The sequence below is a fragment of the Flavobacterium nitratireducens genome, assembly GCF_029625335.1.
Taxonomy (GTDB): Bacteria; Bacteroidota; Bacteroidia; order Flavobacteriales; family Flavobacteriaceae; genus Flavobacterium; species Flavobacterium nitratireducens.
Genome location: NZ_CP121111.1, coordinates 230,685 through 692,057, shown reverse-complemented (window position 1 = coordinate 692,057; position 461,373 = coordinate 230,685). Strand labels below are relative to the sequence as shown.

Below are 461,373 nucleotides of genomic sequence, written 5' to 3'. Positions count from 1 at the left end.
CAACCCGAGTTGTTATTTTCACAACAAGGATATGAAATTACTAATAGTTCAGGCAAGTTCACCCAAAAATTAAATTATATCAATTTGCCATTAATGTTTAAAGCCTATCCTTCTCAAAACTTTTTCTTAGAAGTAGGGCCACAAATAGGTGTAGCAATTACTCATAAAGAGGTTTACGACGGAATATTTAGTAGTACTGAAGAGTTTCAACCAGATAGTTTTGATTGGGGGATGAACTTTGGTGCTGGAATTAAAACCGACTCAGGAATTAGTTTAGGGGTGCGATACCATCTTGGTTTAGGTGATTTATATGATGAACAAAAAGCTCAAAATAGAGTTTGGATGTTTTCTTTAGGATTTGATATGTAAGCCCCCACAATCTATCATTCGATCATAAAAGAAAAAAGCTTAGTCGAAATATCTTTCTAGACTAAGCTTTTTTCTTTTATGATTTTTTATGTTTCCATCTTTTGTGAGTCCAGAAATAATATTCAGGAGCTTCGTAAATTTGTTTTTCTACTTCCTTGATATAGCGGTGAATGATTTCGTAATTAGGTAGTGATTTAGGTTCGTCTGTTATTGGGATTAAAGTAGCTTCATAATAGCCTCTTTTTACTTTTCTTACCTTGGCAAAAACAACATTTAGATTGTATTTTTTTGATAATAATTCAGGCCCAATGTGTACTGGGGTTTCAATACCCATGAAACTTTCCCAATGTGCAATTTGTGCAGTTTTAGGAGATTGGTCACTAACCATTCCGTACAAAGACAAGATACCTTTTCGTTGATTATTAGCCATTAAAGGTATGGTTTTGATAGTAGATACTAATTCTGTTTTGTATTCAGAGCGTATGTCTTTAACGAGTTTGTCAAAATAACGATTAGCAATTTCTTTATACACTCCTACACCTTGATAAGATGATTTAAGATTTATGGCAATTAACCATTCCCAACTAGCATAATGTGAAGCTAAAACCATTATACTACGGTTTTTAGCTTCAAATTCTTCTAAAAGTTCAAGATTGGTAATTTTAAATCTTTTCTGCATTTCTTCGGATGAAATGGTCATTGTTTTGACCATTTCCATAAATAAATCACAAAAATGATGGTAAAATTTCTTTTCAATTTGCAATCGCTCTTTATCCGTAAGATTTGGGAAAGTCATTTTCAGATTTTCTTTTACCGTTTTTTTACGATAACCTATCACATAATAAACCACTAAATAAATAAGGTCAGAAATCAAATAAAAAATTCTGAAGGGTAATATGGATATGAACCAAAGAAATGGGTAAGCGAATATAAAAGCTAAAAATTGCATGCCGATATTTTTATGGAGCAAATATAAGTTAAAAATGAATAACCATAATAAAGTGTCTCTTGTTAGACCTTGCAACTATAGTAATTCTTATATTTACCCTACTAATAAAAATTTAATATGAATACATTTTTGATTGCCATAATACTAGCCAATGTCCTCTTTAGTTACAAAGGTTTTAATGACTATTCTTTTTTTAGAAAATATGAATTTCACGTAGGAAGTATTCGATCAGGTGAACAACTCCGAATGTTAACTTCAGGATTCCTCCATGCCGATTTAGGTCATTTGATCTTTAATATGATAACGCTTTATTTTTTTGCTCCAGTTGTAAGTGCTTATTTGGGCAATTTGATGTTTGTGATTATCTATTTCTCGAGTTTAATTTTTGGAAGTTTGCTCACATTGGCTATTCATAAAAACGAATATAATTATAGAGCAATTGGAGCTTCTGGAGCTGTTACAGGTGTTTTGTATTCGGCTATTTTATTAGAGCCAGATATGATGTTAGGTATCTTTTTTATCATTCCAATGCCAGCTTATGTATTTGGAATTTTGTATTTATTATATTCGATTTATGGAATGCGTGCAAAGAATGATGGAATAGGACATACGGCTCATTTTGGAGGAGCTATAGGTGGCTATTTGATTACCTTATTATTTTATCCAAATTTAATTGTTTTACATCCTTTGATGGTCAGTTTGTTAGCCATTCCTATTGTAATTCTTTTTATTTTAATAAAATTAAAGAAGCTTTAGTGGCACAACTTTTGACTATCATTTAGAAAATTTAAAAAAAGATATAAAAATGAAAAGATCAATAGTAGTACTAGCAGTTATGTTTATGACTTTGTCTTATGGACAAGAAATAAAACAAATTCCTCAAATAGCAGTTTCGGGTGAAGGAAAAGTAAAATTTATTCCAGATGAAGCCTTAATTACGGTTTCAGTTGAGACCAGAGGAAATGTAGCCAAAGAGGTTAAAAAGGAAAATGATACTAAAATTGAAGCGGTTTTAAAGCTTATCAAAAAAATGAATTTTGCCCCAACCGATTTTAGAACACAACGTGTAAATCTAAATCCGCAATATGATTATGAAAAAAAGAAAACGACTTATAATGCTACTCAAACTATTGAAATCACAGTTAGAGATTTAAATAAATACGATGAATTAATGGAAGGTTTGGTAAATCAGGGCGTAAATCGAATTGATAATGTAGTATTTCAGTCGTCTAAACTAGCACAATATGAATCAGAAGCTAGAAAATTAGCCATGAAAGAAGCTAAGCATAAAGCTGAAGATTATGTTTCAGTTTTAGGACAAAAAGTAGGCAAAGCAATGTCTATTACAGATAATACACAAAGTTATAATCCACAACCTGTTTTTGCTCGATTTAAAACAATCGGAGCTATGGAAAGCGATGCAGCCCCAAGAGGAACATTAGCTGCAGGAGAAATTACTATAGTTTCTAATGTGAGTGTTAATTTTATATTGGAGTAAACCTTGGTATACAAAGTAAAAAGCCAGTAAATTATTTTTTACTGGCTTTTTTATTGGTGTAGATTAATTTAATTAATCTTGATTAGTAACTTTTCTGTATGGAAATGCGTTAAAAATATGTCTTTTAGCAAATCTTGCTGGAGAGTCAGCATTTACCATTTTGATGTAAGTTGCTTTAGGAACACTAATGTATTCATAAACGCTACCGTTAGAGAAATTTACAATTAATCTTGCTTCTTCAAACTTGTAATCAGTAACTGTAGCTGTAGCAATTGTTTCTTGATATTCAGGTAAATTAGCTTTGATAGTTTCAGGATTAATACTTACTAAAAAGTGGTAAGCTTCAATGATTTTTTTACTATTCTCTTCAGCAGCTTTCAAACCAGCTTCATCTCCTTGAAATTTATCTGGATGTGATTCTTTCATCGCATTACGATAAATGGTTTTCAATTCTTTTAGCTGTACAGTTTTATCAACATTTAAAAGCTTACGGTATTCAACTATTTTTTTCATAAATTTAGGTAACTACTTGTCTATTAGTTAGAAAGCAATTATGTTTACTTTCCATGTCGACAATTTTTTTGCAAAGGTACACTTTTTTTAAGTTTTCACTTTATGATTAAAAAAAACAAAAAAAAGTTTTTTAGCAGTTAAAATGCAGATTATCAGTATTTATTATTCTGGTTTGTTATTTGCTTTATCGAAGTTTTTAGACTTTTTAGGATACTTTTTGAAACTAATATCACTTGGGTTTTCTATAACCGATTTTATAGTAATCCAATCACCAATGCTAAATTTAGTCTGAACCATTTTATAATCTAGTAGGTATTCTCCACAAAAAAAGTTGTTGTTTTCATCTTGTTCAATAACTCCTGTAAATATTCCTTTTTGCAACATTTTTTCTTCTGAAGATTTAGTCATCCTATTTTTTTTAAAAATTTAGGCAAAGTTAATCATTTAATCTTGGCTTTAGGCTGTTTTGAGCAATCTAAGTATCTTTGCAATTATGCAAAAAGATTATAAACCACATCCCAATTCATTTAAAAATACCTTTTGTATTTTTGATGAAGTACTTCCGGAGGCTATAAATGGATTGAAAAAACAATTTGAAAGTAAATCGGGGAGTAGTTATTACTATTCAAAGGTAGGCATGTATCGAGTTTCAAATCATTGGGGACGATTAGCTAATAGCAAGTGGCGATTGATTCCTCTGGAACCTGAAACGGCTAGTAAAATTAAAATAGGATTTGCAAAATGGGATTGTTTTTATCCGGACAATAACACAGATAAATTGTACTATTTAGAGATGGATTATGTTAAAAATACAGTCAGTTATCAGCATAAATTAAATCCTAACTATAATCAAAAAAAGCTGTTAAGAACCAGTCAGGAAACTACTAAAAGAATTAAGCAAGTTCGAAATATTATAGAACTTACTTCTTGGGCAAATCATTTTGAATGTGACGACATAACACTTTTACGATCTTTAATTATTGAAGAATTAATTAATAGCAATAAAAGTTTAGATTGTATTAAACGTGAGGTTGCTGAGAAACTTTCTAATTAAGTTGTTGTGATTTTTTTAAATCTTCTAGACTAATTGGTTTGCACGTATAACCTAAAATATTAGGATTGTTTTTTGCCCTTTCTCTATCTTCAATTGCAATTGAGGAGCTTGAAATATAGATGTTGAGTTTTGAGTTAATTTGTTCTTTTAAATGCGCAATTTCATCCATAAATCCCCAACCATCCAGTACAGGCATTTCGATATCTAAGAGTATGATATCGGGAAATGGTTCATTACTACTTATATTTTTTTAATGATTCAATAGCTTCTTTTCCATTGTTATAGGATTGAATGATTGTAAACAAATTAGATTTGATTACAACTTTTTTCATGATGATTTGGTAGATAGGGTCATCATCTATGATCCAAATTTTTTTTCCAATCATGCTATAAATACTTTAAAAGTTGTTCCTAAATTGGGTTCGCTCTCTACAGTTATATTTCCTCCCATAGCATCAATTTGATTTTTTGTAATGAATAAACCAATTCCTTTAGAATCTTTGTGGGTGCTGAATTTTTTATACATTCCAAAAATTTTATGACCATTTTTGTCAAGGTCTATCCCAATTCCATTATCAGAAATTTTTAGAACCGTATTTTTACCTTCTACATAACTGTCAATTTGAATGATAGGATGTCTTTCGTGATGACTGTATCTGATGGCATTCGAAATTAAATTATACAAGATGCTTTCTAAATAGGCAGGATTGTAAATGAATTCTACTTCTTTATCGATATTTGAAATTATTTTTACACCTTTTAATTGAATTTGGTCAGACAAAACGGTTAAGGTATTATCAATATATTGCTTTAAGTTTACTTTTTCAGTTACAATATCAACATTGGTTTGAATATTAACAATTTCATTTAAGTTCAGCATTGTTTCGTTTAAAGAATCGGAAACTGATTTTAACAACTGAACCATCTCTTCTTTTTCTTCTTCTGAATCGGAGGTTTCAATCAAATCAACGATTGAAGCTATATTACTCGTGTGTGTTCTTAAATTATGTGATACTATGTATGAAAAATTCAACAATCTTTTATTTTGTTCACTAACTAAATTGAATGAATTGTTTAAATCCTTTTCAATTTCCTTGTTTTTTGTAATGTCAATCATAATCCCTCGCAAACTTACAGCTTCGTCATTAAGAACGATGACATTAACAATATCTTTAAACCAAATAATTCTTCCATCTTTTGCAACCATACGATACTCAAAATCATGATTTAATTTTGCAGCGGTTTTTGACATGCAAAAGTTTAAGGCTGTTTCACGATCTTTATGATAAATGTGGTTAGGCCAAAATTTAGGGGTGTTAATCCATTCTTCAGAAGTATAACCTAAAATACTTTCTACTTTTTTACTGATAAAATTAAAGTTTAGTGTTTTAGCATCACATTCCCAAACAATTCCATCAACGGTGTTGATTAGAGATTCAATTCTGATTTGAGATTCATTGATGATTCGTTCTGTTTCTTTTCTTTTAGTAATATCTTCAATAACAACGATATGGTTTGTAGGTGTTTCTCCTTCTTTCCAAAGCGATGAAACCGTTATATTGACACAGATTGTTTTTCCAAGTTTACTTATAAATCGTTTTTCAATGGTGTATTCTTTTATTTTTCCTTTGATTAGTTTATCTAAATACTCTAAAGATATGTTAATATCATCTGGATGAATTAGTTTAAAAAGATCTAAATTTTTTAATTCATCATTAGTGTAGCCTGTCATTTCGCAGAATTTTTTATTTACTTCTGAAAATTTTCCAGTTAAAGTATCTACGTAGGTAATTCCAAGTGCGGCATGGTCAAATATACTTTTAAATTTTATTTCATTTTTTAAAAGTTTATCTGTTTGTTCTTGCAGTAAAATTTCTAGTTCAGCTGGTTTTTTAAAAAAAGAAGTAGTTAAATAACCTATTAATATGGATAAAAACAAAGCTAAAATAGTATGTGTTGCAAATGGCAAAACAAACTCATTTGGTTTGTTATCTATGAGGTAAAGTTTCCAATCGCCCGCGTCAATATAGGAGGTAATAGCGTTTTTTATGTCTATTTCTTTATTCTGTTTTGTATTTGTAAAAAAAGTTTCTTTCTGAGTAATTGGATTGATTTTTGAGAATACAAAAGTATATTTAGAATTATCTAATTTTTTTATGTCAGGATTGTCAAAAAACGTTTGTAAGCGAATAAGTATAGCTGAGAAACCCCAAAACTTGTTGTTTTTGTAAATAGCTATTCTTCCTAAAATGCCTAAACCGCCCTGTTTCAGTTCAAATGGTCCTGCAAAATACATTTTTCTAGTTTGTATAGTTTTTAATGCTTCGTAACGGTTTTTTTTATTTTTTAAAATATTAATACCTGTTGCCGCTTCATTTCCCTTTTGTGGATAAGTATATTTAATAACTCCATTGGGAATTAATTGAATCGCATCAATGTTAGGATCAGAAGCTAGTATTTGTTGTCCAATAGCTTCAAAATTATTTGGTTTTCCTTCGTCGTTAATGCAAAGTGCAAGCATCAAAGCATCAACATATTTATTTTCTAAAGACTTTTCGATGCTTTTATGTATACTCTTTAATTTAGCATACATAGTATCATACTTAGATTTTTTTGATAATTGATATTGTTGGAAGATGATTAGAGAAAAGATAATGAAAAAAAATAGACAAGCTAAAACCCCTGTTAGTTTTGGTTTTATAGTTAGCCATTTTATTTTTGTTAATGATAATCTTTTCATTTTACTGGAATAATCTAATTTTTACCGTTTTTTATTTTTTGAGATGAAATTTATAATAAGTAGATTAAAAACGCAAAGTTAATATTTAAAGTATTAGAACTTGAAAAAAGTGAGTAAAATAACATGGTTTCTTTATGTTTTTCTATGAATTAGAAAATAGATTTTTTACGTAAATATAACTAAAATTGTTTTTTTTTTTTGCACAAATTCTTTAATATTTTTTCTTATATTTTTACAATTTAATTGAAAATTCAATTTTAAATTGATGAACTTTGTCTGCTGTTTTAAAACGTAGAATTTTTTTTATGAAAAATATGTTATTGTAAATACGATAAAATTATGGGAAGAAATAATGAAAAGAATATAAAAAAACACAATGACAAGCTTCATAAGGCTCAGGCAAAAGCCAAGCAAGCCGAAATACTTAGAAAAGAAAAGCTGAAAGAAATTGTCAAGAAGTTTAATGAAAATAAGAACGAAGAAAATTAATAAAAATGGAAAACGATAAATACGCTTCTTTAAAAGTGGATGTTCAAGAAATAATAGATTTAATTGCTGCAAAAAATGCTAAAGATGCTAATAATAAATTAGTCGATGTGAGTGAGTTGTTAGATGATTTATTAGACACTAGTGATGAAGATGAAGATTTAGTAGAAATTAGTAAATACCAGGTTTTATTGAATCAATTGCATCAAAAAATAGTAGCACTTAATGGACATATATAAAAAGTGAAAGATGAATTTATGTTATTGTAATTCTGAAAAAGCTTTTCAAGATTGTTGTGCTCCTTTTATTAAGGGTGAAAAAAGAGCCACTTCTGCAGAAGCCTTAATGCGTTCTCGATACAGTGCTTATGCTACCCATCAAGCAGATTATCTGATTGAAACTACTCATGTTTCTCAAAGAGACTTACATTCAAAATCAGATATTTTGCTTTGGGCAACTTCTAATCAGTGGCAAAAATTAGAAATTCTAAATGTAACAGCCACTACAGTCGAATTCAAAGCGTATTATTTGGATTCAAATAAAAAGCAACATATTCATCATGAATTTTCCACTTTTGTTCAGGAAAACGGAATTTGGTATTATGTTGATGGGGAATATTATGAATGATATTTTTTTAATTTTTGTTTTTACCAGTCGAAATTGACTTCCTTTTTAATTGAATTTCTTTTAACTAAAAATTAATAATTGTTTGTTTGACGTGCTCTTTAAAATGATGTAATTTTAAAGATTATGGAAAAAAGTATTAAAAAAGGATTCTATTTCAAGCAATATCAGGCGCCAAATCAATCTCCTTTTGATAAATTATTTGAAATTTTCAAAGAATTAATCACCTATACTTCTGGAGATTTTGATGAAGCGATTAGTTGGCTACGCGAATTGGATAAGGAATACAAACTTACCGACGAAAACTACACCATTGATGATTTTATTGAAGATCTAAAGAAAAAGGGCTACGTCAAAGAAGTACTAAACGATGATGGGACTTCTGGAATCGGTATTACAGCTAAAACCGAAAGAGCCATCCGGCAACAAGCTTTAGATCAGATTTTTGGAAAATTAAAACGTTCTGGAAATGGTAATCATAAAACTAAATTCTCAGGTAATGGTGATGAGCATACAGGAGAGTTTCGCGAATTTCATTTTGGAGACAGTTTAGAGCGAATTTCATTGACAGAGAGCTTGCGAAATGCGCAAATCAATAACGGTGTCGAGAGTTTTATGTTGACAGAAAATGATTTGATTGTCGAAGATTCTCAATTCAAAGCACAAATGAGTACTGTTCTAATGATTGATATTAGTCACAGTATGATTTTGTATGGAGAAGACCGAATTACCCCTGCCAAAAAAGTAGCTATGGCTTTAGCTGAATTGATAACTACTCGTTATCCGAAAGATACCTTAGATATTTTGGTTTTTGGAAATGATGCTTGGCCAATTGCCATTAAAGATTTACCGTATTTAAAAGTTGGTCCTTATCATACTAACACAGTTGCAGGTTTGCAATTAGCGATGGACATGTTGCGAAGAAAACGCAATACAAACAAACAAATTTTTATGATTACCGATGGTAAACCAAGTTGTGTAAGAGAGCGCGATGGTTCGTATTACATGAATAGTAATGGTTTAGATGAATACATTGTAGATAAATGTTATACTCAGGCGCAACAAGCCAGAAAACTACATATTCCCATCACTACTTTTATGATTGCAAGCGATCCCTATTTGCAAAAATTTGTAAATAAGTTTACCGAAGCCAATCAGGGGAAAGCATTTTATACAGGTTTAAAAGGTTTGGGAGAAATGATTTTTGAAGATTATGAAACCAATCGGAAAAAACGAATTAAGTAAATTAAAAGCCAGAAAGCAGAATTTAGATAGTAGACTTTAAAAACTTTGCGTAAAGCATTGCGGACTTTGCGGTTAAAAATAAAAGTATGAAAATAGAAAAGATAAAAACAGTAGGAGAATTAAAGGCTTCAGGTTATCAGTCAAAAAGCATTAAAGACGAATTAAGGGATAACCTAAGAGAAAAAATTAAATTAGGGGAGGCAACATTTGATGGTATTCATGGTTTTGAAAACACAGTAATACCTGAGTTAGAACGTGCTATTTTATCTCGTCACAATATAAATTTGTTGGGTCTTCGTGGTCAGGCCAAAACCAGAATGGCTAGATTGATGGTAGGATTGTTGGATGAGTATATTCCTTATGTGACTGGCTCTGAAATAAATGACGATCCATTGCTGCCAATTTCTCGTTTCGCTAAAGATATTATCGCCGCTAAAGGTGATGATACTCCCATTTCTTGGTTGCATCGTAGTGAACGTTTTTATGAAAAATTAGCGACTCCAGATGTAACTGTTGCTGATTTGATAGGTGATGTAGATCCTATTAAAGCAGCTAATTTGAAATTGTCTTACGCAGATGATCGAGTAATTCATTTTGGGATGATTCCTCGTGCTAACCGTTGTATTTTTGTAATTAATGAATTACCGGATTTACAAGCGCGCATTCAGGTCGCTTTATTTAATATTTTGCAAGAAGGAGATATTCAAATTCGTGGCTTTAAGGTGCGAATGCCTTTGGATATGCAATTTGTTTTTACTGCAAATCCGGAAGATTATACCAACAGAGGAAGTATCGTAACACCACTAAAAGACCGTATTGGTTCTCAAATTTTAACTCATTATCCAGAAACAATTGCTATTGCGAGAACAATTACAGAACAAGAAGCAAAATTAGATACTAAACAATCCGAAAGTGTTTATATTCCTTCTTTGGCTAAAGATTTATTGGAACAAATAGGTTTTGAAGCCAGAACGAGTGAATATATCGATCATAAAAGTGGAGTGAGTGCTCGTATGAGTATTACGGCTTATGAGAATTTAATGAGTACTGCCGAACGTAGAGCGCTCAAAGCTGGGGTTGATAAAACTTCGGTACGTTTATCCGATTTCATGGGGGTTATTCCAGCTATTACTGGAAAAGTGGAGTTGGTTTATGAAGGGGAGCAAGAAGGAGCAGTTGTGGTTGCAGAACATTTGATTGCAGCAGCAGTTCGAACTTTATTTCCGTTGTATTTTCCAAAAATTGAAAAATTAGAAAAACCGAATGAAAAAAATGTTTATTCAGATTTAATCGAATGGTTTTTTGCGGAAAGCGGTTTTGAATTATTGGATGATTGTTCTGATGAAGAATATCAACGCATTTTGGGAGCGATTGTTCCGTTGGAAATTTTATTGAAAGAATACCAGCCTGATTTGGCAAAAGAAGATAAACTTTTCATGAAAGAGTTTGTACTTTGGGGATTAGTTGAATTTCGAAAATTGAGTAAAGATAGAATTTCAGAAGGCTATCTATTTAAAGATATTTACGGAAGTTATATAAGTAAATTGTAAATTTATAGATTAAGGTTCTAAAAAATAAGTCATAAAAAAAGTTCTTCATTTCTACTATTTAAGAAACGAAGAACTTTTTGGTTTTTATAAGTTTAAATTAATCTTTAAGTGTCATTCGACCATAATTAGCAACTACTGCTAAACAAAGTAAAGGTAAAATAAATGAGAAGTTAACTTCAGGTATATAACCTAATATTTTTAAGTCACTAAATCCAGGTCCTCCCCAGTCTAAAATACTTGCTTGAAGTAATGGCATTAAAGCACCACCTACAATAGCCATAACAAGAACAGATGAACCAATTTTAGCTTCATCACCCATGCCTTTAAGTGCAATTCCATAGATAGTAGGGAACATGATTGACATGAAAATAGATATCGAAATTAGTGAAATTAAACCAGGAATTCCTTGTAATACAATGGTTCCTAGAGCGCAAATAATACCACCAATTCCAAAAATAATTAGCATTTTAGAAGGGTTGATTGTTTTCATCAATGCGGTACCAATCCATCTTCCTATTAAGAATAATATCATCGCTCCAATATTATAATTGGTAGCTGTAATATGTAATCCAAAGCTATGATTGATATTATCTACATATTGGTACATAAACGTCCAGCATAAAATTTGAGCTCCTACATAGAACGCTTGCGCAATTACCCCATTGATGTAATTTTTATTCGATTTTAATTTCTTTAAAGATTCAGAAACAGTCATTTTTTCCTCTTCTTTTGTAGCAGGCATTTTGGTGAAAATGATAATGATTAAAATAAACAATACAAAAGCACCAAGTCCGATGTAAGGAATACTAATGATGTTTAAATCATTTTCTCTAATAGACGCTAATTCAGTAAATTTTGTTCAATCGTTTGAATAAATATAGAAAACAAATTGGAAAACAAAAAAAATCTACAATAAAAGATATTGCAGCTGTCTTAGGTTTGACTCCTTCTGCAGTTTCTAAAGCTTTGAATGATCATCCCAGAATTAGTGAAAAAACAAAAATAGCGGTGAAGCAAGTGGCTCAAGAATTAGATTATCAGCCTAATTTTTTATCCAGTGCTTTGCGTAAAGGCAAGAGTAATTTAGTTGGTGTTATTATTCCCCGTGTCAATAGTCATTTTTTTCTTCGGTGGTTGAAAATATAGAAAAGGTACTCAATTCTGAAGGCTACAGTATCATTATGACACAATCGAATGAATTGTATGCTAAAGAGTGCAAGGAAATTGATACTTTATTAAAAAATCAAGTAGATGGAATTATTGCTTCTATGGCTAACCAAACGATAGATTTAGAGTATTATGAAAAAATAAAATCAAAGGGTGTTGAACTGGTTATATTTGATAGAGGTGAAGAATCATTGCAAGTAGATTATGTAGGTATTGATGATTATAAAAGTAGTCATCTAGTGGTTGATCATTTTGTGGCACAAAATTGTAAAAAAATAGCGCATATTGCAGGATTTAATCATATTCGAATTTATAAAGAGAGGATTCGTGGTTATAAAGATGCACTTAAAAAGTGGAATATAGATTTACGTGAAGACTGGATTATCGAAAGTAACTTACGAACAGATGATGGCCGAAGAATTATGCAACAATTACTCGAAGGCGCTGACCGCCCAGATGCGGTTTATGTGGCTGGAGATATTGCTGCACTGGGAGCTTTGCAGGTGCTTTTAGAAAACAACATTAAAGTTCCTGAAGAAATTGCGCTTGTAGGTTTTAGCGATGAACCTTTTACTTCGTTGACACAGCCTTCGATTTCAACAGTAAATCAGCATAGTGACCAGATTGGAAAACTAGCTGCAGAGGCTTTTTTAGAAGGAATGAATAATCCCAATAAAAAATCGATTAAGCGAATTATTCTGGAACCTGAATTAATAGTTAGACAATCCTCAAATAGAAATTTGAAATGATAGTAGGATTATCCATTGAAGTTATTTAAAATGGTTTATAAAGAGATGTTTATCGTTAAAAAACTTGAATAGTTACTGTGATTTTCAATCAATTTGTATAGTATTTAGCGTATCTTATTTATTGGTTGTATGAGCCATACACAGGAACAATGAAATTTCCGTTTAAAAAAGATTGAGTATCAATTTGGCTTTGAAGTATTACTCCTTTAAGATCTTGTTCTAATAATAGTTGAGCCGATTGTACTAATGGTGCAGCGGTTGTTGTTTGAATAGCTCTTAGTTTGTGTTTCCCTACTTTAAGCGGATGTATACATTTGGATATTTCACGTCTTCTAAGAGTTCCTTTATTATCTTTGCCTTCTATGGCAGCAAATAATATAATTTGGTCTTCTTCAAATAATGGAATTTCTTTTTCCATAATTTTTTGCAGTTCTTCAATTATATTTTCAGACTTACCAATACGTTCAATTTGTTGTTGAACCCAATCATAATGTCCTGGAAATCGTATCGTTTTATAATCTAAAACACGGACTTTTCCAGCCAAAGCATCAGGCAAATCAGCTGCGCCACCCGAAGTTAAATCGGCTTCATAGGTAACGCCATCGATAATTAGAGTGGTTCTTTCTGATAGTGCAGGAACTTCGGTTTTACTAAAGTTGCGGATTGTTATTGCATTTTTGATGTATTCGGTTGCAACACCTATTGGACTCCAGGTAAAACCATAATAATGAGGAGCAACGGCATTTTTAGTTAAAGCTCCCACTTTAAATTCTAATTTATCAGCAGAATTGACATTAAAGTCAGCACAAAATTGTTCAAAAAGAGCATTAGCTAAAACATCGATATATCCTGGAGCTATTCCCGTTTGTAAAATAAAGCCAGTTTCAGCATCTTTGGCCAGTGCTATTATTTCTTCCGTTTCGGCAACATATTCGGTAAGATTCGCATAATGAAGGTGAAAATCTTTGGCAATTTGCGCTATTCTAGGAGCTTGACCTCCAGGAAGACAATCTAAAATGATAGCGCCTTGCTTGAAAATAGTTTCCATTTCAGAAGTAATCTCATTTTCTGAAAATAGAAAAGCGTTAACCTTACAAGTATTAGTAGTTCCTTCTTCTATCCATTTGGCAACAGCTTTTGCTTTAGATAGGCTTCGGTTTCCAATAAAAATGGTTGGTGTAACCTGACTCCATTCAGCCAGAATTAAACCTGCAGCTTCGGCAATGCCACCTGCTCCAGCAATAATGATGTTGAAGTGTTTTTCCATAACTAAATTTACACTATTTCAATTTTATTTCGAAATATATTCCAAAAAAAGTATGGGAATTTCTTTTAGATAGGATCTTTTCAGTAAATGAATTTAATGTGTTAATTGTAAGCGTTCTAGTTCTAAACTTAGCTGATTTTGTTCGTTTTCCAATATTTCCAGTTCGCTTTTTAAATGTGTAATTTCAGTTTGAAGCGCATTTAACTCTCTTGATTTTTCATCAGCAGATCGAAAGAGTTGAAATTCATTGGCTCTGTTTAATTTGCTTTTTGCTTCATCCAAAAGCGTTTGATTTTGTGTTTTCTCTATTTGAATTTCATCGAGTCTTTTAGAGATGCTTTCTTTTCGTTCTTTGGCAATTCGTTCTGCTTCGGCTCTTTCTTGTTCTTCAGCTTGTTTTTTTTGTTCCTGTAGTTCTTTTTCTTTCAATAAAAATTGTCTGTTTTCTATTTCTGTTTTATGGTTTATTTCTTCTAATTCCTCTTTTCTTTTTTCTTCAAAAATACTTAGAGCAAAACTTCCAATAATTACAATGAACAATAGGCAAACCAAGTAAAAGTTGTTTTTTGACAACCCCATAATCTTAGTTTTTGTCTCTTTTTGTTTTAGCTTAGACTCAGGCTCATGCTCAGGATTTGGAATTTCAGCTTTAAAAGGAGGAGGGATGACTTTTAATATTGATTGAAGTTCTTCAATTTCACCAGCAGTTTTCCAATCGGCTAAACCTGAAAACCATACCGGTGTAGTTGCTGTAATTTGTTTCATTTGCAATTCGGTTAAATCAAAAGGACCGCTGCTTTCGATTCCGTTATGTAAATAATATTTTTTCATTACTGTTAGATTTGTGTAAAATAAGTCAAGGAAAACAATCTTTTTATTATCCTTTTCGAAGGTATAAAAGTTGCTTTAAATGAAAAAATGAAATTTTAGTAATACAATCTAAAATCTAGGAATTTGCAAAGGGCATAATTTTTTTCATGTAATTCTTCTACGATTTCGACAAGATCCTCTAATTCATCGCATAGGTTGAAAAAAAATTTATCGAGATGAATACTGCTTACTTTTTTGTTTTTTATCCCATAACCCGAAATAGCTCTTGCGCCTGTAATATCAAGGAAATATTGTGCTTCTTCTGAAGTTAAATCGAGTATTTTTTCATTGGCAAAATGAATGATTTTACCTTTTAATTTGCCTTCAAACAATTCGGCGATTTCTTCTAAACTATAATAATAATCGTGAAGACAAATATTGTTCTCTTGTCCTGGCATAACCAAATAGATAATTTGATAGGCTTTGAAATTGTGATCATCATAGAGTAATGCCCCTAAACTTTCTTCTAGACCTTCGATGGTATCACAGTTTTTATAAATACTATTAATTTGGTATTCAAATGCTAAGTGTTCTAAGTTTTGTAATACTTCGGTTATGACATAGGTGTCTACATCTGGAACGCCTTCTAGGCAAAAAATAAAATGCTCTTTGACCATGCAATTGTATTTGAGTATTGCTTAAAATTAGACAAAGATATATTTAATTAGAATTGTATTTTGAGTAACAATTGTTAATTCATTTATATAATTATTAAAATACTTTAAGTCTAAAACGGCGTCATAATTGTTGTTAGTCGAAAAAAATGTGCGATTATTGTTCGTAACCTTTATTTTTATAACATCATATGAATCTAATGTTTAATACTCCTAATAGAAATGAAAAATCTACTTATACTATTTAGTTTTTTATCTTTTTTTCATCCAGTTTGTAGTCAGAATTTGGTTGATCCACCCAAAGCATTTGGACCACTTCCTTCGGAAAAACAATTGAAATGGCATGAAATGGAATCCTATGCGTTTATCCATTTTTCGTTTAACACTTTTACCAATAAAGAATGGGGATATGGTAATGAATCACCAGAATTGTTTTTTCCAACGGAACTAAATGCACGTCAGTGGGCAAAAGTAGTGAAAGAAACAGGAATGAAAGGAATTATTTTGGTTGCAAAACATCATGATGGTTTTTGCTTATGGCCTTCTGAATATACGGAGCGTTCTGTGAAAAATTCACCTTGGAAAAACGGAAAAGGGGATGTTGTCAAAGAATTATCCGATGCCTGTAAGGAGTATGGTTTAAAATTGGGTTTGTATTTATCGCCTTGGGATCGCAATCATGCAGGATATGGAAAACCAGAATACATCACTTATTTCATAAATCAATTGAAAGAGTTACTGACGAATTATGGGGATGTTTTTGTAAGTCCATCAAAAGAAATCTTCAATACCTATACTAAAGATAGCCCAGACGAATTGAAGCCTAATTCTAATCAGAATAAGGTGAAATAGGGTGGTGATTATGAGAATAAAAAAAGGAGTTAAATCTGTATTTATCTCTTTTTTATTAAAATATTTTAAGGGAATTTTACTTCCCGATACAAAAATTAGCAAAAATATTCCCCAGCAATTCATCATTTGTAACCTGACCTGTGATGAGCCCAAATTGGTACAAAGCTTCTTTGATATCTAATGCCATTAAGTCGCTTGAAAGGTTGCTTTCAAGTCCATATTTTACTTTCGAAATTTCGTCTAAGGCTTTCAATAAAGAATCATAATGTCTGGTGTTAGTAACAATGGTTTCGTTGTTGCGTAATGCACCAGTATTTACAAAAGAGAGTAGTTGGTTTTTTAAATCTTCAACGCCAATTTTTTGTTTAGCACTTAAAAATATTAGTGTAAGGTTTAAAGTTTCAAGTGCTTTGCGAATGCTATTAATTTCATCCTCTGATAACAAGTCCAATTTATTGATAACTACGACTAAAGGTTTTAATGGAAATTGATTTTTAATTTTTTCGATCTCCACGATATATGTAGAACTTTGAACTTTAAACTTCAAGCTTTCAAACAAATACAAAACGACTTGTGCTTGTTCAATTTTTTCGAAAGTTTTCTTGATTCCAATGCTTTCTACTACATCATTGGTATCGCGTATTCCAGCAGTATCAATAAAACGGAAACCGATTCCGCCAATCGTTAATTCATCCTCAATAGTATCACGAGTGGTTCCGGCAATATCCGAAACAATGGCGCGTTCTTCGTTTAATAAAGCGTTCAAAAGGGTTGATTTCCCTACGTTGGGTTCACCAACAATAGCTACAGGAATCCCGTTTTTAATCACATTACCCACAGCAAAAGAGTCGATAAGACGCTTAAGCACAAATTCAATTCGGTTCAATAATTCGTGAAACTGACTTCGGTCGGCAAATTCTACATCTTCTTCTGCAAAATCTAATTCTAGTTCGATTAAAGAAGCAAAATTCAATAACTCTTCTCTTAGTTTTGCAATTTCATTTGAAAATCCACCACGCATTTGCTGCATTGCAATTTGGTGAGAAGCTTCGTTGTCTGACGAAATCAAATCGGCAACGGCTTCGGCTTGCGATAAGTCTAGTTTTCCGTTAAGGAAGGCGCGTAGCGTAAATTCGCCCGCATCGGCCATACGACAGCCTTTTCGAAGTAATAATTGAATAATTTGTTGCTGAATATAAGTAGATCCGTGACAGGATATTTCAACGGTATTTTCACCAGTATACGAATTAGGACCTTTGAAAACAGAAACCAATACCTGATCTAAGGTTTTTGTATCATCCACAATATGCCCTAAATGTAGCGTGTGCGATTTTTGTAGGGTTAAATCTTTGTTTTTGATCGATTTAAAAACCGAATTAGCAATACCTATGGCATCTTGTCCTGAAACTCGAATAATGGCTATAGCTCCTGTTCCTGAAGCGGTAGCTAGTGCTACTATAGAATCGTTGTTAAGCATTTTTTTCTGAATTGGTTGCAAAGGTACTAAAACTACTCAAGTATCGCTTGGCCTGGAAATATAAAAGTAGTAATTGTTGGGAATTAAGGCGTTAAAATCGTAACTTTATTCTGTGGTTTTGATGTTTAATTTTATATCTGATTTAAATGAAACGAATTTTATTTCCAACCGATTTTTCTGAGACTGCTACCAATGCTTTTGTTCACGCTTTAGAGTTTGCCAATCGGATAGAAGGCGAATTGATTTTGTTACATGCCTTTGATTTACCTGTTTTTGATAGTCAATTTTTCCCAGAAAACTATATGTTAATTTATGAATCAGTAGAATTAAGCCAGTTTGAAGTCTTTAAAGAAGAATTACCCAAACTGCACGCCATAGCTCACGAACGCAATTTAGATCATATAAATATGTTGCATCGATTGATGGACGGTAGTTTATTGACCGCAATTGAAAAATCAATAAAAGAAGATAACATTGATTACATTATAATGGGAACCGAAGGGGAGAAAGGTTGGACAGAATTGTTCTTAGGAACCAATACCACAGCAGTGATTTCAGATGTGGATATTCCTGTTTTAAGCATTCCTGCCGTAGCTCAATATAAACCTATTAAAACAATAGGTTTTACGACACGATTTAGACCAAAAGACAAACCAGCTTTGAAAAATGTTGTTGAAATAGCTAATAAGATGAAGGCAAAAATCAAATGCTTGTATGTTAAAACAGATGCTTCCGACGTTACAAAAGAAACGATTAAGCAATGGGAAGAAGAATTTGCTAATGATCCAGTAGAATTTTCAATCGTATTTAGTGAAGAAGTAAAGGAAAGTATTTTAGATTTTATCCTTTTTAAAGATATCGATATTTTGACCATGTTGACCTATAAACATAATTTCTTTAAAAGTTTGTTTCATCATAGTTTAACTAAGGATTGTACCTCACATTGGGATGTCCCTATTTTAGTTATCCCTATTCAATGATATTTTAAGCGAATTTCTTTCTTTTATAGTTGAGGCTCCTATATATTTGTAATTCATTTAACTCATTATGAATATATATTCTTCTCATGTTCGTTTATTTACAGACCAATTAAATTCCATCAACAGCAAGTATAATTTTATTAGTTTGTTGCGATTGGGTAGCTTATTAATCTCATTTACTGCAATTTATTATTATTTTCAGCAAGATGAAAGCACATGGTTGGGGCTGGCAGCTTTGTTTTTTGTTGGTTTTCTTTTTTTGATGCGAATACATTCCAAGCTCCAGTTTCAAAGAAAAATGAGTCAGGCGCTTTTGGATATTAATACCAATGAGATTACTTTTTTAGAAAGAAAAGGAATTCCTTTCGAAAATGGTGCTGAATTTGTTGATTTCCATCATCCGTATGCCTATGATTTGGATGTTTTTGGGAATAATTCTTTGTTTCAATATTTGAACAGAACAGCTACATTTATTGGAAAAAAAACTTTAGCAGCTAGTTTGTTGCAAAAATCTTCTAATGAGGAAATTCAGAAAAACCAGGAAGCTATCAAGGAATTAACTCAAAGAATAACTTTTCGTCAAGATTTTTTGGCTTTAGCCAAAGTAACCGAAGATAATGAACAGAGCTATCAATCGTTATTGAGTTGGTGTAAATTTAATAGCGAGGATTTGCCAAAATGGACTGTGCTTTTCTCCTACATTAGTCCTCTGTTGTTTCTAATCACTTTTATTGCTTATTTAATCACTTCCGATTTACTTGTCCTTAAAAGTTTGAGCTATTTATTTTTGATTAATTTAATGGTTTTAGGAAAGTTCTTTAAACGAATTAAAATCGAAATTGCGAATTCGGATAATATTGATAAGATAATTGGGAATTATGGGCTATTACTCGAAAAGATAGAAAAAGAGTCGTTTGAATCCTCTAGGTTAATGGAATTGCAAAAGCAGTTACAACAAAAATCAGCTCAATCTAGTGTGTATTTAAAGCAATTGTCTGAATTATTTTCTAGAAATGATACTGTTGCAAATCTTTTTACAGCGGTTTTGTTTAATGGAACCTTCTTGTTTAATTTTCATGTTTTAAAAGCGCTTTTAAACTGGAAAAAAGAGCATGCGGCTGATTTAAAAGAATGGTTGGCAGTGATTGGTGAATTTGAAAAACTAAATAGCTTGGCTAACTTTTCTTATAACAATCCAGATTTTGCTTACCCAATTTTAACTAATGATTTCAAAATAAATTTTACTAATTTAAGTCATCCTTTGTTGAATCCAGTAAGTAGAGTAGGGAATGATGTCGCTTTTCATCCACAATCTTTTATGATCTTGACTGGTTCTAATATGTCGGGTAAAAGTACTTTTTTGCGAAGCTTAGGAATTAATATGGTTTTGGCAGGAACTGGTTCGGTGGTATGTGCTACTGAAGCTCATGTTCATCCTTTGCCTGTTTTGGTTTCTATGCGACTTTCGGATTCTTTATCCGATAGTGAATCCTATTTCTTTGCCGAAATTAAACGTTTAAAACAAATTATGGATGGTTTGACAATTGAACCTGCTTTTGTTTTATTGGACGAAATTTTGAGAGGAACAAATTCGGATGATAAACGAAACGGAACTATTGAAGTGTTAAAAAAAGTAATCTCTAAAAAAGCCATTGGTGCAATTGCCACCCATGATATTGAAGTTTGTTTGACTACCAATGAATTTCCAAACGTATTAAGTAATAATTGTTTTGAAGTGGAAATTGTAAACGACGATTTGCATTTTGATTACAAACTTCGTAGCGGAATTTGTAAAAATAAGAGCGCTACATTCTTGATGAAAAAATGGGGGTTATTTAATCGTAAAGGACAAGAAGTTTTCGCAAACCTGTCTGCCGACAGGCAGGGTTTACAAAGAAAAAATTTGTGTAGATTTCTTTTTTATTTCTTCAACCTGTGTTTCTAAAAAAAACAACCAAAATTAATTCGTGAATTCGAGGTTACTAAAAAGCAAAAAAAACCGCTTTTCAAGGAGGAATCGCGGTTTTTTAAAATATAAAAAATGGTTGGTTAATACGTTTTTGGTGATGCAATGATAAGTAATATATTTTAATATCAAAAATAAAATATACTAAAATTTATCAATATCATTTTTTTTACTAAAATATGTTAGCTATTTAGCATTACAGGCATTACAAGCATCGTTACCGTTTCACCTTCTTCTAATCCATCAATAGGGGTTAGGATTCCAGCTCGGTTAGGTAAAGACATTTCTAACATTATCATGTCTGATTGTAGGTTCGTCAACATTTCTGTTAAGAAACGAGAATTGTACCCAATTTGCATATCATCACCTTGGTAATCACAAGTCAATCTTTCTTCTGCTTTGTTAGAATAATCAATATCTTCAGCAGAAACATTCAATTCAGCACCAGCGATTTTTAAACGGATTTGGTGCGTTGTTTTGTTAGAGAAGATAGCTACACGACGAACAGAACTCAAAAACTGAGCACGATCAATCATTAATTTATTAGGGTTTTCTTTTGGAATTACCGCTTCGTAATTTGGATATTTTCCATCAATTAAACGACACATCAATACGTAATTGTCAAAAGAGAAAGTAGCATTCGAATCGTTGTATTCAATTTTTACTTCTGCATCCGAAGTAGAAAGAATATTTTTTAAGATATTCAAAGGTTTCTTTGGCATAATAAAATCAGCTACGTGTGAAGCAGTAACATCGGTACGAGCATATTTTACTAATTTGTGCGCATCAGTTGCCACGAATGTCAATCCTTGTGGTGAAAACTGGAAGAATATACCTGACATTACCGGACGTAAATCGTCGTTTCCGGCAGCAAAGATTGTTTTGCTTACTGCAGTGGCTAAAACGTCAGCAGGAACTAAAGTAACCGATGGTTCGTCTAAGTTTACCGCTTTAGGGAATTCTTCACCAGGAGCATACGCTAGGGCATATTTTCCAGAATTAGAACTGATTTCTATAGTGTTATTTTCTTCAACGGTAAAAGTAAGTGGTTGTTCTGGGAAAGTTTTTAAGATTTCCAAAAGCAATTTTGCCGGAACAGCAACACTTCCTTTACTTGTAGAATCGATAGACAAAGTGGCTGACATTGTTGTTTCTAAATCAGAAGAAGAAACTGTTAATTCATTATTGTCTAATTCAAATAAGAAGTTATCTAAAATAGGCAAGGTATTGCTACTGTTGATAACACTTCCTAAAACTTGTAATTGTTTTAATAAGTACGAACTCGATACTATAAATTTCATATGAAGATTATTTGTTTTTTTATTGTAATAACTTACGCCAATAGTCTGTTTTTTTCTTTCAGAAATGGAACGGTTTAATGTATTCTTTTAAAATATTGAATTTCTTTTTGCTGAAATTGTCAATCCTACATTTTTACAAATATATCGTAAACAAATCTAGTATAGAAAAATTTTTATTAACATCTATCGACTGTATTTTCGTTTACGTAAGAAACTAAAAATGACTCCAAAAATCCCTAGAATTAGGATTGGAAGCCCGATAGTTATGACTTGAGTAAGGCTATAGTTTTCGCTTACTTTGTCTTTATCTAATAAAGGTAGATCTAAATCTCTGGAACGAATGTTAATAAGTCCAGTATCATCCAAAAGATAATTCACGCAATTCAGTAAAAAATCTTTGTTGTCGTATAAATTTCCAGAACGTTGATCGAATCCTAATTCTACCGGTGCATAATTTTTATCCAATTGATTTTTGATGATATCCCCATCTGATATTACAATCATTTTGTTGTTTTTTCCAGTAGCTGTAAAATCATTTTGTTTGAATGCTAATACTCTATTTTGAAATGCCGAATTAAAATTTCCTTCTAATAAAACAGCCAAAGGTAAATTTCCAGTATTGATATAATGATTAGGACTGGTCTCTTCCGTAACACTATTCAAATTAATTTCGGCAGGAGCTCCCACTTTTTTAGAGTATTTAGAAGATTGTAATAAAACAGTTTTTTTTATTCCGTTTTTCAAAGTATCAATTGGATTGGCAAAGTCAAATTTGATTCCTCCTAAATTTTTCACGATTGGGTGTTTGCTTTCAGGAGTAACTAATGGCGCAAATTTCCAATTGAACGTTTGGTATTGAGTTGCACTTCCTTGTTCGCCTGAAGCTAATTTAATTGGACTTCCGTATTCATCTTTAACGATATCTGGATTAATTCGAACGCCATATTTAAAAAACATATCGTTCAAATTTAAGTTTCTAGGAAAGGCTAATGTAGCACCTGCTTCATTGTACAGACTGTCCATTTCAACCGTAGTTTGCTCCATTAACCACATACTTTTTCCTCCGTTCATTACAAATTGGTCAAGGACTTGTTTTTCAGCATCTGTAAAAGCTTCAGTAGGTTTGGCAATTACGGCCAAATCGTATTTTTTCAATGCATCCAGAGTACCGATAGGATTTTTGGCTACCGAATCCAAAGTAAATGGACCTATGTGGTAGCTTTCTCTAATTTGCAATAAAAATTTGGCAATTCGGATATCCTCGATTTCTCCATTTCCTTTGATTACCGCTATCTTTTTTTGTTTTTCTTTGGTAATTTTATTCAATGCATCGGCAATAGAATATTCTAAATGCTGAACCGAACCAATTACTTTTTCAGTCGTAGAAGCCCCCATGATGTTTTTCAACAAAGGAATATTGACTTCTTTGTTATGATATACCGCAATAGCCCAAGGGAAACCATTTCTTGCGATTGTTTTCCTTTGTCGTCAACAGTAATGTTTACAGGTGTTAAGCCTTTCATGTATAAGGCTTTGATATTGTTCATGCTTTCGTCCTCGTTTTCTAACGGATTGACAAATTCGAATACAATATTGGAATTATACGCCTGGAATTCTTCCAGTAATTCTTTGGTTTCTTGTTGTAATCTTCGGAATTCAGCAGGCAAATCACCTTCCATGTAAATTTTGACAGAAAGAGGTTCTTTAATTTGTTTGATAATGTCTAAAGAAGTTTGCGAAAGCGTGTAGCGATGATCTTTTGTTAAGTCAAATCGATGAAAAAAGGAGTTACCAATGAGGTTGATGACTAACAAAACGGCAACAATAATAAATACCGATTTTAGATTTCTTTTTTTGCTGCTATCATTACAATTTGAAAGATTTAAGTTGGTAAACAGTAAACGAAAGAAAGGCTATAGTTACACTAATGAAATAGGTCAAATCGCGTGTGTCAATTACACCACGACTCATACTTTTAAAATGATTTTGCATACCTAAAGCAGAAATTTTGGAAGAAAGAGCAGGAACAATAGTTGCAAATCCTTCAAATCCAAAATAGAAGAAGAAGCATAAAAATACGGCTAGAATAAAAGCTACAATTTGGTTATCGGATAGGGTAGAAGTAAAAATCCCAATTGCTGAATAAGCGGCAATTAAAAATAATAATCCAAAATAAGATCCAATGGTGCTTCCCATATCGATATTTCCTTCAGGCATTCCTAAACTAGAAATCACTACTACATAAAAATAACTTGGAATAATAGCAATGACGATTAGTAGTAAAGCACCAAAAAACTTTCCATTAACGATTTGCCATATTGATAAAGGTTTGGTTAAGAGAAGTTCTAGTGTTCCTTGTTTTTTTTCATCCGAAAAACTACGCATAGTTACCGCAGGGATTAGGAAAATTAAAATCCAAGGTGCTAGACTGAAAAAAGGAGTCATATCGGCAAATCCTGAATTTAGAATATTGTATTCGCCTTCAAATACCCAAAGGAACAATCCATTGATGATAAGAAAAATAGCGATAACTAAATAGCCTATTGGCGAACCAAAAAAGGATTTAATTTCACGTAATAATATGGCTTTCATATATTGAGTTATGGGTTTTGAGTTATGAGTTGTGTTTTTTTTACTTCAAAAATCTTAAATCGTTAATCATTAATCTAAAATCTTAATTCTTAAATTCTATCGAAACTACATCACGGTAATTGAGTCCTAACAAACTACTTGCGGAACCAATTTTAGAAGGATTACTTCTGAAAATGGCAATTTCGAGATAGCCTGCTTCGTTAAAAATGGCTAATTTCTCTCCTTCGTAATTCTTAATCGGGTATTTATCCGAAATTGCAATTGCTGAATAATTCGGTAATATAGTTTTGATGTTTTTGGTCTTCATTTGGATTTCATAAGGACGTCCTTTAGCAACTTCCAGAAATTGTTTTTTTGTGATGTTTGTCACCACATTTCCAAAATGATCAATATATATTACATGACCTTTAAGACTGTTGTTATCATTAGCAACAACGGCTTTTAGTTCGGTCACTTCTTTTACAGTGTTAATCTCTCTTCCAATAACATTTAGTAAGCCGCCTCTGGCAATATGGCAAGCCACAGTTACAAAAACATCTAATCCAGATGCATCACTTGGTAAACGGTCATGGATATTGATGGCTACAATTTTTTGTGGAACAATTTTTTGCGAAAGCATGCTTAAAATTCCGTTATCGGCAGCAATAAAATAAGAATCGTTCCATTGCATCACAATATGAAGATTCTCCTTGTTTAATTCCATATCGACCCCAATAAGATGAACTGTTCCTTTGGGAAAACTGGAATAAGAAGCACCGATTATGTAGCTGGCTTCTACAATGTTAAAGGGATCTATATCGTGCGAAATATCAATAATTTGGGCTTCTGGATACTCAGATAAAATTTTCCCTTTTAGCGAACCAACAAAGTGGTCTTTCAAGCCATAATCGGTAGTAAGGGTAATTATTGACATATTTTTGTTTATAACTAATGGTGAATTCTAAAATTAATTTTCATTAAATTTGAGATATGCAAAGCTAATAATAGTAATTTCAAAATTGCAAAAAAGCCAAAATAAATTCTAATTAGTAACCAAATAAAACCAAGATGAAAAGCATTTTGGAGGAGTTTTAAAATTGATTAAGTAAAACTGTAAAATTAGACCCTTTGAACGAAAGAATTATCGAGCTCATAGACATCGCTCCAAAAGAGTTTTGGGGTGCTCAAGACACTCATCTTGAAACCATTAAAAAATATTATCCAAAATTAAAAATAGTTGCCAGAGGAACAACTATCAAAGCATTTGGAGAAAAAGACATATTGGATGAGTTCGAAAGGCGTTTTCAAAGATTGATGCTTCATTTTACCCGTTACAACAATATTGATGATAATGTTATTGAACGTGTTATTTTAGGAGACCCTCAGGACGACAAAAAAATGAGTCCAAATGACAAAATTTTAGTACACGGAGTAGGTGGTAAAATTGTGAAAGCAATGACGCCTAACCAACAATTATTAGTCGATACTATTAACAAAAATGACATGGTTTTTGCAGTAGGGCCAGCAGGAACAGGTAAAACGTATACTGGTGTTGCCATGGCTGTAAAAGCTTTAAAAGAGAAACAAGTAAAACGAATCATTTTAACAAGACCTGCCGTAGAAGCAGGAGAGAATCTGGGTTTTCTTCCTGGCGATATGAAAGAAAAACTAGACCCGTACATGCAACCTTTGTATGATGCTTTGCGCGATATGATTCCGAATGAAAAATTAGAAGATTATATTGCCAAAGGAATTATTCAAATTGCGCCATTAGCTTTCATGCGTGGACGAACTTTAGATAATGCTTTTGTAATTCTGGATGAAGCTCAAAACACTACGCATTCGCAAATGAAAATGTTTTTGACTCGTATGGGTAAAAACGCTAAATTTATGGTTACTGGTGACCCTGGACAGGTAGATTTACCACGTAGAACAATATCTGGTCTTAAAGAAGCGTTATTAGTTTTAAAGGATATTGACGGGATTGGAATTATTTATCTAGATGATAAAGATATTGTAAGACATCGATTAGTTAAAAAGATTATTGACGCTTATAAATATACCGAAAACGTTGATTAAAGAATTATAATAACTTAAAATATCATGTAGCTACGACCCTAATCAGGGTCGTAGTTTTTTAATAAAAACAGTAAACTATTGAAGAACGTAATTATAACAGGAGCAGCAACAGGAATAGGAAAGGAATTAGCTTTGCATTTTGCAAAAAATAATTGGAATGTTATCGCTACAATGCTCTGTTTAGAAGAGGGAAATGAACTCAAGAATAAGACTAATATTCATTGTTATATTCTAGATGTTACTTCAACAATTAGTATCGAAAATGCCAAAGAGCAAATTCTTGCTGATTTCGAAAGAATAGATGTTGTAATAAATAATGCAGGAATAGGCTATAGAAGTTTTGTGGAATTTTCTGAGGATGAGCAAATTAAACATATTGTCGATGTCAATTGGTTAGGAGTAGTTAAAGTTTGCCGAGCATTTACTCCGGTTTTTAGAAAACAAGAAAAAGGACATTTTATCAATATTTCGTCAATTGCTGGTCTGGTCAATTTGCCATTGGGTAGTTTTTATCATTCTACCAAGCATGCTGTGGAGAGTTTTTCAGAATGTATGGCTTATGAACTCATGAATTTTAATATTAGTGTTTCTACGGTTCAATTTGGAAATACACCTTCTAATTTTCAAAAAAATGTATCCAAATGTAAAACCACTCCTTTAAAATGTTATAACGAATTAATGCTTAAAATTAGTCATATTGTTGAAGGTAAAACCAAAAAGAATACCGATTTGAAACAATCAATTATTGAAAAAGTATTAAAAATTGCCGAAAATCCACCCAAGAAGTTTAAACGCAACACTATTGGTTTTGATGCTAATGCGCTCAATATCCTTCGCAATTTTTTAGGGTATCAATTGTTTGGGAGAATAATTAGGTATCGAGTTTTTGGGCTTCGTTTTAAGTAAAAAATAAGGTAAGCATACGTTAATTTGCTGTTATTTCAAGAGTGTTAGACGTCGACTTCAAAGCATTTTAGGTATTTTTGCTAAGAATAAGAGTAAATGAATTTATGATAAAAGAAAATATTAAAGTCATTGTTAGTGACTTAGACGGAACTTTATTGAACAGTGACCACCGAATTTCAGAATACACTAAACAGGTTTTTAATGAATTATACCGTAAAAATTATCTAATCATTGTTGCTACAGGTCGTCATCATCTTGATGCAATGTCAATTGTTTCTTCTTTGGGTTTTCCTGTATATTTAGTTACTTCTAATGGAGCCCGTATCCATGCACCCGATAAAGAATTGATATTTGCTACAAATATGGATAGCGAAGCGGTAAAATCAGTGATGCAAATGGAGATCCCTGATGAATATACTTCAGTTCTTTTTAAAGAAAATGTCTGGCAAACCAATAAACATGATAGTAAATTATTGGAATTTCAAAAAGAATTAACTTATGTTCCTGAACTAGTTAATTACAAAGAAATGACCGATTTTGAAGCTATAAAAATATTTTTCAAGCACGATAGTCATGCCAAATTACTGGAGCTTAGAGAAAGTATATTAGAAAAACATCCAGATACTTTTAGTCACGCCTTTAGTTTACCACATTGTTTAGAATTCATGAATAAAAATGTGGATAAAAGTGTGGCTATTGGTCAAATTCTTGAAATTGAAGGCTATGAATTTCATCAAACTATTGCTTTTGGTGATGGTTACAACGACGAAGGAATGTTGAATGCAACGGCCAAAGGCTTATTGATGGGAAATGCACCAGATAGTTTGAAAAATAAATTACCCCATTTGGAAGTGATTTCTAAAAACCACGAAGATGGAGTTGCTAATTATATTGCAGACAAAATACTCAATAATGTGAGTTTGGAAGCTAAATAAACTAAAAGCTTCGGAATTTTTTTTAACCGCAAAGCACACAAAGACTGCGCAAAGCCCACAAAGTTTTACGAAGCTTGCGGTTAAAAATTTAGCCATAGATTAGATAAATAAATACAGATTTTTCTTTGTTTACTTTGCGAAACCTCATTACTCTTTGCGGTAAATAAAAAGTTTGTATTTTTATTATTTTAGAGAGAGGATACTTTCTTTGTTTTTCTGTCTAAAATAATCCTAAATTTGCATTCATATTAAATAATCTCAATTCAATTTACATGAGTAATACAATCACTACCACTAATTTTAATTTTCCTGGTCAAAAATCGGTTTATAGAGGAAAAGTAAGAGAGGTTTACAATATCAACGACGAATTATTAGTAATGGTGGCAACCGACAGGCTTTCGGCTTTTGATGTGGTTTTGCCCAAAGGGATTCCTTATAAAGGGCAAATCCTAAACCAAATTGCTACAAAATTCATGGAATTGACTCAGGATATTGTACCAAACTGGTTGATTGCTACTCCGGATCCTAGTGTTGCTGTTGGTCATTTGTGTGAGCCATTCAAAGTAGAAATGGTAATTCGTGGGTATTTGTCAGGTCATGCTTCTCGCGAATATGCTGCCAGAAAAAGAACACTTTGCGGTGTAGCTTTAGCTGAAGGTTTGAAAGAAAATGATAAATTTCCAGAACCAATTATTACGCCTACTACAAAAGCAGATAATGGTGAACACGATGCAGATATTTCCAGAGAAGCTATTTTAGCAAAAGGAATTGTGACTGAAGAAGATTATTTGGTTTTAGAAAAATATACCAGAGCTTTATTTCAAAGAGGAACTGAAATCGCAGCCAGTCGTGGATTGATTTTAGTGGATACGAAATATGAATTTGGAAAAACTAAAGACGGTCAGATTGTATTGATTGACGAAATCCATACTCCGGATTCTTCTCGTTATTTTTATGCGGAAGGTTACGAAGAAAGACAGGCAAAAGGAGAGGAGCAAAAACAATTATCAAAAGAGTTTGTACGTCGTTGGTTAATTGAAAATGGATTTCAAGGAAAAGAAGGACAACAAATTCCTAATATGACTGACGAATATATCGAAACAGTATCCGATAGATATATTGAATTATATGAAAATATCATTGGAGAAAAATTTGTAAAAGCAGATATTTCGAACATCAATGAGAGAATAGAGAAGAATGTTGTTGCTTATTTGTCTAGTTTATAATCTTGATTTAAAAATTTTAAAGACATAAAAAAAGGTTTGAAAAGTAATTTTCAAACCTTTTTTTATACAACTATTTTAATCTAAAGTTTATCAAAAAAACATGTAAAATAGATTAGGGTATTTTACTAATACGGTGTACTTATTTGAAGGATAAAGAAAAATCACTTAACAAAGACAAACCAATCTATAAATAATGAAAAAAACTCATGTTGTTTTATCTGAAGTATTTTCAGGAAATCGTTTAATTATCTTTTCTATAGGAGTGATTTATTTTGTCTTTGGGGTATTAAAATTTTTTCCAAATTTTAGTCCCGCAGAAGATATTGCAAAAAAAAACAATAGATGTTTTAATAAATAATAGCGTTCATTCGGATATTTCATATTTGGTTTTGGCTATGTGGGAGACCTTAATAGGCTTGTTTTTTATTTTAAATTATAAACAACGAATAACAACAATTTTAGCGATCATCCATTTAAGTTTTACATTCTCGGTGTTTTTTATTTTTCCGGAACTTTCTTTTAATATAAGTTCTTTTAGTTTTACTTTATTAGGACAGTATGTGGTTAAAAATATTATTATTGTATGTGTTCTTATAAATTTGTTAAGAAATAATACAGAAGATAATCATTGATTTTTATTACTAAACTTAATTTTGAAATTAAGTTTATAATTTTTGTAAATACTTATCCTGTGTTTTAGATAATAGAATTAAAGCTAAAACAGCTCCTATTGTAGCAAACAACATATCCGATTGCGTGTCCCAAACATCGCCTTGTGTTCCTAAAAAGGCATCACCACCTTCTCCAGTTGCTAAAGAAACAAACCATTCAATCCATTCGTAAGCAGCGCTAATAGCAAGACAAATACAAACGATGATGAAATTAAAAAACTGTTTATTAGCAATTACTTTTTTTCTTATAAATAACTCCCTTATAATCATGGCAGGAATAAAGCCCTGAGCAAAATGACCTACTTTGTCATAATTGTTTCTACTTTGATGAAATGTTTCTTTAATTGTGTCAAAAAATGGTACTTCGGCATAGGTATAATGTCCGCCAATAAATAAGATTATACAATGAATAAGAATTAGAAAGTAAGTAAAATTAGTAAATCTAAATTTATTATATGTTGCGAGTAAGATTGCAAATCCAATGATTGCAGGAATGATTTCTAGAAAACAGGTAAAACCTTCTTTAGGATTGATTATTGACCAGGAAAAGAATCCTATAAAGGTGAGGAGCATTAAATTTATTGACTTCATAGCTATGGATAAAAAGTAAATGTATAAAAAAACCTCGGAATTATTATTTCCGAGGTTTAAGTTTGATTTGCTTTTTATTAAAGTGCCGTAATTATAAATTCACTTCTTCGGTTCATTTGGTGTTCTTCTTCGGTACATTTTACACCGTCAGAACATTTGTTTACTAATTGATTTTCTCCATAACCTTTACCAGTTAGTCGATCAGCACTTACCCCATTTTTAATTAACCAACTAATAGTAGATTTAGCTCTTCGATCGGATAAGGCTTCATTGTATTTATGAGATGCGCGACTATCTGTATGAGATCGAATATCTAATTTCATGCTAGGATATTGATTCAAGACATCTAATATTTTTTCAAGATCTAAGGCAGCTTCTGTTCTAATGTTGGATTTGTCTAAGTCAAAATAAATATTTTTAATTCCAAAACATTTACCTAAATCATCTCCAATGGTTACTTTGCATTGATCTTTTTCTAACTCAATTGGTAAATATGTTTTTCCGTTTTCATAAGGGATATTAATTTGTTTTTCATTAGTTCCATATCCCTCTTTTTCAGCTCTTACTGTATACATTTTACTGCATTCTACAATAAAACTATACTCACCTTTATCATTTGCATTAACTGCTTTTAAAAAGTTCATTTTTTTGTCAAAAAGTGTTACTTTGGCGTTTGGTAGGGGTAATTTGGAATCAATATCAGTTATTTCTCCGTAAAGTTCTTGTTCGCACACTAATTTTCGGGTTTCTAGAAATTTGTAAATATCATCATATCCTTCACCGCCATTTCTATTTGAAGAAAAGAATCCCTTTCTTGATTTACTATCAATAATATAGGCAAAATCATCTTTAGGAGAGTTTGCATCCATCCCTATATTTTGAATTTTATTAAAAGTACCATCATCATTAATTTTTGTCATGAAGACATCTAAACCTCCAACTCCAGGATGTCCATCAGAGGCAAAATAGAGTTCATTTTCTTCACTAACAAAAGGAAACGTTTCTCTCCCTTCAGTGTTTATTTCAGGTCCTAAATTTACGGGATTACTAAAAGTACCGTCATCATTGATTTGTACCTTAAAGATGTCTGACATACCTAATGTACCCGGCATATCTGATGCAAAATAAAGTGTTTTCTCATCCGGACTTAATGTTGGATGTGCAGTACTGTAATTATTACTATTGAATGGTAATTCTTGAATTTTAATCCATTTTTCTCCTTCTAAAGATGCTTTGTAAAGTTTAATTAAAGTAATTCCACTTTCGCTTTTTCCTTTTTTACCATCAATATAATTATTTCTTGTAAAATAGACAGTTTTACCATCTTTAGTAAATGCAGGAGTGGCTTCATTAAATTTAGAATTTAATTTTCTGAAAGCTTTTACGGGATTACTAGGTGACATTTGATCATCTAAATCAGCACTGTATAGATTAGTAAAATGTTGATCTGTCCAAGTATGAATTCTTTGTCCTAAACTACCAGTATCTCTTGCTGATGTAAAAACTATTTTATTGTTATAAATACTTGATCCGTAATCAGAGTATTTAGAATTAATACCTGCGTTTTCTATTTTGTGCCTCCCAGAATTTGCTTTAATTTCATCTAAATAATTAGTGTTTTTCTTATATAATGTTGCCCTACTATCATTAGCAGATAGTTTATCAAACTCTTTTAGAACTTCGTCTGCTTTTTTATTTTCACCAATTGCTCTTAAGGATTGTGCGTAACGGTAATAATAAGTAGGTTCTATTGTAGTTTCGGGCATAGCAAAAAGTTCAGCATACCATTTTACCGCTTTATCTAATTCACCATTAAAATAATAGGCATTTCCTATTTTTTGGAACATAGGAGCCGACTTATATCCTTTTTCGGCAACTTTTTCATAGGTTTTAATAGCGTTCTATATAAGCATAGTTGTCGTACTTTTTATCGGCATTAGCCAACTTAGCTTTTTGAGAATAAATGTTAAATGAAAAAACACTTATCATAGCTATACAAAGGAGTATATTTTTTTTCATGATAGTAGTATTTAGAAGAATCTTGGAGTTGTTATTTTATTGTTTTTTCTGAAAATGTCATATCTCAAGAATACCTCATGTGATCCTGAGTTATAATTATCCAATTTTGTTGTTTCTAAATCATATCCGTATCCTATGAACAATGCGTCTGATACTTGAAAGCCAGCCATAGCACTCGCTGAAGCACTCCAACGATAGGCAAGTCCCAGAGTAAATTTATCATTGATCATAAAGTTTCCGGAAACGTCTACTTGTAGTGGAGCACCCTGAGCCATTTTAGTTAATAAAGCAGGTTTGAATTTTAGGTTATAACTTAAGTCAAAAACATAACCCGCAATAAAATAGTAATTCATTTTTTCTTTATAAACTTTTTTGTCATTATCATCATAACGATTAGATTCTATAAAGTTTGGTACAGATAATCCAACATAAGCTTTGTCTGAGTGAAGGTAAATACCTGCTCCGATATTTGGTGATATAGCATTGTTGTATCCTAGTAAAAGCGGATCTTGTTGAGCTGGGTTTAACTTACTTGTATTTAAGTCAAATAAATTAATAGAAGCTTTAACACCAAAAGAAAGTTTCATTGTTTCAGAAGTAGGGATGGTGTAGGAGAGATCTGTTGCAAGATTGTTTTCTGTTGTAGGTCCAATTCTATCATTGATAATTGAAACTCCTAAGCCTAATCTACTATTGTTAAAAGGAGTGTTTATAGAAACAGTATTTGTAGTAGGTGCACCATCTAATCCAACCCATTGTGTACGATGTAAGGCAAATATACTCATTGCTCCTCTGGAACCAGCGTAAGCAGGATTTACATTTATTGTGTTGTACATATATTGTGTAAACTGTGCATCTTGTTGTGCATAACTTACCATAGCTGTAAACATCAAACCGATTAGTAGAATTTTTGTTTTCATTTGGTCTCTTTTTTTAAACCAGAGGTCTATAGAGTCCTCTGGTATATTAGAATTTGGAGTTTATTATCTAGTTAGGTATAAATATCCTTGTTGTTTATTAGGAATTAATTCACCTTGTAAACCAACAGATGTATAATTCAAGATATAGAAGTAAGTACCTGTAGGTAAACCTGCAGATTTATCAATAGTTACTCTTCCTTCAGAGAATCCTTTGAATGACTTGTCTGAATTATTGTAACCTTTGGTTTCATAAACTAATACTCCCCATCTATTATAGATTTCAACTGTGTTTTCTGGATAACAAATAGTATCTTCAAGATTGTCAATTTTGAATACTTCATTAGTTCCGTCTCCATTTGGAGTGAAAGCATTGTGAACTAGAATAGTTCCACAACCTAATACTAAACCACAATCTAAATCAGTAACAGGAATTGTCACAAAATAACTTAAAGGACACTCACCAACTGTTACTTGATATTCAAATGTGTAGCTTCCTGTTGGAACATTAAACGGTTTAAATTCATTATTGTTTAATGTGTTTGTATTATCATCTATCCAAGTTCCATTTAATGGAGTGCCTGATGGAAGATAACCATTTAAATTAATAATTTCAGTACGATCCGTGTTACAAACAGCTTCTATATTTATAGGTTCTATTGCTGCAGGTTGTCCAATAGTAACTGAATTAGATTGAGAAGAACAATTATCTGTAACAGTAAGGGTATACGTTCCAGCAGGAAGATTATTTACTGTTGCCGTAGTTCCTACAACAGAATTTGAAGCATTTTTCCAAGAGTAAGTTACCGTTCCTACAGCGTTAGTTACCGCACCAGCAGTTACCGAGCCTGAACTATCACCATAACATGTTGCATCTGTTTTAGAAGAAGCAGCTAAGTCTAATGGATTAGCAGGTTGTCCAATAGTAACCGAATTAGATTGAGAAGAACAATTATCAGTAACAGTAAGGGTGTAAGTTCCAGCAGGAAGGTTGTTTACTGTTGCCGTAGTTCCAACTTCCGTATTAGCAGCGTTTTTCCAAGAGTAAGTTACCGTTCCTACAGCATTAGTTACTGTACCAGCAGTTACCGAACCAGTGCTTGATCCATTACAAGAAGCATCTGTTTTAGAAGATGTAGCTAATGCTAAAGCATTTTCAGGTTCAGAGATTGTTACATCGATAGTTGTCGAACAACCTTTAGCATCAGTAACAGTGAAAGTATGTACACCAGCTGTTAAACCAGTTTGAGCAGGAGTGATTGTATATCCAGCAGTTCCCCCAGCAGGAGTAATTACAACCGAACCATCGTTACCACCTTTACAAGACACATTTACTTGGTTAGAAGCCGTAGCTGATAAAGCATTTTCAGGTTCAGAGATTGTTACATCGATAGTTGTTTTACAACCTTTAGAATCAGTTACAGTCACAGTATAAGTACCTGCAGCAAGATTAGATGCAGTTGCCGTAGTTTGTACAGGGTTTGTATTCCAAGAGTAAGAGTAAGAAGCTGTACCACCAGAAACACTTACAGTAGCCTCACCAGTAGCTTCACCATAACAATTTACATTAGTTGGATTAGAAATACTAGCACTTAAGGCTGCATCAGGTTGTGTGATAGTAACTTCAGCAGAAGTAGAGCAACCTTTAGAATCAGTTACAGTCACAGTATAAGTACCTGCAGCAAGATTAGATGCAGTTGCCGTAGTTTGTACAGGGTTTGTATTCCAAGAGTAAGAGTAAGAGTAAGAAGCTGTACCACCAGAAACACTTACAGTAGCCTCACCAGTAGCTTCACCATAACAATTTACATTAGTTGTATTAGAAATACTAGCACTTAAGGCTGCATCAGGTTGTGTGATAGTAACTTCAGCAGAAGTAGAGCAACCTTTAGAATCAGTTACAGTCACAGAATAAGTACCTGCAGCAAGATTAGATGCAGTTGCCGTAGTTTGTACAGGGTTTGTATTCCAAGAGTAAGAGTAAGAAGCTGTACCACCAGAAACACTTACAGTAGCCTCACCAGTAGCTTCACCATAACAATTTACATTAGTTGGATTAGAAATACTAGCACTTAAGGCTGCATCAGGTTGTGTAATAGTAACTTCAGCAGAAGTAGAGCAACCTTTAGAATCAGTTACAGTCACAGTATAAGTACCTGCAGCAAGATTAGATGCAGTTGCCGTAGTTTGTACAGGGTTTGTATTCCAAGAGTAAGAGTAAGAAGCTGTACCACCAGAAACACTTACAGTAGCCTCACCAGTAGCTTCACCATAACAATTTACATTAGTTGGATTAGAAATACTAGCACTTAAGGCTGCATCAGGTTGTGTGATAGTAACTTCAGCAGAAGTAGAGCAACCTTTAGAATCAGTTACAGTCACAGTATAAGTACCTGCAGCAAGATTAGATGCAGTTGCCGTAGTTTGTACAGGGTTTGTATTCCAAGAGTAAGAGTAAGAAGCTGTACCACCAGAAACACTTACAGTAGCCTCACCAGTAGCTTCACCATAACAATTTACATTAGTTGGATTAGAAATACTAGCACTTAAGGCTGCATCAGGTTGTGTGATAGTAACTTCAGCAGAAGTAGAGCAACCTTTAGAATCAGTTACAGTCACAGTATAAGTACCTGCAGCAAGATTAGATGCAGTTGCCGTAGTTTGTACAGGGTTTGTATTCCAAGAGTAAGAGTAAGAAGCTGTACCACCAGAAACACTTACAGTAGCCTCACCAGTAGCTTCACCATAACAATTTACATTAGTTGGATTAGAAATACTAGCACTTAAGGCTGCATCAGGTTGTGTGATAGTAACTTCAGCAGAAGTAGAGCAACCTTTAGAATCAGTTACAGTCACAGTATAAGTACCTGCAGCAAGATTAGATGCAGTTGCCGTAGTTTGTACAGGGTTTGTATTCCAAGAGTAAGAGTAAGAAGCTGTACCACCAGAAACACTTACAGTAGCCTCACCAGTAGCTTCACCATAACAATTTACATTAGTTGGATTAGAAATACTAGCACTTAAGGCTGCATCAGGTTGTGTGATAGTAACTTCAGCAGAAGTAGAGCAACCTTTAGAATCAGTTACAGTCACAGAATAAGTACCTGCAGCAAGATTAGATGCAGTTGCTGTAGTTTGTACAGGGTTTGTATTCCAAGAGTAAGAGTAAGAAGCTGTACCACCAGAAACACTTACAGTAGCCTCACCAGTAGCTTCACCATAACAATTTACATTAGTTGGATTAGAAATACTAGCACTTAAGGCTGCATCAGGTTGTGTAATAGTAACTTCAGCAGAAGTAGAGCAACCTTTAGAATCAGTTACAGTCACAGTATAAGTACCTGCAGCAAGATTAGATGCAGTTGCTGTAGTTTGTACAGGGTTTGTATTCCAAGAGTAAGAGTAAGAAGCTGTACCACCAGAAACACTTACAGTAGCCTCACCAGTAGCTTCACCATAACAATTTACATTAGTTGGATTAGAAATACTAGCACTTAAGGCTGCATCAGGTTGTGTGATAGTAACTTCAGCAGAAGTAGAGCAACCTTTAGAATCAGTTACAGTCACAGAATAAGTACCTGCAGCAAGATTAGATGCAGTTGCTGTAGTTTGTACAGGGTTTGTATTCCAAGAGTAAGAGTAAGAAGCTGTACCACCAGAAACACTTACAGTAGCCTCACCAGTAGCTTCACCATAACAATTTACATTAGTTGGATTAGAAATACTAGCACTTAAGGCTGCATCAGGTTGTGTAATAGTAACTTCAGCAGAAGTAGAGCAACCTTTAGAATCAGTTACAGTCACAGAATAAGTACCTGCAGCAAGATTAGATGCAGTTGCTGTAGTTTGTACAGGGTTTGTATTCCAAGAGTAAGAGTAAGAAGCTGTACCACCAGAAACACTTACAGTAGCCTCACCAGTAGCTTCACCATAACAATTTACATTAGTTGGATTAGAAATACTAGCACTTAAGGCTGCATCAGGTTGTGTGATAGTAACTTCAGCAGAAGTAGAGCAACCTTTAGAATCAGTTACAGTCACAGAATAAGTACCTGCAGCAAGATTAGATGCAGTTGCTGTAGTTTGTACAGGGTTTGTATTCCAAGAGTAAGAGTAAGAAGCTGTACCACCAGAAACACTTACAGTAGCCTCACCAGTAGCTTCACCATAACAATTTACATTAGTTGGATTAGAAATACTAGCACTTAAGGCTGCATCAGGTTGTGTGATAGTAACTTCAGCAGAAGTAGAGCAACCTTTAGAATCAGTTACAGTCACAGAATAAGTACCTGCAGCAAGATTAGATGCAGTTGCCGTAGTTTGTACAGGGTTTGTATTCCAAGAGTAAGAGTAAGAAGCTGTACCACCAGAAACACTTACAGTAGCCTCACCAGTAGCTTCACCATAACAATTTACATTAGTTGGATTAGAAATACTAGCACTTAAGGCTGCATCAGGTTGTGTGATAGTAACTTCAGCAGAAGTAGAGCAACCTTTAGAATCAGTTACAGTCACAGAATAAGTACCTGCAGCAAGATTAGATGCAGTTGCCGTAGTTTGTACAGGGTTTGTATTCCAAGAGTAAGAGTAAGAAGCTGTACCACCAGAAACACTTACAGTAGCCTCACCAGTAGCTTCACCATAACAATTTACATTAGTTGGATTAGAAATACTAGCACTTAAGGCTGCATCAGGTTGTGTGATAGTAACTTCAGCAGAAGTAGAGCAACCTTTAGAATCAGTTACAGTCACAGTATAAGTACCTGCAGCAAGATTAGATGCAGTTGCCGTAGTTTGTACAGGGTTTGTATTCCAAGAGTAAGAGTAAGAAGCTGTACCACCAGAAACACTTACAGTAGCCTCACCAGTAGCTTCACCATAACAATTTACATTAGTTGGATTAGAAATACTAGCACTTAAGGCTGCATCAGGTTGTGTGATAGTAACTTCAGCAGAAGTAGAGCAACCTTTAGAATCAGTTACAGTCACAGTATAAGTACCTGCAGCAAGATTAGATGCAGTTGCTGTAGTTTGTACAGGGTTTGTATTCCAAGAGTAAGAGTAAGAAGCTGTACCACCAGAAACACTTACAGTAGCCTCACCAGTAGCTTCACCATAACAATTTACATTAGTTGGATTAGAAATACTAGCACTTAAGGCTGCATCAGGTTGTGTAATAGTAACTTCAGCAGAAGTAGAGCAACCTTTAGAATCAGTTACAGTCACAGTATAAGTACCTGCAGCAAGATTAGATGCAGTTGCTGTAGTTTGTACAGGGTTTGTATTCCAAGAGTAAGAGTAAGAAGCTGTACCACCAGAAACACTTACAGTAGCCTCACCAGTAGCTTCACCATAACAATTTACATTAGTTGGATTAGAAATACTAGCACTTAAGGCTGCATCAGGTTGTGTGATAGTAACTTCAGCAGAAGTAGAGCAACCTTTAGAATCAGTTACAGTCACAGAATAAGTACCTGCAGCAAGATTAGATGCAGTTGCTGTAGTTTGTACAGGGTTTGTATTCCAAGAGTAAGAGTAAGAAGCTGTACCACCAGAAACACTTACAGTAGCCTCACCAGTAGCTTCACCATAACAATTTACATTAGTTGGATTAGAAATACTAGCACTTAAGGCTGCATCAGGTTGTGTAATAGTAACTTCAGCAGAAGTAGAGCAACCTTTAGAATCAGTTACAGTCACAGAATAAGTACCTGCAGCAAGATTAGATGCAGTTGCCGTAGTTTGTACAGGGTTTGTATTCCAAGAGTAAGAGTAAGAAGCTGTACCACCAGAAACACTTACAGTAGCCTCACCAGTAGCTTCACCATAACAATTTACATTAGTTGGATTAGAAATACTAGCACTTAAGGCTGCATCAGGTTGTGTAATAGTAACTTCAGCAGAAGTAGAGCAACCTTTAGAATCAGTTACAGTCACAGAATAAGTACCTGCAGCAAGATTAGATGCAGTTGCCGTAGTTTGTACAGGGTTTGTATTCCAAGAGTAAGAGTAAGAAGCTGTACCACCAGAAACACTTACAGTAGCCTCACCAGTAGCTTCACCATAACAATTTACATTAGTTGGATTAGAAATACTAGCACTTAAGGCTGCATCAGGTTGTGTAATAGTAACTTCAGCAGAAGTAGAGCAACCTTTAGAATCAGTTACAGTCACAGTATAAGTACCTGCAGCAAGATTAGATGCAGTTGCCGTAGTTTGTACAGGGTTTGTATTCCAAGAGTAAGAGTAAGAAGCTGTACCACCAGAAACACTTACAGTAGCCTCACCAGTAGCTTCACCATAACAATTTACATTAGTTGGATTAGAAATACTAGCACTTAAGGCTGCATCAGGTTGTGTGATAGTAACTTCAGCAGAAGTAGAGCAACCTTTAGAATCAGTTACAGTCACAGTATAAGTACCTGCAGCAAGATTAGATGCAGTTGCTGTAGTTTGTACAGGGTTTGTATTCCAAGAGTAAGAGTAAGAAGCTGTACCACCAGAAACACTTACAGTAGCCTCACCAGTAGCTTCACCATAACAATTTACATTAGTTGGATTAGAAATACTAGCACTTAAGGCTGCATCAGGTTGTGTAATAGTAACTTCAGCAGAAGTAGAGCAACCTTTAGAATCAGTTACAGTCACAGTATAAGTACCTGCAGCAAGATTAGATGCAGTTGCTGTAGTTTGTACAGGGTTTTTATTCCAAGAGTAAGAGTAAGAAGCTGTACCACCAGAAACACTTACAGTAGCCTCACCAGTAGCTTCACCATAACAATTTACATTAGTTGGATTAGAAATACTAGCACTTAAGGCTGCATCAGGTTGTGTGATAGTAACTTCAGCAGAAGTAGAGCAACCTTTAGAATCAGTTACAGTCACAGAATAAGTACCTGCAGCAAGATTAGATGCAGTTGCTGTAGTTTGTACAGGGTTTGTATTCCAAGAGTAAGAGTAAGAAGCTGTACCACCAGAAACACTTACAGTAGCCTCACCAGTAGCTTCACCATAACAATTTACATTAGTTGGATTAGAAATACTAGCACTTAAGGCTGCATCAGGTTGTGTAATAGTAACTTCAGCAGAAGTAGAGCAACCTTTAGAATCAGTTACAGTCACAGAATAAGTACCTGCAGCAAGATTAGATGCAGTTGCCGTAGTTTGTACAGGGTTTGTATTCCAAGAGTAAGAGTAAGAAGCTGTACCACCAGAAACACTTACAGTAGCCTCACCAGTAGCTTCACCATAACAATTTACATTAGTTGGATTAGAAATACTAGCACTTAAGGCTGCATCAGGTTGTGTAATAGTAACTTCAGCAGAAGTAGAGCAACCTTTAGAATCAGTTACAGTCACAGAATAAGTACCTGCAGCAAGATTAGATGCAGTTGCCGTAGTTTGTACAGGGTTTGTATTCCAAGAGTAAGAGTAAGAAGCTGTACCACCAGAAACACTTACAGTAGCCTCACCAGTAGCTTCACCATAACAATTTACATTAGTTGGATTAGAAATACTAGCACTTAAGGCTGCATCAGGTTGTGTAATAGTAACTTCAGCAGAAGTAGAGCAACCTTTAGAATCAGTTACAGTCACAGTATAAGTACCTGCAGCAAGATTAGATGCAGTTGCCGTAGTTTGTACAGGGTTTGTATTCCAAGAGTAAGAGTAAGAAGCTGTACCACCAGAAACACTTACAGTAGCCTCACCAGTAGCTTCACCATAACAATTTACATTAGTTGGATTAGAAATACTAGCACTTAAGGCTGCATCAGGTTGTGTGATAGTAACTTCAGCAGAAGTAGAGCAACCTTTAGAATCAGTTACAGTCACAGTATAAGTACCTGCAGCAAGATTAGATGCAGTTGCCGTAGTTTGTACAGGGTTTGTATTCCAAGAGTAAGAGTAAGAAGCTGTACCACCAGAAACACTTACAGTAGCCTCACCAGTAGCTTCACCATAACAATTTACATTAGTTGGATTAGAAATACTAGCACTTAAGGCTGCATCAGGTTGTGTGATAGTAACTTCAGCAGAAGTAGAGCAACCTTTAGAATCAGTTACAGTCACAGAATAAGTACCTGCAGCAAGATTAGATGCAGTTGCCGTAGTTTGTACAGGGTTTGTATTCCAGGAATAAGTATAAGGACCAGTTCCTCCACTAGCTGAAGCTGTAGCTTGTCCATTATTGCCATTGTAACATGAAACGTTATTTTTGGTTGTAGATATACTCGGAGGAGCGGTAACAGTTATTTTTGCTTCAGATGTTGCAATATTGCTTCCACTACACAAACCGGCATTTGAGAATACAGCTCTGAATAATTTAGTTTCAGTTAGGTTGGTTGCTGTATAAGTTGTAGAAGTGTTAGTTATATCAGTCCATGTGGTGAATGGGCTTATGGAAGATTGCCATTTTACGATAGTTGAACCAGATGGAACTGTGGCAGTTAAAATTGTGCTATTAGTTCCTGAACATACCGTTGCATCTGGACTGACAGATCCTTTTAATGGAATTCCAAAAGTAAGAGATATGTTTTCACATAAACTTGAGTTTTCTGAATTACCACTAACAGATGCTAATTTTGAAATATTGATAGTTCCTGGGCTGTTTGCATTACAGATATTAAATCCAATACTTCCAAAAGGAATATTGAATTCTAAAAACGATCCACCACCACTATTACAACCCGTGGCGCTTCCATTTAGCGCAGCTAAACCATTATTTACAGTTAGCTCTGTTTTAGTACTTCCACTTCCGGAATATAATTTGAAAGTAGATGCATTAGAATTAATTTCTAAAATATAGTCTGCTCCTGGAATAGTTAGTGTTCCACCAAAATTGTCAGAAGTCAAACCTATTGAAGGATTGTTATCAGTATCTAAATATAGTCTAAAAAGCGCAGCACCTCCATTACCTATATTCATTCCTAATCTCAATATTTGATTTTGAGTATCGACTTTGGCATGAATTGTTCCTATTTGACATGTTGAGGAGGGACTTTGTCTTAAGACCTGACTAAAGACTGTGCCTGTTGCATATTCATCTCCAGAAGCACCTGGTCCAGGACAGTATTTACCATCAAAGGTGTCCTGAGCAAAACTATTGGTAATACTAATAAAGAATAGTAGTAAGCCAAATATGAAAGTTTGCTTTAATTCTAGTTTGAGTAAAGTTGTTTTCATACAATGAATTTTAAGATAATTGGAGCTAAATTCTATAGCTGAAAAAATAAAAATATTCTATTTTAAAGCTAAACTACTCACATTCGTTTTTTAAAGTAAATTTTCTCTTTGAAAAACATAAATACCCGTTAAAAGGCGTTTTTATTTGTATAACAAACCCTAAAATTTCGTTAATATATTCTTTTATAGTTTATGTCTTTGTAATACTAAACCTATTCTGATTGAAATTTGTTAGTAATTATTTTGTTTGCAATTTTGATTTAAATATTTTTTTTTTAAAGATGATTTCAAAAGTATCACATATTAAAATAATATGTAAGAAAATATTCGATAAAATGCGTTTTTTACTGTTTAAGTATGTTAAAAGTTAACATTTGTAGTAATTTTATTTATTTTTAAATATTCAATGATGAATTTGAGAAAGTAAAAAAGAATTTTTATGATTAATAAATTTTATATTTTGACCTATAAATTGTATCTTTCTTTTTGAGGAATTCACGAAGAATTAATTCATTTAATCATATCGATATGAAAAATTTAGTTTTAATTAGACATGCCAAATCGAATTGGGATACACCATTAAAAGATATAGACAGGCCATTAGACCAACGTGGATTGCAAGATGCTCATTTAGTATCTTCAAATATTCAAAAATATTTACCTAAAAAATTTGTAATTTGGAGTAGTCCAGCTAAACGTGCTTCGGATACTGCTATTATTTTTGCTCAAAATATCTTGTATCCAGTTGAAAATATTATCTACAATCAAGAATTATATACTTTCGAAGGAAAGCAATTGGAAATGATTGTTAAATCTTGTTCGAATACATTTGATAGTGTAATTCTTTTTGGTCATAATGCTGCAATTACAAATTTTGTTAATAAATTTGGAAATGTATTTATTGAAAATGTTCCTACAAGTGGTTTTGTTTCACTACAATTTGAAACAGATAGTTGGGATACTATCAATAAAGGGCAGACTAATAAAATAATAATACCAAAAGACTTAAAATAAATAATGTTTGATCAAAAATATATTGATAGAGAAAAAAGTTGGTTAGCATTTAACGCCAGAGTACTTCAAGAAGCAGGGGATGATTCGGTTCCTTTATTAGACAGATTAAGATTTATAGGGATTTTTTCAAATAATTTGGATGAATTTTTTAGAGTTCGTTTTGCAGCTATCCGTAGATTAAGTTTGTCTGGTAAAACGGGTGAAAAAATATTAGGAGGTATATCTGCACAACAATTAATTAAGGATATTACCGAAATTGTTATAGAACATCAGGCCGAAAGTCTTGCAATTCTAAAAGATATCGAATCTAAATTGGAAACGGAAAATATTTTTATTATCAACGAAAATGAAATTTCGGATGAACAAGAGATATTTTTAAAAGATTTCTTTATACAAACCTTGAGCCCAGAATTGGTTACAATTATCTTGAATGATTTGGCCGAATTTCCATTATTGAAGGATAATATTGGTTATTTGGCTGTAAAATTAGTGATGAAAAAAGATGCCGAAGTTCACTATGCGATCATTGAAATTCCTAAAACAATGAATCGTTTTGTGGTGTTACCTTCTACAGATAACAAAAAATATGTGATATTGATAGATGATGTAATAAGGCATAATCTAAAAAGTATATTTAATATTTTTGATTATGAAAGTGTTAGTGCACACATGATAAAAATAAGTAGGGATGCACAGTTAGAAATTGATAGTGACCTGAGTAAAAGTATGTTAGAGAAAATTTCTACTAGTGTCAAAGATAGACGAATAGGTGAGCCTGTACGTTTTATATACGATCAGGAAATTGAAGAGGATACCTTACAGTTTTTCCTTGATAAAATGAAAATTGTTTCTACTGATAGTATTATTCCCGGTGGAAGATATCATAATAGGAGAGATTATATGGAATTTCCTAATCTAGGTAGATATGATTTACTGTATAAGAAAAACATTCCATTGCCAATTCCTGGTCTAAGTTTAGAAGGTAGTATTTTGGAAAAAATAAGTAAGAAAGATTATTTGTTACATGCCCCTTATCAATCATTTTCTTATTTGACAAAATTTTTAAGAGAAGCTGCATTAGACCCAAAAGTTACCACAATTAAAATTACATTATATCGATTAGCTAAAAATTCACAAATTATTAGTTCCTTGATAAATGCTGCCAAAAATGGTAAGAAAGTAACCGTTCAAATCGAATTACAAGCCCGATTTGATGAGGCTTCTAATATTTCCTATGCCGAACAAATGCAGCAAGAAGGAATTGAACTTATTTTTGGTATCAAAGGTTTGAAAGTTCATAGTAAAATTTGTGTCATTGAAAGAATTGAAAACGGGAAAAATAAACGCTATGGCTTTATTTCAACAGGAAATTTCAATGAATCTACGGCTAAAATTTACACAGATGTCACTCTTTTTACCAGTCACCAACAAATATTAAAAGATATTTCTAAGATTTTTGAATTTTTTAATATTAATTATAGAGTACATCGTTATAAACACTTAATAGTTTCTCCACATTATACACGTTCCAAGTTTTATAAGTTCATTGATCGTGAAATTTTAAATGCTAGAGCAGGTAGAATTGCATTTATGAAATTGAAAATGAATAGTTTATCTGATTTTGATATGATTGATAAATTATATGAGGCAAGTAAGGCAGGTGTAAAAATTCAATTGGAAGTAAGAGGAATTTGCTCTTTGATTCCAGGTATTAAGGGGTTGAGTGAAAATATTGAAGCTATAAGTATTGTCGATAATTATTTAGAGCATTCACGAATTTATATTTTTGGAAATGGAGGGCAAACAGAAGTTTATATTTCTTCTGCTGATTTTATGACACGAAATTTAGATGGCAGGGTAGAAGTAACTTGTCCTATCTATGATCAAGAAATCAAAAATGAACTAATTGAGAATTTTGATATTGCTTGGAAAGGAAATGTAAAAGCGCGTTTTCATTCTTACAAATTGGATAATAAGTACCGTAAAAATGACGGAAAAAATATTTTTAGAGCTCAAATTGAAACCTATAAATATTACCAAAGAAAAGTTGACATGTTAAAAGAAATTATCTTTTAAGATAATTAATTATAGAAAAAAATGATTAAAATTAAGAAATATGCAGCCATCGATATTGGTTCTAATGCCATGAGATTACTGGTTGTTAATATTGTTGAACAAGAAGGTAAAGAAACACAATTTAACAAAAGTGCTTTGGTTCGTGTGCCTATTCGTTTAGGACAAGATGCTTTTACAGTAGGTGAAATTTCGGCTGAAAATACAGATAGAATGGTCGATGCAATGAAAGCTTTCAAACTTTTGATGAAAGTTCACAAAGTGGAAGCTTACAAGGCTTTTGCAACTTCGGCTATGCGTGAAGCGTATAATGGAAAAGAAGTGGTGGCCCTAATTAAGAAAAAAGCCGACATCAAAATTGAAATTATTGATGGAAAAAAAGAAGCAGCAATTATTGCTTCAACTGACTTACACTATTTATTGAAGACAGATCAAACTTATTTATTTGTGGATGTAGGAGGTGGAAGTACGGAATTTACCTTGTTTTCTAATGGTAAAATTGTGACTTCAAGATCATTTAAAGTGGGAACTGTTCGATTACTTAACGAAATGGTTTGTGATGTGGTTTGGAATGAAATTGAGAAATGGATTAAAACAAATGTTGCTGATTATGATGAAATATCTTTGATAGGTTCGGGTGGAAATATCAACAAACTTTTCAAAATGTCTGGTAAAATGCAGGATAAACCTTTGTCTTATTTGTATATCAATTCACAATATGCCTTTTTGAATTCTCTTTCTTATGATCAGAGAATTTCTGAATTAGCGTTAAATCCAGACCGTGCCGATGTAATTATACCTGCAGTACGTATTTATTTGAATGCGATGAAATGGAGTGGAGCTAGAAATATTTATGTTCCAAAAATTGGACTTTCAGACGGAATCGTCAAGGCTATGTATTTCGGTAAAATTTAAAAAAGTATAAATAAAAATCGTTTAGAAGCTTTTAGTGATGGTGTACTTGCTATTATAATCACTATAATGGTTTTGGAATTGAAAGTCCCAAAAGGACATCAGTTTATTGATTTATTCACACTTTTTCCTGTTTTTTTAAGTTACATTTTGAGTTTTATTTATGTAGGTATTTATTGGAATAATCACCATCATTTATTGCATAGTACCACTAAAGTAAATGGAAAGGTCTTATGGGCTAATCTTCATTTGCTCTTTTGGCTTTCATTAGTACCCGCTTCAACCGCTTGGATGGGTGAAAGTGATTTTGCTAAAGCAACAGTTACTGTTTATGGTATTGTTCTTTTAATGTGTGGTGTTGCTTTTGTTATTTTGCAAACAACCATTATATGTCTTGATGGTGAAAAGTCATTTTTGGCAGAGGCAGTCGGTAAAGATACAAAGGGAAAGTCTTCTCAACTTTTATATGTTAGTGCTTTACTAATTTCTTTTTTCAATGAATGGATTCCATTAGCCATCTATTTAATAGTTGCTTTGCTTTGGTTAGTTCCAGATACTCGAATCGAAAAGAAAATTTTAAACTCGGATAAAAATAGTTAGGCGTTTAAGTCTAGTCCGAAAGTAGTTCTTAATAAATCAATATTTGGATTTATTTCATGTAAACGATTGTATTTATCCTGATCATTTAATGCTCTTTTGATAGTGACATTTTCATTGACAATTATATCGATTTTGATATTGTGGTTGTGAAGGTGTCCTCTTAAATGCCCTAAAAGACCGTTCATCTCTTTCTCAAAATCTAATTTTGAACCTTCGTTGGGTAACTCGATACTAATTGTTGTTCCGTTTAGAACAGGATCATTAATAAGTAATAACGATTCCATGATTTTTGAGCCTTTGTCTCCTAAACGTTTTGCATAGTTAGTCCATTGCAACAACATTTCGGTTTCGGTAAAAGGTTCAGTTGGTAAATCAACAGTCTCTCTAACGATTACTTTTTTGTTTTGTTCCAATTCTTTTTTCGCACGAATACTTGATAAAGATAATGCTGAGAATTTAGGTCCAGTTGTTTCTACATCTACTTTTTTAGGCGTTTCAGCAACTGCAGCTGGGTTGTTCGTAGGAACTGATTCAGTAGGAGCAGAAGTAGTTGTGCTAATAGTGTTTTCAACAGCCTTCTTTTGTTCAACTATTGAATAATCGTTTTTTCTAAAATAAGTTGGTGGAATTATAAAGGATTCAACTTTTTTTTTCTCCATCAAAAGTGATGGAGGCTAATTGCATCAGGCAAAGTTCAACCAATAATCGTTGGTTTTGACTTAATTTGTATTTTAAATCACATTCGTTTGCAATAGCAATTCCTTGCAAAAGAAATTCTTGAGTACATTTTTGAGCCTGAACTCCATACATTTTTTGAGCTTGTTCACCTGCTTCTAATAAACTTAAAGTTGAAGGTGTTTTGCTTACCAATAAATCTCGGAAATGTGAAGCTAATCCGGCTACAAAGTGATGTGCATCGAAACCTTTTGCAAGAATTTCGTTGAAAGTAATCAGTAAATCCGGGATTTTATTCTCCAGAATTAAATCGGTTACATTAATGTAAGTTTCATAATCCAGCACATTTAGGTTTTCGGTAACTGCCTGACGTGTCAGATTACTTCCGCAATAGGAAACCACTCTGTCAAAAATTGACAAAGCATCACGCATGGCGCCATCTGCTTTTTGAGCGATAATATGTAAAGCATCATCTTCAAAAACAACACCTTGGTTTGTTGCTACTTCGGCTAAATGTTCTTTAGCATCTTTAACGGTGATTCTTTTGAAATCAAAAATTTGACAACGCGATAAAATCGTTGGAATGATTTTATGTTTTTCGGTAGTTGCCAGAATAAAAATTGCATGTTTAGGTGGTTCTTCTAATGTTTTCAAAAAAGCATTAAAAGCTGCCGATGACAACATGTGTACCTCATCTATAATATAGACTTTGTATTTTCCGGTTTGTGGTGGAATACGAACTTGGTCAATTAGATTACGAATATCATCTACAGAGTTATTCGACGCAGCATCTAATTCGAAAACATTGAAAGCAAAGTCTTCGTTAGGATCATCATAACCAGGTTGATTGATTTTACGAGCCAGAATTCTGGCACAAGTCGTTTTTCCAACACCACGCGGTCCAGTAAATAAAAGGGCAGAAGCCAAATGGTTGTTTTCTATGGCATTCAATAAAGTATTGGTAATCGCTTTTTGTCCTACAACATCATTAAATGTTTGCGGACGGTACTTGCGGGCAGATACTATAAATTGTTCCATAGATTCTATTATTCGAAAGCAAATATAGGTTTTAATTTAATGATTGAAAAATTTAAATATTGAAAGATTTTAGAAAAAAATGTAGTGTTGATTTTCTTGGATTTAAGATTGATTTCTTCTTCTTCCTCGGGCTTTAATGCTAATTTTTAATAGCGCCTGAGCGGTTTCATTATTAGAATTGGCAGCAAATCCGGCAACATAAACGCCTTTTTTTCCTGATTTAGATTGAATACCAAAAACAATTGCTTCGTCATCCGGATTGGATTCTCCTTCGTAACGATAAATGTGTTTGATTTCAAAATTATTTGGGTTTTTTAAAATCACATCTTCATGTTGGTTAAAGTCGTAATTAAAACCATTTTCGTTTAATTCATCAAGGGCTTTTGAAACCGAATCGTAGTGGTAAATTGGATCCATGGCGTAAAATATTTAGTGGTTAATAGCTCTTTAAATATAACTATTTTATTTTTAATCTATTGCAAAATGCTTGTTAAAGTAGTTGGCTTTGTTTTGTTGTCACAGTTTAAAAATTGTACTTTTGCACGACAGACCGCCTTATCGCTTTCCGCCTCGGCGGAGAGAGGAAAGTCCGGACACCATAGAGAAGCATAGCGGGTAACACCCGTCATCCGCCTCGGCGAGATAGGACAAGTGCAACAGAAAGTATGTACAGGTAATGCTGTAGTGAAACCAGGTAAACTCTATGCGGTGAAATACCAAGTATATCAGCATTTAAGGGTTTCTCGTCCGTTGCTGAAGGGTAGGTAGCTTGATCTTGTTGGTAACAACAAGGCTAGATAAATGATAAGGCTCCGTTTATCGGGGACAGAATCCGGCTTATAGGTCTGTTTTTTTCTTTTTAAAATAAAAAACCATTAAGAATTTAAGTCTCATTAAGTTCAAATACTTAATTTTCTTAACCTCTTAATGGTTTAAAATTTAAATTTTACTGATTATTCTTCTTCATTATCTTCGTCAAAATCATCATCTTCCTCTTCTTCGTCTAATTCGAATTCGAAAAAACTAAATACCGAACCACCATAACTTTTTTGAAAAGAGAAATTAGGTAAGTGCTCTAACTTGGTATACTTAGAATGTTCTACCACCATCATTCCTTCTTCGTTAAGGATGTTATTTTCAAAAACTAATAAAACGACTTTTTCAAAAGTGGCTTGGTCTAATCCATAAGGAGGATCAGCAAAAACAATATCAAATGAAGTATTACATTTTTCCAGAAATTTAAAAACATCACTTTTGATAGCTGCAATCGGAAAATCATATTCGGATGCAATTTGTTTGATGAATTTTACACATCCAAAATCGCCATCCACAGAAGTGATTGGTGAGCTTCCACGAGAAGCAAATTCGTAGCTGATATTTCCGGTTCCAGCAAATAAATCCAAAACTTTTAAACTGTCAAAATTGAAATGATTGTTTAAAACATTGAACAAGGCTTCTTTGGACATATCGGTAGTAGGACGCACAGGTAAACCTTTGGGAGGGGTGATGCGTCTTCCTTTGTATTTTCCTGAAATGATTCTCATGAATTGAAAAGTATAAAATGATTTCTGTTTTCGGCCTCAGAAAAATAATTGTTCCATCTTAAATCTTCCACATCAATTAGGAAAACATTGCGGATGTATTTGTATGCTATTTTGTAAAAAGGACTATCGGTTGTTATGTTTCCAATCAATTCCAATGGGAAATTTTCCGGATTCATATTCAATTGTTCGGCTGTGAATAAAATGTAATAAATAAAATCTTCTGGAATTTGATATTCGAAAGAATTAAACAATAACAACTTTTGATTTTGAATTACTACAATTTCAAAATGAGTGGAATTGAAATGTACCATCATTTTTTTAGTGTCAATATTTTTAGAAGCATCTAATAATTTTGTAACCAAAATACTGTTGGCGTGTTTGTATTCGAAAGAACCAAATTTATCAATAAAGAAATTATTCATATTCACATAAGGAATATAAACTGCATTGATATCGTAATTGCTGATTTCATCGTAAGCAAAAAAATCAGTTTCAAAAACCTTAGTATTGTATTGCAAATAACTTCCCAAGTAATTCTCGTCGAACAAAGCGGTAGGAACGAAAGTAGAAAGATTGTTACTGTGGATTACCAGTACATCATCATATTGTTCTGTTAACTCAGGATGTTCTTCGAAAGCATTAGCAAATAAATCTTCAATTTTTAAATTCTTATTAAAAGGATCAAAATGGATTTCCTTAAAAGTAGAAACCGTATTGTTGAGTGTGTCAAAACAGCAAAAAGAAAGTCCGGTCAGGGAAACCTGAATCGATAGTTTTTTGTATTTCTTTTCGGTAATGTCCATTAATGAAGATTTTTTCTGAATCGCAAACTTACAAATTTAAAATAGCAATGACAATGGCAAAATCAATATCAATAACAATGTTAATTTTTAAAATTTACTCCTAACTATATTAGGTATAAAAAAACTTATGTTGACTTTATTTAATTTTACAATTCTAAAAAAGACTTGTATGACTCTTGTCTCGCCGACAGGCTGATATATGTTTCAAAAAAACTATCTTTGAACCTAAATTTTACTTCATGATTTCTGCGCAATTTTATAGCCTTTTACGAAAAAAGTTTCCTTTTGAACCTACTTATAAACAGGATATCTTTTTTCAAAAAATTGCTATTTTTTTGACCGACACTCATAATGACAGTATTTTTGTTTTAAAAGGGTATGCCGGAACGGGGAAGACAACTTTGATTTCTACGATAGTTAACAATCTTACTGAGATTAATAAAAAATATGTATTGCTGGCACCGACTGGTCGTGCGGCAAAAGTAATTGCCAATTATTCGGAGAAACCTGCTTTTACCATCCACAAGAAAATATACTTTCCTAAAAAGTCATCGGGTGGTGGAGTTACTTTTACGTTGCAACCTAACAAACATAAAAATACCGTTTTCATAGTCGATGAAGCTTCGATGATTTCGGATCAGGATTCCGATTCTAAAATGTATGCCAATGGTTCTTTATTGGACGACTTGATTACTTATGTGTATTCTGGAACCAATTGCAAAATGATACTTCTTGGAGATACCGCTCAGTTGCCTCCTGTAAATTTAGATGTTAGTCCGGCTCTGGATATTGATACGCTTAGTTTGCATTATAATATGGAAGTAGATCATATCGAATTGGACGAAGTAATGCGTCAGGAAGAAGCTTCCGGAATTTTATTTAATGCTACCGAATTGCGTGAACTTCTGAAAGATTCTTTTATTACCGATTTTCAATTTAATGTTCGAAAGTTTAAAGATATTGTTCGTTTAGTAGATGGATATGATATTCAGGATGCGATTAATTCGGCTTACAGTAATTATAGTATTGAAGATACCGCTTTTATTGTTCGTTCCAATAAAAGAGCTAATCAATATAATGAGCAGATTCGTTCCCGAATTTTAGATAAAGAAAGTGAATTATCCACGGGAGATTTTTTAATGGTAGTGAAGAATAATTATTTCTGGCTTAAAGATTCAGACGAAGCCGGTTTTATTGCTAATGGTGATATTATCGAAATTTTAGAGATTTTTAAAATCATCGAATTATACACTTTCAAATTTGCTAAAGTAAAAATCCGAATGGTCGATTATCCCAATCAAAAACCTTTTGAAACGGTTTTATTATTGGATACCATAAAAAGTGAATCACCATCACTGACTTATGAGGAGTCCAACCGATTGTATCAGGAAGTTTTGAAAGACTATGAAGGCGAAACCAAATTCAAACAATTCCAAAAGGTTAAAGCCAATGAATATTTCAATGGCTTACAGGTAAAATTTTCTTATGCGATTACTTGTCATAAATCACAAGGAGGGCAGTGGAATACGGTTTTTGTAGAACAACCGTATTTACCCAACGGAATTGACAGAGATTACATTCGTTGGTTATACACCGCTATGACTCGTGCAAAAAACAAATTATACTTAATAGGTTTTAAAGACGAAAGTTTTGTAGACTAATTTTGATATAAAACTTTAAGTTTTATTTTGATGAACCATTAAGGCATTAAGATTAGTTAAGGGTTTTTACAAACTTAATTTACTTAATATCTTAATGGTAAAATAAGTTGAGATTAGTTTTGAGAAAGTGTAGCCAGTCTATGTTGTAATCCCCATTCCAGCATTTTGTCTAAAACATCACCCAATGATTTTGCCGATTCGGTTAATTCATATTCAACGGTGATAGGAGTGGTGTCATATACCGTACGTTTTACTATTCCGTTCATTTCTAAATCCTTTAATTCTTTGGATAACATTCGGGGAGTAATCTTCGGAATGTTTCTCTGAATATCTGTAAAACGTCTTTTTTCAAATAGCAACGAACCTATAATCGGCAATTTCCATTTACCACTAATCACATTCAATGTGTCATTTACAGCCAAAACAAATTGGATTGGGCAGGCTTTGGCTTCTTTAAAACTAATTACATCTTCCATAATCATTGATTTTATTGTTACTATACTAAAGTATATCGCTATACTTTAGTATAGCAGTATATATTATATAGCAAATGTACGTAACTTTGACAAAACATTAATCATAAAAAGTTTAAAATAATGAATACAAGTATTTTAGTTACAGGAGCAACAGGTAATTTTGGTAAAGCAACAATCGATTTTTTATTAAACAAAGGAATTGCGCCAGCAAATATTTCGGCATTAGTTAGAAACGAAAGTAAAGCGGTTGATTTAGCTGCAAAAGGAATCCAATTACGAATAGGTGATTATGACAATTACGAATCTTTGGTAGCGGCATTTCAAGGAATTGAAAAACTAGTTTTGGTTTCTGGAACCGATTTAGCGAATAGAAGTAGTCAACAATTAAATGCGGTTAAAGCGGCAAAAGAAGCTGGAGTCAAACATATTTTATATACGAGTTTCGAGCGTAAAAATGAAACTGAAACTTCTCCGATTGCTTTTTTAGCTCAATCTCATATTGATACTGATAATGCGATCAAAGCAAGCGGAATTAATTATACTATTTTTAGAAATAATTTATATCTGGATGTAGTGCCAATGTTCCTAGGAGAAAAAGTATTGGAACAAGGAATCTTTTTCCTGCCGGAGAAGGTCAGGCCGCTTATGTTTCAAGAAATGATTTGGCTGAAGCTGCTGCTATTGTTTTAATTTCTGATGGACACGAAAATAAAGAATACGCTACTAATAATATTGAAAATTATTCGATGGCAGAAATTGCAATAACTTTGAGTGAAATTGCTAATAAAGAAGTTTTGTATTTGAATCCAAATCCTGAAGATTATAAAGTAGCGTTAACCAGTGTAGGAGTTCCAGGAGAATATATTGGAATGTTTGTAGGTTTTGCCGAAGCAATCAAGCAAGGAGAATTTGAAACCGGAAATAGTGATTTGGAAAAATTACTAGGTAGAAAACCAGTAAGTCTAAGCGATTTTTTGAAAGAGGTTTATTCTAAATAAAAAATTAGGGTTTGAAAAATTAACCACAAATTACACAAATTAATTAGAGCTAATTTGTGTAATTTGTGGTTAAAACATTTTAGAAACTAAAAGCTTAATACACTAAATTTATTATTGCTAAAAAAGGATTAAAATATATTTTTTATGAACACATTAAATGATCTACATAAAATTTCAAGCACTTTTCCTAATACCGAAAAAATGCCGGTGTTATTTTTAGGACACGGAAGCCCGATGAATGCGATTGAAGAAAATCAGTTTGTGTCGGGTTTTAGGAATATGGCCAAAACGTTACCACAGCCCAATGCGATTTTGTGTATTTCGGCACATTGGTTTACAAAAGGAACCAAAGTCACCGCGATGGAAATGCCAAGAACGATTCATGACTTTGGCGGTTTTCCGAAGGAATTGTTTGCAGTACAATATCCGGCTAAAGGCAATCCTGATTTAGCCATTGCTACCAGAGAATTATTATTACCAACCGAAGTAGAACTCGATCACGAATGGGGTTTGGATCACGGTGCCTGGAGTGTGATTAAACATTTGTATCCGGATGCGAATGTTCCCGTGATTCAATTGAGTATTGATTATTCCAAACCAGCACAATACCATTTTGAGTTGGCTCAAAAATTAAGCAGTTTGCGTCACAAAGGAATTCTAATTGTGGGTAGTGGAAATATTGTGCATAATTTACGATTGGTCGATTTTTACAATATGGACAAAGATAATTATGGTTACGATTGGGCAGTTGAAGCCAGAGCAACAGTCAATGATTATTTACTAGATGGCAATTTTCAGGCTTTGATTGATTATGAAAAACAGGGTAGAGCTTTTCAGTTAGCCATTCCTACACCGGATCATTATTTGCCTTTGATTTATACTTTGGGATTAAAAGAAAAACAAGAAGAACTCAGTTTGTTTAACGATAAATTATTAGCCGGTTCTTTAAGTATGACTTCGGTGAAGATTGTTTAAAATAGTTGATTTAAATGAGAAAACATTTATTGTTATTATTAAGTTTATTGATGATTGTTTCATGTAATGAAAGCAAGAAAAGAATAGATAAAAAATTAGAAAAGAATATTCAAAATCCGATCATTTCTAAAATTCATGAATCTAACATATTATTAATGAGCAAGAATGCAGATACTTTAGTTATTAGAAGTAAATGTGCATTGGTTTATGAACCAACAGAAAAAAATATTGAAAAAAGAAAAAAGAAGTTGGAGAAGAAGATTTTTATGTTGGGGCTGATGATTTTCTATATTATATTAATGAATCAACCGAGTTTTTAAAATCAAAAAATGTTACAATAGTTACAACCGAAAATGATAAAATATTGAAGTTTATTTTAAATGATGGAAGTATAGTGGTAAAAAATCTTGATTTAGAAAAAGAAATGTTTGGGATTTATTTATTTGATCCTAGAAAAGAACCTCAAAAGATAGATATTACTGCAACAAGGGAAGAATTCGAATCTTTTATAAAATAAAAACCCGTTGGGTGAAATTATTTGAAGTAAATTAAATTGATTAGATATTGGTCAAGACACTGCAAAGCAGTATCTTGAAGTCGCTAAACAACCAACATCCATGTCAAATATAGTTAAAAATTATTTTAAGGTTTTAGAAGTTATAAGTTCTTTGAATTATGATTCATTATTTAAATCAAGAGTTGGAAGAAGCGGCAAGATGTCTGATTTAGAGGTCGTAGCACTTAGTTTAACTGCTGAATTTATGTCTATTGATAGTGAAAACTCACTTTTCAAACAAATTAGTCCAGATTTAATTCCTAACTTAATTGAACGCAGTCAATTCAACAAAAGAAGAAGAAAACTGTTTTTGTTTTCTGAAGAAGTCCGAAGCAAACTAGCGAGTCGATTTCTTGAGTTTGAGAATTATTTTATTGTTGACAGTATGCCGTTGGAAATCTGTAAATTTTCTCGTCATTGCCGAATTAAAATATGTAAAGAGCATTTTGAAACAGCTCCTTCCAAAGGTTTTTGTGCCTCACAAAACAATTGGTTTTATGGATATAAATTACATGGAGTTTGTTCTGTAGATGGTGTTTTCCATTCTTTAGAGATTACAAAAGCAGAAGTTCATGATGTTCATTTTCTAAAGAATATAAAACAACAATTATCTGATTGTGTATTACTTGGAGATAGAGGGTATTTGTCAGAATCGATTCAGCTAGACCTATTTCGAACAGTAAAAATCCAATTAGAAACACCAATGAGATCCAATCAAAAAAACTATAAGCCTCAACCATATATTTTTAGAAAATCAAGAAAAAGAATTGAAACCCAGTTTTCACAATTATGCGACCAGTTTTTAATTCGAAGAAATTATGCTAAATCTTTTGCTGGTTTTAAAACAAGAATTTTAGCAAAAATAACAGCAATGACTCTAATTCAATATATCAATAAATTCATATTTGATAGACCTATAAATAATATTAAAAATCAAATTATTTAATTTCACCCAACGGGTAATAAAAGTTTATTTCCATAAACAACTATTTTCAATTTAAAATCTATCTTTGCGCCTTAGTGCCTTTGTGGCAAACAGTCATAACATGAAAATAATAGCAGTCATACCCGCTCGTTACGCATCAACCAGATTTCACGCCAAATTAATGCAGGATTTGGGAGGAAAAACAGTCATTTTAAGAACTTATGAAGCAGCAGTAAATACCCAGCTTTTTGATGATGTTTTTGTAGTAACGGATTCTAATTTAATTTTTGATGAAATTGTTACTCACGGAGGAAAAGCCATTATGAGTATCAAAGAGCACGAATCAGGAAGTGATCGTATTGCCGAGGCTGTTGAAAATCTCGATGTAGATATTGTAATCAATGTTCAGGGAGATGAACCTTTCATAAATGCGGAACCTTTGAAAGAAGTTATCGAAGTTTTTAAAAACGACATCGATAAAAAAGTAGATTTGGCTTCGTTGATGTATGAAATCAAAGACGAAGAAGAAATTAACAATCCGAATAATGTGAAAGTGGTGGTGAACCAAAATAATTTTGCCTTGTACTTTTCGCGTTCGGTAATTCCGTATCCAAGAGAAAAAAATGTGGGTGTTCGTTATATGAAACACATCGGAGTATACGCTTTTAGAAAACAAGCCTTATTGGATTTCTACCATTTACCCATGAAATCTTTAGAAGCTTCTGAAAAACTAGAACAATTGCGTTATTTGGAATTTGGCAAACAAATTAAAATGGTTGAAACCACTCATGCTGGAATTGGAATCGACACTAAGGAAGATTTAGAAAAAGCAAGAAAGTTTGTTTAGTCCTTTTTCTTTTTTCAAAATACCCTTTAGAGTCTATTTTAGTAGAGTAAAAATTCAAAAATAAAACCACAAACATCAATACGAGTAAGGATTGTGTCATTACTAATGCTTTTCCAAATGTTTGTACTGGATATAAATCACCAAAACCAATGGTTGACGATGTTACCATACTAAAATAAACGGCATCAAACCAATGATTAATGGGGTGATTTAAGTAATTCCCTGTTGAATACAAAACAGCAAAGCCAAATACAATTTCAAGATAATTGAAAAACAATAAAAGCATAGAACGTTTGTAAGAACGAGGGCGCGCAAATAAATCGGAAGCAAAAATTAAAGTGGGAATGTATAAAACAGTTTCGAGCATCACATAAATCATCATTCCTAAAACTACAGGAAATTGTTGCCAATGATTACTTATAATAAGTAGTGGCATGGCAACTTTTGTCAAAATATAAAAATCCATTGCCAAGTCTTCATATTCGGTTCCTTTTTTGGAAGCCAAATATTTGATGTAAATTCCAGGAAAAATTAATTGCGAAGAAGAAAGCAACAAACGAACAATTTTCTCAATTCCATTATCGTCCTGATGGTCGTTATTCCAAATGGCTTTGATGTTTTGTATTCGCTTTTGAATCGGATTCAGTTTTGAATCTCTTAAATTGGTTACATTGCCTAAAAGTAATTTTCGAAGAATCTTTTTCATTCTTTTTAATTTGTTTCAAAGTCTAAAGTACAAATAATAAAGCTTAGCTATTTAAAATTGTAGATTATGTTAAAGTAATTTTTCAATGACAATGAGTTCATTGTGTTTTTCAACTCTAGGAATCGATTTTATATGAAAATGATCTTTATTGAATTCGTTGATTAATTTTTTATTGCGAATGTTGTCGGCTTCGTTCAAAAGCATAGTATTAAAGAGAATATTTCCTTTTGCTTGCAGCAAAAAACAAATCCTATCAATGAAAAAAGTTTCAAAGAGAAAATTTGGCATTTTGGTATCTTGAAAAATGTCAACAACAATCAGATCGTATTGATCCGTTGTTTTCAAAACAAACTCAAAAGCATCATCAATGATAATTTCAAGGTTTGAAATTTTGTCCAATTCAAAATAGTGGTTGGCTATTTTAATGATTTCTGAGTCGATTTCTACACCTGTAATTTTTCCTGAAAATTGAATGTCGTCTATCAAGGTTTTGATTACACTGCCACCGGCAACTCCTAAAATTAGGATATTTTTCATTTTTTGAATTTTGCCAAAACCTATTTCATTTAAACCTAGTTTTAAAATTCGTTGTAAACTACCGTATGAATAATTGGTATTTAAAGAATCCATTACTAAGTCACCATTGGTCCAAGTAATTTCTAAGGATTTACTAACTGCTGATTTTTGGCTGTGAATTGTGATAGGGTAGAAATAACTTAGTAATCGTTTCAACATAGAATGTGCTTTTTCTCAAAAATAGCTTTAATATTTTAATTTTTAATTTTAAATGTTTTTGAGTTTCATTTAAATATCGATTTTTGATGTTTTAAAATTATTTAATTGATTGTTTTTTAATAACATAAGTTTTGTTATCTAAAGTATAATTTGGTTTAAATTAACTTTAAGTGTTACTGTGTAATTATCCTTTTTTGTTTCGATTAAAACTTTTAAAAGTTCCATCTTTGTAGAAAAAAACAATCTTTTCGATTGTATCATCAAAGAAGTCCGTTGGCAATTGTTCTTTATTTTCGTTTACAGTGGAGCCTTTCGATTCATCAGATGAAGCGGTATTGGTTAAAATCGTATTCGTAATATCTTCCTTGTTTCTAAGTATATTTACAACGCTATTGTCTGAAGTTAATGTTGTATCTTTAGAATCAGACTCTTTTTTAGGAAAATTCCCTTTCCCATTCAAAATCCAATATAAATCAATTTCAGGATAAACCTCTAGAATTTTAAGAATAAAATCTAAACTAGGCTTGTTTCTTCCAGAGAGGAGGTGAGATAAACTCGAACGTTGCACCCCAATTTTATCAGCAAAAGCAGATGCATTAATGCTATAATAATCGAGTATTATTTCTAGTCTTTTAATAAAGTCATCTGTGTTTACCATTGTAAATAATGATTTAAAATCTGTTGTTTACAAATGTAATCAAAAGTAAATGATTTAACAATATTACAGCTGTAAACAGCATGTTAATGTGTTTTTTATCTTTTTTTACACTTTAAATAAAGGTTGTTAAAATATTGATTTTTATTATTTTGTCGTTAGTTTGTTGTGTTGATAACAAATGTCAATCATATAAAGGGTGAGCAAGGCAATAAAAGTGTTTATTGTGTTTACAATATTGAAATGATAAAAAAATATTTGTTTTACAAATGTTAAAATAAAGATGTTTACTTTTGTAAATCAAATATATTAGATTATGAATTTAGAGCAGTTGTTTCTTGATAATAAGGAAAAAACGATAGAGGGTAGGTATTTGACATTAGAGTCTATTGAGCCTATTTTAAATAGAATAAACACAAATAATCAATTGTCTGTTGTTGGACATTCGGTTCAAGGAAAGCCTATTTATAAGTATGTAATTGGTAAAGGAGCAACCAAGATTTATTTGTGGTCTCAGATGCATGGAAACGAAAGCACAACGACGAAAGCGCTGTTTGATTTTTTAAATCTTTTGCATAGTGGTTCAGAATTGGCAACAAAATTTCTGAATCATTTCACTTTCTGTTGTTTGCCAATGCTGAATCCTGATGGCGCTAAGTTGTATACTCGTGCAAATGCAAATGAAGTAGACTTAAATAGAGATTCGCAAGATCTTAGCCAACCTGAAAGTATAGTTTTAAGAGCTGTTTTTGAAGAATTCAACCCTGATTTTTGTTACAATCTACATGATCAACGAACTATTTTTGGTGTTGCTGATACAGGAAAACCAGCAACGGTTTCTTTCTTAGCGCCTTCCTATAATGATGAAAGAGAAATTAATAGTTCTAGGCAAAAGGCTATTAATGTAATTTCTGAAATGAATGATGTATTGCAGGAGTTGATACCGGGACAAGTAGGGCGTTTTGATGATTCGTTCAATATAAATTGTATTGGTGATACTTTTCAATATTTAGGAGTGCCTACTATTTTGTTTGAGGCTGGTCATTATCCAGGTGATTACCATAGAGAACATACGCGTAAATATATTTTTATAGCTCTAGTGTCGAGTTTTAACGCTATTGTCGAAAACGTTATAGTTGTTAATAGAACTGATAAATATTTGAATATTCCTCAAAATAAAGTCGTTTTTTATGATTTTATATACAAAAAAGTTCTAATAAATTATGATGGTAATGAAAAAATAACGAATTTTGCTGCACAGTATAAGGAAGAATTATTTGATGGGAAAATTAATTTCAATGCTTATATTGCTAAAATTGATGAATTAGATGGTTTCTTTGGTCATGAAGAATTTGATGCTGAAGGAGCCGTGTACACATCAGAGCAAGGAGAGTATCCAAAAATAGGTCAAGAGGCTACTTTTTCATTAGGAAAAAAACATAAAATTCTTAATGGATTAATAAAAAAATAATTTTTTGTACTACTTTATCATTTTTATGTATATTTTTATGCTTTAAAATGATAATAAATAATATAATTAAAGAAATATGAGTAAGTTCCGTTTAGATGAAGTAGATCATCAGATTTTAGACATGTTGATTGACAATACCAGAGTTCCGTTTACGGATATTGCAAAAAAATTATTAATTTCTGCTGGTACTGTGCATGTCAGAGTAAAAAAGATGGAAGATGCTGGTATTATCATGGGGTCATCTTTAGTGTTAGATTATGATAAACTTGGCTATTCTTTTATTGCTTACGTAGGTGTATTTTTAAATAATACTTCTCAAACTAAGTTTGTGTTAAAACGCATTAACGAAATTCCATTTGTAACCGTAGCTTCTGTAACTACTGGAAAATTTAATATTTTCTGTAAGATTAGAGCAAAAGACACTAAACATGCTAAAGATGTCATCTTTATGATTGACGATATTGATGGTGTTTACAGAACAGAAACTATGATTTCCCTTGAAGAGAGTATCAACGACAAGAAGCGTTTGATGCATACTATCTTCAAAAATATGTAATTGATACTTGATATTATTTGAAAAATAATACCTCAAGTTGACTCTTGGGGTTATTTTTTTGAAAATAAAACAAAGCACATAACAAACCATAATAATTTAAACCTAATTTATGTATACGCTCCCTAAAATAGAACGTTTTAACCAAAACGTTCTCTCTAAATACCATATTTACAACAGCGTTTTCATTACTTTACCTTTCGACTCTATAGATAATACAGGTGCTTTATTACCTTTATTCACAGAAGTTTGTGATACAGGTTATAAGAAAATGGAAACACCAAAGGAAATTTTTGAATTCTTCTCTAAAAAATATTTACACACTGATGTAGAGGCTGATAAAATTGATTTAATGTTTCGTTTTATTCAGTACATTGAACGTCAAATTGTATTATTTGATGCTATTGAAGATGCCGCTTTTCCTATTGTAAATAATATGGAGGGACGAGGTTCTTTGCGTGATATAAAGGAGAAATCTGAGGCTAGAGGGAAGAATGAAGAACTAGCTGAATTTCTAGAAAATTTTAATGTTAGAACAGTTTTAACAGCTCACCCAACACAATTTTACCCAGGTCCCGTATTAGGAATTATTAACGATTTGACTGAGGCTATTCGTGAAAATAATTTGTTACGTATCAAACAGCTTTTGGCACAATTAGGAAAAACACCTTTTATCAATAATGAGAAGCCAAATCCTTATGATGAAGCAGTAAGCTTAATTTGGTATTTAGAAAATGTATTCTATAATACAGTTGGAGATTTAATGCATTATTTAGAAACCAATATTGCTCCAAATAACAATATTAAAAACCCGATTATTCAACTTGGTTTCTGGCCAGGAGGAGATAGAGATGGTAATCCGTTTGTGACGACTGATATTACGTTGAAAGTAGCTGATCGTTTAAGAACTTCAATTTTGAAATGTTACTATTTTGAAATGAGAAACTTAAAACGTAAGTTAACGTTCTCAGGAGTTGATGTTTTGGTAGCTGAGCTTGAAAATAAATTATATCGTTCGGTATTTTATTCTACAGGTGAAATTTTTATTACTCTGGAAGAGTTTAAAACACAGTTGAATAAAATAAAAACAATCATTATAGAACAACATCAATCCTTGTATGTTGATGAATTAGAGGCACTTTTAATCAAAGTAAATTTATTTGGATTCCATTTTGCAACTTTAGATATTCGTCAAAATAGCAAAATTCACGATGCTGTATTTAGAGATATTTTTGATTTTTATCAAAATAACGGAAGCGAGGTTTTCCCTAAAAATTACTACGAATTATCGGAGGCTGAAAAATGTGAAGTTTTAACTAGTCTAAATGGAAATCTTAATCCAGCTGATTTTAAAAACGAGATGACTAAATCTACTATTGAGTCGATTTATGCCATTAAAAAGATTCAAGAAGGCAACGGTGAATTAGGAGCAAATCGATATATCATTAGTAATAATGAAAATGCAGTAAATGTTTTAGAAGCTTATGCATTATTTAGATTGAGTAATTGGGAAGATCCATCTGTTGATATTGTTCCTTTGTTTGAATCTGTAGATGATTTGCAAAATGCACATAATGTCATGGAGCAATTGTATACTAACCCAGTTTACGCCGAACATTTGGCTAATAGAGGAATGAAACAAACAATTATGCTTGGTTTCTCTGATGGTACAAAAGACGGCGGTTATTTAATGGCTAACTGGAGTATTTATCAGGCAAAAGAAAATCTTACTGCAATGTCCAGAAAATATGGAATTAAAGTAATATTCTTTGATGGACGTGGTGGACCACCAGCTCGTGGAGGAGGAAAAACACATAAATTTTATGCTTCTTTAGGTCCAGAAATTGAAAATAAAGAAATTCAAGTAACGGTTCAAGGACAAACAATTAGTTCTAACTTTGGAACATTAGATTCTTGCCGTCATAATTTAGAGAACTTATTAAGTGCAGGTGTAACTAACCAAGTATTCAATAAGGATTTGAATAAATTATCAGATGATGATAAAGCGATTATGACGCATTTATCGGAATTAGGATATCAAAAGTATTTGAGTTTTAAAAATCATGATAAATTTATTCCGTACTTAGAGAAAATGAGTACGTTGAAATATTATGCAAAAACGAATATTGGTAGCCGACCTTCAAAAAGAAGTAAGTCTGAAAAATTAGATTTTAAAGATTTAAGAGCAATTCCTTTCGTAGGTTCTTGGAGTCAATTGAAGCAAAACGTACCTGGTTTTTATGGAGTAGGTTCGGCTTTAAAACATTTTGAAGAAACAGGACAGTGGGAAAAAGTTCAAGATTTATACAATCGTTCTTTATTCTTTAAAACCTTGTTAGAAAACAGTATGATGTCATTGGCTAAGTCATTCTTTCCATTGACAGCCTATATGAGAAATGATCCTGAATTTGGAGAATTCTGGCAAAATATTTACGATGAGTTCTTAGAAACTAAACGTTTATTGTTGAAAATTGCGGGTCATAAAGAATTGATGGAGAATTATCCTGACGGTATTGCTTCTATCCAAATTAGAGAGCGTATTGTATTGCCATTATTGACAATCCAACAATATGCTTTATTGAGAATCAATGAATTGAATAAAGAAGCAAATCCAGATGAAAAACTAATTAAGGTTTACGAAAAAATCGTAATGCGTTCTTTATTTGGTAATACCAATGCAAGTAGAAATTCAGCTTAAAAATTGAATTATGAAACGTAGTGATGTTCCAGAAAACGAATATTCAAAATTTAATGCTACTTACATACAAGCAGCAGGCGATGAAGATTTATATGAAGACTTAGAAATAAGTCTTCATGCTTTTATTCGTTTTGTTCAGGATATTCCAATGGATAAATTTGATTATCGTTATGCCGATGGCAAATGGACAATCAAAGAAATTATTCAGCATATAATTGATACGGAGCGTGTTTTTAGTTATCGTGCTTTACGAATTTCGAGAAACGACAAAACGCCTTTACCCGGCTTTGATGAAAATGAGTTTGCATTGAATACCAATGCAAACGATAGACATTTGCAAAGTTTGTTAACGGAATTATCGATAGTTCGTCAGGGGACTTTGGCGCTTTTTAAAAGTTTTTCAGAAGAACAATTAAAAAGAATCGGAATTGCTTCGGATAATCAAATTTCAGTTCGTGCTATTGGTTTTATTATTATTGGACATCAAAAACACCATCAAAAAGTGTTTCAGGAAAAATATTTATAAGTCTTTAAAGCAACTTGACCAAGTTATTAATTTGTTTTCAAAAGACATTGTATTAGCAGGACTAGTAGAAGGCATTACACGATACGTAATGCCTTTTATTTGTCCGAAACTTTTTAGGAAGTATTTATGGCTTTCCTTTCCATTGAAAATGATAGTTCTAATTTGAGGGTATTCTTTGAATAAACTTTCAAAATCATTCGGCTGGTGATTTTTGATGTGAATATCTAAACTTCCTTTTCGCTCACAATTTTCCAAGACATCCCAAATTCCAATTTTGTTGTTTCTCAAAAGTTTAATTTTTTCTTCAAAAATGGAAGAAACCGGTAATTGGTCAAAAAGCGTATAGATAATTTTCCAAAAATGATTTCGCGGATGGGCATAATATTCTTGTTTTTCTAATGAAGCAATTCCTGGCATAGTGCCGAGGATAAGAATTTCAGTTTCATAGTTTATGAAAGGAGGAAAGGAGCGAATCATAATTACATTACATTTTCTTCTTTTTCAATTATGGCTAATCCCACTCGGATTTTTTCGTAACTCATTTTTTCTTCAAAATAATCAAAAAAGGGTTTCAATGCTGTTGGTTTTTCTAATTGAATAGCTGCTGCTGAAATTAGAGCAACTTCTTCATTAGAAACAAATTGTTTTAAGTCTATTGAAGCGCCGTCGGAATATAATTTTGCTAAATGCGAAATAATAGTGCTAACACCTAATTTTCTTTTTTCGGCTATTTCTTCTGGCGTTAATCCTTCCTGATAAAGAGCAAGTGTTTCTTTATAAGTGTTTGATCCTTTCTTTGGCTTGACTTTTTTGTCCTTATGAAAAGCAATAATTGCTTTAATAAAAGCATCACCATATTTTTCCAATTTTGCTTTTCCTACACCGTCAATTGTAATCAATTCTTCTTCACTCATAGGACGATTGATTTCCATTTGGCGTAAAGCCGAATCGCTAAAAATGACATAGGCAGGAACCTCTTCTTCTTGGGCAATTTCATAACGTAATTTGCGTAAGCTTTCAAATAATGAATTCTTTACCGTTTTTGTTTTGTTAGTCTCTTGTTCGACTTGTTTTGGAACTGACTTTTTAATAGTATTGAGTTGTACTTTTTCGTTTTCGAATAGTACTTTCTTAGCCAATGGAGTCAAACGAATTTTATTTTGCTGATGAAAGGCTATTTCACAATAACCAAGATTAATCAATTGAATTAGGTATTGGTTCCAGTCTTGCCAAGAAGTTTCTATTCCTACGCCATATGTTTTTAAATTTTGATATTCTTTTTCGTAGATGTAAGCATTTTTAGAACCTCGCAAAAAATCGATAATTACCGGTAGCGGTTCTGATTCTTTCAAACGGATAATTGCAGAAAGTGCTTTCTGTGCTAAAATAGTTCCATCAAAAAAGGCTGGGGGATTATTGCAAATATCACAGTTACCACAATTTTCGGTTACAATTTCTCCAAAATAAGAAAGCAATATTTTACGTCGGCAACTTAAAGCATCGGCATATTGTTTCATTCTGTCCAATTTTGCTAACTGGATTTCGGCGTTTTGACCTTGAGAAGCAAATTTTTGTAGTTGAATCAAATCACCATAGCTTTCAAATAATATGGTTTCAGAAGGCAAACCATCACGACCGGCTCGTCCTATTTCCTGATAATAACCTTCAATATTTTTGGGTAAATTATAATGAATGACCCAACGAACATTCGATTTGTCAATTCCCATACCAAAGGCGATAGTTGCACAAACCACTTGGCATTTGTCATTAATAAATTCGTCTTGAGTTTTTGAACGAAGTTCTGTTTCTAAGCCTGCATGATAAGCTTTTGCTGTAATACCTGCTTTGGTTAGTTTTTCAGCAAGCTCTTCGGTTGTTTTTCGACTCAAACAATATATAATTCCCGATTCATTAGTTTTCGTTTCTATAAAATCAATGATTTGTTTAACTCTGTCTAAAGCTGGTCGAACTTCTAAACTTAGATTTTTTCGATCAAAGGATGAAATAAAAACAGCTGGATTTTTTAAATTTAGTTGGTTGTTAATATCTTCGCGTGTAGCTTTATCAGCTGTTGCAGTTAAAGCAAGAATAGGAGTGGTAGGGAAGCGGTTTTTAAGATAACCCAAATTGGTATAAGCAGGTCTAAAATCGTGTCCCCATGACGAAATACAATGGGCTTCGTCTATTGCAATTAGACTTATTTCAATCAGAGTAAACGTATTTTCGAGATAAGATAAACTCTCGGGGGCAACGTATACTAGCTTGATTTTTTTGTCAATAATATTTTGAATATGGTTTTGTTGTTCTTTTTCAGATTGAGTACTGTTAATATAACAGGCGCTAATTCCGTTTGCTTTCAAGCTATCCACTTGATCTTTCATTAAAGCAATTAATGGCGAAATTACAATGGTGATTCCTGGAAATAATAGTGCTGGTAATTGGAAACAAATGGATTTTCCTCCACCTGTTGGCATGATAGCTAAGGTATCTTGTCCTCTTAAAATAGTGTTGATTATTTCCTCTTGATTGGTTCTGAATTTTTCAAATCCGAAATTTTCCTTAAGACAAGAATGTAGTATTTGAGAACTAATCATTATTTGCAATTGTTAAAACTTGGTTGTTGTAGTCGATAAAAAAAGGAACCCAGTTTAGAGTTCCTTTTTTTTATTTTTTTATGAATTAATCTTCGTCATCCTCATCGTCATCATCTGCGATATCTTTGTCGTCACCATCTTCATCATCTTCGTCAAGTTCTGGCTTATCGCTATCATCATCGTCATCATCGTCGTCACTAATATCGTCATCCAAATCTAAACCTTTGATTGGTGCAATAGGTTCAATTACATCGTCAATATCATCGTCTTCGTCAAAATTCTCAATTCTATCAGCAAGTTTAGTACTCACTTTTACTAGGTAGATTGTGTCTTCAGTACGAACTTCAACAGCCTCAACTAATTCGTTTTTTGCATTTTTAAAACGGATGATATCTTCGTCGTCATATCCATCAGGAAATTTTTCAACCAATAAGTTTAAAATTTCGTTTGTTAATTTAGCATACTCAACAATAACTCTTCTCATAAAAATGGTATTATAAATCTAATAAATAAGCAAAAATCAATGGCGCTACAATGGTAGCATCTGATTCAATAATAAACTTAGGTATATTGATATCTAATTTACCCCAAGTGATTTTTTCATTTGGAACTGCTCCAGAATACGAACCGTAACTAGTAGTTGAATCTGAAATTTGACAGAAATAGCTCCAGAAAGGAACATCGTGCATTTCCATATCTTGGTACAACATAGGAACTACACAAATAGGAAAGTCTCCTGCGATACCTCCTCCAATTTGGAAGAAACCTATTCCGTTTTCACAATTTTTTGTATACCAATCTGCTAAGAAAGTCATGTATTCGATACCTGATTTCATAGTTGAAGCTTTTAATTCTCCTTTGATTACGTATGAAGCAAAAATATTACCCATTGTGCTATCTTCCCATCCTGGTACAATAATAGGTAAATTTTTCTCCGCAGCAGCATACATCCAGCTGTCTTTTAAGTCAATTTCGTAATATTCTTCCAATACTCCAGAAAGCAACATTTTGTACATGAATTCATGAGGAAAATAACGTTCTCCTTTATCATCTGCATCTTTCCATATTTTGTAGATGTGTTTTTGTAATCTACGGAAAGCTTCGTGTTCTGGAATACAAGTGTCAGTTACACGGTTTAAACCACGCTCTAATAAATCCCATTCGTCTTGTGGCGTTAAATCACGGTAGTGAGGTACTCTTTCGTAGTGTGAGTGCGCTACTAAGTTCATGATATCTTCTTCAAGATTAGCTCCTGTACAAGAAATGATTTGAACTTTATCCTGACGAATAACTTCTGCAAATATTTTTCCAATTTCAGCTGTACTCATTGCTCCAGCCATACTCACTAACATTTTAGAACCTTTGGCTAATTGTTCTTCGTATGCTTTTGCTGCATCAACTAATGCTGCCGAATTGAAATGTAAATAATGTTTTTCAATAAATTGACTGATAGGTCCTTTACTCATTTTTTGGGATTTAAATCTTTAGTAAATTGATCATAATTTGAATCTATACGGTTCAAATATAATGAAATTATATATCTACTAAATGTGTATTTGATTAATTATTTTTTATTTATAACCTAAAATTTTTAATACTTCTTCAGAGGTTTGTTGCTCTGAAAAAACTTCAGTTGCCAGTATACCATTTTCATCTCTATCTATCAGAATATGTTTAGGTTGTGGAATTAAGCAGTGGTGTAAACCTCCATATCCACCAATGGTTTCCTGATAAGCTCCTGTATTAAAAAATCCTATATATAATGGTTTTTCTTTGTTGTATTTTGGTAAATAAATCGCATTCATGTTTTGCTCTGAATTGTAATAATCATCGCTATCACAAGTTAATCCACCTAAAAGTACTCTTTCGTAGGTATCATTCCAGCGATTTACTGCTAACATGATAAAACGTTTATTAATAGCCCAAGTATCAGGTAAAGTAGTAATGAATGAAGAGTCAATCATGTTCCACTTCTCTCTGTCATTTTGTTGTTTTTGGTAAAGAACCTGATAAATAGCACCACCACTTTCACCAACTGTAAACGAACCGAATTCTGTAAAGATATGAGGAACATCTACTTCGGCTTCATCACAAGCAATTTTGATTTGATTTATGATTTCGTCAATCATATATTGGTAATCATATTCAAAAGCTAATGAATTTTTGATAGGGAAACCACCACCAATGTTCAGTCCATCAAGACTAGGACATTCTCGTTTAAGTGCTATATATACTTTGATACATTTTACTAATTCGTTCCAGTAATATGCAGTATCATTGATACCTGTATTAATGAAAAAGTGAAGCATTTTTAATTCAAGATTATTATTTTCCTGAATTTGCTTTTTGTAGAAATTGACAATGTTTTTGTAACCAATTCCTAAACGAGAAGTATAGAACTCAAATTTCGGTTCTTCCTCTGCAGCGATACGAATTCCAATTTTGAATTTTCCTTTGATTTCTGCCTGAAGCAAGTCTAATTCTTCGTAGTTATCAATAATTGGAATGGTGTTTTTATGTCCGTTATTGATTAATCTAGCAATATTGGTAATGTATTCATCTCTTTTAAAACCATTACAAATTACATAAGTACTTTTGTTGATTTTACCGTTTTCTAATAAATTCTCAACAATATTAATATCGAAAGCTGATGAAGTTTCAACGTGAATATTGTTTTTGAAAGCTTCATTCATAATGAATTCAAAATGAGAGCTTTTAGTGCAATAGCAATAGTAATATTTCCCTTCATACTTGTTTTTCTCCATCGCTTTACGAAACCAGCTTTTAGCTTTACTGATATTGTTAGAGATTTGAGGTAGGTAAGTAAACTTTAAAGGAGTACCATATTTTTCAACCAATTTCATTAAGTCGATATTGTGAAATAATAGGTTATCCTTGTTTAGTTTGAATTCTTCCTGAGGGAAATAGTATGTTTGATTGATTAGATCAGAATATTTAGTGTTCATTTTTTTAGGTATTTGTATTGTTATAGTTTAAAAAATGTATCAAACTATAATTCAAACCCTAATATTAGCATAAGTAATCTGAAGTTTTTCATTTTCAGAAGTCAAGATTTGAAAAAGATCAAAAATAAAATGTCCCACAACAGTATTAAAACGCTTCAACATTCTTTTGAAAGAACGATTGTTAACGCTCGAATTAGAGTTGTAATTTCTTTGTTTTTGATCCTTTTTCATTGCGGCAAATGTAAAAAATAAATTATAAGCGATGCAATCCTTTTTTATAAAAATATATACTTAAAATTTGTAATCTTCAAAGGCTTTAAGTATCAATTCGTTCTCAACTTCTTGGTTAATAATAATCTTACCAATACCATCGATTAAAGCAAATTGGATACTTCCGTACTCATTCTTTTTATCGTGCTTAAGTAATTCAAGAATAGGTTCGATATCTGCTTCTTCAAAAACAATATCTTCGTAAATAGATTTTAAAACGGTTTTAATCTGGATATATTCTTGTTCAGAAATAAGTCCTTTGTGTAAGGAGATATAGCTTTCCATAATCATTCCAGCAGCGATAGCTTCTCCGTGAAGTAATGTGGTTTTGTCCGGATTGATTAAAAAATACCCTTCAATTGCATGTCCCAATGTATGACCAAAATTCAATGCTTTTCGAATATTTTTTTCGGTTGGATCTTGCATTACAATTTCATTTTTGATTACAACAGATTTATGAATTAATTCATCCAATGTGTTAAAATCAATTGTTGTAATGTCTAAAAATTCCTCCCAGTATTTTTTATCGTAAATTAAACCGTGTTTTAACATTTCAGCAAGTCCGGAACGCATTTCGTTTTGTGGTACTGTTTCTAAAAATTGGGTATCAATTAAAACCATACTAGGAACATTAATAATCCCAATTTGGTTTTTCAAATTACCCAAATCTACACCGTTTTTTCCGCCCACTGAAGCATCGACCATAGATAGCAAAGTAGTAGGAATATTGATAAAATCGACCCCTCTTTTAAACGTACAAGCAACAAATCCGCCAAGGTCGGTTACAACACCACCTCCCAAATTTAATACTAAACTTTTACGATCACCTCCAAGTTCTGTGAGTACTTTCCAGATTTCAATACAGGTTTCAATGTTTTTATTTTCTTCACCTGCTTCAAATTCAATAATTTCTACATTTAAATCGGTTTCAATATTAGGAAGTAGTTTCGGTAAACAATATTCATTGGTATTGCTGTCAACGATGATAAATATAGAAGAGTATTTATTTTCAGAAAGATGTTTATTTAAAGCCTCGTATGCTTTTTCATTAAAATGGACAGGGTAGTTGTTGGCTTGAATTGTTTGCATCGTGATTAATTAATTTGAATTGCAAAATAAGGCAATTTCTAGTAAATAGTATTCAAAACTGTGCCTATATTTGCTACAAATTTTAAACATTCTATGAAAAAAATATTTAAAAATACAGAAATTGCTTTTGCTTTAAAGAGTGATACCGAATTAGACAGAGCCTATTTTCTTTTCAAGATGATATCCAGTCAGCCATTAGTGCGCATTGGGACTGCGGTTACTAATTTTGCTCTGAAAGTACACCTTCCAGTTGAAAAATTAATTCGAGCCAGCGTTTTTGATCATTTTTGTGGTGGTGTTAATGAAGAGGATTGTCTTTCAGTAGTAGACAAAATGTACACAAAAGGAGTTTCTTCAGTATTAGATTATTCTGTAGAAGGAAAAGAGGAAGAAGATCAGTTTGAAGCCGCTCTAAAAATGACTTTGCGAACTATTGATTTTGCTCAAGAACGTCAGGCTATTCCTTTTGCAGTTTTTAAACCTACTGGGATTGGGAGAATAGATTTGTATGAAAAAGTAGGAGCTAAGATAGAACTCACTGCTGACGAAAAAGCCGAATGGGAACGAGTGGTTGCTCGTTTTGATCAAATTTGCAGTGAAGCTCATAAAAAAGATGTAGCTTTATTGATTGATGCTGAAGAAAGTTGGATGCAGGATGCAGCTGATGATTTGGTTGCTAATATGATGCGTAAATACAATAAAGAAAAAGCAATTGTTTACAATACGCTTCAAATGTATCGTTGGGATCGATTGGATTATTTGAAAAAATTGCATGAAGAGGCTAAACAAGAAGGATTCCATATTGGGATGAAAATTGTTCGTGGTGCTTACATGGAAAAAGAAAATGACCGAGCTGTCGAAAAAGGATACAAATCACCAATTTGTCCTTCCAAAGAAGCTACAGATATTAATTATGATGCTGCAATTGTTTATATGATGGAGCATATTAATGAAATGGCCATTTTTGCAGGAACACATAATGAAGAAAGTACGTATTATTTAATGCAATTAATGGAGGAAAAAGGTATCAGTGTAGATGATTCAAGGATCTTTTTTGGTCAATTGTATGGTATGAGTGATAATATTAGTTATAATTTGGCCTATAACGGTTTTAATGTTGCTAAATATTTGCCTTTTGGTCCTGTAAAAGATGTGATGCCTTATTTGATTAGACGAGCTGAAGAAAATACTTCTGTTGCAGGTCAAACAAGTCGTGAATTGAAAATGCTGAAAAAAGAACGTAAGAGAAGAAAGAACGCTTAATTTCGATAGAAGTTTTAAAAGAAAAGGTATCAAAATCATTCGTTTTGATACCTTTTTTATTAGAGAGAATTATAGAAATTTCGCTTTCAATTCAGGTGTTGGAATCATACAGTTTTCCTTCTTGCCATACCATTTATAACGATTTTTAGCAATGTAATCGTAAATAGCATCACGGCTATTTTGAGGAAAAATTTTAAACAGAGATAAAAGTGAATATACCGAATTAAATTCGGTTGCAATTTTTAAAGCAGCTTCCGATTTTAAATAATAAGCTATACCAGGTTCGTACAAAATAATACTATCTACTTTCTTTGTATCTATTCCAATATAAATGCAAATTTCCTGACCTAATTCAGATTGTAAAGCCACAAATCGAAATACATCTTTTTTGTCTCTTGCAATGATGTATTGCACCGCCGAATTACACAGATTACAGACGCCGTCAAAAAGGATTATTTTTTTGTTTTTAGGTAGGTTTTGCATTGGTTGTTTAATTAACAGGAATTAAGCAATCTCATAAAGTTTTGCTTTTCTAAATTTTTAAATACTAGATTTACTTGTTTTAGTGTGATTGCTTCGTTCCTCGCAATGACTCTGCTAACTGAAAACTGAGACTGAAAACTACTTTTTAACTGCTTCCACCAAATCCAATTCCTCCAAATTCACCTTAGAAGTAAATAAGCCATAATTAACAACAGCTTTGTTTTTTTCAATTTTATCAATACTTCCCACGGCTTTTCCGTCCAGCATACGCACGCGATCGCCCACTTTTAAAATAGGTTTTGGTTTTTCAATAACAGGTTTTAGTTTTTTCTCTTTCTTTTCTTTTCTGATCTCTTCAACTTGAACTTTTACTTCCTCGATAATTTCTTTTTTCTTAGCCTCAATAGCTTTAGATTCCCTAGGAGTAGCTTTTTTACGCTTCGAATTTTCAATTTCTACAATTTTTAAAAATTCGCCAATCAATTCTTTTTTATTCTTATTATTAAAATAGCGTTCGGCCAAATCATCTATCTTTTGTCCAATATAAATGGCTTTCTGATTGCTATCGTATAATTCCTGATAGCTTTCCAGTTTTTGCTTTATTTTGGTATTGATGGATTCCATTTTTTTACCTTCCTCACGAGCACGAATTTCTTCTTCTTTTAGAATTTGTGAGGTTTTTTCAAGTTTTGAGCGCTCTTTTTGCAAATTGGCAATAGTTTTATCAAATCGTACTTTCCCCACTTCAATTTTCTTTTTTGCACGATTGATGAGTCCAAACGGGATTCCGTTTTTCTGCGCTACCTCAAAAGTAAAGGAACTACCCGCCTGACCTAAAGCCAATTTGTACATGGGTTCTAAAGATTTTTCATCAAACATCATGTTGGCATTAGTGGCAAAAGGCAATTCATTTGCTAATATTTTCAAATTGGCATAATGCGTTGTAATGATACCAAAAGCTTCACGATGATAGAATTCTTCCAAGAAAATCTCCGCCAAAGCACCGCCTAATTCGGGATCAGAACCAGTACCAAATTCGTCAATCAAAAACATGGTTCTACTGTTACACTTCCTTAGGAAGTAGTTCATGTTCTTTAATCGGTAACTATAGGTACTTAGATGATTTTCAATAGATTGATTATCTCCAATATCTGTTAAGATTCGGTCGAATAAAAAGGTTTCTGAACGTTCGTGGACTGGAATCAGCATTCCGGATTGTAACATCAATTGTAATAAACCCACGGTTTTTAAGGAGATTGTTTTTCCACCGGCATTTGGTCCCGAAATAACAATAATTCGGTTTTCCTGCTTTAATTCGATGGTTTGCGGATAGGTAACTTCCTTTTTTTGTTTGTTTGTCAAATACAAAATAGGATGGTAGGCCTCTCTAAAATACAAACGACGTTCTTCTGTTATAGTAGGTAAAAGTCCGTTGATTTTATTAGCATATTTTGCTTTAGCTGCAATTACATCAATATCGCTTAAAAAGTCCTGGTATTCTTTTAATAAAGGTAAAAAAGGACGAATAGAATTTGATAATTGCTTTAAAATTCGAGTAATTTCCTCTTTTTCCTCGTATTCTAAATTGCTTAATTCACGAGAATATTTTAAGGTCATTTCGGGTTCTATATAGGCAATACTACCTGTTTTAGAACTTCCTAAAATGGTTCCTCTTACTTTTCTTCGGTACATAGAAAGAACAGCCAAAACGCGTCGATTTTGAACAAAACTTTCTTTGATATCGTCCAGATAACCTAATCCATTATATTGTTGCAAAGCAATACCAAAACTCTGATTTACCTTACCACGAACCATATTCATATTTCTTCGAATATCTAATAAAGTAGGAGAGGCATTGTCTTTTATTTCGCCATATTTATCTACAACAACATCAATCAGGCTCACAATTTCTTTGGTATACTCCACTCTTGAAGCTCTCGCATTGATATTTGGATAATAATCATCAAATTTTTTCAGGAAATTCAACATGAAATTCACCGTGGTCGAAAGCGTAGCTATTTTTCTAAAACTTCCTACTTCCAGAAAACTATCTTCAATGGCCAGGAATTTTAATTCATACGTTATCGCATCAAAACCGTGATTAGGTATCGCATTATTATTTTGAAAAGAAGAAACATATTCAGAGGTTTGCTTTAAAGCCTGCATTAAACTTTCCTTGTCTCTGAAAGGAGTAATTTGTAATGCTTTTTCTTTACCAATTTCGGTATTACATATCTCGGAAATAGTTTCGAGAATGGTTGGAAATTGTAAATCTTGTAATGTTTTTTCGGTGATGGATATCATTTTATAATCTGAGTTGAAAAGGGTCAAAGTTACAAAGATTCGAAGTGAAATTCATTACTTTGTCATTGACTTTGCTAAAAACTTTACGAACTTTACCCGAAATTAATGCGTATGCAACTCAACTTATCTCCCGAATGGCAATCGATTTTATCCGAAGAACTTCAAAAGCCCTATTTTAATGATTTATTGCAAGAAATAGAAAAGGAGTATAATGAATTCACTTGTTTTCCGCCCAAGGATTTGATTTTCTCGGCTTTTAATTATTGTGATTTTTCCAATTTAAAATTGGTAATCATTGGTCAGGATCCTTATCACGGGGAAGGAGAGGCGAATGGTTTGTGCTTTTCGGTGAATAATGGAGTTAAAATTCCACCATCATTGCGAAATATTTACAGAGAAATCAATGATGATTTAGATCATATTATGATGCCTACCTCAGGAAATTTAAATCATTGGGCTAAACAAGGAGTTTTGTTGCTAAATGCATCGCTTACCGTGAGAAAAGACAAACCGAACAGCCATAAGCATTTAAAATGGAATCTGTTTACAGATGTGGTGATTCAGAAAATTTCGGATGAAAAAGAAAATATTGTCTTTTTACTTTGGGGTACTTTTGCACAAAAAAAAGGAAGCAAAATTGACCGTAGTAAACATTTAGTTTTGGATTCTGGACATCCATCACCTATGAGTGCTAATCAGGGAAAATGGTTTGGTAATAAACATTTTAGTCAGGCAAATGACTATTTGAAATCAAAAAATAAAGCTGAAATCAATTGGGTTTAACGTAATAATTATTCAACTAATTTATTATAAGGCTTCCCATTCATCTACGGTTGCTAATGATTTTTGATATTCCATTACAACTTGCCATTTCGCATCATTTTTTACTAATAAAGCTTCAAAATGAATGTATTGTTTTGTTGTTTTTTGATTTGTGTTATTAGTTGATGTGAAGCAAAAAATTCCAGTTTCATGTGCTGTTGTTGCGCTTCCAATTCTCTGAGAAAATCTAAAAGAGACTGTGTCTTTAGTTTTTCCATTTTTGGTATCTAAAAATCCTTGTTTCCAGTGTTCAAGAGCTACTGTCATCGGTTCGGAGCGTTTATTATTGCCTATTGATACGACTAAAACAGCATTTTTATCACACAACGCTTCGTAACCTTTAAAATCACCTGTGTTAACTGTTCTTGCTATTTCATTCCAATAGGTTTGGTCTATTTGACTAATTCTAATTGAATCCTGTGTGGTTTTATTTTGACAGATTCCTTTGTTTGTAATCGAAAAAATAAGAAAAAGTATAAATGAAAAATAAATTGTTTTTCTCATTGTTTAAGCATTTTTTAATTTATTATCATTGTCAGCTATGCGGACTAAATAAAAAATTGGTCACAGACCTGTCTGCCGACAGGCAGGTGACACTGATTGAACAGATAAAGATAAATTTTTATAGCTCTTTGCGAAGTATAATCTGTGATAATCTGTTAAAATCCGTCTCATCTGTGTGCCATTGTCAATGATTGATATAAGAGACAGGTAGTAATATAATTATTTTGTAAGAGGAGAAAATTACTTCTTGATAATATTCATTAAAGTTGCTTTGTGTTCTTCATTTTGTATTGTTAAAATGATTTCGACATCTTTTGTAGTTTTACCTTCAATTACATATATTTTTGATTTTTTACCAAAATCAGTATCGCTTTTGTCAAAGTTAACATCACCAAATTCTAAAGTGTTTTTAATATCGGTTGTGTCAATCCAAGTTTCAGCTAATATTTTTGAGGCTGTTTCAGAATATTCAAAAGGTTTGTTTCGGATATCATTTAATACTCTGGCATTTGGAAAATAATTGCATCGGGTATCTTTTCCACTATAAACAAGAGCAACAAAAAAGCAACCTATAACTAACCCCACTAAATAGTAGGCAAAACGTTGTACAAATTTCATGAATTCTATTTTTTTGGCAAAGGTAATTTAAAGTTTACTTAAAACACAATTAAATTGATGTCGTTGTTAGGTAAATCAAACCATTCGCCAATGGCTCTATTAGTTAAGATTCCGTGGTAGGTATATACTCCGTTTTTCAAACCTTTGTCACATCGAATAGCACTTTCAAGGCCGCCATCTTCGGCAATTTTTAACAAATAAGGAGTAATGATATTGCTTATGGAAAGGGATGCTGTTTTAGAGTAACGGGAAGGAATATTAGGTACACAGTAGTGTAAAATATTGTTTTTTATAAATGTTGGTTTTTCGTGTGTAGTAACTTCAGAGGTTTCAAAGCATCCTCCCATATCGATACTGACATCCACAATTACAGCACCTTTTTTCATATGTTCAACCATTGTTTCAGTTACTACAATTGGACATCGTTCTAAACCACGAATAGCACCAATGGCAACATCGCAGCTGTCTTAGTGCTTTCATTAAAGCCTTAGGTTGAATGGTGGAAGTAAAAATACGTTCATTTAAACTGTTTTGGAGTCTTCTTAGTTTGGTTATGGAATTATCAAACACTTTTACATTGGCCCCTAATCCAATAGCTGCTCTTGCCGCAAATTCTCCAGCAGTTCCTGCACCCAATATTACAACTTCTGTAGGAGGTACTCCGGTGATGTTTCCAAAGAGTAACCCTCTACCATTTGTACTGGCAATCATCAATTCAGAAGCAATTAATATGGAGGCCGTCCCAGCAATTTCACTTAATGATTTTACAACAGGATAGGTATCGTCAACATCTTTTAGATATTCAAAAGCCAAAGCCGTAATTTTTTTCTTGGCCAATGCTTCAAAATATTCTTTTCTTTTTGTTTTTAATTGGATGGCCGAAAGTAGGATAGTTTGATTATTCATCAAATTGATTTCGGAAATCGTTGGTGGTTCTACTTTTAGTATCATTGGACAGCCAAAGACTTTTTGAGTATCTTTTGTGACTTCAGCTCCTGCTTCAGAATACTCTTTGTCTGAATAGCTTGCACTTTCTCCAGCCCCAGATTCAATCATAACTCGATGACCATGACTTACTAATGAACTCACAGCATCAGGTGTTAAGCAGATACGACGTTCTTGATAGCTAGTTTCTTTAGGGATACCAATAAATAGTTCGCCTTTTTTTCTAGCTACTTCTAGTTTCTCTTCCTGAGGTAATAGCTGTTGTCTTGTAAATGGAGTTATAGATATTGACATCGTTTTCAGTACAATTAAAAAGTAAAATTACACAAAAAGATTAAAAAAATAAGCTTTATAATCAGATAAAAGTAGTAACCAAATTATTAATTAACATAAAGTTTTATTTTTATAAGCTTTGGCGTTTTTTATTAAGAAGTAAATTCAGAAAAAGAGATGTAGTTTTTGTTTTAAATCATTGAAAATCAGGTTTTAAAAACAGTGTTAAACTAGTTTTAAAAGTCTTTTCCCGTCAGGAAGCACCTCTATAGTTATGCTGGAATGATTTTCTGGGATTAAATTAGCTATGTTTTCTGCCCATTCTATAAAACACCAATTTCCAGAATATAAATAATCATCTACACCCATGTCCAGCGCTTCAGTTTCTTTTTTAAGACGGTAAAAATCAAAATGATAAACTAGTTGATTATTAGCGGCTTCATATTCATTAACTAATGAAAAAGTAGGACTAGAAGTAGCATCAGTAACACCTAATGTTTTGCACAATTGTTTGATAAAGGTTGTCTTACCTGCACCCATTTCACCATTAAACAGAATTACTTTTTTGGGTTGCGCTGCCACAACTTGGACGGCTACATTGTTTATTTCTTCTAAAGCAAAAGTGATTTCCATATTTTTAGTTTTAAAGTCCTTAGTCAAAAGTCTTTAGTCTTTAGTTTTTTAATTACTAATACTAATCACTAAGGACTAAAATACTATTTAGGATTAAATATCAAACACGGAATAATCATTTCTTCAAGCGAAATGCCTCCATGCTGATAGGTGTTTTTATAATAACTCACATAATGATTGTAATTGTTAACATAAGCTAAGAATAAATCATTTTTTGCAAAAATAAAAGAACTGCTCATATTTATGGCTGGAAGACCAATTTTTTTAGGGTCTTTTGCAACATAAACATCTTTTTGTTCGTAAGTAAGGCTACGTCCTGTTTTATATCGAAGGTTTAAACTAGTGTTTTTGTCACCCACAACTTTCGATGGGTTTTTTACATTGATTGTTCCGTGATCTGTAGTCAAAATCAATTTGAAACCTAATTTTTGCGCTTGTTGAATGATTTCCAATAATGGAGAGTTTTTAAACCAACTTAAAGTCAAGGAACGATAAGCTTTATCATCTGGAGCTAATTCTTTTACCACATCCATCTCTGTTTTAGCATGCGAAAGCATATCAACAAAGTTGTATACAATTGCGACTAAATCATTGTCTTTTAACGCTCTAAAATTATCAAGAAGCTTTTTACCCGAAGCCATATTGGTAATTTTGAAATAATCAGATTTAATATTCAAATTCAATCGCTTTAATTGCGCTTCTAAAAATTCGGCTTCAAACAGGTTTTTACCACCTTCATCTGGATCGTTTTTCCATAAATCAGGATGTTTTTTCTCCATATCTACTGGCAATAATCCTGAAAAAATAGCATTTCGAGCATATTGTGTTGCTGTAGGCAATATAGAGTAGTAAGGAACTTCTTTTTCTAATTTGTAATAATCGGCTACAACGCTTTCAAAAGCTTTCCATTGATCATATCTCAAGTTGTCGATAACTATAAATAAAACTGGTTTTTCTTTTTTCTTCAATTCAGGAACTACTAGTTCCTTGAACAAGGTGTGTGATTGAATTGGAGCATCGGCTTTGGGTAAAAACCAATCTTCATAATTACGTTCTATGAATTTTCCAAACTGAGAATTTGCTTCAACTTTTTGAGATTCTAGAATTTCAATCATGCTTTGATCATTGATATCTTCCAATTGTAATTCCCAAAATAGTAGTTTTTTGTACAATTCAATCCAATCTTCATAACTATTGACCATTCCCATTTCCATGGCAATTTTTCTAAATTCCTTTTGGTAATCCAGAGTAGTTTTTTGTGAAATCAACTTAGAGTTATCCAAGTTCTTTTTTAAACTAAGTAAGATTTGATTCGGATTCACGGGTTTAATCAAATAATCAGCGATTTTTGAACCAATGGCTTCCTCCATGATGTATTCTTCCTCACTTTTAGTAATCATAATCATGGGAATGGCACTTTTTTCTCTTTCATTTCCGAAAGGGTTTCTAAACCGCTCATTCCGGGCATGTTTTCATCAAGGAAAACTATATCGAAGTTCTCGTTTTCAAATATTTCAATGGCATCGAGTCCGTTGTTGCAAGTAGTAACATGGTAGTTTTTTTCTCTAAAAAAAGGATATGTGGTTTTAGATAATCAATTTCATCATCCACCCAAAGTATTTTAATTTGATCCATGATTGTAAATATAAAGATTTAGGATTTTATAGCTATTTGAACGTTAAATTCGCTCGTACATTGTGCAAATTAGTCATTTTACTGCGGTTCAATTCCTAATTTTATGATAAATTTTCGTTCTTTAAATTGAAAGTCTAATTTGATAGGGATAGAGATTTTCTATATTTATTATTGAAATTTTTAAATAGAAAATAGCGGTTATTGGTGTTTATTTGTAAGAAAAAAACAATTTTAATTACAATTTAAGACTTATTTATCTTACATTTGTCCCGATAGTTAATTAATAGGAAATAGTTTTTAAACAACTATTTTTTTAGAAATAATTAAAATTTTGAAAGACTAAATTATGGTAGTTGCAGTATCCAAGAGTTTTGAAAAATGACTGTTAGAGCCATTTTGAGCATTTTTCTATTTGTGATTGTTTACATAACTTTAATTTTATTAGCTATAGGATTAACATTTTTATGTGCGCTGGGAAGCTATTATCTAATAAAAGCAAAACCTACTTTTTATACTTTAATGATTGGAGTTGGATTAGTTAGTTTGGGTGTCTTTATATCAACCCGTTGGGTGAAATTATTTGAAGTAAATTAAATTAATTAGATATTGGTCAAGACACTGCAAAGCAGTATCTTGAAGTCGCTAAACAACCAACATCCATGTCAAATATAGTTAAAAATTATTTTAAGGTTTTAGAAGTTATAAGTTCTTTGAATTATGATTCATTATTTAAATCAAGAGTTGGAAGAAGCGGCAAGATGTCTGATTTAGAGGTCGTAGCACTTAGTTTAACTGCTGAATTTATGTCTATTGATAGTGAAAACTCACTTTTCAAACAAATTAGTCCAGATTTAATTCCTAACTTAATTGAACGCAGTCAATTCAACAAAAGAAGAAGAAAACTGTTTTTGTTTTCTTAAGAAGTCCTAAGCAAACTAGCGAGTCGATTTCTTGAGTTTGAGAATTATTTTATTGTTGACAGTATGCCGTTGGAAATCTGTAAATTTTCTCGTCATTGCCGAATTAAAATATGTAAAGAGCATTTTGAAACAGCTCCTTCCAAAGGTTTTTGTGCCTCACAAAACAATTGGTTTTATGGATATAAATTACATGGAGTTTGTTCTGTAGATGGTGTTTTCCATTCTTTAGAGATTACAAAAGCAGAAGTTCATGATGTTCATTTTCTAAAGAATATAAAACAACAATTATCTGATTGTGTATTACTTTGAGATAGAGGGTATTTGTCAGAATCGATTCAGCTAGACCTATTTCGAACAGTAAAAATCCAATTAGAAACACCAATGAGATCCAAACAAAAAAACTATAAGCCTCAACCATATATTTTTAGAAAATCAAGAAAAAGAATTGAAACCAAGTTTTCACAATTATGCGACCAGTTTTTAATTCGAAGAAATTATGCTAAATCTTTTGCTGGTTTTAAAACAAGAATTTTAGCAAAAATAACAGCAATGACTCTAATTCAATATATCAATAAATTCATATTTGATAGACCTATAAATAATATTAAAAATCAAATTATTTAATTTCACCCAACGGGTTATTTATTATAAGTTTGAATTTAAGAAATCTAATCATTTTCAGAATCAAAAAAATCATCCGGATTAAAAGGAATATCATCATCAGGGTCTTTATCGTGTGCGCTGATACCTGGAGGGTTAAAAAGTCCACAATTATCTTTGATGTAATACCAAACATCAAAATTTTCGACCCAATCAATAAATAACAAGCGAAATTCCTCAATTTCGTTTCTTAATAGTTCTATGTAGTCCTGATTTTCAATAGCTTCTTCGTGCGCTAAACTTCTTGCATATACATAAAGTTCTCTGGCAGCCTTGCGAATTAAGGTTGCGTTTTCCATTTTAAATCATATAATTCTACTGAATGTGCACCAGCAATTTTCGCTGGAATTAACATTGCATTTTCCATCATAAAATGTATGGTTGTTTGTTGAAGGAATTCATTATCAGCGGGAACAATTTCGACCAATCCTCTTGTTATTTGGTAAATTTGTTCTGCTTTTTGATATAAAGGAAATTGTTCTAATTCGTCTCGTTTTGACATTGTTTGGATTAAATGGATTCAATTACACTTTCTATAGCTCTTCTTGATTTTGGAGTGACTTCAATACGATTAAAATCATCTTCAGCTCCATAACCCACGGCCATAGCAAAAAGCGGTTTATATACTTTCATGTCCAGTATGTCTCTGTATTTATCGGATTCGATTCCTTCCATAGCGGTAGAATCCAATCCTAGCGCAATACTGGCGGTTAATCCAACTCCTAAGGCAATATACACTTGTTTGGCTAACCATGTCTTTAAATCGGCTTCTGGTGTTTTGGCTTTGATTTGGTTGTACCAATCTCTTCTGGCAGCTGGTAATTCTTCATCTACAATTTTTTGGAATGCATCCAAATCGTCGGCTACGCTAAAAACTACCAGTAAATGTGCCTGATTAATTTTCTCCGTATTGTGCATCGAAACTGAAGCTAATTTCGACTTCATTTCCGGATTTTGTACAAAAGTAAATTTCCAAGGCTGGATATTAATTGAAGAAGGTGTAAGACGTAAAATTTCTTTTAATTCTTCTATTTTATCTTGTGGAATCGCTTTGTCTGACTGGTAATGTTTGGCAGTATATCTTTTTTGAATTAATTCTAAAATATTCATGATTTTGTTTTTACTATTTAATCAGGACAAAGTTAAGTTTATTCGGCGCAATTTTCTTCATAATATTTTACCATTTCAAAGCTACTTTTTGCAATCCTAAATACTTCTTTTAAAGTTGATTTTCTCCATTTGTATAGAAGTAATCTTCTTCGATTATCCAAATCGTTTACTTTTATTTCGGTAATGTCTTCAATTCTAAAGATAGCTGTACCTTGGTCTTCACCATTTTTACCTATACAGTTGAGAATAAAATCTTCATCCGACATTTGTTTGACAATTCCTGTGAAGTATTCATTGCCATTGAATTCAAGACTTGCTACTAACTCGTCATTTCCAGCAAGTTTTATCAGGGTATCGTATTGCCAGTAATTTGAATAGCCAATATTTACATCAAATTTGGAAGGCTGGTCAATAATATTCGAATATTGGATGATACATTCCATAACTCTGGTGTAATCGTCGTTAAAATCGATAGTTTTAATATTGGCAATTCTTATCATTGTTATACCATCACTTTTACCATATGGGTATAAAGTTGAAAATTCACGTGTTCTTCAGCAATATCGCTTACATAGCCTACTAATGAGCTTTTGTCACCATTGTATTGCCATACAGAAATAATATCTTTATTCTCTTTAGATTTTAATAAAATGCTTTTTAATATGCTTGAATTCATTTTGTTATAATTCTTTTTTTGATAAATAAATTTGATGAATTTTTGGAACATAGGATTCTTATAGAGCGATTAATTTCAAAGGATTAAACTCCAATTGACCATTAGTTTTAATGTATTGGTTTGTATTGGTTTTAGTAGTTGAGATACCACCAAAAGTTTTTGTTCCAATATCTGTAAGTCTATTTTCATACCTAAATTTGATGGAAAGATTGTCTTTTTCATTGTATTTGAAATTCATTCTGATACAATAATTTGAAATTGTATAAAACCAAATATATTTATATATTCTTACAGAATGCAAATCGAATGTAAGTTTTTTTACTGTTTTTTTTTTGGTGTGAATTATAGAAATAATTCAGAAATTGTCAAATTGTTTTAAACACTTTCACCAAAAGTCAATAAATTATTATCAGGATCGAGTAGGGCAAACTCTTTTTGTCCCCAAGGTTTAGTTTGTAAAGGAGCATTAGGGTGCATGTGTATTTTGTTATCTAAAAAGTAATCGTATAGATTTTCTATAGCATTAGTACGAATATAGACTTGACCGTAATTTTCTTTAGGATTTAATGCTTTGAATTCAAAAAAATGAATTTCTATTTGGTCTTTTTGAAGTATTAAATAATCCCCATAATCTGCAATTTCTGTAAAACCCAATTGGTTAATATAAAAAGCTTTTGTGAGGCTTTTATCTCTCATGGGTAATTTAGGGTTGATGGTTGTGAGCATGGGTTTTGGTTTTAGAATAGTTGAGTTGTAAAATGTGTTATGGAGATGTTACACCCCAAATTGCTTTAAATGATGATCCAGATGTTTGTAAAATAAATTACTCCATTCGTTAGCAGTCATTCTTCCAAAGGAAATGTTTTCCAAGCCTTCAAAATGATTAGTACCTAATTGTTGCGTTTTATTGATATAGTCAAGCAATATTTGCTTTTCTTTTTCAAAATCTTTAGTAGCTGTTATAACAAAATCAGGAGCGGTAGGGCCATTTTTAGAATAAGGTTTGTCATTGGTAATAAAACCCTTTATAATTGTTTTGAGCAAAAATTTCTTGAATGCATTTGGTTTTTTAAACTCTTCAGGATGAAAAGCATAACGGTAAGCCACATTACAATGTGCTAGCATCTGATCCACATTCATTTTACCCCATTGAGGAGAAGAAGAAGAGGTAAGTAGTTCAATCCTATTGATGATTTCATCAGATACGGCTTTTTCAAAAATATTTTTTATCATTTTGATGAGTTTTGGTTAAGCTAAAGCAATTTAGGGAATTTCTATTTCTTTTTACACATTAATCAAAATATTATCATGCTGCGGAAGGGAAAATCAAAACGTTCTCATTAGCCCTGATCGAGCTGATATCCTCGTAGAGATAAAAGCGAGAGCAGGAGGGAAGTGGCTCGTGGAAAGTTTTCGTACTGCTCCTAAACAAAAAAAAACACCAATCGGTTAGGTCTGGTGTTTCTAGGATTTTGTTATTTATGAGTCATTGCGAGCGATAGCGCGGCAATCTCACCAAGTTTTTAGCAACTGACTTTTAATAGTGAGATTAGCTAAAGCTCAATTCGTTGCACTCGGGTGCTTCGTTCCTCGCAATGACTTAGACAGCGGCTGTTTCGCTTTGGTTTCTGAAAACCAATTGACCGTCGAAAGAATCCAAAAGAATGATACTGTCGGTAGTGATTTTACCGGCTAGAATTTCTTTAGACAATTGGTTCAAAACCTCTCTTTGAATCACACGTTTTACCGGACGGGCACCAAATTGCGGATCAAATCCTTTTTCGGACAAGTAAGTAATTGCCTCTGGAGTGGCGTCCATGGTAATACCTTGTTGTGCGAGCATTTTGGTAACGCTTTTCAATTGTAAGCCTACAATTTGAGCAATGTTAGCATTGGTCAACGGTGTAAACATCACAATTTCGTCAATACGGTTAATGAACTCTGGACGAACGCTTTGTTTCAACAAGCCCAATACTTCTGTTTTGGCAGCCTCAGTAGCGGCTTCGATACCTCCTTTGAGATTTTCAAATTTCTCCTGTATAATTTGGCTTCCCATATTAGAAGTCATGATGATAATCGAGTTTTTAAAGTCAGCCAGACGACCTTTGTTATCCGTTAAACGTCCTTCGTCGAGTACCTGCAATAAAATATTAAAGGTGTCAGGATGCGCTTTTTCTATTTCGTCCAGCAAAATAACAGAATAGGGTTTTCTTCGCACCGCCTCAGTCAATTGTCCTCCTTCATCATAACCCACATATCCCGGAGGCGCACCCACTAAGCGACTCACCGCGTGACGCTCCTGATATTCACTCATATCAATACGGGTCATGGCGTTTTCATCGTCAAATAGATATTCGGCCAATGCTTTCGCTAATTCGGTTTTACCCACACCAGTTGTTCCAAGGAACAGGAAGGTTCCCACAGGTTTTTTCATATCCTGTAAACCTGCACGACTTCTACGTACGGCATCACTTACCGCTTCGATTGCTTCTTCTTGACCAACTACACGACGGTGTAGTTCTTCTTCCAGATGCAATAGTTTTTCTCTTTCGCCCTGAAGCATTTTTACTACCGGAATTCCAGTCCATTTAGCTACAACTTCGGCAATATCTTCACGAGTTACTTCTTCTTTAATCAAAGAGCTTCCACCTGATTGGTTTTCCTGTAATTCTTTGCCAAAGTTTTCTAAGCGTTCTTGGGCTTCTTTGATTTTTCCATAACGAATTTCGGCTACTTTTCCGTAGTCACCTTCACGCTCCGCACGTTCGGCTTCGTATTTAAAATCTTCAATTTCTTTTTTAACTGCCTGAATGTTTTCTACGATATCTTTCTCCGATTTCCATTTAGCAAAAATCTTGTTTCTGTCTTCTTTCAGATTCGCCAATTCCAATCCTAAGATTTTAAGTTTGCTTTCATCATTCTCACGTTTGATGGCTTCAATCTCAATTTCAAGCTGCATCACTTTTCTGTCCAAAACGTCTAATTCCTCCGGTTTTGAGTTGATTTCCATACGGATTTTAGAAGCGGCCTCGTCCATTAAATCGATAGCTTTATCCGGTAAAAAACGGTTGGTGATGTAGCGTTGCGATAATTCTACCGCAGCGATAATTGCCTCGTCTTTAATTTGTACCTGATGGTGTGTTTCGTATTTTTCTTTGATACCACGCAAAATCGAAATAGCACTTTCAGTATCTGGTTCGTCAATTAGTACTTTTTGGAAACGTCTTTCAAGTGCTTTGTCTTTTTCGAAGTATTTTTGGTACTCGTCTAAAGTGGTGGCACCAATCGCTCTCAGTTCGCCACGAGCCAAAGCCGGTTTTAGGATATTCGCTGCATCCATCGCACCTTCGCCACCTCCTGCACCAACTAAGGTGTGAATTTCGTCAATGAACAGAACGATGTCACCTTCGGCAGAAGTTACTTCTTTTACCACCGATTTCAAACGTTCTTCAAACTCTCCTTTGTACTTAGCACCTGCAATCAAAGCTCCCATATCCAGAGAGTACACAATTTTTTCTTTCAAATTTTCCGGTACGTCACCATCTACAATACGATGCGCCAAACCTTCGGCAATAGCAGTTTTACCCACACCAGGTTCTCCTACAAGCATCGGGTTGTTTTTGGTTCTACGAGTTAAAATTTGCAGTACTCTTCGAATTTCTTCGTCACGCCCAATTACAGGATCCAGTTTGCCGCTACGGGCTAATTCGTTAAGGTTTTTAGCGTATTTATTCAACGAATTATAAGTTTCCTCAGCTGATGCCGACGTCACTCTTTCGCCTTTTCGTAATTCATCGATAGCTGCTTTTAAGCCTTTTTCGGTCACGCCCTGGTCTTTTAAAATTTGGGCAACCTTAGATTTGGAAGCAAAAATAGCTAAGATTAAATGTTCGATAGAAACATATTCATCGTTCATTTTTTGCGCAATAATTTCGGCTTCAGTCAACGTTTTATTCGCTTCTCTGGAAAGCATAATATCAGCTCCCGAAACTTTTGGAAAATTTTGGATGGTACTATCTAATACTTGCAAAAAAAGCGGCACATTTACATTAAGTTTTTTCAAAATAAAAGGTGCAACATTTTCGTCTACTTCAAAAATAGCTTTGAAAATGTGTTCATTTTCTATTTGTTGTTGGCCATAACGTTGCGCCAATTGTTGCGATTGCTGAATAGCTTCCTGCGATTTAATTGTAAATTTATTGATGTTCATTTTATTTTATTGATTTGGTTTAAACTTATTAATTACCTTTGTAATCATTGGGACAAATTATATTCCACATCAAATTTACAGACAAAACGACATAAAAAGACTGATTTTTATCAGTTTTTAATGTCAAAAAGTCATAAAACAAGTCAAAATATGAGTTTTTTTAAAAATATCTTTGGAGACAATGAAACTCCAAAACAACAAGAAGTGAAAATTAATTGGGAAAATTTAACCGATTTGAATCAGTTAGGTGAAATTATTTTTAATTCTAATGAGAAACCAGTGGTCATTTTTAAACACAGTACTAGATGTAGTATCAGTAGAATGGCTCTAAAGCAATTTGAAAACGAATTTGCTTTACAGGATAAAGTTACACCCTATTTTTTAGATTTGATTACATATCGCGAAATTTCTAATGAAATAGCTAATCGTTTTGGGGTACAACATCAATCGCCACAAATCTTGGTTATTAAAGACGGGAAATCTGTTTATGATGCTTCGCATTCAGATATTGATGCGGAATTTTTGAATAGTAAAATTGGATAAAATCCCCTCTAATTTATAATAGCTATTGTTATAGAGGGGATTATTAATACTTATAATTTAAGAGGATGCCATTTTGTATCCGAATTTGATGCGTTAACAACATTTTCGATAAAAGCCATTCCTCTCACACCATCATTTTCGTTAGGGTAATCAATGTCAATTTCAGTTGGAGTTTGACCACTTAAATCAGCTAACAATGTATTTGCAAAATTTTTGTAAATATTAGCAAATGCTTCCAAATATCCTTCGGGGTGACCACCAGGAGTTCTGCAATTTGAAGTCATGTATGAACTTAAATTGGGATAATTGGTTCCTGCTCTTAATATTTGTGTAGGATTGTCTAGCCATTTTAGAATAAGAGAATTAGGTTCCATTTGATGCCATTCAAGCCCACCTTTTTCACCGTAAACTCTTATTTTCAAGGCATTCTCTTCTCCGGCTGCTACCTGTGATGCTAACAATACTCCAGTAGCACCATTATTAAAACGAAGTAATACACTTCCATCATCATCAAGCATTCTTCCGTCGACAACTGTATTTAAACTAGCACATAATTCTGTAATTTGTAAACCAGAAATGTATTCAGCTAAATGTGCTGCGTGAGTTCCTATATCTCCCATTGATGCACTTTTTCCGCTTTTTTCCGGGTCAGTACGCCAAGCTGCCTGCATATTACCTTCTCGTTCCGATAATCTGCTAAGCCAGCCTTGAGGGTATTCGACCCAAATTTTTCGTATTTTACCCAAATCACCATTTTTGATTATTGCTTTGGCTTGTTTAACCATTGGATAACCTGAATAGGTATGAGTTAGACACAATCTTTTTCCTGTTTCTTTAACCTTAGCTTGCAATAATAAAGCTTGTTCATAGGTTAAGGTCATAGGTTTTTCTAATACAACATTAAAACCTTTTTCTAAAGCCATCATGGCTGGTTCAAAATGAACAAAATTTGGAGTTACTATTGTTACAAAATCAATTCTTTCATCAGCAGGTAATTCAGCTTCTTTATTAAGCATGTCAGTATAATTCAAATAAGTTCGATCCTCATCTAAAAATAGTTCACGACCAGATTCAACTGCAAGATCAGGTTCGATATTTAATGCACCACACTTTAGTTCTATGAGACCATCTAACCACATTGCGTGTCTATGAATCGCTCCTATGAAGGCATTTTTTCCACCGCCAATCATACCCATTCGTAATTTTCTTCTATTCATAATTAATATTATTATCAGTTATACTGATACAAACATCTATAAAAAAAAGAACGTTTACAACATTTTAAAATTAAATTTCACTTATTGCTTGCAAATGAAGCGATAAATTTTATATGTTTGTATTTATCAAAATAATTCATTTGAATTTTTACATAAAGTGAAAATTTTTTGTAAATTTTATTAGTTATGTGAAATTTATTTTGATATATATTGTTATAATCGTTTAATTTAAAAACTAAAAAAATAGTAGGTGAAAATGAAAAATACTACAAAAATTCAATTGTCAGTTATGATGTTTCTTAACTTTTTTGTTTGGGGAATTTGGTTTGTTACAATGGGTACTTTTTTGACAAAAGGTGATATTGCAGCCACAGGTTCGCAAACAGGTTTAGCATATGGGACACAGTGTTTAGGTGCAATTATAGCTCCATTTATAGTCGGGATGATTGCCGATAAATTTTTTGCTGCACAAAAGATATTAGGTGTTCTTCATTTTTTAGGAGCCATACTGCTATTTTTAATTTATTCTAGTACCGATTTTGAGAATTTTTATTCTTTGCTTTTACCATATATGATTCTTTTTATGCCAACATTGGCTTTGATAAATTCAATTGCCTTGAATCAGATAAAGGATGCTGAGAAGGAATTTGCATATATCAGAGTTTGGGGAACTATAGGTTGGATAGTTGCAGGTTTGATCATAGGATGGATGGCATGGGAAAGTACTCCAGAAAAATTGAATATTACTTTTTTAGTTGCTGCATCAGTTTCTGCAATTTATGGTATTTTTTGTTTCTTTTTGCCTGATACTCCGCCAACTAAAGCGGGTAAAAAAGTAAGTTTTTATGAAGCAATTGGTTTAGACGCTTTAAAGGTACTTGGAGATAAAAATTACCTAATGTTCTTTATAGCCTCAATTTTAATTTGTATTCCATTAGCATTTTATTATGGACAGGCAAATCAGTTTCTTAATGAAATTAATATGAGTGGTGCTGCAGCAAAAATGACAATAGGTCAGATGTCGGAAACTCTTTTTTTATTCTTAATGCCTTTGTTTTTTTACGATTTGGAGTAAAACAAATGCTATTAATTGGAATGTTAGCTTGGGCTGTTAGGTATCTGTTATTTGTTTATGGAAATGTAGATAATAATCTTTGGATGCTTTACGTTGCAATAGCATTACATGGAGTTTGTTATGATTTCTTTTTTGTTACAGGGCAAATTTATACCGACAAAAAATCTGGAAAAGAAATAAGATCTTCTGCTCAGGGGTTGATTACTTTAGCAACATATGGGGTAGGAATGTATATTGGTTTTTATGTAGCTGGAGAAATTGTTGATAAAAATGCTATAGAAGGAGGCTTACATAATTGGGATAAAATATGGATTTTTCCTTCACTTTTTGCTGTAGGAATAGCAATATTATTTTATGTGTTTTTTAAGGAGAAAGTTAAAGTAAATACTGAAAGAATATCATGAATAGAAGAGATGTAATGAAGAAACTTGCAATTGGGGGGCTGTTATTTACAAATCCACAAGTGTTGTTATCGCAGAAAATTAATGAAAATAAGAAAATAGGTTTGATGGGGAATATTAATCATTCTGTTTGTCGTTGGACTTTTGATGAGTTGTCAATTGAAGAATTATGTTTATTAGTTAAAAAGATTGGATTTTCTGCTATTGATTTAGTTGAACCAAAAGATTTTCCAATATTAAAGAGATTCGGAATCGATTCTTCAATGTGTACTGGAGCCCATATAAGCCTTACGGAAGGTTGGAATAATCCCAAAAATCATGAAGTTTTGATTGGCAATTATTTGAAACATATTGATTTAGTTGCTGATGCAGGGTACAAAAACTTAATATGTTTCAGTGGGAATCGCAATGGGATGGATGAAGAAGAGGGGTTGATGAATTGTGTGGCAGGTTTAAAACAAATTATTGAAAAAGCTGAAAAGCGAGGGGTTGTAATTCAGATGGAATTATTTAATAGTAAAGTAGATCATCCTGATTATATGGCGGATTCTTCTAGTTGGGGAATTGAACTTTGCAAACGTTTAGAGAGTGATAATTTTAAACTGCTATATGATATTTACCATATGCAAATTATGGAAGGAAATATAATAGATACTATTCAAAAAAATCATCAATATTTTGGACATTATCATACAGCTGGTGTTCCAGGTAGACATGAAATTGATGATTCACAAGAATTATATTACCCTGCAATAATGAAAGCTATTGTTGCAACAGGATACAAAGGCTATGTTGCACAAGAGTTTATTCCTTTGGCAAAAGATAAAGATTTGGCTTTAAAAAAAGCAATTCAACTTTGTGATATTTAAAAAAACAACGATTATAAAAATTAAATAGTATGGCAGATAATCAATATGATGCAATAGTAGTTGGTTCTGGAATTTCTGGTGGATGGGCAGCTAAAGAGTTAACTGAAAAAGGCTTAAAAGTGTTACTTCTTGAAAGAGGTCACAACATAGAGCATATAAAAGATTATGTGGAACAAAATAAACCTATTTGGGAATATCCACATCGTCATTATAGACCAACAAAACAAATGGTTGAGGATTATCCAGTTCTTAAAAGAGATTATCCATTAAACGAACGAAATCTGTCTTACTGGGCTAGTGATAAGGATAATCCATATACTGAAACAAAGCCTTTTGATTGGTTTAGAGGATATCATGTTGGGGGGCGTTCTTTAATGTGGGGAAGACAATCGTATCGTTGGAGTGATCTTGATTTTGAAGCTAATTTAAAGGATGGTATTGCAATAGATTGGCCGATACGATACAATGATATTGCTCCGTGGTATAGCTATGTGGAAAAATTTATTGGAGTAAGTGGTTCAAAAGAAAATCTATCTCAATTACCGGATAGTGAATTTTTACCTCCAATGGATTTAAATGTAGTTGAAAAAACAGTAGCTTCTAGGATAAAAGAGCATTATAATAATGCTAGAACTTTAATCATAGGTAGAGTAGCTCATGTAACTAAGGCTATTAAAGACAGGACTCCTTGTCAATTTAGAAACATGTGTTGGAATGGTTGTCAATTTGGTGGGTATTTTTCTACGCAATCATCTACTTTGCCTGCTGCGGTGAAAACGGGGAATTTGACGCTACGTCCATTTTCGATTGTTAAAGAAATATTATATGATAAAAACACCAAAAAAGCGACTGGAGTAACGGTTATTGATGCTGAAACTAATGAAGAAATGGTGTTTTCAAGTAAAATTGTTTTCTTGTGTGCATCTGCATTTAATTCAACATGGATATTAATGAATTCAGCTAAAGATGTCTGGAAAGATGGTTTAGGTAGTAGTAGTGGAGAATTAGGTCACAATGCAATGGATCATCATTTTAGAGTTGGGGCATCTGGAGATTTTGAAGGTCATGAAGATTCTTATTATTATGGTTTTAGACCTAATGGTTTTTACATTCCTAGATATCAGAATTTAGATGGAAATTCAAAAAGAGATTACATTAGAGGTTTTGGATATCAGGGAAGCGCTTCCAGAAACGGATGGAAAAGTCAGGTTGCTGAAATGAATATAGGTAAAGATTTAAAAGATCAATTTGGAGAACCAGGAAATTGGAGTATTGGTGCAACTGCATTTGGAGAAATGTTGCCATATCATGAAAATAAAATAAGTCTTGATCCAAATAAAAAGGATAAATGGGGTTTACCAGTTTTGAATTTTGATGTAGAGATCAAAGAAAATGAGAAGAAAATGCGTGAAGATATGAAAAATGACATGAAAGAAATGTTAGAAATCGCTGGCGCTAAAAATGTAAAAGTTTTTGAATCTGATTATGCTCCTGGAATGGGGATTCATGAAATGGGTACTGCGAGAATGGGAAGAGATCCTAAAACTTCAGTTCTTAACGGAAATAATCAGGTATGGGATTGCTTAAATGTTTTTGTTACTGATGGAGCTTGTATGACCTCGGCGAGTTGCGTTAATCCTTCATTGACCTATATGGCATTAACAGCAAGAGCGGCTAATTTTGCAGCTGAAGAATTGAAAAAAGGAAATTTATAAAATTAATCAAATACGAAAGCATATGAATCGCAGAGATTTAATAAAAAATATTGCAATAATTAGTGGAGGATTATTTGTTGGTTCAAATTTTCTTTTAACCAGCTGTAAAAGAGATGATGCAGGGGCGTTAGTTTTAAGTGAAGATTTAATGAAACTTTTAACTGAAATTAGTGATACTATAATTCCTGAGACAGAAACTGTAGGTGCTAAGGCTGTGGATTCTGCCGAATTTATTAAAAAAGTTTTTCAGGATATTTATAGTGAAAAGGAGCAACAAGATTTCATTAATGCACTTCATTTGATAAATGATGAAGCCAAAAAAACAGAAGGAAAAGAATTTGTTGAACTAAATGCACAAAAAGAGCAGAAATTTTTAACAAGGTTAAAGATCCAAAAAATACAGGATTTTTGTCGATGTATCAAATGGTGTTGTTTGCGTATCTTACTTCAGAGAAAGGAATGCAGGCATCATTCCGTTATACACCTGTACCGGGTGCTCAACACGGAGAGATTCCATATAAAAAAGGAGATAAGATGTTTATAGGATTAAACGGTTAATGATTAATTAAATGGTGTTATGAAAAAACTCCTTTTCTTAAGTTTATCGACTGCAATATTAAGTATTAACTTATATAGCCAAAAAGATTGGTCTGAAATTTCTAAAAACTCATATTCAATTATTAAAAATAATAATGGATTAACTTTAGGATACAATCCTCAATCTGGGGTTAAAATTTTAACAGTAGATGGTTTGGCTTTTAAAGATTTAAACAAAAATAATGTTTTAGATACTTATGAAGATTGGAGATTAAACGTTAATGAACGTGCTAAAAATTTAGCTTCTTTAATGTCTGTTGAGCAAATAGCAGGATTAATGCTTTACAGTCGTCATCAATCAGTCCCAGCAAGTGAAACAGGTAGATTTTTAGGTACTTATAGAGGAAAAAAATTCTCAGAAAGCGGAGCAAAAGTTTCTGACTTATCCGATCAGCAAATGGATTTTTTGACTAATGACAATTTACGTCATGTTCTAATAACATCAGTTCAAAGTCCTACAGATGCTGCTATTTGGAATAATAATATTCAAAGTTTATCTGAACGTATTGGATTAGGAATTCCAGTTAATAATAGTTCAGATCCTCGTCATGGTGCTAATAAAAATGCCGAATATAATGCAGGTTCTGGAGGGACTATTTCTCAGTGGCCTGAGGAATTAGGATTATCAGCAACCTTTGATCCTGCTGTAACAGAATTATTTGGTAAAATTGCTGCTGAAGAGTACAGATCATTAGGAATTACAACGGCTTTATCGCCTCAAATTGATTTGGCTACTGAACCAAGATGGAACCGTTTTATAGGAACTTTTGGAGAAGACCCAAAATTAGCTACAGATATGGCCCGAGCTTATGTTGATGGTTTTCAAAGTTCTGTTAATTCAATCGAAAGTTACAATGGATGGGGAATTAAAAGTGTAAATGCTATGGTTAAACATTGGCCAGGTGGCGGTCCGGAAGAAGGAGGTCGTGATGCACATTTTGCCTATGGTAAATTTGCCGTTTATCCAGGAAATAATTTTGATATGCATCTTAAAACATTTGTAGATGGTGCGTTTAAATTAAATGGAAAAACAAAATCTGCTTCAGCAGTTATGCCTTATTATACCATTTCTTTTGATCAGGATAAAAAGTATGGAGAAAATGTTGGAAATGGTTTTAGTAAATTTATTGTTAAAGATTTACTACGTGACAAATACAATTATGATGGTGTTCTTTGTACTGATTGGCTTATCACTGCTGATGAGGGAGATAAGCCAGATGTTTTTGCAGGAAAATCTTGGGGTGTTGAAAAATTAAGTGTTGCTGAAAGACATTATAAAGTCTTGATGGCAGGAGTTGATCAATTTGGAGGAAATAATGATGCTAAACCTGTCATTGAGGCCTATAAAATGGGGGTGAAAGAATTTGGAGAAACCTTTATGAGACAGCGTTTTGAGCAATCAGCAGTACGATTGTTACTTAATATTTTCAGAGTTGGGTTATTTGAAAATCCATACTTAGATATCGAAGAAACAAATGCCACAATTGGAAAACCAGAATTTATGAAAGCTGGTTATCAAGCACAATTAAAATCAATTGTTTTGTTAAAAAATAAAAATAATATTTTACCATTACCATTAAAAAAAACAGTTTATATACCTAAACGTATTACACCAGCTTCAATTAATTTTTTTGGTATGCCAGTACCTGAAATTGTTGAATATCCAGTAAATCTAGATTTAATAAAAAAATATTATAACGTTACCGATAAACCAAGTGAAGCTGATTTTGCTTTTATTTTTATGAAAAGTCCTGTGAGTGCAGGATATAGTTCAAGAGATAGACAGGAGGGAGGTAATGGTTATCTTCCAATTAGTTTGCAGTTGAAAGATTACAAAGCAACAACAGCAAGGGAACATAGTATTGCAGCTGGGGATCCTGTAGTTGATCCAACAATTACAGATAGAAGTTATTTGAATAAGGTTTCCAAGTCAAATTCTTATCCTGATTTGAATACTATTATTGAAACAAAAAAAGCAATGAAAGGTAAACCAGTTATTGCATTAATCAATGTTTCAAATCCGATGGTTTTCAGTGAGTTTGAAAAAGAAGTAGATGCCATTGTTTGTGACTTTGGTGTTCAAATTGAAGCACAAATGGATATTATATCTGGAAAAGTGGAGCCTTCTGGTTTATTGCCTTTACAAATGCCAATAAATATGGAGACTGTAGAAAAACAATTTGAAGATGTTCCGAGAGATATGATTCCCTATACAGATAGTTTAAATAATACATACGATTTTGGTTTTGGTTTGAATTGGAAGGGTAAGATTAACGATTGGAGAACAGCAAAATATATTAATAAGTAAAATTATATCTTTTAAATTATGAATAGAAGAGAATTTGTCAAAAGGACAGCTCAGGCAGCTGCATTATTAGCATTGCAACCAACATTTGCAAACATAAATGACATGGACCTCAGTGGGAGGAATTTTCATGATTTTGGTATACAATTATGGACTTTGAGAGATGTAATTAATACGAATCCAAAGGAAATTATAAGTCAAATAGGCAAAATGGGATATACTCAAATTGAAAGTTTTGAGGGAGAAAAAGGAATTTTTTGGGGAATGAAACCTAATGAATTCAAGTCTTTTCTTGATGGTGAAGGTTTGAAAATGGTAAGTACACATTGTAATTGGAGAGAAAATCTACAACAAAAGGCATCAGAGGTGGCTTCTGTAGGAGGAAAATATTTGATTTGTCCTTGGTTAGGTCCTCAAAAATCTATCGATGATTTTAAACGATACGCAGAAGAGTTTAATAAAGCGGGTGAAATTTGTAAAAAAGAAGGTGTAAAATTTGCTTATCATAATCATGACTATTCATTTCAATTGTTAGAAGGTCAAATTCCACAACAGGTTTTTTTAGATTCTACTGATCCCGACTTAGTTGATTTTGAAATGGATATCTATTGGGTAGTTACTGCAGGTATAGATCCAATTGAATATATGACAAATTATAAAAATAGATTCAGACTTTGTCATGTGAAAGACAGAAATAAAAATGCTACAGAACCTTTTGACTCTTGTACTTTAGGTGAAGGTTTTATTAATTATCCAGAAATTTTATCGAAAGCAAAAAAATTAGGAATGAATTATTTTATCTATGAACAAGAGAAATATAATGACAAAGGGGTTTTGAATAATGTAAATCAAAGTGCTGATTATTTAAAAAAAATGAAATTATAATTTAAATGAAATCAATAAAAGGACCTGCCCTGTTTTTAGCCCAATTTTATGGTGATAAAGAGCCATATAATTCAATTGATAATATTTGTCAATGGGCTTCCGATTTAGGTTACAAAGGTGTTCAGATACCAACATGGGATGCAAACTATTTTAATCTTGAAAAAGTAGCTACAGATAAAGTTTTTGCTCAAGAATATAAAGCCAAAATTAATAGTTATGGTTTAGAAATCACAGAACTATCTTCTCATTTGCAAGGACAATTGATAGCGGTAAATCCTGCATATGATCAACTCTTTGATGGTTTTGCGCCAGAAGTTTGTAAAAATAATCCTAAAGCAAGATATAATTGGGCTGTTCAACAATTAAAATGGGCTGCAAAAGCTTCAGAAAATTTAGGTTTGAATGCTCATGCAACTTTTAGCGGATCATTACTTTGGCATACTGTGTATCCTTGGCCTCAAAGACCTGCGGGATTAGTAGAAGAAGGTTTTACTGAATTAGCAAAACGCTGGACTCCTATTTTAAATGAATTTGATTCTTGTGGAGTAGATTTATGTTATGAAGTACATGCTGGAGAAGATTTACATGATGGTGTTTCGTACGAAATGTTTTTAGATAAAGTAAATCAACATCAAAGAGCTTGTTTGTTATATGATCCCTCACATTTTATTTTGCAATGCTTGGATTATGTAACCTATATTGATCACTATCATGAACGTATTAAGGCATGTCATATCAAAGATGCTGAGTTTCGTCCCAATGGGAAACAAGGTGTTTATGGCGGTTTTCAAAGTTGGGCAGATAGAGCGGGAAGATTCCGTTCTTTAGGTGATGGACAAGTAGATTTTAAAACTGTTTTTAGTAAATTAGCTCATTATGATTTTCCTGGTTGGGCCGTTTTAGAATGGGAATGCTGTTATAAGAATCAAGATGATGGAGCAAAAGAAGGAGTGGAGTTTATTAAAAATCATATTATAAATGTTACTGATAAAGCATTTGATGATTTTGCAGGTGTTGAACAAGACAATGAATTGAATAGAAAAATTTTAGGAATATAAATAATACTATATAATAATGAAAAAAGTTATTTTAACAATAATAATGGCAACTTTTGTGCTATCCTGCGGTCAAAAAAAGGAGGAGAATAATGAACAAGATAATGTGTCAACAATTAATTCTGAAGCAACTACTAATGAAGGGATGAAAAGTGACACTCCCGAAATAGCTCCTGAGTTTCAAAAAGGAGCCGATTTAATAGCCGCAAATGATTGCTTAGGATGTCATAAAGTAAATGAAAAACTAGTAGGGCCATCTTATAAAGAAATTGCTGCGAAATATACTCTTAATGATATAGAATCTTTAACAAACAAAATTATTGTTGGAGGTAAAGGTAATTGGGGTGAAGTTCCTATGACAGCCCATTCAGCTTTATCACAAGATGATGCAAATGAAATGGTTAAATACATTATGTCATTAAAGTAATAGTAATAATTAATATATAACAAAAGCATAAAATGAAAAAAATAGTATTAGTTGCTTCCATCTTGTTTTTATCTATGGCTTTCAAAAAAGAAAAAACAGAAACTGTTGTTGCCCAAAATCAAAATGTGCAAAATGATTCATTAGCATTAAATACATTATCTGATGCAGAAAAAGCAGAAGGTTGGGAGTTGTTATTTGATGGGAAAACCATTGAAGGTTGGCATAAGTATGGAACAGATTCTATTGGAAAAGCATGGGTAATAAATGATAATTCGCTGCATTTAGAAGTTTCGGATAAAGAAGATTGGCAAGCTGCAAATGGTGGAGATATTATTTCAGCCAAAGAATATGCTAATTTTCATTTAAAACTAGATTGGAAAATATCTAAGGATGGTAATAGTGGTGTAATTTTTTACATTCATGAGGATGCAAACCAATACAAGTTTCCATGGATGACAGGCCCAGAGATGCAGGTCTTAGATAATGAAGGACATCCAGACTCTAAAATTATTAAACATAGAGCAGGAGATTTATATGATTTGATTACTTCAAAAGAGACTGTAAAACCAGCAGAAGAATGGAATCATGCTGAGATTATTTCAAATAAAGGAAATTTACAATTTTTTCTAAATGGAGAGAAAGTAGTTGAAACTACTATGTGGGACGATGCTTGGAAAAAGATGATTGCTGGTTCTAAATTCCACGAATTCCCTGGTTTTGGTACTTACAAAACAGGAAAAATTGGTTTACAAGATCATGGTAATAATGTGTGGTTTAGAAATATAAAAATTAAGGAAATTAAATAATTAAAATATTTTTCCACAAAAAAACCTTTGTAACTATTGTAGTTACAAAGGTTTTTTGTTTTTTGTGAAATATGATTTAAAATTGATTATTATAGATTTATAATGCTTGTGTCATTTTATTATTAATCTCATTTAAACATAAATTGTTAATACTTCCTTCGTGTGTATGTTTAGTTGCTTTTGGCGATTGGTAATTTCCAGCTTCAATTTGCAATGCTACTTCTTTGTAGGCATCTCTAAAAGGAATTCCAGCCGAAACCATTTCGTTCAAAGTATCAACGGTAAATAAATAATCGTATTTTTTATCCTCTAAAATATTTTCTTTTACCTTGATATCCGGAATAGAGAAAATAGCAATATCCAAACAAGCTTTTAAGTTTTGGATAGCTGGAAAAACACCTTCTTTTAAAAGTTGTAAATCCCTGTGATAACCACTTGGTAAGTTATTGGTAATTAATGTTAATTCGTATGGTAATGCTTGAATTTTGTTGCATTTTCCACGGATTAATTCAAATACATCAGGATTTTTTTTATGAGGCATAATGCTTGATCCCGTGGTTAGATTGGCCGGTAAACCAATAAAATCAAAATTCTGGCTCATATATAAACAAACGTCATACGCAAATTTTGAAAGTGTACCCGCAACACTTGCCATAGCAAAAGCAACTGTTTTCTCTGATTTTCCACGGCTCATTTGTGCAGCAACCGAATTGTATTTTAAAGTGCTAAACCCCATTTCCTGAGTAGTAAAAGTTCTGTCAATAGGGAAGGAGCTTCCATATCCTGCAGCAGAACCTAAAGGATTCTGATCAACCACTTTTAAAGCAGCATTTAGCATACTCATATCGTCAATTAAACTTTCGGCATAAGCAGAAAACCACATTCCGAATGAACTTGGCATAGCAATTTGTAAATGCGTATATCCCGGTAATAATACGTTTTGGTATTTCTCTGCGGAAGTCATCAGTAAATCAAAAAGCGATTTTACCTGCTGTTTTAGTTGAAGTACTTCTTCTTTTAAGTACAAGTTCATATCAACTAAAACCTGGTCATTACGAGAACGGGCCGTATGTATTTTTTTACCCGCTTCACCTACTTTTTGGGTCAATAAATACTCTACTTTTGAATGTACGTCTTCAAAGGAATCTTCGATAGTAAAGTTACCCGCTGCAATATCTTCCTGGATTTCTGCCAATGCACCAAGTAGATCCTCACATTCATGATTGGTAATTAATCCGATTTTGGCCAGCATTTTTGCCTGAGCGATATTTCCGGTAACATCATGTTTTGCTAAAATCAAATCTAATTCACGATCGTTTCCAACGGTGAATAAGTCGATTTGTTTATCTGTTGGTATTCCTTTTTCCCAAAGTTTCATAATTATATTTTTTATTGAAGGGACAAGTCGCGACTTGTCCGTACTATATATTATTAAAGAAATCGCCTAGTATTTTGATGTACAATTCGATTCCTTCTTCAATTTCGTTTAAATAAATAAATTCATCAGCCGAGTGCGAACGCAAGCTGTCTCCAGGTCCCAATTTTAATGATTTACAATACAAAACCGATTGATCCGATAACGTAGGAGAGCCGTATGTAGTTCTTCCTAAAGCAATTCCGGCCTGAACTAAACCGTGCGTTACAGGAATAGAAGAAGCATTTAAGTGCATTGAACGTGGATTTACTTCGGCATTGACATTGGCTCTAACTGTTTCTAAAATTTCTTTATTATTGTAACAATCATTTACACGAATATCTACTACTAGTTCACATTCCGACGGAACTACATTGTGTTGTTTTCCGGCATTGATTTGGGTTACGGTCATTTTTACAGGACCTAAAACTTCTGAAATTCTTTCGAATTGGAAGTTTTTGAACCACTCAATTACGGCTAATGCATTGTAAATTGGATTATCTGGATTGTTGTGAGCGGCGTGACTGGCTGTACCATTGACTTTTACATCAAGAACCAATAAACCTTTTTCGGCTACAGCCAATTGCATTAAAGTTGGTTCCCCAACAATTGCACATTCCAATTCTGGTAAATGTTTTAAAACACTGTTTAAACCGTTTTTCCCACTGCTTTCTTCCTCAGCCGAAGCTACCATTACTATATTGTAGGGTAAGTTTTCGACTTCGTAAAAATGCGTAAAAGTAGCAATTAGGGAAACTAAACAACCACCCGCATCATTACTCCCTAAACCATATAATTTACCGTCTTCGACAATTGCTTTGAACGGATCTTTTGAATAGGATTTATTAGGTTTTACCGTATCGTGGTGTGAGTTTAAAAGTATAGTAGGTTTATTATCGTCAAAATATTTATTGAATGCCCAAACATTGTTATTCTCTCTCTTGAAAGGTATTTCGTTTAGTTTAAACCAATCTTCTATCAAAAGTGCAGTTTGTTGCTCTTCACTAGAAAATGAAGGGGTTTCAATCAGGTTTTTTAATAATTGAATGGCTTCTTGAGTAAGTGTTATAATGTTTTTCATATTTTATTTTTTTGCTGCAAAGAGACAAAGTCGCAAAGTTTTAAATTATTTCTTTGAGCCTTGGTGCCTTTGTGGCAAATTAATTATAATTGTATTGTTGTGCAGATGGCATCCGCATTTTTCAACATTCGGTGATGTCCAATTTTAATTTTTTGAACTCCCTTAGACAAACTGTTGAAACAATTATCCAGTTTTGGAATCATTCCCGAATGGATGGCACCTTCTTCTTTTAATTTGGCGTATAAAGTGGTGTCGATTTGAGCAATCACAGAAGAATCGTCTTCAGCATCATATAAAACACCCGGTTTTTCGAAGCAGTAATTTAAGGTTACTTCAAAAACTTCTGATAAAGCAATAGCTAATTCGCTTGCAATCGTATCGGCATTCGTGTTTAATAACTGACCGTTTTTATCGTGGGTAATGGCACAAAATACAGGAGTAATATCTAAACCGATTAATTTTTGTAACAAAGGCGTATTGATCTTTTTTACATCTCCTACAAATCCGTAATCGATGGTAGGATGATTCCTTTTCTCAGAAAGAATCAAATTACCATCAGCACCGGTAAAACCAATGGCATTTGTTTTGTTAGCCTGTAATTCAGCTACCACATTTTTATTGATTTGACCCGCATAAATCATAACAGCAATGTCCAGCATAGGAGCATCGGTAATACGGCGACCATCAACCATCTTTGGAGTTAAGCCTACGCTTTGCGCCATTTTAGTTGCTGATTTTCCACCGCCATGAACTAACACTTTAGCACCTTCTATTTTAGAGAAATCTGAAAGAAATTGCGTTAATTCGACTGGATTATCGATGATGTTTCCACCTATTTTTATTACTGAAAGTTGTTGTTTCATCTTTTAGGATACTGATTTACAAAGTTACTTAGAAATTGTTTTTAATATTTTTTTCAAAACTAATTGTGCGGAATAGGTTCTGTTATTCGCTTGTTCAATAACAATTGAATTTTCGCTGTCAATTACTTCGTCGGCTACAATTACATTACGTCTTACAGGTAAACAGTGCATGAATTTAGCATTGTTCGTTAAAGCCATTTTCTCAGCAGTAACAGTCCAGTTTGGATCAGTATTAGTAATTTTACCGTAGTCGTTATAATTACTCCAGTTTTTTGCATAGATAAAATCAGCATTTTCGAAAGCCTTATTTTGATCGTATTCTATTTTAGAATCTTTGGTAATTTCCGGATTTAATTCGTATCCTTCTGGGTGAGTAATAACAAAATCAGCGTCTTGTTTTTGCATCATTTCTACAAATGAATTGGCAACAGCCTGAGGCAAAGCTCTAGGATGTGGCGCCCAGGTTAACACCACTTTGGGTCTATGTGGTGTTTTATATTCTTCCATAGTAATGGCATCTGCCAATGATTGTAAAGGGTGTCCTGTACAACCTTCCATATTTACAATAGGCACTGTAGCATGTTTTAAGAAACCGGCCAAAACAGTTTCGGCATTGTCTTTCTCTTTATCTACTAAACCTGCAAAAGCCCTAATTGCAATGATATCGCAATATTGCGAAATTACTTCGGCTGCTTCTTTGATATGTTCTGAAGCACCTTGGTTCATAATTGCACCGTCTTCAAATTCAAGCGTCCATCCTTCATTAGTAAAATTCATTACCATCACATTCATACCTAAATTCAAAGCTGCTTTTTGAGTGCTTAAACGCGTCCTTAAACTAGGATTAAAAAACAACATTCCTAAGGTTTTGTTTTTTCCTAATTTCTTGTGCTTTAATGGATTCTTCTTAATTTTAAGAGCTTCTTTTACCCACTCAGACAAGTTGTCGATGTTTTGAATTGAAATGTAATTCATATTTATATGTTTTTGAACGCTGATTAAACGAATTTGCTAAGCAAATAACGCTGATTCATACGAGTTTATAATTCTATTAATTACTTTAAAAATTATACAATTTTTGTGAATGCAATAGTATTTGCAATTGCATTTAGTATAAAATTGTCATTAAGGCCATTTACTACCCAAGTTTCAATATTGGCGCTTTTTGCAATAGCTGCTGCTTCAATCTTAGATTGCATTCCACCTGTTCCATGTGAGGATTTAGAATCACCAATTTCTTTTTCCAAATCTTTCAAATCATCAACTGATGTGATGGTTTCAGGAATTCCTTTTAACATGGATTCTTTAGTGTAAAAACCATCGGTGTTAGTCGCAATGATTAAAATATCAACTTTCAATAAAACGGCTGTCAAAGCAGCTAATTTATCGTTATCTCCAAATTTAATCTCATCGGTAGCAACAGTGTCGTTTTCATTGATGATAGGAATGTAATTGTTTTTAACCAATACATTGATGGTGTTGACAATGTTTTTCTTGGTTTGTTCCTTTTCGAAATCCGAATACGAAAGTAAACATTGTGAGGTGTTTAAGCCTAAATCCTTAAAGTTTTCATTGTAAATGCGCATCAAATGCGGTTGACCAATTGAAGCCAAAGCCTGTTTAACAAAAACATCCTTATCGTTATTGTCTAATTTTACAAATTGTTTAGCCGCAGCAATAGCGCCCGAACTTACAATGATAAACTCATATTCATCATTCAAAGAAGCGATTTGCATGCCAATATCCTCAATCTTTCCTCTCGAAATATGATTGGTTTCCCTTGTCAGGGTGTTGCTTCCTAATTTTAATAAAATTCTTTTTTTCCCATTGTTTAACCGCGAAGGTTTGTTTTAACCGCAAAGTGCGATAAGTTTTTTAAATTTTATTTGTTCTCGACTTCGCTCGAACTGACAAATTTGATGTACCGACAAGTCGCGACTTGTCGCTACCTGATTTGTCCTTCACCGTAAATATACCATTTATTGGTTACCAAATGTTGTAAACCAATTGGTCCGCGTTGGTGTAATTTATCGGTACTAATCGCTAACTCTCCACCTAAACCAAATTGTCCACCGTCTGTGAATCGAGTAGAGGCATTGTGATATACAGAAGAAGCATCAATATTTTCCATAAATTGTTGCGCAACAGCTTTGTCTTCAGTAACAATAGAAGCCGAATGTCCTCCACAATATTTGTTGATTTTTTCAATCGCTTCCTCATTCGAATTTACTGTTCCAATAACAATTTTGTAATCCAAAAATTCTTCGTACCAAATCAAATCGTTTTTTATAGCAGGAACATTCGTCGCTTTTGCAACAGCTTCATCTCCTAAAATAGTAACATTATAGCTTTTTAATTTAACCACTAATTCATTTGTGAAAGCCTCCCAATCTGCTAAATTAACATCAATTAATACTTTATCTAAAGCGTTGCAAACTGATATGTTTGAGGTCTTTCCGTTAATAATAATAGCCATAGCTTTTTCTAAATCAGCATTGGCATTGATGTATAAAAAGTTATTTCCACGACCACTTACAATTACCGGACAGCTCGCGTGTTTTTTTGTAAATTCAATCAGTTTTTCACCGCCACGTGGTACAATCAAATCGACTTTTTGTGTTGGTTTTTCTAGGAAAGCCTGAGTTTGAACACGGTCATAATTCAAATATTCAACCCAATCCGTACTTACTCCGTTTTCTTCCAAAGCCTGATGCCAAAGGCTCACAATCTTTAGATTCGAAAGCAAAGATTCTTTACCACCTTTCAATAAAATTTTATTTCCTGATTTAAAGGCAATTCCACCAGCTTCCACAGTTACATCCGGACGTGATTCATAAATAATTAAAATCGTTCCAAAAGCAGCTGTTTTATTGCTGATTCTCATGCCATTGTCATGAGTGAATTCGTAACGGACCTGACCCACTGGATCTTCCTGACTTGCTAGTTGTTGTACGGAAAGTATCATTCCGTCTACCTTAGCGTCATCAACGAGTAAACGTTTCTCCATAGCCAGATCTTCACCATTATAATTGGCTAAATCTTGCTGATTGATGGCTTTTAAAGCTTCTCTTTCTTGTTCTAAAAGAGCCGCCATTCTTGTCAATACAGCGTTTCTTTTTTCTATGGATAATAATGTACTCATTTGTATTTTTTAATTAATTGATACAAAATAAAAATTCAATTTTCTAACATATAAGTCATATAAGAATTATAAGTTATAATTACTTGTTCTTAAATGAACTTATGTGACTTATATGCTTGAATTTCTTTCTTTATTATTAATTTAATTCAGCTAAAGATTCTTGTAATGCTTTGATGAATGTATCGATAGCATCAGTCGTAATCGTTAGCGGAGGAAGGATTCTCAATAAGTTTTTATTGTTAGCTCCTCCTGTAAAAATATGTTTTTCAATAATCATTTTCTTTCTCAAGACACTCACGTCGAAGTCAAATTCAACTCCAAGCATTAATCCTCTTCCTTTTACCTGTTTGATTTCTGGAATTACTTTAATCGCTTCAAAGAAATATTCTGACACTTTGTTTGTGTTTTCGATTAGTTTTTTGTCTTCCATCACATCTAATACTGCAATTCCGGCAGCACAAGCTAGGTGACTTCCTCCAAAAGTAGTTCCTAATAAACCGTAACTGGCTTGGAATTTAGGAGAAATTAAAACGCCTCCAATTGGGAAACCGTTCCCCATCCCTTTAGCAGTAGTTACGATATCCGGATGTATTCCATGGTGCTGGTGAGCAAAGAATTTTCCGCTTCTTCCATAACCTGATTGTACTTCGTCTATAATCAAAACTACTTCATTTGCGTGACAAGCTTTTTCTAAAGCTTGGAAGAATTCTGTTGTTCCTTGGTCTAATCCACCAACTCCTTGAATTGGCTCAATAATCACCGCACAAACATCTCCTTTTTGTAATTCTGCTTCTACCAATTCAATTTGGTTCAAAGGAAGGAAAGTAACCACTTGTTGCGCATTTAACGGAGCAACAATTTTCTTGTTGTCGGTAACAGCAACAGCCGCAGAAGTTCTTCCGTGGAACGAATTATCAAAAGCAATTACTCTTGATTTTCCATTGTGGAAAGAAGCTAATTTTAATGCATTTTCATTTGCTTCAGCTCCAGAACTGCATAAGAATAAGCTAAAATCAGTTAAACCGGAAGCTTTTCCTAATTTCTCAGCTAATTCTACTTGTAATGGATTTTGAATCGCATTCGAGTAAAAACTCAAATTATCTAATTGTGCTTTTACTTTCGCCACATAATCTGGTTGGGTGTGACCAATTGAAATTACTCCGTGTCCAGAGTATAAATCTAAATATTCTGTTCCTTTTTCGTCGTAAATAATACAATCAAGTGCTTTTACAGGTGTGATAGGATATAATGGGTAAACGTCAAATAAGTTCATTTTTTTCTTTAAGTTAAATGTTAAGGGTTAGGTGTTAAAAGTTTCAGACGTTCAATTACGCTTAACTTATAATGCATAACTTTTTTAGAATCCACATGGTTTTAGGTGTAATCCTGTAGTTTCTTCCAGTCCAAACATTAAATTCATGTTTTGAACAGCTTGACCAGAAGCACCTTTTAATAAATTATCTATAGTTGATGTTATTAAAACCCGGTTTCCTTTTTTCATTAAACTAATAATACATTTGTTGGTTTGTACTACCTGTTTCATGTTAATGTTGGTAGTTGTTACCGTAACAAATGGCTGATTGGCGTAAAAAGCTTCGTATTTGGCAACCAAATCCTCTAAGCTCTCTTCTGATTTTGTATATAAAGTCGCAAAAATTCCTCTTGGGAAATCACCTCTGTTAGGGATGAAAATTAATTCGTTTGTATAATCAGATTGTAACTGATTGATACTTTGGTTAATCTCACCTAAATGTTGGTGTTCAAATGCTTTGTAGTGAGAAAAGTTGTTGTTTCTCCAGCTAAAATGGGAAGTAGCAGCAAGTCCCACACCGGCACCTGTACTTCCTGTTGTAGCATTGATATGAACATCTTCCGTTAATGCTCCTTCAGCAGCCAACGGTAATAAAGCCAATTGGATAGCTGTTGCAAAACAACCGGGATTAGCAATATAATTTGCTTTTTTAATGTCGTTTTTGTTTAATTCAGGTAAGCCATAAACGAATGATTTTCCGTTGAAATCTTTATCTTTTGTCAAACGGAAATCATTTCCTAAATCAATGATTTTTGTGTTGTCAGAGAATATATTGTTTTCTAAAAACGCAATTGATTTCCCGTGTCCTAAACACAAGAAGACAACATCGACATCAGGATTGATAGCGTCAGTAAAATTCATTTCAATATCTCCCAAAATATCCTGGTGAGCGATTGATAATGGTTTTCCTGCATTGGTTGTACTGTAAACAAAATCTAATTTGGCATTCGGGTGAAACATTAGAATTCTAATTAATTCTCCTGCTGTATATCCCGAGCCTCCTATTATTCCAACATTAATCATAATCTATATTTTTTTAGATTTCATTGTTTTTAAACAATTCCATCTGAATTAAATGAACCATTAAGAAATTAAGAAACATTAAGCTTAATGAAACTTAATTTCTTAATGGTTGAAATTTTGTTTTAGCAATTCTTGTTAAAGAAAGGCTTATTCATAAGTCTCTTTATTCACTGAAGAGAAAATATTTTGAGCATTACCTAAGATTTTGATAAATCCTTTAGCATCTTCAGATGTCCAGGCGTTGTTCATTTCTCCGTATTGACCAAAACCAGTGTTCATTAAGTCGTTTTTTGATTCGATACCATCTAATGAGAAGTGATATGGTTTCAATGAAACAAATACTTTTCCGTTTACTGTTTTTTGAGTATCTTCTAAGAAAGTCTCGATATTACGCATTACAGGATCCAAGAACTGTCCTTCGTGGAATAACATTCCGTACCAGTTTCCTAATTGTTCTTTCCAGTATTGTTGCCATTTACCTAAAGTGTGTTTCTCTAATAAATGGTGTGCTTTGATAATGATAAGTGGAGCAGCAGCTTCAAAACCAACTCTTCCTTTAATTCCAATAATTGTGTCACCCACGTGAATGTCTCTACCGATTGCATAAGCATTCGCTAATTTTTCTAAAGCAACAATATTATTTGATGGTTTGTCAGCAACTCCGTTGATAGCTACTAATTCTCCTTTTTTGAATTCTAAAGTCACTTTTTCTTCACCTTCTTTTTGTAATTGAGAAGGGTAAGCTTCGCTTGGAAGTGGATCTTTTGAAGTCAAAGTTTCTTTTCCACCAACAGAAGTTCCCCAAAGCCCTTTGTTGATAGAATATTGTGCTTTTTCCCAAGAATAGTGTACTCCGTTTTTGATTAAGTAATCTACTTCTTCTTGTCTTGATAATTTCAAGTCACGTATAGGAGTGATGATTTCGATTTCCGGCGCAATCGTTTGGAAAATTAAGTCAAAACGAATTTGGTCGTTTCCAGCCCCTGTACTTCCGTGAGCAATTGCACTCGCCCCAACTGATTTAGCATATTTAATAGCCTCAATCGCCTGAAAAACACGCTCAGCACTTACTGAAAGCGGGTAGGTGTTGTTCTTTAAAACATTACCGTAGATTAAATATTTAATCGCTTTGTCATAATATTTGTCAAGAATAGTAAGATTAGCGTGTTGAGCACTTCCTAATTCGTAAGCTCTCTTTTCGATGGCAGCTAATTCTTCTTCATCAAAACCTCCTGTATTAATTAATACGGTGTGAACTTCATATCCTTTTTCATTTTTTAAATATTTAAGGCAATATGAGGTGTCTAGACCTCCACTATAAGCTAATACAACTTTTTTCATTTTTCTCGATCTATGGGCTGTTAACTGCTCTTTATATAGAACTTAGCGTCCAGCTGATTATATAATTAAATTTTATTCGTTATTATTTGTTCTCTAAAAAGAGTGCCTGTTTAATTTTTTTCAGGCGATTCCAAATTCTCACATTGAATGGATGTTTTGGTGGGTCTTTTGGTTTTTCGGCAGGATCGTAAAGCATTCCTGTACACAAACACATTTTATAATCTTTACTCTTTAAGATTTCATAATTGGTGCAGGTTTTACAACCAGACCAAAAGTAGGGTCACTCGTTAATTCAGAAAAAGGAACCGGTTTGTATCCTAACTCCGAATTAATTTTCATAACCGCTAAACCTGTTGTGATTCCAAATACTTTTGCACCTGGATATTTTTTTAAAGAATAATCAAAGACAAAACTTTTAATTTTCTTAGCTAAACCAAGATTTCTAAAATCAGGATGTACAATCAAACCTGAATGAGCAACAAATTGTCCGTGTTGCCAACTTTCTATATAGCAAAAACCAGCAAAATCACCATTTTTATCCAAAGCGATAACGGCATCCCTATTGGTCATTTTCTTTTGGATATATTCGGGAGTTCTTTTAGCAATTCCGGTTCCTCTCAATTTGGCAGAAGATTCTATAGTATCACAGATAATTTCTGCATACTTAAAATGTTCTTCTTGAGCTATAAGGATAGAAATATTCATTTCAAAAGATGAATTTTAGATTAAAAAAAGTGAAAAAATTATAATTCGATATTGAACCTTTTTTGAAATTGTCTGCAAAATTAACATAATAATGCCAACTTGAAATATTGTGACAGAATAAAATGTTTAAAATTTTGTTTTTTGGATATATTAATCCAACGGATAACGGCTGTAATTTCAATTTTGGACAAATAAAAAATAATGAATAAATAGACAAAAAAGCGTTTAGATACTATATAAGTATCCGTACTTCGGGCGAAGCGATAGCTTTGTCTATCCGTGACAATGTGGTGATATGTACACTTTTGTAATTCATTGATGCAAAAATACACTTATTTTTCAATTTGAACAGGCTTTTATGATTTATTTTAATATTTGATTTGTTTTTGTAACTATCTGAATAGTAAACAAATATGTTTTTAATTACAATTTGTTTTTCATCAAAATGCCTTTCAGTTTTACTTTTAAATCTTCCCCTGTGTTATAAACCATTTGTTCGTTGCTAGGAAAAGGAAGTAATTTTCTTGAAAAATAAGGATAGTACGACTCATCTGTAGCTCTTTTATCACCGTTGTAGGTTGAGTAATCATTTTTGAAAATAAATTCAGAAGCGATAGGGAACGAGTGTAAGAGTTGTTTGTTTTTAAAATCGAGATAATCCACATTTGCCATAATTTGGCACGCTTTAAATTGGTTGAACTCTTTAATTCGAATGACAATTGTTTTCAAATTATCTACTTTAATAGCCTTTCCTAAGCTATCTTTTACAATTCTACCATTTTTATCCAGCAGGTCTTTCACACCATCTTTAATTTGTTTTTCCTTAACGAATTCTTTTTCTTTGATTTGTTCTGGACTGATGTTTATTGTTCTAAAATCAACAACAATTTGGTAATCATATTTAACTTGTTTTTGAATCGTTTTATGATAAACGGTCCAAATGTCATTGAGACCTAAAGTGTTAAAATCTAATAAATCAGCTTGCAAATCCGAAGGGATAATCATATTCGTTTGATTGCGTAAAACCACTGATACATAGTGTTTTCCTTTACTTAAAGCCTCTTCCTGAAGTTGAAGTGTGTTTTGATAATTTGGGTTAATTTGGTTCAAATACACTAAATCATCATAGGCTTTTCTAATATCCATTTTGTTTGACGACTTTAGTAAAGCCAAACTATTCGCATATAAAAATTTAGACAAGGCATTTTTGCTGTCTACAATTTGTTTGTTGTAATTATCAAAAGTGAATTTTGCATTTCTACCTTCTTTAATTAATTGTAATGGAAGCAACGGTTTGATTTTTTCCTGACGATTATTTAGTTGCAAGTAAGTGTTGTAAATACGTTCCAAATTAGCCGTATTTTTATCTTGTTCTAATAAATTCAAGTTGTTTAAATCTCTTTCGGTCGCTTTTAAAAAAGCTTCTTCTAGGAGATATACATAATCCTGGTTTCCTTTCTTGTCTTTATTAGCACGCAAATTAGCAATGGCATTGTCTATAGCTTCATCATAATTCCCAGAGGTCAATAAATTTCTAGTTTGTTTAACGCCACAAGAAAAGAATTGTAAAAAAGTAAAAAGTAGGAGTAATATTTTTTTCATTTTCAAAAATTTAGAACAAATATATTTTTTTTAAAATTAAATTGTCCAAATACATGCCAATTTGATTCAAGATTGTATATAAAACAACAAAGCCGTCAAAATTTGTTTCATTTGACGGCTTTGCTGTTAGTTTTTTATTAATTTTTAATGTCCTCCACCTTCGGATTCCACGTGTGTTATTCCTTGTTTTTTTAGAATTTTAGGGCAATAAAAACCGTAAAATGCCAAATAAGCAAAACCTAAAAGCGGTATAATATATGAAAAGTGCGTCCAAGAAATTCCAAAAATTCCTTCTGGACTACTTAAGTCAAAATCACAAATTTTACCTTGAATTAATGGAATAACTCCTCCACCTAAAATCATCATAATTAAGAAAGAAGAAGCTTTTCCAGTATTTTTTCCTAAACCAGCAATGGCTAAGTCAAAAATAGAAGGCCACATAATGGACAAGAATAATCCACCAGATATAAAAAAGAATTTAGCAATCTCTTTATCCGGAAATACAAGTCCTAATAACATCATTGCTAAACCAGAGATTCCATATAACATAAGTGTTTTTCCGGCATTTTTACCTCCAAGAAAACTCATAAAAATGAACAATAATATCCAAATAGGGTAGATGTAAAAAGCAGAAACATCATGTTTTGCAAAAACATTAGCACCTATAATTACTCCGAAAGCGATAGTAGGAACAATGAATTTTAAAAGTAAATTTACCGTTTTAGAAGTGTTAAAAACATTCACTCCTCCGTTCCAACGACCAATCATTAAACTTCCCCAATACAACGCAATAAATGGAGGGATGGCTTCCTCTAAAATATTTCCAAATTCAGCTGTTTTTAATAGAGCTGGAAGATTACTAATGATAGAAACTTCAGTACCTACATAAATGAAAATAGCTAACATTCCCAAGTATAATTGTGGGTAATCAAGTATTGTGAAGTTTTTATGTCCGTGCTCAATAACAGCTTCTTCTTCCTTAACAGGATCTTCAATTTTAGAAAAAAGCATAAAAAGAGCCACAATTATAAAAGCGCATCCTAAGATGATAAATGGTAGTTTGATATCTTCTAGTGAAAGTGAAGTGTTTTTATTGTCTCCCATTCCAAATAATGCAATTCCTAACAAAATAGCACCAATTGTGGTTCCAAATGAGTTAACTCCTCCGGCTAATGTTAAACGATGAGCTCCAGTAACAGGACTTCCCATCTTGATTGCTAATGGGTTAGCAACAATTTGTTGAATTGAAAATCCTAAACCAACTGTGAAAAGGGCAGCTAAGAAAAATCCAAAACTTTCCATTGTGGCAGCTGGAACAAATAAGAAAGATCCAACAGCTGATAGTACTAATCCTCCTGATAATGTTTTTTTGTAACCAAATTTTTGCAATACATCTGATTTCAAAGAAATTAGAAAAAAGATAATAGAACCCACAAAATAAGCCGCATAAAATGCCCAGGCTACTAGTTGTGATTGAACTTGTGATAGGGTAAATACTTTTTTAAATACAGGTATCAAAATGTCGTTTGCAGATCCTACAAATCCCCAGAAGAAAAAAACGATTACAAGGGAGATGAATTGTCCCCATTTGGTTTGTAAATTTTCAGAATTCATAATTTTTTAGTTGTTTTTTAAAGGTGTGTTTTTTTTATATCGGGTAAAAGTATTTTTTAAAATTTGAAAAAAAAAATATTATGTAGTTAAAATCGGTTTTTTTGAACGATAAATACAGGTTATTGTTCAAAATGGAATATTTTTGTTAAATTTATCCATATCCGACCTCTTTTTTGATTTTAATAAGATTCAAAAATTACTGTTTTTACGGACTAATAAAACCTTTTAACTAAAAAAGTTTAAACAGCTAATTTTCTTAAAAATTTTTACAGTATGAAATATGTTATTTTGTCTTTGTTTACCTATGTCATGGTTCAAGCTCAAATCAAGAAAGAGGATTTGAATTTGATGCCTTGGCCACAATCTGTTTCATTGTCGAATGCTTCGTTTGTTTTAAACAAGAATTTCAGTATTAATTGTAAGGCTGAAGCCAATTCAAGAGTGTTTAAAGCGGCTACCCAATTTTTGAGAAATTTAGACGAAAGAACAGGTTTGTTTTTTAATCAAGGTTTTGTTACTTCAACAGATGCATTGCCTCAAGCGGATTTGCAAATCAATTGTAGTCGAACAGGTAAAATTGTTTTAAATGAAGACGAAAGCTATCATTTAAAAGTGACATCAACTAAGATTGAAATTACGGCAACTACCGATTTAGGTGCATTACATGCTTTAGCTACTTTGTCGCAACTACTTCACAATAATGGAACTCAATTTTATTTTCCTGGAGTTGAAATTGATGACAAACCCAGATTTGCTTGGCGTGGTTTGATGATTGATGCTTCCCGACATTTTCAGACCGTCGATGTGATTAAGCGCAATTTGGACGGGATGGCAGCCATGAAAATGAATGTTTTTCACTGGCATTTAGTAGATGATCAAGGCTGGAGAATTGAATTGAAAAACCTACCTAAATTGACAGCATTGGGTTCAGATGGGCAATATTACACTCAAGAGGAGATCAAAAATATTGTAAAATATGCCGATGAAAAAGGGATAATGGTGATTCCAGAAATCGATGTTCCCGGTCACGCTTCGGCTTTATTATCGGTTTTTCCAGAAATTGGAAGTCAAACCACTTCCAAATATGCAATTTCTAGAAAATCAGGAATTCACGATGCGGCTCTCGATCCAACGAATCCTAAAACCTATCAAATACTAGAAGCTATTTTTGACGAAGTTTGTCCGTTGTTTCCAAGTACTTATTTTCACATAGGTGGTGACGAAAATAATGGGAAGGAATGGAATGCTAATGCTAAAATTCAGGAATTTAAGAAAAAGAACAAACTGGAAACGAATCATGATTTGCAAACCTATTTCAATATGAAATTGGTTCCGATGCTCAAAAAGCATGGCAAACAATTGATGGGATGGGAGGAAATCATGACGCCAGAAATGTCTAAAGAAGCTATTATTCATGCTTGGCGCGGAGTCAATGAAGGTTTACAGCCGGGAGCTTCTCTTGCCGCTGCGGCCAAAAATGGTTATAAAACAGTGCTTTCAAATGGGTATTATATTGATTTGATGTTGTCTGTTGATTCCCATTATCTAAATGACCCAATGCCTAAAAATATGACTTTTACTGAGGAGGAACAAGCTCGAATTCTGGGTGGAGAGGCTACAATGTGGAGCGAACTGGTTACACCATTGACTATTGATTCCCGTATTTGGCCCAGAACAGCCGCAATTGCAGAGCGTTTATGGTCGAATGAAAATGTTAGGGATTTGGAAGATATGCGCCGAAGATTGCGTAAAATTTCTTTTTATTTAGAGAAAATAGGTTTGACACATATTCGAAACAAAGAAGTGATTTTGCGAAATATTTCTAATAACCAAGGCATTAAAGCGCTCAATGATTTTACCAATATCTGCGAACCTTATAAAATTTACAAACGCAATGGAGGCGGGAAGAAGTACTTTATGTATTCGCCTTTGACCTTGTTTGCTGATGCCTGTGCTGCCGATGCTCCAGATGCGTATGAGTTTAACAAAATGGTTAATCGATACCTAACAGACAAAGATGATTCATCAAAAACGGAGATTGTGTATTATTTAAATAAATGGATCAATATGGATGTCGAGCTGAATGTGTATAGTAAAAATGCACCTCTAATTCAACCGGTATTGCCTTTAGCCAAACAATTAAGTACAGTAGCAACGGAATTGGTTTCTAGCTGGGAGAAAAAGCAAAGTCCTGATAAAGCACTGTTGAAAACAGCTTTAGAACAAATCAATACTCGCAATAATGCCGATGTGGAACTGGCTATTTATAACAGTCTGATGAAATTATCGGAATTGTAATATTCAATCTCTTGAAAAAAAACTCGTTTATCTGATTGTGGATAAACGAGTTTTTTTTTGTTTGATGAGATAGTGATATTAATTGCTATTCATTTTGCTCATTTTGATGAGATTCCTCCTTCGTCGGAATGACAAACTGGGTGTTAATTTTTGTTTGAAAAAAGGAATGTTATTTACCTAATCTACTTCCGCAATCTTGTCATTCCGACGAAGGAGGAATCTCATTAAGTAATTCGACAAAGTTGCTCATAGTTGCGGGCACGGAAAAAATTTTGGGGCTAAAGGGGGTGAAATTTGTTAAGTATTTTAATATTTGAATGAATACCATATAATTGGTATTGCAACAAAAAAAAGAATATTGAAAATTATATCAATTGGTCTTTGTTTCATGTTTTTTTTAGTGGTTTTTTCTCCGGTTTTTATTTCAATCAAAAGATCAGGGAGTCTAGAGATCATAATCAATGCGGCAGCAATTACTAATAGAATATTGTAGAAATGATTAATTGCATAAAAATATCCTACTGTAAGAATAATTGAAAATATGAAAAACACAATTTCTGAATAAAGTGATTGTTTAATCATTTTGTTTACACCAGAACTTTTGGATGCTGGTAAACTCATAATAATATTTAGTGAGCGGAAAATAAAACTTAATAAATTAATTCCAACAAATGTTAGGATTATCAGAGCAATAACTGTTTTTAAAATAATTATCATGACAATAGTTTTTTTAGTTTTTCAAGATTTTTTTTAATCTTATGTTAATTTATGAAACTTACTTAATTATTTCATGTAAGATGTAAAGTATCTGTTGTAGAGTTGCTTATGTGTTTGTTATGACAAATCTTTTTTTACAATATCAAGAAATTGTTTTTGAATATTGTCAATTGCTTCGTGATAATTAATCCATTTAGTACGATATCTTACCAACCTTTTTTTAGAATCAGATTTCAGTTCTCCCACTAAATCTGCATTTAGAATATCAGCTTTGTGTTTAATCATAACTAAATTATTTTGTGCATCTTCTGTTCTTCCTTTGTAATTTTTGATAACTTCATAAAGTTTTGCTATGTAACTTTCTATGTGATAGTACGATGGGTGTTTTAATTTATAGTTTTCTATCCATTCTTTTCTGAAATTAACTTCTTTTTCAATATCTTCAAAAGTTTTCATTGTGATTTATGTTTAATAGTTTTAATCATTAAGCTTGTACAAGTAAATTTATTATAGATAATTTGAGCTATTTTGTATCAAATTAAATTGTTATGTATAATTTTAAAACTTTTCTGCGTTTTTCAAAAATAGTTTATATTCATACTAAAAGTTGAAAAATCTATTGATTAGTTTTCAACAAAAACCAGTTTTGAATTCCTTTTATAAGAATGCTAATAAGAAGCTTATTTTTTGTATTTTTGCGGCAAATTTTATAAAAGATATTCATGTTAACAGTAAATAATTTATCAGTTCAGTTTGGCAAGCGAATTTTATTCGACGAAGTAAATACTACATTCACTCACGGTAATATCTATGGTGTCATCGGTGCTAATGGTGCTGGAAAATCTACTTTTCTTAAAATAATATCTGGCGATATGGACCCAACTTCGGGACATGTGCAGCTAGAGCCAGGAAAACGTATGTCGGTTTTGAACCAAAACCACAATATGTTTGACGAACATACCGTTCTTGAAACGGTTATTATGGGGAACAAAGTTCTGTATGCCGTAAAGAAAGAAATGGACGAATTGTATCTGGATTATAATGATGCAAATGCAGACCGAATTGGAGAATTGCAAGTGCAATTTGAAGAAATGAACGGTTGGAATGCTGATTCGGATGCCGCTTCGTTATTGTCTAACTTAGGTATTGGCGAAGAGTACCATTATACCTTAATGTCGGATATGGAAGGAAAAATGAAAGTACGTGTGCTTTTGGCACAAGCGCTTTTTGGAAATCCTGATGTATTGATTATGGATGAGCCTACCAATGACTTGGATTTTGAAACCATCGCTTGGTTAGAGAATTTCTTAGCGAATTATGAAAATACAGTAATCGTAGTTTCTCACGACCGTCACTTCTTGGATGCGGTTTGTACGCATATTTCGGATATTGATTTTGGTAAAATCAATCACTATTCTGGAAACTATACATTTTGGTATGAGTCTAGTCAATTAGCAGCAAAACAAAGAGCACAACAAAACAAGAAAGCAGAAGAGAAGAAACAAGAATTGGAAGAATTTATTCGTCGTTTTTCTGCTAACGTGGCGAAATCTAAACAGGCGACTTCTCGTAAAAAAATGATTTCGAAACTGAATATTGCCGAAATCAAACCGTCAAGCCGTCGTTATCCTGCGATTATTTTTGACCAAGACCGTGAGGCTGGAGATCAAATTTTAAATGTAGAGAATTTAAGTGCTTCGATTGATGGAGAGCTTTTATTTAAAGATGTAGATTTGAATATGGCAAAAGGCGATAAAATCGTTTTATTTTCTAAAGATTCACGTGCTACAACTGCTTTTTACGAAATCTTAAATGGTAATCAAAAAGCCGATTCTGGAACTTTTGATTGGGGAGTAACTACAAATCAAGCCTATTTACCAGCTGAGAACCATGAATTCTTTAAAAACGATTTGACTTTAGTAGACTGGTTACGTCAATATGCAAAAACGGAAGAAGAGCGTGACGAAGTGTTTATTAGAGGATTTTTAGGGAAAATGATTTTCTCAGGAGAAGAAGCCTTAAAGAAAAGTAATGTATTATCAGGAGGAGAAAAAGTGCGTTGTATGATTTCAAGAATGATGATGGAGCGTGCCAATGTTTTAATGCTTGATGAACCAACAAACCACTTGGATTTGGAATCGATTACGGCTTTTAATAACTCATTGAAAAACTTCAAAGGTTCGGTTATTTTTACTACACATGACCACGAGTTTGCACAAACGGTAGGTAATAGAGTAGTGGAGTTGACTCCAAATGGAGTTATTGACCGTTATATGACTTTTGATGAGTATTTGGATGATGAAAAAATCCAAGAACAAAGAAAGAAAATGTATAATTTGTAATTGAGTTCTACACGAAATAACACCTCCCTAGCCCTCCTCAAGGAGGGAATTGTTACTAAGTAATCTGAGGCTTCCCCTCTTGAGAGGGGTTAGGGGTGTGTAAAGAATATTATTCAATAAAAAAGGCAGTTTCAAAATGATGAAACTGCCTTTTTTGTTTGGGTTTTATTGACTTATTTTCTAACTAATTGATAGTTTGTACCTTTAGTTGTTGGGAAAATAATTTGGTAACCTTTATCTGTTTTTTGAGAAGTGATGTAGGTGTTTTCTAATTTCAAAGGAACATTAGAAACCAGTATACATTCGGCACCGTTTAATGATTTTACAGCAACGGTTTGTAATTCTTGATTGTTCCAGTTCATGCTAATTTCAAAGCCACCTCTTGCCACAAGTCCTTTAACTTGACCTTCTTTCCAAGCTTTAGGTAGGGCTGGTAACAATTGAATATAACCATTGTAACTTTGTACTAACATTTCTGCCATACCAGCTGTTCCAGCAAAGTTTCCGTCAATTTGGAAAGGAGGATGTGCATCAAAAAAGTTAGGATAGGTTCCTCCAACTCCCGAATTACGAGCTAAAGGGTCTACATAGTTTAATAATTGTCTTATCAAATTATAGGCATGATCCCCGTCTTGTAAACGAGCCCACCAGTTAATTTTCCATCCTTTACTCCAACCTGTACCTTCGTCGCCACGTATTTCTAAGGTTTTTTTGGAGGTATCTAAAAATTTAGAATTTGATGGTGTAATTTCTCTACCTGGATACAATCCGAATAAGTGTGATACGTGTCGGTGATGAATATCGGTAAATGTAGAATTTTTTTAATATTTCCCCGAAGGTATAATTTTTACTGGGATTTTTTATAAATCAATTGTAACAAAACAGATATAATTGTTATAATTAACAATATTTAATGGTTATTTAAGGAAGCTGAAAAAAGAAAACTTTTGTGTAATATAATTATCATAAGAATTGATAGATTTGAATTTGTATATTTGCACAACCCAACATAACACTTTATTATGACTCAAAAAGTTTTGCTTAATTCCAAAGAAGTCGATATTATTTTGCATCGTTTAGCCTGTCAGCTAATTGAAAAACATCTCGATTTTAAGGATACTATTTTGATTGGAATTCAACCGAGAGGAACATTTTTAGCAGAACGTCTTAAAGAAGTATTAGAAAAAGAATATCAAACTCCTGAAATTCAATTAGGATACTTAGATATCACTTTTTTAGAGATGATTTCAGAAGAACCGAAAAGCCTCTTGAAGCCAACAAAACAAATATTAATTTTATAGTCGAAAATAAGAAAGTTATTTTTATCGACGATGTTTTGTACACTGGAAGAAGCATAAGAGCAGCATTAACAGCGGTGCAGTCATTTGGTCGTCCATCAGAAATTGAATTATTGGTTTTAATTGATAGACGTTTTAGTCGAAATTTACCTATCCAACCTGATTATCGAGGAAGGCAGGTAGATGCTATTAATAATGAAAAGGTAAAGGTAAGTTGGAAAGAAAATGATGGAGAAGATGCCGTTTATGTAGTAACTAATTAACTCTGTCTTATTTAAAATTCCATCTGTAATAAAATAATAATCGTAGAAAAAAATGAAAGAATTAAGCGTAAATCATTTATTAGGTATCAAATACATTAACAAAAATGATATAGACCTTATATTTGAAACAGCCGATCATTTTAAAGAAGTCATTAATCGTCCAATTAAGAAAGTGCCTTCGTTACGAGATATTACCATTGCCAATATATTTTTTGAAAATAGTACCCGAACCAAACTTTCTTTCGAATTAGCTCAAAAACGACTTTCAGCAGATGTAATTAGTTTTTCGGCAGCTCAGTCTTCTGTAAAAAAAGGAGAAACGCTTATAGATACTGTAAATAATATCCTTTCGATGAAGGTAGATATGGTAGTTATGCGTCATGCTAATCCTGGAGCAGCACACTTTTTATCCCAAAATGTAAAAGCAAGTATTGTAAATGCTGGAGATGGAGCCCATGAACATCCTACACAAGCCTTATTAGATAGTTATTCGATTAGAGAAAAATTAGGAGATGTAGCAGGCAAAAAAGTAGTGATTGTAGGTGATATTTTGCACTCCAGAGTTGCTTTGTCTAATATTTATGCATTACAAATGCAGGGAGCCGAAGTAAAAGTTTGCGGACCTAAAACTTTAATTCCTAAATATATTGAATCATTAGGTGTAAAAGTAGAATCAAACTTAAGAAACGCTTTAGAGTGGTGTGATGTAGCAAATATGCTTCGTGTTCAAAACGAAAGAATGGATGTGAATTATTTTCCGTCAACTCGTGAATATGCACAACAATATGGTGTTGACAAAACTTTATTAGAATCATTGAATAAAGAAATTGTGATTATGCACCCTGGACCAATTAACAGAGGGGTCGAAATCACATCTGAAGTAGCTGATTCAGGACAATCAGTTATTTTAAATCAAGTGGAAAATGGAGTAGCCATTAGAATGGCAGTTATTTATCTTTTGGCTTCAAAAATTCAATAAATTAAAAAAAACAAAGTAACTTTAGAAGTTGTTTTTGATTAATATTTATTTTTAAAATATTGATTATAAGTATTTTAATATAAAATTTTGTTAAACAAAAACAAGCAAGATAAATTTAGTCCGACCAACCATTAATTTAACAGCTATGAAAGTAGATCAAAAAGAACATACAATAACTATCAAGGATACTCAGGGCGATTTTGATTCATTCTTAACAAAGGTTAGTAGTCAATATAAAAGTTTTGAAAATCACAATATAATCATTGATTTATTAAGTTATAAGGAAGAAATAGCCGTAAGTAACTTAAAATTGTTTTTACCTTTATCAAAACAACATAAAAAATCAAAAAAATCATTTGTTATTGTTGTTGCTGATTCTGATTATAATGCATTACCAGAAAAATTAACCGTTGTTCCTTCCTTGTTAGAAGCTCATGATATTATTGAAATGGAAGAAATAGAGCGTGACTTAGGTTTTTAAATAGTTTAATTGTTTATTCGTTAAAAGTTTAATCGAATGATTTTCTATTTTACGATTAAACAAATATAACCAGTTAACTAAATACACTTTGAAATTAACAATACTTGGCTGTTATGCAGCAACCCCTCGTACTTTTACTAATCCAACGGCGCAGGTTTTAGAAATCAAAAACCGTTTATTTCTTATCGATTGTGGTGAGGGAACTCAAGTACAACTTCGCAAAAACAAAATTAAATTTTCTAAAATTAACCATGTTTTTATTTCGCATTTGCATGGTGATCATTTTTTTGGATTAATTGGTTTAATTTCTACCTTTTCGTTGCTCAACCGAAACAATGATTTGCATATTTATGGTCCAAAAGGAATTAAGGAAATCATCAAGCTTCAATTACGTCTCTCTAATTCCTGGCCTAACTTCAATTTGCATTTTAACGAATTAGAAAATACCAATAGCGAAATTATTTTTGAAGACGAAAAAGTGTCTGTGAAAACCATTCCCTTGCAACACCGCATTTATACTAATGGTTTTTTATTTCAAGAAAAGCTTGACGAACGAAAATTAAATATTGAAGCTGTTGAACATTATCAAATCGAAAAGTGTTATTATCAGAACATTAAGAATGGTAAAGATATTCTATTGGATGACGGGAGGCTTATTGCCAATACGGAATTGACTTTCGATCCCCTAAAACCTAAAAGCTATGCTTTTTGTTCGGATAGTTGTTATTTTGAACCAATTATTCCTATTATCAGTAATGTTGATGTTTTGTATCATGAAGCTACTTTTTTACAATCAGAAGAAAATTTAGCTTCCAAAACCATGCATTCAACAGCCATTGAAGCGGCAACTATTGCAGCAAAAGCCCAAGTTAGTCAACTCATTTTAGGGCATTATTCAACTCGATACGATTCGATAGATTTATTTAAAGAAGAAGCCGAAACTGTTTTTCCAAATGTTTTATTAGCAGAAGATGGCAAAACTTTTGATTTATAACATGAATATTATTAATTAAACACATAAACATGGAAGATTTAAGTAATTACAGAAGATCATATGAAAAAAGTGAATTATTAGAATCTAATGTTCCTGAGGATCCTATTAATCTTTTTCATCGTTGGTTCCATGAGGTAGAAGATTTTGGCGGTTCAGAAGAAGTGAATGCCATGACTGTTTCCACAATGGGTATTGATAGATTTCCAAAAGCTCGAGTGGTACTTCTAAAAAAATACAACGAAGAAGGTTTTATTTTTTACACCAATTATCATTCGGAGAAGGGGAGAGCTATCGCAAATAATCCAAATGTTTGTCTCTCTTTTTTTTGGCATACTGCCGAACGTCAAGTCATTATTAAAGGAATAGCTGAAAAAGTTGCTGAAACAGTTTCGGATAATTATTTCGATTCCAGACCTGATGGCAGTAAGTTAGGTGCTGTTGTTTCTAATCAAAGTGAGGTTATTCCATCGCGTGAATTTTTAGAAGAAAATTTAAAATCCTTAGAACGCAATTTCGAAAATAAATCTATTCCTCGTCCTAGTCATTGGGGAGGTTATTTAGTGCGTCCAGTTCAAGTTGAATTTTGGCAAGGAAGAGCCAATCGTTTGCACGATAGAATTCGTTATTCGCTTCAAGAAGATTACACTTGGAAGAGAGAACGCTTAGCTCCTTGATGTAAGTTTTTACATATTTATAAATCAAAAAGATGTATTTCGTCGATTTTTTTTGTAGTTTAACGATAAAACGTTGTATGTTTGAATCAGAAATAAGAACAACAACTAATCATTTAAAGAGTTTGCACCACAATCTACTTTAAACTTAAACTACTAGCTTATGAAAAGAAATTTAAACACGTTAATAATATTTTTTGCAGTATTATTTACAATGAATTCATGTTCATCAGACACAACAGTAGAAACTGCTGATTCAACAACATCGTTGCTAGTAGAAAATTATACTTATTCTGAATTAGAATTAGAAACATTAGATTTAATCAATAAGCATAGAGTAAGTGTTGGATTGAAAGCTTTGGAAAAAATCAATCATATTTCATCAAAATCAGAAGAACATGATTTTTACATGATTGAAAAGAAAGCGGCTAGTCATGACGGTTTTGTGGAAAGAGCAAATAATATTAAAAAAGTATTAGGAGCAAAATCAGTAGGAGAGAATATTGCTTATAATTATAAAAGTGCATTAGCGGCAGTAACAGCTTGGTTAAATAGTCCAACGCACAAAGAAAATATAGAAGGTGATTTTACTCATTTTGGAATTGCAATACGAGAAGACATCACAACAGGAAAAAAATACTACACAAACATTTTTGTGAAAATATAAAGTAAGGTTGGAATTGGTTTTTAATTAAGTACGATATTTTGCCCCAAATCTATCAACTTAATATAAAAAAAAGAGTTTATAATCCCCCAATTATAAACTCTTTTTTTATTTTATGTGTTATTCAGCTTTCTCCAAAAATTAGATTTTTAGAATAATCTATTCATCAATTTTTAGGAATTACTAAACTGCAAATTGCTTAGGTTTTTATAGATACCGTTTTCTAAAGTAATCAGTTCTTGATGAGTTCCTTGTTCGCTAATTACCCCATTATCAATAACTAATATTTGGTCAGCTGAACGAATAGTTGAAAGTCGGTGCGCAATAATAATACTCGTTCTTCCTTCCATTAAAACCTCTAATGCTTCCTGAACTAACTTTTCACTTTCACTATCTAATGAAGATGTAGCTTCATCTAAAATTAGGATACTTGGGTTTTTCAATAACGCACGAGCAATTGCAATTCGCTGTCTTTGACCACCTGAAAGTTTAATTCCTCGTTCTCCAACAATGGTTTCCATTTTTTCAGGAAAACTTTCTATGAAACTCAAAGCGTTTGCTTGTTTTGCTGCCAAAGTGATTTCTTCATCGGTAGCATTAGGTTTTCCGTAAGCTATGTTTTCTTTAATAGTTCCTCCAAATAAAATTACATCTTGAGGAACAATACTCATGTTACCACGTAAATTTTCTAAATCGTAATCATAAATATTTTTATTATCTATCATTATTGAGCCTTTATCAATATCGTAAAAACGCAATAACAAGGAAGCAATCGTTGATTTTCCAACTCCGCTTGGTCCTACAATGGCGATTTTTTGACCATAGTTAGCTGTGAAGTTTACATCTTTCAATACTTGAATTTCTTTTCGAGATGGATAACTGAAAGCAACGTTTTCAAATGTTACATTTCCTTTAATTTTTTCGATGTTAGGGATATGTGCTTCCGCATTGATTTTCTCTGGAGTTTCATCTAATAATTCAAAAACACGTTCGGTAGCGCCAATTGCTTTTTGAACCTGAGCGTACAGTTCGGCAATTCCACCTGAAGAGGCTCCAACATAGCTAGAATATAAGATAAAAGTAAATAATTCTCCAACGGTGATTTCACCAGCAATACTCAACTGAACACCGTACCAAACTACCGCTACGATGGTTCCAAACAAACAAATAATAATGAAAGAAGCAAAATAACCTCTTAATTGACCACCCTTAATAGCTACTTTTACAACTTCTTTGATCTTACTTTTGTATCGAGCAATTTCGTACCATTCATTAGCAAAAGCTTTTACAATGCTAATTCCCTGCATCGTTTCTTCGACTACAACTTGACTTTCAGCAACCTGATCTTGTACTTTTTTGGAGTATTTTCGAATAAAACGCCCAAAAAGTACCGCAGCAACTCCTACCAAAGGAACAATAGAAACCATCATTATTGTTAATTTGATATTGATGCTTGCCAACATTACAAAACTTCCGATGATTAAGATAAACTGACGAAGAAATTCGGCTATGGTGGTGGTTAAAGTGTCTTGAATTTGTGTAATGTCATTACTAATTCTGCTGTTTAGTTCTCCTACACGTTTTTGAGAGAAAAACGTCATTGGTAATTTTACCAAGTTGGTGTATAATGCCAAACGCACATTGGCCAAAGTGTTTTCGGTAAAATTGACAAACAATGACAATCTGAAAAATGAAAAAACCGATTGTAGAATTAAAACCAATCCTAATCCTAAAGCTATTTGGTTAGCTAATCCTGCGTCTTTTTTATTGACACAATCAACTAACATACCCATGAATTTAGGAAAAGCTAAGGCTGTTACACTGGTTAGTAATAAAAAAAGCAAACCAACATAAAATTTCCAACTATTGTTGCCTGCGTATTTAAAGATAATTTTTGTTTTACTTAGTGAGCTTGCAGTTATTTTTGATTTGGGTAAATCGTTTTCTTTATATCTTCCCATCTGTATATTTAAATTAGAATACAAATGTACTACTATACGAGAGTGTTTACAAAAAAAAGTGAAGCCTGAAAAATTGCTAATGCGTTGTTTTTGAATACTCCACAAAATGCACTGAAATTTTTATTGATTTATTTTGATTTTTTGCTTGCAAATATAAAATCTAGCTGTATATTTGCACTCGCAATCAGCAATGATAGCACAACAAAACAGGGCGATTAGCTCAGCTGGTTCAGAGCACCTCGTTTACACCGAGGGGGTCGGGGGTTCGAACCCCTCATCGCCCACCAAGAATAAGCCGTCTCAATACTAAATTTGAGGCGGTTTTTTATTTGTCCCTTCTTTTTAAGGAATAACTAAATATTATAATGAGGGAAGTTTGATTTTTGATTATGCTACTAATTTCTTTCTAAGATTGTGTGCTAAAGCCATTAATCCGAACTCTAATTCTACTTTTTCAAGACCTTTTAATGAAAATCGTCTAAATCCATGATTGTGCTTGAGTTGTGCAAATACAGGCTCCACATCGGCAGTGCGTTGTTTTCGTTTTTGGATTCCTTTTGCACTAAGCAGTAGTTCTCTAATTTTTTCTTTATGTCTTTCTAGGTTATGGTTTCTTTCAATACTTCGATTGCCTTTTCCTTTAAAACATTGCCCTCGTAATGGACAACCTTCGCAATTTTGAGCTTGGTAATGTGATAGGTTTTGGGTATAGCCAGCTTCTGTTATTCGTTTACTTTGATGTGTTTTTGTCATTTTTTGTCCCATTGGACACACATAAAAATCTTCTTCCGAGTTATAGTAAAGGTTTTCTTTGCTAAAGGGATGTTTTTTTCTTTGATGATTTTTATCTTGCTCTTTATCAAAAGTGTTATATTTCACATAGGCTGTGAGGTTTTCTTGTTCTAGATAATCATAGTTTTGTTCGCTTCCGTAACCTGCATCAGCAGTGATTTCTTCTAAGTTTTGAAAAACTTTTTCTCCAAAGATCTCTTTTAAATTTTCTAAATGAGGTTTTAAGGTTTTAGTATCGGTTGGATTTTGATGAATCGTATAGTTGACAATGATTTGATTTTCGGTCGAAATTTGAGCATTGTAGGCTGGTTTCAATTGACCATTTAACATATGATCCTCTTTCATTCGCATGAAAGTCGCATCGGTATCGGTCTTACTATAAGAGTTTCTTTCTCCTAAAATCTTTTCTTGTTCATTGTATTTTTCTAGGTTTTTGCTGAAGTTTTGCTTAATGTAGCGCAGTTTAGCTTTTGCTTTAGAACTTGCTTTTTCATTACCGGAGAGTTTGGCATCGATTTGAGCTACTGTTTTTTCGATGACTTCTTGGCTAATTTCCTTGAACTGGGGTGGCTCAGGATTAGTACCATCATCGTTAGATACACTTTGGGCTTATTTCCAGAGTTCTTCCAATTGGGTAAGCATTTTGGCTTTATTGGTTTTAATACTTTTTCCCCAAACAAAACTGTATTTGTTGGCTTGCGCTTCTATTTTAGTACCATCGGTATTGATTTGCTTTAAAGAAATTAAACCTTCACTAGCTAACATTAAAACAACTTGCTTGAAAATTTCTTTAAAAGAATCTTTGAGTTTATTGGTTCTAAATCGACTAATGGTATTGTGGTCCACCACTGTCATACCAGTAAGCCACATAAAATTTATATTTTCTCTTATGGCCAATTCAATCTTTCGAGAAGAATAAACATTGTTCATGTAGGCATACAACATGACTTTAAGTAACATTTTGGGATGATACGCTGGGTTACCTTCTTCGCTGTAGGCTTTGAGTAGGGGTTTGATATTGATTCTACAACCTGATTTACAATACGAACAGGATGCTGGGCTACAATAAATTCATCAAATGAATAAGGTAAAAGGGTGGTTTGATTTTGATTGTAATGTTTAAATTTCATCTTCAGAGGACTTAAAATCAACACTTAAATATAAGCTAAATCCTGTTGTAAAACAAAAAAAAAAAAACTGCCTCAAGTTGTGAGACAGCTTCTTTTTGTTGCTTTACTTTTAACTTTCTATTAGTATTTTATTGTGTTGATCCCTTTTTTACAAAGCTTATTTTTGTGGCTTCAAATTAGGAGTAAATTTCATGGCAACAAAAACACTTTCGCAAATTAAAATTTCAGTTCTTGACTTAGCAATTGTAAGAGATGGAGGGAATCCAGCGGATACTTTCAAGAACAGTTTAGATTTAGCACAAAATGCAGAGAAGTGGGGTTATAACCGATTCTGGTTAGCTGAACATCATAATATGCAAGGGGTTGCCAGTAGTGCTACGGTTGTTCTTATTGGGCATATTGCTGCAGGAACATCTACTTTAAGAGTAGGTTCAGGAGGAATTATGCTTCCTAATCATGCTCCTTTGGTTGTTGCAGAGCAATTTGGAACCTTGGCTACGTTATTTCCTAATCGAATCGATTTAGGATTAGGAAGAGCGCCAGGAACCGATCAATTTACGGCTGCGGCTTTAAAAAGAGATGAGCATGCGGCAATGGAATTTCCAGCTAATGTTCAGGAATTACAAATGTATCTCTCTGAAGGTAATAAAAATGGTCGCGTACGTGCCATTCCTGGTGAAGGATTAGATATTCCTATTTGGATTCTGGGTTCCAGTACCGATAGTGCTTACTTAGCAGCTTCAATGGGATTACCTTATGCTTTTGCTAGTCATTTTGCACCTGCACAATTGTATAAAGCTTTGACTATTTATCGCAATAATTTCAAACCATCTGAATATTTAAAAGAACCCTATACAATTGCTTGTGTTAATGTAATTGCTGCCGATACGGATTATGAAGCCCAAAGGTTAGCTACTTCATTTAAAAGATTATTTTGGGGTATTATTACAGGAAAAAGAGAGCAATTGAAAGCACCTGTAAAACCTGAAGATGATTTTAGAGATCCTATGGAAGAGGCTGCTTTACAGCAAATGACTCAATATACATTTATTGGTAGTCCTGAAAAAATAGAAAAGGAATTAAATCAGTTTATTGAATTTACACAAATTGATGAGTTAATGGTTGCTTCTGCCGTTTACGAACATGATGCTCGAATCCATTCTTATGAAATTCTAGGTGAATTAAATAGAAAGAGCTGAATTAATTCAAGGTTAAAGCACCGAGGATTTCTTCTGACATAAATGGTCCGCCAGGATATTTCGCTGTATAATCCAGATTAAGCCAAATTTGATTGCGTTCATCAATATGATAATGCAATTGTTTGCCATAGCTTTCTTTAGCAAAAAGCTTATTTTTAATTAAGAAATTGACTGTTTCTAGGTCGTTCATGCTTCCAATTAAAATTTCAGGATAGATATGACCTTTAGTATGAATTAATCTTGGAGTTCCCCCAATTGCTCTTATACATGCTGCCATTAAGATAGAATGATCGTCACAATCTCCAGATAAGTAATTTAAAGATTCGCTGGCGATGGCAATATAATCGCCATCTTTAGGGTCGCTAACATAATTCCAACGATTATTAATTTCTTTGAAGACAGCAAAACATTGAATAACAACCCTGTAATCTGAAAAGCCTTTTACATCTTTAAAATGTTTGTTGACCGCCATAATTGCAAAATTTCGAACCTTAGGGTTTTGATATTCAATTGCATTAAGAATTTGTGACTTATTAGGAAACGGTAATAACTTTGAAATAATAATATCCTGAGGAAAGGGATTGTCAGACATGGTGTAAACCATTGAGTCATAATCTTCAATGATGCTTTGAAAACCATAATTCCCAGATAATGTACCGTAAGTTAAGACAATTAAATACAGTACTATACAAACAATTATTATGGTTCGAAGTAAACGAAGAATTAACTGAACACTAATTAAAATGAATAGAAACAATAAAACACGATCCAGATTAAAAATCCAGTTTAACTCGATTAAATTTTGATGCGCTATGATAAAGGCAGGTATTGTAATCAATACATTTAAGACAAAAATAATTACATCATCCCAAGGCTTCTTGAACTGAAGTTTTTGTTTTATATCTTGAAAAGAAAGATTTCTAAAGTTTATCATGTGGAGCAAAAAAGGTAAAACTAAAGCGTTTTAACTATTTCATCAAAAGTACCGATTTTATCAATAATTTTAAGTTCTAATAACTGATTTTGAATATTGTTTAACATTTCATTACTCAATTGCTTTTGAGACCAATCGGTTAATGAAAGCCATTCTTGAATATCTTCCCTTTTTTGATGGTACTTTTCAGCTAAAACGGCATCAATATCAGGTGTCGATTTGAAAGAAATTGTTTTTTTATTGATAATGTTTAGAATTTGTTTAATGATTTCGGGATTATTTTCCAAGACCTCATTTCTAACCGCAATTACAAAACATGGCCAAGGAGTAGGGCAGTCGGCAATTCTTCTAAAAATTCCCTTGTCAACCAATGGTTTTGTCATAAAACGTTCCCACATAAAATAATCGGCTGTACCCTCAGTCAAAGCACCTACAGCTCCATCAATAGTATTTACAATTTCGAATTGAAGATTATCAGTTTTCCAATTCTGATTGTTAGCATTTACGTAAGCCATTAGCTGCGAACCTGAGCCTAATCGAGAAATAGCGGCTTTGGTATTTTCTAAATCGCCAAGTGTTTTGAATTTTGATTGTGCGCCAACATGAATTCCCCAAATCAAAGGGGAATCAACATAAACCTGAACTATTTTAGACGGATTTCCTCCCACAATATCTTTTACAATTCCTTCTGAAAGAATCACCGCAATATCAGTCTCTCCATTGCGTAACATTTGGCACATTTTTCCAGTTCCCTCTGGAACATCTGTCCATTGTAAATCGATATTTTGACTTTCGAATTCTTTATTTTCAATGGCTAAATGCCAAGGTAAATTAAAATGTTCCGGAACTCCAGCTATTTTTAATTGTTTCATGATGTTTATTTTTTAAGAATACTGATAAGAGAAGTTTAACTAATTAAATTCTTTTAAATCATTGTTTTTTTGTGATAATTATTAAACTAACTTTTCTAATGTATAACGAATCAGAATATCAATAGTTTCATAAGGTTTGTTGCTAAAAGTACCATTGGCACGATTGGCAATAATAGCATTCAAAGAAATAGCCCGATGGCCTAAAAGCGCTGCCAATCCATAAATAGCTGCTGTTTCCATTTCAAGATTGGTAATTTGCATTCCATTATATTCAAATTGATCCATTTTTCGATTTAAATCATTATCCTGAATAGCTAAACGTAAAATTCTTCCTTGAGGGCCATAAAATCCTCCTGCTGTTGCTGTAAAACCTTTATGAATTTCATTAGAATTAAATTTATTTTCTAAAACTTCACTGGAGCGAATCACATAGGGCTTTCCTTTGTTTAAATCCCAATTGGTTTGCTGAATAAAAGCATCTTCAATTTCTTGATTAGAAACCGAATCGATACAATAGGAGCGAAGCATATTGTCTAAACCAATTGCATATTTACTCATTACAACGCTATCAGCAGGAATATTGGATTGTAATGATCCCGAAGTTCCAATTCGAATAATATTTAAAGAGGTTAATTGGTCTTTTATTTTTCGGGTTTCAAAATCAATATTGACTAAGGCATCCAGTTCGTTTAAAACAATATCAATATTATCCGGTCCAATACCCGTAGAAATAACGGTGATTCTTTTTCCTTTATAAAGACCGGTTTGGGTTTTAAATTCTCTTTTTTGAGTACTAAATTCAACCGAATCAAATAAGGCAGTTATTTTTTCAACTCGGTCTTGATCACCAACAAATATGATGTCTTTAGCAATATTTTCGGGCTTTAGATTAAGATGGTAAATGCTGTCATCTGGATTTAAAATCAGTTCTGATGCTTGTATCATTTTTTTTTATTTAACCGCAAAGAGCACAAAGTTTTCCGCAAAGTTTACAAGTTTTGTTGAGAATTGAAGGCTGTTTTCTGCCTGATGCTTTCTGAAAACTGATTTATCCTCCCACACGTTTGGTTTTAAAACCTTTTTCTTGTAAAATATTCATGATTTTATCACGATAATCTCCTTGAATGATAATAGCTCCGTCCTTAAAACTTCCTCCAACACTCAGTTTTGTTTTAATTTCTTTAGCCAATATTTTAAAATCTTCATCATCTCCTTCGTAGCCTTCAATAATTGTTGTAGGTTTTCCTTTTCGCTTTTCAAATTTACAAATCATCGGTTCTTTTTGAACAAATAATTCATGAGTTGTTTCCTCAATTTCTTCAGCTTCGTTGCTTGGAACGTGGTCTGGGAATAAGTTTTTTAATTGTTCTTGTAAGTCCATAAATTTTTATGCTAAAAATAAACTCCGATTTTTTTAAATTCCAAAATTGAATTATTGGAATTTGGAATTTTATCCCGAAATCTTGGGATTGGAATTTATTTGTGTTATTTTTTTATCAATCCTAAATCCACTAATCTTTCGTAAAGAAAATCTCCAGCAGTAATATCTTCAAATTGTTTTGGATTTTCATTATCGATACATTTCTCTAAACAATTCAAAGGCATATCACTTACAGGATGCATAAAAAACGGAATAGAATATCTAGAAGTTCCCCATAATTCCCTTGGAGGATTCACTACTTGATGTATAGTCGATTTTAATTTATTATTAGTGTGTCTGGAAAGCATATCACCTACGTTGATGACTAATTGATCCTCATCGGCAATGGCATCAATCCATTCTCCATTGTGATTTTGAACCTGTAGTCCTCGACCTTGTGCTCCCATTAAAAGAGTAATTAGGTTAATATCACCATGCGCTGCAGCGCGAATCGCATTTTCAGGTTCTGAAGTAATAGGTGGGTAGTGAATAGGCCTTAAAATAGAATTACCTTCTTTGACATAGTCGTCGAAATAGAATTCGTCCAAACCTAAATGTAAAGCTAAAGCTCTTAAAACATAGATTCCTGTTTTCTCTAACATTTGATACGCTTCTTTTCCTACTGAGTTAAAACGAGGTAATTCATCTACAATAACATTAGGAGGGTATTCTGAAGTGTATTTTGAATTTTGGCCTACATATTGCCCAAAATGCCAAAACTCCTTTAAATCGCCTTCTTTACGTCCTTTGGCGTGCTCTTTTCCAAATGAAACATATCCTCTTTGTCCTCCGATGCCTGGAATCTCATAATTTCTTTTAGTTTCTACTGGTAAATTAAAGAAAGCCCTGATTTCACTATATAATTCTTGAACTAAATTTTGATCTAAAAAATGTCCTTTTAAGGCAACGAAGCCAATATCTTCAAATGCACTTCCAATTTCATTAACGAATTTTTCTTTTCGGATAGGATCGTTTGAAAGGAAATCGCTCAAATCAACACTAGGGATGTTTTGCATGGAGTAATTATTTTTAACAGATTTGAAACTGATTTTATCTTTGATTTACAAATGTATTTAATAATTATTTTAATTAAAATTATAAAAACTAAAATTGACGAAAGTTTAGAGCAAAAAAAAACGCTTCAATTGCTTGAAACGTTTTAGTGGGAAGAGCAGGATTCGAACCTGCGAAGGTTTCCCAACGGATTTACAGTCCGTCCTCGTTGGCCGCTTGAGTATCTTCCCGATACCTAGTGGTTAAACACTTATTTTTTGTAAGCGGTTGCAAAGATAGAAACACTTTTGACGTGTGCAAACTATTTTTTAAAGAACTGAATTTATTAATAAAAAAACGCTTCAATTGCTTGAAGCGTTTTTGGTGGGAAGAGCAGGATTCGAACCTGCGAAGGTTTCCCAACGGATTTACAGTCCGTCCTCGTTGGCCGCTTGAGTATCTTCCCCGACCATTGTCTTACTTGTTGTAAGCGGTTGCAAATATAGGAACACTTTTGACGTTTGCAAACATTTTCAGCGCTTAATTTTAAACTTTTTTTAATCTTTTTTAAAGTGTTGGTCTTTAGTAAAATAAAAAATCTCCCTAGCGGAGATTTTTTATTTCTTTTCTTTAAAAAGAGCTTATTTAGCTAAAAGTTCTTTGATTTTTGCTTTTAATTCTTCACCTCTTAAGTCACGAGCGATAACTTTTCCAGAGGCATCTAAAATAAAAGTAGCTGGTATTGCATCAACTTTATATTGTGCCGCTATTGGATCTTCCCATCCTTTTAAATTAGAGAACGTGTGTCCAAGTCAAATTATCTTTTGCAATTGCCTCTTTCCATTTGTTTTTATCTTGATCCAATGAAACACCTATTATATTAAGTCCTTTTGAATGAAACTCTTTATAAATAGCTACTACATTTGGATTTTCTTTTCTGCAAGGTCCACACCAAGAAGCCCAAAAGTCTACAATTGTAACCTTTCCTAGGCTTTCTTTTAAAGAAATTACTTTCCCTTCAGGATTAGGTGCAGAAAAATCTGTTCTTCATTTAGCACTTGGCGCTGCTGGTGCACCTGGGATTCCTGTTTTAGCAGTAGTCAATCTTTCTTTGATTAACTTTCCAGGTTTTGTGTTTTTTAAATCATCTTCAAAACTATTGTAGATTTTTTCAACTTTTTTAATATCAACAGTTGGATCTCCAAGCATACTTTGAACAATTAAAGCACTGATAAGTGATTTTGGGTGTGTTTCAGAGTAAGAAATGTATTTTTCTTTTGATTTATCACCTACTTCTTGTTGTAATTTTTGGTATTCAGCCATTAAACTATTGATTGTAGCAGTATCTTTAGTTTGTTGTGCTTGATTCATTTTAAGTGTGTTCACTTTTTGGAAATCCATTAATTTCTTTTGAACCACTTTCATTTCTTCGTTAAATTTCACATACTCATCATTGTTATAAGTACCAGAAATCTTAGTGTTTTGAATACTATCTTTGTTGATTTCGATATTGATTTCTCCTGATTCAAGGATAAAAGGAATTGGTTGATTAGCAGCTTCTAATTGAAGTACGTGGAAAGAAGGCTCAGTTACTTTTCCTTTGATTTCAAATTTTCCGTTTTCAACTTTTACAGTATCAAGGTTTATTAAACCACCCATTCCACTTGGATCTTGTGTTTGAAGAATGATTGTTTTTCCGTTTTCGATTCCTTTAGCAGTACCTGTGATAATGTACTCATCTTTACCAACTTTACTACAAGAAACTAGTACAGCAGAGGCAGAAAGAAATAAAAATAATTTTTTCATTATTAATTAGTTAAATTAGTTAAGTCTGCAAAAGTATTTAAATTTATAAAATAGCAATAATTTAAATCGCTAAATTTTTGTTATAATTACTATTATTTATATATAGTTATGAATAAATTTAAGGAATGATTAAATCAATATCAATAGTGTAATTTTCTATTCTTAATTAATAAGTATCTTTGTTCTTATTTCGTTTATAAATAGGATTAGATAATGGGTTTTAAAAGACTGTTAAGTGAAAAAGCATTGATAAAAGATGCTACAATTAATAAGGTTCAATATGATAAGGAGTGGTTTTTTAAACTAGATGATATCGCTTTTTATCTAAAAGAAGATTTATCGGAAGTAGAATTCATTTATCTTCCAATTTTAATTGATGGAGTAGAAGAGTATGTTAAGTGTTGTACTTTTGAAGATATTATGAGAGCGAGAAAGGAATTACTATAAAAAAAGAGGAACTACCTCCTCATTTTTTATCTATTATTAAGCCTGGCTTTTTCTCTAATAATATCACTTATTTTACGATTCTCGATTTTGCTTTCTAACCATGAAATAATGTCAAGGTATAAAAAAGCTCTTTTTTCATAAGTGTTATTTTCTAATTCGATAAAGCGTTCTTTCATCTTAATGAATTCTTTTTTGATATCACTTGGATAAATAGAATTCAAATTTTTCAAGAAACGAATGATTTCTTTTTGGACTTCATGCAAATCATTCATTTTAATCAAAAACTTATAAGTATTTTTTAATTGTGTTTCTAAATAATAATCTTTTCCTAATTCATAATGAGCAATTAAGCATAAAATACGAGCAAAACACATTAAATCTTCGCGCATGCTTAAATTCTTATTGTTGATTATTTTTTCTAGGTAAAAAATCGATTCGTTGTATTTTTCAATCCCAAAATAGATGCTAGCAAACTTGTAGAAGAACAACATTTCATGATGTTCGTCTAGGTGTTCATTATGGATTTTTAATTTATTTAGTACTTCTGGTATTAAATATTCACTTTCAGCAAATGAACCTTCCATAATATGGTAGTTCAATTTGTTGTTATATACATATAAAAAAGACAAAGAGGCAATATTATCGTTAGTTGGAAAACGAGAATCATTTATAGTTTGCTCTAATTTCGCTAACGAATCTTTAAATTTAGTCTGGTATTTCAGCATAAATAAAGATTCCAATAAATAATGATTTCCTTTTAAGAAAAATACAGGATTTAGAAAAATCATATTTGGGTTATCATAAAAAAGGGTAACCCATTTTGATGCAAATTTGTAACTAGCTAAAAAATCTTGAACTAAAAAACTTCTCCAAAGATTAGCATTATAAAACCAATATTTTTCTCGAAATCCAAATTTGCTCTCGTCTAATTTTGATATATGCTTATTGAAATAATCGTCAATGTATTTGTGTTCTTCATCGCTTTTAACATAACCAGTCTTAAGCATGATGCCATATAATTGGAGTGATAAATTTGATAATTTACTGGAAATCGTATTTTGATAATTAATTTCTTTGGCTTGTATGACTAATTCATCGGCTCTTCCTTGAATGCTTCGCGTGATGTATTGAGATTCAATTAATTTTTCAAATTCAACTATCTCATAGGCCATTAGTTTTTCATCGTTTTCAATTGCTTGAGTTTTAGTTTTATCTAATATTTTTAAGCTTTGCTTGTATAAACCTTTGTTATATAAAATGGTTGCAAAATCAATTTGTTCTCTTAATTGGTAACGAATATTTTGACTAGGAATATTAAGACGAATACTCACTAAAATCTGCTTATATAAATATGATTTTAAGTTAGATAATTGGACTTTTTTTATACTACCACTTTTGAGTATTAATTTTTCATCATAATGATCTGATTTATCTAAGATATTAAATAACTCAATAAATTTTGTATTCGAACTAGTCTCTAAACGACTAGCAAAAATCTTAAATTGTCTTTTTTCAGATTTAGATAAGGACTTTATTAGAACGAATAAAAAATCTTTTTGATGGTTAGCCATTGTAAAATATAAGGATTTAAGTAATTGATTGTCAAATGTTTAAATCATCTTTAATAAACTTATAAACAGTATATTCAATTAAATTGGATTTTCTATCCAAAGTAAAGAATATATTTTTGTTATCAAGATGTGAAATTACATTAAATAAATTAAAATGAATAGAGAGAAAGTCCAAATTTTTGATACCACTTTGCGAGACGGGGAACAAGTTCCAGGATGTAAATTAGATACCAAACAAAAACTTGTTATAGCAGAACGCTTAGACAATATGGGGGTTGATATTATTGAAGCTGGTTTTCCTGTTTCAAGTCCTGGTGATTTTTTATCTGTTACTGAAATCAGTAAAATTGTTAAAAATGCTTCCGTTTGTGGTCTTACTAGAGCTGTAAAAAATGATATCGATGTTGCTGCTCAAGCATTAAAACATGCTAAAAAACCTCGTATTCATACAGGAATTGGAACTTCTGATTCACATATTATTCACAAATTAAATACTACAAGAGAAGATATAATCGCTAGAGCAAAAGCTGCTGTTGCGCACGCAAAGTCGTACGTAGAAGATGTAGAGTTTTATGCTGAAGATGCGGGTAGAACGGATAATGCCTTTTTAGCACAAGTATGTGAAGAGGTTATAAAATCAGGGGCTACAGTACTTAATATTCCTGATACTACAGGTTATTGCTTGCCATCAGAATATGGTGAGAAAATTAAATACCTTAAAGAAAATGTAAAAGGAATTGAAAATGTTACTATTTCTTGTCACTGTCATAACGATTTAGGAATGGCAACAGCTAACTCAATTGCTGGAGCTATAAATGGCGCAAGACAAATTGAATGTACTATTAATGGTATTGGTGAAAGAGCTGGAAATACAGCACTTGAGGAAGTGGTAATGATTTTCAAGCAACATCCAGATTTGAATTTATATACTGATGTTGTTACCAAGCAATTAAACGAAATGAGCCGTTTGGTTTCGGAGAGTATGGGTATGATGGTGCAGCCTAATAAAGCTATTGTAGGAGCAAATGCTTTTGCTCATAGTTCAGGTATTCATCAAGACGGAGTAATTAAAAACAGAGCAACCTATGAAATCATTGATCCTGCTGATGTAGGTGTTAATGAATCTTCAATAGTACTTACTGCAAGAAGCGGTAGAGCAGCTTTAGCTTATCGTGCAAAAAAAGTAGGCTATGAGTTGACTAAAACGCAATTAGATGTGGTTTATGTAGAGTTTTTAAAATTTGCTGATGTTAAGAAAGAAATTTTAGATGACGATATCCATTTAATTATTGCAGCTTCTAAAATTGAAGGAGATTTAATTAAACGATAATAGCTCAAACATCCTAAGTAAATGGTTAATTTTACAGCATATTATTAAAAGATAAGATTATGAACTTAAAAATAGCTGTATTGTCTGGAGATGGAATTGGTCCTGAAGTAATTTTACAGGCCAAAAAGGCTTTGTATGCAGTAGGAGTAGTTTATGAACATGATTTTATTTTTGAGGATGCTCTTATTGGTGCAGTCGCTATAGATAAAACAGGTTCAGCATTACCAGAACAAACGCTGAATTTATGTTTAAATACAGATGCTGTTTTATTAGGTGCTATTGGTGATCCAAAATACGATTCTGAAAGTGATACTAAAAATAGTCCTGAGCAAGGTTTGTTGAAGTTTCGAAAAGAATTAGGATTATTTGCTAATATCAGACCTTTAAAACCTTTTAAAGGTTTATTAGATGTTTCTCCTCTTAAACGAGAAATTGTTGAAGGAGTCGATTTTGTGATTTTTAGAGAACTAACAGCTGGAATCTATTTTGGTGAGAAAAAACTAAATGAGGAAGGTACAATTGCATCTGATCTTTGTGAATATACTGAAGATGAAATAACGAAAATTACTCATTTAGCATTTCAGTCGGCGCAAAAGAGAAGAAAGAAATTAACCTTGGTAGATATGGCTAATGTCCTAGAAACTTCTAGATTATGGAGAAAAGTTGTTAAAGCAATTAGTGTACAATATCCAGAAGTATCTCTTGATTTTCTTTTTGCAGACAATGCAGCAAAGCAAATTATTTCAAATCCAAAACAATTTGATGTTGTATTGACCGGTAATTTATTTGGCGATATTTTATCTGATGAAGCAAGTGTAATTACAGGTTCAATAGGTGTTTTAGCCTCAACATCATTAGGAGAAAACAATGTTTTATTTGAGCCAATTCATGGTTCTTATCCTCATGCAAAGGGTAGAAATATTGCAAATCCGTTTGGATCTATTCTTTCAGCAGCAATGTTGTTAGAACATTTTGGGTTGTTTGAAGAAGCAAAAAAAGTTTATGAAGGCGTAGAGAAAGCTATAGAGTTTAATGTTGTTACTATCGATTTGAATCCAGATTCAAAATTCGGAACCAATGAAGTAGGAGAATTTGTATCTAATTTTATTTTAAATAAAGACGATCTGATGTATTTTAATAATGATAATGTGCATTTAGGTCAATCAACAATAGTTTAATAAAGAAAATGATAAAAAATTGATATTATTGATAAGAAATTCTTAAAATTTTATTTTTTATTTTTTTAACATAAAGATTTTTATACTTTTGTGTTATCAAAAAAGAAAAAGTGAAAAATTCAATTATTTTAGTTTCTGTCATTAATGTCATTGTTGTAACAACAAGTGCATAAGGGACGCTATTAATATAATTGAAAAAAAATATTAAATAACTCCCATAATTTGGGAGTTTTTTTTTGGTTTTAGATCAATAAATTTAAAAAGTTCAGATGGAATTAAATAAGTATAGTAAAACAATCACACAAGATCAAACACAGCCGGCAGCTCAAGCGATGTTATACGGAATTGGTTTGACCGAAGAGGATTTGAAAAAAGCCCAAGTAGGTATAGTTAGTATGGGTTACGAAGGTAACACTTGTAACATGCATTTGAATGATCTTGCAAAAGAAGTTAAGCAAGGTGTTTGGGATGCCGACTTAGTGGGATTGATATTCAATACTATTGGTGTAAGTGATGGCATTTCTAATGGTACTGATGGAATGCGTTTTTCGTTAGTTTCTCGTGATGTTATTGCTGATTCGATAGAAACAGTAATGGGAGCACAATGGTATGACAGTATGATTGCGATTCCTGGATGTGATAAAAATATGCCTGGAGCAGTAATGGCAATGGGAAGAGTAAATCGTCCAGCTATTATGGTTTATGGAGGAACGATACACTCTGGAAAATGGAAAGGTGAATCTTTAAATATTGTTTCGGCATTTGAAGCTTTAGGTAAAAAACTAAACAATACCATTACTCCAGAAGATTTTAAAGGTGTAATTCAAAATTCTTGTCCAGGAGCTGGAGCTTGTGGAGGAATGTATACTGCTAATACTATGGCTTCGGCTATTGAAGCTTTAGGGATGAGCTTACCTTATAGTTCATCTAATCCAGCATTAAGTCCGGAAAAAAGACAAGAGTGTGCAGCTGCTGGTAAAGCTATTCGAATTTTATTAGAAAAAGACATAAAGCCGAGAGATATTATGACTCGTAAGGCTTTTGAAAATGCAATTACGATAGTTGCTGTTCTAGGTGGTTCAACCAATGCCGTAATGCATTTAATAGCAATGGCTCATTCGGTTGATGTAGAAATTACATTAGATGATTTTCAAGCAATCAATGATCGAACACCAGTACTTGCCGACTTAAAACCAAGTGGAAAATACATGATGGAAGACCTACATGCAGTAGGAGGGGTTCCAGCTGTTATGAAATATTTATTGAAAGAAGGATATCTTCACGGTGATTGTTTAACTGTTACAGGAAAAACATTAGCTGAAAACTTAGAATCTGTTCCTGATTTGCAAGATGGTCAAGAGGTGATTTATGAAATTCATAAGGCTTTGAAACCTACGGGAAACATTCAGGTTCTTTACGGAAATCTAGCTTCAGAAGGTTGTGTGGCAAAAATTAGTGGAAAAGAAGGTGAATTTTTTGAAGGAACTGCAGTTGTTTTTGAAAGTGAATTTGAAGTGATTCCTGGAATTGCTAAAGGGATGGTAAAACCGGGTAATGTAGTCGTCATCAGGTATTGTGGACCAAAAGGTGGTCCAGGGATGCCAGAAATGCTAAAGCCAACTTCAGCGATTATTGGTGCTGGATTAGGAAATAGTGTTGCTCTAATTACAGATGGTAGATTCTCTGGAGGTTCACATGGTTTCGTGGTTGGTCACGTTACACCAGAGGCATATGAAGGAGGAGCGATTGCTTTAGTTGAAAATGGGGATGTAATTACAATTGATGCCGTAAAAAACACAATTGATTTAAAAATTTCAGAAGAAGAATTTGCTAAACGAAAAGCAAATTGGGTTCAACCACCATTAAAAGCCTCAAAAGGAGTTTTATATAAATACGCTAAAACTGTTTCAAGCGCTTCAAAGGGTTGTGTAACAGATAAACAATAGATGATTTTAATTGGCTAAAATTATCAAAAAATAAAAAAATAAAAAAATGAAAATATCAGGAGCAGAAGCAGTTATCAGATGCTTATTAGCTGAAGGAGTAGATTTGGTTTATGGTTATCCAGGAGGTGCTATTATGCCAGTTTATGACGAATTATATAAATTTCAAGATCAATTGCACCATGTATTGGTTCGTCACGAACAAGGTGCAGCTCATGCAGCGCAAGGTTTTGCAAGAGCGACAGGAAAAGTAGGGGTTGCTATCGCAACTTCTGGACCAGGAGCAACAAACTTAGTTACAGGTATTGCAGATGCTCAAATCGATTCCACACCTATGGTATGTATTACAGGGCAAGTTGGAAAACATTTATTAGGATCAGATGCATTTCAAGAAACAGATATTATCGGAATTTCAACTCCAGTAACGAAATGGAATTATCAAATTACTGAGGCTGATGAAATCCCTGAGATTATGGCAAAGGCATTTTATATAGCTCGTTCTGGTCGTCCAGGTCCAGTATTAGTAGATATTACTAAAAATGCTCAATTTGATACTTTAGATTTTAGTTATAAAAAATGCACTGATATCAGAAGTTACCATCCAAAACCAGTTTTAAAATTAGATAAGGTTAAGGAAGCAGCTAATTTGATTAATAACGCTAAAAAACCAATGATTGTTTTTGGTCAGGGTGTAATTTTAAGTAAGGCTGAAGAAGAATTAAAAGCATTAATTGAAAAATCAGGTATTCCAGCTGCTTGGACTATTTTAGGACTTTCGGCTTTGCCAACAGATCATGAATTAAATGTTGGAATGGTTGGAATGCATGGTAATTACGGTCCAAATATTTTGACTAACGAATGCGATGTTTTAATTGCATTAGGAATGCGTTTTGATGACCGTGTGACAGGAAATTTAGCTACTTATGCCAAACAAGCTAAGGTTGTACATTTCGAAATAGACTCAGCAGAAATTGACAAAAATGTTAAAACTGATGTTGCTGTTTTAGCCGATTTAAAAGAGGCTTTGACAGCATTATTACCTCTTATTGAGAAAAATTCCCATGAAGAATGGCACAATGAATTCAAAAAGAAATACGAAATTGAATTAGAAGCTGTAATCAACGAAGAGTTAGCTCCAACCAATGGAAAAGGAATTTCGATGGGTGAAACTATTGAAATGATCAATAAACATTCAAACGGAGATGCTATTATGGTTTCTGATGTAGGTCAGCACCAAATGTTTACTTGTCGTTATGCAAAATTCAATCAAACGAAAAGTAATGTAACTTCGGGTGGATTAGGAACAATGGGGTTTGCATTGCCAGCCGCAATTGGTGCTAAAATGGGTAGACCTGACCGCGAAGTAGTAGCGATCATTGGTGATGGTGGTTTCCAAATGAATATTCAAGAATTAGGAACAATTCATCAAACTAAGGTACCAGTAAAAATTGTAGTATTAAACAATGAGTTTTTAGGAATGGTTAGACAATGGCAGGAATTGTTTTTTGATTACAGATATGCATCAACGGTAATGATTAATCCAAATTTCTGTGCTATTGCAGAAGGATATTATATCAAAGCCCGAAAAGTAACTAAAAGAGAAGAATTAGATGAAGCAATTGCAGAAATGTTAGCTTCTAAAGATTCGTATTTCCTTGAAGTTATGGTTGAGAAAGAAAACAATGTATTCCCAATGATTCCAACAGGAGCTTCGGTTTCTGACATCCGATTAAGTTAATATTATGGAAGCAAATAAAACATTTACTATTTCTGTTTACACAGAAAATAACGTTGGCCTTTTAAACAGAATATCAGTTATATTCTTAAAGCGTCACATCAATATATTGAGTTTAAATGTATCAGAATCAGAAATCGAAAACGTTTCTAGATTTGTAATCGTTGTAGATACAACTGAAAAATGGGTACGTAATATTGTAGGTCAAATCGAAAAACAAATCGAAGTTATCAAAGCTTTTTATCATGTTGACGAAGAAACTATTTTCTTAGAAAGTGCTTTGTTTAAAATAGCTTCAAACTTATTATTTGACGAAAGACAAATTCAAAACATCATTAAAGAAAGTCATGCTGAAATTGTGACGGTATCAAGAGACTTTTTTGTGATATCAAAATTCGGAAGACGTCCAGAAATAGAAGAAATGTATGCTAAATTAAAACCATTTGGAATCATGCAATTTGTTCGCTCTGGAAGAATTTCAGTTTCCAAAGAAAAAATGGAAGTAACAAGTTTATTATTAGAAGAATTAAAATCATAAATTAAATATTAAAAAATGGCAAATTATTTCAATTCATTACCACTTAGATTACAATTAGAACAATTAGGCGTTTGCGAATTCATGGATCAATCTGAATTTGCTAATGGAATCGAAGCTTTAAAAGGTAAAAAAGTAGTTATCGTTGGTTGTGGTGCTCAAGGTTTAAATCAAGGTTTAAACATGAGAGATTCAGGTTTAGATATTTCTTATGCTTTACGTGCTGAAGCTATTGCTCAAAAAAGAGCTTCATTCATGAACGCTGCAGATAATGGTTTTAATGTGGGAACTTATGAAGAATTAATTCCAACTGCTGATTTAGTATGTAATCTTACTCCAGATAAGCAACATACAGCTGTAGTTACTGCTATTATGCCATTAATGAAACAAGGTGCTACATTAGCGTACTCTCATGGATTTAATATCGTTGAAGAAGGAATGCAAATTCGTAAAGACTTAACGGTTATTATGTGTGCTCCTAAATGTCCAGGTTCTGAAGTGCGTGAAGAGTACAAAAGAGGATTTGGTGTACCAACACTTATCGCTGTTCACCCTGAAAATGATCCAAACGGAGTAGGTTTAGATCAAGCTAAAGCTTATGCGGTAGCAACAGGAGGTCACAGAGCAGGAGTTTTACGTTCTTCTTTCGTAGCTGAAGTAAAATCAGATTTAATGGGAGAGCAAACAATACTTTGTGGTTTATTACAAACAGGTTCTATCTTGTGTTTTGACAAAATGGTAGCTGAAGGAATTGAGCCAGGATATGCTTCAAAATTAATCCAATACGGATGGGAAACTATCACTGAAGCTTTGAAACACGGAGGTATCACTAATATGATGGATAGATTGTCTAATCCAGCTAAAATCGCTGCGTTCAATGTTTCTGAAGAATTAAAAGATATCATGCGTCCATTATTCCAAAAGCATATGGATGATATTATTTCTGGTCACTTCTCTAAAACAATGATGGAAGACTGGGCTAATGATGATAAAAACTTATTGACTTGGAGAGCGGCTACAGGAGAAACTAATTTCGAAAAAACGCCTGCAGGTGATTATGAAATTTCTGAACAAGAATATTTTGATAATGGTGTATTAATGGTAGCAATGGTTAAAGCTGGTGTTGAATTAGCTTTCGAAGCAATGACTGATTCTGGTATCATCGAAGAGTCTGCTTATTATGAGTCATTACATGAAACGCCACTTATTGCTAATACTATTGCAAGAAAGAAATTATTCGAAATGAACCGTGTAATTTCTGATACTGCTGAGTACGGATGTTATTTATTTGACCACGCTTGTAAACCATTAATCGCTGATTACGTTAAAAATGCACCATCTAATTTGATTGGACGTCCATTCAATAACGGAAACAACGGTGTTGACAATAAAGAATTAATTGATGTGAATGATATCATCAGAAACCACCCTGTTGAAGAAGTAGGAGCTTGGTTGAGAGAATCTATGACAGCAATGAAAAAAATTGTATAATTACAATTTTTTTAAATTCAAAAGGCGGAGTAAATTTTTACTTCGCCTTTTTTGTTTCATTTTTTTAAACATTGTTGAGTAAATACGAGAATTATAACAAATAAATTTTTTAAATATTAGACCAATTTTATTATAATTTTGGTTATTTTGCAAATTAGTTAGGCAACTATTTCATTATGTTAATTAAATAGTACTGATTAATACTATATTTTTTTTTAAAGAATAGCGATAGATTTAATACATTTATAAAAAATACAAATTGAGAATGAGTTACTACAAAGTCGATAACCTAGAGCAATATTTCAAACATTATAATAAGTCAATTCGTGAACCTAGAAAATTTTGGGGAAAAATCGCTGAAGAAAATTTCACTTGGTATCAACCTTGGGATAAAGTGGTAGAATTTGATATGGCAGAAGCAGAGGTTCAATGGTTTGCCGGTGCTAAATTAAATGTTGTTAAAAATTGTATTGACAGACATCTCAACAAAAGAGGCGATAAAACAGCCATTATTTTTGAACCCAACAATCCAGAAGAAGAAGCAAAACATATTACCTATAATGAGTTACACCAAAGAGTGTGTAAAATGGCTAATGTATTGCGTGAACAAGGAATTAAAAAAGGAGATCGAGTTTGTATCTATCTTCCGATGATTCCTGAACTGGCAGTTTCTATATTAGCTTGTGCACGAATTGGAGCAATACATTCTGTGGTTTTTGCTGGATTTTCTTCTAAAGCTTTAGCTACCAGAATTAACGATAGTGAAAGTAAAATGATAATTACTTCTGATGGTGGTTATCGTGGTAATAAAACAATCGAATTAAAAGAGATTGTTGACGAAGCTCTTGAAAAATGTGAATCAGTAAGTACTGTTTTAGTTGTTAAAAGAACAAACAGTACTGTTAAAATGAAAGAAGGAAGAGATATTTGGTTACAACCATTATTAGATGAAGCTTCTGATAATAGTGTTGCCGAAATTATGGATGCAGAAGATCCTCTTTTTATTCTGTACACTTCAGGGTCTACTGGAAATCCAAAGGGGATGGTTCATACTAATGCAGGTTATATGGTTTTTACAGCCTATACTTTTAAAAATGTATTTGGTTACGAAGAAAATGATATTCACTGGTGTACTGCCGATATTGGTTGGATAACCGGTCATTCTTATATTTTATACGGACCATTATTAAATGGAGCAACAACAGTTATTTATGAAGGTGTGCCTTCTTATCCTGATTATAGTCGTTTTTGGCAAGTAATTGAAAAACATAAAGTTACTCAGTTTTACACGGCACCAACAGCCATTCGCGCATTGGCAAAAGAAAAATTAGAATATGTTCAAAAATTTCCTTTAAAAAGTTTGAAAGTTATTGGTTCTGTTGGTGAGCCAATTAATGAAGAAGCTTGGCACTGGTATAATGATCACGTAGGAGGGAAGAGATGTCCAGTAGTTGATACTTGGTGGCAAACTGAAACCGGAGGAATAATGATTTCACCTTTAGCATTTATTACGCCAACTAAACCAACCTATGCAACTTTTCCTTTACCAGGAATTCAAGCTGTTTTGATGGATGAAAAGCGAAATGAAATCGAAGGTAACCAAGTAGTGGGTAGTTTGTGTATTAAATTCCCTTGGCCAGGTATGGCTAGGACAATTTGGAATGATCACCAGCGTTATAAAGATACTTACTTTTCTAAATATCCTGGTAAATTTTTTACAGGAGACGGCGCTTTACGTGATGAAGTAGGCTATTACCGAATTACAGGTAGAGTAGATGATGTTATTATTGTTTCTGGACATAACTTAGGAACGGCTCCAATCGAAGATGCAATAAATGAGCATCCAGCCGTTGCAGAAAGTGCTGTGGTAGGATTTCCGCATGATGTTAAAGGAAATGCTTTGTATGGTTATGTTATTTTAAAAGAAACAGGTGAAGTTAGAAAAAAAGAGAATTTATTTATTGAAATTAATCAATACATTACGGATCACGTAGGTCCAATTGCTAAATTAGACAAAATTCAATTTGTTTCTGGTTTACCCAAAACGCGTTCTGGAAAAATTATGCGTCGCATTTTGAGAAAAATTGCTGAGGGCAATTTTGCCGACTACGGAGATACAACCACACTATTAAATCCTGAAATTATTGAAGAAATTCAAAGTGAAAGAAAATAAAATAATTTATAAAAAAAAAGCTGCTCTTTTGGAGCAGCTATTTTTATTTTAAACCCAATTTGTTTTTTAATTTTAAAAAAAGTAAGGCTATTTTATAGGCGTTTTCAGTCGCCGAATCGCCTTCTATTTTCTTTATTTTATAAAAATCAGAAAGTTCATCAAGTGATAATTCTTTATCTTCCGTTATTTCATGCAATTTTCTGTGCATGATATCAACATCCAAAGCTTCGTTACGCAATCTACCACAATCCATGCGTTCAAGAGTAGCATTTATTCTCTCTACATCCGATTGAATATCGTGTCCCACAAGTATTCCATTACCCAAATATTCAACAAACGATTTTAAGGCTTCGGGTTCCGATAATTTAAGTAATCTACTTTCAATAATGTATTCGTTTGAAAGATGGTTGTCGTGTAAAAAACGATATTGCAATAAAATAGTTTCAAAACTATCCTTAATCATGATACTATCATTTTCAACTGCAAATGCACTAATAAAAGTAATTACATCTTTCTCAATAGAATCACCGGTTGCCTTTGTTGATAATACAACATAGCGCTTGGATTTTTTGGAGAATTTTGTCAAATATTCTTTCCAGAATTCGGGATATTCTTTATTTATATTTTTTAACCAGTCTAGCATAAATTAAGAGAATTGAGTCAATTGGAACTTATCTTTTATTAATTCTTCCAGTTCTTTCATTGGAATAAGTGCATTTTTTAGTTTTTCTCTATCAATTTTAGACAACTCTTCTAGATTAATATATTGTCCTGAATTTTCATTTTTCAAGCCTTCTAAAGTTCTAATTCGTGTTAAAAACAAATAGGCTTCTGCACAGTTCAAATATATTTCCGAATGTTTAGGATCAGCAATAGCTAATTGCTTGAATCGCATATAGGTATTGTTAATTCCTTTTATATCATAATTTAAAATTAAAAGACGAGCACTATCAATCAGTGGCATTAATGCTCTGGTTTTAATATCAAATTTATCTTTATGAATTCCTTCTTCTTCAACAATAAATTTTTTGAAGAAACTCAGGGCTGAATTTTTTCGTAAAGCTTCATTCCCAAGAAAGTCAAAAAAGAGTGCGTTGTTAGTTGCATTTTCAAAAACAAAATTATTGATTGTTGTTTCAATTTTTTGTTCGCCAATTATCAGTTCGTAATCAAAGAAAACCCCACTAAGTGTTTCTGTGTTTTCTTTTGTAGCATTCATCCAATTATTAAACTGTTTAATCCAGTCGCTCAAGGATTTACACCATAACATATTACTACCCATGTGGCCATGAATACAGGGCTCATAACCAATTTTTTCTAAAGTAGTCGTTGTCTTTTTTCCTAACTTTAAAAAGTAATCTTTGACTTCAATGTATTTGTTTTGCGGTACGTCTTCAAATACTAAAAAGCTATCTTGATCAGTTAATAAAAGCTGTTCTTTTCTTCCTTGACTACCAATACTTATCCATGCATAACGGGCAGGAGGAGAACCTAAATCTAATATAGACAACTCGACTGCACGTTTTAAAATTGCAAAATTAATTTCGCTAGCGATATTTGTAATATGTGTTAATGGAATGTTTTTTTGAATAGATGATTGAATCAAGTTGGTTAGACGTTTTCGTATTTCTTTTAGTTCATTTGAAGATAACGAACGTTTAATTTCTTTGATTAATACACCTGGGTTACTTGCTTGAGCAGCAATTAAATCGTGTTCAGAAATAACTCCTTTTATTGTTGATTTATCGGTACCATCAACAGTTACACACAAATGCGTAACATTGTGTTTTAGCATCAATAATTGAGCTTCTGCCAAAGAAACATTTTCAAGAACAGTAATCACTGGCGACGACATAATATTACTAACCGGAATTGTGATTGGGTATCTTCCTGTAGCAATTTTTGAAGCCAAATCAGCATGAGTAACAATGCCGATAGGACCATTTTTTTCAAAAATAATCACATTATTTTTTAATGATTCAGCCATCATTTGAGCCACTTCTTGAGCGGTATTGTCAGAAGTAGCCAAAAGGGGAGTTGTATTGTATGTTAAAGTTTGAAAAAATTGTGCTTCAGATTGTTTTTCAGCATAAAATCCCCCATCAGAAACAATGTTGCCTTTAGTAGAACGATCATCGGGTAAATTACTAGCGAAATTCTCCAAAAGAAAATTTAATACTTCGGCATTATTTGCCAATAAAGGTTTGAATACAGAAATAGGAATAGCATATACTAAACTTTCTTCTCTCGCTTTTGCAGTTACTTTATAATTGTTTTTAGCAAAAAACGGTCTCAAACCAAAAATACTTCCTTCATGGCATTTATCTATGATATTTTCTTCGGCATCAACAATTACAGAAATAGTAATAACCCCCGAAGCTACTACATAAAAGCTATCGTGCAAAGGGTCATTAGTTTTAAACAAAACTTGTTTTTTTTCTAAACTGACCACACGAATATTGCTAGCAATTTCAGCTAATTCTTCAGAAGTAAGCTGATTAAAAGGGGCGTGTTCTTTTAAAAATTCAGCAATTTGTTCGGCAATTAAATTCATTTGATATAGATAAATTACATTTCAAAATTAGTAAATAAACCATTATGATATTTACATAATTTAGTAAATCTCTTTAATAATTTCGAACTATCTTTCTTTAATTTTTTTATATCTTTTTCATGTTTATTAAACCATATTTCAATTTATATATCATTGGATAATAATTCCATTTATTACATTATAATTAAATATATCTTCGGTAGTTGTGTAAATTTCATACATTTTCTATTTTACATAATATAAATTATAGTTCAAATTAATACATTATTTTATGAGCAAAAAACTAATCGTTGAAAATGTGTTTAGAAATAATAAAACCGATACAGAAATTGTATCGGTTTTATCTAATGTAAATTATTACTTTACAACATCTTCCGTTTTTATTTTTTTATCAGGTCTGATAATCATTCGTAATGAATTGTCTTTTGCAAAATACGAAATCATCCAGTTGTAGAATGTTCTAACTTTATTTCGGTAAGTAATCAAAGAAATTAAGTGAATAAATAACCAAATTAACCAAGCAAAAGTTCCTTTAAAATGCATTTTAGGTTTTGGTAAATCCACCACAGCCTTAGCTTTTCCTATTATTGCCATCGAACCTTTATCTACATATTTGAATGGAACTAATGGTTTTTGATTAATAGCATTTTTAATGTTTTTAGCTAAATTAATCCCTTGTTGAATAGCTACTTGTGCCACTTGTGGATGTCCATGTGGGAAAGCTTCATCATTAAACTGGATACAAGTATCACCAATGGCATAAATATTTGCAGTGCCTTCTATTTTATTGTATGCGTCTGTTTTTAAACGTTTTCCACGACCGTAACATTCTGTTGGAAGTCCTTTAAATTCACGTGCTGTAACTCCTGCCGCCCAAATTAAGTTCTTTGTTTGAATGGTTTCACCATTTGCGAAATATACGGTATCATCAACATAATCTACAACGTTGTTGTTCAGTTTTATAATAACACCTAAATCAGTAATCGCTTTATAAGTATCCTCTTGAGATTCTTTACTCATAGGTGTCAACAATGCAGGCGCACCATCTACCAAATAAATATTACTTGCTGTAGTTTCTAATTCAGGGTATTCCTTTAAAAGAATACTTTTACGCATTTCTGCAAACATTCCAGAAATTTCAACTCCTGTAGGTCCACCTCCAGCGACAACTACGGTTAATAATTTTCTTCGTTTACGAATATCTTTTGTAATTGCTGCTTTTTCTAAATTTTTAAGCAAGGTATTACGCATTACGATGGCATCGTTAAGCGTTTTCATTGGAATAGCATTCTTGCGAACATTTTCCATTCCAAAATAACTCGTCTCTGCTCCAGTTGCAAAAACCAATTTGTCATAATTTAATTCGCCATTGCTTAGAATTACTTTATTCTCAGCAGGAACAACTTCGATTAATTCTCCTAAACGAAATTGAAGGTTCTTTTTGCCAGCAAAGAATTTTCTAAAAGGATAACTAATACTTGATGGTTCTAAATAAGCCGTAGCAACTTGATAAATAAGTGGTGGAAAAAAATTATAATTGTTTTTATCTACCAAAGTTACATGAACTCCGTCCTGATTTAATAGTTCCTTTGCAAGGTTCATTCCAGCAAAACCGCCTCCGATTATTACGATTTCCATAGTTTTAAATTTAAAAAAAAAACATTTTTGAATTAGACCCAAAGATGCCGTACTGTTTTAGTTTCTATTTTTTGTAATTTGTTTTTTAACTGATATTTCTACTGTTTTGCTTTTGTTTTGCAACAAATAGTTGGCTAGTATTTTTTCAACCAATTCCTCTTTCGTTAAATGATGAAAAATGGTTTTGATTTTGTTTTTTAATTCAGCATCAACCTCATGGTTAGGTTTTGTTTTGAAAATTTGTTTCGCCCAAAGCAAAGTATTGTTGTCTTCAATACTTTCAATTGATGGTTTTGCAAATGGTTTGAATTGAATACCTAACTCTCTTTCAAAATCAGCAATTTCAATTTCTTCCTCTGCTTGCAAAATAGTCAATGACAATCCATTTGCTCCTGCTCTAGCCGTTCTTCCACTACGGTGAACATAATTTTCATAGGTATCGGGTAAATGATAATTGACTACATACGTAATTTCTTTGACGTCTATTCCTCTTGCTGCCAAATCGGTAGCGACTAAAATTTTGATATGTCCTTCACGGAATTGTTCCATTATACGGTCACGAATTCCCTGAGTCAAACTTCCATGAATTGCTCCCGAAGAAAATCGGTTGATTGCTAGATTTTTAGCTAGTTTATTAACTGCTGCTTTTGTTTTGCAAAAAATAATACCTCTCTCCCCTTCTCTCGAATTCAAAAAATGCATTAAAACATCTAGCTTTTCTATTGGATCTACAATAATATATTGATGATCAATACTTTGATTTCCAGAAGTTTCCATATTGGCACTTACTTGCACAACATTTTTATGCAAATAATTCTGTATCAACTGTTTTATAGTGCCAGGCATCGTAGCCGAAAACAAAAAAGTTCGGTGTTTTTTAGGCAGTGCAGCCACAATTTCATCCAAACTTTCTTTAAGAATACTAACCATTTCATCTGCTTCATCCAGCACTAAAAATGAAGTTTCTTTTAGGCTTATGGCTTTTCTTTGCAACAAATCAATCAAACGACCAGGAGTAGCCACTACAATATGGGTGGGTTTGCTTAATCGCTCAATTTGTCGTTTTATTGGAATTCCACCACATGTTGCTGCAATTGATATTTCGTCTGAGTATTTTAAAAACGCTTCTAGATTTTTAAAAACCTGATGTCCTAATTCTCTAGTAGGAACTAGAATTACAGCTTGAACATTTGGTTTTGAAGCATCTATTAATTGTAAAATAGGCAAACCAAATGCGGCAGTTTTTCCCGTACCTGTTTTAGCCAAACCAACCAGATCAGTTTCATTTGCCAAGAGCAAAGGAATTACTTGTTCCTGAATAGCTGTTGGCTCTGTAAGATTCAAATCAGTTAAGGATTGAACTAAAGCGGGTGAAATTCCTAATTCTGAGAATTTTTTAGACATTATTTTGTTTTACTAATTGATATAAATAACAGTTTTAAAAATTAATCTTCATCTTCATCTGGTTCGTTCATGATTTTCTCACGATACTTTTTCCCAATAAGTAAGGTTAATTTTTGTTTGTAATCCTCCACAAGCCATTCGCGGTAATTTTTACTACATTGGCTTAAGCATTTTGCATAACGTTTTATTCTGCACTCAATATCGTCATCCAATTCTTTTGCTAATAATTTAGCTTCTTGCAATGTTTCGGTATTATACACACACATAGTTGCATGCTGATCTAATGATTTATCGAGAACTACTTTTGAACGTAAATTTTGTTTGATAGCCAATTTATGCTCTTCATCCACATCAAAAGTTACGTCTTCAGTTTTGCTAAATTTAGCTCTTAATTCCGGTGGCATCGTGTATTTAAAATACATTTCGATTTCGGCGTCATCACGTAAATTTTCCAAATAAAATTCAGGTGATTTAAAAATGTGTTGCCAGTTTACTGGGTCACTCCACAATCCAAAACGAGCTGCGTTATTTCCCAAATCGATAACAGTAAACTCATCTTTATTTGGTAATTTTCTGGAACCACGACCAATCATTTGAAAATACAAAGTCAATGATTTTGTAGCACGATTTAAGATGATAGTTTCCACTGTTGGTTCATCAAAACCTGTGGTTAAGATTCCTACCGAAGTTAAAATAGCATCCTTAGTATGCTTAAACCAGTGCAAAATTTCTTTTCTTTCTTCGTTACTACTGGTGTTGTCTAAGTGTCGAATGGCATATCCTGCCTCTCTAAATGTTTCATATACATATAAAGAGGTATTGATACCATTATTAAAAATTAAGGTTTTCTTTCCTAAAGATCGTTCTGTGTAGGCGTGTAATAATTTTTCCTGCATCAAACTATTAGTGTATAAATCATCGGAAGATTTTACAGTATAATCACCGTTTATACCTACTTTTAGGGAAGTTAAACCTACATCATAACTGTAAGTCGTAGCTTTTGCCAAGAATCCTTTTTCTATCAATGAACCTATTGTATCGCCTACAATTAATTCATGGTAATTTTGATTCATTGGTAATTTAATATTGGAGCTTAAAGGAGTTGCTGTTACTCCTAATATAAATGCGTTTGCAAATGAATTTAATAATTTACGGAAAGAATTATAATGAGCCTCATCAATAATAACTAAACCAATATTGTCTAACAATAATTTTTCGTCATTAATTCGGTTTTTTAGAGTTTCAACCATTGCCACAAAACAAGAATATTCGTGTTGGTCTGGTAAATCTTTAACCTTACTATTGATGATTTTATTTTTTACACCAAAACCTTTTAACATCTTAGAAGTTTGTTTACACAATTCAATTCGATGTGTTAAAACCACTACTTTTTTGTTGTGTTTAGATAGGTATCGGCGAACAATTTCAGAGAATATAACTGTTTTTCCACCACCTGTAGGTAATTGATACAGTAAATGGTGTTTTTCAGGGCCATTATCGATTCGTTCAAAAATTGCATCGATATCTCCCTGCTGGTAAGCATAAAGTTCTTTTTTTCTTCTTTTTCTATTTCTAAAGTACTTTCGAACATTTGTTTTTGTTGAATTTTTGCAAAAATACGTCTAAAAAACAGTTCTATTGTTATATTTAATTTAAAATATTAACCAAAATTGAAATAATTTGAATTACATCTTTTTATGTATCGATTCGCTCTATAATTTGTAAAAAATCGTTCTTATTTTTCCATTTTTGCTCAATTGTTTCTTGAAACACTGCATTTATTCGGTTTTGAAATTCGCTAATAACACCATTTGCAATTGAAAATTGTACCATTTGCTCAAATGAATTGAACATACTTTTGTAAAATGCTTCTTGATTAATGGTGTTTTCGGCTGAGTAGGCTTGAGCAATTTCAATACTAAATAACATCAAATCGACAATAATGTAGGGATCAACACCTAATGTTATAAAGTGCTTAATATGTTTCTGTGCTACGGAACGACGTAATTTAGCACGTTTCTTTTTTCCTGAAGACGCAATAGGAAAATATTCGTTAGAGATTTTAAGCTTAGCTTCTTGTAATCGTTTGTCCTCTTTGGGATTAAACACAAAATCATAGTATTCTTTGACTGCACTGAATTTGTCATACAATTCCAAAATTTGTTCTTGAAGTTGTTCTTTATCCAGTTCGCTTAGATATTTCTTTAAATCTCTTTTACTCATTACAAAAAATTTTATCATTACAAATGTAAATTACTTTTGAGCTAAATAGGAATAAAACAAATGTTATTACTTATTTTTGATATCATCAATTTTTATAATATGCTTAAAATTTTCAAAATCACAGCCCTGCTAGAAGGTATATCCTATTTAGTTTTGTTTTCCAACATGCTTTTCATAAAACCCAATAATTTTGAATTGTACCACACCTTATTGTATCCAATAGGAATGAGTCATGGTATTTTATTTATTGGTTATATTGTTTTGGCTTTTTTACTCAAAACATCTCAAAAATGGAGTATCAAAGATTTTGGGATTATCTTAATCGCTTCTCTACTTCCTTTTGGTACTTTCTATGTAGAAAAAAATATTGCTAAATACCTTATCTAGAGCCACATTTGAAACAGCATTCTCTTGTGGCTTTTAAGTAAAACTCCTTCACTGTTCAAAAACTCATAACTTTGTTAATTACTTAAGTTTTACGAACTCACTTCTGAAGTATTTTTTCGCTATTTTTAAGAAAAAAAGATGAACCCAAGAGATCGTTTTTTAAGTGAATTTAGAGGAGAAACTATAGGGAGTGTTAGTGCGCAATCCTCTGCAGATGAAATTTTTCAAAATGAAGTTTTGAGACCGATTTTAAAACTGCAAAATGATTTATTCATAGCTTCTTTTCATAATTATATTAGTAAATACAAACGTGATTTTTATTCGCTAAGTGTCGAAAAAAAATTGGCTACAATTGAAAATTCCATTCAAAAAGACATTAAATTTAGAAATGCTCTAAAAGGAATGGTGATTGCTTTGTTCACGGTTGATGAATATTCGCAATACATTAAAAATTCGTCTAGTTTGAATAAACGAATGATGAACATGCTGATTGAAAGGTTAAAAAATCAAGTTCAATTATTTGAAAAAAGTGTAATCGAACAATGATCTCTTTATTGCCTTATGTAGATTTTAAAGATCTAAATTTTAAAACTGCCTCTTTACTTTAAAGTTCTATATCGATTTCATGTTAAGAAATTGATATTCAAATTATATTTTTAACAAGAATAATTTTATTTTACACAACAATATATTCTATAATATTATCATTTTGTTAAAAGTAAAATACTACAATTCATTTCAAGAGATAGTATCATTTTATTCTTTATAATTGTTAAAAATATAGGTATGAATGAGCGCTATTTTAAATGGTATTCTCCAAATTTGAATAGAGAAACTGAGATGCTTGTCTTTGGTCACGCAGGATATCCTGTTGTTTTGTTTCCAACTTCAATGGGGAGTTTTTATGAAAACAAAGACATGGGATTAATCGAATCGGTTCGTTGGTATTTAGAACAAGGACTAATTCAAATCTATTGCCCTGATAGTATCGATAAAGATAGTTTTTACAATAAACATATTCACCCGTATCATCGTATAGAAAATCACGATTGGTATGACAAGATGGTTTGTCATGAAATCGTTGAAAAAATTAAACACAACAGCCCTTCTGGAAAAGTGATTATGGCTGGATGCAGTTTTGGTGGCTATCATGCTGCTAATTTTGCCTTCAGACATCCTGGATATGTAAGTCATTTATTTAGCATGAGCGGAATTTTTAATATCAAAAGTTATTTAGACGGCTTTCATAATGATACTGTTTTTTACCATACACCAGATAATTTTTTACCAGGTTTTAATGATTATGAACTATGGAATATGGATATTGTTTTAGGAACCTCGAATTGGGATATTTGTTTTGATGCAAATTTAAAAATGAGCAAGGTCTTATCCCAAAAAATATGGGACACTGGCTAGATATTCGTCATGAAAAAACACATGATTGGCCACTATGGAAAGAAATGTTTCCTCATTATTTATCACGAATTAATTTTAGCTAAACCAACAAAATACAAAGTATAAAAGGAAATAAGAATATGAAGAAAATAGGAATCTTATTTGGGATGGAAAACAGCTTTCCTCAAGCATTTATTGATAGAGTAAATTCAAAAAACGAAAAAGATATTATAGCCGAAGCCGTTTCTATTGATAAAGTTATTCAAAATAAGGCTTGTGAATATGCAGTGATAATAGATAGAATTTCTCAAGATGTACCTTTCTACAGGGCGTTCCTAAAGAATGCTGCGTTAACTGGAACTAATGTGATCAATAATCCGTTTTGGTGGAGTGCCGATGATAAATTTTTTAATAACGCCTTAGCTGATACACTTGGTGTTCCGCTTCCTAATACTGTTATTTTACCTTCAGCAGCGCATCCTACAGATACTACTTCAAATTCTTTTAGAAATCTGAAATATCCACTAGATTGGAAAGGAATATTTGAGTATGTTAAATTTCCAGCTTACATGAAACCATATGCTGGTGGAGGTTGGAAAAATGTATATCGCTTGGAGAACGAAGAAGAGTTTTGGGAAAAGCATAAGGAAACTGGACAATTAGTTATGTTATTACAAGAAGAAATTGTTTTTACCCATTATTTTAGAGTATATTGCCTTGGTCGAAAAGCTGTAAAAATTATGCAATATGAGCCAAGAAATCCACATCATTTGCGTTATATACAGGACGGCCCAGCAGTTGACAAAAAATTATTGGCCACAATAAAAGATTATACATTTCGTCTTTGTAAAGGCTTAGGTTATGATTTTAATACAGTTGAATTTGCTGTTAGAGATGGTATTCCTTATGCAATTGATTTTGGGAATCCTGCACCAGATGCTGACATACATTCTGTGGGTCCTGAAAACTTTGAATGGGTAGTTGAAGAATCGGCAAAAATGGCGATTGCAGCAGCAAAAAAACACAAGCCAGGTAAAATAAATTTAACTTGGGGCGATTTTATAAAAGAAGCAGTTACTCTTTAGAAATAAATCATAACGATTTGATTTATTGATTTTTAAAATAGGTATAGTAAAGTTATTATTAAGAAAAGAAAAAGACGTTCAGGAAAGAAATGAGAATAAAAAAGTTACCTGTTTTTACACTTGGTATAGAGGAAGAATATCAAATTATAGATCCAGAAACTAGGGATCTACGCTCCCACTTGTCTAAAATTGTTGATGGAGCAAAAATAGTATTAAATGAACAAGTAAAAGCCGAAATGCACCAATCGGTGGTGGAAGTTGGGACTAACGTTTGTAATAATGTCAAGGAAGCCGAGTGTGAAATTAAATTTTTGAGAACAAAAATTGTAGAATTAGCAAACAAACAAGAATTGATTGTGGGCGGTGCTGGTACACATCCTTTTTCTAAATGGCAAGACCAACTTATTACTGATGATCCTCGTTATCATACTATTATTAACGAACTTCAAGACGCTGCTCGTTCCAATTTGATTTTTGGAATGCATTGTCATGTAGGAATCGAAAGCAGAGAAATTGGTTTGAAATTAATCAATCAAGCCTGTTATTTTTTACCTCATATATTTGCTTTATCTACTAACTCCCCTTTTTGGGAAGGAAGACAAACTGGTTTTAAATCATTTAGAACTAAAGTGTTTGATAAATTTCCAAGAACGGGCTTACCTGAATATTTTGATTCGGTGGCTTCTTATGATAATTTCTTAGATACCTTAGTAAAGACCAATTGTATTGATAATCCAAAGAAGATTTGGTGGGATTTACGACTTCATCCATTTTATAACACAATCGAATTTAGAATATGTGATATGGCACTAACAGTTGAAGAAACGATGTGTATAGTGTCTGTTATTCAAGCAATTGTTGCTAAATTATATCGATTAAATACTCATAATTTAAAATTTAACACCTATCGATTAGCATTGATTAAGGAAAATAAATTTAGAGCTGCACGATACGGTATTGATGGAAATTTAATTGATTTTGGGCTTCAAAAAGAAGTCGAAACTAAGAAACTGATTATAGAATTATTAGAGTTTATTGATGATGTTGTAGATGAGTTAGGAAGCAGGGAACATATTAATTATGTAAGCCAAATTTTAAAAAATGGCACAGGAGCTGACAAGCAACTTACTGTTTATGAAGAAACTAAAGACTTAAAAAAAGTGGTTGATTTTATTACCTCAGAATTTACCAAGGGGCTTTAAAATACTTCAAGTTTGTAAACACAAAAATAGGACTGATGAAAAAGAAAAGCATAAAAATAGCTCTACTAGATATGTACAATGGCGAACCTAATCAAGGAATGCGTTGTATAATTGATATTGTAAATCGTTTTGTTCCTTTTGTAAGTTTTAAAATATTTGATGTTAGAGGAAAATGTGAATTACCAGAAATTGATCAATATGATATTTACATATCCACAGGTGGTCCAGGAAATCCGCTAGAAGGCGACGGAATATGGGATCAAAAATATTATGCTTTTATTGATGCTATAGTAAAATGGAATCTCGAAAATCCAATTAAAAAGCACGTACTTTTTATTTGTCATTCGTTTCAAATGGCTTGCAAACATTTTGGTTTAGCTGAAATTACTAAAAGAAATGATACTTCGTTTGGAGTAATGCCAATAAATAAAACAAAAGAAGGTCTCACAGATTTATTATATCAAGGATTAGAAGATCCTTTTTACGCCATTGATTCTAGAGATTATCAAGTAGTACAACCTAAACTAAGTGTTTTTGTCAAAAAAGGAGCTAAAATACTTTCGTTAGAGAAGATAAGAGACCATGTACAATATGAAAGAGCCATCATGGCCGTCCGATTTACGGATCAATTAGTAGGTACGCAATTTCATCCCGAGGCTGACCCTATTAGTTTTATTTCGCAATTAAGAAATAAAGAGGTTAAAGAAAGAATAAGAAAAATGAAAGGGAAAAGAAAATTTAGAAATATGTTAGAAAATTTAATCGATGATGATAAAATTTACCGAACAAATGAAACATTAATTCCTAATTTTCTTCGTTATGCCATTTCTGATTTAATGAAAACTAAAAAAATTTCATCCAATTAATTATGATTACAAAATATCGTGATTTTTTCAATGAGCAATTTTCAAGTGAAAAATACCAAGCTTTAAAGCAAGATATCACCGCTGATTTTGGTTACGAACCTACCTTTAGATTGGGTGAAACACCTTTCTTTATTTCGAATGAATTAAAAGATCAATTACTTGAAGGTTGCAATGACGTTATAGCTTTAATACAAAACAATCAATTTAAGTCACTTACAAATAAGTCATTAGAGTTAAATAATAATGTTCCAAATGAAGATGAACACAGTACATTTATAGCTATTGATTTTGGAATTTGTGAAGAAGATGGAAAAATAATTCCTAAACTAATTGAAGTACAAGGTTTTCCTTCGCTTTTTAATTATCAGAATAACTTATTTGAAAAATTCAAAAAACAGTATCCTTTTTTAGCCGATTTAACTCCTTTTATCAACAACATAACAAACGATGAATATCTTGAAATTTTAGAAGAGATATTATGCAATAAACATCCTAAACAGAATGTTGTTTTACTTGAAATTGAACCTGAAAAACAAAACACCAAGATCGATTTTTATTATTGCAATAGAGATATCGGAATTCCTATAGTATGCGTAACAGAGGTTATTAAAAAAGGGAAGCTACTTTTTTACAAAAATGCAACTGGTGAAGAAATTCAAATCAAACGAATTTACAACAGGGTAATTTTTGACGAACTAGATTTAAGTAAAGATCTACAACTCAATTTTAATTTTTCTGATGAATTGGATGTTGAATGGGCAGGACATCCTAATTGGTTTTTTAGGATTAGTAAATTTATTTTGCCAATGCTAAAAGGGAAATATTGTATTGAAACGACCTTACTGAGTGAATTAAAAGAAATTCCTGACGATTTGGAAAACTATGTTTTAAAACCTTTATTTTCTTTCTCTGGTTCAGGAGTTATTTTTCACGTAAAACGAGAGAATATTGAATCGGTAAAAGACAAAGAATTGTATATACTTCAAAAGAAAGTAAATTATTTACCTATTGTACAATCTCCTGATGGAAAGGTAAAAGCAGAAGTTAGAATGTTATATGTTTGGAAAAAGGAAGATACAAACCCTACTCCTCTTTGTAATTTAGTACGACTAAGCCGTGGTGAAATGATTGGTGTAAAATACAATAAAGACAAAGACTGGGTTGGAGGAACGATTGGTTTGTTTGAAAAAGCATAATTTATTTTAGCAACAAAATGATACTATTTTGTACAATTTAAATTATATCTAGTATATCATTTTATTTACCTCATTATCTTTTTGTTAAATTAAGAATCTATTACAAATAGTTTAAGTTTTATTAAAAATGAATTATTGTAGTTCTTGCAAATGATACTTTATAAAAATCATTTTTTCCAAAACTTCTGAAATAACAATGGATAGATTTTTTCCATTGTTTTGGGTTCATCTACATTCCAGTTAAACTCTAAAATAGGATAATTTTCATCGTTAGTTTTGAAATTTTCATAATCAAGATAAGGATTCAATTCTTGATTAGTCATATTTTTAAAAGCGTTCATGGCAACATACCAAAAACCTTCAAAGTCGTAGGCCTTAGGTTCATTTTCCACTATATTAATCAAATATTCTGGATTTTCTTGAACTTTGTAAAAAGCGTCTTTCCCTCTAGAAATTAACCAACATCTAAAATAATCAAAACCATCATCGGTAACCCCATTACTTATGATATAATTAGCACACCATAAATTTGATGTATAGGAATCGTACATTAATTTGTCGGTTCTCAATCTAAAACCTAACATTTCCTGAGGTGATACTTGTTCTAATGCTGAAATAAGATAAATTTCCTGATCCTCTTGATTATTAGTTTCTTTAAGCGATTTTTCAATAATTGCCCAAAATTTATCCTCATCAATCATTTGATTACTCGGTTTAAATCCTAAAGAATCCAGATTAATTTTAGGAACTTCAACAGAATCAACAACAGTCGTTTTTACATCCATTTTTACTTTGCTTTCTTGCCCATAGTGCATAAAAGAGAACATTGAAAAGAAAAACAAATATAAAAACGAAGTTTTCATCTTTTAAAATTTAAATTATATACTATTAAAAACAAGTATAAAATTAGTCTATTTTATTTCTTAATTTGAATTGCGGAAACATAAAAATTGGCATCTAATTGAAGTTTTGAATTATCCTCAATGTTTTTTAATGTTTTCCAATTAGTTTGAGGATATATCCATGTTTCTTTATTATCAATAGTGATTTTTAAAGGTATATCAAAATTTGAAACACAATTAGACCAACGATAAAACAGTTGTTGTTCTTCAAAATAATATTCTAGCACCGGAATTCGGGTGTCTCTCAAATATTGATTAAAGAATGATGTCAAATCTAATCCTACGGCTACACTTAAATAATCTTCAATTTGTTTGGTCGTTACCGTTTGATGGTAAAATGTACTATTTAAACCTCTTAAAATACTTCTCCACTTATCGTCATTATTCAAAATTTGGCGCAGGGTATGAAGCATGTTTCCTCCTTTAGGATACATATCTCCTGATCCTTTGTTATTTACATCATAATATCCAATTATTGGAATATCATTCTGAATACCGTTTCTAGTCCCAATAACATATCCGGCACCAGCTTGTTTCCCAAAGTAATATTCCACAAAAAGACTTTCTGAATAATTAGTAAAACTTTCATGTATCCACATATCAGCTATATCCTTGTAGGTAATATTATTAGCAAACCATTCATGTCCAGATTCGTGAATAATAATAAAATCAAATTTAAGCCCCCATCCTGTTCCACTTAAATCCCTGCCTAAATATCCGTTTTTAAATCCATTACCATAAGTCACAGAACTTTGATGTTCCATTCCTAAATAAGGTGCTTCAACTAATTTATAGCCATCCTCATAAAATGGATAAGGACCAAACCAATATTCGAAGGCTTTGAGCATTCTAGGTACGTCTTTGAATTGTTTTTTTGCTTTGGCTAAATTGTCTCTTAAAACATAATAATTACAATCCAATGTTCCTTTTTTTCCTTTAAATTTTTCAGAAAAAGATACATAATCCCCAATATTAATGTTTACGCCATAATTATTAATAGGATTTGCTACATACCAATGATAGGTTTTGGTTCCGTCTTTTAGTTTTTTAACACTTAATAATCGTCCATTGGATACATCCATTAAATCTCCTGGCACATTTACACTAATGTGCATATCTTCTACTTCATCATACATGTGGTCTTTATTAGGCCACCAAATACTTGCGCCAATTCCTTGACAGGAAGATGCAATTAAAGCTTTTCCATTACTGTCTTTTTTCCAAGTAATTCCTCCGTCCCATGGTGGAGTTTTAGCGACCAAAGGTTTACCACCATAAAATATTGTAAGTTCATTGACAGATTCTTTTTTTGTACAGAAGTCAATTCGATAAAGTAAGCATTTCCTTCTCTACGGTATTTAAGTTCTTTAGCATCTTGAACAATAGATTTTATTACTAATGGATCTTGCAAATCAATTTGCATAATATTGTAGGGTTCTAAAACTTCGTATTTAACAACGTTAGAACCACTAATTGTACTATCTAAAGGATTGACTTTTACATCTAATCGGTATTGTTTTAAATCCCACCAAGCTCTTTCCTTAGTAATACTTCCACGTAAACTATCTTGCTTAGTGAATTGAATTTCTTTCTTTACTGATGATTGTTGAGCGATTAATGATTTTGAGGAAAAGAAACAAAAAAGAATAAAAATATAAGTTTTACGCATCTTTATATAAATTACTTGATAAATATTGGTTACTACAATTAGTGAAAATTAACCACTTTATTTTGTTCAATGACAACTGTATAATCTGCAACTAAACGATCTACATAATTGTTTAATAATTCTTGAATTCTTTCCTCCCTATCCGACTTTATAATTAAACCTGCGTGATACTCTAATGGCACTCTAAAACAAACTTCAGGATCGGAGAAAGAGGCTAAATCAGGATGCTTGTATTTGGATAAGGTTAAAACAATTCCGGCATATTCTTTTTTTAGCTCGGGTAATTGATACTTTTTTTCTTTGACTAATGCATCTTCAATTATAGCCCATTCTTTCCAAAGATTTACATTTGAAGCAGCTTCAACCATCTCAGCAATGTGTGCACCTCCAACACGAGAAGATGTTTCTAAAAAATAAATCTGTCCGTCTTCCTTGCATTTAATAAATTCAGTATGTGCAGCTCCATTTTTCAAGCCAAATCCTTTTAATACCTTTTCATTCATGCTTTTAATTGCGACATCATCTTCAGAATCATACGTAATATTACTTGTTCTAAAAACACCTCCTCCTTGTGAAATTTCCATTGGTGTGGCTAAATATTTAGAAGACAAACTAAATAAAAGTTTTCCATTTAAAATTAAACTATCACAATGATAAACATCGCCAGGTTTAAATTGTTCAATCAAATATTTAAAACGGTTATTCCCCATTTCGTTAATGTGATTCCATAGGGATTCTTTCTCAAAAACTTTTATGATTCCTGCAGCAGAAGCTTCTGAACGAGGTTTTAAAACCCATGGTGGCGAAATGGTATCTGCAAAAGTATTGATATCATGGTCATTAAATAAGGAACAAAATGCTGGAATTGGAATCCCACAGCTTTTGGCTCTCATTCGCATAGCTAATTTATCGCGAAAATAACGCCCCGTTGTTTGACCCATACCATCAATTCGAAGATTTTCTCTAAGATAAGTTGCTTTTTCAACATCATAATCATCAAGGGCAACAATAGCATCGACTTTATTTGATTTCATTAGATTGCTTACTCCTAAGAATAAATGTTCTAAATTCCATTCGACATCTGAACCTTGCATATAGAATATTTCATCTATGTATTCTTTTGGCCAAGGTTTATCTCTTAGTTTCTCACTCGTTACGAGATATACTTTATTCCCTAAGGCTTTTAACTGAATAATAAAATCAGTTCCTTTGAAATAATTTGATATGCAAATGAAAGTTTTTATATTTTTCATAATGTCATAAAATTTCTACGAATTTAGTCAATAAATGAACACCAAAAGCAGTAGCATGTTTAGTTTTAGCAAATTCATCATCACCAAAAGCAACTCCTGCTATATCAAGATGCGCCCAAGCTTGATGTTCTTTAGTGAAAAACTCTAAAAATTTTGCAGCACTAATTGCACCAGCAACAGCTTTTCCACTGAAATTTTTTACATCGGCTATATCACTTTCGATATCGCTTTTATAGGATTCCCATAATGGTAATGGCCATGAGCGCTCCCCAATACTCTCTCCTATTTGTTGAATAGCACTTCCAATAAAAGAATTATTTGTAAATAAAGCAGCCGCTTCATATCCTAAGGTAGCGACGCTACTTCCTGTTAAGGTGGCAATATCAATTAAATATTCTGGATTGTAATTTTGAATTAAATAGGATAAACCATCAGCCAAGATTAAACGACCTTCGGCATCTGTATTAGTGATTTCTATAGAATTTCCACTGTAACTGTAAATTACATCGCTGGGAGCAAAAGATTTACTATCCACAGCATTTTCAGCACAAGGTACTATAGCGGTAACTTTGACAGTAAGTTGTAAATCGGCAATTAATTGCATAGCCCCAAAAACGGCAGCTCCACCAGCCATATCACATTTCATATAAACCATTCCAGCTGTTTTAATATCTAAACCTCCAGTATCAAAAGTAATTCCTTTACCAACCAAACCGATGTGTTTTATATTTTCAGCAGTACTTTTAGGCTGATAATTCATGATTATAAATTGTGGTTCTTTTTCACTCCCTTTACCTACAGCAACAAATGCACCTAAACGCTGTTCGATAGCTTCTTTTAAATCGATTACTTTTACTTCAAAACCAAACTGTTTTCCTTTTTCAACAGCCCAATCAGCTAAATATTTAGGTGTTACAATATTTGAAGGTAAATCAACTAATGAAAAAGTCTCCAATTGAGCGTTGGCAATTTTTATCGCTTTAGAAATAACTTTCGAGTAATTTTTGGTAGAACAAATTTTTAATTCAAAATCAGGATGTAAAAAAGGATGCACTTCTAATTTTTTAAAATGTCCCAAATTATACGTTCCTAAATGTAAACCACTTATCGCTGCTTCTATCTGTTCCTCAGTAAAAACTTCTGGAAAAAATAAAGACACATCTTGAGCAAATGTGTCTTTTTGTTTTTGGGCAATTCTTCGGAAAATGTTTTTTAATGACTTGTAATCAATTTTGTTCCCTAGTCCAATAAAAATATAAATGGTATCGTTTTTCTCTATTAGGTAATGGGTATCTTTTTTCCCAGAAAATACTTTTGGATTAACTTCGAATCCATCAAATATATAAGGAGTCGAGTCGTTAAAATTACTTTCAGATACAGGGATTAATACCGTACCTGAATATTTTTCGGGAATATTGAGGAATCTAGTTTTCATTTTTTTTAATTGTCTTTAGTATTAAAAAACAGCCATTCTATAGCTTTAGGAAATTCATCACTCCAATAGATTTCATTATGTTTTCCTAATTTGTTTATGCTTAAATTGATTTTCATGTTATCGTCAACAAATTCGTTTTCTAGTACTTTGTTTTTAAAGTCTTCTACATGTTCTAGCATAGTTTCACTTTCATCACCACCAGCATATAAATAAATTTTAGTACTTTCTCCTACTCTATTTTTTATCTTCATTTTTGGAGTTACCCAAAGCGACGGTGAAAAAATCATTAATTTACCAAAAACTTCAGGATATCGTAATCCCGAAAAAATACTCACTAAAGCACCCATCGAGCTTCCTCCAATTCCTGTAAATTCCCTTTCTTTTTTGGTCCTAAAATTACTATCTACATAAGGTTTAAGAGTTTCAACTAAAAACTTAATGTATTTTTTTCCTTGTCCTTTTCCTAAAACTGTTTTGCCAACATTGTATTCTTTTATGCGGTCTTCCTCGGCGTGTTCTACAGCAATTACAATGATTTTTCCAATTTTGTATTCGGACATTACGGCCAATTTCTTGTCAATTTCCCAATTCCCAAATTCAGCATTCTCATTGAATAAATTTTGAGCATCTTGCAAATACATAACAGGATAACTTTCGCTAGATTGATCGTAATCATGTGGTAATAATGCCCAAACTTTACGGGTAGTATTTAATTGCGGAATTTCAAATTCATCTGAAATTAATTGAATTTGAGGCAAAAAATTGGGTTTATAAGGTAACCAATTTTTTCTCCAGCGAAACACATGTTCTTTTTGAATACCAGTATGATTCGTAGTCGAACGATTTTCTGTGCGTTCACCGTTGACGTCAATTTCTACAGCACTCCAATCTCCTTTTGTAAATTTATACAACACCGTTTCTGGCAACGGAAAATCATGTTCAAATTTAAAATGATACAATCCTACCCCCATTTTTTCCATAACAAAATCAGGGTCTTGAGTTCTCCATTCATTAAAATTTCCTGAGATATAAACAGGTCGAAAATCATCTTCATCAGTTGTTAAAATGATATGTAGTCCTGTTTCTATATTGGTATCTGTAAATTTTTCTGAGAGATGGCTGTTTTGAAAAATCATAATTGCTATTAAATAGGAATCCTTAATAAAAGTGGTAAATATAACAGATTGGTTTTTTGTAGAAAAATGAAAACGAATCCATAAAGTTTATTTTACACTTATAGATTCGTTTTTAATAATAAATTAACAGAAAGCGCTAAAGTTATTTCTGACGACTTTTTAAAACTTCAATTACATCATTAAGCTTGTAGCCTTTTGCTTGCAATAGAATCAAATAATGAAACAGTAAATCAGCACTTTCACTCAAAAACAAATCATCATTATCATCTTTTGCTTCAATTACTACTTCAACAGCTTCCTCCCCTACTTTTTGAGCAATTTTATTAATTCCTTTTGCAAAAAGTGAAGCCACATAACTTTGTTCATAATCTGCATTTTCTTTTCTTGTTTGAATAGTACTTTCCAAATTAGAAATAAAACCATAGTTCATTTCATTTGGTGTTTGCCAACAAGTATCTGCTCCTGTATGACAGGTTGGACCCACAGGTTGTGCTTGTATCAACAAAGTATCTCCGTCACAATCATTTTTAATATCAACCAAATTTAAAAAATGACCACTTTCTTCCCCTTTTGTCCAAAGTCTTTGTTTGGAACGACTGAAAAAAGTCACTTTTCCTGTTTCCATTGTTTTTTGAAAGGCTTCATCATTCATATAGCCTAACATTAATACATTTTTAGTTTCACTATCTTGTATAATGGCAGGAATTAATCCGTGTGCACTTTTTGAGAAATCTATTTCCATTATTTTAAAGTTTGAGATTAGAAGTTAGAAATTAGAAATAAAAGAAAGAAGATATATACTTCTAACTTCTTATTCCTAAATTCTAACCTCAATATTATTATTTTTAAGTTCTTTTTTCAACGTTTTGATTTCAATTTCTTTAAAATGAAAAACGCTTGCGGCCAAGGCGGCATCTGCATTTCCATCAATAAATGTATCGGTAAAGTGTTGCATATTTCCAGCTCCACCAGAAGCAATAATTGGAATATTAACCAAACTAGACAAATGGGACAAAGCTTCATTTGCAAATCCATTTTTAGTTCCGTCATGATCCATTGAGGTAAACAAAATTTCCCCTGCTCCTCTTTGTTCTACTTCTTTTGCCCAATCAAACAATCGGATTTCCGTAGGTACTTTTCCACCTACTAAATGTACAATCCATTCGCCATCAATTTGCTTGGCATCGATCGCTACAACAACGCACTGACTTCCAAATTTCTGAGCTAAATCATTAATCAATTGTGGATTTTTTACAGCTGAAGAATTGATTGAAACTTTATCGGCACCATTTTGCAATAAAACTTCCACATCCTCCACAGCCGAAATTCCTCCTCCAACAGTAAAAGGAATATTGATGGTTGCAGCTACTTTTCGAACCAAATCTACTAAGGTTCTTCTTCTTTCTTCCGTTGCAGAAATATCTAAAAACACCAATTCATCAGCTCCTTCATCCGAATAAATTTTAGCCAGTTCCACCGGATCTCCTGCATCACGTAAATCTACAAAATTTACTCCTTTTACAGTACGACCGTTTTTAATGTCTAAACAAGGTATGATTCTTTTTGTTAACATTTGTTATGAGTTATGTGTTATGTGTTATGAGTGAATACGTCTAAACGTATAACTCCTAACTCCTAACTTTGTATAATATATTTTTCTAATTGTTTCAAAGTGATTCTCCCTTCGTAAATGGCTTTACCAATGATAGTTCCTTCGCAACCAATTTCGGCTAATTTAGGTAATTCATCAAAAGTGGAAATTCCTCCTGAAGCAATTAATTTTAATCCTTTAGCCTGACTTAAAATTTTAGCGTACAAATCAAAGCTTGGTCCTTGTAACATTCCATCCTTGGCAATATCCGTACAAATAACATACTCAATTCCTTTTGACTGATAGTTTTGAATAAAAGGAACTAAATCTTCATTGGATTCTTCTAACCAGCCTGAAACAGCTACTTTTTCATTATTAGCATCGGCTCCTAAAATAATTTTTTCGGCACCAAATTTCGTAATCCATTCTTCAAAAACTGGGCGGTTTTTTACGGCAATACTTCCTCCTGTAATTTGGTTTGCCCCAGATTCAAAAGCGATTTTTAAATCCGAATCAGCTTTTAAACCACCACCAAAATCAATTTTCAGTTTGGTTTGTGTTGCAATTTGTTCTAAAATTTTATGATTTACAATTCGGCTTGATTTGGCTCCATCTAAATCTACTAAATGCAAATATTCGATTCCATGTGCTTCGAATTCTTTAGCAACTTCAAGCGGGTTTTCGTTGTAAACAATTTTAGTATTGTAATCTCCTTTAGACAAACGAACACATTTTCCGTCAATAATGTCTATGGCTGGTATTATTCTCATGATAAAGTTAGAAGTTAGAAGTTAGAAGAAGGAAGTTCTTTAAAATTCGCTCGCCTACATCACCGCTTTTTTCTGGGTGAAATTGCGTTCCAAAGAAATTTTTATTTTCCAATGCCGATGAATATGGTACTTCATAATCGGTTGTTGCGATGGTTTCTTCACATAAAGGTGCATAAAAACTATGTACCAGATACATATATTCCTTTTCGGCTACATATTTAAACAAATCCGATTTCAGATTATAAATTGTATTCCAACCCATTTGAGGTACTTTTACCTTGGGTGAAAACTTAATTACATCTACATCAAAAATTCCTAAACCAGTTGTATCTCCTTCTTCGGTATGATTACACATCAATTGCATCCCCAAACAAATCCCTAAAACAGGTTGTTTTAATGTAGGAATCAAAGTGTCTAATCCACTTTTTTTAAGCATTTTCATAGCATAACTGGCTTCGCCTACACCTGGGAAAATCACTTTGTCAGCGGCTTGAATTTCTTCAGGATTATTGGTTAACACAGCAGAATATCCCAATCTTTCTATTGCAAATAGAATGCTTTGAATATTTCCTGCTCCGTAATTTATGATTACTATTTTCATTCTTTTAAGTTAGATGTCAGGAGTTAGAAGTGGGAAGTTTCTAACCTCACACTTCTAACTTCTAACTTTATTTTATAACATCCCTTTCGTTGAAGGTAAAATCATTTTTTCGGTGTCACGTTTAACAGCTACTTTTATCGCTTTCGCAAAAGCTTTAAAGATTGCTTCAATCTTGTGATGTTCGTTGTCCCCTTCGGCTTTTATATTAATATTAGCTTTGGCACCATCAGAAAATGATTTAAAAAAGTGGAAAAAACATTTCGGTTGGCATTTTCCCCACCATTTCACGTTTGAATTCCGTTTCCCAAATCAACCAGTTTCTTCCACCAAAATCGATGGCTACTTGTGCTAAACAATCGTCCATTGGCAAACAGAAACCATATCGTTCAATACCTAATTTATTCCCCAAAGCTTTAGCAAAAACCTCACCTAAGGCGATCGCAGTATCTTCAATGGTATGGTGTTCGTCAACTTCTAAATCGCCTTTTACTTTGATGTCCAGGTCCATTTGTCCGTGACGCGAAATTTGATCTAACATGTGATCGAAGAAAGCAATTCCAGTTTCGATGTTGCTTTTTCCTGTTCCGTCCAAATTTAATTTGATATAAATATCCGTTTCATGCGTTTTTCTAGTGATAGATGCTGTACGCTCTTCTAACTTTAAAAACTCATAGATTTTTTTCCAATCGGTAGTTTGTAAAACGATAGTTTCTTCCAATTCGTTATGAGCAACCGAAGTTTCACTTCCTCCCAAACCTTCTTCTTGTTTTAAGAAAATAGCTTTTGCCCCCAAGTTTTTAGCCAACTCTACATCGGTAATTCGATCACCCAAAACAAAAGAATTGGCCAAATCGTAATTAGGATTGTCAATGTATTTGGTTAACATTCCTGTACGCGGTTTGCGTGTAGGCGCATTGTCTTCAGGAAACGAGCGGTCGATAAAAATATCGTCGAATAAAACACCTTCGTTTTGGAAAGCTTTCAAAATGAAGTTTTGTGTTGGCCAAAAAGTATCCTCCGGAAAAGAATCAGTTCCTAATCCATCCTGATTGGTTACCATTGCTAATTCATAATCCAATTCGTTAGCGATTTTTGCCAAATATTGAAAAGCTTTTGGGAAAAACTCTAATTTTTCCAAGCTGTCTAATTGATATCCTTCGGGTTCTAAAACAATCGTTCCGTCACGATCGATAAAAAGTACTTTTTTCATTTATATATTTTTAAAACACAAATTTCACTGATTTCCACAAATTTTAAACCAGAGAAATTATAGTCATATTAGTGTAAGCTATTTAAAAACATCAATCACTTAACAACAATTATCTGTGTTAATTAGTGAAATCTGTGTTTAAATAGACTTCAAAGCTTCAATTAATTTTTTATTCTCTTCCTCTGTTCCAATGGTAAATCGCAAACAGTTTTCACATAAAGGCTGCGTAGTCCTGTTCCTGATTACGATTCCTTTGGCAATCAATTCATCATAACGTTTGTTAGCATCATCTACTTTTGCTAAGATAAAATTGGCTTCAGAAGGATAAATCTTTTCAACAAAATTCACTTCACTTAATACTTTAAGTAAGGCTTCTCTTTGAGCAATAATTGCAACTATTTCGCTATCAATTTTAGATTGATCTTTTAGTCGTTCTAAAGCTCTTTGTTGTGTTAATTCATTAACGTTGTAAGGTGGTTTTATTTTGTTTAAAACAGCAATTGCTTCAGCTGATCCATAACAAATTCCCAAACGAATTCCAGCCAAACCATAGGCTTTTGAAAGTGTTTGTGTGATTATTAAATTAGGATATTGATCTAATTTGGCTAACCAACTTTCTTTTTCAGAAAAGTCGATATAAGCTTCATCAATCACCACAAAACCATTGAATTTTTCTAATAAAGTAGTAACACTTTCGGTTGTGAATGAATTTCCCGTTGGGTTATTTGGCGAGCACAAAAAGATGATTTTAGTATTTGGTGTTACCGCTTCTAAAATAGCTTCTACTCTAGGTTGGAAACTATCTGAAAGCACTATTTCTTTGTGTTCTACGTTGTTGATATTCGCCAAAACACCATACATTCCGTAAGTAGGCGGTAAAGAAATTACATTATCTTCTTTAGGTTCGCAAAAAGCTCTGAACAACAAATCCAATACTTCATCACTTCCATTTCCTAATAAAATTTGTTTTGAACTTAGCCCTTTGTTTTTTGCCAAAACTGCTTTCACACTGTTTTGTTGCGGATCTGGGTAACGGTTTACTCCATTTTCATATGGATTTTCATTAGCATCTAAGAATACCATTTGAGCCGTATCAAAATCTTCAAATTCGTCACGTGCCGAAGAATAGGGTTTTAAAACCTTAACATTATCACGAACTAAATTATTTATATCGAAATTTTTCATTATACTTATTTTTTGAAGAATAAAGAAAATAGAATAGAGAGAATAGACTTTGTGGTATATTTTCTTTCTATGTTCTATATTCTTTTCTCTATTTTCTTTTTTCTATCTCAGCTAATCTCAGAGTTACAGCATTCTTATGTGCTTGTAAACCTTCGGCTTCAGCCATGATTTCAATAGCACTTCCTATGTTTTGGATACCAGTTTCAGAGATTTTTTGGAACGTCATGGATTTCATAAAACTATCCAAATTTACTCCGCTATAATTTTTAGCATAACCATTAGTTGGCAAAGTATGATTAGTGCCTGAAGCATAATCTCCGGCGCTTTCAGGTGTATAATTCCCTATAAAAACCGAACCTGCATTTTGGATTCCGTCTACATAAAAATCATTATTTGCCGTACAAACAATAAAGTGTTCCGGACCATATTCATTGATTAAATCCAACGCAATTTGATGATTTTCTACAAAGATTAATTTCGAATTAGCAATTGCTTTTTCGGCAATGGCTTTTCTTGGTAATACTTCTAATTGTGATTGAATTTCGTTTTCAACAGCATCCATAAAAGACTTAGATGTAGAAACTAAAATTACTTGACTATCTGTCCCGTGTTCTGCTTGTGATAATAAATCTGAAGCTACAAATTCAGGAATCGCAGTATCATCAGCTACAACTAATAATTCAGAAGGTCCTGCCGGCATATCAATAGCTACTCCAAATTGAGTGGCTAATTGTTTAGCAACTGTTACATATTGATTTCCGGGTCCGAAAATTTTATATACTTTAGGAATGGCTTGTGTTCCAAATGTCATTCCTGCAATAGCTTGTATACCTCCCACTTTTATAATTTTAGTAACACCACATAGGTTAGCAGCATACAAAATAGCAGGATTGATGTTTCCGTTTTTATCAGGAGGCGAACACAAAACAATTTCTTTGCAACCCGCAATTTTAGCAGGAACAGCCAACATCAAAACAGTAGAAAATAAAGGAGCTGTTCCGCCGGGAATGTATAAACCTACTTTTTGAATAGGTCTTTTTTCTTGCCAACATTGTACACCTTCAGTAGTTTCAACTGTAACACGAGTTGTTTTTTGTGCTAAGTGAAATTTTTCAATATTTACTTTTGCTAAAGCGATTGCCTCTTTTAAATCAGAAGCTAAACTTGCAACAGCGGTTTCGATTTCAGCAGAAGAAACTTCAATATTTTCAAAACTTACACCATCAAACTGCTTTGTATAATTGGATACAGCAACATCTCCCTCTTTTTGAACAGCAGCAAAAATTTCTTTAACTATTGATTCAATATCGTTAACCGTTTTAGTAGGTCTTTCTAGAATGGTAGACCAAGTAGAAGCGGTTGGATTGTATATTTTATTCATTTCTTTAAGTTTAGGGTTATGAGTTATGAGTTAAGTGTTAGTTGCATTCTCTGTTGTTTGAAAACTTCTAACTCCCAACTTCTAACATCTAACTTCTTTAAAGTACCATTTTCTCGATTGGGCAAACCAAAATTCCTTCTGCACCCGCTTCTTTTAATAGATCAATTACTTCCCAAAAAGTATCTTTTTCAATCACAGTGTGTACACTACTCCATCCGGGTTGAGCTAATGGCATAACCGTTGCACTTCTTAAAACAGGAAGAATATTGCTTACTGCTTCAATTTTTTCGTTAGGAACGTTCATCAAAATGTATTTTGAATTTCTCGCTCTTAAAACAGAATCAATACGGAATTTTAAAGTATCGATTATTTTTTGAGTATCAGGGCTTACTTTTGGAGAAACTGCTAAAACGGCTTCACTCTTTAAGATAACTTCAACCTCCTTTAAATTATTTTTAAACAAGGTACTTCCGCTAGAAACAATATCTACAATAGCATCAGCTAAACCAATATTAGGTGCGATTTCAACAGAACCAGAAATTTGGTGAATATCAACTGTAACGCCATATTTATTAAAGAAATCAATAACGGTATTTGGATAAGAAGTGGCCACACGTAAACCGTCTAAATCTTTCACTGATTTGTATTCAAAAGATTTAGGAACAGCTACAGAAACTTTGCATTTAGAAAAACCTAATTTTTGAATCACTTCAATGTTTTTGCCTTTTTCAACTAATAAATTATCCCCTAGGATAGCAAGATCTACAACTCCATCAATCAAATATTGAGGAATATCAGAGTTTCTTAAGTATAAAACTTCTAGAGGAAAATTAGAGGCTTCAGCCTTTAATTGATCATTTCCATTGTTGATTGAAATACCAGCATCTTTTAAAATCTGGATACTGTCTTCGTTTAATCTACCTGATTTTTGAATTGCAATTTTTAGCGTACTCATTTTTTTCTTTTTAGTTTTTATTGTTAGTGTTGAGTACTACGGACTTAACACACAATGAAAAACCCGTTTGATGTACTCAAACGGGTTTATTAATATGATGACTTACAGACATACCATTAACATATCGCTTGAGAGCAATAATGTAAATGATGATGGTGTAATTGATTTGATAGCATTATAATTTTAATCCTTTTATTTTTTTGTTGTGCAAATATAAGAGATTAATCCATTACAAACAAAATTTTAATTTAACAAAACATTTGGAAAATATTAAATAATCTACTCCTCTTGTTGTTCTGTTGATGATTGATTATCGTTAATATTGATAGATTGGACAGTTGCATCTCTTATTTCTGTATGACGTATTTCACCTCCAGAAGTCCCCACTTTTGTTCCAAAAAAGATAGCTACGATAGCGATTACTACAATTGCATAAGAAAAGAAAACAGCCTTAGGATGATTTTTAATATTCGATATAATTCCAAAAACAGAAACGGTACCTAAAAGATACAAGATAATAGCTAGTTTTTCAGCTAATTCTTCGTGTTCGTGAACTAATTGCTTACTAAAACCGGGGATGTTTTCAACTACTTCTTCAGCGCCCTCACCAGTTGACATACTAAAAACTGCAAATACTGAAGCGATTATAAATAAAAAATAAGCCGTGTTTTTGATAGGTACATTTTTAAAAAATATTCCTCCCATTAAAACTAATAATCCTAAAATAGGACCAACAATTGGAAAATGGTTTACTATCAGGTGTAAATGTGCATCGTTCATAGTTTAAGCTTTTAAATTATAGAGTCTGTATTCATTTATAAGATTATCAAAAAATTAATTAGCAATGTCGTAAGCTCCTTTTGTTACGATTTTAGAATTCACATTGACTTGATTATCAGGAAATATTTCAACATAATCTTCTGATATTGTACCAATAGTAACCGCAACTTTTTTAAATGAGTAATTAGCATTCTTGCTCTCACTAACTAAAAGTACAAAATTTTTGTTTTGTTCATTCAATAAAGCGTCTTTTGGTATTGCTAGAGCTTTTTTTGAATCTACAATAACATTTGCTTCTACAAACATTCCTGTTAATAATCGTTGTTTTATTTGATCATCCAAATGCGCATGAACATTAATTGTGCGATCATTTCCTTCAATTGATTTTCCTACCAAATGGACTTTAGCATTAAAAACCTCTTTAGAAGCTTCTGGAACAGTAAAAAGAATATCCTGATTTTTCTTAATTTTCAAAATATCCTTTTCAAAAATAGCCAATTCTAAGTGTAAATGATCAGTTTGAATGATTTCTAAAATCACATCCGAAGGATTAATATGCATTCCTAAATGTGCATTCATTACCACAATGTCACCAGAAATTGGTGCATAAATTGTAACCGTAGAGGTTAATTTTCCTTTTTCGACTTGTGCAGGATTGATGTTCAACAATTTTAATTTTTCTTTTAAACTTTGATACATCCCTTTTGCTCTTCGATACTCGCTTTCTGCTTTTAAATAGTTTTTTTGCGAAGTAATTTTTTCATCAAACAAGGTTTTTTGACGAACATATTCCGATTTTAAATAATTAATTTGTTCTGCTACTTCTAAGTATTCCTTTTGAACATCTAAAAACTCTGTGTTTTCAAGCGTTAACAAAGCTTGTCCTTTTACTACTTTGTCACCAACTAACAATTGAGTTGACTTCACGTAACCACCTACAAAAGAAGTAATTTGAGCACGATTTTGTGGAGGAACATCAATTTTTCCTGTTGCTTTTACAGTCACATCAAACTTTTGCTTCGAAGGATTGGCAATTTCCATTCCAGCCGACTTAAATTGACTAGCTGTCACACTAATTAGATCAGAATCAGTAATAGCAGTTTCATCAGTTTTTGCTTCTTTACAAGAAAATAAAATGAGTGAAATAGAAAGTATAGTGAGTATATTTTTCATTGAATTTGTATTAAAAATTTAAGTATTGGTAATCTAAATGGGTTTTGTTAAAGAGTAGTACATTATCTAAATATTCAACTTCAATAATTGTTGCATTTTCTAAACTTTGAATATATTGAAAAAAGTCAATTTCACCCTGTTTGTAGCTCATATTTGCCACTTTTAAAATTTCCTCTCCTAACTTTTTTCCTTGTTTGTTGTAATAATTAATGGCTTCCTGATATTTCAACAATTCACTTTTTTTACTTTCAACAAAAGCAGTTAATTTTTGATTCTCGTTTTGCACCTGAGTTTCCCAACTTTCCAATTCTAATTTGGCAACTTTAGTTTTGGTTACATTTCCAGAATATAAAATTGGCAATGCAATTCCCACTTGAAAACCGTTTAACGATTGTGATAATCCTTTATTAGAACCTCTAAAATATTCTAAATTTAAATCAGGCAACCAATTCTGTTTTTGCAAAGTAATTTGACTTTTGTAATTTTTTCTAACTGATTCTAAATAATGAGTATAAGTTGATTTACTTGAATCTTCCGTTGAAAATTCTATTGGTATAATTTGATTCGACTTAATAAGTATTTTTTCATCTGATTGAATGCTATATTGAAGCAAATCATATTGAGCTTTTTTTTCATTTCTAATTTGCGAAAGCTTTAATGCAATTTGTCTTGCCTTCGATTGAGCAGTGATTTTTTCCAGATAATTTGTTTCTCCTAATTCAAAACGGCGATTACTGGCCTTGGTGAAATTTTGATACAAACTATCCAACCTTTCATATAAAATTTCCTGATGTTGTAAATAGACAATTTGATAATACAACTTAGAAATCTCCAGACTCAGTTTGTTCTTCTCTAATTCAAAACTGGCTTGTTGCTTTTCGTATTCAGCGGTATTAAATTTCTTTTGTGCTCCATAAACTGTTGGAAACAAAAAACGTTGTTGTGCTCCAATTACAGAAACAGCTTTATCATTGTATGCCAAATTATTTTGATCGTAATTGTAGTAAATATTTGTTTTATCAAAAGTATAAGCGCTATTGATGTTGGCTTTTGATTTTTCGACTTGCAATTGAGAAGCTTTTAAAGCTTTGTTGTTATTAATGCCTTTGCTAATTAATTGATTCAATTCAGAATTAGTATTTTGTGAAAAAACAAATGAAGTACTTAGCAAAAACAAAATTACAATAGCTCTATGATGCTGTTTTTTGAATTTTGGTTTTTTAAATTCCTTTCCATCAAAAACTTTATACAAAACAGGCAATACAAGCATTGTTAAAAATGTAGCCGTAAATAATCCTCCAATCACTACGGTTGCTAATGGTCGTTGAACTTCGGCTCCAGCTGAAGCAGACACAGCCATTGGTAAAAAACCTAGAGCGGCGGCGGCGGCGGTTAATAATACAGGACGTAATCGATCTGTTGTTCCTTTCAAAATTAATTCGTCTTTATTAGTCATACCCTGATGTTTCAATTCTTTAAAATGTTCGATTAATACGATTCCGTTTAAAACTGCTATTCCAAACAAAGCGATAAAACCTACTCCAGCCGAAATACTAAAAGGTAAATCTCTTGTCCATAAAAATAATATTCCACCCACTGCAGACAAAGGAATCGCCGAATACACCATCAAAGCTTCTTTAACCGAACCAAAGGCAAAATACAATAGAATAAATATCAGAATCAAAGCAATTGGAACAGCAATCATCAATCTGGCTTTAGCACTTTCTAAATTTTCAAATTGACCTCCATATTTCACATAATATCCAGCAGGCAATTTAATTTTAGTATCTACAATTTTCTGAATATCCTTCACTACACTTTGTAAATCACGATTTCGTACATTAATTCCAATAACAATTCTTCTGTTAGCATTGTCTCTGGAAATTTTAGCTGGCCCATCAGAATATGTAATAGTTGCCAATTCCTGCATAGGAATTTGTTGCCCCGAAGGAGTACTCACGTAGAGGTTCTTTAGATCTTCAATATCGTGACGATTATTTTGATCTAATCGAATAACCATATCAAAACGTTTTTCACCTTCAAAAACATTACCAAGCGTTTTTCCGGCAAAACCTAGTGCAATTAATTCATTCAAATCGGCGATATTTAATCCATAACGAGCAATTTTCGAACGATCATATTGTACTGTCATTTGAGGTAAACCTTCTGTTTTTTCGATGATAATATCTGATGCTCCTTCAACATTAGCAATTGCTTTTTCGATTTCATGTGCTTTTTTAGCCAAAATATCCAGATTTTCACCAAATATTTTCACCGCTACATCCGAACGTGTCCCTGAAATCAGTTCGTTAAAACGCATTTCGATAGGCTGGGTAAATTCTACTTCCATATTCGGAATTTGTTCTTCGATTGCTTCTTTTATTTTATCAGCCAATTCGTCTTTACTGGAAGCCGAAACCCAATCCGATTTAGGTTTCAATTTGACAATTACATCACTTTCTTCCATACTCATGGGATCCGTAGGTACTTCGGCAGCACCAATTCGGCTAACTACTTGCTCTACTTCAGGGAATTTTTTGAGAATTATTTTTTCAATTTTGGTAGTAGTTGCAATTGTTTTACTCAAAGAAGTTCCTGTTTTAAGAACCGGTTGAATAACAAAATCTCCTTCATCCAAAGTTGGAATAAATTCGCCTCCCATAGTCGAAAACACTACTACAGCCATTACCAATAAGGCAAAAGCTCCATATAAAACTTTTTTAGTATTGGCTAAAGCCCAATGAATTATCGGTAAATAAAACGCATTTAATTTATTTATTAATTTATTCGAAAATGACTCCGGATTTTCTTCTTTAGGTTTTAAAAATAATGAGGAAACTACCGGAACATAAGTAAAGCAAAACAGCATCGCTCCAACTAAAGCGAAACTAAAAGTCATTGCCATTGGCTTGAACATTTTTCCTTCGATACCTGAAAGAGACAAAATGGGAATAAATACAATCAAAATAATTAACTGACCAAAAACTGCCGAATTCATCATTTTTGAAGCGCTTTTATACGTAATCTGATCAATTTCCTGTTGACGGTTTTCATTTGATAAATGAACTAAATGTTTCGATTTATGTGCAATTTGAAAGGCAATGAATTCTACTATAATTACTGCTCCATCAATGATAATCCCAAAATCAATGGCTCCTAAACTCATTAAATTAGCATCGATACCAAAAATATTCATCAACGAAATAGCAAATAACAAACATAATGGGATAACAGAAGCGACAACTAATCCCGAACGCCAATTTCCAAGTAGTAAAACCACAACAAAAACCACGATCAAACAACCTAAAATCAGATTTTCGGCTACTGTAAAAGTGGTTTTACCTACCAATTCACTTCTTTCCAAAAAGCCGTTGATATAAACTCCTTCTGGTAAACTTTTTTGAATTTCGGCAACCCTGTCTTTTACATCATTAATTACCTGTTTTGAATTAGCTCCTTTAAGCATCATTACCTGTCCAAGCACCTTCTCCCCTTCTCCATTCCCGGTAATTGCTCCAAAACGATTGGCATGACCAAAACGAACATCGGCTACATTTTTAATCAAAATAGGTAAACCATTCTGATTTGTAACCACAATATTTCCAATATCTTCTAAGGATTTTGTTTTTCCTTCGGCGCGAATAAAATAACTTTGATTTACTTTTTCAATATAAGCTCCTCCGGCTATTCCGTTGTTGTTTTCTAAAGCTTTAAAAACATCCGAAACACTTATGTTCATCGCATTTAGACGAGCTGGTGAAATAGCTATTTCATATTGTTTTAGATAACCTCCCCAAGTGTTAATTTCAATCACTCCTTTGATACCTGAAAGTTGACGTTTTACTACCCAATCCTGCAAAGTTCTTAAATCGGTAACGGAATAATTGTTTTTAAATTCGGGTTTTACTTCAAGTGTGTATTGATAGACTTCACCCAATCCGGTTGTTATAGGTCCCATTTCGGGTGTTCCAAAACCTTCTGGGATTTTCTCGGCTGCCGATTTTATTTTTTCAGCTATTAACTGTCTCGGTAAATAAGTTCCTTGATTATCTTCAAAAACAATAGTAACAACTGATAATCCAAATTTGGAAACCGAACGAATTTCCTTTACTCCGGGTAAATTAGACATTTCAATTTCCACCGGATAGGTAATAAACTGTTCTATGTCCTGAGTAGAAAGATTACGCGAAGTAGTAATAACCTGAACTTGATTGTTAGTCACATCAGGTACTGCACCAATGGAAATTTGGAATACTGAAAAAATTCCGAATCCAAAAATTCCCAAAGTGAATAACAAAACAATAAGTTTATTCTTTAAACTAAAGGCAATGATTTTCTCTAACATCTATATTTTATTTATAGTTCAAAAATAAAATATAAACTTTAGTTTTTGCTTAAGGGATGCTTAAGATAATGTGTGTGCCAAAATGTTCTTTACTGGAAATTTCAATTCCAATATTTAATAAAAGAGAAAGTTTTCTAACAATAGACAACCCTAATCCAGTTCCTTTAATTTCAGGATGTTCACCCGCATTGGAACGATAGAATTGGTGGAAAATATTTTGCAAATCGGTTTTTGGAATACCTATTCCGGTATCAATAATTTGACATTTCACCTGATTATTTTCTTCTGATAATCGAATCGTCATGGTGTCATTCGTATTCGAATATTTTAAGGCATTCGAAATCAAATTACTCAAAATGACAGAAAGTAAATAACTATCCGATTTAACTGTAAAATTTTTAGAAAAATCAGTTATGATTTTAATGTTTTTTGATTCAATACTATTTGAAAACCTAGAAAGCACTTCTAAAATAATTGAATTCAAAATCACATTTTCCATTTTTACCGATTGATTTTGATCTTCAAATCGCGCTAACATGAGTAATTGGTCGACTAAATGATTCAGACGGTTTACTTCGGAAACACAATAATTAATTTTGTCCTGGTATTCCTCCTGAGTTCTTGGTTTGCGAATTAAAACTTCTAAAGTCCCTTTAATCACTGTAAGCGGAGTTCGTAGTTCATGCGAAGCGTCGGAAGTAAATTGTTTTTCTCGTTCTACTGCTGTTTCAATACGATCTAATAAGTTATTGATTGTTTGGGACAAAATAAATAATTCGTCCTTTTTTTGAGGCAAATCAATTCTGGATTTCAAATTATCCTTGGTAATAATATCAGCTGTCTGAATGATAGAAGTAATAGGTTTAATACTTCTTCCCGCAATAAATCGAGCAATAAAAAAAAGTAACAACAAGATTAAGGGATAAGCAATCATTAGAGTTTGAGACAAATTTTGAAGTACCATCGAAGCATCTTCGAGCGACATAGCTACTAATAAATATCCAATAATTTTGGATTGACTATATATTGGTACCTGAATCTGGCGAATTTTATTCTTTAACAAATTAGAATCAAATAACTGATTATTCTCCACAGAAGCATTAAACGTCAAACTTTCTTTTTTAAGATTTGGCGATTTCTCTTTGATTCTTTTTTCACTATCTAAAAACTCAATAAAAACAGGATTGACATCAATGGTATTGTGCTCTCTTTCGTTCCATTCGTTGAGATGGATTAAGCTAAAACTATCGTTTTTAATTTCAATTTCGTTTAAATGATTTTCAACTTCTTTGGAAATATCATTATTCAAATGATTGTAAACACTATATTTTACAATGGAATAAATAGTAAAAAACACCACAAAAATTAACAAAGCAGTGGTGATAATATAATTGAAAGCAATTCTATTTTTAAAGGAAAGTTTTTGCATACACTTTAGTCGTTTGCGATATAGCCTACCCCACGAATGGTTTTTATATAGTCTTCTTCAATTTTTAGATTTAATTTTTTCCGAATAGCATTCATAAAAACATCAATTACTCCGGTATCGTATTCAAAATGAATATCCCAAACATCCTCTATAATTTGGTTTCTACTGCATACTTTACCTTTATTTTTTACCAAATAAGAAAGCAATTCAAACTCCCTTTGTGTTAATGAAACTTCTTTATCATTTACAAAAACGAGATGCTTTTGAATATCAATTGTTACAGGTCCTAATTGCAAAATTTCATTTTCATCCAAATTTCTAAAATGGACTTTTATTCTTTCAACTAATTCTTCAAAACTAAATGGCTTTTTAATGTAATCATTAGCTCCCGCTTGCAAACCTTCTATTGTTTCCTGAATTGTATCTTTGGCTGTTAAAAACAAAATTGGTGTTTTTTTATCTTGATTTCTAATGGCTTTACAAAGTTCTAATCCTGTCATTTTAGGCAACATCCAATCCAGAATAATTAAATGAAATGAATGCTCTTGAACCAATTGATATCCTTTTGCACCATCAGAAGCAGTAGTAATTTGATAGCCTTCTTCTTCCAGACCTTGCTGCAAAAACTGCATAATCCCTATTTCGTCTTCGACAATTAATATATGCATCTACTTATTTTTTATAAGACTTTTTAGAAATGTAATTTGAATATTGTTTCCAAAAATACATCAAAATGAAATCTAAAAATCGTATATGAAATTATCTTAAGTAAAACTTAAGACATAGTTATGTTAAGTTTATATAATCCTAATGTTAAATTAACTAATTTTACAAAAAAATAAAATTGTTTATGTTCTCTACCAAAAAACTAACTCCTTTTTTCTATCTGACTCTATTTTATGTAGTTATCAGTTTTATTTTAAGGATAATATTGTTATTCCACCCTATAACACAATCCACTTTTTCTGGTGTTGAAATACTAAAGATTTTTTCTTTTGGAATTCTTTCTGATATACTCATTTTTGTTCTAGCCTGCGCTTTTTTATGGTTATACCTAATTTTTATCTCGAATAGTAAATACCGTAAACCTTATGGTTATATCCATTTAGGTGTATTATTGGCTTTGTTTTTGTATATTTTATCGGGAAAATCGATTCTTTCAGAATACGGAGGTGGATTAGAAAAAGTAGGACTCATTTTCGTAGGTATAAAAACTCTTTTATTTGCATTACTACTATTTCTTCCTCAAAAGAGAGACAAAATAAGGCATTGGTTATTTTCATTTGTAATTTTTTTATACGTTGTTTTGATTGTACAAAATGCCATTAGTGAATATTTCTTTTGGAATGAATTTGGTGTAAAATACAATTTCATAGCTGTAAATTATTTAGTTTACACCACCGAAGTTATCGGGAATATTATGGAATCTTATCCTGTTATTCCAATTTTTACTTCGCTATTTATTGTAGCAGGAACCATCAGTTATTTCATCATCAAAAAATCAAAAATTTACATTGAAAAAATTCCTTCGTTGAATGAAAAATTACAAATCTCATTTTTGTATTTAATCCTTTTTGGACTTTCACTTTGGACAGTACCAAATTTGGCTAAAACAGAAAATGCAACCAATGTTTTTACCAATGAATTACAATCCAATGGAATTTATCGCTTTTATCTTGCTTATGTAAATAGCGAATTAAATTATTTTAAATTTTACAAAACTTTACCTGAGGAAGAAGCGTTTGCATTGTTAGATAAACAAATATCCGACATACATGGAATTTCTGTTGATAGAAAAATTGTATCTGATAGTATTGAAATGCATAAAAATGTAGTCTTAATTACCATTGAAAGTTTTAGTGCCGATTTCATGAAAATGTACGGCAACAAAGAAAATATTACCCCTTTTTTAGATGATTTAGCAACAAAAAGTTTAGTCTTTACTAATCTATATGCTACCGGAAACAGAACAGTTCGCGGCTTAGAAGCAGTAACATTATGTTTACCTCCTACGGCTGGTGAGAGTGTGGTAAAACGAAAAGACAATAAAAACAAATTTAGTACTGGAAGTGTCTTTAAATCCAAAGGTTACGAAGTAAAATATTTATATGGTGGTGATGCCTTTTTTGATAACATGCAAGATTTCTTTTCAGGAAATGGATATGATATCATTGATAAAAAAGACTTCAGTCCAGAAGAAATTACATTTGCAAACATCTGGGGAGTTTGTGATGAAGACATGGCAAATAAAGCTATTAAAACCATGAATAAAGAAGCTCAAACAAATAAGCCTTTTTTCAACCATTGGATGACAGTAAGTAATCATAGACCGTTTACTTATCCAAACAATAAAATTGATATTCCTGGAGATAGTAAATCGAGAAATGGCGGTGTTAAATACACGGATTACGCCTTGCGAAAATTTTTCACAATGGCTGTGAAGCAACCTTGGTTCAAAAACACTGTCTTTGTTATTGTTGCAGATCATTGTGCATCGAGTGCAGGGAAAACAGAACTTCCATTAGATAAATATCGAATTCCTGCTTTGGTCTATAGTCCAGAATTTATTGCACCAAAACATTGTACAAAACTAATGTCACAAATTGATTTAATGCCAACGATTTTTGGATTGTTACATTTTGATTACGAATCTAAATTCTTCGGTCAGGATGTTTTAAAATCAGATTATAAGCCAAGAGCCTTAATTGCAACTTATCAGGATTTAGGATTAATTAAAGATAATATTTTGACAATCCTTTCCCCAAAACAAGAAGTAAAACAATACAAATTAGTTTTAAAACCAAATGAAGATATTAAAGGTGATTTCAAATTATATTATGATGAAAAACCTATGAAAGAACAAAGAAACGATTTAGTTAATGATGCCATTTCTTACTACGAAACAGCATCATATGTGCTAAAGAAAAAATATATCAAAATCAATAAAAATAGTACAGATTCAAACGGATCTCATTATTTATTAAAATTCACCTTACCCACATTACAATATTTATGCAAAAGAATTACCGTATTTCTTTTTGGTTGCGCCTTTGGTTTTTTTGGATACTTTACTTTTTAATTTTAAGAATCGTATTTATTATTTACAATTATTCCGTTTACAAACCTTTTTTACTTTTAGAAAAGTTAAAAGGATTTTGGAACGCTATTCCTTTAGATTTGTCAGCAGCTGGTTATTTAATAGCATTACCCACTCTTTTAATAATTGGAAAAATTTTCTCTGTCAAATTCATCAATAGATTCAATTATTTCATGATTTTTTTAATTGGTATTATAAACATAACCGATACTTTATTGTATCATGAATGGGGTTCTAAATTAAATGCTTACGCCCTATCTTTTCTGTTTTATCCATCGCAAATGCTCGCTTCTGTAACAGCATCCCAGATTATACTTTCTATCGTATTAAGTATGGTTTTAATTAGTTTGGGTATAATTGTATATCAAATTGTACTAAAAACAGGAATCAAAAATCCAACTAAATTTGAAGAAACACATTATAGTAAAAAAAGTATCAGTCGGATGAATCTTTTTGGATACTCTTTTTTGATGTTGTTAATTACATTTTTGGCCATTCGTGGAGGTGTTGGACTTGCACCAATCAATCAAAGTTCATCTTATTATTCTTTTCATGCTCCTTTGAATCATCTAGCAACCAACACTTCTTGGAATTTATTATTTAGCGTTCTTAAAAATAATAAGGCCAGCAAACAAGCTGAAATTGCTTATTATGATGCCACGACTGTAGAAAAAAACATTCAAAAAATATATCATACAAATCCAACTGAACACGAAAAAATACTTAGCATTCCTAAACCAAATGTTGTATTAGTTATTTTGGAAAGTTATACTGCTGATGTTATAGAGACCTTGGGTGGAGAAAAAGGAATTACACCCTATTTTTCAAAATTAACTCAAGAAGGAATGTTGTTTGAAAATATCTATTCTACTGGTGACCGAACTGATAAAGGTATTGTTGCTGTTTTAAGTGGTTATCCAGCTCAATCTTGCTCGTCTATCATAAAAGAACCAAGTAAATTTGAAAAATTACCATCATTAGCTTCTGTTTTTAAAAATAACGGATACACTACCTCCGTTTATTATGGTGGTGAGTCGGAATTTGCTAATTTTAAAGCCTACTGGAAGTACTCGGGCTACAATACTATTATTGACGAAGAGCAATTTGATGAAGATGACAAAATTTCAAAGTGGGGAGCACATGACCATGTTGTCTTTGAAAAAGTAATCAAAGATTTAAATTCCCAGCAAACTCCATTTTTCACAACGGTTCTTACTTTAAGTTGTCATGAACCTTTTGAAACACCTATCAAAACTCCTTTTGATCAGGCAGTTGAAAAAGAATCAGACAAAGACAAAAAACAAGCTAATTTATTTAGAAAAGCAGCGTATTATACGGATTGGAGCATTCAAAAATTTATGGAGTCGGCTAAAAAACAATCATGGTTTAATAACACATTATTCCTTTTTGTTGCTGACCACGGAAATCGATTACCTAAACTTTATTCCGATAGTCGTCAAACCGAAAAATATAGAATTCCATTACTACTTTATGGTAATCCCATATCGAAAGCTTATTTGAAAAAGAGAAATTCAAAAATTGGTTCACAAACTGATATTGCAACCACTCTATTGGGTCAATTAAATATGGATTATTCTAAGTTTAAATGGGGAAAAGATTTATTGAATCCTACTTCAAAGGATTTTGCATTTTATTGTTATGATGAAGGAATGACTTGGATAATGCCAAAAGGAGCAATTCGTTATGTAACAACAAATGAAACTTCACAGTTCAAAACCGCTTCTGATAAAAACAAAAAGTATCTAATAGAAGAATTACCCTTAGCTAAAAGTTACTTACAGGCACTACTAAATGATTATGCAAAAAAATAAAAAGCTTTAATTAAAGTGGAGAATAGCTAATAACGAAAGAATAGCAATAAATCCCCATAATAAGATGCCTTGGATAAGTGGTTTTATACCAACAGCAAGTAAAACGGAACTACTTAAACCAGAACCTATGAAATATAAAGTGACTGTTAACCCAATTTTTGCAACCGAAACAATGTAAGTCGATACAACAGACAAATGTTCTACATAAGTATTAAGAATCATAGCCAGTACAAAAAGACCAATAAAATAAGGTATTTTTATTTTATTGGCTTTACTTTTAAATAAAAAACTGGTCAATAATACAACCGGTATAATCCATAGAGCACGAGCTAATTTTACGGTGGTTGCAGTTGTTAGAGCTTCTGCCCCATATTTATTAGCAGCTCCTACAACCGAACTCGTATCATGGATAGACAATGCACACCATAATCCAAAATCTTGTTGAGATAATTCTAACCAATGTCCTATTGCTGGAAATAAAAATAGCGCAATGGAGTTTAAAATAAAAATAACACCTAAAGCTACTGAAGTTTGCTTTTCATCTGATTTAATTACTGGAGTTATCGCTGCAATGGCACTTCCACCACAAATAGCGGTTCCACAAGAAATTAAATGAGATGTTTTACTTTCTGTTTGCAGCCATTTACCAATCATACGACCAAAGAAAATGGTACTAAAAATACTTGCAACTGTCAAAAAGAAACTTTCTTTGCTGGACAATAAAGCATCAGTCACGTTCATCCCAAATCCCAATCCCACAACAGAAACTTGAAGCAAAACATGGATAATAATGTGATTCAAATGCAACCAAGGATGCCCCGATAAATTAGCAATAAGTAATCCTAATAGTAATGCAATGGGTGGAGTAATATATCCTGATAAACAAACAACTATAAAAATCAAAAAAATAATTTTTTGAGTACGGCTATGTTTCTCAAAGTTTAAAATCCCTGTTTCGGAAAATATTTTAATTTGTTTTTTCAAGAGATTCTATTTGTATTTTGAATTAATTAGGCTATCAAAGCTGTTACAACAAACCATTATATTTTCTAATAAACCATTCCGCTGCAAAGAAACTACAAATGAATATCAACAACCATTTCCAATCTATTAGTGGGGAACGAATACTATTTTTTTTCTCAATAGTTTTGTAATTTTCATCAGTTACTATGTTTTCAATCAAAGATTCTACTTGACTAGGAAAAAACAGTTTTCCCTTAGTTAAAGTTACTAATTGTTCTAATTTGTCTACATCGGGATTAATAAATTGCTTTTCGATATCAAAATCCAATATTTCAAAACGCCCTGAATAGGAAAATTTTGAATGTAACTCTTTAACTGTAAATTGATAACTTCCTGCCAATAAACCATCTAAATTTACTTTATAAGTATTATTTCCTTTAAGTAAATCATAGGTTTTGGTTTGTTTAGTTTTCGAATTGACTACAGTAATATTCAAATGTGCTTTTTCATCAAACTCATAATTCTTATTGAAATATTGTGCTGAAATTTCGATAGCTTCCCCAGAATTATAGAAACTTTCATGATTGACAACTAATGATTTCTTAGTATTATTTGAAGCTAAAAATTGAATAACTTTATCTATAAAAATATCATACTCCTCGAATGATTGATTTTGGATATGACTTTCTAATCGCCATTTCCAACTATTTTCTCCTAATAAATAAGCTGAACGACTTCCTTTATACTCACTAAAAGCTAATAAAGGAGCCTGAGTTTCTATGGCTCTTATTTTAGACCAAAGTAAAATATTGGTATTTACATTCGATTTAATAGAACCGTAAGCATTTTGTAAAGGAGGAAATTGATCAAAACCGATATTATCGATTGCAAAAAGATTAAATTGAGAATTAAATGCAGTCAGATAATCTTCTTTTTGTGAAGACATTTTGAATTCTAAATTGCTTTGTACTTGATTTAAAAAATTAAAATCAGTATGTGTACCCGTAATAATAAAAGTGTTTAACCCGACTATCATATTAGATTCAAAAATCGTTTTAAATTCTGTGGTAGGTTGATATAAAACCAATAAATTATAATCATTTAACTGACTGATTTGTTTTGGTTTAACAATAACTACTTTGCGTTGTGCATTAGCTTCTATAGCTCTTTTTAGAGCTGCTAAATCTGGATGATTTATTGAAGAAACTATAGCAACACTAGTTTTTTGATCAATCACTTCAACAGCAAAATTTTTAGTGTTATTATAGTTGTTTTTTTCTTTTTCTGATGAAGTCAAACTTGCTTTGTATATTTGGGTCCCGATTTTATTAGCAGTCAAAAGTACATTAACAACGGCCGTATTTTTTGTTGGTGAAAAACTTATTTTTTGTTTGTTCACAACTGAATTTCCTTGTGAAATCTGAAAATCAGCAGTAATGGATTTATTACCTAAATATTGTAAAAAAACTTCAACAGGAAACTGATTTTTCAAAAAAGCATATTTGTTTACATTTAGTTGGTTGATTTTTAAATCCAAAACTTGGGTAGTATCTCCAAGTACAATTGGATATATTTTATTGGAATCACCAAAACTGAACACATAATCATTCCCTGATGTTTGATTTCCATCACTAATTAAAACTGTTGGATAGATTTGATTGCGATTTATGGCTTTTAAATCATTCGCAACAATATAAAAATTGGATTGTTTTCCTTTGAAATCTAATTTTTTTAAAACTTTAAAATCAGTATCAAATTGGTAGGTTTGAATATTGAATTTTTCTTTTAAGGCAGAATTAGAAAGTAATTTTGAAACCACTTCTTGAGCATCTTTATCTGCTTTCAAATAAGAAATAGAATTGGAATTATCAGCAACTACAGCTAGAACAGGTTTTTCTAAAACTATTGTATTACTTGTGATGATTGGATTAATCAATAACAACAATAATCCAAAAATGCCTAAAAAACGTAAAAAAGCCAAAAGTAAATTCATCTTTGAATTACTCTTGGCCTTAAAATAATATTGAAAATAAGACAACCCAGCTGCTATTACCAAAGAAAGAATAATAAGAAGAATGGTGTTTGTTGTCATATTATTAGTTTATGGTTTGTAGTTTATTGTTTATAGTTGTGTAAAAACTACAAACAATAAACTATAAACTTGTTATGTAAGCATTCCTCCGCAAACATTTAATACTTGTCCAGTTACATAAGCACTCATATCTGAAGCAAGGAATAAACAAGCATTAGCGACATCTTCTGGAGTTCCTCCACGTTTTAATGGAATACCTTCTCTCCAACCTTTAACGACTTCTTCACTTAATTTAGCAGTCATCTCAGTTTCAATAAATCCAGGAGCAATGGCGTTGCAACGAATATTACGAGATCCTAATTCTAAAGCCACTGATTTAGTAAATCCTATAGCTCCAGCTTTAGAAGCAGCATAATTAGTTTGTCCTGCATTTCCAGAAACTCCAACAACAGAACTAATGTTAATAATAGAGCCAGCACGTTTTTTTAAGAATGTTTTCTGGATCGCTTTGGTCATATTGAAAACTGATTTCAAGTTCACATCAATTACTTGATCAAAATCTGCTTCCGACATACGCATTAACAAATTATCTTTAGTAATTCCAGCATTGTTAATCAAAACATCAACAGTTCCAAAATCTTCCAAAACCGCATCAACAAGTGTTTGAGCTTCGTCAAAATCAGCTGCGTTAGACTTATATCCTTTTGCTTTAATGCCTAAAGCGTTTAATTCATTTTCTAAAGCTAAAGCGGATTCAGCCGAAGAGCTATATGTAAATGCTACGTTGGCACCGTTTTTTGCGAAAACTTCAGCAATCCCTCTTCCAATTCCGCGACTTGCGCCAGTAACAATAGCTACTTTTCCTTCAAGTAATTTCATATTGTGTTAAAAGTTAATTTTAATAAATTGAGTTACAAATATAAACGATTTAGATGTTTTATAAAATTAAAGCTATAAAAAAAGCCTTACTGGTGCAAGGCTATACTTTATAAACTTATATTCAATTGAAAATGAACTAAAAAGCTACATTCCATCTAGGTAATTTATTGTTTTCGTTCAGAAAGTTTTGCAAAACCTGAGCTTCAACAAAAGTTGGAATTACTTTAGAATCATTGTTAAACGTTTCGTACCAAACCACTTCTAAACGACTTATTGCTTCTTTTTTCATTTGTGCAGGCCAAGAATATTTTCTTCCTGTTTTAGCAAATTGATGACCGTTTACAATTTTATCATACAATCCTCCATTTTTAGTTTTCAAAGAACCATCGTTTTGCACTGTTCCTGTAGAACCTACCATAATAAGCTCTTTTTCATCCGCTACATCATACACTAAAAAAACACCTGAGCCTTCAGAAGCATTACATACTTCCTCCAAATTATCTTCTACTGTTAATGAAAACTGATTTTTTACTTTGAATCCTTCTAATTCTTTATACATATCTTATTTATTGAATTTATTTTTATCTCAATTAGTCTCCTAATTAAATCGGCTGCAAATGTATTTCTTTAATTCTGTATAATACTAAAAAAGCCCCACAAATGTGAGGCTTAAACTAATATAAAATGGAGTTCTTAGGATTAACCTAAAACTTCTTTTACTTTTTTCCAATTTCAGCTGGTGAATCCACAACGTGAATTCCGTTTTCTCTCATGATACGTTTTTTAGCAGCAGCTGTATCATCAGAACCACCCACGATAGCACCAGCATGTCCCATTGTTCTACCAGCAGGAGCAGTTTCTCCAGCGATAAAACCAATTACAGGTTTACGGTTACCATCCGCTTTAATCCATTTAGCAGCATCTGCTTCTAATTGACCTCCAATTTCACCAATCATGATGATCGCTTCAGTTTCAGGATCGTTCATTAACAATTCTACAGCTTCTTTAGTAGTTGTTCCAATGATTGGGTCTCCACCAATACCAATAGCTGTAGTGATTCCTAAACCTTGTTTTACAACTTGGTCAGCAGCTTCGTAAGTTAAAGTTCCTGATTTTGAAACAATACCGATAGTTCCTTTTTTGAAAACAAAACCTGGCATGATACCAACTTTAGCTTCACCTGGAGTAATAATACCAGGACAGTTAGGACCAATTAATCTAGCGTTTCTTTTCTTAACATAATCGTTTGCATGAATCATATCAGCAACAGGAATACCTTCAGTAATAGCAATGATTACTTTAATTCCTGCATCAGCAGCTTCCATGATAGCATCAGCAGCAAAAGCTGGTGGTACAAAAATAATAGAAGTATCAGCACCTGCTTGTTCTACTGCATCTTTTACAGTGTTAAAAACAGGAAGGTCTAAGTGAGTAGTCCCTCCTTTTCCAGGAGTTACACCACCTACAACGTTTGTACCGTATTCAATCATTTGAGAAGCATGGAAAGTTCCTTCGCTTCCAGTAAAACCTTGAACAATTATTTTAGAATCTTTGTTAACTAAAACACTCATGATATATATTTTATGTGATTTTTAAATTTGTGTTGCAAAAATAAGGTATTTAGAAATTATTTGAGCGGTTTTCTTATCAAAAAAAAATTATGTTATTGCAATGATTTGTTAGCATCAAAACAAAAAATAGTTTTTGATTCAGATAGGATATTTTTGTCCTCTATTTTATTTTAATTTTTCTAGAATTTCTGGAATTTTTTTAAGATTAGCTAATTGCTTCAAAGACTCTCTAGATTCCTGAATTGGGGTTCCAAAATAGGTTTTACCTCCTTCAATTGACTTGGTTACGCCGGTTTGTCCTAGAATAACTGCTTTTTCACCAATTGTAATTCCGCTAGTCGTTCCTACTTGTCCCCAGATAGTAACTTCATCTTCAATAATAACACAACCTGCAATTCCAGTTTGGGATGCGATAAGACATTTTTCACCAATTACGGTGTCGTGTCCTACGTGCACTTGATTGTCAATTTTTGTACCTGCTCCAATTGTAGTGTCTCCAGTCACTCCTTTATCAATCGTACAAAGTGCACCTATACCAACATTATCTTGAATAACTACGCGCCCTCCAGACAATAGCTGATCAAAACCTTCAGGTCTTTTTTTGTAATAAAAAGCATCAGCTCCAAGAATAGTTCCTGCATGAATAATTACATTATCTCCTAAAACTGTATTATCATAAATAGAAACATTGGAATGAATCAAACAATTCTTTCCTATAACTACTCCATTACCAATAAATGAATTGGGTTGAATAATAGTCCCCTCACCAATAGTTGCTGTTGGAGAAATTGAAACATTTGAAAACTGAAATGGCTTAAAATAATTGGTTAATTTATTGAAATCTCTAAACGGATCATCAGAAATCAATAACGCTTTTCCCTCAGGGCAATCTACTTTTTTGTTGATTAAAACAATTGTCGCTGCCGATTGCAAAGCTTTATCGTAGTATTTTGGATGATCTACAAAAACAATATCTCCTTTTTCTACCACATGAATTTCATTCATGCCCAAAACTTCAAAACTATCATTACCTACAAATTCACATTGAAGTAAATCTGCAATCTCTTTTAAGGTATATGCTCTTGTAAATTTCATAAATTAGTATAAAGATTGAAAAAAAATTAAAGTTTGAAAATACAGTTGTCAACTTAATGCTAATAACCGTTCATTTTCAAACTTTAAATATTTCAAATAAATTACTCCTTAACACGCTCCATATAAGAACCAGTAGCAGTATCAATTTTAATTTTGTCTCCTTCATTGATAAATAAAGGAACATTTACTGTAGCACCAGTTTCAACAGTAGCAGGTTTAGTAGCGTTAGTAGCTGTATTTCCTTTTACACCTGGTTCTGTGTATGTAACTTCTAAAATTACTGAAGGAGCCATATCAACTGATAACGGTAAATCAGTTTCTGTGTTAATCTGAATCATCACATTTTCTCCTTCTTTCAATAAATCTGGTGAATCAAGAACATCTCTATTCAGAGTAATTTGTTCGAATGTTTCCGTATTCATAAAGTGGAATTGATTTCCTTCAGGATATAAAAATTGAAATGTGTGGGTTTCTACTCTTACCACATCAATTTTATGACCTGCAGAAAAAGTATTATCTAAAACTTTTCCATTAGTTAATGATTTCAATTTTGTTCTTACGAAAGCAGGACCTTTACCTGGTTTTACGTGTAAAAATTCAATGATTTTGTATATATCGTGATTGTGTTTTATACAAAGTCCGTTTTTAATATCTGATGTAGATGCCATTTTGTGTATAGTATTTATCGTTATATTAATCAAAAAGCAGCTATTTCATATTTTGAAATAGCTGCATTCTATTTCTGTTATTTAATTAATAGCTTCCGCTATATCCTTTCATGATACCACGAGATGAATTTCTGATAAAATCAATAATTTCATCTCTTTCAGGAGTAGCTTCCATTTCGGCTTCTATAATCCCTAATGCTTGAGTAGTATTGTAATTTTTTTGATATAAAATTCTATAGATATCTTGAATTTCTCTAATTTTCTCTGTGGTAAAACCTCTTCTTCTTAACCCTACTGAATTAATCCCAACATATGACAAAGGTTCTTTGGCTGCTTTTGTATAAGGTGGAACATCTTTACGAACAAGTGAACCACCAGAAATCATAGCATGATCTCCAATATGGATAAACTGATGAATAGCTGCTAGACCACCTATTACTGCATAGTTCCCCACTATAACATGTCCTGCAAGAGCAACTCCATTTACAACAATAGCATTATTCCCAATTACACAATCATGTGCAATGTGAGCATAAGCCATAATTAAACAATTGTCACCAATAACTGTTTGACCTGAAGCTACAGTACCTCTATTAATTGTAACACATTCCCTAATAGTACAATTGTCACCAATAATAGCCAATGAATCTTCTCCACCAAATTTCAAATCTTGAGGAACAGCAGAAATTACAGCTCCTGGGAAAATATTACAATTTTTTCCAATTCTTGCTCCTTCCATGATGGTTACGTTTGAACCTATCCAAGTACCATCACCAATTACCACATTGTTATGAATGGTTGTAAAGGGTTCAATTACCACATTTTTGGCGATTTTTGCGCCCGGATGAACATAAGCTAATGGTTGATTCATCTATTTTCGTTTTTAATAATTAACAACCTTGACTATTACTACCTATTAATAATCAAAGCAATTATTCTACAATTAGTTTTGTTTTTTTGCAATTTGAGCCATTAATTCCGCTTCTGCGACTAATTTTCCATTAGCATAAGCATTCGCTTGCATATGACAAATTCCTCTTCTTATAGGAGTAATTAGATCACATTTAAAAATTAATGTATCTCCAGGCAATACTTTGTGTTTGAACTTAACATTATCAATTTTCATAAAATATGTCAAATAGTTCTCTGGATCCGGAACAGTACTTAAAACTAAGATACCACCTGTTTGAGCCATTGCTTCAACAATTAATACTCCTGGCATTACTGGAGCATTAGGGAAATGTCCAACAAAGAAATTTTCGTTCATTGTAACATTTTTCATCCCAACTACATGACTTTCTGACATCTCAATAATTCTGTCAATCAACAAAAATGGTGGTCTATGTGGTAACATAGCCATAATTTTGTGAATATCCATTAATGGTTCTTGATTTAAATCGTAAACAGGAACATAATTGCGTTGCTCGATTTTAATCATTTTAGCCATTTTTTTAGCAAATTGTGTATTTACAAAATGACCTGGTTTATTTGCTATTATTTTACCTTGGATTTTTGTACCAATTAATGCTAAATCACCTATCACGTCAAGTAATTTATGTCTCGCAGCTTCATTTGGATAATGTAAAGTTAAGTTGTCCAAAATTCCATTTGGCTTAACGTTTATTGTGTCTTTACCAAAAGCAACTTTTAAATTCTCCATTGTAGATGCCGAAATTTCTTTATCAACATATACAATAGCATTGTTTAAGTCTCCCCCTTTGATTAATCCATTATCTAAAAGTGATTCTAGCTCATGTAAAAAACTAAACGTTCTCGATGAAGCAATTTCTGTTTTAAAATCACTTATATTTTTTAGTGTTGCATTTTGAGTACCCAAGATTTTAGTACCAAAATCAACCATTGTAGTTACAGTATAATAATCGCTTGGCATAACCAAAATCTCACTTCCGCTAGCTTCATCAGTAAAAGAAATTACTTCTTTTACCACATAAACATTACGGTTAGCAGCTTGTTCTTCTACGCCAGCTTTTTCTAATGCTTCAACAAAATATTTAGAAGAACCATCCATTATAGGCAATTCAGAAGCATTTAATTCGATGATTACGTTGTCTAAATCACAACCTACTAAAGCGGCTAAAACATGCTCAGGTGTTTGAATTTTAACACCTAATTTTTCTAAATTAGTTCCGCGTTGTGTGTTTACTACATAATTAGCATCTGCTTCGATAACAGGATTTCCTTCTAAATCGACCCTAACAAAAGTAAAACCATTATTTACTGGAGCAGGTTTGAATGTCATTTTAACTTCTTTTCCGGTATGTAACCCTACACCTGTTAATGAGATTTCTGTTTTGATGGTCTTCTGTTTAACCATTGTTTCCATTTTTTTGGTTTAATATTTGTTTCTTTAATTCGTCTATTTCTGCAATTATTTTTGGTAAATTTTTAAAATGAACATAGGATTTACTAAAATCATTATATCCAAATGTTGGGCTTCCTTGCAAAACTTCGTCGTCTTTTATGTTTCTTGCAACTCCTGATTGTGCTTGAATTCGAACATTATTTCCAATAGTTAAATGTCCTGAGATTCCTACCTGTCCACCAATCATTCCGTTTTTACCTATCTTAGTTGAACCTGCAATTCCTGTTTGTGCAGCAATAACAGTATTTTCGCCTATTTCTACATTATGCGCAACTTGAATTTGATTATCTAATTTTACTCCTTTTTTAATTCGAGTAGAACCTAAAGTTGCTCTATCAATGGTTGAACAAGCTCCTATTTCGACATCATCTTCAATAATCACATTACCAATCTGAGGGATTTTCTTATAACTTCCATCTGGATTTGGAGCAAATCCAAAACCATCTGAACCAATTACGGATCCTGCATGAATGATACAATTGTTACCTATTACTGATTCTGAATAAATCTTTGCGCCAGCAAAAATAGTTACATTATCGTGAATGACAACATTATCCCCAATAAAACAATTAGGATAAATTTTTACATTATTACCTATTTTTACGTTTTTACCAATATAACTAAAACTACCTAAGTATAAATCTGATCCATAATGTACATCTTCGGCTATTACTGTATGTGGCTCAATACCCACTTTACTAGCTTTGATAGCTTGATCATAAAATTCAAGTAATTTAGAAAATGCAAGATAAGCATCCTCAACTTTTATGAGTGTAGTTTTAATTTCAGATTCAGGAGTAAAACTTTTATTTACAATAGTTATAGAGGCTTCAGTTATATATATATAGTTAGTATATTTAGGATTTGACAAAAAAGTGAGTGAGCCCACTTTTCCTTCTTCTATTTTAGAAAGCTCGTGTACTTCTACTAAAGGATTGCCTACAACCTCTCCTTCTAAAACTCCTGCTATTTGTTCTGCTGTAAATTTCATTGGGACAAAAATATAAAAAAATAGATTTCTAATAGGGATTTATACTAGTTGTTTTGGAAAACATATATAGTATTTGGTTACTGATTTTGATAATGATTTCAAATTCAGTTGGTCTGAAGATTCAATAACATCTTCTATTGTTCTATCTTTTTTAAGTATACGAATGGGTTCAGCTTCTTTATTATAAGCTTGATTTTTAATTTTTCCTTTAAAAATAAAATAATTAGTATCGGCCAAACTAATATTATGTTCTGAAGCAAATTTCTCCCTTAACGGATTTAAATCATCAATTGCTACTTTATCACTGGTTAACTGAATTTTTAATAAATCTCTATTAATTATCATTTTGCTCAATGTTGACAAAATAAAATCATCTTGTCGTTGCCAAGCTTTCAGTGCACTAATAATATCAAAATCATCTAACTGTGAAAATAAATCTAAGGTATTAGTATCAAAGGAAGCCAAATCAATTTTATTTTGCATAAAAAACTGTAAAGGTTCACTGCAAGGCAATACTACACCTTTTAAGATAAGTTCTTTGGCTCGTTTTAAAATTTTAGTCAACACTAATTCAGCCACTAAACTAGTTTTATGCAAATAAGCTTGCCAATACATTAAACGTCTTGACATTAAAAACTTTTCAACTGAATAAATTCCTTTTTCTTCAATCACTAAATAATCATCTTCAACGTTCATCATTTGAATTAAACGCTCCGAATTGACATTGCCCTCCGCAACTCCAGAATAAAAACTATCCCGTTTTAAATAGTCCATTCGATCCATGTCTAATTGACTAGAAATTAATTGCAACATGAATTTTCGTGGATAATCTCCCTCGAATATTTTTATGGCTAAACTTAACTTTCCTTTGAATTCCTTATTCAACTGACGCATAAATAGCAACGATATCTCTTCATGATGTACATCTTCAACGATACTTTTTTCCATAGCATGTGAAAATGGACCATGACCTATATCATGCAATAAAATAGCAATATAAAGTGCATTTTCTTCCTCTTCAGAAATTGAAACCCCCTTAAAACGCAATACATCTACTGCTTTTTGCATCAAATGCATACATCCTAAAGCGTGATGAAAACGGGTATGATTTGCTCCTGGATACACTAAATACGACAATCCCATTTGAGAAATACGTCTTAACCTTTGAAAATAAGGATGCTGAATTAGGTCGTAAATTAAAGCGTTTGGTATTGTTATAAACCCATAAATAGGGTCATTGAATATTTTAAGTTTATTGATTTGCGACACTATGACTTTATTTTTTTTCGCCAACAAATATAATTAAATTAGCTTGTAATTTTAACTATACTTTATTGTTTACTACCAGAACAATTAAATGGTTTTTTGTTATACAACTGGCTCTTAAACAACTAAAAACTTCAAATCTTAAAAAAAGTTTAAAATAATTCGTTTAGTTCGGTAAATTACGAACCAATCCTATCTTTGCGAAAAAAATCATCATGGAGACTTTACAAAAAGAAAAAGAAGAACTAGTTGAAATATTAGGTATTCACTTTGAGTCTATTTACCAAATTCCCCCTTTGGCAGGAAGAATTATTGGTCTTTTGATTGTTGAAGGATGTAAGTCCGGATTAACATTTGAAACAATCGTAGAAAAATTAGGAGCAAGTAAAAGTTCTATTTCTACTAATCTAAATTTACTACTTAAAACAGAAAAAGTTATCTATTTTACAATTCCATGTGATAGAAAAAAATACTTTAAGTCAGCTGCATTAAGTAGCCGATTATCAAACTACTTGAAGTTTTTAGAGTCGGAAAATTATATTACCGATAGAATATTTGAATATCGACAAAAAACGGCTTCCTGCCCGGAAGAAAAATGTAATTTAGAAAACATAAAAGCATATAAAAAACACTTGAAAGAAGTTGAAGCCTCACTTAAAAAAACAATTGCCGAGTTCAAAGAAATAGAAATTCAAAATCAATCCAATAAATAACATCTAATTATGAAAAAGAGATTTTTTATTAGTGCAATCATATTATCCATAGGTTTACTTTCTTGCAATAAAAAGAAAGAAGAACAGGCCGCACCTCCTGTAATGCCCTACAAAGTTATAAGTGTAGAAAAATCAAATACTTCTTTACTTTCTGAATATCCAACTACTCTTGAGGGAGTTACCGATATTGATATCCGTGCAAAAGTAGATGGTTATATTGAAAAAATATACGTACAGGAAGGTCAGGAAGTTAAAAAAGGACAATTACTTTTTAAACTGGAAACTCAAACCGCCGATCAGGAAGCAAGTGCTGCTAAAGCTAAAGTTGCTGCTGCTCAGGTCGAAGTAAACCGTTTAAAACCTTTGGTGGAAAGAAACATTATTAGTGATGTGCAATTAGAAACTGCAAAAGCCAATTTAGCCAGTGCAAAAAGTACTTATCAGAGTATTTTGGCTCGTATCAATTACGCTACCATTAAAAGTCCTGTAAATGGAATTGTTGGTACTTTACCTTTACGATTAGGTAGTTATGTGAGTAGTCAAACAGCCGAACCATTGACCAGAATCTCGGATGTAAGCACAATTTATGCTTATTTTTCAATGAATGAAAAACAACAATTGGACATCACGATGCATTCGGCAGGAAAAACATTTCAGGAAAAAATTGCCAAAATGCCTGCAGTGAATTTAATTCTGAGCAATGGAATCGAATACGAACAAAAAGGGAAAATTGAAACTTTTAGCGGACAAGCTAATACACAAACAGGTTCTTTTAATGTAAGAGCAAGTTTTGCCAATGCAAACAAATTATTGCGTTCAGGAGGTAGCGGAACGATTCAAATTCCAACCAATTTAACGGATGTAATTTTGATTCCTCAAAATGCAACTTTAGAAATGCAGGACAAACGTGTAGTGCTAACTGTTGACAAAGAAAATAAAGTAAAAGCTATTCCTGTAGAAGTTCGTGCTGTTCCCGGAGGACAATATTTTGTTGTAGATAAAGGATTGAATGTAAATGATAAAATACTTATTGAAGGGGTTGGAATTATATCTGAAGGAACTGAAATCAAACCACAATTAGTTGACTATTCAACAATTATAAGTCCTGAGAAAAAAGGAATTAACTAATAATCGAATAAATAACATATTATGTTTTCAAAATTCATTGACAGACCTGTATTGTCAACGGTGATTTCTATTATTATCGTTATACTGGGAATTTTAGGGTTAATCTCGCTCCCTGTTTCACAATACCCGGAAATAGCCCCTCCTACTGTTACCGTTTCTGCAAATTATCAAGGTGCTAGTGCCGAAGTTGTAATGAACTCAGTGGTTATTCCTTTAGAAGAACAAATCAATGGTGTAGAAGATATGACATACATGACTTCTACATCTAATAATGATGGTTCAGCTTCTATAAATATATATTTCAAATTAGGAACTAATCCTGATTTGGCTGCCGTAAACGTTCAAAACCGCGTGTCTCGTGCCACTCCCCTTTTGCCACAGGAAGTAACAAGAGCCGGTGTAACAACATCAAAAAGACAAAGTGATAACATTTTGATTTTTTCTTTATACAGTGAAAATCCAAATTATGACATGACTTTTCTTCAAAATTATGCCAACATCAACATATTACCTAAAATCAAAAGGGTTGCAGGTGTAGGTGAAGCAATGATTTTCGGTCAAAAAGACTACTCGATGCGTATTTGGCTTAAGCCAGATGTTATGGGTGCTTATGGTTTAGTTCCATCAGATATTACCGCTTTATTAGCAGAGCAAAACATCGAAGCTGCTCCGGGACAATTAGGAGAAAGAAGCAATCAATCGTTTCAATATATATTAAAATATAAAGGTCGTTTACAAAGCACTAAAGAATTTGAAGAAATTGTAGTTCGCTCAACTTCTAATGGAGATGTTCTTAAATTAGGAGATGTAGCTCGTATTGAATTAGGAGCTGTAAACTACGCCAGTAATACACTTACCAATGGTAATCAATCAGTTGCCGTAGCTGTTGCACAAACTGCAGGATCAAATGCACAGGAGGTTATAGAAAATTCTTTGAAAGTATTAGAAAAATCATCAGTAAATTTTCCAAAAGGATTAAAATACAAGACTTTAATTAACGCTAATGATTTCCTTGACGAATCTATTTCTAAAGTAATTCACACTTTAATTGAAGCTTTCATATTGGTATTTATTGTTGTATTTATCTTTTTACAAGATTGGAGATCTACACTTATACCTGCCATCTCGGTACCTGTTGCTATTTTAGGAACTTTTTTCTTCCTGAGTCTATTTGGATTTACCATCAATTTATTAACCTTATTCGCATTGGTTTTAGCTGTTGGTATTGTGGTTGATGATGCCATTGTTGTTGTTGAAGCTGTTCACGCTAAAATGGAGGCCGGAGAACATGATCCTAAAAAAGCGGCTCATAGTGCGATGGGCGATATTAGTGGTGCTATTATTTCCATTACATTAGTAATGTCGGCGGTATTTATTCCTGTGTCTTTTATCAGTGGTTCTTCAGGAGTATTCTACAAACAATTCGGATTAACACTGGCTGTATCAATTGTTTTATCAGCAATTAATGCACTTACTTTGTCTCCTGCCCTTTGTGCTATTTTCTTAAGAGAACAAGGTTCTAATAAACCTAAAGGATTCTTAGAACGTTTTTATGCTGCCTTCAATACAGGATTTGAAACAACAACAGCCAAATACAAACGTTCAGTTGAATTTTTTATTAAACGAAAATGGATGGCATTTGCAGGAATTGCGCTTTTTGCAGGACTTTATATTTTACTAACCACAATTACCCCTAAAGCGTTTGTACCAAGTGAAGACACTGGATCAATTCTTTCGGATGTTTCATTAGCACCGGGAACTTCATTAAAAAGAACCGAAGAAGTATTATTACAGATAGAAAATCAGATAAAAGATATTCCTGAAATTAAAGAAATACTGCGTATTTCCGGTCGAAGTTTAATAAGTGGAACAGGTAGTAACTACGGAATGGTAATTGTGAAATTGAAACCATGGGCTGAACGAAAAGAAGCCAATCAGGAAGTTACCGCTGTTATACAGGAATTATTTAAACGTGCAGCAACGGTAAAAGATGCTAAAGTTTTATTTTTTGCACGTCCTACTTTAGTTGGGTTTGGTTACTCCAATGGTTTTGAAATGCAATTACAAGATCAAAAAGGAGGAACTGTACAGGAATTGAGTAAAGTAAAAGACGAATTTATAACTGCTTTAACGAATCGCCCTGAAATCAAGTATGCTGCCACTTCTTTTTCAGCTAATTATCCTCAATATCGAATTGATTTGAATGTTCCCGCTATTAAAAAATCAGGACTAACAGTAACCGATATTTTAGGAACAATGCAAGGCTATTATGGGGGAGTTTATGCATCCAACTTTAATAAATTTGGAAAACAATATAGAGTAGTTTACCAATCCGAGCCTCAATTTAGGAATGATCCTGAATCTTTAAATAAAGTTATGGTTCGAAATAATTCCGGTCAAATGGCTCCTATATCGCAGTTTGTAACATTGGAAAAAGTATTTGGACCTCAAGCAATCGACCGTTTCAACTTATTTACTTCGGTTAAAATCACTGGTGCTCCAAATGAAGGCTATAGTTCCGGAGATGCTATCAAAGCGGTTGAAGAAGTAGCTGCTCAAAAATTACCTTTAGGATATGGATACGAATTTTCAGGAATGACACGTGAAGAAATTAGTGCCGGAGGACAAACATTGTTTATTTTCATCTTGTGTCTGGTATTTGTTTATTTCTTATTATCAGCACAATACGAAAGTTATATTTTGCCTTTTGCCGTATTATTTTCATTACCAATTGGTTTAGCAGGTTCATATATTTTTGCTTATTTATTTGGAGTAACTAACAATATTTATTTACAAATTACATTAATCATGCTTATTGGATTATTGGCTAAAAATGCTATTTTAATTGTAGAATTTTCAGCCGACTCCAGAAGAAAAGGATTAAGTATTTCCCAAGCTGCCATTCAAGGTGCAGTAGCACGTTTAAGACCTATATTAATGACTTCATTTGCCTTTATTTTAGGCTTATTACCATTAATGTTAGCTCAAGGAGCTGGTGCTGTAGGTAACAAAGCTATCGGAACTGGAGCTATTGGTGGTATGTTAATAGGAACGGTTTTAGGAGTTTTTGTTATTCCTGTCTTATTTATTGTTTTCCAAAATTTACAGGAAAAAATATCGAGCAAACCATTACCTATTGCAATTAAAGAATCAGATGTTGAATCTATAGAATCAGAAAATGAAAAACAAAATATATAAAATTGCTTTGCTAACAACTACTGTTATCCTATTTCAGTCTTGTTTTGTTGGTAAAGACTATAAACGACCTGAAGTAAAAACAGCTAATTTGTATCGAAATGAAACAACAGCTGTTGATACCAATTCATTAGCCAATGTAAGTTGGGAAAAAATATTTACCGATCCTATTTTGCAAGCTCATATTCGAAAAGGTTTGCAAAACAATTTAGATATCCGAATTGCAATGCAAAACCTGGCTGCTGCTGAAGCAACAATGAAGCAAGGTAAAGCTGGATTTTTTCCTAATTTTTCAGTTGGAACTGATTGGACGCACCAAGAACTTTCTAAAAACAGTCAGTTTGGTGCTATTGTAAGAAACACTTCGGTAGACCAATATCAATTTACTGGAACTTTATCTTGGGAAGCTGATATTTGGGGAAAAATAAAAAGTAATAAACGTGCTGCAAATGCTGCATTTTTACAAACAGCTGCTGCTAATCAAGCAATCAAAACGGAGTTAATAGCCAATATTGCTGCAACCTATTATCAATTACTTGCCGTAGATGGGCAAATAAAAGTTGCCGAAGAAACTTTAATCAACAGAAACAAAAGTGTTGAAACAATCATTCAACTAAAAAAATCAGGAAGTGTAACTGAAGTAGGTGTTAAACAAACTGAAGCTCAAAAATATGCTACTGAAATTATTTTAGCCGATTTAAAAAATAACATTATTATTCTTGAAAACACACTAAGTACATTACTTGGCGAACCTTCAAATAAGATTGAAAGAAGTACATTTGAAACACAAAAATTAGCACCTTCAATCACGCTTGGTGTACCATCGCAATTATTAAGAAATCGTCCAGATATCATTGCTGCCGAATATAACTTAATATCCAATTTTGAATTAACTAATGTAGCCAAAAGCAGTTTTTATCCCACTCTTAAAATTACTGCAACAGGAGGATTTCAGAGTATTGAGTTAAAAGAATGGTTCAGCACTAATTCGATTTTTGCTAATATTGTTACGGGCTTAACGCAACCGATCTTTAATCAAAGACAACTTAAAACAAAATATGAAATTGCTAAAGCCAATCAAGAGAAAGCCTATTTACAATTTGAGCAATCTCTTTTAAAAGCAGGTAAAGAAGTCTCAGATGCCTTAGCACAATACAATAACGAAACTACAAAAATAGCTGTGCGCGAAAAACAAGTTGATGCGTTAAAGAAAGCGGCTAATTATTCAGATGAACTATTGACCTATGGTCTAGCTAATTATTTAGAAGTCCTAACGTCCAAAAATGATGCTCTGAATGCTCAATTAAGTTTAATTGATAATAAATTTCAACAGTACAAAGCTGTAATTCAACTTTATAAAGCCTTAGGAGGCGGATGGCAATAATAATCCTATTTATAGTATACAAAAGAAGCTGTCTCACAACTTGAGGCAGTTTTTTTTTTTTTTTACAACAGGATTTAGCTTATATTTAAGTGTTGATTTTAAGTCCTCTGAAGATGAAATTTAAACATTACAATCAAAATCAAACCACCCTTTTACCTTATTCATTTGATGAATTTATTGTAGCCCAGCATCCTGTTCGTATTGTAAATCAGGTTGTAGAATCAATATCAAACCCCTACTCAAAGCCTACAGCGAAGAAGGTAACCCAGCGTATCATCCCAAAATGTTACTTAAAGTCATGTTGTATGCCTACATGAACAATGTTTATTCTTCTCGAAAGATTGAATTGGCCATAAGAGAAAATATAAATTTTATGTGGCTTACTGGTATGACAGTGGTGGACCACAATACCATTAGTCGATTTAGAACCAATAAACTCAAAGATTCTTTTAAAGAAATTTTCAAGCAAGTTGTTTTAATGTTAGCTAGTGAAGGTTTAATTTCTTTAAAGCAAATCAATACCGATGGTACTAAAATAGAAGCGCAAGCCAACAAATACAGTTTTGTTTGGGGAAAAAGTATTAAAACCAATAAAGCCAAAATGCTTACCCAATTGGAAGAACTCTGGAAATAAGCCCAAAGTGTATCTAACGATGATGGTACTAATCCTGAGCCACCCCAGTTCAAGGAAATTAGCCAAGAAGTCATCGAAAAAACAGTAGCTCAAATCGATGCCAAACTCTCCGGTAATGAAAAAGCAAGTTCTAAAGCAAAAGCTAAACTGCGCTACATTAAGCAAAACTTCAGCAAAAACCTAGAAAAATACAATGAACAAGAAAAGATTTTAGGAGAAAGAAACTCTTATAGTAAGACCGATACCGATGCGACTTTCATGCGAATGAAAGAGGATCATATGTTAAATGGTCAATTGAAACCAGCCTACAATGCTCAAATTTCGACCGAAAATCAAATCATTGTCAACTATACGATTCATCAAAATCCAACCGATACTAAAACCTTAAAACCTCATTTAGAAAATTTAAAAGAGATCTTTGGAGAAAAAGTTTTTCAAAACTTAGAAGAAATCACTGCTGATGCAGGTTACGGAAGCGAACAAAACTATGATTATCTAGAACAAGAAAACCTCACAGCCTATGTGAAATATAACACTTTTGATAAAGAGCAAGATAAAAATCATCAAAGAAAAAAACATCCCTTTAGCAAAGAAAACCTTTACTATAACTCGGAAGAAGATTTTTATGTGTGTCCAATGGGACAAAAAATGACAAAAACACATCAAAGTAAACGAATAACAGAAGCTGGCTACACCCAAAACCTATCACATTACCAAGCTCAAAATTGCGAAGGTTGTCCATTACGAGGGCAATGTTTTAAAGGAAAAGGCAATCGAAGTATTGAAAGAAACCATAACCTAGAAAGACATAAAGAAAAAATTAGAGAACTACTGCTTAGTGCAAAAGGAATCCAAAAACGAAAACAACGCACTGCCGATGTGGAGCCTGTATTTGCACAACTCAAGCACAATCATGAATTTAGACGATTTTCATTAAAAGGTCTTGAAAAAGTAGAATTAGAGTTCAGATTAATGGCTTTAGCACACAATCTTAGAAAGAAATTAGTAGCATAATCAAAAATCAAACTTCCCTCATTATAATATTTAGTTATTCCTTAAAAAGAAGGGACAAATAAAAAACCGCCTCAAATTTAGTATTGAGACGGATTCTTTTCATTATATTCATTTTTTAGAAAAACTATTTCAAAAATTTAGATTATCCACGAATAAGTTTTCTGTACTTGATACGTTTTGGAGTTAAATCACCACCCAAACGTTTCTTTTTGTTTTCCTCATATTCAGTGAAACTTCCCTCAAAGAAATATACTTCTGAGTTTCCTTCAAATGCTAAAATGTGTGTGCAAATACGGTCTAAGAACCATCTGTCGTGAGAGATTACCACAGCACAACCAGCAAAGTTTTCCAAACCTTCTTCTAGTGCACGAAGGGTATTTACATCCAAATCATTCGTTGGCTCATCCAGTAACAATACGTTTCCTTCTTCTTTCAAAGTCATGGCCAAGTGCAAACGGTTACGTTCTCCACCTGAAAGCATTGATACTTTTTTGTTTTGGTCACTTCCTCCAAAGTTGAAACGACTTAAATAAGCACGTGAATTCACTTGACGACCTCCCATCATGATTAATTCCTGACCATCGCAGAAGTTTTCCCAAATTGATTTATTAGGGTCAATATTAGAGTGTGATTGATCTACGTAAGCAATTTTTACAGTATCACCCACCGTAAATTCTCCACTATCTGTTTGTTGTTCACCCATAATCATTCGGAAAATAGTTGATTTACCAGCACCATTTGGCCCAATAACTCCAACAATTCCTGCCTGAGGCAAAGTAAAATTCAAATTATCATACAATAATTTATCGCCAAATGCCTTGGCAACATTTTTAGCTTCAATAACATTGGTTCCTAAACGTGGACCATTAGGGATGTAGATTTCTAATTTCTCATCCAATTGTTTTTGATCTTCGTTCAATAATTTGTCGTAGTTCTGTAAACGCGCTTTTTGTTTCGTTTGACGTCCTTTTGCTCCCTGACGAACCCACTCCAACTCACGCTCTAATGTTTTTCTTCGCTTAGAAGCTACTTTTTCTTCTTGTTCTAAACGTTTAGATTTTTGATCCAACCATGAAGAATAATTTCCTTTCCATGGAATACCTTCTCCTCTATCCAACTCTAAAATCCATCCCGCAACATTATCCAAGAAATAACGGTCGTGCGTTACAGCAATTACCGTTCCTGCATATTGCGCTAAATGTTGCTCTAACCAAAGTACAGATTCCGCATCCAAGTGGTTGGTAGGCTCATCTAATAACAATACATCAGGTTGTTTTAATAACAAACGACATAAAGCCACACGACGACGCTCTCCTCCAGAAAGGTTTTTAATTGGAGTATCACCGTCTGGAGTGCGTAACGCATCCATTGCGATTTCTAATTTGGTGTCGATTTCCCAAGCACCTAAAGCATCTATTTTGTCTTGCAAAGCAGCCTGACGCTCCATTAATTTATCCATTTTATCTGGATCTGAATAATTTTCTTCAAGACCAAATAAATCATTGATTTTGTTGTATTCATCCAATACAGCCATTGTTTCGGCTACACCTTCCTGAACTACTTCCAAAACAGTTTTAGTTTCGTCTAATTCTGGCTCTTGCTCTAAATAACCTACTGTATATCCTGGAGCAAAAACTACATCTCCTTGATAATTTTTATCAACTCCTGCAATGATTTTCAAAAGGGAAGATTTACCAGAACCATTCAAACCTAAAATACCAATTTTAGCTCCATAAAAGAAACTCAAATAGATATCTTTCAATACTTGTTTATTGCTGCTTGAGTAAGTCTTACTCACTTTTGACATCGAGAATATTACTTTCTTATCGTCTGACATTTGTATTAAATTTTAATTTTAAAAAAGAATACAAATATAGTATTATTGCAGTAATAATTCACTGCTACTTTGAGGCAATACTACATAAAATTTTTACGATAAAAATCTTACTGATACGCTTTATCTGTCAATGTTTTCATAAAAGCAACAAGAGCTTTGATTTCTTTATCGTTTAGTTCTAATTTATCTGAAGGTAATGTTTGATTATCGATAACTAAACCTAAGCCAACTCCCCCACCTTTATTATAAAAATCAACTACTTCCTCTAAACTTGAAAAAACGCCATTATGCATATAGGGTGCTGTTATAGCTACATTTCGCAACGAAGGTGTCTTGAACGCATTTTTTAATTGAGGCATTTGATTTTGTAGATATCTACCTAAATCTGAACTAATCTTCTTCCCATTTTTATCCGCTGGGGTACCTATTACTTCCTGTTCTGTTTTTTGAAAAGAAGGCGGAACAGTTCCATTAAATAAAGGAATAAAATGACAAGTGGCACACTTGGCTTTTCCGGCAAAAAGATTAAAACCTAATTTTTCTTCTACTGAAAAACGATTCGATTCTCCCCTCATATAAGAATCAAATTTACTATCGAAAGTATTTAAAGAGCGAATATAACTTGCAAGCGCATTTTGAACTTGCCATTCTTCAATCTTGGAAGATTTTGGAAATGCTTTTTTAAATAATTCTTGGTACTCTTTATCTTTACCTATTTTTTTTAAAGCATTACTAACATTTCCGTGCATTTCATCTTTGTTTTGGATAACATCCAAACTTTGTTTTTCTAAATCCAACTGACGCATATCCCAAAATTGCGCATTTTGTAAAGAGGCATAAGTTAACATTGGTGTGTTTCTTCTTAAATTTACACCATTTAACGATTCATTATACTGCAAGCCATCCGTAAATGCTTTATCAGGATTATGACAACTGGAACAATTGCGCGAATTAGTATTTGAAAAAGCATTTTCATAAAATAATTTTTTTCCCAACGCTGCTTTTTCGGTGGTAAAAGCATACTCTTCAGAAGGAATAAATCCATCAACATTGAAAGCATTTTTATCAAATATTGACTTTGCATCCTGCTTAACAATACTATTTCGATCTGAATTTTTAATCTTATTTATTTTTTGAAAAGCGACCAATTTATGACTTAATGGATTTAAGAATTTCAAAATAAATTCTGCTCTATCAAAGGTTACAAAATTGGCATTAGCATCACAATATTTTATTGCTTTATCAATTAATGAGTTAATTTCTTTTTCAAGTTGATTGGAATCAGGATTAGCATTTTTAAACTTTGATAATAAACCCTTTAAAGAATGTAAACTTACTATGGCTTCAGGAATCGAATGTAAAGCTATGGGTGAATCAAAACCTGTAATGCCTAATGCCAATATTCTATTAATTTCCAATTTACAGGCGTCCATAATGTGTGCATCCGAAATAGTAATTGCTTCCAGATGCTGTTTTACTTGTTTAATATTACCTCCAAGAACCTTAACTTCTCTAATTAAATCGGTTTTATTTTCAACGGAATAATGAGGAAAAATTATTTCTTCGATAACTTGAAATCCACTTGGGGGTATCGCTGTATTTTCGGCTACTTCTAGTTCATCTAACGCAGGACCATTAATAAATCGAGCTGGATTAGGTGTAAAATATTCAACAGCCCATTCTATTTTCTTATAGTCTAATCTTGCGGATTTAAAAGCTTCTTGAATTGCTTTTTCATCTCCATTTCCTTCAACCTTTTTTTCAAAAAAAGCTATATTTTGACTTAATTTATCAATATCCGAAATTAAATTTTGTTGAACATCTAAGTCTTTATATTGGTTTGTTTCGCAACTAGCTAAAACCACTAAACATCCAAAACTCATTAAAAAAACTAAGTGTAAGCTAAACTTGTATTTAAAAATTCTCATTTTTTATAAAAATATAAAAACCAAAAAACAATCCTAAAAAATAGGATTGCTCTTTGGTTTGTGTTTTTCAAAAATTATTTTTGAACGTTTCTAATAATTACGGTTTGACCACCTTCCTTATTTGTATTAACACCACTTCCATCAGCATTTAAAAAAGCATCTTTTTGCCAAGTATGTGGGTGAATATTCACTATAAATGTATTTGGAACTCCTATTACATCTGAAATATCTTCCATTGCACCATATTCCCAGCTACCAAATTTCATAACGTTTGCCTGATTGTAAGTCGCATTCCAAATAGCATCATCACGTTTATGATTCATTGTCAACCAAGGTTTATTAGCTTTAGTTGTAATATTATATTGCCAGATATACGAATCGTGTTTAGCAGCAGTATAATACGAATCCCCATCCTCTTGAATGTAAACATAATTTTCAGTCACACAGATGTTATCCGGATTAATAATCCCTGTCCCTGGAGTTGAATCTCCTTCAACCACTAATTCTAATTTTCCTTTTAAAGGATCTTTATCATCTAAATTTAATTTATAAACTCTTCCCCACATCGTATACCCATCAACAGGGGCATTATTTGTAGCTTGTCCAGTAGCAGTAAAATAAATTTCACGGTTGTTTTTAGCAGATCCTTTTCGGTAATCAACGTCTTCAACTCTTGAAAAACGAATTGCTCCTAATGAATTAACTTTTGTGTTTATTTCAGCTCCTGTTAAGTTTTTAGCATTTGGGATTTCTACAAAAGAAACATCAAATGAACTTCCTACGCCCATTGTAGTTTCAGCTTGTTCTCCATCATTTCTTTTTAAAGCATATAATTTACCGTTATTTAAATCTCCAACTGTATTACTTACATACATGATTACTTGACCTGCACTGATATGAGAAGTTGAATAAGACTGGTCTTCACCAATCAAAATAACTGTTTTCCCTGGATACGCTTCTTTTGTTAATGGAACTGCATTTTCCATACTAGCTTTTCCTAAAGCTGGTAAAACTCTGTCTGTTCTCTTTTTATCAGATGTTAAACCCATTGGGTCAATTCCGTGTACCATACTTTCTACACCACTTTCTCCAGCAGTTAAAAAAAGAGGTCCAAAGCCGTTAATTTTTGGAGTTGCTAAAGTTGCCGAGCATAATCTTGTCATACCTCCTACAGCATCTACAATATATTCCCCTTTAACTGCTTTTAAAGTTTTATCAAAATATACTCTAGAAACCGATTTTAAAATCTCGTGATTTGTAATCATAATGTAACCATCACTATTAGGATCTTTCATAAATCCAGCTCCATCAGGTTGTGCACCATAAACAAAAAGAGGAGAACCTGATAAAACATCAGTACTACTAATCATAGAAGTGATTTTTAAATCTTCAAATCCTTCTTTGGCAACAACTAAAGCAGGTACAGATGAAGTATTGTTAAAATCAATATCAGCATTGGTTTTTTTGAATTTTCATCATCATTTTGACAACTCAAAATGGTTAATCCCATTACAGAAAATACTCCTGCCTTTTTTAAATAATTAAATTTCATAGTTTTTCTTATTTTTATTTTTGTCAAAACTATATCGGAAAAACTAAGTAGAGGTTAATTGATGTTTTTGAAATAATAAGCAAGAAGTTAATTTTTTGATAAAAAAAGGGGAAAAGTAAATTTAGAGTTAACAAATAAATAACAGCTAAAATTGTAGAAATAAAAAACGACCGTTATTAAAAAAATAACGACCGCTCTATTGTTTATTGGTGCTACACTCTTCCTTTTAAGGAACTAAACACCCAGGCAATGGCAAAAAAACCAATACCTACAGCAGCAAATCCTATCCCAGAGATTTCTCGGTATTTAAAAACACCTAGGGCAATTAAAATTAACCCCATTATAATCATAATAAAAGTGGCCCAGCCTAGGATCGTATTCTTATTCATTCCCATTGATCTGATGATTTATAATTTGTTTTTAAGACTACAAATATCGTTAATTTGAATAGCTAATTAAATATATGATAGAGCATTTCTTTGAGTAAATCAGCATTTGAAAGAGCATTCGCACCTACACCTTTACTTTTTACATCAATATCACGTAAAGCCGCTACAATCTGACTTACTTTTCGCATGGGATAATTTCGAATAGCTACATCGTATTCTTTCAAGAAAAAAGGATTAACGCCTAAAACTTTAGAAACATTCGTTGGATTTTTATCCTTTAAACCATGATATTTTAAGAGTTGAACAAAAAATCCAAAAACCAAACTAGTTGTCACTACCATTGGATTTTCTTTAGGATTATTAGCAAAATTTTCAGCAATAGTATATGCTTTTAGTTGGTTGCGTTCCCCAATGGCTTTTCGCAATTCGAATACATTAAAATCTTTGCTAAAACCAATATTTTCTTCAATATCTTTTGCAGTTATCATGCTGCCTTTTGGCAAAATGATTTGAAGTTTCTCTAATTCATTATTAATTTTACTCAAATCGGTTCCTAAAAACTCCACTAACATGGCCGAAGCTTTCGGTTCAATAGTATATTTTTTTCCTGATAAAACCCTCTTAATCCAATCACCAACCTGATTTTCGTACAATTTTTTACTTTCAAAAATTACTCCCGACTTAGCAATGTTTTTGGTAACTTTTTTTCGTTTGTCTAAGGTCTTGTATTTATAACAAAGTACTAAAACCGTTGAAAGCATTGGATTTTCAGCATAACTTTCTAGTTTATCAATGGTTTTAGTCAAATCTTGTGCTTCTTTTACAATTACAACCTGACGCTCGGCCATCATTGGATAACGCTTAGCAGTAGAAACAATATCATCTACGGTTACATCTCTTCCGTACATCACTGTTTGGTTGAATCCTCTTTCGTCTTCAGACAAAACATTTTCCTCGATATAATCGGATAATTTATCAATATAATAAGGTTCTTCACCCATTAAGAAATAAATAGGTTTAATGTTACCTGCTTTTATATCGTTTACAATTTTAATGACTTCGTCCATTGTTTTTGTTTAAAGTTCGATATTTAAAGTTTAGCATTCCAATAACTAGAAACTTTAAACTTTAAACCTAAAACTATTTTATATTTTTGCAAAATGCAAAAACTTAATTTTCCAACATATAATTTTCGTTTCAAAAATAGCGAAAATAAAATGGCAATTTTTGATGAAATCAGGAAAAAATTCATCATTCTCACACCCGAAGAATGGGTTCGTCAACATGTAGTTCGTTTTTTATTGGAAGAAAAACAATACCCCAAATCCTTAATCAATGTCGAAAAAGTATTATTGGTTAATGGTTTACGAAAAAGATACGATGTGGTGGTTTTTAACCCTGATGGTTCAATCCAAATTTTAGTGGAATGCAAAGCACCCGAAGTTAAAATAACGCAAATGACTTTTGACCAAATTGCCCGATATAACATGACTATGAAATCTACCTATTTAATGGTAAGCAATGGTTTGAATCATTATTTTTGCCAAATGGATTATGAGAATGAGAAATATCAATTTCTGGCCGAACTACCCAATTATAACATCAATAACAAATAGATACTTTGAAAAAAATAGCAGTTGTAATTCTAAATTGGAATGGAGTAAAATTATTAGAACAATTTTTACCATCGGTTATTCAATTTTCACCTGAAGCCACAATATACGTTGCTGATAATGCCTCTACTGACAGTTCTATTGCTTTTGTTGAAGCCACTTTTCCAACTGTAAAAATTGTAAAAAACGCGGGTAATTATGGATTTGCTAAAGGTTACAACGAAGCTTTACAACATATAGACAGCGAGATTTATGCACTGGTTAATTCGGATATTGAAGTTACTGAAAATTGGTTGACACCTATTTTAGAAACTTTCGAAAACGAACCCAAAACAGCTATCATCCAACCTAAATTATTGGATTTTAAAAACAAAGACTATTTTGAATATGCTGGAGCTGCTGGAGGCTTTATTGATAAATATGGCTATCCTTATTGCCGTGGACGTATTTTTGAAACGATTGAAAAAGATATCGGACAATATAATGATGCTCGAGAAATTACCTGGGCTTCAGGAGCTTGCTTTTTCATTCGAAGTAAAGTCTATCACGAATTAAAAGGATTTGATGATGATTTTTTTGCACATCAAGAAGAAATCGACCTGTGCTGGCGTGCTAAAAATAAAGGTTATATTATAAAATACAATCCTAAATCAATAGTCTATCATGTAGGTGGTGCTACTTTACAACAGGGAAATCCAAAGAAAACCTTTTTGAATTTTAGAAATTCGTTATTAATGCTCGTTAAGAATTTGCCTAAAGAAAAATTAATTCCTGTTTTATTTATTCGGTTAATTTTAGATGGAATTGCAGGAGTTCATTTTATTTTTCAAGGAAAATTCTGTCATTGTGTAGCAATTTTAAAAGCTCATTTTGCTTTTTATAGCTTATTATCAAAAAATTACAAAAAAAGAGCTATTTTTCAATCAAATGAATACTATTCTTGTAAAAGTATCGTTTTTAATTATTATTTGAATAATGGCAAGGTATTTGTGAACTAAAATTAACAGAAATTTAAATTTAATTTCTAAACATTAAGAACTAAATTTGTAAAAACTCTAAGAACTATTAAAATTAAATTTATGAAAAAAGTTGTTATCGCACTATCGGTACTTGCTCTTTTAACATCATGTGTATCTAAAAAGAAATATGCAGCCCTAGAAGCAAAAAACAAAGAAACTCAAGATTTACTTAATTCTGCTACTGTAAAATTAAATTCATGCCTTGAAGAAAAAGCAGGTTTAACTGCTCGTGTTGAAGGTTTAAAAGAACAAAACCAAGGATTAATTAGTCATTCTAAAGATTTAACAATGTTAACAGCTAAAGGTGCTGAAAATTTAGAAAAATCATTAGAAAGTTTAAAAGAAAAAGATCTTAAAATCACTAGATTACAAGACGCGTTAACAAGAAAAGATAGTGTAACTCTTGCAGTTGTTACAAGCTTAAAAAGCGTAGTTGGATTAAACGATGAAGATATTGAAATCAATGTTGAAAAAGGAGTAGTTTACATCTCTATCTCTGACAAAATGTTGTTTAAAACAGGAAGCTATAACGTAACTGATAGAGCTAAAAGTGTATTAGCTAAAGTAGCTAAAGTAGTAAATGACAAACCAGATTTCGAGTGTATGGTTGAAGGTCATACTGATAATGTGCCTTACATTGGAAACGGAATTTTATTAGACAACTGGGATTTAAGTGTGAAACGTTCTACTTCTATCATCCGTGTATTAACAAACGAATTAGGAGTTAAACCAGAGCAATTAGTAGCTGCAGGTAGAAGTTCTTATGTTCCTTTAGTTCCTAACACATCTGCTGAAAATAGAGCTAAAAACAGAAGAACTCGTATCTTAGTTTTACCTAAAATTGACCAATTCTATGATATGGTTGAAAAAGAAATGAAAAAACAAAAATAATCTGTTTTAAGATTTCATTATACAACAAAAACGTCCCGACAATCGGGACTTTTTTTATGCTTTAACTTTTTTAGGAACACAGATATGAGAAATTAGACAAATAAAAGTAATTTGTGAATATTAATAGAATTTCTGAAATCAGTGTTCTTGCTTCTAATTTCTGAAATCTATTTCTGTTTATAAAATATCCAAACTCCCTTTTCCCTCACGAACCACTTCTGGTTCATGACCTGATAAATCAATAATCGTCGAAGCTACATTATCACCATAACCACCATCGATTACCATATCGACTAAATTTTGCCATTTTTCAAAAATTAATTCTGGGTCAGTAGTATATTCAATTACATCATCTTCATCACGAATAGACATGGTAACTATAGGATTCCCTAGTTGACGAACAATTTCAAGAGTAATGTTATTATCAGGCACACGAATACCTACTGTCGTTTTCTTTTTAAACTCTCTAGGCAAGTTATTATTTCCCGGCAAAATAAAGGTATAAGGACCCGGTAATGCTCTTTTTAAAATTTTGAAAGTAGCCGTATCAATTTGTTTCACATAATCCGAAAGATTACTCAAATCATGGCAAATAAATGAAAATTTCGCTTTTTCTAACTTTACCCCTTTAATCTTAGCAATGCGTTCCAAAGCTCTAGAATTAGTAATATCACAACCCAAACCATAGACGGTATCAGTGGGATAAATTACCAAACCACCATCTCTTAAAACCTTAACTACTTTAGCAATTGCTGCTTCAGAAGGTTTGTCTTCGTATATTTTGATAAACTCTGCCATTTCTCTAAGAAAAAAGATTTTAGATTAAATAATAAAGACTAACTCTTAATCTTTTTAAAATTTCATATGTAAAAATTAACATTCCAAACGCAACTAAATTCAATTTAAAATGAAGAACTTCATTATTCTTAAACACTAATAAGAATTGTGAAGGCTGGAAATCAAGTCCTATTAAAATATCATTAGTTAAATCTAAAGTAAAATTTATAGCTATCCCATTTACAGATGTATAAAATACCCCATAAAATTCAAAAGCAACCAATTGTAAAAATAACGAAATTATTACCAAATTTAAACCTATAATATATCTTTTCTTATTTAATAACCACGCGGAATAAATACAGAAAGCAAAAAAAACAAATGGCAAAATAAGTAAAATATAAAAGAAACCTTCATACTCGTTGGTATTTGTGGTAAAAAGTAAATACAACATTATTAGTATGCCTATTATTCCTCCAAAAAATTGATAAATTTCAATGAAATTAAGTTTTTTCAACAGTACTTTGTCTATCATATTCGATCTATTGTCCTTTCTCAATTTTCTATTTTCTACCCAATAACATCCAATTTTGCAAATCGCAATAACAGCTTTTTGATTCCTCCTACTTCAAATTTGATTTCGGCCTTTTTATCTGCTCCTACTCCTTCTAAATTTAATACTTGTCCTCGCCCAAAACGTTCGTGCATAACAATATTTCCAGAGACTAACTTATTATCAAACAAATTAGCTGCTGCTGAAGGCGCAGATCCCGAAACTGGTTTTAATTTTCGAATTGGCGCATCCGGTTTCGGTTGGTTATCCGTAATGTATTTTGGAGGTGTTCCGTTAGAAGGCTTAGACAAACGTAATTTGGATTTATCTACATCGCCAAATATATCTCTATCAATCATCGGTTTAAAGCGATAATTACTTTCGGCAGGAGTTAAATATTCCAAATACTGACTGTCAATCTCTTCAATAAATCGGGACGGTTCGCTGTCTGTCAATTTTCCCCAACGGTAACGAGATTGCGCATAGGTCAAATAAGCCTGATGTTCCGCTCTAGTTAATGCCACATAAAACAATCGACGTTCTTCTTCTAATTCCGAACGCGTACTCATACTCATCGCCGAAGGAAATAAATCTTCTTCCATACCTACCACAAAAACATGTGGAGAACTCCAATCCTTTTGCCAAGTGAATAGTCATTAAAGCCACACGATCTTCATCGCTGGTGTCATTATCCAAATCGGTAGCTAAAGCTACATCTTCTAAAAATTCAGCCAAAGAACCTCTTGCGCCATCAACCTCCTTTTGTCCTTCGGTAAAATCTTTGATACCATTTAATAACTCTTCAATATTTTGAATTCTGGCCATGCCCTCAGGCGTTGCATCTTTTTTTAATTCTTGTACCAAACCTGTTTTTTTTGATACATGATCTGTTAAATAAAAAGCATCATGATTTTCATTTAAAACTTGAAAACTTTGAATCATCGTTACAAAATCCTGCAACTTTTGTTTAGTCCCTGAATTTAATTTCAAATCAATTCGATCAATATTTTGCATAATTTCAAATATCGATCTCTTATAATGATTGGCTGCAACGGTTAATTTTTCGATAGTAGCATCTCCAATTCCACGAGCTGGATAATTGATAACACGAACTAAGGCTTCTTCGTCTTTTGGATTGATAACCAATCGTAAATAACAAAGCACGTCTTTAATTTCTTTTCTTTGGTAAAAAGATAAACCTCCATAAATTCGATACGGAATATCTCTTTTTCGCAAAGCATCTTCCATAGCACGAGATTGTGCATTGGTACGATACAAAATGGCAAAATGACCATTGTTTAATTGATTTTGCATTTTTTGCTCAAAAATGGTACTGGCTACAAAACGCCCCTCTTCGGCATCTGTCAAACTTCGATGTACTTTAATTTTGGGGCCAAAATCATTGGCTGTCCAAACCACCTTGTCCAGTTTGGTTTTATTATGTTCCATTACCGCATTGGCAGCTTCTACAATATTACGTGTGGAACGGTAATTTTGTTCCAAACGATACATATTTACTCCTGAATAATCTTTTTGAAAATTTAAAATATTATTAATGTTAGCACCACGGAAAGCATAGATACTTTGCGCATCATCCCCAACTACACAAATATTTTGAAATTTATCCGATAATGCACGAACAATTAGATATTGTGAATGATTCGTATCCTGATACTCATCAACTAATATGTATCGAAAACGATTTTGATATTTAGCTAATACATCCGGAAATCGAGTCAATAATTCATTGGTTTTCAATAATAAATCATCAAAATCCATTGCTCCCGATTTAAAACAACGATCCACATAATTCTGATAAATCTCTCCCATTCTAGGTCGCTTTGCCATGGCATCTGCTTCTTGTAAATCGGGATCATTAAAATAAGCCTTAACGGTAATTAAACTGTTTTTAAAGGAAGATATACGACCTAAGATTTGTTTCGGTTTGTAAATATCTTTATCCAATTGCATTTCTTTTATAATTCCAGAAATAGCTCGAAGTGAATCCTGAGAATCATAAATGGTAAAATTAGATGGATAACCTAATTTATCGGCTTCAGAACGTAAAATCTTAGCAAAAATAGAGTGAAATGTCCCCATCCAAAGATTTTTTGCTTCACTTGCTCCCACAATACTAGCAATACGGGTTTTCATTTCACGAGCCGCTTTATTGGTAAAAGTAAGCGACAAAATATTGAAAGCATCCACTCCTTGATGCATTAAATAGGCAATTCTTATGGTCAAAACACGCGTTTTCCCCGAACCTGCACCGGCTATAATAATCATTGGGCCGTCTTTTTGTAATACAGGTTGTTGTTGGGCTTCGTTGAGTTGGGATATATATTGTTGCATTATTTTTTTCTATTTATGCAAAAATAAGTATTTACATGGATTTATTCCACAAAGATTCTCAAAGAAACATGGAGAGACACAAAGCTTTTAAAAATTCTCTCTAGGAATCTTTGCGTATAAACTTTGCGAGTCTTTGCGTTATTTTTTTCCAATGAAGAACAAAAAGTATATTTTTGCTTTTAAAATTTTATACTTAATGGACACAACTAAAATCATTGAAATACTAGCTTATACAATCCCTTCACTAATTACTGGTGGAGTTGCCTATTTTTTATTTCAGTCACATTTTAAAGACCAACAAAAAACCAGACTTTGGCTAATTCAAAGAGAGAATCAAAAAATGGCTTTACCACTTCGATTACAAGCCTACGAAAGAATGACCTTGTTCATGGAACGCATTCATCCTTCTCAATTAATGGTACGCATTAATCCTATTTCAACGAACAAAAACGATTATGAAAACTACATCATTGCTCATATCGAACAAGAATTTGAACATAATATTGCACAACAAATTTACATTTCAGACAAATGCTGGACAGTGATTTTAACCGCCAAAAATGCTACGGTTCAAATGATACGCAATGCTGCCAAAAACGAAAAAGTTACGAATGCCGATGAGTTAAGAACTTTTGTAATCAGCGAATTAATAGAAAAAACTTCGCCTAGTACAACCGCTTTGTCTTTTATCAAAAATGAAGTAGCCGAACTTTGGTAGCTTAGGCAATCCTCTCTAAGGCTTCACTTTTTTTCATTGCATATTGAAAGCCTTGTTCCCACCATTGCGCCATTTTTTCTTTATTAAATATCAAAGCATTATCCGTTAAATTAATTGGCGTATAATACAAATTGAGTTTAACATTGTTATGAGAAGCCGCCATGGTTCCTAAAAGAATATTGTGCTTCTCAATTTGATCTAATTCGATTTGGAACAAATCAATTAATAGCGAAAATGGATTTTTACCAATCGCTACTCTTGGTGTCGATTTTTCAGTTTCAAGAATAACAACATCAACTTCAGTTGCACCTCGTAGAATAGCTTCTTGTATAGGAACTAAACTAGAAAATCCACCATCGGCATAATCATTTCCTTTTATATTAACGATACTCATAAAAGGAATGTAGTTACTAGAAATCCAAGTCCAATCACAAAACTCATCATAAGTACAGTCTTTTATCGATTTGTATTCGCTTTGATTATTCGTCAAATTGGTAACAGTAACAACAATATCCGTCCCTAAAGCCTTTAACTGATTAAATTCATCAATCGAAAAATTTTTCTTAATGTACGAGCGTAGTTTTTTGCTTTCGCCAAAAGTTCTTCGACCTCTTAAAAATTGTAAAACGACATTAAAGTGATTAATACTAACTACATTAACTCCTTTTTTCTTCCTTACTATAAACGGATTAATATTGAAAATTTTCTTCATATTCACATTAGTGTAAATACGTTTAATTTTTTCAATATTACCCAAGGCTAGATGTGGAATTAATAAACTTCCTGTAGAGGTTCCTATAAATAAATCATATTTGATCTTTTTATTTTCTAGCAAATACTGGGCTACACCGCCTGCAAATGCCCCTTTACTTCCACCTCCAGAAATAACCAATGCTCGCATATAGTTTAATTTAATAATCGATTCAATTGAATTTGTTCTTTTTCGTTCAAACTAGGTAAAATTCGAATGAAAGCATCTTTTTGCTCTTTATTTTTCAATAAGGTTCGAATAGTATCACGTCCAAATTTAGAAAATTGCCAAGTATGATGTGTCGTGGCTTTCACTAAATTAATTAAAACTTCGTCATTAATTAATTGAAAACCTATTAAATATTCCAATGCATTTTGCCTTGTTGTTGCTTCAAATCGTTCAGAAGACATACTGATTAATTCATCAATTATAACTTTTTTATCGCCTTCGTATTGCGGTGTCATGATAGCTAAGGACAACCACAATGTACGTAAATTTAAATCGTTAAAACCTATCCAATTTTTAGCTTTGTTTAAATAGGTGATTCGTTGTTTTGGGAAATTTCGCCACAAATACAACAAAGCAATTTCTTGGGTTTGATAGGATTTGTCATCTAACAATGTTTCATAATCCAATCGAAATTCTTCAGGAATTTTTGGTAATGCATAGGCCACCATTTGACGAACTTGAACATTTTTAGTATTTAAAGCCATCTGCAAAAGCTCTTTTTTTGCTTCAAAATTTTCATTTCTAAGTTGGTTTACCACATGTTCCTTTACGAAATGATATTGATCCGATTGCAAAATTTGCTTAAAGAAATCCATTTTTTCAATCAATGGTTTTGATTTCATTTTGTCAATTTCAAGTAAAAGCTTAGATGATTTGTTTTGATTAAGTAAATCATTAACAATATTAGTATTAACAATCGTAGATTCAAGCCATACTTTAGAAAAAAGTTGGGTATCAAAATCACTTACTTTTTTAACTTCAGATAGAAAATCGGCCGTTGTAACATTTTTGAAAGCATACTTATTCAAGTAATTTTTAATGACTTTTTTGAATGCTTTATCACCAATTGCCTGATGTATAGAAAACAAGGCCCAAGCCCCTTTTTGATAATAACTTAACGAACTTGCTTTTTCATTTAAAATAGGAATACTATCCATTCTGGAAGCAAATTTTATCTGCTGAATCGATTCATACATTTTCGAATAAAAATAATCCTCTCCAAATATGTTTTTTTCTGCCAATAACGCATAGTAAGTAGCAAACCCCTCTTGTAACCAATGATGCTTTCCGCTGGTAGCTGTCACTAAATCACCAAACCATTGATGCGCTAATTCATGAGCATCAACATTCGTAAAATTTCTATCTTCAAAACCTGTAGAATCCACTACATACCGAGTAGCAAATAAGGTTGCTGATGTGTTTTCCATTCCAGCATACAAAAAATCCCTTACAGGAACTTGTTTATACACTTTCCACGGGTATTTATAACCAATTTCTTTTTCTAAAAAATCAAAAACAGTTTTGGAATAACGATAGGTAGGCTCAAAATGTGAAAGCTCTTTGTTTCCAATATATAAATCCAAAGGAATTTTAGTTTTTGAGAATTGTCGTTGTTTTTCAAACTTACCAATAGCTAACATCAGCAAATAAGAACTCATAGGTTTTTGCATCTGATACTGCCAAGTTGTAGATTGATTTGTGCTTATTTTTTTCTTTAAAACCCCGTTTGCAACAACTTTATAATCAGAATCAAAGCCAACACTAAGATTGAAAATCAACTTTTCATTCACGTCATCAAAACTAGGAAACCAATGGCTGGTATATCTGCCTTGTCCCTGCGTCCAAATTTGCAAATCATCTGCTTCTATAGAACCCACAAAATAGAGTGCTTGTTTGGGTATAGCTTTATATTCAAAAGTAATTGCGTTTTTTCCTTTTTTAAAAGGATAAACTATAAGTAACTGCTTGCCTGAATTCAAGAAAGCAATTTTTTTCTTATTTAACTTCACTTCAAAAAATTCCATGTTTTGGGCATCTAACCTTATTGTATCTACTTCTTTAAGTACTTTAAAAGTATAATTAACCAAACCTGAAATTGACTTTTCATTAGGATTAAGATTCAAGTGTGCTGAAACTGAAGTAAAATCAACATTCTTTGTTTGTTGTCCAAAAACGAAAGCAGAAATAAAAAGAAAAATAAATCGCATTTAAAATAGATTAAGGTAGATTTTCAAAGTTACAAAGGTTTGATTAACTAATCGAAGTATTTTTGTAAGTTTACCTCTTAAAATTATAATAATTTACCCTTGAAAAAAGCCTTATTTAACTGGAGCAGTGGCAAAGATTCTGCTCTTGCCTTATACAAAATTCTTCAAAACCCAGAATTTAAAATTGACTACTTACTTACGAGTGTTAACCAACAATTTCAACGTATCTCAATGCATGGCGTACGTGTAGAATTATTACAACAACAAGCTGAAAGTATTGGAATTCCTTTAGAAATAATGGAAATTCCTGAAATGCCTACTATGGAAGTTTACGAAAGTGTTATGCAACAAACACTTGAAAAATTAAAAAACAAAGGAATTAGTCATTCTGTTTTTGGAGATATTTTTCTGGAAGATTTACGTCAGTATCGCGAAGATAAATTAGCCACAATGGGATTTGAAGGTGTTTTCCCGATTTGGAGGATACCAACAAAAGAATTAATTCAGGAATTCATCTCGTTAGGATTTCAAACTGTTGTGGTATGTGTGAATGAACGTTACTTAGACAAAAGTTTTGTAGGCAGAATGATCGACCAACAATTTATTGATGATTTACCTGAAAACGTAGATGTATGCGGCGAAAATGGAGAATTTCACACCTTTTGTTTTGATGGGCCAATTTTTCAAAAACCAATTGATTTTGAATTAGGCGAAATTGTTTACAGAAAATATGAAAAACCAAAAACAGACAGCTCCAATACAGCTTGTGATTCGGACGATTCCACTGCTTACGATTACGGATTTTGGTATTGCGATCTCATTCCGAAAAAACAATAAAAAAATTCCAAATTCCAATTGTCACACTGAGTATATCGAAATGTTATTGGAATTTGGAATTTTACTTTATTTGATTTTTAACTACAATTTCTTAGCGTTTTTTACTTTTTGATCTGTAATCGCAATGGCTAATACTTCACTCATTTCTTTTACATAATGGAAAGTAACTCCTGTTAGGTATTCAGGCTTGATTTCATCTACATCACTTTTGTTTTCATGACACAAGATGATTTCTTTGATATTAGCTCTTTTCGCAGCTAATATTTTCTCTTTTATTCCACCAACTGGCAATACTTTTCCTCTAAGTGTTATTTCTCCAGTCATGGCTATATTTTTCTTCACTCTTTTTTGAGTAAATAATGACACTAAAGAAGTTAACATTGCAATACCAGCGCTTGGTCCGTCTTTTGGAGTTGCTCCTTCAGGAACGTGCAAATGGATATTGTATTTTGATAACAATTCTGAATTCAATCCCAATTGTTCTACATTCGCTTTAATATATTCTAAAGCAATCGTAGCCGATTCTTTCATGACATTACCTAAATTTCCAGTAATAGTCATACTTCCTTTTCCTGGAGATAATAATGATTCAATAAATAAAATATCCCCACCTACACTTGTCCAAGCTAAACCTGTAACTACACCCGCAACATCATTGCTTTCGTATTTATCACGCTCCAATCTTGGCACTCCAAGTACTTTAACGATATCCTCATCAGTAACTTTTTTGTTATATTCTTCTTCCATGGCTACCGATTTGGCAGCGTTACGAATTACTTGAGCAATTTTAGCTTCTAGGCCACGAACACCAGATTCACGAGTATAACCTTCAATGATTTTTTCCAATTGTTTTTTCCCAATAGTCAAATCTTTAGAAGTTAATCCATGCTCTTTTAATTGACGTGGAAATAAATGCTGCTTAGCTATCTCTACTTTTTCTTCAATAGTATAACCAGACATTTTGATAATTTCCATTCGGTCTCTTAAGGCTGGCTGAATGGTACTCATATTATTTGAAGTAGCAATAAACATTACCTTAGACAAATCATAGCCTAACTCAACGAAATTATCATAAAAAGCATTATTTTGTTCTGGATCTAAAACTTCTAACAATGCAGAGGATGGATCACCATGATTACTATTAGATAATTTATCGATTTCATCCAAAACAAAAACAGGATTAGAAGTACCTGCTTTTTTCAAACTTTGAATAATTCTTCCCGGCATAGCTCCAATATAAGTTTTTCTATGACCTCGAATTTCCGCTTCGTCTCGTAATCCACCTAAAGAAATACGAACATATTCTCTTCCAAGTGCTTCAGCAACTGAACGACCAATTGAAGTTTTACCCACTCCCGGAGGCCCTGTCAAACATATAATTGGCGATTTCATATCGTTTCTCAGCTTCAAAACAGCCAAGTGTTCAATCATTCGCTTCTTAACTTCTTCTAATCCAAAATGATCTCTATCAAGAATTTTTTGAGCATTTTTTAAATCAAAATTATCTTTAGAAAACTCATTCCAAGGTAAATCCAATAATAACTCCAAGTAATTTCTTTGAATACTGTAATCGGGAGCCTGCGGATTCATTCGACGCATTTTAGTCAATTCTTTTTCAAAAATTTTCTGCGTTTTTTCATCCCAATTCTTTTCTTTAGACTTTGCTAACATTTCGTCCATTTCCTCTTCTTGGGTTGATCCACCCAATTCTTCCTGAATGGTTTTCATCTGTTGATGAAGAAAATATTCTCTTTGTTGTTGGTCTAAATCGAAACGCACTTTAGATTGAATATCGTTTTTAAGTTCCATTTTTTGCAACTCGATATTCATATATTTTAGCGTTTCTAATGCTCTGTCCTTTAAATTATTGATAGCCAATAAATCTTGTTTTTCTTTAACAGACAAATTCATGTTTGAAGTAACAAAATTGATTAAAAAAGATTGGCTTTCGATATTCTTAATGGCAAAAGTAGCTTCACTAGGAATATTAGGACTTACCTTGATAATTTGAATAGCCAATTCTTTAATGGAATCCAAAATAGCAATAAATTCAGAATCTTCACTATCTGGTCTTTCTTCAGCAAAATCTTTAATTGTAGCTGATAAATAAGGATCCTCTGAAGTTATAGCATCAATTTCAAAACGTTTTTTCCCTTGTAAGATAACGGTTGTAGTACCATCAGGCATTTTAAGTACACGTAAAATACGGGCAACAGTACCGATGGCATTAATATCGTCTTTAGTAGGATCTTCAATATCTTCATTTTTTTGAGCTACAACACCTATAATTTTACTTTCGGCATTAGCGTCATCTATTAGTTTAATTGACTTATCTCTACCAGCTGTAATAGGAATAACAACTCCTGGGAATAATACCATATTACGCAACGGAAGAATTGGCAAAGAAAAAGGCAACATCTCTTTGTTCATTTCTTCTTCATCTTCTGGTGTCATTAATGGAATTAATTCTGCTTCTGAATCAAATTCATGTTGTGACAGATTGTCAACAGTTAGTATTTTATGTTTTGACATAGTAAAATTTAAGTCTTTTTGTCATTAAATAAAATGTATATCCAATAACAAAGTTAGTATTAAAATATTTTATGTTGCTGAAAATCAATTAACAACATAAATAACAAATATATCTCCATTATATAAGTCAATCTTTATGCCATAAGCAAAAAATAAAATGCCTTCAAAAAGCTATATACTCTTTGAAGGCACTACTTTAAAAGTATCTTATTTAATAACTTACATCAAAGCTACCTTCAGTTATTTGAAAAGGTGAAGCTCCATTCGTTGCAAATGAAAAAGTTCCTTTAATCCTATCATTGGCATTTGAAATAATTTTGACAGTACCTGAAATAGCGATGTATTCATCATTTTCATCTTCATAAGAGGCCTTTACCTTGTCGGTCAGTCTATTACTGCTTATAGTATATTCTCCAGGAGCTAAATTGTTTTTAACGTTTACTGATATTGTATTCATATTGGCATCTTGTGCACTTATAGCAATCCATTCATCACTATAATTACCCGAAATAACAACAGAAGTCTCTTGTGCAATCCATGTTTTACCATTAAAATCAACTTTAAATGCAGCATTAGATTCTACGGTACCATCAATAGGCTCATAGACACAAGAACAAAAGAGACTTACTAAAAAAAGAACTAAAAAAGGGGATTTTAAATTTAAGATTCTCATAAATTGGAGCTTTTATTTTAAAGTCCAAATATAATTTTTTATCTTATTTTTCTTACTTTTTTTTCAGTACATTTCTTAACAAAAGAACTCCTATCATGAAAAAAGCTGCTAAAAATACAATAGCTAAACGTGGACTTCCGGTTATTTGATCGATTATTCCATAGACTAACATACCTATAACAATCCCTATTTTTTCAGCTACATCATAAAAACTAAAAAAAGAAGCAGTATCATTAGTTTGCGGTAAAAATTTTGAATAAGTGGAACGAGATAAAGACTGAATTCCTCCCATAACTAAACCAACCAATGCTGCCATTGTATAAAAATGAATTGGCAATGTGATAAAATAAGCCCCAATACACAAGAAAAACCAAATGCTATTAATAAAAATTAATGTTTTAACATTTCCATATTTCTCAGAAGCTATAGAAGTAGTATATGCACCTAAAATGGCTAAAACTTGAATTAGTAAAATACAAACTATCAAACCTATAGTACCTTGATCTTTTGTTTCCCATTCTATTTCTTGTGAACCAAAATACGTAGCTACTAACATTACCGTTTGTACTGCCATACTGTAAACAAAAAAACTTTTTAAATAGGATTTTAAGCGTTCATTTTCTTCTAATAAAAACCACACTTTTTTCAATTCTTTAAAACCGTTAAAAACAACCGCTTTAGTAATTTTTTGCTGAGTATTTTTACTTCCTTTTGGTAAAAAATAATAAGTATATTGACTAAATACAATCCACCAAACGCCAACCATAACAAAAGAATATCGCATGGCTTTCATTGCTGAAAACTGACCATTTGCATCTGTAATGTTAAATAATTCAGGTTTCATCACCATTGCCAAATTGACAATTAATAATAAAACACTACCTAAATATCCTAAAGAATAGCCTTTTGCACTTATGGCATCTTGCTGCTCCTCGAATGCAATATCAGGCAAATAGGAATTATAAAAAACCAAACTCCCCCAAAAGCCTACTAGCCCTAATAAATAAAACATTAAACTTATATAAATATGGTCTAAGTCAAACCAATACAAACCCACACAAGAAAGCGCTCCCATGTAGCAAAAAAATTTCATAAACAGTTTTTTATTACCTACATAATCAGCGATACCAGATAATAACGGTGATAAAAAAGAAACAATTATAAATGCTGTAGCTGTAACAAAACTTATTAATGCTGAATTTTTAACATTGAAACCTAAAAAACTAATGTAACGCCCTTTATCTATAAATAAAGCATCATAAAAAATTGGAAATACTGCCGAACTAATTGTTAAAGTGTAAACTGAATTTGCCCAATCATAAAATGCCCAAGCATTCAATAACTTCTTATCTCCTTTTTGTAAATGAATCATGTTTATTTAAATTTTCGACGAATGTATTATTTTTAAAGGAGTTTTTCCTTTAACTTACTAAAATAGTATATTTTTAAAAACCATAAAAAAAGCCAATTCTAATGAATTGGCTTCTGATTTATTCCATATACTTTATTTAAAAACAACTCCAAACTTAGCTGCTACAGCTTTAGCTTCAGGAATCATAGCTTTTAAATTAGCTATTCTAGTGGCATCAGATGGGTGGGTACTTAAAAACTCAGCTGGAGCCTGCCCTCCTGAATTAGCTGACATTCTTGTCCAAAAATTAATAGCTTCATCAGGATTATAACCCGCAATTGCCATTAATATTAAACCTATTTTATCTGCTTCAGTTTCATGACTTCTGCTAAAAGGAAGCATTACTCCTACCTGAGAACCAATTCCATAATATTGTTGCCACATTTTTTGTTTTTCGACACTTTGACTTCCAGTTGCAGCTGCAACACCCGCAGCCCCTAAAGCTTGTAATTGAGAAGCACTCATACGTTGTGCTCCATGATTAGCTAATGCATGAGAAACTTCGTGTCCCATAACAGTTGCCAGTCCTGCATCATTTTTTGTTATTGGCAAAATTCCTGAATAAACTACAATTTTACCTCCCGGCATACACCAGGCATTTACCTCCTTACTATCAACTAATTTATATTCCCATTGATAATCTTTCAAATAATCCGTTTGTCCAAGAGAAGCCAAATAACGTTCAGCGGCAACTTTAATTTTAACTCCAACTGACTCTACTTTCTTAGCATCAGCTGTTCCTGAAATCACTTTATTCTCCTTTAAAAAAGTCCCATATTGTTGAAACGAAGATGGAAATAATTCACTATTAGAAACAAAATTCAAGGTTTTTTTTCCTGTCAACGGATTTGTTGCACAAGAATAAACCAAACCTAATGTTGCAATCCCTAGAAATACAAAATTCTTTTTCATGATAGTTTAGTTATACAAAACAAAAATACTGTTTTTATTAGCTAATGATTTATAAAATTAAATAGAATTCTATCAACATATTTATTTTTATGCTGAAATGTGTAAAACATTAAAATCTTTTGGAATAATCATATATTGATTTTCTTTAAAGCTTTTGGCATCAAATGCTATAATTTCATTATCAATTTCAACCGTTTTAATTTCGAAAGGCAATCCTATAAAGTTGATTTTAAATTTAGTATATTTTGTGTCATACTTTCCTTCTTTGTGCAATTGGATATTTACTTCATTCTCTTTACCTGTCATTTGAAAAGACAAAAAGCTAAACCTTCCTTTCTTGTAATCGTAACCGTCTTGAGCATCCTCATAAACAACTGATTTTTCTTTTCCAGCTTTATAATAAATATCTAGTGTCAATTCATCAAATTCTAACTCACCCACATATTGCTGAACAGGATATTTTGGAATAATTGCTCCCGATTTTACAAAAACAGGAATCTCATCAAATTTTGTATCAACCCACGTTTCTTTCCCACCTTTAACCAAGGTATTTGTCCAGTAATTATACCATTCCCCTCTTGGAAAGTACATTCTACGCCCTTGCGCATTTGGTTCAAGAATTGGACAAACCAAAATTTGATTTCCAAAAATAAACTCATCATTTCTATAATGTGTTTGAATATCCTCTTGATCAAAATATACTAATGGTTTTAACATTGGAGTTCCTTCTTCAATATATTGCCAAAACATGGTGTATAAATAAGGTAATAATTGATAACGAAGATTGACAAACTTTCTAGTAATATCAATAACTTCCTCATCAAAAGCCCATGGTTCTTGATTTCCGTGATCTCCTGATGAGTGTGTTCTACAAAAAGGATGAAAAACCCCTAATTGTATCCATCTAGCATACAATTCACCTGTAGGTTGCTCAGCAAAACCTCCAATGTCCGATCCCGTGAATCCCATTCCTGAAATTGACATTCTTTGTACTTGAATGTTTGCAATCCATAAATGTTCCCAACTTGCAACGTTGTCACCTGTCCATGACGAGGTATAACGTTGTGCTCCAGAATAGGCCGATCTTGTAATAATAAAAGGGCGTTTTGGATATGCAAAACGTTTTACACCATGGTAAGTAGCTCTCGCCATTTGAGTTCCATAGATATTATGTGCTTTTCTATGACTACAAGGATTTCCGTCATAATCATGGCGAACATCATTTGGAAATGTTTTATTAGGAACTTCCATAACAGCCGGTTCGTTCATATCATTCCATACTCCTTTCACACCAATTTCTGAAACTAGTTCTTTGAATAATCCAGCCCACCACTCTCTTACTTCAGGATTCGTAAAATCCGGAAAATTACATTCTCCTGGCCATACTTTACCCTTCATATAAGGACCATCAGCTCTTTTGCAAAAATAATCTTTGGCTAAAGCTTCTTTGTAAACCCAATAATCTTTATCAATTTTGATTCCTGGATCAATAATTACAATCGTTTTAAAGCCATCTTGAGCTAATTCGGTCACCATTCGCTTAGGATCAGGGAAATATTCTTTATTCCAAGTAAAACATCTAAAACCCTCCATATAGTCAATATCTAAATAGATCGCATCACATGGAATTTGTAATTCTCTAAACTTAGCTGTAACTTCTTTTACATTACTTTCAGGATAGTAACTCCATTTACATTGATGGTAACCAAGTGCCCAAAGAGGTGGCAATTCAGGCTTACCAGTTAAATCGGTATAAGAGGTTACAACGTCTTGCATATTTGGTCCATAAAAGAAATAATAGTTCATTTCTCCTCCATGTGCCCAAAAACTAGTTACATTTCTTCTTTCATGACAAAAATCAAAATAGGTTCTGAAAGTATTATCGAAGAAAATTCCATAGGCATGTTTATGATGTAAACCAATATAAAACGGAACCACTTTATATAAAGGTTCTTGATCTTTTTGGAAAGCATATTGGTCTGTTGCAAAATTCTCAACCCGTTTTCCTTTTAAATTTAATTGTGTGGCTTTATCACCTAAACCGTAAAAACACTCTCCATCTTTGGAAGTTTTACTCATTTTAACAATATTTCCACCAAATTCATAGGATTCCTCCCAATGAAAACCAAGTTCATCTTCTAAAATAACATTGCCTTTTAGATCGAAAATAGAAGCTCTTAAATCTATTTTTTGAATTTTACAGATGATTTTATTAGTTGTAATTTGGAAATAGCTTTCTTCCTCAGTCACCTCCAAATGGTTATACCCATGAGAATGACTTTTATCTATTGCGTAAGAGAAATCATTACTAAAATATCCTTTAGTTGTAAAACGAAAACGAATCAAACTATCTCTTAAAACAGTAAGTTTTAAAATGACACTGTTGTCAGTATAAAAAAATATGGAATCTACATCATGCGTGTAAGAAACTATTTTTGAAGGATATAAATCTCCTTTGTATTCTAATTCGGTATTTGTAATCATAATTTAGGATTTGATTATTATCATCGTGACTCTTTCAAACTTACAAAAAAAGTTATTTAAATAAGAAGAATACTTATTATATTCACGAAAACGATATAGTTGCAGATATCACAAAAAAAGAAGTATTAATTTTGACATTAATACTTCTTTTTTAGAAAAATTATTATTTATTTTTTGAGTCCTTTTTAGCATTGCCAAAAAAACTATAAATATTTATAAACAGTAACACTTAAAGGTGGAATTACTATTTCAACCGAATAATCTCTACCGTCATAAGGCGAAGATTCAATTTTCACATCGTTTATATTCTCCACATTACTACCTTGATATTTAATTGAATCACTGTTGAAAATTTCTTTAAGTTTTCCTTTTCTAGGAACCCCTATTCGATAATTTTTACGAACCATTTGGGTAAAATTACAAATAACAATCAAATCATCTTTAGTATCATTTCCTTTTCTAATATAAGAGATAACCGCATTTAGATTATCGGAATAATTAATCCATTCAAACCCCTCTGGACTAAATTGTTTTTGATATAAAGCTGGTTCCGATTTATATAGATTATTTAAATCCTTAACATATTGTTGAGCTCCACCATGTACAGGGTATTGCAGTAAATGCCAATCTAAACTTTCTTGAAAATTCCATTCTTTAATTTGTCCAAACTCCCCCCCCATAAACAACAAATTAGTTCCTGGGTGCGTAAACATATAACCATAAAGCAAACGTAAATTAGCAAATCGTTGCCATTCATCCCCAGGCATTCTGTCGGCTATTGATTTTTTACCATAAACCACTTCATCGTGCGATAAAGGCAACATGAAATTTTCGGTAAAAGTATAGGTCATTGAAAAAGTCAAATCATTTTGATGGTATTTTCTATACACTGTTGCTCTTTGGAAATATTTTAAGGTATCATGCATCCACCCCATCATCCACTTCATACCAAATCCAAGTCCACCTACAGATGTTGGTCTAGAAACCATTGGAAAAGAAGTACTTTCCTCAGCAATAGTCTGAACTCCTTCATAGTTAGCATAAACTACTTCATTGAATTCTTTAAGAAAACTAATCGTATCTAAGTTTTCTCTTCCACCAAAAATATTAGGCTCCCATTCACCATCATTTCTAGAATAATCTAAATATAACATAGAGGCTACAGCATCTACTCTTAAGCCATCAACATGATAATGATGCAACCAAAATAAAGCATTACTAATTAAAAAAGAGCGTACTTCATTTCTTCCGTAATTAAACACCAAACTTTTCCAATCTGGATGATAACCTTTTCTTCTGTCTGGATGTTCATACAAATGAGAACCATCAAAATAACCTAAACCATGAGCATCATCTGGAAAATGCGAAGGAACCCAATCTAAAATAACTCCAATTCCTGCTTGATGTAATTTATCTACTAAAGTCATAAAGCCTTGTGGATCACCAAATCGAGAGGTTGGTGCAAAATAGCCTACTAATTGATATCCCCATGAAGGATCATAAGGATACTCCATAACAGGCATAAACTCAACATGAGTAAATCCCATTTCTTTGACATAACTCACTAAATCTTCGGCTAAGTCTAAATAACTTAAAAATTGATTGCCTTCTGCACGTTTCCATGAACCCAAATGAACTTCATAAACCGAATATGGTTTATCTAAATCATTATGTTCCTTTCTGGTTTTCATCCAGTCAGAATCTTTCCAATCATGCTCTAAATCCCAAACTACAGATGCAGTTTGGGGCGGTTTTTCACAATAAAAAGCAAATGGATCGGCTTTTTCTGTAACTAAACCTTGATTATTCGATAATATCTTGTACTTGTAATTTGTACCTTTTTGTACGTTTGGAATAAATCCTTCCCAAATTCCCGAAGAATCCCATCTAACATAAAGTTCGTGTTCTCCTTGAGTCCAGAAATTAAAATCTCCCACTACAGAAACCGAATGTGCTGTAGGAGCCCAAACTGCAAAATAAACACCTTGAACTCCATTTAATTCAATCAAATGTGCACCTAACTTTTCATACAATCTAAAATGTTTTCCAGCTTTGAATAAGTTAATATCAAAATCAGTAAAAAGGGAATGCGAAATAACTTTACTCATAGTATTTTGGGTATAATTCTAAATCTTACGATATAGAATATTGATATAAAAAACAGTTTAATAACTTATCCAATTTTAAAATTGTCAGGCAAAGTCACACCTTTCTTAATCACTACAATTCCTTCTTTAACAGCATACAATTCGTTTGTAGTATTTTCTAAATGACTTCCTCCATTAATATATACATTATTTCCTATTCTACAGTTTTTGTCTACTAAAGCATTATTAATGTAACAACCTTCGCCAATACCTACTAATATTTTATTCTTTTTTGTATCTTCTTGCATGTCTTCGATACTTTGATAATAATCATTACCCATTACATAGGTATTTCTAATTACAGTATCCTTACCTACACGAGAACGAATTCCAATGACTGAATGTACAATCTCTTTAGCATTTATTATACAGCCTTCAGAAATCAAAGATTTATCTACCATAGCATTTTTAAATTTTGAAGGTGGCAATAAACGAGGTCTGGTGAAAATTTTATTATCGTTATCAAATAAATTGAATTTAGGAACATCTTCAGTTAAACCAATATTAGCTTCAAAGAATGAATCAATATTTCCGATATCTGTCCAATATCCTTCATATTGATAACTAAGAATTTTTTGCTCACCAACTGCTTGAGGTATAATTTCTTTACCAAAATCTTTTGTATTAGGATTCGCCATTAAATCCACTAAAAGTTGTTTATTAAATATATATATACCCATAGACGCTAAGTAATTTTTACCCTCAGCTTTCATTTGGTCACTCACATTAGACGTCCAATCAGGTAATAATTCTTTGTCTGGTTTTTCAATAAAAGATTCAATACAACTATCACTATTCGTTTTTAAAATACCAAATTCAGGAGCATCTTTAGCATTAACCGGTAAAGTTGCAATGGTTATATCGGCTTGGTTTTTAATATGTTCTTCGATCATATCATTAAAATCCATTTGATATAACTGATCTCCTGATAGAATTAAAGCATAATCAAAATCGTGATTTAAAAAATGAGGCATACATTGTCTTACTGCATCAGCGGTTCCTTGAAACCAAGTAGGGTTATCCGGAGTTTGTTCGGCAGCTAAAATATCAACAAAAGCTTGACTAAAAGCGCTAAATACATATGTGTTTTTGATATGTGCATTAAGTGAAGCCGAATTAAATTGTGTTAAAACAAACATTCTATAAATGTCTGAATTCATACAATTTGATATAGGAATATCTACCAATCTATATTTCCCTCCTACGGGTACCGCTGGCTTAGATCTAGTCTCTGTTAATGGATATAATCTAGATCCTTGCCCTCCACCTAAGATAATAGCAATAACGTTTTTTCTTTTAGCCTTCATATTTTGTTAATTATTAAGTTGTACATGTCTATATATTCCTGACTGGCTTTTTCCCATGAATGATCAGTATTCATTCCTTTTTTTCTAATTTCATTCAAAAGTTCCTTATCTTCATATAAATGAATAGCTCTTTGAATGGAATAACAGATATCGCCCACTGATGCCTGATTATGACAAATTCCATTTCCATCATCTCCAAAATCAACAACAGTATCTTGTAACCCACCAGTTCTTCTTACTATTGGTATAGTTCCATATCGTAATGAATACATTTGATTTAAACCACATGGTTCTACCCTTGAAGGCATTAATAAGAAATCAGCACCAGCATAAATCAAATGTGCTAATTCCTCGTTATACCCAATAAAAGTGTTGTAATTACCTTTATAATCAACTAGTAAACTATTTAATTGATTTTCGATATTTATATTTCCAGAACCTAAAATCAGTATGTTTATATTTTTAAAATTTTCGGATAAAGCTAATGCAGATGCTTGAGGTAATAAATCCCCCCTTTTTCATCCCAAAGCCTACCAATGAAGCTAAACAAGGGCTTTGTAGGATCTAAATTAAATAATGTACAAAGTGTTTCTTTATTTTGTTGCTTTCCTTTTTCAAAATTTTTAAGAGAGTAATTTTTCTCTAACATTTTATCCTTAGCAGGATCCCAAACTTGTGTATCAATTCCGTTTAAAATCCCTTTAGATTTATATCTTACAAGATTAAATAATGATTCTAAACCATTAGCCGATTGATTAATTTCATCCAAATAACTAGGTGATACTGTTGTCACAGCATTAGCACATTTAACACCAACTGCTAATGAATTTATACAATGACTCCATTCTAATATCTTTACATGAGATAAATCAAATTCTGGAAAATAATGCAACTTATCAAAATTAAATTGCCCCTGATACAATCCATTATGAATAGTTATCATTGAAGGTGTATCTAGCAATTGATCATATTTATAACAATTTTGCATCATAAATGGAATCAAGCCCGTGTGATGATCATGACAATTAATAACATCTGGCATTGAAACTCTTCCTATAATCCAATCTAAGGTTGCTATTTGAAAAGTCACAAAACGTTCTATATCATCTTCATAACCATAAACATCCTTCCTATCAAATAGTTCCGGTATTTCCATTAAGTACAATTCAAAACCTAGTTTATCGGTCTTTTCTTTGAGAACACTAAAAGGAAAATTAAAATTTCCCAATTTGACTGTTCCCCAATGTACACATTCAAATTCATTATCATTACGAAATTTAGTTTCATAGCAAGGTATCACAACCCTTACATCATGACCAGCTTTAGATTGATATTTTGGCAATGCACCAACCACATCAGCAAGACCTCCTACTTTTGCAACTGGGTAACACTCAGCACTAATATGAAATATTTCCATTTATTGATTAATAATTTATTTTTGGATAAAAAGACACATAATAAAAAATAAGTTAAAAAAATAACAATCTAACATCATACATGCTGAAAACACTAAAAAAATTCCTTTTTTAACTTTTTTAAATATAGTAAAAAATAGATATAATATAATCAAAAAGTAAAAATTAAAATCAATTTTAATTAATAGAACATAAATTGATAATATTTAAAAAAACAGATAATTAATTCGCAATTTTCTCACAATTCATAGCCTAAAATTATATAATTATAATTCATATTGCACTAATGAATTCCAAATAATAATAATTTAATAACAAAATTGAATTCAAAAAAACTTAAAACAATTAATTAACCCGTAGTGCATTATTAAGTTAAATTAATTTTCAGATTATTGAGGTTTCTTCCAAAGACGAATTTGTTTAAATATTGTATAGTGGTTAATGTCGTTATTTTAGAAAGAATCCTTGTTTTAAATCCTTTAAAAGATTTAGCATAATTACGCCTAATCATAAACTGATCACACAATTGAGAGAATAAGGTTTCTATACGTTTTCTAAACTTTTTAAATTGATAAAACTGTGGTTTATAGTCTTTTTGATTCACCCGTTTCGGAGTTTCCAATTCGATATTTACCTCATTAAACAAATCAAGTTGGATGGTTTGAGAGAGGTATCCTCTATCTCCAATCAACACACAATCTGATAATTGCGATTTTATATCTTTTAGATAATGAATATCATGAACCGAAGCAGGAGTTAAATCAAAACTTTGAAAAACTCCTTCAATAGAACATACAGCATGCAATTTGTATCCGTAATAGTGTAAATTTTGAGAGGCGCAAAATCCTTTATTTGGAAGGGCATAATCTTCTTCTTTACAAATTTTACTTCTTGAAGAACGAGCTATTTTGCAAACCTCTAAAGGCATACTATCAACCACAAAATAATTTTCAAATTCATTAAATTTTTCAACCATTTTCATTCTTATTTCTTCAATATGAAAAAACAACTGTCGTTTTCTTCTGTTATAAACATTACGTTCGATTTTTGAACTAATATCAAGACCCTTTATTTCTCTAAAAAGCTGATGTTCAGAATCAATAGATTTAAATTCTGCCAAAATAATTAAGCTAATCAGTTCAATGTCAGATAATTTTGGTTTTATAGGTTTGAAATAAAAATTTTCTGTTTTTGTTAGTTTTCGTAATTCCGTAAGAATTAATTCGTAATTTGCCTCTAAGTTGCTCATAGCTGTAATTGACTGGTAATCATTACAATTTAACACTTTTTGGTGTTTTGAGCAACTTCTTTTTATAATGCACTACGGGTTTAATTATTAAATTTCAATATGGATTTATTCAACAAACCAATTGATTGGAAAGAAGAATTACTCCCAATTTTAGAGAAATATAGGGACAAAATACATCCTTTAGAGTACAGAAATATTTATCAATTACTTATCATGACAATTTTATCTGCTCAAGATTCAGACGACAACATTAATAAAATTGCTCTTGCTTTTTTTAATAAATTTCCTGATTTATTAAGCCTAGCTCAATCAGATACAAAAGAAATAAATATTTTTATTCTTGATATAAAATATCACAAAAACAAAGCTCTTTGGATTTTCAATATCGCAAAAAAAATAAAGAACGAATCACATATTACATTAATATTAAAAGAATTAACATCATTAAAAGTAGTCGGCCGGAAATCCGCAAATGTAATTATAAGTGAAGCCAAAGTAACATTAGGAGGAATAATGGTTGACTTACATGTTCTAAGTGTAGCTCCAAGAATTGGAATTATAAAACCAACAAAAGATGGTTCAAAAGCAGAAAAAGATTTGATGGCTGTATTACCAAGAGAAATTTGGAATGACATAGGTATGTGTATTTCATTTTTAGGGAGAGAAATTTGTCGTCCTCATCCAAAATGTTATGAATATCCAATAAAATATTGTTGCCAATACGCTATGAAACAATAAAAATAAATTAAAAATGAATACCCCCCTTCAAATTAAATAGACTTTTACTAAGTAAGTTCGTTACGGTCGAATTAAAGTCGAGGGCTATGACCGACTGAACGAAACTAAAGGCAACATTTGAAATTAAGAGGATCAGGTCCAGTGGACTTGAGGTATAAAAACAAAAAACCCTATCCGGATTGGATAGGGTTTTTAAAGAAAGGCGACGACATACTCTCCCACAAAATGCAGTACCATCTGCGCAGGCGGGCTTAACTTCTCTGTTCGGGATGGGAAGAGGTGAGCCCCGCCGCAATAACCACCTTAAGGTTGTTCGTTGCTTGGGCAACTTTTAATCATTAATTATCAATTATAAATTGTTAATTATCAATTAAACAATACTTTAACATACTGAGATAAAGAATTTTAATTCATTTAGAAAGTTTCCCCTCCCCCGCCGTGGCGGGGAAGGTGATTTGTACATAAGCTTACGGATTATTAGTACTACTCGACTATGACATTACTGCCTTTACATCTATAGCCTATCAACGTGGTCATCTCCCACGATCCTTAAAAGAAATCTCATCTTGTGGTGGGTTTCGCGCTTATATGCTTTCAGCGCTTATCCCTTCCAAACGTAGCTACTCTGCAGTGCCCCTGGCGGGACAACAGATACACTAGAGGTTTGTCCAATTCGGTCCTCTCGTACTAGAATCAGATCCACTCAAATTTCTAACGCCCACAGTAGATAGAGACCGAACTGTCTCACGACGTTCTGAACCCAGCTCGCGTGCCACTTTAATGGGCGAACAGCCCAACCCTTGGGACCTTCTCCAGCCCCAGGATGTGACGAGCCGACATCGAGGTGCCAAACCCCCCCGTCGATATGAGCTCTTGGGGGAGATCAGCCTGTTATCCCCGGCGTACCTTTTATCCTTTGAGCGATGGCCCTTCCATGCGGAACCACCGGATCACTATGCTCTACTTTCGTACCTGATCGACCTGTATGTCTCTCAGTCAAGCTCCCTTATGCCATTGCACTCTTCGCACGGTTACCAAGCGTACTGAGGGAACCTTTAGAAGCCTCCGTTACTCTTTTGGAGGCGACCACCCCAGTCAAACTACCCACCAAGCAATGTCCCCCGCAGTGCGGGGTTAGGCCTCAGATAAACAAAGGGTTGTATTTCAACAATGACTCCACAACGCCTGGCGACGCCACTTCACAGTCTCCAACCTATCCTACACATCATTTATCCAAGGTCAATACTAAGCTATAGTAAAGGTGCACAGGGTCTTTTCGTCCCACTGCGGGTAAACGGCATCTTCACCGTTACTACAATTTCACCGAGCTCATGGTTGAGACAGTGTCCAGATCGTTACACCATTCGTGCAGGTCGGAACTTACCCGACAAGGAATTTCGCTACCTTAGGACCGTTATAGTTACGGCCGCCGTTTACTGGGGCTTCAATTCAATGCTTCTCCGAAGATAACATCTCCTCTTAACCTTCCAGCACCGGGCAGGTGTCAGGCCCTATACTTCATCTTACGATTTTGCAGAGCCCTGTGTTTTTGATAAACAGTCGCCTGGACCTCTTCACTGCGGCCCTGATTACTCAGGGCGACCCTTCTCCCGAAGTTACGGGTCTATTTTGCCTAATTCCTTAGCCATGAATCTCTCGAGCACCTTAGAATTCTCATCCCAACTACCTGTGTCGGTTTACGGTACGGGTACTAAATACCTGAAGTTTAGAGGTTTTTCTTGGAAGCCCTTAGGCGCACTATCACTTCAACCGAAGTCTCTGTGTACTATCGTATTTCACCAGTTCCTGCGCATTTAACTACAGGACCTATAGCTAGGTACTTTAACGAACTATTCCGTCAGTTCGCGGCGCTTTCATCACTCCGTCACCCCATCACAGTATTTAGTAGTACGGGAATATTAACCCGTTGGCCATCGACTATCCCCTTCGGGTTCGCCTTAGGTCCCGACTAACCCACAGCTGATTAGCATAGCTGTGGAAACCTTAGTCTTTCGGTGTGCGGGTTTCTCGCCCGCATTATCGTTACTTATGCCTACATTTTCTTTTCTAACCAGTCCAGCATGCTTTACAACACACCTTCAACCCTGTTAGAATGCTCCCCTACCACTTTGTATTACTACAAAATCCATAGCTTCGGTAATATGCTTATGCCCGATTATTATCCATGCTCGTCCGCTCGACTAGTGAGCTGTTACGCACTCTTTAAATGAATGGCTGCTTCCAAGCCAACATCCTAGCTGTCTGGGCAGACAAACCGCGTTCTTTCAACTTAGCATATATTTGGGGACCTTAGCTGATGGTCTGGGTTCTTTCCCTCTCGGACTTGGACCTTAGCACCCAAGCCCTCACTGCTGAGAAACATTATATAGCATTCGGAGTTTGTCAGGAATTGGTAGGCGGTGAAGCCCCCGCATCCAATCAGTAGCTCTACCTCTATATAACTTTATGCTCAGCGCTGCACCTAAATGCATTTCGGGGAGTACGAGCTATTTCCGAGTTTGATTGGCCTTTCACCCCTACCCACAGGTCATCCGAAGACTTTTCAACGTCAACCGGTTCGGTCCTCCACTGTGTGTTACCACAGCTTCAACCTGCCCATGGGTAGATCACACGGTTTCGCGTCTAACACTACTGACTAAAGCGCCCTATTCAGACTCGCTTTCGCTACGGATCCATACCTGAAGTACTTATCCTTGCCAGCAACGTTAACTCGTAGGCTCATTATGCAAAAGGCACGCCGTCACTTCACGAAGAAGCTCCGACCGCTTGTAAGCGTATGGTTTCAGGATCTATTTCACTCCGTTATTCACGGTTCTTTTCACCTTTCCTTCACAGTACTGGTTCACTATCGGTCTCTCAGGAGTATTTAGCCTTAGCGGATGGTCCCGCCAAATTCAGACAGGGTTTCACGTGCCCCGCCCTACTCAGGATACCACTATTCTTTACATTCATTACTTATACGAGGCTATCACTCTCTATGGCTCTACTTTCCAGTAAATTCTAATTCTTCATGCAAGAAATGTCGTGGTCCTACAACCCCAACATTGCCGTAACAACATTGGTTTGGGCTAATCCGCGTTCGCTCGCCACTACTTACGGAATCACTTTTGTTTTCTTCTCCTCCGCCTACTTAGATGTTTCAGTTCAGCGGGTTTGCCCACCTATCGGTGTACTATGTCTTCAACATAGTGGGTTGCCCCATTCGGATATCTACGGATCAAGTCTTGTGTGCAGATCCCCGTAGCTTTTCGCAGCTTATCACGTCCTTCTTCGCCTCTGAGAGCCTAGGCATCCCCCATACGCCCTTATTTTGCTTATTGTACTTATAATTATGCCTAATGATAAACATAATTACGTGTTCTTTCTACTTTTTTAATATTTTTATCTCAATATGTCAATGAACTTTAATCAGTTTTAAGATTTTTGTATTAAGTATTAAGACTTATCCTTATACTTTGTACTCTTATCTCTGTACTTCTTGGTGGAGAATAACGGAGTCGAACCGTTGACCTCCTGCGTGCAAGGCAGGCGCTCTAGCCAGCTGAGCTAATCCCCCGTATCTAGTTGTCAGTTAACAGTTATAAGTTAACAGTTTTTTGAAACGGTTCACTTTAAGTGTAACTCAACCTCTAAAATTTCCTATTTAAGTTTAAAAAGTAGTCCCGGGCAGACTCGAACTGCCGACCCCTACATTATCAGTGTAGTACTCTAACCAGCTGAGCTACGAGACTCTGTTTTTTACTTAAATTCTTTATTCTTTTTTTAAATTAACAGCAAGAGTAATACAATCTTAATTTTTGACCTTTAGTACCTTTTCATCTTTATCCTTAGCCTGCACTTGGCTAAAACTAAGGCTCTAGAAAGGAGGTGTTCCAGCCGCACCTTCCGGTACGGCTACCTTGTTACGACTTAGCCCTAGTTACCAGTTTTACCCTAGGCAGCTCCTTGCGGTCACCGACTTCAGGCACCCCCAGCTTCCATGGCTTGACGGGCGGTGTGTACAAGGCCCGGGAACGTATTCACCGGATCATGGCTGATATCCGATTACTAGCGATTCCAGCTTCACGGAGTCGAGTTGCAGACTCCGATCCGAACTGTGACCGGCTTTATAGATTCGCTCCTGGTCGCCCAGTGGCTGCTCTCTGTACCGGCCATTGTAGCACGTGTGTAGCCCAAGGCGTAAGGGCCGTGATGATTTGACGTCATCCCCACCTTCCTCACAGTTTGCACTGGCAGTCTCGTTAGAGTTCCCGACATGACTCGCTGGCAACTAACAACAGGGGTTGCGCTCGTTATAGGACTTAACCTGACACCTCACGGCACGAGCTGACGACAACCATGCAGCACCTTGTAAATTGTCTTGCGAAAGTTCTGTTTCCAAAACGGTCAATCTACATTTAAGCCTTGGTAAGGTTCCTCGCGTATCATCGAATTAAACCACATGCTCCACCGCTTGTGCGGGCCCCCGTCAATTCCTTTGAGTTTCAGGCTTGCGCCCGTACTCCCCAGGTGGGATACTTATCACTTTCGCTTAGCCACTGAAGTTGCCCCCAACAGCTAGTATCCATCGTTTACGGCGTGGACTACCAGGGTATCTAATCCTGTTCGCTCCCCACGCTTTCGTCCATCAGCGTCAATCAATTAGTAGTAACCTGCCTTCGCAATTGGTATTCCATGTAATCTCTAAGCATTTCACCGCTACACTACATATTCTAGTTACTTCCTAATAATTCAAGTCTAGCAGTATCAATGGCCGTTCCACCGTTGAGCGATGGGCTTTCACCACTGACTTACTAAACCGCCTACGGACCCTTTAAACCCAATGATTCCGGATAACGCTTGGATCCTCCGTATTACCGCGGCTGCTGGCACGGAGTTAGCCGATCCTTATTCTTACGATACCGTCAAGACATTACACGTAATGTTGTTTCTTCTCGTACAAAAGCAGTTTACAATCCATAGGACCGTCATCCTGCACGCGGCATGGCTGGTTCAGACTTGCGTCCATTGACCAATATTCCTCACTGCTGCCTCCCGTAGGAGTCTGGTCCGTGTCTCAGTACCAGTGTGGGGGATCTCCCTCTCAGGACCCCTACCCATCGTAGCCATGGTAAGCCGTTACCTTACCATCTAGCTAATGGGACGCATGCTCATCTTTCACCGTTGGAACTTTAATAGTGGTTTCATGCGAAACTGCTATACTATGAGGTATTAATCCAAATTTCTCTGGGCTATCCCTCTGTGAAAGGTAGATTGCATACGCGTTACGCACCCGTGCGCCGGTCTCTGCCGATAAATCGGCATACCCCTCGACTTGCATGTGTTAAGCCTGCCGCTAGCGTTCATCCTGAGCCAGGATCAAACTCTTCATCGTATATTGTTTGAACTTATAAAAGTTCCTGTTTTATATTGACTCCAAGTTACTATCGGTTTATTCAAATCTCGCGATTCTATTACTCTTATTTTATTTGTTTCGATTTGCATCGAAACGGCTGTCAATTCAATATGTCTAGGAACGTGTCTTTTTGTTTTTCGCTTGTCTCTCAAAGCGGCTGCAAAACTACAACTTATTTCTTTACTCACAAGAAAAATTTAAAGTTTTTTTTCGATTTATTTACCGAAGCTTAACTTCTCTTCTCTTGTCAATATCTCAAATAACTTTGCGTGTTTTGCGGGGTGCAAATGTAAATCGCTTTTTCAAATCTCACAAGCTTTTTTCAAACTTTTTTTTCAAACTTTCGTCCGAATCATTCTTCTTAGCCTGCCAGTATTTAATAGAACGTTTTCGCTGTTGCGGGTGCAAAAGTAGAACCTTTATTCGATTAAACAAGACCTTTTTGAAACTATTTTTGGTTTATTTTTTAATCAACTGATAACATGAAGTTTAATTTTTAAGAAATTTTCGGTTTTGTAGGAATTTGGAGTTTAAGACATTACTTTAACCGCAAAGGACACAAAAGAAGCACTAAGAACACTAAGGTTTTTGTACTATTAAATATAGTAAAAAAGGCTTTTTAACCGCAAAGAACGCAAAGGAAGCACTAAGAACACTAAGGTTTTTACTCAATATATAATAACATAAAAGTGAAATTTACCGCAAAGAGCACAAAGGAAGCACGAAGTTTACTAAGGATTTTACATTATATATATAGTAGAGATATTATTTCGAGCAATCACCCTAGCCCTGACCTGCCTGCCGGCAAGGCATGTAGCAGTGAAAATCCTTGCTTGCCAGTGTTTGGCAAGCAAGATTGAAGCGGATAGCAGGAAAGAGCTCCTAACAAAGCTCATACTATATTATAGTATAAACTTTGATTTATCACAATTAATTAAGACTAAGGCAATCTACTTTCCCAATGCTGGTTTAACTGATCCAGATTTACAGGGTTAGCTGCTGGTTGATTTTGAAGTCTTCCAGTATCGAAAGCTTCTTGAAGTATATTCTCTATTAAATAGTCTTCATTAGTTTGGAATGGCAGGTATTGTGATTTCAAATCGATGTCAAAAACACTAGCTGTAGTATTTGACCAAAAAGCTTTCCATCCACTTTTTAAAGTTTTAATTAATTCATAGGTACTTTTCCCCGTTTGACGATGTATCAATTTGACTAAAATTCGACCCTGACTGCGTGATAATTTTTTTAACCTTGCTTCAAATTCATTAGTAAGGTAATCTTCAACTATTTTAAAATATTTTCTTTTTTCTCTTTCAGAAGAAAGTCTAGCCATACCAAAATTAAGACTCGTAAGTCTGTCAGCTGCTAATTTAGCATATGGATAAGTCTTATAAACTCTACTTTGTAATATCAAATATTGCTTTCTACCCTCTTCGTCTAATTTTGATTTTGAAATTATAATTTCAGGCAATTTAATTGTATCATTTAAAAGACTATCCTTTTCAGTCAAAACATACCCCATAGCATTTGGGTTATATGGTACCACTTGACTGAAACCAGAGAAAGAAATTAAAAATAAAATTGCTATAAAACAAACAGACTTCATACCTTATTATAATTTGATGTAAAATTATACATTATATACACAACTGTAATACCAAATTTATAATTTAGCAAAAAAATATTTTTATGAGCACAAAATCGATTTTAAACAATGAATCAATGGCTTTTTTAGAAAGCTACCTTAATAATGCTTCGCCAACAGGTTACGAAAGTAGCGGACAAAAAATATGGATGGAGTATCTAAAACCTTATGTTGACACATTTATTACCGATACTTACGGAACAGCTGTTGGAATTATTAACCCTGAAGCCGATTTTAAAGTTGTAATTGAAGGACATTCAGATGAAATATCTTGGTATGTAAATTACATAACAGATGATGGTTTGATATATGTGATTCGAAATGGAGGTTCTGATCACCAAATTGCTCCTTCAAAACGCGTGAACATTCATACTAAAAACGGAATTGTAAAAGGAGTTTTTGGATGGCCTGCAATACACACAAGAGGAAGAGGAAAAAGAAGAAGCCGCAACACAACATAATATATTTATCGATTGTGGATGCTCTACTAAAGAAGAAGTTGAAAAATTAGGAATTCATGTAGGCTGTGTAATCACTTATCCAGATGAGTTCATGGTTTTGAACGAAAATAAATTTGTTTGTCGAGCAATTGATAACCGTATGGGTGGTTTTATGATTGCTGAAGTTGCGAGACTTTTACATGAAAATAAAGTAAAATTACCTTTTGGACTATATATTACTAACGCCGTTCAGGAAGAAGTAGGATTGCGTGGAGCTGAGATGATTACTCAAACTATCAAACCAAACGTTGCTATCATTACTGATGTATGTCACGATTCTACCACTCCAATGATTGATAAGAAAATTGAAGGTGAGACCAAAATAGGTAAAGGCCCTGTAATTACTTATGCACCTGCAGTACAAAATAACCTGAGAGAATTAATTGTTTCAACTGCTGAAGAAAAGGAAATTCCATTCCAACGTTTAGCTTCTTCGCGTGTTACAGGTACAGACACTGATGCATTTGCTTATAGCAATGGTGGGGTTGCATCGGCATTGATTTCACTCCCTTTGCGTTATATGCATACAACTGTAGAAATGGTTCATAAGGAAGATGTCGAAAACGTAATTCATTTGATTTATGAAACTATCCTTAAAATAGAAAACGGAGAAACTTTCTCTTATTTCAAATAAATACTAAAAAAGTAATTAGGCTATGCCTTTTCAAATAGCCTAATTACTTTTTATTAAAAATCTGTACAACTGAAAAAAAAAAAAAAAAAAAAAAAACACACTTTTCTGCTATCGGTTATCATCTTCTTTTTTTCTCTACTTTTATAATATTGCTCACAATTTAATCAAGTAATTTACTCTTCTTCAATAAACTAAAATATTGATAATTTACACTATTATACGAATCCTTAATTTTTAAATTATCCAATTATTAATAAATATTTTTTTGTAGTAAAAAATTTATTTTTACTCAATCATAAAAAACAATAACTGGTAAAAAAATAATTTAAAAGCATTTCTTTTTACAAAATATATTTTTTTCTTATATATTTAATAAAAAAATTATAAGATAAATATTGTTTATAATATTACTTTTTTAGTCAATTAAAATCAGAATAGATTAAGTTAATTTTCATTTTATTGCTACTACACCTATGAAAGGAGCCAATGTTTTTATATCTTTTTTATTTTGTTTGTTTGTACAAAATGTACAATCCCAAACTCAAATTCAAAAAGTTTATATTACAGATAAAAAAGGGAAAAATTATGCTTATGTGAATGTTACCAAAACCTATGAGCGCATTGCTGAAAAGGGTTATAAATCTGTTGATTTATTCCAAAAACTTGGTAATATTTTTTATGCTGAAAAAAATATGTCTAAAGCAGCTAAATGGTATGGTGAACTTTTTTCATTAACCTACGATTTAGATATATCATATTACCATCAATATGCTAAAGCTTTGACTGCTATAGGTGACATAGAAAAGGCTAATTTCATTTTGGAAAAATTAAAAATTCAATTAATCACCCAAAAACTATAACTTCGAATTAAAAACTAAATTTCAAAACAACATAAAAAAATATCCATCTTAATCATTATCTTTTAACAAAATGAAATACGATAAAGGTTAATATTTTTTCTATTAATAAAAAAAGAGTTTATAATTGGGGGATTATAAACTCTTTTTTTGATATTAAGTTGATAGATTTGGGGCAAAATATCGTACTTAATTAAAAACCAATTCCAACCTTACTTTATATTTTTACAAATATGTTTGTATAGTATTTTTTTCCTGTTGTAGCGTCTTCTCGTATTGCAATTCCAAAATGAGTAAAATCACCTTCTATATTTTCTTTGTGAGTAGGACTATTTAACCAAGCTGTTACTGCCGCTAAGGCACTTTTATAATTATAAGCAATATTCTCTCCTACTGATTTTGCTCCTAATACTTTTTTAATATTATTTGCTCTTTCCACAAAACCGTCATGACTAGCCGCTTTTTTTCAATCATGTAAAAATCATGTTCTTCTGATTTTGATGAAATATGATTGATTTTTTCCAAAGCTTTCAATCCAACACTTACTCTATGCTTATTGATTAAATCTAATGTTTCTAATTCTAATTCAGAATAAGTATAATTTTCTACTAGCAACGATGTTGTTGAATCAGCAGTTTCTACTGTTGTGTCTGATGAACATGAATTCATTGTAAATAATACTGCAAAAAATATTATTAACGTGTTTAAATTTCTTTTCATATGCTAGTAGTTTAAGTTTAAAGTAGATTGTGGTGCAAACTCTTTAAATGATTAGTTGTTGTTCTTATTTCTGATTCAAACATACAACGTTTTATCGTTAAACTACAAAAAAATCGATGAAATACATCTTTTTGATTTATAAATAAGTAAAATCTTACACGTAGAAGCTAAACGTTCCCTCTTCCAAGTGTAATCTTCTTGAAGCGAATAAATAATTCTATCATGTAAAATATTCCTTTTACGAATAAAAAGAAATTCAATTCAAATTAAGAGCAATAGATAACCTAAGACAGAACCTCCAATAACAATGAAAGCTGAATTTATCTTTTTATATTGAAAACTAATAAATAAACTTACCAAAGCAATACAAATTGTTCGCCAATCAGTAATAGTTTCAGAAGCCATTTGCAAACAAATTGCAATGATTATTGCAACAGATGAAACATTAACTGCATCTAAAAAAACGGTGAAACTCCTAGAATTTCTTAATCGATTTACTAAAGGATTTAAAAATGCAACAAACACAAATGAAGGTAAAAAAATGGCAACAGTAGCAAAAAATGCCCCAGTAGCTCCTTTCATTTGATAACCTACAAAGGTAACTGAGGAAAAAACGGGGCCTGGTGTGAATTGACCAACAGCAATAGCATCCATTAATTCCTGACGAGAAAGTAATCCTTTTGAAACCAACTCAGCGTCTAAAAATGCAAATAAAGCATAACCACTCCCATAAAGTATGGATCCTATTTTTAAAAAAATAAAAAATAAATTCCAATTGCTTGTAGTAACTAATGTATTTTGAAAAAGTGGAAAAAATCCAAATAGAATAGTATTAGCTTGAAGCGATGAGTTATTTTTTAACCTAAACCAAAATAACGCCAAAAATCCAGCCCCAAAAAGCAATATAATTTCATTATAATGTAGCAAAGAAAGCAATAAAACGATTAAACCAATTATTCCTAGCAAAATCGATTTTAAAGATTTTTTGGCCAATGGATAAACCGCACCTACAATAACCGCGATAATGGCTGGTTTGATTCCATATAAAAAAGGCTGAATTTGGGGCAATTGACCATAATCTTTATACAACCATGCCAATATCGTAGTAATAATAACTGCTGGCAAAATAAAACAAAGTCCCGAAACTAGAAGCCCCTTCACTCCTGCTCTTTCATGACCAATATGAATAGCCATTTCAGTACTATTAGGACCTGGTATCAAATAAGTTGCTCCTAGCAAATCTAAAAAATGCTGATCATCTAGCCATTTTCTCTTAACAACTACTTCATTTTGCATCATTGCAATATGAGCAGCTGGACCGCCAAATCCAATTATACCTATTTTTAAAAAAAGTTGAGCAAGCTCTTTTAATCGCTGACTTTCAGACATAATAAATCTTTATACACTAAATTGTAAGCGAAAATAATAATTTCTGAATCGGAAAGAAATTAAAATACAAATCTTAACACAAGATTCATTTACTGATTTGAAATACAAACTCAAATCAATTTCAATCGAATAGGAATCCAAATTTCTTCTTCCGAATTAGGATCTCCTTTTCTGTATTTTTCTCCTAAAATTTCAAAATGCGGTCGGTTATCTACTACATACTCCGAATTAGGAATCCAAGAACTAAAAATGGCCTCAAAAAAAGCAGGAGCATCGCTCCCATCACCTTTATAATCAAATACAACATAACAACCACTTGGAATTACTAAAGAATACATACTAACAGGAATAGTATCAAAATTACTTACTTCAACAGCAGCCCATTTTCCGAAATAAGTTAATGGATTAAATTGATCCCAAAAACCTTCAGGAAATTGCTGCAATGAGTATACATCATTTGAAACTGTGTTTTTTATTTCTTTTTTTAGAGGCATGAAACTTTGCCATAAAGGAACAGGATTATAAGTTGCATAATTCATCATTTGTTTGCAACCTATAATTTTTTTTCAGTAAACTCAATTATCCTTGGCTTCATAGTTTTAAATTAATGATGTAAATTGATATTTAAGACTGAAACTCATTAACTTTAACTTCAATTGAATTAGTTGTTATTCCTAGCAACTCGCACTGATAATCAAGTAATTCTTTTTTAATTAAGAAATACCCTCTTGAAAGTAAAAAAATATAATTATTCAGGGCTGAATAAAAAATATTCAATTCTTCGTCAATATATTTATTATTTGCAAAATACACCCAATCCTCTTTCAAATATAATTCAAAATTATCTTTAATGTTTGGCGTAATTTCTTTTTGATATAACCCGTTGGGTGAAATTAAATAATTTGATTTTTAATATTATTTATAGGTCTATCAAATATGAATTTATTGATATATTGAATTAGAGTCATTGCTGTTATTTTTGCTAAAATTCTTGTTTTAAAACTAGCAAAAGATTTAGCATAATTTCTTCGAATTAAAAACTGGTCGCATAATTGTGAAAACTGGGTTTCAATTCTTTTTCTTGATTTTCTAAAAATATATGGTTGAGGCTTATAGTTTTTTTGATTGGATCTCATTGGTGTTTCTAATTGGATTTTTACTGTTCGAAATAGGTCTAGCTGAATCGATTCTGACAAATACCCTCTATCTCCAAGTAATACACAATCAGATAATTGTTGTTTTATATTCTTTAGAAAATGAACATCATGAACTTCTGCTTTTGTAATCTCTAAAGAATGGAAAACACCATCTACAGAACAAACTCCATGTAATTTATATCCATAAAACCAATTGTTTTGTGAGGCACAAAAACCTTTGGAAGGAGCTGTTTCAAAATGCTCTTTACATATTTTAATTCGGCAATGACGAGAAAATTTACAGATTTCCAACGGCATACTGTCAACAATAAAATAATTCTCAAACTCAAGAAATCGACTCGCTAGTTTGCTTAGGACTTCTTAAGAAAACAAAAACAGTTTTCTTCTTCTTTTGTTGAATTGACTGCGTTCAATTAAGTTAGGAATTAAATCTGGACTAATTTGTTTGAAAAGTGAGTTTTCACTATCAATAGACATAAATTCAGCAGTTAAACTAAGTGCTACGACCTCTAAATCAGACATCTTGCCGCTTCTTCCAACTCTTGATTTAAATAATGAATCATAATTCAAAGAACTTATAACTTCTAAAACCTTAAAATAATTTTTAACTATATTTGACATGGATGTTGGTTGTTTAGCGACTTCAAGATACTGATTTGCAGTGTCTTGACCAATATCTAATCAATTTAATTTACTTCAAATAATTTCACCCAACGGGTAATAAATAGTATTTTTACAATCTTTAACTGTCAATTGAGTTGACAAAATAATTTTAAAACATAATTAAATGGCATCAGGTTTTTTCGCTTTATTAGATGATATCGCAACATTAATGGACGACGTAGCAGTAATGAGCAAAGTCGCAGCAAAAAAAACAGCAGGAATATTAGGTGATGATTTGGCTGTCAATGCCGAAAAAGCATCCGGATTTGCTTCTTCAAGAGAGCTTCCTGTTTTATGGGCTATTACCAAAGGTTCGCTATTGAATAAAATTATCATTTTACCGATTGCATTTTTATTGAGTGCTTTTTCTCCTTTAGCGATAATCATTATTTTAGTTTTAGGAGGATTGTATCTGGCTTATGAAGGAGCCGAAAAAATTTACGAATTCTTTTTCCCTCATCATCACGACAAAATCGAAATCACTGATGAAACTTTTACCGAAGAAGAAATATTGGCTCTTGAAAAAACCAAAATAAAATCAGCCATTGTTACCGACTTTATTTTATCTGTCGAGATTGTTATTATTGCTTTGGGAGCAGTTATTGAACAAGATTTAATGTCACAAATTGCAGTTGTTTCAATTATCGCCTTATTAGCCACTGTGGGAGTTTATGGTATCGTAGCTTTAATTGTTCGCATGGATGAATTGGGATTAAAATTGATTGCAATGAGTACCAAAGAAAAGAGTTTTACAAAATCTTTCGGAAACATCCTTGTGCTTGCATTACCTAAAGTTATCAAAACCTTAAGTGTAATTGGTACGATTGCATTAATTTTGGTTGCTGGAGGAATTTTTGCTCATAATATTGAATTTTTACACCATTTTGCACCGCAATTTCCTGATATACTGAAAGAATTTGCTTTTGGTCTTATTTTTGGTTTTCTTACTTTAGGAATAGTAACACTAATCAAAAAAGTGATAAAAAAATAAAGAATGCTAGTAATCAATTAACTTATTTTTTATTCCCATTTTTAATTTTCGTAACTTAGCCTAATACCTTCCAAATCTTTTCATTTTCAATACCTTAACCTTCAGATAGAGACCAGAAACCATCTCGAAAACGGGGTGTATCTGAAAAGCCAAAAGAGTAAGTTAATTTAAAATTCAACATTATGCCTAAGTACGTTATTGAAAGAGAAATTCCTGATGCAGGAAAATTAACTTCTGAACAATTAAAAGGAATTTCACAAGCCTCTTGCGGGGTTTTGAGTAAATTAGGTTCCGAAATCCAGTGGGTTCATAGCTATGTTACAGATAACAAAATCTATTGTATTTACAACGCTCCTAACGAGGAATTAATCGTTGAACATGCTAAACAAGGCGGATTTCCGGCCAATTCCATCGCTAAAATTTCAGCAATCATCGATCCTGTAACCGCTGAATAATAAGATAAAAAAGACTGTTTCATGATTTTTTAGAAACAGCCTTTTCTTTTTCTATTTTTATCTTCCCGTATAATTTGGACAACCAAAACATTTTTTATCCAAATTAAATTGATACGTCAGCGACAACTCATAGACTCCTCCTGTTTTTCCAATTTTAGTTGTATTCATATCGTACGAAAGTCCTAATCGTAAATGGTCGTATTGCAATCCCGTAAATAGATTGATGGACGTTAGAAAATGACTATCGATACCGTTTTTGGCAGGATTAGTTACTGCAGTAGCACCAAAAAACATTTTCTCAAACAATATTGAAGTACCTAAATCCAAACGATTATAGCGTCCTTGTTGCATATAATTTGCCGTAGCAAACATTTTAGTAGCATACGGAAAAAATTGCACATCAATATAGTCGGCTAAAAGGAATTCATATCCGGTACTCAAAGAGAAAAAGGTATTCAAAGGCAAATTACCATCTTTATTAAAAGCAATATTGGGTTTATTGAGATGTTTCATAGATAGACCAATCCATAAATCTTCGGTATTAAAAACCATCGCGGCACCAATATCAAAAAATCTACTTTGTCATTTTGTAGTGCTGGATCTATCGAAGAGGCATTGTTTACCCCTGTTCGAATATTAATTTGATCTTCCAATAATAAATTTTGAAAAGCAAAAGACTTATAACCAAATCCTACTTCTATGGCGGGTCTAAAATCCCATTCGTCACTCACCCGAACTCGGTAAGCATAGTTTGCATTCAATTGCGAAAAGTTATAATTTGTTGCGCTTTCTCTTTGGTTTAAAAAACTCACACCTAAACCCGAATTCATTTCTTCACTCCAAGTATTCAAAAACGCATAATCGGTTTTTATTTTCAAGTTCAAATTTGGCCATTGTTCTCTATGAATAATTCCCAAATAAGTGGTCTCCATGTAACCTGTAAAACCTGGATTTAAGGATTCAGGAACTAAAAAATACTGCGAAAAAAATAGGATCTTGTGCCTGAACATTCGAATAAAAGAAACACAATATCAGTAAGCTAATCAATTTAATTTTCATTTGTACGAACGTTCTTTTATTTGATTAATGTTAAGGCTCCTTCTTGAGTTATAGTATGATTGTAAAACGTTTTTCCAATCATTTTAAAGTAATAATTGCCGTTTTCAGCATCCAAATCTTTTACTTTACCATCCCATCCTTTGATTGTCTCGGCTGTTTCAGTATATATTAAACTTCCCCAAGTATCATAGATATGCAAAGTAACTTCGACAAGTCCCAAGAATACAGGCGCAAAAGTATCATTGATTTTGTCATTATTAGGAGTAAAAGCTGTTGGTACTTCTACGGTATATCCTTTTTCAATTTTTATCGTTGAAGTATATACATATTGACATCCAAAAGGATAAGTAACCGTTTGTTTTACCGTATATGTACCTACTCTAGTATAAACATGAGAAGGATTTTCTTCATCAGAAAAACTACCATCTCCAAAATCCCAAGCTATTTTAGTAAAATCGCCTGTTGAGAGATTCGTAAACAAAATGGGGTCAAAAATCGAATACAAGTTGTATACATCATGTCCGTAGGAATCATACGAAAAATTAGCAATACCTAAAACAGGCGTATTCACAGTGATAGGAAATTCAGCTTCACAGCCAAAACTATCTTTTACTGTAAAAACAACTAACCCGTTATTATTCGTATTCATGTACTGATTATTGTCACCGCTAACCACTCCATCTGACCAACTAAAAGTATAAGGCGGTACACCTCCTTTTACATGACCAACAAAGGTTTGTTTCACAAATTTAGTTTCACAATTATAATCCGTTATGGTTTCTACCGTAGGAACCAGTTGCCCAAAACGGCTAATTTCCCAAGAATCAGTTTCTTTACAGCCATTTACATCAGTAACCAAAACTGTATAATTACCGGGCGTTAAATTCTCTAAATCTTCTGTAGTGGCGCCATTAGACCATTTGTACGTATACGGAGCAGTTCCTCCTGTAACAACCAAATTTATTTTTCCTGTATTAGCATTATCACAACTTAACGAATTCGAAACATCTACATTTATTTTCAGTTTTGAAGGCTCATTAATAATAAATGGTTAATTAATTACACAGCCTTTTTTATCTGTAATTGTGACTGAATATCCGCCTGGACCAAGATTATTTCGCTCTGTTCCTGCAGTCGAACCATCACTCCAAACTAAGGTTATTGGAGCAACATTACCAAAAGTAAAATTAGGTAACAAAACAGGTTCTACACAGATGGTTCTACTATACCGAACTCCTACTCCACAAGGTGTCACTGCATCCAGAGTTATGGTATAATTCCCTGGGGACGAATAAGCATGACTAGGACTCACCGCATTTGATTTAGGTGTGCCATCTCCAAAGTCCCATGTATAGAACGCCTTCAGTACTACAATTATTGGTAAATCCTGCAGCGGTATTATTGGAAAAAAACACCGAAGAATTAACACAAGCTATGCTTGGAGAACTAAAACGTACCGTTGGTTTGTCCAATACAATAATTAGGCCCAACAGACGAATTGGTATTGTTACATGAATTGGTTATCGTCAAAATTACCATACTCCCACTTGGACAATTCGCACTAGTATAGCTATGTGGAATAGGAAAATTTTGTGAAGCGACAGGATTTGAAGCGTTATAATATGGTGAACTTTCTAACTCAGCCTGAGTGTAGGTTCTTGAGGATCCATCTCCATAATTAACCAAATAACTGGTATCTGATGTATTCAAAGCCCAGGAGCTAATAGCAAAATTAATAGGAGTACCTGGTGCACAAAAATTGGTCGTGTTTCCTGGAGTAAACAAAGCACCCGCAGGATTGTTTGAATTTTTAACAATGTATGAAATATTATTATTGCATCCTGAACTTCCAATAGCGGTTATGACCATATTGAACGATCCTAAGCGTTGATAGGTATGCGTCTTAGGAAAACTAACATTGGTTTCTTTATTTCCATCACCCCAGTCAATGTTATAGGAACTGACACAGGAAGAAGAAGGGGAAGAATTGTCTACATTAATTGTATAAGTGGGACTGGTATTATTATCTCCACAACGTTCAAAAACAGAGGTCGAACCAGCATTTAAATTCACAAATTTCAAATCGGGTTTTTGTTGCACGCTTACCGTTTAAGTAACGGGACTACTACTCAACCCATTTTTATCCTTAACTATCAATTTCACACTGAAATCCTTATTACCACATCCTAAAGCAGTAAAAATATGCGTTGGATTGCTTTCATTCGAAGTTGTTCCATCCCCAAAATCCCATTCGTAAGTAAATGGTGCGTCTCCGCTAATTATCGGAGTAAAGGTAATCGGTGTTCCTGAACAACTGTTTGGATTATCAATGGTAAAATCGACAGTGGGAGCTACATATTCAACTTTGGATTCAATATTGGAAACTTTTGAAAAAATAAAATCACCATCGAAAAGAATGAATAAGGCAAAAATATAAACCGAAATCCGGAGGATTTTAAACACAAATCAGAATCTATAAATTTCTGACAAAAATATAAATATATTATCGAATGAACTAATAAAATTTAAGATTAACACGTGTAATCTAATGATTTTAGAGTTAAATATAGTATCGGTTAAAAAAATCATCTCCACATTTATAAATTGCACTATTCCTACTCTTCATAAAAATACCTATTTTTGCAATCTAAAATTTTTATCGATGCCAAATAAAAAATACAAAATAGCGGTTATTCAATTGAATTTGAATGATGTTGCCGAAAATAATCTTAAAAAATGTATCGCTTGGGTACGAGATGCTGCCGCAAAAGGTGCAGAAGTAATTTCGCTTCCTGAATTATATAGTAGTCATTATTTCTGTCAAAGTGAAGATGTAGACAATTTTGCCTTGGCAGAACCTTTATACAGCACATCTTTTATCGCATTTAGCGAATTAGCAAAAGAATTAGGTGTGGTGATTATTGTTCCTTTCTTCGAAAAAAGAATGGCTGGAATTTACCACAACTCTGCTTACATCATAGATACAGACGGAACTGAGGCAGGTTTGTACCGTAAAATGCACATTCCGGACGATCCTGCTTTCTATGAAAAATTCTATTTCACTCCGGGTGATTTAGGATTTAAAAACAATCCAACTAAAAAAGGAAATATTGGAACATTAATCTGCTGGGATCAATGGTATCCGGAAGCAGCCCGTTTAACTGCCTTAAAAGGTTCTGAAGTATTGTTTTATCCAACCGCAATTGGATGGCATCCAGCAGAAAAAGAGCAATACGGAGCTAACCAATACGGAGCTTGGATGAACGTAATGAAAGGGCACGCTGTTGCTAACGGAGTGTACGTTGCTGCTGCTAACCGAATTGGTTTAGAAAAATATTTACCTGATACTGCCGGAATCGAATTCTGGGGAGCTTCCTTCATTTGTGGTCCACAAGGAGAGATTTTAGCACAGGCTTCTCACGACAAAGAAGAAATCTTAATCGCTGAGGTTGATTTAGACTTACAAGAAAATGTTCGCCAAAACTGGCCTTTCTTCAGAGACAGAAGAATTGATGCTTTTGGAGACATCACTAAAAGAGCGATTGATTAATCCTTCTTTTTATAAATACAAAATGGACTAAGGCAACTTGCTTTAGTCCATTTTTTTTACTTTAAATTTCACCACTAATTACACAAATTAGCACAAATTTCTTTTTCCAAATCTTTGTGGGCTTTGCGAAACCTTAAAATACTTTGCGGTTTACAAAAAAAATCTGCAAAATCTGCGTGCTATTTTTTTCACGCAGATTCAGCAGATTTACGCAGATTTCTCTTTAATCCCTTTGCGGTTAATTTTTTTAGCCACAGATTATCACAAATTTTAAAACTTAAAACTTTGTACTCTTTGCGAAAAACTTTGCATTCTTTGCGGTTAAATTAAAACTTTGCAGTGTACAAAAAAAAATCTGCAAAATCTGCGTGCTATTTTTTTTCACGCAGATTTACGCAGATTTACGCAGATTTCTCTTTAATCCCTTTGCAGTTAAAAACTACAACAAATCAGGTTGGAAGAACTTCACTACTCCATCCCCTTCACTACTTACCACTAATAAGCTTCTTTTATTTGGGCTTTTAGAGGCACGTACAAAAAGTAAACCTTCAGGAGCATCACCAGTTCTAATACTTTGTACATATTTTGGAGCAGAAGGATTGCTAATATCATAAACGATTACAGTATCCGTTCTTTCTAAACCTACGAATAGAATGTTTTTATTCCCCATTTTAGCCACCACTACTGCTTCAGGTTCAGAACCTTTATCATCACTACGTGCATCATCATATGTTCCAAAATCATTCGAACGCTTGTCTAAATCATTTTTGCTATCATAAACTAAACTTCCTGTGTTTCCATTCCAAATTGTAAATGAACGTCCACCAAAAGAAATTAATTCATCTAAATCACTATCGTTATCCGAATCACCTTCTGTTGAAATCAAGTTCAAACGTCCCATTGAAGTATCCGCTTTCAAGGCAGCAGCATTAGGAAAAATAGTAGTATCTAAATTTAATGTTTTTAATCTTGCTACATCAGCATAAGTTCCGTATTCTCTAGCATCACCTTCGTTAGCCGTTATAAAATAAGGCGTTCCGTTAACTGTATAATTGGCAATTGCATCGGGCATATACATACCTTTTACTTTCCAAGGATTAAAAGCAATAGCCCCATCTTTATCACTTACATCAATGGCATTATCAGCTGTGTTGAAATCTTTGTAACCCAATCCAAAAAGCGAAGTAATTTTTTTAGAAGCCAAATCTACTTTAGCCACTCCGTTGTTTTCCTGCAAGGTTACCCAAGCCGTTTTAGAATCCGCATCGATTGTGATGTACTCTGGTTCGATATCAGCAACAAAACTCGTTGCCGTTTTTGAAACTCTGAAACCTTGCGTTCTTAAAGTAGCCACTTGACTTGCAAAACCTGCAAAATTCAATGTAGTAACTGTATAATCTTTGTTTACTTCGATAATCGAAACCGAACCTTCTGGATCTACCGTATAATCGGTGTTTGGTTCTCCTTCGTTAGCCGTCATAATGTATTTTCCATCTGGCGAAAAAGTTACCATATCTGGCAAAGCACCTACCGTAATTTCTTTAACTAAACTATAATCCGAAGTGTTAAAAACCACTACTTTTCCATTCGATTGTTTGTTAGTAGTTGATTCTAAAGCCACAGCCAATTTACCTCCATAAACCGCCACACTATTCGAAGCACCATTATAAGGAGTTAAGTTGATAACCGCTAATTTAACAGGACTCATCGGATTTGATAAATCAATTACATCAATTTGATTCGTAGCACTGTTATTTACTGTAAAAAGTCTTTTAGTAGTTTCGTCATAGGCACTAATTTCAGCAGCTCCTGCACCACCAATAGTGATTGTTCCTACTTCTTTAAAACTGGCTACGTCTTCATTTACTTCAAATTCTTCGTTGTCTTTTACTTTATCATTCTCACAGCTGCAAAAAATAAACAAGGCTGCAACTAATGAAATTCCAAAATTTTTCATGTTTTATTATTTTTGATAGTTTGCCACAAAAAGTAGATGCAACATGAAATCTTAGGATTAAGCCTATATTATTTAATAATTAACAAGTATAGACGCCATGTTAGAAAATCGTTTCGAAAATCTTTGAAATGTTAATTTATCAAAAATCACATTTTTAAAAAACACCACTTCCCTAGCCCAGACCGAAGTGAATAGCGTATGCGGGGAGAGCCTCACTTTTTTCTTGTGCTGGTAGAGCGACTGCAAGAAGCTCCTGCCAGCGCTTAGAAAAAGAAGGAAATCCCAAATACCTTGTAACGGAGGGCTGGAAATAGCTCCTTGAAATACGAATCTCATTTTGCTTAATTCCTTTAGCTCATTAATGGTGAAAAATGAAATGATCTAATGTTGCACTTTTGTTCGGCTCGGTTTTTATAATCCTCCTGAATGCTTATATTTGCGGTCTTAAAATAATACGCCTTTTTTATGACAACTACTAACAGACGTTTTCCTGCTGAATGGGAAAAACAAGAGGGAATTTTACTTTGTTTTCCGCACAACGGAAACGATTGGCCAGGGAAATACGAAGCGATTCAATGGGCTTTTGTGGAGTTTATCAAAAAGGTGGCTACTTACGAAAAGGTCTTCTTAGTTGTTATTGACGAAAAATTACAGGCTAAGGTTACCGATATGCTGGACAGAGCGCGTGTCAACTTGGATCAGGTGCAATTTATTCTTCAAAAAACGAATCGTAGCTGGATGCGTGATTCGGGACCTATTGTGGTGTACAAAGACGGCAAAAGAGAGGCTTTGAATTTTAACTTCAACGGTTGGGCGAAATACAAAAATTACCAACTGGACAAACATGTTCCTGCTAAGGTGGCGGATGCTTTGCAAATGCCTTTGACACAGGTAACTTATAAAGGAAAACCCGTAATTGTAGAAGGTGGTGCGATTGATGTAAACGGTCGTGGTACGTTATTAACTTCGGAGGAATGCCTGATGCACCCTAGTATTCAGGTGCGTAATACCGGATTTACGAAGCAAGATTACGAAGCGGTTTTTAAAGAATATTTAGGTGTTACCAATGTGATTTGGCTTGGTGATGGTGTGGAAGGTGATGACACGCACGGACATATAGATGATTTGGCTCGATTTGTCAACGAAGATACGATTGTGACTATCGTTGAAACGGATCCTAAAGATGCAAATTATAAGCCTTTGCAAGATAACTTAAAACGTTTGCAAAACGCTAAACTAGAAAACGGACAATCGCCTGTAATTGTTACACTTCCGATGCCAAAAAGATTGGATTTTGAAGATTTACGTTTGCCCGCGAGTTATGCCAACTTCCTGATTTTAAATAATTGTGTTTTGGTTCCCACATTCAACGATGTGAACGACCGAAAAGCATTGAACATCTTGGCGGAATGTTTCCCTGACAGAGAAATAATTGGTATTAGTGCGATTGATTTAATCTGGGGATTTGGGACTTTGCACTGCTTGAGTCAGCAAATCCCGGAATAAGGTTTAATTTACCATTATTTTTACCGCAAAGAATATATAGGTTTCGCAAAGTTTTTATAAAGATTTTGCGAAGCTTTGTTATTTTTAAAACTGTGTAAAAAGTTATGGCACGCAGATTTTACGGATTTTAGCAGATCTTTTTCTTTCTAAACTTTGCGATAAACTTTCAAAACTTTGCGGTTAAATATTTTAACCACAGATTTCACTGATTAACACAGATTATTTTTCTTTGAATACTTTGCGAAAAACTTTCAAATCTTTGCTGTTAAATATTTTAATCACAAATTATCACAAATTTTCTTTGCGAGCTTAGCGATTTCTTTGTGTCCTTTGCGGTTAAATAAAATATCGCCAAATAAAGCGATAATTAAAAATATCACTAAATATGACGATACTAAAAAATTATAATAATCCAGAAAAAATCCCATTTTTAAAATTCCCAATTAAGAACTATCTTCGTTTTTTGAAATTTAAAGATTAAATGATTTGAAAATTTAAAGATTGGTACAAAAACAACCGCCTCCAAATCTAAAATCTGAAATCAGCATTCTTAAATCAAAAATCAATACATGTCTTCTAACAATCTCCTTCTCACTCCTATCGAATACTTAAAAGGTGTTGGCCCCAGCCGGGGCGAATTGCTTCGTAAGGAATTGGGGATTCACAAATACGGAGATTTACTGAATTTTTACCCCAACCGATACATTGACCGAACCCGATATTACAAAATCAACCAACTGCAAAACAACATTGCTGAGGTTCAGATTATCGGGAAAATTATCAATGTCAAAACCGTTGAATTTGCCAAAGGCAAAAAACGCTTGGTGGCCACTTTTGTGGATGATACCGGACAAATGGAATTAGTTTGGTTTCAGGGACACAAATGGATTCGTGAATCTTTGAAGATAAATGAATTGATGGTCATTTTTGGAAAATGCACATCCTTTAACGGTGTGTACAATATGGCGCATCCGGAAATCGAACTCTGGGGCGAACACGAACAGAGTTTGCGTTCGGCTATGCAGGCGGTTTACCCTTCAACCGAAACTTTGACGAATCGGGGTATTTCAAATAGGGTTATCAACAAGATGATGCAGCAATTATTTTTGGAAACACAAGCCTTGTTTTCAGAAACTTTACCTAATTACCTCATTGAAAACTTGAAGTTGATTCCAAAGAATGCCGCATTGTTCAATATTCATTTTCCAAAGAGCGCCGAAGCTTTGGCGAAAGCCCAATTCCGATTAAAATTTGAAGAATTGTTTTTCATTCAGCTACAACTGATTATGAAAAACCTGATTCAAAAACATAAAATCAAAGGACATTCTTTTACAAAGGTTGGCGAACTTTTTAATGATTTTTACCAAAACCATCTTCCTTTTGAACTGACAAACGCTCAAAAAAGAGTAATCAAGGAAATCCGTACGGATATGGGAAGTAATGCTCAAATGAATCGTTTGTTACAAGGAGATGTAGGTTCAGGAAAAACCATTGTGGCATTTATGAGCATGCTTTTAGCCTTAGACAACGGCTTTCAGGCTTGTTTAATGGCTCCCACAGAAATCCTAGCTAACCAACATTTTTTAGGTCTTTCAGAATTAGCTAACAAACTCAATATAAACATTAGAATCCTTACAGGTTCAACCAAAACTTCAGATAGAAAAATTATTCACGAAGAACTGGAAAACGGCAGTTTACAAATCCTTATTGGTACACATGCCTTACTGGAAGACAAGGTGAAATTCCATAATTTAGGTTTAGCCATTATTGATGAGCAACATCGTTTTGGAGTAGAACAACGATCTAAATTGTGGAAGAAAAACGATATTCCACCACATATTTTGGTAATGACCGCCACTCCTATTCCGCGTACTTTAGCGATGAGTCTATACGGTGATTTGGACATTTCGGTTATTGACGAATTACCTCCGGGACGAAAACCCATTCAAACCGTGCATCGTTATGACAGCAACCGCTTGAAAATTTGGAAATTTATTCGGGACGAAATTGCTTTAGGGCGCCAAATTTACATTGTCTATCCATTGATTCAGGAATCAGAAAAGATGGATTACAAGGACTTAATGGATGGTTATGAAAGCATTTCCAGAGATTTTCCACTGCCCAATTATGCCGTTTCTATTGTTCATGGCAAGATGAAACCCGCCGATAAAGATGCTGAAATGAAACGTTTTGCCGAAGGAAAAACCAATATTATGGTGGCTACAACTGTAATTGAAGTAGGCGTAAATGTTCCTAATGCTTCGGTTATGATTATCGAAAGTGCGGAACGTTTTGGATTATCACAATTACACCAATTAAGAGGTCGTGTAGGTCGTGGTGCCGAGCAAAGCTATTGCATCCTGATTACAGATCATAAACTAAGTTCCGATAGCAAAACCCGAATGGAAACTATGGTTCGTACCAATGACGGATTTGAAATTGCCGAAGTCGATTTGAAATTAAGAGGTCCGGGAAACCTAATGGGAACACAACAAAGCGGTGTGCTAAACCTTCAAATTGCCGATATAGTCAAAGACAGAGAAATTCTTTCCTTAGCCAGAGCTCATGCGATGCAAATTGTCAATTCGGATATGGGATTAAACAAGCCCGAACATGCGGTTTTAAAAGCGGTTTATATGGAATTAACAAAGAAAAAGAACATCTGGAATTACATTAGTTAGCATAGCTTTGATTCCTAATTTATTGCCAAAGGATTGTTTTAGTCCAAAAAATATCCTTTACTTTTACTTGCAAAATTTATTTTCATGATCTCATACAACCCAAAAGACTGGTTCACTTTTATATTTCGTTTTCATAAAGCCGATACTTTTAGAAAACTCTTGCCGCTCATTATTTTGATAGGAGTGTATTCTGCGCTAATTGCCTATTTGGAATTAGAATATTGGCACCTACCTGATGATAGTAGAGTAAAAAACATATCAATCATGCATGGTATGTTGGGGTTTGTCATTTCACTTTTACTGGTTTTTAGAACCAATACCGCTTACGACCGTTGGTGGGAAGGACGAAAAGCCTGGGGTGCATTAGTAAATAACAGTCGTAATCTAGCCATCAAACTCCATGCTATTCTTGAAGATGAAAAAGACAGATCGTTTTTTAGAAAAACCATCCCGCTCTATGCTTCTATTCTAAACAAACATCTTAAAGATGAAGCAACAGGAAAACAATTAGATGAAGATATCGAACTGAATGAAACCCATAGCCACAAACCAAACCAAGTGGCTAAAATACTTTTTTCAAAAATAAATGATTTATACAAAGAGAAAAAAATATCAGGAGATCAATTGATTATCCTAAACAGCGAAATCCAATCCCTAACAGATATTTGTGGCGCTTGTGAGCGAATTAAAAACACCCCCATACCCTACTCTTATAGTGTTTTCTTAAAAAAATTTATTTTTTTCTATGTAATGACCTTGCCTTTTGGCTATGTTTTCAACCTCGGTTATTTTGTTATTCCAGTTGTTATTTTCATCTTTTATGTTTTGGCAAGTTTAGAACTAATTGCCGAAGAAATTGAAGAACCATTTGGTCACGATGCTAATGATTTACCAACAACTAAAATAGCTGAAAACATTAAAAAACACATTGAGGAAATACTGTAATTTCGATACAAATAGTTCAATTATTGTTATCAAAAACATTCATAATTAATCTCAAAAAGTAAGTTCAATAGCTTTGAAGCTCGGTTGACAATGTTTATATTTGCAACCTTATTAAAATATTCAAATGAAAATATCATACAACTGGTTAAAACAATTCATTAAAACCGATTGGAATTCTGAACAAACAGCAGCTTTACTTACTGATTTAGGACTTGAAGTAGAAGGTGTTGAAAAATATCAATCTGTAAAAGGAGGATTAGAAGGTATTGTTGTAGGACATGTTCTTACTTGCGAAAAACATCCAGATGCCGACAAATTAAAAGTAACCACCGTTGATTTAGGAAACGGAGCACCTATTCAAGTTGTTTGTGGTGCAAGCAATGTAGCAGCAGGTCAAAAAGTACCTGTAGCAACCATTGGAACTGTTTTATACGATAAAGAAGGAAATGCATTTACCATAAAAAAAGGAAAAATCCGTGGACAGGAAAGTCATGGAATGATTTGTGCCGAAGACGAATTAGGTCTAGGTGACAGTCATGACGGAATTATGGTATTAGATAACGACTTAGTACCTGGAACTCCTGCTGCTAAAGTTTTCAAAATTGAAAATGACGAAGTTTTTGAAATCGGATTAACACCTAACCGTGCCGATGCCATGAGCCATTTAGGAACAGCCCGAGATTTGAGAGCTGGATTATTACAAAATGGTGTAAGTGTCGAACTAATCACTCCTTCGATAAGCAATTTTAGAGTAGATATGCGTACTTTAAAAATTGACGTGAATGTAGAAGCACCAACATTAGCCCCTCGTTATTGTGGAGTTACCATTTCGGGTATTACCGTAAAACCTTCTCCTGCCTGGTTACAAGATCGTTTGAAAGCTATTGGAATCAATCCAAAAAATAATATTGTTGATGTTACTAATTATGTTTTACATGATTTAGGGCAGCCATTACACGCTTTTGATGCTGCAAAAATCAATGGTAAAATCCATGTAAAAACAGTTGAAGCGGGAACAAAATTCACAACGCTTGACGAGGTAGAAAGAACATTACATGAAGAAGATTTAATGATTTGTGACGACAAAGGGCCATTGTGTATTGCGGGTGTTTTAGGAGGACAAAACTCAGGAGTGAATAATAATACTACTTCTATTTTCTTAGAAAGTGCTTATTTCAATCCGGTGAATATTAGAAAAACAGCCAAAAGACATCAATTAAGTACCGATGCTTCTTTTAGATTTGAAAGAGGGATTGATCCTTCCATTACAGCTTATGCTTTAAAACGTGCGGCTTTATTAATTCAGGAAGTAGCGGGTGGACAAATTACTTCTGAAGTTTTAGATGTTTATACCAAAAAAATAGAAGATTTCTCGGTATTTGTAAACTTTGATAAAGTAACTAAAATCATTGGCCAACAAATTCCAAAAGACACTATAAAGAAAATATTAGCTTCATTAGATATTAAAATCAATAGCGTTTCGGATGCTGGTTTAGGTTTGACGATTCCTGCATATCGTGTAGATGTTCAAAGAGAAATTGATGTAATTGAAGAGATCCTAAGAGTATACGGTTACAATAAAATTGACTTTTCAAACAAATTGAGTGCAACCGTTTTTAATGCACCTAGAAATGAAGATTATAAAGTGCAAAACATTGTTGGGAATCAATTAAACTCGCAAGGATTCCACGAAATGATGGCTAACTCGTTAACAACGGCCTCTTATGTTCAACTTTCTGAAATGCTTAAAGAAGAACACAATGTTACGATGTTAAATCCATTGAGTAACGATTTAGCAGCCATGCGTCAATCCTTATTGTTTTCAGGATTAGAAGCGATTGCATACAATATTAATCGAAAAAATTCCGATTTAAGATTGTTCGAATTTGGAAAATCTTACCATAAATTTTTAGCCGGTTATGAAGAGCACAAACATCTTACTATGTTTGTAACTGGAAACAGAAATCAAGAAAATTGGACTAACACGCAAAAACCATCTGATTTCTTTTTATTCAAAGGTTATGTAGAAGGAATTTTTACCCGATTAGGGATTGCAAAAACACAAAATTCTCCTGTAAAATCGGATATATTCTCAGAGGGAATTGCAATTACTTCCGGACATAATGTTTTAGTTGAATTTGGTGTGGTAAAAAAATCCATCTTAAAACATTTTGGTATCAAACAAGAAGTTTTCTTTGCCGATTTTAATTGGGAAACAGTATTAAAAACAATTCCAACTAAAATAAAATTCAGCGAAATCACTAAATATCCTGAGGTAAGAAGAGATTTAGCTTTATTGATTGATCAAAATGTAAGCTACGATAGCATTTATACCATTGCCAGACAAACAGAGAAAAGTTTGTTAAAGAATATTAACCTTTTTGATGTATACGAAGGGAAAAATCTTCCTGAAGGCAAAAAGTCTTATGCTTTGAGTTTCATTTTGCAAGACGACTCCAAAACACTTACTGATGCTCAAATTGATAAAATCATGAGCAAGTTGCAAAAGAATTTTGAAACAGAACTTGGAGCTTCTTTACGATAATTCTATTAGAACTTATAAAAATCAAAACCCATTCGCCACGACGAATGGGTTTTTCATTTCTAACAAAATATAGTTAACCAAATATAACTATGCCTTAGGTAGTAATACGCTGTCTACAACATGTATTACTCCATTCGATTGATTTACATCAGCGATAGTAACTTCAGACATCGAACCTTTTTCATCGGTGATATATAATTTTTTTCCTTTCATCCAAGCTGTTAATGTACCACCACTTACGGTTTTCATTGTAGCTTTTCCATTTCCTGCTTTGATTGCTTTTGCAATATCTGAAGCATTCATTTTTCCAGCAACCACATGATAGGTCAAAATAGTTTGTAGCATTTTTTTGTTTTCAGGCTTTAGTAATGTTGCCACAGTTCCTTTTGGTAATTTATCAAACGCGGCATTTGTTGGGGCAAAAACGGTGAATGGTCCTTTTCCTTGTAAAGTTTCTACTAATTCTGCTGCTTTAACTGCAGCGACCAAAGTAGTGTGGTCTTTAGAATTAACGGCATTCTCAATGATGTTTTTAGTAGGATACATTGGGGCACCTCCTACTGTAACTGCCTTTTGTGCAAAAGATGTAGCTCCAAATACAAAGGCGATAATTACTGCTGATAATAGGTTTTTAGTTTTCATACAAAAATATTTTAAGTTATATAAAAGCATTTACGAAAACTCGTTTATTTTGGTTTTAAAAAAGAAAATAATTAACTCCAAAAAAAAAGTGAGACTCATAGAATCTCACTTTTATTATCACAATTTAAATTATAAATTCTTTATCACAAATTCACTTCGGCGGTTTAACTCGTGTTGTTCTTCAGAACAGGATTCACTTGGTTCACACTTTATAATCTGAACTGTTTCACCATAACCTTTAGCAAAAATTCGTTTAGTCGGAATCCCCTGTTTGATAAAATAATCCCTCGTAGAATTAGCTCGTTTAGTAGATAAATCCAAATTGTATTGTGCATTTCCTCTATTATCGGTATGCGAACCAATTTCAACCACCATCTCCGGATATTTTTTCATCAATTCGATTACTCTGTTCAAAATAGGTTTTGATTCTTTTCGAATGTACCATAAATCGTAATCAAAATAAATAGGATCTGTTTTAATTAGCAGACGGTCTTTATCCTTTACGACATCCTTTTCAGCTGCTACCAGTACAGCAATCTTTTGCTGCTTCTTAACCTCTGCTTCCTCTGCGGCTTTTTTGGCTGCTAGTTCTTTTTCAACTTTGGCTTTTTCAGCCACAATAGCGGCCTCCTTCTTTTGTTTGGCTACTAATAAAGCCGTCTCCTGTTTTTGCTTCTCTAGCTGTAATGCTGCTTCTTTCTTCTTTTGTTCAATGGCAGCTAATTCCTCTTTCTTAATCACTTCTTTTGATTTAATGGCCAAAGAAGCATCATTAATTTTCTTTCTGTCCTTATATAATTTCAAGAATGTAGAAGCATCTGTATATTGCTCTTTGGAAGCAGAAACGGTATAGCTTTTTTCACAATCAACATTAAATGAAAATTTTCCATCAGCTGATGTAAACACAGTCGCAATTTCCTTTTTATTAGCATCCTGCAAAATTACTTTCGCCTGAGCCAAAGGCAATTTAGAATCAACATCAGTTATAACTCCCGCAATATATTGCATACAATTTTCAACTATCAACGGCTGAATTTCGTTGATTTCATAAATATCATCAGCTCCTTTCCCACCCTTTCTGTTGGATGCAAAATAACCATGCTGCGTATCCGAATCAATCACAAAAGAAAAATCGTCATAGCCGGAATTAATTGGCAAACCAACATTCAAAGCTTTCGAAAATTCTCCATTTTTATATTCAGAAACAAATACATCCATAAAGCCATAACCCGCATGACCATTAGAAGAGAAATACAATTTGTTGTCTAGAGATACAAAAGGAAATTGTTCTTTTTTATCCGTATTAATCGTTGGGCCCAGATTTTTTGGTGTACCATAATCAGAGCCTAAAACAGGCACCGAGTAAATATCGAAAGAACCTAAAGATCCCGGCATATCGGAAGCAAAATATAAGATCTTTTCATCGGAACTTAAAGCAGGATGCTCCACAGAATAATTATCACTATTAAATGGCAAAGCGGTAACATTTTGCCATTTTCCATTAAGCAATTCAGCCTTATAAATTTTCAGCGTAGAAACCTTTTGTTCGTTTTTAACTCTTACTCCGTCAATTGAATTATTACGGGTAAAATACATTGTTTTTCCGTCTTTAGTGAATACTGCATTGGCTTCATGTAAAGGGGAATTCAATTCGACAGAAAATTGTCTAATAGAATCTGCTTTTGGATTTTTAAGTGAAACAGCCATCAAATTCAAATAACTTTCATTGTTCCATCTATACAATTTCCCTGATGCTTTAGGCCTTCTAAAAACTGCTGCAAAAACTAATTTATCCTTATAAGGCACTGCTCCAAACTCGGAATTAGCTGTATTAATAGACAAATTTTTAATTTTATATCTATCTCCCAATGCAGAAATATTTTCCAATACTAAATTATCTCTATCTAAATTCTCAATAGCTTTGGTATTATTGCTACTTTGAAAATAAGCGCGAAGTACTTTATTGGCTTCATCATAATTACCGGAAGCTTTTAGTGTTTGAGCATATTTAAAATAATAATCCGCATCGGCTGCCTGAGGAAATCGGGCGATCAAAAAACGATATTGACGTTGTGCATTGGCATAATCATTCGTATTATAATAACTGTCTGCCAGGTTTTTCACTACTTCAAAAGAACGATTCGTATTCATAATAGATTCGTACAATGGAATAGCCTCGCTATAATAGGTTCTGTCAAATAGGCGTTTAGCCCTTTTTAAATCCTGTGATTGTGCCTGAGTTAATTGAAAAGCAAACACAAATAAAACCAGATATAATCTTTTCATTGCCGTCATATTAAAAGAATCTTGGTGATTTATCGTATCCTTTGCCTAATAAATCTAAATTAAACAACATAAAAACTTCGTGCGTTCCTGAATTGAACTGACCTAAATTGTTCGTAGTATAATCGTATGCATAACCTACACTTATACTTGGCGAAACCCTTATATTCATCAGTGCACTTACCGAATCATCAATTCGATAAGAAGCCCCTAATTCAAATTTTTCATTAAACAACACATTGGCAGATACATCCAGAGAAGCAGCAGAACCCGGAACAATTTTGGTCATAAAAGCTGGTTTCAGCTTAAAAGTATCCGATAAGTTAAATACATAACCTCCTGTAAAAAACATATGCACTTGCTCTGAACCAAAAGCATTAATTCCGGAGCGTTCTTCAATATGTTTGGAAGAAAGCAGGTTGGGAGCAGAAAATCCTAAGTAATAATTATTGGTTAGAAAATAAGCCCCTACCCCAATATTTGGAAAAATAGTATTGATATTTTGTGCAAAAGCTTCATCGGTTGAAGAGTCTCCGCTTTCAAACTGAAAACCATTAAAATTGGTTCTGAAAGAAGTAAAACCGGCTTTTAATCCCAAGGACAATTTTGCTCTATTGGTCATATTCAAAACATAAGCAAAATCAGCATAGAAATTATCTTCTTTTTTAGCTCCTTTTCCAATGTCATCAGAAACAATCGAGAATCCCATTTCTACCTTTTTACTCAAAGCAGCATGACCAAAAAAGTTGGATGTTTTGGGAGCACCATTCATACCTGCCCATTGAGAACGATATAAAACACCTAAGTCCAACATAGCCTGGGTACCGGTTGCATAGGCAGGATTGACCACATTCATATTATACATATAATGGGTATATTCCGGATCCTGCTGAGCTAACAGCTTAAGTGCAAATAGTAAAAAACTGAAACTAAATATAATTTTCTTCATTCGAAATCTAATTTAATGGCTTGAAACAACTATCGGTTGAGATATAAGGTTCCTTGAATTGGTTTTTTATTTCCTTTGTTGAAATGCAGTACATAAAAGTAAACTCCATTTGGAGCTATTCCATCTATTCCTACTTTATAATCAGAATTTCTACCGTCCCATTCTAATTTATTTTTATTTCCTCTGAAAAGAATATTTCCATAACGATTAAAAATTTCTAAGCTAAAGTCAGGATAAATAAACTGAATATCCGGAATTCTGAACACATCATTTTTACCATCTCCATTTGGAGAAAACCCATCCGGAACAAAAAAGTCAGGAGTTACCTCGCAATTGGCTAATTCAACGGTTACTTCCAATGGATCTGAATAACAAGTTGTGCTGGTAGAATAATTAAATGCATAATACTTTTTACCATCTACCAATAAGGTACTTGCAGCCAGCAGATTTCCGTTGGTAGCCGCATCATACCATACCAAAGTATCATCCGCAGTAGTTTTATCACTTAAACTTTGAATCGTTGGATTATCCAATCCGCAGAATTTTTGTCCATCTGTGGCTAATACCGGAGCATCTGTTTCGTTTATTGTTACCGAAATTGGCGTTCTCCCAGATTCACATCCCGTAGCCGAATTCACTTCTTTTACATAATAAATTCTTGTTACTAATACTGTTGAAGTACTCAAAACAGTGGTACTGGAAACCGAATCAAACCATTGGTATTGTGATCCGCTTGGCGTTAAATTCGCAATTGTTTTCGCATCATTTTTACAGAAAACAAAACTCGCTGCTGTCGGATTAGCCGGAATAGTATTTACATCAAATGATTTGGTTTTATTTAAAGATACAGCCGCACAACCATTGCCATTATCCAAAACAGAATTTAATGTCAAAGTAGTGTTACCTATATTAGTCAACATTGTATTTGGAATCGTAAAACTTGCATTTCCTGAGCTTACTGTTAAGGTCACATTTTGATTAGCCAGAACATTTGCCCCGGATAAACCAAAATTAACAGTAATATTTGTCATACTTCCCAATCCGGTAAGCTGTACAGCAGCATTTTGTCCCAAACAAACAGCATTTATATTCAAATTAACTGCTGAAGCATCAGGCAAAGCTTTTACCGTAAACAATTTAGCCAATGCAACCGAATTGGTACAAGCAGTAGATAAGTTAACTATATTAGTAATCGTTAAAGCATTATTGACACCTACATTTGGAATTAAATTAGCAGGAACGATAAAATTCCCCACTCCATTAGTCACTGTAAATGTTGCTTGCTGATTTGTCGCTGTATTATCACCCGATAAATTATAAGTAATTCGATAATTGCCGTTCGTCAAATTGGTATTTCCTGAAATTTGAACCTGAGCATCAAAACCTTTACAAACAGGATTAATGGTTAACGATGCATTATTAATTTTTGGCAATGGATTGATATATAAAATATCCGAAATTGTTCCTAAAGTATTCGTACAAGCTCCTTTTGCAGCGGTATTTACAATATTAGTTATAGTAAAAGTATAATTTCCAACTGCCTGAAGATTCACCGGATCAACACTAAAAACAAAAACACCATTTGAGAAATTTCCGTTTACAGTGATATTCTTTGTTGTTGTTCCATTATTAATCGAATAACTTACATCATAATTTCCATTCGGAATTGCCTGTGGTCCTTTGGTTAAGGTAGCCGAATAAGTAGCCGTTGCAATTTCATTTTCACAGATATCATTGTTTACGACCAAAGTACTTCCTGTAAAATTCAGTGGATCTTCAATGGTAATTTTCACAGTAGATTGAGAATTGGAACAGATAGGATTGGCAGAAGTAACACTATATACAAAACTATAAGTACCCGCTCCAAAGCTATTATAAATAGCTGCCAAATCAATCTTATTATCAGCCGAACTTGTAATTTGTCCGGTTCCTGAACCATCCAACCAGCTTCCTCCTGCATCTTCACCACTCAATAAATTATTCAAATTCAAATTGGAATAAGATGCTAAATTAGCATTACTACACAATAATAAATTTGAGGCTGTACCAGCTACTGGCTTTCTAAAAATAGAAACTGAAATCGTAGCCGACTGAGCCGGACAAGTATCCAAGGCTGGAATTGAATAGGTATAGGAGTAATTTCCTTCACCCAATAATTTAGGATTAATAGTATTTCCTGATAAGGTAAGCGGAGTAGTAACTGCTGTCCAAACTCCATTTTGTAGTGGACTAAGCTGAGTTCCGTCAAAGGCTAAAAACAAATTAAAACTTTCAACATCGTCACAGGTAGAAACATTACTAGGTACCCCCGTATAAGGACCAATTTTCAAGGTTATGGTTGCTTCGTTATCTGAACAAGTGGAAGGATCCTGAACGTAAGTATAGGTATAAATTCCACTATTACGTATCGTTTGAGCATTTAATATCCCATTAAAAATAGCCGTTTCAAGCGGTTTCGAATTATCAATCCATACTCCTCCCGGACTTGGAGTACCACCTAATAGGTTATAGAGATTAATATTCTTATAGACGGGATTTTGAATATCACAAATTGTCAAACTTGCATCATCCCCGGCACATTGCGAATAAGCATCTGAAAACAAGAAGAGTAGACAAAAAAGTAAAAGATTTAGAAAGTTGTTTTTGATATAAAAAAGTAGTTTTACTATCATACCCCATTTTTTAGGATTATAACTCTAGATAATTTACTGCTAATGTAAGAAATAAAGCATTAATACTGTCTAAAAATAACGATAAAATAGCTTAGTCTTTTTACAAGATTCCAACTAATACTAATTTTCTGTAATCTTGAACTACATTAATTTCATTTATCCAAAACACAACTCAATTACAACTATCAAAGGAAAAATTATTCCATAAAAAAAGTCCCGATTACTCGGGACTTTTAAAATTATAAAAAAGTTGAGAATTATTTTTTCTCAGATTTTTCCATTTTAGCTTTCAAAGCAGCTAATACATCATTGTTATCTCCTAAAGTAGCAGCAGGTGCATTAGTAGAAGCAGCAGATGCAGTGTTTTCAGCAGCAGCTTTCACGTTTTTCTCTTCTTCTTCACGGAAGATAGCAGTGTGAGAAGCAACTACTCTTTTGAATTCTTTGTTGAATTCGATCACTTTGAAATCAGCAGATTCTCCTTTTTTCAATTTCTTTCCGTCTTCTTTTTCTAAGTGACGAGTAGGAATGAAAGCAACGATATCATCACCAAATTCTACAGTAGCTCCTTTATCAACGATTTCAGAGATTTCTCCATTGTGGATAGTTCCAACAGCGAATGAATCTTCGTATTGATCCCAAGGATTAGTAGTAGTTTGTTTGTGACCTAATGATAATTTACGTCCTTCAACATCTAATTCTAATACAACTACGTCTAATTTTTCACCTACGTTTACAAATTCAGATGGGTGTTTGATTTTCTTAGTCCAAGATAAGTCAGAGATGTAGATTAATCCATCAATTCCTTCTTCTAATTCTACGAAAATTCCAAAGTTTGTAAAGTTTCTAACGATACCTGTGTGTTTAGAACCTACTGGGTATTTAGCAGTGATATCAGTCCATGGATCTTGAGTCAATTGTTTGATACCTAATGACATCTTACGATCGTCTCTATCTAAAGTCAAGATAACAGCCTCAACAACATCTCCAACTTTCACGAAATCTTGAGCAGAACGTAAGTGAGTAGACCATGACATTTCAGAAACGTGGATTAAACCTTCAACACCTTCAGCAACTTCGATGAAAGCACCGTAATCAGCAATAACAACTACTTTTCCAGAAACTTTATCACCTACAGTTAAGTTAGCATCTAATGCATCCCAAGGGTGAGCGTTTAATTGTTTCAATCCTAATTGGATTCTTGTTTTCTCATCATCGAAATCAAGGATAACAACGTTTAATTTTTGGTCTAATTCAAGAACTTCAGATGGGTGGTTGATTCTTGACCAAGAAAGGTCAGTAATGTGGATTAATCCGTCAACACCACCTAAGTCAATAAATACACCGTAAGAAGTAATGTTTTTAACAACACCTTCTAAAACTTGTCCTTTTTGTAATTGACCGATGATTTCTTTTTTCTGTACCTCGATATCAGCTTCGATAAGCGCTTTGTGAGATACAACAACATTTTTGAATTCGTGGTTGATTTTTACCACTTTGAATTCCATTGTTTTGTTTACGTAAACATCGTAATCTCTAATTGGTTTAACATCAATTTGAGATCCTGGCAAGAACGCTTCGATTCCGAATACGTCTACGATCATACCACCTTTAGTTCTGCATTTAACGAAACCATTAACGATTTCTCCAGTTTCATTAGCAGCAATAACTCTATCCCATGATTTGATTGTACGAGCTTTTCTGTGAGACAATACTAATTGACCTGTTTTATCCTCACGGATGTCGATTAATACTTCTACTTTATCTCCAACTTTTAAGTTAGGGTTGTAACGAAATTCGTTTAAAGAGATAACACCTTCAGATTTAGCATTGATATCAACGATTACGTCTCTATCAGTAATTCTTACAACAACTCCTTCTACTACTTCTTCTTGATCTGTAGAGATGAAAGTTTTAGATACTAATTCTTCGAATTCTTGTAAGTTTTTCTCATCAACTGCATCAATACCTTCTTCGAAATTGTGCCAGTTAAAATTTGCTAAAAACTCTTCTTGTGATTTTAATTGTTCAGACATGCTGATTTGTAAATTTGTATTCTGTGTTCGCTTGAGCTTCTTAATGTGAGAGAAAACAACAGAAGTTGTTGATATAAATTGTTGATACCTAAAGGAAACTCTTATTCACCAAAAGGTGCGCAAAATTAAAACATTATTCTCTAACTACAAAACAAATTTCATTGATAATCACTGCTTAACCCAAATAATAACTTTAATCACGTTTTTTCTTTGCTTTTGGAGCAGAACGTACTGATTTTCAAAAGTACTTCCCTCCTGCTCTCGCCTTTATCTCTGCGAGGATATCGGCTCGATCAGGGCTATTTAGCTCGTTTTGTTTTCAGTACACATTTTGTAAAGATATTTTGATATATTTGAAAAAAATAAAACCTCATGATTGTTAGACCAATCCACCCAAAATTGGAGTGATAGGTCTGATTTTATCAGGCCTATATACTAGTTAGCCACAATACAAAAAAACGACGATGAATAATACAAATCTTCCAATATAAATAACCACAATTTATCCAATAATTAATATAGATGAAAGTAAGGAAAATGGACTAGAAGATTTTATTATTGAACTATCGAAGCTTAGCATTGAGGTCTATTTATGTTTAAATAAATATGGCAACGTTTTTTTAAATTTTAAATTCGTTGAAGAAACAGATCATCCAGAGTTAGACAATAAACACAAACTTTATCTTGTAATTGAATCAACAACAGAAATTAATATTCAAAAAATAGCGGAACAGTTTGATTCTAATTCAGAACTTGAAAAAGAAATACAGCCCGAACAATTGATTATAGCATATTATAGACTTTTGTACAATGCACAATTAGGTCATTTTTTAAAATTTACCCAAATATCTCATCCTGGCACATTATGGCTTGGAGAAGGTTTTGTATACTTATATCATAAACAGATAGATAAAGTTGAAGGAATATCTTCTACTCTTATTGAACAAAATTATCTAAAAGATTCCTGGCCTTCAAAAACTAATGTGACAATAATAGAAGTTTGAAATTACATAATGAACAAAACAACTCTATTAGAAGAATTTAGTAGGACAAAAATTGAAAGAGCATTAAATAGTTTTACATATTTGTTCTCTGATAGTTATCATAAAGATATTCCCGTTGCATTATTCTGGTCATTAAGTGGTTTAGAAGCTTTATATGTGGAAGGAGATACAGGAATAACGCAACAACTAAATGATAAAATACAAGTATTTCTTGGTGAAATAGAAACTGATAAAAAACGGTTAAAGAAATTATATAATTTTCGTTCATCTTTAATTCACGGCGGAATGAGTATTCCAATTAAAGACGCAATTATCAATGACGAAAAACATTTAGATAACTTATATGAAATGAATACTTTCGCAATAATTATCTTAGTGACAAGTTTGCAAAAAATAATAAAAAACAATCTAACGGAACTGAAATTTAAATACACGTACTAGAAAATAAGTACTGTGGCTAATCCCGACCGCGCGGATATACACACAAACGTTAGTGCAGAACCCCAAAAAGCTTAACCACTAAGTAAATCACTTTAAAATAATTCAATGAGATTATTCCTTTGTCAGGATGACAAGATTGCGTTAAAAAAACTATCATTCAAAAACTGAAAATTTGACATTTCTTTCTTAAAAATTAATAAATTTTTCAGAAACTAAAAACCGCTAAAAACCACTTCAACTAACTTATTGTCAGTTTACTGCACTTGGTATTTTCTTTGCATATTTAACTACTAAATAAATGTTTAACTTAAAAATTAATTATTATGACAGTCGTAAGATACCAAAACCAATGGCCTAGTTTATTAGATCGATTTTTTAATAATGATTTTGAGGGTTGGAATCGATACAATTTTTCAAAAACCAACACTACCTTGCCTTCTTTAAACATCAAGGAAAACAAAGATTCCTTTTTTGTGGAAGTAGCCGCTCCGGGATTTGAAAAATTCGATTTCAAAATTGAACTAAACAATGATGTATTAACCATATCATCCGAAAAAAAACTAAGCAATGAAGTCAAAGATGGCGAAAGAATTACCAAACAAGAATTCAGCTACCAGTCTTTTAGTCGTTCCTTTACGCTTCCAGAACTTGTGGATGAAGAAAAAATTGCCGCCAAATACGAAAACGGAATTTTAGCTATCAATATCCCTAAAAAAGAAGAAGCAAAACCCAAAAGTCCTAAATTAATTAGCATTAAATAGACAAAAAAAGTATTCTTTAAAAGAGTTAGCTTCCGTCTAACTCTTTTTTATTTATCTATTATCTACCTATTCATAAACCAATTAGCTCTTTTAATTTCTCAACTATTCTAACAAGATTAAAATTTAACATTTCATAAGTAGCTAAATAATAATTACTTAGATACATTACAAGTCTTATTTTAAAATATTATTTGTATTTGTTCTAAATAAAAATAACTTTGTAAAAAATTAAACATTATAAATATGAAAACATTTTACATATTATTTTTACTTAGTATATGCACATTTGTAAACGCTCAAACAGCTTCCATAAAAGGGAAAATTATAACCGAAAACACACCTGAATTTTTATATGCAACTGTACAGCTAAAGGAATTAAACAAAACAATCCATGTTGATAAAAATGGAAATTATGAAATAAAGAATCTCCAGACTGGTAATTACACCTTAGTATTCTCGGCTTTAGGATATATTAACGAGGAAAGAAAAGTTGAATTAAATGAAAACAAAAACATCAATGTAATTTTAAAAGAAAATGTAAATGCTTTACAAACGGTTGAAATTACAGGTAGAAAAGAAAAATCATATAAAAACACCCGTTCGTTCATTTGAGCAAAAACTGAAATCGCACTCATAGATTTACCACAATCAGTATCGTATGCAACTAAAGAATTAATTGCCGACCAAGGAACAATGCGCATTGGTGAAGTAGTTAAAAATTTCAGCGGTGTAACACAATACACCTTTTATGATGACATTTCGATACGTGGGTTTAGAATAAACGGACAAAGCAACACGCAATTATTAAACGGATTACGAACATCAACTGGTTTCTGGAAACAACCTTTAACTAACTACTTAGAGAGAGTGGAAGTCTTAAAAGGACCTTCTTCAGCTCTATTTGGGAATGCTTCACCGGGTGGTGTGGTTAATCGTGTAACCAAAAAGCCGTTGGAACAAGCAGCAAACAGTATTAGTTTTTCAACAGGTAGTTTCAACACATTAAGAGCTCTGGGAGATTTCACTGGACCTCTTAACGAAGAAAAAACACTTTTGTACCGTTTAAATTTGGGCTATGAAAATGCGAACACTTTTAGAAATTTACAATTTGACAAAAATATTGTAATCGCACCATCCTTTTCATTTTTACCTAATGATAAAACAAGAGTCAACTTTGATTTAATTTATAATAACTCCAAAAGTATTCTTGACAGAGGGCAATCTACGTATGAGAATGATTTGTATTCTACTAATATTAGACAATCTCTAAACGCAACAAATGATTATCTTAACGAAGAAACCTATATTCTTACCACTTCACTAAATCATCAATTTACTGACAAACTTTCCTTTTCGGCCTCTTATATAAGAACAGGATACAATGAGGATTTATTAGAACACCGAGGAGCTAATAAATATGCAGTAGATGGTGATGGTAATTCTATCCCTACTTCCATTGAAATGCAAGTTTTTATGCGAAAAAGAAAACGCTATATCGATAACATATCGAATTTCTTTGTTTATAAAACACAAACGGGAACACTGGACCATAATATTGTTTTTGGTTATGATTATGCTCAAGAAAAACTTCCTGCAGGAGGTTCACAATTAGAAGCTAAAGGCTATCGAAATGCTGCCAATACCGGAGCTATCAACACCTATAATCCGAATAAAAAAAGTGCTTATTTATTAGATGCCAATGGAAATCCGGTTCCTAACGTAGCTCATTTTGATTTATCAAATCCCTATAGTTCACAGCAACTGAAAGATATGAGTAAATATTTTTACACCACCAGAGCGTATGACCCAACCTACTACTCTACTTATGGAATCTATTTACAAGACCAAATAAAATTAGGACCTTTGAAAGCCTTGATTGGATTGCGTTACGATGAGTATATCGACAGAGAAAATTACACTAAACAAAATGAGAAAAAAGTAAAACAACATTCGTTATTACCACGATTAGGTCTTACCTATACCTTAAACTCGAATATCAATTTATACGGAACCTATGTAAAAGGATACAATCCGCAAACCGCTTCAGTACTTGCCAATCCGAATGCTGGAGGACCTTTTGATCCTTTGGAAAGCAATATGATTGAATTTGGAGGAAAATCATCATGGTTCAACGAAAGTTTATTAGTAACCTTATCACTTTATAAAATCCAGGAAAAAAACAGTTTATATAGTGCCAATGACAGCAGTAATGTTGATTTAATGAGAGCTATTGGCGAACAAGAATCTAAAGGTGTTGAAATTGATATTAATGGACGTATCAATACACAATGGAGCATCTCGGCAGCCTATTCATTCAATGACGCACACATCACAGATAGCCCTATTGCAAGTGAAATAGGAAGACAAAAACCAAACACTCCTAAACACCAAGGAAACATCTGGACAAAATACAATTTTACGGATGGGGTATTAAAAGATTTTGGAATTGGCTTTGGATCTAATTTTGTAACCACTCGTAATTTGAGTAATAATGATACACAAACTATTCCAGGTTATACCATTATGAATGCCGCTTTGTATTACAATATCAACAAATTCAAAATACAGTTGAATGCTAATAACTTGACCAATAAAACCCATTGGGTAGGTGGATACGACTACATCCGATTATTTCCGGGATCTCCTAAAAACTGGTTGTTAACTCTTGGATATACATTCTAATTGCAGTTTATTTGTAAAAAAGTACACTATTGATTTAATGAACAAAACAATTAAAAAAAGCATTGGAAAAATACATTTATGGCTCGGACTTGCGTCCGGGCTTGTTGTATTCATAGTAGCATTAACGGGAAGTTTATTGGTTTTTGAAGAGGAAATTGATTCTTTTTTACATCCTGAATTTTACAAAGTTAAGACCATTGGTACAACTAAAAAACCCATTGATGAAGCGATTAAAAATTTAAATAATTCTTTTGGAATTGATTCAATTCAGCGCATATATACCTATCAAGAAGAACAAAAAACAGCTTTAATTATTGCAAAAAACAAAGACAAAAAAACATTTTACTTTGCTGTGAATCCCTATACAGCAGAAATTGTTGGAAGTATCGAACAAACAAAACATTTCTTTACTATTGTTAATCAACTACACCGAAATCTTTTGTTAGGTAAAACAGGAAAATTAATAACGGGTATTTCTTGTTTGATTTTTATAATACTACTTATTAGTGGCTTGTGTTTGTGGTGGCCCAAAAAACGTAAAAACCTCAAACAAAGATTAACCATCAAATGGAAGGCTTCATTTAAAAGAGTTAATTGGGATTTTCATTCTACTTTAGGTTTTTACAGTTTTTTATTTTTATTAATCATAGCACTTACAGGATTAACTTGGTCGTTTAAATGGTTTGAAAACAGCCTGTATTATATAACAGACGGTGTAGCAAAAAAACCATCCATCAAAGTCGAAAACCCACCTAAACCAGAATCTCAGATTACTACAACTATTTTCTATCAAAATATTATAAACCAGACAAATACCCTTTTTCCGTACCAAGGAAACATTCAAATACGTTTACCCAATGATACAGTAAATAGTATTTTAGTAACCAAAGAAAATACAGAAAAAACAATCCCAAATCAATCTAGCATCGCTTATTTTGACCGATATACAGGTGATAATATTCAGACAAAACCTTATGAATCTTTTAGTCAAGGCGATAAGTTAAGAAGGATCATTTACCCTATTCACACAGGAAGTATTTATGGTTTACCCACTAAAATTATTGCTTTATTAGTCTGTATATTTGCCGTAACAGCTCCAATAACCGGTTTTGTAATCTGGTGGGGACGCAAGAAAAAGTAGCCAATAAAAAAACGCTAAAAGAAGAAATATATTTTTTCTTTTAGCGTTTGTAGTTTTTAAGAAACCACTATACTAATTTTTGTTGTACCAAATCTAAAACCAACTTAAATTGTTCTTCTCTAGTTAAATGAGAATTATCTATTTCGATTGCATCTTCTGCCTTAACTAAAGGAGAATTACTACGGTGGGTATCAATATAATCGCGTTCTTCTACATTGTGCAGCACCTCTTCAAAAGTAACACTATCGCCTTTTTGGATTAACTCATCATAACGTCTTTGCGCACGGGTTTGCGCACTGGCTGTCATATAAATTTTCAATTCGGCATCAGGAAAAACTACTGTTCCTATATCCCTACCGTCCATCACAACACCTTTGTCTTTACTCATTTGCTGCTGTTGTTCTACCAATTTCGAACGAACTTCTGGAATTTCGGCCACCTTACTCACAAAACTAGAAACCGCAATGGTACGAATTTGTTTTTCCACATTTTCACCATTCAAATACATTTCGGCAAAACCTAAATCCGGATTAAATTGAAACTGCAATTGAATGTTTGGCAAACTTTTTATCAAGGATTCTTTGTCTAAATAATCGGTTTTAATGAAGCCATTTTGCATTGAAAAAAAAGCAATCGCACGATACATAGCGCCTGTATCTACATATACATAACCTAAGTCTTTAGCCAATTGTTTAGCCAAAGTACTTTTTCCTGTTGATGAAAAACCATCTATTGCAATTGTAATCTTTTTGTCCAAAATATAATTCTTCTAATTAGGTTGTCATTAAAACGATAAAAGTACATTATTTTAAGTTTAGCATACAAAAAATTCCTTGATATAATTAACAACAAAAACGGCTGTCGATGATGTCAACAGCCGTTTGATAAAATTTTAAAAAGAAATTATTTTGTTCTTGTAAATGGAATGGTTGTTTCGGCATTTACAATCATATCAAATCCCGATTTATCATCTTTAAATTTAAATTTTAACCCTATACGTTTTGATTCGAATAAATTTTCTCCTATAGGATCCACAATAAAAGAAGCATAATCTGGAATATCTACGTTTAAAAAAGTATTTTTTTCAGAAACGGTAATTTTATAAGGAACTCTTGGATTAGAATAAGAACCAATATACGGCGCAGGATCAATTGCTTTTTCTACTAATCCTGTTCCTGCTTTCCAAATATTATTTTCTGGATTACTATCTGGAAACACATGTTCCGGGTCAAGGGTAATACTATCTACTTCTTCAGTTGAAGGATGTTTGAAAGTCCACTCAATATTTTTTTGCCAAATTTCAACAGGCAATTTTACTCTATCTACTTTGCCACTTTTAAATTTAATATCCATTATAACTGGCATAGGCATTTTTTCGAAATTTTCTATAGTAATAAACACTCCATTTGCAGGATTATTTTTTACATATTTAATTGAATTTACACCTTGATCAAACTTCCAATTATTTTGGAACCAACCTCTCCAAAACCAACTCAAATCCTCTCCTCCTACATTTTCCATAGTTCTAAAGAAATCATCTGGCTGCGGATGTTTGAAAGCCCAGCGTTTAATGTAAGTCCTGAAAGCCAAATCAAAACGCTCTGGTCCTAAAACTTGCTCTCTTAAAATTACTAAACCAGCACTTGGTTTAGAATAACACAATTCACCAATATTAGCTTCTTTCATGTTATCAGGAGAAGTCATAACTGGTTCTAATTCGGGGTCAGTGTAAATAAGACTGGCTTCATGCATGTCTTCTTTTTCATGCTTGTATTCTCCGTTATTAAAATCATGATTACTTAAACTATTGATAAAAGTATTAAATCCTTCATCCATCCATCCAAACAAGCGTTCATTAGAACCAACAATCATTGGGAACCAGTTATGCCCAAATTCATGGTCAGTAACGCCCCATAATCCTTGTCCTTTTGATTTCCAACTACAAAAAACAATTCCTGGATACTCCATTCCTCCTTCATTACCAGCAACATTCGTTGCCACTGGATAAGTATATTCAAACCATCTTTTTGAATAATTTTCTATTGAATATTTTACATATTCTGTTGAACGACCCCAAGCCTGATTTCCGGCACTTTCCTCTGGATAAACCGAAAGGGCTAACGATTTTTTTCCACTTGGCAGATTAATTCGAGCACCATCAACTATAAATGCTTCCGAAGAAGCCCATGAAATATCACGAGAATTCAATAATTTAAATTTCCACGTTTTAGTAGTTGTTCCTTTATTTTTAGCTGCCAAAACTCCTTCTAGCGAACGAATCATTACTGTTTTATCACTAGCCTTTGCTTCGTTGTACTTTTTTAATTCATCTGCCGAAAAAACCTCAGTTGGATTAATTAATTCTCCTGAACAAACAACAATATGATTAGATGGAGCTGTAATTGAAATGTCAAAATCTCCGTACTCTAAATAAAATTCAGAAGCACCTAAATACGGATTCGTATTCCATCCTTTCACATCATCGTAAACACACATTCGTGGATACCATTGGGCGATGGTAAAAATCTTTCCATTTTTAGTTTCTAAAACACCTGTTCTGTCCGAACCTTCGTTTGGAGAGATGTATGAAAAATCAATTTTAAACTCTACTTTACCACCTTTTGCTTTTAATTCAGATGGAAGAAACAATTGCATACGAGTATCTGTAATGACAAATTTAGCTTCAACTGGATTAATTGGTTTGTTATCGATTTTAGTAATTTTAACCGATTTGATTTTATGACCTCCATCAAATACCTGTCCTTGTCGGCCATTTCTACTTCCTGTAATAGGAACAACAGCCTCACCTCTTGAATCTGATTTGAATAAATTTTGATCTAAATTCAACCATAAAAAAGACATTGAATCTGTACTATTATTAGTGTAGCTAATAATATCAGTTCCGGTAATTTCATTTGTTTTTTCATTCAATACCGCCGTTAATTTGTAATCGGCTCTATTTTGCCAATAAGCAGGACCTGGCTGTCCACTGGCTGAACGTGTTAATGTTCCATTATTTTCATAAAAAAAAGGAGCAAAAGCATCACGATAATTATAATTAGAAACTTGTTTTGACGGAGTGTTTTCTTGTGCTACAAGCGAAGTTCCTCCCAGTAATACTACTATTTGAAAAATAGCGCTAAACTTATTTATTTTCATATTTTTTCCTATTTCAGCCAAATTAATAAAAAAATATACATATGTTTTCGATGTTTTATAAATTTAATTGAATTTTAAGATATTTTTCCTGAGTATTAAACCAAATATCACTACATTCGCTTAAGCTTTAATTATTTTATACAGTGATAACTACTATATCTAATTCTATACTTTCGGCCAAAATCAATCACAAAGGAGCTGAATTATTTTCTTTAACATCCTTAAAAAATAATCAGGAATACATCTGGGAAGGCAATCCAGATTATTGGGGAAAACATTCCCCTATTTTATTTCCTATTGTTGGTACGCTTAAAGACAATAAATATCATATAGCCAATAAAGTTTATGAATTAAACCGACATGGGTTTGCCAGAGACATGACATTTGAATTGATAGATAAACATGAAAATAGTGCTACCTTTTCAATTCAATCTTCTGATGAAACCTTGAAAGTATATCCGTTTGATTTCGAATTACAAATCCGATATAGTCTTGAGGAAAACAAATTAAATATTGAATATACAGTCCTCAATAAAACAGCTGCAAAAATACCTTTCTCAATTGGTGCACATCCTGCTTTTACATTAGATGGAAATTTTGAGGATTACCAACTTGAATTTGAAAAAAATGAACCACTCGAATTCAATTTACTAGAGAATAATTTAATTTCAAATCAAACTGAATTTTTAGAAAAAAAAGAAGGTCTAGTTGAATTACGACATCAACTCTTTGAAAACGACGCTTTAATTTTTAAAAAGTTAGAATCAAAAAGTGTAAGCCTCTTAAAAAATAAAATTCCCTTTTTAAAAGTACATTTTCAAGGTTTTCCACATTTAGGGATTTGGACTCCTAACAACGCTCCTTTTCTTTGCATTGAACCTTGGTATGGCCATTCGGACACTAATGAATCTGATGGAAATCTTTTTAATAAAGAAGGAATCCAGATTATTGATGCGAATAAAACTTTCAACTCTAAATTTATAATTGAAATTATTTAAAAACTGTTATGAGTATTTTTAACTTATAAAATGTATTAGTATAATTTAAAGGTACGGCATTAGTAATGATGTCAAAAAAATAAAAAATGAAACACAAAATAAATTTATCATTATTGATACAATTTATATCAATCATAACTTCTGCACAAACACATTTAAAAGTTAATGGAATAACCGCTTTGGTAGGTGTTCCCCAAATAGGAATTGAAACAAGTATTGGATCCAAATCGACATTAAATATAGATATTCTTGCTTCTTTATGGAAATCATTTGATGGCAAACCAATGCAAGCTATAATGCTAACCCCCGAATACCGCTACCATTTTAAAGAAAAATACCGTGGAATATACGCTGGTTTTCATGCCGGACCAGATATTTACAAACTACAAAAATGGAACTATTGGGGAACAAATCAATATGAGAAAGGTTTAGGCTATCACATAGGAGCAACTGTAGGCTATCAAAAAAAAATAAACGATAAATTTACTATCGATGCTTTCGTTGGTGGTGGTTGGCATCAAGGATTCTATAAAGGATATTATCTGGACGGAACACCAGGAAGATATGAAACCGCTACGCATTATAATAAAAGTGGTGAATGGCTCCCATACAGAGGTGGTATCATGATTTCATATCAACTATAACCAAAATTATTTATGCAACTTCGGCAAAGATTTAACATACAATTCTTCGACTTTTTTTCTTGCCCAATCGGTTTTTCTTAAAAAAGTCAAACTCGATTTAATACTTGGATTATCATTAAAACATTTGATTTTTATTAATTCGCCTAAAGTGTCAAATCCGTAAAAATCAACTAATTTTTCTACTATAACTTTTAAAGTTACACCATGAAGCGGATCATTTGATATTGGTTTTTCCATAAATGCAAAAATAATTCAAATTCGTTTAAAAATTGTGGTTTTTTACTAATTGTTTCTACATTTGTAACTATGCTAAAGACAGTCAACATACTCAACAAGAGAGCGCGATTTGATTACGAGATAATCGAAAAATATACTGCTGGAATTGTACTGGCGGGAACTGAAATCAAATCCATCCGATTAGGAAAAGCGAATATTACTGAAAGCTTCTGTGAATTTAATGAAAAAAACGAACTTTTCGCAATTAACACCTATATTGAAGAATACGCTTTTGGAAATCAATTTAATCATAAATCCAGAAGTGAACGAAAATTGCTTTTGAACAGACGCGAATTAAAAAATCTTGCCCGAAGTGTACAAGCTAAAGGTTTAACAATCATACCTCTTCGATTATTTACAAGCGAAAAAGGAATTGCTAAACTAGAAATTGGACTTTGTAAGGGTAAGAAAAATTACGACAAACGAGAATCTTTAAAAGAACAGGATACTAAAAGGGATTTAGATCGAATCAAGAAATCGTATAATTGATTAAAATCACCCGAAACTTCTTTATACAAATCAGATGAATCCTAAGAATCTATTTCGAATAACCCCAAAAAAAGTTTTGTATTATGGAAGAATGTATTTCAGTTTTTGATATGCTTAAAATAGGTATTGGCCCTTCAAGTTCCCATACCTTAGGTCCGTGGCGTGCTGCTGAAAGATTTTTAAAAGAAGTACGAGAGCAAGGACTTCTACATACAGTTGCAACAATTGAAGTTAATCTTTATGGTTCACTTTCCCTTACCGGTAAAGGTCACGCTACTGATTTAGCGATTATGTTAGGACTCAGCGGACAAGACCCCGAATATATTCCTGTACAAAACATAAACACAATAATCGAAAAGATTCAACAAGAAAAGAACATCAATTTAGGAAATGAAATAACAATTCCTTTTGATCCTTTCAAAGCTATTATTTTTAACAAGCAGTTTTTGCCATTTCATGCCAACGGAATGACCCTATCGATTACTACTAAAAATGATGAAACATACAGTAATACCTATTACTCAATTGGTGGTGGTTTTGTGGTAAATGAAGAACGTGAAGAAGCAAAAAACAAATTAGAACTCAAATGCGCTTTCCCTTATCCAATTGATAATGCTGACCAATTATTAAAACATTGCCAAGCCGAGAATAAAAAAATATCTGAAATTGTATACGAAAATGAAAAGTCAATGCATTCAGAAGAAGATTTACATAATGGCTTAATGCGAATTTGGGACACCATGCTTGAATGCATGTATATTGGATGCCATTCAGAAGGAATTTTACCTGGAGGACTTAATGTAAGAAGACGAGCATTTGACATGCACAAAAACCTTTCTGATTTATCACAATACGATGCTCCTCAAAGTTGGCTCGAACAAATTCGTTTGACCGAAGTTAAATTTAGACAAATATTACAATGGGTAAGTTGTTTTGCATTAGCTGTAAACGAAGTCAACGCTTCACTGGGAAGAGTGGTTACCGCTCCTACTAACGGAAGTGCGGGGGTAATTCCAGCTGTTTTAATGTATTACATGGTCATCGAAAATCATCAAGCAGGCGAAAACGAAATCAAACAATTTTTATTGGTAGCCAGCGAAATTGGCAGTGTTTTTAAGCAAGGTTCAACTATTTCTGCTGCAATGGGTGGATGTCAAGCCGAAATTGGTGTTTCATCATCAATGGCAGCCGCAGCACTATGCGAATTAATGGGCGGAACTCCGGAGCAAGTTTTAATTGCTGCCGAAATTGCTATGGAACATCATTTGGGATTAACCTGTGATCCTATTGGTGGATTAGTTCAAATTCCTTGTATTGAAAGAAATACAATGGGCGCAATTAAAGCGATTAATGCCGCTGAATTAGCCTTAGGAACCGACCCCAAAAACACAAAAGTTCCTTTAGATAAAGTAATCAAAACCATGTGGGAAACCGCTAAGGACATGAACCATAAATACAAAGAAACTTCAGAGGGAGGATTAGCAGTTGCAGTAAGTTTATCCGACTGTTAAATCAATTTTTATCTTCTAATAAAGGTACAAAACGAAACTCGCCCAATTCATGTTTTTCGAATTGGGTTTCGTTTTTACGAATAAGTAAGGTCATAATTTGTACTTCTTCACCTAATGGAATTACTAATCTTCCTCCTATTTTCAACTGCGCCATTAAAGGTTGTGGAATAACCGGTGCGCCAGCAGTTACAATAATGCTATCAAAAGGCGCATAAGTTGGTAAGCCTTTATAACCATCTCCAAAAGTAAGATGCTTCGGTCGGATTCCTAATTTTGGCAACAAAACCGAGGTTTGTTTGAACAATTCATTCTGCCTTTCTACACTGTAAACTTTAGCCCCCATTTTGCACAATACTGCTGTTTGATAACCAGATCCTGTACCAATTTCCAATACTTTATGATCTTTTTTCACTTCTAATAACTGCGATTGAAAAGCAACAGTATAAGGCTGGGAAATTGTTTGTCCTGCTCCAATAGGAAATGCCTTATCTTGATAGGCATAATCTTCAAAACTGGAGTTTAAAAACAGATGTCTTGGAATTTTTTTAATCGCATCAAGCACTGCTAGATCAGTAATCCCTTTTTGTTGCAAAGTGCTTACTAATTGATTGCGAAGTCCTTGATGTTTGGCAGTATCTTTCAATGTTTAGGGTTTATTTTTTTGTAAAAATAACAGTAAAAATTCCAAAAAGCAAAATCCAAAATCCAAATCAATTATACTATTTTTTCAATTTGAATTTCCTACTTTTGTTAAAAATACATTATCATGCTAAAAGTAGGAGTTTTAGGTGCTGGTCATCTTGGAAAAATTCATTTGCGTTTATTACAACAGTCTGAAAAATACGAATTGGTTGGTTTTTATGATGAAAATCAAGAGTACGCTCAAAAAATTGCTAAAGAATTTGGATATACTAACTTTAATACCATTGCTAAATTAATTCATGCCGTAGACGTAATTGATATTGTAACTCCTACCCTTTCCCACTATAAATGTGCAAGAACTGCCATAAAATCAGGGAAACACGTTTTTATTGAAAAACCAATCGCTAATACTATTGAAGAAGCAGAAGAAATTATCGCTTTGGCTAAAGAGTACAATGTTAAAGGGCAAGTTGGTCACGTAGAACGTTTTAATCCAGCCTTTATAGCTACTAAAAACATGATTGAAAGCCCAATGTTTATTGAAACACACCGTTTGGCTGAATTCAATCCTCGAGGTACCGATGTTCCAGTGGTTTTGGATTTAATGATTCATGATATTGATGTTATTTTGAGTGTGGTAAAATCAAAAGTAAAAAACATTAGTGCTAGTGGCGTTTCTGTTATTAGTGAAACTCCGGATATTGCTAATGCCCGAATCGAATTTGAAAATGGATGTGTTGCCAACTTGACAGCCAGCCGAATTTCGATGAAAAACATGCGCAAAACCCGTTTTTTTCAAAAAGATGCTTACATATCAGTTGATTTTTTAGAAAAGAAATGTGAAGTAGTAAAAATGAAAGACGCTCCTGAAGTTCCGGGAGATTTTGATATGATTTTGCAAAATGCAGAAGGAGTGAAAAAACAAATCTATTTTTCAAATCCAGATGTACAGCAAAACAATGCCATCTTAGACGAATTAGAAACATTTGCAGATGCCATTAACAACGATACAACACCAATTGTAACACTGGATCAAGCTACCGATGCTTTAAGAGTAGCGCATCAAATTATAGCTTGTTTTAAGAAATAATTCAAAAAACAAGTTCAAAGTTTAAGGTTTAAAGTTGTTATTAATAACTCTAAACCTTAAACTTTTTAAATTTAATAAATTTAGAGAATGAAAATAGTAGCAGTAATAGGTGCAGGAACAATGGGCAACGGAATTGCTCATACTTTTGCTCAAAACGGTTTTACGGTAAAATTAATTGACATTTCCGAAGAAGCTTTAGAAAAAGGAATGAATACTATTTTTACCAATTTGGACAGAATGCAAAACAAAGGAAGCATTACTGCCGAAGATAAAATAAAAACCCTTTCAAATATTATTTGCTATACCGACATTGAAGATGGCGTTGTAGGAGCTGATTTAGTCATTGAAGCTGCTACCGAAAATCTTGATTTAAAACTTAGAATCTTTAGAAAGCTGAACGAATACTGTTCGCACAACACTGTTTTTGCAACAAACACTTCTTCTATTTCCATTACACAAATTGCTGCTACTGTGGCGCATCCTGAACGTGTCATTGGAATGCATTTTATGAATCCAGTACCAATAATGCCTTTGGTCGAAGTTATTCGTGGTTATAACACCAGCAACGAAGTAACAAAGTTCATCATGGATTTATCTGTAAAATTAGGCAAAACTCCAGTTGAAGCTCATGATTATCCAGGATTTGTTGCCAATAGAATTTTAATGCCCATGATTAACGAAGCTATTGAAACGCTATACAACAAAGTGGCCGGTGTAAGCGAAATCGACAATGTAATGAAATTGGGAATGGCGCATCCAATGGGGCCTTTACAACTTGCTGATTTCATAGGATTGGACGTTTGTCTTTCGATTATGAATGTATTATATAATGGTTTTAAAAACCCTAAATACGCTCCTTGTCCCCTTTTAGTCAATATGGTGAATGCCAAAAAACTAGGCGTAAAATCGGGAGAAGGATTTTACGATTATAGCGAAAGTAAAAAAGCAGAAAAGGTTGCTAAACAGTTTCTTTAATTGAATTAGTTAAATAAAAAATTGAACATGTCGATACAATCAAATTTAGAAAATATAAAATCCACATTACCCAAAAATGTAACTCTGGTAGCGGTTTCTAAAACCAAACCAGTTTCTGATTTAATGCAGGCTTATGAAGCGGGACAACGGATTTTTGGCGAAAACAAAATTCAGGAAATGACTGAAAAATGGGAACAAATGCCAAAAGACATTCAATGGCACATGATTGGTCACGTTCAAACCAATAAAGTTAAATTCATGGCTCCCTTTGTGAGTTTGATTCACGGAGTAGACAGTCTGAAATTATTACAAGAAATCAACAAACAGGCTCAAAAAAATAACCGTGTAATTGATTGTTTACTTCAAATGCACATTGCTGAAGAAGAAACAAAATTTGGACTTGATGAAAAAGAATTAAACGATTTTCTGGATTTTGTTCAGAACAACAAAGAAGAATTACAAAACATTCGAGTGGTAGGTTTAATGGGAATGGCTACTTTTACTGATAATCAGGAGCAAATCAAAAAAGAATTTACTCATTTAAAAACTATTTTTGATATGTTAAACCAACTTCCAACTTCTAACATCCAACTCCTAACTTTGTCCATGGGAATGTCTGGAGATTATAAAGTTGCCATTGATTGTGGCAGCAACATGATTAGAGTAGGAAGCAGTATTTTTGGAGGAAGATAAACACGAACTCGACATTACAAGGAACAAAGTCATTTAACTAGCTTAATGAGATTGCTTCGTTCCTCGCAATGACACTTAAAACGGAATACTTATTTTGTACGCAATATTAGACATAGAAACCACAGGAGGTCAGTATAATGAAGAAGGCATTACCGAAATTGCTATTTATAAGTTTGATGGCCATCAAATAGTGGATCAATTTATCAGTTTGGTCAACCCTGAAATTCCTATTCAGCCTTTTGTGGTAAAATTGACTGGAATTAACAATGCAATGTTGCGCTCGGCTCCTAAATTTTATGAAGTAGCTAAGCGTATCATTGAAATCACTACTGATTGTATTTTGGTAGCCCATAATGCTGATTTTGATTACCGCATCCTTCGAACAGAGTTCCGTCGTTTGGGTTATGATTTCAATTCTAAAACACTTTGTACTGTAGAGTTGTCAAAGAAATTACTACCAGATCAAACTTCTCACAGTTTAGGAAAGTTAGTTCGTGCTTTGGGTATTCCAATGGCCGACAGGCATCGTGCTAGTGGCGACGCCATGGCAACGGTTAAGTTATTCAAAATGCTATTGGAAAAAGACCTTGAAAAAACAATTATTACTGGTTTAATCAAAACAGAAATTAAAAAAGGAATTGCGCCAAAACTACTAGATATTATTGAAAGTTTACCTTCTAAAATAGGAGTCTATTACATACACAATCAAAATGGTATAATCATATACATTGGCAAAAGCAATAACATCAAAAAAAGAATCAACCAACATTTTACTGGAATTACAAAAAAAAGCAAACGTATTCAAAACGATGTTTATACCGTAAACTATGATGAAACAGGAAGTGAGTTAATTGCGCTATTAAAAGAAAGTTTAGAAATTAAAATCAACAAACCAATTCTTAACCGAGCACAGCGTAAAAATATTTTTATCTATGCGCTTTATTTAGAATCAGATACTAACGGCTACTTAATCTTTAAATTACAGAAAACAGACGGTCGAAAAAAGGAAATAACCTCATTTGCTTCTCTACAGGAAGGAAAATCATTTTTATACAAAATAACAGAGGAATTTGAACTATGCCAAAAAATCAATGGTCTCTATGATTCCAAAAAAGAATGTTTTCAATACAATTTAAAAGAATGCAAAGGCGCCTGCATCAATCAAGAGCCTGTAGAAAGTTATAATGAACGCGTTCAAAACTGCATTAAAAGCCTTTCTTTTGAAAATAAAAACATGATTATTATTGATCGTGGTCGAAATATAAATGAAAGAAGCGCTGTATTAGTTGAAAATGGACTTTTCAAAGGCTATGCTTTTTTTGATTTAAATTACCAAATAACAAACCCTGATATTTTAAAAAACATCCTTATTCCTATGGAAAACAATAGAGATGTTCAACGTATTATCCAAGCTTACATCAGAAAAAAGAAAGCATTAAAAATCATTCATTTTTAAGCTCTTAAACAAGTTAAGCAAAGTAATTTATGAAATACTTAATCACCATAGTCGGCCCTACAGCCATAGGAAAAACAGCCTTGAGCATACAAATTGCCAATCACTTTAAATGCGATATTGTTTCTTGTGATAGCAGGCAGTTTTTTAAGGAAATGACTATCGGTACTGCTGTTCCCAATCCTGAGGAATTAGCAGCAGCAAAACATCATTTTATTCAAAATAAATCGATTTTTAAGAATTATACCGTTGGTGATTATGAAAAAGAAGCCATCAATTGTATTGAAGAATTATTCAAAACAAACGATTATGTAGTTTTAGTTGGTGGTTCAGGTTTGTATGTAAATGCTGTCTTAAAAGGTTTTGATGACTTTCCTGATATTGAATCGAATGTACGTGAGGAAGTAAATGCTAATTATGAAAAATTAGGAATTGACTATTTACAGGAGCAACTCAAAAAAAGAGATCCTAATTATTTCGAAAAAATAAATAATGAAAACCCACAAACCCTACTCAATCCACAACGCATGATGCGATTTGTGGAAGTTTGCGTAGGCACAGGAAAACCTTATTCTTCTTTTTTAAACCAAAAGAAAAATGAAAGAAGCTTCACCCCTATTATCATTGGATTAGAAGCCGATAGAAATATCATGTACAACCGTATCAATCAACGGGTGGGCATTATGATGAATGAAGGATTGCTTCAAGAGGCCCAAGTACTATACCCTCACAAAGAGTTAAATGCGCTCCAAACGGTAGGTTACAGGGAATTGTTTAGTTATTTTGACAAAGAATTCAGTTTAGAATTTGCTATTGAAGAAATAAAGAAAAACACACGCCGTTTTGCCAAACGCCAATTGACTTGGTTCAAACGTGAGGAAAACACCAAATGGTTTGATTTCCAAACGCCTATTAATCGAATAATTAGCTATATCGAAAGTTATTCGAAAAAAACATAAACTAAAAAAAATAATTTACAATGCCCGTTTCATCTGACTTTACTTCAATATACAGCAAAGAATACGAAATCAATTTTACGCAATGTTTGCCTTCTGGAAGCTTAAAATATACCGAATTATGTAATCTTTTGCAGCTTACAGCTGCAGAGCATGCCGAAATTGGAGGTATTAGTTTTACAGATATGCAGGAATTTGACCAAGCCTGGGTTTTGAGCCGAATGCGTGTTGAAATCAGTGCTTTACCAAAATGGAAAGATACCGTAACCGTTAAAACATGGATTAACAGCCTGGAAAATTCACGTTCGGTTCGTGCTTTAGAAATGTATGTAAATGGTGAAAAAATGGTGGGTTGTGAAACATTTTGGGCTGTTTTCAATACTCAAAAACGTCGTCCAGAACTGTTAAATTTAGCGCATGACCATTTTGAATTATATCCAGATGTACGTGCAACAGAAGAAGGTTTTTCTAAAATTGACATTAATCCTGAAAAAGAAGAAGTTTTTAGCAAAACGGTCATTTTATCTGACTTGGATATTGTTAATCATGTAAATAATGTCAAATACCTGGAATGGTGTATGGATTTGGTTGATGAAAATATTATTCTGAAACAAAAAGTCAAAAGTTTTGAAATGAATTTCATGAAAGAACTTTCGCTAAGAGATAAAGTAATGATTCATGAAAATGTTTCTGATGACTGCATTGTTTTTAGTATTACCAAAGAAGACAAAAATTGCTACGCTTTGCAGATGAATTTGAAATAAATTCTATGAACAATTCTAAATTGTTACTTACAAAAAGTTATCATGCCAAGCCAGATTTTCAGCTTGGTTTTTTTTATTTAACTTTAAAACAAAGAATTTAATAGTTATCGAAACTCTTTTTCAAAATACTAATCTAATCCATTTATTAGCCAATGCACGTTCGCAAAAGGATTATTTCCCTTTGGATTTATCCGTCTACAATTCTGAATTATCAAAAGTCAATCTAACAGATGCCGTTTCGGTTGAAAATTATATTGAAGAAAAAGAAAACAATTCAATTCAAAAATTGCTTTTGGTGGCTATTTAGAAAAAGAAATTTGTACCAAAGAAGTACTCATTTTAACAACGAAAGTACCGAAGAACGCAATATCCATTTAGGAATAGATTTATGGTCAGCGGCAGGTTCTTCGGTAATTTGCCCACTTGATGGAATAGTTCATAGCTTCAACAATAACACTGAAATTGGTGATTATGGCCCTACGATCATTTTAAAACATTCAATAAAAAAGGAAACTTTTTATACTTTATACGGACATCTTTCGTTAGAAAGTATAGAAAATCTAAAAATCGGAATGCCTTTTAAAAAAGGAAACCAACTAGCAACATTAGGAATAGCTGAAATAAATGGGGATTATGCTCCGCATTTGCATTTTCAAATTATTAAAAATATTGGTGATTATAGAGGTGATTATCCTGGAGTGTGCAGTCAATCTAATTTAGATTTTTATAAAGATAATTGCCCTGACCCCAATTTATTATTAAAAATTAAAATCTAAAATGAAAAAACTAATACTTATCTTAAGTCTGATAGTAGTTGTAGGATGTAAATCCAAAAAAGTTAATTACGACGAACCAAAAGAAAATGATATAGTAAAACTATCCTCTAACCAAATTAGTAGCAGTCAGAAAAACAAAGCTTATAAACTAGGTAAACGCGTATTAATGACATGTAACACTTCTAAATTCAAGCCTTTTACTAGTAACGAAGCTACACAAAGCGTAATCAACAACATAACAATTGATGAATTATCAAAAACATGCACTAAGTACCGAATGTGGTATGGTACTTTTATTGACCTTCAATTAGCTGAAGTATATCAAAATAAGGATAATCAAACTACTATTTATCGATTTAAAGCCTTGTATACTAAAAAAGTAGCCAACAAAGAATTACGTGTTTTTATGAATGCTGAAAATCTAGTTTCGGCTATTAAAACCTCCGATTGGGTAGAAAATTACAAACCTTAAATTCGGAATAACTCGCCAAAAGCAACAGCTGCTTTATGTACCAAAACCGGCCAATCTTCTGCAGCATTATCATCGGCTCCATCAGAGATATATTTAAGACATAAAAAGGGAATTTCTTCTTTTTTTGCAATTGTAGCTAGCGCATAAGCCTCCATATCAACTACATTGTATTTAGTTTCGATATGCCCCATTTCAAAACTATCCCCAGTTCCACATACTCCATGAGGTAGATTTTCTATTTGCAAACCATATTCTAAAACAGAAGGAATATTTGTATAGGGGGTTACATAACGCTCATAGCCTAATCCACTAACATCCATATCACGTTGCACAAATTGGGTACAACAAACCACATCTCCTTTTTGAAATTTACTACTTCCTGCCGAACCTAAATTAACAATCAATTCAGGTCTTTTTTGATGGATTGCTTTTGTTAATTGATACGAAGCATTTACTTTTCCCACTCCGACAAACAAGGTGTTGTATGTATCAAAAACTGCCGCAGCTTCCATTTCCAAAGCAAAAACAAAAAGTACATTTTCTAATAAAAATTGTTTGTTGTTTATAGTTATCATTACAATCAAATATTATATAAATTCACTAAACTCCATATTGAGTTCTTATTATTGGCTTCAAAATTACAAATAATAAAGAGCTTGTTGATCTCATTCACAAAATAAAAAAGCCACCTTTGATTCAATCAATGATGGCTCTAATTTATAGAATAAACAAAAATTATTTTTTCATTTTTGCTTTTATAGCATTTTTCTCTGCTGTCATCTCTAAAGCTGAATATACTACTGAAAGCGTTTTAGCAACATCTTCATTTTCAGGATCTAATTCGTACGCTTTTTTCAAATAGGGTAAAACACTTATAAACAAATCTTCTCTCTTCTTTTTCAAAACATCATATCTTTTCATGTCTTTATCAGAAGTACCTAACTTGTTCATTTCCTCAATTAGCACTTTTTCATTTTGCAATTTTAAAACTGCTAAATTGATATAAGCATTCAAATAATCCGGTTTTAATTCGATAGTTTTTTTATAATATTTCTCAGCTTCTTCATTATTATTGTTGTTTGCAGCAATTACACCCAAATTATAAATTAAAGCATAGTCGTTAGGATTTTTAGCCAATACATCATTTATAATTTGCTTGTATTTTTCAAAATCTTTTGTTTGCAAGTACAAATTAGCCTCTGTTAACTTCAATGAAATATCATCAGGATTTGCTTTAACGGCATCAGCTACTGCTTGTTTAGCCTCAGCAATTTGACCTTTCTCCACTAAAATCAAAGCCATGTTTTTATAAATCTCGCCTCTTTTTGAAGGGATTTCCTCTGTTCTTGGTTTTTCGTGTGTACCTAATTTTACCGCTTTGTCTCTTTCAGCAGCTGTAGCAAAATTATTTTCTTGATCATTTATTTTACTTACAGCAAGATATTGCGTCATTTTTCCTGAATAATTTAATCTTTTTAATTCAGAATACAGCTCCATTGCTTTATCATAATCTTTAGCATTTACATAAGTTGATGCAGCATAATACAAATTAATTGTATCTTTTTTGTCTAACATATAGGCTTCGTACAATTTTTTTGCCCCATCAATGTTATTATTCTCTTTAGTAGCAGCAACAGCACTATTAATTAATAAATTTTTGATTTTGTCAACTGAAGTTGCTGCTTGAGCAGAATATTTTAATTTGCCTGAAACTTTTTCAGCTTCGATTAGCTTTTTATATGCATTAGCTGCCAAAGTCATATTAGCATCGGCATCAATTTTTTTATCTACAAGATCTAAATAAGCATTTCCTTCTAGAAAAAGATATTGGGCTTTTTCTTCATCAGTTGCAGCTGACATTACAGCATCAGCAGCTTTTAACAGGTTTAAAGTTTCTTTAGCATCACCTCCTTTTAGAGCTTTTTCAGCTGCTTTTAACTCTTTTTTCTGAGCAAAAGTTGCAAAAGAAAGCAATAAAGTTGATGTAAGCATTATAAATTTACCATTCATAATATTCATTTTTAAAATTTAATAATTGTTTAAATGTAGTTAAGTTATTACTAATATTCGTCATTTGAATCATCAGATTCATCGTCAATAATTTCTTCATCCTCCTCTTCATCATCATCCTCAACAGGTCCTTCATCTTCTAATACTTCTAAAACAGGTTTAACTCTCTCGATTGCTTCTGCTTGAATTACATTTCCTTCTTCATCAACAACTACTTCCTCTTCTTCGTCCTTCATTACTTTTGCAACAGCAGCAATAGAATCATTTCCTTTCAAGTTAATCAACTTTACACCTTGAGTTGCACGACCCATTACTCTTAGATCTTCAATAGCCATTCGGATAGTTAATCCTGATTTATTGATAATCATTAAGTCATCTGCATCCGTTACCGCAGAAATCGAAATTAAGCTTCCTGTCTTTTCAGTAATATTAAGTGTTTTGACACCTTTACCTCCACGGTTTGTGATTCGGTATACATCTACACCATCATCTTCAACCAATTTAGTACGTTTACCATATCCATTTTCAGTTACAACTAAAATTTGAGAATCACTAATTGCATCTTTATCAACAGTTACCATGCCAATCACTTCGTCTTTCTCGTCTTTCAAGGTAATTCCGCGAACACCAGAAGCAGTTCTTCCCATTGGACGCTGTCTTTGTTTCTTCAAAACGAACTAACTTACCAGATTTAACTGCTAAGATAATTTGGCTTTCTCCATTAGTCAATTCAGCACCTAATAATTCATCACCTTCTTTAATCGTAATTGCAGCAACTCCATTAGCTCTTGGTTTAGAATATTTCTCTAAAGAAGTTTTCTTAACCTGACCTTGCTTAGTTACCATCACTAAGTTATGAGTCTTGATATAATCCTGATCTTTTAAATCTTGAGTACAAATGAAGGCTTTAACCTTATCATCACTTTCAATATTAATCAAGTTTTGGATGGCTCTTCCTTTAGCTGTTTTCGTTCCTTCTGGAATTTCATAAACACGCATCCAGAAACATTTTCCTTTTTGAGTAAAGAACATCATGTATTGGTGGTTTGTAGCCACAAACATATGTTCCAAGAAATCTTGATCTCTAGTTCCTGCACTCTTCTGTCCTACTCCTCCTCTATTTTGGGTTTTGTATTCAGATAAGTTCGTACGTTTAATATATCCAGCGTGAGAAATTGTAATAACCACATTTTCATCTGCAATTAAATCCTCTATACTTACATCACCACCCGAATATTCGATTGTTGAACGACGTTCGTCACCATATTTGTCACGAATCTCGATTAATTCTTCTTTGATAACATTTGTTCTTAAGTTAACATCTGCTAATAAAGCTTTTAAATGCTCAATTAACTTCATTAACTCTTCATATTCAGCCCTTAACTTATCTTGTTCCAGACCTGTTAATTGACGCAAACGCATCTCAACAATTGCTCTAGCCTGAATATCCGAAAGATTAAATCTTTCGATTAATTTATCACGAGCTTCTTCCGTATTCTTAGAACCTCTAATTAACGCAATTACTTCATCTATATTATCAGAAGCAATAATTAATCCTTCTAAGATATGCGCTCTTTCTTCTGCTTTGCGTAATTCGAATTGTGTTCTACGAATAACAACATCGTGGCGGTGTTCAACAAAATAATGAATCAGATCTTTCAGATTCAACATTTGTGGACGACCTTTTACCAATGCAATATTATTAACACTGAAAGATGATTGTAATTGAGTAAACTTGAATAAAGTATTTAAAACTACGTTTGGTGTTGCATCACGTTTCAAAATATAAACGATACGCATACCATTTCGATCCGATTCGTCACGAATATTGACTATTCCTTCAATTTTTTTCTCGTTAACTAAATCTGCAGTACGTTTAATCATATCTGCTTTGTTAACCTGATAAGGAATTTCAGTAACAACAATACATTCTCTTCCTTCAACTTCCTCAAAAACAACTTTAGCACGCATTACAACACGTCCTCTACCTGTTTTGAATGCTTCACGAACACCCTCATAACCATAAATCACTCCTCCGGTAGGGAAATCTGGAGCTTTAATATGAGTCATTAACTCATCGATTTCGATATCATTGTTATCAATGTAAGCCAATGTACCATTTACTACTTCAGTAAGGTTGTGTGGAGGCATGTTTGTAGCCATACCTACTGCAATACCAGTCGCTCCGTTTACTAATAAAGTAGGAACACGTGTAGGCATTACTTTTGGCTCATACAAAGTATCGTCAAAGTTCAATTGAAAATCAACCGTTTCTTTTTCGATATCAGCCAAGATTTCTTCTGAAATCTTTTTCATTCTAGCCTCGGTATAACGCATCGCAGCTGGACTATCACCATCTACAGATCCAAAGTTACCTTGACCATCAATTAACAAATAACGCATACTCCACTCCTGTGCCATACGCACCATAGTATCATATACTGATGTATCTCCGTGTGGGTGGTACTTTCCTAAAACTTCCCCAACAATTCTTGCCGATTTTTTATGAGCAGATCTTGAAGTTACTCCTAAATCATACATACCATAAAGTACTCTTCGATGCACAGGTTTCAAACCATCTCTAACATCAGGAAGCGCTCTGGATACAATTACCGACATCGAATAATCGATGTAAGCTGATTTCATTTCATCTTCTATGTTAATAGGAATTAACTTTTCTCCTTCAGACATAAGTTGTTATATTAATTAATTATATTCATTTCAAAACGTGCCAATATACGGATTTTTGAAATTTCTAAAAGCTTTTCAAGCTACTAATTTCAACGATTTATTAACAAATTAACATTAAGTTTTGTTTACTAATTCCAAAGAAAAAACAAGCTTTTTTATCATTTTTTTTGTCAATTAGCTAAAAGAAGTACTTGGGTACGGTTTTTGTTTTTCAATTAGTAATTCACTAAATTTACATTATTAGAAATAAATATTATGGATGACAATTTTTCACCAAGAGTAAAAGATGTTATTACTTACAGTAAAGAAGAAGCTTTACGACTAGGTCATGACTTCATTGGGACAGAACACTTGATGCTTGGTATCCTTAGAGATGGTAATGGGAAAGCAATACAGATATTAAACAATTTATCTATAGACCTTGATCATTTGCGTAGAAAGGTAGAAATCCTAAGTCCTGCAATCCCTGGAATAGACAACAATTTAGAAAAGAAAAACTTACACTTGACCCGTCAGGCAGAGCGCGCGCTCAAAACAACCTTTTTAGAAGCTAAGGTTTTCCAAAGCCCATCGGTAAGTACAGCACACTTGTTGTTGTGTATTTTAAGAAACGAAAACGATCCTACAACCAAGCTATTAAATAAACTAAAAATAGATTACGATGTAGCCAAAGAACAATATTTAAATATGACACCAAACGAAGAAGAATTCTTAGAAAACTTACCAAGAGTTACTGACTCTTACAATGACGATTTAGGACAAGATGACAGTCTAAAAGAAGGCAATTTTAATAATCCTGCTAACAAGTCCAATAAAAAATCTAAAACTCCGGTTTTGGACAATTTTGGTAGAGATTTAACAGATATGGCCGAAGAAGGCAAACTTGATCCTGTGGTAGGTCGCGAAAAAGAAATTGAACGTGTTTGCCAAATTTTGAGCCGTCGTAAAAAAAACAACCCTTTACTAATTGGTGAACCTGGAGTGGGTAAATCAGCTATTGCCGAAGGATTAGCATTACGAATCATCCAAAAGAAAGTTTCTAGAATCCTATTCAATAAACGAGTAGTTACCTTAGATCTAGCTAGCTTAGTTGCCGGTACTAAATACAGAGGACAGTTTGAAGAAAGAATGAAAGCTGTAATGAATGAGCTAGAAAAAAATGACGATATCATTCTTTTCATTGACGAGATTCACACTATTGTAGGCGCTGGAGGTGCTACTGGCTCTTTAGACGCTTCTAATATGTTCAAACCTGCATTAGCAAGAGGTGAAATCCAATGCATTGGAGCTACAACATTAGACGAATACAGACAATACATAGAAAAAGATGGTGCTCTAGAAAGACGTTTTCAAAAAATTATTGTAGAACCTACTTCTGTAGAGGAAACAATTACCATTTTGAATAACGTTAAAAACAAATACGAAGACCACCACAATGTTACTTACACACCTGAAGCTATTGAAGCTTGTGTAAAATTAACAAATCGATACATGTCGGAACGTTTCTTGCCAGACAAAGCTATTGATGCAATGGACGAGGCTGGTTCTCGTGTACATATTACTAATATTGAAGTTCCAAAGAAAATATTAGACTTAGAACGTCAATTAGAAGAAATTAGAGAATTAAAAAATGCCGTTGTTAAAAAACAAAAATACGAGGAAGCTGCTAAACTTCGTGATGACGAAAAACGTCTTGAAAAAGATTTAGCAATTGCACAAGAACAATGGGAAGAAGACGCTAAAAGCAATCGTATTCAAGTAACAGAAGACAATGTTGCAGATGTTGTTTCTATGATGACTGGAATCCCTGTAAATCGTATCGCACAAACTGAAAGTAACAAGTTAGCTAAATTACCTGAACTTATTGAAAGTAAAGTAATTGGTCAAAAAGAAGCGGTTATTAAAATTGCTCGTTCAATTCAAAGAAATCGTGCCGGTTTAAAAGACCCTAACAGACCTATTGGATCATTTATTTTCTTAGGACAAACAGGAGTAGGTAAAACACAATTAGCAAAAGTTTTAGCAAAAGAATTATTCGATTCTGAAGATGCTTTAGTTCGTATCGACATGAGCGAATACATGGAGAAATTTGCTATTTCTCGTTTAATTGGAGCACCTCCAGGATACGTTGGTTACGAAGAAGGTGGACAATTAACCGAAAAAGTACGCAGAAAACCATATGCAGTTGTTCTTTTAGACGAAATTGAAAAAGCACATCCCGATGTATTTAATATGTTATTACAAGTATTAGATGATGGATTCTTAACAGATAGTTTAGGTAGAAAAATCGACTTTAAAAACACCATAATCATTATGACTTCTAACGTAGGAGCACGACAATTAAAAGATTTTGGTCAAGGAGTTGGTTTTGGAACAGCAGCTAAAGTTGCTCAGGCAGATGATAATTCGAAAAGTATCATTGAAAATGCTTTAAAGAAAACTTTTGCGCCAGAATTCTTAAACAGAATTGATGATGTAATTGTGTTTAATGCTTTAGAAAAACATGATATTGATTTAATTATCGAAATCGAGTTGAAAAAATTATATGCTAGAATTGCTGATTTAGGATATATCTTAAAACTTTCTGACGAAGCAAAAGCTTTTATTGCCGAAAAAGGTTTCGACAAACAATTTGGAGCAAGACCTCTTAAAAGAGCGATCCAAAAATACGTTGAAGATGCTTTAGCAGAAGAAATTATTACTTCTAAGATAGCTGCTGGTGACGAAATTTTCATGGATATCGAAGAAGGTACTCAAGAATTAAAAGTTAAAATCAACAAGGCAGGAGAAACAACTAATTTGTAACTCTCCAGCAAAAGCATACCAAAACCCGTTACGTTTTCATAACGTAACGGGTTTATTCATTTAACATATTTCCCATCAATATAAATAACAAATAACTACATTTGAAGTTTGAAAACACAGACCAATTCAACCAATATCAAAATGAATAAATTAGTAGTAGGCAGCGAAGAATGGTGTTCTTTTCCTGAATTAGGAATTCCAATAATTAAAGCAAGAGTTGATTCTGGCGCAAAAACCTCTGCTCTTCATGCTATTAATATTGCTCCATTTATTAAAGATGATTCCAATTGGGTTAAGTTTGACATTAATCCCATCCAAAACAATTCAAAAACCATCATTCATTGTGAAGCTCCTTTGATCGACAAAAGAATTGTAAAAAGTTCAAGTGGCTATAGAGAACAACGCTATGTAATTCAAACCAATCTTAAAATTGGAGAATCGGTATGGCCTATAGAAATGACATTGACAAACAGGGACACTATGGGTTTCCGAATGCTTTTAGGTCGTGAGGCAATGAGTGGTAGAATATTAGTTGATCCTGAGCAGCAATTCCTTTTAGGAGAACCCACAAACGACAGTATAAAAGAAATCTATAAAAATTCTGAAAAAGCACCTAGCGGATTACGTATAGGTTTGTTAGCCAGCAATCCTGAATTATATAGCAACAAAAGAATTATGGAGGCTGGAGAAATGCGAGGTCACGAAATGCATTTTTTAAACATCAAAGAATGTTACATCAAACTCGATGCTAAAAAACCTGAAATTCATTATAGAGGTGGTAAAATATTAAACGAATTTGACGCTATTATTCCTAGAATTCGTCCGAGTATCACGTTTTATGGTTGCTCTTTAACAAGACAATTCGAAGCCTTAAATGTATTTTGTTTGAATTCATCTACAGCTATTACTCAATCAAGAGATAAACTGTTCTCATTGCAATTATTACTGCAAAGTGGCATTGGTATCCCGACGACAGGTTTCGCCAATTCTCCATTAGATACCGACGACTTAATCAAAATGGTGGGTGGTTCTCCTCTTATTATCAAATTATTAGAAGGAACTCAGGGTAAAGGAGTTGTATTAGCTGAAACTAAAAAAGCTGCAGAAAGTGTCATCAATGCTTTTAAAAGTTTAAATGCCAATATTTTAGTACAAGAATTTATTAAAGAAGCTAACGGAAAAGATATTCGATGTTTTGTAATTGACGGAAAAGTAGTTGCTTCTATTCAACGCGAAGCCATGCCGGGCGAATTTAGGGCAAATATCCATCTTGGAGGGACGGCTTCAGTTATTAAAGCTACATCGGAAGAGAAGAAAATTGCCATCAAAGCTGCAAAGGCTATGGATTTAAGAGTCGCCGGAGTAGACATTATCCGTTCTTCAAAAGGACCTTTACTATTAGAAGTAAATTCATCCCCAGGTCTTGAAGGAATCGAAACAGCAACCAATAAAGATATTGCAGGAGAAATGATTAGAGCAATTGAAAAAAACTTTAAAATAGAATCTAAACAGAAAGAACTATAAAGACAATTGAAACTAGGGCCAACAAAAGACCAACAAAATTTAGTTTTGATAACTTTTCTTTAAATGCAATAATTCCAACTACACTTCCTAAAAAAATAACTCCCATATTCATCCCTGCAAAAACAGTGGATGGATTGGTGGAGTAAAACTGATGCGCTTTAAGATAAAAAAGAATATTCCCAAAATTCAAACATCCAACAAGCAATCCAAAAATAAAATTTTTGATTTCAATTGTATTTTTAAATTTTAAGTTTTCATATACTACAATAATTGACATTATCAGTAGCGCAATTGCAAAGATTACAAATAAAGAAGTCGTATAGGATACTAAAGTAAATGCGGCAACTTTTTTAAACAATATATCAATTACACCAAAACCTAAGAAAACTAAAATTGGATATTTCAAATTAGTATTTCCAATATCTGATGTTTTATACAAAACACAAAATAAAGCTAGAAAACCAATTACTATTCCGATAAGTTTTATCAAAGAAAAAATCTCACCAAAAACCAACCATGCGGCAAGTATAGAAACAAACAGAGACAATCGCTGTGCTGCATCCGTCTTTACAATGCCAATGTTTTTGATAGAAGTAATTAAAAACATAAATACAACTGGTAACAAAACCCCTAAACTAATATACAAAAATAAAGGAGCTTCAGTATTAATTTTTTCCACCTCAGGAGAAAAAACAGTATAACAAAGTAATAGTGCAAAAACGTAATTAAACAGTACAATTTGTTTTGCATTAGTCGATCTTGATTTAGCAATTTTAAAAACAACCCCTACCGAAACACTACAAATCACACTTAAAAACAAATACAACATAACAATTTTTTAGGTAATGTGGTCAAAAATGGTTGGTGATTTTTCATTTTGGATTAGTTAAATTAGGCTGTCAAATTGAAGAGGAAGTTGGCTCTGCTGAGGAGCAACCAACCAGCAATAAATTTGATGATTATACGATAATTAAAAGGATAGTTTTTAGCTATCCTTTTTTTGTTTAATTATCGGCAATCTGATATGGCTTAGAAAAACCTATTTCAGATTTGGTTTTTATAATATAAATACCATTTCAAGAAGTTCTTCCTATTGGCTAAACTTAATCCTCTATGGATATTCAAGTTGCCTTTTAAGTGTCCAAAAAAGGATTCTAGAGAGTTTGTTGAGTTGGGTATTTTGTCATCCTTCAAGTACAGGAACATATTAGGTATAGCTTTTTTGATTACATTAAATGATCTTCTAACCATTTTATGAGTATACCAATATCTTCCTGTTTCAATATTAGATGATTTTTGGTTAATAAAATCTCTATATCGTTCTTCCCATTGAATGAGTTCTATTAGCCATAATTGTCGTTTGTATTCAGAATCAATATGATGGATTTTTATTGCTATTTGTTTGAGTTCAAAACCTGATTTATGTTTAGGGTTCTGTGTAAGCCATATTCTACACATTCTTGAAACATGGACTAAACATCGTTGAAAAGGTACTCTTGGACAAACTTTTTTAATGGCCTTTATAGATGATTTATCTCCATCAGATGTAATGCTTTTTATTTTGATTCCTAGACTTAATAAATTTTGCAAGTCTTCTGCTATTTCTTCAAAATGCTCTCCATTAGTCATTCTATAAAGCTGTGTCGACTTTAAATGAAAGTTTCTATAAACCACCAGACAAATATCGTTAGGAAAATAAGTTCCATCAATTACCAGGTAAATTTCATCTGTTGAACTAAATTCTAAAATTGGAGCTTTGGATAGCATTTTAGAAAAATAACGTTGTAATGTACTTTTGCTATACCCTGATTCGACCGATATTTTATCAAATGTATCTTTCCCTATTACCCAGTTTCTAAACCAAATTTCTTTATTAGAATCCGAAACTGATTTATTATTTGATGTAAATAATTGTCCGCAATCTTTGCACTTAAATCGTTGTTTATTTTCTCTTTTTCCCCATTTAATAGTTTGAAGACTTTTACATGTGGGACAGCGCTTTTTTTGAGTTATTCATAAATAAAAAAAGTTTATTGAAACGAATTTCAATAAACTTTCGGAAACATCATATTTCACAATGCTTTGCAGCGTTTTTACCAACCATTTTTGACTATTAAACCATTTTTTAAAAACAAAAATTCATAAAAAAGCCCCAAAAGTATATACTATCGGGGCAATCTTAGCTTCAAAACTTTAATTATTAAGCTTTATTTTTAATTACCAATCGGAAACCTTCACCATGAATATTTAAAATTTCAACATCTTCATCTTGTTTCAAATATTTACGCAATTTGGCAATATAAACATCCATACTTCTAGAAGTAAAATAGTTATCATCTCTCCAAATTTTAGTAAGAGCCAGTTCTCTTGGCATTAAATCATTCTCATGAAGAATTAACATTTTTAATAATTCATTCTCCTTTGGAGAAAGTTTAACTGGTTCTTCACCAGCAAAACTTAAGAAACGTAATTTAGAATTCAAATGAAATTTACCAATTGTGAACTCAAATGGCACTTGTTCTGTTTTGACATCAGAAGCTTTTCTTTGAATAATTGCTTTGATTTTCATCAATAGAACTTCAGAGTCAAATGGCTTATTCAAATAATCATCAGCACCTGCTTTATATCCTTTTAAAACATCTTCTTTCATTGATTTAGCTGTAAGGAAGATAATAGGCACATCGGCATTTTTCTCTCTTATTTCTTTAGCTAATGTATAACCATCTTTGTAAGGCATCATTACATCTAGTATACACAAATCATAAGAATCTTTTTTAAACTTCTCAAAACCTTCCATACCATTTTTTGCTAAAGTAACATCAAAGTCATTTAACATCAAATAATCTTTAAGTACAGCTCCAAAATTCAAGTCATCTTCTACTAAGAGAATTTTTTTATTGCTATTTTCCATAATCTAATTTATTAGAGGTAATTTTATAATGAAGGTACTTCCTTTTCCCTTTTCGCTTTCTACATAAACTTGACCGTTGTGGTCCTCTACTATTCTTTTTACATAAGCCAAGCCTAAACCATGACCTTTAACATTATGTAAATCTCCGGTATGCTCTCGATAAAATTTTTCAAAAACCCTTTTCTGAGCCACTTTACTCATTCCTAATCCTTGATCTTTTACCTTTATGAGAATCATATCTTTAATATTCTCTGTATAAATATCTATTTGTGGTTCTTCTGGAGAATATTTAATTGCATTTTCCAAAATATTCACAATAACATTTGTAAAATGCACTTCATTAATCAAAACAGTAGTTCGTACAGCTTCAAAATGATTTCTTATTACTCCTCCTCTGTCTTGCAAAATCAAATTTACATGCTCAATAGCATCATAAATAACATCTTCTACATTACTTGACCCTTTTTCGATATCTAATTCTTTTTTCTCTAGTTTAGAAATACGTAATACATTTTCTACTTGAGCATGCATTCGTTTATTTTCATCCCTAATCATTTGTAAATAGCGAAAAACTTTTTCCTTATCTTCAATAATCTTTGGGTTTTTAATAGCATCTAAAGCTAAATTAATGGTAGCAATAGGTGTTTTAAACTCATGCGTCATATTGTTTATAAAATCGGTCTTAATCTCCGATATTTGACGTTGACGGATCAACTGATTTAAAGCACTTGTGTATGCAATTAAAATAATTAACGTAAAGACGATCGATAAGATTGTTATACTTACTAATTCTGACAAAAGAAATCGCTTCTTGTGGGGAAAAGTAATTGACAATCGATATTTTTCATTCCCTTCATTATCTGCTAAAATTGGAACGGAATAGGTAGCCTCTCTGTCAAAATGAAACCCATTTGATTTTATTTTCGTTTCAATTCCATTACTAAAAATGGCAAACTCAAATTTTGTATCAACTCCATATACTTCTAATTCTTTTTTAATGAGTCTTTGTAGGGTTTCCATAGACACCCTTTCTTCCAAAGGCATTGCAGAAGCTATATCTTTAAAGAAAATTTCAAACTGCGCATTGTCCAGTACATCTAAATTTCCGGATTTTTTTGTTATTTCATTCGGAACTAAATTTTGCTGTACACCAGGTTTATCAATATTATTGTTATTATAAACTTCAGTTACTCTTTTCGCACTTAAACTTTTAAATCGTTCACTACTAAATTTTTTATTAAATAAATCAGCCGTAATATCGTAATCTTCAGAAATGATACTATTAGAATAAACGATTGTTTTATTCGTTTTTAAATCTTTTTGGACGTAATAAATCTCGGATAAATCTTCTTTTTTAGGTAACTTACCTGTGCTATCTTTATAACTATTGTATTTAGCATAAAAGTTATAAGCCTCTTGTTTTTCAATTTTATCAGCAACATTATCTATTACTTGTGTAACATGATAACCAAATTGATCATCATTGTTTTTAAAAGAGGTATTAAACCAATACACCTGAACAAGTATTATCCCTATCAGGGACAAACTCATCAAAAGAACAAGAAATCTAAAAAATAATTTATTCATCAAAACAAAATTAATATTTTAACATTATGCCTGATAATACATTAACCAAACATTAACATCTGGCGTTTCAATTAATTAATCGATAAAATTTTAAGAAATTCATCCATTTTTCGCTTTGCGAGATTAATATTTATATTTTCTATAACAAAATCACTCTTTGAAATACGTTCATCATCTGTCCATTGAGCCTTCATTCGATTCAAAATTTGCGTTCTGTCAGTATCATCTCTTTCTAAAACCCTTGAAATTCTGGTTTCTATTGGTGCTGTTACCGTTATTATATTGTCAAAATCTGTATAACTACCGCTTTCAAATAAAATAGCGGATTCATAAAAAACCAAATTTGATTCCTGATGCTGTGTCAGCCAATTTTTAAAATCCTTTCTAACAGCAGGATGCACAATAGCATTTAAAGCTTTTAATTGAACGGGATCATTAAATACAATTTGTGCCAGTTTAGCTCTGTTTAATTGATTATTCTCAAAAATTTCTAGGCCAAATTTCTCTTTAATCGCATCTAGAACTTCTTGCTCCTGCATCACTTTCCTACCTGCATTATCAGCAATATAAACAGGATAACCTAAAGAAAATAAATAATTAGCTATTGTGGATTTACCACTGCCAATTCCTCCTGTTAAACCAATGATTTTCGGCTTCATTTTTTTACATTGAAAAATAAATTAGGAAAAGCTACTTCCGGTTTTTGTTTTAAAATAATCACTTTATAATAGGATTCCATAAAACCCATTCCGTAACCTAAAAATTGTTTCCAAACTGCTGTAACCGATAAATAACCAATTTTGACACTCCTATTTTGATAGGTTGAAACTAAAAAAATCATGAAAAAGTAAACACAATACAATTTAGATAAAAAATCATAAGTAAATACCAATAAAGCAACAGAAAGTGCTAATCCGATAACAAAAAAAGTTGGAAAAAAGAAAGTTAACTTACTATACTGAGGATACCAACTATTTAAAATTGGTCTTGCTTTACCAAATTTATTTACCTGAATTGAAAACTTTTCCCAATCAATCCTTCTTTTATGATACACATAGGCTGTAGGAATCAATCTTGTTTCAAAACCTAAATTCCATAAACGTATGGATAAATCCGGATCTTCTCCTGGATGAATATTCCCAAAACCTTTAGAAGCCTCAAATGCTTTACGAGAAATTCCCATATTAAAACTACGAGGCTGAAATTTTCCAATTTTTTCCGAACCTCCACGAATTCCTCCAGTAGTTAAAAACGAAGTCATTGCAAAATTAATTGCTTTTTGAATATCCGAAAAACTTTTTAAAGCACGATCAGGACCACCAAAACAATCTACATAATTCTCTTTCAAAGCCTTATCTACCTCAGATAAATATTCAGCTGGAATAATACAATCTGAATCAAAAATGATAAAATAGTCACCTTTTGCTACTTTCATTCCATAATTTCTAGAATCCCCAGGTCCTGAGTTTTCTTTAAAATGATACGCCATTGCGAGCTTACCTGCATATTTTCGGACTATATCATCACAACGAATAGAAGAGCCATCTTCCACTATAACAACTTCAAAAGCTTCTTTATAATCTAATTTTGATAAACTATCCAAAAGTTCATCTACTTCATCCGGACGATTATATACAGGAATAATCAAAGAAAAATACATATTCTTAAAAAAGGTATTAATGATACAATATAAATGTAATTTTTTAACAAAGATAGACTTTAAACAACAATTCGCCTTAACTTTAAATGCTTTTTATACATTTAAAATTAAGGCGAATCACTAATTTATCTTTGTAATTTTAGTTGAAAATTATTGCGCTATGCTTTCAACCTGAACCATTTCGTTAGCTTCTGTTTTATAATCAACACCAGCTAAATCAAATCCGAATAAGTTATAAAAATCTTTTCTATACCCTTCTAAATCACCAATTTCTGAAAGATTTTCGGTTGTAGCCTCAAGCCATAATTTAGCCACATTAGCCTGAACATCTTCTCGCATTTCCCAATCGTCAATACGGATTCTTCCTTTTTCGTCCACAGGAACATCAGCACCTGTAAATAATCTTTGTTGGTATAAACGTTGAATTTGTTCAATACACCCTTCGTGAATCCCTTTTTCTTTCATTGTTTTATACAATAAGGAAATATACAATGGAATTACAGGAATTGCCGAACTCGCTTGTGTCACTAATGCTTTATTAACAGAAACATATGCTTTACCGTTAATATCAGCTAAACTATCTGAAATGGTAAAAGAAGTAGCTTCTAAATGATCTTTAGCTCTACCAATTGTTCCTTTTCTATATACAGCCTCAGTTACCTCTGGCCCAATATAAGAATAGGCAACCGTTGTAGCTCCAGGTGCCAATAAATTTTCAGCTTTTAAAGCATCGATCCACATAGCCCAGTCTTCTCCACCCATAACAGCGATTGTATTTTCGATATCATCACCAGAACATGGTTCGATAGAAACTTCTGAAACTTTTCCAGTATGAAAATCTACTGTTTTATTAGTAAAAGTTCCTCCAATTGGTTTCAAAACAGAACGGTGCGTAACACCTGTATTAGGATTTGTACGTACTGGTGAAGCTAAACTATAAATTACTAAATCAACCTGACCCAAATCAGCTTTAATTAAATCTAAAGTCTCTCTTTTTACCTCATTAGAGAAAGCATCTCCATTGATACTTTTTGCATATAGACCTGCTTTGTGAGCCTCTTTTTCAAAAGCCGCAGAATTGTACCATCCCGGTGAAGCCGTTTTCCCAGGCATAGGTGGTTTTTCAAAAAACACTCCAATTGTAGCGGCATCAGAACCAAAAGCACTTGAAATTCTTGAAGCTAAACCAAATCCAGTAGAAGCACCAATTACCAATACTTTTTTAGCACCATCAATTGCTCCTTTTGATTTAACATAATCAATTTGATTTTTAACATTTTGCTCGCATCCAGCAGGGTGTGCTGTTAAGCAAATAAATCCTCTCATTCTAGGTTCTATGATCATAATGTATCAATATTATATTTTAATTTTTTCTTTAAGCAATCCATGAACAACTTTAATCAAAAAGCTATTATTTTTGGTTGGCAAATATAGGGCAATTTTTTAGTTCAACAAGGCTTTAGCATGATTTAGAGCCGAATCAGAAATTATTGCACCCGATAACATTTGAGCAATTTCCACCACTCTTTCATCATCTGTCAATAATTTCAACTCCGATTGAGTATCATCACCTATCGTAGATTTTGAAACTTTAAAATGAGCATCTCCTTTTGCCGCAATTTGCGGTAAATGAGTAATAGCAAAAATTTGCATTGTATGACTCATTTGTTTCATAATCTCTCCCATTTTGATGGCAATTTCTCCCGAAACTCCTGTATCAATTTCGTCGAAAATTAATGTTGGTAATTTGGAGTATTGTGCCAAAATAGCTTTAACAGCCAGCATGATACGTGACATCTCCCCTCCTGAAGCTACTTTTTTCAACAAACCAAAATCAGTTCCTTTATTAGCTGAAAATAAAAATTGCAATTCATCATTTCCGTTTGCAAAATAACTTTCGCCTTGCGTAACTTCTATATTAAAACGAACATTTGGCATTCCTAAAGTAGCCAAAATTCCTATCATCTTTTCAGATAAAAGCGGAATCGCTTCTACCCTATTATTGTGAATCGTATTGGCTAAGATATCTAATTGAGTAGTTTTTTGAATAATTTCAGCATTCAAATGAGCAATTTCCTCTTCAATATTTCCTAATTCAACGACTTCATTTTCTAATTGTAATTGAATTTCTAATAATTCGTCAACCGTAGCTACTTGATGCTTCTTTTGTAAATTGTAAATTAGTTGTAATTTTTGATTGGTTTGTTCCAATTGTTCTGGATCCAAAACAATTTTTTCCGAACAACGATTCATTTCACTAGAAATATCATCAAATTCAATAGCTAAGCTTGTTATACGCTCTAACAATTCCTGATATTCGGGTGCAAAAGAAGCAATTTTAGAAAGTGCGTTTTTAATCTCTTTCAAATTTCCGGAAACACCAAATTGCTCTTCGTTGGAAATAGCTAAAGATTTATCAATAGCCTCACGAATACTTTCAACATTATTAAGTTTTTCAAAAACACTTTCTAATTCTTCCTGTTCCCCAGCTTTTAATTGAGCCGTTTGCAATTCGTTCAATAAAAAAGTATGATACTCTTTTTCTTTATTAGATTCACTTTGTTTTTTTATAAGCGAATTTAATTTTGATTTATCCGATTTATAACTTTTAAGAAGTGACTGATATTCTGATATAATTTCTTGATTCACTGCAATTGCATCGATAATATCAAACTGTACATTTTCATCCGTCAATTCTCTGGTTTGTTGTTGCGAATGTATATCAATTAAAAACAAACCTAAATCCTGCAATTCTTGTAAGTTTACCGGACTATCATTCACAAATGCACGTGATTTTCCTGAAGGTAGAATTTCTCTTCTTATTATCGTTTCTTCTTCATAATCCAATTCATTTGCTTCGAAAAAAGCTTTTAAATTGTATTTTGAAATATCAAATTGCGCTTCAATAATGCATTTTTCTTCTTTGTTTTTTAACGAAGTTAAATCGGCTCTTTTTCCTAAAACTAATCCTAAAGCACCTAATATAATCGATTTTCCTGCTCCTGTTTCACCAGTAATAATTGAAAATCCTTTAGAAAAATCAATCGTCAATCTCTCAATTAAAGCATAATTTTTTATTGATAGCGCAGTAATCATTACTTGTATTTATTATGAGTTTTATGAAGAAATTTTAAATTTCAAAAAATAATTAATATTTAAGTGCGGCCCATTTACCAGAATTAATAGGCGAAATTTTATTCAAATTATCAACTAAATCTGTGATGGGAATACTTGGTCCGCCTGTAAAAACTGAAGTAATTTCGTCTGATTTGGCATCAAAAAAAACACGGGTTAAATAAGCATTAGGTTTTGAATTATACAATTTATTCAAACCTAAAATGGCTGTTTTTACTCTTTCTTTAGCTGTCTTCACATTATCAGTCATTTGATCCAATCCTTGGTGATAATCGAAAACCGTTTTTCGAATTTCAGTATAGGTAGGCGACAATAAATCGTTGATTAAAAAATAGCGATTTTGGTTTCCGTCTAATTGACTCCAGCCTTTATATCCACTTTGCTGCGCAACAGTTGCGATAGTTTGTGCAATTTGAAAATTCTCATCACCAGCTTTCATTTCAAAAGTATCGCGATCAGAACCTAAAATAATGTAGGTATAAAAAGAAATTACAGAAATTAAATTCGTTTGAAAAGTATTTGCATTAAATACTAAATTTTCAAATTCAGTATACGTAAAACCAAAATCTTTATCGTTAATATTTAAAACAGGAGTTTCGTATGAAGAATTAAATACAGGTCGGGAAGATTGAACTTGGATAGTAGCAACAAATTGATCTGAACTATGCGACATCAAAGTGATATACATCGAACAATTAATTTTTTCCTGTTGTTTGAAATTCTGTCCCGTCCAATCTGTCTTATTGACGAATTCATTGAGGGAAGTTTCCAGCGTTTTATAGATTTGTTGATTGGGATTACCCATTTTTTGCGCATTAACCGTTACGGTGCAGTTCAATTGTTGCCCATGAACAAAACTAATACTTAAAAACAAAAAAAAGACCACTATCTTATTCATAAAAATGCGCTATTACTTTATTTATAATGTCATCAGCAACTGCTTCTTTGGATTTTAACTCCATCGGTTCAATAGTAAAATCTTTATCAATAAAAGTAACTTTGTTGGTCATTTTTTGAAAACCAGCTCCTTCATCCTGCAAAGAATTTAAAACAATCAAATCTAAGTTTTTTTTCTGAATTTTAGCCTTTGCATTCTCAATTTCATTTTCAGTTTCTAATGCAAAACCAATTAAAAACTGGTGTTTTTTATTTTCTCCAAGTGAGGATAATATATCTTTAGTTTTCTCTAATTCGATTACGAAATTTTCGGCTGCTTTTTTAATTTTTTGATCCGCGACATTTTTAGGTCTATAATCTGCAACGGCGGCTGCAGCTATTGCCACATCAACATCAGCATAATATTGATGACAGGCATCATACATTTGTTGAGCAGAAACTACCTTAACAAGTTTAATCAAAGAATGAGTAGCCTCACAATGCGTAGGTCCTGAAATTAAAATTACCGATGCACCTAAATTTGCGGCACTTTTAGCAATATCAAAGCCCATTTTTCCAGAAGAATGATTTCCAATAAAACGAACGGGATCGATAGCCTCATATGTAGGCCCTGCTGTAATTAGAATTTTCTTTCCTTTTAAAGGTAATTTGCTTTCTAAATCAGCTTCTAGGAATGCTATTATATTTTCAGGTTCAGCCATTCTTCCTTCACCTGACAAACCACTGGCTAATTCTCCACTTTCGGCAGGAATCATGATATTACCAAATTGTTTTAAGGCTTTAAAACTAGCAATTGTAGAAGGATGTTTGTACATATCTAAATCCATTGCTGGCGCAAAATAAACAGGACATTTAGCTGAAAGATAAGTAGCTATAAGTAGATTGTCACAAGTACCATTTGCCATTTTAGACAAGGTATTTGCAGTTGCAGGAGCAACAATCATTACATCTGCCCAAAGTCCAAATTCTACATGATTATTCCATTTTTCATCTTCTTCGTCTTGATTGTAAAATGTAGAATAAACTGGATTTTTAGATAAGGTAGATAATGTAAGTGGGGTTACAAAATCCTTAGAAGCAGGTGTCATTATCACTTGGACATGTGCACCTGCTTTTATAAAAAGTCGAACTAAAGACGCTGTTTTATAGGCGGCAATTCCGCCAGAAACACCTAGCAAAATTTTTTTACCGCTTAAAACTGACATCTTATCTTATTTATTTGATTCTCTGTAATAAATTTTACCATCTAACCATTCTTGAACTGCTAAAGCATGTGGTTTTGGTAATTTTTCATAGAATTTTGAAACCTCGATTTGCTCTTTGTTTTCAAAAACTTCTTCAAGACTGTCATTATAGGTAGCAAACTCTTCTAATTTTTCAGTCAATTCTTTTTTGATTTCAGAATTGATTTGGTTTGCTCTTTTAGCCATAATGGTAATTGCTTCATACACATTTCCAGTAGGTTGCTCAATAAGCGTTTTGTTATACGTTATTGTGTTTACTGGAGCATTCGTCTTTTTTAAATCCATGACTTTTTTATTTAGTATATTTTTGTAATTCTTGTTCAACTCGAGCATACATTTCGTCTGCCTTTTCTTTATATTTAGTATCTCCTTTAAATTTAATTAAATTTTGATACGAAACTTTTGCAACATTTAATCGGTCTTTCATTTTATCAGGTATACTATTAATACCTAATTGATAAGCAGATTCAAATTTATAATACAAAGCATCTTCTTTGTATTTTGTACCAGGATAATCAATTAAAAAATTATCGAAAGCAACAATAGCCGATTTAAAATCAGAAATGGTATTATAACCTTTTGCATTTTCATACACTTTTTTCTCGATTTTTTCCGATAATTCTTTTGTCAATATATTAGCTTCAGCTAAATACTCTGAATTAGGAAAACGATCAATAAAACCTTGCATTTTCTCAATAGCTTTAAAAGTATCAGCCTGATCTAAACTATATACTGGCGATAAAATAGCATAACTTTTTGCAGCTAAAAAAGAAGCTTCTTGTATTTTTTCACTTTTAGGATAACTAGAAGCAAAACTTTCAAACTGATAAGCTGCCAAATAAAATTGCTTTGTTTTATAGTAGGATTGTGCAAACATATAAAACATCTTTTCTGCTTGAGGTTTTCCTCTATACTCCGTTGCTATTTGTTCAAATAAACGTAATGCTTTTGTATATTTAGCCTGACCATATAAAGTATCAGCCATTTTATATTTAACCGAAACATCTTCACTTTTTAAAGCTTTTTGATATTCATTACATGAACCGAAAAGAACAACAAGAAGCAAAAAGGATACAATTTTTTTCATTATTTTGTGTGTTTTACTTATAAAAGGCAACCTTAGCCTATAAAAAATCATACCGAAGATTCGGTGGCAAATTTAGTTATTAATTTAGCGACTACAAAATATTTCTTTATTTAAAAAAATACTCGCAAATACTCCTATTTATTGATGGTATTTACAAAATTAGCAATTCTTTGTTGCAAATCTTCATCTACCGATACAAGTGGTAAACGAACCGTATTTTCTGAAATACCTAATTCTTTAAATACCTGTTTAATACCAGCTGGATTTCCTTGTTCAAAAATCATATCAATACAATCTGATAATAAATATTGTAGTTTGTAGGCTTCATCAACTTTACGGTTTAAACCTAATCGAATCATCTCAGAAAACTCTTTTGGATACCCTTGCCCTATAACAGATATTACTCCTGAACCACCAGCCAAAACAGTAGCCAAAGCGGTCATATCATCTCCAGAAATTACATGAAAACCTGCTGGTTTGTCTTTTATTAATTGCATCGCTTGAACTATATCCCCAACAGCCTCTTTAATCCCTACGATATTATCAAAATCATTTGCTAAACGCAAAACTGTTTTTGGCAACATATTACTCGATGTTCTACCTGGTACATTATAAATCACAACAGGAATTGGAGAAGCTTCGGCGATGGCTTTAAAATGCTGATAAATTCCTTCCTGAGTAGGTTTATTGTAATACGGAGATACAGATAAAATAGCTTCAAAAGGAGACATATCTCTTGTTTTTAACTCCTCAACAACTTTCATCGTATTATTTCCACCCACACCTAGAACTAATGGTAAACGACCGTTATTAGCCTCAATAACTGTTTTAATTACCAACTCTTTCTCTTCATTATTTAAAGTCGCATTTTCAGCAGTTGTTCCTAAAATTACTAGATATTCAACTCCACCATCCACAGATAAATTCACGATTCTTATTAAAGCTTCAGTGTCAATTGAAAAATCTTCTTTGAAAGGAGTCACAAGAGCAACACCTGTTCCTATTAATGATTGCATGTTATAGATTATATTTTGTTTAAAATTTTTAAATATCTAAATAATTCTTGAACAAAAACTTTATAATTTCCCAGATTAGTAGTAATCATAAAATTATTCAAGCGCTTGTCTATACTCGAAAAACCAACTTTAAATTTAGCCTTCGATTGAGTTGAAACAACAAGTAAAATTGCTTTTTCAACATCATAATAATTAACTAATAAATCAAAATTCTTTTCTAGAAATTCATTCACCTCTTTACTAGTGATTTTTGCTTTTCTATCTAAAAAACCCGATTCTAATCTAACTACTCTAACAGCAAAATCTGCTGTGCTTTTACTTTTAAAAAGGAGTAATTCTATATCTTCTTTAGCTATATCATTAGCGATGATTTCATCAATTAAAGATTGTGTTTCTTTAAAATAACTCTCATCAACAATTAATCCTACTGTTTTTATGAAACCCAAATCAGAATCTAAATTCGCAGTAAGTAAACTACTTTTAATTTTTTTCTTAACTAAAAATTCTTTCAAGTAATTTATAACCATAACTTATTTTATAAGCAAACAAAATTAATTAATTAAGTCAGACTAAAGGTGGCAAATCTAAAAAAGTATAATGATGATTTAAAACTATTTGTTATATTCTTAACACATTTTTCATCAAAAAATGCAAATAACACTCCTTGGAATACAATTAAGAAGTGGTAATCATATTTATAAAATCAATTTCAGACAGGATTGGAATATTTAATTTATTTGCTTTTTCTAATTTAGCTGGCCCCATATTATCCCCCGCAACAACATAATCTGTTTTAGATGAAATCGAACTACCTACTTTTCCTCCATTATCCTCTATAGCATTTTTAAGTTCATCTCTAGAAAATTGTGTAAACACACCAGAAACCACAAAGGTTTTTCCTTCGAGAATAGTAGTAGCATTCAGATTTACTTTTTCTACAATTTCAAATTGAACACCATAATTTTTTAAGCGACTTATAATCACTTTATTCTCTTCATTTTCGAAAAAATCAACTACGCTTTGCGCAATTCGTTCTCCAATTTCGTCCACTAAAACTAAATCCATCAAAGTTGCCTTAGTTAAAGCATCAATGTTTTTGTAATGCTTAGCTAATTTTTTAGCTACTGTTTCTCCTACATAACGAATTCCCAAAGCATACAAAACACTTTCAAAAGGAATTGCTGTCGATTTTTTCACACCATTTACTAAATTCTCTGCAGATTTTTGCGCCATACGTTCCAAAGGCAAAATATCCTCAACTTTCAATTCGTATAAATCGGCATAATTGTGAACCAGATTATTATTGTACAACAAAGCCACCGTTTCACCACCCAAACCTTCAATATCCATCGCTTTACGGGAAATGAAATGCTGAATTCTCCCTATAATTTGTGGTGGACATCCGTAAAAATTAGGACAATAATGATTCGCTTCACCATCATTTCGAACCAATTCGGTTTGACACTCTGGACAATGCGTGATATAAAGTGTTGGCGCTGAATTTTCAGGACGTTTCGCCAAATCAACTGCTATGATTTTTGGGATAATCTCTCCTCCTTTTTCTACAAAAACAGTATCTCCAATTCGGATATCCAATTTTTCAATCTGATCGGCATTATGCAAAGAAGCTCGTTTTACAATGGTTCCTGCTAATTGTACTGGTTCCAAATTTGCCACAGGAGTAATAGCTCCTGTTCTTCCTACCTGATATGAAATAGAATCTAATCTGGTGGCAACCTGTTCCGATTTAAATTTATACGCAATAGCCCAACGAGGGGATTTAGCCGTATACCCTAATTCTTCCTGATATTGAATTTTATTTACTTTGATAACAACTCCATCAGTCTCATATGGCAAATCATGGCGATGTATATCCCAATAATCGATAAAATCAAAAACCTCATGTAAACTATTAGCTATTTTGGCTTCCTTAGGTACTTTGAAACCCCATCTTCTGGCTAATTCTAAACCTTCAAACTGTGATGAAAAAGGTAGTTTTTCACCAGTAACAAAATACAATAAACACTCTAAAGGACGTTTAGCTACTTCAGTACTGTCTTGTAATTTCAAACTACCAGAAGCTGTATTTCTAGGATTCGAATAAGGGGTTTCACCAATTTCAATCAATTCTTGATTCATTTTTTCAAAACCGGCAAAAGGCAAAATAATTTCGCCTCGAATATCAAACCTTTCAGGGTAATCACTACCTTTTAATTGTAATGGAATGGATTTTATAGTTTTAATATTATTTGTCACATCATCCCCCTGAAAGCCATCTCCACGAGTGACAGCACGAAGCAATTTTCCGTTTTCATAAGTAATACTAATCGATGCCCCATCATATTTTAATTCACAAGTATATTGTAAATCGACATCACCTAAAACTTTTTGAATACGGGTTTCCCAATCCAATAAATCTTCTTTAGAATAGGAATTATCCAAAGAATACATTCGATACGTATGCGTAACAGTTTGGAAATTTTTAGTAATTGTACCACCCACCCTTTGCGTTGGCGAATTAGCATCAAAATACTCCGGATGTGAATTTTCAAGATCTTGAAGCTCTTTTAATTTGATATCAAACTCATAATCGGATATCGTTGGATTATCCAACACATAATAATTATAGTTATGAAGATCCAGTTCTTCTCTTAATTTTTGAATCGTATTTAGTACATCCATATAAAAAAATTGGTCATTTTAGTTACTGCAAACAGCGCACTAAAATAACCAATTTAATATAAAAAACATCTTATTTTAAGATTCAATAATAGAATTTATTTGTTTAAATAATTGTCCGTCGCTCAAAAAAGCGCCTTGTTGAATTAATGAAAAAATTGATGTATTTCGCTCTTCCGTAAACACCTTTTTACCTACTTTCATTTCAATAGTTTCGGTAAACATATTATCACTAAGCCATTGCAAACCTTCTTTCGTCAAAAAGTCTACTTCTGGAACTAAGGACTTTAAAACAATTGACTGCACGTAGCTATCAAATGCTTGAAACAAGAAAATATGATTTTTAGAAAAATGCTCTAAATATTCCGCTTTTGATAAAACTCCTTCCCAAATCAAATCAGAAAAAACATCTAATTCTTGCTCTGCCACTTCTGGTTTTTCAACTTTAATTTTATCCCACTCCGCTTTATCAATAGATTGAGTCGCTAAAAAATTAGTAAACTCTGGATGTAATTCTTCAAACTGTTCTTTAGTTAATCTTGAATATTTCATTAATGCTAAATTTATTTCAGTATCTATATTTTAGATCTCGAAACCATTATAATACTTAAAAAAAGAATCTGAAATTAAATTCAGATTAAAAAAAAATCCCGATTTGCATCGGGATTTTAGTATAAGTGATAAGAAATTAAGCTTTTTCAGCAACAATTTCGTAAGGTAAGTCAACAATAACATCTCTGTGTAATCTTACTGTAGCTGAATATTTTCCAGTACGTTTTACAATTCCACTAGTGATGAATTTTCTTTCGATAGTTTGACCTGCTTTTTCTAAAGCTTCAACGATGTCAACATTTGTGATTGAACCAAATAATTTTTCACCTCCTGCTTTAGCAGCGATTTTAATTTCAAGAGCTTTCAAAGCTTCAGCAGTAGCTTTAGCATCAGCAATAATTTTAGCTTCTTTGTGCGCTCTTTGTTTTAGGTTTTCAGCTAATACTTTTTTAGCAGAAGCAGTAGCTAACTGAGCAAATCCTTGTGGGATTAAGTAGTTACGACCGTATCCGTTTTTTACTGTTACGATATCATCTTTAAAACCTAAGTTTTGAACGTCTTTCTTTAAAATAAGTTCCATGTTGTTGTCCTTGTATTTTAGAAGTTAGCCCGCCAACGGCGAGGCAACAACTTAATTAATTATTATTATTTTAATAAGTCAGCCACATATGGCATTAAAGCTAAGTGACGAGCTCTTTTTACAGCTACAGACACTTTTCTTTGGTATTTCAAAGAAGTACCAGTTAAACGACGTGGTAAAATTTTACCTTGCTCGTTTACAAATTTCAATAAGAAATCAGCATCTTTATAATCTACATATTTGATACCTGATTTTTTGAAACGACAATACTTTTTAGTTTTGTTAGTTTCGATATTTAAAGGAGTAAGATATCTGATATCTCCGTCTTTTTTTCCTGAAGCAGATTGTTGTAATGTTGCCATGATAATTAAGCTTTTTGAGATTTAAGTTTTGCTCTTCTTCTTTCAGCCCAAGAGATAGCATGTTTGTCAAGACTTACAGTTAAGAAACGCATAACTCTTTCGTCACGTCTAAATTCAGTTTCAAAAGCTACTAATACTTCAGGAGCTACTTTGAATTCGAATAAATGGTAAAAACCAGATTTTTTGTTTTGGATTTCGTAAGCCATTTTTTTAAGACCCCAATCCTCTTTAGCTACCATTTCTGCTCCTCTACTAGTAAGAAAATCTTCAAATTTGCTTACTGTTTCCTTTACCTGAACATCAGATAAAACGGGATTTAAAATGAAAACAGTTTCATAATGATTCATAAGAAATAATTTATTTTGTTAAATTGGCTGCAAAAATAGTTCTTTTTATTCAACCACCAAATTTAATTTTAAAAAATATCGATGTAATATACTTTTATTCGATGTAATGCAAAAAAAATCGACAAACATTAGTTTTTTAAAAAAATGTATTTAATTTTACACTACCAAATCTATAATTCAAATAATTATGAAACTAAATTGTGTCGTAGTTGATGACAGTTCGATACAAAGGATGATCATCGCAAAATTAGTAAATAATCACCCAAACCTACACTTAGTGGGGGATTTTTCTAATGCAATTGAAGCTAAGAGCTGCATGTCTGTAAACAATGTAGACCTTATATACCTTGATATAGAAATGCCTGTTATTAGTGGTTTTGACTTTTTAGATGGTCTAAAAACCAAACCACAAATTATTTTTATTACTTCAAAGGCTGAATATGCCTTAAAAGCTTTTGATTATGACGCAACTGATTATCTACAAAAACCTATCGCTGTAGATCGTTTTAATGCTTCTGTAAAAAGAGCTTTAGACCTATATCTTCTTAAACAAGATATTAAAGAAGAAGAAGGAGAACACATCTTTATAAAAAGTAATTTAAAAAAGTTAAAAATATTCACTGCTAGAATTAAATGGATAGAAGCTTTTGGAGATTATGTCAGAGTAGTTACTGAAGACGATAGCCACTTAGTGCTTTCTACCATGAAATCTTTTGAAAATGACTTGCCAAGGAAAAAATTTGTACGTGTTCATAAATCCTACATTATAAACATTGACAAAGTTGAACGTTTCAATAGTAAATTTGCTGAAATTGGAACCACTAAAATTCCTTTAAGTAGAAACAAGAAAGAAGATTTAATCAAAGCTCTTTCTTACGCTTAAAAAAATATTAATAAAAGTCTACATTTAAAGTAACTTTTACAGCTCTAAAAGCAGCTACACTCTCAAAACTATTCAATATTTTTTGGATAGTTTTTTTTGTACCCAATACAGAGACCTCTTGAGGAATTTTTACCATTATAGTTCTGATATATTCATTCCTGATTCTATTAATAGGTGGCTCCTCTGGCCCAAGAACTGGAATCCCTAAATTTTGAAATAGAACTTGATACAACCACATAGAAGCTTCTTTTAATTTATTAAAGTCGCGATGTTTTAAACTTAATTTAATAACTCTAAAATATGGCGGATATTTATAAATTAAACGATCATACAATTGTTCTTTATACATTCCTAAGTAATCATTATTAGTGACTTGTTGAATCGTATTATGTAGCGGATTATAGGTTTGAATAATTACTTTTCCTTGTTTTTCTGAACGACCTGCACGCCCAGCTACCTGTACCATGGTTTGAAAGCTTCTTTCAAAAGCTCTAAAATCAGGATGATAAAGCATATTATCTGCATTCATGATTCCTACCAAACTCACATTATCAAAATCCAATCCTTTTGCTAACATTTGGGTACCAACCATAATATCAATTTCTCTGTTTTTGAAACTATCGATAATTTTTTCAAACCCAAATTTTCCTCGAGTAGTATCTTGATCCATCCTACCTATTTTCCGTTCTGGAAATAATTGAATCAATTCTTGTTGAATTTGCTCAGTACCAAATCCTTTAGTCGTTAAATCAATTCCTGAACAGCTATGACAACGGGTAGGTTTAGCAATCGAATAGCCACAATAATGACAACGCAATTCGTTTTTATGCTTGTGATAGGTTAAACTCACATCGCATTGTTGACATTGAGGAACATGACCACAAGTCATACATTCTAACAAAGGCGAATACCCTCTCCTATTTTGGAACAATATCACCTGTTCTCCCGAAGATACAGCTGTCGCTATCGCATCGATTAAAACATCACTAAAATGCCCCGTCATTCGCTTTCGAAAATACTTATCCTTTAAATCAACTAATTCGATTTCTGGCAACATTACATTTCCATAACGCGCTTTAAGTTCCACTAAAGCATATTTCCCTATTGTAGTATTATAATAGGACTCTATACTTGGCGTAGCCGAACCTAACAAAACTTTTGCTTGAAAAAAACTAGCCAACACAATTGCAGCGTCACGGGCGTGATATCTAGGCGCAGGATCCATTTGCTTAAAAGTTTGCTCGTGTTCTTCATCAACAATAATAAAACCTAGATTAGAAAAAGGTAAGAATAATGCCGAACGAGCTCCTATTACAATTTGTGCTTTTTCTGAATTACTTAAAACCTGATTCCAAACTTCTACTCGTTCATTATTATTGTATTTGGAGTGAAAAACCGCCACTTTGTTTCCAAAATGCGCCTGCAAACGAGAAACCAATTGAGTGGTAAGAGCAATTTCTGGTAACAAATACAATATTTGTTGTCCAGTTGCTAAATAATCTTCTATCAGCTTAATGTAAATTTCTGTTTTTCCACTTGAAGTCACTCCGTGTAACAAACAAACTTCTTTATCTAAGAAACTGTTTTTAATTCCATTAAAAGCTTGAAGTTGCGCATCACTTAATTTTAATAATGCATCGTTAGATTCACCTGTAAAATTTACTCGATCTTCTTGAATGAAATAATCCTCTAAAATTTGCTTTTCAATTAAAGCCTTTACTACCGCCGCTGTACTACCTGATGCTTCGGTTAATTCTTTTACAACAATGGGCTTATTATGATTTCTAGCACTAAGTTGAAAATAAGAAAGTACAATTTCTCTTTGTTTTGCAGCATTTTTTAAAACTTCTAATAATTGAGATAATCCTTCATTAGATTCGTACTGGGAATGTAATCGAATATATCGAACTAATTTAGGCTTATACGATTCTTGAATTTCATCTTGCAAAACCACAATATTCTTATCAATCATTTTTTGAATAATGGGAAAAATATTTTTTTTATTCAAAATTCCCATCACATCTTGTACTCGCAAAGAAGATTGTTGTTGCAACGCCTGAAAGACCAAAAACTCATCGTCAGTTAACAAACTTTCATCCACAAAACCTCCTACTTTTTGAGTAATCAAAGTTTCGTTTTCCAATAACAATGCACTAGGAATTGCACCACGATACACATCGCCGATGGCACACATATAATAAGAAGCAATCCATTGCCAATGTTTAATTTGATTTTCAGCAACAATAGGTTTTTCATCTAAGATTTGATGAATTTCTTTTGCTTCGTATAAAAGGGGTTGGTTTTGATGTAAATCGATTGCTAAAGCAGTGTATATTTTACTTTTCCCAAATGGAACCGCTATACGCATTCCTTTTTGTATATAATGGTATTCTGCTTCAGAAACACTATAGGTAAAGGTCTTAGCGAGTGCTAATGGCAAAATTACTTCAACAAAATACATCTATTATTACTTATTCTTTACTATTAAAAACCTACTCTCCACAAACCCTATTAATGTACCAGAGAATGCTCTTTCCTCTTTTTTAATTTATTCATTACCTCATTCAACTCAAAACCAAGCAATAATATCATACAGTTAATCCAAATGTAAAACATAACAATTAGTAATGTTCCTATAGAACCATACAATTCATTGTATTTTGAAAACTTAATTACCCAAACCCCGAAGAAATAAGAACTAATAATCGTTAAAATAGTAGTAAACACAGAACCTATGGATATAAAAGAACGATTCTCTTGATTTTTAGTTCCAAATTTAAACAGCACAGAAGTCGTAATTAAAATCATCAAAATCAAAAAAGCATAACGTCCCATTACAATCATCGGAATTTTTTCGCTTAAAAAATCTTTTTCATTGAGATGTTGAATTGCAACCTCAAAAACCACAATTATTGCCACAGTAAGTATTAACAAAAAAGCCATAAACAATGACATCCCTAAGGCTACTAAATATTGATGTAAAAATCCTCGTTTAACTAATACGTGCTTAGAATTTTCAAAACCTCCTAAAATAGCATTCAATCCATTAGCCATCAACAAAATGGATAATAAAAAACCTGAAGAAACTAATCCAGAGTGACTATTATGCAAGATATCGTTAATGATATTTTTAATAGCATAAAAAATATTGGGAGGAACCCCATCGGCAACAAATTCTAAAAAATCATCTTGAAAACCCTCAATAGGAATATAAGGTATTAAGTTTAAAATAAATAATGCAAAAGGAAACAATGCCATAAAAAAACTAAATGCAATCGCTCCCGCACGATTAGACAAAGCACCTTCGGTAAGTCCAATGATGTACAATTCTAATAAATCATACAAAGGCATCCCGCTTAGTCTTTTCAACTTCACTTTTTTTGACCAATTGACAAAATTGCGAACTACTGGAATTTTTCTTAGCCTTTCTTCTATTTCTACTGACATTAATTAATTGTATTTTCTTTGGCAATTATTCGATTGCCTTTAAACTCAAATCCATATTATAAATAGAATGGGTCAATGCTCCAGAAGAAATATAATTAACACCACATTCGGCATACAAACGAATCGTTTCTTCATTGATATTTCCGGATGACTCTGTCATTGAAGCATTTCCAATATAAGCAACAGCCTCTTTAGTCATTTCGTAATCAAAATTATCTAAAAGAATACGGTAAACACCACCTGCTGCAACAATTTCCTTTACTTCATCAAGGTCTCTTGCCTCAACAATAATTTTTAAATCACGGTTAGTCTCTTTCAAATATGCCTTGGTTTTTGCAATAGCCAAAGCAATTCCTCCAGCAAAATCAATATGATTGTCTTTTAGCATCACCATATCATACAAAGCAAAACGATGGTTCTCCCCTCCTCCAATTTTCACTGCCCATTTTTCGGCTACACGAAAACCAGGGGTTGTTTTTCTTGTATCTAAAATTTTAGTATTAGTACCTTCTAACAATTGTACATAACTATTCGTTTTAGTTGCAATTGCCGACATTCTTTGCATTGAATTCAAAACCATTCGCTCTGCCTTTAAAATAGATTGTGAACTTCCAGAAACATGAAAAACCACATCTCCATATTGCACTGGAGTTCCATCTTCGATAAAAGTTTCCACTTTCAAATTAGCGTCAACATAATTAAAAATCATTTTAGCAAATTCTACTCCAGCAATAATTCCTTTGTCTTTCACTAAAAGTTTGGCTTTACCTTGCGCTGATGAAGGAATACAGGCTAATGAACTATGATCTCCATCTCCTACATCCTCACGAATGGCATTTGCTATTAATAGTTCTAACTCGTTTTGAAATTGTGCTTCGCTAATCATTTCTACTATAAATTTATATCTTGCTAAAGTAGAACATATTTTGTGGAATTGAAAATTTGTTTCTATTCCAACCAAAATTATTCCAAAGTAATTTTGAAAAGCAATTTATGTTTTACATTTGAAAAAAATATAAGCATCACAAAGAAAACCATTGCAAAATGACTGATATCACCGCTGAAAACAACGAAATAATCAAATTAGTGTCTCAATATATCGATCTTAGTGTTACCCCTTTCAATAAGCCAGAAAGAACCGTTGTGAGAGTAGACAAACGCGATCCAATGTACGGAGGAAATGGAATTGTTTATTTGTTGCAAATGTTTAACGAAGGGGAATTAACCAACAACCGTATTGGGGCTTATATGGTCTTTTTAAATAAAGGCGACCAAGCGGGTTTTCACACTCATGGAACTCGAAATGAGGAAGAATTATATATTGTTATGCATGGCGAAGGCGAATATCTTGAAATGACTAAAAAAGACGGTATCATTCGTAAAAAAAATCTAAAAAAAGGAAGTATTACTGCGATGAGTGGCGAAGGTTTTCACTCCTTAACAAATACTACAGATTCTATTTTAATTGTATTTGTTATCACTACAAACAACCCAAAATAAAAAATAAAAAGCACTGGTTTTATATCTTTGCAGCTTCGAAAATCATCATTCAAATGAACATCAAACTTCTCGCCATTGGCAAAACAGATAACAAAGCATTACAAAGTTTAATTGACGACTACACCAAACGTTTGTCTTTTTATATCAAATTTGATTTGGAAATTATTCCTGATATTAAAAATGTAAAAAACTTATCCGAAAGCCAACAAAAAGAAAAAGAAGGCGAATTAATTTTGTCCAAAATTGGTTCATCAGATCAATTAATTTTATTGGATGAAAACGGAAAAAACTTCTCAAGCTTAGGGTTTTCGGAAGAATTACAAAAGAAAATGAATTCAGGAATTAAAACCTTAGTTTTTGTAATTGGAGGGCCTTATGGTTTTTCGGATACTGTTTATGCTAAAGCACAAGGGAAAATTTCACTTTCTAAAATGACTTTTTCTCACCAAATGGTACGTTTATTTTTCATCGAACAACTATATCGAGGTTTTACGATTTTAAGAAACGAACCTTATCACCATCAATAGAAGTTAGAAGTTAGAAGTTAGAAGGCAGAAGTTAGAAATTAGAAATTAGGAGTTAGAAGCTAGAAGTTAGAAGGCAGAATTAATACACAATCCTAACCTAAAACTCATAACACTTAACACATAACTTTAATTAACAAACTCGTTAGGAGAAATGGGATTCACATTATACAAATCAAATTTTCGTAATAAAATCTTGTTTTGAATGTATTCTCCATAAGACATGTTTTTATCAAATTGAACTACAAAACGAGGTTTAATTATAAACTGAATACTAAAAAACTCCTGTAATAAATCTGATCTTTTTACAAATCTTCCGTTAAGAGAAACCTTATCACTCCCTTTTTTAAAAGCAATAACAAAATCATTTTTTTTAGGTTTTCTAAGATAATAATTCACTTTTGTAAAAGGAATAAAAGCCATATTTTTCTTGATAGAATCGGCATAAGCATAATAATTCTCAGCCTTTTCGTTTTTATGCGCTTTTTCTTTTCGTTTTTTTCCTGCAACTTGATTACCTCAGGAATAACCATTTTTAATGGTAATCGTTTGTCTATATTAAAAATCCAATTGGTTGTAATAATACTATTGTTTCTATTGACTTCGACTAGTGTATCGTTATTTTGTTCTCTAAAAAACAAATAAATTGGTGAATGATCTTGAACATCATTAACCACAGTAGTATCCGATTTAGGAAGTAAAACATCTTCTTTATTTCCGCAAGAAAACAAAAAAGACAAAGCAATAAGACTAAAATATTTCATTTTAAGCATTTAATTTTTCAAACAATTTTACACACTCAACGGCTGCAGCTACATCGTGAACTCGTAAAATATGAGCTCCTTTTGTCAGCGCAAAAGTATTTAAAAAAGTAGTTCCATTCAAAGCTTCGTCAGCAGATATTTCTAGTGTTCTATAAATCATCGATTTTCTAGAAATACCAATTAAAATGGGCAATTCTAAATGATGTAATAATTGCATTTTTTGCATTACTTCATAATTCTGTTCTATTGTTTTTGCAAAACCAAAACCAGGATCAACAATTAAATCATTAATTCCTAAGCTTCTGGCTTGACTTATTTTTTCAGAGAAATAAAAAAGAATTTCTTTTATAACATCTTCATAATTTGTCAAGCTTTGCATCGTTTGTGGTGTCCCACGCATGTGCATCATAATATACGGAACTTGATATTGAGCAATTATTTCGAGCATTTTATCATCTAAATTTCCTGCCGAAATATCATTAATTATAGCTGCTCCGTTTTCAATACAAGCGCTCGCCACTTTACTTCTAAAAGTATCAATTGAAAGTAAAATATCTGGAAATTTATTGACCAATAATTGAACAACTGGTAAAATACGATTTAACTCTTCTTCCTCAGAAACATATTCGGCACTAGGTTTACTAGAATAAGCCCCTACATCAATAAATGTGGCTCCTTCGTTTAGCATTTTTTCAACTTTAGCTATAATTTCATCGTCACTTGTATATTTTCCACCATCAAAGAAAGAATTTGGAGTAATGTTCAAAATTCCCATAACCTTTGGTTTTGATAAATCAACGAGCTTTCCTTTGCAATTTATGGTCATACTTTAATTAATTAATTTTATCTGTTTGGTGTTTAAAGTTAGTAAAGTCTTAAAAACAACTAGTTTGTGCGAACTTTAAAATAGCAAACAATAAACATTTTAAATATTATCCCTATTTTTGGGAAAATTTTAGACAAATATACAGCAATAATAATGAAGAATACTTCTCAAGAATATGACAAAATAATTGAAATTTGTCGTTCCCTTTTCGTTAACAAAATGCAAGATTACGGAAGTGCTTGGCGCATTTTACGCTTACCTTCTTTAACCGATCAAATTTTTATCAAAGCACAAAGAATTCGCAGTTTACAAGAAAATGAAGTTCGAAAAGTAGACGAAGATGAATCAAGTGAATTTATTGGTATCATCAACTATTCGATTATGGCTTTAATTCAATTAGAACTTGGAGTTGTAGATCAGCCAGATCTAAATGTTGAAAAAGCAAGTGAACTGTATGATGCCAAAGTACAATTGACCAAAGATTTAATGGAAGCAAAAAACCACGATTATGGTGAAGCTTGGAGAGAAATGCGTGTCAGTTCTTTAACTGATTTGATTTTGCAAAAATTACTTCGTGTAAAACAAATTGAAGACAACAAGGGAAAAACTCTCGTATCAGAAGGAATTGATGCTAATTATCAGGACATGATTAATTACTCTGTATTTGCATTAATATTAATGGGTTTTACTAATAACAAATAATTCTATATGAAGAATTTCATTACCCAATTTTCAAGACTATTTGTCGGTATTTTATTTATCATTTCCGGATTGATTAAATTAAATGATCCTATAGGTTTCTCCTATAAACTAGCAGAATATTTTAGTGAACCTGTTTTCAACCTACCCTTTTTAGAACCTATTAGCTTATATTTAGCCGTATTTTTGGTTATTGTAGAAGTCGTTTTAGGAATTATGTTACTCATAGGTTACAAAACCAAGTTAACCATTTGGAGTTTACTATTAATGATTGTATTCTTTACTTTCCTTACTTTTTATTCTGCTTATTTTAATGTGGTAAAAGATTGTGGTTGTTTTGGAGATGCCTTACACCTAACACCATGGGAATCATTTGGAAAAGACGTTATTTTATTAGTATTCATTCTTATTTTATTTGTTAACCAAAGACTTATCCGACCTTTATTTAATAACAATAATTTTCAAAATGCAATTGTATATTTAGGATTAGCCGTATGCATTTTCATAGCTTACATGGTTATCAACCATTTACCTTATATCGATTTTAGACCTTACAAAGTAGGCACTAATATTCAAAAGAGAATGGAAATTCCAGCAGGAGCGCCAACTCCTGTGGTAGAAATGATTTTTATTTACAAAGTAAATGGTACACTAAAAGAATTCAGTGAAAAAGATTTAATGAGTCTACCAGAAGGCGCTGAATTTGTAGATAGAAAAGACAAGATTATTAGCCAAGGTTACGTTCCTCCTATTCATGATTTTACAATGACAAAAGACAATTCAGATTATAAAGACGAATTGCTTCTAGAACCAAAATTAGTAATGATTGTTACTTATGATTTGAAATCGTCTAAAGAAGAAGGAATGCAAAAACTTAGCGCTATTGAAAAAGAGGCAACTTCTAAGGGATACAAGGTTATTGGTATGACCAACTCATCACAAGATGAAATTGCAAAAGCACAAAAAAAATACAATCTAAAATTTGATTTTTATACCTGCGACGCAATTGCACTCAAAACCATAGAAAGAGCCAATCCAAGTATTGTAATTCTTAACAAAGGAACTATAAAACAAAAAGTACATTATAACGACACTGATAAACTAAAATTATAAATAGATTAAAGCTCCTAATTTTGTTCTGTAAAAAGACAATTAGGAGCTTTTTTAAGTTAAATTAATCTAAAAAACACTGATTAAACCGTACTTTTTAATCATTTTTGAATGAAAAAAATCGCCATTTTAATTAATTTATAAGTACTAAAAACCCAACTATTACGTTTTCATTATCACTTTTATAACTCATACAACTGTATTTGTTATTTTTTTTAATAAAAATCAAAAAACAGCCCTATTCAAAATAGGTTTATTTTAACTTTGTCCCTATGAAGAAAATGAAAAACACAATTGCAATAGTATTGGTATTTATAACCTTATCTTGCTCAAAATCGAAAGCTCAAAAAACAGCTTTTTCTAAAGAAGCACTAGCTGAATCTGTCTTAAACACTGATGGCTCTCCTATTGCTTTTAAAAAGATTTTATCACAAAACAAAGGAAAAAATGTTGTAATCAAAATTTGGGCATCTTGGTGTCGTGATTGCATAAAAGACATACCGAAAGCTAAAGAAATACAAGCTGCTCATCCAGACGCTACCTACATTTACATTTCGATGGACGACACTGCCGAAAAATGGAAATATGGAATAGAAAAATACGATTTAAAAGGAATACATTATATGGCCAAAGACCAAATGAAAGGCGTTTTTGCCAAAGCCATAGATTTAGACTGGATTCCAAGAACTATTATTATTGATAAAAAAGGAAAAATAGTTGTATATCGTGCTATTGAGACCGATTTTGAAAAAATTAACAATACATTAAGTCAATTAGAAAACGAAAATAATTAAAAACAAAATCAAATATAACACTACGAAAATGAGAAAAAAATTGTAGCAGGAAACTGGAAAATGCACAAAAATGCAGCACAAACTAGCGAATTATTAAGCGAATTAATTGCTAAAGTGCCTGCTAACACTACAGCACAAGTAATTGTTGCGCCAACATTTGTAAACTTGGCTGCAGCAGTAAATCAACTAAAAGGAACTAACATTAGTGTTTCGGCACAAAATGTTCACCAAACAGAAAGTGGCGCTTTTACAGGAGAAATATCTGCTGATATGTTAACTTCTGTTGGTGTAAACACAGTTATCCTTGGTCACTCTGAGCGTAGAGCTATTTTTCACGAAACTGATGCTTTAATTACTGATAAAGTAAACACAGCTTTAAAACACGATATGACCGTAATTTTTTGCTTTGGAGAAGAATTAAAAGACCGTCAATCTAACAATCACTTCAACGTAGTTGAAAACCAATTAAAAGATGGATTATTCCAAATCGATGCTAAAGCTTGGGACAAAATTGTATTAGCTTACGAACCAGTTTGGGCTATTGGAACTGGAGAAACTGCTTCACCTGAGCAAGCGCAAGAAATGCACGAATTTATCAGAGAAACAATCCTTAAAGCCTATGGTAAAGAAATCGCTGAAAATGCAACTATTCTTTACGGAGGTTCAGTAAAACCAGAAAACGCAAAAGAAATATTTTCTAAACCAGACGTAGACGGAGGTCTTATTGGTGGAGCTGCTTTAAAAGCAGATGATTTCGTAGCTATCGTTACAGCTATCTAATAAAATACTTTTTTTATAAGAATCCTCAATCACAGCCGTGATTGAGGATTTTTTGATTAATAAACAATACACAAACACCACTTTCATTAGAAATACGTTATCTAAAAAACATTGTTTAAAAAATGGAACCTAAAGAGCTAATCAAAAATTCAGCAAACAAAATTTGGCAAAAATGGTCAATCGCAATTCGTATCACACCATTAATCATTATTCTTGCACTACTTAAAATTTTTACACATTATCTCGGATGGGAAGTTCTTGAATTAAATGCCTTATTTACAAGTTTAGTAGCAGGTACAATATTTTTAATTGGTTTTTTAATTAGTGGTGTGCTTTCTGACTACAAAGAAAGTGAAAAAATACCTAGCGAACTTTCCGCTTCAATCAAATCGTTAGTTGATGATACCTATACCATTTATAAAACCAAAAATACATTAACAGCTCTTGAATTTATAGAATTTCAAAAAATGTTTTGTACCTCTCTTATAAATTGGTTTTACAAAAAAGAAAAAACCAAAAATATTTTGAAGAAAATAAGCGACATGAACCACTTTTTAATCGAACTTGACAAAGAAGGGGTTCCACCGCCATATATTTTAAAATTGAAAAACGAACAAAACAATCTGCGAAAAATGATTTTGAGGATTGATACTATAAGAGATACAAATTTTGTGAGTTCAGCTTATACAATTTTAGAAGCTATGGGTGTTATTATAGGAAGCTGCTTGCTAATAATAAAGATGGAACCTTTTTATGCTTCACTATTTTTTACTTTAGTAGTTACTTTTTTAATTGCATATATGTTTTTGCTAATTAAAGATTTGGATAACCCTTTTGACTATTCTAACAACGGTGAAAGTGGAACTGAAATTTCTTTAAAACCGCTACATGACTTGAGAAAAATTTTAATTGACTTCATTTAAAAAACATTTTTTAAAAGTTTTCTAAAGCCTATTAGACTAATTTATTCCTGAAATAATTACTTACCTTTGCGCAAAAAATAACACTATGTCAAATATTTATATCGCCTATCATTTTAGTATTGAACCAAAAAATACTAATAACAGTGAAGAAGCTAAACAATTGGCTTCGGAAATTTTAGTTGCCGAATTAGGCGAACTTGCCTTTGAAAGTTTTACTGAAACCGAAACTGGAATTTCAGCTTTTGTTCAAAAAGAGTTGTGGGACGAAATGATTCTTGGCAATGTAAACATTCTTCATTCTGAGGAATTCGATATTGATTATTCTTTCGAAGAAATCGATCAAGTTAACTGGAATGAGGAATGGGAGAAAAACTTTGAACCTATTGATGTTGATGGAAGATGTCACGTAAGAGCACCTTTTCATCCTAAAACAGATGCTGAATTTGACATTCTCATAGAACCAAAAATGAGTTTTGGAACCGGTCATCACGAAACGACACACATGATGATCCAACATTTATTAGAAATGGATGTTACAGGAATGAAAACCTTAGATATGGGATGTGGAACAGCTATTTTGGCTATTTTGGCAGAAATGAAAGGCGCACAACCAATTGACGCTATCGATATTGACAACTGGTGCTATTTAAATTCTATTGAAAATGCTGAACGTAATAATTGCACGAACATAAGTGTTTATGAAGGCGACGCAACTTTATTAAAAGAAAAAAAATACGATCTAATAATTGCAAACATCAACAGAAATATTCTGTTGAATGATATGCAAACTTATGTTGATTGTTTGAACCCAAAAGGAACCTTATTACTAAGCGGATTCTACAACGAAGACATCCCTTTTATAGACGCTTCTTGTACAGAAAAAGGGCTAACTTATGTTAAAAAATTCGAAAGAAACAATTGGGTATCACTAAAATATGTAAATTAATACTTTGTTAATTATCAAATAATTATAGCACAAATAAAGATTATAATGAGTACTATTGAAAAAGTAAGAGAAAAAGTTAGTGTCCAAGAAATTACCACTAAAAACAATGAAATCATTCTTTATAATGACGATGTAAATACTTTTGACCACGTTATTGAAACCTTAATGCGTGTTTGTGAACACACTCCTGAACAAGCAGAGCAATGTTCATTAATTGTTCATTATAATGGAAAATGTACTGTGAAAACAGGTCCTATGGACAAATTAAAACCACAATGTACTCAGCTTTTAGAAGCAGGACTTAGTGCAGAGATTATTTAGTTTTCCTTTACTATCACATAAAAAAAATGCATTCGTTTGTAGCGAATGCATTTTTTTATGCTCACAACGATAATATATTAATGTGGTAATTTATCTTTTAATACTCCATAAAGAAAGGTACCTAATAAGGCTCCTAACAAAACGATAATTACCGTACTAAAACCTGCACCAATTAATATAAAAATTGGACCAGGACAGGAACCAGCTAAAGCCCAACCTAAACCAAAAATCAACCCTCCTAAAAGATAACGAACTGTTGATGGTTCTTTGTTTTCAATTTTTATAGGTTCTCCTGAATAATCTTTTACATTAAACTTTTTGATTAACTGAATCCCTAAAACTCCCGTAAGAACAGCTATCATAATTATACCATACATATGAAAAGACTGAAATTGAAACATTTCATAAATACGATACCATGAAACGGCCTCTGATTTAGTCAGTACGATTCCAAAAGCAAATCCAACTAAAATAAATTTTATCAATTTCATAACTTAAAAAATTAATGGTAAAATAAAATGAGACATAATTAATCCACCTATAAAAAAACCAATAACAGCTTTTAATGATGGTAATTGCAGGTTACTCAAGCCTGAAATCGCATGCCCTGAAGTACAACCACCAGCATAACGAGAACCAAAACCAATAAGTACTCCCCCAATAAGTAAAATAAACAGTCCTTTTGGAGAGTTCATAACTTCTGGTGAAAACAAAGCATCTGGCATCAATTTTCCTTTTGGCGCATCAATATTCATTGCTTGAAGTTGTTCAATTGTCTTTGGGTTTATTGTTACATTAGAAGGATCACTCAAATAATGAGTAGCAACAAAACCTCCTAACATGGCACCTGCCACAACTGCTAAATTCCAGCGTTGTGCTTTCCAGTCCCAATTAAAAAAGGAAACTTTTTTTCCAGCTCCTGCCAAACTGCACAGGGTCTTTAAGTTTGTCGACATCCCGAAAGTTTTCCCAAAATAAATTAAGCTTAGCATCACTAAACCAATTACAAAACCTGAAATATACCAAGACCAGGTATAATAAATTATCTCCATTATAAATTTTTTATTTTTTACAAATATATAGTATTCATAAAAAATGATATTACTTCAAACCCATTCAACAATAAATATTATTACTATCAAATTTAAATTTCTAATTAAATAATTGATTTAGCATTAAATATGAGAATACTCCAAGTATGTGACATATGTTACTGTACTCCTTTTAAGGCCCAAGTATATTTGTATCATAATATTTAGATAAAATTTAAATTATGAACAAAATCAATTACATACTTCTCTTAGGAATATTTTCTATTTCAAATCATAATTATGGACAAGACACATTATCAATATCAAAAAAAGATATCTGGTTAAAAACTTCAGAAAATAATTTACAAATTAAAATTACTAATCAAGATGTAAAAGCAGCTCAAGCTGATTACAGACAATCCAACTCAGTATTTTTACCAAGTATAACGGCATCTCATACAGCGATTGCTACTACCAACCCCTTAATGGCTTTTGGTTCTAAACTAAATCAGGCTATTTTAACTGCTGCTGATTTTAATCCAACTTTATTAAATAATCCTGCAACTACACAAAATTACGCTACTAAAATTGAAGTATTGCAACCTTTAATTAATATGGATGGTTTTTATGGTAGACAGGCAGCTAAATCTAAAATAGAAGCTTACCAACTTAAAGCGGAACGTACTAAAGAATATTTAGAATTAGAAGTTAACAAATCATTTATGATGCTACAATTAGCATATAAAGGAGTTGTTGTTTTAGAAAAAGCAAATGCTACTGCAGATGCCAATTTGAAACTGGTAGAAAACTATTTCAAGCAAGGAATTCTGCAAAAAACAGATTTATTATCCGTACAAGTTCATGTCAATGAAATTAAAAACCAATTACAATATGCCAAAAGTAATGTTCAAAACGCATCTGATTACTTAGCTTTTTTATTAAACGAAAATACAAATGGCAAAATTTACAAGCCAGTAGAACAATTAGATAATACTATTACTGTAAAAACCATCAATACTCAATTATCGGATAACCGAAAAGATATTCAAGCAATGGATAAATCATCAGAAGCATATGCTAAAATGCTTCAGTCCAGCAAAATGAATTTCTTACCAAGATTAAATGCTTTTGGAAGCTATGAAATGTATGACGATAAACTATTGGGAAATTCTGCAAAAGGGTATTTAGTAGGAGCTCAATTAGCCTGGAGTGTTTTTGACGGATATAAATCTATTGGTAAAATGGAGAAAAACAAAGCCGAATTCCAAAAAGCAGCCATTGAAACCCAACAATACAAATCACAAAGTCAACTAGAACTTAACAAAGCTAATAGACAGTTGAAAGATGCTGAAAACAAAGTGAATTTAGAAAAATTAGCTTTAGAACAATCACAAGAAGCCTATAGAATTCGCAGCAATCGTTTCCAACAAGGTTTAGAAAAAACGACCGATTTATTACAAACTGAAACCCAAATGTTCAAAAAAGAACTGGATTATTTACAAGCTGTTTTCGAATATAGTTTTACCCAAGAATATTTACAATTTTTAACAAAATAATAGTATAACCCAACGAATCTTAAGAAAAGAAAAGATAATTACAATTGAATATTATGAAAAAATTAATAGCAATCCTTTCAATTTCCACACTAATTATAACTTCATGTGGTAATGACAAAAAAGAACAAGTAACCCCACAGACAGCAATTGTGGTAAAAGTGAGTGGTGTTTCTGAAAACAACAATAATTCATTTGTAACAGCAAGTGGAAAAATTGAATCCGAAAACAGTGCGAATCTAAGCACCAGAATGATGGGTTATGTTACCAAAGTTCACGTAAATGTTGGACAAAGAGTTAGTGCAGGACAATTAGTAGTAAGTATAAACAATACTGATTTACAAGCTAAAAAAGCACAAGTAGAAGCTTCTATTTTACAAGCAACTGCCGCTTATACTAATGCTAAAAAAGATTATGATCGTTTTGTTGCATTGTTCAAACAACAAAGTGCTTCTCAAAAAGAATTAGATGATATGACTGCACGTTATGAAATGGCAAAAGCCGGACTCGAAGGTGCAAAACAAATGAGAAACGAAGTATTAGCTCAGTTTTCATATTCAAATATCACCGCACCATTTTCAGGAATTGTAACAAACACTTTTGTAAAAGAGGGTGATATGGCTAATCCTGGAATGCCTTTAGTAAGTATTGAAGGTGCCTCAAAATTACAAATTACTGCAATGATTTCTGAAAATAGCATCAATACCATTAAAAATGGGATGCCAGTAAATGTTTTAGTAAAATCATCTAATACAAAACTAACTGGTAAGGTAAGTGAAATAAGCCTTTCTGCAAAAAATACAGCGGGTCAGTATTTAGTAAAAATCAATTTGGATAAAACCGATAAAAATATTCTTGCCGGAATGTTTGTTAACGTACAGTTTCCAATTCAAAACGAAAGTAATGTAGCAGCTAACCAGCCTATCTTGATAGACGAAAGTGCTTTGATTACACAAGGACAATTAAAAGGGGTTTATGTTATTGACAATAATAATACTGCCTTTTTAAGATGGTTACGAATTGGGAAAAACTTTGGAAATCAAGTAGAGATTCTTTCTGGATTATCAGCCAATGAGCGTTATATTATTGCTGCCGAAGGCAAATTGTACAACGGAGCTTTGGTCAGTGTTCAGTAAAAAATTTGCTGTAACAGTTTATCAATTTGTCACAAATTTATAGTTAGTCATTAACACCGCGTGAGGGATAGCAGTGGAAATCCTTTTTATTTTGTCCTACTGAGCTTGTCGAAGTACAAAATAAAAAGATTGTAACGAATAGCCCGACCCAAAATACGTAGCTTGGCGAAGTATGAGAGGGTCACGCCCAAAAAAACAAAAAAAATGCAAGAAGGAATTTCAGGTAAAATTGCCAATTTTTTCATCAATTCAAAACTAACCATTTTGATGATGGTTGCCTTGATGATTATTGGTGTATATAGTTCTTTTCTGATACCTAGAGAAGAAGAGCCACAAATTAATGTTCCAATGGCCGATGTAATGGTTGGTTATCCTGGAGCAAGTCCGAAAGAAGTTGAAAGCCGTGTAGCAAAACCTTTGGAAAAAATCATTATGAATATCAAAGGTGTTGAGCACGTTCATACTATGGCAATGAACGGACAAGCCATGTTAATCGTTCAGTTTTATGTAGGTCAGGACGTGGAACGTTCATATGTAAAATTGTATGATGAATTGAGCAAACACGAAGACATGTTCCCAAAAGGGGTTTACAAACCAATTGTAAAAACACGTTCTATTGACGATGTACCTATGTTGGGACTGACACTTTGGAGCGAAAAAATGGACGGTTTCCAATTGCGACAAATTGCAGAAGAAGTAACCTCTGAAATTGAAAAAGTTAAAGATGTGGCCATCACTAAAGAAATTGGTGGACAAACACGAGCTTTAAAAGTGGTTTTGGATAAAGATAAAATGGCTGAAAATGGTGTTGATGCTTTGGGCATTATGCAAATGATACAGGCTAATAATGGAAGTTCTCAATCTGGAAGTTTTGTAAAGCAAGATCAGGAATATTTGTTGACAACAGGTCAATTTTTGGCAACAGCCGAAGATGTTGAAAATCTGGTTGTAGGTATTAACAAAAACATGCCTGTTTACCTAAAGCAAGTCGCTAAAATTCAGGACGGACCTGAAACAGCACGAAATTACATAGCCTTTGGTTATGGAAAAACAAATGTGAATTATGCTGAAGCTAAATCAGAATATCCAGCTGTTACTATTTCTGTCGGTAAGGTAAAAGGAGCCGATGCGATGAAAATATCTGAAAAAATCGTAGAAAAAATTGATCATCTAAAAACTAGTTTAATTCCAAATGATGTTCATGTTGAAATAACACGTAATTACGGTGAAACGGCTTCAGACAAAGTTGGTGAACTATTGATGCACCTTGGTATTGCAATTTTGGCAGTAACATTTTTGGTAATGATTGCTATGGGCTGGAGAGGTGGATTGGTTGTTTTCTTTTCAGTACCATTAACATTTGCATTAACCCTATTCAGTTACTATATGTTGGATTATACGCTGAATAGAATTACACTTTTCGCACTAGTATTCGTAGTAGGAATTGTGGTGGATGATAGTATTATTATTGCTGAGAATATGCATCGCCATTTTAAAATGAAGCGATTGCCATTTAAACAAGCGGCTATATATGCCATTAACGAAGTAGGAAATCCTACTATCTTGGCAACTTTCACGGTTATCGCAGCAATTTTACCTATGGCTTTCGTATCTGGGATGATGGGACCATATATGAGTCCAATGCCTATTGGTGCTTCGATTGCAATGATTTTATCTTTGTTCGTAGCATTAACAGTTACACCTTATTTAGGCTATCATTTATTACAAGAAAAAGAAGAACAAGAGCACAAGGAAGCAGAAGGTCTTGAAACCAGCTGGGTGTACAAAATCTACAACAAAATTGAAAGACCATTCTTGGACAGCAGTGCTAAAAGAAAAAATTCTCCTTGCGGGAACAATACTATTATTGTTAGGTTCTGTTGTAATGTTTTTTACCAAATCGGTATTAGTGAAGATGCTACCTTTTGATAACAAAAACGAATTCCAGGTTGTAATCGATATGCCGGAAGGAACTACCCTCGAAAGAACAGCAGCTGTCACCCAAGAAATCGCCCAATATTTGGCAAGTAAACCAGAAGTGGTAAATTATCAAAATTACATTGGTGCCTCTGCTCCTATTACATTTAATGGATTAGTACGTCATTATGATTTACGTGGTGGAAGTAATATGGCTGATATTCAAGTGAATCTTTTACACAAAGAAGATCGATCTCCACAAAGTCATGACATTGCTAAAGAAGTACGTCCGGAAGTTCAAAAAATTGCCAAAAAATATGGGGCAAATGTAAAAATTATCGAAGTACCGCCAGGACCGCCTGTATTGTCAACTTTAGTTGCTGAAATCTATGGTCCTGATTATGATAAACAAATAAAAGTTGCAAGCCAAGTAAAAGACATCTTGACTAAAACAGATGGAATCGTAGATATTGACTGGACGGTTGAAGATAACCAAACAGAATACAAACTGGAAATTGACAAGGAAAAAGCAATGCTTAACGGTATAGCTCCTCAACAAGTAGTAGGTAATTTAACTTATTTACTAAAAGAATACCCAGTTTCTAATTTGTATGATGAAAACTCTAATGACAATGTAGGTATTATACTGGCTCTTGATGATAAAGACAAAACTAGCTTAGAAGAAATTGAAAACCTTAAAATTAAAGGTAGTCAGGGTAATATGATTCCCGTAAGTGATTTGGTAAAAGTAGTTCAAGATACTTTGCAAAAAACAATTTACAGAAAGGATCAAAAACGTGTCGTTTATGTAACTGCTGATATGGCAGGAGCATTGGAAAGTCCCGTTTATGCTATTTTGGGAATGGATAAAGAATTGGAAAAAATCAATTTACCAAAAGGATATAAAATCAACGAATTGTATATGGATCAGCCATCTGACGAAAGTGATTTTACTGTAAAATGGGATGGTGAATGGCAAATCACTCTGGAAGTTTTCCGCGACCTTGGTGTAGCATTCATGGTGGTAATTGTAATTATCTATATGCTGATTGTAGGATGGTTCCAAAACTTTAAAACACCTATCGTAATGATGTTGGCTATTCCTTTATCATTAATTGGAATTGTATTAGGTCACTGGTTATTAGGCGCTTTCTTTACTGCAACTTCATTTATCGGAATGATTGCTCTTGCAGGAGTTATGGTTAGGAATTCGGTATTACTAATTGACTTTATCGAAATCCGACTCAATGATGGTATTCCTTTAAAACAAGCCATAATCGAAGCTGGGGCTGTAAGAACAACACCTATTTTATTAACCACAGCAGCAGTAGTCATTGGAGCATCCATTATTTTGTTTGATCCAATATTTCAGGGCTTAGCCATTTCATTAGTATTTGGCGCTATAGTTTCTACATTACTTACACTAATTGTAGTTCCATTGATCTATTACATGACAGAGAGAAAAAATGGGAATCAAGCACTGAAAATAAAGAAGAAACTGAAAACTTATAATTGTAAAAAAATGAAATTATTAATTGTAACCGGTATAACTGAATTTGATGATGACATCAAAAAAATGTTAAAACAAGTTCAGATAAAAAATTACAGCTACCAAGAAGTAAATGGGTTTAATGATGCGTCAGAACAAGCCTTGGGAAGCAATTGGTTTGGAAGTGAACAAAGTGAAAACAATTCCATGCTTTACTATGCATTTGTAAAAGATAGCAGTGTCATTGACAATCTTTTTGAAGTCGTTGAAAATTTTAATAACAAACAAACTAGCTTGTCGAAAATTCATTTGGCAGTAGTTAACATAGAAAAATCTAATTAATAACTTTTAATTTAGAGGGAGGTGTATTTCCGACTTCGCAATATAAATATGAAAAACAGAATAGTACGAGCCGTAGCAGGAACATTCATTTTAATAAGTTTGTTTTTAGCACTATATGTAAATCAAAACTGGTTATGGTTTACTGCCTTTGTTGGGGCGAATTTATTACAATCATCCATAACTAAATGGTGCTTATTGGAAGATATTTTGAAAAAATTTGGAGTGAAAGACTAAATATTTCTCAACACTATTTTCGTTAAAAATCAAAACCGATTGCTACATTCAATTGGTTTTGATTTTTTTATATTAATACCAATTTTCAATACATATAGGAATAGGTACTAAAAAAGAAAATAGTAGTATGTGAAAAATGTCAAAAAAAGACGTTTATATTTGTATTCTTATAAAAGTAACCATGGTTCTATTTGTAAATATTTTCAAGCAAATGATTAATAAAAAAAACATGAAGAAAGGGATTCTCTTAACCATTATATCATTTTTTATCACTTCTTGCATTAGTACCAAATCTACATTACGCAATGTTGATGATAACGCTCCAACACCTAGACTTTCTAAAGAAAATACTTTTATCATTACGGAGTACAGCAAGGATAAACGATACGGCTATAATAAAGATTACCCGATAAATATTTTTTACTACACTACCACTAACGAAAAACTAAACGAAGAACGATTTTTAAATGCTTTGGCAGGACCAAAAGGAGAAAAAATTACTTATACAAAAATTGAAACATGCTGCCCTTTTCCTTCTAAAAGGACTTCTATGGGTGCTGGATTTTTAAATGTATACGAAATTCGATGGGAAGGTCAAAAAAAGCCAATTACGCTTTACCTTAACATATATGAAAAAGGATTTTTAATGTGTCCTTTGGGGCTAACAATTAAAAAATAACGCTCAAAAAAGATATTGGTTCCATTTTTTGCACTAAAAAAATCCGAAATTAAAACGCTAAGTCGCAAATCATAACTAACTTTGCAACTTCAAAAATTTACCTATGGACATACTAAATATTCCTCAAATTAAGCACACTGAAAGTGGCAATTTCTTTTTACTTGCAGGTCCATGCGCCATCGAAGGAGAAGAAATGGCATTGCGCATTGCCGATACACTTGTTAGTATTACTGACAAACTACAAATTCCTTATGTATTTAAAGGTTCATTCAAAAAAGCCAATCGCTCTAGAATTGATAGTTTCTCGGGAATTGGAGATGAAAAAGCTTTAAAAATTCTTAGAAAAGTATCTGAAACATTTCATGTACCAACTGTAACAGACATCCACACCAATGAAGATGCTGACAAAGCTGCACAATATGTAGATATTTTACAAATCCCAGCTTTTTTGGTACGTCAAACCGATTTAGTTGTAGCTGCTGCCAATACAGGAAAAACCGTTAACTTAAAAAAAGGACAATTTATGAGTCCTGAAAGCATGAAACATGCCGTTCAAAAAGTTTTGGATTGCAACAATCAAAATGTAATGGTTACTGACCGGGGAACCATGTTTGGATACCAAGACATGATTGTTGACTTCCGTGGAATCCCTACTATGCAACAATATGCTTCTACTGTACTCGATGTTACACATTCATTACAACAACCTAATCAAACAGCAGGAGTTACAGGTGGTCGTCCAGATATGATTGAAACCATTGCAAAAGCTGGAATTGCTGTAGGTGTAGATGGAATTTTCATTGAAACCCATTTTGACCCAGCTAACGCTAAAAGCGATGGTGCTAATATGCTGCATTTAGACTATTTTGAAGATTTAATGACCAAATTAGTAGCAATTAGAAAAACGGTTAATTCATTCTAAAAAACAATATAAAAAAAGTGAAAAATATATTCACTGCTGCAATAACAGCATTATTATTCATAAATAACCTTAGTGCGCAAGAAACCATCAGCACGCAGGAAAAATACACAGCTCACAACAAAGGAAAATTTTTTATAAACTGGGGAGGTAACAGAGAATCCTATTCGAAATCTGATGTAACTTTTACGGGTAAAAACTACCATTTTACAGTAGACAACATGGTAGCACATGACAAACCTAAAGGTTGGCATATCGATTATATCAATCCAACGAAAATGACAATCCCACAAACGAATTTACGTTTAGGTTATTTTATTAGCGACCATTATAGCGTTTCAATTGGTGTAGATCATATGAAATACGTAATGACTCAAAATCAAACTGCAAATGTTACTGGAAATATCAACCTTCCATTATCAGAAGCTGGAGCAATTCATAATGGGGTCTATAACAATACACCTGTAAATTTTTCTGATGAAACTTTTTTAATGTATGAGCATACAGACGGATTGAATTATGTGCATACCGAAGTTTCACGATTTGACGACATTTCATCGTTATTCAAGCTTCCAAATACAGATAAAATACAAATTAACATCACTGAAGGTTTAGGAACTGGACTTTTATACCCAAGAACCAATACCACTTTGTTAGGTAAAGAGCGTCATGATGATTTTCATGTTTCGGGATATGGTTTATCGGCAAAAGCGGGTTTAAATATTACTTTTTTCAAACATTTCTTTATTCAAGGCGAATTAAAAGGTGGATACATCAATATGCAAGACATTCGTACAACTCAAAGTACAGATGATAAAGCAAAACAAGATTTTTTCTTTTTCCAAAGAATTATAACTTTTGGCGGAATTTTTAAAATTTAAAAAATGACCTAACTTTAATATTCAGATACAGAGGCTTGTTTATTAACAAGCCTTTTTTATTACCCTCTGGTGTAATTAAAAAAATATAATCTTTTTTTATAAAAAAACACTCCAAATTCCAAAAAAAAATTATTTTTGTATAAAAATCACCCCAGATCTTTTTTTGAATAAACCTATTTACTTGTAGTCTAACCCTATTTTGTAAATATTTATGACAAAGAACAAAGAAAATGAATTTGTTTGCAACTTTGAGGTTTTTACCAATTTTGAAAGGTTTTTTGATCTTTCTCATGACTTGTTTTGCATTTCTGGATACGACGGATATTTTAAGAGAATAAACCCCTCAGTTTCAAATCTATTAGAATACACAAATGAAGAATTACTAGAACGACCGATCAATCATTTTGTTCATGAAAATGACAAAGAAAAAACAAGTTTAGCTAGAAATGAATTAAAAAATCAGGTGCCTTTATTTGATTTTGAAAATAGATATGTAACTAAAAGCGGTCGCGTTATTTGGCTATCCTGGACTTCAATACCAGTTGAAGAAGAACAACTTATTTATGCAGTAGCTAAAAATATCACTCACAAAAAAGAGCTTGAAGAGGAACGAAAATTACACTTAAAAAGGCTTACAGAAATAAACGAGGAGTTTAAAAACTTGAGTTATAGTACAGCTCATGATTTAAGATCCCCTGTAAATAATATGATATCCATTTTTGAACTTTTAGAAACAGCTGAAATCAAAAATTCAGAAACTCTAGAATTCATTAATATTCTAAAAAGCACTACTGATACGCTAAAAGAAAACTTAAATGAATATATCAAACTTTTGAATGCTAATAATCAAAATTACAACATAAACAAAGAGGATATTTCCTTAAGCAACACATTGAATGAAGTTTTAATTTCAATTAATTCATTAATTCAAAACTCTCAAGCATCTATAAGTATTGATTTTTCGAAAATTGACATAATCAAATTCAACAAATCCTATTTGAAAAGTATTTTTTTAAACTTAATTACCAATTCTATCAAATATGCCAAACCGAATACATTAGCCAATATCTCTATTCGTTCTGAAATTACAAATAATGCTACCCAATTAATCATCTCTGATAACGGAATAGGCTTTGACCTTGAAAAAGTGCACAACAAAGTATTTGGTTTATACGAAACATTTAGTAATCATATTGACAGCAACGGTATAGGTTTGTATTTAGTTTACAAACACGTAACTAATCTTGGTGGCAAAATTTCATTAGACAGCAAAGTAAACGAAGGTTCTACCTTCACCATTACTTTTAAGGATTAAAAGACGGTATATCGATTATTTTTAGTAATTTAAAGCAAAAATAATCTTAATTATGGACTTGATTCCTAAAATACCTGTAACCAACAAGAACATTTCAGGATTAGTATTGTTACAATATTTTGTTTTAGCATCAATAATTCTATATTTTGGGAAACTACTTTTTATCCCTTTAAGTTTTGCTATACTTATTAGCTTTATACTTCATCCTGTATGCAAATGGTTAGAAAAGAAAGGTGTTAATCCTATTATCGCTATAGGTCTTTCTTTAACAATTGTTTTTGTTTTATTAATCAGTCTTTTGAGTTTACTCATTTTCCAAATCAAAGAATTTGTTATAGAATGGGAACCCTTTAAAATAAAAATTTTAGAAGCTCTCAACCAAATAAGTGTGTTAATTGCACAATATTTTAACGTAACTAATACCGAACAAATTATCTTCCTTAAAAACCTAATAGACCATTCGGAAAATCAAGTACTAGCTATTCTGGAATCATCATTTTATTCGTTTTCACACACTTTATACTATACTATTATCATTCCCGTATTTTCTGCATTGATACTTTTTCACCGAAAAATGTTAACAGAAGCTTTACTTCATACATTTCCCATAGATCAAAAAAATAATGTTCTCGAAATTCTAACAGAAACCATCAGTGCTTATCATAATTTCATAAAAGGAATGCTATTTGTGTATATCATTGTGGGATTTTTAAACAGCGTTGGACTATTAATAATTGGCATCCCTAATCCATTTACATTTGGTTTTATAGCTGCCATATTAACTTTTATCCCATACGTAGGTATTATGATATCATCACTATTACCTATAGCTATTTCATGGATTACTTTTGATTCAATTTGGTACCCAATAGGTGTAATTAGCGTTTTTGGAATTGTTCAAATCCTAGAAGCTTATATCATTTTCCCATATATAGTTGGCAACCGATTAAAGATAAACACCCTGGTTATTATCATCATGATTACACTAGGAGGTATTTTATGGGGCGCTGCGGGAATGATTTTATTTATTCCGTTTACGAGTATCATAAAACTCATTGCTGACCGTACCGATAGTTTAAAACCACTTTCCATACTTTTAGGAGAAGGTAAATTGCCCACAAAAAAACAAAACCCCTAACTAGAGGGGTTTTGTGATTTATTTCAAAATCAGATCATAAACCTGATTTGCAATTTCTAGTTCTTCATTGGTTGGAACTACCAAAACTTTAGTTTTAGAATTTACCGTATTGATTTCTCTTATTTCTTTAGAGCGAATTTCGTTTTTTGCTTCATCCAATTCAATTCCTAAAAATTCCATATCCTTACAAACTGATTTTCGGATATAAGAAGAGTTTTCTCCAATTCCAGCAGTAAAAACAATAGCATCTACCCCATTCATTGCCGCTGCATAAGCGCCTATGTATTTTTTAATACGATAAACATTCATATCTAAAGCTAATTGACAATTCAAATCTCCTTTTTCGGCATTGGCTTCAATATCTCTTAAATCGCTATAACCTGTAATACCAAGCATTCCACTTTGTTTATTCAACACCGTATTGACTTCATTCAATTGATATCCTAAAGTATTCACCATGTAAAAAATCACTGATTGATCGATATCACCACTACGAGTTCCCATGATTAATCCATTCATAGGTCCAAAACCCATGCTATGATCCACACTTTTACCATCTTTAACCGCAGTAATACTACAACCATTTCCTAAATGAATAGTAATAATATTTGTATGAAGACTATTCACAGATTCCAAATAATTAATAGCTTTTTCAGAAACGTATTTATGAGAAGTTCCGTGAAAACCGTAGGCTCTAATTTTATTCTCAGTTAATAAATAATTCGGTATAGCATATTTATAAGCCACTTCATGCATTGTTTGATGAAAAGCAGTATCAAAAACCGCAACTTGTTTCGCCGATGGAAAAACTTCCTCAGCAACAACAATACCTTCTAAATTAGCCGGATTATGCAAGGGAGCTAATTCAAAAAGCTGCTTGATTTTTTCTTTTACTTCTTCAGTAATTAAAACCGTGTCCGAAAAACTTGCTCCACCATGAACCACACGATGACCTACCGCTTCAATCTCTGCCGTACTTTTAATTACTCCTACTTTTTCATCTAATAACAAAGTCGAAATTTTCTCCAATCCTACTTTATGATTCGGAATAGCTAAAATTTCCTCAATGGAATCTTTATTGGTTTTATAAGTGAAATTGGAAGTATCCAAACCTATCCTGTCAATCATACCACTACAAATAACCTCTTGGGTTGGCATATCGATTAATTGGTATTTTATAGAGGAACTCCCTGAATTTATGATAACTATTTTCATTAAATAAAATATTAAAAATTAAAATCCCTGCGCTTGAATCGCAGTAATTACAACGGTATTAATAATATCGTCCACAGTACAACCACGACTTAAATCGTTTACTGGTTTGTTTAAACCTTGTAACATTGGCCCAATGGCCAAAGCTCCAGTCTCTCTCTGAACCGCTTTATAAGTATTATTTCCTGTATTCAAATCAGGAAAAATCAGCACACTTGCTTGTCCTGCTACTTCCGAATTTGGCATTTTACTTTGTCCCACTTCCATGTCAACAGCTGCATCATATTGAATAGGGCCTTCTATTTTTAAATCGGGACGTTTTTTCTTTACAATTTCAGTTGCTGTTCGCACTTTTTCCACTTCATCCCCTTTTCCTGACGAACCCGAAGAATAAGACAACATGGCTACTTTTGGCTCAATACCAAAAGCCAAACTTGAATCGGCTGACGAAATCGCTATTTCGGCCAATTGCTCTGCAGTAGGATTCGGATTGATAGCACAATCCCCAAAAATTGAAACCCTATCTTCTAAACACATGAAAAATATTGAGGAAACAACACTCGAATTCGGTTTCGTTTTAATGAATTGTAATGCCGGTAAAATAGTATGTTGTGTGGTGTGTGCTGCTCCCGAAACCATTCCGTCTGCATGACCTTTATGCACCATCATCGTTCCAAAATAAGACACATCCTCCATTAAATCCCTAGCCATTGCTATTGACACATTCTTGTTTTTACGAAGTTCGTAATAGGTATTCACATAATCCTGATAATATTCGGATTCAATAGGAACAATGATATTTACTTTCGAAAAATCGAATGCAATTCCTAATTCGGCTACTTTATTTTCTATTTGCTTTTTGCTACCAATGATCGAAATATCCACCACATCCATTGCTAACAACCTAGAAGCCGCAATGATAATTCGGTCATCGTTCCCTTCTGGTAAAACAATATGTTTACGATGTTGTTTGGCTCTTTTAACTAAATTGTATTGAAACATTTTAGGCGTCATTCCTTCAGCCTGAAAGGCGCTTAATTTATTTGCTAAAACATCAATATCAACATATTTTTCAAATGTAGTTATTGATGTTTCGATTTTGTGTTTATTTTCTGCGTATATTTTAGATTGAATAGACCCTATTTGGTTGGTAATACGATACGTACCTCCTTCTACCGAAATAATAGGTACAACACTATGCAATCCTTCAATTAGTTTTAAAATAGTATCCTCTGGCAGAATATTTCCTGTCAAAATAATACCTGAAATCGATGGATAATTAGCTGATTCATGTGCCTGTAAAGCTCCTAAAATAATATCAGCTCTATCACCAGGTGTAATTACTAGCGCATTTTCTTTAAGATGGGACAAATAATTACGCAACTGCATTGCTCCCACACTGTAATTGCCTACTTCATTATTGAGATACTCTTTTCCAAAAAGAACGGTAGCATCTAATTCTTCAACAATCTCTTTAACTGTTGGATTATTCAAACTTGAAATAACGGGGATAGCACTTACCAAAACTTCTTTGGGTAAAACACTACGCAAGCCATCCTCTGCTAATTTTAAATTTTCCGGTTGGATTTTATTAGCAATAAAAGCTAAAACTTCCACTTCTTTGTTTTTGAAAGAATCATACGCTAAATATTCACCATCCAAAAACTCTTCTAACGTTTTACCAACACCTGAACCAACAATAATTGTTGGAATACCCAAGTTTTTGGCAATTAATACATTCATATCCAATTCGATAGCTGTACCTTCACCACTAAAACTGGTTCCTTCTACCAAAACAAAATCGAAACGCTCTTCCAGATGTTTAAATTTTTCAATAATCAAATCCAGAACATCCCCGATTTTACCTTTATTCTTCTTTTTGATTAATTGACTTTTGGTAATAGCAAAAGCATCCTCAAACCGTATATCTAATCCGAAATAAGAAATTACAGTTTCGATATGGTTGTCCAACTTTCCATCTTCAAAATCTTCAATTATTGGCCGGAAATAACCCACCTTAGCTGTTTTACCAATTAGCATACTCATCAATCCTAAAGTAATAATCGATTTTCCGCTATTACTTTCTGAAGTTGCGATATAAATAGCTTTGTTCATTCTATTAGATTTAATTATTTTTTTATTTCTATTGTTTTTTTTAAAGTAATGAGCCTTTGTTTCTAAAACCATTTTCGCTTTTTAAAATAGACAACCATCAATACACTAATTAAAAACATAACTCCAATAACTATGTAGTAGCCATTTTCATACCTTAATTCGGGCATATGATCAAAATTCATCCCGTAAACTCCAACTATAAATGTCAACGGAATAAAAATAGCCGAGACAATCGTCAAGGTTTTCATAATCTCATTCATCTTATGGGATTGTAAAGAGAAAAAGAAATTTGAAGCGCTTTCTAACATCTCCAAATCTGATTCTATTTGTTCTAAAAGCTCCAAACTTTTCTGGTGCAAACGTGAAAAATACACATACGAATCTTCCTCAATTACATTACAAACTACATCTTCTTTTAAGGTTTTAATTCCATACAAAGAATCTCGAAGAGGCACTATCGAACGTTTTAAAAAATTAAAATTATCACGATGCTTTTCTATTCGTACCAAAATATCTTGATTGGTACTTACTTTAGATAAATTGATTAATTCCTCAACTTTTTCTTCCTCATTTTCAATGGTAATATAAAAATTATCCATTACTGCATCTAGAAGAAGAGACAGCAGATAATCCGCTTTTTTTGTTCTAACCACACCCGAATGCGAACGCAATCTTTCTCGTATGTGAGTGAAAAAATCACTACTTTTTTCTTGAAATGAAATTAAAATATCATCTTTCACAAAGAAACTTATTTGCTCTACATTAATATTATCTGAATCTTCTGTTGGTAAAATTGACTTTATATTGAAAAACAAACTACTTGCGGATTCTTCCATTTTAGTTCTTCTGGAAGTATTTAAAATATCCGAAAGCAAATAATTATCTATATTAAAAAAATCTCCAATACCTTCAACTGTTTTAATATCACTCAATCCATGTAAATTAAGCCAATTTGTTTGAGTTGTATCAATGCACTCACTAAAATCATATATTCTTAAATCCTGATATTCTGTAAAATCTAAATCGTTGTAAACAAACAACTGCATTTTAGACTCTTGATTCTTGTGTTTACCAGTATATATTAATTGATAAGGCTGTACTTTTCTCGCTTTCTTATATTTTATTTTTCTCATACAAAAATCATTTATTACCGTTTGTTATTTCAAATTAGTCCAATAAAAATTGTACTAAATGAAATATACTACAGCTTCATACCTCAAAAATTTGACTATTTAGATATTCTAAATGGTATAACAGTAATATTACAAAAAACTTTTGGCAAAAAAGAACAACTTAACAATTTAAAAACATGCTTTTAATTGTGTCAAAAGTAGTTTGAAATACAATGCTCTTTTATGAGATAAATCATGTTTTAAAAATTTTCTTCGAATAAAAAAACATACTTAAAAAATTAAAGCACAAAAAAACCGAGCCATTTCTGACTCGGTTTCCATTATTTATGATTTTTAAAAGATTCCGATAAATCGGGATAAGCGATTCATATTCCGATAAATCGGAAGTTCACTGCTTATTTTACTTCTTCGTAATCTACGTCTTGAACGTTATCACCTTCAGCTTGTGGTTCAGCAGCAGCTTGACCTTGCTCTCCTTGAGCGTACATAGCTTCAGTTGCTTTTTTCCAAGCAGCGTTTACGTTATCTAAACCTTTTTGAATAGCAGCTAAATCTTGAGATTGGTGAGCCATTCTTAATTCAGTTAAAGCGTATTCAATAGCTGTTTTGTTCTCGTCTGAAATTTTATCTCCTAACTCTTTCAATTGAGATTCAGTTTGGAAGATAGTGCTGTCAGCTTCGTTTAATTTTTCAGCTCTTTCTTTAGCTTGTCTGTCAGCGTCAGCGTTAGCTTCAGCATCTTTTTTCATTTGTTCGATTTCTTCAGCAGTTAAACCAGAAGAAGCTTCGATACGGATATCGTGAGATTTTCCAGTTCCTTTATCTGTAGCAGAAACTTTGATGATACCATTAGCGTCAATATCGAAAGAAACTTCGATTTGAGGAACTCCTCTTGGTGCTGGCGGAATACCATCTAAGTGGAAACGACCAATTGTTTTGTTATCAGCTGCCATTGCTCTAGCTCCTTGTAATACGTGAATTTCAACAGATGGTTGAGAATCAGCAGCAGTAGAGAATACTTGAGATTTTTTAGTTGGGATAGTTGTGTTAGCCTCGATAAGAACTGTCATAACACCACCCATAGTTTCGATACCTAAAGATAATGGAGTAACGTCAAGTAACAATACATCTTTAACATCTCCAGAAAGTACACCACCTTGGATAGCAGCACCAATAGCTACAACCTCATCAGGGTTAACTCCTTTAGACGCTTTTTTACCAAAGAATTTCTCTACTTCTTCAACAATTCTTGGGATACGAGTAGAACCTCCTACCAAGATTACTTCGTCGATATCAGAAACTGATAAACCAGCATCTTTCAACGCTTTAGCAACTGGCTCCATAGAACGTTTTACTAAAGAATCAGCTAATTGCTCGAATTTAGAACGAGATAATTTTTTCACTAAGTGTTTAGGTCCTGAAGCTGTAGCAGTTACGTATGGTAAGTTGATTTCAGTTTCAGCAGAAGCAGATAATTCAATCTTAGCTTTTTCAGCAGCTTCTTTGATACGTTGTAATGACATTGGGTCAAGACGTAAATCAATTCCTTCTTCAGCTTTGAATTCGTCAGCTAACCAGTCAATAATTACTTGGTCAAAGTCATCTCCTCCTAAGTGAGTATCTCCATTTGTAGATAATACTTCGAAAACTCCGTCTCCTAATTCTAATACAGAGATATCAAAAGTTCCTCCACCTAAATCGTAAACAGCAATTTTTTGATCTTTTCCTTTTTTATCTAATCCGTAAGCCAAAGCAGCAGCAGTAGGCTCATTGATGATACGCATTACTTTTAAACCAGCGATTTCACCAGCTTCTTTAGTAGCTTGACGTTGTGCATCGTTAAAGTAAGCAGGAACAGTAATAACTGCCTCAGTAACTGTTTGACCTAAATAGTCTTCAGCAGTTTTTTTCATTTTTTGAAGTGTCATTGCAGACAATTCTTGAGCTGTGTATAAACGACCGTCAATATCCACACGTGGCGTATTGTTGTCCCCTTTTACTACACTGTAAGGAACTCTTTTTGCTTCTTCTTCAGTTTCAGCAAAAGTATGTCCCATAAAACGTTTGATAGAAGCAATAGTCTTAGTTGGATTAGTTACCGCTTGTCTTTTTGCAGGATCTCCCACTTTAATTTCTCCACCTTCAACAAAAGCGATGATAGATGGTGTAGTTCTTTTTCCTTCTGCGTTAGGAATAACAACTGCCTCACTACCTTCCATTACAGAAACACAAGAGTTGGTCGTACCTAAATCAATTCCGATTATTTTACCCATTTTTATTTATATTTAATTTTTAATATACTAGTTTAGTAACTCATCGTGCATAAGTCAATCTTTGTGCCAAGTTAAAAACCTCATGAAAATTGTCATAATTTAATAACATTATAAAAAAAGCACTGACAAGATGGCATTTTAATACAACTGACAGATTTACAAAAACATTAAAAAAGACTGTCATATTAAGGAGATGCCCCTAATTCCTTGACTTTTGTGTAATATAGACTAAAAACGGCTTACTCTTTTCGTAAATACATTTCAAAACCAAAACCAAAATTATTCGATTTTAAACTATATTTGAAAACCTAAAAAAATAAAGATGTTTTCAATAGATCAAATTAAAGCGGCTCATGCCAAAGTAAAAACAGGAACTGATTTCCCAAAATACATTCAAGAAATTATCGAATTGGGCGTAAAAGGATATGACACCATTGTGACTGACGGACGTGTTTCCTATTACGGAGACAATGACTTTGAGGTAAGTTCGGAAAAAAATACGATGCTATTCCGATTACTACAGTAGCCAACAAAGAACGTTTCATCGAATTTTTAGTGATGCATCAAGACGGTCAAACCGATTATCCTACTTTTTGTCAACATGCTGCTATTTGTGGTATTGCCAAATGGCGCGTTGACATTATCGAAATGACCTGTACTTATTATGACAATGCTAATAATCCTATATTAATTGAAAAAATCCCCGAATAGAAATTATTAAATCTATTTTATATATCAACCAACCATGAAAAAAACACTAGTAACACTTTTAAGCGTTTGGAGTTTAAGCCTACTCGCGTAAACACATTCCATTAAAAATTCTCCTAAACTTACTGAAGCCACACCTGAAAGCGTAGGTATTTCGAGCGAAAGACTAACTCGAATAGACAATATGCTTAACAAAGCCGTTGCCGAATCAGAAATTCCGGGAGCGGTTGCCTTAGTAGCCCGTCATGGAAAAATTGTTTATTTGAAGGCTTTTGGAATGGCCGATAATACTTCATCTAAAAAACTAAATACGGATGCTATTTTTAGAATTGCATCACAATCCAAAGCCATAACTACGACTGCCGTGATGATGCTATGGGAAGAGGGTAAATTCAAATTAGATGATCCTATTTCAAAATACATTCCTGAATTTAAAAATCCGCAAGTTTTAGATTCATTATATCCAGATGGAAAATATACAACCAAAGCTGCAAAAAGAGAAATCACCATTAGAGATTTAATCACCCATACATCTGGAATTGGGTACGGTCAAATTGATAGTGATTCCCGTTTTACAAAAATATATCAAGATGCAGGTGTTACCGATTTATTTACCACCGAAAAAATTACAATAGCCGAAAGTGTAAAAAAAGTTAGCCAAATTGCCACTGCACCACAATCCGGGAGAAAAATTCACTTATAGCGAAGGACTAGATGTTATTGGGTATTTTATTGAAATCATGTCAGGCATGCCAATGGACGAATATTACAGAAAGCACATTTTCGAACCACTAGGTATGAATGACACCTATTTCTATATGCCTGAAACAAAATCAAACCGATTGGTGACTGTTCAAACCAAAGAAAAAGGAAAGTGGATTCCGTATCCAACTACTTTTTATGATACCAACTACCCTATAAAAGGAGCCAAAAGCTTTTTCTCAGGAGGTGCTGGACTATCAAGTACTGCTAAAGATTACGCAACCTTCTTACAAATGTTTCTTAACCAAGGTGAATATAACGGCATTCTATTGCTTAGCCGAACTACTGTACAATTTATGTTAAGTAATCAGTTGGGCGATTTGTGGGCAAATAGTGATGCTGGACATGGACTAGGATTTAGAATTTTAAACGAGAAAGGTCAAAATTTAGGCGGTCAAGGTAGTGCAGGAACTTTCAATTGGGGTGGTTATTTCAATACACAATACTTTGCCGACCCAAAAGAAGAATTAATTGGAATTATCCTAAAGCAAACACAAAAGACTTCCGATGCTACTTCTTGGAAATTCCAAGTTTTAGTGGAACAGGCTATCGATGATTAATCTTTCTCAAAATCAAAAACAGACAAAAGCGATTTCAAATTCTTGGAATCGCTTTTTTTGATTCTTTTCCTAATAAAAGCAAGATAATTTTCGATATAAATTAGAATTCCTTAAATTTACTAATCAACTAAATTAAAATCAAAAATGTAAAATATGAAAAGACTAATTCAATTTTTTATTTTATTTCTTACATTAACTTCCAATGCCCAAACAAAAATTAAAAGCAACGATACAGATGTAACTGTAGTATATCCAAAATCAAATCATCGAGAAATTACCAAAATTTGGAAAAGCCTTAAGACAATTCAAAAAGATTGGATTAAAGTTGAAAAGGATAAAAATGGTTATTTAATTTATCATCCATGTGACGGAAAAACAGAAACAATAAAACTTGAAGATGGACGTCTAACAATAAATTGGAGACTAGAAGATTCTCAAAAATTCGAGCTTGAAAAGTTTACAAGATTAACTAAAAATAATGCTTTTAGAGCCGATGCTTATGATTTAGAAAACAAAATAGGATTTGAAATAAATGCAAAAATTATAGATTATAAAAATGGAATTGTCCTTTGGGAATTTAATGGAAACAAATGGTTAATGACTCCTAAAGAAAACATATAGGGTTTTAGAATTATAAAAAACAATTGTAAAACTGTAAAAAAAAAGAATTAGTTTTTTAACAAATTGAAAATTATCAATAACAAACATCTTAACATCACAACATGACCTCTTTCAGCAAACACCTCACTTTTCGCTGGGCTGATTTAGACCCTAATTTTCATGTTCGCCATAGTGTCTATTACGATTGTGCCGCCCAACATCGTATGGAAATTCTAGACAGTTTGGGCTTGAATTTAAAAGTCTTCCAAAAAATGCATTTTGGCCCTGTCCTATTTAGGGAAGAATGTGTTTTTAGAAAAGAAATCAAGCAAGGTGAAGCTGTGTATATTCATACCACTGTTGCTAAAATGAGAGCCGATGCTTCACGCTGGTCTATTTCACATGAATTTCGCACCGAAGATAATCTCTTATGCGCTACATTAACCGTTGATGGCGCCTGGATGGATACCAAATTACGTAAATTAGTTGACCCTATTCCTGAAATTGCAATACAAGCACTTATGAGCATTCCTAAAAGTGACGATTTTATTGAATCTTAAACAATAACAATGCGAAAGACAATAATCAATAAACCCTAAACAACAAACTTTTAAAATGAAAACTAAAGTAGGAATTGTATTTTCAGGTGGTGGTGCGCGAGGGATAGCTCACTTAGGCTTACTGAAAGCATTGGAGGAATTTGGAATTAAAGCTTCAGTAGTTTCAGGAACCAGTGCGGGCGCTATAGCAGGTGCATTTTATGCAGCGGGTTATTCAGCAACCGAAATATTAAATATTCTCAAAAAAGGACATATTTTTAGTTTTTCTAATCTCTTAATTAAAAGGCAAGGTCTTTTTGCAATGAAAGGATTCCATGATATTTATTTGGAATGTTTTCCCAGTAATTCCTTCGATGATTTACAAATTCCGCTATACATTGCAGCCACTGACATTTTAAAAGGAGAGTTGGTTTATTTTTCTTCTGGAAATTTATCTCATGCTATTCTAGCTTCCTCCTGTTTGCCTATTTTATTTCATCCCGTAAAATACAATGAAACCTTGTATGTTGATGGTGGCGTGATGAACAACTTCCCTATTGAACCATTATTAAATCAATGTGATATTATTATAGGTAGCTATGTAAATTCTATAAAAAAAGAAGTCGACAAAGTCAATATGAATAACATCTTAGACCGTTGTTTTCATTTGGCTATGAAAAGTTCTGTAGAACAAAAAACACATAGTTGTGATGTCTATTTTGAACCACCTAATATGAGTCAATACAGTCTCTACAACCTTAAAAACGCTGATGAAATTTTTGAATACAGTTATCAATATGCCCTAACATTAGAAGATCAAATCAAATCATTGGATATCGAGTAATAAATATGTTTTGTAGTTTATGGATTGTGGTTAGTTGTTTAAGGTATTTGAACTTCGTTCTAAAATCTAATTTCTACTTTCTAACTTCAAACTCCTTAACTTTACGCTCCATAAAAAATACATTTTTTGATGAATACTGCTACTCATTGGAACATTTTACTTTCCAATCAAATCAATAAAAAAGAATTTATAAACACCATTCTTTCTGGTCATGCAATTGGAGAACTAGCTCCATTTAACAAGCTCAAAGGAATCTTATATTCAGATTTGGCTATTGATCATTTCATCCAAAAAGAATTCCAATACATCGAATTAACCGCTATAGATTCCAATAGAAAATTAAGCACATTTTCTTCTGGCCAACGCAAAAAGAAATTCTTACAGTATTGTATTGCACAAAAACCAGATTATATCATTTTTGACAACCCAATGGATCATTTAGATCAGGCTTCAAGAGCTGAATTAGCGCTAGCTTTAGAAGAAATGGCCTCACATATCAAAATAATTCAAATCATTAATCGTATCTCTGATGTATTGCCTTTTATTACTAATAATCGGCAAATTAATTCCGACGCTTTTATTTTAGAAAATATTTCACAAGAAATACACGAAACTAAAATCATTAGCCAATCAGGAATTCCTCATGCTGTTCATCCTCCAGAATACAAAGAAAAAATTTTGGTTCAAATGAACAATGTATCCGTTAGTTATGAAGGTCGTCCAGTAGTTAAAAATATCAATTGGACCATTGAGCAGGGAGAATTCTGGCAATTAATTGGACCTAATGGATCAGGAAAAAGCACTCTTTTATCACTGATAAATGGTGATAGCCCTAAGGGATACGGACAAGATTTATACCTTTTTGGACGTAAAAAAGGAAGTGGCGAAAGTGTATGGGAAATCAAGAAAAACATTGGTTATTTCGCTACCAATATGACTAGTTTATTTACTAGAAATCATACATTAGAACAAATGATTCTTTCCGGTTTTTTTGATTCCATTGGTTTATATGACCTACCTACTACCCTACAAAAAAACATCGCCGACCAGTGGCTAGACCTGATTGGAATGAAACATTTAAAAAACAAAATGTTCAAACGCCTTTCAGTAGGACAACAACGATTAGCGATGATCGTTCGTTCGGTTTTAAAACATCCTCCATTGGTTATATTAGACGAACCTGTTGAGGGACTGGATGATGAAAGTGTTGCTTTAGTTTGCCAACTCATTAATTTACTCAAACAAGAATCTAACATGACTATTGTTTATGTTTCGCATCGTGCCGAACCTACCTTGGCACCAAATGCCATATTTGAACTCCTTCCTTCCGAAGAGGGTTCTATTGGAATCATCAAATAATCAAGCATAAATTCTTTTAAAAACTAAAACAAACTATACTATTTGTATTTTAGAGTAATAATACGAGACTAATTTAAAATTACAGTAAATGTTTCAAAGTCATTTTTTAGTAAAAAGGATAATGCCGCTAGTATTGTTATTTCTTTTTGTTGAATGCAGCTCTATAAAAAGAGACAATTTACATTTACAAAAGCCCATTGCTGTAAAGCAGCTTCATCAAGATGTTGAATTAACTAGAAGGAAATTTCAAAGATTACATCCTAAATTAGATTATTACATTAGTGCAGAAAAACTAAACTTTAAGTTCGATAGTTTAAAAAACAGTATAACAACTCCTTTAATTCCATTAGCCTTTTACAAAAAATTAAGTCCAGTTGTTGCAGCAATAAGACAAGGACACAGTTATGTCATTCCTCCCGAAAAACAATACACAAAGAAAGAAACCAAATCATTGACTAAAAAAGGAGTTGGACCTTTTTCTCAATTTGATTTCACTTACTATGATGATAAATTATATGTAGTTAAAAACAAATCAAATAATAAAAAAATAATCCCAGGAACGGAGGTTCAGTCAGTAAATGGAATAAAACCGCATGAATTACTATCTGAATACGATAATTATTATAGTTCAGATGGATTTAATACCAGTTTTAAAAAAGAAGCAGCAGCAAACCGATTTGTTCGTTATTTTACCATTGAAAATGGCATAAAAGACAGTTTGGAATATGTTTTCAAATACAATGATAGCATTAAAAACATAACTATAAAAAGGGTAAAATCAGACAGTTTAAACCAAAAAACAAAGAAATCTTCACATAAAAAAGTAACTGTTGAAAGAGACAAACAAAGAATGATCAACAAGAAAAAAAGAATAAATGGATATGATAAAAGTGCCAATAATTTTATTCGTGAACTAAAGTATATCAGTAAGGATAGCAGCATTGCTCTATTAAAAATTAGAAGCTTTACCAAAGGACATTTTAAACAATTTTACAAACAAACATTTACCGAAATAAAGAAACAAAATTGTAAAACACTCATTCTTGATCTACAAAATAACGGCGGAGGACGCTTGAGTGAAATAATCCATCTTTACTCCTACCTTGCTGATTCGACTTATACATTTTTACAAAAATCGGAAGTAGTTTCTAGAGGAAGTCTTTTTGAAGGTGCTTATTTTAATAAAGGTAATTTTGCGGTAAAAATGACCAAAACACTATTTTCTCCCATTGTATATGGTTATTTATTACTAACTGTCCGTACAGATAAAAATGGAAAAAAATATATTTCCACCGCTACCAATCCTCAAAAGCCAAAGCCAAATGCTTTTAAACATAAATTATACGTTATGATAAATGGCGGTAGTTTTTCGGCTTCTAGTATTATTTCATCCAATTTAAAAGGATCCAAAAGAGCCTTGTTTGTAGGACAAGAAACTGGTGGTGATTTCAATGGTACCGTTGCTGGTTTTATGCCCATTATTGAATTACCGAATTCAAAATTAAAAGTTCGGATAGGAACTATACATTTTGCTCCATTTTATCAAAACCAAATACATGGTCGAGGAGTTTTTCCTGATATTGAAATTCAACCCAATGTAGAAGATCGCATTAAAGATAACGATCCCGAACTCAATTGGATAGTAAAACAAAACACAAAGTAATAAAAACGTCAAAACACATTTTAAAACACTGAATAACAGCTTATTTAACATCCGTTTTCACTTCTTATATATCAAAATTTACTAACTTAGTAGTACCAATTTTAATATACAGCAATATGAACAATGTTAAACAACTGAATAAATGGGCCAATGCGCACACTTATTTCACATTAGATTTGCTACGAATTGCTCTTGGAGTGTTTTTATTCGTAAAAGGGATAAAATTCATCACTAATATTCCTTATTTAGTGGATTTGATTTCACCCATCGACAAAATTGGAGGAGGAATGTTCCTCGTTCATTACATTACTCCTGCCCATATGATTGGCGGAATAATGATTGCTTTTGGATTGCTTACCCGTTGGGCTATTATTGCACAATTACCAATTTTAATGGGTGCTATTTTAGTCAATTTCACAGGTGAAATGCAAACTGAAAATCTGTTTTTAGCCTTGATTATATTAGCAATTTGTTTATTCTTCTTGGTATATGGAAGCGGAAAACATTCCGCCGATCATTATTTTAAAATGTCACAATAATAAATTGCTGGTGCGAACATCTAAAATTATCGCTAATTAACTATGATTTATAATCGGAAAGCTCGAGTTTATCTCGGGCTTTTTTATTGCACAAGAAAATAAGCATTAAATAAATTTCTACGTATTTTATTTATTTTAAAAGTAAAACAAAAGGCAACCACTACGTACATACTTCAATTCGCTAACATCCTACCATGAAATCACTAAGTATAAAAAATATTTTAAAATAGCTAAAAATCAATAATTTATCCACAAAATATGTTGTTTAGCAAAAAATTATATGCTTAAAAATATAAGTAAAAAAGGTTTAAAAAACTAGTTTTTATTGCGATAGCTATAAAACATAAGTAAATTTACGTAAGTATATTTGTCATGTAATAACTAACAAAAACAATTTTTTAAATCTACCATTATGAAATTACTTAAAACACTTTCTTTATCAGTAATTGGACTTATAGGAACTAGTGTAATAGCACAGGAATTTAGTTCAGATATTCAAATCAGACCTCGTTATGAATACACAAATGGTTTCGGAACCCTATTAACACCAACAACTTCACACACTTCATTTGTAGGGAATCGTACAAGAGTTACCTTAAACTATACTGATACAAAATTAAAAGCCAAAGTTGCATTACAAAATGTTCGTACTTGGGGAGCGGTAAATCATCTTACTGGAGGTGTTTCAAATGCCGCTAATAGCTTTGTGTTATTTGAAGGATGGGCAGAATATAGTTTTACTCAAAAATGGAGCACCAAAATAGGACGCCAAATCATATCATACGACAATCAAAGAATCTTTGGAGGATTAGATTGGGCAAATCAAGGACGTAGTTTTGATGCTGCTTTAATCAAATTCAAAGGAGCTAAATCACAATTAGATTTAGGATTTGCTTTGAATGCAAAAGATGAAACGAAAACACTACCAAATCCTCAAACAGCGATACTTTTTGGTACTGACTTAGATTTTAAAGATTTTCAATATGCTTGGTACCACACTTCGATTAAAAAATTAGGTGTAAGTTTCTTAGCTTTAAACGTGGGAAAAGAATATTTAAAAACAACAGAAGTAGAAACCAATTATTACCAAACTTTAGGTACTTATGCTAATTATGCAGGTAAAAAATTAAGTCTTGATTTTAGTTTCTATGGCCAAACAGGAAAAATTGGAGCAAATAAAGTTTCGGCTTGGCAAACAGCGGCTAACTTAGGATATGCTTTAACTCCAAAATTCAAAGCTACAGTAGGATATGAATTCTTATCCGGAAAAGATCAAGGAACACCTTCATCACCTATGGTAAAATCGTTCAACCCAATTTTTGGTACAAACCACGCTTTCAACGGTTTTATGGATTATTTCTACGTAGGAAATCATCTAAATTCTGTTGGTTTACAAGATGTATCTTTAAAATTAGATTTCCCTATCAAAAAAGTAAACCTTTCAGTTGCTCCACACCTATTCTACGCTCCTAATACGATCAAATCAGGAACAGTTGCACAAGATTCGTATTTAGGAACAGAAGTTGATTTAACTGCTGTGTACAAAGCAACAAAAGACATTACGTTAATTGCAGGCTATTCTCAAATGTTTGCTTCTAATTCAATGGCTGTCTTAAAAAATGGTTTAGACGACACAACAAACAACTGGGCGTATTTAATGGTAAACATCAACCCGCAAATATTCTCATCAAAAAAATAAAACACTTTTATTTTTAAAAATACCTTCAAAAAGGTAGCCTCAAAGCTTTTTACATTATTTTCACAAACAAAATCGAAGCCTCAAAACTTCGATTTTTTTTATGCCTTTTCCATAAGAAATCAGTAATCTTGCAAAAAATAGTAAAAGGAAAAACCTAAAGTAAATGAATATCGAAGATTTAGTAGGACGTTTTAAAATCGTTGGAAGTAATCAAGATGCCGAATTGTATAATTACAAAGGAATATTGTCTTTAAGCTTAGATCAAAATAAAAGAATAAAAGCAAAATGGCTTATTAATAATGAACAAATACAAACAGGTAACGGTTTTTTCAGAGATAATATTTTGGTTATCAATTTCAAATACCAAGGTAAAGAAAACCACCTATACAAAGGAGTGGTTGTCTACCGATGTTTATCAAAAGACTTACTAGATGGTTTTTGGTCGGAAAAACACGGAAATCCATCCTATTTAGGTACAGAACGCGCATTTAGAATAACCGAAATATTGCAGTAATTTATTAGAACTATATCAAATTTTGCGTTTCCTAAAAATATATTATCACCCAAAATTCGTTTAGTTTGTTGCTTAAAAAATTATTTTACCTAACTTCGTTTTTATAAGAAAACAAAACAAATACAATTGAAAATGATACAGCAAGAAGAAGAATTCAAACGAACCATAGGAGTATTCGGTTTATCGGCTAATATTATGAATGTAATTATTGGCGCTGGAATTTTTGCTCTTCCTGCTATAGTTGCCTCTTCAATGGGAGCATCAAGTATAATTGCTTACTTTTTTTGCGGACTATTAATGGCACTTATCATGCTTTGCTTTGCCGAAGCATCGAGTAAAGTGACCCAAACAGGAGGTGTGTATTCCTACATCGAAACAGCTTTTGGACCTTACGCTGGTTTTTTAGCTGGAATTTTTAACGTAACGGGTACTCTTTTGGCTGACGCAGCCGTTTCTAATGCCTTAATTAATGTTCTTGCATCCACTCATCCTATTTTTGAACTCGCTTGGATGCGAATCCTATGTCTATTTATTGTTTTTGGCGGATTGGCTTTCATTAACGTAATTGGTGTAAAACAAGGAATCGGATTAGTAAAAATCAATACGGTAGCCAAATTAATCCCGTTGATGCTTTTAGTTCTATTTGGTTGGCAAGCGGTTTCAGTAGATAATTTAGTCATTGAAAGTTTACCTGGCATACAAGAATTAGGTAAAACCTCGTTAGTCTTATTTTTTGCTTTTCAGGGTTGCGAATCTGGAATTGTCGTTTCGGGCGAAGTTATTAATCCAAAACGTACCATTCCTAAAGCTATTTTTATCAGTATCACAGCAATTGTTATTCTTTACATGCTAATCCAAACTGTCGCTCAAGGGGTCTTGGGTGATGAATTGCCACAACATACTGCTACTCCTCTTGCTGCTGCTGCTAATGTAATATTTGGACCTATTGGATTCGTAATTTTAACAACAGGTGCAGCAATATCAATGTTTGGATTCCTAAGTGGTGATATTCTTAATAACCCAAGAACATTATATGCCCTTTCACGCGACCGCGTTATTCCTATCAAAGCATTATCTAAAATACATACTTCATTTGCTACACCATACGTTTCAATTATAGTTTACGCTTTAATTGGCTTTTTAATTGCAGCTACTGGAAGTTTTGAAAGTCTTGTGGTTATTGCAAGTAGTTCGATATTAATGGTTTATTTAGGAGTAGTTTTGGCTGTTATTAAATTGCGTTATACACACCAATCCAAATCCGATGAGTTTACAATTCCAGGCGGATTAATCGTTCCTGTTATTTGTATTGCAATCATACTTTATTTTTTATCTAATTTGACTCAAAACGAAATCATCGGTAGTGCAATTGCTATAGCTTCATTATCTTTTATTTATTTTTTAATTCGTTTTATTAGAAACAAAAAATAAACGCTATATCGCATCTCATTTCTATTTACAATAATCAAATTCAGCTATCCTGCACAAGATACAGGATGTAGAAACATTATTGTTTTCCTATCTTCGTATACCGCAAAATTTTGGTTGTTATAAAATCAATTTTGTGCCTAAATAACTTTAATTATTCAAGATACGAAAACATGAAAAAAATCTGTTTATTACTGATTGTTCTATTTACAATTTTCCCTAAATCATTCTCACAAAAAAAGAACAAAGATCTTTTTCCTGATGGCACTCTAATCCCTGATTGGTTCCATGACACAACCAAAATCAATCCAAATGAATTAGGTAAATTCTATTCCATATCTGATTACGGCGCTATCAATGATAGCACAATAGTTCAAACAGCGGCTATTCAAAAAACCATAGATGAAGCCTACCGTAATGGCGGTGGTGTGATAGTTATTCCTAAAGGAACTTTTATGAGTGGCGCCTTATTCTTTAGGCCAAATACACATTTGCATTTATCTGAGAATGCTGTTTTAAAAGGCTCTAATACTATTAATGATTACCCATATTTACCTTCTCGTATTGAAGGACAAAGTATCGAATATTTTTCTGCCCTAATTAATGCATTTGGAGTGAATGGTTTTACAATTACTGGAAACGGAATCATTGACGGAAATGGATTGAAATATTGGGAGGCTTTTTGGCAAAGAAGAAAAGAAAATCCTCAATGTACTAATCTTGAAGTTTCAAGACCACGACTAGTATTTATCTGGAAATGCGACAATGTCCCAGTTCAAGATGTAAAATTGCGCAATTCAGGTTTTTGGACGAGTCATTACTACCAATGCAATAATGTTAAAATCCTTGATTTACGCATTACCTCACCACATGAACCTGTTAAAGCACCAAGCACAGACGCAATTGATATTGATGTGTGTACCAATATGTTAATAAAAGGATGTTACATGGCAGTGAATGATGATGCAATCGCTCTCAAAGGTGGTAAAGGACCTTGGGCAGATAAAAATGCAAGTAACGGTAAAAACGAAAACATTATTATTGAAAACTGTGATTTTGGATTTTGCCACGGAGCATTAACTGCAGGTAGCGAAGCTATTCACAACAAAAACATCATTGTTCGAAATTGTACCGTAAATAATGCTGTTCGCCTTTTATGGTTAAAAATGCGTCCTGACACCCCTCAAAAATATGAATTCATTACAGTAGAAAATATTACAGGTTATGCTAAAAAGTATAATTTAGGTAAAACCATGGACGCAATTTTTTGATTTAAAAGGGCGAAAAGATGTACCTCTTTCCTACTGCGATAATATTACCATGAAAAACATTACTATCAAATGTGATGTGTTTTATGATATGGCTATCACAGAATACGACAAATTGAGCAACTTTACTTTTGAAAACTTAAAAATTGAAGCCAAAAAAGACAGCATAGACAAAAGTATCATTACGCGTTTAAAACTTAAAAACGTAGTAGTAAACAACAAATCAATCAAATAAAGCCATACATCAATCTTCTAAAATAGTTAATTAGCATTTGTACATTGCATCCAAATTTGTTTTAGTACTTTTGCACTTCCTAAATTTTTGAACTATGTCAACAGCAAAAAAAGACTATAAAAAAATTACAACCAAGTCCTTAATCGATATGAAAGCGCAGGGAGAAAAAATCTCCATGCTCACAGCTTACGATTATACTATGGCTAAAATTGTGGATTCAGCTGGAATCGATGTGATCCTTGTAGGAGACTCGGCTTCTAATGTAATGGCAGGGCATGAAACGACACTTCCTATTACCTTAGACCAAATGATTTATCATGCTTCATCTGTTGTGAGAGGAGCTAACAGAGCATTAGTTGTTGTTGATTTACCTTTTGGTAGTTATCAATCCGATTCAAAAGAAGCATTACGTTCTGCCATCCGAATCATGAAAGAAAGTGGTGGTCATGCTGTAAAATTAGAAGGAGGAAAAGAAATTAAAGAATCGATCAAGAAAATATTAAATGCTGGAATTCCAGTAATGGGCCACTTAGGATTAACTCCTCAGTCTATTTATAAATTTGGAACATACACGGTTAGAGCCAAAGAGGAACAAGAAGCCTTAAAATTAATCGAAGATGCTCAATTATTGGAAAAATTAGGTTGTTTCGCATTAGTTTTAGAAAAAATTCCAGCCAAACTAGCCCAACAAATTGCTGAAAGTATATCTATTCCTGTTATCGGTATTGGCGCAGGTTCAGGTGTAGACGGACAGGTTTTAGTTATTCACGACATGTTAGGTATGAACAATGAATTCAGTCCAAGATTCCTTAGACGTTACATGAATTTATACGAAGGAATGACACAAGCTGTTAGTCAGTATGTTGAAGATGTTAAATCTAAGGATTTCCCTAACGAAAAAGAACAATATTAGTTTCTATAAATTTAACCTAACTATTTTCTTTATTTTAACTTTTAAATAGTTGCTCGAAATAACTTTCGGTTTTATACTTAATTAGAAAATTGTATAAAAAAGTTATTTCGAGCCTTCTATTTTTAGACTGATAACAACTTTAAAACCACTATTTTTGTAATTAAATTAAGTTATTAATGAAAGTAATTTCAAATAAAAATAATCTTCAGGTTTTACACGAAGACAATCATATTATTGTAGTTAACAAACGTGTAGGCGATATTGTTCAAGGTGATAAAACGGGCGACAAACCCCTAAGTGAAGTTGTTAAAGAATATATCAAAGAAAAATACAATAAACCCGGAGAGGTCTTTTTAGGTGTTGTTCATCGCTTAGATAGACCTACAACTGGAATCGTCGTTTTTGCTAGAACTTCTAAGGCACTAACAAGACTAAATGATTTATTTAAAAATAGAGAAACACAAAAAACCTATTGGGCTATTGTAAAAAACAAACCTTCGCAACAATCAGCTAAACTAGTTCATTACCTTAAACGAAACGAAAAAAACAATACCTCTAAAGCGCACTTAAAAGAAGTTCCAGATAGTAAACTAGCTAGCTTAGATTACCAAATCATTAAAGAACTAAACAATTATACCGCTCTAGAAATCAACCTTCACACCGGTAGACATCATCAAATTAGAGCTCAACTAGCTGCTATAGGCTCACCCATAAAAGGAGATCTAAAATATGGTTTTGACAGAAGTAATCCTGACGGAGGTATTCATTTACATGCCCGAAAATTAATTTTTGTTCACCCTGTGTCAAAAGAAACAATTACCATAGTAGCTCCAACACCTGAAGATGTGATTTGGAACGCTGTTTAGAGAATAAAACACACATTGAACCACCAAAACGAATTAGCCAAAAATATTCAACATTATCTTATGAAAACGAATAAAGAAAGAATTCAAGAAATAAAAAACAATGGATATAACATTTCTTTTGAAAATGTATTTAATATAGCTTTTGAAAATTATAAAAAGATCGCTCTTTATGCAGGTTTATTGGTATTAGTTTCCTCTGTGTTTTTGTGTATTATTGCTTTCTTCATAATAGCATTCACCTTTGGAATAGACAATTTCATGAAAGTAATACAACCTGAAAATCTGGATCCTAAAAATTTTTCTGATGAATTTTTAATGATTTACATCGGAAGTCTGACCTTATTTAGTTGTTTCGTAAGTCCCTTTTCAGCAGGATTAATTAAAATGGCTCATTGCGCTGATATTGACGAAGAATTTCATGTAAGTACAGCATTCGAATATTATCAATTCAAATATTTTAAGGAACTTTTTCTAGCCACTTTAACTATTTCGCTTTTAAATTTTGGAATTTCATCCGTATTAGATGCGTCAGGAATTCCTGCCCTTGGATTCATGGGATCTTTAACAATCTCTTTGCTCAGTATACTGACTGTTCCTTTTATTATTTTTAGTGATTGCAAAGCGTTTGAAGCTCTAAATAACAGTTTTGCTTTAATTTCGAAAAAACCATTACTTTTCTTACTGCTTATGGCTGTAACTTATATTTTTGTTGTGACTGGTTTTTTTGTATTCTTTGTTGGTCTATTTTTTACTTTGCCCTTTTTATACTCGATGTATTATGCTATTTATAAAACAGTTGTAGATTTTAAATAATCCCTTTCAAATTAAATTTAGTATTTTATAATTAAACGCTTGGACGTGCTAACTTAGCCATCACATAAAGTTAAGAAATAATCTTAATTTTAACCTATGAAACAAGTCCGCAAAATTTATGACAAAGCTTTTAAAGAAAAAGCCGTTCAATTGAGTTATGAGAGAACAAATGTATCAGAACTCGCCAGAGAGTTGGGAATCACAGCACCACAGTTGTATAAATGGCGTAAAGAGTTCGAGGAATTTGGAGAAGGAAGTTTTCCTGGGAAAGGAAATTTAAAACTCACTCCCGAGCAAGAAAAAATTCACGAACTAGAGAAAAGACTCAAAGATGCCGAGTTAGAACGTGATATATTAAAAAAAGCAATCGGCATTTTTTCCAAGAGCGGTCGATGATTTATAGTTCCATAAAAAGCAATGAACAACTATTCCCGATCGAAAAAATGTGCAAAGTTCTAAAAGTGAGCAGCGGAAGTTATTACCGATGGAAAAAACAAGCAGTCACAGCAAGACAACAACTAAAAATTGCCATAAAAGAACAGATAACATTGATTTATTTTGGAGCCAAACAAAGATATGGAAGTCCTAGAATAACATTGGAACTGCAGTATTTAGGTTATAAAGTTTCACGAATTACAGTTGCAAAATATATGAAAGAACTTGGCTTACGAAGCAAATTAAGCAAGAAGTTCAAAGTTACAACCAACTCAAATCATAATTATTTAGTTGTCGAAAATGTATTAAACAGAGAGTTTATTGTAAAAATGCCTTCAAAAGTTTGGGTTTCGGATATTACATATATCCAAACTAAAGAGGGTTTTGTATACCTGACCACTATTATGGATTTATACGACAGAAAAATTATCGGTTGGAGTTTGAGTGACGGAATGAGTACAGAAGAAACTACGCTTGGAGCTTGGAAAATGGCGGTTAAAAACCGAGATATTGATCAAGGTTTGATTTTTCATTCTGACAGAGGTGTTCAATATGCCAGTAAAAAGTTTGTAAATGTTCTTGATTCCTATAAAAAAATAACCCGCAATATGAGTCGTAAAGGAAATTGCTGGGATAATGCTGTGGCGGAAAGCTTCTTCAAATCTTTGAAAACGGAATTAATTTATGGGAACAAACTGATTTCTAAAGAACAGATGAAACTGGAAATCTTTGAATATATTGAAATTTGGTACAACAGAAAAAGGAGACATTCCACTTTGAATTATGCAACTATTGAAGAATTTAACAATCAAATTAATTACAAAAATGTAGCTTAACTTAATGTGCCGTTTTTGTTTGCATATCCAGTACTTCTGAACAACGAAAATATTGGTTTTTAAAAGGATATAAAACAGGAGATATTAAACAAGGAAATACTTTTAAAGAACTCGACCTCTACTAAAAAAATTCTTTAAAAGATAGTTAAAATTAAAATTATTGAGCTTAGTTACACAACTAATCTTTTTTTAGATAAAATAAATTCTTCTTTAATTAAGGTATCTAGCATAAATTAAGGTATCTAGTATAAAATACATTTGACATATAGGCAAGTATGAAGTTTTGAATAAAACAATTTTAAATAGTATCAATAATTTAAAAAAGGATAAACCATAACCCACAAAAAAAGCTTAGCTGGAAAACCAACTAAGCTTTTTCTATTTGGTAATAATCTGGTTAAGACTATTCTTTGGTAGTTCTTTACAAATATTCTCCGTGTTGAGAGATATCTAATCCTAATTCTTCTTTATCTTCACTAACTCTCAATGGAGTGATTTTGTTTACAATAAAGAATAATGCATAAGAAGCAGCAAAAGCAAATACAGATACAATTACTAAAGCAGTTAATTGGTTGATAAATAATGTAGATTCACCAAAGATAAGTCCTTGATCAACAACAGCCCCATTTACTTCTTTAGAAGCAAAAACTCCAGTTAATAACATACCAACCATACCACCTACTCCGTGACAAGCAAATACATCTAATGCATCATCAATTTTTCCTTTAGGGAATTTACTAACCATAAAGTTACTTATGATACTACTTAATAATCCAATGAAGATTGCGTGTGGTAAACTTACGAATCCAGCAGCTGGAGTAATAGCAACTAGTCCAACAACAGTTCCAATACAAGCTCCCATTGCAGAAACTTTATGACCTAAAATTTTATCCATAAATACCCAAGCCATACCTGCAGCAGCAGCAGCAACAGTAGTTGTTCCTAAAGCTTGAACAGCTAATCCATTAGAACCTAAAGCAGATCCCGCGTTGAAACCAAACCACCCAAACCATAATAATCCTGTACCTAATAATACATAAGTAATACGAGCAGGATTTACTTTTTGTACTTTTCTTTTTCCTAAGAAAATAGCACCAGCAAGAGCAGCCCATCCAGCACTCATGTGTACTACTGTTCCTCCAGCGAAATCTAATACTCCCATTTTGAAGAACAATCCATCAGGATGCCAAGTCATATGACATAATGGAGCATAAATTACTAGGATAAACAATACCATAAACAACATATAAGCCCAAAAACGAATTCTTTCAGCAAAAGCTCCTGTTATTAAAGCCGGAGTAATGATAGCAAATTTAGCTTGAAATAAAGCAAATAACATAAAAGGAATAGTACCAGCTAAACTCCATGCTGTATTAGTACCTACACCTTGAAAGAATGGATACGTAGTTGGATCTCCAATGATTCCACCCATAGAAGTACCAAAAGACAAACTAAAACCTACTACAATCCATAAAACAGTTACAATAATCATTGCCATAAAACTTTGCAACATTGTACTAATCACATTTTTTTTACCAACCATACCTCCATAAAAGAATCCTAATCCTGGAGTCATTATTAATACTAATGCTGTTGCTACAATCATCCAGGCAGTATCACCTGTATCAAATTTAACAGCTTCTGATGGAACTGGTTTCCAGTTAAGATAAAACTTGAAAATAGTGTCACGACTAACATCGCAATCATAATAACACTTAAACTTACTTTTCTCATTATTTTTGGTTTTAAAATTTTCTCAAAAATATAAAACTATGAATACCCCCCATAAAAATACCCCCTATTTCTTTTAACTTTTATCATTTAAACAGTTTACCCCCCTAAATTTTGATAGATAAAACTATAAAACAGACAAAAAATTACGATTTGTTAAATTCAAAAAAACCAAATTAACATTTTATTTGATTTTCTTTGCTTAAAAAGAAAGAATTTAAATACAAAAATAACAATACTACAACCAAAACAGAGTAATGCTGTGTTTTTTATTGAAAAAACAATAATTTTAAAGACAATATATGTTAAAAACACAATAAAAACAAACAAAACAAAAAGACATAAAATCTCTTACTAAAAAAAATACATTCTAACTTTCTAGTTTATAAAAAATACTTATTTTTAAAATTCATTAATACAATTATGTAAAAAAACACCTAAAAGAAATAATTAATGCAAAAAAATAAAACGATTAAATGGGGAATCATTGGACTAGGAAATATTGCTCATAAATTTGCAAATGAATTACAATTAGTAAATGGAGCTGAATTAGTTGCATTTGCCTCAAGAAGTAAGGAAAATGCAGAAACTTTCGCCAATATGTATCATTGCGCAAAAGCCTACGACTCTTATGAAGCAATAATGAAAGATGATACTGTCGACATTTTATACATAGCAACTCCTCATAATTCACATGCCGAACTTAGCCTTCTAGCCCTAGAAAATAATAAACATGTACTTTGTGAAAAACCAATTGCACTAAATTATCCTGATGCCGAAAAAATGATAGCCGCTTCAAAAAAACACAACAAGTTTTTCATGGAAGCTTTCTGGACAAGATTCAACCCTTCTTTCAAAGCTACTTTTGAAAATGTAAAAAAAGGAGAAATTGGTCAAATCCATTATATCAATGCCGATTTTGCTTTTTCAGCAAAAGGAAAAAACAGAAACAGATTATTTGATTTAAAATTGGGTGGTGGTTCTCTAATGGATATAGGGGTATACCCTCTGTTTCTAGCATATACACTTTTAGGTATTCCAGAAAAAATTCATGCACAATCTATTTTTCACCCTTCAGGAGTAGATGCTCAAACAGCTATGATATTACAATATTCAGATGCACAAGCTATTCTATACTCTGGAATTTGCCACACTTCTAATATGAAGGCAACCATAAGCGGTTCTGAAGGTAGAATCAATATCGATACTATTTGGCATATGGCTGAATCTTATACCGTAGTTAAAAACAATACCGAAACAAAATACTCCTTACCTACTAACGGCATGGGATATACCTACGAAATCGAGGAATGCCATCAATGCATCCAAAACAATATGATAGAAAGTCAATTATGGTCGCATCAAAACAGTTTAGACCTCATTAAAATAGTCGATGAAGTAAAAAAACAAATTGGGTTAGATTTTCCAGTATAATTCTAATTTAAATTAAACCTAATTCCATTAAAACATTAATAGTATGCTAGTAAAAGTTTTCGGTAGTGCCGTTTTTGGAGTGGAAGCTACTACTATAACAGTCGAAGTAAATATAGATAAAGGCGTAGGCTATCATTTAGTAGGACTGCCAGACAATGCGATTAAAGAAAGTAGCTATCGAATTGCGGCTGCATTAAAAAACAATGGCTATATGCTGCCTGGTAAAAAAATAACCATCAACATGGCGCCTGCTGATTTACGAAAAGAAGGTTCAGCATACGATTTGACACTTACCTTAGGGATATTGGTTGCATCGGGACAAATTAAAGGAGATGAAATTGACCAGTATATTATTATGGGAGAATTGTCTCTTGATGGAAGTCTCCAACCTATAAAAGGGGCATTACCCATTGCAATCAAAGCTAAAGAAGAAGGTTTTAAAGGCTTTTTTCTACCCAAACACAATGTGAAAGAAGCCGCAATTGTCAAAGGACTTGATGTGTATGGAGTAGAAAATGTACAGGAAGTTATTGATTTTTTTGAGGGAAAAGGCAATTTAGAACCAACAAGAATCGACACTCGAGCCGAATTCTACAAAGATTTAGATTTTCCTGAATTTGATTTTTCCGATGTTAAAGGACAAGAAAGCATTAAAAGATGTATGGAAATCGCTGCTGCGGGCGGACACAATATTATCTTAATTGGCCCTCCAGGAGCAGGAAAAACCATGTTAGCCAAACGCTTACCTAGCATCCTCCCTCCTATGACTTTACACGAAGCTTTAGAAACTACCAAAATTCATAGTGTGGCTGGAAAATTAAAAGAAGTGGGATTAATGAATCAACGACCTTTTAGAAGTCCGCATCATACCATTTCAAATGTAGCATTAGTTGGCGGCGGTAGTTACCCACAACCGGGAGAAATCTCTATGGCACATAATGGTGTTCTATTTTTAGACGAATTACCCGAGTTCAAGCGCGATGTTTTGGAAGTGATGCGCCAACCATTGGAAGACCGAGAAGTAACCATTTCCAGAGCCAAATTTACAGTTACCTATCCTTCATCGTTTATGTTAGTGGCGAGCATGAACCCTAGTCCGAGTGGTTTTTTTAATGATCCTAATGCTGCCCAAACGGCTTCGCCATACGAAATGCAACGGTATTTGAGTAAAATCTCTGGTCCACTATTAGACCGAATAGATATTCATATCGAAGTAACACCTGTTCCTTTTGAAAAATTATCGGATAATCAAAAAGCAGAAAGCAGTATGACCATTCGTGAAAGAGTAACTGCTGCCCGCGAAATTCAATCGGCGCGATTTGAGAACATCGATAAAATTCATTACAATGCGCAAATGAACACCAAACACATTCGCGAATTTTGCGAATTAGATGACGCTTCTAAAAACTTATTAAAAAATGCGATGGAAAGACTTAATCTTTCTGCAAGAGCTTACGATCGAATATTAAAAGTTGCCCGCACCATCGCCGACTTAGAGGCTTCTACCGAAGTAGGCTCTTCACACATTGCCGAAGCGATTCAGTATCGAAGTCTGGACAGAGAGGGCTGGCTGGGGTAAATGTTATGAGTTATGAGTTATGAGTTTAATTTAATTCTCAAAATACTTTTTGTTGTATCATTAACCCTGAATCTTTCATCCTGACGAATTCCAACCACCCAAACGATTTGGTTTCCAGACCAAAGTACCCAAGTGTTTTCTTTTTCAATCAGGGATAATTTTTCATCCTTAAAAAGTTTACTTAACTTTTTTGTTTTTCCGTTCATTCCAAAGGGTTGAAAACTATCACCTTCTTCCCATTTTTTTAACACCAAAGGATAAACCAATAGGTCTTCGTCCACAAAAATAGTCGAGTGAAAAGAATTTTCTATTTCCGTTACTTTAGAAAAAGAAAGTAACAAAGGTGTTTCTATAATTCTTGTATTTTTTTCAATAAAAAACACTTCAGCTTCTTCCTCCTGAATCGGACTTAAAATTAAAGTCTTTCTATCTTTCAACAAACGAAAATCAGCCGAAAAAACTTGTTTACCAGATTGGGCTTCTACTAAATCATAAACATCCTCCCAAGCAGTAAAACCAAATTCGTTTAACCATTGGTACAAATAGGATTTATAATTGGGTAATCGTAATAATTGTTCTAAATTGAATACAATAATATCATCTTCTTCTTTCGCTACTTGTTGATAGACCATTACAGCCGCATCTTCAACTAATTCTTGAGATTCTTGAAGATATGTTTGCGTTTTTTGAAAGCTCTCCAGAAATTTAGGATTTAATTCTTTCAATAAAGGAACGAGATGATGCCTGATTTTATTTCGTAAATATTTATCAGAAGCATTGCTGCTATCTTCACGCCATTGAATATGATTTTGCTTAGCATATTCCTGAATTTCTTCACTGGAAAAAACCAATAAAGGACGGATAATTTTATCGTTTTGAGCAGGAATTCCAACTAACCCTTCTAAACCAGTTCCCCGACTCAGATTAATCAAAAAGGTTTCAATGTTATCATCAGCATGATGGGCTGTTACAATATAATCATATCCTTCTGTTTCTAATAATTCATAAAACCAATTGTAGCGCAATTCACGAGCTGCAATTTGAGTAGAAAGCTTGTAGTCATTCGCGAAAGCTTCAGTGTCAAATTGGGTCAAAAACAACGGAATCTGATTAGTATTGGCATACTCCTGAACAAAATTTTGATCACCAAAACTTTCCAAACCTCTCAACTGAAAATTACAGTGGCACAGCGCAATATCAAACCTCAATTGACGTAACAAATGAACCATTACCATACTATCAATTCCCCCGCTTGTAGCTAAAAGCAATCTGCATTTATTCAAAAAAGGAAAATTTTGATTGATATGTTCTTTGAGCTTATCGAGCATGGATTTGGAATATAATTTATTTTAAAACTTCAAACATCGCTTTTGCCTTGAGCAAACATTCCTGATATTCATTTTCAGGAACCGAAAGCGACGTAATAGCACTTCCTACCGAAAAAGACAAATAGTGATTTTGTTGATTGTATAGAATACTTCGAATAACTACATTAAAATCAAAATCGCCCTCAGGAGTAAAATAACCCACAGCTCCACTATACAAACCTCTTTTGGTTTCTTCCAATTCTTCAATGATTTTCATCACAGAAATCTTTGGTGCTCCCGTCATACTTCCCATTGGAAAAGTAAATCTTAAAGCATCAACTGCAGTATGTTGAGGGTCTAATTTTGAAGTAATAGTTGAAATCATTTGATGTACCTGTAAGAATGAATAAATACCACATAATTCCGTTACTTGAACAGAACCTTTTTGTGCTGTTTGTGATAAATCATTACGAACTAAATCGGTTATCATGATATTTTCGGCACGTTCTTTCGCATTATTTGCCAATTCGTTTTTGGATTTTTCATCTTCTTCTGGATCTGAAAACCGTTTTGCAGTTCCTTTGATAGGTTGTGAAATAATGGTATCTCCTTCTTTTTTCAAATAACGCTCTGGAGAGGCTGATAATAAATATTGTTTGTGATTTTTGAAAAACACGGCAAAAGGCGGCTTCGAAATTTCATTTAACTTTAAATATACTTCCATTGGTTCGATTTGGGCATTTTCTGCATAGAATTCCATGCAAAAATTAGCTTCATACAAATCCCCTCTATGAATATAATCCAACATTTTACTAGCTTTTTCTAGATACGATTTAGCCGAAATACGCTGTTGGATATTAACTTTTGAAGACTTTGTTTCAAAATCACTTCCCATTGACAAAATCTCTTTCCAGTCATCTTCCAGTTCATCATCACAAAAATGCAAATAGCGAATTTCAAGTTGGCTCCCTTTTGCTAAAAACAATTTCTTAGGCTGATAAAAAAACAAATCCGGAAAACCCAAACCGTCAAAATTGTTGGATTGCAATTCTTCAGTATCGTTTTTCAAATCATAAGACAAATACCCAAAAAGCCAGTCTTTACTGAATTGTTGGTATTGCTTTAAATCTTCAAAGGCATTAAAATAATCTGTTTTAATAGAAGTAAAAGCATCAACAGCCAATATCCAATCGTAATTTGAATACTCTTGTTGGTAATTATTGCTATCCATAAAAGTCACTTCTCTAAATTGTTGTGACCACAATAACAACTTTCTTTTGAAATCGTCTTGATCCGTTATGTCTTGTTTAAAAGATGTTCTCAAAGTAAAATTTTAAAAGGTAAAATTACAATAAAAAAAAGAGTTGGCTTGTAAGATTTTTCACTAAACAACGTTTTAGTTAAATAAATTATAAAAAAGATTTTTCGTGTTAAAAATCAATACATTTAATATCGAATTTTTTAAAGAATTTAGAGCTACAAAAAACAAAACACCAACCTCAAAAACAGAATTCTCTATGAACAGAATCGCTAAAACCAGCCTTATTGTCCTAACAATTTCAACAATTATTTTTAGTTGTAAAAAAGCAGAAGTAAATGAAAATAGTGAAGTACAACTGAGTAATACCGAAACAATATCTTCTTCAGCTGCAGTAGCCAAAGAGGATAGTACACATAAATTTATTCGCACCGCTGATCTAAAATTCAAAGTAAAAAACGTACCCCAAAGCACCTATTACATTGAAAACGTTATTAGTAAGTTTGATGGATTTGTAAGTTTCACAAATCTCCAAAGCAATATTATTGAACAAATTAAACTAAAATTAGTCAAGACAGTACATTAGAAACTACTCGTTATTCTGTAGAAAACAACATCACAATACGCGTACCAAACAAACGATTAGACACTGTACTAAAAAGTATTGCTAAACAAATTGATTTTCTGGATTATAGAGTAATTAAAGCAGATGATGTTTCATTAAAAATGCTCGCCAATCAACTTTCGCAAAAAAGAAGTGCTACTAAAGAAAAAAGAGTTGAATAAGCGATTGATACAAAAGGTAAAAAAATCAACGACATCATGGATGCCGAAAATAATTTGGCAAACCAAAAAGAACAAAAAGATGCCGCTACACTTGAAAATTTATCCCTTCAAGACCAAATCAATTTTAGCACCTTAACAATCCAAATTTACCAAAGCGAAACTTTTAAACAAGAATTAATTGCTAACACTAAAGATTACAATGATTACAAACCTAATCTTGGTTTCCGTATAATTGATTCTCTTAAAACAGGATGGAATGTTTTGCTCGATATTATTGTTTTCCTTTTACAAATTTGGTGGTTTTTCATTATTGGAATAGCTGCTTGGTTTTTATTTAAGAAATATAATTCTAAAGAATAATTTCAATAAAAAACACAAAAGGAAAAAAGAAACAACTAAAGAAAACATTCACATTTACATCTAAACAACTGTGTATTAATTATTATATTAACAAATATTCTTGCAATAATTGTTTAAAATTGAAAATTCAGTTTATTTTTTTTGTAAATTTACGATACACAGAAAACAAAATACAATAAGCCCCAAACTTTGATTGTAATAACAATTCGTTTTTCTGATGGAATACGGTTACCAAGGGAGAGTTTTTACCAACATGAAAGAGACAAACCGCACAGATTTTTTTTGACTTGCTAACCCATAAACCCTATATATCATGAAAATCGCAACCCTTATTGTTCGTACGCTCATGGGAGCCATGTTTCTTTGTACTTCTATTAGTTACTTTGTCCTTTCCAATCCAGAACCAGCTACTACAGGTGATTTCAAAGCTTTTCAAGTTGGATTAATTGCCTCAACTTATTTAATGCCATTAGCAAAATCAGTTGAATTTTTGTGTGGATTATCATTCTTGACAGGAAAATTTACTACTCTTGCTAACATTGTAATTTTTCCTGTTATCATCAATATTTTATTAATTAATTATTTTCTAAGACCTACAGATTTACCTATAGCAATTGCAGTCTTTGCAGGCAATATATTTCTTATTTACAGCCACTGGCACAATTACGAAGGTTTATTCAAAATGAATGGTTAAAAATTAATCAAAAAAAAGTCCCGAATAAAAACTCGGGACTTTTTTATATCTAAAAACAGCGTTTATTAAACGTGAATCGCTCTGTTATCAGTTGCTGCTAATGCCGCTTCTTTTACTGCTTCCGCAAATGTTGGATGCGCATGAGACATTCTTGAAATATCTTCAGCAGAAGCTTTGTATTCCATTGCTACAACAGCCTCCGCAATTAAATCAGCTGTTCTTGCTCCAATCATGTGAACACCTAAAACTTCATCCGTTTTAGCATCCGCTAAGATTTTCACAAAACCATCTAAATCAGCACTTGCTCTTGCACGACCTAAAGCTTTGAATGGGAAACTTCCTGATTTGTATGCTACACCTTCTGCTTTTAATTGCTCTTCTGTTTTTCCAACAGCGGCAACTTCTGGCCAAGTATAAACAACACCTGGAATTAAATTATAATCGATATGTGGTTTTTGTCCCGCTAAGATCTCAGCAACCATAGTTCCTTCTTCTTCTGCTTTGTGCGCTAACATCGCGCCACGAACTACATCACCAATTGCATAAATATTTGAAGCGGTAGTTTGCAAATGATCGTTTACTTCAATTTGACCTCTTTCAGTGATTTTAACACCTGCAGCTTCAGCATTCAATCCGTCAGTATAAGGACGACGACCCACTGATACTAATGAATAATCTCCTTCAAGCGTAATAACCTCACCTTTTGCATTCTCTGCTTTCACTGTTACAACATCCCCTGCTCTTTCAACAGATTGTACTTTGTGAGAAGTATAGAATTTCATTCCTTGTTTTTTCAAGACTTTAGTCAATTCTTTAGACAAAGCACCATCCATTCCTGGAATGATTCTGTCCATGAATTCCACTACCGATACTTGAGCTCCCAAACGTAAATACACCTGTCCTAACTCGATACCAATAACTCCTCCACCGATAATTACAAGGTGTTTAGGCACTTCTGTCAAACTTAAAGCTTCTGTAGAAGTAATAATTCTTTCTTTATCAATTTTGATAAAAGGCAATGAAGATGGTTTAGAACCAGTAGCAATGATAGTATGTTTTGCTTCAATAGTTTCAGATGTTCCATCAGCTTTAGCAATAGCAACATGAGTGGCATCTACAAAGGAACCTAAACCATTAAAAACAGTAATTTTATTTTTATCCATCAAGTAGTTAATTCCACCAGAAGTTTGATCTACGACTGCTTTTTTACGAGCAATCATTTTCTCTAAATTCACTTTTACCTCTCCTGCAACTTCAATACCGTGCTCTGCAAAGTGAGCAATTTCAGCATAGTGATGAGAAGAAGACAATAAAGCTTTAGAAGGAATACATCCTACATTTAAACAAGTTCCTCCAAGAGTGGAATATTTTTCGATAATAGCTGTTTTAAAACCTAGTTGCGCACAACGAATCGCTGATACATATCCTCCAGGTCCCGAACCTATAACGACTACGTCAAATGAATTCATAGTATATTTTTTTTGTATGTTTTTATATATTGAGCGACAAAATTAAGGAATTCTTACTGGTTTAAACTTTAAAGTTTAGGATATTTTGTTATAAATCAACAAAAATAAACATTGCACTAAAAAAGCATACCCACTGAATCCGATTGCTTTATCTTCAAACAAAGCCATAAATAAAAGTTGAATTTTAACAATAATATAACAGATTCCAGCTAATAGTTAGGATAATTAAAAGATTAAACTCCGAGTCAATTTGTTATTTTTGTTTCCTTAATTTAAAAAATCAAGCTTGATGAAAAAACACATTCTAGGGTTTTTATTAGTGGGTAGTTTTGCAATGGCTCAAAATTTAACCATTGAAGAAACAGTAACAGGTCCTCGAAAATACGCCCCAATCACTCAAGTAGCCCAACAATGGCGAAAAGACAGCAAATCCATTAGCTTTTTAAGTAATGATTATGCAACTTTATTAGAAAAAAGCGCTCAAAACGGCTGGAAAGCCACCACTTTGGCTACCAAATCTGAATTTGAAGCAGCGCTTAAAGACAAAATACCAACAGATGTTTTTAGTTTAAGAATGTTTCCTTACGAAATTAAATGGAAGAACACTACTTCATTTGATACTGAGGTAACAGGGAAAAACAACAATTACAAAGTAACTTTTGACGTAAATAGCAAAAAAATAACTACTGTAGTAATCCTTCCAAATGATGCTGGACAACTAAAAATAGCCTCAAACGACAATGTAGCTTGGACAAAAGAAAACAACATTCGCATTACAACTCCTAGCGGAAAAGTACTTGAAGTAACTAATGACACTAACAAAGGAATTGTAAATGGTTCCGATTACGTGCACCGTCAGGAATTTGGAATCGATAACGGAATATGGTGGAACGCTGATGGAAGTCAATTGGCTTTTTATCGAAAAGACGAAACAATGGTTGGTGATTACCCAATTATCAACTGGAACGAACGCGAAGCAGTAAACAATAACATCAAATATCCAATGGCGGGTATGACCAGCGAAAATGTTACCGTTGTAGTCTATGATGTAGCCTCACAAAAAAGCATTACTATCCAAACTGGCGAACCTAAAGAACAATATTTAACGATGGTTACTTGGGAACCTACTGGTAAATTTATTTATATTGGAGTATTAAACAGAGAGCAAAATCATCTAAAATTAAACAAATATGATGCGAAAACTGGTGCTTTTGTCAAAACTTTATTCGAAGAAAAAGCAGCAACTTGGGTAGAACCACAACACGCCTTGACATTTGTTCCAAACAATCCATCACAATTTATTTACCAAACCGATAACCTAGGTTTCAACCAAATGTATTTATACAATACCGATGGAAAACTTTTAAAAAATCTTGGTTACAAAGATGTTATTGTAAAACAAGTTCTTGGATTTGATGCTACAGCCAGCAAAATCAATTATCTTGGAGTGACAAATTCAGGTTTAGAACAGCAATTGTTCCAAGTAGATTTAAAATCAGGAAAAACAACACAATTAACCACTATTTCTGGAGTGCATGCTGCTTCTGTTTCTTCAGATGGAAGTCTGATTTTAGACCAATACAGCAACACCACTACGCCAAATGAAATTTCGATTCTGGATGCTAAAAATCCTTCGAAAGCGACCGTTTTAATAAAGGCTGACAATCCTTTTTCAGGAAAAATCAATTTACCAAAAATCGAAATGGTCGATTTAGTATCAGCTGACGGAAAAACACCGTTACACGGACGAATTATTTATCCGGCTAATTTTGATGCCACTAAAAAATATCCCGTAATGGTGTATCTATACGGTGGTTCGCATGCACAATTAGTTAGCAACAAATGGTTAACTGGCGCTGGTTATTTTGATTTGTACATGGCGCAACAGGGATATATTGTTTTCACCATGGATAATCGTGGAAGTGATAATCGTGGAAAAAAATTCTGTGATGTGAATCATAGACAATTGGGTGTGAACGAAATGGCCGACCAAATGAAAGGAATTGAATTCTTAAAATCCAAATCATTTGTGGATGCTGATAAAATTGGAATCTTTGGTTGGAGTTTTGGTGGTTTCATGACTACTTCGTTAATGACCAACCAAGCCGATACATTCAAAGTAGGTGTTGCCGGTGGACCAGTAATTGATTGGAAATATTACGAAATTATGTATGGTGAAAGATACATGGATACCCCACAAGAAAACCCAGAAGGTTATGCTAAAACTTCTTTATTAGACAAAGCCAAAAATCTAAAAGGAAGATTATTAATCATCCACGGTGCTCAGGATCCTGTGGTAGTACAACAACATAGTATGAACTTTGTTGAAGCCTGTATCAAAGCAGGAAAACAAGTAGATTACTTCTTATACCCTAACCACGAACACAATGTAGGTGGTTATGACAGAATTCATATGTATGCTAAAATTGCTGATTATTTTAATGTGCATTTAAAGAAATAATATTTAGATAAAATTGAAAATCCCGTCTCGTTTAGATTTAACAAGACGGGATTTTTTATGATTATAACAGAAACTCAAAAATCAGCGATAATTAATTTCTTCATGCCCATCATTCTTTTGAAAGCCCTAGGCTTTTTGTTTAGTTCTTCCCAATTCTCAGGACATACCTGCCAGCTTAAGCCGTATTTATCTTTCAGCCAGCCACACACACTTTCCTGACCTCCATTGGCCGTGAGTGCATCCCAGTAATAATCAATTTCAGCCTGATCTTTACAAGGAATCATAAACGAAACTGACTCATTGAACTGAAACATCGGCCCCGCATTGATCCCGATAAATCGCATACCTAAAATCTCAAACTCTACTGTAAGCACCTTGCCAGCAAAATCTTTCTGAAAATCTGCCAGACCTTCCGCTTCCGTTTTTGGGTAATAAGTAGTTTTTATAATTTTTCCATCTTTGAAAATGGACACATAGTATTCAGCGGCTTCTTTGGCAGTGCCATCAAACCATAAATTGGGAATTATTTTGCTCATGGGATTATTATTTTATTAGTAAACAGTAGACTTCTATACATTTAGCCTCTATTAAAATTAATAAAAAAAAACACAACTTTGTTGGTTGTGGTTTTTGATGTTTTTGAACTAGCTTAATCGACCGTTGAACATATCCGAGCGGACTGGTTTTCTATAAATTATCCTTTAGGATTATTGACATTTTGTCAAGTGTTGAATTACTAATTGCATCTGAAAAATGTCGATGTATGAATATATTCTCATATTTATTTAATTCGCTAATACTCATTTTGCTTTTATTCATTTGAACAATTTTTTTAAACAATCCAGTTTTACTATTTAAGTATTTTAGATCATCTATAAGTCCCCAAGCAATAAAAATTATTTTTTCAATATCATTTAAAAATGAATCCAATTCAATCAAATGATTTCTATTAGCATCTGATGTCAGATATTCTAAAAAAAGCTTATTGTTTGATTTTGCATTCCCTGTTGTTGGAAAGCCAATTAATTCAACAAATGATATCTTGTTAGAAAAACTACTTTCGATATTTAATTTTGAAAAGATTTTATGATATCTCTTTCCATCTCCTTTATAATTTGGAAGCAAAAACGGATGATGGATTTTATATTTATTCCAAAAACTTACTCCGTCAGTCAAATACTCTGAAATATACCTGAATAATCTCATAGTTTCGATATCTGAAGCCCAATTGGGATCTCTACCAACAAAAAGAATTTTAGCATCATTAGGATTTGCTCCCTGATAATTCTTTTTCAAATAAAGTTTATTCAACTCTTCTGATTGATGTTTTTGAAATATAGATTTTGCCATTTTTAAAAAAATTTAAAACTAATAAACATAATCATTTGCAATAGTATGAAAATCTCGACTATACTTACAACTAATTTAAACTTATTTCTTACATAACAAAAAAGCTACACTCCTTTCGAAGCATAGCTTTTGTATTTCATAAAAAAAGGTTCTCGATACTTTTTGTTCCATTTCATTTCACAAAAAACTCGAACTGACGTTTGGAAACCTATTTCAGGCAGCTTTTTAAAATACTTACCGGATGTTGTGCTTCGCGGCTGGTACCATCATAAATCTGGTGGCGGCAAGAAGTTCCTGCTGCTGCAATGGCAACATCGGCTTCGGTAGCTCTGATTTTAGGGAATAAGGTGTCCTCACCCATTTTCATACTAATGTCGTAATGCTCGACTTCGTAACCAAAAGACCCCGCCATTCCGCAACAACCAGAGTTGTAAATGGTAACGGTGTTGTTTTTAGGCACATTCAGCATCGTAAAAGTAGCTTCAACAGCACTTAATGATTTTTGGTGGCAGTGTCCGTGAATTTTAATTTGTTTTTCAGCTGTCGAAAATTGTCCTGCATGAATACGTCCCGCCAGAATTTCTTTCTTGAAAAACTCTTCAATCGTAAAGACGTTTTTGGCTAATTTTTGTGCGGCATCTTTATCTTCCGCCAAACGCAAATATTCATCTCTAAAAGTCAATATCGCCGAAGGTTCCAACCCTACAAGCGGACAATCTTCGGTAATGATTGGGGCAAAAGTAGCCACGTTTTTTACTGCCAGCATTTTGGCTTCTTCCAGGAATCCTTTTGACAAATAAGCTCTTCCACTTTCTTCATGGTCTACAATTATGACTTCATAGCCCAATTGCGTCAATAGTTCAAAAGCATCAATCCCTACATTGACATCATAATAATTGGTAAATTCATCACAAAACAACACCACTTTTTTTGCCATTGTTAATGCTTTTGTTTTTTCCGTTTTTCTCCAGCCATTTTCTGAAAGTCATTTTGGCCAAATGTGGCACTTCGCGTTCCGGAGCAATTCCCATCGCTTTTTTTACCAAAGAAAGATTCGTAACAATATTAGTCAAGGACGGAAAAAGACTTCCCATCTTATTCATTTTGGCATTATTAGCAAATAATTTGTTACGCAATGAAAAACCATTTGCTTTTTGGTATTGGTATAAAAATTCGGCTTTTAAAGTCGCCACATCTACATTCGAAGGACATTCGCTGGCACAAGCCTTACAACTCACACACAATTCAAAAACTTCGTATAATTCCTTATGATCGAATTTATTTTCCTTGTCCGAATGCGTCAAATATTCGCGTAAAGCGTTGGCACGCGCACGAGTAGTATCTTTTTCATCGCGGGTAGCACGGTAACTTGGACACAAAGTTCCTCCCGCCGAAGGCATTTTTCTACAATCGCCGGAACCGTTGCATTTTTCGGCAGCACGTAAAATCCCTAAACTATCGGAGAAATCCTGAATGGTTTTGATATCCGGTTCTACCCTGCCTGCTTCAAAACGGAAGTTTTCATCCATTTTCAAGGCATTGACAATTTTCCCCATATTCAGCACCGAATTCGGGTCGAATGCCAATTTAACTCTTTTTAATAATTCATAGTTCTTTTCACCAATCATAAAAGGCAAAAACTCCCCTCTCACAATTCCGTCGCCGTGCTCACCACTTAGCGAACCACGGTATTTTTTGACCAAAATAGCCACTTCGGTAGCGATATTTCTAAATTGGTAAACGCCTTCTTTGGTTTTTAAATTCAACACCGGACGCAGGTGCAATTCGCCCGCACCCGCATGCGCATAATAAATCGCCGATTGTCCGTGGCGTTCCATCATTGCAGAGAAATCGGCAATATAATTGGGTAAATCACTCAATTCTACAGCAGTATCTTCAATCGAATCGGCTGCTTTGTCATCACCTACAATACTTCCTAAAAGTCCCAATCCTGCCTTACGCAATTCGTTTACTTTTTCAATATCGGCTCCGTATAACTTTGGCGAAGCATAACCAAAATTATTCGCTTCTAAATCTCGGATTAAAGCATCTGCCTGCTTTTCGGCCTCTTCCATACTGATGTAAGAACCCACCTCAAACATCATAATTGCTTTGGGTTCACCCTGTATAAAAAAGCGGTTTTTACTCTGTTCCTTATTGTGTTTGGTACAATCCAAAATGGTATCATCAATCATTTCGCAGGTGTACAAATGGTGTTTCATCGCCACCACTACTGCTTCTAAACTCTCCTGAATATTATCAAAATGCGTCACCACCATGATATTATTCGATGGCGGTAAATCGTCAACTTTTAAGGTGACTTCGGTAGTAATAGCAAGCGTTCCCTCGCTTCCGCAAAGGAGTTTCCCCACATTGATGGTTGGCTCTGTTCCGCCAAACAAATCCGATTTCAGCAACACATCTACGGCATAACCGGTATTGCGACGGTGAATTTCAGGTTTTGGAAATTCGTTTTTAATCTCTTGCTGATTCGCCTCATTAGATAATTCTTCGTACAATTTTCTATAAATAGCACTTTCTAAGGAATCACCTTTGGTTTTTTCGATAAATTCAGCCGAAGTTATAGTATTGAAAACCGCCTTAGAACCATCAGCTAAAACGGCTTTGATTTCGACAATTTTGTCACGGGTTACCCCATAGCGTATGGAAGTCGTACCCGAAGAATTGTTCCCCACCATTCCCCCAATCATACAACGATTAGATGTTGACGTATTCGGTCCAAAAAAAACGCCATGAGGTTTTAGGTATAAATTCAATTCGTCGCGAATAACCCCTGGTTGTACCGTAACGGTTTTATTTTCAGCATCAAAACCAAGGATATTGGTAAAATATTTCGAAACATCCACCACAATTCCGTTCCCTACAGTTTGTCCCGCTAAGGAAGTTCCTGCGGTTCTGGGAATCAGGGTAGTTTTGTTAGCAACCGCAAATTGCACCAATCGAACGATGTCCTCCACCGATTTAGGCAAGGCGACTGCTTGAGGAATGATACGATAAGCCGAAGCATCCGTAGCATATAAGGTTTTATGTAAATTATCGTAAAAAAGATCTCCTTCTAAAGAACCAGCCAATTGCTCTAAAGCGTGTGAATTAGACATAATCGAATTATCTTTTGTGTATTTTGAATACGGTTTTATAAAATGAATTGACAAATATAAAATTTCCGTATTTAAAACTGTCTTCCACTCCCGTCGAAAGTTTTATTTATCAAGAAAAAAATAGTTGTTTTATTTTGGCAAAGAAATTGAAGTTGTAAAAGAGAACTAAATTTAATCCAATTTTATCCATTTAAAGTCACTAAAAAAACTATTTTTGATTTTTATAAAAACATATCATTTCATGAATCCTAAAAACCTTTTCTGCCTATTTCTTTCTGTTTTAGTACTAAATAATGGCTACAGCCAAGAACAAAAAAGTTTAAAACCTAAAAATGAATTCAGAGCTGTTTGGATTGCAACGGTAGCCAATATTGACTGGCCAGTTAAAAATACAGATTCGGTAGCCAAACAAAAAGCTGATTTTCTGGAAATTTTAGATACTTATAAAAAACTAAACTACAATGTGGTTATTGTACAAATACGAACATCAGGTGATGCTTTGTACCCAACCACACTAGCACCTTGGTCTAAATATTTAACGGGTAAACAAGGACAGGCTCCATCACCTTATTATGATCCTTTAGAATGGATGATTGAAGAAGCGCACAATCGAGGTTTTGAATTTCACGCTTGGTTCAATCCTTACCGAGCAACCATGGATTTAAATACAGCCGAGTTAAACAGAAATCATGATGTAATTAAACATCCGGAATGGATGATCAAATACAGTGATAAATACTATTACAACCCTGCACTACCTGAAGTTCAAAAACATTTAATAACAGTTATTGAAGAAGTTGTAGCCAATTATGATATTGACGCAGTACATTTTGATGATTATTTTTATCCGTACCGCATAAAAGGATTGGAATTTAACGATACAGCATCCTATAAAAAATATGGAAAAGGACTAAGTCGTGAAGATTGGCGTCGTGACAATGTGAACACCTATTTAAAAAACACTTACACCGCAATCAAAAATTTAAAACCTTGGGTTCAATTTGGTATTAGTCCGTTTGGTGTTTGGAGAAACAAATCAGTAGATCCAAAAGGTTCTGACACGCAGGCAGGACAAACCAATTATGATGATTTATATGCCGATCCAATGGCTTGGATGGAAGGCAATTATATCGATTATTTATTACCACAATTGTATTGGAGCATCGATCATCCTAAAGCATCTTATGCGAAGTTAGCCAAATGGTGGGCTGAAAATACTAATAACAACACCGCTTTATACATAGGAAACGGAAGCTACAAGATTAATAATGATTCGGATAAAAATTGGTCTAATCCTACTGAAATTCCTAACCAAATTGATTTAACACGTGGTTTTAATAATATTAACGGAAATGCTTTTTTTAGTGCCAAATGGTTTGTGAATAAAAACAATGCGGTTACCCAATTATTGAAGGACAATCAGTACCAATATCCAGCTTTGCCTTACGTAGTTCCAAATTCAAGAAAAGAAGTTTTGGATACGCCAATTATCACCAATATCAACAACCAAAGTCCTACTACAATTGTAACTTTGGATTTCCCTAAGCAAAGTAAAATTCGATATGTGATGGTATATGGTGCAACGCATAAAAACCAAATCGACATTACTAATCCAAGCCAAATTATTGATAAAATTCACGTAGCAAATAATAGTGACAATATTACCGTAGATATCCCCAAATTATACTTGGAAAAACACAATAATTGTGCGTTAACTTTTATTGATTATTTTGGAAATGAAAGCCAAGCCACTTTATTAAAAGCAAACAATAAAAACCTAAAAACAAATGAAGACAGATAATAACCCTTGGTATTGGATACCATTATTAAATTTTGCTTCTGGATTACCCTATGCTATTATTATTTCGGTTTCGGTAATCATGTACAAAAATCTAGGAATCTCCAATGAAGATATTGGTCTGTACACCAGCTGGCTCTATTTACCTTGGGTAATCAAACCACTATGGAGTCCGTTTATCGAATTGTATTCTACCAAAAGGAAATGGTTTTTAAGCATGCAACTGTTAATTTCGATTGCCTTTTTAATTGTTGGTTTTACTATTCCTACCAATCTATTTTTCATGATCAGTTTGGCTATTTTTTGGGTAGCTGCCTTTGCTTCGGCTTCCAATGACGTGGCTAGTGATGGTTTTTATCTTTTGGCTTTAACCAAAGACCAGCAATCTTTTTTCTTAGGAATCAGAAGTACTTTCTACCGTTTATCAATGCTTACCGGAAACGGATTAATAGTAATCATTGGAGGTTATTTGGAACAAGAATATGGCGATAACCAGAAAGCCTGGTCATATACCATGATTTTCGTGGGGTTATTAATGACCTTGATTACGGTTTATAACTTTTTTGCTACGCCAAAAACAGAAACTAACCAAAACAAACTATCCGAAAATTCAGAATCGAAAGCGAATTTCTTTAGTGTTTTTGCTAGCTTTTTTCAAAAGAAACAGATTGGTTTGATATTAGCTTTTATTTTACTATTCCGTTTGGGAGAATCACAATTATTAAAAATGTTGACTCCTTTCCTGATTGACGATATAAAAGTGGGCGGATTAGGGTTGACTACCCAAGATGTAGGTGTTATTTATGGAACTTTTGGTGTTTTGGCTCTAACTATTGGTGGAATTTTAGGGGGAATTGCCATTTCTAAAAATGGATTGGGCAAATGGATGCTCCCTATGATTTTAGCCATGCACTTGCCTATTATTGGCTTTATTTTACTAGCTCATTTTCACCCTGCTTCTGTTTACTATGTCTATATCACGGTTATTGCGGAACAATTTGGTTACGGTTTTGGATTTGCTGCTTTTATGATGTACTTGATTTATGTAGCAGAAGGCGAATCTAAAACTTCTCATTATGCGATTGCTACTGGTTTTATGGCTTTAGGAATGATGTTACCAGGAATGGCTAGTGGTTACATTCAGGAATATTTAGGTTATGGAAATTTCTTTATCTGGGTATTATTGGCTACGATTCCGGGAATTATTTTATCGCGCTTCTTGATTTATCCAAAGGATTTCGGGAAGAAAACGGAGTAACAATTTTTTAGGAACACAGATGAAACGGATGAAATAGATTTTCACAGATTTAAATTTTATATCCGTCTTATCCGCTAAATCTGCGTAATCTGCGTGGAATTAATTTAGTTCCTAAGCATACAATTAAATAAACGACAATGACACTCGAACAAAAAATAGGACAATTCTTTTTCCCTGCTGTTTTTATCAATGACAGCGAAGAAAACATCCAGGCAACCGAAGCTTTAATCAAAAAATACAACATCGGTGGATTGACTTTTTTCCATAGTCGTGCCAGTGCGGCAACCAACTATGAATCCAAGAAAAAAGTGGAATTCAATGATGATAGTTACCAACGATTGAAAGAATTGATTGTTCGTTATCAAAAATGTACTTCCACTCCCTTTTAATGAGTATTGATGCCGAATGGGGATTAGCCATGCGTGTGGAAAAAACACCACAATATCCTTATGCCATCACTTTGGGCGCTTTGCCTGATGATAAAAAAGACTTGGTTTACCAAGTTGGAAAACAAATTGCTTTGGATTTAAAATCGGTGGGAATTCATTATAATTTGGCTCCATTGGCCGACATTAATAACAATCCAAATAATCCTGTAATTGGTTATCGTTCTTTTGGTGAAAACAAAGAAAAAGTTGCCGATTTTGCGCTGGAATATTTACGCGGAATGAGTGATGCAGGCGTTTTGGGCTGTTTGAAACATTTTCCGGGGCACGGAAACACCAATGTCGATTCGCATTTAGGATTACCAATTCTGGAAGAAAACTTAGAACAGTTATTAGCTAACGAATTGTATCCGTTTATTAAAGGAATCGAAAATCAAGTCGATTCAATTATGATAGGGCATCTGGCTGTTCCTGCATTGAATGAAGGACTAAACACCTCTGCTACTCTTTCGAAAAACATTATTAAAAAATTACTGAGAGAGCAATTAGGATATGAAGGTTTGGTAATTTCGGATGCTTTGAACATGCATAGTGTTTCTAAATTATATGATGTAAAAGGTCAACTGGAATGGGAAGCTTTTAATGCCGGAAATGATGTATTGTGCTTTGCCGAAAATGTACCCGAAGGCATTCAGGCTATTTTAGAAAATGCCTCAGAAGAACGCATCAACGAAAGTTTCAACCGAATTTGGAAATGCAAGGAAAAAGTAGGTTTGTTTAATTTACAAACTAACCAAGAAAGCCAACTCGATTTTGAAAAAGCATCCGAATTAAATGCGCAAATAGCTGAATGTAGCATTACCAAAGTAATTGACAATAGTACTAATGTTACCTTAACCAAACCAAAAAAAGCAGTTCTTTCTATATACAAATCGGTAGAAAATGATTTTTCTAAATGCATTCAAACTGAAACAAGCTGCGCCGTTTTTGCAATTGAATCTGTAAATAACCTAGACTTTGTTTCATTAGAAAAAGAATTAAAAGCATTTGACCAACTTACTATTGCTTTATTTGTTCCTAAAGCCAAACCTTTGAATCGTTTTGAAATTGATGATGCTATTTTCGCATTTTTAGATAGATTATTAGCAGCACAAAAATGCGAGGTATATGTATTTGGAAATCCTTATGTTTTGCCTTTAATTCCTAATTTATCTAAGGCTTACAGCGTCATAGAAGTCTATCAGGATTTTAAAGAATTCCAAATTAATGCTGCACAACAATTTTTATCAAGAATGAATTGCATTGGAAAAACACCTGTACATATTGAAATTCAATAAGTTAAACAAAAACAATAAACAAATATTATTACTAAATAAGTTTTTATAATCAACCACTATTACTAAAAACTTCTTTAAACCCTTATTTTTGCATCATCAAATAATAACTTTAAAAACAAATAATATGTCATTAGTAGGAAAAAAATTCCCAAGTATTGCAGTAGACGCCATTTCTGAAATGGGTGATAACTTGAAAATCAACATTTTTGAAGAAGCAGTAAACAACAACAAAAAAGTACTTTTATTTTGGTACCCAAAAGATTTTACTTTTGTTTGTCCAACTGAATTACACGCTTTTCAAGCTGCTTTACCAGAATTTGAAAAAAGAAACACAATCGTAATTGGTGCTTCTTGTGATACTAACGAAGTACACTTTGCTTGGTTAAATACTCCAAAAAACAACGGTGGAATCGAAGGTGTTACTTACCCACTTTTAGCCGATACTACAAGAAATTTATCAGCTGCTTTAGGTATTTTAGATGCTGAGGCAGGTGTTTACAACGAAGATGCTGACACTTATTTAGTAGAAGGTTCTAACGTTACTTACAGAGCTACTTACTTAATCGACGAAACAGGAAAAATTTTCCACGAAAGTGTTAATGATATGCCATTAGGACGTAACGTAAACGAATATTTACGTTTAGTAGATGCGTATACTCACGTTCAAACAAAAGGTGAAGTTTGTCCTGCTAACTGGGAAGAAGGTAAAGAAGCTATGACTGCTGACAGAAATAGTACTGCTGCTTACTTAAGCGCTAACTAAGAAGTCAAATTTCCAAATATTAAAAATTCCAAATTCCAATTTTGGGATTTGGAGTTTTTCTAAAAAAATCATTAACATTCCAAAAATTAAAATGTACTGAATTCAATCGTAAGATTAGGAATTTGGGATTTACAGTTATTGGAATTTAAATCAAAAGATATGTTGATAGAATTAAACGAAGATACTTTGGCCAATTTGGTGGCTCAAAACGAGAAAGTAGTTGTTCAATTTTCAGCTTCATGGTGTGGTAATTGTCGAATTATGAAACCAAAATTCAAAAAATTAGCTACCGAAAATGAAGCTATGACTTTTGTTGTGGTTGATGCGGAAAATGCACCTGAATCAAGAAAATTAGCTAATGTGAGTAATTTGCCAACGTTTGCCACTTTTGTAAATGGAAATTTGGTAAACGAAACACAAACAAACAAGCAAGAAGTGTTAATTGATTTGGTAAACGAAATTGCTTAAAAGTTTATAGTTTGTTGTTTCTAGTTTATGGTTCACCCAAAAACTTCAACAACAAACCACTAACAATAAACCATAAACCTAAATGAAATTACCTGTAATCAAACAACTGACACAGTTTATTGAAGAAAACGATCAAGATTATATCATCGAAACTATTGAAGTATTAGAAGCATTAACAGAGGTTTCTTCACTTAAAGACGAAGAACTAGATGTTATTGGTGAATTAATTTCAAATATGTACGGTGCACTTGAAGTACACAAATTAATTAAAGACGGAACCGATAAAAAAGAAGCATTAAATACTTTTATGAAAAGAGTATTGGGTTCCATCGACAAATAATACATTTTAAACCCTAAAAAAAGCACTAAAATGCATCATTATTGATTGCATTTTTTTGCGTTTACCCCTATTTCTCCCATTTTCACTGCATTAAAAAACCTTCCTTCCTGATTTAAAATCTTTCATCAGAATCCCAATTCTTAAATAATTTTCATACTTTTGAACCTCATTAAAAAATTAATTATGGCTTCAATTACATTAGGAGGAAATCCAATAAACACTGCGGGTGAATTACCAAAAGTAGGTTCAAAATTGGCAGATTTTAAATTAGTAAAAAACGATCTTTCCGTAGCTTCTTTGAGCGATTTTAGTGGAAAAAAATTAGTTTTAAATATTTTCCCTAGTATTGATACAGGAACATGTGCTACTTCAGTAAGAAAATTTAATGAAACAGCAGCTAATTTAGAAAACACAGCTGTTTTATGTATTTCTAGAGATTTACCATTTGCTCAAAAACGTTTTTGTGGTGCAGAAGGAATTGAAAATGTAATCAATTTATCTGATTTTCAAGAAGGAAGTTTTGGTAAAGCTAATGGATTAGAAATTGTTGATGGTCCTCTAAAAGGTTTACATTCTAGAGTGTTAATTGTAGCTGATGCAGACGGTACAATTTTACACACTGAGCAAGTTGTTGAAATTGCTAACGAACCTAATTATGAAGCTGCATTAGCAGTACTTTAATTTTTAATTAATGGCTTTTCAAAAAGACAATACCTTTGTTTCTGGAAGGTTAAAAAGTGTTGGCTTCGCTGTAAGAGGTGCTTTAAAACTCATCTCCACTGAACATAGTGTAATGGTTCAAACCTCTCTAGGTGTTATTTTAACGATAACAGGATTTGTTATTGGATTAAACCAAACAGAGTGGTTATTTCAAACTTTTGCAATAGGTTTAGTACTAAGCATTGAAGGATTGAACACTGCAGTAGAAAAAATAGCCGATTTTATCCATCCCGATTACCACGAAAAAATTGGTTTCATAAAGGATATTGCTGCTGGTTCTGTATTTTTTGCAGCTATGACAGCAATTATTATTGGTTTAATCATATACGTACCTCACTTTATTTAAAAGATTAAGTTACATTATAGAATGGCAAAAACAACAAAAAAAGAGACTTTAGACGCTGAACAATAATTCTAAAACTAAAGTTTTTAAATCATGGGAAATGTCCAAGCAGCATAAAACTATTTTAGGTTGTTTACTCGTGCTTTTTTCTATTGCTTTATTAGTTGCTTTTGTCTCTTTCTATATTTATGGACAAGAAGATCAAAGTGCTGTTCTTGAACTATCGAACAGAACTGAAACAGTAAAAAATTGGCTAGGAAAGTTTGGTGCTTACCTAGCTAATTTAATCGTTTATCAAGGTTTTGGTTTAGCTTCTTTCCTTTTTGTTCGTTTATTATTTTTGAGCGGAATCTTCTTGATACTTGGATTATCTAGCCGAAAACTCAAAATCATCTGGTTTTGGGACTTATTTGTAATGATTAATGTATCAGTCCTGTTTGGTTTTTTTGCCACATCTTTACCTGAATTAGGAGGAACTATTGGCTACGAAATCAATATTTTACTTCAAGATTATATCGGGAAAACCGGAACACTTTTACTATTAATTTTTGGATTAGTAATTTATACCATTTTCAAACTAAAATTATCTCCCGAAAAGATTCAATCTTTTTTTGAAAGTAGTAAAAACGAAATCACACCAGAAAATAATATCGCTGCCCCTAAAATGGATGCGGCTTCCGCCTATAATTTAGAAGAATTTGCAATCACCGAAGAGGAAGAAGTACAAGAAGTTGTTGCCGAAAAAATTCCAGAATTTAAACCTTCTCAGTTTGAAATTAACAAAGAAGCTTTAAAACCAACTATCAATCACCCATCAGAAATTAATTTAGATCCAATATCTAAATCACCTACTGCTGAGAAAATCCCAGCTATTCCTGTTGCCATCAATGAAGAATTTGTGATTGAAGCAGCTTCTGAAGAAGAAGTCCTTGAAGAAAATCTTGCCGCTCGATTGGTTTCTGATTTTGGTTTATTTGACCCAACATTAGACTTGTCGAATTACAAATTCCCAACCATTGATTTACTAAAAGAGTACTCTACAGGTGGTATCACTATCAACCAAGAAGAATTAGAGGAAAACAAGAATAAAATTGTCGATACTCTTCGTAACTACAAAATTGAGATTGCTCAAATTAAGGCAACAGTAGGTCCATCGGTTACTTTATACGAAATTGTTCCTGAAGCTGGTATCCGAATTTCTAAGATTAAAAGTTTAGAAGACGATATCGCTTTATCACTTTCGGCTCTAGGAATCCGTATCATCGCTCCTATTCCAGGTAAAGGAACCATTGGTATTGAAGTACCAAATAAAAACCCAACAATGGTTTCGATGAAAAGTGTTATTGGCTCTACTAAATTTCAAGAAGCCGAAATGGAATTGCCTGTGGCACTTGGAAAAACCATTTCTAACGAAACTTTCGTTGTCGATTTGGCTAAAATGCCTCACCTTTTGATGGCGGGAGCAACTGGTCAAGGAAAATCAGTTGGTTTAAATGCTGTTTTGACTTCATTATTATACAAAAAACATCCAGCCGAAGTAAAATTTGTATTGGTTGACCCTAAAAAAGTAGAACTTACTTTATTTAACAAAATCGAAAGACATTATTTAGCAAAACTTCCTGATGTTGAAGATGCTATTATTACTGATAATGCCAAAGTAATCAATACATTGAATTCGCTTTGTGTGGAGATGGACAACCGTTATTCTTTATTAAAAGACGCTATGGTGCGTAACATTAAAGAATACAACGAAAAATTCAAATCGCGCAAATTAAATCCTGAAAACGGACACCGCTTTTTACCTTATATCATACTTGTAGTAGACGAGTTTGCCGACTTAATTATGACCGCTGGTAAAGAAGTAGAAGTTCCCATTGCTAGATTGGCGCAATTAGCCCGTGCAATTGGTATACACTTAATTATTGCTACTCAAAGACCGTCGGTAAACGTAATTACAGGTTTGATTAAAGCCAACTTCCCTGCTAGGATTGCCTTTAGAGTAACTTCTAAAATTGACTCCAGAACCATTTTAGATACGCAAGGTGCTGATCAATTAATAGGTCGTGGCGATTTATTATACACTAATGGAAATGATGTAGTACGTGTTCAATGTGCCTTTATCGACACACCTGAGGTAGAAAAAATCACCGATTTTATTGGTTCACAAAAAGCATATGCTACCGCCTACTTACTTCCTGAATATGTGGGAGAAGAAAATGGCATTAATCTTGATATAGATATTTCCGAAAGAGATTCTTTGTTTAGAGAAGCAGCAGAAATTATCGTAAACGCACAACAAGGATCGGCCTCTTTGCTACAGCGTAAACTTAAATTAGGTTATAATAGAGCCGGCCGACTAATTGATCAACTGGAAGCTGCTGGAATTGTAGGTCCTTTTGAAGGAAGTAAAGCACGTGCTGTTAATATCTCTGACATGCAAGCTCTTGATCAATTTTTTAATAATGAAGAAAACAATTAATACAATGAAAAAGCTTATTCAAATTACATTTTTTTTACTTATTTCTTTTACAAGCCAAGCACAAGACAAAAAAGCCAAAGCTCTTTTAGACCAAGTTACTGCCAAAGTAAAAAGCTACAACAATATTGTAATTGATTTTAAATACTCACTTAATAATAGTAAAGAAAATATCAATCAAGATAGCAAAGGAAATGTTACCCTAAAAGGAAATCAATATGTACTTAACTTTATGGGAATGACTAAAATATTTGACGGTAAAAAAACCTATACCATTGTTCCTGAAGACGAAGAAGTAAACATTTCATCTGTAAACGAAAATGATGACAATGCTGTGACTCCTTCTAAAATGCTTACTTTCTTTAATAGTGGTTACAAATATTCGATGGATATTTTACAAAATGTAAGAGGAAGAAAAATTCAATACATCAAATTAATTCCAATTAACGCTAAAGACCAAAGAAAAGAAATTCTTTTAGGTATTGATGTACAAACAAAACACATCTACAACTTAATCGAAACTGGAAAAAAAGGAACTAAAACCACTTTAACCGTTAATTCTTTTAAAACCAATCAACCTTTATCAAAAAATCAATTTACCTTTGTAGCTAATAAATACCCAAATTACTACATCAATAAATTAGATTAATACTTTACGTGAAAATTCTCGATAAATACTTATTAAAAACATACTTGATTACATTTGCTACGGTATTTGTAATCTTGTTTTTTATATTCATATTGCAAACTATTTGGCTATTTATAGCTGAACTAGCAGGGAAAGACTTAGATATCACGATGATTATCAAATTCTTGCTTTTCTCTATGCCTAGAATTGTTCCTTTAGTATTACCTCTTTCTGTACTACTATCGTCAATTATGACTTTTGGAAATCTTGCCGAGAATTATGAATTTGCTGCAATGAAATCCTCTGGAATCTCCTTGCAAAGAGCCATGAGAGGTCTTACTATTTTCATTATTTTCCTCAGTTTTGTTGCTTTCCTATTTGCTAATAATGTAATTCCTTATGCTGAATATAAGTTTATTAATTTCAGAAAAAACATAGCACAATTAAAACCTGCTATGGCAATAACCGAAGGACAATTTAGTGATGTAGGTTTTTACAATATTAGAGTTGATAAAAAATTAGGCGAAAACGGCAACATACTTAAAGGAATTACCATTCATAAAAAACCTGTGAGTGGTGAGGGTGGCAAAACCGTTATTAAAGCTAAAGATGGAGAATTGATTAGTAGTGAACAATCCAGTATTTTACAACTCGTTTTAAACAACGGTAATTACTACGAAGACATTACTCCTAGACAATTTAACGACAGAAAGAAATATCCTTTTGCCAAAAGTTCGTTTAAAAAATACACAATCAATATTGATTTGTCACAATTAAACGATATTGATGCCGACAAAGAAAAAGTTACGAATTCGAATACAATGCTTAATGTAAACGAATTAAATTATACCCTAGATTCTTTGAAAAAAGATTTCAAAACAGAAATTGCATCCTATTCTGAAAATATTAATCAAAGAACTATTATTCAAAATACTACTTTTAACAATCCTGGAAATATAGCAGCAGAGAAAAAGCAAAAAAAATTACCTTTTGATATTCTATCATTATACGATAATACTGCAAAAGTAAGTATTTTATCCAATGCCACTAATAATCTAAACAGTGTAGGTTACAGTATTGAAGGAAGTAAAACAAATCTAGAAGTGAAACAAAAAAACATCAACACACACTTATTGGCTTTATATGATAAGTTTGTTATTGCCTATGGTTGTATCATGATGTTTTTTATTGGAGCACCACTTGGAGCAATTATCAGAAAAGGAGGTCTTGGCTTACCTATTATTTTTGCGGTATTAATATTTATATCGTTTCACTTTATCAACACTTTTGGAAAAAGATTTGCTCAGGAAAATGGAATGACACCATTTATGGGCTCATGGATGTCTTCAATAATATTAACTCCACTAGCAATATTATTAACATACCGAGCTACAAATGACATTGGTTTAATAAACATGGATGTAATTTTAGCCCCTGTTCAAAAACTTTTTCAAAAAATCATCCCTAATAAAAATAAAAACACCTAAAATGGTAAAAGATAAAATAAAACTTAACACAATTGAAGAAGCAATTGAAGATATCCGTCAAGGAAAAATCATCTTAGTTGTTGATGATGAAAACAGAGAAAATGAAGGTGATTTTTTAGCCGCAGCAGAAAAAGCGACTCCTGAAATGATTAATTTCATGGCCACTCACGGTCGCGGATTAATTTGTGCTCCGTTAAGCGAAAGTCGTTGTAAAGAACTAGGTCTTCAAGTAATGGTTAGCAATAATACTGATCCTATGGAAACCGCATTTACAGTTTCGGTAGATTTAAGAGGAAACGGAGTAACAACGGGAATTTCGGCATCGGATAGAGCTAAAACAATTTTAGCATTAACAAATCCTGCTACTAAACCCCATGATTTAGCTAGACCTGGACATATCTTTCCTCTAATTGCTAAAGAAGGTGGTGTTTTAAGAAGAACTGGTCATACTGAAGCTGCAATAGACTTCGCAAGATTAGCTGGGTTTAAACCTGCTGGAGTTATTGTTGAAGTAATGAATGAAGATGGCACAATGGCAAGGTTACCTCAATTGGTCAAAATTGCTAAAAAATTCGATATGAAAATTGTTTCTATAGAAGCGCTTGTTGCCTATCGAATGCAACACGATAGTATCATCGTTAAAAAAGAAGATTTTGATATCAACACTCGTTTTGGAACATACCGATTGAGAGCCTACGAACAAATAACCAATAAACAAATCCATATTGCTCTAACAAAAGGGAACTGGAATCTTGGTGAACCTATTCTAACAAGAATCCATTCGTCACAAGTAAACAATGACTTATTAGGAACCTTAACTAATAATGTTGACCAGCAATTGGATTCAATGTTTAAAATTATCAATGAAAATGGACGCGGGGCGGTAATATTTATCAATCAGGATATGACGGCAGTAAACTTACTTAATCGCATTACTGAGTTAAAAGAATTACAAGCCCAAGGAACTATGAAAGCACCTAAAGTAGTCATAGACACTAAGGATTATGGTATTGGAGCTCAAATTTTACATGATCTCGACATTTCAAAAATCCGTTTAGTATCTAACTCTGCACAAACAAAAAGAGTGGGAATGATAGGTTATGGACTTGAAATTACAGAATATATCAATTATTAGTTCTGGATTATCGTAAGTTTCTATCTAGAAAAACACCTTATTTAAAAAAATAAAAAAACATTTTATTTTTTCTTGATGTTATATTTTTTTATCGGGAAAAACATTCTATATTTGCACTCGCAATCGCAAAACGATTGTGCCTTATTGGAGAAATGGCAGAGCGGTCGAATGCGGCAGTCTTGAAAACTGTTGACTGTAACAGGTCCGGGGGTTCGAATCCCTCTTTCTCCGCCAGTAGAAATACAAATTGAATTAAAACCCTTTGAATCGTATGATTTAAAGGGTTTTTTCTTTTCCCATACAATCAAATTATTCATTAATGCGTGAACTGAAAGGGATAAAATCGGTTACCCTAAACTATCCGAAATTAGGGTAACCGATTTTTATCTCAACCTAGCATTCACAAGGCATTACAACCAGTTCAACGACCAGTTTAAAAATTGTACATCTTGTGTGTTAGTCTTATTAGAATTAAATTTAATAATAACTAAAAGGTTACCACGATGAAAACAAAAGTATCTATTCTCTTTTACGCAAAGAGAGCCAAAGCCAGTGTAAACGGTTTAATACCCATCTACACACGTATTACAATCAATGGAAAAAGAATTGAATTGAGTTCAAACCGATTTGTAGAAATATCCAAATGGTCTACAGAATCAGGCAAAATGAAAGGCAACTCAGAAGAAGCTCGTTCAATAAATAGCCATCTGGATATGTTGAAAATTCAAATTATAGATATTCAAATGGAATTAGTACACAAAAAAATTCCAGTAACAGCCGAAACACTCAAAAGCAAAATACTAGGAGTTGATGAAAGAGCAAGAATGCTAATTCCTATCTTTCAAGACCACAATAACAAAATAAAGGAACTCGTTGGCAAAGAATACGCTCCAGGAACATTAGAACGCTACACTACTTCACTCAAGCATACTATTGAGTTTATGCAATGGAAATACAACGTTTCAGATATTGATATTACAAAGATTGACCACGCCTTTGTTACGGATTACGAGTTTTGGTTACGAAGCGTTAGAAATTGTGCTAACAATACAGCTGTTAAATACCTAAAAAACTTCAATAAAATTATCAAGCTTTGCTTGGCCAATGACTGGTTAGAAAAAAATCCTTTTGCCAACTACAAATCAAAAGTTAAAGAAGTTGAACGAGTTTATTTGACCGAAGCTGAAATTCAAAGCATAATTGAAAAAGATTTCAAAACAGAAAGACTTTCGCTAGTTCGCGATATCTTCCTTTTTAGCTGCTTTACAGGTTTGGCATACATTGATGTCAAAAACCTAACAAAATCACATATAAGCTTCGGTATTGATGGCGAGAAATGGATATTCACTCACAGACAAAAAACAGAAAGTGCTTCCAAAATCCCAATCCTTCCAGTTACACAAATGATAATCGATAAATATGAAAATCATCCACAATGTAACAACGAGGATAAACTACTACCTATTCTATCAAACCAAAAAATGAACGCTTATTTAAAAGAAATAGCTGGAGTTTGTGAAATTGAAAAAGAACTTACATTTCACATTGCTAGACATACTTTTGCAACAACAGTAACACTTACTAATGGAGTTCCTATCGAAAGCGTAAGTAAAATGCTAGGTCATAAAAACTTGAGAACTACTCAACATTATGCTAAAGTGCTGGACAGAAAAGTGAGTGAAGATATGAAAATATTAAAAAATAAATTTGTGGGAAATATAAAGGCACCTAAAAAAAATGTAATATAAGAATTTGTTTTAAAACTATTTTTATCTTTGTATTCGTGAAACTCTTAAACTACATATTATCAATCTATCTAATTGCACTATCATGCTTGCCTTGTGCAGATATGGAAGTAAATAGCGCGGCACACAAAGTAGTTGAAATTTCATCTAATCACGATGAAAAATCACACAACCATGATAAAGAAAACGATTTGTGTTCACCTTTTTGTAGTTGTAATTGTTGTGGCTCACAAATAGTAAGTTATTTTAAAGTGTTAAGTTTTAATTTTGCAGTAGTTTCAAAAACAATCAAAACCCAATTACCGTCTTACACCTCTAAATTTGCTTCCAATTTCTACGGAAGTATTTGGCAACCACCTCAAATAGCATAGTGATACCCGAGTAATTTCGGGTTAGAAAGTTGTGACATTTTCACAAATAATAGCAAAAGTAATTTTGCTAATCTTCCAATTCATTATACTATTTTCAATGTTAGACAAAATCATACAGTTCAGTATTAAGAACAAGTTTATAATACTATTATTTACTTTAGTTCTAGTAGCTTGGGGAAGCTATTCTATCAAACAATTACCTCTTGATGCGTTACCAGATGTAACAAACAATCAAGTACAAATAATTACGACTGCACCTACTTTAGCTAGTCAAGAAGTCGAGCAGTTAATTACTTATCCGTTAGAGCAATCGGTAAAAACCATACCAAAAGTAATCGAGTTACGAAGTATTTCTCGTTTCGGACTTTCAGTAGTAACCGTTGTTTTTAAAGACGATGTAGATATTTATTGGGCTAGAGAACAAATATTTCAACGCCTTAGTCAAGCCAATGAAAATATTCCTGCTTATGCGGGTTCTCCAGAGTTAGCACCAATATCAACAGGATTAGGCGAGATTTATCAGTATGATGTCTATGCTAAAAAAGGATATGAAGACAAATATGATGCTGTAAAATTACGAACCATTCAAGATTGGATTATTATTCCACAATTACAAGGTGTTGAAGGCGTTGCCGAAGTTAGTACTTGGGGTGGAAAACTAAAACAATATGAAATCGCAGTTAATCCAAATACATTGAATAGTTTGGGAGTAACCATTACAGAAATTTTTGAAGCGTTAGAGAAAAACAATCAAAATACAGGAGGGGCTTATATTGAGAAAGACCAATATTCATATTTTATTCGTGGTGTTGGTATGGCAACTGGTATCAAAGATTTAGAGAATGTTGTGGTTACTAACAAAAATGGTTCGCCAATTTTAGTTCGAAATGTAGCAGAAGTCCGCGAAGGTGTAGCATTACGTTATGGTGCTTCTACCAAAGATGGAAAAGGTGAAATAGTTTGCGGAATGGCACTTATGCTCAAAGGAGAAAATTCAAGTGCTGTTGTCGATAGAATCAAAGAAAAAATGATTCAGATAAACAAAAGCCTGCCTGAAGGTGTTGTCGCCGAAGCCTTTATCGACAGAGGAAAATTAGTCGAAAATGCTATTGGTACAGTTACTAAAAACTTATTGGAAGGAGCATTAATAGTAATTTTTGTATTGATTTTATTTCTCGGGAATCTTCGTGCTGGGCTAATTGTCGCTTCCGTTATTCCGTTGGCGATGCTTTTTGCAGTTATCCTAATGAATTATTTTGGAGTAAGTGGAAATCTAATGAGTTTAGGAGCAATCGATTTTGGAATTATTGTTGATGGTGCCGTAATTATTGTTGAAGCCACAATGCATCATTTGCAAAAGCTCAAAAGAAAAAAGGATTTAACCCAATCTGAAATGGATAAAGAAGTATATCAATCGGCTTCAAAAATTAGAAATAGTGCTGCTTTTGGAGAAATAATTATTCTGATTGTTTATCTGCCAATATTAGCATTAGTGGGTACCGAAGGAAAAATGTTCAAACCAATGGCTATGACAGTTGGTTTTGCTGTAATTGCAGCATTTATACTTTCGTTGACTTATGTGCCGATGATGAGCGCGATGTTTTTATCTAAAAACACCGAACACAAATCCAATTTTAGTGATAGAATGATGGCTTGGTTCGAAGGAATATACACTCCATTTTTAGAAAAAACCTTGCGTTTGAAAAAAGCCGTTTTAGCAATTTCATTAGGATTATTTGTATTAGCAATAGTTATTTTCCAAAATATGGGTGGCGAATTTATTCCAACCATTGAGGAAGGAGATTTAGCTCTTAATGCTACCATTATGACAGGAAGCTCGCTTTCGCAAATGGTAAAAACAACCACAGAATACGAAAAAATCCTAAAAGCAAAATTCCCAGAAATAAAAACTATTGTTGCCAAAATTGGTAGTGGTGAAATTCCAACCGATCCCATGCCTATTGAAAGTGGTGATTTAATTATCGTACTAAAAGACAAAAAAGAATGGACAGGCAAATATGAAAATTGGGAAGATTTAGCCAATGCAATGAAAGAAGAAATGGAAGCCATTCCAGGTGCCAATATCGAAATTTCACAGCCTATTCAAATGCGATTCAACGAATTAATGACGGGAAGCCGAAGTGATATTGCCATTAAAATATTTGGAGACGATTTAGAAGTTTTGGATGCCAAAGCAAAGGAATTGATTTCGAAAGTAAAAGGCATTGAAGGTATTGGCGATTTAAAAGCGGAAAAAGTAACAGGTTTACCGCAAATTACTGTAAAATACGATTACAATAAAATTGCCTTATATGGTTTGAATATTACAGATATTAACCAAATCATCCGTTCCTCATTTGCAGGAGAAAGTGCCGGTAAAATTTACGAACAAAGCAAAAGATTTGACGTAGTAGTTCGAATGGATTCCGCTAGTAGAACAGATATTACCGATGTGAGTAATTTATTTGTTCCCTTGCCAAATGGACAGCAAGTACCACTTTCACAAGTAGCAACTGTTTCTTATGAACAGGGTCCTGTTCAGGTTTCGCGTGAAGATGGAAAGCGCAGAATAACAGTTGGGTTAAACGTTCGTGGAAGAGACATAAAAAGTGTTGTCGAAGAAATTCAACAAAAATTAGACAAAAATTTTAAACTTCCTGCGGGTTATTATGTAACCTACGGTGGACAATTTGAAAACTTGATTGAAGCTTCCAAAAGACTTTCTATAGCTGTACCTATCGCATTAGGTTTAATAATGGTTTTATTGTTTTTTACATTCAATAGTATGAAGCAGGCAGGATTAATATTTACAGCTATTCCATTATCTGCTATTGGTGGTGTTTTTGCTTTGTGGGTGCGAGGAATGCCTTTTAGTATTTCGGCAGGAATTGGATTTATAGCCTTGTTTGGAATTGCAGTATTGAATGGGATTGTATTGATATCGTATTTCAATCAGCTAAAAGCTGAAGGAATAACAGATCCACTGCAAAGGGTTCTAATTGGCACAAAAACACGTTTGCGTCCGGTTTTAATGACAGCCTCAGTAGCTTCTTTAGGATTTATGCCAATGGCATTATCAACAAGTGGCGGTGCGGAAGTACAAAAGCCATTGGCAACTGTAGTTATTGGCGGATTAATATCAGCCACATTACTAACATTAATCGTTTTGCCTATACTGTATTTACTATTCGAAAAAGGAATTAAAGGAAGAAAAAAAATCAAAACAACATTTGTTACCTCAATTGTTTTATTGATAAGTAGTTTTTCTTTTGCTCAAAATAGTCAGCCTGTTACATTACAAAAAGCAATCGAAATGGCAAAAACCAATAACATTGATTTAAAAATTGCCGATAAAGAAATTGAAAAACAAACGGTGCTGAAAAAGACAGCATTTCAAGCCGATCCTTTGCAAGTACAATACCAAGGAGGGCAATTCAATAGTGCCGATTATGATCATAATGTTTCAGTACAGCAATATTTCCCAATTGGAAGAATTACAAAAGCCAACCGACAATTACAGGAAGAATTGGTAAAATTATCCGAAAAGCGAAAAGCATTATCAGAATATGAGATTGAAAAAGCAGTAACAATTGCCTACTATCAATATTTGTATGGTATTTCTATTCAAAAATTAAATGCCGATTTATTAGCCATTTATTCGAAATTTCTTAAAAATGCCGAACTTCGTTTTGAAACGGGCGAGAGTGGAAAAATTGAAGTAATCAGTGCCAAAGCAAAATCAAAAGAAATTGAAACCCAACAAGCTCAACTCGAATTTGATTTGGCTATTTATCAAAAGCAATTACAGTTTTTTATTCAAACCGAAGAGAATATTGTACCAGATAGTTCAACACCAATGCAGTTTTCAATTCAAAAGGATGAAAACCAATCAAAAGTAGAAACTTTGGTAACGGATTATTACACACAACAAATTTCAGTCTATGAAAAAGAAGCCAATACTTTTAAAGCGTTGCGAACACCAAGATTAGGATTAGGTTATTTTGCACAAACCATTGATACTAAAGCCTATTTTCAGGGATTTACTGCAGGTTTACAAATTCCTTTATTTGGAGGTGTAAATTCGGCTAAAGCTAAAGCATCGGCCATCAGTATTTCACAATCCCAATTAGAATTAGACAAAAATAAATTGGCTTTGAAATTGAAAATGCAGGAATTGAAAAATGATTTCGAAAAACAGCAAAAAGCATTAGAATATTATCAAAAGGAAGGTTTGCAGTATGCAGAACAAATAATTGCAACAGCTCAAAAAAGCTATGCTAACGGCGATATGAGTTATTGGTCCTACATCAGTTTTTTGAATCAGGCTATCGACATCAAAAAACAAAATGCCGAAGCAACCAATTTGTACAATCAAAGTGCTATTCAATTGCAATTCCCATCCATTTCTAACAATTAAAATTTTCAATAATGAAAAATATAAAATCAAAATTCAAGTTCTTTTTACTACTTAATACTTTATTCTTGATACTTCTTACCTCTTGTGGAGAAAAGAAAACTGAAGAAGCTGGTCACGAAGAAGAAAAATCAGAAAATGAAGTAGCATTAACAGCTGTGCAATACAAAACAGTTGGGATTCAAACAGGTTCTTTAGAAAACAGGAACCTTAATTTAGTGATAAAAGCAAACGGTTACACTACTGTTCCGCCACAAAATATGGCAAATATTTCTACCTTAATTGGTGGGACGATTAAAGATATTTTTGTTCTTGAAGGGACGTATGTAAACAAAGGCAAAGTATTGGCAACCATTCAAAACTTAGATGTTGTTCAAATGCAGGAGGAATATAATTCTGCTATTGCCAATATTGAATACCTGCAATTAGAATACAACCGTCAGAAAACATTAAGTGACGAAGATGTAAATCCTAGAAAAGTACTTCAGGAAGTAAAAGCAAAATTAGCTGTTGAAAGAGCAAGAGCAAAAGCATCAAAGAATAAATTGCAAGCTTTGAATATGAGTACAAGCGGATCAAGCTTGGTACCAATAGTTTCACCAATATCAGGTTATGTTGGAAAAATCAGCATTGCCAAGGGAGCATTTGCAGAAACAGGAATAACGCTTTTTGAAGTGGTAGATAATAGTCAGATGCATTTAGATTTGAATGTCTATGAAAAAGATTTGGGCTCTATTTCTATAGGACAAACGATAGACTTTATCTTAACAAATCAAGGAAACAAATCCATTAAAGGAAAAATATTTGGTATCAATAAATCATTTTCAAACGAAAGCAAAACCGTAGCAGTTCACGCCAAAATCCATCCGGCTGATTCCAAAGATTTAATTCCAGGAATGTATGTTTCTGCTAATATCAATATTAAAAACGCTACAGTTCCTTCTCTGCCTAAAGATGCAGTAGTAAAAAATGGCGAGAAATACTTTGTCTACATTCAGGAAGAACACGAAGAAAAAGCTACAGCTAAAAAAGCAGAAATGCACGAACATAAAGAAGGCGAAGCACATTCTGAAGAAACTGCAGGTGAAGAAGAAGGACACAACGAAATTCACTTCAAAGCAATAGAAGTGATACCGGGAACAACCGATTTAGGATATACTGAAGTGAAATTTGTTGAAAATATTCCTGCCGATGCAAAAATTGTAATCAGAGGTTCTTTCTATTTATTGGCAACTTCAAAAGGCGGTGGCGAACACGAACATTAATATTTATAACATTAAAAATCAATTCAAATGAAAAAATCAATCTTAAAATCAATTTTACTAGCTGTATTTGTACTTCTAATATCCAATACAGCTTCAGCTCAAAAATCAAATCAAAAAGCAGTTATAAAAACAACTTTAAATTGCGACCATTGCAAAGAATGTGAAACTTGTGGCTTGAAATTCAAAACCGAAATGCTCAAAATAAAAGGTGTAAAAATGTATGAGCTAGATGATAAGGCAATGACTTTCACGGTTTATTATAATGCTAAAAAAACAAATCTTCAAACCATTAAAGAAGCCATTTCAAAAATGGGTTATGATGCCGATGAAGTAAAAGCAACTCAAGAAGGATTAGCAAGTTTAGACGGATGCTGTAAAATTTAATCCTATGAAGCACCAACATCAATACGATGCAACAGGAAAACAAATTTGTTGCACTCTCGAAGAAAAAAATAAATATAAAAACCGAACATCATTCTGACGATGACGGACACGACCACGACCATTCCAACGCAGAAAAATCTACGTTTCAAATGTTTATACCAGCAATCATAAGTTTTTTATTATTGATGATTGCTATTGGTTTAGATAATTATTTTCCACAATCGTGGTTTACAGGTTACGTACGATTAGGTTGGTATATTTTGGCATACCTTCCAGTTGGTTTTCCTGTAGTCAAAGAAGCATTTGAAAGTATTCGCAAAGGCGAAATATTTTCAGAATTTCTACTAATGTCTATTGCAACTATCGGAGCTTTTGCCATCGGCGAGTTTCCAGAAGGTGTTGCGGTTATGTTGTTTTATGCCATTGGCGAAATTTTCCAAACCTTGGCAGTACAAAGAGCAAAAGCAAACATAAAAACCTTACTCGACCAACGACCAGACGAAGTAACAATTCTCGAAAACAATGTTGCCAAAACAATCAAAGCATCAACGGCTAAAATTGGTGATATTATCCAACTTAAAGCAGGAGAAAAATTAGGTTTAGATGGCGAATTACTTTCAGATACGGCTTCGTTCAATACATCAGCACTCACAGGAGAAAGCAAACCCGACACCAAAGCCAAAGGCGAAACTGTTTTGGCAGGAATGATAAACCTAAATTCTGTTTGCCAAGTAAAAGTTACCGTTGCTTATACTGATAGTAAACTATCAAAAATTCTCGAAATGGTGCAAGATGCCACCGCCAAAAAAGCACCAACCGAGTTATTTATCCGAAAGTTTGCCAAAATTTACACACCAATTGTAGTGCTTTTAGCCATCTTAATTTGTGTTGTACCAATGCTTTTTGTAGATAATTATGCTTTTAGAGATTGGCTATACAGAGCATTAGTATTTTTGGTTATTTCTTGTCCGTGTGCATTAGTAATCAGCATTCCGTTAGGTTATTTTGGCGGAATTGGTTCAGCTAGTAAAAACGGAATTCTATTCAAAGGAAGTAATTTTCTCGATGTGATGGCAACCATTCAAAACGTTGTGATGGACAAAACAGGCACAATGACCGAAGGCGTTTTTAAGGTGCAAGAAGTTGTTTTTAATGCTGATTTCAACACAGCCGATATTCTACAAATGGTCAACGCTTTAGAAAGCCAAAGCACACATCCAGTTGCAACCGCCATTCATCAATATGTCGGAAAAATTGATAGTACAATCATTTTAAAAGATGTAGAAGAAATTTCAGGACACGGATTAAAAGCCAATGTTAACGGAAAAGAATTGTTAGTAGGTAATTTCAAACTAATGGATAAATTCTCCATTTCGTATGATATTGATCCAAAAAGTATTGTTTACACATTAATTGCTATTGCTTATGATAAAAAATTTGTGGGCTATTTAACCATTGCAGACAGCATAAAAGAAGATGCACAAATCACAATCGACAAACTAAAAGCATTAGGAATAAAAACTACAATGTTAAGTGGCGATAAAGATACAGTAGTGCAATTTGTAGCTCAAAAACTCGGAATTACAAATGCCTATGGCGATTTACTTCCCGAAGACAAAGTAAACAAAGTAAAAGAAATCATTGCCAAAAATGAAACCGTTTGTTTCGTAGGCGATGGTGTAAACGATGCACCAGTTGTTGCATTAAGCAACGTTGGTATTGCAATGGGCGGCCTAGGAAGCGATGCCACTATCGAAACTGCCGATGTAGTTATTCAAGACGATAGGCCATCAAAAATCCCAATAGCAATAAACATTGGCAAACAAACCAAAAAAATCGTTTGGCAAAATATTACTTTGGCATTTGTAGTAAAAGCAATTGTTTTAATACTCGGTGCAGGCGGTTTAGCCACCATGTGGGAAGCCGTTTTTGCCGATGTTGGTGTAGCACTTTTAGCTATTTTAAATGCGGTAAGAATTCAGAGAATGAGATTTTAACAACAATTTTAACATAAAGCAATAATTTTTAATTAATTTTGTACTGTTTTAATAGAGATATGAAAAAATACCACATCATACTCATAATGATTTTAGGCATGTTTATCTTGCCTAATAGTGCTATGGCTTGTGGTAAAGGTTCAGACAAGAGTTCTTGCAAAAAAGAAATTTCCTCTACTAAATCAGAAAAAAAGAGTTGTTGTGACAACGATAATTCGAAAGATAAAGATCACAAAGGTTGTAAAGGCAATTGCGGTCATTCTAAATGTGGATGTTCGTCAACCTGTCCAACCTCTTCAGTAAGCTTTTCATCGGAAATTAATTTTAAAAATTATATGTTTAGCTATTCTTCAATCGAGAAAGTTAAATTTTCATACACAATACCATCAATCTCAGATGGTTTTTATTCTATTTGGCTCATTCCTAAAATAAGCTAAATCCATTTTTGACAGCCATAAGTGTGTCAAATTCATAGCATTTTGCTATTCAATCTAACAGTTAAGTATTGTTTTTTATACCATTATTGGTATTGTAATAACATGCTTTCGCAACTGTTATTTATCCAAATTTATTTTATCAAATAATCAAGGTAGTTTGCTTTGATTACAATTTTATTCAAAATGAAAAATTCATTAATGAAAATAATGATAGCAATTTCTGTATTGTTATCAACTACAGGTAATGCACAAATAAAAAATGCCAAAACAGAAACTATCAAGGTTTACGGTAACTGTGGAATGTGCAAAACTACCATCGAAAAAGCAGGAAATATTAAAAAAGTTGCCAAAGTCGATTGGAACCAGGAAACCCAAATGGCAACATTAACTTATGATGCAAGTGTAACAAATCAGGATGAAATACTAAAACGAATTGCATTAGCAGGCTATGACAGTGATAAATTTCTTGCTCCTGATGAAGTATATAATAATCTTCACGGTTGTTGTCAATATGACAGAGTAGCAAAAGTTCCTGTAAAAAAAGAAAACAAAACTACTGCTAGCAATGAAGACCATTCCAATCACGGGAACCATTCTGAAACAACTACTGCAGTAATTCAAAATGAAAATCAATTAAAAGCGGTATTTGATAATTATTTTTTATTGAAAGATGCTTTGATAACTTCTGACGGGACTAAAGCAGCTTTAGCGTCACAAGAACTTTTGGCAACTGTAAATAATATCAAAATGGAAAAGCTTGATATGGAAGCGCACATGGTTTGGATGAAAGTGGTTAGTCTAATCAAAGAAGATGCAGAACACATAGCTGATACAAAAGATGTAAAACACCAACGTGATCACTTTACCTCATTGTCAAAAGACATATACACATTAATTAAAACAGCAAAATACGAAGTACCAGTTTACTTTCAATTCTGTCCAATGTACAACGATGGTAAAGGCGCTAATTGGTTGAGCAAAGAAAATGCAGTAAAGAACCCATACTATGGTTCAATGATGTTGAGCTGTGGTAAAACAGTTGAAACAATTAAGTAAACAAAATGAAAAAAATTGTAATACTGCTTTTTTTAATTGGCATTTTCTCAACTGCTAAAGCTCAAATAGAAATCGGAGATGCTATTCCATCAATTACACTAAAAAGTAATACCAATAATGAGGTTGATATCAAATCCTTTAAAGGTAAATATGTGCTTGTTGATTTTTGGGCATCTTGGTGCGCGCCATGCCGATTGGGAAATAAAAAGTTAGTACAACTTCACAATGAAGCTAATACAAATAAAATTGAAATTATCGGAATATCAATTGATACTGATGCAACTAAATGGTTAAAAGCCATAGAAAAAGATAAAATCAAGTTTACACAATTAATAGACCCAAAAGGATTTGATGCAAACACAGCAATACAATTTGAAGTTGAAGAATTACCTTCCAAATACCTGTTTAATCCCGAAGGAATATTGATAGCTAAAAATCCGTCTGAGGAAGAAATATTGAAATTAATAAAATCATAAAAATGAAAAAAGTACATATAATTATAGCATCAATAATTTTAATGTTTTCACTTAAAAGTAATGCACAAATTATAAAAGCGGAAATCAGAGCAACGGGTTTAACTTGTTCGATGTGCTCCAATGCAATAAATAAACAATTAAAAAGTATGCTCGAAGTAGCTAATGTAGAAACCGACTTAAACACAAACACATTTACAGTAACATTAAATGAAGGCAATAATTTAAGTCCAAAATCTTTTAAGGATAAAGTAGAAAATGCAGGTTTCTTCATAGGTTCCTTAATTATAACTGCAAAGCCGGAAACCATAACCCAAAGTACTTACATTTTGGTTAGTGACAAACCAGATAACATGAATGAAATACAATTTCAAGTGGTTGACAAAGGCTATGTGACTGAAAAAGAGTTCAAAAAATTATCCAAATCATACAAAAGTGTTGAAACTTATGCTTCAAACAACGAAGATGATTTTCACATTAAAATTCTAAATTAATGAGAAAGATAATTTTATTTTTTATTGCTGTAAGTTGTCAAGATGTTTTTAGCCAAGAGTTATTTGTAGTAACGGATCCGGCCAGTAATGTTCCTGCAAATTCGTTAGCAGTCAATGTAATGCAGTCTCTTTTTAAAGAGGAAATGAAATCAGGCTACAATTACCATTTTATGCCCGAAGTGACTTATGGTCTAAACAAAAACATAATGTTTCGAGCTTCTGCTTTTATAAGTAATAGAAGCAATCAACTAGTTACCGAAGGAGGTAGTTTTTATACTAAGTATCGTTTCTATTCATCAGATGATCTGAACAGTCATTTCCGAATGGCAGTATTTGGAAGATATAGTTTCAATAATGCCGACATTCACCAGGAGCAAATAGAAATCTTAGGACACAACACAGGTTTCGAAGGAGGATTTGTAGCCACTAAGCTGATTAAAAAACTGGCAATAAGTTCGTCAGTAAGTTTTGAGAAAGCCTTTGACAACAAACCTGATTATCCGTTTCCAGATAATATGGGCGACAATGCTACCAATTACACCTTATCATTTGGTAAACTGATGTATCCAAAAAAATATACCAGTTTCAAGCAAACAAATATTAACTTTATGGTAGAATTTGTCGGACAAACCATCAATGAAAACGGCAAATCGTACTTAGACGTTGTGCCGGCAATACAATTTATTTTCAACAGTCAGGCACGACTGGATTTTGCATACCGTCAAGAATTAATGAGTTCAATGGTACGTTCAGCACCAAATGGCTTTTATTTTAATCTGTACTATACTTTTTTCGATTTAACAAAATAAAATCAAGATGAGTGAAACAAAATTTATCCCGGCATTAGGTTATGATTTTTTAAGCGATTACTATGATTTAGCTATAAAAGTAACAATGCCTGAAAAAAAGTTCAGAAACAGATTAATTGATTTTGTTGACCCAAAGGAGAAAGAAAAAATTTTAGAATTTGGTTTCGGAACAGCCCAAAACATTATCATACTCAAACAACGATTTCCTAACTGTAACATACAAGGAGTTGACATCGACCCTAAGATTAAGTCAATAGCAGAATATAAATTGAAAAAAACAGGAATTGAAGCACCTCTTTTTTTATATGATGGAAATAAGTTACCATTTGAAGATAATTCAATTGACAAGGTTTATAGTTCTCTTGTTTTTCATCAGTTAGACATGATTACAAAATTGAAATGTTTATTAGAGATTAATAGAATATTAAAACCAAATGGAGAATTAATCATTGGAGATTGGGGTAAAGCAAAAACAAAATGGATGAGGTTATCCTTTTACTTAGTTCAATTATTAGACGGTTTCAAAACTACCACTGATAATGTAAATGGATTGATGATAAAATACATTACTGATGCAGGATTTAAAAATGCTCGGGAAGTAGATTATATCAACACATCAATCGGGACTTATTCTTATTATAAAGCAGAAAAAATAATTAATAACTAAAAAATAACACAGTATGAAAGCACTTATTTTAACAGCTATTTTAGCAATCACTTTAGTTTCTTGCAATCAAAAAAACAAAGAAACAGAAAACAACACTACAGAAACTTCCGCAAATTCAAGTGAACTATATGCATGCCCAATGCATCCCGAGGTTCAAGGAAAAAAAGATGAAACATGTTCCAAATGTGGTATGGAATTAACCGAACTGGTAACTCAAACGCAAGCACCTCACGAAAAAAAAGCAACAGAAGCATCCTCTGCTGCAACAACACAATCCAATGTTAACATCGAGGATATTTTAATTAGTTACATAAATTTAAAAAACAAATTGGTTAAAGATGATACAAATGGTGCTGCCGAAAAAGCAAAAATACTATTCACCTCATTTGACAGATTTGACATCAAAGTTTTAAGCGAAAAACAAAAAAAGAATATTTGGATATTGCAGATGATGCCAAAGAACACGCAGAGCATATTGGAGATAATGGAGGAAAGATAGAACATCAAAGAGAACATTTTGTAATGTTAAGTAAGGATATGAATGACTTAATTCAATTATTTGGAACCAGTCAAAAACTATATCTGGATTTTTGCCCAATGGCAGATGACAACAAAGGTGCTGTTTGGATAAGTGAAACAAAAGAAATCAAAAATCCATATTTTGGAAAAGAAATGGCTACTTGCGGTTCTATAAAAAAAGAATACTAGTATGAAAAAAATCATCAAAAAAATACTTTTTATTGGGTTAATTATTTTTTTGTTGATGCAGTTATATCAACCTGCTCGGAACATTAGTTTTGAGCAGGATATAACTGGTAATTTTACAAAAGTGTATAATGTTCCTAAAAATGTTGAAATCATTTTGAGAACTTCTTGTTATGATTGCCACAGTAACAACACCTATTATCCTTGGTACTCTTACATTCAACCCGTTCGGTTTTTTATGGAAAGTCATATTAAAGAAGGGAAAGAAAATTTGAATTTTAACGAATGGGGTAATTATAGTGACCGTAAACAAAATAATAAATTAGATAGAATTGCAAAACAAATCGAATCAAACGAAATGCCTTTGAGTTCTTATACTTTAATCCATAAAAATGCAATCCTTACAGCCTCCCAAAAAAAAGAAGTATTGGATCGGATAAATAAAATAGAAGATAGTATTTCATCACAAAATTAAAAATAATGGTAGAAAAATTAATAACATTCTCACTACGAAATCGAGCCGTTGTCTTGCTGGTTTCAGCTTGCTTATTTGCTTGGGGAGTTTACAGCGTACAACAAAATCCCATAGACGCCATTCCTGATTTATCCGAAAACCAAGTGATTGTTTTTACGGAGTGGATGGGAAGAAGTCCACAGGTTATAGAAGCACAGGTCACATATCCCTTGGTTTCTAATTTACAGGGCATTCCAAAAGTCAAAAATATTCGGGGTGCATCTATGTTTGGGATGAGTTTCGTGTATATTGTTTTTGAGGACGATGTAGATGTCTATTGGGCAAGAACTCGGGTGTTGGAAAGATTAAATTATGCACAACGCTTATTACCGCAGAATGTGGTTCCAACATTAGGTCCAGACGGCACAGGTGTTGGTCACGTATTTTGGTATCATTTAGATGCTAAAGGTATGGACTTGGGAGAGCAAAGAGCCTTGCAAGATTGGTACGTGAAATTCGCCTTGCAAACCGTTCCTGGAGTTGCCGAAGTCGCTTCGTTTGGTGGGTTTGAAAAACAATATCAATTAGTGCTAGACCCCTTGAAAATGCAATACTACAACGTCAATATGATGGAAGTGATGAATGCCGTCAAAGCAAATAATAATGATGTTGGGGGACGGAAATTCGAAATGAGTGATATGTCCTATATCATAAGAGGATTAGGTTATATCAAAAACATAAAAGATGTAGAAGACATTGCCATTAAAAACTATAATTCTGTTCCTGTAAAAGTTAAAGATATTGGTTCAATACAAATGGGTGGCGATTTGAGACTAGGTATTTTTGATGAAAATGGTAATGGTGAAGTTGTTGGCGGAATTGTAGTAATGCGTTATGGCGAAAATGCCGATAAGGTAATTACTGCTGTGAAAGAAAAAATGAAAGAAGTCGAAAAAGGATTACCTGAAGGAGTTACTTTTAAAACATCTTATGACAGAAGTGAATTAATTGAAAAAGCAATAGAATCAGTCAAAGGCACCTTAATCGAGGAAATGATTGCCGTTTCTATCATTGTTTTATTGTTCCTTTTTCATTGGCGCAGTGCGCTTATTATTCTGATACAATTACCCATTTCTGTTGCTGTCGGATTTATACTGTTGGAAGCTTTTGGTATCTCTTCCAATATTATGTCATTAACGGGTATTGCTCTGGCAATTGGCGTTGTCGTTGATGATGGTATTGTAATGGTGGAGAATGCTTATCGGACAATTTCGGAGAAACAGGAAGAAATGGATAATAACCAGTAATTGGAAATAAGATGAAAAATAAAATTAAAAATATATTCAAAAAAGAAAACGATCCACTATCTCCTGAAGATAAGTTGAAGCTTATAGAAAGCTCTTCAAAATTAGTTGGTCCAGGTGTTTTCTACTCAACAATAATTGTAATTACATCCTTTTTGCCTGTATTTCTTCTCACAGGAATGGAAGGCAAATTATTCGGACCATTGGCTTGGACGAAATCTTTTATTCTGATAGTTGATGCCTTTTTAGCCATTACACTTGTACCAGTGCTAATTAGTTTTTTACTAAAAGGAAAACTTCGCCCAGAAGACAAAAACCCAATTAACAAAAAATTGGAAAGCATTTATACACCCATTTTGATTTTTTGTTTAAAATGGAGGAAAACGGTATTGGGCATCAACATCATTGCCTTACTGTTTGGTGTTTTAATGTTTACTCGTTTAGGCTCAGAATTTATGCCTCCTTTAGATGAAGGCTCTGTACTGTTTATGCCGGTAACCTTGCCTGATGTGTCCAATTCTGAAGTAAAAAGAATTTTGCAGGTTCAGGACAAATTGATAAAATCAATTCCCGAAGTGGCTCACGTGTTGGGAAAAGCAGGCAGGGCAAATACGGCAACGGATAACAGTCCAATAAGTATGGTGGAAACAATTATTTTGTTAAAACCTCAAACAGAATGGCGAGAAGACAAAACCAAAAATGACATTATCACGGAAATAAACAACAAATTGCAAATCCCTGGTGTGACCAATGGTTTTACGCAACCCATTATAAACCGGATTAATATGCTTTCGACAGGAATCAGAACCGATGTGGGAATTAAAATCTACGGAGCAAGTTTAGATACTATAAATGTTTTGGCTCAAAAAATTAAAAAAACATTGGAAGGAACTTCTGGTGTTAAAGATTTGTATGCTGAACCAATAACAGGCGGTAAATATATTGATATTGAAGCAAAAAGAGACGTTATTGGCAGATACGGACTAACCATAGATGATATAAATAACGTAGTTGAAGCTTCAATTGGAGGTATGAAACTCACCACGACTATCGAAGGAAGACAGCGTTTTTCAGTCAATGCACGATATGCACAAGAATACAGAAATAGCATTGAAGCCTTAAAAAAACTACAAGTGCAAACAATGGATTTTGGTCCAATACCATTAGAAACTGTAGCTAATGTAAAAATAAGTGATGGCCCTCCAATGATAAACAGCGAAAATGCAATGCTTCGTGGCACGGTGTTGTTCAACGTTCGGGAACGTGATTTAGGGAGTACTGTAAAAGAAGCACAGAAGAAACTCAATGCAATGATGACTAAAATGCCAAAAGGATATTATGTAGAATGGAGCGGACAATGGGAAAATCAAATTCGAGCCAACAAAACATTAAGTTTAATACTGCCTATTGTTGTGGTCATTATATTTCTTGTTTTATATTTTACCTACCATTCAATGAAAGAAGCATTAGTCACGATGATTACAGTACCGTTTGCTCTAATTGGAGGAATATTTATGGTTTATTTTTATGGAATTAATTTATCCGTTGCTGTTGCCGTCGGATTTATTGCATTGTTTGGAATGGCAATCGAAACAGCGATGTTAATGACTATTTATTTGAATGAAGCAATGAATAAAATGGTAGAAAAGTACGGAAATAGTAAGGAAACCATAACTGAAGAAATATTGAAACAATATATTATTGATGGTTCTGCCAAAAGGTTAAGACCAAAATTGATGACTGTTTCGGTTTCCATATTTGGGTTAATCCCTATTCTTTGGGCAACAGGAACAGGATCCGATATAATGCTTCCCATTACTGTCCCACTAATTGGAGGCACCATTACCTCCACGATTTATGTATTATTAGTAACACCGGTTGTTTTTGAGATGGTTAAACTTCGAGAATTAAGAACAAAAGGAAAAATAGATCTTATAGATGTTAAAGAATAAATTTTATATAGCCATCATAAGTTGTTTGATTTTAAGCGCCACTAATCTGGCAGCCCAAACACTTTCTTTGGATAATATCTTGAGTACAATCAAGACAAATAATCCTCAACTAAAAATGTATGATGCCGATATTCAAAGTATGGATGCAGCGGCAAAAGGAGCTAAAAGCTGGATGCCTCCTCAGGTGGAAACCGGTTTTTTTATGACACCCTACAATACCAAAATGTGGAAAGCAGATGAAATGAACCCTGGTATGGGAAATTATATGTTGGGAGTTACGCAAATGATACCGAATGCTTCCAAGTTAAAAGCAGATTTTAATCTAATGAGTGCGATGTCATCGGTCGAAAAGGAAAATAAAAACTATACGATTAATCAATTGAAAGCATTGGCAAAAACAAATTATTATCAATGGTTGGTTTTAAATAAAAAAATAAAAATAGCCAATGATAATTTGTCACTTTTAGAGTATATGATTAAAAGTATGGAGATACGCTATCAGTATAATATGGACAAATTGCCAACCTATTACAAAGCAAAATCACAATACAGCGCATTAGAAAGTATGATTCTAATGTTGCAAAATAACATTTCCCAAAAACGGATTATGCTAAATACCTTGATGGCTAGAGATAAAAACACCGCATTTGAAATTGATGAAATATACGAAATAAAAGATTTCAATTCGGTAATATTAGATACCACTTCTCTTTCGAAAAACCGAAGCGATGTGAAAGCCATCGAAAAAACGATGGAAATAAACCAACTCAAAATTGCAGCCGAAAAAACAAAATTGCTGCCTGAATTCGGTATAAGATTCGATCAAATGTTTGCCTTTGGAAACCAACCACAACAGTTCTCCTTGTTGGGAATGGTTACTATTCCTATGCCTTGGTCAACCAAAATGAATAAAGCCAATATCAATAGTTTTAAAATTAAAAATGAAAGCTTGAACTGGCAAAAACAAATGATTTTGAATGAAGCCACCGGAATGCTTTCAGGAATGAATACTGAACTGATCAATATTAAAAAGCAGTACGATATCGCCCAAAAAAGTATTATTCCAGCTTTAAAGCGAAACTATGATACGGCAATTTTAGCGTGGCAAAATAACACCGGCGATTTGTTCATCACTCTCGATGCTTGGGAAGCTTTGAATATGGCTCAAATTGATGCGCTAGATAAATTACAAAACATTTTAGCCACACAAGTAGAAATTGAAAAACAATTAGAAACCAAATAATTATGAACAAGTATATAAAATATGGTTTAGCTTTTATCGTAATTTCCATTATTGGAATTGCAATCTATTTATTTGCTATAAAATCAGACAATCATTCAGAAATGGAACATCAAAACGAGGTTTATACTTGTTCGATGCACCCGGAAATCATTAGAGATAAACCCGGAAATTGTCCCATTTGTGGAATGACTTTGGTAAAAAAAATAACAGAAAACAATGCCGTTGAAGATAATTCCCTTGACAATGTTATAAAACCTACCGACAATTTTATTGTAGGTAATTATCAAACGACAACGGCAATAGACACCACCTTAAGCAGTGAAATAAATTTACCAGGTATTGTGGGGTATGACCCCAATTCATCGGTAAATATTGCAGCTCGAATGAGCGGAAGAATAGAGCGAATGTATGTCAATTATAAATATCAAAAAGTAAATAAAGGACAAAAACTATTTGATTTATACAGCCCAGAATTACTGACGGAGCAAAAAAACTTCATTTATATGGTCATTAATGATGTTGAAAATCCTTCGATTATTGATGCATCCAGACAAAAATTGTTGCTTTATGGAATGACTCAAAATCAAATAAATGCGCTGTCTAATTCCAAAAAAGTAAACCCGCAAATAACAATTTATAGTCCTGCTTCCGGAATTATTGACGGAACCGAAACAATGGATAATACAACTAAACCTGTGATGCAAAGTGCAAGTAGCAACACTGAAGTTTTGGATGTTAAGGAAGGAAATTATATAAATAAAGGAGAAGTCATTTTTAAACTATTAAATACGGATAAAGTATGGGGAATATTCAATGTTTTCCAAGGATATAATAGTCTAATAAAAGCCAATCAATCCATCAGAATTACTTCCGAACTTGACAAAAACGAATTCATAGATGCCAAAATAAATTTTGTCGAAACAGAATTAAATGCAGCTGATAAAACCAACAGAATTCGAGTTTATTTAAATAACAATAAATTGAAATTACCAGTTGGTTTGCGATTGCAAGGTGTTGTTAAAACAAATGCAATAAAAGGTATTTGGATACAAAAACAGTCAATGGTAAGCATTGGAAACAAGAAAATAGTTTTCTTGAAAATGGACAATGGCTTTAAGGCATCTTCCATAAAAACCGGAATTGAAATAGATGATTTTATCCAAATTATGGAGGGTATTTCAGTAAAAGACACCATTGCCAAAAACGCACAATATTTAATTGACAGCGAAAGCTTTATTAAAACCGAATAATGATGAAGACAATAAAAAAAATAAGTGTACTATCAATACTATTTATGGTAATGGTGGCTTGTAATACTAAAGAAAAAGAAGACCATAGCAAACACAATAAGAGTGCAGCAACAACATTTTACACTTGCTCTATGGATCCTCAAGTTAAGGAAGACAAACCCGGAAAATGCCCCATTTGCCATATGGAGTTAACACCAATAAAACAAGATGATACAGAGGCAAACGAAATAAGTTTGAGTAAACAGCAAATACAACTGGGAAATATCACTACCCAAACTATTTCAGAAACTCAAAGCAGTTTAGAGCAAAATTACACGGGAGTCTTGGCCATTAATCAAGAAAAAATAAAAACCATTTCTGCAAGAGCAATGGGACGAATTGAAAAGTTATATTTCAAAACCGTTGGCGATTATGTGGCTAAAAACCAAGCCGTATATCAATTGTATAGTGAAGATATTGCCATTGCCAAACAGGATTATTTCACGGCATACAAACAACTCGCAATGCCAGGGGATTTTGGAAAAAATGCCCGAAATATGCTCAATGTAGCAAAACAAAAACTGTTGTTCTTTGGTTTAACCAATGCCCAGATTGAAAGTATAAAAACCAGTAAGGAAGTTTCTCCTTATACCATTTTTTATAGCACTGCCAGTGGAACAATATCAGAAATAAGTACCACAGAAGGCAGTTATGCAATGGAAGGTTCCCCCATCATTAAATTGGCGGATTTAAACAGTCTTTGGTTAGAAACACAGGTAAACGTAAACTATGCCAAGAAACTAAAAATAGGACAAAAAGCCCAAATTACATTTTCCGATTTTCCTGATAAAACCATAAATGCGCAAGTTTCTTTTATCAATCCTGAAATAAATCCAGATACTCGTCTGCTTTTAATTCGATTGGAAATACCAAATCCAAATTTGCAATTAAAACCCGGAATGCAAGCTATGGCTAAATTAACACAATCTAATCTGAAAGGATTATATATCCCTGTTGATGCAGTTATCAGGGAAGAAAACGCTTCCTATATTTGGGTTGAAAAAAGACCGGGAGTATTTGAAAACGTAATGGTCGAAACTGGAATAGAAACCAATGGAATGATAGAAATCAAATCTGAAATAGACAGTACAAAAAAAGTCGTGATTACTGGTGCTTATGCAATAAACAGTGAATATAAATTCAGAAAAGGAAGTGACCCAATGGAGGGAATGAAGATGTAATATTTAAAGCTAGTAAACGTAATGTCGCATAATTTTGACAATGAATTTTAGCTAGTTTTTGTAAATGCTTTAAAATTTAAAAAAAACCGGGCAACAGCGATACTGAAGACAGGGCAACAGTGGAACTGACGAATAATTAAATACAATTTATTATGAAAATTCAAAAATTAATTTCGACTACAACAGTTTCATTACTAACAATGTTTTTAATGGTACTCTCGTTAAGTGCCAATGCACAAACAAAATCAAACTCCACCCCTACTGAAAAAATTTATATCAATAAAAAGGGTGAAATTCACGATCACGGTTGGAACAAATTAGGATTTATTACCAAAGACAACATCGTGAAAGACAATGAAGGCAAAACTATCTATTTTATCGATGGAAACGGTAATGTTATTGATTCTAATGGGAAAAAGTTGGGTAGGGCCAAAAAGAATGGTTCGTACTACAACATAAAAGGCGAAAACGTGGTGAATATCGGAAAAACAGAAGCAGAAAAATGCGAAATACTGGATCCAAAAGGTCATAATTTAGGTAGTGTACATCAAAATTACAAACTACACGCGTGTGCCGCTCACTGCCTACTGTTGGAAAAAAAGATGAATGAGGAAAAATCTAAAAATTAATTTTTTAATAAATGGTTCGTACTAAAACGAACCATTTATTTTATACTATAAAATGACTTTCAGTTAATTGCAAAAACGAATAAGTAATAAGATATAGCTGTATTAAAAATGAACAACCTTACTCAAATAATCCAACAATACAAAACCGACACCGAAAGTGTTTATACTACTTGGTTTGTAGATAATGACCAACGATTAAAAGCATTTCGGACTATTCGTCGTGGAGTTTTACAAGTGATACACGACATCAAAAACAAAACTTTCCCAAACGATTTTAAAGACAGTAGTTTAGAATTTGTATTGAGTTGTATAGCAGAACAAAAACAAATATTTGTTGGCGTAGCACATCCTTTTTATTGGAAACCAAAATTAAGAATTCCAGATATTTACGAAAACCAAAACAATAAAATTGCTTTTGGTCAATTTCTCGAAAACTGCATTAATGCAAAAACAGAAGAACAAATAGTAAAAGAAATTGTAAAACTAGACGAACTCAAAATAAAAGGTCTTGGTCCAGCCGTGGCCAGTATTTTATATTTCTTGCACCCAACTTGGTTTCCACCATTCAATACAGCAATTCTTAATGGATTCAATTTTCTATTCAAAGACAAGAAGAAGTTGGGCAGTTGGACAGAATATTTAAAAATTAGGGAAACCTTAATAGAAACTAACAGTAAACATAAGTCGGTATTATCAAATGATTTAGGAGCGATTGCAGGATTATGTTTTGAAATTGGGACACAAAAAATGATTATTGGTAACGATGAATATTTAAGCGAAGAAGAACGCAATAAATTTGAAAAAAACATCTTAAAACGCCAAAAAGAAATCCAAGAAGAAAAATTAGCAGAAAACCTTCATAACGAAATGCAATACCATTTATTAAAAATTGGGATTTCATTAGGCTTTGATGTTACACCAGCGAGTAACGACAAAAGCAAATCGTTTGACGGACAAAGTTTTTCATTTATTTCGCTTAATAAGTTCCCAGAATTACCAACAGACAAAGACACTCAAAATACAATCAAATTAATTGATGTGTTATGGTTTCAAAAAGGGACAAACAAAATTATTGGAGCATTTGAAGTCGAAAAAAGTACCAGTATCTATTCGGGAATATTACGATTATCTGATTTGTATTTTAGTATCTCTAATGGCGAAGAAGTCTTTTATATCATTATTCCGGACAGTCGGGAAAAAGATGTCATTCAACAACTCAACCGACCAGTTATAAAAAACTCAAAAATGAATATCAAGTACATTCTGTTTTCAGAATTAAGAGCCAATTGTGATGCTATTTGCAAATTTGGTACAAACCATTCTATAATGGATAAAATCTCAAAATCAGTTTAATAAAAACCAATAATTAAATAGCAAAATGAATAAGAGAATAATATTAATAGTGTTTCTTCTAACTAATCTTTTTGGATTTACACAAAACGAGGGGAATGATTTGATTGGGAATTGGCAAACAAATGATAAAATTTATCTGATCAAAATTTTTAAAGAAAATAATCAATATCAAGCTATTATCTATTCTATTAAAGGTAAAATAGTAGAGAAGAAAAAAAATAATATTTGGGATTTAAAGTTCAATCCTGACAAAAAAATATGGGAAAATGGAAAACTACAGTTACCCGATATGAAGCATAGTGTTGACTGTCAAATTAAAATGAGTAACAAGAACGAAGCCATAATTTTAGGGTATCATGGAATAAAATTTCTTGGAAAAGAAAGAAAAATGAAACGAATAAATGAGTAAACATATCAAACTCTATATCAAGAATATGGTATGCAGCCGCTGCAAGATGGTAGTAAAATCTGTATTTGAAAATATGGGCATTAACCCGTAGTGCATTATTAAGTTAAATTAATTTTCAGATTATTGATGTTTCTTCCAAAGACGAATTTGTTTAAATATTGTATAGTGGTTAATGTCGTTATTTTAGAAAGAATCCTTGTTTTAAATCCTTTAAAAGATTTAGCATAATTACGCCTAATCATAAACTGATCACACAATTGAGAGAATAAAGTTTCTATTCGTTTTCTAAATTTTTTAAATTGATAAAACTGCGGTTTGTAGTCTTTTTGATTTATTCTTTTAGGGGTTTCTAATTGAATATTGACTTCATTAAATAAATCAAGCTGAATAGTTTGAGAGAGATATCCTCTGTCTCCAAGTAGCACACAATCTGACATTTATAATTTTATATCCTTTAGATAATGAATGTCGTGAACCGAAGCAGGTGTTAAATCAAAACTTTGAAAAACGCCCTCAATTGAACATACTGCATGTAATTTGTATCCATAATAATGTAAATTTTGAGAAGCACAAAACCCTTTAATTGGGAGAGCATAATCTTCTTCTTTACATATTTTACTTCTTGAAGAGCGAGCTAATTTACAAACTTCTAAAGGCATACTGTCAACTACAAAATAGCTTTCAAACTCATTAAATTTTTCAACCATCTTCATTCTGATTTCTTCGATGTAAGGAAACAACTGTCGTTTTCTTTTATTGTAAACACTGCGTTCGATTTTTGAACTAATATCAATACCCTGAATTTCTCTAAAAAGCTGTTGTTCAGAATCTATAGACTTAAACTCAGCCAAAATAATCAAACTAATTAGCTCTAAATCAGATAATTTTGGTTTTACAGGTTTAAAATAGAAATTTTCAGTTTTTGTTTATTTTCGTAATTCAGTAAGAATTAATTCGTAATTTGCCTCCAAGTTGCTCATAATTGTAATAGACTGATAATCATTACAATTTACCTTTATTTAGTGGATTGAGCAACTTCTTTTTATAATCCACTACGGGTTATTTTAAGTATATTTGAATACTAATTAACAGATGAAAAAGAGTAGTTTTTAATAAAAACGGAAGTGGTCATTTTGCTCTGGAATTAGGTGGTCTTTTTGAATTGGAATCAGGTGGTCACTTTAAATTGGATTAGGGTGGTCAATATCACTGGAATTTGCAATTTATACCAAATTATACTGTTTTAAAAATTAAAAGTTCAATTTTAAATAATAAAAAAATCCCCAATAAATGGGGATTCAAAAAAGCTATTGGTTGGTTAGAAAGCTATTTTTAGAAATTGTTTAATTTATATGCACAATAAAAACACTCCTTCTATTTAGTTGATGTTCAGCATTACCACATTTAACACCATTCTTACAATTATTCACCAATTGTGTTTCTCCAAAACCTTTTGCTGTTAATCTCATTCTGTCAATTCCTTTTGAAACTAGATATTCCAATGTTCTGTTTGCTCTATTTTGTGACAGTATTAGATTGTATTTCTTTGATTCTCTGCTATCTGTATATGAAGCAATCTCAACTTTAATTTGTGGATATTGTTTCATTACTGCTGCCACTTTATCCAATTCGACAGTGGCATCTTTTCTAATAAATGATTTATCAGTATTAAAATAAATAATATTGGAAACCAAAAGTTTATTTAAATCAATTTCAGGCTGTGGAACAACTTTCTTTATTGCGAGAATTTCATTTACATCACTCTTATACGTAACAATCTTTTTTTCAACAACTGAATTATCTAACTGTTGAATTTTCAAAGTATATTTTGAATCGCGTTTCAAATTATTCAAAGAAAATTTACCTTCTGTATCTGAACGAAGCGTTGCTATTGTATTTCCTTTTTCATCTAAAACAATTACAATAGCATTTTGAATGATTTCATTGGTTATTTCATCAACTACAATTCCTGACATTGATATCGGCAAATAAGTTAAATCAAAGGAATAAATATCATCATCCCCTTTAGCTCCGGGACGATTACTACTAAAATATCCCTGATTCATTGCTGTATTAATTGTCAAAGCAAAATCATCAAAAGGACTATTTATACTTACTCCTAGATTAGTCACTACTGCATTTGGATCTGATAAATCAATTGCGTACAAATCCAAACCTCCAAAACCTGGGTAACCATCAGAAGCAAAGATTAAGGTATTATCTTCAGTTATAAAAGGGAAACACTCTCTGCCTTCTGTATTGATTTTATTGCTTAAGTGTTCTACTTCACCAAATGTTCCATCTGAATGAATGGCAACTTTGAACAAATCTGATTTACCAAAACTTTCTTTAAAATCAGCAGCAAAATACAAATACTTACCATCAGGACTCAAAGCCGGATCAGCAATTCTTACAGAGTCATTTTTACTAAATGTAATCGCTCCCTCATTTTTCCATTTCCCATTAACAGAAACTGATTTGTAAATTTTAAACAATCCGTTAACCAATTTTGACTTAGATTTTTTTGACAATTGATTTTGACTATAATACATCGTTTTACCATCCTTAGTAAAAACAGCTGTAGCTTCGTGGTAAACTGAAAAACTACTTTTTGAAAAGATTTTTGGCGTAGAAAATTCTCCTGAAGCTAACTTTACAGTATGATACAAACTAGTGAAAGCTTGGTTAGTTCGTGCATAGCTAGTATTATCTAAAACGAAATTACGTGAACTTGCAAAAATCAAAGTATCTCCTTTTATCGCAGTTCCATAATCAGAATATTTTGAATTGAATGCTAATGAAGCAACATTACTAAAAAGCATTTTCGTATTATCATTCAATCCTTTTTTATACTGATTCGTTCTAATTTCATTTGGATATTTTTTTCCAAAAGATTCCATTTCTTTTTTAGAATCTTCATTTAATCCAACCGATTTTAATGTTTGAGCATATCGGTACTGATGTTCGCCATCCATTTGATAATTTAAACCGCTTAATTTCAAATACCATTTATAAGCTTGCACATAATTGGCATTAAAGTAATTGGCATCACCCAACTTCTCATAAACATTCGGTGAATCTACTCCCTTATCAACCAGCTTTTCAAAAAGCCTAATAGATTCAACATAATGTTCTAACGCAAAAGCAGTATCCGCTTTTTTTATCTCTTTATGCTGCGAAAAAACGAATAAAGGAAAAGTGAATATAAATAAAAATGTTTTTTTCATGTCTTTATTTTTAAAAGAATCTTGGAGTTTCTATACGTGAATTTTTTCTAAATAAATCGAATTGAAGAAAAAGTTCGTGTGAACCTGAATTATAATTGGACAACCTGGTGGTTTCGGTATCATAACCATATCCTATAAATAGTTTATCCGTTACTTGAAAACCTGCCAAAGCACTTACTGAAGCACTCCAACGATAAGCAGCCCCCACAACAAATTTTTCATTAAACATGAAATTTGTAGACAAATCCAATTGTAGCGGTGCACCAGCTACTACTTTTGATATAAAAGCAGGCTTGAATTTAAGATTATAACTTAAATCAAAAACTTTCCCTCCCATCAAATACATATGATATCTTTGGTTGATTTGAGCTTTATTCACATCATCATACTTTTGTGTATCAAGTAACATTGGAATTGAAGCTCCAAAATAACTGTTACTATTATAGTAATACAAACCAACACCAACATTAGGCAGAAACTTATTTGAAATATTATTCTGCAACACCTGTTCTCCAGGATTATATTGATTCAATTTGTTAAAATCAATATTTAATAAATTGGCACTCGACTTGATACCAAATGCCAATCTGGAATCATTTTGCAGAAATATAGTGTAGGATAAATCTACAGAAATTTGTGTTTCATCTCTCACACCAATATGATCATTTAAAACCGATACTCCGTATCCTATTTTACTTGCTTCAATAGGTTTATTAAATGAAATATTTGCCGTTTTTGGAGCACCATCCAAACCTACCCATTGTGTACGATACAAACCAAATACGCTTGTATATCCTTTGGACCCCGCATAAGCAGGGTTAACCAAAGTAGGATTATACATGTACTGCGTATATTGTGGCTCCTGTTGTCCATACGAACTTAAGCTAACTAATAAGATTATAATTAAAATTCTTTTCATTTTGCTGAATATTATTTTCTACTGTGTATTATATTATTTAGTGATATATAAATACCCCGAACGTTGTTTCATAATTCCTTGAGTATTTTTGTATTTAACTACATAGAAATACACACCATTAGGTAATTCTTCATTTTTACTAATCGTAGTTCTACCTTCAGATACTCCTCTAAAATACTTTCCGTTTTGACCATAGGCATCAACATCATAAACTACAATACCCCATCTGTTAAAAATAGTTACAGTATTATCCGGATAGGTTTCAATATTTCGAATAACAAAAACATCATTTGAACCATTATCATTAGGTGTAACTGCGTTGAAAATTTCTAAATCATCCTCTGCATTAGTTTTGTAATTATTCACTTCTAAATAATCATAAACTTTACTACCATTAGAGTCATTAGGATTTTTAACATTCATTCCTATTTCTTCTCTGTTAGTCAATCCATCACCATCACAATCACTATCTAAAAATTCCTCAGAAAGCGGTTGGCTAATATGACTTGGAATAGAATTACAAGGATTTAACGAATCTGTGCCATCTTTTTTCTCATCACCATCAGTAACACCATCACCGTCTGTATCTGGATTATTAGGATCTGTACCGTCTAATTTCTCTTGTTTGTTATTTACTCCGTCGTTATCACAATCAGCAGTTTCCCAAGCTAATGTTGGCGCTACTGATTGATGTGCCAATACTAATGAACATGGATCTAATGGATTCGTTCCGTCTGTCTTCTCATCTCCGTCTGTTACTCCGTCTCCGTCTGTATCAGGATTGTTTGGATCTGTTCCGTCTAACTTCTCTTGTTTGTTATTTACTCCGTCGTTATCACAATCAGCAGTTTCCCAAGCTAATGTTGGTGCTACTGATTGATGTGCCAATACTAATGAACATGGATCTAATGGATTCGTTCCGTCTGTCTTCTCATCTCCGTCTGTTACTCCGTCTCCGTCTGTATCAGGATTGTTTGGATCTGTTCCGTCTAACTTCTCTTGTTTGTTATTTACTCCGTCGTTATCACAATCAGCAGTTTCCCAAGCTAATGTTGGCGCTACTGATTGATGTGCCAATACTAATGAACATGGATCTAATGGATTCGTTCCGTCTGTCTTCTCATCTCCGTCTGTTACTCCGTCTCCGTCTGTATCAGGATTGTTTGGATCTGTTCCGTCTAACTTCTCTTGTTTGTTATTTACTCCGTCGTTATCACAATCAGCAGTTTCCCAAGCTAATGTTGGTGCTACTGATTGATGTGCCAATACTAATGAACATGGATCTAATGGATTCGTTCCGTCTGTCTTCTCATCTCCGTCTGTTACTCCGTCTCCGTCTGTATCAGGATTGTTTGGATCTGTTCCGTCTAACTTCTCTTGTTTGTTATTTACTCCGTCGTTATCACAATCAGCAGTTTCCCAAGCTAATGTTGGCGCTACTGATTGATGTGCCAATACTAATGAACATGGATCTAATGGATTCGTTCCGTCTGTCTTCTCATCTCCGTCTGTTACTCCGTCTCCGTCTGTATCAGGATTGTTTGGATCTGTTCCGTCTAACTTCTCTTGTTTGTTATTTACTCCGTCGTTATCACAATCAGCAGTTTCCCAAGCTAATGTTGGCGCTACTGATTGATGTGCCAATACTAATGAACATGGATCTAATGGATTCGTTCCGTCTGTCTTCTCATCTCCGTCTGTTACTCCGTCTCCGTCTGTATCAGGATTGTTTGGATCTGTTCCGTCTAACTTCTCTTGTTTGTTATTTACTCCGTCGTTATCACAATCAGCAGTTTCCCAAGCTAATGTTGGTGCTACTGATTGATGTGCCAATACTAATGAACATGGATCTAATGGATTCGTTCCGTCTGTCTTCTCATCTCCGTCTGTTACTCCGTCGCCATCTGTATCTGGATTATTTGGATCTGTTCCGTCTAATTTCTCTTGTTTGTTAGTTACTCCATCACCATCACAATCAGCATTTTCCCAAGCTGTTGTTGGAGCCTCTGTTTGACTTGCTAATTTGAACGAACAAGGATCTAAAGGATTTGTTCCGTCAGTTTTCTCTTTTCCATTGGTTACTCCATCTCCATCACAATCTGCGTCAAGCCAATTTTGGCTTATATTAGTTTGATTAGCCGAATCAAACTTACAAGGGTCTTGAGGGTCAGGATCACTTCCATTTGGAGTACCATCCCCATCACAATCCAAATTATTCCAGTCTACAGTAAGAGTTACTGAATTAGTCTGAGAATGACAATTATCTGTTATAGTAAGAGTATAAGTTCCTGCAGAAAGGTTATTTACTGTAGCAGTTGTTCCTACTTCAACATTAGAAGCATTTTTTCCAAGAATAGTTTACAGTACCTACAGCATTTGAAACAGCACCTGCAGTAACACTTCCTGTTGGAGTTGAGCATGAAGCTTCTGTAACTGAAGAAACAGCCAGAGATAATGCAGCAGCTGGCTGCGTAATGGTAAAGTTTTTAGTAATTGATGCAGAATTGGCATCAGTAATGGTACAAGTATAGCTTCCTTCAGCTAAACCTGTAATAGAAGAAGCCGAACCTATAACGGCATTAGATGAATTTTTCCAGGAATACGTATAAGGAGTAGTTCCGCCTGAAGCTGTAACTGAGGCTGTTCCATTAGAACCTCCAAAACAGCTTATATTGGTTTGTGATTGAGTGGCTGCTAACGGATTGTCATTATCAAGTATATTTCCTGTCGCTGATTTACTTCCAACATTCAACACTAATGTTTCAGTACTTTCAACAATTAAATCATCGATTGTATTAACAGTAACTGTAAAAGAACCAACACCTCCAGGCACTGTTATTGTCCCATCACCATTATTAATTACACCATTTGAAAAAACATAGGTGCTACTATAATCAGAACCATTTGTTGCTGTTCCATTGAAAGTAAAAGTAAAATATTGTGGAACACCAACCGAAGTTGCAGGTGTTAAATTCACCGTGTAAACAAGTGGATTTCCTTCTACAACGTTTGTAGAAGCCAAACTTATGCTTGAAGGTTGTGGCGAATTAGCTAATTCTAAATTCAAGGCATCTAATAAACCGCTTTGAGCAGCATTACCATTGTAGTCATTACCATCAATAAAGGTTTGAGTGGATGAATAAGCCTGTAATAATAAGGTCGAACTGACATTTATAGTACTACCTCCTACGATTTGATAAACCGGAATACCATTATTCCACAACGTTAGATTAACTACGGGATCAAAAATAAAACCAAATCCTTCAATAATAGACCCTGTTGTTCTTCTCCAGTTAAGCGCTCCAGGTATTGAGTATTTTACTCCATCCTGCATGATAATATCTAAGAAACCGGATAAATCATTACCTTGTGTACCACCAAATTGTCCAGTAGATTGCGGTTGCCTAAAAGATACTCTAGCAATATTGATACTCGCAAGGTTTTCAACTGATAAAACTTGGTTATTACCTAGGTAACCCATAACACCTCGGTTAAAAGTCAAACTGACTCCCTGAGCATTCATTTCACTTGTCAAAAACAATACTATCGCAAATAGTATCATCTTCAGGGATTTCATTAAATAATTTTTAAAGTAAATTTTGTTCATGAAAATGAGGTTAAATTGATTTATTATTAATTAAAAAATGATAATTATTCATGTTATTTTTAGTGTTTGTATTCAAAAATCAGAAGTTGCAATAGAATGATTGCACTACATTTCTATATTAAAACCGGCTTGAAATAAGAAAAAGGAAGTCACTACTCATGAATCCTTTTATTTTACAATGACCTCTAACTTTGAAAAAAAATATTTTACAAAAAAAGCAGTTTGATTTGTATAAAATCCTTACAAAAAACAAGTTAATAATCTACAAAAATAGGTCTCAAAAACAATTAAAGCCACCAATATACTGATGACTTAAAAAATAAGGCTGATAAGTTAAAGTGGTATAAAAATATAAAATAAATATTTACTTACTTAAAATATTCACTATAAAAAACAAAAAACTCTAGTGAATAACTAGAGTTTTAAGAGAAAAAGATAAATTTTAATAGTAAGGTTAAGCTATAATTTCATTAACTATCTATAGCGCTATAGGTAGTAACAAAGTGATTTTAGTTCCTTCTCCTTCCTTTGAAACAATACTAAAGAGCCCTTTTGATTTTAAAACAACGATTCGGCTTAAGTACAAACCTAAACCCAACCCCTGCTGCTCCATTTGATCTCTATCAAATTGTTTATTTGGCTCAATTGATTTTAATTCTTCTTGCTTAAACCCAATTCCATAATCTGTAATATTCAACTCGTAATATTTATCATTGTAAATACTGCCGGCAACACTCACCTGTTTAGTGGTGTTTGAAAATTTTAATGCATTATCAATTAACTCAAAAAGTACAAATTCCAGAAATTCCGGATTCATTTTTAGTTTTATCGTTGCAATATCTACTCTCAGCCTTTTTTTAGAATTCTCATAATAAGGAGAAAGGGCTTTTCTTACTTTAACAAAACAACCTAATAAATCACTTTGTTCATCCTCATTAAATTCAATAGAGTTATTTTTTATGTTTTGAAATAATATCACATTTCGCATGGTTCTATTTAAGCGTTCTCCAGAAATTTTAATTGCTTCATAAAAGGTCGCTTTATCATCCTTATCAAAACTTTCTTCATTTTCAATCAAAAGTTCAATAGAACCTAAAATCCCATTTAAAGGAGTATTAATTTCATGTAAAAAAACATTTTTAGATCCCGTATAAATATTATTATAGGAATTTTTTATCTTCTTAAATCGTTTAATTTTAGCATTTACCATTTTTGTCAATTCATCAAACTTAAATGGCTTTGAAATAAACTCATCTACTCCATCATAAATACATTTTTCTCTAATATTATCTTCCTTTTTTGCAGTCAGAAAAATAAATGGTATTGCATTAAGAGTAGTGTTTTGCATTAAAATTTCCTGAAATTGATGACCATCCATTACCGGCATCATTATATCACAAAGAATCAAATCTGGTATCCAGTAATCTAAAATATCCAAGGCTTCTTGTCCGTTTTCAGCTGCTACAACATCATAATTTTCATGTTTTAAATATTCACAGATGGTTTCTCTTAAGTTTATTTCATCTTCAACCAGCAATATTCTATTTTTGTTCATAAGGGAAAGTTATAGTTATTTTAGTTCCTGAATTTTGTTTTGTTTTTAGCTTAATTTTTCCTTTTAGCATTCGTGTAAATTGTTTTACAATCGTCAATCCTAATCCTGAACCAACAATTGTAGATGTATTTGATGCCCTGTAAAAAGATTTAAAAAGCTTTTTGACATCCTGTTCTGGAACACCAATTCCATAATCAATCACTTCAATCTGAATTTTTTGATTCAAATAAATAACTTTAAGTTCAGGATTTGGTTTTCCTTTGGAATATTTAAAGGCGTTATTTAATAAATTTGTAAAGATATGTATTAAAAGTGAAGTATCAGACTGTACTGGTTTTGAAGAACCAATAGTAACAACCTTTACCCCCCTTCCATCAGCTTCATGATTAAAATAGGTAACAATCAAATTTGTCATAAACTCATCAAAATTGATAGCTTCGATTTTAAGACTAAAATTTTCTCTGACATCATATTTTCCAAAAACCAGAATATTATCTATCAATTCAGACATTCGTTCAATTTCAAATTTAATTCTGTTTGTTATAGCTGTAAAATTCTCTGCCAATTTGAAATCTAACAATTTGGTTTTTATTTCAATTAATTCCGCATTAGAGTAGATTACCGTTAATGGTGTTCTAAATTGATGCGAAGCCATAGTCACAAATTTCGCTTTCAAATCATACAATTCTTTTTCCCTTTCCAAAGCTTTCAAATTTTGAAGTTCTAATTTTTTTCGGAGACTAATATCTCTGGCAGTGCTTTGAATACAAACCAAAGAATGATTAACAATAATTTTTTTAGAAATCACCTCCAACCATACATAATCACCATTCTTCTTTTTCATCTGTACACTAAATATAAAACTCAAACGACTTTTATCATGTATAAAATTAGACTGTTTTACCAGTAGATCATCCAAATCAGCAGGATGACACAATTCATAATTCGAATTTAATTCCATCAATTCCAGGGGAGTATAACCTAATATTTCTGTTGACGATTCAGAAACATACAGATACTTACCGTTAATATCACGTTGGGTTATCAAATCTGTAGAATGCTCGAGAATAAAACGCATTTTCTTTTCAGATTCTTCTAAAGCTATTTTATTAACTTCGATATCATTGACGTCTACAATTGTTCCAAATAATTTAACTGCTTCTCCATTGGTATTTCTTCTGAGAGATCCCGAATACTTCACCCAAATATATTTCTCATCCTTGTTTTTAACTCTGGCTATACCCGAATATTCACCAATCTCCCCTGAGATAAATTTTTTACGTTTATCCTCTATCTCAAGAAAATCATCGGGATGATACCTGCTTTTTAAAAACTCATATGTTTGTTTAACTTCATAAATTGAAAACCCCAGTAAATTAGCCCAATTATTTGATAATTTAAGTTCATTAGTAACTAAATCTAATTCCCAAAAGCCTTCGAGTATACCATTGTCATAATATTTAAAAATATCAAAACTCGGACCTATCTTTTCTTTATATCTAACTTCATTAATCTTAATAGATATATTTTTTGTAATGAGTTTAATTGATTCAATAACATCCAAATCCCAGACTACATCCATGCAATGCTCAAATCCTAAAAATCCCCAAAAAAAATCATTATCAAAAATAGGCACGAACAAGAAAGTATTTACCTGTCGCTCAGTCATTATTTTTTTAAATTCTTCTTGATATAATTTATAGACTTCGCCAACTAAATGAAATCCTCTACTTAAGGGTGTAAAAGTTTCCGGGACATTATTACATAAATAATCCAATCGGGGTACATCCCCTTTTAATTCATTCTTTTTTGGATTAATCCATAAATAGCTTTCATTTATATAACTTCACTTGCTATTTCATTATAAGAAAAACAACCACAAAAATCATCTAAATCACTTTTAAACAACGCTAACTCCTTTTGTTTGATGAATCCTGACAAAGAAAATAATGTACAGTACTTTCTTGATTAAATAAAAAAATCACGAAAAGGAAAATTCAAAATTTATATTGGCATGAGTGCTGGTGTAGGCAAAACCTATCGTATGCTACAGGAAGCGCATACACTTTTAAAAAACGGAATCGACATTCAGATTGGGTATGTTGAGACCCATTCTCGAAAAGAAACTCAGGAATTATTAGCTGGACTGCCCATTATTGCCAGAAGGAATATTTTTTACAAAGGAAAAATTTTAGAGGAAATGGACGTGCAAAACATTATCAATTTGCATCCTGAAGTAGTCATTGTTGATGAGTTAGCGCATACCAATATTGAAGGAAGTAAAAATGAAAAAAGATGGCAAGATGTTCTTGAAATTCTGGAAGCGGGAATCAATGTCATTTCGGCGGTCAACATTCAGCACATAGAAAGTCTGAATCCTGTAGTCAAACGAATTACCGGTATTGACGTACAAGAACGCATTCCGGATAAAGTTTTACGATTAGCTGATGAAGTTGTTAATATCGATTTGAGTTCCGAAGACTTAATCAATCGCCTGAAGGAAGGTAAAATCTATTCTTCAGACAAAATTCAAACGGCTTTAACAAACTTTTTCAAAGCTGATCAAATTTTACAATTACGAGAATTAGCACTAAAAGAGGTTGCTAGCCAAGTAGTCCGAAAAGTTGAAACAGAAATAACACAACAACATACGCTAAGACAGGAAAAACTATTGTCCTGCATAAGTAGCAATGACAAAACAGCAAAAGTGGTCATACGAAAAGCAGCACGATTAGCTAGTTATTACAACGGGAGCTGGTATGTATTGTATGTAGAAACACCAAGAGAAAGTTCCGACAAAATAGCATTAGACAAACAACGTCATCTTATCAATAATTTCAAATTGGCCACTCAATTAGGTGCAGAAGTCATCAAAGTTGAGGATACAAACATCAGTGAAACAATACTAAAGATAGTTGCTCAAAAAAACATCACAACTGTTTGTATTGGAAAACCACATTTTAGTTTATTTAAGGTAATTTTGTCAACAACAATTTTCAGAAAGCTATTAAATAAGCTGGCGAAATCAAATGTTGATCTTGTAATACTTTCTTAATATGAGAATTAAAACTAAATTAAATTTAGGCGTTGGCTTATTATTTATATTAATCTTTATACTTTCCTTGGTTAGTTCCTACTCTGTATTTTCAATTAAAAAAGATACGGGAAACATTCTAACGGCCAATTATAATACCTTAGAATATGCGCGTAATATGCTGCTTTCAATAGACGCAATGCCTATTCAAAAAGAAAAAGCAGCGGCTATTTTTGAATTGAACCTAAAAAAACAAATGGCTAATATTACGGAAGTAAATGAAGATCAAGTTACTCAAAAATTACAATCTGATTTTAATATACTGAAAGAAAACCAAAACAGCGAAACCATTAAAGCGCGAATCAGGCAGACGATTTTTGAGATTATGAAGCTCAATATGAATGCCATTAAAGTAAAAAGTGATATTGCCAAGCACACCGCCGAAACCGCTAATTTTACTATTGCTGTAGTAGGCACTTTGTGTTTTTTAATCGCTTTTAACTTATTAGTTAATTTGCCCAATAACATAGCCAATCCCATCAAAGAATTGACCGCCAGTATTAAAGAAATCGCAAATAAAAACTACTCCGAAAGAGTGCATTTTTGGCATCATAATGAATTTGGAGATTTAGCCAAATCATTCAATACCATGGCCGAAAAACTTCAAGAATACCACAACATTACTTGTATAAATTATCTTTTGAAAAAAAACGTTTGGAAACCTTAATCAATAATATGCACGACCCTATTATTGGTTTGGATTATGAAGGAATCATTCTATTCATCAACGATGAAGCACTGAAAATCTTAGGATTAAAAAAAGAAGATAGTATTGGGAAAGCAGCTATAGAAATTGCTAAAACAAATGACTTGATGCGTTCTCTTGTATTGAATGATGCAGAAAATTCAAAAAAACCAATGAAAATTTATGCCGATTCGAAAGAAAGCTATTTCGAAAAAGAGCAGGTAAATATCACCATTACTCCCACAGGCGAAGAGAAAGCTATTGAAATTGGGAATGTAATCATATTGCGCAATATTACTTTTTTTAAAGAATTGAACTTTGCGAAAACCAATTTTATAGCAACGGTTTCTCATGAATTAAAAACGCCGATTTCCTCTATAAAAATGAGTTTGCAATTACTTGAAAACCCAAACACAGGCGGTATCAATGAAGACCAAAAACAACTTATTGAAAGTATTAAAGACGATAGTCAGCAATTACTAAAAATTACGGGGGAATTATTAGAATTATCTCAAGTAGAAACAGGTAAAATCCAATTAAATATTGAGAAAAGCAATCCCTACGAAATTGTTAGCCATGCAACTAAAGCCGTCAAAACAAAGACCGAACAAAAGCAAATTGAAATAAGCATTGTCGCAGAAGCCAATTTGCCCTTAGTCAAAGCCGACAAAGAAAAAACAAGTTGGGTGTTAATCAATTTTTTAACTAACGCAATTTGATAGCCACTATAAAAACAAAATCTTTGAAAAATACTTCCAAATTCCGGGCAGTCATAAATCAGGTACAGGATTAGGACTCGCTATTTCTAAGGAATTTATTGAAGCTCAAAATGGAACTATTGGTGTTGAAAGCGAACTTGGATTAGGTAGTACTTTTAGCATTCATTTAAATACAGCTTGATAATTAAAATCACTTCTATTCAATTATAACTACAACTAAGCTAAGTAAAAAACTATAAAACAGCTAATTGATCAAAATAAAAATCCCAGTTTTTATTTGTTTTATACCATAATTGCCCTGCTGAAACCTCAAGCGGACAATCAAAATTATTGGTGTACAAAGCACCGGTTCCTAAACCCTGAGGCATCGGATTTTGCAATGTATACGTCCATTGCGCGATAGCATTTAAACCTATATTACTTTCTAATGCAGAGGTAATCCACCAGCCAATTTGATACTTTTCGGCTAGGCTAATCCACTCTTGAGTTCCTTTAAAACCACCTACAAAACTTGGCTTTAAAATGATGTATTGCGGCTTAATTTTTTGCAGTAATTGTTCTTTTTCTTCCAATGAAAACACACCTATCAATTCCTCATCTAAAGCAATCGGAAAAGGCGTTGTTTTACATAGCTCTGACATCCTGTCAGTATTGTTTTTTTGAATAGGCTGTTCTATACTATGTAATTGAAATACAGATAATTTATTTAATTTATCTAAAGCTTCATCTAAACCAAAAGCACCATTAGCATCTACCCTAATTTCAACCTGCTCCGGAGTAAAATATTGACGAATATAACGTAGTAATTCTAGTTCTTTTTCGAAATCAATGGCGCCAATTTTAAGTTTGACACAACGAAAACCTTGAGCTAGTTTTTCCTCGATTTGTTCCTTCATAAAAGCAGCCTCACCCATCCAAATCAAACCGTTAATGTCGATTGATTTCTCCCCATTAGTGAAGGCTGATGGAAAGAGCAAGAAAGGCGTTTCACTTGCTAAGGATAGAAAAGCCATTTCGACTCCAAACTGTATCGAAGGAAATTCAATCAATGCTTCCCAAAGCACGTCTTTGCCCAAATGAATATTAGCGCAAGTCCATTGCAATTTTTCTTCATAATCTGGTCGATCATCAGCACTTAATCCTCTTAAGATTCCGCACTCTCCTATTCCTTTTTTACCGTCTTTTTCCAAAACAAGAAACCAGGTTTCTTTGTCAGTCATCACACCACGAGAAGTCCCTGATGGTCGTTTAAAATTGAGGATGTAATTATGGTATGTTGCTTTCATTTATTATATTTTACCGCAAATGGTGCTCTGTTACCGCGAAGGACTCAAAGTATTCGCAAAGTTTTTAAGTACATTAGAACTAGCCCTATTTTAATCCATAACTATTAATTTAATGTTAGCTGGTGTTTCTTTCAACATTCTTTTCTATGATTTACTAATTTCATCATTTAAAAACATAGAGAAATCATTCCATTCACCAACTATCTCACCATTTTTACGAATAGATATTATTTTATTCCCATCATAAAAATAACCTACATTTTCTTCATAACTATAAGGAGATCCGCCAAAATAAAAAATGTTTTATCAACTTTAAAACTATTTTTCCAATAAACATTAGCAGTTTGCAAACTATGACATTGCAAAAAACTTCTTGTAAATGATTCAATTATACCAAACAGTGACATATCATACAAAAAACATCCGTTAATAATCTCTAAAAACTCTTTATAAAAAGCTGGAATTATAATTTCATTTTCATATTGAAATCCACATATAACTTCTTTACTAGCACCTTTATAAATCATTAAACCCCAATTAAAAGGAGCAACCCAAGGTCTATGTAGAATATTTAACCGTTCTTTATCATCCACATTCGAACCATTCAAAATATATTTTCGAGCTTGCTGCTTAATTGCGAAATATTTATCAGAATATGAATCAATAATTTCACTTATATTTTACATAGATAGCTTTGTTATTATTAAACTAGAGGTTTTTCTTAAATATTTAACCAAATTTTAAAAATTCTTAACTCAACTTAATAGCCTTAATGGTTAAAATCACTTTATCAACTTCAAAATCTTATCAAAATTATCATTTTGGATTCCAGCTTTCGCAAAAGCCTGAAAATCATCTTTGATTTTTTGAGTCCAGCTAAGATTGTCTGTTACATTTTGATTCTGGTATTCTTTATAAATACTTTTAGCTTTAGCGAATTCGCCATTTAATAGATATGCATGAGCCAAATTGATTTTGACTAACAATTCGGTATCATCTTTCTTTTCCCCTTCTTTTAGGACTTTGATTGCTTTAGCATACTGCTTCGTCAACAAATAGGAATTTCCTAAATTAGCATAATCCGTAGCGGTTGCTTTTCCTTGGTTAACAATTTCATTATACGTTTTAATTGCAGCACTGTAATCGCCATTTTTAACGCTATTTGACGCTTTTGTTCTTAAATCATTAAAAACCGTTTTAGCAATTCCTGTTTCCTCAAAACAACTCGCTCCAAAATCCTTATACGCCTTCGTTTGTTCCATAGGCAACAGTTTTTGGAATTCCTGAAAAGTATATTGTTTTTGGATTTTCTCGGCAATACAAACACAAAAATCATCCGAATTAGCCATTTTTCGAGCTAAAGCCGAAGTTTTACACTGACTGATGATGTTTTTTCTGTTTTCAAGTGTCCAACCTCTACTTAATTTTGCATCTACCCACGGCACTACTTCTAGAACGATTTTTTGTTTCATAATCCAATTCGAGCTTTCGAAACCAAAATACAATTTAGCAGCATTGGATTTCAAACAAGCCGATTTATCAATAGAAAGTCGCTTAGCATCTTTACTAATGGCGGTATTTTGCACCAAACAAGCATCGACCGTTTCACCTGTGGTTCCGTAATTTTTAGCCAAATCACTTTTGGAAAAAATAGCGTATTTGCATTTATCATCTCCTGAGATTTTAGACATCAAAAAAACAGCTCCTGCCGAACCCTGACTAATCCCTGTTGGGTCCGGAATTGATTTTAAAACAGAAACCAGACTTCCAGCCATTTTTTGATTATCATCAAGCAATGTAATTCTGTAAATTAATTCGGTGGTTCCTGCTGGAAAATCATCGGTTTCTACAACAATTCGGTCTCGTGCCGAAACCATAATTTCTTTATAGGTTGCTCTTTCCTTGTCCCAATAACCGGTTTTTTGAGCAAAAACACTCTGACAAAAAATGCTAACGAATAGCACAAAAATTATTTTTTTCACTAAATGTAGTTTATTAACGATACAAAACTAGCCCAGATGGAAGTAAAAATCCTCTGGTGGCGTGGTTCGCCACAAGAGATTACTTCACTTAACTTATATTTACATTTGAGTTCAGTGAACTTCGTTTGAAACGTACAGCTGGAAGTAGCTCCTAAAAAAATTACAATTCGATACTATCACCAATTTCAAGCAACATCAAATCTTTTCCTTTATCAAAAAAGGCCTGAATTGCCGCTTTATGATCAATTTTGATATAGCCAAAAGTATCATAGTGATAACCTAATACCTTATCGCATTCCACAAAATCAGAAGCTAAAATAGCGTCTTGAACATCCATCGTAAAATTGTCTCCGATAGGGAATATAGCCAAATCGAGTTTGGTTCGCATAGGAATCAATTTCATATCCATAGTCAAAGCAGTATCGCCAGCAATGTAAATGTTTTTATGTTCGCCTTCAATTACAAAACCACCTGGATTTCCCCCATAAGTTCCATCAGGAAACGAACTAGAATGCACCGCATTAACATATTTTACTTTCCCGAAGTCGAAATTCCAACTTCCACCGTGATTCATTGGATGTGCCTGAAAACCTTTGGCAGCATAATGACCCGCAATTTCAGCATTAGAAACGACAACTGCTCCTGTTCGTTGCGCAATAGCTTCTACATCCAAAACATGATCTCCATGTGCGTGCGTGATCAAAATATAATCGGCTTTTAATTCATTAATATCTATATGTTCCGCTAAAGGATTTGCCGAAATAAAAGGATCAACAATAATGTGTTTTCCACCTACTTTAATCCCTAAAGCAGCGTGTCCGTAATAGGTTATTTTCATATTTTTTGTTTTTGAGTGAGTAGTCCTTAGTGCCTAGTGATTAGTAACTAGTTCTTAGCTTTTAGCATCTATTCTCTTTATTTTTTTCACTTTATTCTTGCTTATTTATCATATATCACTGATTACCAGTGGTTAGCCATTGTTTTTTTGCGGTTGGTAATTCGTAATTCACTTTTCATTTTATAATTTATAATTTACTAATCACTAGGTACTAGGTACTAGGTACTAGGTACTAGCTTACCTTCCGCCTAAAAAGGCATTAACAATAATATCTGAGAAAAAGTAAATCATACACAATGACAACAATACCGAAAGCGCAAAAGTACTTAAGGCTAACTTTTTTAATTCTGGATCTAAATCTCTAGGTTCTTTATTTTTTGATACCCTTATTAAATGTTTAATCAAAGGGAAATAAGCTACAAGAAAAAGATATAAATCAAAATTAATTTGCCCTGGATAAGGATCAGCATATAAATCAAATAAAACTGCAAAAAGGAACACTAAAAACATTGCGCCACCAACTAAAAAATAGTGGTACTTTTTAGCTTTTTCACCTCCAATTTTAACCACAATGGTATTTTTACCCCCTTTTTTGTCCGAGGCTTCATCTCGCATATTATTTAGATTTAAAACCCCAACACTTAGAAAACCTACAGCCATTGCTGGCAAAATAAGCAAAGGCTCTGCCTCTTTAGAATACAAAAAATTAACGCCTAAAGTACTAACTAAGCCGAAGAAAATAAAAACAAACAAATCGCCATATCCGCGATATCCATAAGCTGTGTTCCCAACTGTATAACGAATAGCCGATAAAATCGCTAAAATCCCTAATACCAAATAAAAAATAGAATAGTACAAATGCTCGTACCCAAAAGCATAATAAATTAATGCAATTGCCGAAAGCAAAGTCAAAAACGAGGTGATTACAATAGCGCGTTTCATAGCAGCTGGCGAAATAACGCCACTTTGGATAGCACGTTTAGGCCCTATTCGGTCTTCATTATCGGTTCCTTTCATACCATCGCCATAATCATTGGCAAAATTGGAAAGAATTTGCAATCCTAAGGTGGTAAGAATAGCAAAACCAAAAAGTCTCCAATTGAATACTTCTGTTGGTGTTAATATTGCATCGGTAGGATTAGCCAAAGCATACATACTTCCTACTATAATTCCTGATACCGATAAAGGTAAAGTGCGCAATCTTGCGGCTTCAATCCAGTGTTTCATATATTCTTTTTTCTTGCCACAAAGGCACAAAATTTAAAAATCGATTCGTTTAATAATCAGTTCAGTTACTGCTTACTTAAAACTGCATTCTACTTACTTAATTAAGGTAACCATTTCTTTTCAAAATTTGGTTTTCTTTTTCTAAGAACGCATTTCTCCCCTCTTTAGCCTCTTCTGTCATGTAAGCTAATCGTGTGGCCTCTCCTGCAAAAACTTGTTGCCCTACCATACCGTCATCTGTAAGATTCATGGCAAATTTTAGCATTTTGATTGATGTAGGTGATTTTGCTAATATTTCCTGAGCCCATTCGTAAGCGGTAGCTTCTAATTCGTCATGAGGAACAACAGCATTCACCATTCCCATCTCAAAAGCTTCTTGAGCGGAATAATTACGTCCTAAGAAGAAAATTTCTCTGGCTTTTTTCTGCCCGACCATCTTAGCTAAATACGCCGATCCATAACCTCCATCAAAACTAGTAACATCAGCATCGGTTTGTTTAAAGATAGCGTGTTCTTTACTAGCCAGAGTCATATCACACACTACATGCAAACTATGACCTCCTCCTACAGCCCATCCTGGAACGACAGCAATAACTGCTTTTGGCATAAAACGGATTAATCTTTGAACGTCTAAAATATTCAAACGATGATAACCATCTTCACCTACATATCCTTGATGTCCACGTGCTTTTTGATCCCCTCCACTACAAAACGACCAAATTCCATCTTTAGTACTTGGACCTTCAGCAGAAAGCAAGACAACACCAATCGAAGTATCTTCTTGGGCATCATGAAAAGCATCTAAAAGTTCTGAAGTAGTTTTAGGTCGAAAAGCATTTCGAACATCTGGTCTATTGAAAGCAATTCTAGCAACACCGTTGCATTTTTTATAAGTGATATCTTCGTATTCTTTAGCAGTTATCCAATCCATTGTAATGGTTTTAATTATTATAGTGTAAAATTAATTCATTTTTTAGACTTAATCTATTCGAAGTTTTATTTTAGTTAAAAAAGAGAACACTCTTTTACCCCTTATTATTAACGAAAAGTTCATTAGCTAAAATTTCCTACTTAAAACACACTTTTATTTCTTTTTTATTAGTATATTTACAATAATTCCTACCATAAATATAGCTTTATTATGAATTTATGGAACAAATATACCTCTGCAATCAGACAGAATATCTTATTTTCTAACAATGAAAATAAAGATTTAGAATTTTGGCGCGATGACATGTTTGTCAATACTATTGTTTACATCATCCCTCTAAGTGTTATTGCCCTGGTCCCATCTGTAATTTGGGCTAATGATGCCAAACTCTATGTTATGGTTTGGATTGATTTACTATCCGTTACTACGGCATTGTTCATTGGTATTAAAAAAGGAATTAAGATTAAAAAACGTAAACTCTTATTTATTGGAACAGTCTATACCTTAAGTTTTTCACTTATCTATTTTGTTGGTCTAAATAGTACACTCTATTTACTAGCTGCCTGTTTTTTGTCTACTTTTATTTACACCTTTAAAAATCAATTTACACCAGCACTCATAAATTTATACATCTCCATTTTATATATCAGTCTTTATTACCTTGAATTAACACCCTCACATCTAGTAACGTTTAAAACCAACGAACTCTTCGCTGTTTTTTCCAATTTAATCTTCCTTAGCTTTTTAATTTGTTCCTTAGTTCCTAAATTATTTAACGGTCTTGAAGAAAGTTTTAAAAACAACATCGAACACACCAAAAAAATTGAAAACCAAAATGAAGTATTAAAAGAAATAACATGGATACAATCGCATGTGGTTAGAACCCCTTTATCCAGAATATTAGCTATAACCAACTTGCTTAAAGAGAATAAAAATAGTGAAGAAGAAAAGGAATTTTTAATAGACAGTATAATTGTTTCCAGCGAAGAGTTAGATACTGTAATTCAAGAAATTGTAACTAAATCAGAAAATGTAAGTTCAAAATACAAATGATTTTTCCGTTTTCTGACCTTGAAAAAGTATTGATTTTAAAGAGTAATCATTCTCAGGTTAAAGTCCTAAAAAATGTTAATTTTTATGATTATATCCTTTTTTTCTATCAACTAAAACTTTTTTTATTAATTTTAAATGTAGTTAGTTCTAGAATTGGTGAATAATTTACAATTCAAATTAGCTATAGAGTTTCTAACTGATTTATTAACTTAAAAAAAGAATATTGAAAAAATCAACAAGCTTTATCACTCTTTTTAGTATGTTATTAAATTTGTTCTACGGAAAGAAAGAGCCCAATTGGGGAACACTGAAAGCGGTTAGAATTTATTCAAAGTAGCACCTACGGTAACCATTTTGGATTACTATACACAGATGTAATATCTTTAAAATAAAAGTGTAAAATCCAACATTATTTTTTCTACCAAAGGCTGTAATGCAAAATGAGATTCCAAACTTCAATTAGCGTTAAAAAAAGATAAAGAAAGAACGGTTAACGTGAAACTACAACATAGTTTCCAATTGTTTAATAAGTTATAAGTTGTCCAAAAATAAGAGAGCTTATAAAAGAGAAAGACTAACCATCAGGATTAGTCTTTCTTTTTTTATTCCTTTACAAGATAAATTCCGTCTTCTTTAATTTCTATCAGTTTTTCTTTGTACAAAGCACCAATTGCTTTCTTAAAAGTCTTTTTACTCATCTTAAGCACCGTTTTGATATCTTCTGGATGCGAATTATCATTTAATCTTAAAAATCCACGGCTAGCTCTTAATTCGTCCAATATCTTATCAGCATTAGGTTCGACTCCTTCATAGCCTAATTTTTGCAACGAAACATCTATTTTATGATCAGGTCGGATATTTTTAATGTAACCACACATTCTGTCTCCAGTACGAATACTATCATCATACACTTCGTCTTTGTATAAAAGCCCTTTGTGTTTTTCGTTGATAATTACATTAATCCCTATTTCTGTAATATGAGAAACAATTAAATCTACTTCTTCGCCTTTTTCAACTGTAAGTTCATCATTACTCAAAAATTGATTGGTTTTACTAGAAGCCACTAAACGATTCGTCTTTTGATCCATGTAAAGATAAACCAGATAACGCTTTCCTTTTTCCATTGGTCGGGCTTGTTCCTTAAACGGCACCAGAATGTCTTTTTCCATTCCCCAGTCCATAAAAGCCCCAACCTGATTGATGTAATTTACACGTAAAAGTGCAAATTCGTTCAATAAAATATAAGGTTCTAAAGTAGTTGCAACAGGACGTTGCTCGTGATCCAAGTACACAAAAACAACTATTTCTTCTCCAATTTCAAATACTTTAGGAACGTATTTGTTGGGTAGTAATACATCGTGAATTCCTTCAGGATCCGTTTCTGGGTTGCCCAAAAACAAACCAACTTTAGTATCACGCAATATAGTTAAGTTATTGTATTTTCCTATTTTAAGCATTGTATTCCATTTTATAAGTGGCAAAGGTACGATGTTAAGAAATAATTTAACCACAAAAGACACAAAGTTTTTCGCAAAGAAGACAAAGTGTATTTTCAAAAAAATCCGTGTTAATCTGTGTTTATTATTTCACCAAAGTCACATCATCCACTAAACAAAATGAATTAGCATTTCCATTAGCAAAGAAACTTAAAAATCCACCTCCCTGGCTATAAATTGGCAATCCCTCTTTTGTATCCCAAAAAATATCATTTTTTATATTTTGAAATTGTGCAACAACTTTTGTTTTTACAAATAAAAAACCGTTGTAACTAGCAATAGCTGAAAACTAAATCGAACCGAACTATTCGTTATTATCATTTTGTTGAATATTAGAAGATCTAAAAATAACTTAGAAAAAACATTCAATCATCCTGTACTGTCTAGCAATAAAAAAACTCCTAAGTAAAATCTTTCTATTTTTACTTAGGAGTTAGAATAGATAAAAAAATAAAAGCTAATTTTTCTTAGCTGTAAACTAACTAAAATTACTTAACTATTGTATAATATGCTGTTTTAACCACTGGGATTCCAGTTGCAGTAATCCCTTCTAAAGCTACTTTTACTTTAGTTTCAACTTTTGTGTATTAAAATAACTCACATTTGCAACACCTGTTTTATCAGGATGTACATAAGGATTCCAATACAATGTGTTTCTTACTGCCAATTTATTATCTAAATCTAACTTTACCTGTTCTGGTGTAGGTAAATAAAAAACTCTTGAAACATAATAACCATCGATTTCTTTTTGAATAGCATATGTTTTTTCTTTAATCCTTTTTGGCGCATTTGGATTGGTATAAATGGCTATAAATCCACTTTCAGCCGCTTCACCAAAAAACATTGTTGCTTGCAATCCTCTAATTACATCAATTCTCTCAATATCAATAGGCTGAATAACGTCAATTTCCTGTTTGGTTACTTCAAAACCATTCAATACATAAAAAGGTGAAGCATTATTACGAATAAAAGTCACTGAATCACCATTAAACATTACTCCTGGAATTTTTTGAGCAATTAATTCATAAATATTAGTAAAAGTTTTTGCATCTGCATCTGCTATGTAACTATTTTCAGGTAATCCAAAAAACGATCTTGAAGTGGTTTTCTTTTTTAGAAACTATAGCTACTTCATCCAAAATGTTTTCAGGTTTTACTCCAAAAGCTACATTTTTTCTAAAGACATTCTGCGCCTCTTGTAATGTCATTTTAGACCAATTGCTAAAATTCTCTCTAAAAGTAACCGGTATAGGCTCTTTTTCGATGGAATCTTAAAGAATTTCGCCTCTGAATTTTCCTTTTTCATTTATTGAACTTAAAAACATATTGGTTTTTCCAGAAAACATTATATTCTCAAATTTAAAATTTCCTGTGGCAGCATCAGGTTTCACACTAAAAAAGTTTCTTCGTTTTTTATTCAATAAAGACAATGAAACAAAACTGTTCTCAAGAGGTTTGTCGGCAAAAACTTGTTTGACTCTCCCTGAAATTGTAATTCCCTTATCAACTTTAAAACTGTTTGATTCTTTAATTTGAGGAACTGTTTTCCAAAGAAAATCTCGCCAGCCTTGTGTTAAAAGTAAATTATCTAAATGGTCTAAACGTTTTGGGTTATTTGAATCAAAATAATAAGCGGGATGATACTCTTTCCCTCTAATATCAGATTCCATCAAAAAATAAGAACAAATATTCGATTCAAACTCGTTATCTTCCATTCCATTCAAATCGGTAACACTCATGCAATAACTAGCCGATTTTACTTGACCTTCTTTAGATTTTGAACCAACAGTAATAGTCGCTTTTTCACTTGGTTGATAACTCGCTTTATCTGTAGCTAGTTGCACCACTAAATCTTTATCTTTTTCAAAAAACACTAATCGCTCACTATGCGGTTTATGATTAGCATCTATTAATGTGATTTGGCTTATCCCTTCCGGCATCTTGTCTTTACCTAATTCAAAAGATAAAGTTGTTGATGTAAGTGTTTGCGTAGTTTCTAAATATGGAATTCCTTTTGCTTTACAAACCACTGTTAATTGCGCATTAGGATTTTGAATTAAGGTGGCATCATTAGTATTAATCGTAACGATATTTCTTCCTTTAAAAAGTCTATACCCTAGGATATACCCTGTTTTAATAGTTTGAGGCAAATTTTGTTTCAATTCAGCACCAGTTGCTGTTTTAATCTTAGCATAATAACTTTTTCCTTCAGTAAGTAATATTTGAAATTTTCCCATCCCATCATATGAACTCTGAAATGCTGTAATCAATTCGTTATCGGAATCATAAATTTCTCCTGAAATGTCTATTGGTACTCCACTACCATCAACTGCTTTAAATCCCACAATACTAGCTACATTTTCAAGAAGGGAACCTCCTCGGGGAAAAAATCTACAATACCACCCAATTGCTTGGTACTCTTTGGAACATTTACGATACTTTTTGACTCAACAGTAAAACTCTGTGTTTTCTTTACTTTAGAATTAAGTTCAAAAGCATCTATGATTTCAATATTTTTTTTGAAAACAAAGTCTTCTCCAAAATTTCGATCCCAATTGGTATAAGCGCGTATCTGATAAACCCCTGGTTTTACCCCTAGCGAATCGGCTAATTTAAAATCGCCATAACCCAAACCCATTTCGATATTCGTTTTATTTCGCGCTATTATTTTAGAATCAGATGAAACTAACTCTACATACAAAAGATTACTGTTATCATACAATATATTTTTAATAGCCCGAACCTCATAAGCTTTGTACCAAAGGTCTTCGCCAATAAAATATCGGGTTCTATCGGTATGTAGATATATTTTTTCGATTTCTGGGTTTGTTTTTTGTTCCTGAGCTTGTAAAAAACCTAATGAAATTAAAAAGAAGAAACAAACTAAACCACAATTTAAACTACCCAATAACGCTTTAACCATGTGAAAAAAAATTATATTAAATGATAAGACCTCAATTTATATTTATTACAAACTAGCTTACAAACAAATGTACACTTGGTAATAAATAGATAAGTTAAAGTTTACTAAAATAAACACTTCAAACCAATTAACTAACCTGTACTGTCCTGTATTAAAAAAACAAAAAAACTCTTCTGTAGTAACCACAGAAGAGTTTATCTATTTATCTTATAATGAATTATTTAAAACAAAACGAAGTCAGTAATTGAGTTATACATTTAAACCAACTCCCTAAAAAACTGCTTTAAAACAACATCGTTTTCAGCTGTTGGAGTAAAAATTTCTAGTATTGCTGGCTGAGTATTCAGTGAATATAATTGGTTCAAACTATTAACTAAACTTTCTTTTTCAGAAGCAGTTATATAAACTAAACCATACATTTTAGCCAAATGTTCTGCTGTTAATTGATGCGATGTCTCAAAATAAGTATTAAAAACAGCATTTTCTTGATGTCCTGGTAAAATTCTAAAAATACCTCCTCCACCATTATTTACAAGAATAATTTTGAAATTTTTGGGTATATAAGCATTCCATAGCGCATTGCTGTCATACAGAAAACTCACATCACCAGTAACAAAAACAACTGGTTTATTTGAAGCTACGGCTGCTCCAATAGCAGTCGAAGTACTTCCGTCAATTCCACTAGTTCCTCGGTTACAAAAAACCTCAATTGAAGGATCTATTTTCATTAATTGGGCATATCGAATAGCAGAACTATTACTGATTTGCAATTGGCTGTTTTGAGGCAAAGACTTTATTATGCTATCAAAAACTAAAAAATCAGAATACGAAACTTTTGACAAAAAGACTTCTTGTTTTTCTTCTCGAAGCGCCTTTATCTTTTCCATTTTAGCAAAATACTCGCTTTTAACAGCAGTTGTTAAAGGCAAAAATGTTTCGAAAAAAGTACCCGGATTTACTTCAAAATGTTTCGTCAAAACCCCAAAAGTATCATAAGCACGCAAAGAATCAATATGCCAATGCTGTTTGGGTTTGTATTTTCTTAAAAAGGCTTTGATGCGTTTAGACACAATCATTCCGCCAAAAGTGACTAAAATATCCGGACAAAAGTCTTCAAAATCAGCATCTGTAAAAGGCGTTATTATCGTATCGATATTGGCAACGAAATTTGGATGATGCAAATTAGAAGTTGTTTCGGTCATGACCACAACTGATTCATCGTTAGCCAAAGCTTCAATGGTTGCATTTGAAATCAAACCAGGATCATTGGTTCCTACTAACACTAATTTCTTAGCCGATTGATTCCAGCTTGCAGCAAATTCAGTTAAATCCTCTAATTGATTAACGGAATTTAAACTGGCAAAATGATTCACCATTACATCTACCGAAAGTTCCGTTGTCGTTTCATATAAAGGTTCTTCAAAAGGCGCATTAATATGTACTGGACCTTTTTTATAAAAAGCAGCATCTATTGCTTCATTGATTTTAAAATCATTTTCTTTGGATGCTTCCTCTGATAAATTGGCATTGTACAAAGAGTGGTTTGCAAAAACATTTTCTTGGCGAATGGTCTGACCGTCGCCAATATCAATCTTACTTTGTGGCCTATCGGCCGAAATTACAATCAAAGGAATCTGACTATAAAAAGCCTCTGCAATAGCGGGATAGTAATTGAGTAATGCCGAACCCGAAGTACAAACTAGAGCTACCGGACGTTTGATTTGTTGTGCAATACCTAAGGCAAAAAAAGCAGCACAGCGTTCATCGGCAATGCTATAACATTTAAAATCAGGATTATTTGCAAAACCTATGGTTAGTGGTGCATTTCTGGAACCTGGAGAAATGACAATTTGCTGTATTCCTTTGGCCAAACAAATCTCAAGGATACTTTGCGCTAAAGGTATTTTGGGGTAAATCATTCTTTGTTTTTCAATAAGAAACAAAGATACAAAGATGGATTGCTATTTTATAAATTTTAGAACTGATTTTTAAATGATCATATCTCAAAAAAAAAGCGATTTCTAATTTATCATTAAAAATCGCTTTTTCCATTTTGTCTATTATTTATTCTTTTATCCAATTCACAATTTCGGGTGCATCCGGTTTTGTTTTAGAATAATACACTTCTACCAAATGTCCTTTTTTGTCAATCAAATATTTTTGAAAATTCCATTTTACTTCTGAATCCTTCAGTCCGTTTTTTGCTTTTTGTGTTAAAAACTGATAAATCGGGCTTATGTCATCACCTTTAACCGAAATTTTTTCCATCATCGGGAAAGTAACTCCATAATTTAATTTACAAAATGATTCAATTTCTTCATTAGTTCCTGGTTCTTGACCATTAAAATTATTGGCTGGGAAACCTATAACTGTAAATCCTTTGGCTTTATATTCCTTATAAATTTTTTCTAATTGCTCATATTGTGGTGTATAACCACATTTGGAAGCGGTATTCACAATTAGTACTTTTTTACCTTTTAGAGTAGAAAAATCAAAAGTTTCCCCATCTAATGTTTTAACCTTAAACTGATAAATACTTTGCGTATCTACCTTTTTTGATTTTTTATTTTGTGCTTGAACGAATCCACTAAAAAGAAACATAGCGCTGAAAGCCAACATTATTATTTTTTTCATAAAAATATATTTTTGATAAAAGTAAGTAATTTGCATTCATTTTTCCTTTTGAAAAAGAGATAAAAAGTATTAAACTGTTGTTAAATATTCTATATTAGATTAATAACAAGAATTTTTAAACCCGATTTTAAGAAAAGTTTTAAGATATCAAATAAGTTTCCCTAAGTTTGTAATGCAAAATATAAAAACGATGAGTCAAGACGAATTATTAGCTTTAATTTACAGAAAGGACGAAAAAGCATT

General features: G+C 32.7%; 384 protein-coding genes, 6 tRNA genes, 3 rRNA genes, 1 other RNA gene and 28 pseudogenes (2 of these 422 running past the window's edge). 199 read left to right on the top strand and 223 right to left on the bottom strand.

Features of this window, described 5'->3' with window-relative positions; genetic code table 11:
- On the top strand, positions 1–369 hold the 3' portion of the coding sequence (locus tag P5P90_RS03230; protein WP_278035782.1) for a porin family protein. Its footprint begins 210 nt before the window's first position; only the last 369 of its 579 coding nucleotides appear in the window; its start codon lies beyond the left edge, outside the window; its stop codon occupies positions 367–369.
- 76 nt (positions 370–445) lie between these two features.
- On the opposite strand, the gene P5P90_RS03225 is transcribed toward P5P90_RS03230, so the two are convergent.
- Positions 446–1,318, bottom strand: a complete 873-nt coding sequence (locus P5P90_RS03225; RefSeq protein WP_278035781.1) for a lysophospholipid acyltransferase family protein — start codon at positions 1,316–1,318, stop codon at positions 446–448.
- 117 nt (positions 1,319–1,435) lie between these two features.
- On the opposite strand from P5P90_RS03225, the gene P5P90_RS03220 reads away from it, so the two are divergent.
- Together P5P90_RS03220 and P5P90_RS03215 are read left to right on the top strand one after the other, a co-directional pair.
- Positions 1,436–2,074 (top strand): rhomboid family intramembrane serine protease, encoded by a 639-nt coding sequence (locus P5P90_RS03220; RefSeq protein WP_278035780.1) that lies wholly within the window; start codon positions 1,436–1,438, stop codon positions 2,072–2,074.
- Between the two features lie 49 nt (positions 2,075–2,123).
- Positions 2,124–2,816, top strand: coding sequence for an SIMPL domain-containing protein (locus P5P90_RS03215; RefSeq protein WP_278035779.1), 693 nt, complete (start codon positions 2,124–2,126; stop codon positions 2,814–2,816).
- Positions 2,817–2,888: 72 nt separating this feature from the next.
- Here the strand turns inward: P5P90_RS03215 and P5P90_RS03210 are convergent, their stop codons facing one another.
- The gene (locus tag P5P90_RS03210) at positions 2,889–3,329 is read right to left on the bottom strand and encodes a KTSC domain-containing protein (protein WP_278035778.1); all 441 of its coding nucleotides are present in this window, start codon (positions 3,327–3,329) and stop codon (positions 2,889–2,891) included.
- A 162-nt stretch (positions 3,330–3,491) separates the two neighbouring features.
- Complete coding sequence (locus tag P5P90_RS03205) at positions 3,492–3,737, bottom strand: hypothetical protein (RefSeq protein ID WP_278035777.1); 246 nt, start codon at positions 3,735–3,737, stop codon at positions 3,492–3,494.
- 85 nt (positions 3,738–3,822) lie between these two features.
- Between P5P90_RS03205 and P5P90_RS03200 the strand changes: the two genes are divergently transcribed.
- On the top strand, positions 3,823–4,383 hold the full coding sequence (locus P5P90_RS03200; RefSeq protein ID WP_278035776.1) for a hypothetical protein: 561 nt from the start codon (positions 3,823–3,825) through the stop codon (positions 4,381–4,383).
- Here the strand turns inward: P5P90_RS03200 and P5P90_RS03195 are convergent.
- Genes P5P90_RS03195 through P5P90_RS03185 form a run of 3 tightly spaced genes read right to left on the bottom strand, consistent with a single transcriptional unit; the run spans position 4,376 to position 6,976 of the window.
- On the bottom strand, positions 4,376–4,579 hold the full coding sequence (locus tag P5P90_RS03195) for a hypothetical protein (protein ID WP_278035775.1): 204 nt from the start codon (positions 4,577–4,579) through the stop codon (positions 4,376–4,378). The two genes, P5P90_RS03200 and P5P90_RS03195, sit on opposite strands and share 8 nt — an antisense overlap.
- A 40-nt stretch (positions 4,580–4,619) precedes the next feature.
- Positions 4,620–4,769, bottom strand: coding sequence for a response regulator (locus P5P90_RS03190; RefSeq protein ID WP_278035774.1), 150 nt, complete (start codon positions 4,767–4,769; stop codon positions 4,620–4,622).
- The gene (locus tag P5P90_RS03185) at positions 4,766–6,976 is read right to left on the bottom strand and encodes a PAS domain S-box protein (RefSeq protein ID WP_278035773.1); all 2,211 of its coding nucleotides are present in this window, start codon (positions 6,974–6,976) and stop codon (positions 4,766–4,768) included. The genes P5P90_RS03190 and P5P90_RS03185 overlap by 4 nt, the downstream gene beginning before the upstream one ends.
- Before the next feature lie 486 nt (positions 6,977–7,462).
- Between P5P90_RS03185 and P5P90_RS03180 the strand changes: the two genes are divergently transcribed.
- From P5P90_RS03180 to P5P90_RS03160, 5 genes are all read left to right on the top strand, one after another.
- The gene (locus P5P90_RS03180) at positions 7,463–7,612 is read left to right on the top strand and encodes a hypothetical protein (protein WP_278035772.1); all 150 of its coding nucleotides are present in this window, start codon (positions 7,463–7,465) and stop codon (positions 7,610–7,612) included.
- A 5-nt stretch (positions 7,613–7,617) separates the two neighbouring features.
- Entirely contained in the window at positions 7,618–7,848 is a 231-nt protein-coding gene (locus P5P90_RS03175; protein WP_278035771.1) for a hypothetical protein, read from the top strand.
- A gap of 10 nt (positions 7,849–7,858) precedes the next feature.
- Positions 7,859–8,236 carry a YchJ family protein gene (locus P5P90_RS03170; RefSeq protein WP_278035770.1) on the top strand — a complete coding sequence of 126 codons (378 nt, stop codon included), beginning with the start codon at positions 7,859–7,861 and terminating at the stop codon, positions 8,234–8,236.
- Positions 8,237–8,359: 123 nt separating this feature from the next.
- Entirely contained in the window at positions 8,360–9,478 is a 1,119-nt protein-coding gene (locus P5P90_RS03165) for a vWA domain-containing protein (RefSeq protein ID WP_278035769.1), read from the top strand.
- Between the two features lie 86 nt (positions 9,479–9,564).
- On the top strand, positions 9,565–11,028 hold the full coding sequence (locus P5P90_RS03160) for a sigma 54-interacting transcriptional regulator (protein WP_278035768.1): 1,464 nt from the start codon (positions 9,565–9,567) through the stop codon (positions 11,026–11,028).
- A 97-nt stretch (positions 11,029–11,125) separates the two neighbouring features.
- Here P5P90_RS03160 and P5P90_RS03155 read toward each other — a convergent pair whose 3' ends face one another.
- A complete protein-coding gene (locus P5P90_RS03155) occupies positions 11,126–11,770 on the bottom strand; it encodes an MFS transporter (protein WP_278035767.1) in 645 nt (214 codons plus the stop codon).
- Between the two features lie 125 nt (positions 11,771–11,895).
- Here P5P90_RS03155 and P5P90_RS14125 point away from each other — a divergent pair, with 125 nt between their 5' ends.
- On the top strand, positions 11,896–12,174 hold the full coding sequence (locus P5P90_RS14125; RefSeq protein WP_340696440.1) for a LacI family DNA-binding transcriptional regulator: 279 nt from the start codon (positions 11,896–11,898) through the stop codon (positions 12,172–12,174).
- Positions 12,159–12,944 carry a substrate-binding domain-containing protein gene (locus tag P5P90_RS03150; RefSeq protein ID WP_340696439.1) on the top strand — a complete coding sequence of 262 codons (786 nt, stop codon included), beginning with the start codon at positions 12,159–12,161 and terminating at the stop codon, positions 12,942–12,944. The genes P5P90_RS14125 and P5P90_RS03150 overlap by 16 nt, the downstream gene beginning before the upstream one ends.
- 118 nt (positions 12,945–13,062) lie before the next feature.
- Here the strand turns inward: P5P90_RS03150 and P5P90_RS03145 are convergent, their stop codons facing one another.
- The 3 genes from P5P90_RS03145 to P5P90_RS03135 all read right to left on the bottom strand — a co-directional run bounded on the left by P5P90_RS03145 (position 13,063) and on the right by P5P90_RS03135 (position 15,698).
- A complete protein-coding gene (locus tag P5P90_RS03145) occupies positions 13,063–14,211 on the bottom strand; it encodes a saccharopine dehydrogenase family protein (protein WP_278035766.1) in 1,149 nt (382 codons plus the stop codon).
- A gap of 93 nt (positions 14,212–14,304) precedes the next feature.
- Positions 14,305–15,042: a DUF4339 domain-containing protein gene (locus tag P5P90_RS03140; protein WP_278035765.1), complete on the bottom strand. Its 738-nt coding sequence runs from the start codon at positions 15,040–15,042 to the stop codon at positions 14,305–14,307.
- A 95-nt stretch (positions 15,043–15,137) separates the two neighbouring features.
- A complete protein-coding gene (locus P5P90_RS03135) occupies positions 15,138–15,698 on the bottom strand; it encodes a DUF6642 family protein (RefSeq protein WP_278035764.1) in 561 nt (186 codons plus the stop codon).
- Between the two features lie 219 nt (positions 15,699–15,917).
- Here P5P90_RS03135 and P5P90_RS03130 point away from each other — a divergent pair.
- Positions 15,918–16,457: pseudogene (locus P5P90_RS03130) on the top strand (alpha-L-fucosidase); the annotation flags it as partial.
- A gap of 166 nt (positions 16,458–16,623) precedes the next feature.
- On the opposite strand, the gene mnmE reads toward P5P90_RS03130, so the two are convergent.
- The gene (mnmE, locus tag P5P90_RS03125; protein ID WP_278035763.1) at positions 16,624–18,024 is read right to left on the bottom strand and encodes a tRNA uridine-5-carboxymethylaminomethyl(34) synthesis GTPase MnmE; all 1,401 of its coding nucleotides are present in this window, start codon (positions 18,022–18,024) and stop codon (positions 16,624–16,626) included.
- A 146-nt stretch (positions 18,025–18,170) separates the two neighbouring features.
- Here mnmE and P5P90_RS03120 point away from each other — a divergent pair, with 146 nt between their 5' ends.
- Positions 18,171–19,004, top strand: a complete 834-nt coding sequence (locus P5P90_RS03120; protein WP_278035762.1) for a universal stress protein — start codon at positions 18,171–18,173, stop codon at positions 19,002–19,004.
- Positions 19,005–19,071: 67 nt separating this feature from the next.
- On the top strand, positions 19,072–20,949 hold the full coding sequence (locus P5P90_RS03115; protein WP_278035761.1) for a MutS-related protein: 1,878 nt from the start codon (positions 19,072–19,074) through the stop codon (positions 20,947–20,949).
- A gap of 203 nt (positions 20,950–21,152) precedes the next feature.
- Here the strand turns inward: P5P90_RS03115 and dnaN are convergent, their stop codons facing one another.
- The 4 genes and pseudogenes from dnaN to P5P90_RS03095 all read right to left on the bottom strand — a co-directional run bounded on the left by dnaN (position 21,153) and on the right by P5P90_RS03095 (position 25,776).
- Positions 21,153–22,271, bottom strand: coding sequence for a DNA polymerase III subunit beta (gene dnaN, locus P5P90_RS03110; protein ID WP_278035760.1), 1,119 nt, complete (start codon positions 22,269–22,271; stop codon positions 21,153–21,155).
- 183 nt (positions 22,272–22,454) lie between these two features.
- Positions 22,455–24,100, bottom strand: a pseudogene (gldG, locus tag P5P90_RS03105) (gliding motility-associated ABC transporter substrate-binding protein GldG).
- A gap of 37 nt (positions 24,101–24,137) precedes the next feature.
- Positions 24,138–24,863 (bottom strand): gliding motility-associated ABC transporter permease subunit GldF, encoded by a 726-nt coding sequence (gene gldF / locus P5P90_RS03100; protein WP_340696437.1) that lies wholly within the window; start codon positions 24,861–24,863, stop codon positions 24,138–24,140.
- Between the two features lie 82 nt (positions 24,864–24,945).
- Positions 24,946–25,776: an SAM hydrolase/SAM-dependent halogenase family protein gene (locus P5P90_RS03095; protein WP_278035759.1), complete on the bottom strand. Its 831-nt coding sequence runs from the start codon at positions 25,774–25,776 to the stop codon at positions 24,946–24,948.
- A gap of 194 nt (positions 25,777–25,970) precedes the next feature.
- Between P5P90_RS03095 and P5P90_RS03090 the strand changes: the two genes are divergently transcribed.
- From P5P90_RS03090 to P5P90_RS03075, 4 genes are all read left to right on the top strand, one after another.
- The gene (locus P5P90_RS03090; protein WP_278035758.1) at positions 25,971–26,921 is read left to right on the top strand and encodes a PhoH family protein; all 951 of its coding nucleotides are present in this window, start codon (positions 25,971–25,973) and stop codon (positions 26,919–26,921) included.
- 78 nt (positions 26,922–26,999) lie between these two features.
- Entirely contained in the window at positions 27,000–27,827 is an 828-nt protein-coding gene (locus P5P90_RS03085) for an SDR family NAD(P)-dependent oxidoreductase (protein WP_278035757.1), read from the top strand.
- A 104-nt stretch (positions 27,828–27,931) separates the two neighbouring features.
- On the top strand, positions 27,932–28,762 hold the full coding sequence (locus tag P5P90_RS03080; protein ID WP_278035756.1) for a Cof-type HAD-IIB family hydrolase: 831 nt from the start codon (positions 27,932–27,934) through the stop codon (positions 28,760–28,762).
- Between the two features lie 272 nt (positions 28,763–29,034).
- A complete protein-coding gene (locus P5P90_RS03075) occupies positions 29,035–29,988 on the top strand; it encodes a phosphoribosylaminoimidazolesuccinocarboxamide synthase (RefSeq protein ID WP_278035755.1) in 954 nt (317 codons plus the stop codon).
- Between the two features lie 665 nt (positions 29,989–30,653).
- Here P5P90_RS03075 and P5P90_RS03070 read toward each other — a convergent pair.
- The 4 genes and pseudogenes from P5P90_RS03070 to P5P90_RS03055 all read right to left on the bottom strand — a co-directional run bounded on the left by P5P90_RS03070 (position 30,654) and on the right by P5P90_RS03055 (position 43,369).
- Positions 30,654–31,250 carry a DUF2238 domain-containing protein gene (locus tag P5P90_RS03070; RefSeq protein ID WP_278035754.1) on the bottom strand — a complete coding sequence of 199 codons (597 nt, stop codon included), beginning with the start codon at positions 31,248–31,250 and terminating at the stop codon, positions 30,654–30,656.
- Positions 31,251–31,327: 77 nt separating this feature from the next.
- Positions 31,328–33,269 (bottom strand): annotated as a pseudogene (locus P5P90_RS03065) (OmpA family protein).
- An 11-nt stretch (positions 33,270–33,280) separates the two neighbouring features.
- The gene (locus P5P90_RS03060; protein WP_278035753.1) at positions 33,281–34,189 is read right to left on the bottom strand and encodes a PorP/SprF family type IX secretion system membrane protein; all 909 of its coding nucleotides are present in this window, start codon (positions 34,187–34,189) and stop codon (positions 33,281–33,283) included.
- 63 nt (positions 34,190–34,252) lie between these two features.
- A complete protein-coding gene (locus P5P90_RS03055; protein ID WP_278035752.1) occupies positions 34,253–43,369 on the bottom strand; it encodes a T9SS type B sorting domain-containing protein in 9,117 nt (3,038 codons plus the stop codon).
- Positions 43,370–43,897: 528 nt separating this feature from the next.
- Between P5P90_RS03055 and P5P90_RS03050 the strand changes: the two genes are divergently transcribed.
- Genes P5P90_RS03050 through P5P90_RS03035 form a run of 4 tightly spaced genes read left to right on the top strand, consistent with a single transcriptional unit; the run spans position 43,898 to position 47,968 of the window.
- Positions 43,898–44,383: a SixA phosphatase family protein gene (locus P5P90_RS03050; RefSeq protein ID WP_278035751.1), complete on the top strand. Its 486-nt coding sequence runs from the start codon at positions 43,898–43,900 to the stop codon at positions 44,381–44,383.
- Positions 44,384–44,386: 3 nt separating this feature from the next.
- Positions 44,387–46,459 carry a polyphosphate kinase 1 gene (gene ppk1, locus P5P90_RS03045; protein WP_278035750.1) on the top strand — a complete coding sequence of 691 codons (2,073 nt, stop codon included), beginning with the start codon at positions 44,387–44,389 and terminating at the stop codon, positions 46,457–46,459.
- Between the two features lie 21 nt (positions 46,460–46,480).
- The gene (locus P5P90_RS03040; protein ID WP_278035749.1) at positions 46,481–47,371 is read left to right on the top strand and encodes a Ppx/GppA phosphatase family protein; all 891 of its coding nucleotides are present in this window, start codon (positions 46,481–46,483) and stop codon (positions 47,369–47,371) included.
- A gap of 6 nt (positions 47,372–47,377) precedes the next feature.
- The gene (locus tag P5P90_RS03035) at positions 47,378–47,968 is read left to right on the top strand and encodes a TMEM175 family protein (protein ID WP_278036471.1); all 591 of its coding nucleotides are present in this window, start codon (positions 47,378–47,380) and stop codon (positions 47,966–47,968) included.
- On the opposite strand, the gene P5P90_RS03030 is transcribed toward P5P90_RS03035, so the two are convergent.
- From P5P90_RS03030 to P5P90_RS03020, 3 genes are all read right to left on the bottom strand, one after another.
- Positions 47,965–48,627, bottom strand: coding sequence for a DNA polymerase III subunit gamma/tau (locus P5P90_RS03030; RefSeq protein WP_278035748.1), 663 nt, complete (start codon positions 48,625–48,627; stop codon positions 47,965–47,967). The two genes, P5P90_RS03035 and P5P90_RS03030, sit on opposite strands and share 4 nt — an antisense overlap.
- Entirely contained in the window at positions 48,608–49,681 is a 1,074-nt protein-coding gene (gene dnaX, locus P5P90_RS03025) for a DNA polymerase III subunit gamma/tau (RefSeq protein WP_278035747.1), read from the bottom strand. Before dnaX ends, P5P90_RS03030 begins: the two co-directional genes overlap by 20 nt.
- Before the next feature lie 102 nt (positions 49,682–49,783).
- Positions 49,784–50,098 carry a hypothetical protein gene (locus tag P5P90_RS03020; RefSeq protein ID WP_278035746.1) on the bottom strand — a complete coding sequence of 105 codons (315 nt, stop codon included), beginning with the start codon at positions 50,096–50,098 and terminating at the stop codon, positions 49,784–49,786.
- Positions 50,099–50,223: 125 nt separating this feature from the next.
- On the opposite strand from P5P90_RS03020, the gene rnpB reads away from it, so the two are divergent.
- Positions 50,224–50,537: RNase P RNA component class A (gene rnpB / locus P5P90_RS03015), an RNA gene on the top strand.
- Positions 50,538–50,634: 97 nt separating this feature from the next.
- On the opposite strand, the gene P5P90_RS03010 is transcribed toward rnpB, so the two are convergent.
- Positions 50,635–51,225 carry an RsmD family RNA methyltransferase gene (locus P5P90_RS03010; protein WP_278035745.1) on the bottom strand — a complete coding sequence of 197 codons (591 nt, stop codon included), beginning with the start codon at positions 51,223–51,225 and terminating at the stop codon, positions 50,635–50,637.
- Positions 51,222–52,028 carry a DUF3822 family protein gene (locus tag P5P90_RS03005; protein ID WP_278035744.1) on the bottom strand — a complete coding sequence of 269 codons (807 nt, stop codon included), beginning with the start codon at positions 52,026–52,028 and terminating at the stop codon, positions 51,222–51,224. The genes P5P90_RS03010 and P5P90_RS03005 overlap by 4 nt, the downstream gene beginning before the upstream one ends.
- A 239-nt stretch (positions 52,029–52,267) precedes the next feature.
- On the opposite strand from P5P90_RS03005, the gene P5P90_RS03000 reads away from it, so the two are divergent.
- A complete protein-coding gene (locus P5P90_RS03000; RefSeq protein ID WP_278035743.1) occupies positions 52,268–53,689 on the top strand; it encodes an ATP-dependent DNA helicase in 1,422 nt (473 codons plus the stop codon).
- 113 nt (positions 53,690–53,802) lie between these two features.
- Here P5P90_RS03000 and P5P90_RS02995 read toward each other — a convergent pair whose 3' ends face one another.
- Positions 53,803–54,165 (bottom strand): winged helix-turn-helix transcriptional regulator, encoded by a 363-nt coding sequence (locus P5P90_RS02995; protein ID WP_278035742.1) that lies wholly within the window; start codon positions 54,163–54,165, stop codon positions 53,803–53,805.
- 120 nt (positions 54,166–54,285) lie between these two features.
- Here P5P90_RS02995 and P5P90_RS02990 point away from each other — a divergent pair, with 120 nt between their 5' ends.
- From P5P90_RS02990 to kdsB, 7 genes are all read left to right on the top strand, one after another.
- Positions 54,286–54,855 carry an NmrA family NAD(P)-binding protein gene (locus tag P5P90_RS02990; RefSeq protein WP_278035741.1) on the top strand — a complete coding sequence of 190 codons (570 nt, stop codon included), beginning with the start codon at positions 54,286–54,288 and terminating at the stop codon, positions 54,853–54,855.
- Positions 54,828–55,163, top strand: coding sequence for a Rossmann-fold NAD(P)-binding domain-containing protein (locus P5P90_RS02985; RefSeq protein WP_278035740.1), 336 nt, complete (start codon positions 54,828–54,830; stop codon positions 55,161–55,163). The genes P5P90_RS02990 and P5P90_RS02985 overlap by 28 nt, the downstream gene beginning before the upstream one ends.
- A 144-nt stretch (positions 55,164–55,307) precedes the next feature.
- Positions 55,308–56,138 (top strand): 4,5-DOPA-extradiol-dioxygenase, encoded by an 831-nt coding sequence (gene ygiD / locus P5P90_RS02980; protein ID WP_278035739.1) that lies wholly within the window; start codon positions 55,308–55,310, stop codon positions 56,136–56,138.
- Between the two features lie 14 nt (positions 56,139–56,152).
- A complete protein-coding gene (locus tag P5P90_RS02975) occupies positions 56,153–56,458 on the top strand; it encodes a hypothetical protein (protein WP_278035738.1) in 306 nt (101 codons plus the stop codon).
- Positions 56,459–56,502: 44 nt separating this feature from the next.
- The gene (locus P5P90_RS02970) at positions 56,503–56,655 is read left to right on the top strand and encodes a hypothetical protein (RefSeq protein WP_278035737.1); all 153 of its coding nucleotides are present in this window, start codon (positions 56,503–56,505) and stop codon (positions 56,653–56,655) included.
- A 100-nt stretch (positions 56,656–56,755) separates the two neighbouring features.
- On the top strand, positions 56,756–57,640 hold the full coding sequence (locus tag P5P90_RS02965; RefSeq protein WP_422851717.1) for an IS982 family transposase: 885 nt from the start codon (positions 56,756–56,758) through the stop codon (positions 57,638–57,640).
- A 100-nt stretch (positions 57,641–57,740) separates the two neighbouring features.
- Entirely contained in the window at positions 57,741–58,466 is a 726-nt protein-coding gene (gene kdsB, locus P5P90_RS02960; protein WP_278035736.1) for a 3-deoxy-manno-octulosonate cytidylyltransferase, read from the top strand.
- Here the strand turns inward: kdsB and P5P90_RS02955 are convergent.
- From P5P90_RS02955 to P5P90_RS02945, 3 genes are all read right to left on the bottom strand, one after another.
- Positions 58,429–59,172: a potassium channel family protein gene (locus P5P90_RS02955; RefSeq protein ID WP_278035735.1), complete on the bottom strand. Its 744-nt coding sequence runs from the start codon at positions 59,170–59,172 to the stop codon at positions 58,429–58,431. The genes kdsB and P5P90_RS02955 overlap by 38 nt on opposite strands.
- A 69-nt stretch (positions 59,173–59,241) precedes the next feature.
- Positions 59,242–59,907 carry a spermidine synthase gene (locus P5P90_RS02950; protein ID WP_278035734.1) on the bottom strand — a complete coding sequence of 222 codons (666 nt, stop codon included), beginning with the start codon at positions 59,905–59,907 and terminating at the stop codon, positions 59,242–59,244.
- Positions 59,908–60,091: 184 nt separating this feature from the next.
- On the bottom strand, positions 60,092–60,565 hold the full coding sequence (locus P5P90_RS02945; protein ID WP_278035733.1) for a helix-turn-helix domain-containing protein: 474 nt from the start codon (positions 60,563–60,565) through the stop codon (positions 60,092–60,094).
- A 313-nt stretch (positions 60,566–60,878) separates the two neighbouring features.
- Here P5P90_RS02945 and P5P90_RS02940 point away from each other — a divergent pair, with 313 nt between their 5' ends.
- From P5P90_RS02940 to P5P90_RS02925, 4 genes are all read left to right on the top strand, one after another.
- Positions 60,879–62,033, top strand: a complete 1,155-nt coding sequence (locus tag P5P90_RS02940) for a M14 family metallopeptidase (protein ID WP_278035732.1) — start codon at positions 60,879–60,881, stop codon at positions 62,031–62,033.
- A gap of 76 nt (positions 62,034–62,109) precedes the next feature.
- The gene (locus P5P90_RS02935; protein WP_278035731.1) at positions 62,110–62,589 is read left to right on the top strand and encodes an Lrp/AsnC family transcriptional regulator; all 480 of its coding nucleotides are present in this window, start codon (positions 62,110–62,112) and stop codon (positions 62,587–62,589) included.
- A 109-nt stretch (positions 62,590–62,698) separates the two neighbouring features.
- Complete coding sequence (locus P5P90_RS02930) at positions 62,699–65,284, top strand: phosphoenolpyruvate carboxylase (protein WP_278035730.1); 2,586 nt, start codon at positions 62,699–62,701, stop codon at positions 65,282–65,284.
- A 10-nt stretch (positions 65,285–65,294) separates the two neighbouring features.
- The gene (locus tag P5P90_RS02925; RefSeq protein WP_278035729.1) at positions 65,295–65,810 is read left to right on the top strand and encodes a DinB family protein; all 516 of its coding nucleotides are present in this window, start codon (positions 65,295–65,297) and stop codon (positions 65,808–65,810) included.
- On the opposite strand, the gene P5P90_RS02920 is transcribed toward P5P90_RS02925, so the two are convergent.
- The 7 genes from P5P90_RS02920 to aroB all read right to left on the bottom strand — a co-directional run bounded on the left by P5P90_RS02920 (position 65,805) and on the right by aroB (position 72,729).
- Entirely contained in the window at positions 65,805–66,287 is a 483-nt protein-coding gene (locus P5P90_RS02920; protein ID WP_278035728.1) for a DNA-deoxyinosine glycosylase, read from the bottom strand. The two genes, P5P90_RS02925 and P5P90_RS02920, sit on opposite strands and share 6 nt — an antisense overlap.
- A gap of 2 nt (positions 66,288–66,289) precedes the next feature.
- Positions 66,290–68,404, bottom strand: coding sequence for a DNA helicase RecQ (gene recQ, locus P5P90_RS02915; RefSeq protein ID WP_278035727.1), 2,115 nt, complete (start codon positions 68,402–68,404; stop codon positions 66,290–66,292).
- An 85-nt stretch (positions 68,405–68,489) separates the two neighbouring features.
- A complete protein-coding gene (locus P5P90_RS02910; RefSeq protein WP_278035726.1) occupies positions 68,490–68,888 on the bottom strand; it encodes a DNA primase in 399 nt (132 codons plus the stop codon).
- A gap of 10 nt (positions 68,889–68,898) precedes the next feature.
- Entirely contained in the window at positions 68,899–69,870 is a 972-nt protein-coding gene (locus P5P90_RS02905) for a deoxyhypusine synthase family protein (RefSeq protein ID WP_278035725.1), read from the bottom strand.
- Between the two features lie 105 nt (positions 69,871–69,975).
- Positions 69,976–71,370 (bottom strand): type III PLP-dependent enzyme domain-containing protein, encoded by a 1,395-nt coding sequence (locus tag P5P90_RS02900; RefSeq protein WP_278035724.1) that lies wholly within the window; start codon positions 71,368–71,370, stop codon positions 69,976–69,978.
- 51 nt (positions 71,371–71,421) lie between these two features.
- The gene (locus tag P5P90_RS02895) at positions 71,422–71,601 is read right to left on the bottom strand and encodes a hypothetical protein (protein ID WP_278035723.1); all 180 of its coding nucleotides are present in this window, start codon (positions 71,599–71,601) and stop codon (positions 71,422–71,424) included.
- Positions 71,602–71,661: 60 nt separating this feature from the next.
- Positions 71,662–72,729: a 3-dehydroquinate synthase gene (aroB, locus tag P5P90_RS02890; RefSeq protein WP_278035722.1), complete on the bottom strand. Its 1,068-nt coding sequence runs from the start codon at positions 72,727–72,729 to the stop codon at positions 71,662–71,664.
- Positions 72,730–72,822: 93 nt separating this feature from the next.
- On the opposite strand from aroB, the gene P5P90_RS02885 reads away from it, so the two are divergent.
- Positions 72,823–73,992, top strand: coding sequence for a proline dehydrogenase family protein (locus P5P90_RS02885; RefSeq protein WP_278035721.1), 1,170 nt, complete (start codon positions 72,823–72,825; stop codon positions 73,990–73,992).
- Between the two features lie 69 nt (positions 73,993–74,061).
- Here the strand turns inward: P5P90_RS02885 and P5P90_RS02880 are convergent, their stop codons facing one another.
- On the bottom strand, positions 74,062–74,475 hold the full coding sequence (locus tag P5P90_RS02880) for a thiol-disulfide oxidoreductase DCC family protein (RefSeq protein WP_278035720.1): 414 nt from the start codon (positions 74,473–74,475) through the stop codon (positions 74,062–74,064).
- A 138-nt stretch (positions 74,476–74,613) separates the two neighbouring features.
- The gene (locus P5P90_RS02875) at positions 74,614–76,779 is read right to left on the bottom strand and encodes an endonuclease MutS2 (RefSeq protein ID WP_278035719.1); all 2,166 of its coding nucleotides are present in this window, start codon (positions 76,777–76,779) and stop codon (positions 74,614–74,616) included.
- A 111-nt stretch (positions 76,780–76,890) separates the two neighbouring features.
- Here P5P90_RS02875 and ung point away from each other — a divergent pair, with 111 nt between their 5' ends.
- Entirely contained in the window at positions 76,891–77,562 is a 672-nt protein-coding gene (gene ung / locus P5P90_RS02870; protein ID WP_278035718.1) for a uracil-DNA glycosylase, read from the top strand.
- Positions 77,563–77,586: 24 nt separating this feature from the next.
- Here the strand turns inward: ung and P5P90_RS02865 are convergent, their stop codons facing one another.
- The 5 genes and pseudogenes from P5P90_RS02865 to porX form a co-directional block, all read right to left on the bottom strand.
- Positions 77,587–78,105, bottom strand: a complete 519-nt coding sequence (locus P5P90_RS02865) for a hypothetical protein (RefSeq protein WP_278035717.1) — start codon at positions 78,103–78,105, stop codon at positions 77,587–77,589.
- Positions 78,106–78,345: 240 nt separating this feature from the next.
- Complete coding sequence (locus tag P5P90_RS02860) at positions 78,346–78,723, bottom strand: DUF4258 domain-containing protein (RefSeq protein ID WP_278035716.1); 378 nt, start codon at positions 78,721–78,723, stop codon at positions 78,346–78,348.
- Positions 78,724–78,761: 38 nt separating this feature from the next.
- Positions 78,762–79,962 (bottom strand): annotated as a pseudogene (locus P5P90_RS02855) (alanine dehydrogenase).
- Between the two features lie 204 nt (positions 79,963–80,166).
- Entirely contained in the window at positions 80,167–80,574 is a 408-nt protein-coding gene (gene tsaE / locus P5P90_RS02850) for a tRNA (adenosine(37)-N6)-threonylcarbamoyltransferase complex ATPase subunit type 1 TsaE (RefSeq protein ID WP_278035715.1), read from the bottom strand.
- An 83-nt stretch (positions 80,575–80,657) separates the two neighbouring features.
- A pseudogene (gene porX / locus P5P90_RS02845) lies at positions 80,658–82,209 on the bottom strand (T9SS response regulator signal transducer PorX).
- Positions 82,210–82,587: 378 nt separating this feature from the next.
- Here porX and P5P90_RS02840 point away from each other — a divergent pair.
- A complete protein-coding gene (locus P5P90_RS02840) occupies positions 82,588–82,803 on the top strand; it encodes a hypothetical protein (protein ID WP_278035714.1) in 216 nt (71 codons plus the stop codon).
- A 65-nt stretch (positions 82,804–82,868) separates the two neighbouring features.
- Positions 82,869–83,753: pseudogene (locus P5P90_RS02835) on the top strand (IS982 family transposase).
- A 44-nt stretch (positions 83,754–83,797) separates the two neighbouring features.
- On the opposite strand, the gene P5P90_RS02830 reads toward P5P90_RS02835, so the two are convergent.
- The 9 genes from P5P90_RS02830 to clpB all read right to left on the bottom strand — a co-directional run bounded on the left by P5P90_RS02830 (position 83,798) and on the right by clpB (position 89,785).
- Positions 83,798–84,088, bottom strand: a complete 291-nt coding sequence (locus tag P5P90_RS02830) for a hypothetical protein (RefSeq protein ID WP_278035713.1) — start codon at positions 84,086–84,088, stop codon at positions 83,798–83,800.
- Positions 84,070–84,291, bottom strand: a complete 222-nt coding sequence (locus P5P90_RS02825; protein WP_278035712.1) for a hypothetical protein — start codon at positions 84,289–84,291, stop codon at positions 84,070–84,072. Before P5P90_RS02825 ends, P5P90_RS02830 begins: the two co-directional genes overlap by 19 nt.
- An 8-nt stretch (positions 84,292–84,299) precedes the next feature.
- Positions 84,300–84,899 carry a nitroreductase family protein gene (locus P5P90_RS02820; protein ID WP_278035711.1) on the bottom strand — a complete coding sequence of 200 codons (600 nt, stop codon included), beginning with the start codon at positions 84,897–84,899 and terminating at the stop codon, positions 84,300–84,302.
- A 38-nt stretch (positions 84,900–84,937) separates the two neighbouring features.
- Positions 84,938–85,399: a hypothetical protein gene (locus tag P5P90_RS02815; protein WP_278035710.1), complete on the bottom strand. Its 462-nt coding sequence runs from the start codon at positions 85,397–85,399 to the stop codon at positions 84,938–84,940.
- A 2-nt stretch (positions 85,400–85,401) separates the two neighbouring features.
- Entirely contained in the window at positions 85,402–85,575 is a 174-nt protein-coding gene (locus P5P90_RS02810; protein ID WP_278035709.1) for a hypothetical protein, read from the bottom strand.
- 58 nt (positions 85,576–85,633) lie between these two features.
- Positions 85,634–85,813 (bottom strand): hypothetical protein, encoded by a 180-nt coding sequence (locus tag P5P90_RS02805; protein ID WP_278035708.1) that lies wholly within the window; start codon positions 85,811–85,813, stop codon positions 85,634–85,636.
- Between the two features lie 137 nt (positions 85,814–85,950).
- On the bottom strand, positions 85,951–86,301 hold the full coding sequence (locus tag P5P90_RS02800; RefSeq protein WP_278035707.1) for a bleomycin resistance protein: 351 nt from the start codon (positions 86,299–86,301) through the stop codon (positions 85,951–85,953).
- Between the two features lie 48 nt (positions 86,302–86,349).
- The gene (locus P5P90_RS02795) at positions 86,350–86,808 is read right to left on the bottom strand and encodes a DUF1569 domain-containing protein (protein ID WP_340696436.1); all 459 of its coding nucleotides are present in this window, start codon (positions 86,806–86,808) and stop codon (positions 86,350–86,352) included.
- A 367-nt stretch (positions 86,809–87,175) separates the two neighbouring features.
- Positions 87,176–89,785 (bottom strand): ATP-dependent chaperone ClpB, encoded by a 2,610-nt coding sequence (gene clpB / locus P5P90_RS02790; protein WP_278035706.1) that lies wholly within the window; start codon positions 89,783–89,785, stop codon positions 87,176–87,178.
- Between the two features lie 150 nt (positions 89,786–89,935).
- Between clpB and ytxJ the strand changes: the two genes are divergently transcribed.
- Entirely contained in the window at positions 89,936–90,328 is a 393-nt protein-coding gene (gene ytxJ / locus P5P90_RS02785) for a bacillithiol system redox-active protein YtxJ (protein ID WP_278035705.1), read from the top strand.
- 50 nt (positions 90,329–90,378) lie between these two features.
- Here the strand turns inward: ytxJ and P5P90_RS02780 are convergent, their stop codons facing one another.
- Positions 90,379–91,545: a Gfo/Idh/MocA family protein gene (locus P5P90_RS02780; RefSeq protein WP_278035704.1), complete on the bottom strand. Its 1,167-nt coding sequence runs from the start codon at positions 91,543–91,545 to the stop codon at positions 90,379–90,381.
- Positions 91,546–91,801: 256 nt separating this feature from the next.
- Between P5P90_RS02780 and P5P90_RS02775 the strand changes: the two are divergent.
- The 9 genes and pseudogenes from P5P90_RS02775 to P5P90_RS02735 form a co-directional block, all read left to right on the top strand.
- A pseudogene (locus P5P90_RS02775) lies at positions 91,802–92,953 on the top strand (MFS transporter); the annotation flags it as partial.
- A gap of 67 nt (positions 92,954–93,020) precedes the next feature.
- A complete protein-coding gene (locus P5P90_RS02770; RefSeq protein ID WP_278035703.1) occupies positions 93,021–93,890 on the top strand; it encodes a hydroxypyruvate isomerase family protein in 870 nt (289 codons plus the stop codon).
- A 29-nt stretch (positions 93,891–93,919) separates the two neighbouring features.
- Positions 93,920–95,605 carry a GMC oxidoreductase gene (locus P5P90_RS02765; RefSeq protein ID WP_278035702.1) on the top strand — a complete coding sequence of 562 codons (1,686 nt, stop codon included), beginning with the start codon at positions 93,920–93,922 and terminating at the stop codon, positions 95,603–95,605.
- 22 nt (positions 95,606–95,627) lie between these two features.
- The gene (locus P5P90_RS02760) at positions 95,628–96,149 is read left to right on the top strand and encodes a gluconate 2-dehydrogenase subunit 3 family protein (RefSeq protein ID WP_278035701.1); all 522 of its coding nucleotides are present in this window, start codon (positions 95,628–95,630) and stop codon (positions 96,147–96,149) included.
- A 33-nt stretch (positions 96,150–96,182) separates the two neighbouring features.
- Entirely contained in the window at positions 96,183–98,510 is a 2,328-nt protein-coding gene (locus tag P5P90_RS02755) for a glycoside hydrolase family 3 protein (protein ID WP_278035700.1), read from the top strand.
- 18 nt (positions 98,511–98,528) lie between these two features.
- Entirely contained in the window at positions 98,529–99,392 is an 864-nt protein-coding gene (locus tag P5P90_RS02750) for a sugar phosphate isomerase/epimerase family protein (RefSeq protein WP_278035699.1), read from the top strand.
- A 5-nt stretch (positions 99,393–99,397) separates the two neighbouring features.
- Positions 99,398–100,450 carry a sugar phosphate isomerase/epimerase family protein gene (locus tag P5P90_RS02745; RefSeq protein ID WP_278035698.1) on the top strand — a complete coding sequence of 351 codons (1,053 nt, stop codon included), beginning with the start codon at positions 99,398–99,400 and terminating at the stop codon, positions 100,448–100,450.
- Positions 100,451–100,493: 43 nt separating this feature from the next.
- The gene (locus P5P90_RS02740; protein WP_278035697.1) at positions 100,494–100,874 is read left to right on the top strand and encodes a c-type cytochrome; all 381 of its coding nucleotides are present in this window, start codon (positions 100,494–100,496) and stop codon (positions 100,872–100,874) included.
- A gap of 32 nt (positions 100,875–100,906) precedes the next feature.
- On the top strand, positions 100,907–101,680 hold the full coding sequence (locus tag P5P90_RS02735; RefSeq protein ID WP_278035696.1) for a 3-keto-disaccharide hydrolase: 774 nt from the start codon (positions 100,907–100,909) through the stop codon (positions 101,678–101,680).
- A 97-nt stretch (positions 101,681–101,777) separates the two neighbouring features.
- Here the strand turns inward: P5P90_RS02735 and argH are convergent, their stop codons facing one another.
- From argH to P5P90_RS02675, 12 genes and pseudogenes are all read right to left on the bottom strand, one after another.
- On the bottom strand, positions 101,778–103,058 hold the full coding sequence (gene argH, locus P5P90_RS02730; protein WP_278035695.1) for an argininosuccinate lyase: 1,281 nt from the start codon (positions 103,056–103,058) through the stop codon (positions 101,778–101,780).
- Between the two features lie 43 nt (positions 103,059–103,101).
- The gene (locus P5P90_RS02725) at positions 103,102–104,175 is read right to left on the bottom strand and encodes a M20 family metallo-hydrolase (protein WP_278035694.1); all 1,074 of its coding nucleotides are present in this window, start codon (positions 104,173–104,175) and stop codon (positions 103,102–103,104) included.
- Positions 104,176–104,258: 83 nt separating this feature from the next.
- Positions 104,259–105,038 (bottom strand): acetylglutamate kinase, encoded by a 780-nt coding sequence (gene argB, locus P5P90_RS02720; RefSeq protein ID WP_278035693.1) that lies wholly within the window; start codon positions 105,036–105,038, stop codon positions 104,259–104,261.
- Between the two features lie 24 nt (positions 105,039–105,062).
- On the bottom strand, positions 105,063–106,013 hold the full coding sequence (locus P5P90_RS02715) for an N-acetylornithine carbamoyltransferase (protein WP_278035692.1): 951 nt from the start codon (positions 106,011–106,013) through the stop codon (positions 105,063–105,065).
- A gap of 92 nt (positions 106,014–106,105) precedes the next feature.
- Positions 106,106–106,852 carry a glutamate 5-kinase gene (gene proB / locus P5P90_RS02710; protein ID WP_278036469.1) on the bottom strand — a complete coding sequence of 249 codons (747 nt, stop codon included), beginning with the start codon at positions 106,850–106,852 and terminating at the stop codon, positions 106,106–106,108.
- A 131-nt stretch (positions 106,853–106,983) separates the two neighbouring features.
- Positions 106,984–108,180 (bottom strand): glutamate-5-semialdehyde dehydrogenase, encoded by a 1,197-nt coding sequence (locus tag P5P90_RS02705; RefSeq protein WP_278035691.1) that lies wholly within the window; start codon positions 108,178–108,180, stop codon positions 106,984–106,986.
- 136 nt (positions 108,181–108,316) lie between these two features.
- Positions 108,317–109,453 carry an aspartate aminotransferase family protein gene (locus tag P5P90_RS02700; RefSeq protein WP_278035690.1) on the bottom strand — a complete coding sequence of 379 codons (1,137 nt, stop codon included), beginning with the start codon at positions 109,451–109,453 and terminating at the stop codon, positions 108,317–108,319.
- Positions 109,454–109,537: 84 nt separating this feature from the next.
- Positions 109,538–110,515, bottom strand: coding sequence for an N-acetyl-gamma-glutamyl-phosphate reductase (gene argC / locus P5P90_RS02695; RefSeq protein ID WP_278035689.1), 978 nt, complete (start codon positions 110,513–110,515; stop codon positions 109,538–109,540).
- Between the two features lie 147 nt (positions 110,516–110,662).
- The gene (locus P5P90_RS02690; RefSeq protein WP_278035688.1) at positions 110,663–111,856 is read right to left on the bottom strand and encodes an argininosuccinate synthase; all 1,194 of its coding nucleotides are present in this window, start codon (positions 111,854–111,856) and stop codon (positions 110,663–110,665) included.
- Between the two features lie 82 nt (positions 111,857–111,938).
- A pseudogene (locus tag P5P90_RS02685) lies at positions 111,939–112,561 on the bottom strand (GNAT family N-acetyltransferase).
- A gap of 423 nt (positions 112,562–112,984) precedes the next feature.
- Positions 112,985–114,163 carry a hypothetical protein gene (locus tag P5P90_RS02680; protein ID WP_278035687.1) on the bottom strand — a complete coding sequence of 393 codons (1,179 nt, stop codon included), beginning with the start codon at positions 114,161–114,163 and terminating at the stop codon, positions 112,985–112,987.
- Between the two features lie 144 nt (positions 114,164–114,307).
- On the bottom strand, positions 114,308–115,777 hold the full coding sequence (locus P5P90_RS02675) for an MFS transporter (RefSeq protein WP_278035686.1): 1,470 nt from the start codon (positions 115,775–115,777) through the stop codon (positions 114,308–114,310).
- A gap of 273 nt (positions 115,778–116,050) precedes the next feature.
- On the opposite strand from P5P90_RS02675, the gene P5P90_RS02670 reads away from it, so the two are divergent.
- Positions 116,051–118,075 carry a beta-N-acetylhexosaminidase gene (locus P5P90_RS02670; protein ID WP_278035685.1) on the top strand — a complete coding sequence of 675 codons (2,025 nt, stop codon included), beginning with the start codon at positions 116,051–116,053 and terminating at the stop codon, positions 118,073–118,075.
- 306 nt (positions 118,076–118,381) lie between these two features.
- Here the strand turns inward: P5P90_RS02670 and P5P90_RS02665 are convergent, their stop codons facing one another.
- Both P5P90_RS02665 and P5P90_RS02660 read right to left on the bottom strand, forming a co-directional pair.
- Entirely contained in the window at positions 118,382–118,792 is a 411-nt protein-coding gene (locus tag P5P90_RS02665; protein ID WP_278035684.1) for a hypothetical protein, read from the bottom strand.
- A 117-nt stretch (positions 118,793–118,909) separates the two neighbouring features.
- Positions 118,910–119,248, bottom strand: coding sequence for a hypothetical protein (locus P5P90_RS02660; RefSeq protein ID WP_278035683.1), 339 nt, complete (start codon positions 119,246–119,248; stop codon positions 118,910–118,912).
- A gap of 266 nt (positions 119,249–119,514) precedes the next feature.
- Between P5P90_RS02660 and P5P90_RS02655 the strand changes: the two genes are divergently transcribed.
- Entirely contained in the window at positions 119,515–121,134 is a 1,620-nt protein-coding gene (locus P5P90_RS02655) for an ABC-F family ATP-binding cassette domain-containing protein (RefSeq protein ID WP_278035682.1), read from the top strand.
- A 173-nt stretch (positions 121,135–121,307) separates the two neighbouring features.
- On the opposite strand, the gene P5P90_RS02650 is transcribed toward P5P90_RS02655, so the two are convergent.
- Complete coding sequence (locus P5P90_RS02650; protein ID WP_422851733.1) at positions 121,308–121,934, bottom strand: glycosyl hydrolase family 95 catalytic domain-containing protein; 627 nt, start codon at positions 121,932–121,934, stop codon at positions 121,308–121,310.
- 222 nt (positions 121,935–122,156) lie between these two features.
- Between P5P90_RS02650 and pyrR the strand changes: the two are divergent.
- The 6 genes and pseudogenes from pyrR (at position 122,157) to P5P90_RS02620 (ending at position 126,487) form a co-directional block, all read left to right on the top strand.
- Positions 122,157–122,695: pseudogene (pyrR, locus tag P5P90_RS02645) on the top strand (bifunctional pyr operon transcriptional regulator/uracil phosphoribosyltransferase PyrR).
- Between the two features lie 52 nt (positions 122,696–122,747).
- Complete coding sequence (locus P5P90_RS02640) at positions 122,748–123,674, top strand: aspartate carbamoyltransferase catalytic subunit (protein WP_278035680.1); 927 nt, start codon at positions 122,748–122,750, stop codon at positions 123,672–123,674.
- 145 nt (positions 123,675–123,819) lie between these two features.
- Positions 123,820–124,155 carry a ribonuclease Z gene (locus tag P5P90_RS02635; protein ID WP_278035679.1) on the top strand — a complete coding sequence of 112 codons (336 nt, stop codon included), beginning with the start codon at positions 123,820–123,822 and terminating at the stop codon, positions 124,153–124,155.
- A gap of 88 nt (positions 124,156–124,243) precedes the next feature.
- The gene (locus tag P5P90_RS02630) at positions 124,244–125,149 is read left to right on the top strand and encodes a ribonuclease Z (protein ID WP_278035678.1); all 906 of its coding nucleotides are present in this window, start codon (positions 124,244–124,246) and stop codon (positions 125,147–125,149) included.
- Between the two features lie 29 nt (positions 125,150–125,178).
- Positions 125,179–125,823, top strand: a complete 645-nt coding sequence (gene pdxH, locus P5P90_RS02625; RefSeq protein WP_278035677.1) for a pyridoxamine 5'-phosphate oxidase — start codon at positions 125,179–125,181, stop codon at positions 125,821–125,823.
- A 160-nt stretch (positions 125,824–125,983) separates the two neighbouring features.
- Positions 125,984–126,487, top strand: a complete 504-nt coding sequence (locus P5P90_RS02620) for a CAP domain-containing protein (RefSeq protein ID WP_278035676.1) — start codon at positions 125,984–125,986, stop codon at positions 126,485–126,487.
- Positions 126,488–126,657: 170 nt separating this feature from the next.
- Here P5P90_RS02620 and P5P90_RS02615 read toward each other — a convergent pair whose 3' ends face one another.
- Entirely contained in the window at positions 126,658–128,445 is a 1,788-nt protein-coding gene (locus P5P90_RS02615) for an ABC transporter ATP-binding protein (RefSeq protein ID WP_278035675.1), read from the bottom strand.
- A 209-nt stretch (positions 128,446–128,654) separates the two neighbouring features.
- Here P5P90_RS02615 and P5P90_RS02610 point away from each other — a divergent pair.
- Positions 128,655–128,732 (top strand) — tRNA-Val (locus P5P90_RS02610).
- A gap of 100 nt (positions 128,733–128,832) precedes the next feature.
- Here P5P90_RS02610 and P5P90_RS02605 read toward each other — a convergent pair.
- Positions 128,833–130,367, bottom strand: a pseudogene (locus tag P5P90_RS02605) (IS1182 family transposase).
- Positions 130,368–130,558: 191 nt separating this feature from the next.
- Between P5P90_RS02605 and P5P90_RS02600 the strand changes: the two are divergent.
- On the top strand, positions 130,559–131,566 hold the full coding sequence (locus P5P90_RS02600; RefSeq protein ID WP_278035674.1) for an LLM class flavin-dependent oxidoreductase: 1,008 nt from the start codon (positions 130,559–130,561) through the stop codon (positions 131,564–131,566).
- A 1-nt stretch (position 131,567) separates the two neighbouring features.
- On the opposite strand, the gene P5P90_RS02595 is transcribed toward P5P90_RS02600, so the two are convergent.
- From P5P90_RS02595 to P5P90_RS02555, 9 genes are all read right to left on the bottom strand, one after another.
- Entirely contained in the window at positions 131,568–132,500 is a 933-nt protein-coding gene (locus tag P5P90_RS02595; RefSeq protein ID WP_278035673.1) for a transglutaminase-like domain-containing protein, read from the bottom strand.
- Positions 132,501–132,520: 20 nt separating this feature from the next.
- Entirely contained in the window at positions 132,521–133,372 is an 852-nt protein-coding gene (locus tag P5P90_RS02590; protein ID WP_278035672.1) for a substrate-binding domain-containing protein, read from the bottom strand.
- An 81-nt stretch (positions 133,373–133,453) separates the two neighbouring features.
- Complete coding sequence (locus P5P90_RS02585; RefSeq protein ID WP_278035671.1) at positions 133,454–134,317, bottom strand: nucleoside phosphorylase; 864 nt, start codon at positions 134,315–134,317, stop codon at positions 133,454–133,456.
- Between the two features lie 103 nt (positions 134,318–134,420).
- Complete coding sequence (locus tag P5P90_RS02580) at positions 134,421–134,753, bottom strand: translation initiation factor (RefSeq protein ID WP_278035670.1); 333 nt, start codon at positions 134,751–134,753, stop codon at positions 134,421–134,423.
- Between the two features lie 104 nt (positions 134,754–134,857).
- On the bottom strand, positions 134,858–135,808 hold the full coding sequence (locus tag P5P90_RS02575) for an isopenicillin N synthase family dioxygenase (protein WP_278035669.1): 951 nt from the start codon (positions 135,806–135,808) through the stop codon (positions 134,858–134,860).
- A 147-nt stretch (positions 135,809–135,955) separates the two neighbouring features.
- Positions 135,956–136,036: transfer RNA gene (locus P5P90_RS02570), tRNA-Tyr, on the bottom strand.
- Positions 136,037–136,167: 131 nt separating this feature from the next.
- Positions 136,168–136,251 (bottom strand) — tRNA-Tyr (locus P5P90_RS02565).
- Positions 136,252–136,577: 326 nt separating this feature from the next.
- The gene (locus P5P90_RS02560; protein ID WP_278036468.1) at positions 136,578–136,793 is read right to left on the bottom strand and encodes a TlpA family protein disulfide reductase; all 216 of its coding nucleotides are present in this window, start codon (positions 136,791–136,793) and stop codon (positions 136,578–136,580) included.
- Positions 136,794–136,832: 39 nt separating this feature from the next.
- Positions 136,833–137,591 carry a DUF4369 domain-containing protein gene (locus P5P90_RS02555; protein ID WP_278035668.1) on the bottom strand — a complete coding sequence of 253 codons (759 nt, stop codon included), beginning with the start codon at positions 137,589–137,591 and terminating at the stop codon, positions 136,833–136,835.
- Between the two features lie 213 nt (positions 137,592–137,804).
- On the opposite strand from P5P90_RS02555, the gene P5P90_RS02550 reads away from it, so the two are divergent.
- Complete coding sequence (locus tag P5P90_RS02550) at positions 137,805–138,038, top strand: hypothetical protein (RefSeq protein ID WP_278035667.1); 234 nt, start codon at positions 137,805–137,807, stop codon at positions 138,036–138,038.
- Positions 138,039–138,064: 26 nt separating this feature from the next.
- Here the strand turns inward: P5P90_RS02550 and P5P90_RS02545 are convergent, their stop codons facing one another.
- On the bottom strand, positions 138,065–139,609 hold the full coding sequence (locus P5P90_RS02545) for a hypothetical protein (protein WP_278035666.1): 1,545 nt from the start codon (positions 139,607–139,609) through the stop codon (positions 138,065–138,067).
- A gap of 154 nt (positions 139,610–139,763) precedes the next feature.
- Between P5P90_RS02545 and P5P90_RS02540 the strand changes: the two genes are divergently transcribed.
- The 7 genes from P5P90_RS02540 to acs all read left to right on the top strand — a co-directional run bounded on the left by P5P90_RS02540 (position 139,764) and on the right by acs (position 149,994).
- Positions 139,764–140,939: a 2-isopropylmalate synthase gene (locus P5P90_RS02540; RefSeq protein WP_278035665.1), complete on the top strand. Its 1,176-nt coding sequence runs from the start codon at positions 139,764–139,766 to the stop codon at positions 140,937–140,939.
- 59 nt (positions 140,940–140,998) lie between these two features.
- Positions 140,999–142,117, top strand: a complete 1,119-nt coding sequence (gene leuB / locus P5P90_RS02535) for a 3-isopropylmalate dehydrogenase (protein ID WP_278035664.1) — start codon at positions 140,999–141,001, stop codon at positions 142,115–142,117.
- Positions 142,118–142,386: 269 nt separating this feature from the next.
- The gene (ilvD, locus tag P5P90_RS02530; RefSeq protein ID WP_278035663.1) at positions 142,387–144,063 is read left to right on the top strand and encodes a dihydroxy-acid dehydratase; all 1,677 of its coding nucleotides are present in this window, start codon (positions 142,387–142,389) and stop codon (positions 144,061–144,063) included.
- Between the two features lie 46 nt (positions 144,064–144,109).
- Positions 144,110–145,798 carry a biosynthetic-type acetolactate synthase large subunit gene (gene ilvB, locus P5P90_RS02525; RefSeq protein ID WP_278035662.1) on the top strand — a complete coding sequence of 563 codons (1,689 nt, stop codon included), beginning with the start codon at positions 144,110–144,112 and terminating at the stop codon, positions 145,796–145,798.
- Between the two features lie 4 nt (positions 145,799–145,802).
- Complete coding sequence (gene ilvN / locus P5P90_RS02520) at positions 145,803–146,333, top strand: acetolactate synthase small subunit (RefSeq protein ID WP_278035661.1); 531 nt, start codon at positions 145,803–145,805, stop codon at positions 146,331–146,333.
- A gap of 15 nt (positions 146,334–146,348) precedes the next feature.
- Positions 146,349–147,821 (top strand): ketol-acid reductoisomerase, encoded by a 1,473-nt coding sequence (ilvC, locus tag P5P90_RS02515; protein WP_278035660.1) that lies wholly within the window; start codon positions 146,349–146,351, stop codon positions 147,819–147,821.
- A 265-nt stretch (positions 147,822–148,086) separates the two neighbouring features.
- Positions 148,087–149,994, top strand: a complete 1,908-nt coding sequence (acs, locus tag P5P90_RS02510; RefSeq protein ID WP_278035659.1) for an acetate--CoA ligase — start codon at positions 148,087–148,089, stop codon at positions 149,992–149,994.
- A 43-nt stretch (positions 149,995–150,037) separates the two neighbouring features.
- Here acs and P5P90_RS02505 read toward each other — a convergent pair whose 3' ends face one another.
- The 6 genes and pseudogenes from P5P90_RS02505 to P5P90_RS02480 all read right to left on the bottom strand — a co-directional run bounded on the left by P5P90_RS02505 (position 150,038) and on the right by P5P90_RS02480 (position 157,813).
- A complete protein-coding gene (locus P5P90_RS02505; RefSeq protein ID WP_278035658.1) occupies positions 150,038–150,637 on the bottom strand; it encodes a 3'-5' exonuclease in 600 nt (199 codons plus the stop codon).
- Positions 150,638–150,640: 3 nt separating this feature from the next.
- The gene (locus tag P5P90_RS02500) at positions 150,641–152,548 is read right to left on the bottom strand and encodes a DUF294 nucleotidyltransferase-like domain-containing protein (protein WP_278035657.1); all 1,908 of its coding nucleotides are present in this window, start codon (positions 152,546–152,548) and stop codon (positions 150,641–150,643) included.
- Positions 152,549–152,905: 357 nt separating this feature from the next.
- The gene (locus tag P5P90_RS02495) at positions 152,906–154,186 is read right to left on the bottom strand and encodes an NAD(P)/FAD-dependent oxidoreductase (protein ID WP_278035656.1); all 1,281 of its coding nucleotides are present in this window, start codon (positions 154,184–154,186) and stop codon (positions 152,906–152,908) included.
- A gap of 57 nt (positions 154,187–154,243) precedes the next feature.
- Complete coding sequence (locus P5P90_RS02490; protein WP_278035655.1) at positions 154,244–155,590, bottom strand: DEAD/DEAH box helicase; 1,347 nt, start codon at positions 155,588–155,590, stop codon at positions 154,244–154,246.
- 41 nt (positions 155,591–155,631) lie between these two features.
- Positions 155,632–157,181 (bottom strand): annotated as a pseudogene (locus P5P90_RS02485) (DEAD/DEAH box helicase).
- Between the two features lie 104 nt (positions 157,182–157,285).
- A complete protein-coding gene (locus P5P90_RS02480; protein ID WP_278035654.1) occupies positions 157,286–157,813 on the bottom strand; it encodes a DUF6155 family protein in 528 nt (175 codons plus the stop codon).
- Between the two features lie 99 nt (positions 157,814–157,912).
- Between P5P90_RS02480 and P5P90_RS02475 the strand changes: the two genes are divergently transcribed.
- The 7 genes from P5P90_RS02475 to P5P90_RS02445 all read left to right on the top strand — a co-directional run bounded on the left by P5P90_RS02475 (position 157,913) and on the right by P5P90_RS02445 (position 163,944).
- Positions 157,913–158,200, top strand: a complete 288-nt coding sequence (locus P5P90_RS02475; protein ID WP_278036467.1) for a DUF3817 domain-containing protein — start codon at positions 157,913–157,915, stop codon at positions 158,198–158,200.
- A 138-nt stretch (positions 158,201–158,338) separates the two neighbouring features.
- Positions 158,339–158,746 carry a glyoxalase gene (locus P5P90_RS02470; RefSeq protein WP_278035653.1) on the top strand — a complete coding sequence of 136 codons (408 nt, stop codon included), beginning with the start codon at positions 158,339–158,341 and terminating at the stop codon, positions 158,744–158,746.
- A gap of 240 nt (positions 158,747–158,986) precedes the next feature.
- Positions 158,987–159,616 (top strand): alpha/beta fold hydrolase, encoded by a 630-nt coding sequence (locus tag P5P90_RS02465; RefSeq protein ID WP_278035652.1) that lies wholly within the window; start codon positions 158,987–158,989, stop codon positions 159,614–159,616.
- A 119-nt stretch (positions 159,617–159,735) separates the two neighbouring features.
- Positions 159,736–160,680, top strand: a complete 945-nt coding sequence (locus P5P90_RS02460; RefSeq protein WP_278035651.1) for an ATP-grasp domain-containing protein — start codon at positions 159,736–159,738, stop codon at positions 160,678–160,680.
- A 95-nt stretch (positions 160,681–160,775) separates the two neighbouring features.
- On the top strand, positions 160,776–161,882 hold the full coding sequence (locus P5P90_RS02455) for a carboxylate-amine ligase (protein ID WP_278036466.1): 1,107 nt from the start codon (positions 160,776–160,778) through the stop codon (positions 161,880–161,882).
- Positions 161,883–161,917: 35 nt separating this feature from the next.
- Complete coding sequence (locus P5P90_RS02450; RefSeq protein WP_278035650.1) at positions 161,918–162,748, top strand: type 1 glutamine amidotransferase; 831 nt, start codon at positions 161,918–161,920, stop codon at positions 162,746–162,748.
- Positions 162,749–162,750: 2 nt separating this feature from the next.
- Positions 162,751–163,944 carry a hypothetical protein gene (locus P5P90_RS02445; protein WP_278035649.1) on the top strand — a complete coding sequence of 398 codons (1,194 nt, stop codon included), beginning with the start codon at positions 162,751–162,753 and terminating at the stop codon, positions 163,942–163,944.
- Positions 163,945–164,111: 167 nt separating this feature from the next.
- On the opposite strand, the gene P5P90_RS02440 is transcribed toward P5P90_RS02445, so the two are convergent.
- From P5P90_RS02440 to P5P90_RS02355, 18 genes and pseudogenes are all read right to left on the bottom strand, one after another.
- Positions 164,112–164,807, bottom strand: a complete 696-nt coding sequence (locus tag P5P90_RS02440) for a DUF4240 domain-containing protein (protein WP_278035648.1) — start codon at positions 164,805–164,807, stop codon at positions 164,112–164,114.
- 53 nt (positions 164,808–164,860) lie between these two features.
- Positions 164,861–166,515: pseudogene (locus P5P90_RS02435) on the bottom strand (M1 family metallopeptidase).
- 38 nt (positions 166,516–166,553) lie between these two features.
- On the bottom strand, positions 166,554–167,768 hold the full coding sequence (locus P5P90_RS02430; protein WP_278035647.1) for an ATP-grasp domain-containing protein: 1,215 nt from the start codon (positions 167,766–167,768) through the stop codon (positions 166,554–166,556).
- A 4-nt stretch (positions 167,769–167,772) separates the two neighbouring features.
- Positions 167,773–169,203 carry a leucyl aminopeptidase family protein gene (locus tag P5P90_RS02425; protein WP_278035646.1) on the bottom strand — a complete coding sequence of 477 codons (1,431 nt, stop codon included), beginning with the start codon at positions 169,201–169,203 and terminating at the stop codon, positions 167,773–167,775.
- Between the two features lie 5 nt (positions 169,204–169,208).
- Positions 169,209–170,339: an alpha/beta hydrolase gene (locus P5P90_RS02420; protein ID WP_278035645.1), complete on the bottom strand. Its 1,131-nt coding sequence runs from the start codon at positions 170,337–170,339 to the stop codon at positions 169,209–169,211.
- A 142-nt stretch (positions 170,340–170,481) separates the two neighbouring features.
- Positions 170,482–171,081: a bifunctional phosphoribosyl-AMP cyclohydrolase/phosphoribosyl-ATP diphosphatase HisIE gene (gene hisIE, locus P5P90_RS02415; RefSeq protein WP_278035644.1), complete on the bottom strand. Its 600-nt coding sequence runs from the start codon at positions 171,079–171,081 to the stop codon at positions 170,482–170,484.
- Between the two features lie 75 nt (positions 171,082–171,156).
- Entirely contained in the window at positions 171,157–171,912 is a 756-nt protein-coding gene (gene hisF / locus P5P90_RS02410; RefSeq protein WP_278035643.1) for an imidazole glycerol phosphate synthase subunit HisF, read from the bottom strand.
- Between the two features lie 62 nt (positions 171,913–171,974).
- The gene (hisA, locus tag P5P90_RS02405) at positions 171,975–172,700 is read right to left on the bottom strand and encodes a 1-(5-phosphoribosyl)-5-[(5-phosphoribosylamino)methylideneamino]imidazole-4-carboxamide isomerase (RefSeq protein WP_278035642.1); all 726 of its coding nucleotides are present in this window, start codon (positions 172,698–172,700) and stop codon (positions 171,975–171,977) included.
- A 7-nt stretch (positions 172,701–172,707) separates the two neighbouring features.
- Positions 172,708–173,301 carry an imidazole glycerol phosphate synthase subunit HisH gene (hisH, locus tag P5P90_RS02400; protein WP_278035641.1) on the bottom strand — a complete coding sequence of 198 codons (594 nt, stop codon included), beginning with the start codon at positions 173,299–173,301 and terminating at the stop codon, positions 172,708–172,710.
- 72 nt (positions 173,302–173,373) lie between these two features.
- Positions 173,374–174,511: pseudogene (gene hisB, locus P5P90_RS02395) on the bottom strand (bifunctional histidinol-phosphatase/imidazoleglycerol-phosphate dehydratase HisB).
- A 138-nt stretch (positions 174,512–174,649) separates the two neighbouring features.
- Entirely contained in the window at positions 174,650–175,696 is a 1,047-nt protein-coding gene (gene hisC, locus P5P90_RS02390) for a histidinol-phosphate transaminase (RefSeq protein WP_278035640.1), read from the bottom strand.
- Positions 175,697–175,784: 88 nt separating this feature from the next.
- The gene (hisD, locus tag P5P90_RS02385) at positions 175,785–177,077 is read right to left on the bottom strand and encodes a histidinol dehydrogenase (RefSeq protein ID WP_278035639.1); all 1,293 of its coding nucleotides are present in this window, start codon (positions 177,075–177,077) and stop codon (positions 175,785–175,787) included.
- 97 nt (positions 177,078–177,174) lie between these two features.
- On the bottom strand, positions 177,175–178,032 hold the full coding sequence (hisG, locus tag P5P90_RS02380) for an ATP phosphoribosyltransferase (RefSeq protein WP_278035638.1): 858 nt from the start codon (positions 178,030–178,032) through the stop codon (positions 177,175–177,177).
- Between the two features lie 279 nt (positions 178,033–178,311).
- Positions 178,312–178,812: a DUF2231 domain-containing protein gene (locus P5P90_RS02375; RefSeq protein ID WP_278035637.1), complete on the bottom strand. Its 501-nt coding sequence runs from the start codon at positions 178,810–178,812 to the stop codon at positions 178,312–178,314.
- Positions 178,813–178,866: 54 nt separating this feature from the next.
- The gene (locus P5P90_RS02370; protein ID WP_278035636.1) at positions 178,867–179,985 is read right to left on the bottom strand and encodes an efflux RND transporter periplasmic adaptor subunit; all 1,119 of its coding nucleotides are present in this window, start codon (positions 179,983–179,985) and stop codon (positions 178,867–178,869) included.
- Positions 179,986–179,995: 10 nt separating this feature from the next.
- A complete protein-coding gene (locus P5P90_RS02365; protein WP_278035635.1) occupies positions 179,996–184,330 on the bottom strand; it encodes a CusA/CzcA family heavy metal efflux RND transporter in 4,335 nt (1,444 codons plus the stop codon).
- Between the two features lie 49 nt (positions 184,331–184,379).
- Complete coding sequence (locus tag P5P90_RS02360) at positions 184,380–185,759, bottom strand: sensor histidine kinase (RefSeq protein WP_278035634.1); 1,380 nt, start codon at positions 185,757–185,759, stop codon at positions 184,380–184,382.
- A gap of 5 nt (positions 185,760–185,764) precedes the next feature.
- Positions 185,765–186,427 (bottom strand): response regulator transcription factor, encoded by a 663-nt coding sequence (locus P5P90_RS02355; RefSeq protein WP_278035633.1) that lies wholly within the window; start codon positions 186,425–186,427, stop codon positions 185,765–185,767.
- Between the two features lie 182 nt (positions 186,428–186,609).
- On the opposite strand from P5P90_RS02355, the gene P5P90_RS02350 reads away from it, so the two are divergent.
- Positions 186,610–188,838, top strand: a complete 2,229-nt coding sequence (locus P5P90_RS02350) for an LTA synthase family protein (RefSeq protein WP_278035632.1) — start codon at positions 186,610–186,612, stop codon at positions 188,836–188,838.
- A 191-nt stretch (positions 188,839–189,029) separates the two neighbouring features.
- Positions 189,030–190,688 (top strand): LTA synthase family protein, encoded by a 1,659-nt coding sequence (locus P5P90_RS02345; protein ID WP_278035631.1) that lies wholly within the window; start codon positions 189,030–189,032, stop codon positions 190,686–190,688.
- A gap of 6 nt (positions 190,689–190,694) precedes the next feature.
- Here P5P90_RS02345 and P5P90_RS02340 read toward each other — a convergent pair whose 3' ends face one another.
- The 11 genes and pseudogenes from P5P90_RS02340 to P5P90_RS02290 all read right to left on the bottom strand — a co-directional run bounded on the left by P5P90_RS02340 (position 190,695) and on the right by P5P90_RS02290 (position 202,539).
- Positions 190,695–191,600: a YeiH family protein gene (locus P5P90_RS02340; protein ID WP_422851732.1), complete on the bottom strand. Its 906-nt coding sequence runs from the start codon at positions 191,598–191,600 to the stop codon at positions 190,695–190,697.
- 115 nt (positions 191,601–191,715) lie between these two features.
- The gene (locus P5P90_RS02335; protein ID WP_278035630.1) at positions 191,716–193,743 is read right to left on the bottom strand and encodes a hypothetical protein; all 2,028 of its coding nucleotides are present in this window, start codon (positions 193,741–193,743) and stop codon (positions 191,716–191,718) included.
- A gap of 72 nt (positions 193,744–193,815) precedes the next feature.
- Positions 193,816–194,562 carry a 3-oxoacyl-[acyl-carrier-protein] reductase gene (fabG, locus tag P5P90_RS02330; protein ID WP_278035629.1) on the bottom strand — a complete coding sequence of 249 codons (747 nt, stop codon included), beginning with the start codon at positions 194,560–194,562 and terminating at the stop codon, positions 193,816–193,818.
- A 136-nt stretch (positions 194,563–194,698) separates the two neighbouring features.
- On the bottom strand, positions 194,699–195,121 hold the full coding sequence (locus P5P90_RS02325; protein WP_278035628.1) for a hypothetical protein: 423 nt from the start codon (positions 195,119–195,121) through the stop codon (positions 194,699–194,701).
- Positions 195,122–195,261: 140 nt separating this feature from the next.
- A pseudogene (gene sucD, locus P5P90_RS02320) lies at positions 195,262–196,133 on the bottom strand (succinate--CoA ligase subunit alpha).
- A gap of 165 nt (positions 196,134–196,298) precedes the next feature.
- The gene (locus P5P90_RS02315) at positions 196,299–197,228 is read right to left on the bottom strand and encodes a UDP-3-O-(3-hydroxymyristoyl)glucosamine N-acyltransferase (RefSeq protein WP_278035626.1); all 930 of its coding nucleotides are present in this window, start codon (positions 197,226–197,228) and stop codon (positions 196,299–196,301) included.
- A 101-nt stretch (positions 197,229–197,329) separates the two neighbouring features.
- Positions 197,330–197,896: an elongation factor P gene (gene efp, locus P5P90_RS02310; RefSeq protein ID WP_278035625.1), complete on the bottom strand. Its 567-nt coding sequence runs from the start codon at positions 197,894–197,896 to the stop codon at positions 197,330–197,332.
- 85 nt (positions 197,897–197,981) lie between these two features.
- On the bottom strand, positions 197,982–198,767 hold the full coding sequence (gene lpxA / locus P5P90_RS02305; protein ID WP_278035624.1) for an acyl-ACP--UDP-N-acetylglucosamine O-acyltransferase: 786 nt from the start codon (positions 198,765–198,767) through the stop codon (positions 197,982–197,984).
- 72 nt (positions 198,768–198,839) lie between these two features.
- Positions 198,840–200,231, bottom strand: coding sequence for a bifunctional UDP-3-O-[3-hydroxymyristoyl] N-acetylglucosamine deacetylase/3-hydroxyacyl-ACP dehydratase (locus P5P90_RS02300; protein WP_278035623.1), 1,392 nt, complete (start codon positions 200,229–200,231; stop codon positions 198,840–198,842).
- The gene (gene lpxD, locus P5P90_RS02295) at positions 200,224–201,270 is read right to left on the bottom strand and encodes a UDP-3-O-(3-hydroxymyristoyl)glucosamine N-acyltransferase (RefSeq protein WP_278035622.1); all 1,047 of its coding nucleotides are present in this window, start codon (positions 201,268–201,270) and stop codon (positions 200,224–200,226) included. The genes P5P90_RS02300 and lpxD overlap by 8 nt, the downstream gene beginning before the upstream one ends.
- A 39-nt stretch (positions 201,271–201,309) precedes the next feature.
- Positions 201,310–202,539 carry an HD domain-containing protein gene (locus P5P90_RS02290; protein WP_278035621.1) on the bottom strand — a complete coding sequence of 410 codons (1,230 nt, stop codon included), beginning with the start codon at positions 202,537–202,539 and terminating at the stop codon, positions 201,310–201,312.
- Between the two features lie 212 nt (positions 202,540–202,751).
- On the opposite strand from P5P90_RS02290, the gene P5P90_RS02285 reads away from it, so the two are divergent.
- From P5P90_RS02285 to P5P90_RS02265, 5 genes and pseudogenes are all read left to right on the top strand, one after another.
- Positions 202,752–203,249 (top strand): GbsR/MarR family transcriptional regulator, encoded by a 498-nt coding sequence (locus P5P90_RS02285; protein ID WP_278035620.1) that lies wholly within the window; start codon positions 202,752–202,754, stop codon positions 203,247–203,249.
- 9 nt (positions 203,250–203,258) lie between these two features.
- Entirely contained in the window at positions 203,259–204,377 is a 1,119-nt protein-coding gene (locus P5P90_RS02280; protein WP_278035619.1) for an efflux RND transporter periplasmic adaptor subunit, read from the top strand.
- Positions 204,378–204,398: 21 nt separating this feature from the next.
- Positions 204,399–207,575, top strand: coding sequence for an efflux RND transporter permease subunit (locus tag P5P90_RS02275; RefSeq protein ID WP_278035618.1), 3,177 nt, complete (start codon positions 204,399–204,401; stop codon positions 207,573–207,575).
- Complete coding sequence (locus tag P5P90_RS02270; protein WP_278035617.1) at positions 207,556–208,956, top strand: efflux transporter outer membrane subunit; 1,401 nt, start codon at positions 207,556–207,558, stop codon at positions 208,954–208,956. Before P5P90_RS02275 ends, P5P90_RS02270 begins: the two co-directional genes overlap by 20 nt.
- A gap of 113 nt (positions 208,957–209,069) precedes the next feature.
- Positions 209,070–210,604 (top strand): annotated as a pseudogene (locus tag P5P90_RS02265) (IS1182 family transposase).
- Between the two features lie 142 nt (positions 210,605–210,746).
- On the opposite strand, the gene ettA reads toward P5P90_RS02265, so the two are convergent.
- The 5 genes from ettA to holA form a co-directional block, all read right to left on the bottom strand.
- Complete coding sequence (gene ettA / locus P5P90_RS02260; protein WP_278035616.1) at positions 210,747–212,441, bottom strand: energy-dependent translational throttle protein EttA; 1,695 nt, start codon at positions 212,439–212,441, stop codon at positions 210,747–210,749.
- 107 nt (positions 212,442–212,548) lie between these two features.
- Positions 212,549–214,369: a cytochrome c peroxidase gene (locus P5P90_RS02255; protein WP_278035615.1), complete on the bottom strand. Its 1,821-nt coding sequence runs from the start codon at positions 214,367–214,369 to the stop codon at positions 212,549–212,551.
- Between the two features lie 74 nt (positions 214,370–214,443).
- Positions 214,444–215,739, bottom strand: coding sequence for an alkaline phosphatase PhoX (locus tag P5P90_RS02250; protein WP_278035614.1), 1,296 nt, complete (start codon positions 215,737–215,739; stop codon positions 214,444–214,446).
- Positions 215,740–216,133: 394 nt separating this feature from the next.
- Positions 216,134–216,316 (bottom strand): CAL67264 family membrane protein, encoded by a 183-nt coding sequence (locus tag P5P90_RS02245; RefSeq protein WP_278035613.1) that lies wholly within the window; start codon positions 216,314–216,316, stop codon positions 216,134–216,136.
- A 56-nt stretch (positions 216,317–216,372) separates the two neighbouring features.
- Positions 216,373–217,377, bottom strand: a complete 1,005-nt coding sequence (gene holA / locus P5P90_RS02240) for a DNA polymerase III subunit delta (protein ID WP_278035612.1) — start codon at positions 217,375–217,377, stop codon at positions 216,373–216,375.
- Positions 217,378–217,470: 93 nt separating this feature from the next.
- Here holA and P5P90_RS02235 point away from each other — a divergent pair, with 93 nt between their 5' ends.
- The 3 genes from P5P90_RS02235 (at position 217,471) to P5P90_RS02225 (ending at position 219,833) form a co-directional block, all read left to right on the top strand.
- Positions 217,471–217,926, top strand: a complete 456-nt coding sequence (locus tag P5P90_RS02235; protein WP_278035611.1) for a type I restriction enzyme HsdR N-terminal domain-containing protein — start codon at positions 217,471–217,473, stop codon at positions 217,924–217,926.
- A gap of 5 nt (positions 217,927–217,931) precedes the next feature.
- Positions 217,932–218,921, top strand: a complete 990-nt coding sequence (locus P5P90_RS02230; RefSeq protein ID WP_278035610.1) for a glycosyltransferase family 2 protein — start codon at positions 217,932–217,934, stop codon at positions 218,919–218,921.
- 81 nt (positions 218,922–219,002) lie between these two features.
- Complete coding sequence (locus P5P90_RS02225) at positions 219,003–219,833, top strand: OmpA/MotB family protein (RefSeq protein WP_278035609.1); 831 nt, start codon at positions 219,003–219,005, stop codon at positions 219,831–219,833.
- A gap of 177 nt (positions 219,834–220,010) precedes the next feature.
- On the opposite strand, the gene P5P90_RS02220 is transcribed toward P5P90_RS02225, so the two are convergent.
- The 3 genes and pseudogenes from P5P90_RS02220 to P5P90_RS02210 all read right to left on the bottom strand — a co-directional run bounded on the left by P5P90_RS02220 (position 220,011) and on the right by P5P90_RS02210 (position 223,515).
- Positions 220,011–220,631 carry an L-threonylcarbamoyladenylate synthase gene (locus P5P90_RS02220; RefSeq protein WP_278035608.1) on the bottom strand — a complete coding sequence of 207 codons (621 nt, stop codon included), beginning with the start codon at positions 220,629–220,631 and terminating at the stop codon, positions 220,011–220,013.
- Positions 220,632–220,650: 19 nt separating this feature from the next.
- Entirely contained in the window at positions 220,651–221,145 is a 495-nt protein-coding gene (locus P5P90_RS02215; RefSeq protein ID WP_278035607.1) for a hypothetical protein, read from the bottom strand.
- 35 nt (positions 221,146–221,180) lie between these two features.
- Positions 221,181–223,515 (bottom strand): annotated as a pseudogene (locus P5P90_RS02210) (ATP-dependent helicase).
- A 196-nt stretch (positions 223,516–223,711) separates the two neighbouring features.
- Here P5P90_RS02210 and P5P90_RS02205 point away from each other — a divergent pair.
- Complete coding sequence (locus P5P90_RS02205) at positions 223,712–224,233, top strand: DUF7935 family protein (RefSeq protein ID WP_278035606.1); 522 nt, start codon at positions 223,712–223,714, stop codon at positions 224,231–224,233.
- 1 nt (position 224,234) lies between these two features.
- Here the strand turns inward: P5P90_RS02205 and P5P90_RS02200 are convergent, their stop codons facing one another.
- Positions 224,235–225,134, bottom strand: a complete 900-nt coding sequence (locus P5P90_RS02200; RefSeq protein ID WP_278035605.1) for a patatin-like phospholipase family protein — start codon at positions 225,132–225,134, stop codon at positions 224,235–224,237.
- A gap of 5 nt (positions 225,135–225,139) precedes the next feature.
- Positions 225,140–227,200, bottom strand: a complete 2,061-nt coding sequence (locus P5P90_RS02195) for a M1 family metallopeptidase (RefSeq protein WP_278035604.1) — start codon at positions 227,198–227,200, stop codon at positions 225,140–225,142.
- Positions 227,201–227,299: 99 nt separating this feature from the next.
- Here P5P90_RS02195 and P5P90_RS02190 point away from each other — a divergent pair, with 99 nt between their 5' ends.
- Positions 227,300–228,037, top strand: coding sequence for a Dph6-related ATP pyrophosphatase (locus P5P90_RS02190; RefSeq protein WP_278035603.1), 738 nt, complete (start codon positions 227,300–227,302; stop codon positions 228,035–228,037).
- Between the two features lie 81 nt (positions 228,038–228,118).
- On the opposite strand, the gene lon is transcribed toward P5P90_RS02190, so the two are convergent.
- The 9 genes and pseudogenes from lon to P5P90_RS02145 form a co-directional block, all read right to left on the bottom strand.
- Complete coding sequence (lon, locus tag P5P90_RS02185) at positions 228,119–230,569, bottom strand: endopeptidase La (protein ID WP_278035602.1); 2,451 nt, start codon at positions 230,567–230,569, stop codon at positions 228,119–228,121.
- A gap of 211 nt (positions 230,570–230,780) precedes the next feature.
- On the bottom strand, positions 230,781–231,242 hold the full coding sequence (locus tag P5P90_RS02180) for a DUF6252 domain-containing protein (protein WP_278035601.1): 462 nt from the start codon (positions 231,240–231,242) through the stop codon (positions 230,781–230,783).
- Between the two features lie 52 nt (positions 231,243–231,294).
- Entirely contained in the window at positions 231,295–232,614 is a 1,320-nt protein-coding gene (locus tag P5P90_RS02175) for an MFS transporter (RefSeq protein WP_278035600.1), read from the bottom strand.
- A 132-nt stretch (positions 232,615–232,746) separates the two neighbouring features.
- Positions 232,747–233,565, bottom strand: a complete 819-nt coding sequence (locus tag P5P90_RS02170; protein ID WP_278035599.1) for a M48 family metallopeptidase — start codon at positions 233,563–233,565, stop codon at positions 232,747–232,749.
- An 87-nt stretch (positions 233,566–233,652) separates the two neighbouring features.
- Positions 233,653–236,049 (bottom strand): glycoside hydrolase family 31 protein, encoded by a 2,397-nt coding sequence (locus P5P90_RS02165; protein ID WP_278035598.1) that lies wholly within the window; start codon positions 236,047–236,049, stop codon positions 233,653–233,655.
- Between the two features lie 203 nt (positions 236,050–236,252).
- On the bottom strand, positions 236,253–238,157 hold the full coding sequence (gene glgB, locus P5P90_RS02160) for a 1,4-alpha-glucan branching protein GlgB (RefSeq protein WP_278035597.1): 1,905 nt from the start codon (positions 238,155–238,157) through the stop codon (positions 236,253–236,255).
- Positions 238,158–238,222: 65 nt separating this feature from the next.
- The gene (locus tag P5P90_RS02155; protein WP_278035596.1) at positions 238,223–239,503 is read right to left on the bottom strand and encodes a glucose-1-phosphate adenylyltransferase; all 1,281 of its coding nucleotides are present in this window, start codon (positions 239,501–239,503) and stop codon (positions 238,223–238,225) included.
- Positions 239,500–240,920, bottom strand: a pseudogene (locus P5P90_RS02150) (glycogen synthase). Before P5P90_RS02150 ends, P5P90_RS02155 begins: the two are co-directional and overlap by 4 nt.
- Positions 240,921–241,285: 365 nt before the next feature.
- Positions 241,286–242,167 (bottom strand): IS982 family transposase, encoded by an 882-nt coding sequence (locus tag P5P90_RS02145; protein ID WP_278036464.1) that lies wholly within the window; start codon positions 242,165–242,167, stop codon positions 241,286–241,288.
- Between the two features lie 99 nt (positions 242,168–242,266).
- On the opposite strand from P5P90_RS02145, the gene P5P90_RS02140 reads away from it, so the two are divergent.
- Positions 242,267–242,905 (top strand): endonuclease III domain-containing protein, encoded by a 639-nt coding sequence (locus tag P5P90_RS02140; protein WP_278035595.1) that lies wholly within the window; start codon positions 242,267–242,269, stop codon positions 242,903–242,905.
- Positions 242,906–243,102: 197 nt separating this feature from the next.
- Here the strand turns inward: P5P90_RS02140 and rrf are convergent.
- The 7 genes from rrf to P5P90_RS02105 form a co-directional block, all read right to left on the bottom strand.
- A 5S ribosomal RNA gene (gene rrf / locus P5P90_RS02135) occupies positions 243,103–243,211 on the bottom strand.
- 151 nt (positions 243,212–243,362) lie between these two features.
- Positions 243,363–246,246, bottom strand: a 23S ribosomal RNA gene (locus tag P5P90_RS02130).
- A gap of 159 nt (positions 246,247–246,405) precedes the next feature.
- A tRNA-Ala gene (locus P5P90_RS02125) sits at positions 246,406–246,482 on the bottom strand.
- A gap of 101 nt (positions 246,483–246,583) precedes the next feature.
- A tRNA-Ile gene (locus P5P90_RS02120) sits at positions 246,584–246,657 on the bottom strand.
- A gap of 129 nt (positions 246,658–246,786) precedes the next feature.
- Positions 246,787–248,300: ribosomal RNA gene (locus P5P90_RS02115) — 16S ribosomal RNA — on the bottom strand.
- Together the 16S, 23S and 5S rRNA genes with 2 tRNA genes alongside form the textbook arrangement of a ribosomal RNA operon.
- A complete protein-coding gene (locus P5P90_RS02110; RefSeq protein ID WP_278035594.1) occupies positions 248,294–248,509 on the bottom strand; it encodes a hypothetical protein in 216 nt (71 codons plus the stop codon). The genes P5P90_RS02115 and P5P90_RS02110 overlap by 7 nt, the downstream gene beginning before the upstream one ends.
- Positions 248,510–249,261: 752 nt before the next feature.
- Positions 249,262–249,927: a DUF4294 domain-containing protein gene (locus tag P5P90_RS02105; RefSeq protein ID WP_278035593.1), complete on the bottom strand. Its 666-nt coding sequence runs from the start codon at positions 249,925–249,927 to the stop codon at positions 249,262–249,264.
- Positions 249,928–250,010: 83 nt separating this feature from the next.
- Between P5P90_RS02105 and P5P90_RS02100 the strand changes: the two are divergent.
- A pseudogene (locus P5P90_RS02100) lies at positions 250,011–251,100 on the top strand (M42 family metallopeptidase).
- 473 nt (positions 251,101–251,573) lie between these two features.
- Entirely contained in the window at positions 251,574–251,960 is a 387-nt protein-coding gene (locus P5P90_RS02095; protein ID WP_278035592.1) for a tetratricopeptide repeat protein, read from the top strand.
- A gap of 214 nt (positions 251,961–252,174) precedes the next feature.
- Here P5P90_RS02095 and P5P90_RS14115 read toward each other — a convergent pair whose 3' ends face one another.
- From P5P90_RS14115 to P5P90_RS02070, 5 genes and pseudogenes are all read right to left on the bottom strand, one after another.
- Positions 252,175–252,396, bottom strand: a complete 222-nt coding sequence (locus tag P5P90_RS14115; protein ID WP_340696432.1) for a CAP domain-containing protein — start codon at positions 252,394–252,396, stop codon at positions 252,175–252,177.
- Positions 252,363–252,626: a hypothetical protein gene (locus P5P90_RS14110; protein WP_340696431.1), complete on the bottom strand. Its 264-nt coding sequence runs from the start codon at positions 252,624–252,626 to the stop codon at positions 252,363–252,365. Before P5P90_RS14110 ends, P5P90_RS14115 begins: the two co-directional genes overlap by 34 nt.
- A gap of 312 nt (positions 252,627–252,938) precedes the next feature.
- Positions 252,939–254,066: a chromate efflux transporter gene (gene chrA, locus P5P90_RS02080; protein WP_278035591.1), complete on the bottom strand. Its 1,128-nt coding sequence runs from the start codon at positions 254,064–254,066 to the stop codon at positions 252,939–252,941.
- Between the two features lie 110 nt (positions 254,067–254,176).
- A complete protein-coding gene (locus tag P5P90_RS02075) occupies positions 254,177–254,608 on the bottom strand; it encodes a GyrI-like domain-containing protein (RefSeq protein WP_278035590.1) in 432 nt (143 codons plus the stop codon).
- Between the two features lie 351 nt (positions 254,609–254,959).
- Positions 254,960–255,844, bottom strand: a pseudogene (locus P5P90_RS02070) (IS982 family transposase).
- 166 nt (positions 255,845–256,010) lie between these two features.
- Here P5P90_RS02070 and P5P90_RS02065 point away from each other — a divergent pair.
- Positions 256,011–256,877 (top strand): DUF808 domain-containing protein, encoded by an 867-nt coding sequence (locus P5P90_RS02065; protein WP_278035589.1) that lies wholly within the window; start codon positions 256,011–256,013, stop codon positions 256,875–256,877.
- A 182-nt stretch (positions 256,878–257,059) separates the two neighbouring features.
- Positions 257,060–257,332: a DUF4242 domain-containing protein gene (locus P5P90_RS02060; RefSeq protein ID WP_278035588.1), complete on the top strand. Its 273-nt coding sequence runs from the start codon at positions 257,060–257,062 to the stop codon at positions 257,330–257,332.
- 57 nt (positions 257,333–257,389) lie between these two features.
- Here P5P90_RS02060 and P5P90_RS02055 read toward each other — a convergent pair whose 3' ends face one another.
- From P5P90_RS02055 to P5P90_RS02030, 6 genes are all read right to left on the bottom strand, one after another.
- On the bottom strand, positions 257,390–257,884 hold the full coding sequence (locus tag P5P90_RS02055) for a type IX secretion system membrane protein PorP/SprF (protein WP_340696430.1): 495 nt from the start codon (positions 257,882–257,884) through the stop codon (positions 257,390–257,392).
- Complete coding sequence (locus P5P90_RS02050) at positions 257,842–258,342, bottom strand: PorP/SprF family type IX secretion system membrane protein (RefSeq protein ID WP_278035586.1); 501 nt, start codon at positions 258,340–258,342, stop codon at positions 257,842–257,844. Before P5P90_RS02050 ends, P5P90_RS02055 begins: the two co-directional genes overlap by 43 nt.
- A gap of 65 nt (positions 258,343–258,407) precedes the next feature.
- Entirely contained in the window at positions 258,408–259,409 is a 1,002-nt protein-coding gene (locus P5P90_RS02045) for a PKD domain-containing protein (protein ID WP_422851731.1), read from the bottom strand.
- A 33-nt stretch (positions 259,410–259,442) separates the two neighbouring features.
- Complete coding sequence (locus P5P90_RS02040) at positions 259,443–259,703, bottom strand: hypothetical protein (RefSeq protein ID WP_278035584.1); 261 nt, start codon at positions 259,701–259,703, stop codon at positions 259,443–259,445.
- A gap of 134 nt (positions 259,704–259,837) precedes the next feature.
- Positions 259,838–260,491 carry a hypothetical protein gene (locus P5P90_RS02035; RefSeq protein WP_278035583.1) on the bottom strand — a complete coding sequence of 218 codons (654 nt, stop codon included), beginning with the start codon at positions 260,489–260,491 and terminating at the stop codon, positions 259,838–259,840.
- Between the two features lie 9 nt (positions 260,492–260,500).
- Positions 260,501–260,854 carry a PKD domain-containing protein gene (locus tag P5P90_RS02030; RefSeq protein WP_278035582.1) on the bottom strand — a complete coding sequence of 118 codons (354 nt, stop codon included), beginning with the start codon at positions 260,852–260,854 and terminating at the stop codon, positions 260,501–260,503.
- A gap of 199 nt (positions 260,855–261,053) precedes the next feature.
- Here P5P90_RS02030 and P5P90_RS02025 point away from each other — a divergent pair, with 199 nt between their 5' ends.
- Positions 261,054–261,941, top strand: coding sequence for a carbon-nitrogen hydrolase (locus tag P5P90_RS02025; RefSeq protein WP_278035581.1), 888 nt, complete (start codon positions 261,054–261,056; stop codon positions 261,939–261,941).
- A gap of 439 nt (positions 261,942–262,380) precedes the next feature.
- Here the strand turns inward: P5P90_RS02025 and P5P90_RS02020 are convergent, their stop codons facing one another.
- The gene (locus P5P90_RS02020; protein WP_278035580.1) at positions 262,381–263,898 is read right to left on the bottom strand and encodes a choice-of-anchor I family protein; all 1,518 of its coding nucleotides are present in this window, start codon (positions 263,896–263,898) and stop codon (positions 262,381–262,383) included.
- Positions 263,899–264,363: 465 nt separating this feature from the next.
- Between P5P90_RS02020 and P5P90_RS02015 the strand changes: the two genes are divergently transcribed.
- The 4 genes from P5P90_RS02015 (at position 264,364) to pheT (ending at position 271,575) form a co-directional block, all read left to right on the top strand.
- The gene (locus tag P5P90_RS02015) at positions 264,364–265,404 is read left to right on the top strand and encodes an agmatine deiminase family protein (protein ID WP_278035579.1); all 1,041 of its coding nucleotides are present in this window, start codon (positions 264,364–264,366) and stop codon (positions 265,402–265,404) included.
- Between the two features lie 569 nt (positions 265,405–265,973).
- Positions 265,974–268,085: an ATP-dependent DNA helicase RecG gene (gene recG, locus P5P90_RS02010; protein WP_278035578.1), complete on the top strand. Its 2,112-nt coding sequence runs from the start codon at positions 265,974–265,976 to the stop codon at positions 268,083–268,085.
- Between the two features lie 84 nt (positions 268,086–268,169).
- On the top strand, positions 268,170–269,030 hold the full coding sequence (locus P5P90_RS02005) for a bestrophin family protein (RefSeq protein WP_278035577.1): 861 nt from the start codon (positions 268,170–268,172) through the stop codon (positions 269,028–269,030).
- 124 nt (positions 269,031–269,154) lie between these two features.
- A complete protein-coding gene (gene pheT, locus P5P90_RS02000) occupies positions 269,155–271,575 on the top strand; it encodes a phenylalanine--tRNA ligase subunit beta (RefSeq protein WP_278035576.1) in 2,421 nt (806 codons plus the stop codon).
- Positions 271,576–271,662: 87 nt separating this feature from the next.
- Here the strand turns inward: pheT and P5P90_RS01995 are convergent, their stop codons facing one another.
- The 5 genes from P5P90_RS01995 to rpsA all read right to left on the bottom strand — a co-directional run bounded on the left by P5P90_RS01995 (position 271,663) and on the right by rpsA (position 280,157).
- Positions 271,663–272,217, bottom strand: a complete 555-nt coding sequence (locus P5P90_RS01995) for a fasciclin domain-containing protein (protein WP_278035575.1) — start codon at positions 272,215–272,217, stop codon at positions 271,663–271,665.
- Between the two features lie 129 nt (positions 272,218–272,346).
- Positions 272,347–274,503, bottom strand: coding sequence for an OmpA family protein (locus P5P90_RS01990; RefSeq protein ID WP_278035574.1), 2,157 nt, complete (start codon positions 274,501–274,503; stop codon positions 272,347–272,349).
- A 10-nt stretch (positions 274,504–274,513) separates the two neighbouring features.
- Entirely contained in the window at positions 274,514–275,449 is a 936-nt protein-coding gene (locus tag P5P90_RS01985; protein ID WP_278035573.1) for a PorP/SprF family type IX secretion system membrane protein, read from the bottom strand.
- 29 nt (positions 275,450–275,478) lie between these two features.
- Positions 275,479–278,121 carry a T9SS type B sorting domain-containing protein gene (locus P5P90_RS01980; RefSeq protein ID WP_278035572.1) on the bottom strand — a complete coding sequence of 881 codons (2,643 nt, stop codon included), beginning with the start codon at positions 278,119–278,121 and terminating at the stop codon, positions 275,479–275,481.
- 257 nt (positions 278,122–278,378) lie between these two features.
- On the bottom strand, positions 278,379–280,157 hold the full coding sequence (gene rpsA, locus P5P90_RS01975; protein ID WP_278035571.1) for a 30S ribosomal protein S1: 1,779 nt from the start codon (positions 280,155–280,157) through the stop codon (positions 278,379–278,381).
- 1,013 nt (positions 280,158–281,170) lie between these two features.
- Between rpsA and P5P90_RS01970 the strand changes: the two genes are divergently transcribed.
- The 5 genes from P5P90_RS01970 to P5P90_RS01950 all read left to right on the top strand — a co-directional run bounded on the left by P5P90_RS01970 (position 281,171) and on the right by P5P90_RS01950 (position 286,186).
- Positions 281,171–281,602 carry a HEPN domain-containing protein gene (locus P5P90_RS01970; protein WP_278035570.1) on the top strand — a complete coding sequence of 144 codons (432 nt, stop codon included), beginning with the start codon at positions 281,171–281,173 and terminating at the stop codon, positions 281,600–281,602.
- 323 nt (positions 281,603–281,925) lie between these two features.
- Positions 281,926–282,363, top strand: a complete 438-nt coding sequence (locus tag P5P90_RS01965) for an Hsp20/alpha crystallin family protein (protein ID WP_278035569.1) — start codon at positions 281,926–281,928, stop codon at positions 282,361–282,363.
- Positions 282,364–282,606: 243 nt separating this feature from the next.
- Positions 282,607–282,975, top strand: a complete 369-nt coding sequence (locus tag P5P90_RS01960) for a carboxypeptidase-like regulatory domain-containing protein (RefSeq protein ID WP_278035568.1) — start codon at positions 282,607–282,609, stop codon at positions 282,973–282,975.
- A 12-nt stretch (positions 282,976–282,987) separates the two neighbouring features.
- Positions 282,988–285,045, top strand: a complete 2,058-nt coding sequence (locus tag P5P90_RS01955; RefSeq protein WP_340696460.1) for a TonB-dependent siderophore receptor — start codon at positions 282,988–282,990, stop codon at positions 285,043–285,045.
- Between the two features lie 37 nt (positions 285,046–285,082).
- Positions 285,083–286,186: a PepSY-associated TM helix domain-containing protein gene (locus tag P5P90_RS01950; protein WP_278035567.1), complete on the top strand. Its 1,104-nt coding sequence runs from the start codon at positions 285,083–285,085 to the stop codon at positions 286,184–286,186.
- 67 nt (positions 286,187–286,253) lie between these two features.
- Here P5P90_RS01950 and cmk read toward each other — a convergent pair whose 3' ends face one another.
- The gene (cmk, locus tag P5P90_RS01945; protein WP_278035566.1) at positions 286,254–286,943 is read right to left on the bottom strand and encodes a (d)CMP kinase; all 690 of its coding nucleotides are present in this window, start codon (positions 286,941–286,943) and stop codon (positions 286,254–286,256) included.
- A 146-nt stretch (positions 286,944–287,089) separates the two neighbouring features.
- Positions 287,090–289,345: a M1 family metallopeptidase gene (locus P5P90_RS01940; RefSeq protein ID WP_278035565.1), complete on the bottom strand. Its 2,256-nt coding sequence runs from the start codon at positions 289,343–289,345 to the stop codon at positions 287,090–287,092.
- 143 nt (positions 289,346–289,488) lie between these two features.
- Here P5P90_RS01940 and P5P90_RS01935 point away from each other — a divergent pair, with 143 nt between their 5' ends.
- Both P5P90_RS01935 and P5P90_RS01930 read left to right on the top strand, forming a co-directional pair.
- A complete protein-coding gene (locus P5P90_RS01935; protein WP_278035564.1) occupies positions 289,489–290,343 on the top strand; it encodes an aldose 1-epimerase family protein in 855 nt (284 codons plus the stop codon).
- 86 nt (positions 290,344–290,429) lie between these two features.
- A complete protein-coding gene (locus P5P90_RS01930) occupies positions 290,430–290,987 on the top strand; it encodes a DUF3575 domain-containing protein (protein WP_278035563.1) in 558 nt (185 codons plus the stop codon).
- 6 nt (positions 290,988–290,993) lie between these two features.
- Here P5P90_RS01930 and P5P90_RS01925 read toward each other — a convergent pair whose 3' ends face one another.
- Positions 290,994–291,224: a VF530 family protein gene (locus P5P90_RS01925; RefSeq protein WP_278035562.1), complete on the bottom strand. Its 231-nt coding sequence runs from the start codon at positions 291,222–291,224 to the stop codon at positions 290,994–290,996.
- Between the two features lie 69 nt (positions 291,225–291,293).
- On the opposite strand from P5P90_RS01925, the gene smpB reads away from it, so the two are divergent.
- The gene (gene smpB, locus P5P90_RS01920; RefSeq protein ID WP_278035561.1) at positions 291,294–291,752 is read left to right on the top strand and encodes an SsrA-binding protein SmpB; all 459 of its coding nucleotides are present in this window, start codon (positions 291,294–291,296) and stop codon (positions 291,750–291,752) included.
- A gap of 83 nt (positions 291,753–291,835) precedes the next feature.
- Positions 291,836–293,263, top strand: coding sequence for an L-serine ammonia-lyase (locus tag P5P90_RS01915; protein ID WP_278035560.1), 1,428 nt, complete (start codon positions 291,836–291,838; stop codon positions 293,261–293,263).
- A gap of 1 nt (position 293,264) precedes the next feature.
- Here P5P90_RS01915 and P5P90_RS01910 read toward each other — a convergent pair whose 3' ends face one another.
- Positions 293,265–293,906 carry a protein-L-isoaspartate(D-aspartate) O-methyltransferase gene (locus tag P5P90_RS01910; protein ID WP_278035559.1) on the bottom strand — a complete coding sequence of 214 codons (642 nt, stop codon included), beginning with the start codon at positions 293,904–293,906 and terminating at the stop codon, positions 293,265–293,267.
- 123 nt (positions 293,907–294,029) lie between these two features.
- Here P5P90_RS01910 and P5P90_RS01905 point away from each other — a divergent pair, with 123 nt between their 5' ends.
- The 9 genes from P5P90_RS01905 (at position 294,030) to P5P90_RS01870 (ending at position 301,084) form a co-directional block, all read left to right on the top strand.
- A complete protein-coding gene (locus P5P90_RS01905; protein WP_278035558.1) occupies positions 294,030–294,995 on the top strand; it encodes a Gfo/Idh/MocA family protein in 966 nt (321 codons plus the stop codon).
- A gap of 87 nt (positions 294,996–295,082) precedes the next feature.
- Complete coding sequence (locus tag P5P90_RS01900; protein ID WP_278035557.1) at positions 295,083–295,970, top strand: 3-hydroxyacyl-CoA dehydrogenase family protein; 888 nt, start codon at positions 295,083–295,085, stop codon at positions 295,968–295,970.
- 27 nt (positions 295,971–295,997) lie between these two features.
- Positions 295,998–296,663: a YggS family pyridoxal phosphate-dependent enzyme gene (locus P5P90_RS01895; protein WP_278035556.1), complete on the top strand. Its 666-nt coding sequence runs from the start codon at positions 295,998–296,000 to the stop codon at positions 296,661–296,663.
- Between the two features lie 94 nt (positions 296,664–296,757).
- Complete coding sequence (locus tag P5P90_RS01890) at positions 296,758–298,119, top strand: exonuclease domain-containing protein (RefSeq protein ID WP_278035555.1); 1,362 nt, start codon at positions 296,758–296,760, stop codon at positions 298,117–298,119.
- A 29-nt stretch (positions 298,120–298,148) separates the two neighbouring features.
- On the top strand, positions 298,149–299,075 hold the full coding sequence (miaA, locus tag P5P90_RS01885; RefSeq protein ID WP_278035554.1) for a tRNA (adenosine(37)-N6)-dimethylallyltransferase MiaA: 927 nt from the start codon (positions 298,149–298,151) through the stop codon (positions 299,073–299,075).
- 20 nt (positions 299,076–299,095) lie between these two features.
- Positions 299,096–299,836 carry an acyl-[acyl-carrier-protein] thioesterase gene (locus tag P5P90_RS01880; RefSeq protein ID WP_278035553.1) on the top strand — a complete coding sequence of 247 codons (741 nt, stop codon included), beginning with the start codon at positions 299,096–299,098 and terminating at the stop codon, positions 299,834–299,836.
- Between the two features lie 181 nt (positions 299,837–300,017).
- Positions 300,018–300,143 (top strand): hypothetical protein, encoded by a 126-nt coding sequence (locus tag P5P90_RS14105; RefSeq protein WP_340696429.1) that lies wholly within the window; start codon positions 300,018–300,020, stop codon positions 300,141–300,143.
- Between the two features lie 10 nt (positions 300,144–300,153).
- On the top strand, positions 300,154–300,612 hold the full coding sequence (locus P5P90_RS01875; RefSeq protein ID WP_340696428.1) for a peptidoglycan DD-metalloendopeptidase family protein: 459 nt from the start codon (positions 300,154–300,156) through the stop codon (positions 300,610–300,612).
- A 1-nt stretch (position 300,613) separates the two neighbouring features.
- Positions 300,614–301,084 (top strand): hypothetical protein, encoded by a 471-nt coding sequence (locus tag P5P90_RS01870; RefSeq protein WP_278035552.1) that lies wholly within the window; start codon positions 300,614–300,616, stop codon positions 301,082–301,084.
- Here the strand turns inward: P5P90_RS01870 and P5P90_RS01865 are convergent.
- The 3 genes and pseudogenes from P5P90_RS01865 to gyrA all read right to left on the bottom strand — a co-directional run bounded on the left by P5P90_RS01865 (position 301,081) and on the right by gyrA (position 305,785).
- Positions 301,081–301,659, bottom strand: a complete 579-nt coding sequence (locus tag P5P90_RS01865; RefSeq protein ID WP_278035551.1) for a 5'-methylthioadenosine/S-adenosylhomocysteine nucleosidase family protein — start codon at positions 301,657–301,659, stop codon at positions 301,081–301,083. The genes P5P90_RS01870 and P5P90_RS01865 overlap by 4 nt on opposite strands.
- A 160-nt stretch (positions 301,660–301,819) precedes the next feature.
- Entirely contained in the window at positions 301,820–303,094 is a 1,275-nt protein-coding gene (locus tag P5P90_RS01860; protein WP_278035550.1) for a tetratricopeptide repeat protein, read from the bottom strand.
- A gap of 50 nt (positions 303,095–303,144) precedes the next feature.
- Positions 303,145–305,785 (bottom strand): annotated as a pseudogene (gene gyrA, locus P5P90_RS01855) (DNA gyrase subunit A).
- A 255-nt stretch (positions 305,786–306,040) separates the two neighbouring features.
- On the opposite strand from gyrA, the gene P5P90_RS01850 reads away from it, so the two are divergent.
- Together P5P90_RS01850 and rimK are read left to right on the top strand one after the other, a co-directional pair.
- Complete coding sequence (locus tag P5P90_RS01850; protein WP_278035549.1) at positions 306,041–308,590, top strand: ATP-dependent Clp protease ATP-binding subunit; 2,550 nt, start codon at positions 306,041–306,043, stop codon at positions 308,588–308,590.
- Positions 308,591–308,731: 141 nt separating this feature from the next.
- Positions 308,732–310,114, top strand: coding sequence for a 30S ribosomal protein S6--L-glutamate ligase (gene rimK, locus P5P90_RS01845; RefSeq protein ID WP_422851719.1), 1,383 nt, complete (start codon positions 308,732–308,734; stop codon positions 310,112–310,114).
- Here rimK and P5P90_RS01840 read toward each other — a convergent pair.
- The 19 genes from P5P90_RS01840 to rpsF all read right to left on the bottom strand — a co-directional run bounded on the left by P5P90_RS01840 (position 310,095) and on the right by rpsF (position 328,171).
- Complete coding sequence (locus P5P90_RS01840; protein WP_278035548.1) at positions 310,095–310,943, bottom strand: EamA family transporter; 849 nt, start codon at positions 310,941–310,943, stop codon at positions 310,095–310,097. The genes rimK and P5P90_RS01840 overlap by 20 nt on opposite strands.
- Before the next feature lie 215 nt (positions 310,944–311,158).
- Positions 311,159–312,127 carry an IS256 family transposase, variant Zn-binding type gene (locus P5P90_RS01835; protein ID WP_422851730.1) on the bottom strand — a complete coding sequence of 323 codons (969 nt, stop codon included), beginning with the start codon at positions 312,125–312,127 and terminating at the stop codon, positions 311,159–311,161.
- 187 nt (positions 312,128–312,314) lie between these two features.
- Positions 312,315–313,025, bottom strand: a complete 711-nt coding sequence (locus P5P90_RS01830; RefSeq protein WP_278035547.1) for a response regulator transcription factor — start codon at positions 313,023–313,025, stop codon at positions 312,315–312,317.
- Between the two features lie 3 nt (positions 313,026–313,028).
- Positions 313,029–314,612 carry a sensor histidine kinase gene (locus P5P90_RS01825; protein WP_278035546.1) on the bottom strand — a complete coding sequence of 528 codons (1,584 nt, stop codon included), beginning with the start codon at positions 314,610–314,612 and terminating at the stop codon, positions 313,029–313,031.
- A 71-nt stretch (positions 314,613–314,683) separates the two neighbouring features.
- Positions 314,684–315,271 (bottom strand): dephospho-CoA kinase, encoded by a 588-nt coding sequence (gene coaE / locus P5P90_RS01820; RefSeq protein WP_278035545.1) that lies wholly within the window; start codon positions 315,269–315,271, stop codon positions 314,684–314,686.
- Complete coding sequence (locus P5P90_RS01815; RefSeq protein ID WP_278035544.1) at positions 315,268–316,272, bottom strand: glycosyltransferase family 2 protein; 1,005 nt, start codon at positions 316,270–316,272, stop codon at positions 315,268–315,270. The genes coaE and P5P90_RS01815 overlap by 4 nt, the downstream gene beginning before the upstream one ends.
- Positions 316,273–316,422: 150 nt before the next feature.
- The gene (gene fabV / locus P5P90_RS01810; protein WP_278035543.1) at positions 316,423–317,616 is read right to left on the bottom strand and encodes an enoyl-ACP reductase FabV; all 1,194 of its coding nucleotides are present in this window, start codon (positions 317,614–317,616) and stop codon (positions 316,423–316,425) included.
- A gap of 99 nt (positions 317,617–317,715) precedes the next feature.
- Positions 317,716–319,368, bottom strand: a complete 1,653-nt coding sequence (recN, locus tag P5P90_RS01805; protein ID WP_278035542.1) for a DNA repair protein RecN — start codon at positions 319,366–319,368, stop codon at positions 317,716–317,718.
- Between the two features lie 52 nt (positions 319,369–319,420).
- Positions 319,421–320,305, bottom strand: coding sequence for a type IX secretion system protein PorD (gene porD / locus P5P90_RS01800; RefSeq protein WP_278035541.1), 885 nt, complete (start codon positions 320,303–320,305; stop codon positions 319,421–319,423).
- Positions 320,298–321,509, bottom strand: a complete 1,212-nt coding sequence (coaBC, locus tag P5P90_RS01795) for a bifunctional phosphopantothenoylcysteine decarboxylase/phosphopantothenate--cysteine ligase CoaBC (RefSeq protein WP_278035540.1) — start codon at positions 321,507–321,509, stop codon at positions 320,298–320,300. The genes porD and coaBC overlap by 8 nt, the downstream gene beginning before the upstream one ends.
- 6 nt (positions 321,510–321,515) lie before the next feature.
- Positions 321,516–321,833, bottom strand: a complete 318-nt coding sequence (locus P5P90_RS01790; protein WP_278035539.1) for a DNA-directed RNA polymerase subunit omega — start codon at positions 321,831–321,833, stop codon at positions 321,516–321,518.
- Between the two features lie 7 nt (positions 321,834–321,840).
- On the bottom strand, positions 321,841–322,635 hold the full coding sequence (locus P5P90_RS01785) for an outer membrane protein assembly factor BamD (RefSeq protein WP_278035538.1): 795 nt from the start codon (positions 322,633–322,635) through the stop codon (positions 321,841–321,843).
- A 134-nt stretch (positions 322,636–322,769) separates the two neighbouring features.
- Positions 322,770–323,651, bottom strand: coding sequence for a 4-hydroxy-tetrahydrodipicolinate synthase (gene dapA, locus P5P90_RS01780; protein WP_278035537.1), 882 nt, complete (start codon positions 323,649–323,651; stop codon positions 322,770–322,772).
- Positions 323,652–323,659: 8 nt separating this feature from the next.
- Entirely contained in the window at positions 323,660–324,163 is a 504-nt protein-coding gene (locus P5P90_RS01775; protein WP_278035536.1) for a DUF6913 domain-containing protein, read from the bottom strand.
- 163 nt (positions 324,164–324,326) lie between these two features.
- Positions 324,327–326,333: an NAD-dependent DNA ligase LigA gene (ligA, locus tag P5P90_RS01770; RefSeq protein WP_278035535.1), complete on the bottom strand. Its 2,007-nt coding sequence runs from the start codon at positions 326,331–326,333 to the stop codon at positions 324,327–324,329.
- A 75-nt stretch (positions 326,334–326,408) separates the two neighbouring features.
- Positions 326,409–326,882, bottom strand: coding sequence for a DUF6495 family protein (locus P5P90_RS01765; RefSeq protein WP_278035534.1), 474 nt, complete (start codon positions 326,880–326,882; stop codon positions 326,409–326,411).
- A 136-nt stretch (positions 326,883–327,018) separates the two neighbouring features.
- Entirely contained in the window at positions 327,019–327,462 is a 444-nt protein-coding gene (gene rplI, locus P5P90_RS01760; RefSeq protein ID WP_278035533.1) for a 50S ribosomal protein L9, read from the bottom strand.
- Positions 327,463–327,527: 65 nt separating this feature from the next.
- Positions 327,528–327,824 (bottom strand): 30S ribosomal protein S18, encoded by a 297-nt coding sequence (gene rpsR / locus P5P90_RS01755; protein ID WP_026715037.1) that lies wholly within the window; start codon positions 327,822–327,824, stop codon positions 327,528–327,530.
- A gap of 5 nt (positions 327,825–327,829) precedes the next feature.
- Entirely contained in the window at positions 327,830–328,171 is a 342-nt protein-coding gene (gene rpsF, locus P5P90_RS01750; RefSeq protein WP_278035532.1) for a 30S ribosomal protein S6, read from the bottom strand.
- A gap of 187 nt (positions 328,172–328,358) precedes the next feature.
- On the opposite strand from rpsF, the gene P5P90_RS01745 reads away from it, so the two are divergent.
- On the top strand, positions 328,359–329,054 hold the full coding sequence (locus tag P5P90_RS01745; protein ID WP_278035531.1) for a LytR/AlgR family response regulator transcription factor: 696 nt from the start codon (positions 328,359–328,361) through the stop codon (positions 329,052–329,054).
- A 7-nt stretch (positions 329,055–329,061) separates the two neighbouring features.
- Here the strand turns inward: P5P90_RS01745 and priA are convergent, their stop codons facing one another.
- Genes priA through nadC form a run of 3 tightly spaced genes read right to left on the bottom strand, consistent with a single transcriptional unit; the run spans position 329,062 to position 333,387 of the window.
- Positions 329,062–331,515, bottom strand: coding sequence for a replication restart helicase PriA (priA, locus tag P5P90_RS01740; RefSeq protein WP_278035530.1), 2,454 nt, complete (start codon positions 331,513–331,515; stop codon positions 329,062–329,064).
- A 50-nt stretch (positions 331,516–331,565) separates the two neighbouring features.
- Complete coding sequence (locus tag P5P90_RS01735) at positions 331,566–332,501, bottom strand: YihY/virulence factor BrkB family protein (RefSeq protein WP_278035529.1); 936 nt, start codon at positions 332,499–332,501, stop codon at positions 331,566–331,568.
- Between the two features lie 25 nt (positions 332,502–332,526).
- On the bottom strand, positions 332,527–333,387 hold the full coding sequence (gene nadC / locus P5P90_RS01730) for a carboxylating nicotinate-nucleotide diphosphorylase (protein ID WP_278035528.1): 861 nt from the start codon (positions 333,385–333,387) through the stop codon (positions 332,527–332,529).
- A gap of 158 nt (positions 333,388–333,545) precedes the next feature.
- Between nadC and P5P90_RS01725 the strand changes: the two genes are divergently transcribed.
- Together P5P90_RS01725 and rlmH are read left to right on the top strand one after the other, a co-directional pair.
- Positions 333,546–334,001, top strand: a complete 456-nt coding sequence (locus P5P90_RS01725) for a cupin domain-containing protein (protein WP_278035527.1) — start codon at positions 333,546–333,548, stop codon at positions 333,999–334,001.
- A 53-nt stretch (positions 334,002–334,054) separates the two neighbouring features.
- Positions 334,055–334,528, top strand: a complete 474-nt coding sequence (rlmH, locus tag P5P90_RS01720; protein WP_278035526.1) for a 23S rRNA (pseudouridine(1915)-N(3))-methyltransferase RlmH — start codon at positions 334,055–334,057, stop codon at positions 334,526–334,528.
- A gap of 126 nt (positions 334,529–334,654) precedes the next feature.
- Here rlmH and P5P90_RS01715 read toward each other — a convergent pair whose 3' ends face one another.
- Genes P5P90_RS01715 through folP form a run of 3 tightly spaced genes read right to left on the bottom strand, consistent with a single transcriptional unit; the run spans position 334,655 to position 336,115 of the window.
- Entirely contained in the window at positions 334,655–334,924 is a 270-nt protein-coding gene (locus tag P5P90_RS01715) for a hypothetical protein (protein ID WP_278035525.1), read from the bottom strand.
- On the bottom strand, positions 334,921–335,289 hold the full coding sequence (locus P5P90_RS01710) for a hypothetical protein (protein ID WP_278035524.1): 369 nt from the start codon (positions 335,287–335,289) through the stop codon (positions 334,921–334,923). Before P5P90_RS01710 ends, P5P90_RS01715 begins: the two co-directional genes overlap by 4 nt.
- A 1-nt stretch (position 335,290) precedes the next feature.
- Entirely contained in the window at positions 335,291–336,115 is an 825-nt protein-coding gene (folP, locus tag P5P90_RS01705) for a dihydropteroate synthase (protein WP_278035523.1), read from the bottom strand.
- 153 nt (positions 336,116–336,268) lie between these two features.
- Between folP and P5P90_RS01700 the strand changes: the two genes are divergently transcribed.
- The 7 genes from P5P90_RS01700 to P5P90_RS01670 all read left to right on the top strand — a co-directional run bounded on the left by P5P90_RS01700 (position 336,269) and on the right by P5P90_RS01670 (position 341,688).
- Positions 336,269–336,817, top strand: a complete 549-nt coding sequence (locus P5P90_RS01700; protein ID WP_278035522.1) for a DUF1599 domain-containing protein — start codon at positions 336,269–336,271, stop codon at positions 336,815–336,817.
- 6 nt (positions 336,818–336,823) lie between these two features.
- The gene (locus P5P90_RS01695; protein ID WP_278035521.1) at positions 336,824–337,927 is read left to right on the top strand and encodes a BT_3928 family protein; all 1,104 of its coding nucleotides are present in this window, start codon (positions 336,824–336,826) and stop codon (positions 337,925–337,927) included.
- 269 nt (positions 337,928–338,196) lie between these two features.
- Positions 338,197–338,718 (top strand): TlpA family protein disulfide reductase, encoded by a 522-nt coding sequence (locus P5P90_RS01690; protein ID WP_340696427.1) that lies wholly within the window; start codon positions 338,197–338,199, stop codon positions 338,716–338,718.
- Positions 338,719–338,757: 39 nt separating this feature from the next.
- Entirely contained in the window at positions 338,758–339,498 is a 741-nt protein-coding gene (gene tpiA / locus P5P90_RS01685) for a triose-phosphate isomerase (RefSeq protein WP_278036459.1), read from the top strand.
- A 122-nt stretch (positions 339,499–339,620) separates the two neighbouring features.
- Positions 339,621–340,421, top strand: coding sequence for a hypothetical protein (locus P5P90_RS01680; RefSeq protein ID WP_278035520.1), 801 nt, complete (start codon positions 339,621–339,623; stop codon positions 340,419–340,421).
- A gap of 85 nt (positions 340,422–340,506) precedes the next feature.
- On the top strand, positions 340,507–341,367 hold the full coding sequence (gene prmA, locus P5P90_RS01675) for a 50S ribosomal protein L11 methyltransferase (RefSeq protein WP_278035519.1): 861 nt from the start codon (positions 340,507–340,509) through the stop codon (positions 341,365–341,367).
- A 45-nt stretch (positions 341,368–341,412) separates the two neighbouring features.
- Positions 341,413–341,688, top strand: coding sequence for an ATP-dependent Clp protease adaptor ClpS (locus tag P5P90_RS01670; RefSeq protein ID WP_278035518.1), 276 nt, complete (start codon positions 341,413–341,415; stop codon positions 341,686–341,688).
- 77 nt (positions 341,689–341,765) lie between these two features.
- On the opposite strand, the gene P5P90_RS01665 is transcribed toward P5P90_RS01670, so the two are convergent.
- Positions 341,766–342,179: a DUF6691 family protein gene (locus P5P90_RS01665; RefSeq protein WP_278035517.1), complete on the bottom strand. Its 414-nt coding sequence runs from the start codon at positions 342,177–342,179 to the stop codon at positions 341,766–341,768.
- 3 nt (positions 342,180–342,182) lie between these two features.
- Positions 342,183–342,740: a YeeE/YedE family protein gene (locus P5P90_RS01660; protein ID WP_278035516.1), complete on the bottom strand. Its 558-nt coding sequence runs from the start codon at positions 342,738–342,740 to the stop codon at positions 342,183–342,185.
- A gap of 221 nt (positions 342,741–342,961) precedes the next feature.
- Here P5P90_RS01660 and P5P90_RS01655 point away from each other — a divergent pair, with 221 nt between their 5' ends.
- From P5P90_RS01655 to P5P90_RS01615, 9 genes and pseudogenes are all read left to right on the top strand, one after another.
- The gene (locus P5P90_RS01655; protein WP_278035515.1) at positions 342,962–344,275 is read left to right on the top strand and encodes a TolC family protein; all 1,314 of its coding nucleotides are present in this window, start codon (positions 342,962–342,964) and stop codon (positions 344,273–344,275) included.
- 53 nt (positions 344,276–344,328) lie between these two features.
- Positions 344,329–345,408: an efflux RND transporter periplasmic adaptor subunit gene (locus P5P90_RS01650; protein ID WP_278035514.1), complete on the top strand. Its 1,080-nt coding sequence runs from the start codon at positions 344,329–344,331 to the stop codon at positions 345,406–345,408.
- 204 nt (positions 345,409–345,612) lie between these two features.
- A pseudogene (locus tag P5P90_RS01645) lies at positions 345,613–348,793 on the top strand (efflux RND transporter permease subunit); the annotation flags it as partial.
- Between the two features lie 411 nt (positions 348,794–349,204).
- The gene (locus P5P90_RS01640; protein ID WP_278035513.1) at positions 349,205–349,390 is read left to right on the top strand and encodes a YgaP family membrane protein; all 186 of its coding nucleotides are present in this window, start codon (positions 349,205–349,207) and stop codon (positions 349,388–349,390) included.
- A 229-nt stretch (positions 349,391–349,619) separates the two neighbouring features.
- Positions 349,620–350,069, top strand: coding sequence for a 2-dehydro-3-deoxyphosphooctonate aldolase (locus P5P90_RS01635; protein WP_278036458.1), 450 nt, complete (start codon positions 349,620–349,622; stop codon positions 350,067–350,069).
- A gap of 103 nt (positions 350,070–350,172) precedes the next feature.
- A complete protein-coding gene (gene kdsA / locus P5P90_RS01630; protein WP_278035512.1) occupies positions 350,173–350,991 on the top strand; it encodes a 3-deoxy-8-phosphooctulonate synthase in 819 nt (272 codons plus the stop codon).
- A 17-nt stretch (positions 350,992–351,008) separates the two neighbouring features.
- Positions 351,009–351,869 carry a hypothetical protein gene (locus P5P90_RS01625; protein ID WP_278035511.1) on the top strand — a complete coding sequence of 287 codons (861 nt, stop codon included), beginning with the start codon at positions 351,009–351,011 and terminating at the stop codon, positions 351,867–351,869.
- A 211-nt stretch (positions 351,870–352,080) separates the two neighbouring features.
- Complete coding sequence (locus tag P5P90_RS01620; RefSeq protein ID WP_278035510.1) at positions 352,081–353,184, top strand: sensor histidine kinase; 1,104 nt, start codon at positions 352,081–352,083, stop codon at positions 353,182–353,184.
- Positions 353,185–353,236: 52 nt separating this feature from the next.
- Positions 353,237–354,322 carry an AI-2E family transporter gene (locus P5P90_RS01615; protein WP_278035509.1) on the top strand — a complete coding sequence of 362 codons (1,086 nt, stop codon included), beginning with the start codon at positions 353,237–353,239 and terminating at the stop codon, positions 354,320–354,322.
- A gap of 18 nt (positions 354,323–354,340) precedes the next feature.
- Here the strand turns inward: P5P90_RS01615 and P5P90_RS01610 are convergent, their stop codons facing one another.
- The 4 genes from P5P90_RS01610 to dnaK form a co-directional block, all read right to left on the bottom strand.
- Positions 354,341–355,537 (bottom strand): acetate/propionate family kinase, encoded by a 1,197-nt coding sequence (locus P5P90_RS01610; protein WP_278035508.1) that lies wholly within the window; start codon positions 355,535–355,537, stop codon positions 354,341–354,343.
- Between the two features lie 18 nt (positions 355,538–355,555).
- Entirely contained in the window at positions 355,556–357,649 is a 2,094-nt protein-coding gene (gene pta / locus P5P90_RS01605; RefSeq protein WP_278035507.1) for a phosphate acetyltransferase, read from the bottom strand.
- A gap of 62 nt (positions 357,650–357,711) precedes the next feature.
- Positions 357,712–358,782, bottom strand: coding sequence for a magnesium/cobalt transporter CorA (gene corA / locus P5P90_RS01600; protein WP_278035506.1), 1,071 nt, complete (start codon positions 358,780–358,782; stop codon positions 357,712–357,714).
- Between the two features lie 395 nt (positions 358,783–359,177).
- Complete coding sequence (gene dnaK / locus P5P90_RS01595; protein WP_278035505.1) at positions 359,178–361,055, bottom strand: molecular chaperone DnaK; 1,878 nt, start codon at positions 361,053–361,055, stop codon at positions 359,178–359,180.
- Between the two features lie 322 nt (positions 361,056–361,377).
- Here dnaK and P5P90_RS14295 point away from each other — a divergent pair.
- The 18 genes and pseudogenes from P5P90_RS14295 to P5P90_RS01505 all read left to right on the top strand — a co-directional run bounded on the left by P5P90_RS14295 (position 361,378) and on the right by P5P90_RS01505 (position 377,636).
- Positions 361,378–361,766 (top strand): annotated as a pseudogene (locus P5P90_RS14295) (DUF1398 domain-containing protein).
- Between the two features lie 181 nt (positions 361,767–361,947).
- A complete protein-coding gene (locus P5P90_RS01585; RefSeq protein WP_278035504.1) occupies positions 361,948–362,466 on the top strand; it encodes a serine hydrolase domain-containing protein in 519 nt (172 codons plus the stop codon).
- Positions 362,426–363,085, top strand: a complete 660-nt coding sequence (locus P5P90_RS01580) for a serine hydrolase domain-containing protein (protein ID WP_278035503.1) — start codon at positions 362,426–362,428, stop codon at positions 363,083–363,085. The genes P5P90_RS01585 and P5P90_RS01580 overlap by 41 nt, the downstream gene beginning before the upstream one ends.
- A 153-nt stretch (positions 363,086–363,238) precedes the next feature.
- Positions 363,239–363,706 carry a hypothetical protein gene (locus P5P90_RS01575; RefSeq protein ID WP_278035502.1) on the top strand — a complete coding sequence of 156 codons (468 nt, stop codon included), beginning with the start codon at positions 363,239–363,241 and terminating at the stop codon, positions 363,704–363,706.
- A gap of 101 nt (positions 363,707–363,807) precedes the next feature.
- Positions 363,808–364,245, top strand: coding sequence for an acyl-CoA thioesterase (locus P5P90_RS01570; protein WP_278035501.1), 438 nt, complete (start codon positions 363,808–363,810; stop codon positions 364,243–364,245).
- A gap of 55 nt (positions 364,246–364,300) precedes the next feature.
- Complete coding sequence (locus P5P90_RS01565) at positions 364,301–365,068, top strand: patatin-like phospholipase family protein (protein ID WP_278035500.1); 768 nt, start codon at positions 364,301–364,303, stop codon at positions 365,066–365,068.
- A gap of 129 nt (positions 365,069–365,197) precedes the next feature.
- A complete protein-coding gene (locus P5P90_RS01560; RefSeq protein ID WP_278035499.1) occupies positions 365,198–366,427 on the top strand; it encodes an ATP-binding cassette domain-containing protein in 1,230 nt (409 codons plus the stop codon).
- 88 nt (positions 366,428–366,515) lie between these two features.
- Positions 366,516–368,090, top strand: a complete 1,575-nt coding sequence (locus tag P5P90_RS01555; protein WP_278035498.1) for a S41 family peptidase — start codon at positions 366,516–366,518, stop codon at positions 368,088–368,090.
- A gap of 116 nt (positions 368,091–368,206) precedes the next feature.
- Positions 368,207–368,629 (top strand): DoxX family protein, encoded by a 423-nt coding sequence (locus tag P5P90_RS01550; protein WP_278035497.1) that lies wholly within the window; start codon positions 368,207–368,209, stop codon positions 368,627–368,629.
- Positions 368,630–369,041: 412 nt separating this feature from the next.
- Positions 369,042–370,328 (top strand): alginate export family protein, encoded by a 1,287-nt coding sequence (locus P5P90_RS01545; RefSeq protein WP_278035496.1) that lies wholly within the window; start codon positions 369,042–369,044, stop codon positions 370,326–370,328.
- 163 nt (positions 370,329–370,491) lie between these two features.
- Complete coding sequence (locus tag P5P90_RS01540) at positions 370,492–370,842, top strand: hypothetical protein (RefSeq protein WP_278035495.1); 351 nt, start codon at positions 370,492–370,494, stop codon at positions 370,840–370,842.
- 132 nt (positions 370,843–370,974) lie between these two features.
- Complete coding sequence (locus P5P90_RS01535) at positions 370,975–372,273, top strand: APC family permease (RefSeq protein WP_278035494.1); 1,299 nt, start codon at positions 370,975–370,977, stop codon at positions 372,271–372,273.
- A 170-nt stretch (positions 372,274–372,443) separates the two neighbouring features.
- The gene (locus P5P90_RS01530) at positions 372,444–373,541 is read left to right on the top strand and encodes a glycoside hydrolase family 28 protein (protein WP_278035493.1); all 1,098 of its coding nucleotides are present in this window, start codon (positions 372,444–372,446) and stop codon (positions 373,539–373,541) included.
- 49 nt (positions 373,542–373,590) lie between these two features.
- A complete protein-coding gene (locus tag P5P90_RS01525) occupies positions 373,591–373,773 on the top strand; it encodes a hypothetical protein (RefSeq protein ID WP_278035492.1) in 183 nt (60 codons plus the stop codon).
- A gap of 94 nt (positions 373,774–373,867) precedes the next feature.
- Positions 373,868–374,686: a 3-methyl-2-oxobutanoate hydroxymethyltransferase gene (gene panB / locus P5P90_RS01520; RefSeq protein WP_278035491.1), complete on the top strand. Its 819-nt coding sequence runs from the start codon at positions 373,868–373,870 to the stop codon at positions 374,684–374,686.
- A 176-nt stretch (positions 374,687–374,862) separates the two neighbouring features.
- Positions 374,863–375,552 carry an RluA family pseudouridine synthase gene (locus P5P90_RS01515; RefSeq protein ID WP_278035490.1) on the top strand — a complete coding sequence of 230 codons (690 nt, stop codon included), beginning with the start codon at positions 374,863–374,865 and terminating at the stop codon, positions 375,550–375,552.
- Between the two features lie 60 nt (positions 375,553–375,612).
- Positions 375,613–376,365 carry a hypothetical protein gene (locus P5P90_RS01510; protein WP_278035489.1) on the top strand — a complete coding sequence of 251 codons (753 nt, stop codon included), beginning with the start codon at positions 375,613–375,615 and terminating at the stop codon, positions 376,363–376,365.
- A 96-nt stretch (positions 376,366–376,461) separates the two neighbouring features.
- A protein-coding gene (locus tag P5P90_RS01505) for an IS3 family transposase (RefSeq protein WP_278035488.1) occupies positions 376,462–377,636 on the top strand; the annotation gives its coding sequence in 2 pieces (ribosomal slippage) (positions 376,462–376,729 and positions 376,729–377,636; 1,176 coding nt in all).
- Positions 377,637–378,057: 421 nt separating this feature from the next.
- Here P5P90_RS01505 and P5P90_RS01500 read toward each other — a convergent pair.
- Positions 378,058–379,370 (bottom strand): annotated as a pseudogene (locus P5P90_RS01500) (ammonium transporter).
- Between the two features lie 450 nt (positions 379,371–379,820).
- Between P5P90_RS01500 and P5P90_RS01495 the strand changes: the two are divergent.
- Together P5P90_RS01495 and P5P90_RS01490 are read left to right on the top strand one after the other, a co-directional pair.
- Positions 379,821–380,801 carry a Gfo/Idh/MocA family protein gene (locus P5P90_RS01495; protein WP_278035487.1) on the top strand — a complete coding sequence of 327 codons (981 nt, stop codon included), beginning with the start codon at positions 379,821–379,823 and terminating at the stop codon, positions 380,799–380,801.
- Between the two features lie 43 nt (positions 380,802–380,844).
- Complete coding sequence (locus P5P90_RS01490) at positions 380,845–382,380, top strand: YifB family Mg chelatase-like AAA ATPase (protein ID WP_278035486.1); 1,536 nt, start codon at positions 380,845–380,847, stop codon at positions 382,378–382,380.
- A gap of 17 nt (positions 382,381–382,397) precedes the next feature.
- Here the strand turns inward: P5P90_RS01490 and tilS are convergent, their stop codons facing one another.
- Together tilS and P5P90_RS01480 are read right to left on the bottom strand one after the other, a co-directional pair.
- Positions 382,398–383,708 (bottom strand): tRNA lysidine(34) synthetase TilS, encoded by a 1,311-nt coding sequence (tilS, locus tag P5P90_RS01485; RefSeq protein WP_278035485.1) that lies wholly within the window; start codon positions 383,706–383,708, stop codon positions 382,398–382,400.
- 16 nt (positions 383,709–383,724) lie between these two features.
- The gene (locus tag P5P90_RS01480; protein WP_278035484.1) at positions 383,725–385,011 is read right to left on the bottom strand and encodes an anthranilate synthase component I family protein; all 1,287 of its coding nucleotides are present in this window, start codon (positions 385,009–385,011) and stop codon (positions 383,725–383,727) included.
- Positions 385,012–385,114: 103 nt separating this feature from the next.
- Between P5P90_RS01480 and P5P90_RS01475 the strand changes: the two genes are divergently transcribed.
- From P5P90_RS01475 to P5P90_RS01465, 3 genes are all read left to right on the top strand, one after another.
- Positions 385,115–385,531, top strand: a complete 417-nt coding sequence (locus P5P90_RS01475) for a hypothetical protein (RefSeq protein WP_278035483.1) — start codon at positions 385,115–385,117, stop codon at positions 385,529–385,531.
- Positions 385,532–385,767: 236 nt separating this feature from the next.
- Entirely contained in the window at positions 385,768–386,091 is a 324-nt protein-coding gene (locus tag P5P90_RS01470) for a DUF4349 domain-containing protein (protein ID WP_278035482.1), read from the top strand.
- Between the two features lie 313 nt (positions 386,092–386,404).
- Positions 386,405–386,785, top strand: coding sequence for a DoxX family membrane protein (locus tag P5P90_RS01465; protein WP_278035481.1), 381 nt, complete (start codon positions 386,405–386,407; stop codon positions 386,783–386,785).
- Positions 386,786–386,850: 65 nt separating this feature from the next.
- On the opposite strand, the gene lpdA is transcribed toward P5P90_RS01465, so the two are convergent.
- On the bottom strand, positions 386,851–388,254 hold the full coding sequence (lpdA, locus tag P5P90_RS01460; RefSeq protein WP_278035480.1) for a dihydrolipoyl dehydrogenase: 1,404 nt from the start codon (positions 388,252–388,254) through the stop codon (positions 386,851–386,853).
- Positions 388,255–388,543: 289 nt separating this feature from the next.
- Between lpdA and P5P90_RS01455 the strand changes: the two genes are divergently transcribed.
- Entirely contained in the window at positions 388,544–390,715 is a 2,172-nt protein-coding gene (locus tag P5P90_RS01455) for a S9 family peptidase (protein ID WP_278035479.1), read from the top strand.
- Between the two features lie 74 nt (positions 390,716–390,789).
- On the opposite strand, the gene P5P90_RS01450 is transcribed toward P5P90_RS01455, so the two are convergent.
- From P5P90_RS01450 to P5P90_RS01435, 4 genes are all read right to left on the bottom strand, one after another.
- Positions 390,790–391,251: a VOC family protein gene (locus tag P5P90_RS01450; RefSeq protein WP_278035478.1), complete on the bottom strand. Its 462-nt coding sequence runs from the start codon at positions 391,249–391,251 to the stop codon at positions 390,790–390,792.
- A 151-nt stretch (positions 391,252–391,402) separates the two neighbouring features.
- On the bottom strand, positions 391,403–392,065 hold the full coding sequence (locus P5P90_RS01445) for a hypothetical protein (RefSeq protein ID WP_278035477.1): 663 nt from the start codon (positions 392,063–392,065) through the stop codon (positions 391,403–391,405).
- Positions 392,066–392,273: 208 nt separating this feature from the next.
- Complete coding sequence (locus tag P5P90_RS01440) at positions 392,274–393,002, bottom strand: (Fe-S)-binding protein (RefSeq protein ID WP_278035476.1); 729 nt, start codon at positions 393,000–393,002, stop codon at positions 392,274–392,276.
- The gene (locus P5P90_RS01435; RefSeq protein WP_278035475.1) at positions 392,974–395,184 is read right to left on the bottom strand and encodes an FAD-binding and (Fe-S)-binding domain-containing protein; all 2,211 of its coding nucleotides are present in this window, start codon (positions 395,182–395,184) and stop codon (positions 392,974–392,976) included. Before P5P90_RS01435 ends, P5P90_RS01440 begins: the two co-directional genes overlap by 29 nt.
- A gap of 241 nt (positions 395,185–395,425) precedes the next feature.
- Between P5P90_RS01435 and P5P90_RS01430 the strand changes: the two genes are divergently transcribed.
- The 36 genes and pseudogenes from P5P90_RS01430 (at position 395,426) to P5P90_RS01255 (ending at position 432,954) form a co-directional block, all read left to right on the top strand.
- Complete coding sequence (locus P5P90_RS01430) at positions 395,426–396,985, top strand: glycoside hydrolase family 10-like protein (RefSeq protein ID WP_278035474.1); 1,560 nt, start codon at positions 395,426–395,428, stop codon at positions 396,983–396,985.
- Positions 396,972–398,240 carry an MFS transporter gene (locus tag P5P90_RS01425; RefSeq protein WP_278035473.1) on the top strand — a complete coding sequence of 423 codons (1,269 nt, stop codon included), beginning with the start codon at positions 396,972–396,974 and terminating at the stop codon, positions 398,238–398,240. The genes P5P90_RS01430 and P5P90_RS01425 overlap by 14 nt, the downstream gene beginning before the upstream one ends.
- A 137-nt stretch (positions 398,241–398,377) precedes the next feature.
- A complete protein-coding gene (locus P5P90_RS14090) occupies positions 398,378–398,629 on the top strand; it encodes a hypothetical protein (protein WP_340696425.1) in 252 nt (83 codons plus the stop codon).
- The gene (locus P5P90_RS01420) at positions 398,608–399,963 is read left to right on the top strand and encodes a glycoside hydrolase family 3 protein (RefSeq protein WP_340696424.1); all 1,356 of its coding nucleotides are present in this window, start codon (positions 398,608–398,610) and stop codon (positions 399,961–399,963) included. Before P5P90_RS14090 ends, P5P90_RS01420 begins: the two co-directional genes overlap by 22 nt.
- 124 nt (positions 399,964–400,087) lie before the next feature.
- Positions 400,088–400,726, top strand: coding sequence for a peroxiredoxin (locus tag P5P90_RS01415; protein ID WP_278035472.1), 639 nt, complete (start codon positions 400,088–400,090; stop codon positions 400,724–400,726).
- Positions 400,727–400,885: 159 nt separating this feature from the next.
- The gene (locus P5P90_RS01410) at positions 400,886–401,194 is read left to right on the top strand and encodes a thioredoxin family protein (protein WP_278035471.1); all 309 of its coding nucleotides are present in this window, start codon (positions 400,886–400,888) and stop codon (positions 401,192–401,194) included.
- An 82-nt stretch (positions 401,195–401,276) separates the two neighbouring features.
- Positions 401,277–401,534 carry a DUF6952 family protein gene (locus P5P90_RS01405; RefSeq protein WP_278035470.1) on the top strand — a complete coding sequence of 86 codons (258 nt, stop codon included), beginning with the start codon at positions 401,277–401,279 and terminating at the stop codon, positions 401,532–401,534.
- A 183-nt stretch (positions 401,535–401,717) separates the two neighbouring features.
- Positions 401,718–402,215: a thiol peroxidase gene (tpx, locus tag P5P90_RS01400; protein ID WP_278035469.1), complete on the top strand. Its 498-nt coding sequence runs from the start codon at positions 401,718–401,720 to the stop codon at positions 402,213–402,215.
- Between the two features lie 10 nt (positions 402,216–402,225).
- Positions 402,226–402,600: a diacylglycerol kinase gene (locus P5P90_RS01395; protein WP_278035468.1), complete on the top strand. Its 375-nt coding sequence runs from the start codon at positions 402,226–402,228 to the stop codon at positions 402,598–402,600.
- Between the two features lie 21 nt (positions 402,601–402,621).
- Positions 402,622–405,076: pseudogene (locus P5P90_RS01390) on the top strand (DNA translocase FtsK).
- Between the two features lie 4 nt (positions 405,077–405,080).
- Positions 405,081–405,722, top strand: coding sequence for an outer membrane lipoprotein periplasmic chaperone LolA1 (lolA1, locus tag P5P90_RS01385; protein ID WP_278035466.1), 642 nt, complete (start codon positions 405,081–405,083; stop codon positions 405,720–405,722).
- 8 nt (positions 405,723–405,730) lie between these two features.
- On the top strand, positions 405,731–407,188 hold the full coding sequence (locus P5P90_RS01380) for an LptF/LptG family permease (RefSeq protein ID WP_278035465.1): 1,458 nt from the start codon (positions 405,731–405,733) through the stop codon (positions 407,186–407,188).
- Position 407,189: 1 nt separating this feature from the next.
- Complete coding sequence (gene ribB, locus P5P90_RS01375; RefSeq protein WP_278035464.1) at positions 407,190–408,323, top strand: 3,4-dihydroxy-2-butanone-4-phosphate synthase; 1,134 nt, start codon at positions 407,190–407,192, stop codon at positions 408,321–408,323.
- A 146-nt stretch (positions 408,324–408,469) separates the two neighbouring features.
- A tRNA-Ser gene (locus tag P5P90_RS01370) sits at positions 408,470–408,557 on the top strand.
- A gap of 269 nt (positions 408,558–408,826) precedes the next feature.
- Positions 408,827–410,071: a site-specific integrase gene (locus P5P90_RS01365; protein WP_278035463.1), complete on the top strand. Its 1,245-nt coding sequence runs from the start codon at positions 408,827–408,829 to the stop codon at positions 410,069–410,071.
- A gap of 35 nt (positions 410,072–410,106) precedes the next feature.
- Positions 410,107–410,439: a DUF6660 family protein gene (locus tag P5P90_RS01360; RefSeq protein ID WP_340696423.1), complete on the top strand. Its 333-nt coding sequence runs from the start codon at positions 410,107–410,109 to the stop codon at positions 410,437–410,439.
- A gap of 97 nt (positions 410,440–410,536) precedes the next feature.
- Positions 410,537–414,856, top strand: coding sequence for a CusA/CzcA family heavy metal efflux RND transporter (locus tag P5P90_RS01355; protein ID WP_278035461.1), 4,320 nt, complete (start codon positions 410,537–410,539; stop codon positions 414,854–414,856).
- Positions 414,857–414,867: 11 nt separating this feature from the next.
- The gene (locus tag P5P90_RS01350) at positions 414,868–416,118 is read left to right on the top strand and encodes an efflux RND transporter periplasmic adaptor subunit (protein WP_278035460.1); all 1,251 of its coding nucleotides are present in this window, start codon (positions 414,868–414,870) and stop codon (positions 416,116–416,118) included.
- A 27-nt stretch (positions 416,119–416,145) separates the two neighbouring features.
- On the top strand, positions 416,146–416,502 hold the full coding sequence (locus tag P5P90_RS01345) for a heavy-metal-associated domain-containing protein (RefSeq protein ID WP_278035459.1): 357 nt from the start codon (positions 416,146–416,148) through the stop codon (positions 416,500–416,502).
- A 26-nt stretch (positions 416,503–416,528) separates the two neighbouring features.
- Entirely contained in the window at positions 416,529–418,499 is a 1,971-nt protein-coding gene (locus P5P90_RS01340; RefSeq protein WP_278035458.1) for a heavy metal translocating P-type ATPase, read from the top strand.
- Positions 418,500–418,558: 59 nt separating this feature from the next.
- Complete coding sequence (locus P5P90_RS01335) at positions 418,559–418,936, top strand: hypothetical protein (protein ID WP_278035457.1); 378 nt, start codon at positions 418,559–418,561, stop codon at positions 418,934–418,936.
- Between the two features lie 183 nt (positions 418,937–419,119).
- On the top strand, positions 419,120–419,992 hold the full coding sequence (locus P5P90_RS01330) for a DUF3347 domain-containing protein (RefSeq protein ID WP_278035456.1): 873 nt from the start codon (positions 419,120–419,122) through the stop codon (positions 419,990–419,992).
- Positions 419,993–419,997: 5 nt separating this feature from the next.
- Positions 419,998–420,468, top strand: a complete 471-nt coding sequence (locus P5P90_RS01325; RefSeq protein WP_278035455.1) for a TlpA family protein disulfide reductase — start codon at positions 419,998–420,000, stop codon at positions 420,466–420,468.
- Positions 420,469–420,470: 2 nt separating this feature from the next.
- Positions 420,471–420,959, top strand: a complete 489-nt coding sequence (locus tag P5P90_RS01320) for a heavy-metal-associated domain-containing protein (RefSeq protein WP_278035454.1) — start codon at positions 420,471–420,473, stop codon at positions 420,957–420,959.
- Positions 420,959–421,768 (top strand): hypothetical protein, encoded by an 810-nt coding sequence (locus P5P90_RS01315; RefSeq protein ID WP_278035453.1) that lies wholly within the window; start codon positions 420,959–420,961, stop codon positions 421,766–421,768. Before P5P90_RS01320 ends, P5P90_RS01315 begins: the two co-directional genes overlap by 1 nt.
- A gap of 7 nt (positions 421,769–421,775) precedes the next feature.
- A complete protein-coding gene (locus tag P5P90_RS01310) occupies positions 421,776–422,435 on the top strand; it encodes a class I SAM-dependent methyltransferase (RefSeq protein ID WP_026712074.1) in 660 nt (219 codons plus the stop codon).
- A 13-nt stretch (positions 422,436–422,448) separates the two neighbouring features.
- Positions 422,449–423,143, top strand: a pseudogene (locus P5P90_RS01305) (DUF3347 domain-containing protein).
- Position 423,144: 1 nt separating this feature from the next.
- Positions 423,145–423,615: a heme-binding domain-containing protein gene (locus P5P90_RS01295; protein ID WP_278035450.1), complete on the top strand. Its 471-nt coding sequence runs from the start codon at positions 423,145–423,147 to the stop codon at positions 423,613–423,615.
- Positions 423,616–423,620: 5 nt separating this feature from the next.
- A complete protein-coding gene (locus P5P90_RS01290; RefSeq protein WP_278035449.1) occupies positions 423,621–424,901 on the top strand; it encodes an efflux RND transporter permease subunit in 1,281 nt (426 codons plus the stop codon).
- A gap of 11 nt (positions 424,902–424,912) precedes the next feature.
- Entirely contained in the window at positions 424,913–426,850 is a 1,938-nt protein-coding gene (locus P5P90_RS01285; RefSeq protein WP_278035448.1) for an efflux RND transporter permease subunit, read from the top strand.
- Positions 426,837–428,093 (top strand): TolC family protein, encoded by a 1,257-nt coding sequence (locus P5P90_RS01280; RefSeq protein ID WP_278035447.1) that lies wholly within the window; start codon positions 426,837–426,839, stop codon positions 428,091–428,093. Before P5P90_RS01285 ends, P5P90_RS01280 begins: the two co-directional genes overlap by 14 nt.
- A 2-nt stretch (positions 428,094–428,095) precedes the next feature.
- A complete protein-coding gene (locus tag P5P90_RS01275; protein WP_278035446.1) occupies positions 428,096–429,343 on the top strand; it encodes a heavy metal-binding domain-containing protein in 1,248 nt (415 codons plus the stop codon).
- Positions 429,344–429,345: 2 nt separating this feature from the next.
- Positions 429,346–430,563, top strand: coding sequence for an efflux RND transporter periplasmic adaptor subunit (locus P5P90_RS01270; RefSeq protein ID WP_278035445.1), 1,218 nt, complete (start codon positions 429,346–429,348; stop codon positions 430,561–430,563).
- Positions 430,564–430,715: 152 nt separating this feature from the next.
- Positions 430,716–431,192 (top strand): DUF3659 domain-containing protein, encoded by a 477-nt coding sequence (locus tag P5P90_RS01265; RefSeq protein WP_278035444.1) that lies wholly within the window; start codon positions 430,716–430,718, stop codon positions 431,190–431,192.
- 108 nt (positions 431,193–431,300) lie between these two features.
- Positions 431,301–432,545 (top strand): hypothetical protein, encoded by a 1,245-nt coding sequence (locus tag P5P90_RS01260; protein ID WP_278035443.1) that lies wholly within the window; start codon positions 431,301–431,303, stop codon positions 432,543–432,545.
- 25 nt (positions 432,546–432,570) lie between these two features.
- Positions 432,571–432,954: a DUF2147 domain-containing protein gene (locus P5P90_RS01255; protein WP_278035442.1), complete on the top strand. Its 384-nt coding sequence runs from the start codon at positions 432,571–432,573 to the stop codon at positions 432,952–432,954.
- A 98-nt stretch (positions 432,955–433,052) separates the two neighbouring features.
- Here P5P90_RS01255 and P5P90_RS01250 read toward each other — a convergent pair.
- The 7 genes and pseudogenes from P5P90_RS01250 to P5P90_RS01220 form a co-directional block, all read right to left on the bottom strand.
- A pseudogene (locus P5P90_RS01250) lies at positions 433,053–433,934 on the bottom strand (IS982 family transposase).
- 363 nt (positions 433,935–434,297) lie between these two features.
- Positions 434,298–436,181, bottom strand: coding sequence for an OmpA family protein (locus P5P90_RS01245; protein WP_278035441.1), 1,884 nt, complete (start codon positions 436,179–436,181; stop codon positions 434,298–434,300).
- Positions 436,182–436,191: 10 nt separating this feature from the next.
- Positions 436,192–437,100 carry a PorP/SprF family type IX secretion system membrane protein gene (locus P5P90_RS01240; protein ID WP_278035440.1) on the bottom strand — a complete coding sequence of 303 codons (909 nt, stop codon included), beginning with the start codon at positions 437,098–437,100 and terminating at the stop codon, positions 436,192–436,194.
- 33 nt (positions 437,101–437,133) lie between these two features.
- Positions 437,134–439,311, bottom strand: coding sequence for a T9SS type B sorting domain-containing protein (locus tag P5P90_RS01235; protein ID WP_278035439.1), 2,178 nt, complete (start codon positions 439,309–439,311; stop codon positions 437,134–437,136).
- A gap of 121 nt (positions 439,312–439,432) precedes the next feature.
- Positions 439,433–440,677, bottom strand: coding sequence for a hypothetical protein (locus P5P90_RS01230; protein WP_278035438.1), 1,245 nt, complete (start codon positions 440,675–440,677; stop codon positions 439,433–439,435).
- Positions 440,678–441,185: 508 nt separating this feature from the next.
- Entirely contained in the window at positions 441,186–442,262 is a 1,077-nt protein-coding gene (locus P5P90_RS01225) for an ATP-binding response regulator (protein ID WP_278035437.1), read from the bottom strand.
- Entirely contained in the window at positions 442,249–444,039 is a 1,791-nt protein-coding gene (locus P5P90_RS01220; protein WP_278035436.1) for a PAS domain-containing sensor histidine kinase, read from the bottom strand. Before P5P90_RS01220 ends, P5P90_RS01225 begins: the two co-directional genes overlap by 14 nt.
- A 195-nt stretch (positions 444,040–444,234) precedes the next feature.
- Between P5P90_RS01220 and P5P90_RS01215 the strand changes: the two genes are divergently transcribed.
- Together P5P90_RS01215 and P5P90_RS01210 are read left to right on the top strand one after the other, a co-directional pair.
- Positions 444,235–445,317: a sensor protein KdpD gene (locus P5P90_RS01215; RefSeq protein ID WP_278036457.1), complete on the top strand. Its 1,083-nt coding sequence runs from the start codon at positions 444,235–444,237 to the stop codon at positions 445,315–445,317.
- A 1-nt stretch (position 445,318) separates the two neighbouring features.
- Positions 445,319–446,941 (top strand): annotated as a pseudogene (locus P5P90_RS01210) (sensor histidine kinase).
- Between the two features lie 52 nt (positions 446,942–446,993).
- On the opposite strand, the gene P5P90_RS01205 reads toward P5P90_RS01210, so the two are convergent.
- From P5P90_RS01205 to P5P90_RS01180, 6 genes and pseudogenes are all read right to left on the bottom strand, one after another.
- Positions 446,994–448,046 (bottom strand): o-succinylbenzoate synthase, encoded by a 1,053-nt coding sequence (locus P5P90_RS01205; RefSeq protein WP_278035435.1) that lies wholly within the window; start codon positions 448,044–448,046, stop codon positions 446,994–446,996.
- Positions 448,047–448,300: 254 nt separating this feature from the next.
- On the bottom strand, positions 448,301–448,639 hold the full coding sequence (locus tag P5P90_RS01200) for a hypothetical protein (RefSeq protein ID WP_278035434.1): 339 nt from the start codon (positions 448,637–448,639) through the stop codon (positions 448,301–448,303).
- A gap of 189 nt (positions 448,640–448,828) precedes the next feature.
- Positions 448,829–450,028, bottom strand: a complete 1,200-nt coding sequence (locus tag P5P90_RS01195; RefSeq protein ID WP_278035433.1) for a tetratricopeptide repeat protein — start codon at positions 450,026–450,028, stop codon at positions 448,829–448,831.
- Positions 450,029–450,188: 160 nt separating this feature from the next.
- Positions 450,189–450,866: a metal-dependent hydrolase gene (locus P5P90_RS01190; protein WP_278035432.1), complete on the bottom strand. Its 678-nt coding sequence runs from the start codon at positions 450,864–450,866 to the stop codon at positions 450,189–450,191.
- Between the two features lie 237 nt (positions 450,867–451,103).
- Positions 451,104–452,093 (bottom strand): 1,4-dihydroxy-2-naphthoate octaprenyltransferase, encoded by a 990-nt coding sequence (menA, locus tag P5P90_RS01185; protein ID WP_278035431.1) that lies wholly within the window; start codon positions 452,091–452,093, stop codon positions 451,104–451,106.
- A gap of 101 nt (positions 452,094–452,194) precedes the next feature.
- Positions 452,195–453,024 (bottom strand): annotated as a pseudogene (locus tag P5P90_RS01180) (1,4-dihydroxy-2-naphthoyl-CoA synthase).
- 210 nt (positions 453,025–453,234) lie between these two features.
- Here P5P90_RS01180 and P5P90_RS01175 point away from each other — a divergent pair.
- A complete protein-coding gene (locus P5P90_RS01175; protein ID WP_278035430.1) occupies positions 453,235–454,077 on the top strand; it encodes a hypothetical protein in 843 nt (280 codons plus the stop codon).
- A gap of 602 nt (positions 454,078–454,679) precedes the next feature.
- On the opposite strand, the gene P5P90_RS01170 is transcribed toward P5P90_RS01175, so the two are convergent.
- The 7 genes from P5P90_RS01170 to P5P90_RS01140 all read right to left on the bottom strand — a co-directional run bounded on the left by P5P90_RS01170 (position 454,680) and on the right by P5P90_RS01140 (position 461,130).
- On the bottom strand, positions 454,680–455,534 hold the full coding sequence (locus P5P90_RS01170) for a CvfB family protein (protein WP_278035429.1): 855 nt from the start codon (positions 455,532–455,534) through the stop codon (positions 454,680–454,682).
- Between the two features lie 601 nt (positions 455,535–456,135).
- Positions 456,136–456,636 (bottom strand): Plug domain-containing protein, encoded by a 501-nt coding sequence (locus P5P90_RS01165; RefSeq protein WP_278036456.1) that lies wholly within the window; start codon positions 456,634–456,636, stop codon positions 456,136–456,138.
- Between the two features lie 10 nt (positions 456,637–456,646).
- Positions 456,647–456,781, bottom strand: coding sequence for a hypothetical protein (locus P5P90_RS01160; RefSeq protein WP_278035428.1), 135 nt, complete (start codon positions 456,779–456,781; stop codon positions 456,647–456,649).
- A 63-nt stretch (positions 456,782–456,844) separates the two neighbouring features.
- On the bottom strand, positions 456,845–457,918 hold the full coding sequence (locus tag P5P90_RS01155; RefSeq protein WP_278035427.1) for a hypothetical protein: 1,074 nt from the start codon (positions 457,916–457,918) through the stop codon (positions 456,845–456,847).
- A gap of 8 nt (positions 457,919–457,926) precedes the next feature.
- The gene (locus tag P5P90_RS01150) at positions 457,927–458,496 is read right to left on the bottom strand and encodes a hypothetical protein (RefSeq protein ID WP_278035426.1); all 570 of its coding nucleotides are present in this window, start codon (positions 458,494–458,496) and stop codon (positions 457,927–457,929) included.
- 257 nt (positions 458,497–458,753) lie between these two features.
- Positions 458,754–460,415, bottom strand: a complete 1,662-nt coding sequence (gene menD / locus P5P90_RS01145) for a 2-succinyl-5-enolpyruvyl-6-hydroxy-3-cyclohexene-1-carboxylic-acid synthase (protein ID WP_278035425.1) — start codon at positions 460,413–460,415, stop codon at positions 458,754–458,756.
- A 145-nt stretch (positions 460,416–460,560) separates the two neighbouring features.
- Positions 460,561–461,130 carry a glutathione peroxidase gene (locus P5P90_RS01140; protein ID WP_278035424.1) on the bottom strand — a complete coding sequence of 190 codons (570 nt, stop codon included), beginning with the start codon at positions 461,128–461,130 and terminating at the stop codon, positions 460,561–460,563.
- Between the two features lie 190 nt (positions 461,131–461,320).
- Here P5P90_RS01140 and P5P90_RS01135 point away from each other — a divergent pair, with 190 nt between their 5' ends.
- Positions 461,321–461,373 carry the start of an RNA polymerase sigma factor gene (locus P5P90_RS01135; protein WP_278035423.1) on the top strand. It continues 478 nt past the right edge of the window, so the window shows 53 of its 531 coding nt (coding positions 1–53); it begins with the start codon at positions 461,321–461,323; the stop codon falls past the right edge of the window.

What these genes read in the sequence shown, in the direction of transcription:
- P5P90_RS01260 (WP_278035443.1), top strand. Translation starts at nt 431,301, where the DNA reads ATGAACAACCTTACTCAAATAATCCAACAATACAAAACCGACACCGAA.
- hisF (WP_278035643.1), bottom strand. Translation starts at nt 171,912, where the DNA reads ATGTTAACAAAAAGAATCATACCTTGTTTAGACATTAAAAACGGTCGT.
- argC (WP_278035689.1), bottom strand. Translation starts at nt 110,515, where the DNA reads ATGATTAATGTTGGAATAATAGGAGGCTCGGGATATACAGCAGGAGAA.
- P5P90_RS01660 (WP_278035516.1), bottom strand. Translation starts at nt 342,740, where the DNA reads ATGGAGATAATTTATTATACCTGGTCTTGGTATATTTCAGGTTTTGTA.
- P5P90_RS01230 (WP_278035438.1), bottom strand. Translation starts at nt 440,677, where the DNA reads ATGAAATCCCTGAAGATGATACTATTTGCGATAGTATTGTTTTTGACA.
- P5P90_RS02765 (WP_278035702.1), top strand. Translation starts at nt 93,920, where the DNA reads ATGGCAGATAATCAATATGATGCAATAGTAGTTGGTTCTGGAATTTCT.
- P5P90_RS01995 (WP_278035575.1), bottom strand. Translation starts at nt 272,217, where the DNA reads ATGAAAACTAAAAACCTATTATCAGCAGTAATTATCGCCTTTGTATTT.
- P5P90_RS02615 (WP_278035675.1), bottom strand. Translation starts at nt 128,445, where the DNA reads ATGGGAAGATATAAAGAAAACGATTTACCCAAATCAAAAATAACTGCA.
- P5P90_RS03030 (WP_278035748.1), bottom strand. Translation starts at nt 48,627, where the DNA reads ATGGAGAAAAAAAAAGTTGAATCCTTTATAATTCCACCAACTTATTTT.
- P5P90_RS01735 (WP_278035529.1), bottom strand. Translation starts at nt 332,501, where the DNA reads ATGTCAGTAGAAATAGAAGAAAGGCTAAGAAAAATTCCAGTAGTTCGC.
- P5P90_RS02250 (WP_278035614.1), bottom strand. Translation starts at nt 215,739, where the DNA reads ATGATTAGTAGTACTGATGTTTTATCAGGTTCTCCTCTTTTTGTTTAT.
- lpdA (WP_278035480.1), bottom strand. Translation starts at nt 388,254, where the DNA reads ATGAATTCATTTGACGTAGTCGTTATAGGTTCGGGACCTGGAGGATAT.
- P5P90_RS01765 (WP_278035534.1), bottom strand. Translation starts at nt 326,882, where the DNA reads ATGAAATATTCAAGATTAACTAAAGAACAGTTTGAAGAATTACATCCA.
- P5P90_RS01405 (WP_278035470.1), top strand. Translation starts at nt 401,277, where the DNA reads ATGAAATTACCTGTAATCAAACAACTGACACAGTTTATTGAAGAAAAC.
- P5P90_RS01495 (WP_278035487.1), top strand. Translation starts at nt 379,821, where the DNA reads ATGCAAAAAAATAAAACGATTAAATGGGGAATCATTGGACTAGGAAAT.
- P5P90_RS01555 (WP_278035498.1), top strand. Translation starts at nt 366,516, where the DNA reads ATGTTTCAAAGTCATTTTTTAGTAAAAAGGATAATGCCGCTAGTATTG.
- P5P90_RS03155 (WP_278035767.1), bottom strand. Translation starts at nt 11,770, where the DNA reads ATGCCTGCTACAAAAGAAGAGGAAAAAATGACTGTTTCTGAATCTTTA.
- P5P90_RS02470 (WP_278035653.1), top strand. Translation starts at nt 158,339, where the DNA reads ATGAACCCAAGAGATCGTTTTTTAAGTGAATTTAGAGGAGAAACTATA.
- P5P90_RS01850 (WP_278035549.1), top strand. Translation starts at nt 306,041, where the DNA reads ATGGATGACAATTTTTCACCAAGAGTAAAAGATGTTATTACTTACAGT.
- P5P90_RS02745 (WP_278035698.1), top strand. Translation starts at nt 99,398, where the DNA reads ATGAAATCAATAAAAGGACCTGCCCTGTTTTTAGCCCAATTTTATGGT.
- P5P90_RS02895 (WP_278035723.1), bottom strand. Translation starts at nt 71,601, where the DNA reads ATGAAAAAGGATCAAAAACAAAGAAATTACAACTCTAATTCGAGCGTT.
- P5P90_RS01610 (WP_278035508.1), bottom strand. Translation starts at nt 355,537, where the DNA reads ATGAAAATAGTTATCATAAATTCAGGGAGTTCCTCTATAAAATACCAA.
- pdxH (WP_278035677.1), top strand. Translation starts at nt 125,179, where the DNA reads ATGGAAGATTTAAGTAATTACAGAAGATCATATGAAAAAAGTGAATTA.
- P5P90_RS01965 (WP_278035569.1), top strand. Translation starts at nt 281,926, where the DNA reads ATGACAGTCGTAAGATACCAAAACCAATGGCCTAGTTTATTAGATCGA.
- P5P90_RS02060 (WP_278035588.1), top strand. Translation starts at nt 257,060, where the DNA reads ATGCCTAAGTACGTTATTGAAAGAGAAATTCCTGATGCAGGAAAATTA.
- P5P90_RS02660 (WP_278035683.1), bottom strand. Translation starts at nt 119,248, where the DNA reads ATGAAAACTTTTGAAGATATTGAAAAAGAAGTTAATTTCAGAAAAGAA.
- P5P90_RS14090 (WP_340696425.1), top strand. Translation starts at nt 398,378, where the DNA reads ATGACACTCGAACAAAAAATAGGACAATTCTTTTTCCCTGCTGTTTTT.
- P5P90_RS02365 (WP_278035635.1), bottom strand. Translation starts at nt 184,330, where the DNA reads ATGTTAGAGAAAATCATTGCCTTTAGTTTAAAGAATAAACTTATTGTT.
- P5P90_RS02325 (WP_278035628.1), bottom strand. Translation starts at nt 195,121, where the DNA reads ATGTATAAAGAATTAGAAGGATTCAAAGTAAAAAATCAGTTTTCATTA.
- P5P90_RS01290 (WP_278035449.1), top strand. Translation starts at nt 423,621, where the DNA reads ATGGTAGAAAAATTAATAACATTCTCACTACGAAATCGAGCCGTTGTC.
- ung (WP_278035718.1), top strand. Translation starts at nt 76,891, where the DNA reads ATGCAACTCAACTTATCTCCCGAATGGCAATCGATTTTATCCGAAGAA.
- P5P90_RS02300 (WP_278035623.1), bottom strand. Translation starts at nt 200,231, where the DNA reads ATGGTTAAACAGAAGACCATCAAAACAGAAATCTCATTAACAGGTGTA.
- hisD (WP_278035639.1), bottom strand. Translation starts at nt 177,077, where the DNA reads ATGAATAAAATATACAATCCAACCGCTTCTACTTGGTCTACCATTCTA.
- folP (WP_278035523.1), bottom strand. Translation starts at nt 336,115, where the DNA reads ATGACCATAAATTGCAAAGGAAAGCTCGTTGATTTATCAAAACCAAAG.
- ytxJ (WP_278035705.1), top strand. Translation starts at nt 89,936, where the DNA reads ATGAGTTTTTTTAAAAATATCTTTGGAGACAATGAAACTCCAAAACAA.
- P5P90_RS01330 (WP_278035456.1), top strand. Translation starts at nt 419,120, where the DNA reads ATGAAAAATTCATTAATGAAAATAATGATAGCAATTTCTGTATTGTTA.
- mnmE (WP_278035763.1), bottom strand. Translation starts at nt 18,024, where the DNA reads ATGCTTAACAACGATTCTATAGTAGCACTAGCTACCGCTTCAGGAACA.
- P5P90_RS01295 (WP_278035450.1), top strand. Translation starts at nt 423,145, where the DNA reads ATGAAAAAAATCATCAAAAAAATACTTTTTATTGGGTTAATTATTTTT.
- P5P90_RS02590 (WP_278035672.1), bottom strand. Translation starts at nt 133,372, where the DNA reads ATGAAACAATTAAAAATAGCTGGAGTTCCGGAACATTTTAATTTACCT.
- P5P90_RS02335 (WP_278035630.1), bottom strand. Translation starts at nt 193,743, where the DNA reads ATGACAACAAACACCATTCTTCTTATTATTCTTTCTTTGGTAATAGCA.
- P5P90_RS03200 (WP_278035776.1), top strand. Translation starts at nt 3,823, where the DNA reads ATGCAAAAAGATTATAAACCACATCCCAATTCATTTAAAAATACCTTT.
- P5P90_RS01530 (WP_278035493.1), top strand. Translation starts at nt 372,444, where the DNA reads ATGAAAAAAATCTGTTTATTACTGATTGTTCTATTTACAATTTTCCCT.
- P5P90_RS01415 (WP_278035472.1), top strand. Translation starts at nt 400,088, where the DNA reads ATGTCATTAGTAGGAAAAAAATTCCCAAGTATTGCAGTAGACGCCATT.
- P5P90_RS01440 (WP_278035476.1), bottom strand. Translation starts at nt 393,002, where the DNA reads ATGGCAAAAAAAGTGGTGTTGTTTTGTGATGAATTTACCAATTATTAT.
- P5P90_RS02065 (WP_278035589.1), top strand. Translation starts at nt 256,011, where the DNA reads ATGGCATCAGGTTTTTTCGCTTTATTAGATGATATCGCAACATTAATG.
- ygiD (WP_278035739.1), top strand. Translation starts at nt 55,308, where the DNA reads ATGAACACATTAAATGATCTACATAAAATTTCAAGCACTTTTCCTAAT.
- recQ (WP_278035727.1), bottom strand. Translation starts at nt 68,404, where the DNA reads ATGATTAGTTCTCAAATACTACATTCTTGTCTTAAGGAAAATTTCGGA.
- P5P90_RS02705 (WP_278035691.1), bottom strand. Translation starts at nt 108,180, where the DNA reads ATGAGTACATTATTATCCATAGAAAAAAGAAACGCTGTATTGACAAGA.
- P5P90_RS01655 (WP_278035515.1), top strand. Translation starts at nt 342,962, where the DNA reads ATGAACAAAATCAATTACATACTTCTCTTAGGAATATTTTCTATTTCA.
- pheT (WP_278035576.1), top strand. Translation starts at nt 269,155, where the DNA reads ATGAAAATATCATACAACTGGTTAAAACAATTCATTAAAACCGATTGG.
- P5P90_RS02780 (WP_278035704.1), bottom strand. Translation starts at nt 91,545, where the DNA reads ATGAATAGAAGAAAATTACGAATGGGTATGATTGGCGGTGGAAAAAAT.
- rpsF (WP_278035532.1), bottom strand. Translation starts at nt 328,171, where the DNA reads ATGAATCATTATGAAACTGTTTTCATTTTAAATCCCGTTTTATCTGAT.
- P5P90_RS01560 (WP_278035499.1), top strand. Translation starts at nt 365,198, where the DNA reads ATGAATACTGCTACTCATTGGAACATTTTACTTTCCAATCAAATCAAT.
- ilvN (WP_278035661.1), top strand. Translation starts at nt 145,803, where the DNA reads ATGGAAGCAAATAAAACATTTACTATTTCTGTTTACACAGAAAATAAC.
- P5P90_RS02715 (WP_278035692.1), bottom strand. Translation starts at nt 106,013, where the DNA reads ATGAATTACATTTCAATTCAAAACATCGACAACTTGTCTGAGTGGGTA.
- P5P90_RS02955 (WP_278035735.1), bottom strand. Translation starts at nt 59,172, where the DNA reads ATGAAAAAGATTCTTCGAAAATTACTTTTAGGCAATGTAACCAATTTA.
- P5P90_RS01160 (WP_278035428.1), bottom strand. Translation starts at nt 456,781, where the DNA reads ATGACATTACAAGAGGCGCAGAATGTCTTTAGAAAAAATGTAGCTTTT.
- P5P90_RS01860 (WP_278035550.1), bottom strand. Translation starts at nt 303,094, where the DNA reads ATGAATGGTAAATTTATAATGCTTACATCAACTTTATTGCTTTCTTTT.
- P5P90_RS02810 (WP_278035709.1), bottom strand. Translation starts at nt 85,575, where the DNA reads ATGAATTCAAGCATATTAAAAAGCATTTTATTAAAATCTAAAGAGAAT.
- P5P90_RS02940 (WP_278035732.1), top strand. Translation starts at nt 60,879, where the DNA reads ATGAATTTAGAGCAGTTGTTTCTTGATAATAAGGAAAAAACGATAGAG.
- P5P90_RS03070 (WP_278035754.1), bottom strand. Translation starts at nt 31,250, where the DNA reads ATGAAGTCAATAAATTTAATGCTCCTCACCTTTATAGGATTCTTTTCC.
- P5P90_RS01275 (WP_278035446.1), top strand. Translation starts at nt 428,096, where the DNA reads ATGAACAAGTATATAAAATATGGTTTAGCTTTTATCGTAATTTCCATT.
- P5P90_RS02490 (WP_278035655.1), bottom strand. Translation starts at nt 155,590, where the DNA reads ATGTCTAAAAAATTCTCAGAATTAGGAATTTCACCCGCTTTAGTTCAA.
- P5P90_RS01550 (WP_278035497.1), top strand. Translation starts at nt 368,207, where the DNA reads ATGAACAATGTTAAACAACTGAATAAATGGGCCAATGCGCACACTTAT.
- miaA (WP_278035554.1), top strand. Translation starts at nt 298,149, where the DNA reads ATGAAATACTTAATCACCATAGTCGGCCCTACAGCCATAGGAAAAACA.
- P5P90_RS01880 (WP_278035553.1), top strand. Translation starts at nt 299,096, where the DNA reads ATGCCCGTTTCATCTGACTTTACTTCAATATACAGCAAAGAATACGAA.
- P5P90_RS02840 (WP_278035714.1), top strand. Translation starts at nt 82,588, where the DNA reads ATGACTGTTAGAGCCATTTTGAGCATTTTTCTATTTGTGATTGTTTAC.
- P5P90_RS01870 (WP_278035552.1), top strand. Translation starts at nt 300,614, where the DNA reads ATGAAAAAACTAATACTTATCTTAAGTCTGATAGTAGTTGTAGGATGT.
- P5P90_RS01535 (WP_278035494.1), top strand. Translation starts at nt 370,975, where the DNA reads ATGATACAGCAAGAAGAAGAATTCAAACGAACCATAGGAGTATTCGGT.
- P5P90_RS03010 (WP_278035745.1), bottom strand. Translation starts at nt 51,225, where the DNA reads ATGAGAATCATTTCAGGAAAATACAAAGGAAGACGCATCACCCCTCCC.
- kdsA (WP_278035512.1), top strand. Translation starts at nt 350,173, where the DNA reads ATGGACATACTAAATATTCCTCAAATTAAGCACACTGAAAGTGGCAAT.
- P5P90_RS02015 (WP_278035579.1), top strand. Translation starts at nt 264,364, where the DNA reads ATGACAACTACTAACAGACGTTTTCCTGCTGAATGGGAAAAACAAGAG.
- P5P90_RS02155 (WP_278035596.1), bottom strand. Translation starts at nt 239,503, where the DNA reads ATGAAGGCTAAAAGAAAAAACGTTATTGCTATTATCTTAGGTGGAGGG.
- P5P90_RS02755 (WP_278035700.1), top strand. Translation starts at nt 96,183, where the DNA reads ATGAAAAAACTCCTTTTCTTAAGTTTATCGACTGCAATATTAAGTATT.
- P5P90_RS02425 (WP_278035646.1), bottom strand. Translation starts at nt 169,203, where the DNA reads ATGAAAACTAGATTCCTCAATATTCCCGAAAAATATTCAGGTACGGTA.
- P5P90_RS02640 (WP_278035680.1), top strand. Translation starts at nt 122,748, where the DNA reads ATGAAAGAATTAAGCGTAAATCATTTATTAGGTATCAAATACATTAAC.
- P5P90_RS01320 (WP_278035454.1), top strand. Translation starts at nt 420,471, where the DNA reads ATGAAAAAAGTACATATAATTATAGCATCAATAATTTTAATGTTTTCA.
- P5P90_RS01170 (WP_278035429.1), bottom strand. Translation starts at nt 455,534, where the DNA reads ATGCTTAAAATAGGAAAATACAATAACTTAACTATATTGCGTGATACT.
- P5P90_RS01470 (WP_278035482.1), top strand. Translation starts at nt 385,768, where the DNA reads ATGGATGCCGAAAATAATTTGGCAAACCAAAAAGAACAAAAAGATGCC.
- P5P90_RS01205 (WP_278035435.1), bottom strand. Translation starts at nt 448,046, where the DNA reads ATGAAAGCAACATACCATAATTACATCCTCAATTTTAAACGACCATCA.
- P5P90_RS02680 (WP_278035687.1), bottom strand. Translation starts at nt 114,163, where the DNA reads ATGAAAAAAATATTACTCCTACTTTTTACTTTTTTACAATTCTTTTCT.
- P5P90_RS01345 (WP_278035459.1), top strand. Translation starts at nt 416,146, where the DNA reads ATGAAAAAATCAATCTTAAAATCAATTTTACTAGCTGTATTTGTACTT.
- P5P90_RS01865 (WP_278035551.1), bottom strand. Translation starts at nt 301,659, where the DNA reads ATGATAACTATAAACAACAAACAATTTTTATTAGAAAATGTACTTTTT.
- P5P90_RS01545 (WP_278035496.1), top strand. Translation starts at nt 369,042, where the DNA reads ATGAAATTACTTAAAACACTTTCTTTATCAGTAATTGGACTTATAGGA.
- P5P90_RS03075 (WP_278035755.1), top strand. Translation starts at nt 29,035, where the DNA reads ATGAGTAATACAATCACTACCACTAATTTTAATTTTCCTGGTCAAAAA.
- P5P90_RS01310 (WP_026712074.1), top strand. Translation starts at nt 421,776, where the DNA reads ATGAGTGAAACAAAATTTATCCCGGCATTAGGTTATGATTTTTTAAGC.
- P5P90_RS01510 (WP_278035489.1), top strand. Translation starts at nt 375,613, where the DNA reads ATGAAAACGAATAAAGAAAGAATTCAAGAAATAAAAAACAATGGATAT.
- recG (WP_278035578.1), top strand. Translation starts at nt 265,974, where the DNA reads ATGTCTTCTAACAATCTCCTTCTCACTCCTATCGAATACTTAAAAGGT.
- P5P90_RS01225 (WP_278035437.1), bottom strand. Translation starts at nt 442,262, where the DNA reads ATGAACAAAAATAGAATATTGCTGGTTGAAGATGAAATAAACTTAAGA.
- ribB (WP_278035464.1), top strand. Translation starts at nt 407,190, where the DNA reads ATGGTAAAAGATAAAATAAAACTTAACACAATTGAAGAAGCAATTGAA.
- recN (WP_278035542.1), bottom strand. Translation starts at nt 319,368, where the DNA reads ATGATTACTGCGCTATCAATAAAAAATTATGCTTTAATTGAGAGATTG.
- lpxA (WP_278035624.1), bottom strand. Translation starts at nt 198,767, where the DNA reads ATGAATCAACCATTAGCTTATGTTCATCCGGGCGCAAAAATCGCCAAA.
- holA (WP_278035612.1), bottom strand. Translation starts at nt 217,377, where the DNA reads ATGGACGAAGTCATTAAAATTGTAAACGATATAAAAGCAGGTAACATT.
- P5P90_RS01700 (WP_278035522.1), top strand. Translation starts at nt 336,269, where the DNA reads ATGAAGAATACTTCTCAAGAATATGACAAAATAATTGAAATTTGTCGT.
- P5P90_RS01695 (WP_278035521.1), top strand. Translation starts at nt 336,824, where the DNA reads ATGAAGAATTTCATTACCCAATTTTCAAGACTATTTGTCGGTATTTTA.
- P5P90_RS01940 (WP_278035565.1), bottom strand. Translation starts at nt 289,345, where the DNA reads ATGAAAATAAATAAGTTTAGCGCTATTTTTCAAATAGTAGTATTACTG.
- dnaK (WP_278035505.1), bottom strand. Translation starts at nt 361,055, where the DNA reads ATGGGTAAAATAATCGGAATTGATTTAGGTACGACCAACTCTTGTGTT.
- P5P90_RS01490 (WP_278035486.1), top strand. Translation starts at nt 380,845, where the DNA reads ATGCTAGTAAAAGTTTTCGGTAGTGCCGTTTTTGGAGTGGAAGCTACT.
- P5P90_RS02430 (WP_278035647.1), bottom strand. Translation starts at nt 167,768, where the DNA reads ATGAAAAATATAAAAACTTTCATTTGCATATCAAATTATTTCAAAGGA.
- P5P90_RS02815 (WP_278035710.1), bottom strand. Translation starts at nt 85,399, where the DNA reads ATGATAAGAATTGCCAATATTAAAACTATCGATTTTAACGACGATTAC.
- P5P90_RS01900 (WP_278035557.1), top strand. Translation starts at nt 295,083, where the DNA reads ATGAAAATAGTAGCAGTAATAGGTGCAGGAACAATGGGCAACGGAATT.
- P5P90_RS01815 (WP_278035544.1), bottom strand. Translation starts at nt 316,272, where the DNA reads ATGTATTTTTCTTTGATTATTCCTGTATATAATCGTCCGGATGAAGTA.
- P5P90_RS03095 (WP_278035759.1), bottom strand. Translation starts at nt 25,776, where the DNA reads ATGTCAATAATTACCCTTACTACCGATTATGGCTTGAAAGACCACTTT.
- P5P90_RS01980 (WP_278035572.1), bottom strand. Translation starts at nt 278,121, where the DNA reads ATGATAGTAAAACTACTTTTTTATATCAAAAACAACTTTCTAAATCTT.
- argH (WP_278035695.1), bottom strand. Translation starts at nt 103,058, where the DNA reads ATGAAACTTTGGGAAAAAGGAATACCAACAGATAAACAAATCGACTTA.
- acs (WP_278035659.1), top strand. Translation starts at nt 148,087, where the DNA reads ATGAGTTACTACAAAGTCGATAACCTAGAGCAATATTTCAAACATTAT.
- P5P90_RS01420 (WP_340696424.1), top strand. Translation starts at nt 398,608, where the DNA reads ATGTACTTCCACTCCCTTTTAATGAGTATTGATGCCGAATGGGGATTA.
- P5P90_RS02175 (WP_278035600.1), bottom strand. Translation starts at nt 232,614, where the DNA reads ATGATTCATTTACAAAAAGGAGATAAGAAGTTATTGAATGCTTGGGCA.
- P5P90_RS02580 (WP_278035670.1), bottom strand. Translation starts at nt 134,753, where the DNA reads ATGGACTTACAAGAACAATTAAAAAACTTATTCCCAGACCACGTTCCA.
- P5P90_RS02670 (WP_278035685.1), top strand. Translation starts at nt 116,051, where the DNA reads ATGAAATATGTTATTTTGTCTTTGTTTACCTATGTCATGGTTCAAGCT.
- lon (WP_278035602.1), bottom strand. Translation starts at nt 230,569, where the DNA reads ATGTCAAAACATAAAATACTAACTGTTGACAATCTGTCACAACATGAA.
- P5P90_RS02635 (WP_278035679.1), top strand. Translation starts at nt 123,820, where the DNA reads ATGAAAGTAGATCAAAAAGAACATACAATAACTATCAAGGATACTCAG.
- P5P90_RS01670 (WP_278035518.1), top strand. Translation starts at nt 341,413, where the DNA reads ATGAGTACTATTGAAAAAGTAAGAGAAAAAGTTAGTGTCCAAGAAATT.
- P5P90_RS01830 (WP_278035547.1), bottom strand. Translation starts at nt 313,025, where the DNA reads ATGGAAAATAGCAATAAAAAAATTCTCTTAGTAGAAGATGACTTGAAT.
- P5P90_RS02055 (WP_340696430.1), bottom strand. Translation starts at nt 257,884, where the DNA reads ATGGTTTTTAATACCGAAGATTTATGGATTGGTCTATCTATGAAACAT.
- P5P90_RS01915 (WP_278035560.1), top strand. Translation starts at nt 291,836, where the DNA reads ATGGAAGAATGTATTTCAGTTTTTGATATGCTTAAAATAGGTATTGGC.
- P5P90_RS02020 (WP_278035580.1), bottom strand. Translation starts at nt 263,898, where the DNA reads ATGAAAAATTTTGGAATTTCATTAGTTGCAGCCTTGTTTATTTTTTGC.
- P5P90_RS02950 (WP_278035734.1), bottom strand. Translation starts at nt 59,907, where the DNA reads ATGTTGAAACGATTACTAAGTTATTTCTACCCTATCACAATTCACAGC.
- P5P90_RS02795 (WP_340696436.1), bottom strand. Translation starts at nt 86,808, where the DNA reads ATGATAAAAAATATTTTTGAAAAAGCCGTATCTGATGAAATCATCAAT.
- P5P90_RS02005 (WP_278035577.1), top strand. Translation starts at nt 268,170, where the DNA reads ATGATCTCATACAACCCAAAAGACTGGTTCACTTTTATATTTCGTTTT.
- P5P90_RS01430 (WP_278035474.1), top strand. Translation starts at nt 395,426, where the DNA reads ATGAATCCTAAAAACCTTTTCTGCCTATTTCTTTCTGTTTTAGTACTA.
- P5P90_RS02450 (WP_278035650.1), top strand. Translation starts at nt 161,918, where the DNA reads ATGAAAAAGAAAAGCATAAAAATAGCTCTACTAGATATGTACAATGGC.
- P5P90_RS02095 (WP_278035592.1), top strand. Translation starts at nt 251,574, where the DNA reads ATGAAAGGAGCCAATGTTTTTATATCTTTTTTATTTTGTTTGTTTGTA.
- hisA (WP_278035642.1), bottom strand. Translation starts at nt 172,700, where the DNA reads ATGAGAATAATACCAGCCATAGACATTATTGACGGAAAATGTGTTCGT.
- P5P90_RS03005 (WP_278035744.1), bottom strand. Translation starts at nt 52,028, where the DNA reads ATGGACATTACCGAAAAGAAATACAAAAAACTATCGATTCAGGTTTCC.
- P5P90_RS02465 (WP_278035652.1), top strand. Translation starts at nt 158,987, where the DNA reads ATGAATGAGCGCTATTTTAAATGGTATTCTCCAAATTTGAATAGAGAA.
- P5P90_RS03195 (WP_278035775.1), bottom strand. Translation starts at nt 4,579, where the DNA reads ATGCCTGTACTGGATGGTTGGGGATTTATGGATGAAATTGCGCATTTA.
- P5P90_RS02995 (WP_278035742.1), bottom strand. Translation starts at nt 54,165, where the DNA reads ATGGAAGATGTAATTAGTTTTAAAGAAGCCAAAGCCTGCCCAATCCAA.
- P5P90_RS02750 (WP_278035699.1), top strand. Translation starts at nt 98,529, where the DNA reads ATGAATAGAAGAGAATTTGTCAAAAGGACAGCTCAGGCAGCTGCATTA.
- leuB (WP_278035664.1), top strand. Translation starts at nt 140,999, where the DNA reads ATGAACTTAAAAATAGCTGTATTGTCTGGAGATGGAATTGGTCCTGAA.
- hisH (WP_278035641.1), bottom strand. Translation starts at nt 173,301, where the DNA reads ATGAAAATAGTAATCATAAATTACGGAGCAGGAAATATTCAAAGCATT.
- P5P90_RS02215 (WP_278035607.1), bottom strand. Translation starts at nt 221,145, where the DNA reads ATGATAGACAAAGTACTGTTGAAAAAACTTAATTTCATTGAAATTTAT.
- P5P90_RS02225 (WP_278035609.1), top strand. Translation starts at nt 219,003, where the DNA reads ATGAAAAAAGTTGTTATCGCACTATCGGTACTTGCTCTTTTAACATCA.
- P5P90_RS03055 (WP_278035752.1), bottom strand. Translation starts at nt 43,369, where the DNA reads ATGAAAACAACTTTACTCAAACTAGAATTAAAGCAAACTTTCATATTT.
- P5P90_RS01410 (WP_278035471.1), top strand. Translation starts at nt 400,886, where the DNA reads ATGTTGATAGAATTAAACGAAGATACTTTGGCCAATTTGGTGGCTCAA.
- P5P90_RS01280 (WP_278035447.1), top strand. Translation starts at nt 426,837, where the DNA reads ATGTTAAAGAATAAATTTTATATAGCCATCATAAGTTGTTTGATTTTA.
- P5P90_RS02345 (WP_278035631.1), top strand. Translation starts at nt 189,030, where the DNA reads ATGATTTTTTTAATTGGTATTATAAACATAACCGATACTTTATTGTAT.
- P5P90_RS02930 (WP_278035730.1), top strand. Translation starts at nt 62,699, where the DNA reads ATGTATACGCTCCCTAAAATAGAACGTTTTAACCAAAACGTTCTCTCT.
- P5P90_RS02255 (WP_278035615.1), bottom strand. Translation starts at nt 214,369, where the DNA reads ATGAGAATTTTTAAATACAAGTTTAGCTTACACTTAGTTTTTTTAATG.
- prmA (WP_278035519.1), top strand. Translation starts at nt 340,507, where the DNA reads ATGTCAAATATTTATATCGCCTATCATTTTAGTATTGAACCAAAAAAT.
- P5P90_RS03225 (WP_278035781.1), bottom strand. Translation starts at nt 1,318, where the DNA reads ATGCAATTTTTAGCTTTTATATTCGCTTACCCATTTCTTTGGTTCATA.
- efp (WP_278035625.1), bottom strand. Translation starts at nt 197,896, where the DNA reads ATGGCATCTACATCAGATATTAAAAACGGACTTTGTATAAAACACAAT.
- P5P90_RS01640 (WP_278035513.1), top strand. Translation starts at nt 349,205, where the DNA reads ATGAAAAACAGAATAGTACGAGCCGTAGCAGGAACATTCATTTTAATA.
- dnaN (WP_278035760.1), bottom strand. Translation starts at nt 22,271, where the DNA reads ATGAAATTTATAGTATCGAGTTCGTACTTATTAAAACAATTACAAGTT.
- P5P90_RS14110 (WP_340696431.1), bottom strand. Translation starts at nt 252,626, where the DNA reads ATGAATTCATGTTCATCAGACACAACAGTAGAAACTGCTGATTCAACA.
- P5P90_RS02170 (WP_278035599.1), bottom strand. Translation starts at nt 233,565, where the DNA reads ATGAAAAAGAATTTTGTATTTCTAGGGATTGCAACATTAGGTTTGGTT.
- glgB (WP_278035597.1), bottom strand. Translation starts at nt 238,157, where the DNA reads ATGAGTAAAGTTATTTCGCATTCCCTTTTTACTGATTTTGATATTAAC.
- nadC (WP_278035528.1), bottom strand. Translation starts at nt 333,387, where the DNA reads ATGATTAGCGAAGCACAATTTCAAAACGAGTTAGAACTATTAATAGCA.
- coaBC (WP_278035540.1), bottom strand. Translation starts at nt 321,509, where the DNA reads ATGTCAGTTTTAAGCGGTAAAAAAATTTTGCTAGGTGTTTCTGGCGGA.
- P5P90_RS01270 (WP_278035445.1), top strand. Translation starts at nt 429,346, where the DNA reads ATGAAGACAATAAAAAAAATAAGTGTACTATCAATACTATTTATGGTA.
- hisIE (WP_278035644.1), bottom strand. Translation starts at nt 171,081, where the DNA reads ATGGAAATAGATTTCTCAAAAAGTGCACACGGATTAATTCCTGCCATT.
- P5P90_RS01455 (WP_278035479.1), top strand. Translation starts at nt 388,544, where the DNA reads ATGAAAAAACACATTCTAGGGTTTTTATTAGTGGGTAGTTTTGCAATG.
- P5P90_RS01175 (WP_278035430.1), top strand. Translation starts at nt 453,235, where the DNA reads ATGAATTTATGGAACAAATATACCTCTGCAATCAGACAGAATATCTTA.
- P5P90_RS01325 (WP_278035455.1), top strand. Translation starts at nt 419,998, where the DNA reads ATGAAAAAAATTGTAATACTGCTTTTTTTAATTGGCATTTTCTCAACT.
- P5P90_RS01350 (WP_278035460.1), top strand. Translation starts at nt 414,868, where the DNA reads ATGAAAAATATAAAATCAAAATTCAAGTTCTTTTTACTACTTAATACT.
- P5P90_RS02280 (WP_278035619.1), top strand. Translation starts at nt 203,259, where the DNA reads ATGAAAAAGAGATTTTTTATTAGTGCAATCATATTATCCATAGGTTTA.
- P5P90_RS03165 (WP_278035769.1), top strand. Translation starts at nt 8,360, where the DNA reads ATGGAAAAAAGTATTAAAAAAGGATTCTATTTCAAGCAATATCAGGCG.
- tpx (WP_278035469.1), top strand. Translation starts at nt 401,718, where the DNA reads ATGGCTTCAATTACATTAGGAGGAAATCCAATAAACACTGCGGGTGAA.
- P5P90_RS03190 (WP_278035774.1), bottom strand. Translation starts at nt 4,769, where the DNA reads ATGATTGGAAAAAAAATTTGGATCATAGATGATGACCCTATCTACCAA.
- P5P90_RS01985 (WP_278035573.1), bottom strand. Translation starts at nt 275,449, where the DNA reads ATGAAGAAAATTATATTTAGTTTCAGTTTTTTACTATTTGCACTTAAG.
- kdsB (WP_278035736.1), top strand. Translation starts at nt 57,741, where the DNA reads ATGAAAATAATAGCAGTCATACCCGCTCGTTACGCATCAACCAGATTT.
- P5P90_RS02965 (WP_422851717.1), top strand. Translation starts at nt 56,756, where the DNA reads ATGTCAAATATAGTTAAAAATTATTTTAAGGTTTTAGAAGTTATAAGT.
- P5P90_RS01240 (WP_278035440.1), bottom strand. Translation starts at nt 437,100, where the DNA reads ATGAAAAGAATTTTAATTATAATCTTATTAGTTAGCTTAAGTTCGTAT.
- P5P90_RS01950 (WP_278035567.1), top strand. Translation starts at nt 285,083, where the DNA reads ATGAACAAAACAATTAAAAAAAGCATTGGAAAAATACATTTATGGCTC.
- P5P90_RS02480 (WP_278035654.1), bottom strand. Translation starts at nt 157,813, where the DNA reads ATGAGTAAAAGAGATTTAAAGAAATATCTAAGCGAACTGGATAAAGAA.
- P5P90_RS01565 (WP_278035500.1), top strand. Translation starts at nt 364,301, where the DNA reads ATGAAAACTAAAGTAGGAATTGTATTTTCAGGTGGTGGTGCGCGAGGG.
- P5P90_RS01585 (WP_278035504.1), top strand. Translation starts at nt 361,948, where the DNA reads ATGCTTAACAAAGCCGTTGCCGAATCAGAAATTCCGGGAGCGGTTGCC.
- P5P90_RS02820 (WP_278035711.1), bottom strand. Translation starts at nt 84,899, where the DNA reads ATGAATATTTTAGAATTAATTCAAAAAAGATATACTGCCAAACATTAC.
- P5P90_RS02275 (WP_278035618.1), top strand. Translation starts at nt 204,399, where the DNA reads ATGTTTTCAAAATTCATTGACAGACCTGTATTGTCAACGGTGATTTCT.
- dnaX (WP_278035747.1), bottom strand. Translation starts at nt 49,681, where the DNA reads ATGGAACAATTTATAGTATCTGCCCGCAAGTACCGTCCGCAAACATTT.
- P5P90_RS01355 (WP_278035461.1), top strand. Translation starts at nt 410,537, where the DNA reads ATGTTAGACAAAATCATACAGTTCAGTATTAAGAACAAGTTTATAATA.
- P5P90_RS02585 (WP_278035671.1), bottom strand. Translation starts at nt 134,317, where the DNA reads ATGATACAAGCATCAGAACTGATTTTAAATCCAGATGACAGCATTTAC.
- P5P90_RS01445 (WP_278035477.1), bottom strand. Translation starts at nt 392,065, where the DNA reads ATGGCAAAATCTATATTTCAAAAACATCAATCAGAAGAGTTGAATAAA.
- P5P90_RS02800 (WP_278035707.1), bottom strand. Translation starts at nt 86,301, where the DNA reads ATGCTCACAACCATCAACCCTAAATTACCCATGAGAGATAAAAGCCTC.
- P5P90_RS02675 (WP_278035686.1), bottom strand. Translation starts at nt 115,777, where the DNA reads ATGAATTCTGAAAATTTACAAACCAAATGGGGACAATTCATCTCCCTT.
- P5P90_RS02975 (WP_278035738.1), top strand. Translation starts at nt 56,153, where the DNA reads ATGAGAAAACATTTATTGTTATTATTAAGTTTATTGATGATTGTTTCA.
- aroB (WP_278035722.1), bottom strand. Translation starts at nt 72,729, where the DNA reads ATGCAAACAATTCAAGCCAACAACTACCCTGTCCATTTTAATGAAAAA.
- P5P90_RS02200 (WP_278035605.1), bottom strand. Translation starts at nt 225,134, where the DNA reads ATGCGAGCATTGGTTATTTCTGGAGGTGGAAGTAAAGGGGCATTTGCA.
- corA (WP_278035506.1), bottom strand. Translation starts at nt 358,782, where the DNA reads ATGAGAAAAATAAAATATAAGAAAGCGAGAAAAGTACAGCCTTATCAA.
- P5P90_RS01665 (WP_278035517.1), bottom strand. Translation starts at nt 342,179, where the DNA reads ATGAAATTGATAAAATTTATTTTAGTTGGATTTGCTTTTGGAATCGTA.
- hisC (WP_278035640.1), bottom strand. Translation starts at nt 175,696, where the DNA reads ATGAAAAATTTCGATATAAATAATTTAGTTCGTGATAATGTTAAGGTT.
- P5P90_RS03220 (WP_278035780.1), top strand. Translation starts at nt 1,436, where the DNA reads ATGAATACATTTTTGATTGCCATAATACTAGCCAATGTCCTCTTTAGT.
- P5P90_RS01925 (WP_278035562.1), bottom strand. Translation starts at nt 291,224, where the DNA reads ATGGAAAAACCAATATCAAATGATCCGCTTCATGGTGTAACTTTAAAA.
- P5P90_RS02690 (WP_278035688.1), bottom strand. Translation starts at nt 111,856, where the DNA reads ATGAAAAAAGTTGTATTAGCTTATAGTGGAGGTCTAGACACCTCATAT.
- P5P90_RS02235 (WP_278035611.1), top strand. Translation starts at nt 217,471, where the DNA reads ATGCAAAAACTTAATTTTCCAACATATAATTTTCGTTTCAAAAATAGC.
- P5P90_RS03210 (WP_278035778.1), bottom strand. Translation starts at nt 3,329, where the DNA reads ATGAAAAAAATAGTTGAATACCGTAAGCTTTTAAATGTTGATAAAACT.
- ilvC (WP_278035660.1), top strand. Translation starts at nt 146,349, where the DNA reads ATGGCAAATTATTTCAATTCATTACCACTTAGATTACAATTAGAACAA.
- P5P90_RS02285 (WP_278035620.1), top strand. Translation starts at nt 202,752, where the DNA reads ATGGAGACTTTACAAAAAGAAAAAGAAGAACTAGTTGAAATATTAGGT.
- P5P90_RS02050 (WP_278035586.1), bottom strand. Translation starts at nt 258,342, where the DNA reads ATGTTCAGGCACAAGATCCTATTTTTTTCGCAGTATTTTTTAGTTCCT.
- P5P90_RS02445 (WP_278035649.1), top strand. Translation starts at nt 162,751, where the DNA reads ATGATTACAAAATATCGTGATTTTTTCAATGAGCAATTTTCAAGTGAA.
- P5P90_RS02770 (WP_278035703.1), top strand. Translation starts at nt 93,021, where the DNA reads ATGAATAGAAGAGATGTAATGAAGAAACTTGCAATTGGGGGGCTGTTA.
- menA (WP_278035431.1), bottom strand. Translation starts at nt 452,093, where the DNA reads ATGAAACACTGGATTGAAGCCGCAAGATTGCGCACTTTACCTTTATCG.
- P5P90_RS01785 (WP_278035538.1), bottom strand. Translation starts at nt 322,635, where the DNA reads ATGAAAAAAATTGTATCCTTTTTGCTTCTTGTTGTTCTTTTCGGTTCA.
- P5P90_RS01970 (WP_278035570.1), top strand. Translation starts at nt 281,171, where the DNA reads ATGAACAAAACAACTCTATTAGAAGAATTTAGTAGGACAAAAATTGAA.
- P5P90_RS02595 (WP_278035673.1), bottom strand. Translation starts at nt 132,500, where the DNA reads ATGATAAACTTTAGAAATCTTTCTTTTCAAGATATAAAACAAAAACTT.
- P5P90_RS02655 (WP_278035682.1), top strand. Translation starts at nt 119,515, where the DNA reads ATGTTAACAGTAAATAATTTATCAGTTCAGTTTGGCAAGCGAATTTTA.
- P5P90_RS01395 (WP_278035468.1), top strand. Translation starts at nt 402,226, where the DNA reads ATGGCTTTTCAAAAAGACAATACCTTTGTTTCTGGAAGGTTAAAAAGT.
- P5P90_RS03160 (WP_278035768.1), top strand. Translation starts at nt 9,565, where the DNA reads ATGAAAATAGAAAAGATAAAAACAGTAGGAGAATTAAAGGCTTCAGGT.
- P5P90_RS01840 (WP_278035548.1), bottom strand. Translation starts at nt 310,943, where the DNA reads ATGTTGTATTTGTTTTTAAGTGTGATTTGTAGTGTTTCGGTAGGGGTT.
- P5P90_RS03185 (WP_278035773.1), bottom strand. Translation starts at nt 6,976, where the DNA reads ATGTATGCTAAATTAAAGAGTATACATAAAAGCATCGAAAAGTCTTTA.
- P5P90_RS02600 (WP_278035674.1), top strand. Translation starts at nt 130,559, where the DNA reads ATGGCAACAAAAACACTTTCGCAAATTAAAATTTCAGTTCTTGACTTA.
- P5P90_RS02910 (WP_278035726.1), bottom strand. Translation starts at nt 68,888, where the DNA reads ATGAGAAGAGTTATTGTTGAGTATGCTAAATTAACAAACGAAATTTTA.
- P5P90_RS02375 (WP_278035637.1), bottom strand. Translation starts at nt 178,812, where the DNA reads ATGAACGATGCACATTTACACCTGATAGTAAACCATTTTCCAATTGTT.
- P5P90_RS02830 (WP_278035713.1), bottom strand. Translation starts at nt 84,088, where the DNA reads ATGGAAAACGCAACCTTAATTCGCAAGGCTGCCAGAGAACTTTATGTA.
- lpxD (WP_278035622.1), bottom strand. Translation starts at nt 201,270, where the DNA reads ATGAAATTTACAGCAGAACAAATAGCAGGAGTTTTAGAAGGAGAGGTT.
- P5P90_RS02725 (WP_278035694.1), bottom strand. Translation starts at nt 104,175, where the DNA reads ATGAAAAACATTATAACACTTACTCAAGAAGCCATTCAATTATTAAAA.
- P5P90_RS02505 (WP_278035658.1), bottom strand. Translation starts at nt 150,637, where the DNA reads ATGCTAGACTGGTTAAAAAATATAAATAAAGAATATCCCGAATTCTGG.
- P5P90_RS02105 (WP_278035593.1), bottom strand. Translation starts at nt 249,927, where the DNA reads ATGAAGTCTGTTTGTTTTATAGCAATTTTATTTTTAATTTCTTTCTCT.
- P5P90_RS02355 (WP_278035633.1), bottom strand. Translation starts at nt 186,427, where the DNA reads ATGCATATATTAATTGTCGAAGACGAAATAGGGATTATGCAGTTTTTG.
- gldF (WP_340696437.1), bottom strand. Translation starts at nt 24,863, where the DNA reads ATGAAAGCCATATTATTACGTGAAATTAAATCCTTTTTTGGTTCGCCA.
- P5P90_RS02360 (WP_278035634.1), bottom strand. Translation starts at nt 185,759, where the DNA reads ATGCAAAAACTTTCCTTTAAAAATAGAATTGCTTTCAATTATATTATC.
- P5P90_RS03140 (WP_278035765.1), bottom strand. Translation starts at nt 15,042, where the DNA reads ATGAAAAAATATTATTTACATAACGGAATCGAAAGCAGCGGTCCTTTT.
- coaE (WP_278035545.1), bottom strand. Translation starts at nt 315,271, where the DNA reads ATGAAGCCGAAAATCATTGGTTTAACAGGAGGAATTGGCAGTGGTAAA.
- P5P90_RS02885 (WP_278035721.1), top strand. Translation starts at nt 72,823, where the DNA reads ATGAAAAAAATATTTAAAAATACAGAAATTGCTTTTGCTTTAAAGAGT.
- P5P90_RS02540 (WP_278035665.1), top strand. Translation starts at nt 139,764, where the DNA reads ATGAATAGAGAGAAAGTCCAAATTTTTGATACCACTTTGCGAGACGGG.
- P5P90_RS03145 (WP_278035766.1), bottom strand. Translation starts at nt 14,211, where the DNA reads ATGGAAAAACACTTCAACATCATTATTGCTGGAGCAGGTGGCATTGCC.
- rpsA (WP_278035571.1), bottom strand. Translation starts at nt 280,157, where the DNA reads ATGTCTGAACAATTAAAATCACAAGAAGAGTTTTTAGCAAATTTTAAC.
- P5P90_RS02665 (WP_278035684.1), bottom strand. Translation starts at nt 118,792, where the DNA reads ATGATAATTATTTTAAAAACAGTTATTGCTCTGATAATCCTAACATTT.
- P5P90_RS01265 (WP_278035444.1), top strand. Translation starts at nt 430,716, where the DNA reads ATGAAAATTCAAAAATTAATTTCGACTACAACAGTTTCATTACTAACA.
- P5P90_RS02825 (WP_278035712.1), bottom strand. Translation starts at nt 84,291, where the DNA reads ATGTCAAAACGAGACGAATTAGAACAATTTCCTTTATATCAAAAAGCA.
- P5P90_RS02760 (WP_278035701.1), top strand. Translation starts at nt 95,628, where the DNA reads ATGAATCGCAGAGATTTAATAAAAAATATTGCAATAATTAGTGGAGGA.
- P5P90_RS01895 (WP_278035556.1), top strand. Translation starts at nt 295,998, where the DNA reads ATGTCGATACAATCAAATTTAGAAAATATAAAATCCACATTACCCAAA.
- P5P90_RS01435 (WP_278035475.1), bottom strand. Translation starts at nt 395,184, where the DNA reads ATGTCTAATTCACACGCTTTAGAGCAATTGGCTGGTTCTTTAGAAGGA.
- P5P90_RS02370 (WP_278035636.1), bottom strand. Translation starts at nt 179,985, where the DNA reads ATGAAAAATATACTCACTATACTTTCTATTTCACTCATTTTATTTTCT.
- P5P90_RS01365 (WP_278035463.1), top strand. Translation starts at nt 408,827, where the DNA reads ATGAAAACAAAAGTATCTATTCTCTTTTACGCAAAGAGAGCCAAAGCC.
- P5P90_RS01930 (WP_278035563.1), top strand. Translation starts at nt 290,430, where the DNA reads ATGAAACACAAAATAAATTTATCATTATTGATACAATTTATATCAATC.
- P5P90_RS02555 (WP_278035668.1), bottom strand. Translation starts at nt 137,591, where the DNA reads ATGAAAAAATTATTTTTATTTCTTTCTGCCTCTGCTGTACTAGTTTCT.
- P5P90_RS01525 (WP_278035492.1), top strand. Translation starts at nt 373,591, where the DNA reads ATGAAAAACATTACTATCAAATGTGATGTGTTTTATGATATGGCTATC.
- rimK (WP_422851719.1), top strand. Translation starts at nt 308,732, where the DNA reads ATGAATAAATTAGTAGTAGGCAGCGAAGAATGGTGTTCTTTTCCTGAA.
- porD (WP_278035541.1), bottom strand. Translation starts at nt 320,305, where the DNA reads ATGAATAAGATAGTGGTCTTTTTTTTGTTTTTAAGTATTAGTTTTGTT.
- tilS (WP_278035485.1), bottom strand. Translation starts at nt 383,708, where the DNA reads ATGCTCGATAAGCTCAAAGAACATATCAATCAAAATTTTCCTTTTTTG.
- P5P90_RS01425 (WP_278035473.1), top strand. Translation starts at nt 396,972, where the DNA reads ATGAAGACAGATAATAACCCTTGGTATTGGATACCATTATTAAATTTT.
- P5P90_RS02865 (WP_278035717.1), bottom strand. Translation starts at nt 78,105, where the DNA reads ATGAGAAAAACAATTTATTTTTCATTTATACTTTTTCTTATTTTTTCG.
- P5P90_RS01515 (WP_278035490.1), top strand. Translation starts at nt 374,863, where the DNA reads ATGAAAGTAATTTCAAATAAAAATAATCTTCAGGTTTTACACGAAGAC.
- P5P90_RS02880 (WP_278035720.1), bottom strand. Translation starts at nt 74,475, where the DNA reads ATGCAAAACCTACCTAAAAACAAAAAAATAATCCTTTTTGACGGCGTC.
- P5P90_RS02935 (WP_278035731.1), top strand. Translation starts at nt 62,110, where the DNA reads ATGAGTAAGTTCCGTTTAGATGAAGTAGATCATCAGATTTTAGACATG.
- priA (WP_278035530.1), bottom strand. Translation starts at nt 331,515, where the DNA reads ATGTATTTTGTTGAAGTAATTTTGCCATTAGCACTCGCTAAGACCTTT.
- P5P90_RS01465 (WP_278035481.1), top strand. Translation starts at nt 386,405, where the DNA reads ATGAAAATCGCAACCCTTATTGTTCGTACGCTCATGGGAGCCATGTTT.
- P5P90_RS03060 (WP_278035753.1), bottom strand. Translation starts at nt 34,189, where the DNA reads ATGAAAACAAAAATTCTACTAATCGGTTTGATGTTTACAGCTATGGTA.
- P5P90_RS02350 (WP_278035632.1), top strand. Translation starts at nt 186,610, where the DNA reads ATGTTCTCTACCAAAAAACTAACTCCTTTTTTCTATCTGACTCTATTT.
- P5P90_RS02805 (WP_278035708.1), bottom strand. Translation starts at nt 85,813, where the DNA reads ATGAATTTCAAATACAATGAAAAAGACAATCTTTCCATCAAATTTAGG.
- P5P90_RS02245 (WP_278035613.1), bottom strand. Translation starts at nt 216,316, where the DNA reads ATGGGAATGAATAAGAATACGATCCTAGGCTGGGCCACTTTTATTATG.
- P5P90_RS02315 (WP_278035626.1), bottom strand. Translation starts at nt 197,228, where the DNA reads ATGAAATTTACAAGAGCATATACCTTAAAAGAGATTGCAGATTTACTT.
- P5P90_RS01315 (WP_278035453.1), top strand. Translation starts at nt 420,959, where the DNA reads ATGAGAAAGATAATTTTATTTTTTATTGCTGTAAGTTGTCAAGATGTT.
- P5P90_RS01255 (WP_278035442.1), top strand. Translation starts at nt 432,571, where the DNA reads ATGAATAAGAGAATAATATTAATAGTGTTTCTTCTAACTAATCTTTTT.
- tsaE (WP_278035715.1), bottom strand. Translation starts at nt 80,574, where the DNA reads ATGGAAATCACTTTTGCTTTAGAAGAAATAAACAATGTAGCCGTCCAA.
- P5P90_RS01540 (WP_278035495.1), top strand. Translation starts at nt 370,492, where the DNA reads ATGAATATCGAAGATTTAGTAGGACGTTTTAAAATCGTTGGAAGTAAT.
- P5P90_RS02180 (WP_278035601.1), bottom strand. Translation starts at nt 231,242, where the DNA reads ATGAGAATCTTAAATTTAAAATCCCCTTTTTTAGTTCTTTTTTTAGTA.
- P5P90_RS02140 (WP_278035595.1), top strand. Translation starts at nt 242,267, where the DNA reads ATGGATTTATTCAACAAACCAATTGATTGGAAAGAAGAATTACTCCCA.
- P5P90_RS01680 (WP_278035520.1), top strand. Translation starts at nt 339,621, where the DNA reads ATGGAACCTAAAGAGCTAATCAAAAATTCAGCAAACAAAATTTGGCAA.
- P5P90_RS02740 (WP_278035697.1), top strand. Translation starts at nt 100,494, where the DNA reads ATGGCAACTTTTGTGCTATCCTGCGGTCAAAAAAAGGAGGAGAATAAT.
- P5P90_RS01790 (WP_278035539.1), bottom strand. Translation starts at nt 321,833, where the DNA reads ATGGATTTAAAAAAGACGAATGCTCCAGTAAACACAATAACGTATAAC.
- P5P90_RS01960 (WP_278035568.1), top strand. Translation starts at nt 282,607, where the DNA reads ATGAAAACATTTTACATATTATTTTTACTTAGTATATGCACATTTGTA.
- P5P90_RS02165 (WP_278035598.1), bottom strand. Translation starts at nt 236,049, where the DNA reads ATGATTACAAATACCGAATTAGAATACAAAGGAGATTTATATCCTTCA.
- P5P90_RS02545 (WP_278035666.1), bottom strand. Translation starts at nt 139,609, where the DNA reads ATGGCTAACCATCAAAAAGATTTTTTATTCGTTCTAATAAAGTCCTTA.
- P5P90_RS01245 (WP_278035441.1), bottom strand. Translation starts at nt 436,181, where the DNA reads ATGAAAAAAACATTTTTATTTATATTCACTTTTCCTTTATTCGTTTTT.
- P5P90_RS03175 (WP_278035771.1), top strand. Translation starts at nt 7,618, where the DNA reads ATGGAAAACGATAAATACGCTTCTTTAAAAGTGGATGTTCAAGAAATA.
- P5P90_RS02075 (WP_278035590.1), bottom strand. Translation starts at nt 254,608, where the DNA reads ATGATGAATTATGCAACTTATAATCCTGTTCCTTTATGGCAAAGTTTC.
- P5P90_RS02500 (WP_278035657.1), bottom strand. Translation starts at nt 152,548, where the DNA reads ATGAATTTAATTGCCGAACAAATTGCTGAATTTTTAAAAGAACACGCC.
- P5P90_RS01335 (WP_278035457.1), top strand. Translation starts at nt 418,559, where the DNA reads ATGAAAAAATACCACATCATACTCATAATGATTTTAGGCATGTTTATC.
- P5P90_RS01745 (WP_278035531.1), top strand. Translation starts at nt 328,359, where the DNA reads ATGAAACTAAATTGTGTCGTAGTTGATGACAGTTCGATACAAAGGATG.
- rpsR (WP_026715037.1), bottom strand. Translation starts at nt 327,824, where the DNA reads ATGGCAACATTACAACAATCTGCTTCAGGAAAAAAAGACGGAGATATC.
- P5P90_RS03000 (WP_278035743.1), top strand. Translation starts at nt 52,268, where the DNA reads ATGATTTCTGCGCAATTTTATAGCCTTTTACGAAAAAAGTTTCCTTTT.
- P5P90_RS03020 (WP_278035746.1), bottom strand. Translation starts at nt 50,098, where the DNA reads ATGGATCCAATTTACCACTACGATTCGGTTTCAAAAGCCCTTGATGAA.
- ilvD (WP_278035663.1), top strand. Translation starts at nt 142,387, where the DNA reads ATGGAATTAAATAAGTATAGTAAAACAATCACACAAGATCAAACACAG.
- lolA1 (WP_278035466.1), top strand. Translation starts at nt 405,081, where the DNA reads ATGAAAAAGCTTATTCAAATTACATTTTTTTTACTTATTTCTTTTACA.
- P5P90_RS02195 (WP_278035604.1), bottom strand. Translation starts at nt 227,200, where the DNA reads ATGCGATTTATTTTTCTTTTTATTTCTGCTTTCGTTTTTGGACAACAA.
- ettA (WP_278035616.1), bottom strand. Translation starts at nt 212,441, where the DNA reads ATGTCAGACGATAAGAAAGTAATATTCTCGATGTCAAAAGTGAGTAAG.
- fabG (WP_278035629.1), bottom strand. Translation starts at nt 194,562, where the DNA reads ATGAAATTACTTGAAGGAAAAGTAGCTATTGTTACTGGCGCAAGTCGC.
- fabV (WP_278035543.1), bottom strand. Translation starts at nt 317,616, where the DNA reads ATGATCATAGAACCTAGAATGAGAGGATTTATTTGCTTAACAGCACAC.
- P5P90_RS01570 (WP_278035501.1), top strand. Translation starts at nt 363,808, where the DNA reads ATGACCTCTTTCAGCAAACACCTCACTTTTCGCTGGGCTGATTTAGAC.
- rlmH (WP_278035526.1), top strand. Translation starts at nt 334,055, where the DNA reads ATGAACATCAAACTTCTCGCCATTGGCAAAACAGATAACAAAGCATTA.
- P5P90_RS03170 (WP_278035770.1), top strand. Translation starts at nt 7,859, where the DNA reads ATGAATTTATGTTATTGTAATTCTGAAAAAGCTTTTCAAGATTGTTGT.
- hisG (WP_278035638.1), bottom strand. Translation starts at nt 178,032, where the DNA reads ATGAGTACGCTAAAAATTGCAATTCAAAAATCAGGTAGATTAAACGAA.
- P5P90_RS02495 (WP_278035656.1), bottom strand. Translation starts at nt 154,186, where the DNA reads ATGGAAATCGTAATAATCGGAGGCGGTTTTGCTGGAATGAACCTTGCA.
- argB (WP_278035693.1), bottom strand. Translation starts at nt 105,038, where the DNA reads ATGAAACAACAACTTTCAGTAATAAAAATAGGTGGAAACATCATCGAT.
- P5P90_RS03180 (WP_278035772.1), top strand. Translation starts at nt 7,463, where the DNA reads ATGGGAAGAAATAATGAAAAGAATATAAAAAAACACAATGACAAGCTT.
- P5P90_RS02860 (WP_278035716.1), bottom strand. Translation starts at nt 78,723, where the DNA reads ATGAAATTTGTACAACGTTTTGCCTACTATTTAGTGGGGTTAGTTATA.
- P5P90_RS02145 (WP_278036464.1), bottom strand. Translation starts at nt 242,167, where the DNA reads ATGAGCAACTTAGAGGCAAATTACGAATTAATTCTTACGGAATTACGA.
- pta (WP_278035507.1), bottom strand. Translation starts at nt 357,649, where the DNA reads ATGAACAAAGCTATTTATATCGCAACTTCAGAAAGTAATAGCGGAAAA.
- P5P90_RS03115 (WP_278035761.1), top strand. Translation starts at nt 19,072, where the DNA reads ATGAATATATATTCTTCTCATGTTCGTTTATTTACAGACCAATTAAAT.
- P5P90_RS01340 (WP_278035458.1), top strand. Translation starts at nt 416,529, where the DNA reads ATGCAACAGGAAAACAAATTTGTTGCACTCTCGAAGAAAAAAATAAAT.
- P5P90_RS01905 (WP_278035558.1), top strand. Translation starts at nt 294,030, where the DNA reads ATGCTAAAAGTAGGAGTTTTAGGTGCTGGTCATCTTGGAAAAATTCAT.
- P5P90_RS01140 (WP_278035424.1), bottom strand. Translation starts at nt 461,130, where the DNA reads ATGAAAAAAATAATAATGTTGGCTTTCAGCGCTATGTTTCTTTTTAGT.
- P5P90_RS02460 (WP_278035651.1), top strand. Translation starts at nt 159,736, where the DNA reads ATGAAGAAAATAGGAATCTTATTTGGGATGGAAAACAGCTTTCCTCAA.
- P5P90_RS02875 (WP_278035719.1), bottom strand. Translation starts at nt 76,779, where the DNA reads ATGATATCCATCACCGAAAAAACATTACAAGATTTACAATTTCCAACC.
- chrA (WP_278035591.1), bottom strand. Translation starts at nt 254,066, where the DNA reads ATGTCTGAAAGTCAGCGATTAAAAGAGCTTGCTCAACTTTTTTTAAAA.
- P5P90_RS01150 (WP_278035426.1), bottom strand. Translation starts at nt 458,496, where the DNA reads ATGGTTAAAGCGTTATTGGGTAGTTTAAATTGTGGTTTAGTTTGTTTC.
- clpB (WP_278035706.1), bottom strand. Translation starts at nt 89,785, where the DNA reads ATGAACATCAATAAATTTACAATTAAATCGCAGGAAGCTATTCAGCAA.
- P5P90_RS02270 (WP_278035617.1), top strand. Translation starts at nt 207,556, where the DNA reads ATGAAAAACAAAATATATAAAATTGCTTTGCTAACAACTACTGTTATC.
- P5P90_RS02025 (WP_278035581.1), top strand. Translation starts at nt 261,054, where the DNA reads ATGCCAAATAAAAAATACAAAATAGCGGTTATTCAATTGAATTTGAAT.
- P5P90_RS02900 (WP_278035724.1), bottom strand. Translation starts at nt 71,370, where the DNA reads ATGAACACTAAATATTCTGATCTAATCAATCAAACATACTATTTCCCT.
- P5P90_RS01450 (WP_278035478.1), bottom strand. Translation starts at nt 391,251, where the DNA reads ATGAGCAAAATAATTCCCAATTTATGGTTTGATGGCACTGCCAAAGAA.
- P5P90_RS03120 (WP_278035762.1), top strand. Translation starts at nt 18,171, where the DNA reads ATGAAACGAATTTTATTTCCAACCGATTTTTCTGAGACTGCTACCAAT.
- smpB (WP_278035561.1), top strand. Translation starts at nt 291,294, where the DNA reads ATGCTAAAGACAGTCAACATACTCAACAAGAGAGCGCGATTTGATTAC.
- P5P90_RS02945 (WP_278035733.1), bottom strand. Translation starts at nt 60,565, where the DNA reads ATGGTAAACACAGATGACTTTATTAAAAGACTAGAAATAATACTCGAT.
- P5P90_RS03205 (WP_278035777.1), bottom strand. Translation starts at nt 3,737, where the DNA reads ATGACTAAATCTTCAGAAGAAAAAATGTTGCAAAAAGGAATATTTACA.
- P5P90_RS02220 (WP_278035608.1), bottom strand. Translation starts at nt 220,631, where the DNA reads ATGGCAGAGTTTATCAAAATATACGAAGACAAACCTTCTGAAGCAGCA.
- P5P90_RS02905 (WP_278035725.1), bottom strand. Translation starts at nt 69,870, where the DNA reads ATGAGTAAAGGACCTATCAGTCAATTTATTGAAAAACATTATTTACAT.
- ligA (WP_278035535.1), bottom strand. Translation starts at nt 326,333, where the DNA reads ATGGATGTACTAAATACGATTCAAAAATTAAGAGAAGAACTGGATCTT.
- P5P90_RS01620 (WP_278035510.1), top strand. Translation starts at nt 352,081, where the DNA reads ATGACAAAGAACAAAGAAAATGAATTTGTTTGCAACTTTGAGGTTTTT.
- P5P90_RS02735 (WP_278035696.1), top strand. Translation starts at nt 100,907, where the DNA reads ATGAAAAAAATAGTATTAGTTGCTTCCATCTTGTTTTTATCTATGGCT.
- P5P90_RS02575 (WP_278035669.1), bottom strand. Translation starts at nt 135,808, where the DNA reads ATGCAAAACATCCCTAGTGTTGATTTGAGCGATTTCCTTTCAAACGAT.
- P5P90_RS01725 (WP_278035527.1), top strand. Translation starts at nt 333,546, where the DNA reads ATGACTGATATCACCGCTGAAAACAACGAAATAATCAAATTAGTGTCT.
- P5P90_RS01285 (WP_278035448.1), top strand. Translation starts at nt 424,913, where the DNA reads ATGAAAAATAAAATTAAAAATATATTCAAAAAAGAAAACGATCCACTA.
- P5P90_RS01615 (WP_278035509.1), top strand. Translation starts at nt 353,237, where the DNA reads ATGGACTTGATTCCTAAAATACCTGTAACCAACAAGAACATTTCAGGA.
- P5P90_RS01575 (WP_278035502.1), top strand. Translation starts at nt 363,239, where the DNA reads ATGAAAAGACTAATTCAATTTTTTATTTTATTTCTTACATTAACTTCC.
- P5P90_RS02205 (WP_278035606.1), top strand. Translation starts at nt 223,712, where the DNA reads ATGGACACAACTAAAATCATTGAAATACTAGCTTATACAATCCCTTCA.
- P5P90_RS03050 (WP_278035751.1), top strand. Translation starts at nt 43,898, where the DNA reads ATGAAAAATTTAGTTTTAATTAGACATGCCAAATCGAATTGGGATACA.
- dapA (WP_278035537.1), bottom strand. Translation starts at nt 323,651, where the DNA reads ATGCAATCATTAATAGGAACAGGTGTTGCTCTTGTGACTCCTTTCAAA.
- panB (WP_278035491.1), top strand. Translation starts at nt 373,868, where the DNA reads ATGTCAACAGCAAAAAAAGACTATAAAAAAATTACAACCAAGTCCTTA.
- P5P90_RS03040 (WP_278035749.1), top strand. Translation starts at nt 46,481, where the DNA reads ATGATTAAAATTAAGAAATATGCAGCCATCGATATTGGTTCTAATGCC.
- P5P90_RS01990 (WP_278035574.1), bottom strand. Translation starts at nt 274,503, where the DNA reads ATGAAAAGATTATATCTGGTTTTATTTGTGTTTGCTTTTCAATTAACT.
- P5P90_RS02920 (WP_278035728.1), bottom strand. Translation starts at nt 66,287, where the DNA reads ATGATTCGCTCCTTTCCTCCTTTCATAAACTATGAAACTGAAATTCTT.
- P5P90_RS01825 (WP_278035546.1), bottom strand. Translation starts at nt 314,612, where the DNA reads ATGAATAAATTATTTTTTAGATTTCTTGTTCTTTTGATGAGTTTGTCC.
- ilvB (WP_278035662.1), top strand. Translation starts at nt 144,110, where the DNA reads ATGAAAATATCAGGAGCAGAAGCAGTTATCAGATGCTTATTAGCTGAA.
- P5P90_RS02700 (WP_278035690.1), bottom strand. Translation starts at nt 109,453, where the DNA reads ATGAACTTATTTGACGTTTACCCATTATATCCTATCACACCTGTAAAA.
- P5P90_RS01650 (WP_278035514.1), top strand. Translation starts at nt 344,329, where the DNA reads ATGAAAAAATTAATAGCAATCCTTTCAATTTCCACACTAATTATAACT.
- P5P90_RS02475 (WP_278036467.1), top strand. Translation starts at nt 157,913, where the DNA reads ATGCTTAAAATTTTCAAAATCACAGCCCTGCTAGAAGGTATATCCTAT.
- P5P90_RS03135 (WP_278035764.1), bottom strand. Translation starts at nt 15,698, where the DNA reads ATGGTCAAAGAGCATTTTATTTTTTGCCTAGAAGGCGTTCCAGATGTA.
- P5P90_RS01635 (WP_278036458.1), top strand. Translation starts at nt 349,620, where the DNA reads ATGAAGAAAGGGATTCTCTTAACCATTATATCATTTTTTATCACTTCT.
- P5P90_RS02550 (WP_278035667.1), top strand. Translation starts at nt 137,805, where the DNA reads ATGGGTTTTAAAAGACTGTTAAGTGAAAAAGCATTGATAAAAGATGCT.
- P5P90_RS02925 (WP_278035729.1), top strand. Translation starts at nt 65,295, where the DNA reads ATGAAACGTAGTGATGTTCCAGAAAACGAATATTCAAAATTTAATGCT.
- P5P90_RS02990 (WP_278035741.1), top strand. Translation starts at nt 54,286, where the DNA reads ATGAATACAAGTATTTTAGTTACAGGAGCAACAGGTAATTTTGGTAAA.
- P5P90_RS03215 (WP_278035779.1), top strand. Translation starts at nt 2,124, where the DNA reads ATGAAAAGATCAATAGTAGTACTAGCAGTTATGTTTATGACTTTGTCT.
- menD (WP_278035425.1), bottom strand. Translation starts at nt 460,415, where the DNA reads ATGATTTACCCCAAAATACCTTTAGCGCAAAGTATCCTTGAGATTTGT.
- rplI (WP_278035533.1), bottom strand. Translation starts at nt 327,462, where the DNA reads ATGGAACTTATTTTAAAGAAAGACGTTCAAAACTTAGGTTTTAAAGAT.
- P5P90_RS01710 (WP_278035524.1), bottom strand. Translation starts at nt 335,289, where the DNA reads ATGAAATATTTTAGTCTTATTGCTTTGTCTTTTTTGTTTTCTTGCGGA.
- P5P90_RS02620 (WP_278035676.1), top strand. Translation starts at nt 125,984, where the DNA reads ATGAAAAGAAATTTAAACACGTTAATAATATTTTTTGCAGTATTATTT.
- P5P90_RS02440 (WP_278035648.1), bottom strand. Translation starts at nt 164,807, where the DNA reads ATGAAAACTTCGTTTTTATATTTGTTTTTCTTTTCAATGTTCTCTTTT.
- P5P90_RS01190 (WP_278035432.1), bottom strand. Translation starts at nt 450,866, where the DNA reads ATGAAAATAACCTATTACGGACACGCTGCTTTAGGGATTAAAGTAGGT.
- ppk1 (WP_278035750.1), top strand. Translation starts at nt 44,387, where the DNA reads ATGTTTGATCAAAAATATATTGATAGAGAAAAAAGTTGGTTAGCATTT.
- P5P90_RS02420 (WP_278035645.1), bottom strand. Translation starts at nt 170,339, where the DNA reads ATGATTTTTCAAAACAGCCATCTCTCAGAAAAATTTACAGATACCAAT.
- P5P90_RS03080 (WP_278035756.1), top strand. Translation starts at nt 27,932, where the DNA reads ATGATAAAAGAAAATATTAAAGTCATTGTTAGTGACTTAGACGGAACT.
- P5P90_RS01690 (WP_340696427.1), top strand. Translation starts at nt 338,197, where the DNA reads ATGAAGAAAATGAAAAACACAATTGCAATAGTATTGGTATTTATAACC.